369 protein-coding genes, 11 tRNA genes, 1 other RNA gene and 21 pseudogenes (2 of these 402 only partly in view) are annotated in these 461,373 nt (G+C 33.9%); 182 read left to right on the top strand and 220 right to left on the bottom strand.

The genetic code is table 11. The features are described from left to right. The 5 genes from OPR30_RS02975 to uvrA form a co-directional block, all read right to left on the bottom strand. A protein-coding gene (locus tag OPR30_RS02975) for a glycoside hydrolase/phage tail family protein (protein ID WP_265031083.1) crosses the window boundary here: on the bottom strand, positions 1-2,329 show its 5' portion. 866 nt of this gene lie to the left of the window's left edge; 2,329 of the gene's 3,195 nt are visible here — the first part of the coding sequence; its start codon is at positions 2,327-2,329; its stop codon lies beyond the left edge, outside the window. 504 nt (positions 2,330-2,833) lie between these two features. Then, a complete protein-coding gene (locus OPR30_RS02970; RefSeq protein ID WP_265031082.1) occupies positions 2,834-4,168 on the bottom strand; it encodes an AAA family ATPase in 1,335 nt (444 codons plus the stop codon). 305 nt (positions 4,169-4,473) lie between these two features. Continuing rightward, on the bottom strand, positions 4,474-5,631 hold the full coding sequence (locus OPR30_RS02965) for an ankyrin repeat domain-containing protein (RefSeq protein ID WP_265031081.1): 1,158 nt from the start codon (positions 5,629-5,631) through the stop codon (positions 4,474-4,476). Positions 5,632-6,125: 494 nt separating this feature from the next. After that, the gene (locus OPR30_RS02955) at positions 6,126-6,830 is read right to left on the bottom strand and encodes a ComF family protein (protein WP_264682192.1); all 705 of its coding nucleotides are present in this window, start codon (positions 6,828-6,830) and stop codon (positions 6,126-6,128) included. 51 nt (positions 6,831-6,881) lie between these two features. After that, positions 6,882-9,695 carry an excinuclease ABC subunit UvrA gene (gene uvrA / locus OPR30_RS02950; RefSeq protein WP_010405033.1) on the bottom strand — a complete coding sequence of 938 codons (2,814 nt, stop codon included), beginning with the start codon at positions 9,693-9,695 and terminating at the stop codon, positions 6,882-6,884. Between the two features lie 325 nt (positions 9,696-10,020). Between uvrA and OPR30_RS02945 the strand changes: the two genes are divergently transcribed. Together OPR30_RS02945 and OPR30_RS02940 are read left to right on the top strand one after the other, a co-directional pair. Further along, positions 10,021-11,322: an ankyrin repeat domain-containing protein gene (locus OPR30_RS02945; protein ID WP_265031080.1), complete on the top strand. Its 1,302-nt coding sequence runs from the start codon at positions 10,021-10,023 to the stop codon at positions 11,320-11,322. Between the two features lie 60 nt (positions 11,323-11,382). After that, the gene (locus OPR30_RS02940) at positions 11,383-12,381 is read left to right on the top strand and encodes a pyruvate dehydrogenase complex E1 component subunit beta (RefSeq protein WP_264375491.1); all 999 of its coding nucleotides are present in this window, start codon (positions 11,383-11,385) and stop codon (positions 12,379-12,381) included. 2 nt (positions 12,382-12,383) lie between these two features. On the opposite strand, the gene OPR30_RS02935 is transcribed toward OPR30_RS02940, so the two are convergent. After that, positions 12,384-12,740 carry a TrbC/VirB2 family protein gene (locus OPR30_RS02935; RefSeq protein ID WP_007302624.1) on the bottom strand — a complete coding sequence of 119 codons (357 nt, stop codon included), beginning with the start codon at positions 12,738-12,740 and terminating at the stop codon, positions 12,384-12,386. Positions 12,741-12,939: 199 nt separating this feature from the next. Between OPR30_RS02935 and lepB the strand changes: the two genes are divergently transcribed. Next, entirely contained in the window at positions 12,940-13,725 is a 786-nt protein-coding gene (gene lepB, locus OPR30_RS02930; protein WP_265031079.1) for a signal peptidase I, read from the top strand. Positions 13,726-13,728: 3 nt separating this feature from the next. Here the strand turns inward: lepB and OPR30_RS02925 are convergent, their stop codons facing one another. Genes OPR30_RS02925 through iscU form a run of 4 tightly spaced genes read right to left on the bottom strand, consistent with a single transcriptional unit; the run spans position 13,729 to position 16,819 of the window. After that, positions 13,729-15,615: an Hsp70 family protein gene (locus OPR30_RS02925; RefSeq protein WP_265031078.1), complete on the bottom strand. Its 1,887-nt coding sequence runs from the start codon at positions 15,613-15,615 to the stop codon at positions 13,729-13,731. Next, positions 15,593-16,051, bottom strand: a complete 459-nt coding sequence (locus tag OPR30_RS02920) for an iron-sulfur cluster co-chaperone HscB C-terminal domain-containing protein (RefSeq protein ID WP_214242103.1) — start codon at positions 16,049-16,051, stop codon at positions 15,593-15,595. The genes OPR30_RS02925 and OPR30_RS02920 overlap by 23 nt, the downstream gene beginning before the upstream one ends. After that, entirely contained in the window at positions 16,044-16,430 is a 387-nt protein-coding gene (locus OPR30_RS02915; protein ID WP_006012614.1) for a HesB/IscA family protein, read from the bottom strand. The genes OPR30_RS02920 and OPR30_RS02915 overlap by 8 nt, the downstream gene beginning before the upstream one ends. 5 nt (positions 16,431-16,435) lie before the next feature. After that, a complete protein-coding gene (gene iscU / locus OPR30_RS02910) occupies positions 16,436-16,819 on the bottom strand; it encodes a Fe-S cluster assembly scaffold IscU (RefSeq protein WP_006012607.1) in 384 nt (127 codons plus the stop codon). A gap of 177 nt (positions 16,820-16,996) precedes the next feature. On the opposite strand from iscU, the gene ftsY reads away from it, so the two are divergent. Next, complete coding sequence (gene ftsY, locus OPR30_RS02905) at positions 16,997-17,908, top strand: signal recognition particle-docking protein FtsY (protein WP_265031077.1); 912 nt, start codon at positions 16,997-16,999, stop codon at positions 17,906-17,908. Positions 17,909-18,501: 593 nt separating this feature from the next. Further along, positions 18,502-18,756 (top strand): hypothetical protein, encoded by a 255-nt coding sequence (locus OPR30_RS02900; protein WP_265031076.1) that lies wholly within the window; start codon positions 18,502-18,504, stop codon positions 18,754-18,756. A 107-nt stretch (positions 18,757-18,863) separates the two neighbouring features. Here the strand turns inward: OPR30_RS02900 and radA are convergent, their stop codons facing one another. Beyond that, entirely contained in the window at positions 18,864-20,207 is a 1,344-nt protein-coding gene (radA, locus tag OPR30_RS02895; RefSeq protein WP_265031075.1) for a DNA repair protein RadA, read from the bottom strand. A gap of 66 nt (positions 20,208-20,273) precedes the next feature. Further along, positions 20,274-21,545 carry an MFS transporter gene (locus tag OPR30_RS02890; RefSeq protein ID WP_265031074.1) on the bottom strand — a complete coding sequence of 424 codons (1,272 nt, stop codon included), beginning with the start codon at positions 21,543-21,545 and terminating at the stop codon, positions 20,274-20,276. A 650-nt stretch (positions 21,546-22,195) separates the two neighbouring features. Between OPR30_RS02890 and topA the strand changes: the two genes are divergently transcribed. Continuing rightward, positions 22,196-24,646 (top strand): type I DNA topoisomerase, encoded by a 2,451-nt coding sequence (gene topA / locus OPR30_RS02885; protein WP_265031073.1) that lies wholly within the window; start codon positions 22,196-22,198, stop codon positions 24,644-24,646. Between the two features lie 185 nt (positions 24,647-24,831). On the opposite strand, the gene OPR30_RS02880 is transcribed toward topA, so the two are convergent. The 8 genes from OPR30_RS02880 to OPR30_RS02845 form a co-directional block, all read right to left on the bottom strand. Beyond that, complete coding sequence (locus OPR30_RS02880; RefSeq protein WP_265031072.1) at positions 24,832-25,644, bottom strand: P44/Msp2 family outer membrane protein; 813 nt, start codon at positions 25,642-25,644, stop codon at positions 24,832-24,834. A 100-nt stretch (positions 25,645-25,744) separates the two neighbouring features. Continuing rightward, positions 25,745-27,763, bottom strand: a complete 2,019-nt coding sequence (locus OPR30_RS02875; RefSeq protein ID WP_265031071.1) for a type IV secretory system conjugative DNA transfer family protein — start codon at positions 27,761-27,763, stop codon at positions 25,745-25,747. A gap of 30 nt (positions 27,764-27,793) precedes the next feature. Next, positions 27,794-28,786 carry a P-type DNA transfer ATPase VirB11 gene (virB11, locus tag OPR30_RS02870; protein WP_264375372.1) on the bottom strand — a complete coding sequence of 331 codons (993 nt, stop codon included), beginning with the start codon at positions 28,784-28,786 and terminating at the stop codon, positions 27,794-27,796. A 1-nt stretch (position 28,787) separates the two neighbouring features. After that, complete coding sequence (locus tag OPR30_RS02865; protein WP_265031070.1) at positions 28,788-30,296, bottom strand: TrbI/VirB10 family protein; 1,509 nt, start codon at positions 30,294-30,296, stop codon at positions 28,788-28,790. A 16-nt stretch (positions 30,297-30,312) separates the two neighbouring features. After that, a complete protein-coding gene (gene virB9 / locus OPR30_RS02860; RefSeq protein WP_254230093.1) occupies positions 30,313-31,104 on the bottom strand; it encodes a P-type conjugative transfer protein VirB9 in 792 nt (263 codons plus the stop codon). Continuing rightward, positions 31,091-31,771, bottom strand: a complete 681-nt coding sequence (locus OPR30_RS02855; protein WP_007302609.1) for a VirB8 family type IV secretion system protein — start codon at positions 31,769-31,771, stop codon at positions 31,091-31,093. The genes virB9 and OPR30_RS02855 overlap by 14 nt, the downstream gene beginning before the upstream one ends. A gap of 72 nt (positions 31,772-31,843) precedes the next feature. Further along, positions 31,844-32,929: a GTP cyclohydrolase II gene (locus OPR30_RS02850; protein WP_264375374.1), complete on the bottom strand. Its 1,086-nt coding sequence runs from the start codon at positions 32,927-32,929 to the stop codon at positions 31,844-31,846. 20 nt (positions 32,930-32,949) lie between these two features. Beyond that, positions 32,950-33,037 (bottom strand) — tRNA-Leu (locus OPR30_RS02845). A 190-nt stretch (positions 33,038-33,227) separates the two neighbouring features. Between OPR30_RS02845 and OPR30_RS02840 the strand changes: the two genes are divergently transcribed. Further along, complete coding sequence (locus OPR30_RS02840; RefSeq protein WP_265031069.1) at positions 33,228-34,463, top strand: metallophosphoesterase family protein; 1,236 nt, start codon at positions 33,228-33,230, stop codon at positions 34,461-34,463. Between the two features lie 126 nt (positions 34,464-34,589). Next, positions 34,590-35,615 (top strand): hypothetical protein, encoded by a 1,026-nt coding sequence (locus OPR30_RS02835; RefSeq protein ID WP_265031068.1) that lies wholly within the window; start codon positions 34,590-34,592, stop codon positions 35,613-35,615. On the opposite strand, the gene dcd is transcribed toward OPR30_RS02835, so the two are convergent. Both dcd and OPR30_RS02825 read right to left on the bottom strand, forming a co-directional pair. Beyond that, the gene (gene dcd / locus OPR30_RS02830; RefSeq protein WP_007302605.1) at positions 35,616-36,173 is read right to left on the bottom strand and encodes a dCTP deaminase; all 558 of its coding nucleotides are present in this window, start codon (positions 36,171-36,173) and stop codon (positions 35,616-35,618) included. A 71-nt stretch (positions 36,174-36,244) separates the two neighbouring features. Next, positions 36,245-37,702: a TrkH family potassium uptake protein gene (locus OPR30_RS02825; RefSeq protein ID WP_010404910.1), complete on the bottom strand. Its 1,458-nt coding sequence runs from the start codon at positions 37,700-37,702 to the stop codon at positions 36,245-36,247. A 124-nt stretch (positions 37,703-37,826) separates the two neighbouring features. Here OPR30_RS02825 and OPR30_RS02820 point away from each other — a divergent pair, with 124 nt between their 5' ends. After that, positions 37,827-38,795: a hypothetical protein gene (locus tag OPR30_RS02820; protein ID WP_265031067.1), complete on the top strand. Its 969-nt coding sequence runs from the start codon at positions 37,827-37,829 to the stop codon at positions 38,793-38,795. A gap of 123 nt (positions 38,796-38,918) precedes the next feature. Here OPR30_RS02820 and OPR30_RS02815 read toward each other — a convergent pair. The 6 genes and pseudogenes from OPR30_RS02815 to rpsB form a co-directional block, all read right to left on the bottom strand. Continuing rightward, positions 38,919-40,039: pseudogene (locus tag OPR30_RS02815) on the bottom strand (IS256 family transposase). Between the two features lie 92 nt (positions 40,040-40,131). After that, entirely contained in the window at positions 40,132-41,148 is a 1,017-nt protein-coding gene (locus OPR30_RS02810; RefSeq protein ID WP_135352867.1) for a substrate-binding domain-containing protein, read from the bottom strand. 193 nt (positions 41,149-41,341) lie between these two features. After that, entirely contained in the window at positions 41,342-41,899 is a 558-nt protein-coding gene (frr, locus tag OPR30_RS02805) for a ribosome recycling factor (protein WP_007302601.1), read from the bottom strand. Positions 41,900-41,906: 7 nt separating this feature from the next. Beyond that, positions 41,907-42,650 (bottom strand): UMP kinase, encoded by a 744-nt coding sequence (gene pyrH / locus OPR30_RS02800; RefSeq protein ID WP_226080109.1) that lies wholly within the window; start codon positions 42,648-42,650, stop codon positions 41,907-41,909. Beyond that, positions 42,634-43,479 (bottom strand): translation elongation factor Ts, encoded by an 846-nt coding sequence (gene tsf, locus OPR30_RS02795; RefSeq protein ID WP_265031066.1) that lies wholly within the window; start codon positions 43,477-43,479, stop codon positions 42,634-42,636. The genes pyrH and tsf overlap by 17 nt, the downstream gene beginning before the upstream one ends. Next, a complete protein-coding gene (rpsB, locus tag OPR30_RS02790) occupies positions 43,476-44,291 on the bottom strand; it encodes a 30S ribosomal protein S2 (RefSeq protein WP_265031065.1) in 816 nt (271 codons plus the stop codon). Before rpsB ends, tsf begins: the two co-directional genes overlap by 4 nt. Positions 44,292-44,472: 181 nt before the next feature. On the opposite strand from rpsB, the gene OPR30_RS02785 reads away from it, so the two are divergent. The 3 genes from OPR30_RS02785 (at position 44,473) to glmS (ending at position 46,913) form a co-directional block, all read left to right on the top strand. Beyond that, positions 44,473-44,549 (top strand) — tRNA-Asp (locus OPR30_RS02785). Positions 44,550-44,679: 130 nt separating this feature from the next. Further along, positions 44,680-45,093: a preprotein translocase subunit YajC gene (gene yajC, locus OPR30_RS02780; protein ID WP_264376442.1), complete on the top strand. Its 414-nt coding sequence runs from the start codon at positions 44,680-44,682 to the stop codon at positions 45,091-45,093. Positions 45,094-45,101: 8 nt separating this feature from the next. Next, positions 45,102-46,913, top strand: a complete 1,812-nt coding sequence (glmS, locus tag OPR30_RS02775) for a glutamine--fructose-6-phosphate transaminase (isomerizing) (RefSeq protein ID WP_265031064.1) — start codon at positions 45,102-45,104, stop codon at positions 46,911-46,913. Positions 46,914-47,145: 232 nt separating this feature from the next. On the opposite strand, the pseudogene OPR30_RS06330 reads toward glmS, so the two are convergent. After that, positions 47,146-47,322: pseudogene (locus OPR30_RS06330) on the bottom strand (IS481 family transposase); the annotation flags it as partial. 213 nt (positions 47,323-47,535) lie between these two features. Between OPR30_RS06330 and OPR30_RS02770 the strand changes: the two are divergent. Further along, positions 47,536-48,285 (top strand): hypothetical protein, encoded by a 750-nt coding sequence (locus OPR30_RS02770; protein WP_007302596.1) that lies wholly within the window; start codon positions 47,536-47,538, stop codon positions 48,283-48,285. Positions 48,286-48,512: 227 nt separating this feature from the next. Then, positions 48,513-49,526, top strand: coding sequence for a hypothetical protein (locus OPR30_RS02765; RefSeq protein ID WP_265031063.1), 1,014 nt, complete (start codon positions 48,513-48,515; stop codon positions 49,524-49,526). Here the strand turns inward: OPR30_RS02765 and OPR30_RS02760 are convergent. Further along, positions 49,516-50,040 (bottom strand): gamma carbonic anhydrase family protein, encoded by a 525-nt coding sequence (locus tag OPR30_RS02760; protein WP_010404888.1) that lies wholly within the window; start codon positions 50,038-50,040, stop codon positions 49,516-49,518. The genes OPR30_RS02765 and OPR30_RS02760 overlap by 11 nt on opposite strands. Before the next feature lie 116 nt (positions 50,041-50,156). Between OPR30_RS02760 and secG the strand changes: the two genes are divergently transcribed. From secG to OPR30_RS02735, 5 genes and pseudogenes are all read left to right on the top strand, one after another. Further along, positions 50,157-50,477 (top strand): preprotein translocase subunit SecG, encoded by a 321-nt coding sequence (secG, locus tag OPR30_RS02755; protein WP_007302593.1) that lies wholly within the window; start codon positions 50,157-50,159, stop codon positions 50,475-50,477. Further along, positions 50,477-52,084 (top strand): CTP synthase, encoded by a 1,608-nt coding sequence (locus OPR30_RS02750; RefSeq protein WP_265031062.1) that lies wholly within the window; start codon positions 50,477-50,479, stop codon positions 52,082-52,084. The genes secG and OPR30_RS02750 overlap by 1 nt, the downstream gene beginning before the upstream one ends. A gap of 39 nt (positions 52,085-52,123) precedes the next feature. Next, on the top strand, positions 52,124-52,417 hold the full coding sequence (locus OPR30_RS02745; RefSeq protein WP_007302591.1) for a hypothetical protein: 294 nt from the start codon (positions 52,124-52,126) through the stop codon (positions 52,415-52,417). Between the two features lie 17 nt (positions 52,418-52,434). Further along, entirely contained in the window at positions 52,435-52,842 is a 408-nt protein-coding gene (locus OPR30_RS02740; RefSeq protein WP_010404879.1) for a nucleoside deaminase, read from the top strand. Positions 52,843-53,169: 327 nt separating this feature from the next. Beyond that, positions 53,170-54,009 (top strand): annotated as a pseudogene (locus OPR30_RS02735) (IS982 family transposase). Here OPR30_RS02735 and OPR30_RS02730 read toward each other — a convergent pair. Continuing rightward, a pseudogene (locus OPR30_RS02730) lies at positions 53,968-55,011 on the bottom strand (IS481 family transposase). The pseudogenes OPR30_RS02735 and OPR30_RS02730 sit on opposite strands and share 42 nt — an antisense overlap. 296 nt (positions 55,012-55,307) lie before the next feature. On the opposite strand from OPR30_RS02730, the gene OPR30_RS02725 reads away from it, so the two are divergent. Beyond that, complete coding sequence (locus OPR30_RS02725) at positions 55,308-55,493, top strand: hypothetical protein (RefSeq protein WP_264375589.1); 186 nt, start codon at positions 55,308-55,310, stop codon at positions 55,491-55,493. Positions 55,494-55,856: 363 nt separating this feature from the next. On the opposite strand, the gene OPR30_RS02720 is transcribed toward OPR30_RS02725, so the two are convergent. Then, the gene (locus tag OPR30_RS02720; protein WP_064125222.1) at positions 55,857-56,786 is read right to left on the bottom strand and encodes an AEC family transporter; all 930 of its coding nucleotides are present in this window, start codon (positions 56,784-56,786) and stop codon (positions 55,857-55,859) included. A 254-nt stretch (positions 56,787-57,040) separates the two neighbouring features. Further along, positions 57,041-57,598 carry an acetyltransferase gene (locus OPR30_RS02715; RefSeq protein ID WP_265031061.1) on the bottom strand — a complete coding sequence of 186 codons (558 nt, stop codon included), beginning with the start codon at positions 57,596-57,598 and terminating at the stop codon, positions 57,041-57,043. 16 nt (positions 57,599-57,614) lie between these two features. On the opposite strand from OPR30_RS02715, the gene OPR30_RS02710 reads away from it, so the two are divergent. After that, entirely contained in the window at positions 57,615-58,775 is a 1,161-nt protein-coding gene (locus OPR30_RS02710) for a multidrug effflux MFS transporter (protein WP_265031060.1), read from the top strand. Between the two features lie 424 nt (positions 58,776-59,199). Here OPR30_RS02710 and OPR30_RS02705 read toward each other — a convergent pair. After that, positions 59,200-59,988: pseudogene (locus tag OPR30_RS02705) on the bottom strand (Mur ligase domain-containing protein); the annotation flags it as partial. 52 nt (positions 59,989-60,040) lie between these two features. Here OPR30_RS02705 and OPR30_RS02700 point away from each other — a divergent pair. From OPR30_RS02700 to OPR30_RS02690, 3 genes and pseudogenes are all read left to right on the top strand, one after another. Next, positions 60,041-60,662, top strand: a pseudogene (locus tag OPR30_RS02700) (IS6 family transposase). Positions 60,663-60,793: 131 nt separating this feature from the next. Further along, a complete protein-coding gene (locus tag OPR30_RS02695; RefSeq protein WP_010406361.1) occupies positions 60,794-61,570 on the top strand; it encodes an enoyl-ACP reductase FabI in 777 nt (258 codons plus the stop codon). Positions 61,571-61,799: 229 nt separating this feature from the next. Then, positions 61,800-62,628 (top strand): annotated as a pseudogene (locus OPR30_RS02690) (IS630 family transposase). A 256-nt stretch (positions 62,629-62,884) separates the two neighbouring features. Here OPR30_RS02690 and OPR30_RS02685 read toward each other — a convergent pair. Next, positions 62,885-64,066: a hypothetical protein gene (locus OPR30_RS02685; protein ID WP_265031058.1), complete on the bottom strand. Its 1,182-nt coding sequence runs from the start codon at positions 64,064-64,066 to the stop codon at positions 62,885-62,887. A gap of 118 nt (positions 64,067-64,184) precedes the next feature. Here OPR30_RS02685 and ychF point away from each other — a divergent pair, with 118 nt between their 5' ends. Next, entirely contained in the window at positions 64,185-65,279 is a 1,095-nt protein-coding gene (gene ychF, locus OPR30_RS02680) for a redox-regulated ATPase YchF (RefSeq protein ID WP_265031057.1), read from the top strand. A 7-nt stretch (positions 65,280-65,286) separates the two neighbouring features. Here the strand turns inward: ychF and OPR30_RS02675 are convergent, their stop codons facing one another. Continuing rightward, the gene (locus tag OPR30_RS02675; RefSeq protein WP_265031056.1) at positions 65,287-66,723 is read right to left on the bottom strand and encodes a hypothetical protein; all 1,437 of its coding nucleotides are present in this window, start codon (positions 66,721-66,723) and stop codon (positions 65,287-65,289) included. A gap of 143 nt (positions 66,724-66,866) precedes the next feature. After that, the gene (glpX, locus tag OPR30_RS02670) at positions 66,867-67,790 is read right to left on the bottom strand and encodes a class II fructose-bisphosphatase (RefSeq protein ID WP_007302771.1); all 924 of its coding nucleotides are present in this window, start codon (positions 67,788-67,790) and stop codon (positions 66,867-66,869) included. A gap of 114 nt (positions 67,791-67,904) precedes the next feature. Here glpX and OPR30_RS02665 point away from each other — a divergent pair, with 114 nt between their 5' ends. Then, positions 67,905-69,248, top strand: a complete 1,344-nt coding sequence (locus tag OPR30_RS02665) for an ankyrin repeat domain-containing protein (protein ID WP_265031055.1) — start codon at positions 67,905-67,907, stop codon at positions 69,246-69,248. Positions 69,249-69,325: 77 nt separating this feature from the next. Here OPR30_RS02665 and OPR30_RS02660 read toward each other — a convergent pair. After that, positions 69,326-69,399, bottom strand: a tRNA-Arg gene (locus OPR30_RS02660). 151 nt (positions 69,400-69,550) lie between these two features. Between OPR30_RS02660 and OPR30_RS02655 the strand changes: the two genes are divergently transcribed. From OPR30_RS02655 to OPR30_RS06325, 6 genes and pseudogenes are all read left to right on the top strand, one after another. Further along, a complete protein-coding gene (locus OPR30_RS02655; RefSeq protein WP_007302769.1) occupies positions 69,551-70,288 on the top strand; it encodes an ABC transporter ATP-binding protein in 738 nt (245 codons plus the stop codon). Between the two features lie 140 nt (positions 70,289-70,428). After that, a complete protein-coding gene (gene tatA, locus OPR30_RS02650; protein WP_006013840.1) occupies positions 70,429-70,596 on the top strand; it encodes a twin-arginine translocase TatA in 168 nt (55 codons plus the stop codon). A 126-nt stretch (positions 70,597-70,722) separates the two neighbouring features. After that, on the top strand, positions 70,723-71,376 hold the full coding sequence (locus OPR30_RS02645) for an exopolysaccharide biosynthesis protein (protein WP_264336750.1): 654 nt from the start codon (positions 70,723-70,725) through the stop codon (positions 71,374-71,376). A 114-nt stretch (positions 71,377-71,490) separates the two neighbouring features. Further along, positions 71,491-72,147 carry an exopolysaccharide biosynthesis protein gene (locus tag OPR30_RS02640; RefSeq protein WP_007302767.1) on the top strand — a complete coding sequence of 219 codons (657 nt, stop codon included), beginning with the start codon at positions 71,491-71,493 and terminating at the stop codon, positions 72,145-72,147. Continuing rightward, positions 72,140-73,533, top strand: a pseudogene (cysS, locus tag OPR30_RS02635) (cysteine--tRNA ligase). Before OPR30_RS02640 ends, cysS begins: the two are co-directional and overlap by 8 nt. Beyond that, positions 73,502-73,915, top strand: a complete 414-nt coding sequence (locus tag OPR30_RS06325; RefSeq protein ID WP_012481730.1) for a YqaA family protein — start codon at positions 73,502-73,504, stop codon at positions 73,913-73,915. Before cysS ends, OPR30_RS06325 begins: the two are co-directional and overlap by 32 nt. 30 nt (positions 73,916-73,945) lie before the next feature. Here OPR30_RS06325 and OPR30_RS02630 read toward each other — a convergent pair whose 3' ends face one another. The 7 genes from OPR30_RS02630 to hemJ all read right to left on the bottom strand — a co-directional run bounded on the left by OPR30_RS02630 (position 73,946) and on the right by hemJ (position 83,358). After that, entirely contained in the window at positions 73,946-76,882 is a 2,937-nt protein-coding gene (locus tag OPR30_RS02630) for a DUF3971 domain-containing protein (protein WP_265031054.1), read from the bottom strand. Further along, positions 76,875-77,312, bottom strand: a complete 438-nt coding sequence (gene rnhA / locus OPR30_RS02625) for a ribonuclease HI (RefSeq protein WP_010401349.1) — start codon at positions 77,310-77,312, stop codon at positions 76,875-76,877. The genes OPR30_RS02630 and rnhA overlap by 8 nt, the downstream gene beginning before the upstream one ends. Before the next feature lie 175 nt (positions 77,313-77,487). Beyond that, entirely contained in the window at positions 77,488-78,375 is an 888-nt protein-coding gene (locus OPR30_RS02620) for a heme o synthase (protein WP_010401351.1), read from the bottom strand. Position 78,376: 1 nt separating this feature from the next. Beyond that, positions 78,377-79,927, bottom strand: coding sequence for a cytochrome c oxidase subunit I (gene ctaD, locus OPR30_RS02615; protein WP_265031053.1), 1,551 nt, complete (start codon positions 79,925-79,927; stop codon positions 78,377-78,379). 15 nt (positions 79,928-79,942) lie between these two features. After that, on the bottom strand, positions 79,943-80,707 hold the full coding sequence (gene coxB, locus OPR30_RS02610) for a cytochrome c oxidase subunit II (RefSeq protein WP_264374714.1): 765 nt from the start codon (positions 80,705-80,707) through the stop codon (positions 79,943-79,945). Positions 80,708-81,263: 556 nt separating this feature from the next. Continuing rightward, positions 81,264-82,775, bottom strand: a complete 1,512-nt coding sequence (locus tag OPR30_RS02605; protein ID WP_264374713.1) for an HlyD family type I secretion periplasmic adaptor subunit — start codon at positions 82,773-82,775, stop codon at positions 81,264-81,266. Between the two features lie 154 nt (positions 82,776-82,929). Next, complete coding sequence (gene hemJ, locus OPR30_RS02600) at positions 82,930-83,358, bottom strand: protoporphyrinogen oxidase HemJ (protein WP_264374712.1); 429 nt, start codon at positions 83,356-83,358, stop codon at positions 82,930-82,932. A 65-nt stretch (positions 83,359-83,423) separates the two neighbouring features. Here hemJ and pdhA point away from each other — a divergent pair, with 65 nt between their 5' ends. The 3 genes from pdhA to OPR30_RS02585 all read left to right on the top strand — a co-directional run bounded on the left by pdhA (position 83,424) and on the right by OPR30_RS02585 (position 89,043). After that, positions 83,424-84,404 carry a pyruvate dehydrogenase (acetyl-transferring) E1 component subunit alpha gene (gene pdhA, locus OPR30_RS02595; RefSeq protein WP_265014583.1) on the top strand — a complete coding sequence of 327 codons (981 nt, stop codon included), beginning with the start codon at positions 83,424-83,426 and terminating at the stop codon, positions 84,402-84,404. A 205-nt stretch (positions 84,405-84,609) separates the two neighbouring features. Further along, positions 84,610-86,034 carry an Asp-tRNA(Asn)/Glu-tRNA(Gln) amidotransferase subunit GatB gene (gene gatB, locus OPR30_RS02590; RefSeq protein WP_265031052.1) on the top strand — a complete coding sequence of 475 codons (1,425 nt, stop codon included), beginning with the start codon at positions 84,610-84,612 and terminating at the stop codon, positions 86,032-86,034. A gap of 132 nt (positions 86,035-86,166) precedes the next feature. Then, positions 86,167-89,043 carry an ankyrin repeat domain-containing protein gene (locus tag OPR30_RS02585; protein WP_265031051.1) on the top strand — a complete coding sequence of 959 codons (2,877 nt, stop codon included), beginning with the start codon at positions 86,167-86,169 and terminating at the stop codon, positions 89,041-89,043. Positions 89,044-89,723: 680 nt separating this feature from the next. On the opposite strand, the gene OPR30_RS02580 is transcribed toward OPR30_RS02585, so the two are convergent. The 3 genes from OPR30_RS02580 to OPR30_RS02570 are packed head-to-tail and all read right to left on the bottom strand — an operon-like array spanning position 89,724 to position 93,128. Further along, positions 89,724-90,644 carry a tyrosine-type recombinase/integrase gene (locus OPR30_RS02580; RefSeq protein ID WP_010401376.1) on the bottom strand — a complete coding sequence of 307 codons (921 nt, stop codon included), beginning with the start codon at positions 90,642-90,644 and terminating at the stop codon, positions 89,724-89,726. 2 nt (positions 90,645-90,646) lie between these two features. Beyond that, complete coding sequence (gene lpdA, locus OPR30_RS02575) at positions 90,647-92,026, bottom strand: dihydrolipoyl dehydrogenase (protein WP_265031050.1); 1,380 nt, start codon at positions 92,024-92,026, stop codon at positions 90,647-90,649. Continuing rightward, the gene (locus tag OPR30_RS02570) at positions 92,019-93,128 is read right to left on the bottom strand and encodes an outer membrane protein assembly factor BamB family protein (RefSeq protein WP_265031049.1); all 1,110 of its coding nucleotides are present in this window, start codon (positions 93,126-93,128) and stop codon (positions 92,019-92,021) included. The genes lpdA and OPR30_RS02570 overlap by 8 nt, the downstream gene beginning before the upstream one ends. Positions 93,129-93,450: 322 nt before the next feature. Here OPR30_RS02570 and OPR30_RS02560 point away from each other — a divergent pair, with 322 nt between their 5' ends. Continuing rightward, positions 93,451-94,743: a cbb3-type cytochrome c oxidase subunit I gene (locus OPR30_RS02560; RefSeq protein ID WP_458694713.1), complete on the top strand. Its 1,293-nt coding sequence runs from the start codon at positions 93,451-93,453 to the stop codon at positions 94,741-94,743. Between the two features lie 117 nt (positions 94,744-94,860). Here OPR30_RS02560 and OPR30_RS02555 read toward each other — a convergent pair whose 3' ends face one another. Both OPR30_RS02555 and tnpA read right to left on the bottom strand, forming a co-directional pair. Further along, the gene (locus OPR30_RS02555) at positions 94,861-95,514 is read right to left on the bottom strand and encodes a hypothetical protein (RefSeq protein ID WP_264374707.1); all 654 of its coding nucleotides are present in this window, start codon (positions 95,512-95,514) and stop codon (positions 94,861-94,863) included. Between the two features lie 109 nt (positions 95,515-95,623). Beyond that, positions 95,624-96,050, bottom strand: a pseudogene (gene tnpA, locus OPR30_RS02550) (IS200/IS605 family transposase). A gap of 132 nt (positions 96,051-96,182) precedes the next feature. On the opposite strand from tnpA, the gene OPR30_RS02545 reads away from it, so the two are divergent. The 11 genes from OPR30_RS02545 to OPR30_RS02495 all read left to right on the top strand — a co-directional run bounded on the left by OPR30_RS02545 (position 96,183) and on the right by OPR30_RS02495 (position 108,747). Further along, positions 96,183-98,747: a valine--tRNA ligase gene (locus tag OPR30_RS02545; RefSeq protein WP_265031048.1), complete on the top strand. Its 2,565-nt coding sequence runs from the start codon at positions 96,183-96,185 to the stop codon at positions 98,745-98,747. Between the two features lie 41 nt (positions 98,748-98,788). Continuing rightward, positions 98,789-101,146, top strand: a complete 2,358-nt coding sequence (locus tag OPR30_RS02540) for a coiled-coil domain-containing protein (protein WP_265031047.1) — start codon at positions 98,789-98,791, stop codon at positions 101,144-101,146. A gap of 65 nt (positions 101,147-101,211) precedes the next feature. Next, complete coding sequence (locus tag OPR30_RS02535; RefSeq protein WP_320109775.1) at positions 101,212-102,372, top strand: hypothetical protein; 1,161 nt, start codon at positions 101,212-101,214, stop codon at positions 102,370-102,372. Positions 102,373-102,408: 36 nt separating this feature from the next. Continuing rightward, positions 102,409-103,089 carry an orotidine-5'-phosphate decarboxylase gene (gene pyrF / locus OPR30_RS02530; RefSeq protein ID WP_265031045.1) on the top strand — a complete coding sequence of 227 codons (681 nt, stop codon included), beginning with the start codon at positions 102,409-102,411 and terminating at the stop codon, positions 103,087-103,089. A 713-nt stretch (positions 103,090-103,802) separates the two neighbouring features. Continuing rightward, positions 103,803-104,966 carry a phage major capsid protein gene (locus OPR30_RS02525; RefSeq protein WP_265031044.1) on the top strand — a complete coding sequence of 388 codons (1,164 nt, stop codon included), beginning with the start codon at positions 103,803-103,805 and terminating at the stop codon, positions 104,964-104,966. Between the two features lie 74 nt (positions 104,967-105,040). Further along, entirely contained in the window at positions 105,041-105,628 is a 588-nt protein-coding gene (locus tag OPR30_RS02520; RefSeq protein WP_265031043.1) for a hypothetical protein, read from the top strand. 130 nt (positions 105,629-105,758) lie between these two features. After that, a complete protein-coding gene (locus OPR30_RS02515; protein WP_149168885.1) occupies positions 105,759-105,956 on the top strand; it encodes a hypothetical protein in 198 nt (65 codons plus the stop codon). Positions 105,957-106,361: 405 nt separating this feature from the next. Then, entirely contained in the window at positions 106,362-107,150 is a 789-nt protein-coding gene (gene dapB / locus OPR30_RS02510; protein ID WP_052264993.1) for a 4-hydroxy-tetrahydrodipicolinate reductase, read from the top strand. After that, positions 107,147-107,905, top strand: a complete 759-nt coding sequence (pstB, locus tag OPR30_RS02505; RefSeq protein ID WP_264682728.1) for a phosphate ABC transporter ATP-binding protein PstB — start codon at positions 107,147-107,149, stop codon at positions 107,903-107,905. The genes dapB and pstB overlap by 4 nt, the downstream gene beginning before the upstream one ends. A gap of 68 nt (positions 107,906-107,973) precedes the next feature. Beyond that, entirely contained in the window at positions 107,974-108,264 is a 291-nt protein-coding gene (locus OPR30_RS02500; RefSeq protein ID WP_265031042.1) for a hypothetical protein, read from the top strand. A gap of 204 nt (positions 108,265-108,468) precedes the next feature. Then, a complete protein-coding gene (locus OPR30_RS02495) occupies positions 108,469-108,747 on the top strand; it encodes a hypothetical protein (protein WP_406829200.1) in 279 nt (92 codons plus the stop codon). A gap of 267 nt (positions 108,748-109,014) precedes the next feature. On the opposite strand, the gene dxr is transcribed toward OPR30_RS02495, so the two are convergent. Further along, positions 109,015-110,190: a 1-deoxy-D-xylulose-5-phosphate reductoisomerase gene (gene dxr, locus OPR30_RS02490; RefSeq protein ID WP_265031041.1), complete on the bottom strand. Its 1,176-nt coding sequence runs from the start codon at positions 110,188-110,190 to the stop codon at positions 109,015-109,017. A 27-nt stretch (positions 110,191-110,217) separates the two neighbouring features. Next, the gene (locus OPR30_RS02485) at positions 110,218-110,712 is read right to left on the bottom strand and encodes a hypothetical protein (protein ID WP_265031040.1); all 495 of its coding nucleotides are present in this window, start codon (positions 110,710-110,712) and stop codon (positions 110,218-110,220) included. 312 nt (positions 110,713-111,024) lie between these two features. On the opposite strand from OPR30_RS02485, the gene OPR30_RS02480 reads away from it, so the two are divergent. The 4 genes from OPR30_RS02480 to OPR30_RS02465 all read left to right on the top strand — a co-directional run bounded on the left by OPR30_RS02480 (position 111,025) and on the right by OPR30_RS02465 (position 115,390). Then, on the top strand, positions 111,025-112,554 hold the full coding sequence (locus OPR30_RS02480) for a hypothetical protein (protein ID WP_265031039.1): 1,530 nt from the start codon (positions 111,025-111,027) through the stop codon (positions 112,552-112,554). Positions 112,555-112,609: 55 nt separating this feature from the next. Beyond that, the gene (proS, locus tag OPR30_RS02475; protein ID WP_265031038.1) at positions 112,610-113,869 is read left to right on the top strand and encodes a proline--tRNA ligase; all 1,260 of its coding nucleotides are present in this window, start codon (positions 112,610-112,612) and stop codon (positions 113,867-113,869) included. Continuing rightward, positions 113,866-114,240, top strand: a complete 375-nt coding sequence (locus OPR30_RS02470; protein ID WP_007302804.1) for a holo-[acyl-carrier-protein] synthase — start codon at positions 113,866-113,868, stop codon at positions 114,238-114,240. Before proS ends, OPR30_RS02470 begins: the two co-directional genes overlap by 4 nt. 91 nt (positions 114,241-114,331) lie before the next feature. Next, complete coding sequence (locus OPR30_RS02465) at positions 114,332-115,390, top strand: hypothetical protein (protein ID WP_265031037.1); 1,059 nt, start codon at positions 114,332-114,334, stop codon at positions 115,388-115,390. 71 nt (positions 115,391-115,461) lie between these two features. On the opposite strand, the gene OPR30_RS02460 is transcribed toward OPR30_RS02465, so the two are convergent. The 5 genes from OPR30_RS02460 to OPR30_RS02440 form a co-directional block, all read right to left on the bottom strand. Further along, the gene (locus OPR30_RS02460) at positions 115,462-116,196 is read right to left on the bottom strand and encodes a hypothetical protein (RefSeq protein ID WP_265031036.1); all 735 of its coding nucleotides are present in this window, start codon (positions 116,194-116,196) and stop codon (positions 115,462-115,464) included. Between the two features lie 58 nt (positions 116,197-116,254). Continuing rightward, positions 116,255-116,644 (bottom strand): phage tail protein, encoded by a 390-nt coding sequence (locus OPR30_RS02455; protein WP_265031035.1) that lies wholly within the window; start codon positions 116,642-116,644, stop codon positions 116,255-116,257. Beyond that, positions 116,619-117,020: a tail completion protein gp17 gene (gene gp17, locus OPR30_RS02450; RefSeq protein ID WP_264374690.1), complete on the bottom strand. Its 402-nt coding sequence runs from the start codon at positions 117,018-117,020 to the stop codon at positions 116,619-116,621. The genes OPR30_RS02455 and gp17 overlap by 26 nt, the downstream gene beginning before the upstream one ends. A gap of 481 nt (positions 117,021-117,501) precedes the next feature. Beyond that, positions 117,502-118,032, bottom strand: coding sequence for a head-tail connector protein (locus OPR30_RS02445; protein WP_265031034.1), 531 nt, complete (start codon positions 118,030-118,032; stop codon positions 117,502-117,504). A 102-nt stretch (positions 118,033-118,134) separates the two neighbouring features. Beyond that, on the bottom strand, positions 118,135-118,428 hold the full coding sequence (locus tag OPR30_RS02440) for a hypothetical protein (protein ID WP_265031033.1): 294 nt from the start codon (positions 118,426-118,428) through the stop codon (positions 118,135-118,137). 694 nt (positions 118,429-119,122) lie between these two features. On the opposite strand from OPR30_RS02440, the gene dut reads away from it, so the two are divergent. Further along, entirely contained in the window at positions 119,123-119,584 is a 462-nt protein-coding gene (dut, locus tag OPR30_RS02435; RefSeq protein WP_265031032.1) for a dUTP diphosphatase, read from the top strand. Between the two features lie 68 nt (positions 119,585-119,652). Further along, positions 119,653-120,321: a hypothetical protein gene (locus OPR30_RS02430; RefSeq protein WP_265031031.1), complete on the top strand. Its 669-nt coding sequence runs from the start codon at positions 119,653-119,655 to the stop codon at positions 120,319-120,321. 99 nt (positions 120,322-120,420) lie between these two features. On the opposite strand, the gene nusB is transcribed toward OPR30_RS02430, so the two are convergent. From nusB to yidC, 3 genes are read right to left on the bottom strand one after another with little or no spacing between them, the layout of a single operon-like run. After that, positions 120,421-120,903: a transcription antitermination factor NusB gene (gene nusB, locus OPR30_RS02425; RefSeq protein WP_064085381.1), complete on the bottom strand. Its 483-nt coding sequence runs from the start codon at positions 120,901-120,903 to the stop codon at positions 120,421-120,423. Then, positions 120,903-121,331, bottom strand: coding sequence for a 6,7-dimethyl-8-ribityllumazine synthase (locus OPR30_RS02420; protein ID WP_007302797.1), 429 nt, complete (start codon positions 121,329-121,331; stop codon positions 120,903-120,905). Before OPR30_RS02420 ends, nusB begins: the two co-directional genes overlap by 1 nt. Further along, positions 121,309-123,009 (bottom strand): membrane protein insertase YidC, encoded by a 1,701-nt coding sequence (gene yidC / locus OPR30_RS02415; protein WP_264374685.1) that lies wholly within the window; start codon positions 123,007-123,009, stop codon positions 121,309-121,311. The genes OPR30_RS02420 and yidC overlap by 23 nt, the downstream gene beginning before the upstream one ends. 113 nt (positions 123,010-123,122) lie before the next feature. Between yidC and OPR30_RS02410 the strand changes: the two genes are divergently transcribed. Next, complete coding sequence (locus OPR30_RS02410) at positions 123,123-123,647, top strand: TIGR02281 family clan AA aspartic protease (protein WP_010401102.1); 525 nt, start codon at positions 123,123-123,125, stop codon at positions 123,645-123,647. 5 nt (positions 123,648-123,652) lie between these two features. On the opposite strand, the gene secF is transcribed toward OPR30_RS02410, so the two are convergent. Beyond that, the gene (secF, locus tag OPR30_RS02405; protein ID WP_010401100.1) at positions 123,653-124,528 is read right to left on the bottom strand and encodes a protein translocase subunit SecF; all 876 of its coding nucleotides are present in this window, start codon (positions 124,526-124,528) and stop codon (positions 123,653-123,655) included. Positions 124,529-124,685: 157 nt separating this feature from the next. Then, on the bottom strand, positions 124,686-126,068 hold the full coding sequence (gene dnaA / locus OPR30_RS02400) for a chromosomal replication initiator protein DnaA (RefSeq protein ID WP_265031030.1): 1,383 nt from the start codon (positions 126,066-126,068) through the stop codon (positions 124,686-124,688). 326 nt (positions 126,069-126,394) lie between these two features. Here dnaA and OPR30_RS02395 point away from each other — a divergent pair, with 326 nt between their 5' ends. After that, positions 126,395-127,132 carry a type I glutamate--ammonia ligase gene (locus OPR30_RS02395; RefSeq protein ID WP_007302792.1) on the top strand — a complete coding sequence of 246 codons (738 nt, stop codon included), beginning with the start codon at positions 126,395-126,397 and terminating at the stop codon, positions 127,130-127,132. A 3-nt stretch (positions 127,133-127,135) separates the two neighbouring features. Here the strand turns inward: OPR30_RS02395 and OPR30_RS02390 are convergent, their stop codons facing one another. Continuing rightward, complete coding sequence (locus OPR30_RS02390; protein ID WP_265031029.1) at positions 127,136-127,786, bottom strand: hypothetical protein; 651 nt, start codon at positions 127,784-127,786, stop codon at positions 127,136-127,138. A gap of 161 nt (positions 127,787-127,947) precedes the next feature. Between OPR30_RS02390 and OPR30_RS02385 the strand changes: the two genes are divergently transcribed. From OPR30_RS02385 to ubiA, 5 genes are all read left to right on the top strand, one after another. Then, positions 127,948-131,022, top strand: a complete 3,075-nt coding sequence (locus OPR30_RS02385) for an efflux RND transporter permease subunit (protein ID WP_265031028.1) — start codon at positions 127,948-127,950, stop codon at positions 131,020-131,022. Between the two features lie 87 nt (positions 131,023-131,109). Then, complete coding sequence (gene nusA, locus OPR30_RS02380) at positions 131,110-132,663, top strand: transcription termination factor NusA (RefSeq protein WP_010407241.1); 1,554 nt, start codon at positions 131,110-131,112, stop codon at positions 132,661-132,663. Between the two features lie 7 nt (positions 132,664-132,670). Next, positions 132,671-134,992, top strand: coding sequence for a translation initiation factor IF-2 (gene infB, locus OPR30_RS02375; RefSeq protein WP_264374681.1), 2,322 nt, complete (start codon positions 132,671-132,673; stop codon positions 134,990-134,992). A 9-nt stretch (positions 134,993-135,001) separates the two neighbouring features. Beyond that, a complete protein-coding gene (locus tag OPR30_RS02370; protein WP_264374680.1) occupies positions 135,002-135,352 on the top strand; it encodes a ribosome-binding factor A in 351 nt (116 codons plus the stop codon). Between the two features lie 3 nt (positions 135,353-135,355). Then, the gene (ubiA, locus tag OPR30_RS02365; RefSeq protein WP_007302787.1) at positions 135,356-136,243 is read left to right on the top strand and encodes a 4-hydroxybenzoate octaprenyltransferase; all 888 of its coding nucleotides are present in this window, start codon (positions 135,356-135,358) and stop codon (positions 136,241-136,243) included. Between the two features lie 498 nt (positions 136,244-136,741). Here ubiA and OPR30_RS02360 read toward each other — a convergent pair whose 3' ends face one another. The 4 genes from OPR30_RS02360 to mgtE all read right to left on the bottom strand — a co-directional run bounded on the left by OPR30_RS02360 (position 136,742) and on the right by mgtE (position 145,552). Further along, positions 136,742-138,235 (bottom strand): ankyrin repeat domain-containing protein, encoded by a 1,494-nt coding sequence (locus tag OPR30_RS02360; protein ID WP_265031027.1) that lies wholly within the window; start codon positions 138,233-138,235, stop codon positions 136,742-136,744. A gap of 476 nt (positions 138,236-138,711) precedes the next feature. Continuing rightward, entirely contained in the window at positions 138,712-139,743 is a 1,032-nt protein-coding gene (locus OPR30_RS02355; RefSeq protein WP_265031026.1) for an ankyrin repeat domain-containing protein, read from the bottom strand. Positions 139,744-140,068: 325 nt separating this feature from the next. Next, positions 140,069-143,692, bottom strand: coding sequence for an ankyrin repeat domain-containing protein (locus tag OPR30_RS02350; RefSeq protein WP_265031025.1), 3,624 nt, complete (start codon positions 143,690-143,692; stop codon positions 140,069-140,071). A gap of 489 nt (positions 143,693-144,181) precedes the next feature. Beyond that, positions 144,182-145,552 (bottom strand): magnesium transporter, encoded by a 1,371-nt coding sequence (gene mgtE / locus OPR30_RS02345; protein ID WP_064085731.1) that lies wholly within the window; start codon positions 145,550-145,552, stop codon positions 144,182-144,184. Between the two features lie 155 nt (positions 145,553-145,707). Here mgtE and prfB point away from each other — a divergent pair. After that, positions 145,708-146,809 (top strand): peptide chain release factor 2 gene (prfB, locus tag OPR30_RS02340; protein WP_264683250.1). Its coding sequence is split into 2 segments (ribosomal slippage): positions 145,708-145,773 and positions 145,775-146,809, totalling 1,101 coding nucleotides; the frame shifts between segments, so codons are not numbered across the junction. A gap of 173 nt (positions 146,810-146,982) precedes the next feature. Here prfB and OPR30_RS02335 read toward each other — a convergent pair. Further along, positions 146,983-148,269 carry a Na+/H+ antiporter NhaC family protein gene (locus OPR30_RS02335; RefSeq protein ID WP_211908158.1) on the bottom strand — a complete coding sequence of 429 codons (1,287 nt, stop codon included), beginning with the start codon at positions 148,267-148,269 and terminating at the stop codon, positions 146,983-146,985. Between the two features lie 173 nt (positions 148,270-148,442). Between OPR30_RS02335 and OPR30_RS02330 the strand changes: the two genes are divergently transcribed. Both OPR30_RS02330 and OPR30_RS02325 read left to right on the top strand, forming a co-directional pair. After that, the gene (locus tag OPR30_RS02330) at positions 148,443-150,821 is read left to right on the top strand and encodes an ankyrin repeat domain-containing protein (protein WP_265031024.1); all 2,379 of its coding nucleotides are present in this window, start codon (positions 148,443-148,445) and stop codon (positions 150,819-150,821) included. A 108-nt stretch (positions 150,822-150,929) separates the two neighbouring features. Further along, positions 150,930-151,853, top strand: coding sequence for an RluA family pseudouridine synthase (locus OPR30_RS02325; RefSeq protein WP_265031112.1), 924 nt, complete (start codon positions 150,930-150,932; stop codon positions 151,851-151,853). A 7-nt stretch (positions 151,854-151,860) separates the two neighbouring features. On the opposite strand, the gene OPR30_RS02320 is transcribed toward OPR30_RS02325, so the two are convergent. Both OPR30_RS02320 and aspS read right to left on the bottom strand, forming a co-directional pair. Further along, positions 151,861-153,123: an MFS transporter gene (locus tag OPR30_RS02320; protein WP_264377975.1), complete on the bottom strand. Its 1,263-nt coding sequence runs from the start codon at positions 153,121-153,123 to the stop codon at positions 151,861-151,863. 35 nt (positions 153,124-153,158) lie between these two features. Beyond that, complete coding sequence (gene aspS / locus OPR30_RS02315) at positions 153,159-154,961, bottom strand: aspartate--tRNA ligase (protein WP_264377976.1); 1,803 nt, start codon at positions 154,959-154,961, stop codon at positions 153,159-153,161. A gap of 133 nt (positions 154,962-155,094) precedes the next feature. On the opposite strand from aspS, the gene OPR30_RS02310 reads away from it, so the two are divergent. After that, the gene (locus tag OPR30_RS02310) at positions 155,095-156,471 is read left to right on the top strand and encodes an ankyrin repeat domain-containing protein (protein ID WP_265031023.1); all 1,377 of its coding nucleotides are present in this window, start codon (positions 155,095-155,097) and stop codon (positions 156,469-156,471) included. A gap of 61 nt (positions 156,472-156,532) precedes the next feature. Here the strand turns inward: OPR30_RS02310 and mutS are convergent, their stop codons facing one another. Continuing rightward, on the bottom strand, positions 156,533-159,043 hold the full coding sequence (gene mutS / locus OPR30_RS02305; protein WP_265031022.1) for a DNA mismatch repair protein MutS: 2,511 nt from the start codon (positions 159,041-159,043) through the stop codon (positions 156,533-156,535). Positions 159,044-159,156: 113 nt separating this feature from the next. Between mutS and OPR30_RS02300 the strand changes: the two genes are divergently transcribed. After that, the gene (locus OPR30_RS02300; RefSeq protein WP_265031021.1) at positions 159,157-161,688 is read left to right on the top strand and encodes an ankyrin repeat domain-containing protein; all 2,532 of its coding nucleotides are present in this window, start codon (positions 159,157-159,159) and stop codon (positions 161,686-161,688) included. A 53-nt stretch (positions 161,689-161,741) separates the two neighbouring features. On the opposite strand, the gene OPR30_RS02295 is transcribed toward OPR30_RS02300, so the two are convergent. Next, positions 161,742-163,862: a heme lyase CcmF/NrfE family subunit gene (locus OPR30_RS02295; RefSeq protein ID WP_458694715.1), complete on the bottom strand. Its 2,121-nt coding sequence runs from the start codon at positions 163,860-163,862 to the stop codon at positions 161,742-161,744. Between the two features lie 155 nt (positions 163,863-164,017). On the opposite strand from OPR30_RS02295, the gene OPR30_RS02290 reads away from it, so the two are divergent. Continuing rightward, positions 164,018-165,277 carry a hypothetical protein gene (locus tag OPR30_RS02290; protein ID WP_264376491.1) on the top strand — a complete coding sequence of 420 codons (1,260 nt, stop codon included), beginning with the start codon at positions 164,018-164,020 and terminating at the stop codon, positions 165,275-165,277. 221 nt (positions 165,278-165,498) lie between these two features. Here the strand turns inward: OPR30_RS02290 and radC are convergent, their stop codons facing one another. Then, positions 165,499-166,179: a RadC family protein gene (gene radC / locus OPR30_RS02285; protein ID WP_264377980.1), complete on the bottom strand. Its 681-nt coding sequence runs from the start codon at positions 166,177-166,179 to the stop codon at positions 165,499-165,501. A 227-nt stretch (positions 166,180-166,406) separates the two neighbouring features. Here radC and OPR30_RS02280 point away from each other — a divergent pair. Next, positions 166,407-167,685: pseudogene (locus OPR30_RS02280) on the top strand (IS4-like element ISWpi18 family transposase). Positions 167,686-168,315: 630 nt separating this feature from the next. Further along, on the top strand, positions 168,316-169,422 hold the full coding sequence (locus OPR30_RS02275) for a D-alanyl-D-alanine carboxypeptidase family protein (protein WP_265031019.1): 1,107 nt from the start codon (positions 168,316-168,318) through the stop codon (positions 169,420-169,422). Positions 169,423-169,454: 32 nt separating this feature from the next. Here the strand turns inward: OPR30_RS02275 and OPR30_RS02270 are convergent, their stop codons facing one another. From OPR30_RS02270 to OPR30_RS02250, 5 genes are all read right to left on the bottom strand, one after another. Beyond that, positions 169,455-170,795, bottom strand: coding sequence for a DNA recombination protein RmuC (locus tag OPR30_RS02270; RefSeq protein WP_265031018.1), 1,341 nt, complete (start codon positions 170,793-170,795; stop codon positions 169,455-169,457). Positions 170,796-171,068: 273 nt separating this feature from the next. After that, a complete protein-coding gene (locus OPR30_RS02265) occupies positions 171,069-172,229 on the bottom strand; it encodes a porin (protein ID WP_265031017.1) in 1,161 nt (386 codons plus the stop codon). 100 nt (positions 172,230-172,329) lie between these two features. After that, entirely contained in the window at positions 172,330-173,133 is an 804-nt protein-coding gene (locus tag OPR30_RS02260; RefSeq protein WP_265014626.1) for a hypothetical protein, read from the bottom strand. Between the two features lie 172 nt (positions 173,134-173,305). Then, positions 173,306-173,977, bottom strand: coding sequence for a hypothetical protein (locus OPR30_RS02255; protein ID WP_264376493.1), 672 nt, complete (start codon positions 173,975-173,977; stop codon positions 173,306-173,308). A gap of 173 nt (positions 173,978-174,150) precedes the next feature. Further along, positions 174,151-174,369, bottom strand: coding sequence for a hypothetical protein (locus OPR30_RS02250; RefSeq protein ID WP_264377982.1), 219 nt, complete (start codon positions 174,367-174,369; stop codon positions 174,151-174,153). A gap of 186 nt (positions 174,370-174,555) precedes the next feature. On the opposite strand from OPR30_RS02250, the gene secA reads away from it, so the two are divergent. After that, positions 174,556-177,207, top strand: coding sequence for a preprotein translocase subunit SecA (gene secA, locus OPR30_RS02245; protein ID WP_264377983.1), 2,652 nt, complete (start codon positions 174,556-174,558; stop codon positions 177,205-177,207). Positions 177,208-177,384: 177 nt separating this feature from the next. Here the strand turns inward: secA and OPR30_RS02240 are convergent, their stop codons facing one another. The 4 genes from OPR30_RS02240 to dprA all read right to left on the bottom strand — a co-directional run bounded on the left by OPR30_RS02240 (position 177,385) and on the right by dprA (position 179,733). Next, positions 177,385-177,630: a transposase gene (locus OPR30_RS02240; protein ID WP_265031009.1), complete on the bottom strand. Its 246-nt coding sequence runs from the start codon at positions 177,628-177,630 to the stop codon at positions 177,385-177,387. Positions 177,631-177,904: 274 nt separating this feature from the next. Further along, the gene (locus OPR30_RS06320; protein WP_374699833.1) at positions 177,905-178,024 is read right to left on the bottom strand and encodes a hypothetical protein; all 120 of its coding nucleotides are present in this window, start codon (positions 178,022-178,024) and stop codon (positions 177,905-177,907) included. A 237-nt stretch (positions 178,025-178,261) separates the two neighbouring features. After that, positions 178,262-178,402, bottom strand: coding sequence for a hypothetical protein (locus OPR30_RS02235; RefSeq protein WP_264374660.1), 141 nt, complete (start codon positions 178,400-178,402; stop codon positions 178,262-178,264). 254 nt (positions 178,403-178,656) lie between these two features. Further along, positions 178,657-179,733, bottom strand: a complete 1,077-nt coding sequence (gene dprA / locus OPR30_RS02230) for a DNA-processing protein DprA (protein ID WP_264377984.1) — start codon at positions 179,731-179,733, stop codon at positions 178,657-178,659. A gap of 61 nt (positions 179,734-179,794) precedes the next feature. On the opposite strand from dprA, the gene OPR30_RS02225 reads away from it, so the two are divergent. After that, on the top strand, positions 179,795-180,169 hold the full coding sequence (locus tag OPR30_RS02225) for a ferredoxin family protein (RefSeq protein ID WP_265031016.1): 375 nt from the start codon (positions 179,795-179,797) through the stop codon (positions 180,167-180,169). Positions 180,170-180,201: 32 nt separating this feature from the next. Here OPR30_RS02225 and OPR30_RS02220 read toward each other — a convergent pair whose 3' ends face one another. Both OPR30_RS02220 and OPR30_RS02215 read right to left on the bottom strand, forming a co-directional pair. Next, entirely contained in the window at positions 180,202-180,468 is a 267-nt protein-coding gene (locus OPR30_RS02220) for a hypothetical protein (RefSeq protein WP_265031015.1), read from the bottom strand. Positions 180,469-180,628: 160 nt separating this feature from the next. Beyond that, entirely contained in the window at positions 180,629-180,952 is a 324-nt protein-coding gene (locus OPR30_RS02215) for a hypothetical protein (RefSeq protein ID WP_139686411.1), read from the bottom strand. A 449-nt stretch (positions 180,953-181,401) separates the two neighbouring features. On the opposite strand from OPR30_RS02215, the gene OPR30_RS02210 reads away from it, so the two are divergent. The 3 genes and pseudogenes from OPR30_RS02210 (at position 181,402) to OPR30_RS02200 (ending at position 184,441) form a co-directional block, all read left to right on the top strand. Further along, a complete protein-coding gene (locus OPR30_RS02210; RefSeq protein ID WP_265031014.1) occupies positions 181,402-182,355 on the top strand; it encodes a D-alanine--D-alanine ligase in 954 nt (317 codons plus the stop codon). After that, positions 182,336-183,094, top strand: coding sequence for a cell division protein FtsQ/DivIB (locus OPR30_RS02205; RefSeq protein WP_264374656.1), 759 nt, complete (start codon positions 182,336-182,338; stop codon positions 183,092-183,094). The genes OPR30_RS02210 and OPR30_RS02205 overlap by 20 nt, the downstream gene beginning before the upstream one ends. Positions 183,095-183,320: 226 nt before the next feature. Then, positions 183,321-184,441: pseudogene (locus tag OPR30_RS02200) on the top strand (IS256 family transposase). Positions 184,442-184,518: 77 nt separating this feature from the next. Here the strand turns inward: OPR30_RS02200 and ligA are convergent. Then, positions 184,519-186,474, bottom strand: a complete 1,956-nt coding sequence (gene ligA, locus OPR30_RS02195) for an NAD-dependent DNA ligase LigA (protein ID WP_265031013.1) — start codon at positions 186,472-186,474, stop codon at positions 184,519-184,521. A gap of 159 nt (positions 186,475-186,633) precedes the next feature. Here ligA and OPR30_RS02190 point away from each other — a divergent pair, with 159 nt between their 5' ends. Next, positions 186,634-187,500: a ring-infected erythrocyte surface antigen domain-containing protein gene (locus tag OPR30_RS02190; RefSeq protein ID WP_265031012.1), complete on the top strand. Its 867-nt coding sequence runs from the start codon at positions 186,634-186,636 to the stop codon at positions 187,498-187,500. Positions 187,501-187,852: 352 nt separating this feature from the next. On the opposite strand, the gene pyrE is transcribed toward OPR30_RS02190, so the two are convergent. Next, complete coding sequence (pyrE, locus tag OPR30_RS02185; protein WP_265014633.1) at positions 187,853-188,443, bottom strand: orotate phosphoribosyltransferase; 591 nt, start codon at positions 188,441-188,443, stop codon at positions 187,853-187,855. After that, positions 188,440-189,624 (bottom strand): dicarboxylate/amino acid:cation symporter, encoded by a 1,185-nt coding sequence (locus tag OPR30_RS02180; RefSeq protein ID WP_010402120.1) that lies wholly within the window; start codon positions 189,622-189,624, stop codon positions 188,440-188,442. Before OPR30_RS02180 ends, pyrE begins: the two co-directional genes overlap by 4 nt. 121 nt (positions 189,625-189,745) lie before the next feature. On the opposite strand from OPR30_RS02180, the gene OPR30_RS02175 reads away from it, so the two are divergent. Further along, positions 189,746-190,216, top strand: coding sequence for a hypothetical protein (locus tag OPR30_RS02175; protein ID WP_265031011.1), 471 nt, complete (start codon positions 189,746-189,748; stop codon positions 190,214-190,216). A gap of 82 nt (positions 190,217-190,298) precedes the next feature. On the opposite strand, the gene murB is transcribed toward OPR30_RS02175, so the two are convergent. Together murB and hemC are read right to left on the bottom strand one after the other, a co-directional pair. Further along, positions 190,299-191,183, bottom strand: a complete 885-nt coding sequence (gene murB, locus OPR30_RS02170; protein ID WP_265031010.1) for a UDP-N-acetylmuramate dehydrogenase — start codon at positions 191,181-191,183, stop codon at positions 190,299-190,301. After that, positions 191,174-192,052: a hydroxymethylbilane synthase gene (hemC, locus tag OPR30_RS02165; RefSeq protein ID WP_064085264.1), complete on the bottom strand. Its 879-nt coding sequence runs from the start codon at positions 192,050-192,052 to the stop codon at positions 191,174-191,176. The genes murB and hemC overlap by 10 nt, the downstream gene beginning before the upstream one ends. Before the next feature lie 119 nt (positions 192,053-192,171). On the opposite strand from hemC, the gene OPR30_RS02160 reads away from it, so the two are divergent. From OPR30_RS02160 to OPR30_RS02150, 3 genes are all read left to right on the top strand, one after another. Continuing rightward, positions 192,172-192,546, top strand: coding sequence for a hypothetical protein (locus OPR30_RS02160; RefSeq protein WP_264374926.1), 375 nt, complete (start codon positions 192,172-192,174; stop codon positions 192,544-192,546). A 72-nt stretch (positions 192,547-192,618) separates the two neighbouring features. Further along, the gene (secD, locus tag OPR30_RS02155) at positions 192,619-194,133 is read left to right on the top strand and encodes a protein translocase subunit SecD (protein ID WP_010405309.1); all 1,515 of its coding nucleotides are present in this window, start codon (positions 192,619-192,621) and stop codon (positions 194,131-194,133) included. Between the two features lie 480 nt (positions 194,134-194,613). Then, the gene (locus OPR30_RS02150; RefSeq protein WP_265031009.1) at positions 194,614-194,859 is read left to right on the top strand and encodes a transposase; all 246 of its coding nucleotides are present in this window, start codon (positions 194,614-194,616) and stop codon (positions 194,857-194,859) included. Positions 194,860-195,096: 237 nt separating this feature from the next. Here the strand turns inward: OPR30_RS02150 and OPR30_RS06315 are convergent, their stop codons facing one another. From OPR30_RS06315 to OPR30_RS02135, 4 genes are all read right to left on the bottom strand, one after another. Next, entirely contained in the window at positions 195,097-195,168 is a 72-nt protein-coding gene (locus tag OPR30_RS06315; RefSeq protein WP_406829202.1) for a helix-turn-helix domain-containing protein, read from the bottom strand. Between the two features lie 280 nt (positions 195,169-195,448). Next, positions 195,449-196,363, bottom strand: a complete 915-nt coding sequence (locus OPR30_RS02145; RefSeq protein WP_265031008.1) for an outer membrane protein — start codon at positions 196,361-196,363, stop codon at positions 195,449-195,451. A gap of 59 nt (positions 196,364-196,422) precedes the next feature. Further along, positions 196,423-197,649 carry a tRNA (N(6)-L-threonylcarbamoyladenosine(37)-C(2))-methylthiotransferase MtaB gene (gene mtaB / locus OPR30_RS02140; protein ID WP_265031007.1) on the bottom strand — a complete coding sequence of 409 codons (1,227 nt, stop codon included), beginning with the start codon at positions 197,647-197,649 and terminating at the stop codon, positions 196,423-196,425. Between the two features lie 219 nt (positions 197,650-197,868). Next, positions 197,869-198,423, bottom strand: a complete 555-nt coding sequence (locus OPR30_RS02135; RefSeq protein WP_264377991.1) for a hypothetical protein — start codon at positions 198,421-198,423, stop codon at positions 197,869-197,871. Positions 198,424-198,786: 363 nt separating this feature from the next. Here OPR30_RS02135 and OPR30_RS02130 point away from each other — a divergent pair, with 363 nt between their 5' ends. Next, positions 198,787-199,035, top strand: coding sequence for a hypothetical protein (locus OPR30_RS02130; RefSeq protein ID WP_007301923.1), 249 nt, complete (start codon positions 198,787-198,789; stop codon positions 199,033-199,035). 364 nt (positions 199,036-199,399) lie between these two features. Here OPR30_RS02130 and OPR30_RS02125 read toward each other — a convergent pair whose 3' ends face one another. Continuing rightward, positions 199,400-200,233, bottom strand: coding sequence for a hypothetical protein (locus tag OPR30_RS02125; RefSeq protein ID WP_265031006.1), 834 nt, complete (start codon positions 200,231-200,233; stop codon positions 199,400-199,402). Positions 200,234-200,377: 144 nt separating this feature from the next. Between OPR30_RS02125 and recG the strand changes: the two genes are divergently transcribed. After that, positions 200,378-202,417 (top strand): ATP-dependent DNA helicase RecG, encoded by a 2,040-nt coding sequence (gene recG / locus OPR30_RS02120; RefSeq protein ID WP_265031005.1) that lies wholly within the window; start codon positions 200,378-200,380, stop codon positions 202,415-202,417. Between the two features lie 327 nt (positions 202,418-202,744). After that, entirely contained in the window at positions 202,745-202,933 is a 189-nt protein-coding gene (locus tag OPR30_RS02115; protein ID WP_265031004.1) for a hypothetical protein, read from the top strand. A gap of 212 nt (positions 202,934-203,145) precedes the next feature. Here OPR30_RS02115 and ykgO read toward each other — a convergent pair whose 3' ends face one another. Beyond that, positions 203,146-203,274 carry a type B 50S ribosomal protein L36 gene (gene ykgO / locus OPR30_RS02110; protein ID WP_006015378.1) on the bottom strand — a complete coding sequence of 43 codons (129 nt, stop codon included), beginning with the start codon at positions 203,272-203,274 and terminating at the stop codon, positions 203,146-203,148. A 69-nt stretch (positions 203,275-203,343) separates the two neighbouring features. Next, the gene (locus tag OPR30_RS02105; protein ID WP_010402159.1) at positions 203,344-204,162 is read right to left on the bottom strand and encodes a pyruvate, water dikinase regulatory protein; all 819 of its coding nucleotides are present in this window, start codon (positions 204,160-204,162) and stop codon (positions 203,344-203,346) included. A 142-nt stretch (positions 204,163-204,304) separates the two neighbouring features. Between OPR30_RS02105 and ccmC the strand changes: the two genes are divergently transcribed. From ccmC to guaA, 4 genes are all read left to right on the top strand, one after another. After that, positions 204,305-205,015, top strand: a complete 711-nt coding sequence (ccmC, locus tag OPR30_RS02100; protein ID WP_264375876.1) for a heme ABC transporter permease CcmC — start codon at positions 204,305-204,307, stop codon at positions 205,013-205,015. Positions 205,016-205,354: 339 nt separating this feature from the next. Continuing rightward, entirely contained in the window at positions 205,355-205,951 is a 597-nt protein-coding gene (locus OPR30_RS02095; RefSeq protein ID WP_265031003.1) for a hypothetical protein, read from the top strand. A gap of 580 nt (positions 205,952-206,531) precedes the next feature. Further along, positions 206,532-207,992 (top strand): type II secretion system protein GspD, encoded by a 1,461-nt coding sequence (locus OPR30_RS02090; protein ID WP_265017007.1) that lies wholly within the window; start codon positions 206,532-206,534, stop codon positions 207,990-207,992. Positions 207,993-208,219: 227 nt separating this feature from the next. Then, the gene (guaA, locus tag OPR30_RS02085; protein WP_265031002.1) at positions 208,220-209,782 is read left to right on the top strand and encodes a glutamine-hydrolyzing GMP synthase; all 1,563 of its coding nucleotides are present in this window, start codon (positions 208,220-208,222) and stop codon (positions 209,780-209,782) included. A gap of 211 nt (positions 209,783-209,993) precedes the next feature. On the opposite strand, the gene OPR30_RS02080 is transcribed toward guaA, so the two are convergent. Then, complete coding sequence (locus OPR30_RS02080) at positions 209,994-210,686, bottom strand: TerC family protein (RefSeq protein ID WP_265031001.1); 693 nt, start codon at positions 210,684-210,686, stop codon at positions 209,994-209,996. 282 nt (positions 210,687-210,968) lie between these two features. Between OPR30_RS02080 and OPR30_RS02075 the strand changes: the two genes are divergently transcribed. The 3 genes from OPR30_RS02075 (at position 210,969) to lepA (ending at position 215,319) form a co-directional block, all read left to right on the top strand. Continuing rightward, positions 210,969-212,345, top strand: coding sequence for a malonyl-CoA decarboxylase (locus OPR30_RS02075; protein WP_264376447.1), 1,377 nt, complete (start codon positions 210,969-210,971; stop codon positions 212,343-212,345). Between the two features lie 277 nt (positions 212,346-212,622). Next, complete coding sequence (locus tag OPR30_RS02070) at positions 212,623-213,441, top strand: hypothetical protein (RefSeq protein WP_265031000.1); 819 nt, start codon at positions 212,623-212,625, stop codon at positions 213,439-213,441. A gap of 81 nt (positions 213,442-213,522) precedes the next feature. Beyond that, positions 213,523-215,319: a translation elongation factor 4 gene (lepA, locus tag OPR30_RS02065; protein WP_264374939.1), complete on the top strand. Its 1,797-nt coding sequence runs from the start codon at positions 213,523-213,525 to the stop codon at positions 215,317-215,319. A gap of 239 nt (positions 215,320-215,558) precedes the next feature. On the opposite strand, the gene OPR30_RS02060 is transcribed toward lepA, so the two are convergent. Then, complete coding sequence (locus OPR30_RS02060) at positions 215,559-216,431, bottom strand: hypothetical protein (RefSeq protein WP_007301937.1); 873 nt, start codon at positions 216,429-216,431, stop codon at positions 215,559-215,561. Between the two features lie 95 nt (positions 216,432-216,526). Further along, positions 216,527-216,898, bottom strand: a complete 372-nt coding sequence (locus tag OPR30_RS02055) for a glutaredoxin (RefSeq protein ID WP_006015443.1) — start codon at positions 216,896-216,898, stop codon at positions 216,527-216,529. A 68-nt stretch (positions 216,899-216,966) separates the two neighbouring features. Between OPR30_RS02055 and ribF the strand changes: the two genes are divergently transcribed. From ribF to OPR30_RS02035, 4 genes are read left to right on the top strand one after another with little or no spacing between them, the layout of a single operon-like run. Next, on the top strand, positions 216,967-217,899 hold the full coding sequence (ribF, locus tag OPR30_RS02050; protein ID WP_264375688.1) for a riboflavin biosynthesis protein RibF: 933 nt from the start codon (positions 216,967-216,969) through the stop codon (positions 217,897-217,899). Next, positions 217,896-218,372, top strand: a complete 477-nt coding sequence (lspA, locus tag OPR30_RS02045) for a signal peptidase II (protein WP_007301940.1) — start codon at positions 217,896-217,898, stop codon at positions 218,370-218,372. Before ribF ends, lspA begins: the two co-directional genes overlap by 4 nt. Before the next feature lie 4 nt (positions 218,373-218,376). After that, positions 218,377-219,708, top strand: coding sequence for a M16 family metallopeptidase (locus tag OPR30_RS02040; RefSeq protein ID WP_265031111.1), 1,332 nt, complete (start codon positions 218,377-218,379; stop codon positions 219,706-219,708). Beyond that, on the top strand, positions 219,695-221,017 hold the full coding sequence (locus OPR30_RS02035; protein ID WP_265031110.1) for a M16 family metallopeptidase: 1,323 nt from the start codon (positions 219,695-219,697) through the stop codon (positions 221,015-221,017). The genes OPR30_RS02040 and OPR30_RS02035 overlap by 14 nt, the downstream gene beginning before the upstream one ends. Here the strand turns inward: OPR30_RS02035 and purN are convergent. Then, complete coding sequence (purN, locus tag OPR30_RS02030; RefSeq protein WP_264374943.1) at positions 221,011-221,577, bottom strand: phosphoribosylglycinamide formyltransferase; 567 nt, start codon at positions 221,575-221,577, stop codon at positions 221,011-221,013. The two genes, OPR30_RS02035 and purN, sit on opposite strands and share 7 nt — an antisense overlap. A 266-nt stretch (positions 221,578-221,843) precedes the next feature. Here purN and OPR30_RS02025 point away from each other — a divergent pair, with 266 nt between their 5' ends. Then, complete coding sequence (locus OPR30_RS02025; RefSeq protein ID WP_007301944.1) at positions 221,844-222,260, top strand: hypothetical protein; 417 nt, start codon at positions 221,844-221,846, stop codon at positions 222,258-222,260. On the opposite strand, the gene OPR30_RS02020 is transcribed toward OPR30_RS02025, so the two are convergent. Beyond that, entirely contained in the window at positions 222,253-222,774 is a 522-nt protein-coding gene (locus OPR30_RS02020; RefSeq protein ID WP_006015458.1) for a Na+/H+ antiporter subunit E, read from the bottom strand. The two genes, OPR30_RS02025 and OPR30_RS02020, sit on opposite strands and share 8 nt — an antisense overlap. A 103-nt stretch (positions 222,775-222,877) precedes the next feature. Here OPR30_RS02020 and OPR30_RS02015 point away from each other — a divergent pair, with 103 nt between their 5' ends. The 3 genes from OPR30_RS02015 to lgt all read left to right on the top strand — a co-directional run bounded on the left by OPR30_RS02015 (position 222,878) and on the right by lgt (position 224,834). Then, positions 222,878-223,498, top strand: a complete 621-nt coding sequence (locus OPR30_RS02015; protein ID WP_265030999.1) for an ankyrin repeat domain-containing protein — start codon at positions 222,878-222,880, stop codon at positions 223,496-223,498. Positions 223,499-223,586: 88 nt separating this feature from the next. Then, positions 223,587-224,036 carry an SsrA-binding protein SmpB gene (smpB, locus tag OPR30_RS02010; RefSeq protein WP_015587785.1) on the top strand — a complete coding sequence of 150 codons (450 nt, stop codon included), beginning with the start codon at positions 223,587-223,589 and terminating at the stop codon, positions 224,034-224,036. Between the two features lie 6 nt (positions 224,037-224,042). Continuing rightward, a complete protein-coding gene (lgt, locus tag OPR30_RS02005) occupies positions 224,043-224,834 on the top strand; it encodes a prolipoprotein diacylglyceryl transferase (protein ID WP_264378006.1) in 792 nt (263 codons plus the stop codon). Between the two features lie 214 nt (positions 224,835-225,048). Here the strand turns inward: lgt and OPR30_RS02000 are convergent, their stop codons facing one another. The 5 genes from OPR30_RS02000 to OPR30_RS01980 all read right to left on the bottom strand — a co-directional run bounded on the left by OPR30_RS02000 (position 225,049) and on the right by OPR30_RS01980 (position 229,830). Continuing rightward, on the bottom strand, positions 225,049-225,591 hold the full coding sequence (locus OPR30_RS02000) for a hypothetical protein (protein ID WP_264378007.1): 543 nt from the start codon (positions 225,589-225,591) through the stop codon (positions 225,049-225,051). An 84-nt stretch (positions 225,592-225,675) separates the two neighbouring features. Further along, complete coding sequence (locus OPR30_RS01995) at positions 225,676-226,203, bottom strand: phospholipase D family nuclease (protein ID WP_007301949.1); 528 nt, start codon at positions 226,201-226,203, stop codon at positions 225,676-225,678. Between the two features lie 40 nt (positions 226,204-226,243). Beyond that, positions 226,244-227,731, bottom strand: coding sequence for a UbiD family decarboxylase (locus OPR30_RS01990; RefSeq protein WP_265030998.1), 1,488 nt, complete (start codon positions 227,729-227,731; stop codon positions 226,244-226,246). 47 nt (positions 227,732-227,778) lie between these two features. Beyond that, entirely contained in the window at positions 227,779-229,662 is a 1,884-nt protein-coding gene (locus OPR30_RS01985) for a DUF3857 domain-containing protein (RefSeq protein WP_265030997.1), read from the bottom strand. A gap of 24 nt (positions 229,663-229,686) precedes the next feature. Continuing rightward, complete coding sequence (locus tag OPR30_RS01980) at positions 229,687-229,830, bottom strand: hypothetical protein (RefSeq protein ID WP_264374951.1); 144 nt, start codon at positions 229,828-229,830, stop codon at positions 229,687-229,689. A 224-nt stretch (positions 229,831-230,054) separates the two neighbouring features. Between OPR30_RS01980 and OPR30_RS01975 the strand changes: the two genes are divergently transcribed. The 3 genes from OPR30_RS01975 to OPR30_RS01965 all read left to right on the top strand — a co-directional run bounded on the left by OPR30_RS01975 (position 230,055) and on the right by OPR30_RS01965 (position 233,145). Then, positions 230,055-230,795, top strand: coding sequence for a DsbA family protein (locus OPR30_RS01975; RefSeq protein ID WP_264374952.1), 741 nt, complete (start codon positions 230,055-230,057; stop codon positions 230,793-230,795). A gap of 191 nt (positions 230,796-230,986) precedes the next feature. Further along, entirely contained in the window at positions 230,987-232,498 is a 1,512-nt protein-coding gene (locus OPR30_RS01970; RefSeq protein WP_265030996.1) for an OTU domain-containing protein, read from the top strand. A gap of 53 nt (positions 232,499-232,551) precedes the next feature. Beyond that, on the top strand, positions 232,552-233,145 hold the full coding sequence (locus OPR30_RS01965) for a TIGR02217 family protein (RefSeq protein ID WP_010405410.1): 594 nt from the start codon (positions 232,552-232,554) through the stop codon (positions 233,143-233,145). Between the two features lie 73 nt (positions 233,146-233,218). Here the strand turns inward: OPR30_RS01965 and OPR30_RS01960 are convergent, their stop codons facing one another. Further along, positions 233,219-233,992: a hypothetical protein gene (locus tag OPR30_RS01960; RefSeq protein WP_213863778.1), complete on the bottom strand. Its 774-nt coding sequence runs from the start codon at positions 233,990-233,992 to the stop codon at positions 233,219-233,221. Between the two features lie 236 nt (positions 233,993-234,228). Continuing rightward, positions 234,229-236,886, bottom strand: coding sequence for a 2-oxoglutarate dehydrogenase E1 component (locus OPR30_RS01955; protein WP_265030995.1), 2,658 nt, complete (start codon positions 236,884-236,886; stop codon positions 234,229-234,231). Positions 236,887-237,271: 385 nt separating this feature from the next. Here OPR30_RS01955 and OPR30_RS01950 point away from each other — a divergent pair, with 385 nt between their 5' ends. Further along, entirely contained in the window at positions 237,272-238,630 is a 1,359-nt protein-coding gene (locus tag OPR30_RS01950) for a hypothetical protein (RefSeq protein WP_265030994.1), read from the top strand. Between the two features lie 7 nt (positions 238,631-238,637). On the opposite strand, the gene trpS is transcribed toward OPR30_RS01950, so the two are convergent. The 5 genes from trpS to OPR30_RS01925 all read right to left on the bottom strand — a co-directional run bounded on the left by trpS (position 238,638) and on the right by OPR30_RS01925 (position 243,520). After that, positions 238,638-239,636, bottom strand: a complete 999-nt coding sequence (trpS, locus tag OPR30_RS01945) for a tryptophan--tRNA ligase (protein WP_265030993.1) — start codon at positions 239,634-239,636, stop codon at positions 238,638-238,640. A 15-nt stretch (positions 239,637-239,651) separates the two neighbouring features. After that, entirely contained in the window at positions 239,652-240,212 is a 561-nt protein-coding gene (locus OPR30_RS01940; RefSeq protein WP_264683123.1) for a nucleotide exchange factor GrpE, read from the bottom strand. Positions 240,213-240,274: 62 nt separating this feature from the next. Next, positions 240,275-241,261: a polyprenyl synthetase family protein gene (locus tag OPR30_RS01935; RefSeq protein WP_265030992.1), complete on the bottom strand. Its 987-nt coding sequence runs from the start codon at positions 241,259-241,261 to the stop codon at positions 240,275-240,277. A gap of 10 nt (positions 241,262-241,271) precedes the next feature. After that, positions 241,272-241,586: a 30S ribosomal protein S16 gene (gene rpsP, locus OPR30_RS01930; protein ID WP_006015540.1), complete on the bottom strand. Its 315-nt coding sequence runs from the start codon at positions 241,584-241,586 to the stop codon at positions 241,272-241,274. A 134-nt stretch (positions 241,587-241,720) separates the two neighbouring features. Continuing rightward, complete coding sequence (locus tag OPR30_RS01925; RefSeq protein WP_265030991.1) at positions 241,721-243,520, bottom strand: peptidylprolyl isomerase; 1,800 nt, start codon at positions 243,518-243,520, stop codon at positions 241,721-241,723. 189 nt (positions 243,521-243,709) lie between these two features. Between OPR30_RS01925 and OPR30_RS01920 the strand changes: the two are divergent. The 3 genes and pseudogenes from OPR30_RS01920 to nth (OPR30_RS01910) all read left to right on the top strand — a co-directional run. Next, positions 243,710-244,452, top strand: a pseudogene (locus tag OPR30_RS01920) (IS5 family transposase); the annotation flags it as partial. 42 nt (positions 244,453-244,494) lie between these two features. Further along, positions 244,495-244,866, top strand: a pseudogene (locus tag OPR30_RS01915) (molecular chaperone DnaJ); the annotation flags it as partial. Positions 244,867-244,887: 21 nt separating this feature from the next. After that, a complete protein-coding gene (gene nth / locus OPR30_RS01910) occupies positions 244,888-245,526 on the top strand; it encodes an endonuclease III (protein ID WP_265030989.1) in 639 nt (212 codons plus the stop codon). Positions 245,527-245,813: 287 nt separating this feature from the next. Here nth (OPR30_RS01910) and alaS read toward each other — a convergent pair whose 3' ends face one another. Further along, positions 245,814-248,396 (bottom strand): alanine--tRNA ligase, encoded by a 2,583-nt coding sequence (gene alaS / locus OPR30_RS01905; protein WP_265030988.1) that lies wholly within the window; start codon positions 248,394-248,396, stop codon positions 245,814-245,816. Between the two features lie 218 nt (positions 248,397-248,614). Between alaS and OPR30_RS01900 the strand changes: the two genes are divergently transcribed. From OPR30_RS01900 to fmt, 6 genes are all read left to right on the top strand, one after another. Then, entirely contained in the window at positions 248,615-249,571 is a 957-nt protein-coding gene (locus tag OPR30_RS01900; RefSeq protein ID WP_265030987.1) for a hypothetical protein, read from the top strand. A 289-nt stretch (positions 249,572-249,860) separates the two neighbouring features. After that, entirely contained in the window at positions 249,861-250,622 is a 762-nt protein-coding gene (locus OPR30_RS01895; RefSeq protein WP_264374978.1) for a hypothetical protein, read from the top strand. A 205-nt stretch (positions 250,623-250,827) separates the two neighbouring features. Continuing rightward, complete coding sequence (locus OPR30_RS01890) at positions 250,828-251,271, top strand: PAS domain-containing protein (RefSeq protein ID WP_264375720.1); 444 nt, start codon at positions 250,828-250,830, stop codon at positions 251,269-251,271. A 98-nt stretch (positions 251,272-251,369) separates the two neighbouring features. Further along, on the top strand, positions 251,370-251,576 hold the full coding sequence (gene rpmI, locus OPR30_RS01885; protein ID WP_010402777.1) for a 50S ribosomal protein L35: 207 nt from the start codon (positions 251,370-251,372) through the stop codon (positions 251,574-251,576). A gap of 21 nt (positions 251,577-251,597) precedes the next feature. After that, positions 251,598-251,954, top strand: a complete 357-nt coding sequence (gene rplT / locus OPR30_RS01880; RefSeq protein ID WP_063630562.1) for a 50S ribosomal protein L20 — start codon at positions 251,598-251,600, stop codon at positions 251,952-251,954. A gap of 12 nt (positions 251,955-251,966) precedes the next feature. Further along, positions 251,967-252,866, top strand: coding sequence for a methionyl-tRNA formyltransferase (gene fmt / locus OPR30_RS01875; protein ID WP_064085375.1), 900 nt, complete (start codon positions 251,967-251,969; stop codon positions 252,864-252,866). A gap of 87 nt (positions 252,867-252,953) precedes the next feature. Here fmt and OPR30_RS06405 read toward each other — a convergent pair. Continuing rightward, positions 252,954-253,094 (bottom strand): annotated as a pseudogene (locus tag OPR30_RS06405) (WPE palindromic element domain-containing protein); the annotation flags it as partial. Positions 253,095-253,246: 152 nt separating this feature from the next. On the opposite strand from OPR30_RS06405, the gene purH reads away from it, so the two are divergent. Further along, a complete protein-coding gene (gene purH / locus OPR30_RS01865; protein ID WP_265030986.1) occupies positions 253,247-254,767 on the top strand; it encodes a bifunctional phosphoribosylaminoimidazolecarboxamide formyltransferase/IMP cyclohydrolase in 1,521 nt (506 codons plus the stop codon). Positions 254,768-255,243: 476 nt separating this feature from the next. After that, positions 255,244-255,315: transfer RNA gene (locus OPR30_RS01860), tRNA-Asn, on the top strand. Positions 255,316-255,402: 87 nt separating this feature from the next. Here the strand turns inward: OPR30_RS01860 and OPR30_RS01855 are convergent. Then, complete coding sequence (locus OPR30_RS01855) at positions 255,403-256,140, bottom strand: leucine-rich repeat domain-containing protein (RefSeq protein ID WP_265030985.1); 738 nt, start codon at positions 256,138-256,140, stop codon at positions 255,403-255,405. A gap of 196 nt (positions 256,141-256,336) precedes the next feature. Here OPR30_RS01855 and gpmI point away from each other — a divergent pair, with 196 nt between their 5' ends. Continuing rightward, complete coding sequence (gene gpmI / locus OPR30_RS01850) at positions 256,337-257,845, top strand: 2,3-bisphosphoglycerate-independent phosphoglycerate mutase (protein WP_264374975.1); 1,509 nt, start codon at positions 256,337-256,339, stop codon at positions 257,843-257,845. On the opposite strand, the gene OPR30_RS01845 is transcribed toward gpmI, so the two are convergent. Both OPR30_RS01845 and fabD read right to left on the bottom strand, forming a co-directional pair. Then, positions 257,840-258,586 (bottom strand): hypothetical protein, encoded by a 747-nt coding sequence (locus OPR30_RS01845; protein ID WP_007302088.1) that lies wholly within the window; start codon positions 258,584-258,586, stop codon positions 257,840-257,842. The two genes, gpmI and OPR30_RS01845, sit on opposite strands and share 6 nt — an antisense overlap. Before the next feature lie 51 nt (positions 258,587-258,637). After that, positions 258,638-259,606 carry an ACP S-malonyltransferase gene (gene fabD / locus OPR30_RS01840; protein ID WP_265031108.1) on the bottom strand — a complete coding sequence of 323 codons (969 nt, stop codon included), beginning with the start codon at positions 259,604-259,606 and terminating at the stop codon, positions 258,638-258,640. Between the two features lie 125 nt (positions 259,607-259,731). Here fabD and rpmE point away from each other — a divergent pair, with 125 nt between their 5' ends. The 9 genes from rpmE (at position 259,732) to OPR30_RS01795 (ending at position 270,817) form a co-directional block, all read left to right on the top strand. Then, positions 259,732-259,944 carry a 50S ribosomal protein L31 gene (gene rpmE, locus OPR30_RS01835; RefSeq protein WP_052264949.1) on the top strand — a complete coding sequence of 71 codons (213 nt, stop codon included), beginning with the start codon at positions 259,732-259,734 and terminating at the stop codon, positions 259,942-259,944. A gap of 21 nt (positions 259,945-259,965) precedes the next feature. Further along, positions 259,966-260,751, top strand: a complete 786-nt coding sequence (locus tag OPR30_RS01830) for an NAD kinase (RefSeq protein ID WP_265030984.1) — start codon at positions 259,966-259,968, stop codon at positions 260,749-260,751. Positions 260,752-260,834: 83 nt separating this feature from the next. Then, entirely contained in the window at positions 260,835-262,100 is a 1,266-nt protein-coding gene (locus OPR30_RS01825) for a hypothetical protein (RefSeq protein ID WP_265030983.1), read from the top strand. A 123-nt stretch (positions 262,101-262,223) separates the two neighbouring features. Next, positions 262,224-263,240 carry a Fe(3+) ABC transporter substrate-binding protein gene (locus OPR30_RS01820; RefSeq protein WP_007302093.1) on the top strand — a complete coding sequence of 339 codons (1,017 nt, stop codon included), beginning with the start codon at positions 262,224-262,226 and terminating at the stop codon, positions 263,238-263,240. Positions 263,241-263,320: 80 nt separating this feature from the next. Further along, complete coding sequence (locus tag OPR30_RS01815) at positions 263,321-264,208, top strand: aspartate carbamoyltransferase catalytic subunit (protein WP_254229558.1); 888 nt, start codon at positions 263,321-263,323, stop codon at positions 264,206-264,208. A 660-nt stretch (positions 264,209-264,868) separates the two neighbouring features. Next, positions 264,869-265,843: an ankyrin repeat domain-containing protein gene (locus tag OPR30_RS01810; protein WP_265030982.1), complete on the top strand. Its 975-nt coding sequence runs from the start codon at positions 264,869-264,871 to the stop codon at positions 265,841-265,843. Continuing rightward, positions 265,827-267,593: a pentapeptide repeat-containing protein gene (locus tag OPR30_RS01805; RefSeq protein WP_265030981.1), complete on the top strand. Its 1,767-nt coding sequence runs from the start codon at positions 265,827-265,829 to the stop codon at positions 267,591-267,593. The genes OPR30_RS01810 and OPR30_RS01805 overlap by 17 nt, the downstream gene beginning before the upstream one ends. A 35-nt stretch (positions 267,594-267,628) precedes the next feature. Continuing rightward, positions 267,629-268,237, top strand: a complete 609-nt coding sequence (gene gmk, locus OPR30_RS01800) for a guanylate kinase (RefSeq protein ID WP_010406904.1) — start codon at positions 267,629-267,631, stop codon at positions 268,235-268,237. A gap of 243 nt (positions 268,238-268,480) precedes the next feature. Next, positions 268,481-270,817, top strand: coding sequence for an ankyrin repeat domain-containing protein (locus OPR30_RS01795; RefSeq protein ID WP_265030980.1), 2,337 nt, complete (start codon positions 268,481-268,483; stop codon positions 270,815-270,817). Here OPR30_RS01795 and sdhA read toward each other — a convergent pair. Beyond that, positions 270,789-272,588, bottom strand: a complete 1,800-nt coding sequence (gene sdhA / locus OPR30_RS01790) for a succinate dehydrogenase flavoprotein subunit (RefSeq protein ID WP_265030979.1) — start codon at positions 272,586-272,588, stop codon at positions 270,789-270,791. The two genes, OPR30_RS01795 and sdhA, sit on opposite strands and share 29 nt — an antisense overlap. Before the next feature lie 208 nt (positions 272,589-272,796). Then, entirely contained in the window at positions 272,797-273,207 is a 411-nt protein-coding gene (locus OPR30_RS01785; RefSeq protein WP_007302100.1) for a zinc-ribbon domain-containing protein, read from the bottom strand. A gap of 38 nt (positions 273,208-273,245) precedes the next feature. Here OPR30_RS01785 and dapD point away from each other — a divergent pair, with 38 nt between their 5' ends. After that, the gene (gene dapD / locus OPR30_RS01780) at positions 273,246-274,088 is read left to right on the top strand and encodes a 2,3,4,5-tetrahydropyridine-2,6-dicarboxylate N-succinyltransferase (protein WP_265030978.1); all 843 of its coding nucleotides are present in this window, start codon (positions 273,246-273,248) and stop codon (positions 274,086-274,088) included. Here dapD and OPR30_RS01775 read toward each other — a convergent pair whose 3' ends face one another. Both OPR30_RS01775 and OPR30_RS01770 read right to left on the bottom strand, forming a co-directional pair. After that, positions 274,089-274,370 carry a DUF2610 domain-containing protein gene (locus tag OPR30_RS01775; RefSeq protein ID WP_052264858.1) on the bottom strand — a complete coding sequence of 94 codons (282 nt, stop codon included), beginning with the start codon at positions 274,368-274,370 and terminating at the stop codon, positions 274,089-274,091. It abuts the gene before it with no gap. Further along, entirely contained in the window at positions 274,371-274,763 is a 393-nt protein-coding gene (locus tag OPR30_RS01770) for a hypothetical protein (RefSeq protein WP_264374965.1), read from the bottom strand. It lies immediately after the preceding gene. Positions 274,764-274,845: 82 nt separating this feature from the next. Here OPR30_RS01770 and OPR30_RS01765 point away from each other — a divergent pair, with 82 nt between their 5' ends. Next, positions 274,846-275,874: a class I SAM-dependent methyltransferase gene (locus tag OPR30_RS01765; RefSeq protein ID WP_265030977.1), complete on the top strand. Its 1,029-nt coding sequence runs from the start codon at positions 274,846-274,848 to the stop codon at positions 275,872-275,874. An 818-nt stretch (positions 275,875-276,692) separates the two neighbouring features. On the opposite strand, the pseudogene OPR30_RS06400 reads toward OPR30_RS01765, so the two are convergent. From OPR30_RS06400 to OPR30_RS01735, 7 genes and pseudogenes are all read right to left on the bottom strand, one after another. Then, positions 276,693-276,804 (bottom strand): annotated as a pseudogene (locus OPR30_RS06400) (IS982 family transposase); the annotation flags it as partial. A 124-nt stretch (positions 276,805-276,928) separates the two neighbouring features. After that, positions 276,929-278,269 (bottom strand): ankyrin repeat domain-containing protein, encoded by a 1,341-nt coding sequence (locus OPR30_RS01760; protein WP_264374963.1) that lies wholly within the window; start codon positions 278,267-278,269, stop codon positions 276,929-276,931. A gap of 109 nt (positions 278,270-278,378) precedes the next feature. After that, positions 278,379-278,858 carry a helix-turn-helix domain-containing protein gene (locus OPR30_RS01755; protein ID WP_265030976.1) on the bottom strand — a complete coding sequence of 160 codons (480 nt, stop codon included), beginning with the start codon at positions 278,856-278,858 and terminating at the stop codon, positions 278,379-278,381. Between the two features lie 302 nt (positions 278,859-279,160). Continuing rightward, positions 279,161-279,751 carry a COQ9 family protein gene (locus OPR30_RS01750; RefSeq protein WP_264374961.1) on the bottom strand — a complete coding sequence of 197 codons (591 nt, stop codon included), beginning with the start codon at positions 279,749-279,751 and terminating at the stop codon, positions 279,161-279,163. An 18-nt stretch (positions 279,752-279,769) separates the two neighbouring features. Then, positions 279,770-281,125 (bottom strand): UDP-N-acetylmuramoyl-L-alanine--D-glutamate ligase, encoded by a 1,356-nt coding sequence (gene murD / locus OPR30_RS01745; RefSeq protein WP_265030975.1) that lies wholly within the window; start codon positions 281,123-281,125, stop codon positions 279,770-279,772. Between the two features lie 150 nt (positions 281,126-281,275). Further along, entirely contained in the window at positions 281,276-281,986 is a 711-nt protein-coding gene (locus OPR30_RS01740) for a triosephosphate isomerase (protein WP_265030974.1), read from the bottom strand. Positions 281,987-282,010: 24 nt separating this feature from the next. Continuing rightward, positions 282,011-282,083: transfer RNA gene (locus tag OPR30_RS01735), tRNA-Thr, on the bottom strand. Between the two features lie 77 nt (positions 282,084-282,160). On the opposite strand from OPR30_RS01735, the gene rsmA reads away from it, so the two are divergent. Together rsmA and guaB are read left to right on the top strand one after the other, a co-directional pair. After that, positions 282,161-282,955, top strand: coding sequence for a 16S rRNA (adenine(1518)-N(6)/adenine(1519)-N(6))-dimethyltransferase RsmA (gene rsmA / locus OPR30_RS01730; protein WP_264378025.1), 795 nt, complete (start codon positions 282,161-282,163; stop codon positions 282,953-282,955). Positions 282,956-283,078: 123 nt separating this feature from the next. Beyond that, positions 283,079-284,566: an IMP dehydrogenase gene (guaB, locus tag OPR30_RS01725; protein ID WP_265030973.1), complete on the top strand. Its 1,488-nt coding sequence runs from the start codon at positions 283,079-283,081 to the stop codon at positions 284,564-284,566. 266 nt (positions 284,567-284,832) lie between these two features. Here guaB and rho read toward each other — a convergent pair whose 3' ends face one another. From rho to icd, 7 genes and pseudogenes are all read right to left on the bottom strand, one after another. Beyond that, positions 284,833-286,239, bottom strand: a complete 1,407-nt coding sequence (gene rho / locus OPR30_RS01720) for a transcription termination factor Rho (RefSeq protein ID WP_010402274.1) — start codon at positions 286,237-286,239, stop codon at positions 284,833-284,835. A 194-nt stretch (positions 286,240-286,433) separates the two neighbouring features. After that, the gene (locus OPR30_RS01715) at positions 286,434-287,039 is read right to left on the bottom strand and encodes a cell cycle transcriptional regulator TrcR (protein ID WP_265030972.1); all 606 of its coding nucleotides are present in this window, start codon (positions 287,037-287,039) and stop codon (positions 286,434-286,436) included. 114 nt (positions 287,040-287,153) lie between these two features. Next, a pseudogene (locus tag OPR30_RS01710) lies at positions 287,154-287,268 on the bottom strand (IS5/IS1182 family transposase); the annotation flags it as partial. 278 nt (positions 287,269-287,546) lie between these two features. Next, positions 287,547-288,194 (bottom strand): endonuclease III, encoded by a 648-nt coding sequence (gene nth, locus OPR30_RS01705; RefSeq protein ID WP_265030971.1) that lies wholly within the window; start codon positions 288,192-288,194, stop codon positions 287,547-287,549. A gap of 21 nt (positions 288,195-288,215) precedes the next feature. Then, positions 288,216-288,968: pseudogene (locus OPR30_RS06395) on the bottom strand (molecular chaperone DnaJ); the annotation flags it as partial. A 71-nt stretch (positions 288,969-289,039) separates the two neighbouring features. Further along, positions 289,040-289,472, bottom strand: a pseudogene (locus OPR30_RS06390) (molecular chaperone DnaJ); the annotation flags it as partial. Positions 289,473-289,554: 82 nt separating this feature from the next. Next, the gene (icd, locus tag OPR30_RS01690; protein WP_265030968.1) at positions 289,555-290,982 is read right to left on the bottom strand and encodes an isocitrate dehydrogenase; all 1,428 of its coding nucleotides are present in this window, start codon (positions 290,980-290,982) and stop codon (positions 289,555-289,557) included. A 137-nt stretch (positions 290,983-291,119) separates the two neighbouring features. On the opposite strand from icd, the gene OPR30_RS01685 reads away from it, so the two are divergent. Beyond that, a complete protein-coding gene (locus tag OPR30_RS01685; RefSeq protein ID WP_264375727.1) occupies positions 291,120-291,617 on the top strand; it encodes an RDD family protein in 498 nt (165 codons plus the stop codon). Positions 291,618-291,677: 60 nt separating this feature from the next. Here OPR30_RS01685 and purD read toward each other — a convergent pair whose 3' ends face one another. Both purD and serS read right to left on the bottom strand, forming a co-directional pair. Continuing rightward, entirely contained in the window at positions 291,678-292,949 is a 1,272-nt protein-coding gene (gene purD, locus OPR30_RS01680; RefSeq protein ID WP_265030967.1) for a phosphoribosylamine--glycine ligase, read from the bottom strand. Positions 292,950-292,980: 31 nt separating this feature from the next. After that, a complete protein-coding gene (gene serS, locus OPR30_RS01675) occupies positions 292,981-294,261 on the bottom strand; it encodes a serine--tRNA ligase (protein WP_265031107.1) in 1,281 nt (426 codons plus the stop codon). Positions 294,262-294,388: 127 nt separating this feature from the next. On the opposite strand from serS, the gene OPR30_RS01670 reads away from it, so the two are divergent. After that, a complete protein-coding gene (locus OPR30_RS01670; RefSeq protein ID WP_265030966.1) occupies positions 294,389-295,813 on the top strand; it encodes a hypothetical protein in 1,425 nt (474 codons plus the stop codon). 7 nt (positions 295,814-295,820) lie between these two features. Then, entirely contained in the window at positions 295,821-296,771 is a 951-nt protein-coding gene (dusB, locus tag OPR30_RS01665; RefSeq protein ID WP_265031106.1) for a tRNA dihydrouridine synthase DusB, read from the top strand. Between the two features lie 34 nt (positions 296,772-296,805). On the opposite strand, the gene OPR30_RS01660 is transcribed toward dusB, so the two are convergent. The 12 genes from OPR30_RS01660 to rpsL all read right to left on the bottom strand — a co-directional run bounded on the left by OPR30_RS01660 (position 296,806) and on the right by rpsL (position 312,713). Beyond that, entirely contained in the window at positions 296,806-305,325 is an 8,520-nt protein-coding gene (locus OPR30_RS01660) for a DNA-directed RNA polymerase subunit beta/beta' (RefSeq protein ID WP_265030965.1), read from the bottom strand. A 58-nt stretch (positions 305,326-305,383) separates the two neighbouring features. After that, entirely contained in the window at positions 305,384-305,785 is a 402-nt protein-coding gene (gene rplL, locus OPR30_RS01655) for a 50S ribosomal protein L7/L12 (protein ID WP_264719581.1), read from the bottom strand. A 26-nt stretch (positions 305,786-305,811) separates the two neighbouring features. Continuing rightward, on the bottom strand, positions 305,812-306,330 hold the full coding sequence (gene rplJ / locus OPR30_RS01650) for a 50S ribosomal protein L10 (RefSeq protein ID WP_007301987.1): 519 nt from the start codon (positions 306,328-306,330) through the stop codon (positions 305,812-305,814). Positions 306,331-306,342: 12 nt separating this feature from the next. Further along, on the bottom strand, positions 306,343-306,996 hold the full coding sequence (gene rplA / locus OPR30_RS01645; protein WP_265030964.1) for a 50S ribosomal protein L1: 654 nt from the start codon (positions 306,994-306,996) through the stop codon (positions 306,343-306,345). 4 nt (positions 306,997-307,000) lie between these two features. Next, positions 307,001-307,441, bottom strand: coding sequence for a 50S ribosomal protein L11 (locus tag OPR30_RS01640; protein WP_010406829.1), 441 nt, complete (start codon positions 307,439-307,441; stop codon positions 307,001-307,003). 2 nt (positions 307,442-307,443) lie between these two features. Then, positions 307,444-308,280 carry a transcription termination/antitermination protein NusG gene (gene nusG / locus OPR30_RS01635; protein ID WP_052264680.1) on the bottom strand — a complete coding sequence of 279 codons (837 nt, stop codon included), beginning with the start codon at positions 308,278-308,280 and terminating at the stop codon, positions 307,444-307,446. Next, entirely contained in the window at positions 308,270-308,470 is a 201-nt protein-coding gene (gene secE / locus OPR30_RS01630) for a preprotein translocase subunit SecE (RefSeq protein ID WP_007301991.1), read from the bottom strand. The genes nusG and secE overlap by 11 nt, the downstream gene beginning before the upstream one ends. A gap of 19 nt (positions 308,471-308,489) precedes the next feature. Beyond that, a tRNA-Trp gene (locus tag OPR30_RS01625) sits at positions 308,490-308,562 on the bottom strand. 12 nt (positions 308,563-308,574) lie between these two features. Next, a complete protein-coding gene (gene tuf, locus OPR30_RS01620) occupies positions 308,575-309,747 on the bottom strand; it encodes an elongation factor Tu (RefSeq protein WP_265030537.1) in 1,173 nt (390 codons plus the stop codon). A gap of 12 nt (positions 309,748-309,759) precedes the next feature. Next, a complete protein-coding gene (gene fusA / locus OPR30_RS01615) occupies positions 309,760-311,835 on the bottom strand; it encodes an elongation factor G (RefSeq protein ID WP_265030963.1) in 2,076 nt (691 codons plus the stop codon). Positions 311,836-311,856: 21 nt separating this feature from the next. Next, entirely contained in the window at positions 311,857-312,333 is a 477-nt protein-coding gene (rpsG, locus tag OPR30_RS01610; protein ID WP_265030961.1) for a 30S ribosomal protein S7, read from the bottom strand. A 5-nt stretch (positions 312,334-312,338) separates the two neighbouring features. Then, complete coding sequence (gene rpsL / locus OPR30_RS01605) at positions 312,339-312,713, bottom strand: 30S ribosomal protein S12 (protein WP_010406837.1); 375 nt, start codon at positions 312,711-312,713, stop codon at positions 312,339-312,341. A 442-nt stretch (positions 312,714-313,155) separates the two neighbouring features. Here rpsL and prmC point away from each other — a divergent pair, with 442 nt between their 5' ends. Both prmC and OPR30_RS06305 read left to right on the top strand, forming a co-directional pair. Further along, positions 313,156-314,007, top strand: coding sequence for a peptide chain release factor N(5)-glutamine methyltransferase (gene prmC, locus OPR30_RS01600; RefSeq protein WP_264374995.1), 852 nt, complete (start codon positions 313,156-313,158; stop codon positions 314,005-314,007). Between the two features lie 81 nt (positions 314,008-314,088). After that, positions 314,089-314,512 (top strand): annotated as a pseudogene (locus tag OPR30_RS06305) (transposase); the annotation flags it as partial. Positions 314,513-314,723: 211 nt separating this feature from the next. Here OPR30_RS06305 and OPR30_RS01585 read toward each other — a convergent pair. Beyond that, entirely contained in the window at positions 314,724-315,323 is a 600-nt protein-coding gene (locus OPR30_RS01585) for a BON domain-containing protein (RefSeq protein ID WP_264683054.1), read from the bottom strand. Between the two features lie 256 nt (positions 315,324-315,579). Between OPR30_RS01585 and OPR30_RS01580 the strand changes: the two genes are divergently transcribed. From OPR30_RS01580 to lon, 5 genes are all read left to right on the top strand, one after another. After that, a tRNA-Leu gene (locus tag OPR30_RS01580) sits at positions 315,580-315,661 on the top strand. 155 nt (positions 315,662-315,816) lie between these two features. Next, entirely contained in the window at positions 315,817-317,160 is a 1,344-nt protein-coding gene (gene tig / locus OPR30_RS01575) for a trigger factor (RefSeq protein WP_265030960.1), read from the top strand. Between the two features lie 11 nt (positions 317,161-317,171). Next, positions 317,172-317,798 carry an ATP-dependent Clp endopeptidase proteolytic subunit ClpP gene (gene clpP, locus OPR30_RS01570; protein WP_252153872.1) on the top strand — a complete coding sequence of 209 codons (627 nt, stop codon included), beginning with the start codon at positions 317,172-317,174 and terminating at the stop codon, positions 317,796-317,798. Next, entirely contained in the window at positions 317,798-319,075 is a 1,278-nt protein-coding gene (gene clpX, locus OPR30_RS01565; RefSeq protein ID WP_265030959.1) for an ATP-dependent Clp protease ATP-binding subunit ClpX, read from the top strand. Before clpP ends, clpX begins: the two co-directional genes overlap by 1 nt. 15 nt (positions 319,076-319,090) lie before the next feature. Then, positions 319,091-321,547, top strand: coding sequence for an endopeptidase La (gene lon, locus OPR30_RS01560; protein ID WP_007302001.1), 2,457 nt, complete (start codon positions 319,091-319,093; stop codon positions 321,545-321,547). A 99-nt stretch (positions 321,548-321,646) separates the two neighbouring features. Here lon and OPR30_RS01555 read toward each other — a convergent pair whose 3' ends face one another. Both OPR30_RS01555 and OPR30_RS01550 read right to left on the bottom strand, forming a co-directional pair. Continuing rightward, positions 321,647-323,203, bottom strand: coding sequence for a penicillin-binding transpeptidase domain-containing protein (locus OPR30_RS01555; RefSeq protein WP_265030958.1), 1,557 nt, complete (start codon positions 323,201-323,203; stop codon positions 321,647-321,649). Between the two features lie 20 nt (positions 323,204-323,223). Then, complete coding sequence (locus tag OPR30_RS01550; protein WP_265030957.1) at positions 323,224-323,994, bottom strand: polysaccharide deacetylase family protein; 771 nt, start codon at positions 323,992-323,994, stop codon at positions 323,224-323,226. 120 nt (positions 323,995-324,114) lie between these two features. On the opposite strand from OPR30_RS01550, the gene OPR30_RS01545 reads away from it, so the two are divergent. From OPR30_RS01545 to OPR30_RS01520, 6 genes are all read left to right on the top strand, one after another. Then, the gene (locus OPR30_RS01545; protein WP_265030956.1) at positions 324,115-325,626 is read left to right on the top strand and encodes a YifB family Mg chelatase-like AAA ATPase; all 1,512 of its coding nucleotides are present in this window, start codon (positions 324,115-324,117) and stop codon (positions 325,624-325,626) included. A gap of 76 nt (positions 325,627-325,702) precedes the next feature. After that, positions 325,703-326,182 carry a hypothetical protein gene (locus OPR30_RS01540; RefSeq protein ID WP_265030955.1) on the top strand — a complete coding sequence of 160 codons (480 nt, stop codon included), beginning with the start codon at positions 325,703-325,705 and terminating at the stop codon, positions 326,180-326,182. A 230-nt stretch (positions 326,183-326,412) separates the two neighbouring features. Then, positions 326,413-327,597 (top strand): cell division protein FtsZ, encoded by a 1,185-nt coding sequence (ftsZ, locus tag OPR30_RS01535; RefSeq protein WP_012481860.1) that lies wholly within the window; start codon positions 326,413-326,415, stop codon positions 327,595-327,597. Beyond that, positions 327,597-327,995, top strand: a complete 399-nt coding sequence (locus tag OPR30_RS01530; protein WP_265030953.1) for an EVE domain-containing protein — start codon at positions 327,597-327,599, stop codon at positions 327,993-327,995. Before ftsZ ends, OPR30_RS01530 begins: the two co-directional genes overlap by 1 nt. 330 nt (positions 327,996-328,325) lie before the next feature. Continuing rightward, the gene (ybeY, locus tag OPR30_RS01525) at positions 328,326-328,784 is read left to right on the top strand and encodes an rRNA maturation RNase YbeY (protein ID WP_015587883.1); all 459 of its coding nucleotides are present in this window, start codon (positions 328,326-328,328) and stop codon (positions 328,782-328,784) included. 54 nt (positions 328,785-328,838) lie between these two features. Beyond that, positions 328,839-329,627: a succinate dehydrogenase iron-sulfur subunit gene (locus OPR30_RS01520; RefSeq protein WP_007302009.1), complete on the top strand. Its 789-nt coding sequence runs from the start codon at positions 328,839-328,841 to the stop codon at positions 329,625-329,627. A gap of 3 nt (positions 329,628-329,630) precedes the next feature. Here OPR30_RS01520 and OPR30_RS01515 read toward each other — a convergent pair whose 3' ends face one another. Genes OPR30_RS01515 through OPR30_RS01500 form a run of 4 tightly spaced genes read right to left on the bottom strand, consistent with a single transcriptional unit; the run spans position 329,631 to position 333,063 of the window. Then, complete coding sequence (locus OPR30_RS01515) at positions 329,631-330,767, bottom strand: hypothetical protein (protein ID WP_007302010.1); 1,137 nt, start codon at positions 330,765-330,767, stop codon at positions 329,631-329,633. 35 nt (positions 330,768-330,802) lie between these two features. Continuing rightward, the gene (locus OPR30_RS01510) at positions 330,803-331,594 is read right to left on the bottom strand and encodes a GNAT family N-acetyltransferase (RefSeq protein WP_064085647.1); all 792 of its coding nucleotides are present in this window, start codon (positions 331,592-331,594) and stop codon (positions 330,803-330,805) included. Then, positions 331,584-332,066 (bottom strand): phosphatidylglycerophosphatase A family protein, encoded by a 483-nt coding sequence (locus tag OPR30_RS01505; RefSeq protein ID WP_029237689.1) that lies wholly within the window; start codon positions 332,064-332,066, stop codon positions 331,584-331,586. Before OPR30_RS01505 ends, OPR30_RS01510 begins: the two co-directional genes overlap by 11 nt. Positions 332,067-332,085: 19 nt before the next feature. Next, complete coding sequence (locus OPR30_RS01500) at positions 332,086-333,063, bottom strand: NAD(P)H-dependent glycerol-3-phosphate dehydrogenase (protein ID WP_064085646.1); 978 nt, start codon at positions 333,061-333,063, stop codon at positions 332,086-332,088. Between the two features lie 323 nt (positions 333,064-333,386). On the opposite strand from OPR30_RS01500, the gene OPR30_RS01495 reads away from it, so the two are divergent. Then, positions 333,387-334,157 (top strand): response regulator transcription factor, encoded by a 771-nt coding sequence (locus OPR30_RS01495; RefSeq protein ID WP_010406882.1) that lies wholly within the window; start codon positions 333,387-333,389, stop codon positions 334,155-334,157. Between the two features lie 356 nt (positions 334,158-334,513). Here OPR30_RS01495 and rnpB read toward each other — a convergent pair. Further along, an RNA gene (gene rnpB / locus OPR30_RS01490) (RNase P RNA component class A) lies at positions 334,514-334,863 on the bottom strand. Between the two features lie 157 nt (positions 334,864-335,020). Beyond that, entirely contained in the window at positions 335,021-337,171 is a 2,151-nt protein-coding gene (locus OPR30_RS01485; protein WP_265030952.1) for a hypothetical protein, read from the bottom strand. Positions 337,172-337,745: 574 nt separating this feature from the next. Between OPR30_RS01485 and OPR30_RS01480 the strand changes: the two genes are divergently transcribed. The 4 genes from OPR30_RS01480 to OPR30_RS01465 all read left to right on the top strand — a co-directional run bounded on the left by OPR30_RS01480 (position 337,746) and on the right by OPR30_RS01465 (position 342,050). Continuing rightward, a complete protein-coding gene (locus OPR30_RS01480) occupies positions 337,746-339,818 on the top strand; it encodes an ankyrin repeat domain-containing protein (RefSeq protein WP_265030950.1) in 2,073 nt (690 codons plus the stop codon). Positions 339,819-339,915: 97 nt separating this feature from the next. Beyond that, positions 339,916-340,416, top strand: coding sequence for an NADH-quinone oxidoreductase subunit NuoE (gene nuoE / locus OPR30_RS01475; RefSeq protein ID WP_010402402.1), 501 nt, complete (start codon positions 339,916-339,918; stop codon positions 340,414-340,416). Beyond that, positions 340,417-341,628, top strand: a complete 1,212-nt coding sequence (tgt, locus tag OPR30_RS01470; protein WP_254229541.1) for a tRNA guanosine(34) transglycosylase Tgt — start codon at positions 340,417-340,419, stop codon at positions 341,626-341,628. Between the two features lie 104 nt (positions 341,629-341,732). Continuing rightward, positions 341,733-342,050 (top strand): WD_0736 family protein, encoded by a 318-nt coding sequence (locus OPR30_RS01465; RefSeq protein WP_019236662.1) that lies wholly within the window; start codon positions 341,733-341,735, stop codon positions 342,048-342,050. On the opposite strand, the gene OPR30_RS01460 is transcribed toward OPR30_RS01465, so the two are convergent. Further along, positions 342,047-343,321: a M16 family metallopeptidase gene (locus OPR30_RS01460; protein ID WP_265030949.1), complete on the bottom strand. Its 1,275-nt coding sequence runs from the start codon at positions 343,319-343,321 to the stop codon at positions 342,047-342,049. The two genes, OPR30_RS01465 and OPR30_RS01460, sit on opposite strands and share 4 nt — an antisense overlap. A 1-nt stretch (position 343,322) precedes the next feature. Continuing rightward, positions 343,323-343,931 carry a superoxide dismutase gene (locus tag OPR30_RS01455; RefSeq protein ID WP_010402419.1) on the bottom strand — a complete coding sequence of 203 codons (609 nt, stop codon included), beginning with the start codon at positions 343,929-343,931 and terminating at the stop codon, positions 343,323-343,325. A gap of 136 nt (positions 343,932-344,067) precedes the next feature. Here OPR30_RS01455 and OPR30_RS01450 point away from each other — a divergent pair, with 136 nt between their 5' ends. After that, positions 344,068-344,610 (top strand): hypothetical protein, encoded by a 543-nt coding sequence (locus OPR30_RS01450; RefSeq protein WP_265030948.1) that lies wholly within the window; start codon positions 344,068-344,070, stop codon positions 344,608-344,610. Between the two features lie 553 nt (positions 344,611-345,163). Here OPR30_RS01450 and OPR30_RS01445 read toward each other — a convergent pair. The 9 genes from OPR30_RS01445 to OPR30_RS01405 all read right to left on the bottom strand — a co-directional run bounded on the left by OPR30_RS01445 (position 345,164) and on the right by OPR30_RS01405 (position 360,581). Then, the gene (locus tag OPR30_RS01445; protein WP_265030946.1) at positions 345,164-345,310 is read right to left on the bottom strand and encodes a hypothetical protein; all 147 of its coding nucleotides are present in this window, start codon (positions 345,308-345,310) and stop codon (positions 345,164-345,166) included. An 87-nt stretch (positions 345,311-345,397) separates the two neighbouring features. Then, a complete protein-coding gene (rsmD, locus tag OPR30_RS01440; RefSeq protein ID WP_007302024.1) occupies positions 345,398-345,946 on the bottom strand; it encodes a 16S rRNA (guanine(966)-N(2))-methyltransferase RsmD in 549 nt (182 codons plus the stop codon). 104 nt (positions 345,947-346,050) lie between these two features. Next, positions 346,051-346,680 (bottom strand): WD_0853 family protein, encoded by a 630-nt coding sequence (locus OPR30_RS01435; RefSeq protein ID WP_064085846.1) that lies wholly within the window; start codon positions 346,678-346,680, stop codon positions 346,051-346,053. Then, positions 346,664-349,891, bottom strand: coding sequence for a TrbL/VirB6 family protein (locus OPR30_RS01430; RefSeq protein WP_265030944.1), 3,228 nt, complete (start codon positions 349,889-349,891; stop codon positions 346,664-346,666). The genes OPR30_RS01435 and OPR30_RS01430 overlap by 17 nt, the downstream gene beginning before the upstream one ends. Positions 349,892-349,972: 81 nt before the next feature. Continuing rightward, complete coding sequence (locus OPR30_RS01425) at positions 349,973-352,897, bottom strand: TrbL/VirB6 family protein (protein WP_265030942.1); 2,925 nt, start codon at positions 352,895-352,897, stop codon at positions 349,973-349,975. Then, a complete protein-coding gene (locus tag OPR30_RS01420) occupies positions 352,894-355,263 on the bottom strand; it encodes a TrbL/VirB6 family protein (RefSeq protein ID WP_265030941.1) in 2,370 nt (789 codons plus the stop codon). Before OPR30_RS01420 ends, OPR30_RS01425 begins: the two co-directional genes overlap by 4 nt. Before the next feature lie 7 nt (positions 355,264-355,270). Next, positions 355,271-357,877, bottom strand: a complete 2,607-nt coding sequence (locus OPR30_RS01415; protein WP_265030939.1) for a TrbL/VirB6 family protein — start codon at positions 357,875-357,877, stop codon at positions 355,271-355,273. Then, entirely contained in the window at positions 357,870-360,275 is a 2,406-nt protein-coding gene (locus tag OPR30_RS01410; RefSeq protein WP_264375017.1) for a VirB4 family type IV secretion/conjugal transfer ATPase, read from the bottom strand. Before OPR30_RS01410 ends, OPR30_RS01415 begins: the two co-directional genes overlap by 8 nt. Positions 360,276-360,284: 9 nt before the next feature. Further along, positions 360,285-360,581, bottom strand: coding sequence for a type IV secretion system protein VirB3 (locus tag OPR30_RS01405; protein WP_006015054.1), 297 nt, complete (start codon positions 360,579-360,581; stop codon positions 360,285-360,287). Between the two features lie 64 nt (positions 360,582-360,645). Here OPR30_RS01405 and OPR30_RS01400 point away from each other — a divergent pair, with 64 nt between their 5' ends. After that, positions 360,646-362,223 (top strand): lysine--tRNA ligase, encoded by a 1,578-nt coding sequence (locus tag OPR30_RS01400; RefSeq protein WP_265030937.1) that lies wholly within the window; start codon positions 360,646-360,648, stop codon positions 362,221-362,223. A gap of 553 nt (positions 362,224-362,776) precedes the next feature. On the opposite strand, the gene OPR30_RS01395 is transcribed toward OPR30_RS01400, so the two are convergent. The 4 genes from OPR30_RS01395 to OPR30_RS01380 form a co-directional block, all read right to left on the bottom strand. Next, positions 362,777-364,111: an ankyrin repeat domain-containing protein gene (locus OPR30_RS01395; RefSeq protein WP_265030935.1), complete on the bottom strand. Its 1,335-nt coding sequence runs from the start codon at positions 364,109-364,111 to the stop codon at positions 362,777-362,779. A gap of 168 nt (positions 364,112-364,279) precedes the next feature. Then, entirely contained in the window at positions 364,280-364,858 is a 579-nt protein-coding gene (locus tag OPR30_RS01390; protein ID WP_265030933.1) for an RlmE family RNA methyltransferase, read from the bottom strand. A 75-nt stretch (positions 364,859-364,933) separates the two neighbouring features. After that, positions 364,934-365,455: a PopZ family protein gene (locus OPR30_RS01385; protein WP_265030932.1), complete on the bottom strand. Its 522-nt coding sequence runs from the start codon at positions 365,453-365,455 to the stop codon at positions 364,934-364,936. Positions 365,456-365,465: 10 nt separating this feature from the next. After that, positions 365,466-366,689, bottom strand: a complete 1,224-nt coding sequence (locus OPR30_RS01380; protein ID WP_264336227.1) for a TolC family protein — start codon at positions 366,687-366,689, stop codon at positions 365,466-365,468. A gap of 119 nt (positions 366,690-366,808) precedes the next feature. On the opposite strand from OPR30_RS01380, the gene rplM reads away from it, so the two are divergent. The 3 genes from rplM to OPR30_RS01365 all read left to right on the top strand — a co-directional run bounded on the left by rplM (position 366,809) and on the right by OPR30_RS01365 (position 368,164). Then, on the top strand, positions 366,809-367,267 hold the full coding sequence (gene rplM, locus OPR30_RS01375) for a 50S ribosomal protein L13 (protein WP_006014941.1): 459 nt from the start codon (positions 366,809-366,811) through the stop codon (positions 367,265-367,267). Beyond that, positions 367,267-367,716, top strand: a complete 450-nt coding sequence (rpsI, locus tag OPR30_RS01370) for a 30S ribosomal protein S9 (RefSeq protein WP_010402504.1) — start codon at positions 367,267-367,269, stop codon at positions 367,714-367,716. Before rplM ends, rpsI begins: the two co-directional genes overlap by 1 nt. A 145-nt stretch (positions 367,717-367,861) precedes the next feature. Beyond that, the gene (locus OPR30_RS01365; RefSeq protein ID WP_265030930.1) at positions 367,862-368,164 is read left to right on the top strand and encodes an HU family DNA-binding protein; all 303 of its coding nucleotides are present in this window, start codon (positions 367,862-367,864) and stop codon (positions 368,162-368,164) included. 1 nt (position 368,165) lies between these two features. Here the strand turns inward: OPR30_RS01365 and OPR30_RS01360 are convergent, their stop codons facing one another. After that, entirely contained in the window at positions 368,166-368,873 is a 708-nt protein-coding gene (locus OPR30_RS01360; RefSeq protein ID WP_265030928.1) for a pyridoxine 5'-phosphate synthase, read from the bottom strand. 372 nt (positions 368,874-369,245) lie between these two features. Here OPR30_RS01360 and OPR30_RS01355 point away from each other — a divergent pair, with 372 nt between their 5' ends. Then, on the top strand, positions 369,246-369,701 hold the full coding sequence (locus OPR30_RS01355; RefSeq protein WP_017532141.1) for an Hsp20/alpha crystallin family protein: 456 nt from the start codon (positions 369,246-369,248) through the stop codon (positions 369,699-369,701). 851 nt (positions 369,702-370,552) lie between these two features. Here the strand turns inward: OPR30_RS01355 and gltX are convergent. Beyond that, on the bottom strand, positions 370,553-371,905 hold the full coding sequence (gltX, locus tag OPR30_RS01350; RefSeq protein ID WP_265030927.1) for a glutamate--tRNA ligase: 1,353 nt from the start codon (positions 371,903-371,905) through the stop codon (positions 370,553-370,555). A 151-nt stretch (positions 371,906-372,056) separates the two neighbouring features. On the opposite strand from gltX, the gene OPR30_RS01345 reads away from it, so the two are divergent. Together OPR30_RS01345 and OPR30_RS01340 are read left to right on the top strand one after the other, a co-directional pair. Continuing rightward, positions 372,057-372,725 (top strand): ankyrin repeat domain-containing protein, encoded by a 669-nt coding sequence (locus OPR30_RS01345; protein ID WP_265030925.1) that lies wholly within the window; start codon positions 372,057-372,059, stop codon positions 372,723-372,725. Positions 372,726-372,786: 61 nt separating this feature from the next. Continuing rightward, positions 372,787-374,757, top strand: coding sequence for an ATP-binding protein (locus tag OPR30_RS01340; protein WP_265030923.1), 1,971 nt, complete (start codon positions 372,787-372,789; stop codon positions 374,755-374,757). On the opposite strand, the gene OPR30_RS01335 is transcribed toward OPR30_RS01340, so the two are convergent. Genes OPR30_RS01335 through OPR30_RS01310 form a run of 6 tightly spaced genes read right to left on the bottom strand, consistent with a single transcriptional unit; the run spans position 374,740 to position 379,285 of the window. Continuing rightward, positions 374,740-375,729 carry a COX15/CtaA family protein gene (locus tag OPR30_RS01335; protein ID WP_265030921.1) on the bottom strand — a complete coding sequence of 330 codons (990 nt, stop codon included), beginning with the start codon at positions 375,727-375,729 and terminating at the stop codon, positions 374,740-374,742. The two genes, OPR30_RS01340 and OPR30_RS01335, sit on opposite strands and share 18 nt — an antisense overlap. After that, the gene (locus OPR30_RS01330) at positions 375,711-377,300 is read right to left on the bottom strand and encodes a glycosyltransferase family 2 protein (RefSeq protein WP_264375029.1); all 1,590 of its coding nucleotides are present in this window, start codon (positions 377,298-377,300) and stop codon (positions 375,711-375,713) included. Before OPR30_RS01330 ends, OPR30_RS01335 begins: the two co-directional genes overlap by 19 nt. Before the next feature lie 5 nt (positions 377,301-377,305). Further along, on the bottom strand, positions 377,306-377,782 hold the full coding sequence (locus OPR30_RS01325; RefSeq protein WP_052264897.1) for a F0F1 ATP synthase subunit B family protein: 477 nt from the start codon (positions 377,780-377,782) through the stop codon (positions 377,306-377,308). A 7-nt stretch (positions 377,783-377,789) separates the two neighbouring features. Beyond that, positions 377,790-378,269, bottom strand: coding sequence for a F0F1 ATP synthase subunit B family protein (locus tag OPR30_RS01320; RefSeq protein ID WP_007302046.1), 480 nt, complete (start codon positions 378,267-378,269; stop codon positions 377,790-377,792). A 3-nt stretch (positions 378,270-378,272) separates the two neighbouring features. Continuing rightward, positions 378,273-378,500, bottom strand: a complete 228-nt coding sequence (locus OPR30_RS01315) for a F0F1 ATP synthase subunit C (protein WP_006014985.1) — start codon at positions 378,498-378,500, stop codon at positions 378,273-378,275. 59 nt (positions 378,501-378,559) lie between these two features. Continuing rightward, positions 378,560-379,285, bottom strand: a complete 726-nt coding sequence (locus OPR30_RS01310) for a F0F1 ATP synthase subunit A (RefSeq protein ID WP_007302047.1) — start codon at positions 379,283-379,285, stop codon at positions 378,560-378,562. Between the two features lie 208 nt (positions 379,286-379,493). Between OPR30_RS01310 and OPR30_RS01305 the strand changes: the two genes are divergently transcribed. Both OPR30_RS01305 and pheT read left to right on the top strand, forming a co-directional pair. After that, the gene (locus OPR30_RS01305) at positions 379,494-379,763 is read left to right on the top strand and encodes a hypothetical protein (RefSeq protein ID WP_010402566.1); all 270 of its coding nucleotides are present in this window, start codon (positions 379,494-379,496) and stop codon (positions 379,761-379,763) included. Between the two features lie 110 nt (positions 379,764-379,873). Further along, positions 379,874-382,213, top strand: a complete 2,340-nt coding sequence (pheT, locus tag OPR30_RS01300; protein WP_265030918.1) for a phenylalanine--tRNA ligase subunit beta — start codon at positions 379,874-379,876, stop codon at positions 382,211-382,213. On the opposite strand, the gene OPR30_RS01295 is transcribed toward pheT, so the two are convergent. The 3 genes from OPR30_RS01295 to miaB form a co-directional block, all read right to left on the bottom strand. Further along, positions 382,210-385,149, bottom strand: a complete 2,940-nt coding sequence (locus tag OPR30_RS01295; RefSeq protein WP_265030916.1) for a hypothetical protein — start codon at positions 385,147-385,149, stop codon at positions 382,210-382,212. The two genes, pheT and OPR30_RS01295, sit on opposite strands and share 4 nt — an antisense overlap. A 44-nt stretch (positions 385,150-385,193) precedes the next feature. Next, entirely contained in the window at positions 385,194-388,364 is a 3,171-nt protein-coding gene (gene ileS / locus OPR30_RS01290) for an isoleucine--tRNA ligase (RefSeq protein WP_265030914.1), read from the bottom strand. Between the two features lie 436 nt (positions 388,365-388,800). Next, positions 388,801-390,123, bottom strand: a complete 1,323-nt coding sequence (miaB, locus tag OPR30_RS01285) for a tRNA (N6-isopentenyl adenosine(37)-C2)-methylthiotransferase MiaB (RefSeq protein WP_265030912.1) — start codon at positions 390,121-390,123, stop codon at positions 388,801-388,803. 666 nt (positions 390,124-390,789) lie between these two features. Between miaB and recJ the strand changes: the two genes are divergently transcribed. Next, positions 390,790-392,526: a single-stranded-DNA-specific exonuclease RecJ gene (recJ, locus tag OPR30_RS01280; RefSeq protein ID WP_265030910.1), complete on the top strand. Its 1,737-nt coding sequence runs from the start codon at positions 390,790-390,792 to the stop codon at positions 392,524-392,526. Between the two features lie 18 nt (positions 392,527-392,544). Here recJ and OPR30_RS01275 read toward each other — a convergent pair whose 3' ends face one another. Further along, the gene (locus OPR30_RS01275; protein ID WP_265030909.1) at positions 392,545-393,717 is read right to left on the bottom strand and encodes an NADH-quinone oxidoreductase subunit D; all 1,173 of its coding nucleotides are present in this window, start codon (positions 393,715-393,717) and stop codon (positions 392,545-392,547) included. Positions 393,718-393,981: 264 nt separating this feature from the next. On the opposite strand from OPR30_RS01275, the gene OPR30_RS01270 reads away from it, so the two are divergent. The 6 genes from OPR30_RS01270 (at position 393,982) to OPR30_RS01245 (ending at position 402,767) form a co-directional block, all read left to right on the top strand. Continuing rightward, on the top strand, positions 393,982-394,503 hold the full coding sequence (locus tag OPR30_RS01270; RefSeq protein WP_265030908.1) for a cytochrome b: 522 nt from the start codon (positions 393,982-393,984) through the stop codon (positions 394,501-394,503). Between the two features lie 5 nt (positions 394,504-394,508). Next, positions 394,509-395,504, top strand: coding sequence for an NAD(P)H-dependent flavin oxidoreductase (locus OPR30_RS01265; protein ID WP_265030906.1), 996 nt, complete (start codon positions 394,509-394,511; stop codon positions 395,502-395,504). 132 nt (positions 395,505-395,636) lie between these two features. Next, positions 395,637-397,019, top strand: coding sequence for a DUF350 domain-containing protein (locus OPR30_RS01260; protein WP_265030905.1), 1,383 nt, complete (start codon positions 395,637-395,639; stop codon positions 397,017-397,019). A 101-nt stretch (positions 397,020-397,120) separates the two neighbouring features. Then, a complete protein-coding gene (locus OPR30_RS01255) occupies positions 397,121-397,486 on the top strand; it encodes a hypothetical protein (protein WP_226079535.1) in 366 nt (121 codons plus the stop codon). 51 nt (positions 397,487-397,537) lie between these two features. Beyond that, complete coding sequence (locus OPR30_RS01250; protein ID WP_264377435.1) at positions 397,538-399,892, top strand: VirB4 family type IV secretion/conjugal transfer ATPase; 2,355 nt, start codon at positions 397,538-397,540, stop codon at positions 399,890-399,892. After that, positions 399,873-402,767: a hypothetical protein gene (locus tag OPR30_RS01245; protein WP_265030904.1), complete on the top strand. Its 2,895-nt coding sequence runs from the start codon at positions 399,873-399,875 to the stop codon at positions 402,765-402,767. The genes OPR30_RS01250 and OPR30_RS01245 overlap by 20 nt, the downstream gene beginning before the upstream one ends. A 254-nt stretch (positions 402,768-403,021) precedes the next feature. Here OPR30_RS01245 and OPR30_RS01240 read toward each other — a convergent pair whose 3' ends face one another. The 9 genes from OPR30_RS01240 to OPR30_RS01200 all read right to left on the bottom strand — a co-directional run bounded on the left by OPR30_RS01240 (position 403,022) and on the right by OPR30_RS01200 (position 412,278). Next, positions 403,022-404,050 (bottom strand): ankyrin repeat domain-containing protein, encoded by a 1,029-nt coding sequence (locus OPR30_RS01240; RefSeq protein ID WP_265030903.1) that lies wholly within the window; start codon positions 404,048-404,050, stop codon positions 403,022-403,024. 91 nt (positions 404,051-404,141) lie between these two features. Next, complete coding sequence (locus OPR30_RS01235) at positions 404,142-404,921, bottom strand: SDR family oxidoreductase (protein WP_007302062.1); 780 nt, start codon at positions 404,919-404,921, stop codon at positions 404,142-404,144. 5 nt (positions 404,922-404,926) lie between these two features. Further along, positions 404,927-405,571: an alpha/beta hydrolase gene (locus OPR30_RS01230; protein ID WP_264682946.1), complete on the bottom strand. Its 645-nt coding sequence runs from the start codon at positions 405,569-405,571 to the stop codon at positions 404,927-404,929. A gap of 208 nt (positions 405,572-405,779) precedes the next feature. Next, positions 405,780-406,988 (bottom strand): ankyrin repeat domain-containing protein, encoded by a 1,209-nt coding sequence (locus OPR30_RS01225; protein ID WP_265030901.1) that lies wholly within the window; start codon positions 406,986-406,988, stop codon positions 405,780-405,782. Between the two features lie 155 nt (positions 406,989-407,143). Next, on the bottom strand, positions 407,144-407,509 hold the full coding sequence (locus OPR30_RS01220; RefSeq protein WP_019236690.1) for a hypothetical protein: 366 nt from the start codon (positions 407,507-407,509) through the stop codon (positions 407,144-407,146). 94 nt (positions 407,510-407,603) lie between these two features. Beyond that, positions 407,604-409,400, bottom strand: coding sequence for an aminopeptidase P family protein (locus OPR30_RS01215; protein ID WP_265030899.1), 1,797 nt, complete (start codon positions 409,398-409,400; stop codon positions 407,604-407,606). Between the two features lies 1 nt (position 409,401). Then, entirely contained in the window at positions 409,402-411,405 is a 2,004-nt protein-coding gene (gene mnmG, locus OPR30_RS01210; RefSeq protein WP_265030898.1) for a tRNA uridine-5-carboxymethylaminomethyl(34) synthesis enzyme MnmG, read from the bottom strand. An 89-nt stretch (positions 411,406-411,494) separates the two neighbouring features. Then, entirely contained in the window at positions 411,495-412,055 is a 561-nt protein-coding gene (locus OPR30_RS01205; RefSeq protein ID WP_265030896.1) for a hypothetical protein, read from the bottom strand. 147 nt (positions 412,056-412,202) lie between these two features. Next, positions 412,203-412,278: transfer RNA gene (locus tag OPR30_RS01200), tRNA-His, on the bottom strand. Between the two features lie 144 nt (positions 412,279-412,422). Here OPR30_RS01200 and murJ point away from each other — a divergent pair. Then, positions 412,423-413,919, top strand: a complete 1,497-nt coding sequence (murJ, locus tag OPR30_RS01195; protein WP_265030894.1) for a murein biosynthesis integral membrane protein MurJ — start codon at positions 412,423-412,425, stop codon at positions 413,917-413,919. Here the strand turns inward: murJ and OPR30_RS01190 are convergent. Next, positions 413,874-414,059, bottom strand: coding sequence for a hypothetical protein (locus OPR30_RS01190; RefSeq protein WP_264375044.1), 186 nt, complete (start codon positions 414,057-414,059; stop codon positions 413,874-413,876). The two genes, murJ and OPR30_RS01190, sit on opposite strands and share 46 nt — an antisense overlap. Positions 414,060-414,336: 277 nt before the next feature. Between OPR30_RS01190 and OPR30_RS01185 the strand changes: the two genes are divergently transcribed. After that, positions 414,337-416,817, top strand: coding sequence for an AsmA-like C-terminal region-containing protein (locus tag OPR30_RS01185; protein ID WP_265030892.1), 2,481 nt, complete (start codon positions 414,337-414,339; stop codon positions 416,815-416,817). A gap of 69 nt (positions 416,818-416,886) precedes the next feature. On the opposite strand, the gene OPR30_RS01180 is transcribed toward OPR30_RS01185, so the two are convergent. Both OPR30_RS01180 and OPR30_RS01175 read right to left on the bottom strand, forming a co-directional pair. Further along, positions 416,887-417,318 carry an ankyrin repeat domain-containing protein gene (locus tag OPR30_RS01180; protein WP_264375046.1) on the bottom strand — a complete coding sequence of 144 codons (432 nt, stop codon included), beginning with the start codon at positions 417,316-417,318 and terminating at the stop codon, positions 416,887-416,889. Positions 417,319-417,371: 53 nt separating this feature from the next. Further along, positions 417,372-418,547 carry a phage portal protein gene (locus tag OPR30_RS01175; protein WP_265030890.1) on the bottom strand — a complete coding sequence of 392 codons (1,176 nt, stop codon included), beginning with the start codon at positions 418,545-418,547 and terminating at the stop codon, positions 417,372-417,374. A gap of 303 nt (positions 418,548-418,850) precedes the next feature. Here OPR30_RS01175 and lipB point away from each other — a divergent pair, with 303 nt between their 5' ends. Together lipB and OPR30_RS01165 are read left to right on the top strand one after the other, a co-directional pair. Beyond that, complete coding sequence (gene lipB / locus OPR30_RS01170; RefSeq protein WP_265030888.1) at positions 418,851-419,468, top strand: lipoyl(octanoyl) transferase LipB; 618 nt, start codon at positions 418,851-418,853, stop codon at positions 419,466-419,468. Further along, entirely contained in the window at positions 419,468-420,427 is a 960-nt protein-coding gene (locus OPR30_RS01165; RefSeq protein ID WP_265030886.1) for an LD-carboxypeptidase, read from the top strand. Before lipB ends, OPR30_RS01165 begins: the two co-directional genes overlap by 1 nt. Positions 420,428-420,604: 177 nt before the next feature. Here the strand turns inward: OPR30_RS01165 and OPR30_RS01160 are convergent, their stop codons facing one another. Beyond that, complete coding sequence (locus OPR30_RS01160; protein WP_265030884.1) at positions 420,605-421,504, bottom strand: ankyrin repeat domain-containing protein; 900 nt, start codon at positions 421,502-421,504, stop codon at positions 420,605-420,607. A gap of 200 nt (positions 421,505-421,704) precedes the next feature. Between OPR30_RS01160 and dnaE the strand changes: the two genes are divergently transcribed. The 6 genes from dnaE (at position 421,705) to OPR30_RS01130 (ending at position 428,283) form a co-directional block, all read left to right on the top strand. After that, positions 421,705-425,025, top strand: coding sequence for a DNA polymerase III subunit alpha (dnaE, locus tag OPR30_RS01155; RefSeq protein ID WP_265030882.1), 3,321 nt, complete (start codon positions 421,705-421,707; stop codon positions 425,023-425,025). Positions 425,026-425,073: 48 nt separating this feature from the next. After that, the gene (gene rpsF, locus OPR30_RS01150) at positions 425,074-425,847 is read left to right on the top strand and encodes a 30S ribosomal protein S6 (RefSeq protein WP_320109776.1); all 774 of its coding nucleotides are present in this window, start codon (positions 425,074-425,076) and stop codon (positions 425,845-425,847) included. Continuing rightward, positions 425,847-426,125 (top strand): 30S ribosomal protein S18, encoded by a 279-nt coding sequence (gene rpsR / locus OPR30_RS01145; protein ID WP_010402759.1) that lies wholly within the window; start codon positions 425,847-425,849, stop codon positions 426,123-426,125. Before rpsF ends, rpsR begins: the two co-directional genes overlap by 1 nt. Positions 426,126-426,128: 3 nt before the next feature. Next, positions 426,129-426,683 (top strand): 50S ribosomal protein L9, encoded by a 555-nt coding sequence (gene rplI, locus OPR30_RS01140; protein ID WP_010402757.1) that lies wholly within the window; start codon positions 426,129-426,131, stop codon positions 426,681-426,683. A 236-nt stretch (positions 426,684-426,919) separates the two neighbouring features. Next, entirely contained in the window at positions 426,920-428,212 is a 1,293-nt protein-coding gene (purB, locus tag OPR30_RS01135; RefSeq protein WP_064085669.1) for an adenylosuccinate lyase, read from the top strand. Continuing rightward, a tRNA-Met gene (locus OPR30_RS01130) sits at positions 428,212-428,283 on the top strand. Before purB ends, OPR30_RS01130 begins: the two co-directional genes overlap by 1 nt. Positions 428,284-428,837: 554 nt before the next feature. Here the strand turns inward: OPR30_RS01130 and OPR30_RS01125 are convergent. Further along, positions 428,838-430,094, bottom strand: a complete 1,257-nt coding sequence (locus tag OPR30_RS01125) for an iron-containing alcohol dehydrogenase (RefSeq protein ID WP_265030878.1) — start codon at positions 430,092-430,094, stop codon at positions 428,838-428,840. Positions 430,095-430,136: 42 nt separating this feature from the next. Here OPR30_RS01125 and dapE point away from each other — a divergent pair, with 42 nt between their 5' ends. Further along, complete coding sequence (dapE, locus tag OPR30_RS01120) at positions 430,137-431,333, top strand: succinyl-diaminopimelate desuccinylase (protein ID WP_265030877.1); 1,197 nt, start codon at positions 430,137-430,139, stop codon at positions 431,331-431,333. Positions 431,334-431,773: 440 nt separating this feature from the next. After that, positions 431,774-432,064: a hypothetical protein gene (locus OPR30_RS01115; RefSeq protein WP_007301973.1), complete on the top strand. Its 291-nt coding sequence runs from the start codon at positions 431,774-431,776 to the stop codon at positions 432,062-432,064. Here the strand turns inward: OPR30_RS01115 and OPR30_RS01110 are convergent. From OPR30_RS01110 to cutA, 3 genes are all read right to left on the bottom strand, one after another. Then, positions 432,061-432,489, bottom strand: coding sequence for a hypothetical protein (locus OPR30_RS01110; protein ID WP_236607905.1), 429 nt, complete (start codon positions 432,487-432,489; stop codon positions 432,061-432,063). The two genes, OPR30_RS01115 and OPR30_RS01110, sit on opposite strands and share 4 nt — an antisense overlap. Positions 432,490-432,627: 138 nt before the next feature. Further along, positions 432,628-432,699, bottom strand: a tRNA-Gln gene (locus tag OPR30_RS01105). After that, positions 432,690-433,025 carry a divalent-cation tolerance protein CutA gene (gene cutA, locus OPR30_RS01100; RefSeq protein ID WP_264377446.1) on the bottom strand — a complete coding sequence of 112 codons (336 nt, stop codon included), beginning with the start codon at positions 433,023-433,025 and terminating at the stop codon, positions 432,690-432,692. The genes OPR30_RS01105 and cutA overlap by 10 nt, the downstream gene beginning before the upstream one ends. A 231-nt stretch (positions 433,026-433,256) precedes the next feature. Between cutA and OPR30_RS06385 the strand changes: the two are divergent. Further along, a pseudogene (locus OPR30_RS06385) lies at positions 433,257-434,157 on the top strand (IS5 family transposase). Between the two features lie 251 nt (positions 434,158-434,408). On the opposite strand, the pseudogene OPR30_RS01080 reads toward OPR30_RS06385, so the two are convergent. The 10 genes and pseudogenes from OPR30_RS01080 to OPR30_RS01035 form a co-directional block, all read right to left on the bottom strand. Further along, positions 434,409-435,687 (bottom strand): annotated as a pseudogene (locus tag OPR30_RS01080) (IS4-like element ISWpi18 family transposase). Between the two features lie 109 nt (positions 435,688-435,796). Beyond that, positions 435,797-436,348: a 5-formyltetrahydrofolate cyclo-ligase gene (locus tag OPR30_RS01075; protein ID WP_265030875.1), complete on the bottom strand. Its 552-nt coding sequence runs from the start codon at positions 436,346-436,348 to the stop codon at positions 435,797-435,799. Further along, a complete protein-coding gene (locus OPR30_RS01070) occupies positions 436,332-436,961 on the bottom strand; it encodes a ferredoxin reductase domain-containing protein (RefSeq protein WP_265030873.1) in 630 nt (209 codons plus the stop codon). Before OPR30_RS01070 ends, OPR30_RS01075 begins: the two co-directional genes overlap by 17 nt. Before the next feature lie 33 nt (positions 436,962-436,994). Beyond that, a complete protein-coding gene (locus tag OPR30_RS01065; protein WP_265030872.1) occupies positions 436,995-438,122 on the bottom strand; it encodes a SurA N-terminal domain-containing protein in 1,128 nt (375 codons plus the stop codon). A gap of 118 nt (positions 438,123-438,240) precedes the next feature. Continuing rightward, positions 438,241-438,331 (bottom strand) — tRNA-Ser (locus OPR30_RS01060). Between the two features lie 98 nt (positions 438,332-438,429). Next, positions 438,430-438,936, bottom strand: coding sequence for an inorganic diphosphatase (ppa, locus tag OPR30_RS01055; protein ID WP_265030871.1), 507 nt, complete (start codon positions 438,934-438,936; stop codon positions 438,430-438,432). A 111-nt stretch (positions 438,937-439,047) separates the two neighbouring features. Next, a complete protein-coding gene (locus OPR30_RS01050; protein ID WP_265030869.1) occupies positions 439,048-440,235 on the bottom strand; it encodes a WD1261 family protein in 1,188 nt (395 codons plus the stop codon). A gap of 112 nt (positions 440,236-440,347) precedes the next feature. Further along, entirely contained in the window at positions 440,348-441,460 is a 1,113-nt protein-coding gene (gene mnmA, locus OPR30_RS01045) for a tRNA 2-thiouridine(34) synthase MnmA (RefSeq protein WP_265030868.1), read from the bottom strand. Positions 441,461-441,687: 227 nt separating this feature from the next. Next, positions 441,688-442,755, bottom strand: a complete 1,068-nt coding sequence (locus tag OPR30_RS01040) for a rod shape-determining protein (RefSeq protein WP_064085834.1) — start codon at positions 442,753-442,755, stop codon at positions 441,688-441,690. A 20-nt stretch (positions 442,756-442,775) separates the two neighbouring features. Beyond that, a complete protein-coding gene (locus tag OPR30_RS01035) occupies positions 442,776-444,194 on the bottom strand; it encodes a gluzincin family metallopeptidase (RefSeq protein WP_265030866.1) in 1,419 nt (472 codons plus the stop codon). A gap of 279 nt (positions 444,195-444,473) precedes the next feature. On the opposite strand from OPR30_RS01035, the gene OPR30_RS01030 reads away from it, so the two are divergent. From OPR30_RS01030 to ftsH, 3 genes are all read left to right on the top strand, one after another. After that, positions 444,474-444,953 carry an OmpA family protein gene (locus tag OPR30_RS01030; protein WP_265030864.1) on the top strand — a complete coding sequence of 160 codons (480 nt, stop codon included), beginning with the start codon at positions 444,474-444,476 and terminating at the stop codon, positions 444,951-444,953. A 150-nt stretch (positions 444,954-445,103) separates the two neighbouring features. After that, a complete protein-coding gene (gene tilS / locus OPR30_RS01025; protein ID WP_265031105.1) occupies positions 445,104-446,399 on the top strand; it encodes a tRNA lysidine(34) synthetase TilS in 1,296 nt (431 codons plus the stop codon). A 12-nt stretch (positions 446,400-446,411) separates the two neighbouring features. Then, positions 446,412-448,241: an ATP-dependent zinc metalloprotease FtsH gene (gene ftsH, locus OPR30_RS01020; RefSeq protein ID WP_007302206.1), complete on the top strand. Its 1,830-nt coding sequence runs from the start codon at positions 446,412-446,414 to the stop codon at positions 448,239-448,241. 124 nt (positions 448,242-448,365) lie between these two features. Here the strand turns inward: ftsH and OPR30_RS01015 are convergent, their stop codons facing one another. Both OPR30_RS01015 and OPR30_RS01010 read right to left on the bottom strand, forming a co-directional pair. After that, on the bottom strand, positions 448,366-449,328 hold the full coding sequence (locus tag OPR30_RS01015; RefSeq protein ID WP_265030862.1) for a hypothetical protein: 963 nt from the start codon (positions 449,326-449,328) through the stop codon (positions 448,366-448,368). Further along, positions 449,325-450,157, bottom strand: a protein-coding gene (locus tag OPR30_RS01010; protein WP_265030479.1) for an IS5 family transposase whose coding sequence is annotated in 2 segments (ribosomal slippage) — positions 449,325-449,791 and positions 449,791-450,157 — 834 coding nt in all. Because the reading frame shifts where the segments join, the coding sequence is not laid out codon by codon here. Before OPR30_RS01010 ends, OPR30_RS01015 begins: the two co-directional genes overlap by 4 nt. 303 nt (positions 450,158-450,460) lie before the next feature. Here OPR30_RS01010 and OPR30_RS01005 point away from each other — a divergent pair. The 3 genes from OPR30_RS01005 to OPR30_RS00995 all read left to right on the top strand — a co-directional run bounded on the left by OPR30_RS01005 (position 450,461) and on the right by OPR30_RS00995 (position 453,321). Further along, complete coding sequence (locus OPR30_RS01005; protein ID WP_264682903.1) at positions 450,461-450,955, top strand: WBM0748 family T4SS-associated protein; 495 nt, start codon at positions 450,461-450,463, stop codon at positions 450,953-450,955. Between the two features lie 284 nt (positions 450,956-451,239). Beyond that, complete coding sequence (locus OPR30_RS01000) at positions 451,240-452,502, top strand: pyruvate dehydrogenase complex dihydrolipoamide acetyltransferase (RefSeq protein WP_139686792.1); 1,263 nt, start codon at positions 451,240-451,242, stop codon at positions 452,500-452,502. A gap of 57 nt (positions 452,503-452,559) precedes the next feature. After that, on the top strand, positions 452,560-453,321 hold the full coding sequence (locus OPR30_RS00995) for a hypothetical protein (RefSeq protein WP_265030859.1): 762 nt from the start codon (positions 452,560-452,562) through the stop codon (positions 453,319-453,321). Between the two features lie 99 nt (positions 453,322-453,420). Here OPR30_RS00995 and OPR30_RS00990 read toward each other — a convergent pair whose 3' ends face one another. From OPR30_RS00990 to OPR30_RS00970, 5 genes are all read right to left on the bottom strand, one after another. After that, the gene (locus OPR30_RS00990) at positions 453,421-455,166 is read right to left on the bottom strand and encodes a type I secretion system permease/ATPase (protein ID WP_265030857.1); all 1,746 of its coding nucleotides are present in this window, start codon (positions 455,164-455,166) and stop codon (positions 453,421-453,423) included. A 294-nt stretch (positions 455,167-455,460) separates the two neighbouring features. Next, on the bottom strand, positions 455,461-459,084 hold the full coding sequence (locus OPR30_RS00985; RefSeq protein ID WP_265030855.1) for an ankyrin repeat domain-containing protein: 3,624 nt from the start codon (positions 459,082-459,084) through the stop codon (positions 455,461-455,463). A gap of 118 nt (positions 459,085-459,202) precedes the next feature. Continuing rightward, positions 459,203-460,213 carry a tRNA (adenosine(37)-N6)-threonylcarbamoyltransferase complex transferase subunit TsaD gene (gene tsaD / locus OPR30_RS00980; protein WP_264375081.1) on the bottom strand — a complete coding sequence of 337 codons (1,011 nt, stop codon included), beginning with the start codon at positions 460,211-460,213 and terminating at the stop codon, positions 459,203-459,205. Between the two features lie 71 nt (positions 460,214-460,284). Next, positions 460,285-461,022 carry a WD_0702 family putative metalloprotease gene (locus OPR30_RS00975; protein ID WP_265030853.1) on the bottom strand — a complete coding sequence of 246 codons (738 nt, stop codon included), beginning with the start codon at positions 461,020-461,022 and terminating at the stop codon, positions 460,285-460,287. Positions 461,023-461,211: 189 nt separating this feature from the next. Next, on the bottom strand, positions 461,212-461,373 hold the final stretch of the coding sequence (locus OPR30_RS00970) for a sensor histidine kinase (RefSeq protein WP_265030851.1). 1,266 nt of this gene lie beyond the right edge of the window; 162 of the gene's 1,428 nt are visible here — the last part of the coding sequence; the start codon falls outside the window, past its right edge — the gene reads right to left on this strand; the stop codon is at positions 461,212-461,214.

Below are 461,373 nucleotides of genomic sequence, written 5' to 3'. Positions count from 1 at the left end.
AATAAACAACATTGACTTTACTATTTAAATCTAGCTGACTAATATTAACAAGTTTTGCAACGTTATTGGTAACCATCTCGCCAATTGGTATTTCAGTTGTCACTCCCCTGCCCTTTTGAATAAATTTCAGTTTTGAGTTCTGTTCAACCACATCAAAAAAATAGCACCTTCGCAGCATTTTAATAATTGAGCGTACGGGTTGCTGATCATTTATTACATACCCAGATAGTAATCCTTTAACATCACTTGTATCAAACTGATCGCCTTTGAGACCTACCTTTTGCAACAGATCAGACAAAACATCGGAAACATTAAGTTGTGAAATTTTTCCCTGAATCCAGTGCCCGGTCTGCCAGTTATGGCAGTCAGCCCACATGTCACATAAATTGGGGAAATAAGGAAATGGCCTTGCATCCCACGCCCAGAGGAACATTTTCTCCACCATTTCTGAGCTTTGCCACTTTTTTAATGTTCCTTCGATTGCAGTTTTCTGCGAAAGAAAGCTCACCTCTCCGTTTGAGTATCGTGGATATTTACTCTCTATACTACCTTTATCAACAAACACATTGGGCTCATTAGTGCAGCCGTTCATACTGGGAAATCCATATTCGGTAAACCATATTTTCTTCATTTTTGGTTGCCATTTTGTTTTACTACCACCTGGATTTACATGAACTTCACTCCACCATTTCTCGATATTTTTCCACGCATATTCGCTGTCATTATACTTTATTTTCTCAGGATCACTTTTTGAGTAATCGTAAAAATAATCATACCCTACCCCACTGCTCCAACCACCCGTTACATCTTTCGCGGAATAGCCAAAAGGAGGTTCTGGGCCATCGGTGAGTGGAAAGTAAGCATCTATGCCAATAACATCGATGAACTGTGAAGACCATAGTTCATCCATATTATACCAACCATCATATGAATGATACTCACTCCAATCGGCAGCGTAAGTTACGTTTACTTCTTTTCCAAGCTGAAGCTTTACTTGCTTTGCAACTTTAACTAGCTCTGCTACTGCAGGATAGTTACCCTCTACATCTTTTACTCTGGTAAGCTGAGCAAACTCAGAACCAATAATAAACCCTTCCACTTTAGTTTGTTTGGCAATGCTCGTGTAATGCTCTATGAATTTGCTATACTGATTCTCAAAAAAATCACTTATATCCTGAGGAGTACCGCTCAATTTTCCTCGCCACTCTTTGTTTTTTGTGTCAAGCAAGAGCATTGGATAGAGCATCACCTTATAACCTCTGCTATGCAGCTCTTCTATATATCTTATTAGTGCTGCATCGCTAACTGTACCACCATATCTTGGATTTCCATGATTATCTTTTGAAATGAGCTGGGCATTATCCCTGGTTATATTTCCCACTTGCCAATCATCAGGCACTATAGCAGAATCGTCTTGAAATTCAACTGCAGGATATATTTTACAATCTTTGATATTCAAACTGCTTGCAAACCAATTAACCACTACCGATGCCCATTCAACATTTGGTAAACTTTCCTTCAATTGGTCCAAAGAAAGCATAGCATCGCTCTTTTTTGTGTGATTATTGTGATTTACTCTTTGTACCGGTCCATAGGGAATATATTGACTACTGCTTATTTTTTCTCGTGCAATTTTCTTCTGTATTTTCGTATCATACACAAACTCCCCTGAACCTGGTATGATATTGATATTTTTAATGTTTTCTGCTACTGAGAATCCACTGAGCTTCAGTGCAGTTTGCACTTCAAATGTAAACACCGGAACACGATTACTATAGTCTGCCAAAGGGAAATTTTTGATGACTATGTAAGATATTCCTCTATAAGCTGGTACATTCTTCTCACCTTCGATTGATAACATAAACGGATCAGGGTTTTGGTCTTCTCTGCCGTGGTAAAAAGTATAATCTATTTCATCAAAACTAAGCGATTTTATATCCGCCCAGATTCTATTTAATTTTTCTACTTTCCCCTTGCAAATTGCAATTGCGAGTGTTGCATAGTAGTTATACGCAATGTTTATACCTCTTCCTGTTTTATTTTGAGTGGTTATCGCCTCCTCTTTTATTGGCTGTGACCAAATAATGTTTCCAGCAATGCGAGCAGTGCCATAGATAATTGGAATTGCTTTGCCATAAGTTGAGGTTTGAACTTGCAGATTTTTCAGCCTCGCCCCATGCGTTATCTTTTGCTCGGCATCAAGACCAAATATTGCATTATCAAGCTGTGAACCAAGCAGAGCACCGAGTTCTGAGCCAACAATCTGGCCAATTGGCCCAAAAATACTGCCCGCTTTACTTAAAATTGATGATAAAATTATTGTAGACATAATATTCTCCTTTTTAATAGATTGTTTTGAATTTTTGAAAGAAGATCCCAGACTGGGATAAAATTGGGACCTACTATATAGTAGTGTCATGCGACTGGTATCCAGGAAAAAAAGGATGTAATCCGAGTAGCCCTTTTCCTGTCATCCGAGTAGCTGACACTGGGATCCATTGTTCTTTATTTCTGAATTCCAGCGTCACGCGCTGGAATGACATTAAATGATTTTTCTTTGAATTTGAGTTATGCAAGCAAGCCCCTTTGTTGTCATGCAAGTAGCCCCTTCGATGTCACCCGAGTAGCCCTCTTCCTGTCATCCCAGTACTGGGATCCAGCCTTTCTTACCAACAAAAAACTTGGCATAACTTGCGTGCTCAAAAAATTCCTAGATTCCAGTACTGGAATGACACCCTTTTAGAAGTTCCTTCTGGATAAAAACTATTGTCAAGCACTGGAATGACATGATTCGACTTGCATGGCGTCATCCCAGACTGTGTAGTAATTCTCTTTATTCATCGATTTGCCACTTACTTCCTCGAGAAGATACATCACTCAATGAAGAGCTTACTGATGAACTTCTAGATAAGCTTCCAGATGATAGCCTTGTATCCTTGTTTTTAGTTTTTCCGTTACTATGTTTCTCATTCTTCTTATCTTCAATGTTATGTTCCTTCTTAAATCTTTCACATAAAGTGAAAAAAGGAGTACTTTTGCCTTTACTTTTTATCTCTCGTATATACGTGGCTAAACCAATCAGATTTGCTACTGAAAAACCATTAGTATTATTTACAATAGTTCCAATATCTCTCTGGCTTAATTCTTTTAGATGTTCTTTTAGTATCCCCCTACGTGTACTTTCTTTCTCTAGCCCAGGAATCTCAATTTTTCTCAAGCGCTCATACCTAACTAGTGCTTCATCTAAATCATTCGCACAATTAGTTGTGGCAATTACTATATTTTCTTCAAGAAAGGTTTTATTCAATTTATCGAGTAAATGAGTTAAAGATTCTACATTCTTGTTTTTACCACCCTTGCGATCTAGACCAATGCCGTCAATCTCTTCCATAATAATTATACAAGGAGTGTTTTTTCTTGCCCTCTCAAAAACTTGATCTATATTCGATATATTACATAAGGAAGATGCAGAAATACGTATAACAGCAAATTGAGATTTAATTTCATTCGCAATCGCTTCACAAATACTACTCTTACCAGTCCCTCCTTTACCATTTAAGAGATATCCTCCGCTTTTTGATTTACAAATCTCTCTCAAATTTTCTTTTATGTCACTTGGTAATATAATATCACTAAATGTTGTATTCCATCCTCTTTCTTCACCTTTTGCATAAAATGCTATATTCAACTTTACTTCTACTTCATCTTTTGTTGCAGGACTATTAATTAACCTTGCAGAAAGATCACTAACCTCTTTTTTTAACCCATTCACTTCATCTTTCGTTACAAAATTCTCTGAAATTCTATGAACTTTTTCTTCTAGACCACGAAACCCGTATTTATTTTCTTTATCCTTTCCATCTTCTAATTCTTCTTTAATTGGAGTTAGCTTATTTTCTTCTTTCCTTAACCCTTTATTCGGCTCTTCGACTTCAGCTTTCGAGTTTTCTTGAGATTTTTTATTTTGTTTAATCATTTTATATGAAAACACAATTACTACTGCAGAAAGCGCAAATAAAATAAAAATAACAGGGGGAGCTATATTTAAAGCTGCAACTGAAGATAAAAATGCAACGTAAGGAGCTACAGCAAAAACTCCAGATGTAAGCAGTGTAAGAGAAGCAATAGCACCAGCTATAAAAAAAGTTATATTAGCTCTATTAGACATATTTTAGCTTATAAACAGTTAATTTATAAATAATACATTTAAAGAGTACAAGCTTTTCATAGTAAAGCAAGACTAACTTAAGGCATCCTTAATCAATCTATAATTGAGGTATTATGAAGTATTAAGATATAAGATGGTATGTTGTATTTTTAATTCAGTGTTCTTTTTCTATCATTCCAGGGTACTGGAATGATAGATGCTATGATAAGAAATTCAATAACTTAAAGTAGGTAATTAAAGCCTCTAATTAAGATCTAAATCTATAGTTATTATAAGCAACACTAAAGAAGTGCGGAAGTAAAAATTTACGAAAGAGCATTATGTATACATATGCTTTGTAGTTCTACACTTTGCCACCCTTCTGTTAAGCTTTGCCTCCCTTCCATTACGTTTTGTCGCTCTTTTATTTCTTTTATTTCGTTATCGAATTTTGATATTAGATATTTAGCATAACCAGATGTTAATGATGTTGATACAGATACAGCTATTGCTGCCGTAACAGATGTTAATGTAATTTCCATTGTCTCGGTTATAAAAAGCGTCATTCCTACAAAATTCCCTAACATGGCAACTAAGCCACCAACAACAACACTATCTCCTACTACCTTACTTTTCAAAAACCTTCTTATATCCTCTACCGTACCTTCTTGGCGATTTATAATGGCATAATATAAAGGGGTTTTCTGAAAATTATCTTTCTTATAAACATCTGCACCTCTACTTAGCAAAGCATTTACTATCTGCACATAGCCATTTTTAGCAGCATAATGCAAAGGAGTACTACCATTTCTATCTTTTACATGAACACTTGCGCCTTCAGCTAACAGAGCATCTACTACCTCTACATGGTTACTTAAAGTAGCATAATGCAAAGGAGTACTACCATTTCTATCTTTTACATGAACACTTGCGCCTTCAGCTAACAGAGCATCTACTACCTCTACATGGTTACTTAAAGTAGCATAATGCAAAGGAGTACTACCACTTCTGTCTTTTACATTAACATCAGCACCTGTTTTTAGTAGAACATTTACTACATCTATGAATTTATATATAGTAGCATAATGCAAAGGAGTACTACCACTTCTGTCTTTTACATTAACATCAGCACCTTTTTTTAGTAGAGCATTTACTACAACTACACATCGACTATAAACGGCATGATGCAAAGCAGTCTCTCTATTTTCACCTTCTACATGAACATCCGCATGCCTATCTAATAAAACATTCACTAAATCCTTACAGCCAGCTGCTGCAGCTGCAATTAATAATGTAAATTCGGCATCAGGATCACTTTGGATGAATGTATGATTTATACTAAAATTTTTATTTTTCCACTCTTGATACGCTGTTGCATCTTCCCTTTGTAATACCTCTTTTATTTTATTAACTACATTATCTTTATTTACACTTGCATCTTTATCAATTGCACTTAATATTTTTTTTAGATTTTCAAAATTCATCTTTACCTCCTATAACTTTACGATGCAGTTACTACACAATTACAAACAAAAGTAAACACATTTTTAGGAATTATTTAGAAAAAGAAACCATTGAAAAAGTCAGTAATTTACAATAAATAACTGATACATTTAATTGGAAGAAATATGTGATGTAACTATAGCCATTATAAACAACAACAGAAAAAACACGGAAGTAAAAAATTTATGTTGACTGTACAATATCGATTTCTAATATAATCCAGAGATAAAAAAATGTCGGTGCTGAAGTTATATATCTGCCTCCATATTCTCCTGATTTTAATCAAACCATTGGTTTGTTATAAAAAATTGAGCCAGAAAGAATATTCAGCTATTCGAACTATTAGAAAAAGAGCTATAATTATAGACTCAGTATACACTATAACTAGACTTTTTTTTAAGAGGAATGATATAGAAGTTATTACTAAGACACTAAACAGTTTTCAAAAATGAAAATTATACCTTAAAGCTGATTTTCATATAGTTCTTGCAAGCGATAGCACTCTCACTTCTCTTGCACCAGAGTTTAAAATTTCCTGAGAGCAAGACCTTGCGGTTGCGCCAGTTGTTACTACATCATCAACCAATATCACGATTTTGTTTTTGATAATTTCGCTGTTACTTACTTTAAAAGTATTTTTCAAATTTTTTTCACGCTGTTTAAGTGAAAGACCAGCTTGAGGTTTGGTGTGACGAATACGTTTTATTGCAAATGGTGTATAAGATAAATGAGATAACTTACTTAATTCCTTCGCGAGCAATGCTGCTTGATTATATTTACGTTTAAATAAGCGTATTTTATGTAGCGGTATGGGAATTATGACCTCTGCATTTTGAAACATGTCTTTGTTAGCTTTGTACATCCACTTTGCGTAGACTTTCATGTAGTTTAAGTTATCAAAAAATTTAAAATTTATAATCATATTTTTGCTATGTTCATCGTAGGCAAAAACTGATCTTAATACTTTAAATGGCGGAGGATTACTGATGCATTTGCCGCATGTATAAAAACTATCTGGAATTACTACACCACAAACATTGCAATAATGCTTAGTTAAGAAATTGATTTTTTTATTGCATTCACTACATAAATCATAACTTTTATCAATTATACGTTCACAACTTACGCATACGTTTGGAAATATGAGATCTGTAGCTTTTTTTAATAAGAGAAGATTCATGAATTAAATATGTTAGGTATACCTTTTAAAATGCTCCTCATAACCTAATTATTAAGAAATAGTCGATACTTGATCCAATAAATATGTTTTAAGATACTTGCCTGTAACGCTTTTTGGAGTCTGTGCAACTTTTTCTGGAGTTCCTACAGCAACCACTTCGCCACCTTTTACTCCACCCTCTGGACCAATATCTATTATGTAATCAGCAGTTTTTATAACATGTAAATTGTGCTCAATAACTATAACAGTATTTCCTAAATCAACTAGCCTATGGAGTATTTTCAGTAAATTATTTACATCTTCAAAATGTAACCCAGTTGTTGGCTCATCGAGAATATACAATGTTTTCCCGGTAAATCGCTTTGATAGTTCCTTAGACAGCTTTATTCGTTGTGCTTCACCCCCGGACAACGTTGTTGACGACTGTCCAAGCGTTATATAGCCAAGCCCTACTTCCTGTAAAGAAATCAACTTTTCCTTTATCATTGGAAGATTTTCAAAAAAGTCACATGCTTGATCTATTGTCATATCAAGCACATCAGAAATTGATTTTCCCTTGTAAGTAACTTCCAATGTTTCTCGGTTATACCTCTGTCCTCTACATTGCTCACATTTCACATAAACGTCCGGTAGGAAATGCATCTCGATCTTTAAATGCCCATCACCTTTACAAGCTTCACATCTTCCTCCCTTGGTATTAAATGAAAATCGGCCTATATTGTAACCTCGTGCCTTCGACTCTGGGAGACCTGCAAACCAATTTCTGATGTGAGTAAACATACCAACATATGTTGCTGGATTTGATGCTGGGGTCCTACCAATTGGCGATTGATCAACTTCTATAATTTTATCTATATACTCAAGGCCTTCTATTTTGTCGCATTGACCATGCCTTGCAGATGAATGATTTATCTTGTGTGCTGAGTATTTATATAATGTTTCTATCACTAAACTTGATTTCCCTCCTCCTGATATTCCAGTAACACAAATAAAATTCCCTATAGGAAATTCAACATTTATATTTTTTAAGTTGTTCTCACAAGCATTAACTACCTTTATGAACTGAGTTGTTTGCTTTCTTCTTTTTGAAATTGAAATTTCCTTCTTTCCACTTAAATACTGTCCTGTTATGCTTTCTGAATTTTTTTGTACCTGATCTGGTGTTCCTTCTGCAACGATTTTTCCTCCATTCACGCCAGCTCCAGGACCAATATCAATCACATAATCAGCAGCCATTATTGTGTCTTCATCATGTTCAACAACAATCACAGTATTACCCATGTCTCTCAGATTTTTAAGTGTGGTAATTAATCGATCATTATCACATTGATGAAGGCCAATTGAGGGCTCATCAAGCACGTATAGCACTCCTGTTAAACCAGAGCCAATTTGCGAAGCAAGCCTGATCCTCTGGCTTTCACCACCAGAGAGAGTGCTAGATTCACGGTCAAGTGTAAGGTAATTTAGCCCTACATTCTTTAAAAATGTCAGCCTTTTGATTATTTCGTTTAATATTTTATTTGAAATTTGCCTTTGTTGTTCTGTAAGTTTGTCTGATAAATTTCCAAACCACTTAAGGGATTCATCGATGCTGAGCCTTGATATTTCACCTATATGTTTTTCGTCAATTTTCACTGTAAGTGCTTCTTTTCTCAATCTATAGCCAGCACATTCTTTGCAGTCAGTAACAGAACAATACCTATCAATAAGTGATGCATCGTAATCCATCTGGCGTTCTAGGATACTGACCAAACCTTGAAATTTCATTTCTCTAGAGCCAAAAAGTATTAAATCCTTCACTTTTTGGTCTATATTCTTCCACGGAACATCAAGGCTAAATTTGCAATTTTCAGCCAGTGATAGAATTGCATTTTTTAGCAATCCATAGTTTGTATGCACTTGACGGAACATTGATCCAATTGGCTTTAAAGCACCTTCAGATATCGAGAGCGTTTCGTCTGGCACTATTAGCTTTGCATCAACACTTAGTTTTTTACCGAGCCCACTGCATGAACTGCATGCACCGTAGGGGCTGTTAAAAGAAAACAATCTTGGCTCTATTTCTTCAAGAGTAAAGCCAGACTCAGGACATGCAAAATTCTCTGAGAAAGTTAAAGTTTGACCATTTTTATACTCGGAATTGTGGTTATCAGGTAAGTTCACTATTTCTGCATACATTAAGCCATGGCCCAGCCTCAATGCTGATTCTATGCTGCCTGGTAGTCGATTTCCTATATCATCTGACATGGAGATTCTATCTGCAATAACAAAAATATCATGTTTCTTGTTTTTGTCGAGTTTAGGCAAGTCATCTATATTGTATGTTTCACCATCTATTTTTAGTCTCACGTAACCCTGCTTTTTAATTTCCAATATCTCTTTGAAGTGCTCTCCTTTTCTGCCACGCACAATAGGAGCAAGTATATATATTTTAGTTTCTAAAGGTAATGCTATAATAGTATCTACAATTTGAGATACAGCCTGTTTCGTTATTGGCAACCCAGTTACAGGCGAATAAGGTATTCCCACTCGTGCATATATCAAACGTACATAATCGTAAATTTCAGTAACGGTTCCAACAGTTGATCTTGGATTTTTTGAGATCGACTTTTGATTAATTGATATTGCAGGAGAGAGGCCTGTGATTGACTCAACATCTGGTTTATCTTGAATATTAAGAAATTGACGTGCATAAGCCGATAGACTTTCGACGTATCGGCGTTGGCCTTCTGCATAAATCGTATCGAATGCAAGGCTAGACTTACCAGAACCACTTAGTCCAGTTATAACAACTAACTTATTTTTTGGTATATTGACATCAATACCCTGCAAATTATGCTCTCTTGCACCTTTAACTCTGATCATACTTCATGTACCTTTGACCATTACAGCCTCAAAATACATAAACTCACAACAACTTGCTACTAATTTTTTCAACTGTTATGGAAAACGAAGTAGCATAACTAGTGCAAAACATTTTGCCACACAACTATATGAACATCTGTTTTCGCCAAGTTAGTTCGTACAACAAATGGTGTCATAAAAGTATGTTTTCTACAATCTCATCAAAAACATGCTTACCAATTTTTGGAAACAGGAAATTTTATTTTATATAAAATATAGAATTTTGATAAATTTAACTTTTTTGTGAGATTATGCAGTAATAAAAATAAATTGAGAGGGAAAGGTTGTGGCAATAGAGAAGGAGAAGTTTTTTGAAATAATAAATGAGGTAAGTAAAAGTGGAGGTTTGGATGAAGATAATTTACTTGAAAGAATAAAGAATGAGTTAAAAGGAAAAGATGCAGGAGAGTACAACAAGTTTAGTAAAAATTTTAGTAAAGAACATCAATTTAGTATAAAATTTTCAGAAGAAGCTGCAGAAGATTGGACGTTGTTACATATTGCTGCAGCATGCAACAATCTTTTGATAGCGGAATTTCTAATGAAAAAGAAAGCAAGTGTTAGCGCTCGAGTAAAAGATGGTTCTAAAAATGATGGGCTAACTGCTTTGCATATTGCTGCTTCTTGTGGACATAAAGACATGGTAAAACGGTTACTAAATGACAATCGAGTCAATCCTTCATTAAAAAGCAAAAATAAGACTCCAAGGGAGGTGGTTGGTAATATAGAAAATAAAGAAGCTATAGTAAAAATGTTAAAGAAAGCAGAACAAAATTTTTATACAAAGCATGAGAAAAAAACTGATGTATCAGCAGATGTTATAAATTCTGTGAAACAATACAATACCATACGTAGTGGTGAACAGGCTCCTGTTACGTGCGAAAGTAGTGACAGTGTAGTAAGTGAGCAATACTTACATGCTGGTGTTAAGAATATGGTAGAAAAATTTGAGTCACCGCAAAGAAAAAGTGCTACATGTAGTGGTAAACAGACTCCTATTGACGAAAGTGTTAGTAGTGACGACAGCGGTCTAGAACTTGAAACTACATTTAATACCTCTTCCTGCTCCGAAATAAATCACGACGAGGCAGTTGATAATCAAACTTTAGAAAGTTTGCCATCTCAAATTCAGTTGCGAGATAGCCAAATCCAGAAATTACAAGAGGCAGATGAGGAATTAAAACGGGTAAAGAATTGCATTGTTGAACATGAGAATAGGTTAGAAGTACTTGATAAACTAAGTGAAGAGAATCAATCACTAAAACAACAAATACAAGATCTAAAAAGTAAAAATACAACACTTAATAGTGAATTAAGCAAAACCAAAGCAAATAAAGTATTACTAGAAAAAACAGAAAAAAGACAACTGTCTTTCTTAAAAATTGCTTCTGTAAACTTTTCAATCATGTTGACAGTAGGTGTTGCCTTTAGTGTAGCCTTCCAATTACCAATTCTATTGATGATTGCAACTTCTGTGATGTCTTCATTGATAGTCGGTGGAGTTACATACGCACTATCACCGCAACCTACTGAATTAAAAGAAGTAAGTATTCAATGCTCAATGCAACATGATGCTTGTAAAACTTAACTTGTGCGCTTCCTGGTAATTTTGATATAGTTATTTCAGTTGAAATCTACAGGTTTACAAATGGCAATCTTAAGTGTAAGAGAAGCTTTATGCACAGCGATCAGAGAAGAAATGCAAAATGACCCTGATATATTTATCATGGGTGAAGAAGTTGCAGAGTATGATGGTGCTTATAAAGTAACGAAAGGATTACTGAAAGAGTTTGGAGAAAATAGGGTAGTTGATACACCCATTACTGAACATGGATTTGCTGGTCTTGCTGTTGGAGCAGCATTTGCTGGACTTAGGCCAATAGTGGAGTTTATGACTTTTAATTTTTCTATGCAGGCTATCGACCAAATCGTAAATTCCGCAGCAAAAACAAATTATATGTCGGGTGGACAACTTGGATGCCCTATAGTATTTCGTGGACCAAATGGAGCTGCAGCAAGAGTTGCTGCACAACATTCTCAGTGCTTTGCATCTTGGTATTCGCATGTTCCAGGGTTGAAAGTAATAGCACCTTACTTTGCCTCCGATTGCAGAGGTCTGCTTAAAGCTGCAATTCGTGACCCTAATCCGGTAATATTTCTAGAAAACGAGATCGCTTATGGACATGAGCATGAAGTTCCTGACTCTGAGCTATCAAATAAAGATTATCTACTTGAGATAGGTAAAGCTGCTGTTATACGGGAAGGAAAGGATGTAACTATCACTGCTTTTTCATTGAAACTAATGGATGCGTTAAATGCAGCAGATTTACTCTCTAGTGAAGGAATAGAAGCTGAAGTTATCGACCTCAGAACCTTAAGACCACTTGACACTGAAACAGTTATTAACTCTATTAAGAAGACCAATAGATTAGTAAGCATAGAAGAGGGTTGGCCATTTGCAGGAATAGGAGCAGAACTCTCAGCCATGGTTATGGAACAAGGATTTGACTACCTTGACGCTCCGGTTGTACGGGTAACCGGTAAGGATGTCCCCTTACCTTATGCTGCAAACCTAGAAAAGAAAGCATTACCACAAGTGGAAGATATAGTTGAAGCTGTGCACCAAGTCTGCTTTAGAAAGAAATAGTCCTATTGACTCTTTTTTTTATCTCCCGTTCCACATTCTTCCATAAAAGAGGCATTTGTAGAGTTTATACCACCCATTACTTTTATGACAATAGTTTTAGCGCCAAAAAACACAGCGCAAAATACACCGAGGGCGAAAAGAGCAGGCCACGGCATTCTACCAAATATTGCAAGTAAAGCTGCTCCTATTATCACTACGGTCATAAGCGGTCCACCTATTCCCCAAACGTAGCCAATAATATTACATATTACTTGAGCAGTTGTATCGTCATTAGAGTTAGCAGCACTTCCAACATGAGAAAAAGAAATAAATAATACTATAAGTAGAATACAAAAAACCTTTCTAATTGTAGGGTTCATCCCTATACCTTAAGTTTAAATATTATAACTATATCTAAAATAGTATAATTTTCAGTAAAACTAGCATTGTGATTTATACAATATTGCATAGCAAATGATGTCTATTGGTTATCAATCACTGTCAATTACTTGAGAGCTTATTTCGACTTTCGAAAAAGAGCAATAACACCCATGAGTAAAATTTCACATTACCACTTTTATGTGTTATGATAAGCTTAAATTTATAAAGAAAATAAAATTGAAAGAATTGAGAGAGAACCGGATAGCAAGAACGAGAAAGTTTTTATCTTCACTGTTTTTTTTGCTACTAATTGCGCTATCAATACGTAGTTTTTTATTTGAGCCATTTCATATTCCTTCTGGTTCAATGAAAAGCACTCTACTTGAGGGAGATTATATTTTTACTAGTAAATATTCATATGGTTATAGTAAACACTCTTTTCCATTTTCTCCAAACATCTTTAGCGGTAGAATCTTTTATACCCCTCCGGAGCGTGGTGATATAATAGTTTTCAAGCCTACAAGAAATGACAGCATTAGATTTGTTAAGCGGGTAATAGGAATACCGGGCGATAAAGTGCAAATGATAGAGGGGGAGTTATATTTAAATGATCAGAAAGTAAAGCGAAGACAAATTGAAAATTTTTTTGATTATGAGTCAAAGCGTAATATAGCAAGATACATCGAAACACTCCCGAGCGGCAAGGAGCATGAAATTCTAATAGATAATCTTTCTAATAAGTTATCATACAATACTCCAGTTTATTATGTGCCTGATGATCAATTTTTTGTTATGGGAGACAATAGAAATAATTCTTTTGATAGCAGGTTTTCTGAAATTGGGTTAATACCAACTGAAAATATAGTTGGGCGCGTAAGCATGGTTGGTTTATCGTTTAAATTATGCAAAGTTGATTGGTTGCCGTTTGATTTTAGGTTACCTATTGCTCTGAGATTTGACAGGGTACTTCACAAAGTTGTATGAACTCTATCTGTCTGCTGATTCGCATAATTCTAAAGCAGAGTTTTCTAACTCAGAGATAGCATTATTAATGTTGTCTAAGTCATTTTCCTGTAAAGCGTCTTTTGCGTTCTGTAGTAAAATTTTTAACTTTTGCTCAGTGGAAACATTTTCAACTAGATGTATGAGCTTGTTACCGTTAATTTTAGCCTCTGCAAGGGAACGAGCCTTCATGTCTTCATCAAAGTTACTTACTGACTGATTGACCATATCTTGAATATCTTCTTCACTTAAGCCAGAGCTTGAATTTATTTCAACTGTCTGTTCGACTCCAGTAGTTTTTTCTCTTGCAGTGACAGTCAATATTCCATCAATGCTAACTGTAAATCCTATTTCAACTTTTGCAGAACCTGCAGGCAATTGTGGTATACCTTTGAGTTCAAATCGTGCTAGAGATTTATTATCTTTTATCATTTCACGTTCTCCTTGACAAACGTGAATTTTCATTGCTGTTTGCCCGTTAGCGTAAGTTGTAAACTCTTTTATTTCTGAAACTGGTAGTGGTGTATTTCTTGGTATAATTTTTTCAACTATTCCCCCCATAGTTTCTATGCCAAGTGATAAAGGCAGCACATCAAGGAGAATATTCCTATCTTTTGAGTTTGAAGTTAAATAATGAGCCTGCAAAGCTGCCCCATTGGCAACTGCTTTGTCCGGATCCACATCATTCAGCACTTTATTGCCAAAGAGTTTGATTAGTGAATTTTGCACTAATGGCACTCTAGTTGCACCACCAACTAAAATTACCCCTTTTATATCATCGATTTTAAGATCTATGTTGCTTATAGTACGAGTAACTATATTTATAGTCTTATTAACCAAAGGACTGATTGCTTGCTCGAATTCTTCTTTGGTAATTTTGCACTTAAATAATTCACCATTGATGCTGAATTCAAAAGTGCCAGAGGTATCTTCACTTAGGTACTCTTTTATAGCACGTATATTGCAGATACCAGTTTTAGTGTATGAATGTTGTAATTTGTAGGTAGTTGTATCAGATGGTGCAGTGCTTGACACTGGAATCCAGTTCTTATTATATAACTTTCTGGTGTGTTCACTTGCAATCAAACTTTCTGGATCCCAGACTGGGATGACACTAGAGCATTTTTTATTTAAACCTACCTGTTCTCTATACTTTTCAAGCACGATTAAACTAAGTAGATGATCAAAATCATCACCACCAAGTTTAGTATCACCACCAACTGCAAGAACTTGAAACACTCCTTGATGTAATTTTAATATTGAAATGTCAAATGTTCCACCACCGAGGTCATAAACTGCATATATGCCACTGTTATTGTTCTTTCCAATGGAGTAAGAAAGTGCTGCAGCGGTTGGTTCATTAATGAGGCGAAGAACATCTATGCCAGCTAATTTTGCTGCATATTTGGTTGCGTTACGTGCTGAATCATCAAAATAAGCTGGTACAGTAATCACTGCTTTGTTAACTGTCATCCCTGTGAATTTTTTTACCCTCTTGCATAGAGTTTTGAGTATCTCAGCAGAGATCTCAATAGGAGTGAGATACTTTTCTTCTGAGCATTTTACCCTAATAACTTTTTCACTTTCGTTATCTATTTCACAATTGATACCTTCTTTATGCAAGTCTTTAACACTTTTACCCATTAAGCGTTTTATAGAGCAGATAGCGTTTTCGCCAACATCGTAGCCTACTTTTAGTACATCCTTTTCATATGAAATGACAGAAGGTAATAGTTCACGACCTTGCTCATCTTTAAATATTTCTACATTGCCAGCTTTATTTACCATGGCAATTAAAGAGTTAGTAGTTCCAAGATCTATACCAAAAACTACCTCATTTGAACTTGGTTCAGAAATTTGAACTGGCCGCATTTTCCTTCATCTCCTCAAATGACTTATATAAATATCTCAATCTAAAAACTTGCGTAGCAGCTTCATCAAAATTTTTTGTAGCAAAAGCATTAATTAGGTTTTTAGTACAATCTTTTACCTTTTCATCAATCATCCTACTTGCAAATTGTAAATCATCGCAGTCTAGAAAGTATTCTCTTATTTCCATTGATTCATTTAATATTTCAGGATCAAGATGCTCTTTTTTGCTTTGTACGTCAAAAAGATCCAACAAATGTTCGGCACGCTTTAGCGGTGACTTCAGTACCTGATAAGCTTTGTTGATATTTTCCATATTTTTGGACTCTCTTTCATTTATATCAGTTTTGCTTAGCTCAATATATTTTTTCTCCAGCTCATCAAAGCTGATGTTAAAAGCCGGTTCAATTCCAAATAATGTGAAATGGTTGCTAGACATGAAAACTCTCTCCACAACCACATTTTCCTTTCTCATTAGGATTTTTGAAAATAAAACCTGATGAGAATTTTTCCTCTACATAATCCATTTCAGAGCCAAGGATAAACATGATAGATTTTGGATCGATCAGCACCTTGACTTTTTGATCATCACTGCAGCTTTCTTCAATTACCGACTCCAAAGGACGAACATCATATGCATATTCAATATCATATTTTAAACCAGAGCATCCTTTTTGCTTAATTAGAACTCTTATTCCTATTGCTTCTTCAAGGTTAGCATGCTTCTTTTTGTCCAATAAAAACCTTACCCTCTCTACTGCATTTGCAGTTAGAGTGATAGGTTTTTTAACAGAATTTACTCCTTGAAATTCACTCATATTCCTCAATGTTTTTGTTTATTTTGATAATCATGAATAGCAGCTTTTATAGCATCCTCAGCAAGTACTGAACAGTGTATCTTTACTGGCGGCAAAGACAATTCTTCCACTATTTGAGTATTCTTTATCTTTGTTACATCCTCAATAGTTTTTCCTTTGATCATTTCTGTAAGCAAAGAACTTGAAGCTATAGCAGAACCACAACCAAAAGTTTTAAATTTTGCGTCTTCAATAACACCTTTATCGTTGACCTTTATTTGCAGTTTCATTACATCTCCGCATGATGGTGCACCAACTAAACCAGTACCAACATTTGGATCATTTTTATCCAGAGAACCAACATTCCTTGGATTTTCGTAATGATCTAAAATTTTCTCATTATAACTCATAGAACTACCCGTAAACCATTACTTACATTATAACATATTTAGGTTAAAAACTAAAGTAAAATACACTAGCAAGCGGTACATTTTACTCACAAAATATATAGGTTACTAGTGTATTTACTTTACAAATACATATAGTGCATGTCATTCTTTATATGGTAATTTTAGAAGGAGTATTTCTTGAGTTTATTCAGTAATCTTTATCAAGGACTATTAAAAACCTCCTCCCGTTTTAGTGATGGAGTAAAAAATATTTTTTCTGGCAAAAAAAAATTAGATCAGTCGCTTTTAGATGATCTGGAAGAGCTGCTGATCAGCATGGACATAGGTCATAAAACTTCTAGATTGCTTATTGATAAGCTCGCAAGTATCAAATTTGAATCAGAAGTTGAACATAACATTATCACACAGCAGTTAATGAGCGAAATAGAAGCAATATTAAACCCTGTTGTGCAGCCGCTCATTTTGAATAAAAAACCACACATAATAATGGTGTGCGGAGTGAATGGTAATGGAAAAACTACAACTATAGGTAAACTTGCCTATAAATATAAGGAAAAAGGAAAATCCGTTATGCTTGTTGCGTGCGACACATTCAGAGCTGCTGCGAGTGAGCAATTAAATATTTGGGCAGAACGTTCTGATTGCTCTATTGTTACTGGAGAGCACGGTAGCGATTCTGCAAGTGTGGCATATAGAGCTGTAAATCAAGCGATAAAAGATAGCGTTGATGTTGTTTTGATTGATACAGCGGGAAGGCTACAAAACAATGTAAATCTCATGCAAGAGCTGTCAAAAATACATAGAACGATAAAGAAATTGGATGATACTGCTCCTCATGATGTTATTTTAGTTCTTGATGCAACTACTGGCCAAAATGCTTATAGCCAATTAGAGGCCTTTAGTAAAATGGTTGGTGTTACCGGGTTAATTGTAACAAAGCTAGATGGTACTGCCAAAGGTGGAGTAGTGATTGGGCTTGCAGAAGCTTATAAGGTGAAATTACACGCTATAGGAATTGGTGAAAGTATAGAAGACCTAAGGGAGTTTACTGGCAAAGAGTTTGCTGAAGCGCTGTTTAAATCTGATTGAAGATTTTTTTCAATTCTTTTATGTGACCAAGCTTAATTATCATGAGAAGCCGTTTTTAGATGGTCTCATTACAGTACTTCCTATCCGAGTAGCCTTTTCTTGTCATCCCAGTCTGGGATCCAGATTGCAAGTGGGTTGGGTGAGCCGTTAACGTATAAAAATTACTTCCGCATATTTTCAATCTCATTATAATTACAAATAGAGATATTTTAAGAGCTCAAAATCTATCTTTAGTCTGCAGACTTTTTAATCAAACTTATTAAAAAATGTATTCTTCAGTGTATATCTGTCGTATGTGCACTGCATTTTTTTTCTAACTCTTTTTTATACAGGAGGATTTTATGTCCAGAATTCCAGATACTTGATCTTTACTTTAGCCAATAAAAATCAATGGGCGCCCATGGTTTTTATAAAGAAAGTATAAGAAAAAAAATATTTTAAAGAATATGAAATAAGGATCTAATATGTTTTGTGGGCAACCAAAAACCACTTCAACTTGCCATATATACTTGAAAAGTAATTATAATAATATAAATACAATATTTATACTTGTATGCTAATATAAGTATTAGCTTTTAATTAAGGAGTATATTATGAAACAAAAAGCACCAACAGAATATGCAAAGACTCAATGTTACATACAATGTTATAACTACAGAGACGGCTATACAGATCAATACTATCGATGCGTCGACGAATGCATTCAGAGGCACAGTTCTGAAGTTTTTAAACCTCATTCACAAGTTAGTGAGAAATTAGCAGCTAGCGCAAAAAGTCTCTATGATGAGAGCGAAAAATTATTGCTTATAGCAGAGGAAATATATAATCAAGATCCAATGAATTTTTAATTACAGTAAAAACAGTAAAAAAAGAAGCCAGTGTCACCTACTCAGATGACATTATGGAAGCTGGGATGACATCCTTCTCACAAGCAAAATGTTCATGCAGATAATATTTAATTGTGATTGAAGATCTCTTTTAACTCTTTTATATGACCAAGCTTAATTATCTCAATATCATGAGAAGAATAATTGCCATTTTTAGGCATAATCGCTTTTTTAAACCCTAATTTTTGTGCTTCCCTTAGCCTGAGATCAGCATGCGAAACATTTCTAATTTCTCCTGAAAGTGCAACCTCACCGCAGATTATTGAAGAAGTTGGTAGCGGTAAATTTACTAAACTTGAAATAAGAGAAGCAGCAACAGCAAGATCAGCTGATGGTTCCTGTATTTTGAGTCCTCCCGCAATGTTTAGGTATACTTCTTTATCATGCAAAAACATTTTACAACGAGCACTTAGAACCGCGATTATCATAGCTAATCTATTAATATCCCAACCAACTACTGCTCTTCTTGGAGTTGCCATATTAGTCCTTGCTATTAATGCTTGCACTTCCATTAAGATTGGTCTTGAGCCTTCAACTCCTGCAAATACGGCGCTGCCAACTACTTCTCTATCATGTACGGTCAAGAATAATGATGATGGATTATCAACAGGCATGAGTCCTGCTTTAGACATCTCAAAAACACCAATTTCATTTGCAGGGCCAAATCTATTTTTAATAGTACGTAAAATGCGATATTGATTACTATTTTCACCCTCAAAATATAGTACTGTATCTACCATATGCTCCAGGGTTTTAGGTCCCGCTATTTGTCCATCTTTCGTTATATGACCAACTATTAAGAGAGAAACACCATATTGCTTTGCAAGAACAGTCAATTCATGTGCGCAAGTACGAACCTGAGTTACAGTTCCTGGTGCCGATGTAATTCTGCTATCATACATTGTTTGTATAGAGTCAATTACTAAGAATTTAATACTTTTGTTTTCCTTTATTGTTGCTACTACATCAGTTAAAGACACTGTAGATAAAAGCTTAATTTTAGGTTCATTTATCTTAAGACGCTTTGCTCTGAGGCTCACTTGTTCTAAAGATTCCTCGCCAGATACATAAAGACATTCAAAAGAGGAAAGTTGTACAACATTAGCTGCAATCCTAAGCAAAAGAGTAGATTTTCCAATTCCAGGTTCACCACCAATTAAAATGCTAGCACCTTGAACGATACCTCCACCAAAAACTCTATCTAACTCTTCTATTCCTGTTAAAAAACGATCGGGGGTAATAATTTCACTATCTGATAACGCCTTTATTGAAATTGGTGCAGATGTACTTCTCGTTTCTGTTTTTAGTACTATTTCTTCGACAACCGTATCCCAACTGTCACATGCAATACACCTTCCTACCCACCTTCCAGTGCTATGACCGCAGAATTGACATACGTATGCAGTTTTCATAAAAGCCAAAATTATAATTGTAATAAAAATTAGCTAAATAAGTGAAATAAATTTAAATAGAGAAAATTACCAATCACACTTTTTATCTTGTGGTTTTATTTGCAATATTGCTACTAAGCTGACTAATAAGCAAAAAATTACATAAAGCCCAGCAGCAAAGTCTATTTTAGGAAACATTATAGTAAACCCAGTGCATATCATAGGAGTAAATCCACCATGCAGGGCATAAGAAATGTTACGTGATAAACTCACACCACTAAATCTAACATTAGTAGGAAAAAGCTCAGCAGTAACTATCCCTATAGGATTAATACCCCTCTCGATTATAGAAAGAGCCATCACACTCAACATAATTATTAGGTAGCTTTTATAGTAATATGCAATAGATAACATAGGACAACATATTACCATTGTTATCACTATAAATAAGATTGCAGTGCGTTCTCTTCCTGTTTTATCAGCTAAAATTCCAAGCACTATTGAAGATATCGGCATTAATATACTGGTTATAATGAGTACAACTTCGTTGACATACGTTGTTACATAAGTTTCAACAGACACTATTTCTTTTGCAATTGTTCTAAGAAATATGGTAAATCCAACAGCAACATTAACAGGTACAGATATTAAAATGGCAAGTATCAGGGCTCTCTTATAGCGTTTTGTAAGCTCTATTATTGGTAAATTAGGTAAATTTCTTTGTTCTCGATTTTTTTCATACACTGGAGTTTCTCCTAGTGTATATATACTATATGCGCTTATTAATCCTAAAATGGCTGAAAAAATAAACGGCAGCCTCCAACCCCAAGCGTTAAAATCAGTGGTTTTTTTACAGATGATCACTGCAACCACAGAGAGCAATATGCCAATGGAGCGACCAAAACTTATTATTCCAAAAAACATTCCTAGTTTTTTCTTATTAGGTAAATGCTCTATGAGATAAACAGAGCTACCTCCTTGCTCAGCGCCAAGTGCAACCCCTTGTATCAGATGGATTGTAAGAAGCAACATAGTAGAGGTTATTCCTATTTTACTATAACTTGGAATAAACGCAACGAGACTAGAAGGAATCGATATTAGCAAGATAGCAATCGTTAACGCCATTCTCCTTCCATACCTATCACCAATGTGACCAAATACGAATGCACCAAGTGGTCTTACCATTGCACCCAGTCCTGCAATTCCAAACAATTGCAATATGCTGTAGTAGATATCTTTTGCATAACAAAATTCTCTACTAATTATATTAACCAGATCAATAAAGAGCATATGGTCATACCATATTGCGATTCTACAGAGTATTGTTGCAATCAATACTCTTGTTTGTTGATTGTACACTTAGTTTAATTTGTAAATGTCTACTTATTTTTATTTTGGCTGCTTTTTAGAACTTTGCAACTCAAGCGTATGGCTTATATGTAAATATTATTAAAATTGGAACTTGCATAACCAGCCAGTCTGGGATCAAATAAAAAAATCTGGTCATCCGCTGGAATGACATGGTGGAATGTGTCATTCCAGTACTCCTTTTCTTGTCATCCCAGTGCTCCGACACTGGGATGACACCTCTCTTAAATTACTTTAGCTACAAACATCAAGAAATTTACCAAGTAGAAAAAAGACAAAAGAACCCCCCTATTAGCTAGTTGTGACTCCTGAAAATTGGCCTGTCTTAAACAGCCCGTTTCAGCTTATATGGTTAAAAAACTGGAAGTTTTGTAAAGAAATAAGATGCACATAGTGCAAAAAATTAAAAATAAGACGACAACTGCGTTATGCTTTTGTCGTTTAATCTCCACAGACGAAGATAAATAGTATAGCGTTATCCTTATGGTAAGAGAGTTGGGAAAATTTGTAAAGTAGGCTCTTTCATTAGGTTTTTTGCTAACATTAAAACAATTCACTTAAAAAACTGAGAAGACCATTAAAATATTTTTTTACTTTTTATTCTATATATTTCAACATATTACCTTTAAGTACTAATAATTATGGCATTATTGATAGTTGAGTCGCCGGCAAAGGCAAAGACGATAGGTAAATATTTGAGTAAAGAATTCAAAGTGGCTGCATCCTTTGGCCACGTCAGAGATCTGCCAGCGAAAAATGGTTCTGTTGATCCTGATAATGACTTTACCATGAAGTATGAGATTATTGAAAAAGCAGAAAAGTATGTAAAAGAGTTAGTCAAGGAAGCTAGTAAAACATCAGATATATACCTTGCAACAGATCCAGACAGAGAAGGAGAAGCAATAGCTTGGAATGTGATAGAGGCACTAAAGGAAAGAAAAGCAATCAATGATGAAAGCAACATTCATAGAGTAGTCTTTAACGAAATAACAAAAAGAGCAGTGCAAGAAGCTATAAAAAATCCACGTGAAATTAATATGGACTTAGTGCGTGCACAGCAAGCACGCAGAGCTTTGGATTATCTAGTTGGATTTAGCTTGTCACCGCTGCTGTGGACAAAATTGTCGGGAAGCAAATCTGCAGGGCGAGTGCAGTCTGTTGCATTAAAGCTTATATGCGAACGAGAAAATGAAATCAGTAAGTTTATAACACAGGAGTATTGGAGCATAAAGGCAGAAATGCAAAATAGCAAAGATGAGGCTTTTTTTGCTATGCTAAGCCACTATGACAATAAAAAGCTAGAAAAATTTGATATTAAGAATGAAGAAGAGGCAAAGAACTTAGTCAGGGAGATCGAGTCAAGGCAATATGCTGTAAGCACAGTAGAACGCAAGCAAGTTAAGAGAAACCCGCTTCCTCCATTTATCACCTCAAGTCTTCAGCAAGATGCAGTGAATAAACTGTATTTTAATGTGAAAAATGTTATGCGAGTAGCGCAAAATTTATATGAAGGTATCAATATTGGTGGTGAAACCGTAGGGTTGATAACTTACATGCGTACAGATGGGTTTCATATTGCAGATGAGGCTATAAACTCAATCAGGGGATCAATTAAGTCATTATATGGTGATAAATATTTACCGCAGTCTCCTCGTAAATATGTAAAAAAGGTCAAAAATGCTCAAGAAGCACATGAAGCAATCCGGCCAACTGATATTAATAGAACGCCGGGTAGTATTAAGGATTACTTAACGCCAGAGCAATTTAAATTGTACGATTTAATCTGGAAAAGAACCATCGCAAGTCAAATGGAATCGGCGATTCTTGATCAAGTGGTAGTTGGAATTAGTTCTATTGACCAGAAAGTGATTCTGCGAGCAAGTGGATCAAGTATATTCTTTGATGGTTTTTATAAAGTCTATCAAGATAACATGGAAGCCGAAAATGAAGGCCTGCTACCTGCCATGAAGGAAGAGGAAGCGTGCAAGTTGATTTCTGTTGATCCGAAACAGCACTTTACTCAACCGCCACCTCGTTATGGTGAAGCGAGTATAGTAAAAAAAATGGAAGAAGTCGGTATAGGTCGCCCATCAACTTATGCAACAATTATTTCGGTATTACAAGATCGTGAATATGTTTCATTGGATAACAAAAGATTTATTCCAAGCAGCCGCGGTAAGATCGTGACTATATTTTTGGAAACTTTTTTTCAGCGTTGTGTAGAGTATGACTTTACAGCACAAATGGAAGAAAGGCTTGATTCAATCTCAAATGGACATGCAGATTGGAAAAAAGAACTAGGCTATTTTTGGGTGCCATTTTTTAATCATGTAAATTCTGTTAAGCAAATGACACATGATGAGATTTTTAGTGGTATTCATGATTTGGTAGTCAATTGGTTTTGCTCAGAGGAAGGAAAGGAAGAAATAGGTAAAAAATGTCCTAATTGCTCTGGTGGTATATTGAAATTAAATTTTGGAAAAGCCGGTGTGTTTCTTGGATGTTCTAACTATCCTGCATGCAATCATACAAAAGAAATTACGGGCAGTAATGACAATTCAGAATATCCAAAAAGTTTGGGTATAGATGATGTGACAGGCCAAGAGGTAATGATCAAAAAAGGTCCTTTTGGACTTTATCTGGAGTTTAATAGTGAGTCAGAAAAGAAAAAAAAGATTTCTGTACCAAAAGATATAAATGTTAATGATATTGATCTAAATACCGCCACTCGATTACTTTCCCTGCCGAAAATAATCGGAGAGCACCCTGAAACTGGAAAAGAAGTAAAAATAGGTCTTGGACGATTTGGGTACTATATTCTCTATGATGGTCGATACTTTTCTCTTAAAAAAAGCTCTAAGGAGGTATTAGACACACAATTAAACGAAGCTATACAAATTATTGAGAGCAGCCCACGCAAAGAGCTAAAATCTCTTGGTTTTAATGAAAAGGGAAAAGAAGTTTTTATCTGCAACGGTAGGTACGGATTCTATATAAAATGCGGTAAAACAAACGTTGCTTTGGGCAAGAATGCAGATATTGAAAGTATAGATCTGAAGAAAGCCTTAGAGTTAATTAAGAATAAAAAATAGACTCCTTGCATAACTACTCTTTATATGTTCTTTATTGTTGTTCCAGCGCTACACGCTGGAACTGAGAAAAAAAGAGCCTGAATTACAAGAAAGAAAATATTCAGATAACGAGAAAGTTGTCACCTGGTTAGCAGCTACAGTCGTGTGACGCAGACGTGCTACCAGGAAAATAGTCTCTATCAGAGTTAAGCTTTGCTTGCAAAATGAAAAGTAAGACCAGCTTCTATACCGTGTGTGTGAAAAAAGCCATTCTGTATGGTAGTAGTCATTTTATTATCACCTGTTTGTTGAGCCATTTTGTTTGTTTTAGCATCCAACTTTAAAGTTTCCGGTTTGTATTCACTGCTACCAATAACACCAAAACCTCTATATCCGATATGCATATTTACATCTTCATTTATATGATAATCAAAGCCAGCCTTTAATTGACCTGCAGGTCTTATTGACGATTTTTCAAACATTGTCATTCTTGTTGCACCAACTCCAATACCAACGTAAGGAGAAAAAGAAAAACTATCACTTTTCCAATGATGATAAACATTTGCCATTACAGATATGTTCTCAATTTTGTCATGGTGAATAATTGATCCATATTGATTGCCGCCTTCTGTGTACGATATTGTCATCTGGCCGCTTGTTAAACGAATATTATCCACTTTCACTGAAGAATACATTCCTTCTAATTCAGCTCTATAGCTATTATTACCTAATTCCCCTGTATAACCAAGTGCTACATTTGCAGCAAAAGGTGGATTATAATCTCCTTCATACTTGTTTAGTAGCTGACCTTCTGTACTCTGAGCACCCCTGTCATTTACAGATACCTTATTGGCATCTGTAGCATCTTTACTTCCAATTTTTGCTTTCAACTTACCAAAGTTCAAATATTGACCGTAATATCTAGTACCAAAGTAAAATCCTTCCGTTTCACTTGCAAAAGATTGTTGTGACAACAATAAAGCAAGTGCTGTAACTGCTAATGTTTTTTTACTCATCATGACTATTCCTCTAGTTAAAATAGCTAATCTAGTACTAATTAATTAAAAATGATTTAATATGAAAAAACTAATTATTTTCTAAGCTAAAAAATAGGTAAAATTAACCTCTATCCTCGATTTTATTGCCGTCTAGTTTGTCCTCATCTTCAAATTCATCATCATCGTCAAATTCATCCTTACTGTCTTCATCATCAAACCCATCATCGTCTTCCTCATCATCAAAACCATCACCACCTTCAAATTTATCATCAATATCCTCGTCTTCAAATCCATCTTCAATCTCTGGCTCATCGTATACTGCATCTTCAGTTTTAGCTTCAACAGGATAATCAGCATCTTCAATAGCATTACTCTCTTCTTCATTACTAATCTTATCTTTGTTAGCAGCAGAAAAGACCTTGTTTGGATCATATGGCTCTTGTGTAGGCACACGTGTTGGTTTAATCAGCCTTCTTGTGAATGTGCTATCACTATAGTACAAAATTTTCTTTGACTTAATTGGATAAGTCGATTCTATCAAAATTATTTGATCATCACGTGGCAGCATAATAATTTCTTGAGGTAAGAGCAATGCTCTCTGTATTTCAGAGATATGCAATGATCTTGATGCAGGATTCAAGTCTAAAAATTTAGGTTTGTTTAATGATTCTTGTTGTACAGTTTTGTTTCCTATAAGCTGAGATATCAAATTAGCCGTTTCAATATTATTGGCTGCAAAAGTTATTCTATAGGTTGAGTTTGATAAAAAGGAGTTCATTCCTGCTTCTTCATATATTCCTTTAAGCTGTTCAGTATCTTGAACAATTAAAAATAACCTTACTCGATAGCCACGAAAGTATGCGATGCCCGTTTGAAATTGCTCCATTTTTCCAAGTGTTGGAAACTCATCCATTAAAAATAATACGCCGTAAGGCTCGTCATCCGATGGCAATTTTCTACATAAAAACTCAGTTGCCTGTTGGTAAAAAACCTGCATTAAAGGCCTGAGCCTAGTTAAGTTATCAGGAGTTAAACCAACATAAACTGTAGTTTTCTTCCTTTTAAAATCCAAAATATTAAAATCACTTGATGCAGTTGCAGTATCGATCAATGGGTTTGCCCACAATTCAAGAGACGAGTTCATAGTTGACACAACACCTGATCTTTCTTTGTCAGCCTTTTGCAAAAAAGCTGCTATGTTCATATACGCTACCGGATGTATTATTTTACCCATTGTGTCCAAAACTACAGCAAGATTGTAAACTACGTCATCGCTACGCATCGTACGCACAACCTCACCAAAAGATTTAACTTTCTCTGGTGCAGCAAGTAAATATAGTACCACCCCAACAAATAAGCTTCTTGCTTCGTTTTGCCAAAAATCTTGTTCAGGCATGATTAGGTTAGCTATTTTTTGCACATCGTCAACCATCTGTCCAGGTTTTTCACTAATCCATTCCAGTGGATTATAACAATGGCTTACCCCATCTGGCTGCGCTGGGTTCCATACATATACTTTTTGTCCTTGTCGCTCTCGCCAACCACTTGTTATTTCATAGTTTTCTAATTTTATATCATGCACAATTACCGAATCATTCCAAAATAACAAATTAGGAATTACAAAACCAACACCTTTACCAGAGCCTGTAGGTGCAAAGAGCAACGCATGCTGAAACCCATCAGCAATAAAATATCCTCTCTTATCTTTACCAAGCAATAGACCTTTTTTGCTTCTTAATCCCGCTTTTCGTATGTCTTTCTCTGATGCCCACTGTGAATCTCCATGAAGTGATTCTTTCTTTTTAAATGGCCGCCACTCAATTAGTCTTTCTCTCACATTCCACAAAATAATCATCAAAACAATTTGAGGCAGTAGAGAAGATACAACTAATTTAATTTTGAGCTCAAAGCTATATAGCTCTGGATGATGCCAACAATATTGTATATGATCAAAAATTGTCGGCCAGAGAGCTTGAGGAAAAGGTGTCAAGCTAGGATTAATTGCTCTAAAATCTACACCATCTGGACCGTCAACAAACAGGTAGAATAATATACCAGACAAATAGAAGCAAAATTCAAGTATGCTAAAAGATACTACACCTCCTATGAGAATATTGCGTAGGTGATTTCCATTACTCATAAACTACTTTTTCTTAACTTACGTATAAATTTAAGTATTTTCATTTGAAGATCTAGTAAATAATATCTCAGAAATGCTTCTTTTGCCTCCACTGGTTCTTTTTAGCTGAATAACAATATCAATTACATTTCTAATGTATGGTATGATCTGATCTGGGGGAATTCCAAGATTTGCTTGCATAACCATAAGTTTTATTTGCTCAAGAGCCATTGCCGGACTATCCGCATGAAGAGTTGATATTGACCCTGGGTGGCCAGTGTTTATTGCTCTAAGAAAACTAAAAGCTTCTGCTCCACGCAGCTCACCAACTATTATTCTATCTGGTCTTAAACGTAAACATGCCTCTATCAAATCTTGAGTGGTCACTTTTGCCCTGCCTTGCCCTCCTTTAGAAGCAATTAAATGTACTTTATTGGGATGATCATTCAAAACTATCTCTCTTGCATCTTCAACAGTAATAATTCTTTCTTCAGATGGAATAGCACGCAAAGTAGCATTAGTAAAAGTGGTTTTACCAGTGGAAGTTCCACCACTAATTATGATATTTTTCTTATTTATTACAGCATATTCTAAAAACTCTTTTATTTTTTTTTGTTTCAGTAGCAAATCTAGGTGACGATCTACTGGATTATTGGTCACTCCTATAACAGTTTCAGAAAAAGCCCCCATTTTTTCATAATCATCCAATGCCAATTGCATAGAAGAAGGTTTACGAATTGAAATGACTACTTTATCAGGCTCACATGCTGGAGGAAACACTATCTGTATACGATAACCATTTGGTAATGTAGCTGAAAGCAGCGGTGTCTCTTCGCTCAGTTTTTGTTCTGTAGCTTGAGCAATCAACCTGCTAAGAGATTTTAAATGATTAAGATCAAATATTTCTAACTTTTCGCATCTTATTTCACCGCGATTTTCAATCCATACTTCCTTCGGTTTATTTATTGATATTTCATTTACACCTTCCTCTTGAAATATCCCTTGTAATGGCTCCAAGTATGTATCAAGTGCAGCATAGTTCATTTCAGTTATTTAATATTGACTGTGGAGGAAATACTATATCTTGGTTAACAAATACTTTCAATGCAGTTCCTTGATTAACATAAATAGTTGGTTTTTTATCTACACTCCTATCAACTATATCTCGCATGTCTTTGGAAAAATCATTAATTGATTTTTCAATTGCACTTTCATAAACTGACTTACTTTTTTTCTGAATTTGCTTTAATAATGCCTTCACATCTTCTAAAGTAATAGGGATATCCTCTTCAGTAACTTTTTGACCTGCAAGTGCTGTGCTTAGAACCTTCGCGATCTCTTCTTTCATGATCTCAAATAAATTTTGCTCGCTAGAAGCATCTTGAATTCTACTAATAGCTCTAGGACCTAATTTCCATTCTTCTTTTTTAACGGCTTTAATTGCTGTTTTAATATCACCTTCCCCCAATCCATTTACAATCACTTCTTTGAAAGAGAAAATGTCTATTTCAGTGCCAATGATAGATTTTGCTGCGTCCATAACAGTTAACACATCGACAATATTAGAAGCCTTTTGTCCTATAATAGCTGAGCCAATTGAGATACTGGCAAGTGCTACTGAAGAAAACAACGCACTTGCTATTTTATTATCAACTATTCCAGCTATCCCTGCCCTTCCAATCTCATCGGTACCAGATGATGCAATAGCAACATCTATACCATGAGGAAGAATGATCCTATTCCAATTTATGTTCACGCGGGCTTTTGCAACATTTGAGTCGAATGAATAACCACCTATTAACCTTGAACCTTTTGGTATTAAAATTGTCTCACCAGTTTCTGCATAAACGTCTCTACTAACAACAGCACGGAGCATTCCTTGTAAGTCAGAACTTATTGCAGTTTCAAGAATAGCGTCAATAACTTTACCTTGAATAATCATTAAACCAAGCTTTCCTACTTTGGTAGCTTTGCTCGATTGTGCTGAGGTATTGGATAAAACAGCATCTGTAGCTTTACCTTCCCCACTACTACCTGAAATTGCTAACATTTGTGCACTACGTCTGTCTCTAGGATAACCGCCACCCCCTATTGTAGGAAATGAAGTAGGCAAATTGCTAATAACATTACCAGAAGGAAAATTTTGCTTTGGTAAAAAAGGTATATTTGACAAGGGAATTTCTTTTATTTGCTCTTCTTTTTTTGTCACTTCCTCTTTTTTGATTTGTTTTACTTCTGGTATGACTTGTGGAATAGGAAGAGGAGGTAAGGGTGGCAAGAGATCAGTTACTACTCTTTCGGAAACTATTGCATTATCTGGAACTTGTTCTAACTTTCCTTTCAATTCTTGAATGTTTTGCTTTGTTTCCTCTTTTTTAACAATCTCTGGACCCTCTTTATTAGAAGGACTAAAATAAAGATAGTACACTCCACCAACTAAGAGCGCTACCATAACTATCATCAATGCCTTATAACCTTGATTAGAGCCAACTGTTACTACCTTGCTTTCTATCTCTGATTCATCTTCTACACTATTATGCCTTTCTTTACTCATATTATATGTACCACAACTAAAGTGACCTATTTATAACTTCAACTTCACTACCTTCATAACGCATTAATAGCTTTTTATGTACTCCTTTTATTACAACATAATCATCAAATAACAGCCTTTTACAGGATTCGCCTTCTATAAAAATCTGAGGAATTTTATTACTATTTCTAAACTTTAAATAGGTTAAATAACCATCATCGAATAACTCAATTGGAACTATATCTACGTTACCACCTTCATCAATATATGTATAGTTGTACCTCGTATTATTTTCTTGTATTATTTTTTCTGGCTTTTCTGTAATGTATTGCATTTGAGTAGGTAAAGAAACCTCATCTAAATCAACATCAAATTCATCTTCTTCTTGAGGATAATAAAAACGTATTACGTAAGATATATCCTTTTCAACGGAATAATCATGATCCACTTTTTTAGCATCAGCATCTGGGTATTTATCGTAATTTGGTCTTGAAATTAGATCAAAAATGTAATTTCTCTTTTTAGTTGTCGTAATAATCATGTTAGTGCGACTACTGACTTCAAATGGCATGACAAGCAGTTTATTATCATAAGGATTAATTTTCCAACTTGATGCATCACCAACAGCAATATTTTTGACTTTTTCCCCTTCTGCAAACTCAATATAAGAATAGTAACCTTGACTAAAAATTACTGTAAACACCTCATTAGGGCTATATACAAAAGTCTTTATTCTACTATCTACAGAAATAGGTTTATTATTAATAGATGCATTTAAGTTGCCACTTATTAGTAAAGCTAAAACTAACAATATCCTACACATATTCATCATCTACTCTATATGAAATAACTTGAAACCCTAACGGGTTAATATATCTTTGCTGATCATTCATTTCAAGCGATGCATATTTATACGACATCACAACTATCTTATTTTTCCTTGAGGAATTTCCATCTTTTCGTGTAAATTCTATAGAAAATCTCACTTGAAGAGCATCATTACCTAATTTTTGAATTGAACGAATTTTCAACTCACCTTTAGCATCTGAATATAAATTAAAAAGGTCATTCATATTCTGCGATTTTATATAATTGCTAAATTCACTATATACACTAGGCGAAGAAAACAACCTTACTTTTGTATAATAATTATAATTATAATTATATGGGTCAAAAACCTCCCTTGCTTTTATATACTCTGAAATAAAATAATCGTTCAGCGTTTCATTTGCAGAATATTGTTTTACTGTAACAGGATCAACCAATTGCACTATGCCTGACTTTTTATCAATTTCTATAACGAATGGCTCAATAGTGCTACTTGTGCTAATTTTAAATATAGCTAATATGCTTATAGAAATTGCAACTAGTAATATTAATGTAAATAAAAGTAAAGTATTTCTCTGAGCAACAACTGTGCTATAGCGACTTGAATTCCAATTTATATCCTTATCCAATGACTCATTACTTTTTTCTTGTTTTAAAAATTTCAGCATCTCAATATTCTTAAAAATCTTAACTTATATTAATTAACATAGCAAGCTAACAAAGTAGTTATAACAAAAAAGCTAATAAACCCTTAATCCATGGCCTAACTTGCCAAATTTTGTTTCCATATATGAATCATTATATTCATTGCGTTCCATAATAAGTGGTATACACTTTGTAACTTCTATACCGTTATTTTTCAACTCTGATAACTTTCTACCATTGTTTGTAAGTAATTGTATTTTGTTAATGTTCAATTTCTTAAGTATTTTAGCTGCAACAGCAAAGCTCCTTTCATCATCTTCAAAACCCAATACTCTATTTGCATCAACAGTATCAAGATTATATTTTCTTTGCATACTGTATGCTCTTAACTTATTAGTTAAACCAATGCCTCTCCCATCTTGCATCAAGTATAATATAATGCCATTCCCAAAGTCGGTCATTATTTGAATCGCTTGATGTAACTGGCTTCTGCAATCACATGATAAGCTGTCTAATAAGTCTCCTGTATAGCATGAAGAATGGATTCTCACTAATGGCTCATTATCTTTATCTGGATTGCCAATTATAATTGCATAATGTTCTCTTCCGCCACTTTTGGTTCTATAAGATATGATATCTACTTCTTGAGTCTGTTTTAAAAATAATGATGTTTTGCACACTTCATACACACTATGATTTTGTTGAAAATCATTCACAAGTAACGTATTTAGTGCAATAATGTCATTTTCTTCACACCAATTTCGCATTTCATGTTTATTCTCAAAAGTCATATCAGCCACTAACGCGTATGGCAATAATTCTGAGAACTTAAGCAAGGCAACAGCATACGCATCTATTGTCTTTGAGCATTGCAACTCTTTTATCCAATCTTCCTTTGAACAGTTTATTAAATGGAGCAGTTCATCAAAATTGCTTATCAACAGACGTTTGCTACTATGTTCTTTACTCTGACATATGTATTTTACCTTACTTGCAGTCAAAGTAACATACACATTACCTGATATAAGCTTATATTGACTAAATAAATTTTTTTCTAAAGTTTCAGCAGCAGCAAACAATAGATAGTTATTTTCATCATCATATATTAAAATTGGAAGACCACGCCTGACTTCACTGATGGCCCTTTCTACTTTATTTCTACTTTGATTTCCTATAAACATTTCACCTACACCAAACAACTTGGTGCGGTCGAGAAGACTTGAACTTCCAAGGCTTTGTGAGCCACAGCGACCTCAACGCTGCGTGTCTACCAATTCCACCACGACCGCACTTTATTCTAGTTTCTATATAATTACTTTAAATTACTTAATCATTTTAGGATTTTTCATCTAAAGTGTCAATCTGATACTAGGATAATTTAGGAAATGCCTGTATAATTTAACTATGAATTTTATGGTTACAAACTTTAATCATTTAAGATAATCTTAATACTAATTCTTAATTTAGGTTTTTATACAAATGAAAGTAGCTAATATCTTCATTTTTTTAATTCTATCTCTTACAATTAGCTTTCACTCTAATCATGCACAAATATTGTACACATGGTCTCAAATCATTCCAGAAAATAAATTAAGCATACGTGCGATTATAGACAATAACATGTGTCCCATTGCTTACGTCGATAATAAGGCAGTAGAAATGCTAAGTCGCAGCTCAATTAACAATACCGAAACAGTTTGTGAACTGATAGTAGAAACAAATGCTCAAAACATTAGTATTGACAATATAAAAGTTCCCGTATTAGCGGAAAAGATCAGCAAAATTGCCTTCATTGGCGATACAGGATGTAGAATAAATATGTTATTTCAGCAAGAATGTAATTCTGTAGATAACTGGCCTTTGAAAAAAAATTTAGATTCAATCGCTTTTCATAAACCAGATTTAATTATCCATGTTGGTGATTATCATTATAGACAAACAAAATGTAGAAACACAAAAAAGTGCAGCGATATTTATGGATATAGCAAAGAAGCTTGGTACGCTGATTGGTTTGAGCCTGCAAAAGATATTTTAACACAATCTCCTTTTCTTTTTGTTCGTGGAAATCATGAGAGTTGTAATAGAGCTTATGAAGGATGGTTCAGATATTTAGATTCATACCCCTTTTTCCCTCAAAAATGTGAAGATCTTATTTCCAGTTGGTTCTTAGATGCTGGGCCGATGAAGTTTTTTATCTTCGACTCTTCATCCGGTGAGGAAATTTTTACAACCCAAAGCACAGTTGATGCTTTTGAGAGGCAGTTTGATAAATTGATACAAGATAAGCCCACGTGGTTTTTGACTCATAAACCACTTTGGAGATCTCCAAAAAAAGAATTTTTGACATTAAAAAGCCATGGTAATCTTACACAAATTGAAGCTTTTGGAGATAAATTTCCAAGCAATGTTACTACCATAGTTTCTGGCCACATTCATATAGCCCAGATTTTATTAATGGATAATGTTCCAGATCAGATTATAGTTGGAAACGGCGGTGCATTATTACACGCTCAAGATCAAGAACCTGTTTATCAAAACGTAGAATTTAACTATCCAAATAGTAGAAATTACTTAGCACACGAAGTTAGAAACTTTTTCGGCTTTGGCTTTGCAATATTAGGTTTAGACGATCACAAATTTACTTTCTATAACCAAGATAATAAGGAAATGTATTCTGCAAACCTAACGAAAGACTTTAAACTTAAAACAAATTAAAATTAGGACTATTTGTTGTTATCGATTACTGACCTTACCGAGAAAAAGTAGAGAAGTAGAAATGTGAGTTGACAAAATAAGAGAAATATAGTATATTAATGGTAGTAAGAGTATTTAAAATTAATTATGCCAGTAGCAGTAAATACACCAGATAACATACAAAGAATGTCGAAATTTAAAAAGGCAAGAGATATTTTACTAGCCCCTGTGAGATGGCTAGTCATTGGTTTAGCTGTAGTATTACTCATAGCATTTATTGTTTTTGTCATAGCGTTAATTCTAGTTGCTCAAGCATTGGGTAAGCTATATCTTCTTGCAGGAGGCAAATTACCAGAATGGTTAGAGCAAAGAACTGAAGCATTTATGGAGGCAGTGCGTGTCCCACAAACAACGCATGATACTAATGTAAATGATGCAATTAATATTAACGTTCAAAAGCTAAAAGAAAACTATGGCGAGCCTGATGTTGATGATAAGTTTATAGAGGAAATAAAAGGATTTATTGATCAGTTAGAGTGTATAGCAAATGGTACACAAAAAGCTGTGGATAAAGATCAACTCACAGAAGATGAGAAAAAACATGCACTTAAGTGCTTGGAGCGTATAAAAAACAACCCTGATACACATAGTGGAAGCGGATTAACATTGAAGCAAGTTTTAAATTTGGTTTGGAAAGCTTGTAAAGATGAAAATAAAAAAAGTGCTGATGATAATATAGATATTAATACCCGCATATCACAGAGAAAATATCAACTGGTTAAACATTTAGTAGAATCGCAAACAGAATATGGAGTACTTGTTGGCAGTGCATGTTTTACTGGTACCTTTAACAGTATTGTCTCTTCCTTGTACACTTTTGAAGAATTTTTCTTCTTGCAAAGAGCGGATAAGGCTACTGTAAAACAAGAGTTTGAAAATGATCTACAAAAAAAAGGTGAAGAATTATTTAATCGGCTTTCCAATGATAAAGAAAAAAAAGAAGTTGCAGAAGCTTTAAGTAATCCTTCTACACATTTCTTTATTAGCTTTATAGAATCATTTAAAAATCACTCTGCACGTGCAGTTTTAGGCGATAAAAGATGTGATGAACTAATAAAAGAGCATTTTGGTAATCTTCAATATAAACCAACAATATCTTGCTTTATAAAGTAATCACTTAACTAACGGCAAAGTGATACCATGTTGATTCATATATTTTCCTTTCATATCATCATATGACTTCTCACACTCACTTTCGCCGCTTAAAAACACAAATTGGCATGCACCTTCATTAGCGTAAATTTTTGCAGGAAGTGGAGTAGTGTTCGAGAATTCAAGTGTGACGTGACCTTCCCATCCAGGTTCTAAAGGTGTGACGTTCACTATGATACCACATCTTGCATAAGTTGATTTGCCAACACAAATTACTAGTACATTCCTTGGTATACGAAAATACTCCACTGTGCTGGCAAGCACAAAACTATTTGGTGGAATTATACATACATCTGTTTCCTTATCTATGAAACTATTCTCAGAAAAATTCTTGGGGTCTACAATAGCTGAATTAACATTAGTAAAAACCTTAAACTTATTATCTACTCTCGCATCATATCCATAAGACGATAATCCGAAAGATACAACACCCTTACTGCTTTTATGATTCACAAAAGGTTCTATCATTCTAGAGTTTTCAGCCTTTTCCCTTATCCATTTATCTGGCATAACTGCCATAATTGTCCTTTAAAGTTTTGTAATACTTATAATAATATGTAATAGAATTTAAATGTAAACCTGAATTAGCGTTACACTCTGGAATGGCAAAGTTTCCAGTATAAACTACCTATACAAAAATAAATTGGCAATATTTCAAGCCTGCCAAGCAGCATCAAAAACGATAGAAATAGCTTTACTCCACCACTAAAAGAGGAATAATTACCTGAAGGACCTATTAGGTTACTAAATCCTGGGCCAGAATTTGTAAGCATTGCAGAAACAGAGCTGATGCTAGTTATAAAGTCCGCATTGCTCAAGTAAGACATCACTATTGATGATATAGCGAACGTTAACATGTAAATTGCAAAAAACGTAAAGACAGATTGGACTTCATCATTTTCCAGTATTTTACCATTGAGTTTTACTCTATCGCTTTCACTTGGATTTAATAAAGAGCTAAAGTAATTCCTTATAGATTTTAGAAAAATGACTAAACGGAAGATTTTGATTCCACCACTAGCAGAACCACCACATCCACCAATAAAGGCTAAAAAGAAAGCTAAGACTGAAATAAAGCTCCAATTCAAGTAGTTGCACATTACATAGCCAGTTGATGTGATAAAGGAGGTAATGGTGAATGTGCTGTACCTAAATGATAAAAATACTCCTAAGTCAAAATTTTTATATAACCAAAAACAAGCAAGCAAAGATGAGATAACAACTATCTTAATAAAGTAAGAGACCTGTTCATCATAACAAACGTCTAATCGTCTTATAATTTTTAAATAGCTCAGAAAAGGTAAAGAGCCTAAAATCATAAAGATAATTGTTATGACCTCCAATATAGGGTTATTGTAGTAGCCTATAGAATCGTTATAGTTAGCAAATCCACCAGTTGATACAGCGGACATTCCGTGACATACTGCGTCAAATAATGGCATGCCAGCTAGATAGTAGGAAAATATGCACAATAAAATTAGGCAGTAATATATTTCTGCAATATGTATTACTACGCTTCGCGTATGTGGTAACTTTCTTTTAAGAGCATCTGAGTACTCAGAATAGAGTAAATTATTTAAGCTCAAAACCTTAAATATGGGAAAAATTGCAATTCCTACTGTAATTACTCCAAAACCACCTATACCGTGCAGCATTGCTCTCCACAGTAGTATCCCCGGAGATTGTTGCTCGATGTAACTTAGAACAGTTGCTCCTGTGGTTGTAATCCCAGATACTGCTTCAAACAGTGCATCAATGTAGCTTAAACTATCAAGATAAAATGGAATAGCTGCAAATAGAGATAATGCAATCCAGGTACAACTGGTAATCGCAAAAATTGCCGGCATTCCATGTACCCTATTTAGTTTACCCAGTAGAATAAAAATCGCACTAAATGTGCAGGTAACTATAAATCCAACCAGAAAATTTTTCCATTCGTAACCTAGATAATTATTAGTAATAGCAGGAATAAGCATTGCTACGCCAAACAACAATAGAAAAATCCCCACAATAAACGCAATTGAACGTAAAACTTGCAGACTTTCCATAGACAGTACTGTGAAAGCTATATGTTATTAAAACTTCAACCGCTTTGCTAATTTTTTCTCTTGACTTGATTATAAATACGTATAATTATAGCGCTAAATTTGCCATAAGAGATAGAGGTAAGGTATGTTATTAACTAACAGACAAAAAAACATTCGAGATTCATTAATTAGTGAAGCTATACAAGGCAACTTTGAGAATATAAAAAATAATTACGATAGCGATATACAAGAAGTTTTGAAAAGCGAATTACCTAGTAATATACAAAAAGAGTTTAAAGACGATCTACCTAACCCTTGTACCACTTCACAGTTGATTATATTCAAAAAAAATCAAAAGGAAATTAATCAATGTATACAGAAAATGGAGCAAAAAATTGAGAGTATTTCGTGTGATATAGCTATGCAAGAAGCGAAAGGAAATGATGATTCGCATATGCAAAAAGTGAAAAACTTAAAGAGAACAAGTGATCTTCACCACAAATTACGTCAAGCAATAGATTATTTAGATGTTAAAAAAGTTAAAGCAGTATTAGAAGATTGTGATACAAATCTAGCAATGATTTTAAATAGACCTATACATTCACAGAGCAAAACTACCCCTTTACTTTATCCTCTGCAAGTTGGTCTTAATAAACGATATATAGGTGATGGTAAAAGATTGAAACAAGAAGATCTGAGAAATATAAAAGAAATTACTAAACTTCTTTGGGATAAAGCTTCTCCTGATATTCGCAATTTCTGGTTTAAATTCCATCAAGATCAACAAGAAGAAAGTACAAAAGACACAAAAGCAACCTTTGAAGCTCATTTGAAAAAAGCTCCTCCTGATATTCGTGACTTGTGGCTTAAATATCAAAGAGTGCCTGAAAATCAAGATGCAGCTGTAATAAAACTTCTTAAAGGTGAGCAACAACGACATGCCAAGATAGGTAGTGAGAAGTGGCTTGAAGATTTCATTCAAGAAGTTAAAGATTACAGAGAACAAAAAAGCATAGAAGAAAACCTTGAAATAGCTACAGAGAAACCTACAACAAAATCTGTTCTACAAGACGCACAACTTTCTCAAATAAATAGAACTTGTTGTATTTTGTAGTAAATAAGTTCTTAGGAAATCTAAGTATGATAACAATAAAAACAAGAAATTTAAACGTTCTATTTTTAACCTAGTATCCAGAATAAAAAGGGAGTGTTAAATAAACTGTGTCAAATCGCATTTTTAGTTCAACTCAATTTTTAACCTACTAGGAAAAAAGATATCAAGTTGAGAGATAGTTAAAGCCTAATCATGTATAGGCATAGTCCATTTTTCTCTTACCTTTTTTATAGCACAATATGCCTGTTTATACAAGGCATTTGTGCTAGTAAATGAGCCCTTGGTTTTAGTAAATTTTCTGATCTGTCTATGTAGTCCCTCAATAGGATTTGTGGTATAAATTAATTTTCTTACAGGGCCAGAATATTTTAAATAACTAGACAAATTTTCCCAATTATTCTCCCAAAACCAACGGATATTTTTCTCCCCATTTTTCCTCCAGTTCAAGTAAATAATTCTCGGCAATTTCTCTACTTGATATGTTTTTTTCAAATCATTCATGAAAACTTTTGCTCGATGCATATTTCAGTGAATTTCTTATCTGATGTACTATACATTTCTGCTTTAGGAAATACACTGTTTATAGCTTTAGGAAAGCTTTTTAACACAAGCTATCAGAATATCATCTACTCCTCTCTCTTTTAGGTCATTTAGTACTCCCAACCAGAACTTCACTTTCAGCCAAATAAAAACCCAAAACTTCTTTTCTGCCATTTTGCTAATATGTTATACATACATTTGCTTACACAATGCCCGTCCTCCTTGACCTTAAAAAACCATGAACACTATTGGATATACAGATTGCAGCGGACGACTGCGCCATTCGTTGATTACCGGTAACAATTTGTCAGTAATACTTGATATCTCTGCTGCAGATATTTTATATTTCTTCTACATGCGATGCTATATCCCATGCCACTGGCATATGTACTTAAAACCTTTGCTTCAAGTTCGGTTTGTTTGCCTTTTTCTGACTACTTGTGGCTCGAAACTTCCTTCTCTATCTCTTGGTGTCAATAGTTCAAATACTTGTCCGTAAAGTCTTTGAATTTCTTCGGTTGTTTTCTTCGCTTTCAGCCGACAAATGGTTTTCTATCTCGCCTTCCCTCTAGCAGTTTTTTTATAAATGGTGTTAATGCTCCATCTCTTTCCGTCAATGGTCTTCCTTCTCGTATAGATGATAAGATATTTGTTTCTAATTCTTTATAGTCTACCAAACCGGTAGTTCTGTTTGCTTGACTCATTGTCAAACCTCCATTTTTTTATCAATTTATTACTTTACTTCTCGGTTTGACACAGTTTATTTAACACTTCCAATAAAAAAATATCAAAGTCATCATATTATATCACGAACCTTTTCCAAGACTTTTTTCATATTTTCGCTTGAAAGTGGAATTAAGCCAAGCCTAGATAAATATCCACCTTCAGTACTAATAGAGTCTACAACTTCTCTAATGAATTCCCTTAATCCATCAACAGTATCTAAGTGTTCTTTCTTTATATAAAGATATAAAGGCCTTGCTAACATATACTCCCCCGATGATATATTTTTATAAGTTGGCTCAATTCCTGCGATTGTGCTTCCTTGAATCTCATCTTGGTTTTTCGCTAAAAAGCTGAAGCTAAATATTCCTAAAGCATTTTTATTGCTCTTCAATTTTTGTATTATTATGTTTTCATTAATTCCAACTTCTATATATCTTCCATCATCTCTGATATTACTACATGCTTTCTTTCTTTTTTCTTGGTCTTGATAATTCTCTTTGAAAATCCTTGAGTTCATACATGAATATTGATCAAGCATAATAAAATTAATCAAAGTTTCATGTGTACCTGTATTTTGATGTGGGCCATAGATTTTAATTTCTGTTTTTGGTAGAGCTTGATTTACATCAGACCAAAATTTCTTGTTATTCTTTACTAATCTATCATTGTCTTCAGAATATGAAGATAAAGTTTCAAACAGGTCATTTTTTGTAAAATCAAATCTATGGCTTTGATTTGAATTTGCAATAACAATTCCATCATAGCCAATTATGATCTCTATTACTTCATTCACTTTATTTCTTTTACATAATTCTCTCTCTACTTCCTTCATAGGGCGAGATGAAGTAGTGATATCTGGTGTGCCTTCCCCTATTCCTGAACAAAACATTTTGAACCCTGATCCACTTCCTATCGATTCTACAACTGGAGTTTTAAAGGAAAATATACGGCTGAATTCTTCAGATATAAATGAGATAAAAGGAAAAACAGTTGAAGATCCAACAATTCTGATATATCTTCTGGCATCAACATTTGACAGTGGGATGAGTAATACAAATGCAAAAATAAGGAAAAGGCGTTTCAGCATCGTTTTCGCTCAAGAATGTAAACTTAATTATCGTAATAAAAAATCAAACTGAAAAGCTTTTTTTCTAGATTTCAAAAGGTATAACGATCAAATGTGTGCGTAATGATGAGATCTGAATCACAGCATTCATACAACTGTATCTATATCGAATCCTCTTATGTTTTTCAATACTGAAAAATTCTTTCATATTAACTTAATGATGCAATATATCCTTTTCTTTAATAGATAAGTCATCATCGACTTTTTTTACATTATCATCAGTAATGTTTTGTATTTCCTTTTTGGCAACATGAAAATCATCTTCTGAGATTTCCTTATTTTTCTTCATTTCCTCTATTTCTTCCATAACATCTCTGCGTATATTTCTAATTGCAACTCGTGCATTTTCAGAAAATTGATGCAATAATTTCACTAATTTTTCACGAGTTTCTTGTGTTAAGTCTGGAAGAACTATACGTATAGTATTTCCTTCAACAACAGGATTTAAATTCAGGTTAGCATTGATTATCGCATTTTTTACTTCACCGATAGCAGTAGCATCCCAAACTTTAACTGATAGAGTTTTGTTATCTATAGCTGAAACTCCTGCAACTTGGTTCAGTTTTTGATGTCCACCATAGATATTTACAACTATACCATCAAGTAATGATGCGTTAGCTCTACCAGTACGTACACCTTTCATATCATCGTGAAAAGACTGAATAGTTTTTAGCATTCTTTCTTTTGTTTTAGCTTTTATTTCGTTTAACATAAATTACCTAATGTTTACAATCTGAAACTATAGTATAAGTGCCTTGACCCTTAATAATATCAACCATTTTTTCTCTTTTTAAAGAAAAAACTACAATTGGGATAGAATTCTCACGAGCAAGTGAAATTGCTGATGCATCCATAACTTTTAAATCACGAGTTAGCAGATCTGTATAAGAAAGCCTATCATACATCACAGCATTCTCATTTTTTTTTGGATCGGCAGAATATACACCACTTACTTGAGTACCTTTTAAAATAACATCACAATTCATTTCAACAGCACGTAAAGCTGCAGCTGTATCTGTAGTAAAAAATGGGTTACCTGTGCCTGCTGCAAAAATGACTACTCTACCTTTCTCTAAATGATGAATAGCCTTCCTTCTTATATAAGGTTCACATATAGTAGTCATGGGTATAGCAGACAACACCCTAGAGACTATAGAGCTTTTTTCTAAAAAATTTTGCAAAATTAAAGCATTAATGACAGTACCAAGCATTCCAATATAATCACTGCTTGCTCTTTCACAGCCACTTAAAGATGCTGATGCACCACGAAAAATATTCCCACCACCAACAACAATACAAACTTGAACTCCGAGATTACAAACTTCAACTATGTCTTTGGATAGTTTATCTATAACTTCCATATCATGGCCAAATAGCTTTGATCCCATCAAAGCCTCCCCAGAGATTTTGAATAACACTCTGGGGTATTTTATTTCTGAAGTTTTGTTACTTATTTGCACCATCCAAAGTAAGTAACTTATAATTAGCTAATTTAACAGCACTTGATTCTATAAAATCAGCAATCTTCATTTTATCATCTTTTATAAACTTCTGCTCTAGCAGAACAACTTCTTCATAGTATTTAGCCATTCGTCCATCTACTATTTTTTTCGCTACCTCTTCAGGTTTATTTAAGCTCTTTACTTGCTCCTCAATTATAGAACGCTCATTGTTTAATTTTTCTTGATCTAAATCATCTATAGATAAAGCTTCAGGTTTCATAGCAACTACATGCATAGCTATTTGCTTTCCAATCTCTTGTTTATCACCAGATGATTGCAATGCTACTAAAGCACCAATCTTACCTAAGCCATGCATATTACCATGTACATAGCCAGCAATAATCCCATCCTTAGTCTCTAGGTAGCAAAGATTGCTTAACTCTAACTTCTCACCAAGAACCGATGTACCACTCATAATAGCTTCCTGCACTGTACCAACATCTTCATATTTTGCATTTTTTAACTCATCAAGACTAGTACAACGTTCTTGACAAGCAATTGATGCTAAATTTGAAACTAATGCTATGAACTTCTCATTTCTAGCAACAAAATCAGTTTCACAATTGACTTTAACCAATACACCATAATTTTTAGCCAAGCACATAGCAATAAGCCCATCCGAAGCTACTCTATCAGACTTTTTGTCAGCTTTAGCAAATCCTATTGTACGTAACCTATCAACGGCTTTCTTAATATCACCATCACACTCTTCTAACGCTTTCTTACAATCGCTTAAGCCAAGCCCTGTTCTATCGCGTAATTCCCTTATACTACTTGAATCCATCTTCATTTACTTACTACTACCTCCTTTTCTGTTTCAACCTTAATACGCTTCTTTTTAGTTTGCACAATATCCTCTTCTTTTTCTTGAATAAGCTCATCATCCTTAACTCTAGACCTTGTCAAACTAGACTCTATTCCAGCTAATATAGAATCAGCAACTAATTTACAATAGAGCTCTATTGATTTTCTTGAATCATCATTTCCTGGTATAGGATAGGCAATACCATCTGGGTCAGAATTGGTATCAAGTACTCCAACTACAGGAATACCCAGTTTTTTGGCCTCTTTAACCGCTATATGCTCTTTGTTAGTATCAATAATAAATAAAATATCAGGAACTGCTCCCATTTCTCTAATTCCACCCAATTCTTTATCAAGCTTTTTTCTTTTCTTTTCAATGTTTCCTAATTCTTTTTTTGTTAAGATGCTATCTTCATCATTGGATATTTTCTCATATTGTATCAAAGTTTTTATCGAAGAAGAAACAGTGTTCCAATTAGTAAGCATACCACCAAGCCATCGATCATTTACATAATACTGACCACAACGAACTGCTTCACTTGCAACAATATCTAAAGCTTGAAATTTCGTACCAACAAATAAAATGCGACCATCTTGAGATGCAACATCGTATAAAGCTTTCATCGCCGCCTCTAACAATGGTAATGTTTTTCGTAAGTCTATTATGTGTATACGATTCTCTTGATGTATACCATATATATATGGGGCCATTTTCGCATTCCAGCGACTAACTTTATGGCCAAAATGCACACCAGATTCAGCTAAATCACGTATAGTAACTTTAGGCAAATTTGTCATATTTACTCCTCCAAATAGTTTATCCTCCATGGCATAACCCTAACGGGACTACTTGCATAAGCCATGTGTGAAATTAAGTTATTTACATAGTAATAAAAAAGACAAAAAAGCGCAAACAAAAAATATTGACAAGTGGCAACACGTTGATTAGCTTTAAGGTTGCAAACGTTAAAAAGCAATGGGGGGTGTAGCTCAGTTGGTTAGAGCGCATGCCTGTCACGCATGAGGTCGTGAGTTCAAGTCTCATCACTCCCGCCATTACAGCAGAAACACCTTAAAATTCTTTAAGTTTCTTATTAATTTGAATTAATTTCTTTCAGAGACTTGACATGATATTGTAATTGCTGCTTAATCTATTTAATTTTATTATTAATAATTGGGATTAAATATGTTCATTTCTGAGGTTTTTGCGGCAGATGCGACTAACAATGTATCAGCATCTGTTGCTAACTTTATTCCACTCATTTTAATATTTGTAGTATTTTATTTTCTCATTATTCGCCCCAATCACAAAAAACTAAAAGAACATAGAAGGATGATAGATCAAATAAAACGTGGTGATACGGTTATTACTTCTAGTGGAATAATAGGTGAAGTAAACAAAGTTGACGAAGTAAATGCACAACTAATACTAGAAATAGCACCAAAAATTGAAATAAAAATCCTAAAGTCTGCTATATCTGAAATCTTAAATAAAGAAATTCAAAAGCCAGTAGCTAAATCTATTGAAAAAAGCAAAGTTGAAAAGAATGGCAAGAAAAATAAACTAGAGGAAAGTAAAAAAGACAAAAATGCTTCATAATTTAAGAAGTGTGTGGAATATTAGGTATAGTAAGTAGCGGTGATTCAGTAATACCAACTTTACTAACCGCGTTGCAAAAATTGGAATACAGAGGTTATGACTCTTCAGGTATAGCAATTATAAATAATAGAGGTAAGATAGAAGTAAAAAAATCAGAAGGTAAAGTTGAAAGATTGTGTGAAGTTGTTCATGAGAGCAAGATATCTAGTAGCAAAGTTGGTATAGCACATACTCGTTGGGCTACACATGGAGCTCCAAATCTTAAAAATGCTCATCCCATTTATATAAATAATGTTGTTGTTGCTCATAATGGCATAATTGAAAATTACAATATATTAAAAAAGGATCTGGAGGAAAAGGGAGTATCTTTCCACACCGATACTGATACAGAAGTGATACCAAACATATTAACTTCATATCTTGATGAAGGGTTATCACCAGTTGATTCTATATTACAGTGTCTAAACAATTTACAAGGTTCACTTGCTTTGGCTTTATTATTTGCAGAATATCCAGATACTTTATTTGTTGCAAAAAGAAATTTGCCTTTAGCAATAGGATATAACTGTAATAAAGTGTTTGCTGCTTCTGATACTAATACTTTGAATTCATTTGTAGAAAAAATATTGCATTTAGAAGATAATGATATTGCAGTAATAAAATCTAACGAATTCAGTATATATAATAATGGTATACAAGTTAAACGCAGAACAGAAAATAGCAGTCCAAGAAATTTTCTAATTAGTAAAAATGGTTACCCTAGCTTTATGCTAAAAGAAATTTTTGAGCAACCGTATGCATTAAACAAAACAATAAATCAATTTTATAAACAATATAAAGAAATCAACAAAGAATTATTTTCTGAACTAGGTTACATTACTATAGTTGGATGCGGTTCATCCTATTTTGCTGGACTAATAGCAAAGTGTTGGCTGGAAAGTATTGCTCAAATTCGGGTATATCTAGAAATCTCGTCAGAATTTAGGTATAGCAGCGTCAAGCTCGAAGAAGGTAGTATTGGCTTATTCATTTCTCAATCTGGTGAAACTGCAGATACTATGGAAGCACTACGTTATGCGAGATTGCAGAAACAAATGATCATTAGCATAATTAATACATTTAATAGCAGCATAGAAAAAGCCTCAGATATTGTATTGCATACTCTTGCTGGACCTGAGATTGGTGTTGCTTCGACAAAAACCTTTTCTACGCAGCTTGCAATTTTAGCATGCTTTGCTGTAGAGCTTGGAAAAATAAAAGGTATACTGGGTAGAGAGAGGATAAAGGAACTAAGCGGTGCTATTAATTCCATTCCCGAACATGTAGAGCATGTTTTGAATGTGATGGAAATACAACATATATCAGGCAGTATATTAGAGCACAATAATATAATTATAATTGGGAGAGGAAGCTCATATGGAGTTGCAATGGAAGGTGCATTGAAGATAAAAGAGCTTTCATATATCAACACAATTGGTATTGCAGCGGGAGAAATGAAGCACGGTTCTATCGCCTTGATAGACTCTACTGTACTTGTTATCGCAATTATTCCTTACGATAATTTATTCTTTAAAACGCTATCCAATATACAAGAGATTATTGCAAGAAAAGGTAAAGTAATTGCCTTTAGTGATAAGCAAGGAGCACCGCTCTTAAAGGAAATTTGCATAGATGTGGTGCAACTTCCAGAAGTTGATAATTTTGTTTCTCCAATTATCTACAGTGTTGCTATGCAATTTCTTGCTTATTCTATTGCAGAAAAAAAAGGGTTAGATGTAGATTGTCCGAGAAATTTAGCTAAATCTGTCACAGTTGAGTAACTTATTTAAAGTGAGTTGCTAATTAACAGCTCTAATTGTCAGTTATAAATTACTGAATTTTACTAATAAATTCATTAGCCCTCTGCGAAAGAATATGTAACTAATGTAAGGATGAGAGAGGCTAAAATCCACGCCTCAAATTAACAAGATTTGCCATTATGGTTACCAGACACAACTTAATCTAGCAAGCAAGAATTAACTAACAGAAAAATTGAAAACTAATATCAGTCTCTTATGTAATGCTACTAATATTTTTCTAAAAGCAATATGTTTTCTATTCAGGAAAGTCTACATCGCCATAACAATATTTACTAGAATGAGGTCTTGTCTCATTGTAAAAACACAACCAATGATCAACGTCTATCTGAAGATCTTCTAATGAATTGTAGATTGTTTTACAAAAAAAGAGGAGTAAATGAGAGTTCAGTAACTTGATTATAGAGTTGTACTGCCTTTCCATATTTGAAGCAAGTTGTTATTCTATCTCAAACCGTAGCACAAAGTAAATATGGCAATTTACACTAAAATTTTCTGTTTATGATTTATATTATGTAAAGATACTATTTGACCTTGAGCTTTAAAGATATTATGTAATAGCATTATTTAATATGCGAGGTTTATTATGGCTAAAGTAAGTGCTGGTGAAAACTCAAAAAAGCTTAAAGATGGTAAAAATCAGCCCATATCACCAAAAAAGTTCAAAGGCAGTCAGTCTATGTCACCAAAACGGAGTCAGAATTCTGGTGAAAAGCTATGGAATGCATTAGAATCATTAGAAGAAGCAAAATCAGAGTTGAAAAAAAGAAAATTTGAAATAGAACTAAAAAAAGACACTGAAATATCAGACGAAGGAATAGAAAAAGTAGTGGAATTGGAAAGGAAAACAGAAAAAGAGATAGAAGAAATAGCAATGCCAATATCAACGTTACTACTTAAGGAAACAATAATAAAATTACAAGGAACAAAAATAATAAATTTTTTAAAAAAATTAGAAAAACAAGTAAAAGAAATGCAAGAATTATGTAAGAAACTAGAATTAAATGCTAAAATAGAAGAAGAAGATCTAAATAAGCTCGAGGACATAAAGAAAGAATCAGAAAAGTGTTGCAGAGAGTTAGTGAGCTATATGCCTAATTCAAATAATCCTAGAATGTTGTACACTGCTGTTATTGGTGTTGGTCTTGCTGTTGGGCTGGTAGCAAGTACTATACTTGAACATACAACTAGACTAAGTATATTAGCAATAATTGGCATAGCTACAGCATCTGCACTCGTAGCTGGTGGTGCTACATATGAAGCACTAAGACCTAATACTAAAATAGATGAATCAAAAGAAGTCCAAATAAAGAGTTCTCATCACTCACTTTCCTAATCACACTTTAATTCAAACTTTATCAGTTTTATTCAAGTTGCTTCTAAAAGGAGAATATCAAAGGTGTTCTCCTTACTGATTTGGTTAAAATGCAGAAAACGCCTATGTCAAAATTTACACAGATGTTAAGTGCTGCCACTAATTCCCAGTTAGTACAATTTGTGTATCTTATTGACATATTTAATTTATTCTGTTACAATTTTTAGTAATTAGGTTGGGGTAAAACAATGAAGAGTTTTAAATGGCTACTTAATCAAGTCAGACTTTCATGGATTAGCTTAATATCAAAAGTAAAGAGCTTTTTTCAAACTAACGATACACATTATCAAACAACTGCTAGCAATGGAAATGATCATACAAGAAAAATAAGTGTAGAAAATACAATAGAGGCGAAAGTTAATGAAGAGGATGTATGGTATGATTCTCTGAAAGAACAAGAGCCAGGTGAAAAAGAAAGAGATCTGGATGAAGAAGAATTTTTTGATGCTATTGAAAATTTGGATGAAGAGGAAGTGAGTGCTAACATAGAAGGAAAAGAGTATGAAAAAAATAAGTACTATAGTCTACAAGAAAAAAATGAATTTGATCACACAACGCACACTCTTACACTTGCTTTTGAAATTCAAAAGCCATTTCCAGACTCTGACCTTAGTAAATTTAAGTTATGCGAACTTAAGCAAAATGGTGATAAATATACGTTTATCTTAGAAAATGATCAGAAAAATCGAATAGAATTACACTCTGAATATCTCAATATTTATTTTCCTAAGTATTTTGAGAAACACAGAAAAAAAGGAGCTTACACCGAACTTTTTTCTCAAGAAGAAAATAGAATTAGCAATGATATTATAATACCGCTACAAGTTCCAAAAGAAGCAAGCATACTTACCAAAGAGTGCAATTGGTTAATAAGAAAGGTTGTAGGTGAAATACCATATTATCCAGTGGACAAATCGCTTGAATACTGCAGGAGTCGTGTAAATTTCTTTCTTAACTTAAACAATATTATGTCTTTTTCTCTAAAATCAGCAAAAGCACAATATGCAGCTATGCTATCAGGTACTCCAACAGAAACAAACTGGCCAATAAAGGATATTCTAGTCAGAGGTAGTTTTATTAATCAGCATATTCCTAGAGTTGAAGAAGCTTATATTGATAAGCATTATATAGTTGAAGAAACTTTTGAAGTAGTTAACGTAGAATGTGCATCAGAGCTGAAGATTTCTCAACCTAGCATATAGCCTTATATTCTTTCATCAGCATGATATAATTTTGTGCAGATTGTGTAATATGTTTTATTTCTTCATTTGACATTTTTTTGAAGAATTGTGCTGGCCTGCCAGCCCATACTTCACCACTTTTTATCACTTTTCCATGTGTCACCAGTGAACCAGCAGCTACCATAGCTTCAGACTCGACAATCGCATGATCCATTATAACAGAGCCCATACCAATAAATGCTTTATCATGTATCGTGCATGCATGTAACACACAAAAATGTCCAACCGTCACCATACTACCAATAATCGTGTCACCGCCTGGATTTCTATCTACATGAATTACGGTGCCATCTTGAATATTCGTTTCATCACCTATTTCGATTGATCCAACATCTCCTCTGATCACACAATTAAACCAGATACTCGCATTCCTTCCTATTTCAACGTTACCTATAATACGCACACCATCTGCGATAAAAGAACTTTCATCCATTTTTGGTTCATAATCTTTGTATTTTAAAATGTGATAGCTCATAATTTAAATAAGGTTTAATACATACTTGGGTTCCAGTAGTCAAGTTACTCGGGTAAAGATATTCTTGACTTATGATCCTTATGCTCCTAAAATCTTTATTTTTAGCTCTATTTATAATGTCAGTAACAGTACTTAGTGTACTTCAAATAATATTAGTTGTTGTATTGGTAATTTTAGTGCTCCTGCAGCCACCTGGAAGTAGTTCATTAAGTGGCTTTAGTAATTCACAACAGGGAATGAATTCAATAATTCCGGTAAAGTCTTCTGAAAATCCACTCAGTAGAATAACTTCTATAGTTGCTGGGCTGTTCATTATAAATACACTGTTACTATCAGGATTATGTTCAAAAGATGTACATAAAAAATCAATTGCAGAGAAGATTATATCAGAAAAGAAGCAAGAAGGCCAATCAACTTCTGTTCCATTTGAAAATTAATGAAAGAAACCAAGTTTATCTTTGTTACAGGTGGAGTTGTTTCATCACTTGGTAAGGGTTTAGTTGCTTCAAGTGTGGGAGCACTTCTTCAAGCTCATGGATTCAATGTTCGCATCAGAAAGCTTGACCCATATCTCAACATTGATCCTGGAACAATGAGCCCAGCTCAGCACGGGGAAGTATTTGTTACTGAGGATGGTGCTGAAACTGATTTAGACCTTGGACATTACGAGCGTTTTACTAAAATTAAAGCAACCAAGGACGACAATATAACAACTGGTAAAGTATATAATAAATTATTAAAGAAGGAAAGGTGTGGTGATTATCTAGGCAAAACTGTGCAAATCATTCCTCATGTGACAGATTTAATCAAATCTTTCATTTTTAATGGTACAGAAGATTTAGATTTTGTAATATGCGAAATAGGCGGAACCGTAGGTGATATTGAAAGCCAACCGTTTTTGGAAGCTATACGCCAAGTTAATTATAAACTAGGAAAGCAAAAAGTTATCCTTATTCACTTAACTTTAATACCATATCTCACTGCAGCACAAGAATTAAAGACAAAACCGACACAGCATTCAGTTCGAGAGTTAAACTCTGCGGGGTTACAACCAGATATTATATTATGTCGCAGTGAAAAAGAAATTTCCGATAATCAAAAAGAAAAGATAGCCAATCTTTGCAATGTTTCTTTATCTAACGTAATACCTGCTCCTGATGTAAACCATATATACGAGTTACCGTCCTTGTATAATCAATGTGGGCTCGGGACACAAATTTTGGATCACTTTCACTTAAGTAAGCCAAAACCAAGCTTACCTGAATGGGACCAAATAGTACACTCTATTAGACATCCAACACAAGAAGTTATCGTTTCCATAGTAGGAAAATATACTGAATTTCCTGACGCATATAAATCACTGATTGAAGCATTAAACCATGGTGCAATTAGTAATAAAGCTAGAGTGAAGATAAATTGGGTCAACTCAAGAGAAGATAATGGAAAATCTATAGATGCAAAGTTTATCAGAGAAAAATTACAAAGCTCTAATTCAGTCCTTGTTCCAGGAGGATTTGGTGATAATGGAATAGAAGGTAAAATATTAGCAATAAACTATGCCCGTGTAAATAACATTCCTTTTTTAGGAATATGTCTTGGTATGCAGCTTGCAGTGATTGAATTTGCTCGTAACGTTATTAAGCTTGAAGATGTACACTCTGAAGAATTTTATACTTGCAAACACCCAATCATCAAGCTCGCTGATGGTAAGAACGTTGATCTTGGTGGAACCATGAGACTTGGAACATACAAGTGTAATGTAAGTCCAAATTCAAAAATGGCAAATGTGTATAGTAGTGTCACTATTTCAGAAAGACACAGACACAGATATATAGTTAATTTAGATTATAAAAATAACTTAGAAGAGAATGGAATGATATGCAGTGGTATATCAGAAGATAAAACATGCATAGAGGCAGTGGAGCTAAAAAATCACTCATGGTTTATTGGTGTGCAATTTCATCCAGAATTTCAATCAAGACCATTTTCTCCTCATCCTCTCTTTACATCATTTATTAAGGCAGCTATTGACAATAGAGTTTAATAGAACTTAATAAACTCTATTCTAATAGAGAGGTAAAAAATGTTACTAAGAAATAGTAAAGATAGCATTACATATGGATCTGCGACCTTCGAGGAATTGAATAGGCATGTAGAACAAATAATATATAAATTAGAGGAGGATCAAATTATAGAGGATATAATGGAAGAAGTAGTTGTAGCTATAAACGAACTAAAATCGGTAGAAGAAATAAAAAAATATTTAAAGCGAGAAATAGATAGCCTTGTAAAAAGGACAATAGTCCTTAGTGAATTCTATAACCTAGAAAAAATAGAAAAGCCAAGAAAAGAAAATTATATTTACCCAAGCACCTAATGTTTAAGTACCAATACATGGAACTTGCCATAGAGCAAGCAAAACTTGCTCAGAAAGATGGCGAAGTGCCAATAGGTGCTGTAATAGTTAATGGAAACAATATCATCTCCTCTGCACACAATATATCTAATGATCCAACTGCACATGCAGAAATGTTAACAATTAGACAAGCATTTTCAACTTCCACGCTTTATGAAGCTGAAATGTACGTAACGTTAGAGCCGTGCCCGATGTGCGCTCAAGCTATCTCTTTTGCAAAAATTAAACGTCTGTACTTCGGGGCTTACAATCCCAAAGGTGGAGGAGTTGAAAACGGCACTAGAATATTTCAATTCTGTAACCACATACCTGAAGTTTATGGTGGAATATTAGAAACAAAATGTTCTCTTTTGTTAAAAGATTTCTTTGAGAAATTGAGAACTTAGTTTAAGATGTGTGAGATTGTTTCAATATTTTTTGAGTAAAATCTGTATTATAACTCTTTCGTATATTTGACCAATTTGCTCATGCAACGTACATAAGGGGTGTTATTACGATAACTCCGTTGCAGAAAAGTTTACTCAAAAGGGAGCTTCTTATTGATACTTATCAACGTTCTGTTCAACAAACTAGAACTTCCATATTTAACGTAGAAATTAGATTTCTTGCACTACTGACCCCAGTTATGGATTAGAAAACAGATAAAAGTAGAATTAATAAAGAGGGAAATAGGGTAAACTCAAGTATTTTAGCAATAATTTAAGAGGTTACCCATGAAGAAAGATATTACAGAACTTTACTGCTGCGTCGAGGATTTTTGTCGTGTAGTAGATGAAAATTTTGCAAATAAGTTCTTATCAAATGGCAAAAAACCAACCAGAGTACCAGAAATAGCGCACTCAGAAATACTAACCATAATCCTGTTATACCACCAATCGCCATGTAAAAACTTCAAGGCTTTTTATCTTTGTTACCTTAAGTTACTCTATAGATCAGAATTTTCAAAGATGCCTTCATATCACAGATTTATTGCCTTAAAGCCGAGAGTTTTACGGATTACTTCTTCAATGGTTCTGCGAACAAGCGAAAATCTTCCTACATTGACACTTCTACGATTGCCGTTTGCCACAAAAAAAGAATCTCTAGGAACAAAGTTTTTGATGGTTTAGCAGAAATTGGTAAGAGCACGTATGGTTGGTTTTTTGGCTTTAAATTGCACTTGGTGATTAACGAAATTGGAATCACTTACTCTAACCAAAGGTAACGTTGATGACAGAAAACCTGTGCCAACTATAACTAAAAGACTGACAGGACTTTTGTTCGGAGATAAAGGCTATATCAAGAAGGAGCTCTTTGAGGAACTCTTCGATAGAGGTTTAAAGCTTGTCACTAAAGTGAAAAAAGGCATGAAAAACGCACTAGTCTCACTAAAAGAGAAGATTTTATTGAGAAAAAGGTCGATTATTGAGACAGTCTTTGGTTGTTTAAAAAATAAATTTGAGCTTCGGCACAGATCGCCAATAAATTTTCTGGTACATATTTTTTCTACATTAATTTCATATTCCATGCAGTCAAAAAAGCCTTCTATTTCTAAGTTTTATTGCCTTGGTTAATCCATAACTGGGGTTACTAATATTTTTCTGAAAAGCAATTTGTTTGCTATCAAGAAAAGTTTGCATAGGCAAAGCAATATTTGCCTGAATGAGGCCTTGTCTCATTGTAAGAACGCAGCCAATGATCAACATCAATCTGCAAATCTTTCAAAGAGCTGTAGATTTTCTTTCTAAAGATAATATTGTAACACTCATCTTGCATAGTTTTATGAAACCTCTCGCATATGCCATTAGTTTGTGGAGAATTGGCCTTAGTTCTTGAATGATCAATGTTTTCAATTCCCAAATAAAGCTGATAAGCGTGATTTTCTGGTTTACCACAATATTCTGTACCTCGATCCGTGAGAATTCGCAATAAAGGAATATTTTGTCCATCAAAAAACGGTATCACTCTATCATTTAGCAAGTCAGCAGAAGTAATAGCTGTCTTATCTACATAAAGCTTAGCAAACGCTACTCTCGAATATGTATCAATAAAAGTCTGCTGGTAAATGCGCCCAACACCCTTGATATTGACTACATAGTAAGTATCTTGAGATCCCAAATAACCTGGGTGTTCTGTGTCAATTTCACCGTGAGCTTCTCTTTGTTCTTTCACTTTTTCTAACGCTGCAAGCTGTTCTTCTGTCAGAATTATTCCGTCTTGCATAACTTTTGTTTCAAGAGCCTTAAGCCTTTTTTTGAAGGTCTCTAGGTCATTTCTCAGCCATACAGACCTCACACCACCTTCGGAGATCTCTTTTTCTAAGTTCGTTTGCAGATCTTTGTTGTCCGTATGCTGGAAATTCGGTAGCAATATTCACTACTGCTCTTTCTATATCTTCGGAAACTCTGTTTGCAAACAGTGGTTTTTTCTTGCTGATTTCGTGTAATGCCTCTTCTCCTCCATTTTCATATAACTCCTTAAATCTATAAAACGTATCTCTTCATTACCTTGCACGCTTGAGATACATTGCCGAGCTGTTTTGCTAGCTCTAATAAACCTAGTTTTGGTTTTAATATTTTTGTTTCTCATTTCTAACACTCCTTGTTCTTATTATTTTATAACTTACTTTTTTAAAGTGTCAGATCAAATCTTGTTTAATACAGTTCATCTCTCTATTTCATACATGACGCATAATTGCGCCTTTTCCATAACGCTCACCACCTTAGAGCTTGACTTTATCTAATTGTTATATTGATGCTCAGTGCGGAGAAGTTTTAAATGAAGCATTAGAGAATATTAATCTTCCAAATATTACTGAGTGTAAATTAACTTCTAGCATTATTGGCGCAGAAGGCTCAATAGCAATCACTAAATGTTAAAGAATGGTAACTTTCCAAATCTTATTAAACTTGATTTAATTTCTAATGATATTGATGTTGAAAGTGAAATAATATTAATGAGTGCGCTAAGGGGTGGTAGTTTTTCAAATATTAAAGAATTTAATTTACTTTATGACAACGTTTGCAACGAAGGCATAGCAGCATTACGTGAATCATAGAACAACAATATGCTTCCAAATCTTATTAAGTTTAGTTTTCCCTTTAGTATTACTAATGATAACAAAGATATGGAAATGTCAAGCGAATACCTATTCGGTTAATAGCATCATATAGAAAAAGGCAAGTTACATTTATTTGTTGCTGCTCATAGAACATCCAAATTCAACTATAGACCTGCTAAAAGGTGTAGGAAATCTTACTGCTATTGACATTATTGCGAAAATTCCATCAATTGATAACTTCCTATTCTGTGTAAAAAAATAAGAAAGGAGAGGAAAAAAGGATTAGTTTCTTTTATGATTATCCAAGAAGTCTAGTCTAAATTCAAGTTTTGTGAATAGGCCTAGCGCTTAAATTTTTGATCAAAAAGGGACAAGTTTAGTAAAAAATAATGATATTATAAGTGGAACATAAAATAGTCCCACTGCAGTACTAATTAGGAGCAATAAAGTAGCTTTATCTGGTTGGTAATTTAAAATGTTAGCAAGTATTATACTGGATCCAGAAATCGGAATAATAGCCAGTAACATCAGTGCTTTATAGATGCTTTCATCGTATATACCTGTAACATGCTTGTCTAGCAAGACAATTCCCAAAACAAATGACGGCCAGAATATGTACTTTGCTACAATAGTGGTCAAGGCAAGCTTCCAATCTACTTTAAAATTTGTAATTTGTGCAATACTTACTCCAAGCAGCACCATTCCTAATGTGATAAATGTACTTCTGATATTTATCATAACATCTGTCAAAAAAGTGGGTATTTGTATATCATATATACTTAAAAAGAAACCTAGAATCATTGCATATAATGAGGGAAGTTTGAGTAACTTTAATACGCATTCTTTTGCAGTATAGATACCATTTGCAGCTATATAAAATCCCAAACTATTTTCAAATAGTGCCATTCCTATGTAACAGACAACATACACAGACACTGAATCTTCATCAAATAAAGCCATGGCAATCGGTAGACCAAAATAACCCATACTTGTGCTGCCCGAGCTAAACGCTAATATGTTTCTCGTGTTGTCCTTAAATAAAAAAGAAGAAAGATAATACACTGATAAGGACATAGTACTACCTATAAACCATATCAAAATCGGCAGAGAAATTACTTTTAAATTAACTTCTGTATGAGATACTCCGTATAAAATCACTATTGGATTAGCTATATAAAAGAGTATTTGAGATATAGTATTTCTATCAATTTTAAGATATCTTCCTGCTAAGTAACCAATAAGTATTGTAATGTAAATAGGTAATATTTTGAGGAAAAGAGTAAAGAACATACTAGCCTATTGTGATATCTTTGCTGATAAAGTGATATTAGATTTTAAGGTATTGTAAAAGTAAGTAAAATTTATTTTCCAATTAATCAAGTTCATAGTTAGTTAAAAAAAGATTCACTGAGTGCCAAAATTTGTTCTTATATAGGACTTAATAATGATATTTTTATGATTAAATTATGTTAAGTTTGTATAAAGCTCCTTGTATATTTTTATAAACCACTTGTAGTAATTTAGGTAGATTGTTGAAAAAACACTCATCTTGAATGGTTCTCAGGAATTCTTGCCTTAATCATTAAAATCGCACTATTACTTTCCATAATTTTTTTAAAGCCAACTTTTTCGTAAACACGGATTGCACAAACATTTGCTATACCTGGGTCGACAAAGGCATTCTCATAAACTTTAAAGACAAATTTGTTTAAAAATATATTCAAAGCTTGTGAACCAACTCCTTTACCTACATAATTCAGCTCTCCGATATACCAGTCTATAGCAGCACAACTTTCTGGAAGCTCTGAAGTATCGTAGCCTTGTTCAGGTGGAAAATCTTGCCTATTATAGTATTGAATATAACCAATATCAACTGCGTCACAATTAATAATGAATGCATACATCGGTTTTTCAATAATTTGCGTCTCAAACTTCAAACGTTTGAACCCCTTAATGTAGGTACTATATTTTTTCTCAATTAACTCTGGTGTCCAATTTATATCCGCATCCCACCACTTCTTTATATGGTGTGTTTCTACCCATTTTAATAATAGTGAAAAATGTTCTTCTTTCAACGCTTTAAATGTGATATTTTTATTCATTAATTAAAGATTTTAAGTGTTACTACCGTTTTTATTAATTCTATCTCTAATTGCTAAGTTCATTGAAATTGATATTTCTGTACCTAGTTTTCCTGATATGGTGCGCTATTTTAACGTATCAGAAGGAACAATTCAATTAACTATTGCTTATAATTTCCTAGGCTTTTGCATAGGAGGGTTATTTTTTGGTCCATTGTCTGAATGTTATGGCAGAAGAAGGATTATGATCATAGGTAACACTTTGTTATTAATCGGCGCTGTTGGTTGTGTTTTTGCACCGTCGGTTTTTTCTCTTTTAATTTCTCGTTTTATTCAAGGTATTGGTGCAAGCACATCTGTAGTTGTGTTTGCAATCGTTGCAGACAGTTATCAGGGTGACAAAGCAATAAAATTTATTGGAATCATGAATTCTGTTCTAACAGTTGTCATGGCAATTGCGCCAGTGTTAGGCAGTTTCATCAATGAAATTGTAGGGTGGCGTGGTAATTATGCAACTGTTGCAATACTTTGTTTAATCTCTTGGGTTTTGCTGCTTTTTCTGTTACCAGAAACAAAAAAGGACCGCGATATTTTCAGTTTGAAAAAAATGATGAAAGATTACAGAAAATTATTATCGAGTTCAAAATTTATGGTTCTGTCTTTGCAGCAGAGCCTCTTCTCTGCTGCTTATATGTCATTCATTACTTGCGGACCTTTTTTGTATATGGAAACTTTTGTCTTATCCAGTACTATTTATGCACTACATCAAGGTGCAATAGTTGGGTCCTTCTCACTAATTAGCCTATTTTCCATTAAGATCCTCAAAAAATTTGGAGCCGTATGGTGTGTAATTTCTGGTACGAGCGTGGGTGCTATCGGATCTCTATTGTTTGTAATACTCAGTGTAATTATGCCCCATTCTTTCTACTTAGTAACACTATCTATGATTATTTTTTCTATTGGTTGTGCAATATGCCAGCCAGTGGTTTTTAACGCATCAATAAACGTTTTTCCTGAAATTAAAGGTACGGCTTCTTCTGCACTCTCGTTCATTAGAGCTTTTGTTATGGCTATTTTTATCGGCTTAACAAGCTACGTTTACAACGGTCAGGCAATCAATATATCTCTTCTTGTTCTATCTGCAGTAGCGCTAATTTACTGTCTACTTATTGTTTTTAAGGTCTGGAAAAATCTATAATCACCATATAGATCCTTCTCATTTCTAGTTATTGCGGTAATATGTATTGCAATTTTGCCGGCTGCTCTAAATGTATCTCTTCCACATCACCTAGTCTATATTAGTTAACAAGTATGAGCTTGCTCATGCGTCTAAAATTTGAGAGCCAACTTTCAACAATCCAATCAAATTCTAACTTTCTTTAAAATACTGTTTCTTGCTGTTTTTATACCCTAAAAAATTTAGCTTACTTTTGCGCTAGTTCGTTCAAATAGCATTAGTACGATTTACTTTTTTTGGGATGTAGAGATTTTCTAGGGATTGTCTTCTTGAGTTCTATAGTATTTTGTTCAACATTGAAACGAGAGTCCCGTTTCAAGCATTGAAGTGACGAATCAAGAGCTGCTTTTATCCCATCCCTATCAACTATTTGAGTAGTTGACAATGGAATCCAGTTATTTTCGTTTATACTAATCAATACATCAAATTCTATGCTATTATTGTGTTGTTTGACGTTGCTGGCTCTAATCTTATCATTCCCAAACCCAAACGTTATAGAATTATTCTCATCATAATTGACGCTTGCAGAATCAGGTAAAACCGCAAAATCCGCGTTGTTTACAAATCGAGAAAATGCATTTTTGATGTCGTTAAATGTACCGTAATGGTCTATATGGTCGTCATTAATACTTGTTACAACAGCAATATTTGCAGGAATTTTTAACATAGTTCCATCAGACTCATCAGCCTCGATTAAAAAAATGTCACTCTTGCCAAGTTTTGAATTACTCTGATAGGAGTTTAATACTCCTCCCACAATTACAGTAGCATCAGTACCAGAATGATCAAAAATGGAAGCAATCATAGCTGTTGTTGTTGTCTTGCCACTTGAACCAGAAACCGCTATCACATATTTACCTTTCATAATTTTAGCCAGCATGTCTGACCTATGCAAAACTGTTTTATTGTTATTTCTTGCTGCAACTAGCTCCACATTATCAGGTTTTATTGCGGAAGAATGTACAACTATTTGAGCTTGTCTAATACTACTTGCATCGTGACCAATATAGACCTCTATACCTAATTTTTGTAACCTATCTATATTGTCGTTTGATCGCGTATCACTGCCTTGAATTTTATAACTGGAATTATGAAGAATTTCAGCAATTGCGCTCATTCCAATTCCACCTATACCGATTATATGTATTACTTCTTTTTTAGGGTTCTGTCGCATTTGTAGGGAAGTAGAAAGAAGAATGATATAATTGTCTAAAAAAAAAGCAAAGATGTTTCGTATCAATCAAAAATTGTTGCCATATTTCAAAGGATTTAGCTTTTCAGAGGATGTTATCTGTATACATGAAATGTCGATTCTCTTTGAGCTATCGAGATTTGGAAGAAATGATGAGTATAAGGGGAGCAAAATGCTACGTTACAAAGGTGGGTTATCACCACTGATAGATGAGGCAGTAAGGAAAAGAAAGAAGCAGGTTGGTAGTAGTTGGAGAGACTTACATTAAATTAAACGGTAAATGGGTTTATTTATATACTGTACTCTTGTGTGTTAGTAGAGACAAGTCTGCAGCACTTGCATTCTTTCGTAAAGCCTTCAGGAGTAACTATCTTCCTGAGAAAATTGTAATTGATAAAAGCGGCAGTAATACTGCTGCTCTTGATTATTTGAATGCAGAAATTTCTGAAGATTACAGTTCTTCAAATAAAATATCTAAATAATATTGTTGATAGATTTATCAAAAAACTAATAAAGCCAATGCTTGGGTTTAAAAGCTTCCATTCCGCAAAGATTACCATCACAGGCATAGAAAATATTCGTATGATTCAAAAAAGACAAATTATTAAAATAATGTTTCTACTTTTGAGAATTTTGCTATGTTAATGGCTTCATAACTCCTATAATCTCAGCTTTTTTCCTATGGTTTATAGATGCGACAGAACCTTTTTTATACGTTAGCTACAGTTAAAACATAATTGACTTTGCCTAGTTAATATTTCAAATTATAAAAAAGGCAAATAATTCTATGATATTGCAGGGCAAAAAAGGGTTAATAACCGGAATAATAAATAAAAGGTCAATAGCATATGGTATAGCACAGACCCTCTCAGAACATGGAGCTGAGCTTGCAATCACTTATCAAAATGAAACAATAAAAGAGAAATTATTACCAATAGCAAGTGAATTAAATGTAGAGTTAATATTGCACTGTAATGTTTCAAATGAGGAAACTATAGATAATGCTTTTAAGGAAATAAAGGAGAAGTGGGGTGCTATTGATTTTTTGGTACATGCAATAGCATTCTCCGATAAAAATGAGCTAAATGGTAAATATGTCAATACTTCACTAAACAACTTTATTAATGCAATGCATATATCGTGCTATTCTTTTACTGCTTTAGCGCAAAGAGCGGAAAAAATGATGTTAAATGGCGGTAGTTTACTTACTTTATCCTACTATGGTGCTGAAAAAGTTATGCCAAATTATAATGTGATGGGTTTATGTAAAGCAGCACTTGAAGCAAGTGTAAAATATATAGCATGTGATCTCGGACCACAGAACATCAGAGTAAATGCAATTTCTGCTGGTCCAATCAGAACTTTGGCATCTTCTGGAATAAGTGACTTTCACTCCATATCGGAATGGAATAGAAGTAATTCTCCACTTAGACGCAATGTTACAATAGAAGATGTTGGCAAGGCAGCACTATACTTATTAAGCGACCTGAGTAGTGGTACAACTGGAGAAATTTTACATGTTGATTCAGGGTATAATGTTGTGGGAATGAAGATAGTAGACTAATACAGTACTGCAGATGCATGTGAAGCCTGTGTTTTTTTGTTATCCGAGTAATTGACATTGGAGCCCAGTGTCAGCTACTCGAATGACAACATTTTTTAATTAAATCTCGCACATTAACCATAGAGTTATTATTTTATAAGTATTTGTTGCTGCTGATCTTCTATTTTTATAGCCCTTCTCATAATAGTCCAAAAAGAGTAAGATGGATTGATAGTAGTGGAAGGTAAGGATGCCAATAGCATATAGTTATGACTTAAGAAAAAAGGTAATGGAAGCATTGGATGAAGGAGAGAGTGGAGAAACTGTTGCCAAGAGATTTAAGATCGGAAAAACAACTTTATATGAGTGGAAGAAAAGACGTGAGAAAACGGGAGATTTTCAGTCAAAAAAGCTTGGAAGCGTGGCATAAAATTACCGACTGGAATGCATTTGCCGAATTTGCAAATGAGCAAGGTGGCAAAACTCAGTCAGAGATGCTGGGGCAATATTAGTAGACAAACAATTCATCGAGCACTTAAAAATATAGGATTCACAAGAAAAAAAAGACCTACGGATATAAAGAAAGAAATGAAGAAAAGCGAGCTCAATTTTCAAAGGTTATAGCAACAAAAGAACCTAAAGAATTAGTGTATATAGATGAGTCTGGCATTGATAACACTGAACCTATGGGTATTGCCAGAAAGGACAGCGGTTTTATGCCCTAAAATCTGGGAAGAAAACTCAACGAATTAGCATGGTTGCAGCCTTAAGTGGAAGAAAAATAATTGCTCCGTTAACCTTTGAAGGCCACTGCAATATGGATATCTTTAATAAATGGTTTGAGCAGTTTCTGACACCGATTTTGGAACCTGGACAAACTGTTATCCTTGATAATGCTACTTTTCATAAGTCTAATAAGATTTGCTAAAGGAGTTGGTGCAGAAATTTTATATCTTCCTCCATATTCTCCAGATTTTAACAAAATTGAACATTATTGGTTTGCTATAAAAAACAGAGCTAGGAAAAACATTCCTTTATTCACATCTTTTCGTCATGCTGTCGATTCTTCTTTCTTATGACCTTTTTGGACTATTATGGGAAGGGCTATACTTCCTCCATTTGGGTTAAGAGATTGTGCGTGAGGGTTGCTCTTGAAGTTGCCTTGCAAGGAAAAAGTCTTTTTCCTCCCGATCTTGGAGTTGCTTTGCAAGCAAGAAATCCTATTGTTCTTGTGTTTGTTTTGCTAAGACTTTATTCTTATTAAGCAGTGGTTAAAAATGAGCATGGCTTTTATTATAGAATGCCCCCCTATAGAAGTATATAGACTATGAAGACTTATCTTACAGGTTGTGGTACTTGTTGTTGATAAAATGTTTTTTCTACACGTGCTTCTTCCACACTGCACCTTCTTGATAAGACTGGCTCCTCAAGGCATTTTATACGTTGCTGTACATCATTAATGCACTGCCCTATAACATCACCAATTTTTCCATCAGCATTTTTTGCCAATAACTCATCAAACTCCCTCTCAATCTCTACTCTCTCAGAGATATCCTTTGAAAGATCACAATATTCCAAAATTTCATCTATCTGAAGTTGTTTTGCTAATAGAAAGTCTTCTTGCTCCTGCTGCTGTTTTATTAACTCTTGAGTTACAATTTTAGCCCTAGAGTAATGATTTCCTTCAAGATATATTGTTTCTCTCTCTTTACTACCCCATAACTCGTCATTTAATTTATAACTCTCACGATCAAACATCTGATTTAGTTGATCATTGTTTATCATTTCAGGATTTGGTTCAAACTTTTGTTGTTTCTCTCTGCCGCTAACTTTACAATGGACATTAATTTCAATGTTAGCTAAAGAAGCTAATAATTGAATTTCTTCAATAAAAGGAAAATAACTTTTACTTTCTATTGCTTCTAGATAGGATTGATAGAGTTCAGGTTTGTCAAGAAATGAGCGTGTAATAAAATCACTGTTATATTCGGCATTATAGTCACTCTCACCAATGCCATCAAGAGCCTCTGCATATTCACTGAGATTAAGCACAGCTTGATTATGCGATATATTAAATTTGCTAACAGCTCTACTTACTAACCTCTTCACATTACCTTCAGCATTTTCAATTTTCCTATTTGTTTGCTTAACCAGACCCTTTATTTTATCAGACTTGCCAGTTAAATCCCCTGGCTTATTAAAAAACATATTAAAAACCTTTTCTAGCTGATCCTTTAAAGGAGCTGGCATACTTGGATCATCTAAAGACGTAAATCGACTTAAAAATTTGTGCCATTCCATTCTCATATCTTGCGCTCTTTCAGCTTTATATGTACCAGAACTGTTATCACCAAACACTGCATGAAAAAAGCAATTGCCATCACCTGCAGTATCATATTTAACTACTTGGTTATTAGAAGGTTCTTTTTCTACATTACTCTCTGAAGTCTTGCGTCCTTTAGCATTTTCAATACTGTCAAAACCATTTGGTAATTTCCGTTTTCTAAGCCCAACCATAATTTCTACCTTAATTCAAGCTATATGTTATTATATTAACTAACTTATTAATAAGTAACTAATTAGGTATAGCAAAAATTTTTTAATTATGCAATAATTAAGGCTTTAAATAGCAAATATGAGCTTTAACTGTGGTATAGTTGGGTTACCAAATATAGGAAAATCAACTTTATTTAATGCACTTACAGAGTCAAGTGCAGCTGAAGCTGCAAATTATCCTTTTTGCACAATCGAGCCAAATGTTGGCAAAGTGCCAATACGAGATCAGCGTTTGAAACAAATTGCCTCGATTGCTCACTCGGGGAAAATAATCTACAATCAACTGGAAGTTGTCGATATTGCCGGCTTGGTTAAGGGTGCGAGCAAGGGTGAAGGACTAGGAAATAAATTTTTGAGTCATATCAGAGAAGTTGATGCCATTGTTCATCTGCTCAGGTGCTTTACGGATGACGATATCAGCCATGTAAACAGTAAAATAGATCCAATATCAGATGCTGAAATAGTGGAAATGGAGTTAATTCTAGCTGATATTGATAGCATAGAAAAAAGGCTTCCTCAATTAGAAAAGAAAGCAAAGCAAGTTGGTAAAGAGCTAAAAAAGCAGCTTGAGTTGATGCAAGAGGTTTTAGCTACTTTAAAACTTGGCAAGCCTGCAAGAAGCTTAGAGCATATTGATGAAGATGAAATGAAGTTGCTTCAATTGCTAACAACAAAGCCTGTTATGTACGTCTGTAATGTTGAAGATACAAATGTTATCACTGGCAATGAGTTATCTAAAAGAGTGGAAAAAATGGCAGAGGAAAACAAAAGCAAATTTTATTGCATTTCAGCGAAACTTGAAGCAGATATTGCAAATCTTGATAGTGAAGAGGAAAAACAGAATTTTTTATTAGAATTTGGCTTGCAAGAATCAGGACTTGATGGAGTAGCACGTATTATGTATGAAGTGCTAAGTATGATAACTTTTTTTACTGTGGGCCCCAAAGAAGCACGTGCATGGCCAATAAAGATAGGATCAACAGCTGACAAAGCAGCAGGTGTAATTCACACTGATTTTGAAAAGGGCTTTATAAAAGCAGAAACCATAAGCTTTGAAGACTATATAAAATATGGAAGCGAATTAGCTTGCAAAGATGCAGGGAAAGTTCGCTTCGAAGGCAGAGATTATATCGTGCAAGATGGCGATATAATGCACTTTAGGTTTAATGTGTAGTATACATCTAACTACCAAAGTACCCGGGAATCCAGCCTTTCTTTATGGCTTCCTCTTCGCTGATCTTATCTAGTTCCACGCCATGGAGAATGGAGCTAGGTGTTGTAACAACTTCTTTTCCCTGTGGTTGTATATTCTTCTCTTCCTCACATAATACGTTCTCCAGATATCCTTCTAAAAATTCATGTAAAGCTTTACCTTCTATAAGCACATCTTTGCTTTGCTCAGCTAATTTCAAAATTTCGTCTAGTTGAACATCTTTACCATTAATAGTTGCCTGACCAATCTCAATATTACTAGAATTTGCATTTAAACTAATAAAGCAGTCAACAAATTCACCTTTTTCATTTTTTGCACTCCACTTAATTTCCATGTTGCATATTGCATCTTCTTCAAAGCAGTAATTTCTTTTTCCATTATCATTCTTCTCAACCGTTGCTATTCTTTTATCGTTACTGTATATTTCTACTATCTTTACCTCATTTTTATTTCTTTCCATCCCTTCAATTTTGTCAGTGAAAAGACGGCTGATTTCTAAGCTAAACCCAGGCTTAGAAATATTAATACTAAGATGATCATAATGATTAAGAGAACGTTTTGCATATGCGCATGGCACATAACATCCATCAAAAAAGGCAACTGCACTATCAGTTTTGAGAAATTCCTGCCCGTTACTCATCCCTTCTTCGACTCGAAGAAGATATCTACCCAACCTCTTTTTAAAATTCTCTCCCTTGTCTTCAGGAATAGACTTTTCATTCAATATACTTATTATTTCTTTTTGCTTACTTAATACCACATAATTAAAAAGGAAAATGTTCTTATTACATCGATAATAATTCGCTATTTTGTCAAATGGATCTGCAGGCCAGCCTTTATTATAATTTACGTTATCCTTATCATCTGTACACAAATTATCCTTAAGGCCAAAATTCAATTTTCTAAAATCTGATAATACTTCTTCTACCCTATCTTCAAAAAATTGAAGTTTATTTTGAAATTCTTTCCCATAATTCATTTTCTCATTTATTTTAAGAAGATATTCACTAAATTTCTTCCTAAAATTTTCTTGATCTTTGTGGGCAAGCCTCTGATCTAATATATCTGTTATGTATTTTCGCTTATTCAATATTACGTAGTTAAAAAGGTCACTTTTTTTCCTCCTTTCATAATCTTCTGCTATTTCGTTAAAACACTCATTACTGTTCTTAAAATCCAATTTTTCGAAGTCTTGGAGCACGTTTTTTACATCATCCTCACTAAATTGAAGATTTGTTTGAGGAGACACGTCAGTTCTACTTTGATCATCAAGTTGAGGATTTTTTTTAGTAGATTGGACTAATAAACTTTCTGTGCTGTTAGAGAAAGAATGATTATTTTCTTCAGATTGAGAACTTTTCTTTTTAGACGTATTCGTAAAAAAATTAGTTAGTGAACTAAACATTAAGCATCTCTTAGTATTACTATTTAACTATAACTTAATGCCAAATGTTGTAAAGCTAAAATTAATATGTAAATTCATTTTTTTAAGACAATTATAAGTATCTTCCTTCTATAAAAATTTTATAATTAGCATATAACAAATGTTTAAGATATTGATTTTGTTTGTATTTTTATTACTTTACCAGGCAATATTATTAATGAATTAGTCAGACAAATATCTTGGCCAAACTTTACTCCATCCACAAACTCTCCATTTGTTACTCCAGTTGCAATGAACACTGATTCACTTCTTGCCATGTCTTTCACGGTGTAGATTTTTTCTGGGTCAGTGATATTCAAATTTTTTGCTCTTTCTTTTAATTGATCCGTGTCAAATATTAATCTTCCTTCTATCTGCCCACCGATTGAGCTTAGCGCTGCTGCTGCAAGCACTCCTTCTGGAGCTCCTCCTGTGCCGATATACATATCGTGATTGCCATTTATTAGCGAAACTATGGCTGCAACATCACCATCATCTATTAATTTCACTTTTGCTCCTAGCTTCCTAATTTTTGCTATTAATTCATCATGTCTTTCACGTTTAAGTACAGTTACTATAAGATCACTTGCTTTACATCCTTTTGCCTTGGCTAAATTGTCCAGATTCTTCTCAATCCTATTTTTTAGTGAGACTACACCCTCTGGGAGATTTTTTCCCACTGCTATCTTTTCCATATAAACATCAGGTGCATGTAAAAAATTACCTTTTTTTGTTGCAGCAAGAACAGACATTGCCCCTTGTTTATAATGAGCACAAATCGTAGTGCCCTCAAGTGGATCAACAGCGATGTCAATCTCAGGGCCACTTCCTGTGCCAACTTTTTCTCCGATATATAGCATCGGTGCTTCGTCCCTCTCCCCTTCCCCAATCACAATTGTACCATTTATTTCCATTGAGTTTAGCACCGTACGCATTGCATCAACTGCAACCTGATCGGCCTTTTTTTCATTACCAAGGCCTGCCAATTTATATGCAGCAAGTGCTGCAGCTTCGGTTACTTTCACTAACTTATAGGCTAAATCTTCTATCATTTGCTCGAGAATCATAAATCAATATATATCATGCCACTTGATACTGCAAGATTACTTGACTGATTGTGGGAAAGTTAGTATAACATAAGCATTATAGTAGTGGGTTTAATTATGGCATATAGTGATGGTGATGTTAAGAAGTTTTATCGCAAAATAGCTGCAATTTTAAAATTTGATAATAAAGGGATTGCTAGTCTTGAAGATCTAACAAAGGAAGGAAGTTGGAAAGAAATTAATTTTCAAGATAAATGTGAAGGAGGCCATTCATTAGGAGATTTACTTCTAAAACTTGCAGATGAAAATGACAACCTACGTATTAAAGAATTTTTCCTTAAAAACGGATTCAAGCTTCCTGAGCAAGAACAAATAGCTGAAGCGGTAAATGAGAAGGAAGAAGAGGAGCAAAACATACCTGATGTGGAGGAGAGTAGAGCAGAACTTAGCAACAAAAATGAAGATGATCAATTTTCTACTTCATACAACAAGATAAAGAAAATTGTAGCTAGCAACCCTAATATAACTGCTGAGGAGTTTAGTAATGAGCTTAAAAAAAAGAAAATAGATATAAAAATAACAAACCAAGATGGTTGGACCTTGCTTTATTATGCTGTCCGTTCAGAAGGACCTTATATTACCGAAGATCGTAGTATATTTTTAAAGACTGTTGAGTTACTCACAAATTTAAATATCGGAATCGATTTTAAAGATACTGCTTCCAAAACTGTGTTGGGTACAGCTGCAATAAATAAACAAGCTGATGTTATAAAGATACTCTTGGATAGTGGTAAATTTAATGAAGAAGAAAAATTTAACGCTCTGCGTCTTGCTATTATCCAAGGTAATGTTCAAGAAGTTAAAGCATTTTTAGGTTATGTAAATGCTGAAAGCAGACAAGCAGCTTTAGAGTGTGCTGTGAATAATACACAAAATAATACACAAGAAGAAATTACTCAGGTACTTTTAAACTTTATTACACCAGAAACACCCAATGTAAAAGAAAATAGAGCAAAACCTTGCAGCAGTAATGGAAATATTGGTAATAGATCTGTAGCAACAGCGCCTCCAGTTAGTACTAACGGTAATAATAACAAAAATGAAACGCCTGTATCAACAAGGGCTGACCCAACTGTCACACCAAATAATGATAAGAAAGCTAACGGCTTTGTAGAGGCTCAATTTTCTCCACCACATGAAAAAGAAACTAAATACAAAAAAAGTAAGGAGAGTTTTTACGCCTCATTAAGGAGTGATGTTGTTGGAGTTGTTATTGCAGGATTGTTTGTTGCTGCTGCTGTGATGGTTCCATCTTTAGCTGGTGCATTAGTTTGCAGTGTCCTAGCTATTTTAGTTGTAATAGTAACTGGATTACATGTAAAAAATTCTACACTGCCAAGTTATAGAGCAATGGAAGAAAATAAGGTTGAGCATATAAACCCAAGCATGCAAACGCTGTAAGTTGAGAAACTGGGACTCTAACTCCTAGAACGGTGTTGTAAACCTGTGTTAGTTTCTTCTACTTTATTAAGATTAAGTGGGACTAGTGCGATTCGAACGCACGGCCTTCGGATTAGGAATCCAACGCTCTATCCTACTGAGCTATAGTCCCATGTCTTCTGCTATTTATGCAAAATTATAGCAAAAAGTCTCGCATTTTTCTAGGCACCCTGTACAATTAATTCACAATAATAAAAAATATTTCTGTATTTCTTGAATGTAATACTGTTATATTTAATAATACGATTCCAATTGAAAGATTAATGCTAGTTAACAATATTAGTTACTTTTATAGTAATCAAGATGGCTTTGCTTTAAGCAACATCAACATTCAAGTGAAGAAAGGAAGTGTTGCCTGTTTACTAGGTCATTCTGGCTGTGGCAAGTCAACAATTCTAAAATTAATCGCAGGAATAGAAAATCCAAAATCTGGAACCATTGTTATAAATGATAAATTAGTTGCAAGTAACAAAGTGTCAATTGCTATAGAGCGTAGAAATATCGGATTGATTTTTCAGCATTCTGCATTATTTCCTCATAAAACAGTAATAGAAAATATAACTTTTGCTATTTGCAGTACTTCTAAGAAAGAAAAATACCTTACTGCATTAGAAATCTTAAAGCTATTTAATATAGAAAAATATGAAAACATGTACCCTCATGCTTTATCAGGAGGACAGCAACAATTAGTTGCAATAGCAAGAGTAATGGCGCAAAATCCTGATGTTGTTTTGCTCGATGAACCATTTTCTAATTTAGATATACTGCTCAAATATCGAATAAGGCACCATATATTGTCACTTTTTAGAAGCAAAAATATTCCTGTACTCATGGTAACTCATGATCCGCAAGAAGCGTTGAAAGTTGCAGATTTTATTTACGTGATGAAAAATGGTAAAATTATTCAATCAGGAGTTCCTAGCTACATATACCACAGACCTAAAGATGATACGTTAGCAAAATTTTTTAGTGAGCTTCCTTTTACTCTACAGCTAAACTAAACTTAATGTTAGGCTAAAACTATTATAAGATAATTAAAAACTCTTGATTTATAATTCAATAAAAGTGATATAATTTATGTATCACTTGGCTTCAGTCAAGTTTTAATACCTAAAAGTTAATATTTTCAACGGAGGTACAAATGAGTTTAGGTCCATGGCAGCTGTTTCTAGTCTTAATAATAATCTTAGTTCTGTTTGGTGCAGGTAGGTTACCACAAGTTATGGGTGATTTAGGCAAAGGCATTAAAAACCTTAAACAAGAACTTAAGGATTCAGAGAAACTATCATCTAATGAACCAGATCGTTAGCTTCCTTATGTTTCGTGACACGCACTAAAGTGCGTGTCATTTGTTTAAACAAGGCTAAAGAATTGAAGAGGTATGATTGAAGTACAGTAATAATTATGTTAGTTAGAATGTTATTAAAGGTTAATCGTGGAAGAAAGTGAGAAATTGACTAAAGATAAAAAATTGGCCTCTGATATTCTAAAAGAGGTTGCAGATACCAATAACAACGATAGTGATAAAGTAACATTGTTCGACATCAAAACAGCTTTACATGAGCGCGGTTTTGGTATTTTAATAATCATCTTCTCTTTACCGCTATCAGTACCTATACCTGTTCCACCTGGCTATACAACCATTCTTTCTATACCTTTAATCTTATTTTCACTGCAGCTTCTATTTGGGTTTGATTCTCCTTGGATGCCTAATTGGCTAGAAAGGAAATCTTTTCAACGTTCAACACTAGCTCTCGTGGTAGAGAAAACTTCACCTATATTAAAAAAAATAGAAAAGTTCATGAAACCAAGAATGTCTTTTATTTTTCTTGGTCCGGGTGAAAAGATTCTAGCTTTTATGATGTTGCTTTGTGCAATAATAATAGCTCTTCCATTACCTTTTACTCACTTCCTTCCTGCAATTGGTATAACTCTTATTTCACTCGGCATTATGGGTAAAGATGGATTTTTATCTACGTTAGGAGTGTTAGTTTCATTCTGTGCGTTATTGGTTACCCTTATTGTAATAGTTAAAGGACCAAAACTTATAGCCGGAACACTTTCTCTTCTTAAAAGCCTTATAACTTAAAAGCTTTACAACACTTTAATAAAAGAATGAAGTACAGCATGAAATGAATAATCGATATTGAAATATAGCAATAACTATGTTAGTTAGAAGTTATATTGTTATTAAAGGGTAACTGTGGAAAAAAGTGTGAAATTGACTGAAGATAAAAAATTGGCCTCTGATATTCTAAAAGAGGTTGCAGATACTAATAATAACGATAATGATAAAGTAACATTATTTGATATTAAAACAGCTTTACATGAGCGTGGTTTTGGTATTTTAATAATCATCTTCTCTTTACCGCTATCAGTACCTATACCTGTTCCACCTGGCTATACAACCATTCTTTCTATACCTTTAATCTTATTTTCACTGCAACTTCTATTTGGGTTTGATTCTCCTTGGATGCCTAATTGGCTAGAAAGGAAATCTTTTCAACGTTCAACACTAGCTCTCGTGGTAGAGAAAACTTCACCTACATTAAAAAAAATAGAAAAGTTCATGAAACCAAGAATGTCTTTCATTTTTCGTGGTCCTGGTGAAAATATTTTAGCATTTATAATGCTGCTTTGTGCATTATCGATAGCAATCCCACTTCCTTTAACTAACTTCATTCCTGCAATTGGTACAACTCTCATTTCACTGGGTATCATGAGCAAAGATGGATTTCTCTCTATAATGGGAGTATTAGTATCATTGTGTGGGTTATTACTTACTCTTGTCGTAATAGTTAAAGGACCACAGCTTATATTTGGAGCATTTTCTTTTCTAAAAAGCTTTGTATATGGTTAAGCTTTACAACACTTTAACAAAAAAAAAGAGCCCTTTACACCGATCGATAAAGATCATATAAAAATGTACGTTTGTGGGCCAACAGTATATGATACAGCACATATAGGTAATGCACGTTCTATTGTTGTTTACGATGTATTATTTCGACTGCTTAAATTTTGTTATGGAAAAGTTACTTATGTGCGTAATATAACCGACATCGATGACAAGATAATCAATGCAGCAAATGAGAAAAATAGTAATATAGAAAGCATTAGCAAATATTACACTAAAACTTTTCATGAAGACATGGAAAGCATAAATTGTGCAGAACCAACATATGAACCAAAAGCAACGGAAAACATAGATAACATTATCAAGTTAATTGAGTCTTTGCTGCAAGCTGGTCATGCTTATGAATCCAATAAACATGTATATTTTAGTGTAGAATCTTACCCTGAATACGGCGTTTTATCAGGAAAAAAAATTGATGAATTAAACTACGGTAGTAGAGTTGAAGTTGGTGAAAATAAAAAACACCCAGGAGACTTCGTACTTTGGAAACCTGCAAACGAAACTGACTATAAACTTTCAAGTCACTGGAATAGTCCATGGGGAGAGGGAAGACCAGGGTGGCATATAGAATGTTCAGCAATGTCATATGCTTACCTTGGCAAAGATTTTGACATTCACGGTGGGGGTATAGACTTGCAATTTCCTCATCATGAGAATGAAATTGCACAGAGTAAATCTGCATTTGCTGAGTCAACGTTTGCAAAATATTGGGTACACAACGGGTTTCTTACGGTAAATGAAGAGAAAATGAGCAAATCCTTATTTAATATAGTCAAAGTAAGGGATTTGTTAGATAGTGGAATAAAGGGTGAAGTAATACGTTATGCGCTGCTTAAAACTCACTACAGAAAACCACTTGATTGGACAGAAAATGTTATCTCTGAGTCGCAAGAAACTTTAAACAAGTTTTATCGGTTATTACGTAGTACATGTATTGAGGAAAGTGATGCAGAAGTCTCTAAAGATTTTATAGAGGCTTTGAAAAACGATTTAAACATTCCTGAAGCTGTAGCCATATTGCATGAAATGGCTACAGAAATCAATAAGACAAGTAATGAATGTGAGAGGCTCAAATTAACTAAGAAGTTTGTTAAAAGCGCAAGGTTCATTGGTATTCTTGAGTCAAGTTATCAAGAGTGGTTTGCAAGTGGTGTGAGTCATCAAGAAATAGAAAGGTTGATAGACTTAAGAAAAGTAGCAAAACAAAATAAAGATTATGATACTGCAGACAAAATAAGAGAGCAATTGAAACAAATGGGGGTTACAATTTCTGACAACGAAGATGGTACAACAACTTGGTATGGAAAATTATCTCCTATTGTTTATAGATAGCCTAGTATCATCGCTTATCTTACCCATACATCAAGGTTTTGTACTTTACACTATGTTATGCTTTAGGTCAAACTACGATCAACTACTTATATTACTTTTTGGAGTATTAGGATCCAGTCTTGGTGGAATAGCTAACTGGTATTTAGGTAGAATAACAATTTTTATCAGAAGATCACATCACAAATTAGAGAATGAAGACAAAACACCAAAAATCGTAAGGCACCTACTGATTTGTGCAGTTGCATTGCTTTCGTGGGTACCAGCACTTGGAAGTGTGACTCAGATTTTATCCGGTTACTTCAAGTTAAACCTTTATATTCTTGTTCCCTTAATTATTTTATCTAACTTCCTCTGTTTGTTGTATCTAACGTTTACCATCTAACTAAACATCAATAAACAACTTTTCTTCTGGTCATATTGAGCTAAATTTCTTCTTCAAACTACCTTTTAAAATGCTTTTATTAGTTTTTGTCATAATACGATCAAATACTCCTAATAACCTCTTAAGTAAGCTTGGGGTTAGCGAAGAGATAGGATTAACAGATACGTTGTTGTTTTTATCATCACCATTTGCTTTGTAGTCTATTGAAATAATCCCCCTACTCTTCCCACCAGTCAGAAGTTTTCCGATTATAGGGATTTTCAACAAAGATTTGTTAATTGAATATGCTGGTATTACTTGTCCTTCAACCTGGAATTTATAACCCTTAATATCGAGTGTACCACTAGTGCTAATGCCTAGTTCCGCTCCTTCAAGCCAAGATTCTTCAATTTCAACAGTGCCATCTTTATATGAAAAAGGTGCATTACACTTATAAAAATGTACACCTTCGTTCTTTATAGCATTTACAATACCAGGCAGTGAAGACATTGATAATAAAGTGGTAAGCAGTGGAGCATCTTTGATATAGAAATTGCTGATAGATAACATACCATAATGTTCTCCATTTTCTCTCTTAGAAGATAGATAAAGAGATAATTTGCCATTTTTAACTGATTTACCAATACCTAAAGAACGCAAAAGCATACCTGAATTATCCGAATATATTTCAAGCCCTATTTCACTATGTTCTACTAGTATATTACTGTTATCTTCTAAAAACTGTCCTGTGAATTGACTTCCACTACAATCACCTTTAGCACAAGTTACATTTAGCTTAGCATCTTTTATGATAATTCCTTCTTTCATAATTATATTATCAACATTCATAGTAACTTCTATGTTGTTATTTAATCGATTACTATCTTTGCCAAGTAAACCTAAAACATCACTTAAGTTGATTTTCTCACCATGAATAGTTATGGCATTTTTCTCCTTACCTGACTCAATCTCTATACTAAAATTATTATCAGGTAATTTAAAGTTGCTAGAATTTAAATATAGATTTCCATTTTCTACTCTTCCGCTGAATTTTATGTCTAGATCATTTCCTACAACGTCTAGTTTGTCTATTAGCAACTCACCTACTCCTTTTAGCCTTGTAGAAAATAAAACTTTATTGTGATCTTCAAAATGGTTTTTCCACCCTAAGTAGCTTGAACGTGACTCAAGCTCTGATAAATCTATATTACCATTAATATATCCCGTCTTATCTTGATATACCACTGATTCTATATTTGCATTTATGTAACCATCACCGAAATTAAGTATTTGAGCAGGTAAATCTCCAGTCAAACTCCAGACAAAATTTTCATTTTTATTGCTACTTTTGAGGTCAAATAGAAGCTGTGTATTATTTACCATACCACTGCCATTTAAATCTATAAAGTCACTCCCAAAATCGAGCTTAATATCATACTTACCAAAACTTCCATTATACACCACCAAATTATCAATTTCAGAATGAAATTTGGCCGAAAAATCTACTTTTTTATCACTAGAGTTTAGATTAAAAATGCGAAAATTGAATACAGACTTTGCTATTCCACCTACTTTATCTCTTTCAAGTTTTACCACATCATCCAGCTTAAATCTTATAGGCTCATATAACCCATAAGCATCACTTACAGCCTGACCATTAATGGTAAGAACAGAATCTTCTTTATTGAGAGAGTTCATTTCAATATGACCACTATTGATAGTAAAATTCTGAAACTTAGCTCTATTTACAATAATTTTGAGATTGTTATCCTTGAGAGTTAACTCACCGTTCAACTTCTCCACTCGTTCAAAATCTTCATCAAATTTAACGCTGCAATTTTCTATATCAGCAACAATTACAATGTCTGATAGATCGTCATTAACCAAATTGTTAATTTTGCCATTGAAACTTACAATGGTATTTAGAACATCCCCATCAATATTATTACAATACCAGCTTTTAAATTTACTATTTACTACACCATCTGGTACATAAGTACATAAATCTTTTGCAACAAGTTTACTAATATTAACTCTAAGCAAAGCATGATTTGTGCCAAAGTTCATTTTGCCAATCAAAGAAAGGTAAGTATCATTTAACTTAAAATGAAAGTTTTTTACGCTAATGATTTCATCACTATATGTCAAATTTACATTTACATTAGTCAAGGCTAAGTTTTTACCTGAGTGACTCTCTGTATTTAACACGTATATGTTTCCATCCATAACTTCATCCTTTCCATTAATTCTCATTGAGAAGTTCCCTTTGAACCCTATTTCTTTGTCCAAATTGTAACTTTTAACTAGTGTGGAAAACTCGTTAAATAGCCCCAACTTTAGGTTATAAAATGTTCCATACAAATTTAACAAATTATTGCGATTTTTTATCATAATAGATAAATCATCTAGAATCCCCTTTTTATCTTTTGTATGAACACGAATATCCAAAACATTGAAATCTTCCCCCTTCCCTGCATATACTTTATCGATGAAAAACTCACCTTCCGTGCTTTTATTGACAGCAATGTTAGTAATTTCAATCCTTGAGTCTGCATTTAAGTAGAAAAAAATTTTTCTTATTGTCTTCAGCAGATTTTTTGTACTACTCATCTTATCTGTCATTACAGATGTTGTTATTCCTCTGGTCTCTTCCTTCTTGATATATATGTGTACATTACCAGCTAAAACCTGAGAGAACTTTTTGGAACTTAACTTAAAGTGTACGAAAAGCTCAGGAACTTCTATGGTAAAGTCAGGATTTGTTATTTTTAAATCTGTAATGACTAGCTTGCCATCTTTCTGCCAAATAACCGAGGTACTCTCCATGCTGACATCCGAATTGGTAAATATCTTTAATATTTTTTTCTTTATATAAAAATTAATATAACTAATATTGATTTCTAAAGGACCTTCCCCTTTAAAAGGGATAAAGAAGCAGAATATAAATAATAAAATTATAGAAAATGATAGAGCTATTTTTTTAAGCATCGATTATTGCTTTTCTTGCTAAGCTGTCGGCTTCTTCATTGTATTTATCACCATTATGCGCTTTCACCCACTTCCAGTTAATCTCATGTTGCAAAGCAACATCGTCTAATTCTTTCCATAATTCTATATTTTTTACTGACTTCTTATTACTTGTCTTCCAGCCGTTCATTTTCCACTTATTTATCCATTCTGTTATACCGTATTTAATATAGAGGCTATCCGTATACAAACTGATATTACAAGGAAATTTTAATACCTTCAGTCCATTGATCACTGCTGTTAACTCCATTTTATTATTTGTAGTATTTTCTTCTCTACCACAGATGTTCTTTCTATGATTTTGAAATAATATGATTGCTGCCCACCCTCCTGTCCCTGGGTTACCAGAGCATGCTCCATCTGTGTATATTGTCACTTCCTTTTTCTTCATCTTTAACTGTAGTGAATTAATAAAGTATATCGTTGCTTCTATAAAATCACAATTTTTATAGATATAGAGGCAATTTAAGCCGCACCTTTAAATTTTATTATGGAAATAAAAAAAAGTGCTACAACGAGCATTATTAGAAGAGAAAGTAAAAGATAGTTTTTATGTTCTTTCATGGTTAAAACAAATCAATAGAGCAGTAAATAACGCTGGCAAACAGAGAAAATAGATAAGAAATCGAATAAGAAAACATTTTTTTCTGCGAGCTATGACTCTTAAGCCTTATAACGGATGCAGCAAACCAAATAAAAACACACCCTTCAATAATTGCCATACTGAGGTAAAATAGAGCCTTTTTCAAAAATAGTGCTGGAAGTAAGCTAGTTAATACGAGTAACACGCTATAGATTAATATATATTTCCTCGTTTTTTCTGGACCATAAACGATATTGAACATTGGAATCGATGCTTTTGTATAATCTTCAGATCTATTTAAAGATAGAGCCCAAAAATGTGGTGGAGTCCACATAAAAATTATTAAAAATAGAATACAACTTTCCCAGCTTACAGAGTCAGTTACAACCGCCCAGCCAATCATTGGAGGAAAAGCACCTGCTGCACCACCAATAACAATATTCTGCGGAGTACGCCTTTTGAGCCAAATTGTATACACAAAAACATAAAATAATATGCTAATTGCAAGCAAAGCAGCAGAAACATAGTTCACTGCTATTGCCATGATAAATACTGACAATATTCCAAGAGTTATGCCAAATTCAAGCGCGCTTTCTGCAGAAACTCTACCTGAAGGTATAGGGCGGTTTTTTGTTCTCTCCATAAGCAAGTCTATATCTCTGTCATACCACATATTTATTGCACCTGCAGATCCTGAACCAAGAGCAATGCACATAAGAGATATTAGTGCAAGGAAAGGATGAATGCTACCTGGTGCAGCAACCATTCCAGCAATTGCAGTAAACACTACAAGGTACATTATCCTTGGCTTCAGCAAATGCCAAAAATCCAGTATTGTTGATTCAACATTTAGCAAAACACTTGTGTACATTCTATTTTATCACTGGTGGTTTTTCAAAAGTATGAAAAGGCGGTGGTGAAGATACCGTCCATTCTAAAGTGTCACCTTCCCAAGGATTATCTCCAGTTTTTTTGCCCCACTTAAAGAGATGTATAACTATAAATACAAAAAACATAACTGAAAGAAAGGACATATATGAGCCAATTGAGGATATATAATTCCAAGGGATAAACGCGTCGGGATAATCAGGTATACGCCTTGGCATGCCGGCTAATCCCAGGAAATGCTGAGGTAAGAAAGTAACATTGGTGCTAATAAAAGTGAGCCAAAAGTGTACCTTTCCTAAACACTCGTTATATTGCTTACCTGACATTTTGCCTATCCAATAATAAAAACCAGCGAAGGCTCCAAATAATGCAGCAAGCGACATGACATAGTGAAAGTGAGCAACGACATAATAGGTATCGTGTAAAAGTTTATCTATTCCACCGTGAGAAAGAATTATTCCGGTTATACCCCCACCAACAAACATAAAAATAAAACCTAGCGCAAATAGCATAGGGGTTTTAAATTCAATTGCCCCACCCCACATAGTTGCAATCCAGCTAAAAACTTTTACACCAGTTATAACACCAATAAAAATTGTTGTAGTGCTAAAAAACACAGCAGCATCTTCGCTAAGCCCAACAGTAAACATATGATGAGCCCAAACCATAAAACCAAATGCTGCTATACCTATCATAGCATAAACCATCCCTTTATAGCCAAATACTGGCCTATGGGAAAAAGTTGATACGACTTGACTTATGATGCCAAATGCAGGAAAAATAATTATGTAAACTTCTGGATGACCAAAAAACCAAAACAGGTGTTGAAATAACACAGGATCACCGCCACCAGCAGGATCAAAAAAGGAAGTACCAATATTGCGATCAGTTAGCAGCATAGTTATAGCACCAGCAAGTACCGGTAAGGCAACAATTAACATAAATGACGTTAGTAAAACAGACCAAACAAATAGTGGCATTTTAGTGAGTGACATACCTTTTGCACGCATATTGAATATAGTGACTATAAAGTTGATCGCCCCAACAATTGATGACATACCAGCAACATGAAGTGCAAGTATAGCAAGATCAACTCCTGCACTTGGGTGAGACATGATTTGCGATAGAGGTGGGTATAAAGTCCATCCTGTCCCAGGACCTTCGCCAGCAAACACCGAGAGAATGAGCAGAATAAAAGATGATACTAATAACCAAAAACTTAAATTATTCATACGAGGAAATGCCATATCTGGTGAACCAATCATTAGAGGTACGAACCAATTACCAAATCCTCCCATTAAGGCTGGCATTATCATAAAAAACACCATTATTACCGCATGCCCTGTAATCATTACGTTATATAGCTGGTAATTATTGTTCAGTATATTAATGTGCATTAGCTGAGTACGAATAATTACCGATAATAATCCACCAATAATTCCAGCTAATATGGAAAAAATAATGTATAGTGTCCCTATATCTTTGTGATTAGTAGAAAACAGCCAACGTCTTATACCTTTTGGTACATCACTCATATCTATACTCCAAACTTAACTTACTAATTTTTTATCTTCAATCCACTTATTAAAATCTTCTTTACTCACTGCTTCAACAACAATTGGCATAAATCCATGACCTTGACCACATAGTTCATAACATTGCCCATAATAAATACCGGGCTTTGTAACGTTAAACCATGCTTCATTCAGCCTACCTGGTATTGCATCAATTTTTATACCAAAAGCCGGTATTCCCCAGCTATGTATTACATCTCCTGCTGTCACTTGTAAACGAATATTAGTATTGATAGGTAAAATAACGTTATTATCAACAGAGAATAGTTTTAAATCTCTTTCGGTAAAGTCTTCTTTTCCTTTTATATAGCTGTCAAATGAAATACCTTGATATTCTGGGTACTGGTAACTCCAATACCATTGATGACCAATAACTTTTAGTGTTATGTCAGCTTTTGGCACTTTCTCCTGTAGTTTAATTAATTCAGCATTTTTAAAAGCCAATACCCCAACAATAATCGTTGGTATAACAAACCAGATAATTTCTACAAAGATATTATGAGTTATTTTACTGACATTTTTCACTTTGCCCTTACGAAAGCGAAATACTACATAAGCAAGCAGGGCCCATACAAAAAGCATAATTGCAATCATTACACTCATCACAAACGAATGTGACTTAACTACAACCTCCATTATCTCAGTTGCAGGCGCAGGAAATCCAAATTGCCAAGAAGTAGGAGCAGAAGCAATTGATATGTTTGAGTAAAACATTATCAATAATGCAAATAACTTCACCATATTTTTTGCTGTAAAACTAACTGTATAATAATATATATACACTTACTATGCAAACAGAGATTATAGAATGCACACAAGTGTTTTGCTAAATATTGAATCAAAAGTAAATGATGATTAATGTTTTTTTAGCATTTAATAAATATACTAATACGATACTAACTTGAGGAAAAAGCATTTACATGAATCTATTTTAAGTTAAAATATTATAATATTTTAAGTTAAGTATTTACTTTAAGGAAGTTCTATAATAAGTTTAATAGTGTCTGTTATTGCTAATAACCCTCTAGCCTCACACCTAAAAGCAGTAACAGACACTATTAAACTTTAGGTAAGTTTGCCTATTTATAATTCATTGAGGTAAAAATCTTACTAATTCCTTTAATTCTATTATACAGCTGAGTTTACTAATTAACCTTTAATGTTTACGTTAGCATTTGCATCTTAAATCAAAGATTTACATATTATAGAAAATAATTATAAAATAATACACTACTTGTGTGTAAATTTTTTTGCATATCAAACTCTGTAAACAAATTTTTTAGAAAAGCAAAATAAATTATCTCTCTATGAAAGATCTATCGAATGTTGCAATTATAGGTGTAAACAAGAACGATAAAAGAGTGCGGGATTGAGTAACTATATATACTTCTGCTGGCATACCAGGATATAGGTATACGTTTTTAAATTGAGCAAGTTCTGATTTTGGTATCACCACTCGCACTGAATAATAACGCCCCATCCTTGGATCATCAAGAGCATCAGGGGAAATATGGTTTACTATACCGTTAATTAAACTTAAGCGACGTGCACTATAAGCGCTCAGCCTTACTTTAACTTTCAGCCCTTCTAGTCCGTCGATAGAGACTATATTGCTATCTTTCTTTTTTGCTGACAGTATCTCTTCTATGTTTCTGGTTAGAACTTTAGCATCTATTATTAGATCATCATCTGATGGTACTATACTCATGATTGGAACTCCAGATTGTATAACACCACCTTCAGTGTGGTATCTTATATCTGTAACTATACCATCTTGAGGTGATTTAATTATTGTACGTGCTAACGAATCTTCAGCAACCATCAGCCTCTCTTTTAAGTCTGCAATAGATGTATTAACTTCCTTAAGCTCAGCATTTGCTCTTTCTTGAGCATCATTCTTCACATTTATAATCTCTAACTCATTTTCTCCAATCTTTTGCTGTACTTGAGATATTGCAGAACGGTAATGTCCAACTCTACCCTCAATTTCAGCAAACTGTTTTTCTAAAGCTAAAATGTGTGGTTTGCTTATATGGCCACTATCAAGTAATTGTCTTTTTGTTTCTAACTCCTCAGTTATCAAGTCATATTGCTTATGGGCTGCATTTAGTTGAAAATTTAGCCCTGCTAATTCATCATTTAACTGCTTTATACGTTGTTGCAGTATGTCAGTTTTTCCTAATATACTCTTTCTCTGAGAGTTGAACAACTTTACCTGATTCTTTATCGCTTTATTTACAAGTTCATCGTTAGATAATCTTTTAACCTCATCAGAAAATTCTAGCGTATCTAAGTCTCCCCTAATTGCAATAAGTCTTGCTTCAGTTGCCAAAAATGATAAGAGTTTTTCTTTAATTATACTCAAATTTGCCTTTTCGTTAACATCACTTAATAAAACTAAAGGCTCATCTTTTTTAACTGTTTGACCTTCTTTTACTAAAATTTTGCTTATTATTCCCCCACCCAAGTGTTGCACTATTTTTCTATTTGAAGAGACAATAACTTCTCCACTTGCATGCACTGCTCCGTCAATTGGAGCTATAGCTGACCAAATACCACCTATTCCAAAAAAGATGAATATCACCACTAAACCAAAAAATAGTGGTCCCCATGTGACTTTTAGGACTTCATTTACGTTATTACTCTCACGTTTAAAAATAAAATTTATCATCGCATCAATCCATGCGAACGTCTTATCCAAAAATTGATATTTCTTCTTTCTATTTCCTGCCCTTTGCATATCTATATCATCACTACCAATCAGGCCTGTCAAAGAAAGTCCAGCACTAAGCTTTTTTAACTTACTCATTATAATACTACTGCGAATTCTTGTTAATCAGGATAACACACAAAAACAAAGAATCTATATCTTAAGTACTCTACTTAGACTATGGAACATCAGAATAAACTATTTAGTAACAATTCTTATACTCCATTCAATGGTTCAGCATTAGGCTAGAAAATCAAAAAGGTTTTACAATAACCATAATAACTATAATTATTATTAACACTGTTACTGCTTCGTTTAAAACACGAAAATAAACGTGAGTTTTCTTATTCAAGCCCACTGCAAAATTTTTCCTATGCTTTGCAAGTAGGCCATGAATAGCAAACATTAAGAATAATGCTAGCGCTTTTATATGAAACCACCCTTCGCGATATGCTTCCCTAATAATCATTAGCATAATTCCAAAACTAAGGGAGAAAAGCATTGCAGGGTTTATGATATATCTAAGGAGTCTCTTCTCCATTATTTGAAGTAAGCTGTCATTTTCTGACCCTGGTTTTACAGATGCATGGTAAACATAAAGCCTTGGCAAATAGAGCATGCCTGCCACCCACATAATTACAGAGATAACGTGAAAAGCTTCAAGCCAGTGATAGTAGTCCATATAGATAGTATTATAAAATGTTAAAAATTTCTGGTATGATCTCAATTTAATAAAAGAAAGTCAATATGAAAGCAGAAAATTTCACTAAAGAACAGGTGATTGGATTCTACAGAAAAATGCTTCTCATACGCAGATTTGAGGAAAAAGCAGGACAATTATACGGAATGGGATTAATAGGCGGATTCTGTCACTTATCAATAGGGCAAGAAGCAGTTGCAGTTGGGACTCAAGCTGCATCAAAATCTGGTGATGCTTTTATCACAAGCTATAGAGACCATGGCTTAATGCTTGCATGTAATTCTGATCCGAATGTTGTGATGGCAGAACTAACCGGCAAAGAAACAGGGTGTTCAAAAGGCAAAGGTGGCTCCATGCACATATTTGATGTTGAAAAAAATTTCTTTGGTGGACATGGAATAGTAGGTGCACAAGTCCCAATTGGTACAGGAATAGCATTTGCTAATAAATACAAGAAAAAAGATAACGTTGTATTCACATATTTTGGTGACGGTGCTGCAAATCAAGGACAAGTATATGAATCATTTAATATGGCATCTTTGTGGAAGTTACCTGTGGTTTATATCATAGAAAATAACGAATACGCAATGGGAACTTCTGTGCAAAGATCAACTTTAGTAACTGAACTATATAAAAGAGGAGAGAGTTTTGGTATTCCTGGGAAACAAGTTGATGGAATGGATTTTTTCTCTGTCTATGAGGTAACAAGTGAAATAGCTGAGCACGTACGTGGGGGAAAAGGACCTCTCTTGCTTGAAATGAAGACATATAGATATCGTGGCCATTCGATGTCAGATCCTGCTACTTATCGCTCGAAAGAAGAAGTTGAAGATATGAAGCAAAATCATGATCCTATAAGCACCTTAAAGCAGTATATAACAGACAATAAAATCGCTTCTGATGAAGAATGCAAAGCTATTGATAAGGAAATACGAGATTTAGTAAAAAAGTCAGAAGATTTTGCTAAAAATAGTAAAGAGCCAGTCATTGATGAACTATATACTGATGTTTATAAATTTGTTAGCTAATCAGTTGCCATCAAAATTATGTTTTGGCCTACTATAGATATTTTTTGGCAGCACTTAACTTTATTATATAACAGCCTAGTCAATAGAAACTGTAGTAACTCTTATATTATTGATATACACCGCTCTTGGATCATAGGTTAAATGAGTTTTATTTGACTTTTTGTGCTAGTTTGCAGAATATAAAGTTATTAATTGAATAAAATACATGACAAAAGAAAACTGGGAGACAGTAATTGGACTTGAGGTACACGCTCAGGTTTCTTCTAAGACAAAGCTATTTTCTAGTTCACTAACGGAATTTGGCACTGAGCACAATACTCAAGTTTCTCTAGTTGATGCAGCAATGCCAGGTACACTACCAGTATTAAATTATAGCTGCATAGAGCAAGCAATATGCACCGGACTTGCAATTTCTGCAGAAATTAATAAATGCTCTTACTTTGACCGGAAAAATTATTTTTATCCCGATTTACCACAAGGTTATCAAATAACCCAGTTCTTTGAGCCAATAGTTAAAAATGGCAAAGTTTTTATCAATAATAATGAAAAAGAAATAAGAATCGCAAGAATTCACTTAGAGCAAGATGCAGGAAAGAGTATTCATGAAGAAAGCAAAACTTACATAGATTTAAATCGTGCAGGTGTTGCTTTAATGGAAATTGTTTCAGAGCCAGATCTTCGTTCATCTGCAGAAGCTGCAGAATTCATGAAAAAATTGAGGCAGATTTTGCGTTACATCGGTTCATGTGATGGTGATATGGAAAAGGGGTCACTTCGCTGTGATGCAAATGTTTCTGTTCGCCCAAAGGGTAGTAGCACATTTGGCACTCGTTGTGAAATAAAAAACTTAAATTCAATACGTTATATTGTACAAGCTATAGATTATGAAGCACAAAGGCAGATCAAAATTTTGGAAAGCGGAGGAGAAATAAGTCAAGATACCTTATTGTTTGATGTCACTTTAGGAAAAACAAAAGTGATGAGAAGCAAAGAAGATTCAAGTGACTATAGATATTTCCCTGAACCTGATTTGCTACCTGTTGAAATAAGCCAAGACAAAATTGATTCTATTAAATCATCTTTACCCGAGTTGCCAGATCAAAAAAAACTTCGATACATAGAGGAATTAGGTATCAATGAATATGATGCAGACGTTATCACTTCTGATAAAGAAATTGCCGATTATTTTGAAAAATTAGCAAAAAAGCATGATTCAAAGATTGCAGTTACCTGGTTAACCGTCGAGCTTTTCGGTCGTTTAAATAAAACAAATATTGATATTGTTAGCTCTCCAATTAAAGCAGATGCTTTATCCGAGCTCCTCGACTTTATCGTCGATGGAACGATCTCTGCTAAACTTGGCAAACAAGTTTTTGATATTATGTTTGAAACTGGCAAACCGGCATCTCTCATCATAGAAGAGCAGGACCTAAAACAAATAACCGATAGAGGTCAAATAGCAGAAGTTATCGACACAATCATCAATAGCAACCAAGATAAAGTTCAAGAATATAAAAGCGGTAAAACAAGATTATACGGATTCTTTGTTGGCGAAGTTATGAAATCCACTAAGGGAAAAGCCAGCCCTGATGTGGTGAATTCAATTTTGAGTGAGAGATTAAGTAATTAGTCACATTTTTTTATTTACATAACAGCACATCTCGTAGATATTCCAAGGTCTTTGTTACGATATCTGTATATCATGACATATAACTTTTTTACCATTTGTTGGTACTGTTTTTAAAATTATGTGAGGTTGAGGATGCCTGAAACTTATCCTGCTTGGGGAAGAAAGCGGTCTCTTCATGGTGATATCTACCAACTAAAGTGGGTAATGCTGCTTCTCAAACGTGCAGTAGATGTTGGATATTCTTTCCGTTTAGCTACAGAAATGGAATCAGCTACGGGTTTTGATGATATTGTTTTTCAGGATAGGAAAAATGAAAAAATAGTACATAGGTTTATACAAAACAAACACAAGCAAAATGAATGCGAAAAAATCGGTGTAGGTAAATTGCTTTCAAAAAATAAAAGTGGTGAATTTAGCGTTCCAAAATATTTTGTTTCCGATCTAAAGATTAAAATTAATCCAGATTTTGCAGATGGTGACCTAAAGGACTTTACTATCTGTACTAATATCGGTTTCGATCTAGCTCAAAGTACAACACAAAATACAATAAAAAAGTTGAAAGCAAAAACTTCGGGACCAAACAAAGGAATAGAAATTGCAGTTGAAGTAATAAGCACTAGTGATATTTTTTTTAAATACGGCGGTACGAGATACAAGTTCTCTTGTACTCACGATAACATGATTTCAATAGTGCAACCGACATTTAAGAGTGCTGTAAAAGAAGCAATAGAAGAATTGGAAAAGGAGATAAAAGAACTTCAAGGTAAATCAGATCAAAACTCAAAAAGAAAATTGGAAAGAAATCAGGTATGGCAACGTGAGTTTGAGCGAATGACAAATGAAGGCAAGTTAGAAGAGAATATAAGGGAATTTTTTGATAAATTAGTATTTGCAGTAAATCAACCTAACGAGATAAAACTAGCGGAAATCATTGAGAATGAGTTAGGCAAAGAATTTAATAATATCGATAAAAAGAACGTTTATGGTCGCTTTCTGGTAGAAGTTCTGGATTGGATGAAAGCAAGAGAGGGAAAGTTTCTATCACATGAAGAAATAAATGAGTTTTTTGAAAAAATAAGAGAGGAAATTTTAGGAGCGGTATGGTTTGATGTAAGAGGTCCAGTCAGACTATTTACAGGAAGAGATGAGGAATTGGGAATGCTACATGATTCGCTACAACGCAATCCCAAAGGTGCTGTAATTTCATACATAACGTCTATTAGTGGTCCTGGGGGGATGGGAAAAAGCCAGTTAGCTAGAAAATATGCTTGTAAATATAGAAGATATTATGACGACAATGTTATATGGATAGACGCTGAAAACTTTGAAGCTATGAAAGATTCTTTCTTAAGGTTAGCTAGAAATAGATTAGGTATTTCCCCTAAAGATAAGTATGGAAACGACAAAACGATAGAAACTATTGTTAGAGAAGTATATGCTTTCTTCGCAAGAAGGAGGAGCCTGTTCATTTTCGATAACGTTCAAGAGTACAAAAAGATAAGTAAATTTTTGCCATTTTCTTTATCTCCTGATCTTAACAAGCCTCATATTTTGATTACCTCGCATGATCAGGAACTGGAAAAGGGAATAGACGTTATAAAGCTAGGAGAATTGGAACAAAGAGACGCTATAGAGTTTGTTAAAAAAGGATTTAATATACTAAAAAAAGATAAATCGCAAGATCGGGAGATAGAAAATTTGGTAAGAAGGTTGCAATGCTTTCCTTTAGCTATACAACAAGCAATATCATATATCGAAGATCAGAGAATAATAGAGAAGTTTAAAATTAGTGATTACCTAAAAGAGTATGAAAAGAAAGCTAAGAAGTTGCTTAAGTCTAAAATATTTCAAGGAATTGATAATAACTATACTAAAACAACTTTTACAGCTTGGGAAGTTACGATGGATAAAGTAAGAAGTGATGAACAATATGGACCATTAGCTTCAGAGATTTTAGATGTTTTGGCTTATTTTGCACCTGATAAAATCGCTAGAGAAATATTCTTAAATTCGGTAAGTGATTATAAGAAAAAGCAGTTAAAGCTAGCCATCCGTTTACTTGTGAGATATTCCATGGTGGGCGGTGAACAAAACCAAAGTGTATTAAATGTCCATAGGTTAGTACAGGAAGTAACAAGATTAAAATTGCAAGAGAAAGGTAGAGAGGAAGAAGTTCTTAGGAAAGCTCTAAATTTGGTGAACATTGGTGATGTAGCAAAAGATAATAAAATTCATGTTGCATTTATTTGGGGATATGCGAGTAAACATGGTAAGTTGATTGATGATTTTTACAAAGATACTAATTTACATTTGCTTGTTGAAAATGGTGATTATAAAGCTATTAAAAACTTATTAGCATATATAAAGAGAAAACATCAAAATAAGCTTAGTGGTATCGTTAATGCTAAAAATGGTTGTGATATTGCTCCATTGCATTTAGCTGCTGGGAATGGAGAATTGGACATAGCAAAATACCTGATCAATGAAGGTGCTAATATTGACGCTAGGGACTGTTTTTACCAAACGCCATTGTACTGGGCTGCTAAGAGTGGAGAGTTAGACATGGTAAAATATCTTGTAAATAAGGGTGCTAGTGTTGGTATTAAAGATAATTATGGCTGGACTGTGTTGTACTGGGCTGTTGAAAGTGAAAGTTTTGATATAGCAGAATACCTTATAAAAGAAAAAGGTATGGGTATTGATGTTAGTGCTAAGTACAGCAATGGCAAAACTATGTTACATGAGGCTATCAGGTTTGCAAAACTAGATGCAATAAAGTACCTGATTGATAAAGGAATTGATATTAATATCAAAAACGGATATGGTGATACTCCATTGCATTGGGCTGCTATCAGGGAAAAAGTTGATGTGGTAAGATATTTTGTAGAACAAGGTGCTCACGTTAACGCTAAAAATAATGAGGGAAAGACAGCATTGGATTATGTAACTGATAATCAAGAGCTTGTGGAGTTGCTTTTAACCCATGATGAAAGTGTTGAAGTAGCTTAAGAGAAAATTATTTATCTGTTTATTTTAACGTCCCAAAAATGTTTAACAAAAGTGTGTCAAACTGAATTTTTAGTTTAACTCAATTTTCAATAGATTTCTTGCATAAACAGGTGTCATCCCAGCTGGAACCCAATATCTGGATTCCAGTGTCACGCGCTGGAATGACATCAACTTTTGAATTCGAGTTATGCAAGAAATCCAACATATTAGGAACGACAATATCAGGTTGAGATGTAGTTCATATGTAAAGGTAACCTCTACTTTTCCTCAGCTTTCTTTCTAGGCTCTGTAAACAAAATTTTAAAGAAGCCATATAGTGTAGCTAGAGACATTTTTAGTCAACTGAGTAATTTTGTTCCTCTAGCCTGAGGTCAAAATAAATTTGAATGGGTTTCCCAGTACGTCAACAAGTGCATGAACTTTAGTCGCAAATCCCCGTCCTCAATTAATTTGACCTGCTAACATTTTGTACACAGAGCCTAGCTCTTTTGCTATTTGCTTGACTTGTTTCTTTACATAGCTTCTAATTTAAATTCTGCTGTCTATTCTCTTTCATTCACAACCTTTTGCAAAACGTTTTGCTTTCTCTCTGCTGGTCACTATTGCTTATATAAAGCAAGTACAGTACTGAATGATGTTGCAAGCACTCAGTTCGGCAATACTATCGATTTAAGACGAAGTTAAGATTTCGATTTTTTATTCAAACTCTTCTGAAAGTTTTTATACATATTGAAGACATCTTGATAATTTAGGTGAGTGTAAACTTGAGTAGTTTCAAGGCTTGAGTGGCCAAGCAGCTGTTGTATTGATCTTATGTCAATATCTTCCTGAAGCAAATGAGTAGCAAAACTATGGCGAAATGCATGTGGAGATAAAATTTCTGGTAAGTTTAAAAATCTTCTTATTTTTTGCAAACGATTAGCAACATAAGTTCTTCCCAATTTTTTTCCTCTTACCCCGACAAAAAGATGTCCCGCTTCGTCAAAGTGGGGACAAGCTTTTATATATTTTTGTATACACTTTTTTACTACTGGAAGAATAAATACCTGCCTTTGTTTATCTCCCTTACCTGTTACTATTAAACTTTCATTGCTAATATCACTAACCTTAAGATTCAGTGCTTCAGTGATTCTTAAGCCCGTACCATATAGCAGAACGACAATTGCAATTTCTCTTTTTACCACCCAAGGCTCGCCTAGATCAGGCAATTTCATTTCTTTCAATAGAGTTTCTATGTTAGATATTGAAAGTGCTTTAGGTAGAGTTCTTCTCTGAATTGGCCTTGATAAAGAAAATACCGCTTCATTATTTATTTCATAATTGTTTTTTATATATTTGAAAAAATTTCTGATTACTGACAATGCGCGAGTGTTAGATCTCGCATTTACACCTCTTGCATAACGAGAGGTAAACCAACTTCTCAGTTCAGGTATGCTTAATTTTTCTAAAGAGCCAACATTTACTTCTTCCCCAATGTGAGTATTTAGGAAACTTATAAGATCCTTGAGGTCCCTCATGTATGACTCCAAAGTGTTTGGTGAGTAAGACCTGTTGTACTTTAGCCAATCATACCATTTTTCAATGATTGAACCGAGGTCCACAGTTACTTTTTAAAGAAAGCATCGATGCACGCATCCCTAAAGGCTTCATTTATATCAGGATGAGAGTGACAAATTCTGTATATATCCTCTGCTGCTGCACCATATGCCATTGCAACCGCTGCTTCATTGATTAGCGTATCAGCGTATGCTCCTATGATATGTACACCGAGTATTGTATCTGCTTTGCTACAAGTCAGAACTTTCACGAATCCCTCAGCATCGTCAGTGACTTTTGCTCTACCGTTTGCAGCAAATTGACATTTACCAACTTTATACTTTCGACCAGCACTTTTTAGTTCTTCTTCAGTTTTACCGATTGAAGAAACTGCAGGGTGGGTGTAAATGACTGACGGTATGATTTCATAATCAACGTGAGGCAATTGCCTTGCTAGTATCTCTGCAACTGCCACCCCTTCTTCCTCAGCTTTGTGAGCAAGCATTGCTCCACCAATCACATCACCAATAGCAAATATTCCTTTTACGTTGGTTTCATAACTATTGTTGACTTTAATAAAGCCACGACTGTCTTTTTCTATTTTTTCAAGACCCTCAGAGCATGGTTTGCGTCCTGCTGCCACCAATACCTTATCCGCCTCTATAGAGTTTGTTTGATTATCTTTTACAGAGCAAACTTTCACACTCAAAGAGTTACTACTTTGTTTTATTCCCTCAACTTTAGTGCTAAGTAAAAATTTTATTCCTTGTTTTTGTAGACTAGAAAGTAGAAACTTACTTAATTCTCCATCCATTGCTGCAGCGATTCTGTCAAAAAATTCTACTACAGTGACTTCAGACCCTAGCCTCCTCCATATAGAAGACATTTCAAGCCCTATTGCCCCGGCTCCGATTACGACAAGTTTTTTTGGTACTTCAGTTAAAGACAATGCACCAGTTGATGAAATAATATTTTTCTCATCGATATTAATTCCTGGCAAAGAAATAACGTCAGAACCGGTTGCAATTACTATATTTTTTGTCTTCAGCACCTTACCTTCAACTGAAACTTCAAGGTTGCCTTGATCAAAAGAAGTAATTTTTCCAAGTCCATTGATCTTAGTAATTTTGTAAAGGTTAAACAGATATTCTATGCCTTTTCCAAGTTCCTGAACTCTAGCGTCTTTATAGCCTATCATTTCTCTCAAATCGAGACTTACATCCTTAACTTTTATGCCAAGTTTTGATAGATTATTTTTCGTGTGAGCATACTGATAAGAGGAATGGAGTAACGCTTTAGAAGGTATGCATCCGACTCGTAAACACGTGCCACCAAAAATGCTGTTTTTATCTATACAAGCAACTTTTAATCCAAGTTTTGCAGCAGCGATAGCGCATTTGTAACCACCTGGACCACCACCTATAATAATCAAATCATAATCAGTCATAAAAAACAAACCTATTTTCTAAAGAATAAACACCATTTCCTTCAGTCGTTATATACATCTTACCATGGGTAAATACTGGAGCATGAAACACATTACCGGGTATTTTAATTACCCTTCCTGTACTTTCAGATCCAGGAAAAGCAAATATTGAACCTTTATTACTTGTTACCCAAAGCGTATGGGCATACATAATTGGAACAAACAATTGCACATTCTCTATAAAATCAGATGTCCAAACTGTTTTTCCACTTTGTATGTCGATGCCAATTACCTTATTATCTTTAGTCACCATGAAAATTCTTCCGCCTTCTTTTTGTTTCTCTGCAGGAATAAGAGGGCTATAATATGACTCAATGTTTGATATACTTTTTACTTGTAGTGGCCTTGACCATAAAATATTTCCTGAGTTTACGTCAATGCTATAAATATAAGAGTTGCTCGTAGCTATTAAGATATTATCGTGTACTCTAGGTGTAGTAGTTACATCTGTAAGCTGTGTTTCTAAAAGATTTGTAGCTAATTTTTGGCTCCATAGTTTTTTACCTTCTTCATTAAAAGCTATTAACTCGCCATTTGAAAATGGTGCCATTATTTTATCATTAGAGACTGCTGGTGAGATGGAATATAAACCTCGAACCTCATTTATACCATTTTGATAAGCCCAAATGGGGCTGCCATCTTTTATATCAAATACATGTAGATAGTTATCAATAGTCAATACTACCAACTTATTGTTTATTACTATTGCTTTCCCTCTTGCCGGAGCTCTTAATTCTTTTTCCCATTGAATCTCCCCTGTTTTCGCATCTATTGTGTGTAGAATGTTATCCACTACAAAGAAAACATTTTCTTTGTAGCCCGATAAACTCATATTATCAATTTTTTTCCTACTTGAGAGGTATAATTTCCAATTTATAACTCTTGGGTTATCGATATCAAAGGAATATAAGGTACCGTGCTTGTCTGGTAAAATAACGCTATTTTCTGTAAGTATTGGAGCTACATATCCTTGAGATAATTTTTTATCTACTAAACTTATTCGTTCGCTTGCCATTGTATAGTTACTATACAATAACATTATCATGACAATTATTATTTTCATTATTTAGTGAAAACAAGATTCATTAATATACATACTAGAAACGTAAATCACAACGAAAATGTTCTTAATTTTGGATCAAAAGCATTAACGTAATGTCATGCCATTATGTAAAGATTCTCTTACTGTAATAATTTTTTCAAGTATTGATTAAAACACATTTCGATAGCCCAGACTAACGCTGTCAGTAATATTACCATAATATGAAATGGAAATGGACGCAGCATTTTCACGATGAAAGATATTGTTGTAATGTCATTCATTTAAACTATGCATATCAATTTGAAAAATGTACATTGTCTTATGCTATAGTACCTAAAAGTAAATGCTCAACATACAAAATAACGCTTCACTTTGCAGACAATGGATATTCTTGGCAGTACTTGCTCTTGCTTGTTCTGGACTGCTGTCAATAATTGTTATTTTTCTACGATTGCCTTTTATTTCTTCTCTCATTCCTTCTGCACAATATATCTTTGATAATGCACTGGTGATACACGTAAATTTGTCAATTTTGGTATGGATGTGCTCTATAATATCTCTGCTCTTCATCATAAACTTAAAAAACACCAATCATTGGTTTAACTTCTCATGGACTCTCTCAATCCTTTCCATGCTGCTAATGTTTATATCTGCATTTGTTCCAAATACTGAAGTTATCAAAAGTAACTATATACCTGTATTACAAAACAAATTATTTTTACTTGGACTCAGTCTTTTCATTACCAGCATATTGATAAATACAGCTCTAGCCTACATATCAAATAAACAAGACTCATATCTTTCAATCGGACAAATTGGCCTGGTCATTATACTTGTGTCATCATTTCTTTGTGTTGTTTTAGCACATAAAAATATGCCTCCAGGTCTATATCACTCAGACAAGAATTTATTTTATGAATATCTCTTTTGGGGAGGAGGACATTTACTGCAGTTTGCCTTTGCTCAAGCAATGTTTTTAGTTTATTTGATCATACTGAATGCTCGCTATATTAGTCTAAATAAAATTACCATTTTACCACTATTTATAAACACAATTTTGACCGTAGGTGCGCCGTTTATATACTTTATTTATTCGGCGGATAGTGCTGAATTGATACAGTTTTTTACCTGGCATATGAGAATTGCTGGAGCAGTTCTGCCGTGCTTTTTAACAATATTAGTGTATTGCAACATAAAAACTCTGCTCAATGATAAGGGCAATTATCTTCTCCACTCGTTTGTATTGTTCATTTATGGAGGTGTGCTTGGAGTGCTAACTATTGAAGGAAATGTCACTATCCCTGCGCATTATCACGGTTCTGTGGTTGGTATTACTATAGCTTTTATGAATTTTGTCTACTGGCTGTTACCAAAATTGGGCTGTAAAGAAATAAAAAGCTCCATAGTAAGATTACAGATTTATGCATATAGCTTGGGACATTTTCTCCACATTACTGGACTTGTTTGGCTTGGTGGATATGGTGCCTTAAGAAAAGTGGCAGATCTGCCAAGTATTTCATCAATGTTGGCACGTGCTTGTTTTATTACGGGTGGAGCTATATCAGTTATTGGTGGAATGTTATTCGTAATAATTGTGATTTTACATCTTCTTAAAGGCAAGGCTCGTACCAACTAACCCACAGAAACAAAACTAAAAATTTTAGTGTAAAATTACTATATTTACTTTGTACTATGGCTCAAACAACCTGCTTCAAATTTGGAAAGGCAGTAAAATGAAAAAAACTATATCAAGCTACACTGAATTCTTATTTGCTACTCCTTGTGGTTCTTGTGTTCCATTTACTTGAGAGCTAGGTTTCATTATTAAATCACCAGCTAAGAATGCAGATACTGTTGCTATAACAACGATTAACCACATGTCCAATTTAGTTGTATGTTCAAGTGTAATATACACTACTAACCCAACAGCAAGACCAGTACTAGCAGTAGCGATGTATGTTGCTTTTTCTTTTAGTTGTTTATTTGCTTCATTTTTGACTTCTAATATTTTCTTTTCTTGCTGTGAATGCTGGATTTGAGTATTTAGTTTATTTTTTTCAGCTTTTAATTCTATATTTTCGTTCTGAGCTGTCTTCCTTGCATATTCTAAGGATCTATTTAACCCTTTAGCTCTATCCTTTTTAGTTTGTAAGTCTTTATTTTCCGCCTCTAGCTGCTCAAGTTTATTTATTTTTTGTTTCATTTCACTTTTCATTTCATTTTTTAATTCATTTCTTATTTTATCTTTCAATGTAGCTATTGCATCTTCTGAGCTTTTTTTAACTTCTAGTTCCAACACGTCCTCAAGCAATTCTGCTAGTTTTATTTTTTCGTTGGAGGGCAGATAGTATGGATCATATAGAGCATTAACAAGATCTTGTAAATCAGAAAATTTAAAATCAGGCATAATAAACCTCAATACTAAAAATTTATCGTGTAATACATAAAAAACTAAAATCAAGAAATTTTGTATTATAAACTCAACAACCATCACCTACAAGGTGAAGGGTTAAATTTTAATCAATTTGAAATTGATCATTGTCATGAAGTGGCTCGCCTTCCTGGATAGATATGTACTCTTGTATAACCTCGTCTGTCAGAACTTACGGCTCAATATCCACGTGCCCAAAGGTGCCTGCCCCAAAATTGCTTACTTAGACTTGCAAAATCTTGCATCAGCAACCTTGAACTTGTTCCTTTCAAAAGTTGTACAATTTTACTAACACTTTGCTGTGGTTTATATGATATAAACATATGAATATGATCTACTGCAACTTTGCCTGAGATAATTTGGATCTCATTTTCCATAGTAACCTGCCTTAGCAGCTCCCTAACTCTAACAGCAATTTGGCCTATTATCACCCTTTTGCGATATTTGGGAATCCATACCAAGTGTACTCTCATATCGTACTTAGAGTGTGCATTATACCCATAACGTCGCATACGCGACTATTGTAACTTGCCCTTCGCCTCAAGGCGGGACAATCCCCGAAGGGGGACACTAAAATGTCAGACATTAAAATTGCTGTATTTGCTCAATTGTGCTAACTTAAAGCTTAAAACTGAAAAATATTTATGTTAGAAGAAAAGTACAGCTTTAGAGAAATTGAAAATAAATACAACATATTATGGGAAGGAAGTAAAGTTTATAAATGGAATGGTGAAGAGAATAACACTTTTACTATAGACACTCCTCCACCAACGATATCAGGAAAGTTGCACATCGGCCATATATTTAGCTATTGCCATACGGATTTTATTGCAAGGTTTCAACGCATGCTGGGAAAAGATGTGTTTTATCCAATTGGGTTTGATGATAATGGTCTTCCGACTGAAAGGTTAGTTGAGCAAACCTATAAAACCCGTGCAAAAGAAGTTGGCAGAGAAAAATTTATAGAGATGTGCCATGAAGTTATTGAGAAGTCAAAACAAGAATTTAAGGAGTTGTTTAAATCAGTCGGCATTAGTTATGATTGGAGTTTGGAATATCACACGATCAGCAGGGAAGCTGTGGCACTTTCTCAAATGTCATTTGTTGATCTATATAATAAGGGATATGCATACAGGAAAATGCAACCTATTCTTTGGGACCCAGTTGATAAAACTGCAATTGCACAAGCAGAAATAGAGGATAAAGTCTTTGAGTCATCTTTGAACACGATAGTTTTTTCCACTGAAAAAAATGAGCAGATTCATATTGCAACTACGCGACCTGAGTTACTTCCTGCATGTGTTGCAGTTTTTTGTCATCCAGAAGATGCACGATATACCCATCTGATTGGAAAAATAGCCGTAGTGCCAATTACAGAGGCAAAAGTTCCAATAATAGCTGATGATAAGGTCAAAATAGATAAAGGCACTGGGCTTGTTATGTGCTGTACATTCGGTGATGAGCTCGACATATATTGGCAGCAAAAGCATAATCTGCCGGTGACAATTATAATTGATCAGGATGGAAGGATAAACCTGCATGCAGTGTGTGATCAAAAATGGATCCCAGTGTCACGCACTGGGATGACAGGGGAGAAAGATGCCCAGTATCAAGCTACTCAGGTGACAGAGGAGACACATGCCGGTGTCATCCGAGTAGCTGACACTGGGATCCATGGACTAAAAGTTAAAGAAGCAAGAAAGAGGATCATTGAAATCCTCAGTGGAAAAGGACTTTTAATAGAAAGCACTAGCATTTCTCATTCTGTTAAATGTGCTGAAAGATCTGGTGCGCCGCTTGAAATATTACCTACTTATCAATGGTTTGTCAAGACTTTAGAGCAAAAAACTCAAGTATTAGATAAAGTGAGTAAATGTAATTGGCATCCAGAATCTATGCGTAAACGTATGGAGGTGTGGATAGAAGGGCTAAGTTGGGATTGGTGCATCTCAAGACAGCGTTATTTTGGTGTACCATTTCCAGTTTGGTATTCAAAACGTAAGGGAGAAGAAGGCAAAATCATTCTAGCTGAAGTAAAGGATTTACCTATCGATCCATTAAAAGGTTTGCCGAAAGGCTATAGCAGAGAAGAAGTTACTCCAGATCAAGATGTGATGGATACTTGGGCAACAAGTGCGATCACTCCTCAACTAAGTGCACTGGCAGTAAACAGTGAGCTCGGTTTACCAAGCCATCGGTATGATAAGATATTTCCTGCAGATCTGCGCAGCCAAAGCCATGAGATAATAAGAACTTGGGCTTTTTATACGATTTTGAAGGCACATTATCATGCAGATTCACTGCCGTGGAAAAATATCATGATTAGTGGTTGGTGTTTGGCTGATGATAAAAAAAAGATGAGTAAATCAAAAGGTAATATCATCACTCCTCATGTAATGCTTGAAACCTATGGAGCTGACGTAGTACGCTATTGGGCAGCAAACTCAAGACTTGGAGTTGACACAGTCTACTCTGAAAATATCTTCAAAATTGGCAAACGACTTGTTACGAAACTTTGGAATGCTAGCAAATTTGTTTCCATGTTTATGGAAAAACATCAAGCATTGAGCATAAATTCCATCAGTGAGACGATGGATAAGTGGATATTGTCCAAATTATATAAAGTGATAGAAAAAACGACGAACAACCTATTACAGTTTGAATACTGCGAAGCTTTGAGCGCAATAGAAGAATTTTTTTGGAAAGATTTTTGTGATAATTACTTAGAGTTAGTTAAAAAACGTGCATATGGAGATGCATTGGACAGCGAGGCAAACATGAGTGCGAAACAGAGTTTGGCATATGTACTAAATATTATTTTGCGGTTATTTGCACCATTTTTGCCATACATTACAGAGGAAATATATCATCAGTTGTATAGTTATAACTCTGTTCACAATAAAAGTAATTGGCCTAACAAGGAAGAACTTATCTATGATAAGTATTCTGAAGAAATGGGAGATAATTTCGTGCAGATATTAAACCTTGTGAGAAAAATAAAATCAGATAATAACGTATCAGTTAAGCATCTTATACAAAAGTTGATGATAAAAGCGAGTGTAAAAGAGGATGAGTTAAATTATTCTGCTCAGCATGATTTGCAGTCAGTTTGCAATGCTGAAGTGATAGAATGGGTTGAGAGTACAGAAGCAGAGCTTATAACTGAGAATGGAAAATTTACTGTAAGTTTATTGATTGATGTAACTTAGCATTCGTATTACTATACTAATTATTTAGTTGTGAGATAATAATGATTGGTAATTCATATGATAATAAAATTGAAGAACAAAAAGATGATTATCATGACTTCATTCAAAGGTTTTTGTTTTTGCTCGGTAAGATAAAAGAAAAGAATAAATCAATTCACACTGCTGTAGCTAGTTTTCACATATTATCTTTTTTAATAAAATACAATGCCAATTTTAATAAAGATGAAGTGTATAAAGCCGTTATCCAAGATTTCAATAATGTAAAGGAGGCGAGACTAGAGCTTCAAGATGATGCTAAAAAAGTATTGAGTGGGTATATTGAAAGTGGTGTTGAAACAGTGTCAATATATGGTAGTTGTGCAGAAGTTAAATTGGGAGCTAATAAAAACAAATTCAAAGTCAGTGAGTTTTTGAATAGTAATTTCTGTCAAGATAATGGAATTTCAGGATTTTCAACTCTGCATAGCAATGGAAAAAATGGAATGCACGGTTTTGTTTCTGAAGAAGGAATAAGGCACTATGTTGTAACTGATGGTGCATACGAAATGACTCTGAATTGGTGTGATGAGGACGGAAAAAAGTGCACTATTATAATTAATATTGATGCTAATGGTATAGAACTTATCGAGCGTAATCGTGTTACTGATGATCAATTGAAAGCAAATAAAGATGTAAAAATAGGTAACTTATTCTTGTATCAAATAAAATTTAGAAATAAGGAGAAAGGCAATCATAAATCATCTGAGATTGTGATAGAAAATAGTAATAGAAATATTAACATTCAAACAACTCAAGAAATTGAGCTTGGCAGCAAAGAAGCTCAAATAGGCAGTACTAAAATGCAAGACAAAATTGCACAAGTTGTAGACGACAGCTTAAACGAAAGAATTAATAAATTGGAAAAAGAAAATACAAGATTAACTGGAAATAATCAAACTATATTAGAACAATTACAGCAAAAAATGAGAGAGGTGGAGGAATTAAATGGAAAGGTAAGGGAAAAAGATGAAGTTTTGGCTGAAGTAACACAAAAACTCAAGCAGCTAAGTGATTCGGTAGAGAGTGAATTTGAAAGGAGAAAAGTAGAGAAGGAAAAGTTAGAGGAGAAGTTAAGGAAAGCGCAAAAAGAGATACAAAAGTTAAGTAAAGAAAAAGCTGAATTAGTGCAAGAAAAGCAAGATTTAGAAGAATTTGCTGAAGGTCTAGATGTTGAAGTACAAAGACTAAAGGATCAAATAAGGCAATTAGAGTACAGTGTGGCTGTAGCAGTGAATGAAAATAAAAGATTAAAACAAAAATTGAATGATACTCAAAAAGAGTTAGGTGATAAATATAGTCAAATCCAGAGATTAGAAAGTCAATCACATGAATTAGAATCTAAAAAAGTAACAGAATTGATGACATGTTTAGCAGCGAAAGAGAAAAAAATAGCAGAGTTAGAAGCGCAGTTGCAAAAAGAAAGGTCTGAAGCTTCTGATCTAGGACTTAAATCATGGTATTTAGAAGAAGAAAAAAGACGATTACAAGAAAAGTTAAATGAAAAAACTCAAGAAGTGATTAAACTAACTGTAGATTTAGAAGAACTAAGTAAGCAATCGGAAGAGAAAGAAGCTGAATATTTTGATAGGACTCAAGAGTTAGAAAAAAGTTTTAGTCGAGAAAGAAAAGAAAGTGGAGAGTTGAAAAATAATATAAGCGCTTTGGAAGAAGAAAGTCAAAGTTATTCTGAAGAGTACGACAAATTACTATCTAAGAGATCTATTCTGGAAAAAGAAATTTCATGCTTGAAGGATCAAACTCCACTTTCAGAAAAACATGTATTTTTTCTGCAGCAAAAGTTTATCCTTTTGCTTAAGGATATTGTTGGTTTGCGTTGTAGTTATAAAGTCAACACAGGTGAAATAACTATAAAACAGCTTGCATTTGAGGAACTAGTTAATAGATTGCGTGAAATGCAACAAGACCTGGAAGTAGGTGACGAAGAGGTAGAAAATATTCTTGAGGAAGTAAAAAAATCTGAACAAGCCGAGAGCGAACTAAATCATTCTTTAGATATAAATAATGGAAATTCATCACAGCTTGAAGGAGTAGGCGAAAATGAGCTTGGTAACGGTCAATTTCAGAGACCAAAATCGCTTTACGCATCTACACCAAAGGAAATAAGGAAATTTTCTAAAAAATCTTTCGATATTTCTATCTCTCCAATTACGGAATTCAATGAGATGAATACCATAGAACAAAAGTTACAAAGTGAACAAAAATTTCCAAAAAAGAAGAAAAAAAGCTCAAAAAATAAAGAAAATTCAGGGCAAGGAAGCCCTAATACAAGTATTAGCAATACTAATCTATCACCTTTAGAAGATACAACAAATATTGCTATGTCTTTATGGATGCAGTAGATAAGCTACAGGTAAGACAATTTTAATCAATATATACAAGACTGCTGAAGTTTTGTATATGGGTGATGAGCAATTTACTTAATAAATATAATACATTTTATTTTATAGCTAGTTCTCTGGCTACTCTCACGTTACTTACATCTTTAGCGCTTATTAATGTACCTAGTTCTTTAATTCTCGCTTTAGCTGTATTATCTGTTTTGGCTTTTATGATTTTGTATAAAATAATTATTGACACTAGGAAAGTGGGAAAGGAATTTGCTCACAAAGAGCGTGAGTTGACTCAAGAAAAGCATAATTTATACGAGGAAGGAAGAAAATTTGGTCGAAAAGCAGAAGCTGAGAGGAAATCTTTTCTTAAAGAAAAAAAATCTTTGGAGGAGAAATTAGAAGCAAAAATGATCCATATAATTGGAATAACAGACGAATTAGAAAAAGTAACGAAGGAGAAAAATGAGCTTGCTGCACAAGAAAAAGAACTACTCCATAAAATCTCATATTTGTGTAAACAGTTACAGGAAAAAGAAGCTAATCTAACTGAGAAGAAAAAACTTATAATCGAATTGAAAAGAAAAATAGACAATGATAAATATGAGGAATTATATAAGGAAGTAGAGAAATTATCTAAAGAAAAAGAGGAGTTATCTAAGGAAATAGACAAATTACGTAAAGAGAAACATATACTATATATGAAAAAAGAAGAATTACATAAAAGAAAAGAAGAACTTTGTGTGAAATTAGATGAATTACAATGTAAATTTAAAGAAATTGATCAGAAAAATAAAAACTTATCTCAAGAGTTAAAAAGGAAATTTGAAGAGCTAGATAAAGCAGATGGTTTAATTAAAAATCAATCTTTTGAGTTAGACAGAATAAGACAAGATTGTAATAACGAAGTGAAAAATTTAAGAAATTCACTTTTAGAGCGAGACAGTCAAATAAAACAACTTCAATATGTGATAGATAAGATAGAAGAATCGATAAGAGAAAATGAAACAATTAAAGATTATAGCAAAAAAATAATATTAGGGGAGACTCAGAAAATAAAATTTATATTAGGGCAACTTGTTCAATTCATGCCAGGTGAAGATTATAGACCATTAGAAGAAGCTTCACTGGGAGATCTTGGATATGAATCATTCATTGCCACCCCAACCAAATCGCCAAATTCACTATTGACAGAATCTTATGAACTTAATCAGAGTGAAGGTATTTGCAAAACGTAATAACTAGCTTTATTATAAAAAAAATTATACAAGATAATGAACCCAATAATATGCGCACTGGATACACAAGATTTGAATGAAGCCATATCTTGGGCTAATGGTCTGCGTGATAAGGTTGGCATGGTAAAACTTGGGTTAGAATTTTTTGCTGCACATGGTCCTTCTGGAGTGAGAGAAGTTGCAAAATGCAATGTACCAATTTTTTTAGATCTAAAATTGTATGATATTCCAAACACTGTAGCTAGAACAGTTGAAGCAATAAAAGCTCTAGATGTTGAAATGCTAACATTGCATATCAGTGGTGGAACAAAAATGCTTAAAGAAGCACTAAGTGTAGTGCAAGGAAAGAAAATAAAGCTAATTGGAGTAACAGTACTAACTAGTATGGGCAATGAAGATCTGAGTGAACTCGGAGTGGCAAGAGAAACAAAATCACAGGTAATTTTGCTGGCAAAGCTTGCAAAAAAGATTGGACTGCATGGAATAGTTTGCTCTGCACTAGAAGCTCAAGAAGTGCGCCAAGGATGTGGTAAAGACTTTAAAATTATTACTCCAGGAATCCGTATGAATCGAGGTCATGATGATCAAAAAAGGACAGCAACACCAAAAGAAGCAATAAATTCAGGAGCTGATTATATCGTAATTGGCAGACCAATTACAAAAAGCGGCAATCCCGCAAGTAGTGCAGAATTAATATTGAAATCCCTTACTGATTGAAGCAGGAGAGCGGCAAGGTAGATAAGGTACCATAGAATAAAAGCAACAAACGGTATGTATCCGTTCAGCAGAGTGGCAAAACAAGGTAGACGAGAAAAGATAACTAAATGGGTGTCATCCCAGTGCTTGACACTGTTTACTATGCAAATTGCCACAATGTTCGTACAGCTGTGACTGAAATGATAAAAAGAGGATAATCAAAGGATACCATTTATTGTTTTGGCAAATTTGTACAGCTACGTACTTTATTTGCACATTCTTCTGAACAGATACGCAGCGAAAAAAAATGCTTGACACAAAAAAATGGATGCTGTATAGTGCTAACAATTAAGTATAATATTTACCGTGGTGTAATACTACACTACCTTTTTTTACTTCAACAAGTAATCATTATTATTTTTTTCTCACTACCAAGTAGCTTACGTTCATTTGTATCTACCATGAAGCCAATGCTAGAATCGAGAAAAAAGACCGGTGAATGGCAGGCTCGAGCATTATACATATACAGTTGTATGAACGTTGTTTACCATAAGGGCGCCATCCCAGCACTGGGATCCATATTGTAAACAAGCGTTTGAGTTATACTAAGCTGCCATTCACCGGTCTTTTTTCTGAATGCAGTTTGCATGACAACAAAAAGGTACTGAGATTACTGATAAAGATTACCTTCAAACTACAATACTATTCTAATTTTATTTTTAAAGGAGGCTATTATGTCACTTACTGATATCGCTCACCGTGTTAATGAACTCGCTTCATCATGGGAGCAATTTAAATTAATAAATGATCGCAAACTAAAAGAAATCGAAAGCAAAGGACCTGAGCAGCTATGCAAGATAAATAGTAATATTGATAATTGCAAAGAGCGCTTAGATTTTATTGAAACTTCAGCTCAACGCCCAGAGATTAGCACAGATTTTAATACAGGTGATAAATATTTTTCTGATTATATCCGCAAAGGAATGGAAAACAGGTTATCACACAAAACCCTAAGTGGAGATGACAATGATATTGGAGGGTATTTAGTTACTCCTCACATTGTAAAACGGATAAACAAGCGTATAGCTGATTCATCTCCAATGCGGCAAATATGTTCTAGTCAAAGAATCTCTACTGAAACGCTGGATTATATTATAGAAGATTGTGACCGTGCTGGTGCAGGTTGGAGTGGTGAAACAGTAGAAGATGAAGATGGTGGCTATAAATCCAAGTATGATTTTGCACAAGACACAAGTACACCTAAAATTCAAAAGATTTCCATCACAACTTACGAGCTCTATGCTCAGCCGCAAATATCACAAAAATTGCTCGATGATGCATTTGTCAATGTTGAAAATTGGCTTGTAGAAAAGGTTGCCGAAACTTTCAGTAAGAAGGAGAATGAAGCCTTCATTAAAGGTGATGGCACTTTTCAACCTAAAGGAATTTTAGCTTACGAAAATGGAAATGGTCATAATAAGATAGAGCAAATTAAAGCTGATAAGCTAGACAGCGACGCCATAATGATATTGTACTACTCTCTAAATGAACATTACTCTAAAAATGCATCATTTTTGATGAACAGGAGTACGTTAAAGGACGTGAGGCTACTAAAATCTGAAACAGGTCAGTATCTTTGGCAGCCGAGTTTATCGCTTGAAACTCCAGATACTTTAATGGGAATACCGGTATATCAATCTGCTGATATGCCACCTACAATGATTGCAGTAGCAGATTTTAAACAAGCTTATAAGATCGTGGATAACAGAGGAATGAGAATACTTAGAGACCCTTATACAAACAAACCTTATGTTAGATTTTTTGTTACTAAGCGTGTTGGCGGGGAAGTTGTCAACACCAGCGCTATTAAATTGTTGAAAATTGCAAGCAAGTACTAAAATTTTTATGAAATAATTGACATATTATACTTTTTATGTAATAATTAAATTATTATTAACTTAAGGAGTAAAATATGTTAAAAAAAATAAAAAACTTTTTTCAGTCGATTGCAGGAAAAATTGCATCAGGCTGGAACAGCATTAAAAACTTGTGGTCTAGTAAACCGCAAAAAAATAGTGTAATTGAACTAGTGAAGGGTGAATCCAATCATTGGGGTGTTATTAAAGAAAATGGTAATAAGCAGTTAGTACTGCATACAAACAAAAAGAATGTACCAGAAATTATAGATGGGAGCGGTATGAATTCTAAAGATCGATCAAGATATCATATAAATGTCAAATCTGACGAAGCTATATTCGAAATTGTTTATAGCAAACTTGTTGTCATGAACGATAATTCGGTATCCTTTATAGTGGACTCGGTAGATGATGGTAAAACTTTGTCTTGTGAGTTAGAAGGAATGAAAAAGATGTTGGGTTTAAATAGTAAGCGTACAGTTGGTACTATAGATAAAATATCTCAGAAACCTGAAGTTGTAAGTTCTACATCTAAAGTGCCTGCAAGTGATAGCAAGGTACTAAGCTCAGAAGCTGGTAAACCTAGTAAGGTGCTAGATAAGCCAGCTATAAATTCATCAATACCTATTATGCCATTTTCATAAAGAGTATCTTTTCTTCACAAAAGAGCACCTCCTTTGGTGCTCTTTTTTTCTTTATACGTTCTCTATAGAAAAAGTTGACAGATTATGCTTTGTATATAATAATATAAATTATTAATTTAAGGAGTAAAATATGTTTAAAAAAATAAAAAACTTTTTTAAGTGGATTGCTGATCACATAGGAATTTCATGGATTGCAAGAAAAATTTCATCAGGCTGTAAGCGGCTGTTTGGTGGTAAAAAAAGTGAAACAAGTGTTGCGAAACAAAGCATATCACAGCAAGGACAATCTTCAGGTAAAACTACTATTGAAGAAAAAAACAAGAGTTAATAAATGCTTTTACTGCATCTCTTTCTAAGTTTAGAGAAGATTTATCTGATCTTACTCTGAGGAAATGACTACTGAATCAGAGGAGTTTTATGATGCAGAAGTTACATAACCAAGTTCAACAACTCGAGCACTAGCAACAGAAAGACATTGTGTCTCTAATCCAAGTATAGTAGGAAACGGTTATTATTAAAACAAACCCTTCACAAAAGAGCACCTCCTTTGGTGCTCTTTTTTTCTTTATAAGTTTTCTCCATAGGAGAAAATTGACTAATTACAATTTTTCGTATCAATTTTCAATAGATTCATCGATGTATAGCTATAGTTTTATCAGTGTAAGGCTAAATATGCTAAGCTTATAAAGATGACAAAGCTTCAAAAAAAGCCTAACATAGTGGAAAAAGCTTTATGAAAATCAAAGTTGGAGTAATAGGCTGCTTAGGCAGAATGGGTAAGAAAATACTCAATGAATTAATTACGAATACCAAAGTGGAAATAGCAGGTGCTGTTGCTCGCTTGGGCAGTGAGTATATAGGCTTAGATATTGGGCCTATTGTAGGCAATAATTGCAATTTAGGAATCAAAATTACAAGTTCTATTAGTGAGGTATTTGAATCGTCCGATGTTGTAATAGATTTTACAACTAAAGAATGTATGCTAGAATGCCTTAAGGCGGCCGTGAAATTTAAAAAACCGCTAGTTAGTGGCACAACTGGAATAGAAGGTCTAAATTTAAAAGAATATGCTGCTAAAGTTCCAATATTATGGTCAGCAAATATGAGTATAGGAGTTAATGTGTTGCTGAAATTGGTAAAAGAAGCTGCCAAACTTTTAGGTAATGAGTATGACGTTGAAATTTGGGAAATGCATCACAATTTAAAAAAGGATTCACCATCTGGAACAGCTATAGAGTTTGGTAAAGCAGTTGCTAACGCTGCAAAAGTGGATTTTGAGCTCAATCAATATTCACATAATAATTCAAATATAAGAGGGAAAGGAGGAATAGGCTTTGCAGTATCTCGTGGAGGTGGAGTAATAGGAGATCACAGTGTCATGTTTGTCAATTCCGATGAACGAGTAGAATTAAATCACAAGGCAATTGACCGCACAACGTTTGCTAGAGGGGCGGTCCAGGCAGCAATATGGTTGTGCGAGAATAAAACTCCAGGACTTTATTCAATGCAGGATTTAGTATGAGCGATAAATACGCTTTCGTTAAAAATTTAAATCTTTGGTATGGCTCTAAACAAGTTTTATTCGATATAAATTTGAATATTTGCAAAAAGAAAGTCACAACTTTTATCGGACCTTCTGGGTGCGGTAAATCGACATTTTTGCGTTGTTTTAATCGTATGAATGATTACGTACCTGGATGTAGAGCGACTGGTGAACTGGTAATCGATGGGCTGGGTAATATATATTCACGTGATATGGATGTTGTATTGCTCAGAGCAAAAGTTGGTATGGTATTTCAAAAACCCAATCCTTTTCCAAAGTCAATATATGATAATGTTGCTTATGGGCCTAAATTGCATGGCATGGTGAAAAATAAGCAAAAATTAGATGAAATAGTAGAAAGTAGTTTAACTAAGGTTGGTTTATGGGAAGAGTTGAAAGATAGATTGCAAGATAGTGCACTAAATTTATCTGGTGGCCAGCAACAAAGATTATGCATTGCTCGTGCAATTGCAGTAAAGCCAACTATTTTATTAATGGATGAACCATGCTCTGCCCTTGATCCAATGGCAACCAACGCAATCGAAAATCTTATACAAGAATTGAAATTGAGGTTCACCATAATTATGGTAACTCATTCGATGAAGCAGGCTAAAAAATTATCTGACAGCGTAATTTTCTTTTGCAATGGCAAGATTGTTGAATTCGGAAGTACTCAAGAAATCTTTGAAAATGCTCAGTCTCCTTTAACGAAGGAGTATATTCTGGATCATTAGCTTAATAGTTGATATTTTAATTTTTTCTATGTATAATTTTATCAAGTTTGTTGTGATAGGTGGTTAAAATGTTTAGTACAAGTGAAGCAACAAAAAAGTTGTTTAAAGCTATTGAATTTCAAAATGCTAGTGGTGAAAGAATAACACCTGAGGAAGCTTGGAATCATTTTCAACAAGCATTGAAAGAAGGAGCGAATGTTAACGCTTTTGAGGATGGGATGACACCTTTGATGTGCATTATTTCAGCTTTTGTTACTAGTAATAACGAGGAACATCAATATTTAGAGCTTATGGCTAAGTTGCTTGTAGAGCATAAAAAAATTGATGTAAATATTAAAAGCAAGCAAGCTGTTATTTAGAGAAGACCAAAGGAACATGATGGTTATCCAGTTTACGAATTTGAGGGGAGAGAAGTAGTAGATAAGGATATAAGGGGTTGTGTATACCTTGACAATTCACAACCTGTTAATGAAAGATTTACAACTCAAAATTATGCTCGTGCAGAGGAGGAAATTAAGACCGGCAAGAAGGAAAAAAATACAGCTCTACACATTGCTTGCAAGTTGGGAAATGTAGACATGGTAAAAATATTACTTACACATCCAAAGATCAAAACTAATATTAAAAACTATGAAAACAAAAATCCAAAAGATTGTATTGCAGGACATGTCAAGAAAGCAATAGAACCAGAATTCCTAAAGATAGAAGCAGTCGCTCAAAAAAGGAAACAAACTGATTGTGCTTATGCTTTTTTGTTATCTGGAGTACTTGCTGCTGGTATATGTTTCGCAGTTGATAACCCAACTCCGCTTGTTGCAACTTCGTTGCTTTTTTTGCAATAGGATGTGGTTGTCTGTATAGAGCAAATACAGTTCTTAACGATGTAAATTTCTCTCAGGTTGATTTCGAACATGCTAAGTGATTTATCTGTTCAGGTAAGGTGTAATTCCAGCACTTGATGCTGGTTTTCATTTAATCTCATTGAATTTAGCATAAGCTCAGTTTACTTGTAAATTTTTCTGGATCCCAGTGTCAGCTACTAGGATGACAGGAGTATGAAATGGGTCTACTTGACCATTTAGTTGTCTTTTCTCGTCTACCTTATTTTATCACTCTGCTGAACGGATACCTTTATTTTCAATAATTTTGTTAGCAATAATACGGCTTTCAAAATCGATACTTGTTATGTCAGATAGTGATTTAATATCAGAGTACTTGTCAAAATTTTCTATTGTTGATTTTACTACCTCTAATATTTCTAAGAAACCGATTCGTGATTTCAAAAATTCGTTAACAGCCATCTCATTTGCAGCATTGAAAACAATACTGTTTGTATGTGGAGAAGAAGAATTTAACACTTCCATGCTTAGCTTTAGTGAAGAAAAACATTTGTGGTCTGGTTCTTGAAAGGTCAATTTTTTTTGTTTTGTTAAGTCTAACTTGTAGTTCAAAGTTGATCTTTCTGGCCAAGACAAAGCATATGCAATGGGAATTTCCATATCAGTTTCTGCAAGCACAGCAAAGCTGAATCCATCGTGATAAACGACAATTCCATGTACTATCGATTCAGGGTGCACTACTGCTTCAATTCTATTTGGACTAATATTAAACAAATGATGTGCTTCTATTATTTCTAGTGCTTTATTCATCATTGTTGCACTATCAACTGAGATTTTCTTTCCCATTTTCCAAGTAGGGTGATTTAGTGCCTGATCTACTGTAATATCTTTTAATTGTTCAAGGCTATAATTTAAAAATGGTCCACCAGAGGCAGTGAGTATAATCTTTTCTACACATTTATCATCATTTTGCAAAACTTGAAAAATTGCGTTGTGTTCAGAGTCAATAGGGATTATTTGTACGCTCCTTTCTTTAGCTTTTTTAAGTAGTAACTTACCACCGCAAACAATACTCTCTTTGTTTGCTAGAGCAATAACTTTAGTACCGCTTTCTATAACCTTTATAACTGGATCAAGGCCTGCAATGCCAACTATTGCAATAACTGAGAGATCAACAGGTAGAGAAGCAACATTTGCTAGACCTGGAGCACCAACTTCTACTTTGACGTTTGTACCAAGTAGATCTTCTTTTAAATCTTTGTAGAACCTTTCATCAGAAATGGCAGCATATTTTGCATTAAGTAGATTTGCCTGTTGTGCTAGCAGAGCAAAGTTAGAATTGGCACTTAGTGCTTCCACCTGATATTCTTCCTTTCTCTTTAAGAGCAAATCTACAGTCTTTTTTCCAATGCTTCCTGTTGATCCTAAAACTGAAACTTTTTTCACTAATTACAATAAAATCTTCTTAGTTATTTAGTAACCAAGCTCATGATCATCACCAACAGATGGTGAAGGACCAGGTGAAAAAGATTGGCCATGATGATCACCTGCATCATGCATATCATGCAAACCATCAGCACTATGAGCCATTTCATTGCTAGCGTGGGGATAATCATCCGGATGATGCCCCTCATCACCGTAGTCCATACCCATTCCTTCTGATGGCATATCTTCTCCACCTCCACCTGAAAAATATTCCGCAAGGTTTTCAAGAAATTTTATGCCAAACATATTACCTGATTTCCCAAATAAAGTTACTAGACTGCTACCACTGACCAAACCTTCAAACACATTATTATAAGCAGCAATTGCTCCTTCATGAAAGTTGAACATCCACTTCATTCCATCCACAATTGTTGCAACAGAGTCACTATGACCAAGACCGAAACCACTTTTCTCACTAGCGGCTTCCTGGTGTTGCTGCTGTGCCTGCCATTCTGCAATATTTGGACCTTGTGCTTCACTCATAAACTTTTATTCTAAGCCTTAAGCTATTATTTTACCAAAAACACTGTAAAATATCAATTGTTTAAGAGAGGTTATCATAAAAATAGCTAACACTAAGCTATTTTTATGATTCTGAATACCAAAACATCGATGATGTGCTGTGGTAACAAAGTGATGACTTGAGGTTTAAGATAGCTTCTATTTCTTCTTAGAAGACTGCTCCTCTCTCTTTCCTTTTTATTTTATTATCTTAATATTAACTTACTCATAAATTATTGACAAGTACTAATAATTTAATTATTATTAATATTATATTAATAATAAGGAAGAGGAATGCTTACTAATGATTTATCTAATAATAACATATCTACATCACCTCCGCCACCGCCACCTCCTACTTTACCACCCGGAGGTTTAAAGAATTGGAAACTTCCACAGGATAATGGTAATAGTAAAAAACCTTCAGGAACTAACAATAGTACTCAATCAGAAAAAGGGCTATCTGAGAATCCTATTCAACTTGCAACAGAACAAAAAATCGATACTCCCATTTTGATTAATACTTTAGTTGGAATAAGTAAGACAGCTGCCTTAAAATATTCAATTGCTACTTTGTTGCTATGTATATCTAGTGTTACAGCTGGTATATATACATATCTTTCGATTTCAGTAACACTAAGTGATCCAGTACTTTTCACAGTTATTGCTTTTGTTTCTGCATCGGTTATGTTGAGCTTAGCTGCATATCTTATCAATTCACACCTTTCTGCAATAAACAGCGAGAAAAAAGTTGATCCTGGTAGAAAACAATCACAAGATTTACAGAAAGCAAAAGGACTTGAACACAGCAATACTCATACATCATCACTTTCAGTAACGCTTGGAACATCCAGTGCACCAACATCACCTACTCTAAAGAATAATGCTAATAATAAATCCATACCCTCAGGAGGTGGCAAGCAACAAGAAAATGGAGATTTGATGGCTGATTTGCACAAAAAGTTCAAAAGCCGAAGGAAAGGAATTGTTGGAAAGGACAACGTACAACAGCAAAACAACGAAGTATGTCAAAATCAATCACAAGATTTACAGAAAGCAAAAGAACTTGAACATAGCAATACTCCTACACCATCATTTCCAGTAATGTCTGGAACACCCAGTGCACCGCCACCACCACCTCCTCCATTGCCACAAAGTGCTGTTTCACCACCATCTCCTCCTACAGCTTCCAAGTATACGGAGAAACCTAAGAATGGTGCACCGAAAAAGGCTAATGAATCTGGGCATGATCGTTATGCTCTGATTGCACAGATAAAGCAGGGTGTTAAGTTGAAAAAAGCTGTCTATCAGCCTGAAGCTGCTAAAAAGCTAAGTAATAACGAAGGTACAAATTTGATAAAGAACGCACTTGAGAAAATGCAGAATTCTCCTATTCTAGAAGTAACTAAATCCTTAGATAGCGAAAGTGATGACAAAGATGATGATCAAAATCGTATACCCGATAGTGAGTGGGAAGATTCAACACCTTCAACCCCGCAATCAGAAGATGAAAGAGGAAGCAAGAGTCCTGACAGTGGTCATGAATCTGATGATAATGAAAAATCTAAACCTACATCTCCGTTACATTCTGTGCCAAAAGCAGGTAAGCCACTGGTACCGCCTAAGACTGCTGGTTTACAAACGAAATCTGAAGCTTCTCCTGGAGCACAAGCAAATAATGTTGACCCAGTGAATAATGAGGTGCAAAAACCATCTTCTTTGGTTAGTCAAAAGATTAAATGTTTTGGTGAAAAAGCACACGCATGTCAACTTAAAAGTGTCATAGATCGAGGTAAGAGAAGTAGTGCACCCTTCTTAAAATAAGTTTACCTACAGGTCTGATTGTATTAAGATTACTTAGTACAATCAGATTTATCAAATGCGTTTATCTCAATATTACCTGCCAACTTTAAAAGAAACCCCGGCTGGTGCTGAAATTATTTCTCATCAATATTTGTTACGTGCGGGCTTAATCAAGCAGACAGCATCTGGAATTTATTCTTGGCTGCCGCTTGGTCTTTTGGTACTTAAAAATATTGAAAATATTATCAGAGATGAAATTGGTGCAATTGAAGTGTTGATGCCTTGTGTGCAGCCAGCAAGTCTTTGGCGAGAGTCAGGACGTTACGATGATTACGGCAAAGAAATGCTGCGCATTAAGGATAGGCATGGGAGCAATATGCTTTTTGGTCCAACACATGAGGAGGTGGTAACTGATTTGATTAGAAATACAGTAAAAAGTTACAAAGATTTGCCACTTTGTTTATATCAAATTCAGTGGAAGTTTCGTGACGAAGTAAGACCTCGTTATGGCGTTATGAGAGGCAGGGAATTTCTGATGAAGGATGCATACAGTTTTGATGTAGATTACGAAGGTGCACTGAATTCATATAATTTGATGTATAAAACTTACATAAAAATCTTCAAACGCATGGGACTTACTCCAATTGGAGTGAGGGCAGATACAGGACCAATTGGAGGAAATTTAAGTCATGAATTTCATATATTGGCAAACACCGGTGAGAGCACTCTATATTATGACAATAAATTTTCTGAACTGCTAGAGAGTGAAGATATTGAAAGCCTGAAGAGCATATATGCAGTTGCAGACGATATGCATGATCCTAAAATTTGTCCTATACCGCAAGAACAGTTAAATGTTAGCAAGGGTATTGAAATAGGGCATATTTTTTATTTTGGTGATAAATATTCGAAACCTATGAAGGCAAGTGTTACTTCTCAAGATGGAAAAAATGTTAACATGCATATGGGTTCGTATGGTATTGGAGTTTCAAGGCTTGTTGGCGCAATAATAGAAGCTTTCCATGATGATAAAGGAATTATCTGGCCAGAGGCAGTAGCTCCTTTTAAAGTTGGTTTGATCAATTTACAAACAAAAGTAACGGAGGCTGCAGATAAAATATACAAAGCTTTGAAAAGCGATGAAGTGCTTTATGATGATACGGACGAAAGTGTAGGAGTGAAATTTGCCAGAATGGATCTGATAGGCTTGCCGTGGCAAATAATTATTGGAAAGAAAGCAGTAACTTCAAATATAGTTGAAGTAAAAAATAGGGCAACTGGCGAGGTAGAGGAAATACAAGTTGAAGAAGCAATAAATCGTTTTAGTGCAAAATGATATACGGTATTGGCACTGACATAGTATATATACCCAGAATATTGAGAATATCACAAAAATACGGGGAAAAATTTCTCAATAAAGTCTATACTAAGAAGGAGATAGAGATAAGCAAAAAATATAATAGCCAAGAAGTAAGAGCAAAATATTTTGCTAAACGCTTTGCTGCAAAGGAAGCTTTTGTTAAAGCGCTAGGCACTGGATTCAGCCAGGGAATTATAATGAAAGATATAGAAATATACAGTAATATCAGGGGAAAACCACATCTTGCTATCACAAAGGATTTCATCTCGAAAGACTACAAGATACACCTTTCTCTAAGTGATGATCAAGATTATGCTACTGCGTTTGTTGTAATTTGCGTTGAGTAGATATTATTTAATACACATACTGCATAATATGCTATTTTAATAATAAATTTACTAATAAGTATTAAAATATTAATTTACTAGGAGAAATTTTATGTTTGGAGAAACCAGCAAACTCAACGCAGTAGATACAAAAATTAAATTTAGAGACTTTATTGAAAACACTAACGTGGTAGATTTATGTAAAAAGGAATATTGCAGAGGGACATTAACAAATAAGGCAGACCTTTCATCATTAGCGAATTTTAGATTAGGCATAGCATTAGGAAATGACCTTCCATCATGTCAAAGTGAATGCTCGGCTCTGAAAGCTAACAAAGAGATCACAAAGAAAGAGTTTTCAAAATGTTATAGTGCTTGTCGTAAAGAATATAATCAGAAAGGAAACATTTCAGGTTCAAATGAATTAAAGGATTGTAGAACAAAATGTACCAAAAATAAAGAAGTTATAAAAAGTGCAGCTGAAGAATACTATAAAAATAAAAAAGAAGAAATGGCACAAAAAGTATCAGATGATGAGATTGAAAAACATAAAACCCATATGAAGTTATTAATAGATAAGAAGTACGATAAATTAATTGAAGACGCGAATAAACAATTCCGAGAAAGTCAGTTAAACGCAGAGAAAATGAAAGGAGATCAAGAAAAAAGAATAAACTTATTAAAAAAAGAAACGTTAGTAGTAACTCAAAATGTTGATGCTGAGAAAATGAAACAAGAATTGCTTGATAAAATAAAAGAGCTTATGTGTCCAAAACAAGAATTTTTAAATTTACTTGTTAAAGAGAATTACGTGGTAGATAAAGTATGTAAAAATGATTATTGCAATAAACAAGAAGAAAAAGAACTTTCTAAATGCAATTCAGAATGCGAGGGTAGCAAGGAATTTGAGATTCTCAACGACAGAGAGTATAAAGAATGTAAAACAAATTGTCAAAAAGAAAAAGAATCTAAAAAATACGAATGTGAAGGAAGATGTTATTTAAAACAAGAAGATATAAAGAGTGCAGCTAAGGAATACTATCAGGAAATAAAAAATAACACATCAAAAGAAAAATTTGATGCCAGTAAAATGGAACAAGGGTTTCTTGATAAAGTACAAGAAATTATGGAAAATACATTTCCTTCAGAGTTAGAGTATTCTGTATTATAGTACTGAACTTTGATTAGGTGAGGAATGTAAGAAGTATAGTTTCAAAAATTTTTTTGAAACTATACTTTGACCTACACAGATCGACCTTTCTGTGAATCCTGGTTTCTGCTTTCTTCAACTTGTTTTGCAAAAGACGTCTCTTGTGTATTCATATGTTGAAGTGGTTTAGCAATTTCGCGCACAACAGCAGCAACTGCAGTTAAAAACGCCTTGAATAATCCACCTAAAACTCCGCCAACTGCTTCTCTACCGTACATACGAGCTTGCTTTTCATTGTCATCAGCAGTTTCCCCTGCCCTCCTTCTTGGATCCATTCTATGAGCAATAACTGAAAACAACACCCCCCTAATTGAAGACTTCACTCGTGCTTTTGCCTTCTGAATATCCCCATCACTTGCTACTTCATGTTTTTCCCTACTATTCATTAGCTCCTTTTGTTGTTGAGCACTTAAGATCTCTTCCATCAATTGTTTTTTTCTCTTTTCCAGAACTCTTTTCTTGGATTCTGATTTATCGCGAGTGTGCTTTGTGGTTTCAAGTTCTACATCAATATCCTCAGATGCTGCTTGGCTATATAAGGTTTCTATGAGCCTATCTATACTTCGCTTTACTTGCATAGCCCTTTCGTAACTATCTAAATTATCAACTCCTTCATCAATTTGACTTAAAATATCCTCGAAAGGTTTTAAATACTCTTTGCACTGCTCTTCCAGCTGATTTTCATTCTTCAAATTCCTTTCTCTTCTGTCATCGCTATTCTCTTCAATATTATCATCGTCTTCTTCGAAAAGATCCTCATCGTTCATAATTTTTTTTAATTTATTCCCACTTATTATTATTGTATATGAAAAAATTAAATTAACACTAATGAAAAGTGTTCACAACTTCAGCACTGGCTAAAACTACAGTGAAGCTGTCAAAAGTGGCAGGATCATAATATCTCTCATACAATTCAACCGAACACCTGAGTTTTATCTTCTCCTTAGAATTAAAACTAATCTCATAATCATTATTAGAGTTTAACATTGCAGAATTACGCAATAATTCATCAGCCAATACTGAATTTAAAATGCCATTAATTTTTATTGTAATCTTTCTACTTCCAGCACAATCAAGCACTTTTCTCCAGCCAAAAGAGGAAATATCTTTCATCTCCTCTTTGTTATTACGCAAAGTAAACCTTAAGTTTCGTATATTGTTCAGCACAACAAAATTATTGTCATGACCTTTAATTTTCAGCTGTAATTTGCTCATCGCTACCTCCTTGTATTAAAATATCAAAATTAATTGTTGAATGTAAAACTTCATCATGCTGATTCATAGCACAATTACTTTCAAAAATGGTCTCACTACTAATGCTCTTTACCACCAAGCTAACATGCTTTATAGCAGCAAGCATGCTGCTTATATGATAAGTATATATGTCGCATGAAAATCTTACTTTTGTAGCAAAATTAGATAGCATATGCAGGTTAACATAATTTACTATGCGCAATCTCAGATAAGGAATAGTAACCTGCTTAGGCAGGTAATCATAGATGTTAGTAACATATTTCTTTAAATCAGAGTTTGCTTTTAATGCTGCATAAATACTATTATACAACTCATTTATAATTTGAATTTTTTCCATCTCACAGATACGGCTAAGAACATTGCAATTTGTAGATAATTTACGTAATAAATGGTCAGTGCTTACTGTACGAACATTGTGATCAATTTCCACTAAGAAGGTGTTATTCCAATAGTTCTTTTGGTGTCATCCCAGTACTGGGATCCAGCTTTACCTAACTATTTTTCTTGTTGGTCATTTTATTGAAAATGTTTGCTCATTTAGAATCAATTTTCCTGGATCCCAGTACTGGGATGACACCTTCCTTTATGGAATTAAGTTACAATGTTTTTACAGTAAGCGCTGGAATGACACCTTCCCTTATGGAATTAAGTTACAATTTTTGTACAGTAAGCACTGGAATCCAGTTTTCTTAACCAAAAACACTTCATTCTATAATGCAAAACCCATACTCACAAAACCCAATTCATTACTCGCAATCTTGATCCAAGTACTGGTATGACACCATCTGTTGTATCTGCTATTGAATGACAAACAGGAACTACAAAACAACCTTTGGTTCGCGAAATGGAGAATACACCTTCTTTACCTCAGATAAATGGCTACTTACCTCTGATTCACGATTTTTATAAAGAGCAGAAACATGCTGCATAATACCTAGCTTTATTTGCTCAGGAACGCTGTCATAGCCAGCTTCGTATACAACATCAGCCCTTATTATGTTCAAATAATTGAAAAATTCAATATAGCTCCCTACATCACTAAAATAATAACTAAGTTTTCGATTTTTATCAGTAGCCAATATTATTTTATTCACAGGACCATAGCTTAAATAGATTCTACGAGGTATATAACCTTCATATGAAACTTGCCACGTTTGCTTTACTAGAGACTTTTCCATATGCCACTGAGCATAATCAGTTGCCATAAAAATAAAACTTGAAATCAACTTATCATCTTGATCATTTTCAATTCGTAAAAAAGATTTAACCTCTCCTAAAGTTACTGGAAAAGATTTAGGCTTAGACTTACGTTGTATATTTATAATTGGATACTTTAGTCTTGTTGACATAACAACCCTCCTTTTCTATATATAGCTAAAATAAGTAAGACTTATCCATAAAAAATCTTACTTATTTTAGTTATCACTTAATATTAAATTGCAGCAGCAACTCTATCGTACAAGTATATTGAGAAGAGAACGTATTAACGCTGTTTCTCCTTTTTTATTGATCAAGTTTACTAAGCAGGATTTTAGTAGATTGACATTCTGAGAATGAATGTTATTGAAAGTGGAGTTTATCTCTTTAGCAAGTAGACTGCGAAATTTCTGCACACTTTCATATGCGATATTTTCAAGTTCATGTGCAAACTTATCTTGAGCTACAGCTGATATGTCTTCAACTTTCTCATTGAACTCTTCTAGCCTTCTTTCCTTACCTTTAAAATTTTTCGTAAAAGTTTTCATATTAATTGGCCTCAACTATTCTTATAATTATAATGACAATAAAAAGACTACCGAAGTAAAAAATTAGCACTACAATACTGCAAACAACAGCAGCACACCAAACCGGTTCACTTTATAGCGTAAATTCAAGTATGTCATTCAAGTAGCCCCTTTGATGTCATTCCAGCGCGTGACGCTGGAATCGAGTCTTTCAACCGTTGTGTTTTAGCATAAAGCAACTACTTTTGTGCTTACCAACCTAATAAAATTTCTGGATGCCAGTGTCTGGGCATTGACCATTTGCTGTATTCAAAAATGAATGTTCGTACAATTATGTGTCACGTGCTGGAACATAAGGTGTCATTCAAGTAGCCCCTTTTTTCTCATCCCAGTGCCCAGACACTGAGATCCAGGAACCAGCGTCACGCGCTGGAATGACACCCTCTATACAAACGTACTGTTTTAAACGTTTTATAAGCCCGTTTCAGCTTATATTAGGTAGAAATTATTGTGAAGACATAAAGTGCACATAGCGGAAAGATTTATAAGACGCCAACTGTATAATACTTTTGTCGTTTAATCTGAACAGATTGAAGGTAATAAAACACTTTGAATTTTATAGTAAGTAAGCTGAAAGATTTGTCAAGTAGTTTTCTTATCTTTTACAGGCATAATTTACATGCTACAATCAAATTTTCATAACTGGTGAATAAAAATGCAAAGAGATAAAATTAAAGTAGAAGTAAAAAAGTTATCACATGGCAAAAGCTTGCCTCTTCCCTGTTATGCAACTATGCAGAGTGCTGGCATGGATCTTTATGCTGCATTGGACGACTCTATTATTTTAAATCCACTTGAAAGGTTACTTATTCCAACTGGCATTGTGATTGCAATACCAAACGGTTTTGAAGGACAAGTTCGCCCACGTTCTGGGCTTGCTGCAAAACATGGAATCACTGTCTTAAATTCTCCGGGCACTATAGACTCCGATTATCGAGGTGAAGTTAAAGTTTGCCTAATCAATCTAAGTAATCAGCCATATGAAATAAAAAGAGGAGATAGAATCGCACAAATCCTCATCACTCCTGTATCTCAGGTAATTTGGGATGACAGAGAAGAATTCTGCACAGAAGAAACCGTCCGCAATGAAGGGGGCTTTGGCTCAAGCGGTAGATAATTTATTGTTTATAAGTTGACAATAATAATTCTTTACATACAACTTTAATTAATTTAAATGAGGCAATTATGTTAATTTTTAAAAACCACCGTCACAAAACAAATACTGCACTTTTAGTACTTACTTCTCTGTATGTTATAGGCGCAGCAGTAGCACTTTCATCACCATATTTGATGTCTTCAACTTATATACTTGCTCCACTTGCAGCTTTTGCAGCTACACCACTTGGAATGAGTGTTTTAGCATTTGTTACTGTTGCACTGATTAGTTTAGCAATATATTCCTTCATGAAAAATAATGAAATATCTGAACTTAAAGCTCCGAGAATTGTTGCTGGTAGCTCTCAAAGATACCTGATGTTGCAGGTAACAAATAAAGATCTTGAATTTATTGAAAAGAACTATAAGAACGAAAATGGTGAATATACTATAGATTTTACTAACTCAAAAGGCGAAGTATTCAAAGCTGAGAGTTATGGTCAGATCAGATATATTGGTAATCCTGATCCAATCTTGCTTGGCAACACTAAACTCCTTGATATACATCAGCTATACAAGAAGAAAGGGGATAGTACATTTGAACAGATAAATTGTGGACAGGAGTTAAAAACGTTAGGTTTAAACGTTGAAGAAAATAATGTTCAAGAACTAACCATCGAATTTGTGCCAAGCTCAATTGTTAAGTCACCAAAAGTTGAACACGAAAAGCCAGAAAGATTATTAATCAGCCAAGTATAAAAGGAATAAGTCTTCCCTTCATTTTTTAGTGTTAATGACTTAAACTTATTGTAGAAACTGTCTCAAAAAATAGATATTCACATACTTGTAAGAAATTTGCTAAGGATTTTTATTTAGTCTGACTGCATCCTTTACCTTATCTAACAACCCATTAATAAAGCCAATTTTGTTTGGAGCATCAAGTAAATCAGATGCAATGTTAGTATATTCATTAATAACAATTGGTGCTGGTGTATCAAAATCAATTAACTCACATACTGCAACACGCAAAATAGATAAGCTTATAAGATTTAATCGTGAAAGTGACCAGCTTGGGTGTAAATAAGACTCTATTATTTTATCATATTCTTCACTGCTTTTTATAACCTTACATAACAAGTTTTCTAAGAACTGATGTTCAAATTCTTCACATTCAAATATATCTTTCAACGTACTTATGTAGTCCTTAAGTTCACAATTTTCCAATTTAAAAGTGCTTTTGTTGTAACCTACGAAAATATTTGAGTAAGCAACTTGTACAACAAAAAATCTTGCCGTACTTCTTTTTATGCGCCACTTTTTATCTACTGGTTTTTCCTCCATTATTTTAATTTATTGTGTAGATCTATCATATGCAAAACAGTTGAGGCTGCATGGCCACCAACGTTCTTTTTATTTTTGTCAGCTCTAATTAGTGCTTTATCTTTACTATCTGCTGTGATTATTCCCATACCAAGAGGTATTGCATGATGCATAACAATTGCATTTAAGCCTTCGATTACTCCTTTACAAACGTATTTATAATGATCAGTTTCACCACGAATTACACATCCAAGAGCTAAATAACCATCATAATTAGTATTCTTGCCTTTGACCGCAAAAAGAATTGCAGCTGGTATCTCAAACGTACCAGGCGCTTTAATTATCTCGTAACCAATATTATTTCCTTTGAATTTATCAGTTGCACCCTCAAGCAAAAGGTTTGCTATTTCAGTATAATAAACTGAATTAACTATTAGTATTTTCGACATTCATTCCTACTTTTCTTGTTAAAAGCAACTTTATTAATGATTGTTGAACCAGAGTTATAATATTACTAAATATCCAATATATTACCAGGCCGGCAGGAAAAGAAGAAAAAATAAAGACAGAAATGTAAGGTAAAAACTTCATAACATTTACTTGAATATCATCTTTACTTTTCTCACTTAGCTTCTGCTGAATTATCATGGTAGCGCCGAAAATTATAGGTAAAATGCCTATAGAAATAGGAAAGTTATAATTAAACAACCCAAATAATGTAAAAATGTTTGTTGGATCAGAAGCTGAAAGATCCTTAATCCATAAATAAAAAGGGGCGTGTCTCATCTCTATAGTAACAAATAATACTTTATACAGAGCAAAAAATACTGGTATTTGTATGAGCATAGGGAAAATGCTCGACATTGGATTTACATTGTTTCTCTTGAACAACGCTATTGTCTCTTTATGCTGCTTTAAGCTGTCACTTTTATACAACTCTTTTATACGAGTTAATTCAGGCTGAAGGCTTTTTACCTTAAACATTGAAATATATGATCTATTAGACAAGGGAAGCATCAAAAGTTTGATTACTAAAGTTAGCAATAATATTGCTAAGCCAAAATTTTTCAAAACAAAGTTAAAATATTCAAGCAGTAAAAACACTGGCTTGGTTATAAAATAAAGTACACCAAAATCTACAGCCTTATCAAATAAAGGTATATTAAGAGTGTCTTTATAAGAATCAAGTAAATTCAATTTCTTTGCCCCAGCAAAAAAGTAGTTCAGAGTAGAAACACTTGCACCAGGGAGTATGTGTTTGTAAGGTTTAACAAAATCTACTTGAAACTTATCAACGTTATTAACATTCGTATGCTTAATACTTACATTTATTTGATCAGATTTCTCAGGTATGATGGCTGTAAGCCAGTATTTATCAGCAAAACCAAACCAATTTTTTTCACTCGTGCTTGCCTTTATTAAACGCTTCTTAGAAATATCCTTATATGTCCACTCCTCTAGCTTATTGTTAAATGCACCTAGTACTCCTTCATGTGATATCCAATAGGATTCGTTAATATTATCACGTTTACGATTGATTTTACCATAGGGAACCAAAACTACATTATCTTTTGTATTGTTTTCAATAATTTGCTCAACTTTAAACATGTAGTTATCGTCAAGGCTAATTTTCATTCTAAATAAAATGCCATTTTCATTATCCCAAAATAAATTGACCTCTTTTTGATTGAGTTTATCTGCTTGCCATACTGTTTTAGAATCTGGAACTTTAATCTTTTCATTCGGATCGAGCCACCCAAATTCTGCGAAATATACATCTTTTGATTCTGCAGGTGACAGTAACACCACTTGTGGAGAAGAAGAACTCGGTTCTAAGTGGTAGTTAGTTAAGATTAAGTCATCAAACCTTGCACCTTTTAGAGAAATTGATCCTTCAAGCATGTTATTGGTTAAATTAACTCTCTGTTCTCTAGTAGAATTAATAATTTCAGAACGATTTTGGTATATCATAGGAGCAAGGTCGTTAGAAGATTCGATATGTTCAATATTTTCAATCGATGGTTGGCTTTGACTCGTGTTAAGAAAATTATCATAAATAATATGCCATAATACTATAATCAATATAGAAAGAATTGTTGCTAAAATTAAATTTTTTGCTTCTGACATGAAATTAAATCGAACATACCTCCTTAAAGTATATATTAAATATTGTACTAAAACAATAAAATTTACTTATTTTTAATAATAGCTTTTAACGCTAATCTTAAAAATTTACTCTTATGGCTTCAAATTTTAATAATATGAATGCAGCAAAAAATCTAGTTATTTGGCTACTGATAATAGTCATTACTGCAATGTTTATTGATTCACAAGGGGATAAACTAAGCAATAGGTTTCTGAGCACTTTTCTACCGTACAAAGGAAGGGTTCAAAATGGCGGAAGTATTGAATTTACAAAGTCATACGATGGACACTTTTATATTCAAGCTCAAGTCAATGATCGTAATATAACGTTTTTGCTTGATACCGGAGCAACTGATATTGTTCTATCGCAAAAAGATGCGTTACATGCTGGTATTAACTTACAAAACATTCAAGACTTTAAAATATATGAAACTGCAAAAGGTCAAATAAAAGCTGGAGTGGTTCAAATACCTCAAGTTAAAATAGGAAATTTTTTAATTAATGATGTGCACGCTAGTGTTAATACTCACTCTATGTCCCATTCATTACTTGGTATGAGCTTTTTGAGATATTTTCATTTCACTATTAGGGATAACAAGCTAATATTATATCGTAGTTAAACGTTCTATACTCTACTTATCAACGCTCTGCAGGTCAATATAGGAGCAGAGATAAATATTGCGGAACAGGTGCCGATTGCAATGCCAAAAGAAATGATTAAGCAGAAGTCTCTGACCACACCTGTACAAATCAGCACTAAAGGAAGAGCGGCAAGAAGAGTAGTACCTGAAGTTAACATAGTGCGAAATAGCGTCGAATTAATGCTGGCATCAACTACTTCACCTATTTTTGCATTTTTTCCACTTTTTTGATACTCTCGAATCCGATCATATATAACCACTGAGTTATTGATTGAGTAGCCAATTACGGTAAGGAGAGCTGCAACTGATGAAATATTAAACTCAATACTCGTTAAACTGATAAAGCCAAGAGTTAAAATCACATCATGGATCAGTGCCATTATTCCACCAAGTCCACACTGCCAGTTAAATCTAAGCCAAACATAAAAAAATATTCCAATAATTGCAATTAACATGGCTGATATCCCTTCAAATATCTGCGTTGAGCCTATTTGTGGACCAACATAATCTATTTTGCGATAAGTTACTAAATTACCTAATTTGCTCTCTAATATACTTTTAACCTTTTTAATTTTATCTTCATCTCCCTCATCTTTAAACCGCACAACTAAGTTATCACCAGCTTTTGAACTCTGTATCGTAAATCCACTCTCTTTTAATATACCGAGAATAGCATCATCCTTGCTTGAAGATTTTATCTCTATCAAAATTCCACCTGTAAAGTCTATACCCAAATTCATTCCTCGCAGCATAAAAGTAAGCATTGAAAAAATGATAAGAATAACGCTAACAAGTGCTGTCAAATTTCTATATTTACTAAATTTTATATCAAGATTATCTGGAATAAGTCTAATTGCCATATTTACTACTTAAATTGTGATTTTATATACTTTTTAAGCAATCGACTAGCTATTTTCTCTTAGCTTATACTAATAATGATCTTTGATTTACTTAATCTACTTGAAAAAGATATTTGATCAAAAAAATGAAAACAGCCTGGTTGTCATTAATAAAGTGCTACTTAAACATCTTTTTTAATCGATTGATTTCATCAGCAAATTTTGGGTCAGTTCTTATGAAATTTTCCACTTGTTTGACTGCGTGTATAACAGTAGCATGATCTCTACCACCAAAATTTCTTCCAATATCTGGTAAACTTTTTTGCGTAAACTTCTTTGCGAAATACATAGCTATTTGTCTCGGCCTCGCAAGACTGCGGAGCCTTCTATTAGATTGCATATCTGCAATCTTTATATTGAAAAATTCAGCTATTTTTTTCTGTATTTCTTCTATTGTGATTGACCTATGATTTGACCTAAGAAGATCAATTAGGGTCTCACTAGCTGATTCTACTGTCATGCTTCTTCCAATTAAAGAGGTATGAGCAACCTTATTTAATGCTCCTTCTAGTTCTCTTATATTGGATTTTATATTCCTTGCCAAAAATTCTAGGACATCCTTTGGAACATACATATTCATTCGTTCCACTTTCGCCTGCAATATACCAAGTCTTAATTCAAAAGTTGTTTCATTAATATCTGCAACTAATCCCCAACCAAGTCGTGATTTTATTCTTTCTTCTACTCCATCAAGATCACTAGGAGACCTATCAGCTGATATAACCAATTGTTTATTTTGGTCTATCAATGCATTGAAAGTGTGAAAAAATTCTTCTTGTGTACTATCTTTACCACTGATAAATTGCACATCATCTACCATCAATACATCTACTGATCTAAATTGCTCTTTAAATAACATAATATCTTTGCTCCGCAGCGCCGTAATATATTGATACATAAATTTCTCTGCTGATAAATATACCACTTTTCTTTTTGCTGACGGAGAATTGACTATGTCCCAAGCTATAGCATGCATTAAATGTGTTTTACCAAGTCCCACTCCACCATATAGAAATAAAGGGTTGATTCCTGATATTGGATCTATAGATTCCGCTACACGCTTTGCCGCTGTAAATGCTAACTCATTTGACTTTCCTACCACAAAATTATCAAAAGTGAATCTGGTATCTAGTGGTGAACCAAGATTATGATTATTTTCCTCTCTATTTTTTAGTATCGTATTAGAATTTGAATTTCTTTCTTCAATTAATTGAATATCAATAGAACATACACTTTGATCTTCGCTTTGCCATAATGACAATATTTTTTCCATGTAGTGAACTGTAATCCACTCCTTTATAAATCTTGTTGGTACAGACAACAAAACTTCTCCATTTCTGTTGCTGATAAATCTTAGTGAACTCAGCCAGCTGTTATATGTTGCTTCTCCATAGAGATTATGGAGATAATTTTGGATTTTTTCCCAAGTAACATTGTGGTCCGTTACTGTAATAATCTGATCAAAAAACATAGTAGAAACCTTAGGGTTAGTTAAGTTCATATACCACACCAAGAAAGAACAATAATCAGAAAGATGCAAGATAATCAATAGCTTACTGTAAGATAAAAAGCTAACACTACTTAATACATATCTAAAATTATGAGGATTTTTTGACGAGTTGTAAAGAGTATAAAAGCACTAAAATTGATCATTTTTTTGAAATAAAAACAATCAATTTGTAAATGTCGCTTGTACCGAGGATTAGAAGTATGTTATTAAAAAATAGTAATATATTATGTATAAATAAGATATTAAATTTACTGATAAATAAGTAAAGTACTTGTATAAATATAGCTGATTTAGTATAAATTTATTGAAGTAAATTTGTGATTATATTAAGTAATTTGAGTCATAATACTGTATTCGGTATTGAACTGGAGTTTTACACTGAGGGAATAAAAAAAGAATATTTATTTCTGAATAGCATCAAAAATAAAATAGCTTCTCTTGGATTTTTTTGTGAGAAAGAGAGTTCTTTAAACCAATACGAGATAAAAAGTGATTGTTATACGAGTCCTGATAATTTAATTATGCATTTTGAGTTAGTAAAAAAATTACTGATTGGAACAGCACAAGAGTTCGATGGTAATGTTTCTTTTAAAGCAAAACCTTATTTGGATAGAGCAGGCAGCGCACTAAATGTACATGTTAGCCTCATGGATTCAAATAATAATAACTTATTTTATGGCAATAAGCAAAAATATAGTGACCACCTGATTCACAGCATAGGTGGATTATGTGCAATGATGAAAAAACATATGTTGTTTTTTGCTCCAAATGATGATTCATATTTAAGATTTCAGTACCCAGATATTCATACTCCAACTACGATTAGTTGGGGAGTGAATAACAGAACTGCTGCGATAAGAATTCCCTATTTTGGCAACGATTCCAAAAGATGCCGCCTAGAGCACCGTGTTCCTGGAGCAGATTGTAACCTTGAAAAAGTACTCACAGCAATAATTGAAGGTATAGTTTTTGGTATAGAGAACAAAATTGCTCCGCCAAATAGAGTGTATGGCATTGCATCTGATCCTCAATATAAGATGGAGAGTTTGATATAGCAACTACCTGTTAAACCCTAATCCATTAAACTCCTTTGAGGTAATTGGCCATTCTAGCACTTTCCTCACATCATTATTTACATTCCCATACTGTAATAGCAAGTCTGCAGCAGATAGTTTCTGCGTACTTTTAGATGATCCAAGCCCTATATTGGTAAGGTTGCTCGGTGGCTGCTCAGGAAGTGGATTACCAAGTGCATCCATGTGTTTAGGTAAAGGTTCCATAACAATATTTGTAGCACTAGAAACGAAATGACTATCTGTAGTATCAGCACTTTTAGAAAGTGAATTACCTTTGAAATCCATATGTTTAGGTAGTCCATTTTTCATTTCTTCTTCTGCCCTTTTATTTTTTAATTCTTCTTCTAGCTCAGTTTCAGTTCTTTTTGGTTCTTTTACGGTATCTTTTTCTTCACCTTCATCAACACTGCTATACCCTTCATCTTCTGACATATCATCAGTTTTAACAGACTTAGCTCCTGCTTTATTAAGCAATGAAAGTAATGCGTAAGTAACTGCAGCAGCAGTAACTATAATGGCTATCTTTGCAGCAATGTGAATCACTGTTAAAAATACTAAAGTTGATGAAACACCAACCAACCCAGATACGATCACTTTATTCTTGCCTTCTGTCACATTTAAAACTGCTACCATAATAATCCCTCAAATACCATACTAAAGTCATATTATATAGAAATTTTCTTACGCTTGCAAAATTGTAAAAATTTTAATCATTTACATAAAGCTATATGAGGATTAATTAATATATAATTTATCTTAGCTATAATATGATATAAATACGTATAATGTTTGGCATGAAAAGCTTACTTGTAGAGAGGAATAGAACAGTAATATTATTGCTTATCGTGATTTTTACCTTCGGCTCATACACTTATATAAAGATGCCAAGAGAAAGCAATCCTGATATACAGATTCCTATAATTAGTGTATTTGTCGGGTTTCCTGGTATTTCTGTCGAGGATAGTGAAAAGCTATTAGTGCTTCCTATAGAAAATGAACTAAGATCCATCGAAGGTGTAAAAGAATTGAGAGCTTTTGCAACTAATGATGGTGCTCACATGATAATCGAATTTAGAACAGAGTATAATAATAAAGAAGTGCTCGATAATGTCCGTTCAAAGCTTTTAAACATAAAATCAAAATTACCTATTGAAGCAGAATCTCCGATAATCAATGAAATAGACTTGAGCTTATTTCCGATACTAAACGTTGGCTTGATTGGTAATTTGCCGGAAAGAACTTTAACTGAAATAGCACGCAAACTAAAGAAAGAAATAGAATCTCTGCCAAATGTTCTTAAAGTTGAAGTAGCAGGTATGCGTAAAGAAACAGTGGAAGTTATAATTGAGCCCACAGTTCTAACAAAATATAACATTCAATCAAATGAGATATTTCAAGCTATATCAAACAACAACAGATTGGTAGGAGCCGGATCACTAGAAAATGATACCGGTAAATATTCGATTAAAATATCAGGGTTATTAAAAGACATAGAAGATATTATGAATATTCCTATTAGATCTCAAAGTGATGCAGTTTTGAGAATCAAAGATATAGCAAAAGTATACCTTGGGTTTGAGGATCACCAAGGATTTGCTCGTATTAATGGACTACCTAGCATTGTACTAGAAATTTCAAAACGTAATGGAAAAAACATAATAGACACGGTAAATCAAGTAAAATACTTAATGGACAAAGCAAAAGATCAATTACCTGAAAATTTAAAAGTAGTTTATTTGAATGACCAGTCAAAAAATGTACGTGATGTGCTTGACGACTTGGAAAATGGTATAATATTTGCCGTATTACTAATATTAACCATAATAATGCTCTTTATGGGAACAAGGGCTGCTATTCTTGTTGCACTATCAATACCTGGCTCCTTTCTAATAGGAATAATGGCTCTTTACCTCATGGGTATTACTCTAAATATAGTTGTGCTCTTCAGTTTAATTATGGCAGTTGGCATGCTGGTTGATGATGCAATTGTAATCAGCGAATATGCTGATAGAAAGATGATTTGTGGCATGGATAAAGTAGAAGCCTTTTGCACCTCAGTTCATGATATGTTTTATCCAGTTTTATCATCAACATTGACTAAATTAGCAGTGTTTTTCCCTCTGTTACTCTGGCCCGATACAGTCGGTAAATTTATGCAGTACATACCAATTACAATAATTCTAACTTTAACTGGATCGCTAATTATGGCTTTGGTTTTTATACCAACACTTGGTGCAATATTTGGTAAACCTTCCATAACTTCAAAAAAAGAAATAATAAGAATGAGTGCTATAGAAAGTGGTGAGATAAAAAATACTGGGCTTATAATAAGAACTTATGTACGTATGTTAGAGAAAGTCTTAGATCACCCCAAAAAATTTGTATGTGTTGTTGTGTTTGTTTTATTTTTGTCTAGTATATTATATTTTACTTTTGGTCCTGGATTAAAGTTCTTTCCGAATGTAGATTCAGATAACATTTTAATCAGCGTTAAAGTAAAAGAAAGCTTATCAGCCAAAGAACGAGATTTGATACTTAAGAAAGTAGAAGAACGTATTTTGGGTGTTGAAAAGGAAATTTATGTTTTTTATGCTCGATCAGGAAAATTTTCAGACAACGTTATTGCCAAAATTCAATTGGAACTTGTAGATTGGCGCTGCAGGCGCAAAGCTACGCAAATACTAAATGATATAAGGAGTAGTGTACAAAACATAAAAGGAGTAATAATTGATGTACAGGAACAAAAGTCAGGACCATCAGCTGACAAGCCAATACAAATTAACTTAAGCGGAAGTGCATCCAACTTGAATTCAGTAGCAGAGAAAATCCTAAAAATTATGGACCAACCTTCATCTGGATTTATAAATATTCAAGATAGTAGATCAGCACCTGAAATAGAGTGGAATATGAGTATTGATAAGAGTAAGGCTACAAGCTCTGGAGTAAGTGTTGCAACCATCGGTGATTTTATAAAGATGGTTACAAATGGAGTATTAATTGGAAAATATAGACCAAATAACGCAGATGAAGAAATTGATATTGTACTACGCTTTCCCAGAAAGAATCGCAACATGAAAACTATAGATAACCTTTTTATTAATACAGCAAATGGACCATATTCTATGAGTAGCATAGTGAAATACGTTCCCGAAAAAAAGGCAAATAAACTAAGTAGGATTGATGGATCACGCACAGTAACAATCTCTGCTGACGTTGATACTGGCTATCTTGTTGATGAAAGAGTTAAGTTCATTCAAAATTCGATTACTCAAGACTGTAGTAAAGGAGTAAAGATTGATTTCAAAGGTGATAAGGAAGATCAACAAAAATCAGGAGCATTTTTATTACAGGCTTTTATATTAGCAATTACATTGATGATATTGGTGCTAGTGGCACAGTTTAACAACATATACTATACATTTATCGTAATGACAGCAGTGTTTTTATCAACAACATGTGTATTTTTCATTTTCTTTCTTATTCAGAAAGTTTTTGTAGTTGTCATGTGTGGAGTGGGGATAATTGCTTTAGCAGGAATTATAGTGAATAATAATATACTATTGCTTGATGCCTTTCATCAGCAAATTAAGGTGCGCAAAAATAACATTAAGCAATGTATAATAAACGCTTCAATTTCTCGCATCAGGCCAATACTACTTACCGTTGCAACTACAGTTCTTGGTTTAATACCTATGATTACTAGGTTAAATATCAGTTTTTTTACGCTACAAATCACATATGATGCTCCATCAAGCCAGTGGTGGGTTGATATTTCAGCAACCATAGCAAGTGGAATATTGGCTGCAACGGTCTTAACTTTACTCTTTACTCCGGCGTTGCTTGTCATACAAAGACATGAAAAAACTTGACTTAAATTAGCAATCATTTAACATTTAAGATAGCGTTCTTTACCTGTTGAAGCTATAATTATAACTAATTAAATTGGATTTATTTATATGATTGCTAATCGTAAAAGCAGTGTTAAGCAGAAAAGCAACAAGAATAACATAGTTGGGAGCCTTGATGTAATAAAAACAGCGGGAGAGCTCTCACTTCAAAAAGGTTTGGATTTTAATATTATAATAAATGCACTTAAAAGTGCTATCGAAGCAGTAGCTCAACAAAAGTATGGTAGCAAAAGTAAAATTGTAGTTAATATAGATAGAAACACAGGCAAAGTTACCTCATATAGACAACTAAAAGTCATTAATGATGAATCAAATGAAAATGAGTGTGACTTAATTAAGTTGACACAAGCTAAGTTAATAAAAGAAGATGCAAAAGTTGGAGATACTATTAGTGAGTTGATTTCTCTTAACACTGATCTTGTTTCAGCAAGAATTGCCCAGCAAAAGATTTCTGAAATAATCAAAAATGAAGAGTTAAAAAAGCAATATGAGGAATTTAAAGATAAGGTAGGAGAAATGAGGTATGGCATCGTTAAACAAGTAGAATATTCAGATCTTATTATAGACATAAACGGAATTGGAGCATACCTCCCTTTACGAAACTTAATTGGTGGTGAGTCATTTCGTGAAGGCGATAAGGTTAAAGCTTACATACAGGCTGTTAAGCGCTCTGACGATGGACGTCAAATCATTCTTTCTAGGACTCATGAAGGCTTTTTAGAGGCATTGTTGAATCAAGAAGTACCAGAAGTTGCTGACGGATTGATAACAATTAAAGGTATAGCTAGAGACGCTGGTTCAAGATCTAAAGTTGCTGTTTTTTCATCTGATAAGAATATCGATCCAGTAGGTGCTTGCGTTGGAGTTAAAGGAGATAGAATAAAAACTATTATACACGAATTAAACGGTGAAAAAATCGACGTCATACATTACTCATCAGATTTGGGTCAATTTGTTATTAAAGCCATTACTCCTGCAGAAGTATCAAAGGTCATTATTGACGAAAATGAAAATTGTATAGAGTTAATAGTTGCTGAAGATCAATTGAGTTTAGCTATAGGAAAAAAGGGTCAGAATGTAAGATTAGCTTCAGAGCTTGTTGGATGGAAAATTGAGATATTAAGCACTCAGCAAGAATCAGAAAGAAGAAACAAAGAATTTAGTCAATGTTCAGTTTTATTTGCTGAAGCTTTAAACTTAGAAGAGATTATGGGCCAATTATTGGTAACAGAAGGTTTTTCAAGTGTAGAAGATATATCTAACACTTCAATTAAGGAACTTGCTTCAATAGAGGGCTTCAATGAAGATATTGCAAATGAACTTCATAATAGAGCAAATAATTACCTGAAAGCAGAGAATGATAGAAAAATAGAAGAGCTAAAAAATTTAGGTATGGAAGACGATGTAATCAACTTAGCCTTATCAATAGATAATAAAATTGCTCTTAGTAAACATAATATTAAAACTTTAGAGGACATAGCAGATTTATCAAATTATGAGTTTTGTAGCATACTCTCTTCCTCAACTAATAATAAAGACAATCTAAAAGATACAGCAGATTTAATAATCATAGAAGCACGTAAAAAGCTTGGATTAATATAAAAACAATATGAATAATGAAGATATCAGTAATAAAAAATTAACCCTACAAGGCTTAAGCAAGCTTAAATTAGACATTAATTTAAACTCTTTAGATAGTCAAAGTACTGGTACTACAATAGTAAAAAAAAGAAGAAAAATTCATTCTGCAGAAGAATATAGTTTATTTGACGAGAGTAAATTAGGCTCTTTAACTGAAAAAGAACAAATTTCCCGCATTAATGCTGTACAGAATGCTACTTTGCTGAAAGAAAGGAATCAGAGAGAACAAGAAGAGAAAATAAAAAAAGAAGAAAGCAATCAAGAAGCTGAAGATAAAAATGAATCACACTCTGTACCTAAAGAAATAAATAAGGAAGTTTTAAGTAATACTAACTCAGTTGAACAAAAAGAAGATAGTATTGAATATGAGAACAATGATAAAAAGTCTTTTAAAGCTAGCAAAGATATATACTCTAAGCATTCTAAGCTAGTAATTACACAGGCAATAGATGAAAGAAATGAACACCTCCCTGTATTTAAGCAAAAATTTGGTATAAGAAGTAAACAATCAAAGTTTACTAAGGGTAAAAATATAGCAAGAGAAGTTATTATACCAGACAAAATAACTATCAGGGAGTTATCTATTCGTATGGCAGAAGATAGCAAGAGTGTGCTAAAAATGCTCAAAGAAGAAGTTGGGGAGAGCTATAGAGTAGATGATCTAGTAGATCCAGATATAGCATGCGAAATAGCAAAAAAATTTAATCATACGGCTAAACGAGTAAGTGATGCTGATAAAGAAAAGAATTTACTCTTCATAAGCAACAGAGAAAACTTACCTAAAAGACCAAAACCACCTATCGTTACTTTTATGGGACATGTGGATCATGGTAAAACATCATTGCTTGATGCATTTCGTGAATCCAATGTTGCAGAAAAAGAGTCAGGTGGCATCACTCAACATATAGGTGCTTATCAATTAACGACAAAAAATAAGCAAAAAATTACTTTCATTGATACACCAGGGCATGAGGCGTTTACTGCAATGCGTGCACGTGGTGCCAATATTACTAATATAGTTGTGATAGTAGTTGCAGCTGATGATGGAATCATGAAACAAACAGTTGAAGCAATAAACCATGCAAAAGCAGCAAATGTCTCTATTATAGTTGCCATTAATAAAATTGATAAATCACAACCTGGCGATGTAGAAAGAATAATTAATAGTTTGCCTCAGTATGACCTCATCCCCGAAGAACTTGGTGGTGATGTTATAATTGTGCCAGTATCAGCAAAAAAGAAAATCAACTTAGATAAACTAGAAGAGGCAATTTTATTAATTGCTGAATTAATGACGCTAGAAGGCATAGAGGATTGTCGAGCACTTGGATGGGTAATAGAGTCCAAAATAGATAAAGCTAAAGGAATATCAGCTACATTAATAGTTGAAGAAGGAACATTAAAGATTGGTGACATATTGATAGTTGGTACAACATACAGCAAAGTACGCAGTATGATTAATCACCTTGGTCAAAGAGAAAAAGCGTCACTACCTTCTACTCCAGTTGAAGTTACTGGTTTAAATGGTGTACCAAATGCTGGAGATAAATTTGTTGTTGTAAACTCTGAAAGGCAGGCTCGTGAAATTGTTGAATACAGGTTAGAATTAATCAAGAAAAAGCAAGAAGATTTAGACGACAGTAATTTAGATATATTCAGTCGTAATGATAGTGAAACAGAAGAACTATCTGTAGTTTTAAAGTGCGATGTCACTGGTTCTATTGAAGCAATATCAAGCTCAATTGATAAGCTTGGTAAAGAGCAAGTGAAATTAAATATTCTACACAAAGCAGTAGGAGGAGTAACAGATTCAGATGTGCTGCTTGCAGAAGCATCAAGCGCAGTAATTTTAGCTTTTAATGTAAAAGTGGATTCAAAAATAAGAGAATTAGCAAAACAAAAAGGTATAGAAATACATACTTACAATATAATATATGAGCTTATTGAAGACATGAGGATGTATCTAACTAAAATGTTAAAGCCTGTTACACGAGAGGTTCGTGTTGGTTCTGCATCTGTAAGGCAAATATTTAATGCATCCAAAGCCGGTAATATAATCGGATGTTATGTCACTGATGGAGTTATAAAAAAAGATTCTTTAATTAAGGTAGTACGTGGCAGCAAATTGGTACATGAAGGAAAGTTAAAAGCACTACGTAGATTTAAAGATGATGTTAAAGAAGTGGGTGTAAATTTTGAATGCGGAATATCGCTAGAGGGTAATATCGATATTAAAGTTGGAGACATTTTGGAAGCTTATCAATTAGTGCAAGAAGAAAGGACGTTATAGTAGTTGAATATGAAAAAGGAAATTAGAAACCTAAAAGTAGCATCGGTATTACATAGGGCAATATCAAAAGTCTTAATGGAAAGTAATGTGCTTAATGAAAAAGTAGTAGTATCTGATGTAAAGCTAAGCAAAGATTTGAAGAAAGCAGATGTATATATTGTGTTATCTTCATTAAACATCCAAAATGATAATGATGATATCAGCACTGTTGTTAATGAAATGAACCAATCTGCATGGTCAATACGTAAATCTATATTGTGTTATGTTGATTTGCGATTTATACCTGAGTTAGTTTTTAAGCCTGATTTAGCATTCGATAATTTTGTCAATGTAAGCAAAATATTACATAATCACACTTAATTAATGTATTTCAACCATTATTTCTCATTAATGAGAATACACAGTTTAACAGGTTTATGGCTTGTGCTATTTTCTAGCTTAAGCGGCATTCTCTTAGCCTCAACTTCTCTATCGTATCAGGCTCTTTTTCTCCTTGTTTTGTTTACTATAGGTGCATTTTTAATGAGACCCGCAGGGTGCATAATCAATGATATCTTCGATAGAGAAATAGATGCACATGTTGAACGAACAAAATATAGGCCACTTGCAAGTGGTGCATTAAACATAAAGCAGGCTTTGGCTTTACTTTCACTGTTACTGTCTATTGCCCTGGTAATCTTATTATTAACCAATAAAACTACTCTTATACTTGGAATAATTTCAATGTGCATGATAGTTATCTATCCCTTGCTAAAGCGTTACGTTTGGTGGCCACAATTGTTTTTAGGGTTTACTTTCAACATGGGATCACTCATGGGTTCAGCAGCAATAACAAACCAGATTAGCATAGAATCCTTGCTATTTTATATAGGATGCGTCTTTTGGACGCTTAGTTATGATACTATATACGCTCATCAAGATAAAAAAGATGATGAGAAATTAGGAATGAAATCTACTGCATTATATTTTGGCAATACAACAAAATCTTGGTTGAAAAGATTTTATTTAATATCCTTAATGGCATGGTTGTACGCTGGTATACTATCATCATTAAATAACATCTTTTATATTGCTTTACTTGCCATAGGATTCATATTTCACCACCAACACAAAAATTTCAATCCAGACGATTCTAATCAATGCATGTCCATATTTAAAAATAATTCCCAGATAGGACTCCTGCTCTTTTTCGGTATCCTTTTAGATAGAATTCTAAATTCTACTTTTGTATCCGTTCAGATGCATGGCTAATGTGTAAATATCGAAGCAAAAATGTTGTCATTCCAGTGTCAAGTACTGGGATGACAGAGAAAGCATCATATTGAAATGACACCATTTATTTCTATGGCTGTCTTTTCTATCTTATTTTGTCACCCTGCTGAACGGATTCTACTTTTTAGAACATATCTTGAAAGGAAATCAGGAAGATAATATGATAGGATCAGTAAAAAATATATCCAGGTGATGTAAGTGACAAAGAATGGAAATTTCTTGAGCCAAGAGTTGCACAAGGTGTGGCCAAGAAAGCACAAAATAAGCAATTATTAATGTTATACAATACATAATGAAAGGTATTTGCCAGTAGAGCAAAAGATTTTCCTCTATGGAAGACAGTGTATGATTATTTTTTTAGGTGGCGTAATAGTCACACATTGGTTGAATGCATACAAAACAAAGGCTGGTGTGCCCATTGATGTTATAAGATCAAATTACCGACCTTTTACTAGATGAAATCAAAAAGCTAAGGAATTAAGCCTTACCTTGATTTATTAAACCTCTATCCTGAATTAAATGACCTTGAACAGAAGTATTACTTAAATAACTTTGAGGCTCTAAGTTTATTTGCTGTTCTTCAACTTCTAATGTACTATCTCTATTGTGTAATATCTGCTCTATTGATTGATTTACTATTAAATCTAGTTCCTTATTAAATACAACCATAAATTTGTTAAACTTCTTTGGACTTAACTTACCTGTTTCTCTATCGTGGCATGCTTGCTCTACATATGAGTTTAAAACTCCTGAAATGTCATTAAACTTACCACCCGTGATTTTTGCAGTAACCTCTTTCTGCATTTCTACACAATCAATATTTAACCGATGCATTGATATCCCAATTTTTAATGCAGCTTGCTCTACTACTTTCTCAAATTCCTCTATAATATTTAATGCATAGCCCTGTGCTTCTAATGGTGATATAGACTGAACTACTGTGGAAATATAATTCTGACCTGTGATTTTCCTTATAAATACATCTAATAAAAGAAGTATACCGTTGTTATCAATACCTTGAACTGTAATAGCTTTAGAAGGTTCCATACTTATAGCTGCCTTAAAAGGAGAAGAAACAAACTGAAAAATACCTTTAATAGTATCTACCGTAGTGTAAGCAAAAATATTGATAAATGAAGATGGCTTACTTGTTCCGCTTGTAACTCCTATTTTATCAGGACCTATCTTATCATTTTGCAACGAATTTTCATCTTCTTGTGCAATACTGAAGCGATTATGGACACGTGTTGATAGGGAGCTGCTTTCTTCTTGCAAGTTAAGATGTTGGGTGATTTCTTCATTTCTTCTTATTCTTTCTTCTAGAAGGTTTCGTATTTCTAAGCTGTTTTCTTCATTAAGCGTATTTGCTACGGCTAAAGCTCCTCTAGCATCAACATAATCACTTTTATCAAGAATGAGCTTAACTACACCCAAATTGCCACGAGCAGCTGCAGTATGCAAAGGTGTCCAACCATTCTCATCTTTAGCGTTAACATTAGCACGCTTATTTATAAAAAGACCAGCTACTTGTAAATTATCATGAAGAGCAGCCCAATGCAGAGGAGTAGCGCCATCATTGTTCTTAGCATTAACATTGGCTCCTTTCTCTATAAGCTTTTCTGCTGTACCTAAGCAACCATTAAAAAAAGCAGCATAGTGCAGAGGGACATTGTCATATTTATTCTTCTCATTAACATTAGCCCCTTTCTCTATAAGCTTTTCTACTATACTGACATTCTGATTAAGAGCAGCCCAGTGCAGAGGAGTAGCGCCATGATTATTCTTAGCATTAATATCAGCTCCTCTCTCTATAAGCTTTTCTACTACCTGTAATTTATCTGCAAGAACAGCTAAATGTAGAGGAGTATTGCCTCTATTGTCCCTGGCATTAACATCATCCCCTTTATTGATAAGATCCGCAACTTGATTAGCATCTCCACTACGTACAGCAGCAAATAATTCATTAATCATTTAACCCTCGATAAAAACCACTCAATTTCAAAGTAAGAAAAAAATCTTTTTCTGAATAAAACAGCTACCTCATAATATAAAGAAAAATATTTTCACTATCATATTTATTATACATAAAAAATTAATAGCTCAATATACTTTTCATAAAATACTCCATCTCTAAAACTTGTCAATCCCTATTTAGAAGTTTTTTTGATAATCTTTAATGAAAGTTCTTAACGAATTAATACTGACTTAATAGTATATATTACTAAAAATTTAAATAAAACAACCATTCCCAACAACTAAAACCGGCTAGTGAGAGAAGAGTTCGTTTTGGGATGGATTGGTCTGTTGCTGGAACTCAAGAACTGCTGCAAAAGGAAAGCCCCAGTTTTCATAGTAATTATGATATTAAAAAATCACGTTTAAAAATACTTTATACAAGTGAGAAACACCTCTTTTTGTTTTTGCAGCAGGTTTCCATGTATCCCTCTTTAATTAAGAGACTGACTAGCTCCTTGAGTTTGTTCAGTGTTTGGGTGATGAAGATTGCTGTTTACACCTTTGTTTCCAATTTTCTCTACAAACGCCTGTAATTTTAGTTTAGGAGCGTACCTCTTTTCAACATTAAAGTCTACAAAGTAAAATAGTGTATTATTTCGGACTCCTACTCTTTCTTCTTTAAAGTCATTTTTGTGCACCTCAAAAAATCTCTCCATGCCAAAGAATTTCGCCTTTTGAAAATCATATCTATAATGTGTTGATAGAAAATCCACCAATGGTTTATTATTGTGCAGGAAAATTTCTTTTTTTACTTCATCAGCCTTATTAATTAAAATATGTGCATATTCTGGATATAGCTTTTTTAAATTCTCTTCATTATCAAATTCATTACGTACGTTTTCATTTTGCTCCCATATGCCAGCCATTTTATTAACGTCATTTTCCCTCAAAAAGTCATATAGTGACTTATTTCTTTCTTTAATCTTTTTAACTTCTTCTTCACAATTTTTAAGATGCTGTAAATAATTGTTATACCTCTCGGTTGAAGTGGTTATAAATTCATTTTTCTTTTGTAAATTTTCCTCACTTACATATAAGCCAGCAACTTCTAGTCTTGCTATGTGATTTAGTATAACCTCACAAATATGTGTAAAGCCTATTTCAGCAGCCCAATGCAAAGGAGTTTTTTTACTCTTATCTTTTGCATTAATATCTGCTCCTAAGTCTATTAGAACTTTTATTATATCTGTAAATTTTCCATAGAAAGACACAATAGAAGCAAACAAAGGAGTCCATCCACATCTGTCTACTGAATTCACATCAGCTCCAGCTTCTATTAGAACTTTTACTTCCTGTGTAGATAATCTGTGAGCAGCATGATGCAAAGGAGTTCGTTCATCCTTATCTTTTGCATTAACATCTACTTTGTTATCTTTTATTAACCTTATGAATTCCTCGGAATTTAGTTCTCTCTCTGCATTAGAGAGATTTTCATATAATTCTCGTTGTTCTATTTGTTTCATAAATTACTCATTTATATATTAATATTTGATATTAATATATTTTATCATAAATGTCAATTTTTTACTATTCAGTCAAACTTACTATAAGTTTACTCGATTCTTCTTTACTATTCCCAAATGAGTTATTATTAATTTAATATATCTTTTTGTTAAGAATTTAAACGATATATCTACTTTCAGCAGCCAAAATCAAGGGCTGTGAGAAGTGTTTTCTTTGGAATCGTATGGTCTACCACTTGTTCTACGCGAATTTATATCAATTTATTACTTTATTTCTCTGTTTTTTTGAAATTCCCCTCATAAAATTAAATAGCTTACTGTAAAATTATAGTCTTAAGTCCTTGTTTGCAGGTTGTACAGAGACGCTGTTAAATGAAGATATAGGTGACCTATGAGTTAAGTTAACTGTGCTTTTATCTTCAAATTGCAATGCTTCACTTATATTTTTTAATTTTCTTTTTTTAGGTAGTGTATGTTCATCAAATGTCTCTAGGTTTCTTTTATGTGATTGTGTTTTTAAGTATGGAGCTGAGTACACAGTAGATTGAGGTTGATAGCAACAAATACTACTTGGGTAATAATTGTTAGTATAATGGTACAAATCATCGTTGAGTTCAAGTTTCACATTAGCTCCTTGTTCTAAAGAAAAAAGGGACCTAGCGCTGTCGTAGCAATGAAACTTAACATCGTAGTTCTGAGAAATATTATTACTAATATCCTCTAGATTCGTATTAACGTTATTCATTACAAGGTAGCGAACAGTGCTTGAGTGACCATATACATCAGCAAGGTACAAAGGAGTCATATGATCTTCATTCTGTAAATTTATATCAGCCCCATGCTCTACGAGGTAGCGAACAATTCCTAGGTAACCATACATAGCAGCAAAATGCAAAGGAGTCATACCATTCTTATCCTTTAGATTTATACCAGCTCCATGACCTACAAGGTAGCGAACAATTCCTAGGTAACCATATATAGCAGCAAAATGCAAAGGAGTCATAGCATCTTTGTTCGGTACCTCTATTACAGCTTTTTTCTTTATAAGGGATTTAAGCATGCTTAATCTACCATTTTTAGCAGCAAAATGCAAAGGAGTCATACCATCCTCATCCTGTAAATCTACTGTAGCCCCGTACGCTAGAAGGTACTCAAAAATCTCCAAGGAATTATGTTCAACAGCATAGTGCAAATAACCTTTACCTTCTCCATCTTGTAAATTTATACAAATCTCTTCTTCCTCTATAAAGTATCTAACGACCTCTAAGCAATTATTTTCAATAGCATAGTATAAAACAGTACTATCAAACTGAAAATGTTCGTTATCAATAAAATACCTAACTATTTCTAGTCGATTATGGAGAGCAGCACAGTCTAAAAGGGTAAGGCTCGGGTCATCACTTACCTTAAAATTAGCCCCTTTTCCTATAAAGTATTTAACTAACGCTAAGTGACCATATATAACAGCATATTCTAAAGGAGTAGATCCATCTTTATCACCGATATTAACAATTCTACTTAATTTACTTAGATCTACATTCTCGAATATAAGCTTAATAACTTCTTCATTATCATCTATGGCCAGAAAATGTAAGATATTCATTCCATAATAATCAGATTCAATAAATTCATTAACTAACTTTTTATATTCACTTGCATAATTCCAAATGGATATGATATGGCTTACATTTTTACAGTTATTATTCATCAGTGATGTCATTATTTTTCTTAAAAATTCTTCTTCTCTTTTTTCTTTTCTTTGCTCTAACCTTATAATTTTTTGTACTTCTTGATGAATTTTTGCTATCCCTTTCTCTAATCCAATCAATGAGAACTGATTAAGTAGATCAAGTGCATCCAAAACCCTTTGTTGATTTTCTTTTGATTCCCCCTTGAAAAAAATTTCTTTTGTATTAATTTGATTAGGGTCCAGGTAAGCCATGAATACTAAAATAACATACGCTTGCTGCCCAACATTTTTTTCTTCTTTTATTTTATCAATGTTAATCTTCAAAGCTTTAAAAGATTTTTTATTAACAACTTGTGTCTCCAAAAAATCAGGTTTTGATTGCTGAGCTACTCTATATTCCTCCAGATATTCTCTAATACTAAGACCTTTTTGTTTAATGCATGATGTTGCTGCTTTCAAATCTAATGGAAAACAATTAAACTCTTCTATTAACTCTGATATAGATTTACCTTGTGATTCATCTTCCCCCAAGGCTTTTCGAGTAAATTCCTCGGCTTCTTCTTTTTTTAAATTACCCAACTTTATTTCTTCTATATCTTCTATTTCTTCTTTCCAATTCTTGTTAGGAGAAGTAATTAAAACGTAAGGTTTTTCTCTATTAGAAAAAACAGGGAAGCTGGATGGTAAAAAATTCTCAATCTCCTTATAACTACTAGCATCATCGAAAACAAACAAACTTTTTGTGTCTTGAAGATACTCATATACATCCTCGACAATAGATTTAATGTTTCTCTCTCTCCTTTGCTCACTTTTTCTAGAAACCCCTAACCTTTCAGCCAACCCATGAAATGAATTTGAAAGATTGGTACATGACGAGGCATCTATCCACATAATCCTTGCCCAAGTAGCCTTACGCCTTTCACTAAACCCATAGCCTCTAGCAAGTTCGCTTTTTCCTATTCCAGACTTCCCACTAATTAAGACTACTCGTGACATTTTTACTTCTTGACTACTACTATGTAACCTTAGGTTCAAATTTTTTACCACCTCTTTTCTTTCAATGAAATTTTCTGGTGTCTTGCCAAAACTATAGGAAAATTGACGCCTATCTTCATCTTGCTTTCTAAGATGTTCTTTTACATCTTCTATATCTTTCCTTTTCACAGGATCTTGTTCATTAATCTCCTTTAATATAAAACGAGCTAATTCTTCTTTTTTTTCATCATTTAAAATATACACATATCTTTCTATGGGTACTTCACTAGATACATACTTTTGTTTTACCTCCTCCCACTTTCTTAACTCCCATTCAAAGGGAAGCCGATAGCCGTATTTTTCAGCACAGTTATATTCCTCTAGATTATGTTCCTCAGAATTATATTGATAATAATTAACAGTTTCATCTTCTTCTTTTTTCTTTATTCCTACCCATTCATACAATTCTGAGGTTACTAAACTTTCACCACTTTGCTCATCTTTTACTTCATATCCAGGACGCGTAAAATATCCTTTCTTTTTTGACTTACCTAGAACAACACCTTGTGTTATAAGATCAACAGAAAAGTCTTGTTCCTCAGAAGTTAAAAGGTAATTCATTGTTCTATGTACAGCATCTATTGCTAACTTCTTAACTCTCCTATGATAAAAAGAGGGATTGATATCTACAACTTTTATGAATGGTACCTCAAACCTGTGAAAAATTTCTAAGCCAGCTTTTACTAAAATCTCTCTCATTTCAGCTTTGTAGCAAGGCGTAGTTATTGTAAAAATATTTTTCGCTCCTTTCTTATGCCGTTTTCCTGTAACACAATGATTGATACTCTCATTAACTTTAACACTAAATAATTTTAGTGGACTTGCTGGAATAGTATTATTCAAAAAAGAACTAAAGCTGGCTGAAGCTTTGCTTATTTTTTGTATATTTGAATCTGGTTCTGCCTCCTCAAAATATTTAGATAATTTTTCCTCGAATTCTTTAACAAAAGTCTTAACAAAAAAAGTTGCTTTTTTCACTATTTCATCACTTGTAATGCTTATACAGCTAAACATTTCTTCATCATCAGTCGATGTACTACTGCTGCCTATAGATGAAGATCTTGTTACTCTAGGGCTCTCTTGACTTCGTCCACGCTGAAGTTCTTCACTAGATGATCTATCTTCATGATTAAGACCTCCTTTTGCTCCTATTGTTGACTCATCATCTACATAATCCATTTGATTATCTATTACTTGTCCCTTTGTATTTTCTTTACCTAACATAAAGCCCCCTATATTTTAATATTCATATTTTGATTGTTTTGTCGTAAACCTCTTTTCTGAAGATTGATTTCAACATTTGATTCTTATGCAGCTGTACCAAACCAATTTGCTGTAGAAACCTTACGGTAATCCTAAGTAACTTTAATTGCTGAGTAACAGTGTGCTTTTCTTTTGACTTCTGACTAAAATAGATATATTCTTAAAAAATCGAGAATTGCTTTCTGAGTGATATACATAATACAATGCATCTAAATCACACCCCATGTTTTCATTACGTTAGACTGCATTGTAGCTAAAAAGATCTAGCAAAGCAAGAATTTTTTTGCATACTTTAGCATCTTATTTTAGTTTTTATTTTAAAACTAAAGCAGCTCAGTTTCATGTACTTTTATTTCTTTATCGACTGTTATTTTTCTTCTTCAATGCATCTATGAGTAATGATAACGTGGACGGTAAAGCTTGTAAAGCAATTTTTTTATATAGCAAGATTCAGCTATTTAATAAAAAGATCGTGGCTAGACCAAAAAATATAAGAGCTGAGAGAATATCAGTTGTTGCTGATGTTAGAATTGAAGAGGAAACAGCAGGATCGGATCTTAAACGATGAAGCATTATAGGAATGAAAGTTCCGATGAACGTTGCAATAATTGACATCATAATCATGGAGACCACAAAAATCATCTCCACTTTGACATTGTGAAACCTTATTGCTAATACTACGAGTGAAATTGTAGATAAAATCACTCCATTTATAAGACCTATTAAAAATTCTTTCATCAGTATTCTTTTTGCATTTTGCTCAGTTAGATATTTTGTTGCGATTGCCCGGATAGTTAGTGTTACTGTTTGGGATCCTGCATTTCCGCTCATCGATGCAATGATTGGCATAATTATTGGCAGTACTATAAAACTTTGTATTACGTTATCGAAAAAGCCAACTACTATAGAACATATTGTTGCAGCTAAGAGGTTAAACAGTAACCAAGGTAGTCTTTTAATTATAGTTTTATGTATAGGGGCATTTATATCAGATTTAGAAGATACACCGCTTATTTTAAGCACATCCTCTTCTGCTTCTTGTTGAACAATTTTGATTACATCTTCAATAAGGATTACACCTATAATTTTACCATTCTTATTTACTACTGGAGCTGATAATAGAGCGTAATCTTTAAATATTCTTGCTACTTCTTCTTGGTCCATTCCAGTTTTAATTATTTTTATATCTTGACTCATTATCTCTTTTATTATTGTTTCTCCTGAGTGAGATATTACCTTATTTAAGTTGAAAATGCCTATGGGTTCTAATTTTGAGTTAATGATGAAAATTTGATAAAATGTTTCCGGTATTTTTTTATAGTTGCGTAAGAATTCCATTAGCTGATTTATCGTCCAATAATATGGAGCTATAACCATATTTTTATGTATCAACCTTCCTGCACTTTCTTCTGGGTATGATAACAATTCCTCTACTAATTTTTGAGTTGCATTGGGTAAGTAGTTCAGTATATTTTCTATAGACTTTCTATCTAAATCTTTCACTATGGCTACTATGTCTTCTATATCAAGAAGCATTAGTAACTTTGCTGTATTTTCTATTCCCAATATTTCTATGATCTCTACTTGTAAATCTGGTACTACATGTACTAAGGCATCACTTAACAAATGTTGATCGAGGATATTAACTAATTTCTCCCTGTGATCACTGATCGAAGTAGATAAAAAATAAGCTAACTGAACGCTATCTATCGTTTTTACAATATTACGAACATTCTCTAATTCTTGATTATCGAGAGACTCTATTAAATCATCAATAGCCTTTTTGTCTAAACCATAATGAGAACTTGTTTTAATATTCATTACTTTACCTTATTTTTTTAATAAATATACACACTTGATTTTATTGAACATTCAAGTATAATAAAATTATTTTGAATTAACTATTATATGGTTAAATTTCTATTTTGTTTGCTGTTATTGTTAGTGATAATAAATATATTAAAGTCTAAAGTATAATGAAAACCCATCCAGAAATCCTTGAATACTTTCAAGGCTTAAATAAAAGTATTTCTCTTATCAGGAGGTGTCTTTGACATAGAAAAATTGAAGTTGCGTCTTGAAGAGCTGGATTCTCAAGCGTTGAATGATAATCTGTGGCAAGACAATCAAAAAGCACAAGAAATTTTAAAAGAACGCTCTAAAATTAAGCATGACATAGAATCGTTTTCAAAGCTAGAAAGCAATTACAACGATGCTATCAGCTTGATGAAATCTGCTATTGATGAGAATGATGAAGAATTTTTTTCTGAAGTTAAAGGTGAGTTAGTAAAGCTAGAGAAATTAATCAAACTTAAAGAGACAGAATCCTTATTTACTGGTGAAGCAGATAACAATAACTGCTTTTTAGAAATCCACTCAGGAGCTGGTGGAACAGAGAGCAATGATTGGACTGAGATGCTCATGCGCATGTATACAAGATGGGCAGAAATTTATCACAATTTTAAAGTTGAAGTTGTAGAAAAATTAGATGGTGATGCAGTTGGTATAAAATCTACAACAATAAAGATCATCGGAGAAAAAGCTTACGGGTGGGCAAAAAGCGAAAGTGGAGTTCATAGATTGGTTAGAATATCACCATTTGATGCAAATGGTAAACGTCATACCAGTTTTGCAAGTGTAGGAGTAACTCCAGTGATTGAAGATTCAATAGATATTGTTGTGGATGAAAAGGATTTAAAGATCGACACTTACCGTGCTTCTGGAGCAGGTGGTCAGCATGTAAATAAGACTGAAAGCGCGGTACGTATTACGCATATTCCAACAGGCGTTGTAGCTCAATGCCAAAATGGTCGTTCTCAACATAAAAATAAAGATGAAGCACTTAAACTACTTAAAGGACGTTTATATCAAATTGAATTGGAAAAAAAAGAACAGAAAATGGCCGAAGAATATGGCAAGAAATGCGATATAGGTTGGGGCAGTCAGATCAGATCGTATGTTATGCATCCATATCAAATGGTAAAGGATTTAAGGACTGGACATGAAGTTGGCAATATAAATTCCGTTTTTGATGGCAATATAGATTGTTTCATAGTTAGTGTATTGGAGTTAAAATGAGATTTATTAAAAAGCTAAGTTTTATGCTCTGCTAATAAGGGGAAAAGAAAACCAAAATCTATTGAGAAAAATGGAACAATTTTGTGAATATATCTATTATCCAAGTAGCTGATGAAAATGGCAACTTGTTTCTTATGGGCACAAAATGTAATATGAAGAGAAATCTTCGTACATTAAGTTGTAGCCGCGCAACGTCTGCCATTGATGATTATTTCACCTACTGTAACTGCTGCTAAAATAAAGCAGTAATACACTTGTGTTAACAAAGAAATAGGTGAGACAGAAGCAATGCTACCTGCTAGCAGCAGCTGGGAACCATAAGGCAAAATGCCTTTTGTAACGCAAGCAAAAATGTCTAACAAGTATGCACTACGGTATGACGGAATATTATGCTTTTGCGCGAGCCTTTTTGCAATATCGCCACTTAATAAAATAGCAATGGTATTATTAGCAACTAAAACAGTAAACATAGATGCTATGCCCGCTATTACAAATTCAGCTTTAGTTTTTGTTATATTGCTTTCATCGATAAGTTTGTGTAATGCCTTTTGACCCTGCTTGTACATTATATGACTCAATCCGCCAATAAATAGAGCAAATATCACTATCTCGTTTACTTTTTTGAAACCGTCATATATGTCATGAGAGAGTTGAATGATAGTATAGTCAAAAAAAGTCATCCCTAATACACTAGCAACAATTATATTTATAGTTATTGTTACTAAAGTAGTAACTTCAAATAACCCCATGATTATTAAAGAAATATAAGGAATAATCTTTATTACTGATAAATAATCTAAATTTGATGTAGGAATAATTTTTGTACTATCTGCCATAATTGCCAGATAGACAAGCGTTATAATGCTGGCAACAAATGCTACTTTAGAATTCACTTTAAGTTTATCCTTTATCGTGGCCCCCTGTGAAGAAACAGATGCAATAGTAGTGTCAGATATCATTGAAAGATTATCACCAAATACGGCACCTCCAACTACAGTTGCAGTTCCTATTTCAAGACCAAAAGCCCCACTTTTTGCTAAGTTAACAGCTATTGGTACCATTAATACAACAACTCCCATAGACGTACCAATTGCAGTTGATATAAAAGCGGAAGCCAAAAATACTCCAGGCAGTAGTAATCTTGCTGGAAGGAAATTGAGAATTAAATCAGCAACAGTATCTGCACTACCAATTGATTGAGTCACCACAGAAAATGCTCCAGAAAATAGAAAAGTTAAACACATAGTAAGGGTGTTTTTATCGCCCATACCCTCGATGACAGTATCGATGTTACGTTGAATTTTACCTGCACTGCATGCAACAGCAAAAAATAGCGCCGGTAGTAGGCAAATTACCGGTGAAACTTGGCGAAGCGGATTATCAATTCCAATAAAGGAAAAATAGACACCACTTCCAAGGTATAAGATTAAAAAAATAACCAAAGGAAAAAAAGCTGTCATTTTACTGCCTTAAAACTTATGATTATAATCAATTAAGTGGTTTCAGGCAAGCTTGGTTTTCTGTAAGTTAATAACAGTCCTTTTAGACTCTCAAGTTACGCTATGGAAAATGCGTTGACTATTCTACCATAATATATAGCATCAAAAAATACTCTGTAGTATGAGGTAAAGCTATGGTAATGACATATGAACAGTGGAACATAATATTAGGTGTAATTGATCAAGAGGTAAATTTAAGTAAAGACAATGTAATTGAAAGAATAAAAGAGCTATTAAAGGAAGTAAAGATACTAGGGCAAGCAGAAACATCAAGAATGTTAGAAGAGATATCGCATGGATTAGAAGTATCAAGCAAGATTCCAAGAGTAAAAGAGACACAAGAGCCATTAAAAAAGAGACTAAAGGTGGTAAATGTACCGCAGACAAAAGAAGAAGCAAAAAAGATACTAAAGGAGTCAAGGGTATCAAATGCGCAACAGATGGTAAAAAGAATGCTAAAAAAGTTAGGTGTACAAGAGACATCAGAAGAACCAAAAGCAGTGGCGCTAGAGGATGTGCTAAATGCACGAAAGATCTCAGAAAAGGTACCAGTGATGCTAGATACACAAAAGATACTAGAAACACTAAATAGACTAAAGAAAGAAAGTGGAAATGTGTATAAAGAGTGGGAAGAAAATGAGTTTAATATAAATTATTGGTTTGAAATAGATTGTTTGCATGAACGCTTTTCATACACGTTATTATATTTAGCTATTGATTTTAAGCTGAACAATTTAATCAATTCTATGCTTAAAGTAAAAGGAATCGATATTAATGCACCAAGTCCGTTTTCCGAATGGACTGCTTTACATTGGGCTGTTGAAAATAGGAACACAGAAGTAGCACGCAAGCTAATAGAAGAAGGGGCAAATGTTAATCAGTTGGATTCATCTCAACGGACTACTTTATATCAGCCAGCTGTAAATGGCGATATAGAAATAACAAAAATCTTAGTAAAAAATAATGCAGATGTTAATGCAGAGGATCTAGCGAGATTGACTGCTTTATATGAGGCTGCCAGGAATAGCCATAAAGAAGTAGTAAAGTTCTTAATGAATAGTGGAGCAGATGTTAAGAAGAATGGGGCGCTTAAACTTACTCCTTTACATATTGCTGTTGCAAATGTTGATGAAGCAATGGTGGATTGTATAATACAAAACGATAAGAATATTGACGAAAATATTGAGACAGTGGATGTATTTGGATGGACTCCTTTATATTGGGCTGCTGCAAGGAATAATACATCAATATTAGGGAGCCTATTACAGGCCATATTACGATATAGAGCAAGTGTTGATATAGAGGATATGTTAATTGGGCGATCTCCCTTACATATTGCTGCTACGAATGATAATGTGGAAGCAGTAGAGCTCTTAATAAACTATGGAGCAGAGGTTAACTATAAGGATGCATGGGGATGGACTCCTTTTAATTGTGCTGCTGCAAGAGGCAATATAGAAGTAATGAATTGTCTAATAGCCAATGGAGCAAATATTGAGACGAATGATCCACAGAAAATATTATTTTCTATTCATCCATATAATTTTCTAAAAGCAGTAAATACTATGATACAACTTGAAATATGTAAGGATGTGATAAAATTGGTGGAAACTGATCTTTTACGTTATGCTTCCAGAAATGGTAATATACTAATGGTATGTGCTTTATTAGAAGCTGGAGTAAATGTTAATGCAAGTGACGATTTAGGATCAACTGCTTTACATAAAGCTGCCAAGTATAACCATCCGAAAGTAGTAATGACCTTAATTTCATATGGAGCAAATGTTAATGCACAGAATAACTCAGGCGAATGTCCTTTAAGTTATGCTATCGAACGTAGACACTGGATAGTAGTAATGACCTTACTATTTTATTGCGCAAAAACTTCATTGCCTGATCACTGCGGTGAAACTGTAAAAGATTTAGCTGAACGTCAAGGTATAAGTAATCTTCTAATAGAAGCAGAAAAAAGAGCACCAGATATACTTACGCGGCTTAACTTAGAATTAAGTATACTCAGAAACAAAGCATTAATGACAGTGCAACACACAGATTCACATATGGTGCAACACATAGCATCACATATGTTGAGAGAAATAGAATTACATCTATCTATCAGCTTTGAATTTATGATAAGAGATCAAGCTAATCAAATTGAACAATTACAGTATAACGCTAAACTTAATGAAAAAGGAGTAGTACTTATAACTGACCCCATTAAATGTATGCAGTTAGGAACTAACACTAAAGCGTGTCCAGCTGAAATGGATGGAGTAAAAGAACAAATATTACATAGTCCTTGCAGGTGGTCATATCGCACTAAAAATGTTAATGTAGGAAGAGTAACATCTTTAGCTAACGGCATTGAGTGTATGAAGTTAGGGCCTAACACTGAAGCGTGTCCAGGCCCTAGTACTAAAGAGCCTAATACTCACCTCTCTATGATCGAGAAACTATCATTGTTACCACTTTACTCAGCTGTAGGAAAATATGAAGCTGTTATAAATAGTTAAATAATCCTCTAAATTCCAGCACGTAGCACTCGATGCAAGTAGCTGAAACTGAGGAGTAAATTAGCTATGTTAGATTTTAGTTTACACAATAAAATTTTTATAAGTAAGATGTCAGAAGGTATCAAAACTATATTAGTAGAAGACAATAACGTTAGGCTCGATAGGTACATCAGAAGAATTTTTCCCAATTTGAAACAATCTGCAATTGAGAAGTCTTTAAGGAAAGGATTAATCAAGGTTGATAATTGCACGGCAAAATCCAGCGATAGGGTAAGCTCTGGGCAAACTATAATGATAAGATACTTAGACTATATTGAGAACACTAATTCTGACTGCAAATATAATGAAAAGTTAGTGAATCTACTAAGAGAGAACATATTATATGAAGACGAATATATACTAGCTATAAACAAACCCGCAGGGGTCATTGTTCAAGGCGGCATAAAGGTAAAAATTAGCATTAGTGATTTGCTTGATCAAATAAGAGAAGGGGAAATATTCAAAATTGTCCATAGACTTGATAGAGATACAAGTGGAGTAATAATATTCGCGCGCAATGCTAGTGTTGCAAGATATCTTATGGAAGAATTTAAAGGACGGAGAATAAAAAAAACTTACCTAGCATTGACTTCTGGTATACCGAGCAAAGATAATGGAACAATAGACTATCCGTTGGTGAAAAAATATATTTCAGGGCAAGAAAAAGTAGTCGTTGATGAAGATTCACCTCAAAATGCCACTACACATTTTTCAACTATAGCAAAGCTAAAACACAATACAGCTTATTTAAAATTACAACCAATTACGGGTAGAACTCATCAGTTACGTGCACATTTAGCTCATATAAATTGTCCTATTCTTGGTGATGGTAAATATGGTGGTAAAAAAGCTTTTATTGATGGGGTAGTAAATCAGATCCACCTTCATTCGCATTCTTTATCTTTAAAATTGCCAAATAATAAAGAAATCACTATTACTGCTCCTATCCCTAGGAATATCGAAAAATCTATTGAAGTGCTATCTTTCAACTAAAACGATTTCACCAATCAACTTTTCTATCTTTGGCTTTAATTTGAAGTACAGATATTAGGCTAATTAATGCACAGATAGTAAGATAAATGCCTGCTGCAAGTTTTGTTTCAGTTTTTTCTATAAGCCACATGCATATCGATGGAGAAAGACCACCAAAAATACCTGCAGATATGTTATGTGCTAGGCTAAAGCCAGTGCATCTAACTTTTGTTGGAAATAACTCGCAGGCGAGAGAATTATATATTCCAAAAGATGCGCCTATCGGCACACTTATTAATAGAAAAGTGAGCGTTACAATATAGTGGTTATCATATGATAATAGTGAAAGTGCCGGCAAACTGACACAAGCTAAAGCTAATAACGTAGGAATGATCACGTTTTTTCTTCCAACTTTATCAGACAGTATTGCAAACAGCACTGCAGACGTCCCAAATGTAATTTCAACCATAATCCTTACTACATTTTTAATATCAATATCTGAAAGAATAAGCTCTTTTACAGATATGTTGTAAAACATGATTACTGAATAAACAATTGCGTTTTGAGCAATGCCAAGTCCAATTGCTATCACAAATGCTCTTTTATAATTCTTGATTAATTCTAAAAAGGGAGAATTAGATAAGCTTTTATTTTGGTCATGAGTTTTATATGCTAGACTCTCTTCCATTATGTACCTTATTAAAAAGCCTATTACACCCATAACAGAGCAGAAATAGAAGAGCAACCTCCAGCCCCAAATTTCATAATTTTCACCTGTAAACTTTTTGCAAACAGCTATCATTACAAAGCATGTAATAGAACCAAGAGCACCACTAAAAGCTTTCATGCTACCTAAAAAGCCTAGATTTTTTTTGTCGCTTGAATGCTCTATTAAAAAAGCTGAATTGATACTTGTTTCTCCACCTGCTGCCATTCCTTGTGTTATTCTACAAAGCAGAAGCAGTATAGGAGAAAATATTCCTATTTCTTTAAAGCTTGGTATAATCGCAATTGCAGTAGATGATATCGAAGCTAATATTACGGAAGTCAGCAAAATTTTCCTTCTGCCGTATTTATCTCCAATGTAACCAAAAATAAATGCACCAAGTGGTCTAAATCCAAATCCAATTGCAAAACTGCCAAGAAATTTGATTGTGCTTAAATAATCACTTTCTGAAGGAAAAAAAACGTTGCTTATTATATGCGTTAAAACTCCAAACAGAGTTACTTCATACCATATAATCATATTGCAGATTATGCTTGATAGTATTGCTTTTTGAATATTGTTCATAACTTCCAGTTTACCACACTCCGCTATAAAAATTTTTATTCAACAACCTTTAAAGACAACTCACGTAAATGCTTATCCTCTACTTTAGAAGGAGCACCCATTAGAACATCTTCACCTTGCTGATTCATAGGAAAACAGATTACTTCACGAATGTTCGGCTCATCAGCAAGCAGCATAACCATTCTATCAACCCCTGGTGCTATTCCACCATGAGGTGGCACTCCAAACCTAAATGCACGCACGAGCGCACCGAATTTTGTATCAACTTCCTCTTTACTGTAGCCTGCAATGGCAAAAGCTCTGTACATAATATCTAGTTTGTTATTACGAATTGCTCCACTTGACAGCTCTATTCCATTGCAAACAAGATCATATTGGTAAGCAAGGATATCCAGTGGATTCTTTTCTTCTAAATCTTTCAAGCCACCACGTGGCATAGAAAATGGATTATGAAAGAAATCAATTTTTTTACTTTTATCGTCATACGCAAAGTAAGGAAAATCAATCACCCAACAGAATTTGAAGATATTGTCATCTATAAGACCTAGTTCTGATCCCAAAAGAATACGCACTTTCCCTGCAATTGTTGCTGCCTCATTCTCTTTGTCAGAAGCAAAAAACACACTATCTCCAGGTTCTATATTTGTTATTTCTTTTATGGAATTTAACCTATTGTCATCAAGGAATTTAGCAATTGGTCCTTTTGCAATTCCATCTTTATCGAACGTTATATATCCAAGACCTTTAGCACCGAATTCTCTTTGCGCATGTTCTATTTTTTTATCAAAAAAGCTACGAGGTTCCTCTGCTGTTTTAGGAGCAGGAATGGCTCTCACTACCATACCGCGTTCAATATTGCTTTTGAAAATATTGAACTCTGAATCACGGAAAATTTCTGTTACATCGCTAATTAATAATGGATTACGCAAATCTGGCTTATCAGATCCATATTTGAGCATTGCTTCTTTGTATGTAATACGTGGAAAATCTTTATCGACAGACTTGCGAGAAAATTTCGCGAACACTTTATATAAAGTAGATTCAATAACCTGAAATATATCTTCTTGAGTCACAAAAGACATTTCAAGGTCGAGCTGATAAAACTCCCCAGGAGAACGGTCAGCCCTTGCGTCCTCATCACGAAAACAAGGTGCAATTTGAAAATATTTATCAAACCCTGAAACCATAAGCAACTGCTTAAAAATCTGTGGAGCTTGTGGTAATGCATAGAATTTACCAGGATTTAGTCTGCTTGGCACTAAGTAGTCACGTGCACCTTCAGGAGAAGAGGCAGTAAGTATTGGAGTTTGAATTTCCAAAAATCCTTGCTCTATCATGAGCCTCCTGAGCTCTGAAATGATCTGTGAACGCAGAATAATGTTGTTACGGGCTTTTTCACGTCTTAAGTCAAGAAAACGATATTTAAATCTCATGTTTTCTGGGTATTCTTGCTCACCGGCGATACTTGCTAATATACTCCTTTCTTCTTTTGCTATTTCTTCATCACAGTGGAACTCAACTTCCGATTCAACTTGTAAATTACTAACTATAACTTCAATTTCTCCTGTGGAAATAGAGCTATTTACCGTGTCTTCAGTTCTAGCTTTGACTATTCCTGTGACAGTAATCACACTTTCTGATTTTAAATTTGAAATTTCATCAAAAAAGTCTTTGTCATTATTAAATACCAGTTGAGTAATTCCATAAAAATCTCTTAAATCAACAAAGATTAGGTTACCATGGTCACGTTTACGGTACAGCCACCCAGAGAGAGTAACTTCCTTTTCTACATCATTCTTCCTTAATTCATTACACGCGTGAGTTTTATAGCAGTTCATTTAATTGAAATTTCTAGAATACAGAAAGATTATAAAATAAATTAACCTTTGGGCAAGCTAATATCTAAAAATCCTTTACAAACAATTCTGATTTGGATATAATTTTTTTGATTGTGTGTGTTGAGGTATACTTATGAATTCTGAAGAATTAGAGGAAATGTTGGCTAAAAAAAAGAGGGTGGATGCTGTAATAAAAGATCTTGTTGATACTGTTACCAAAAATGATTTAGAAAAAGTAAAGTCAATTTTTGAGAAAAATAGTTCCATTATTCGAGATGTTGTTACTGACGTTAATTCCCAAAGCGGTACAAATTTATTAGGTGATGCTGTTGATGAAGAAATAGCTAAGTATTTAATAGAGCAAGGTGTAAGTTTCAGCGCTGCAGTCAAAAAGGCGATTATGAAAAGAAATTTAGGGTTAATAAAATCAATCTGTGAGATAAATAAATCAATAGCTAAACATGAGTTACAGCAAAATCCTGAGCCACTACAATCTGCAACTTATGATCACAAATTTAATGATAAAATTGCAAGGTATTTGATTGAACAAGGTGCAAATCCTAATGCAACTGATCATCTTGGTCGTTACTTACTTCATCTGCAAATTGCAAAAAGCAATTTCAAAGGAGCTAAGGCTTTAATAGAAAACGGTGCGGATGTTAATTTAATAAATCAAGAGGTAAAAAGCTATCGGAGATTAATTATGGGTGGTAGTGAGTTGAAGGGTGAAACTGCGTTGAGTTTTGCAATTAGAAAATATTACGAATATAAAGGCATAGACGATCAAAAATCTGATGAAACCTTAAAATTTATAAGTTATTTAATAGAACAAAAAGCAAACTTAAATATCAAAAATTGTAATGAGATGGTCCCTTTAGATATTGCTATATTTCATAATTCTCCAAAGATAGTAGAATTATTGATAAAAGCTGATGCTGATCTTAATGTTGGAAGGGAAAAAGCAGAAGGTGTTTTAAAGTATGCAATTACTGAAGGGCATATAGATATAGGGAAAGCTACAATTCGATATATTTTGGAACATGACTCACACTGGTTAACAACTTCAAATAAACCAGATCTTCTCAATGACCAACAAGAGTTATCAGTCTACTGGGACGAATATAAAGCTCAAGTTAAAGAACTTCATGATATAGTGGAAGATAGAATTAACTTGACTGGTGACGGCTCTACCCGTCCTATAATGAGAACAGTGAGTGGCTTTTTAGATCATGAAAGTAGAAAAAATCTAGTAAAATCATCATTCATATCTAGTGCTGAGGCACCAGAAAATTTTTGTCCGAGAAAGCTGGCTGTTATAAGTGTAGCTGCAATAACTTGCGCTTTAGCATTATATTTTCTTGCTCCATTAATCATTGGGTCTTCTGCTGGAATTGGTACTCAACTAGCATTAGGAGCTGTAGGTGCAGTTGTAGGTGGTGGAATTGGAATCTTGACCAATGTGGCAATAGATCAATGCTACGTTAATTCAGCTACTCAGAAAGCTGACTAAAATTAAAGCGCCATAGATTGCTAAAACTCCATAATTGTGGAGTAATATAATGTTACTTTCCTCAAGCCTTTAGCTCCTCAAATACTTCTCTTGCTCTGTTTAAAACAGAATCAGGAAAACCAGCAAGTTTTGCTACATGTATTCCATATGACTCATCTGCAACGCCCTCAATTACTTCATGTAAAAAGATGACTTCTCCTTTCCATTCTTTTATTTTCATACAAAAACATTTCACATTTTCTAAGTATTCACCTACTTTAGTCAATTCATGATAATGAGTTGCAAAAATGGCGCGGCACTTATTTACATTGTGAATATGTTCAATCACTGCCTGTGCAATAGATAATCCATCATACACTCCTGTGCCCCTACCAATTTCATCAAGTATCACCAAGGAACGATCTGTTGCCTGATTTACTATCGTTGCTGTTTCGATCATCTCTACCATGAAGGTAGAATAACCAGCTGTTATATTATCTGTTGCACCAACCCTGCTAAATATCTTGTCAATCACTCCTATATGCGCACTCTCTGCTGGCACAAATGACCCCATGTGAGCTAAAACTGCAATGAGAGCGTTTTGCCTCAAAAAAGTGCTTTTTCCCGCCATATTAGGCCCAGTAATTAGATGTATACCAGCTAAATTGATGCTATTTGAAATGAATTTATCGTTAACTTCAACCACTGGATGTCTTCCGCTACAGATATTGAACTCTTTGCTGTCATCAATGATGGGTTTTACGTAATTATTTTGCACTGCAAGCTCTGCAAACGCGGTTCTAATATCAAGTTTTGCCAAAGCATTTGCAGCAAGAGCAATTTTTTCAGATTCTTTAGCGACTTCACTACACAGTTCACTAAAAATTTTCATTTCTAAGCCGATTGCAGCATCACGTGCCGTAAGAATTTTATTTTCTAGTTCTTTCAATTCATTAGTAGTGTAGCGCATGCTATTTGCTAAGCTTTGTCTATGAATAAATATATCCGAAGTTATTTTGTGATTTGCCGACACTTCAACGTAATAACCGAGTATGTTGTTATGTAATATTTTAAGTGCGGCAATACCAGTTAGGTCGCGATAAGATTCACGGAGTTTGGTTATTAGTTTATTACTATTATTTAATATGTAGGATAACTCAGATAATTCTGAGTTGTATTTTGAGTGAATAAATCCTCCTTCTTTCACGGAACTGAGGTTATTATCAAGTATAGCACTATTTAACAGTTCAAATAGGTCTTTATGATTGCCAAGGCTTTTATGTATTGTGCTTAGTTCACTTTCGTCACTACTTATCACCTGAGTAGTAGACACTGGTTCCTTTTCTCTGGTCAAGCACTGGAATGACATCTGAGAGTTAATTTCTGATTTTTCACTTAAACAATAATTATGCAAGGTAGACAGAAACTCAGACAACTCTAAAGTTTTTCCTAGGCCTATTTTTAATAGGTTCATATCCTTTGGTGAACCACGCCCTAGTATTAAGCGCGATAAAGACCTCTCAATATCTGGAATGTTAGATAATATCTCTCGTATTTTTCTGCGTGGCTCATGATTATTTACAAAAAATTGAGCGGTGCTGAGCCTCAAATTAATTGCCTTAGAGCAAGCAAGGGGTGAAGCGAGCATTTGTTTGAGCAGGCGTCCACCAGAGGCTGTAACTGTGTGATCAATAACTGAAATTAGTGAACCTTTCTTTTCACCAAATTGAGTTGAAAACAACTCAAGATTTCTCCTTGCTGAAGCATCAATAAGCATGAAATTTTGTTGCTTATAGGTTTTTGGGAATTCAAGCCTTGGAATGGAGCCCCTTTGTGTTACTCTGACATATTCAAGCAGTGCACCACACGCCATGATTTCTACTTTGCTGAAATTTCCTATACTCCCAAGTTCCCTGATTTTATAAAACTCGCATAACGTTCTGTGAGATTTACTATACTCAAAAAAGCTCTGTGCGTGTTGCGTAATTGATATTTTATAATTTTTTAAAATCGATCTAATTTTTTCGTCCTCAGTGAATTTTTCAGAAATTAATAATTCTCTTGGTGATATACGCAATAAATCACTATCTAGAGCTTTCAAACTCGTTAAAATGTGAAAAAATTTTCCCGTCGATAATTCAAGCCAACTAATAGCATATTCGTCATTTTGTTCAACTATGGATGCGAGATAATTATTGCTTTTATCCTCCAGTAGTGAATCTTCTATAATTGTACCTGGAGTTACAACTCGCACTACATCACGTTTTACTATGGATTTATAGCCCCTCTTTTTTGCTTCATCAACAGTTTCTAATTGGTCACAGATTGCTACTTTGAATCCTAAATCTATTAGCTTGTGCAGGTAAGACTCACTACTGTGTGCTGGCACTCCACACATTGGTATTTCTTGCCCATTTGAATTGCCCCTCTTGGTTAGCACTATATTCAGCAATTTCGCAGCTTTAATAGCATCATCGAAAAACAATTCATAAAAATCGCCCAGTCTATAAAATAATAGATGATCCGTGTATTGAGCTTTCAAATTTAAATATTGCTCCATTACAGGGGTATTTTTTTCTCTTATTAAGTTCATAACATTTTTAAATATGTTAGCAGCAAACCACTTACTCTGGTGTTGGTTATTTTATTATGGATCAATAATTTTTTTTAGCTATAGTACAAAAACAAATAGTTTGAGGTAGAATTATGGAATATGAACGGTTGTTAAAAATATTAAGGACAATAAGTGACTTAAATGAGAACAATATAATCGAAAGGGTAAAAGAGGAATTGGAAAAAGAAGATCCAGACACGTATAAAAAGTGGCAAGATAATGGATTTAACATAAATTATACATTCGATGATCAAAGTACATTGTTACATATAGCTGCTAGAAATGATCTTGTAAAGATAGCAGAGCTTTTAATAAAAAAAGGGGGTAATGTTAATACAGCAGATCAAGATGGATGGAATCCTTTACACTTTGCTGCTGCAAGTGGTAGTATAGGAGTGGTAGAGATTCTCATAGCAAACGGGGCTAATGTTAATGCAGCAGATCAAGATGGGTGTACTCCTTTGCATTGTGCTGCTCACAATGGACATAAAGAGATAGTAGAACTCCTATTAGACACGGGGGCTAATGTTGATGCAGTAGATAAAGTTAAGATAACTCCTTTACACGCTGCTGTTCGCTTTGGTTATACAGAGATAATAAAAGTTCTCATAGCAAACGGGGCTAATGTTAATACAGCAGATCAAAATGGGTGTACTCCTTTGCATTGTGCTGCTCACAATGCAAATAAAGAGATAGTAGAACTCCTATTAGACACGGGAGCTAATGTTGATGCAGTAAGTCAGGCTGAGAGTACTGCATTACATCATGCTGTTTCTGCTGAAAATTGCCAAGTGGAAATAGTAAAAGCTATCATAGAAAAGGAAGCTGCTGTTGACATAGCGGATAAATACGGGCGTACTCCGTTATGCTGGGCTATTAGAAATGGCTATTCAGAAATAGCAAGAATTCTACTTGAAAACAAAGCAGATCCTTTATTGGGACATAAAAGTTTTAACACATTAAAGCTCTTGATTGAATTAATAAAAAATGATTTTAAGCACTCTAAGAAAGCAGAAGAAACACAGCAACAAGAGGATGATGAATATGAATTGATTAAATACTCACTGGTACTTCGCAATGACTGTTCTTTAACTGATATTGCTGAAAGAGGTGCATTTGGTAAGCTGATATCTACGTGGCTTGTTGACATGTCCAACTTAACAGAGAGTCAGAAGGAGTTGAATAAAAAATTCTTAAGTACTTTTAAAGACTTTCCACATGTTACTTATAAGGATTATAAGAACGATGTTGAAAAAATTAAAAAATTTTTACTGGATCATAAAAGTAATCAAGATCTAAAAACAATCCTCAACCTTAAAAGAGGAGAATCTAAACTGACAATACTGCATATTCTATCAAGTATGGAATGTAGCAATGCGGGAGAATTCATAGATTTACTGTTGAATTCAGGTGCTGATCCTAATGAAAAGGACGACACAGGAAGAACACCTTTACATTATGCTACTCGTTCTGGTCATTGTGATACAATTATCAAATTGCTTCTAAGGAAAGGAGCTAATCTTGATATAAAGGATAAAAAAGGTAAAACCCCAATAGAATTTGCAGTTAATAATCCCAACCTTAATATTAAAGAGTACTTTTTAACTGATGATGTTATTTATGGAACTTTTCGTAAAAAAACACAAGTTGACTATAATGGAAAAAAGTATTTGTGCAAAAGTGTAAATCTATGGGGAGAGGATTTTCTACTAGATGAGCAAGATCCAGATAAATATTTTTGTAAATTAGATGAAGTTCAAGACATAAATCAGCTAGAACAGGTTGTAAATGAAGCTATAAAATCTAAGGTAAGGTTCAATCTTACTTGTAAGGGAAATATATATGAAAATACTTATGAGAGTAAGTATAATTTTACAGATTATGTAATAAGAAGAATTAGTGAATTAAAGATTTTTCAAGGTGAAAGGGACATAGAAGTTGCTAGTCGCATAGTATGTAATTTGGTAAAAAGAGGTGCAGTATTTGAAACTCTAAGTAGTATAATTGTAATTGATAAACTAGAGAAGTTTAAAGACCACAAAGCTAATCTGAAAGAAGCACGTAAAAGCTATATACATTATTCTCTAAGGTTTTTGGAAGCTGCAAAAAACGCAACTACTGGCAAGGTAAAAGAGGCAAAAATGGACAACTTCACTTTCTACTTGAAATACTCAAAGAATAGTATAGTCGAGGTTGCAAAAATCATAAATGGAACAGATGAAAGCACAGAATTTCGAAGAGACGTGATAGCAATCGGTGAAAGCGAGATAGAAATTTTAACGGAAGGTGGGGTAAGAAATTATACTGACCTTATAGGTAATATAGTACTGACTTTTCATACTGATTTGGGAAAAGTAGATGCTAGATTGTATTCTGATGTGCAAAATGCAGGAAAAATTATAGTAGAAGTGAGTAACAAGGAGGAAATATTGGAAAAGTTTAAAAATTATAAAGAAGAGTTAGGTGAGAACTGCTTGCTTGGTGGTTCTTCTGTCTACGACGCTATTAAGCAGGGATATTTTAAAAGGCCTGAGACAGTAGATTCCATATATCATGTAAGTTCTTCATTAGAAAATATATCTTTATTTCCTATTGTACAACAGAACATAGAGAAAATTCGCTAGCAAGGTTAGTGTTGCTTAGCTTAAGTTTAAATTGCCAAAAAATGAAAACTTCATCATACTGAAGGAACTACTTTTTTGCTAGAAGAAAAAGCAGCAAGGAGCGAACCAAAAGCGATAAGAAAGGATCCAAGCCAGATTATAGACATTCCAGGTTTATAGTGCACTTTAGCTGCGATTTTGCTCTTACTCTTATCAATCTCTCCAATTACAACATAAATATCAGAAAATAAATTGTGGTAGATACTGCTTTCAACATTTTTCTGACCTTCCGCAAGGTAAAATCTATATTCAGGAGTTACTTCACCTAATATCTTATTATTCAGCAAATTCCTGATATCCATTGTACCCCTCACTGCATGGAAATTTTTTTCTTTTATTAGCTCAATATTTCGTAAAGTAACTTTAAATTTATTGACTGTTATGCTATCTCCTATTCCCAAGTAGTTTTCTTTTTTCTCCTGCCAACCAACAGAATAAGATATACCAAGCACTAGAATTGCCACTCCAGCATGAGCAAGCATCATTGCATAGTAGGACTTAGAAACTCTTCTTGCTAATAAAATTGATTCACCAAATGCTACCTTAAATAAACAAATTCTTTTACTATATGCTTCTAAAACAAAGATTAATAATGCTATGGAGATGGTAATTGATAGCACAATCATTAGCTCCATGTGAAAGATAAACGGCAAAATAGCTGCAGCACTACAAAATGAAAATCTATATTCACGGAATATTGGCAATAGACTATTTCCCTGCCAACTGCAGTATTGCCCTATCATGGTGAGCACTAGAATAGCTAGTGCAATAGAGTTAAATAAAGAATTGTAATATGGTGCTCCAACTGAAATTAATTCACCGGTTAAATACTCAAGCACTGTAGGGTATAAAGTGCCAACAAATACGATAAAAAATGCAGTAATAAATAATAGATTGTTTATTAGCATCATTGTAAAACGTGAGAAAATAGGGAAGTTTTGCTTTGGTATGTCCCCTGATGTCATTCCAGCGCGTGACCACATATTTTTTTCCTGGATCCCAGTGTCAAGCACTGGAATGACAGGTGGTTGTGCAAGAGATCTATTCTTTTTTACAAATACGATAAATACTACTAAACTACTGACTGTAATTACGCTGAGCAAAGCTAATATATATAATCCATATTTTGGATCATCCGCAAATGTGTGCACTGAGGTAAGTATTCCTGAGCGGACTAGAAATGTTCCAGTCACACTCAATATAAAAGTTGTAAGCGTAAGTAAAATAGCGAAATTCCTTAAAGTATTGAAATTTCGTACAACGAGCAACAAATGTGTCAGCGCCACTGCAATTAGCCAAGGCATCAAAGAAACGTTTTCCACTGGATCCCAGAACCAAAATCCACCCCAACCGAGTTCACGATATGCCCACCAGCTACCCAAGCTGATGCCCAAAGTGAGCAGCGACCAAGAAATAAGTACCCAAGGCCTGACAATTTTAGCCCAAACATTTCCTTCAGTATTTAAAATTAATCCAGCTATAGAGAGCGAAAAAGGAACGCTAAATCCAAGGTACCCCAAATATAATACCGGTGGATGAATAGCAAGGCCTATATCCTGCAATATCGGATTAAAACCCAGTCCATCTGTTTCAATGCCTGGCATTTTAGTGAAGGGGCTGGATTCAAGTAAAGTGAACAGTAAAAAACAAAAGCAAATCAAGCCTTGGGTGATAAGAGATATTTTTTTTAATTTACTACCATTAGTTCGTTCTGGTGTCATTCCAGTGCTTGACACTGGAATCCAGTTTTTATTACACTGCCATTTGATGTACTCATTTGCAATTAAATTGTCTGGATCCCAGTGTCTGGGCACTGGGATGACAGAAGGTATATAAATATCCATTAGTAATAAATACATGACAAGCACTAAGGTCCAAAGCAACATAGACCCTTCTTTATTTCCCCAAACACCACAAATCTTATAGATTAAAGGTTTTGTTGTGTGTGAGTGGTAATATACGTTTTCAAGTGAGAAATCATTTTTAATGTGGCAGTAGATCAAAATAGCCATTGATGCTGACACACAAAAAAATATGGCAGAGGAGACGAATCGGTAAGAACTAAACGGTAGAAACAAATACGTTAAAGATAACAAACAGGCTACCAATAACAATATATTCCCAAATTCAGGCATAAGATTCATATAATGATATTACTAATAATAAATTGGGAGTTAAAGTTTTAATATAGGAACAAAGTTAATCTTCAATTATATTAATAGTAAGTAAAAATTAAGCATTAAGCTTTTATACTTTATATTATATAACATTAATATTGTGAGGTAATATTATGGGCACAACTAAGATTAGTGAATTTCTATTCAATATAAAAGGTAAAGTGGCAAAACAACATGCTGAACCAATAATTGAAAAAAATCTCTATACTATTTTAGGATTCAAAGATGTAGAAGATTTAGAACATAAGACAAGTAAGTCCGTTAACAAAAAAATTTGGCAGCTATTTATTGATTGCTTTACAAAGGAAATAGATTATGTAGCAACTAAGCAAGTTGTAAAAAACGTTGTTTGTAATATTGCCAAAAGTGCCCAAGGCAATGCTTTTACTGAAGCTGAAAGCTTAATCTTAAACGAAAAACAAGATAATAAAAAGAGAGAAAGAGCGATTAAAAAAGCTACTAGTATTTTAAAAAAAATCAATCCAGAAAAAGCCTTCAATGAACTTTCAGTAATAAAAAAACAAGCCGAAGATTTTTTACAAACCGATTTTTATAAGGCGCAGAGCAAACCACTGCCAGGATTTGCTACATCTGGTGCACAGCTTTTTGCGGAAACTTTGAAATATATAGAAACACTAGAAAAATTATCAGAAGTTAAAAAGGAAGATTTAACTAAGAGTTTCCTATTAAATTATATTAGTTCACTGAACAAAAAGTATCCTAAATCACAAGGTAAAAGGGAAGATGCTATACGAATACTATCAAGCGATGAGTTGAAGAATTTTTACAATAAATGTATAGAAGAAGGAATGTTACAACCAATGGTATCTTATAAAGAATGCAAAAACCTATTTGATAAAATGAACCAGGCGAAGAATGAATCCAAAAGTATAATTGGAAGAAAAGAACAGGAAGGAAACTTGGAGAAAATAGATAAGTCGATAGTCAGTGCAATTAATGACATAAAAAAACATAGAGAAGCAATCCTTAACTGTAAAGATTTTCAAAGTTCTTACATAAAAGAGAAAAAAGAACATCCATTTAGAGGTACCTCATGTCAAAAAATGATTGATATATATCAAGAGAGAATTGCTGGATATCAGGAAAAAATTCGTCAAAATCTAAACCAAATAAGAGCAATATTAAAAGATACGCCGCAAGATGTGGAAGAATTTAAGGAAATAATCAATTGTGTGCATGAAGCAGAGCAGTATGATGAAATTTTTGATTCGGCTTTAATTTGTTTACCGAACATACAGAATAAGCTAGATATTCAACCAGAAAATCCCCTAACAGAACTCAGAGCTTCACAAATTAACGTTGAAATTGAGCTAACTAGGCTCTGTGAACAAAATATTAGAGTAAGCATGTGAGTGCTTCAACAAAATTCAAAAAACCAATAAAGACCTCATAAGTCTTATCAAAACAGGAGATTTCTAATAGTGGCAAATACCATGTATTTCTTTCAATTTGCCACTATTACGCCACCTAAATCACACATTGTCTTCCATGAAGGAAAATTTTGCTCCACTGCAAACACCTCATGTATAGATTTACTTCCATAATAAGAAAAATGGCAAAAGCAATTTTAGATCTACTCTAATAAAAGCCTATTTTCCTTGAAACTAAAATAGCTACTAAATGTGATAATAATATGATCTATTAATTCTATTCCTATGCTTTTGCAAGCTTCTGCAAGCTGTCTGGTGAGAAACATATCGCTACTTGAAGGCTGTATATCTCCACTTGGGTGATTGTGGGATATTACAATCGATGTTGAGCCAATCAAAAGAGCGCGTTTTATGATCTCTCTAACATAAAGAGGAGTTTGATCTATTGTACCAAAGTTTTGTAGATCTTCTGCTATTAGACGATATCTTTTATTCATATAGATAACGCGAAAATTTTCTTTATTAAGGCTTCCTATACTTGCTTTTAAATAATCAAGCAATTTTTCCCAATTATTGATTATAGGTAAGTCCTTTATTTCTTCTCGTGCAGAACGAACAAAAGCCTGTTTCACACAAAAGATAGCAGATATGGCTGCATTATTAACTCCTTTAATATTTTGCAGTGCTTCTAAATCGGCATTAAAAACCTTATTTAAACTACCAAAATTTTCTATCAAACTCTTTGCTACTGGCTTTACATCGATTCTACTATATGCTGAATATAAAATGTGTTCTAAAATCTCATAATCAAGTAATGATTGTCCGTTATCTAAAATAATTCTCTCTCTTAGGCGCTTTCTATGACCTTTTTTGTAATCTTTCATTATTCATGAATTGCTTATCTCTTATAATAAGAAATTGAATTTTTAAGTAAAATATTTAATAAAACACATGAAGCATAATTGTAAATTTTTGAAGACAGCAAATGAAAGTAGCCCCTCTCTTGTCATCACTGCCATTAAGTTAAGGGAAAGTGATGGACTGTATTGTAAAATCAGGTAAGATCCACAAATTAAAAGAAGTAATGACATGAGTAAAAAAAAGAATAATCATGTTTATAAAAAATAAATTGATGAGTTTAAACTTTATAAACGCACACAGAGCATCCTCAAAAGACTTCTCACGAAAAAGAAAGCTGCCCTTCATTAATGTATTTCTCCTGATTTTTAGAAAGAGTGTAAAGTCATTACAAGTAATGCTTAATGAGTTTGTTCTGCATACAAGAAAAGATTACACAATTACGGCAAGTGCATTTACTCAAGCAAGAAAGAAGCTAAAGCATACTGCGTTTTCAGAGTTAAATGATGATATAGTTTCCCTATACTACCAAGATCAGGAATTTAAAACCCACCATGGCTTCAGAGTACTTGCATTTGATGCTTCAATACTGATTCTGCCAAAGAGCGACAAAATAATAGGCGAGTTTAGCTCAAGAGCAGTATGGAATGGAATCCAGAGATTTGAAGACTATACAAGTGCAACCTTTGAAGTTTGCTACGATGTGCTAAATAATATTGCAATAAAATCTGTGCTAAGTAGAGGTGACAGCTATGAGGTTGATTTAGCGATCGGTATGCTTGAATCCATAAAATCAGACGATTTGTTAATCTGTGATAGAGGATACGTATCTTATCGATTTCTTGCTGAGCTTACAGGAAGGAAAATCAATTATATAATTCGCTGTCCAAGTTCGTCTTTCAATGAAATAAACGCTATGTTTAAGCCGGAAAGCCCATCTAGTACGGTGGTAGTGTCTACCGCACCTATTAAAGTAGCAAGACAGCTACGAAAGCTAGGATTACCTGATGAGATGAAATTCAGGTTAGTCAAAATAATACTTTCTTCTGGAGAAGTTGAAGTGTTAGTAACATCATCTGTTAGATGAGCAAAGTTTTACAGTCGAAGAGTTTGAGAGATTATATTACTTGCGCTGGGGAGTAGAAACATTTTTTTCTAGGCTGAAGGGAAGATTAAATTTAGAGAATTTCACAGGAAAAAGTATTGAAACTATCAAGCAGGATTTTTGGTCAACTATCTTCATCAGTAATCTAGAAAGTATCATGATAGAAGATGATGAAGAGACATTGAGCGCACAGAATAGTAAACTAAAAAAAAGCATCAATAAATCTGTCTCATTTAATGCGATTAAAAACTTAGCCTTTGATATTTTTTCTACAGAGTCAGACATAGACTGCATTATGGATCGACTATCACAGTTATTTTTGATGAACACTTTAGTGGTAAGAAAAGGGAGAAGAGTTGATCGTCATAAGATATCTGATATTCGTTCACTCAACTACCAGAAAAGAGCTAGAAAACATGTGTTTTAAATTCAAGATATCTTTTCAGTATCATTGTATTAGTACATTCTTTGCAAAATAACCTGCAATTATTACTTTTTTAAATAACTTGCACTTTTCAGACTCCCTTTTCTTAAAAATTCACCCTAGTATTTACCATAATTATCAATCACTTCAAATTTTTTGTCCAATCTTAACTTCTCTTTCCCTTAACTTAATGGCAGTGCTCTTGTCATCTCCTGCTCCCTCCTTCTTGTCATTCAAGTAGCCTCTATCCCAGTGGGCTTTGTTGCAAATATTAATAAATTTACCAAGCGAAAAAAGGCAAAAAAATCCCCATGTAACGAGTTTTAATAATGTAAATTGGCGCTGTAATAATGTGCTAACGCTTAAAATAAGAGCGTTTTGGCTGAATGTAGAAAAAATAAAAAAGACATGCAGCCGCTATAATTTTTATGTAATTTGCCAATAAATATCTGAGTTTTTTACTGAATTTTTGTTGTTGAACCCGCGCGGATCGAAAACAAGGATAAATACTCTTATTGTCATAATAAGGGGGCTGGCGCAGTTTGTCAAGGAAGTTTTATGCGAGAGATCTATTGAAATGCTCGTGCAAAATCATACTATTAATTAGTACACTATAAATTTAAAATTATAAATATGTTAAGCAAATTAGTAACTTTGCTATTAATTTTTATACTCCCTTTTAATTCGTACTCATATCAGTTTAGAACTAAAGCAAAGCAAGCAGTTGTTTTAGATTTAGCTTCAGACTCTTTCATTTTTGACCATAATTCCAGTGAAAAAATGGCCCCATCTTCAATGAGTAAGTTAATGACTTTATATGTAGCTTTTGACTATCTAAAAGCTGGAATAATAAAAATGGAAGATAAATTTCGAGTAAGTAGAAAAGCATGGGAAAGGAAAGGCTCTTCTATGTTTTTGAAAGAAGGTCAATTTGTTACGGTAAAAGAACTACTTGAAGGAATTACAATTGCCTCAGGTAATGATGCATGCATAGCGCTAGCCGAGGGTATTGCAGGATCAGAGGAGAATTTTGTTGCTGAAATGAATGAAGTTGCACAAGATTTAAATCTTAATGATAGTCATTTTGTTAACTCAAGCGGGTGGCCAGATGAAAACCATTTTATGAGCGCAAAAGACTTGGTAACACTGGCAAAAAGAATTTTCACCGATTTTCCTGAATACTATGATCTATTCTCTGAACAATATTTGACATATAACGATATTGTACAAAAAAATAAAAATCTTTTACTTTTCCATGATATTGGAGTTGATGGTCTAAAGACAGGTCATACAAGTGCTGGTGGTTATGGCATTATAGCATCTGCAAAACGGAACGATAGGAGAATTTTTGCTATTGTGAATGGTTTGGACACCGAGAAAGAGCGAATAGAGGAAGCAAAAAGACTAATACAATATTCCTTAAATCATTTTAATACCAAGAAAATATTTGCTAAGGATAGCGTAGTTGAAGAAATAAATATTGTTTATGGAAAAGATAAAAAAGTGCCCGTTACAGTTGCAAACGATGTTACCATAACTTATAACCGCAGATTACATGATAAAATTAAAGTGCGTATTGAGTATAAAGATATGGTACCCGCACCAATTAAAAAAGGTCAAGAAGTGGGCAAAATTTTTGTAGAAATACCTGGTACTGAGCAACAAACTATACCTGTTTATGCAGCAAATGATGTGCAGGAATTGAGCTATATAAAAAAAATTTTTAGAAAGTTGTTTTAATCAGCAAATGTAAGTTAAGTAGACCTGAAATACTAATCTACTTTCAACCCCTCAGCATGTAAACTGCGTGGTAAAGATTCCAACTCTTTTGCAGCAGTGAGTTCTTTATTTTTTGCATGTATACCAAGCTTATTGAATTCTCGAGCAGCGGGAAATACTCTTGCCTCAAGCGAGCCAGCAGTTTTATTGTAATGGTCGACAGCGCTTTTTAAGCTCCTGCGTAAATTGTCAAAGTTTTCGCCCATTGTGCAGATTCGCTCATATAAAATATGGCCTAGTTTACTTATTTTCTTTGCATTTTCTGCTATCACCTCTTGCTTCCATCCATAGGCTACTGCCCTAAGCAGCGCAATTAAAGTTATCGGTGTTGCAATAATAACTTTTTTTTCTATTCCAATTTCTATCAAAGCTGGTTCACACTCCAGTGCTGCGCTGAAAACTCCTTCTCCTGTTAAGAAAAGTACTACAAGTTCTGGCGTATTTTCAAACTGATTCCAATATTCCTTTCTGCCTAGATCGTTTATATGTTTTTTTATTGCCAGAGAATGATTCTTCAATTTTTCCCTTTGTATCTGCAAATCATTTTGCGACATAGCATCCATATAAGAATCAAGTGGTACTTTAGCATCTATTATTATTTGCTTTCCTGATGGCATTTTTATTATCAAATCAGGACGCAACAAATTGTCCTCATTTTTATCAATTACTGAGGCTTGAGTCAAAAAATCGCAATATTCAATCATTCCCGCCATTTCTACTACTCTTTTTAGCTGCATTTCACCCCATTTTCCCCTAATGTGAGGCTTCCTCAGGGCGTTAGCAAGGCTAGAAGTTTGACTCATTAATGCTCCAATTTGCTCCCTTAAACCTTCATAGGCCCCTACCCTCTCCTTCTCTAGGTCACGTATTTCACTATCGAATTTTTCTAACTTTTCTTTTATTGGAGTGACAACTTCGTTGATCGTTGCTTGCCTTTTTTTGAAATCACTTTCTGTTTCTTTTAGTTTACTATCGATTACTTCCTTCGCTAAATTCAGAAAATTATTGTTGTTTACCTGCAAAGCATCAAGAGAAAGCGCTTTAAAAGTATTTGTAAGCCTCTCCTCTGCTTTTGTCAGTAATTCTATTTCCTTTTTCTTTTCCTCACGCTCTTTTTGTAGAATTACTTCAAGCTCTGCTTTTTTGACTTTCAACCCAACTATCTCTTCATCCTTATTCAGTAAAGTTCGCTTTGCCTCTTGAAGCTCAAGCTCTAATTTAAGTTCAAGATTTGCTTTCTCCTCACTTAGCTTTCTATTCTTTTTTACGACGAAAAAGAGAAATAACAGTAAAAAAAGAAAATTTAACCCGAGAACTATAGAATTGAGAAGCATCAGAATACAGAAAAAACCGCACTCACAATACTATCTAATTTTTCTATATATAAAAAAGAAAAAAGAGCATCAAATGAGGTACTCTTTTGTGAAGGATTTGGTTTACTAATTAATAATCGCCTACACTTGGATTAGTGACATAATGTCTTTTTATTAAAAATCTTATGTAATAGTTATTTTTATCATATCAAATAGCACATATATTAACAACTCGATTTTACTCTCATTGCTTACTATTTACCACATTACAACACTTACAAATCGGTTATTTCATTAAAAACTTAGCTTCAGCCCAGCCAAAAGCACATACCCGGAGTTATTACTTTCGATTTCAGGTTCTTTGGTACTAAATTTTACAATATCGAAGTAGTATGAAGTGCCAAGAGCTAATGGATATTCAAGACTGAAAGCCTGTGATGTTAATTCGTTTGTACCTTTGCCTACAATATCCCTGCTACTACTAAAATATGTTAAGCTCACTTTACGAGAATCAGAATGATAAGCAAAACCTGCATTTATATAATTCATATTACTTGTTTCAGGACTACGTTTCTCACCAGATTTACCGCCATTACCGTACGAAAAAATGCAATCAAGTTCAAAAAGTTTTAGCTTCAAGCCAAAATTCCAGTGTAGCAATTGATTACGGCATTTATAATTTTCAGAAGTACCATCCGAGCAATCAGTTAAATTTTCTCTTGCAAACTCACCAGTAAAAGCAGTAGTAAAATTTATTTCATCTGATAAGCCATTTTTATAGGAAAGACCAGCGGCTATTAGATTGTTATATTGCAAATTATTTTTTCCTGGAACATAACTGAGTCCAAGTTGAAAGTTATAGATTTCAGGAGAAAGATAGTTTATCGTTGGTTGTTTTAACTTCAGCTCTAGTCCATTATAGTCGCTGTAAATATTGGGTTTTACCCAAAATACCTCATCTTTATCATACCCAGGATCATTATCTTTTTTTTCATTACCGCGCAAATTTGAGTAATTTGTCCAATGACCATTTATTCCTCCGGCAGCTGTGTAAATTTTTGAAGTGTTAATTAACATACTCTGACTAACTAAACTTCCTTTACCATATTCAATTGATCCAAATTCCTGGTTCTTTATGATAAAATACCACTTCTCCATTTCTAACTTTTCTATGTCTAGTGCCTTTAAGTTTGCAATACCAGAAACTCCTACCTTAACATTAAACCCCATTTGTGTATTTGGATAAACTTGCTGCAAATAAAGAAAGCGCAGGTCTGAATAGCTTGAGGTCTTGTCTTTTGTAGAGCTAAAAGAATCTCTGTTGAAAGCGTAGCCAAATCTTAAATCTATTTTTCCATCTAGTTCTGCATAAAATATCTCCTTATCTAGAATTACCCTAGCGTTAGCACTCCCTACCACGAATAATAATGAAAATAGTGTGATCAGTAACCTCATAGGCAAGCTTAAATTTTTAATATAAGCTTAACAGAAATAAAAAACAATCCTTATATTGTGTAGAACTTAGATACTACAAAGCAATTAATGACAAAAGCGTTTAAGCATTCTTCACACTATGTTTTTGAATTATATTTCCATAAATAATTGATATACTTGATAGTTTTCGCTTTAATAACTGCTTGTTAATGGAAGAATGTATACGATTAACTATTTTAGATGTGTTATTTGCATCACAGTTCATCAAAATAAAAAGTACCTTATTCTCATCAATACATCCTAGAAAATCATCACTACGGCAATTTTTATAAAAATGCTCTATGATCAAACTCAATGCATTGTTTGTCTCATTCAATTTACTATTAAAACCTATTATCCCTATAACTGCATTAATTTGATATTCAAAGGCAAAATTCAATACAACATATAACTCCAAAATAGTGGACTCATTGTCTGGTATATCAAACAAGTTGTGTTTTTTATATTTCTTACCCATCAGATATTTATCCCTAAACATTGCTAGCTTATGAAACAGGCTAATGTCACGTATCAATAGCTCATAATTAATCTTGCTATTAGTAAATTGCGTGGTGCGAAAAACTTTTACCTTTGTTTTTATATCTTCTCCTTTAGCATCAATTAGAGAAAAGCCTATCACTTTTGGCAATATATCGGGCAAATCGCGCCCATCTTCAGTATACTCCAAATAGCTTTTCATATCTTCAGCTGCTCTTTTACTTAAAATATTGATTAACGGCTTATTAAGTAAATTCCCTTCCTCACATTTTAATAAATTCCTTGCAGCTTGATTGAGTCCCGAGATTAATACGTTCTTTTTCTCATTATCCTGACAAACAGATATCACAGCATCATCTTTCCTTCTTGCAGTCATAAAATCTTCCATATCTTCTCACATATAACGTATTTATAAGTATAATAAGATTGTATTAAAATTCATTTACCCATTAATATACTTGATAAAGCATAGACAAATCGTCATGTTGCTGCATGTTCTAAGTCATGATAAAGGAAGCAAAATTATATTTATAATTTTGCTTGTTCTCTTTATACCTTCACTACAACAACTTATTTTGCTGTATTGGATTAGATGGTTGAATATAACCTAAACTACTGTAACACGATTCTTCGTATGAAGGTAGTAGTTCCTCAAGCGGTGCTGAAGGTTGTACTTTTTCATAATTGTCAGAAGGAAAATTATCTAATTCTTTATTATTAGTTGCCTTATCCATACATTTTATTGGTTGCTCTATATAGTCTTGTATTTCTTTTGTAAAACTATGATTTAGATAACAACTTGTTAAGTAAGCTACACCTGCTACTGTTAGTGCTAATGCTGCAAAAACTAAAGGTGAAGCTCCTATACACCTAAAAACCTTTACTTTATACATACTCATATGAGCAGGTGGATCAATGGTTGTTGCTAAAAAAATAAAAAAACCAAGTGAAAAAAATATTAACACGCAAATTCCACCCAATGAACAAGATCCTAACGCTACTTCTTTTAATGATTCTTCGTTTTTCTTTTTACTATTAAGGCTTCGATACATTTTATTAACGTTAGTATTGCTAATATAATCTTCTAGTTCTTTTAAAATTTTAGTCTTTAACTCTTCAATCTCATTATCTATTGACGAATAGTATTTTTTATACCGCTGCTTCAATTGAACGTCTAATACTGATTTACCACCATTTAGAAGATTTAAAATGTCTTTTTTTGCATAACTCAATCTCCTGAGAAATTTTAGAATCGTTTTGTTCTTTTATATCTTGATCCATTTTAGCCTGTAGTTTTTGACCAAAATCTTTAAATACAGTTCTGCAAGAAAGGTATTTTAATATAATAGGTAAAGCCAGCTCATTTCCCTTACTAAGCAAAGATAAAAGCTTCAAAGCGAAAGAATTAAGGTACTGCTTCTCTTGGTAGAATTAAGGTGAAATCTTCCCATCCTTGGCAAACTAATTTTATTGAAGAATCTTTAAACCCTTTTGTACCAAATTTTAATGAAGCAAAAAATTCTTCTAATTCTTCAAAAGGACAACTATTTTTCTCTAATTTTACTTTTATAATATTGCTTGATATTGTAACTCCACTAACCGTTTTATAAATGTAGCTTAACACTATTTTAATAATTTATCAAGAAAGTTTAATTATTAATTATAATATTTAATAAAATAAATAGACTCTTTTACATTTCATCTGCAAGAATCTTTTCCTTAGTTTGTAAATAAAGATTTTCTGAATCTAATTGCCGCAGGTTACGTTTAGTAATATAATCTCATATTAAATAAAACTTTACCTAAGTTTATGCCAGACTCTACGTTAGTTTTAACAACTATTCTTATATTCTTCATCTTTACGTTGTCACTTTTTTTTATAAAAAGGATATTTGGATCAACGAACAAGAAGATAATAAAATCCTTCAGAAAAATTGCTCAGCAGATTAATGCGCTAGAGCCAGAAATGCAGAGCTTATCTGATGAGGAGCTTGCTGGTAAAACCGCGAAATTTAAACGAGAACTGAAAAACGGAAAAACACTCAATGACCTTCTTGTACCTGCATTTGCGGTTGTACGCGAAGCATCGCGAAGATTCCTTAACATGAGGCATTTCGACGTTCAGCTAATTGGTGGAATGGTGCTCCATAACGGCATGATATCAGAAATGAAAACAGGAGAGGGGAAGACACTTGTTGCAACTTTAGCTGCATACTTAAATTCCTTAGAAGAAAAAGGTGTGCACGTCGTCACTGTTAACGACTATCTTGCAAAACGAGATACAGAGTGGATGAGTAAATTATATAATTCTCTTAGAGTTTCTGTTGCATTTATTACAAATAATTTGAAAGACGACGAGAGAAAAAAGGCTTATAGCGCAGATATAGTATACTCAACAAATAATGAACTTGCCTTTGATTATCTACGAGATAATATGAAATTTTCTCAAGAAGATATGGTTCAGAGAGGCTTCAATTATGCAATAGTAGACGAAGTAGACTCCATACTGATTGATGAAGCGCGTACTCCGCTCATTATTTCTGGCCCACTTGAGGAAAATAATCAGATATATAAGCATATCAATAAAATAGTAATCAAATTAGTTGATTCTGACTATGAAGTCGATGAAAAGAGTAGAGCAGTGTTCCTCACTGAAAATGGCATTTCACGAGTGGAGGAATTACTAAAATCGTATAACCTCATTCCTGAAAATTCCTCGCTCTATGATACTAGCAATATTATACTGACTCATTATATAGATCAAGCACTTCGTGCACATAAGCTGTTTACTGCTGATAAAGATTATATAGTGAAAAACGGTAAGGTGGTAATTATTGATGAGTTTACTGGGCGCATGATGGAAGGTAGGAGATATTCTGATGGTCTTCACCAGGCACTGGAGGCAAAGGAGAATCTTGAAATTCAGCATGAAAGTCAAACTTTAGCATCAGTCACATTTCAGAACTACTTTCGTATGTACAACAAACTTTCTGGTATGACAGGAACAGCAGCAACAGAGGCAGAGGAGTTTCGTGATATATATAGATTAAATGTAGTAAAAATTCCAACTAATGTGCCTGTTAAGAGAATAGATGTTGATGATGAAATTTATGGCACAGAAAAAGAAAAATTTAATGCTGTATTGAAGTTCATAGAAGAATGCCACAAACGCCTTCAACCAGTGCTTGTTGGCACTGTGAGTATTGAAAATTCTGAAAAACTTTCCGATCTTTTGAAAAGCCATTCTCTTAAGCATTCAGTATTGAATGCTCGTTATCATGAACAAGAAGCGTATATAATAGCGCAAGCTGGAATACCAGGCAGCATTACTATAGCAACAAACATGGCAGGACGTGGAACTGATATTCAGCTTGGTGGAAATGTTGAAATGATTGCAAAAATAGAGCTCGAGAAAATAAAAAATGCTGATGAAAGAGAAAAAAAATATCAAGAAATAGTCGAAAGAGTAAAAAAAGATAAGGAAATTGCTATAAAAGCTGGTGGCTTATGTGTTATTGGAACCGAAAGGCATGAAAGCAGGAGAATAGATGATCAACTGCGTGGCCGTTCTGGCCGTCAAGGTGACCCTGGACTTTCTAAGTTCTTTCTATCACTTGAAGATGATTTAATGAGGATATTTGGTTCTGATAGAATGAGGAATTTTTTGCAAAGAGTGGGACTAAAGAACAACGAGGCTATTCATCATCCATGGATTAATAAAGCACTTGAAAAAGCACAGAAGAAAGTTGAAGTTAGAAATTATGATGTGCGGAAGTCTTTGCTAAAGTTTGATGATGTAATCAACAATCAACGTAAAGTTATTTTTAAGCAGAGAAATCATATTTTAAACAATGAAATCAATGATTTAGTTGAAGTATATAGTGAAGTAAATGAGGATATAATAGAAGGTATAGTACAAAGTGGTTATTACGAAGATTATGTTGAAGATATTGCAAAAGAATTCCACATAAGATACGGGATAACGCTTAATCTAGAAGAGTTTTTGAATAAACAAGAAGCCTTGGATTATATAAATGACAAGATACAAGAATTTTTTACTGAGAAAGAAAAATATTTCAATAGTCAACAAACTACAGATTTGTGGAATACGATAGTGAAACAAGTGATGATCATGACACTTGATCATTTATGGAGGGAGCACCTTTCGGTCTTAGAGAGCCTAAGACAAAGCATAAATTTGCGTGCCATGGGGCAAAAAGACCCACTGAATGAATTTAAACGCGAAGCTTTCTTAATGTTTGAGTCGATGCTTGAAAAGTGGGGGGAGCTTACCATTCACCGCCTAGCGCACTTTAAGTTGCTAGACAATCAAGAAATAGGCAATAGGTCACGCTCTACTAAAAATAGCAGACTTCCAAAAGTTTCAAGAAATGACAAGTGCCCTTGTAACTCTGGAAAAAAATACAAACACTGTCACGGTGCAGTTGCCGTAGTGAATTAGTTGTTGCAAGAACATTATAGCTGCTATAGCTAACCGAAGTAAGATTTGCCCGAGCACTAAAAAACAAAATCAATAGCCGAATTAATATTGGGCCAAAAGGTTTGTAGAGCCTTTCTTATGTCGTGCTTGATCAGAATCGGATTTAAATCTGGCGAGTATGGAGGCAAGAACAAAATTTTACACCCAATATTTTCTATCAAATTTTTCGTCCTTGCAGATTCTCGCATTGTCGAGAACAATAGTCTGTCCAGGTTTAAATACAGGGACAAGTACATTTTCTACATAAGCATCAAAAATCTCGCTGTTGCAGTAGCCATCAATTATCCATGGTGCTTTAACTTTTCCTTCATTCAGTGCTCCAATTATGCTTACCCTCTTTCTTTTAAACCTTGGGCAAATAACCTCTTTCCTCTTTGAGACCACCCATATTCATAAAATTCATTGTCCTCTATTCCAGACTCATCTATGTATATCAAGTTTCCTTTATTTATTTCTTCTACTTTTTTTATGAACTCTTTGCGTTTCTCTTTATCTCTTTCTCGATAAAGAAAAGTTTTTTTTATATTTATAGTTTACTTTGCTAAGGTAGTTATATACTGTGTTTTTACACATATTACCAAATTCTTCAATTATCTTTTCAATTCTAATATCCTGATTTCCATTCAGAAATTTGATAAATCTATCCATATCTTTAATCTTATGGCCATATCCTTTGTGATAGCCTGAAGATGGTTTCTGTTTCTTTTTTCCTTTTCCTCCACAAATATATTGGTTTTATGCTCACTTTGAATATTTGACTGATTTTTTTTATCGTCATTGTTTTTTTATCGACTCCTTTGAGAACACGTTCTTTCAGATCCTCACTATATGGACTTGGCATCTTCTTCTTTCTCATTACTTATTATACCATTCTAACCAATTTTGCCATATAGCTAAACCTTTCTTGGGTTAGCTATAGATGATAAAATATTTGATTCTAGTTCTTTATAGTCTACTAATCCGGTAGTTCTATTTGCTTGACTCATTTCAAACCTCCATTTTTTATATCAATTTATTACTTTTCTTTTCGGCTTGACACACTTTTTTGAACGTTCCCCACTTTTTCTATCACCTTTTCAAATTCTTCTACAGTTAAGCCTGTTATATTACGAAAATTTCTTGGGTGTTTCTTTATATTGTGGTAACTAAAGCTCATTTTTTTACCTTACTCTATCTGCTTATTCCTCTTCCATCATTTTATCATTACCTTTTGCAGCAGGTCTATTGATGCATGAGTCTGGAATCTAGGAATTCTGATTATATATTAAGTTAGTAAGTATAAAAGTTATGTAAAAATACAACGTTTTTAGTGAGATTACGGAAAGCCAGCATCACACGCTGGAATGACATCTTTCTTGGTGGACTCAAATCATAATGTTTGTAAGGTTGTGGATTTATAACTAAAGCAATCTAGAAAATTAATGATATTTTATTCCCCGGCGAACGCTCTATTTTATTTTCCGTCTCTAGTTCCAAAAGAGCCATTAGAGCTATGTTGGTAGAAAGTCCGCTTGCTAATATAAGTTCATCTATATCAACAGGTACAGAGTTAATATGATCAACTATAACAGATTTTGCCTGTTGTAATTTTTCTTGTTTTTGGTCAGCAACGGTATCAAATAGATTTTTTTGCTGAAGAGGTAAACTAAATCTCACGCTCTCTACTATATCATCAGCGGATTCAACAAGTTTAGCGCCGTTCTTAATTAAATAATTACTACCACTACAGCGTGAATCTAAAGGGAAACCAGAAACTGCAAACACCTCTCTTCCTTGATTCAAAGCAAAATCTGCTGTGATGAGAGAACCAGACTTTTTTGATGCTTCAATTACCACAACACCGAGTGAAAGGCCAGATATAATTCGGTTTCTTTGGGGAAAATACTGAGGCTTTGGTTTAGTAGCAAATGGAAGCTCAGTAATTACTAACCCGCCATTTTCAGTGATTCTTTTATATAGATCAAAATTTTCTCTTGGGTATACTACGTCAATTCCGCTTGCTGTGACAGCAATGGTTGGGTGATTTTTGTATATTACACTGTTTGCTGCAGTATCGATCCCTCTTGCAAGTCCAGAAATTACGATGAAACCAACTTCGCTTAAATCAAGTGCCAACTTATTGGCAAAATTTCTTCCATTGATTGAAGAATTACGTCCACCGATTATTGCAATTATCTCACGGCTTAACAATGATATATCACCAAGTGTAGTTATTACAGGAGGACAACTCGGTATATTCCTTAAAATGTCAGGGTAATCTGGATCACATGCTGGTATTATTTTGGCTCCAATTTTTTCTGCATTCTTAATTTCTTCTTGTACATTTTTAATTCCATAATCCTTGTTAGCCAATTCATTAAGATACTTAAGCACTTCATCTAGTGAGCCACATGCTCTTAGTATACTAAAAAACTTTACTGGTCCCACAGTTCTAGCCAAGCTTAGCCATATTTCTAATTCTTCGTTATTTAATTTATTTATCTTCATAAAAGGCTTGAATTTCTTATCAGTTTAGTGTACCCAAGATAATGCAAATATACAGTATTTTATGACGCATTTTGTTACAGATAAATGCATAAAATGTAAATATACGGACTGTGTAGAAGTATGTCCCGTTGACTGCTTTTATGAAGGTAAAAATATGCTCGTGATTAACCCAGATGAGTGTATTGATTGTGGAGTGTGTATACCTGAATGTCCAGTAGATGCAATTATAACTGATGATTCCATAAAAGATATTCTAGAGCTAGATGAAGGCTTACTGAACAATGAACAAAAAATCTTTAAATCATTTTACAACATAAATGTAGAATATTCGCAAAAGTGGCCAAATGTCACAGCTAAAAAGCAACCCCTAGATACAGCAGAAGAGTATAAAGAAAAAAAGGATAAAACAGCTTATTTTGACGAAAATTTAGGGTAATAGAGTACGAAAGTGGACTCACACTTTTTTGATTAAATAGACATTGAATTGTAAGCATCTATTTCATCTGCCATAGACGATAATTGTGCACTCTCAAAACGGAGATTGTTTGCAATGTCTATTAATTTCTCACTAATTTGTGAACGAGGTTCAGGCACTGAAAAGAAAGCATCACATCTAGCCTTGCACAGAGGTTTGTCTGTTTCATTGAACGCCTCTTCACAGTTTTTATGGCAAATATGAGATAGGTTGCGTGCCTGAAACGTTAATGAATTCGAGTTTTGTGTAGACATAACCATAATATACTCCTAAATTAAAAAACTAACTCCACGGTAGCATTTATGTGTTAATAAAATTGTAATATTTATATTAGCATAATTACTTTTCAGATACGTTTATTACTTTATTGAAAAGTTCAGAATAAATAGAGAGTACAAAAGAAGCCTCACATCTTTTTGGTTAAATAGACATTGAATCGTAAATGTGCGTTTCATCAGAAAATATATCAGCAGATGATATATTACTATCAATATTGTCTGGTTTAAGTTCATTGTTCAGATTCTCGAAATCTTTTTGAATTGTTTCAATTGTCTTCTTTAAATTACCATACTCTCCCCATAACTTGGTATTGGTTAAATGAATATTATTGCTTAGATTCTTGAAATCTTCTTTAATTGTTTCAATTGTCTTCTTTGAGTTATAATGCGCTCCCCATAACGGTCCAGTGATTGATTTAATACAAACTTCACTTAATGAACATTGATTATTATCTTTTTCTGACATAATATTCTCCTTAATTAATATTATATTTAATATAGTATTAAAGTATTAATACTATATTAAATATGGAATCAAAAGTAAATAAAGCAATACAGGAACGTCTTACAGTTGATTCAGTGAATCTTGCACCATAGCTTTAAAGGGTTTAGAAGACTAAGAGTTGGCGATGTGTATTATACAGACACCAAAAACATGAAGTAACTATCGTTACAATAGGATATAGGGACACCATTTACGTTTGAAGGAAATATGTTTTGCAATAACCCTATTCTATAATGCAAAACCCAATGTATTACTTGCAATCTGGTTTCTGATCACAAAGGAACCAGTTTACATAAAACTACTTGCCACCTGCAAATTGCAATATCTGTACAGCTGTGGAATTTTTCAAAGCGTTTTTTCTATTGAAGATAAAAGTATCTTTTATATATGATATATAGCAAAATATTAGGGTGCTTATGGTTCCAACTATAGCAATTTTAAGTGGTGGATTTTCTTGCGAAAGAGAAATATCGCTTATGAGCGGAAAAGCAGTAAAGAAGGCGCTTGATAGCCTTTCATATAACGCAATAGAAATAGATGTTGATAGCAACATTGCTCAAAAGCTTAAAAAAACTAATCCCGCTCTTGCTTTTATTGCTCTACATGGACCTTATGGTGAAGATGGCTGTATTCAAGGTTTACTGGAGATTTTAGGTATAAAATATACACACTCAGAAGTTATGGCTTCGGCTGTTGCTATGAATAAAGTGATGTCAAAGCATATATTCCATTCTCTTAATATCGACACTCCAAGAGGTTATGTAATTAGTCGAGAAGATGTGCTAAAAAATAATATTAAAGTTGATTATCCGTACGTCTTAAAACCGATTAACGAAGGCTCAAGCATTGGAGTACACATGATTTTCTCACATGAGGATTACTTAGAGCTGAAAAATAACAGTTCTACTATAATGGAAAAGATGATCATAGAAGAATACATACCGGGTATAGAGTTACATACTGCTGTGTTGCTGAATGAAGCAATTGGCACTATGGAAATACGACCAAAAAATAAATTCTATGATTATGAAGCAAAGTATACAGATGGATTTGCAGAACATATATTTCCTGCTAAAATTCCTGACAACATATATAGAATGACCTTGGAACACGCACTAAAAGTTCATCAATTTTTAGGATGCAAAACTGTTTCCCGCTCAGACTTCCGTTATAATCCCCAAAATAACACTTTAAAAATGCTTGAGATTAATACACATCCTGGCTTTACTGAATTATCGTTAGTACCAGAAATTGCAAAATTGACAAAAGGAATTCATTTTAATGAATTAATTAAAATTATTGTCAAAGACAGTTTACACCACAAGAATATTAGAGATCAAGCCGATGTTGAACAATGTTACTAGAAGCCAAAGGAGTTTTTTGCGCAAGTGTGCTTTCATGATTATAACTGCACTTTTCCTTACACTAGTACTTTATAGTTCACTTGATAAAATAACAAATCGATTCAATTACTACTTTACTTGGTGTAACGATCGCTTATCGAGCTTATTAATTAGCAATGGATTTTCAATCGACAAAGTAACCGTTACTGGAAACAAATTTACAAATGAACAGGACATTCTAAGTTTAGTAGATAGAACACAACCTATCATGTATGTATCACTCTCAAAACTAACAGATAATATACAATCTGTAAGCGAATGGATAAAACATGTAAGAATTTATAGGATTTTACCCAACACCTTACGCATTGATGTAAATGAACACAAACCTTTTGCTCTTTGGAAAGATGATAACAGAACTTCAGTAATTGACTCTGAAGGTAAAGTAATCGTAGATGATTACCAGATAGATAACCTCGTTATAATCAAAGGACAAAATTCGTTATCAAGCCTAAAATTCATTAAAGATATACTAGAGAGGAAAACTCAATTAAGTGATCATATTTCTTCTTGTGTTTATGTAGGCAATAGAAGATGGAATATCATACTCGATAACAGTGCCACAGTAAAATTGCCTGAAGATAATCCTTATAGCGCATGGGATTATTTAAGCCACTTGCAAAATACAACCGACTTTACTTTTAGCAATTGGAGCGTAATTGATATGCGTGTTGCTGATAAGATCTTTGTGAAGAAGTGATCTGCTCGGTGCTCCTTTTAATTTCATGCAAGTAGCCCTTTCTCTGTCATCCGAGTAGCTTAAAACTGGAATCCAGATTACAAGTAATTGATTGGGTTGGGTGAGTATGGGTTTTGCATTATAGAAGGAAGCATTAACCATTACTAAACAAAAACGGGAGTGTTAAATAAACTGTGTCAAACCGAGAAGTAAAGTAATAAATTGATAAAAAAATGGAGGTTTGACAATGAGTCAAGCAAACACAACTACCAGTTTGGTAGACTATAAAGAATTAGAAACAAATATCTTATCATCTATACGAGAAGGAAGACCATTGACGGAAAGAGATGGAGCATTAACACCATTTATAAAAAAACTGCTAGAGGGAAGGCGAGATAGAAAACCATTTGTCGGCTGAAAGCGAAGAAAACAACCGAAGAAATTCAAAGACTTTACGGACAAGTATTTGAACTATTGACACCAAGAGATAGAGAAGGAAGTTTCGAGCCACAAGTAGTCAGAAAAAGGCAAACAAACCGAACTTGAAGCAAAGGTTTTAAGTACATATGCCAGTGGCATGGGATATAGCATCGCATGTAGAAGAAATATAAAATATCTGCAGCAGAGATATCAAGTATTACTGACAAATTGTTACCGGTAATCAACGAATGGCGCAGTCGTCCGCTGCAATCTGTATATCCAATAGTGTTCATGGTTTTTTAAGGTCAAGGAGGACGGGCATTGTGTAAGCAAATGTATGTATAACATATTAGCAAAATGGCAGAAAAGAAGTTTTGGGTTTTTATTTGGCTGAAAGTGAAGTTCTGGTTGGGAGTACTAAATGACCTAAAAGAGAGAGGAGTAGATGATATTCTGATAGCTTGTGTTAAAAAGCTTTCCTAAAGCTATAAACAGTGTATTTCCTAAAGCAGAAATGTATAGTACATCAGATAAGAAATTCACTGAAATATGCATCGAGCAAAAGTTTTCATGAATGATTTGAAAAAAACATATCAAGTAGAGAAATTGCCGAGAATTATTTACTTGAACTGGAGGAAAAATGGGGAGAAAAATATCCGTTGGTTTTGGGAGAATAATTGGGAAAATTTGTCTAGTTATTTAAAATATTCTGGCCCTGTAAGAAAATTAATTTATACCACAAATCCTATTGAGGGACTACATAGACAGATCAGAAAATTTACTAAAACCAAGGGCTCATTTACTAGCACAAATGCCTTGTATAAACAGGTATATTGTGCTATAAAAAAGGTAAGAGAAAAATGGACTATGCCTATACATGATTGGGCTTTAACTATCTCTCAACTTGATATCTTTTTTCCTAGTAGGTTAAAAATTGAGTTGAACTAAAAATGCGATTTGACACAGTTTATTTAACACTCCCATTCTTCTATCAGTTAATTCATTCCCGTCAGATTAAGTTGTGTTTAGCACAATTTGTTCCACTGTTCTTCATATAAAATTTCCACACCCAATTCCATTGCTTTTTTATATTTTGAACCTGGATCTTCTCCTGCAATTAAATAGTCAGTTTTAGTAGAAAGGCTTGAACTGATCTTTGCCCCTAAAACTTTAGCTCTTACTTTTGCCTCCCCTCTGCTCATAGCACGTAGCTTACCAGTAAACACTATAATTTTGTTATTCAAAAAAGAATCGCTAGAGTTGGAGCTCACGGGAAGAATTTGCAGATATGCAGTAAGATCATTTAACATTTTAATGTTACGTTCCTGAGAAAAAAAAGATTTTAAAGATTCAGCTACTTTTTCTCCTATACCATCTATACCTACCAACTCAACATCATTTGATGACATCGAATTATACCAGTTATCATAAGATACATAATAATTTGCGAGCAATTCTGCTGCAACTTGGCCGATAAATCTGATACCCAAAGAAAATATGAACCTATCTAGAGTGATTACTCTTCTGTTTTGTATAGCACTTAATAGATTAGCTATTGACTTCTCGCCCCAACCATGATGCTCTTTTAAGGAAAACTCTTTTAATCTTTCCTCTAAAATAAAAATGTCTGGAATTTGTCTTATTAGTTCCAGGTCATAAAAAAACTTTATTTGTTTTTCACCAAGGCCAACAATGTCAAATGCATCTTTTGACACAAAATGTTTTAGTTTTTCTACTATTTGAGCCTTGCAATTAAATTCTTTAGGACATCTTACTGCAACTCCTTCAATCTGCACTTTACTACCACATTCAGGACATATGTCAGGAAACACAAATTCAGGCATATTTGCATGACGAGAACCTTCATCTACTTTGACAATTTGAGGAATTACATCTCCAGCTCTTTTAATTGTTACAACATCTCCTTCTCTTATGTCTTTACGTTTTATCTCATCTTGGTTATGTAGACTTGCTCTGCTAACTAGCACTCCGCCAATATTGACTGGTACCAAATCTGCAACTGGAGTTAAAACCCCCGTTCTACCCACCTGTATAAATATTTTATTTAACTTTGTCTTTGCATAAACCGCAGAAAATTTATATGCAAGCGCTGAGCGTGGCGCTTTGTGTGTACTTCCCAGACGACTTTGTAGCACCAAATCATTCACTTTATAGACTATCCCATCGATATCATAATCCAAGTTATAACGATAATCATAGATCTCGTTATAGAACTTTAGCATTCCATTCAAACTACTTGTTAAGGAACGATGCTCATTTACGCAAAAACCAAGTTTCTCAAGTTTTTCTAGTACTTCACTTTGACTTTTCTCTATTCCACCAATTAAAGAATAAGCAAAATATCTAAGAGGCCTTTTTGCTGTAATGTTCGCATTCAATTGCTTTAAAGAACCAGCAGCTGCATTTCGAGGATTAGCGAATTCATTATTTTCATTTAACTTTAAAAAGTCGCTGTTACTGATATATATTTCACCCCTTACTTCTAGTCTTCCTTGCACATCTTGTAAAAACTTAGGAAAGCCCTTTATTGTTGCAACATTGTGAGTTACATCCTCTCCTACAAAACCGTCACCTCGAGTTGCAGCTTTAACAAATTTCCCATCTTCATAAATTGCAGAAAATGACAATCCATCAATTTTTGGCTCACATAATATCTCTATTTCATCTGCAATTAAAAATCTCTTTATTTTAGACAAAAATTTTTCTACACCTTGTTCATCATAAGCATTCTCAAGAGAAAGCATAGGTTCTTGATGTTCCACCTTAGAAAATCTCTCATCAGGCGGAGCACCAACACTATCTTGTGTTGCATAAGCTTCTGGCTCTATTGCAGCTAACTTTTTTTTCAGTTCATCATATTCAGCATCACTTATCTCTGGCTTACTTTTTTGATAATATAAGATATTATGATAATTAATTTGATTTTGCAGTTTTTCTCTCATCTTTTCCAAGTCAGTCATGATACCAATATAACGCTCTTTGTCGTCAAGTCATGAATTTTTTCAAAAGGTACTATAAATTTATACTACTACCCTGAAAAATTATTATACTGATATTAATATAATTTTTGTACTTGTATATTAATATTAGTATAGTTTTTAAATTAAGGAGTATATTATATGGCAAAATATAGTAATAATTCGAACGATCAACCAAGCTATTATAATCTAAGATCACATTTTGACCTGTTCAATTCACTACCAAAAAATTCGGAAAGTCAATCGAGTTACGACACACAGAATACAGTATGGAAAGTACACAGGAACCAGCCACAAAATTCAGAAGGTCAATTGAGTTCTGAAACTTTAGCATATGGTGTGAGTGATACATTAGGAGGCTGGTTGGGCATAGATAAAGCAGCAAAAAAAGCAGCAGAACAAGTAATATCTAAAATGGGTAACGATTTAAAACTAGAAGCTAGAAAAGCAGCTCAAGATGAAGTAAAAAAAATTGAAGGAAAAATGCTGACGTTAGCTGAAGATAAAGCTAACAGAGTAGCTAACCAAAAAGCTCAGGAAGTAGAAAAAAATATATTGAAGTCCATTGATAAGACAGTAAAGTCAGTAGAAGCAAATGCTGAAAAAGCAGCAAAAAATGCAGCTGAAAAAGCAGTGAAAAAAGTAGGACCAGAAGTTGCAGATTTGCTAAAGCCAGAAATAAAAACTCAGGTAGAAGAAGAAGTAAAAAAATATACTGAAGAAAAGATTGAAAGCCTTATCAAACCTGAGATCACAAGCAAAATAGGTGATTTTCTCACTGAACAAAGTGAAGAATCAAGCAAATTTCTAGAATATGAAATGAATAAGTTAATCGAAAATGCACATAGGGATTTGGATACAAGAATAGACAAGATTGAATGCGAACTCATAGAAGCAAAATCTGAGGTTTTAAAAACTGCTGCAAATAGTTTCAATGAGAGTGCAGAATTATTGTCTCTTATGGCAAAAAATGAAACATGTGCAAACCAAGATTTAGTGTATTTTTAGTTATAACAGGGTTTTTATGGGCAAAATTCATAAAAACCTTAGCTAAATCAAGAGAAAAGTATTTGTCAAGTTGCATGGCTACTGTGCAAAATATTGAAGCAAAAAGGTTTCATCCCAGTGCTTACTACCTTGTCATCCCAGTGCTCAGACACTGAGATCCATTGTTCCTTTCTGGATTCCATCGTCACGCGCTGGAATGACACCTATTATTGTTTTACTTTATATCTTTATTTGTCTATCTTATTTTGCCATTCTGCTGAACGAATACAGGGAAAATAAACTGTAATATCTAACTTTGGTGAAAAAAATATAACACGTAAAAGTTACTGAATCACTTTAGCCATATATAGAATTATTTTGTTAAATATTCTCTACTCCCAGGTTTCATTATAGGTAATTGTTTTAATTCACTTGGCAGTTCTTCCTCGCTATAGTTTTTGATATTTAGTTCAATCAAAGATATTACAGGAAAGGGCAGTTTTGTTTCACTATTTCTCTTGATCAAAGAAGCTCCAGCAACAACTTTACCTCCCTTCTCTTCTCCACATTTTACTGCTTCAAGTGAAGATTTACCTGTGGTAATCACATCTTCAATTAGTAAGATTTTCTCACCTTGTTTAATCTCAAATCCACGGCGTAATTCAAATTTACCATTAACACGTTCGCAAAATATTGTTCGGATTCCAAGCTGTCTACCAATCTCATAACCCACGATTATTCCACCAATCGCAGGAGATAGTATTAAATCTATGGGTTCAATAAGCTCTTTTCTTATTTTATTCGCCAATAGCTCACAAACGTTCATTGCTCTGCTTGGATTTTCAAAAATTTTAGCGCATTGTATGTAAGTGTTGCTGTGCAGCCCTGACGAGAGTACAAAATGTCCGTGCAAAATCGCACCAGCCTCTTCAAATTCTTTTATTATTGTATTATCTAATATCATTCTTGAGTTTGAAATTCTTTATTAATTATCTGCGTTATACAGATATCAGACCACACATTTATTGCAGTTTCAAACATATCAATGATTGTATAAATAGGCAAAATCAATCCCATAATGTACAAAGGAACATTCATTGATACCAAATAACTAGTTGCCATAAAATAGCACCCCATCGGCACTCCAGCGTTACCAATTGCAGCTCCTGTAGCTAAAAAAATCCATATGAACATCTCACTTAAGGAAAATGTGTGCCCATTCATCTCTGCAACAAACATCACTGTGATTAAAATAAATGCAGCACACGCATTCATATTGACTGTTGTGCATATTGGTAGAATAAAAGATGACAATTTCTTTGGTACCTTTAGCTGATTTTGCACACATTCTATAGTTGTAGGCAGCGTCGCGCTGGATGATTTAGAAAAAAATGCAAGCGTAAGTGCTGGCATAACACCTTTCATCGTTTGAATTGGTGATATACCTTTATACCACATGAGTAGTGGCAAAATCACAAATGCTTGCACGAAATTTGCAGACATTATGCAAGCAAAATACCAAAAAAGACTATGGAATTCGCTGCCACCTTTTAACTCGTATAAAAAACATGTGATAAAAGACCATACAGCAAGAGGAATAAACTTTAATAACCCTTGAGCAATTCTAAGAAGTGTATCAAATAGTGCAGAAAATATTTGGTGTAATATATCTTGTTTTTCTTTTGAGAGCGAAATAATAGCTCCACCCATCAAAAAAGCAATCAATATGCTGCCAATAACGTTATTTTCAAGAAAAACTTGCACAAAATTCGAAGGAATGAGTGATTTTAAGTATGAAAAGTAATTGTGGTTGCTGTCACTCACACTTTCTATTGTGTTACTTATGAAATTTTTTCTTACTGGATCTATGAATAAATAGAAAGATAGCGCAACAAATGCAGCTATAATGGTTGTAAGCAGCGTATAAAACAGCGTCTTCTTAAGTAATACTTTAATTTCAATTGAGTCTTTAAGCCCTGAAATTGTGGACACTATAGATAGAAAAACTAAAGGTAAGCTAATCAATTTCAACAGACTGATGAATATATCGCTAAATAGCTTTGCTATTTCAAATATTACTTCATTGTTTAAATAGTAAGCAATTACCGCAAACAGTATAGAAAAGAGTATTGCAAGTTTGCGCATTGAAAATAAAACCTCAAAATAACATTATATAACAATTTTTGGAATTAGGTTAATATAACTTTACAGATGAAGGAAAAATGAGTAACATTTCATTATTAATTAAATATACATAGAAGAAGGTATGGGTCCAGAAATTAAAAAGCGTTTAAAGTCTTATGGGGTAGCAGCTATAATAGGAACACTTATAGGCTTTAGTTTAAACTTTGCAGCTTTATCACCTTTAATCATAGGCGGAATTATTTCTTTTGTTTCTACATACTCATTTCTCATTTTAATTACTTCCAGAGAAGATAGTCTTAAGCATTATGAAAAAACAAGCCAAACAAAGCTAATAGCTTATTTTTTATGTACCTTAGCTACCACTGCCGCAGTAGGGATTGGTCTTGGTGCAGCTATAGGTACTATTTTTCCTGCTGTAATGTTAAATATAGAATCAGCAGCTTTGATGAGTGCAACAATAGGAGTTATTGCACCAGTTGTAAGTCTTTTTGCATTAGGTTTATTAGCATTGACGGCTGAAAAAATAAATGAATGTATTATAGAACCTACAGTCGAAAAAGTAAAAGAATGCTTTTCTTCAAAGGAAGCATAAATTATCCTCGCAAAATAGTGTACCTTGGACTTAAATTGAAGTGTACTCAATTGAAATAGGTCATATTAGAGAAGGTTAGAAGTTACCTACCCAAAACCCTTATCTCCCACTCAAGTTCAATGTTAAATTTATCTTTTACTGCATCTTTTACTCTGTTGCCAAGGTTTTCTAAGTCAAGTGCAGTTGCATTATTGTAATTGAGTAGAAAATTACAATGTTTCTTAGAAATTTTAGCTACACCATTATCTAATCCTCGGCAGCCAGATTCATCAATCAGTTTCCATGCCTTGCAGCCTATTGGATTTTTGAATATACAACCAGCAGTTTTTCCTCTTACTGGTTGGCTTTTATTTTTTTTATCAATAACTTCTTTCAATCTTTGAAATATAAGCTCATACTCTGAACTTACTCCTTTAAATTCAGCTTCAATAAAAATCCACCTGCCTTTTAGACTATGTCCACGATAAAAATATCCCATTTCTTCGCTGGAGAATTCATATAAATTTCCATCTTCTAGATTCACTGCCCTTATAAATTTTACAACACTCGCAATATCACTACCATATGCACCTGCATTCATTTCTATTCCACCGCCAACTGTTCCTGGAATTCCAGCAAGAAACTCAAGCCCACTAATTTGCTGTTCCCCTGCAAAGTAGGCAAGGTTACTAAGCAGTGCAGCACCACCTGCAACTATGGAGCTATTATCTTTACATTTAATATACGCAAATTCCTTACCTAATTTCACCGTTATTCCTCGAATGCCACTATCTCGAATTATTATGTTGGATGTTGCACCGATAACGCTAATTGGTAACTCCGCATCTTTTATCAAGCACATTAGATCTTCAATGTCACGTGGCTTAAATAGTACATCAGCTTGGCCACCAACATTTAACCAAGTCATTTTAGACATTGAAACATTATAACGGTAGATTCCACATACTTTAGGTAAGCTTATAAGCATTTTGATTTTAACTCTAATCCTGCATCCATACCCATTTTTTCTGCATCTTCTACAAACGAAGTGCGTTCAGTAAAGTATATAACTCTCTCGCCCGCTAACATACAATAAAGATGTAGCATGTTTTCACTCACATATTCTGCTAAAGCTGCAAGCGGTGTAAAGCATGAACCATTTACTGTCTTCATGAAACTGCGCTCTGATTTTGCCCTTATAAAAGACATATTATTATTAATTTTCTCTAAAAGATCGATAACTTTTATATCATTCTTTCGGCATTGAATGCAAATTGCCCCCTGCCCTACTGCGCTTAACATGACTTTTGGTGGCAATACCTCTGTAATTAAGTGATATTTTTTTAATCTTATCAGCCCTGCTTCAGCTAAAATCATTCCATCAAAATTCTGATTTTGCAGTCTAGTTGTCACATTTCCACGCAGTGTCACTACATTTAAGTCCGGCCTGAGATTTAACAGCTGAACTTTTCTTCTTATTGAAGAAGTTGCAATTGTAGCCTGCTGTGGCAAAGTTTTTAGGCTCTTATATTTATGAGAAATAAATACATCACATGGACTTATCCTCTCTAAAACACAAGGAATTGTTAAGTCCTTCGAGAAAAACGCAGGTACATCTTTTAGCGAATGAACCGCCATATCTATATTATTTTTGAGTAATTCAGCCTCAATCTCCCTGAGGAACAGTCCTTTACCTCCTATTTCAGCAAGGGTTACATTAGCATATTTATCACCAGAAGTTTTGATTTTAATGATCTCAACGGATAGATTAGGAAAAGACTCTAATAATCTTTGTTTTGCTTCCAAAGCTTGGATGATCGCAAGGTCGCTTCCTCTCGTACCTATTTTAACTAGCATATATCCTTCATATTATATGTCTATATTCTATGTCCATTTTTTATTATCTCCAGTTTAGTTATTGAATACTTTATAATTAGTGCATAGTATCACGAACATTTAGTAATCGACGAGTATGTATGTTTGATATTTTAAAAGATTCTAATGGCAGATTTAATAAAAAGAATATTTTACCTCTTGTAGGTGCCACTGTCGCTATTATTCTAACAGCATTAAGTTCAGTAGTAGCAATTCCCAGATTTTCCTCTCATCCTTCTCTATCTAGTCCTCTCGGTTGGAAAGATCCAAGTTATAGTGAATTTCTTGCTATTCACATACCAGCTACCATAGTTACTTTCTCAATACTTGGTTTATGCATTTACCTTCCGATTGATAGCATTAGAAAAAATAAACAAATAGAGAATCTTAAAGCTACCTCTGAACCTCATTCATGGATTTATAATGATATTTTAGAAAAACAAACGCAGACCATCAATTATAGATCAGGGCTTTAGGCGGTCCTAATCTTTTAGGTGCTTGTGATTAGCAACTATTCGGTCTACAATGCACTAATATAGTTTAAATTTATGCCAAACAAGATAATAGTTAAATCTCTTTCAGTGTTACTAATTTTTTTGCTGTCCTTATATATAATACTGCCAAATTTTATTGATAATAAGTTCTTTACCTCAAAAAAGAGAATAAATTTAGGGCTTGACCTGAAAGGTGGATCATCTCTGCTTCTAAATGTAGACTTAGATTTTTACTTCAAAGAGAAACTAAGCATGCTAACCGATGAAATAAAAGAAGGTCTGTTAACACAAAAGATTGAATTTAGCGCAAAAAACGATAAACAAGTGGTTGTAACTTTAAATAATATTGATGATTACAAAAAAGTTTCAACGTTAATACATAAAATAAACCCAAATTTAGAATTGAGTAGAAAAAATACTGCAATTTTCATTTCATATAAACCGCATTATAAGAATTCATTAATCAATGAAGTAGTTTCAGAGTCAATAGTTAATGTTCAAAGACGCTTAGATAAGCTTGGTACTAAGGAAGTAAGTGTGCAAAAACAAGGACAAAATAAGATATTAGTCCAAGTTCCTGGAGTAGAAGACACTCAGCAGATAAAATCTCTGCTTGGCAAAACAGCCAAGCTGGCCTTCCATTTGGCAAACACCAATGTAGCTAAAATGCAAGATATCGATCATGACACTACGATTATGCTCAAGGATTCTTTGGGTAATTCCTACCCGATATTCCGCAAAACTGAAATAGGCGGTGATTCATTAGTTAACGCATCAGTTAGATTTGGCAATTTAGGTAAACCAACAGTACATTTCAAATTCGACAGCATAGCAAGTAAAAAATTTGCAAAAATTACTAAAGAAAATGTAGGAAAGCCTTTTGCAATTGTTTTAGATAACACAGTCTTAACTGTACCAACAATACGTGAACCTATTCTAAATGGAGAGGGAGAAATTAGCGGTAATTTCACTGAAAAACAAGCGAGTGAACTTGCAATACTTTTAAAATCAGGTGCACTACCTGCACCACTTAAAATAATTGAAGAAAAAAACATTGGTCCAAGCCTTGGAGAAGAGTCAATAAAAGCAGGAGAAATTGCAGCAATAATCTCTATCATAGCCGTTGGTTTATCTATAATCATTACTTACGGGAAATTAGGCTTATTAGCGTCTGTTGCACTCGTTTTTAATGTAATCTCTATACTACTCATTCTTACCTTACTTGAAGCAACTCTTACTCTCCCTGGAATTGCTGGAATTGCGCTAACTGTTGGCATGTCAGTGGATGCAAATGTTTTAATATTTGAACGCATCCGCGAAGAAATAAGAGCAGGAAAAAGAACAGCTCGTGCCATTGAAGAAGGATTTAAAAACGCAATAAAAACAATTCTTGATTCAAATCTCACTACACTGATTGCTGCAGGAATAATGTTCATTATTGGTAGCGGAGCAATTAGAGGGTTTTCTGTCACTTTATCGATAGGAATCCTGTGCTCGATGTTTTCTGCAATTATAGTCACAAAACTTCTGATAGAATTGTGCATCAACCCACAAAAGCTAGTACTTTAGTATCTGTTCAGCAGAGTGACAAAATAAGATAGACGAGAAAAGACAACTAAATGGTTGTCATGAAAGTAGCTATCCAGTCTTTTCGTCGTCAAAAACGTTGTAACATGCTCACCAATTTAGTGAGCATAAAACCAATATATTTGTGGAGGAAAAGGAAAAAAGAAACAGAAACCATCTTCAGGCTATCACAAAGGATATGGCCATAAGATTAAAGATATGGATAGATTTATCAAATTTCTGAATGGAAATCAGGATATTAGAATTGAAAAGATAATTGAAGAATTTGGTAATATGTGTAAAAACACAGTATATAACTACCTTAGCAAAGTAAACTATAAATATAAAAAAAACTTTTCTTTATCGAGAAAGAGATAAAGAGAAACGCAAAGAGTTCATAAAAAAAGTAGAAGAAATAAATAAAGGAAACTTGATATACATAGATGAGTCTGGAATAGAGGACAATGAATTTTATGAATATGGGTGGTCTCAAAGAGGAAAGAGGTTATTTGCCCAAGGTTTAAAAGAAAGAGGGTAAGCATAATTGGAGCACTGAATGAAGGAAAAGTTAAAGCACCATGGATAATTGATGGCTACTGCAACAGCGAGATTTTTGATGCTTATGTAGAAAATGTACTTGTCCCTGTATTTAAACCTGGACAGACTATTGTTCTCGACAATGCGAGAATCTGCAAGGACGAAAAATTTGATAGAAAATATTGGGTGTAAAATTTTGTTCTTGCCTCCATACTCGCCAGATTTAAATCCGATTCTGATCAAGCACGACATAAGAAAGGCTCTACAAACCTTTTGGCCCAATATTAATTCGGCTATTGATTTTGTTTTTCAGTGCTCGGGCAAATCTTACTTCGGTTAGCTATATTACTAAAATCTCGTATTCTACATTTGACTTTAATAGCTCTTTATCTTCCTGAAATCTGAATGTTTTATCAATGCATCTTCTATTCAGCCGTTAGCAATACTTTCACTTATTCCATAGCTTTGCGCTATATGGAAATATGTACGGTATTTACGCAAATATTCTAGTGCTATTAACAAACATGCATTGTTTAATTTGGTTTTCCTCCTCTTGCATTTTTCTTGCCTCTTCCTCTATTAAAATTTCTATTATTTTTCCAATGTTTTTCTTTTTACTCCTCTTAGTCTTCGAAGCTTCTCTTCATCAAGTTTACTTACCTGCTCAAAATTTATACCTTCCCTAATATTGCTTCTACTACTTGTTTCTTAAGTTATCCAAGAAGTCTAATGGCAAGCACTGACCACTTTTGCTTCAGATGCCCTTGAACAGATATTATTACTAGAAATTAAACATCAAACCAACTTCAATATTATGAGTGGATATATCGTCTGCAATAGGTGTTGGAATATTAAAGTAACGATAGCCGAGAAAGGTTTTAACTTCTGGAATTACTGAGTAATCAACACCAAGCTTTATTTGATAAACAAGCCAAGGAACATTCAGTGGCACTAAATTTTTAGATGATTTATCAATCCTTTTTAATCTAAAAACTGTTGATCCTATACCAAGACCAATATACGGAGCAAATTGAGTATTTTGAACATTAGGGTTATAGTAAAAATTTAATAAGAATGCAGATACACTTGCTGATTTATCAAATACCGGAGGAGAGTTACTATCTTCAATATTGACTTTAGAATACATGGTCTCAAAATCAACTCGGCCATTTTCTCCAGCATAGTAACCTACAGATATGCTGCTAAGCCACTGAAAATCAATTTTACCGTTAAATTTTTTTATGTTTTTAATTTCATCTCCTAAGAATAGGTCTAAAAGAAAACTACCATAACGGCCCTCAGCTAAAGCAAGAATTCTTTTTCCTATTTCACGTATACCCTCCACAAATACTTCTGAGCTATCAGAATATATCTTACCACCATTAGCACTAACATAGAAATCAAGTTTTTTTGATTTTTCCTTTGTAGGTTCAGCTTGATCTGCAATACTTGGCCACATATTTTTCTGATTAGCTACTTGGAAAACAGAAGGTGAACTACTTTCAAGTTCTTGACATTTTATTGGCACTTCTTTTTCAGTAACTTCTTCAGAATGTATCACACTTTCATTATTGTCCGTTTCTAATTTTAAGGGCTGCACTTGCTCAATGTGTGTATTGTTACTGATATAAGTAATAAAAAAATAGACACACGGAATGAAGATGAAAAATAAAGCAATAGATATTCTAATTATCATAAATGAATTATCACTTATAGTATAACTACTATATCATATATTCCTTTAATGTACAAAAATTAAGAAATAATATTTCCAATTAAACAATTATTTTCTATTCCTTTAACATGAGCTTTCACAATACTTTTAGCTTGAACTCTTGATGTAAGTTTTATTAATGCAAAATTTTCTGTTCTACCAATATTATTCTGCTCAACCAAAACGCTTTGCTCAGTGCCGAGCAAAGATTGATAAAAACTGCTCATCATTTCTTTATTTATTTCTCTTAGATGCTTTACTCGTTCTTTACGTACATTCTCTGGTATTTGTGGCATCCGTGCAGCAGGTGTGTTTTTCCGCTCTGAATATGGAAAAGCATGTAGATAAACTACACTTATTTTTTTCAGTAAATCAACTGTATCCTGAAACATTTCATCAGTTTCTGTTGGAAATCCAGCAATAATATCAGCGCCAAATGCTATATTAGGTCTTAAGCTCTTCATTTTATGACAAAATTCTATCACTTGTTCTCTATTGTGACGACGTTTCATTCTCTTTAGTATTAAATTATTACCAGACTGTAGACTCAAGTGTAAGTGAGGCATAAGTCTTGACTCATTAGCTATTAAATCCATTAGTTCATCATCAACTTCAGCAACATCAATAGAGGAAAGTCTTAGTCTCTTTAACTGTGGTATATCCTTTAAAACTCTTCTAATCATTGAACTGAGTGATTGCTTACCAAACAAATCTGTACCAAAGTCAGTAATATCAACACCTGTAAACACCACTTCTTGATACCCATTTTCTATAAAAATCTTAATTTGCTCTATAATATTGTTTACTGGCACAGATCGATTATTTCCTCTTGCCTCAGTAATTGAGCAAAATGTACAACTATGATTACAACCATTTTGAATTTCAATAAATGCCCTTGATTTATCTTCAAATCCATTAATGAGAATAGGTTCTACTTGGTTATCACTGACTAAGATTTCATCATTATTTAGTAGATAATTTTCAGCTCTTAGCTTGTCTTGATTACCTAGCACTTTACTTACACCAGGAATATCACTATATGATTTAGGATCTAATTGAACGGCACAGCCAACTACGATAATTTCTTTACTTGGGTCGTTTTTATAGATCTTACGTATTTTTTGCTTCACTTGGCGTTCTGCTTCGTTTGTCACTGCACAGCTATGCACTACAACAACATTTTCTCTCTTTGCTTTTTTTAATGCTTCTTTGATTAACTCACTCTCGTAGAAATTTAGACGACAACCAAATGTTATTACTTCATTCATGCTTTTGCTTTAATAGATCTAAATTATATCAAATATCCAAGCAAAATGACTATTTTTTTGGTAGATATTATAATTTAAGCATAACCTCTAGAGTTGAAAATCACAGGAAGAATTTGTAGATATACAGTAAGATCATTTAGCATTAAAAAAAGCTTAAGGCCAATGATGTTAACCTCAAGCGAATATAAACCAAAAAACATTTTGCTAAACCTTGAAGCTCTACCATGCAAATTCATCTATATCATTTGGTACATAAGTGTCAGAATAAGCTTCATCCAAACTTTCTGCTTTCCATGGAAGCCATGAAGAAGGTTTTATCTTCTCTAAAACTTTACCTGGTATTGATGTTATCTCTTGCTTTACGTCTTCTTTTAATTTTTCTATTTGTAACCGAGCAAAATCTTCCACGCGAACCATGAGTTTATCTGTTAGCTCTTTTATCATGTCTTGATTTTGTTCTGCAACTTTCTTTGTAATAGGTACGACAATTTTACTTATAATCTCCGTTCCTAATGGAACAACGATTTGCTTTGCAACCTGATCACTAACAGGTTTAATAAGGTAATCTGCTATACTCTTTGCTGTATCTCCAGTCAGATTTGTTATTTTTTTTAAACTATCACCAATAATACCATAGTTTTTTTGGTACATCATATCTTCATCAGCAACTTCATATCTTCCTAAATCATCATACATTCCCATTTGTTGGTGAGACAATCCATTTGCATCAGATACATATCCGTATTTATTAAGTGAATTGGAATTAGACCGCATAACATTCTCCTAATTATTTATATATGCCTATTTTAGTATGAAACAACTAACAAAACATTAACTTTTAAGAACTCTTCTCAATTAATACATCAATAAAGGTAAGACCATATAATTTTCTCCTTTCTTGATACTATTCTCCTCCGAACTTAGTTCACACAGTTATTCAGACACTTCTGAATTTACCACCCCCAATTCCACTGCTTTTTTATATTTTGACTAGGTCTTCTCCTACAATTAGATAATCAGTACTCTTATCTGAAATGTACCATATAACTACACCAAGCTACAAATATGACACAAGAGTTTAGATTATTTTAGTTATTCTCTTGTATAAGATACTCTTTATATCAAAAAGAGGACCATATGAGTGAAGCAACTTTTTCTGAAAAAAATCAGCTTTCTAGAGAAGACATAGCAGAGTTAACAGAACTTATGTGTCTTGAACGAAGTGAAGTAAGTGAAAGTGGAACAGGGCTATTAGAACTTATAGCTGAACAGGAGCAAATACTTGAGGATTTAGGAATAGAATCAAAAGAGCTTTTATGTTCTCAGCATACAGGAATGTATGAGAACCTTAGTCAGCCCTATTCTACGGATCTCGAGGTTTTATAGCAGATATATAGATTATCATTATTATTGATACCTACTCAAGAGTTGCTATGGCAAACAGAGAAAACTGCAATTACTGCCGCTAATCTTTTTAATATATCTTTCTTTGATGGTGCTATTATCGCGCATTTTGACTGATATGGGCTATGATAAACCAGAAAATCACAGCTATATTTAGGAATTGAGACAAGGCCTCATTTAGGTAAATATTGCTATGCAGACTTTTCTTGATAGCAAGCATATTGCTTTTTAGAAAAATATTAGTAGCATCAAACATAGAGATTGATATTAGTTTTTCTGTCAGATTAAGTTGCGTCTAGTACAACTGACTATGCAAATAAGCTTTGAGATATTTTAATTGTTAGTTTTAGGGTGTATTTTTGTGTTCATTGCTATGAATGGATGGCTGCACACTTTCCAGATGGCTATTCACTTCGATTGAATCGCCTAAATCATGTTCTATTTTTAATTTAAATCCTAACTTCTCGCAGAATTTGTAGAAATATTCTTTAATAATATCAAATAAACTTCTGCCATCAATTTTGTAATCTCTCAATTTCCGGGGCACAGTAAGTGACAATTTGCCATCTTTATATATCACATCATCTTTCCCATCTTGAGATTCAAGTGTAAATTCCAGTGAGCTACCCAACTTACATAACTCTTCTTCTGGCTTTTCTGTAACACATGCAGAAATTGGTTCTTTAACTGTAATTGCTGCGTGATTATTATTATCACAATTAATATGTATTATATAATCAATAGATCTAAAACTTAATCCATGTTTAAGGCTTATTGTAGTTAAAGATCCATCATTTCCCATTAACGGACCCACATATCCTGCTTGATTACAATGAGTGATTAGCTCTTCCAAAATGGAATTACTTGGGATTTGAGCTTCAGCATATTTAAACATTTCCTGAAAAACTTCTTTTGCAAATTGGCGATAATTCTTTTCTCCATTTTCGTCATTTTCAATTAAACCAGCATGTCTTTCATATAATTGCTTAATAAAATCTTGATCTATATCCTTTTTGTTAATAACAAACCTCATTCTTCGAAAATCGTCATACATCTGTTTTCCAGAGTTTGCTCCCACATTCTCTTTACCAGCTCTTAATTTGCTAAAATCAAACTTTTCTGCCTGAGCTTTTAGTGTAACGACTGGATTTCCCTTTTTTTCCTGTATAGAGTTGTTCATTATTAATACTTTGATATGAATTGCTGATAGTATAATAATACATAAAAATAGTTAATATGTCAATAATATACTTAACATAGACAGTCATAATAGGGTGACAGGATTTTAGTAAGGCTCTATTATGAATAAACGGTTTTACACAGTATGAATGTTGATGAACAGTCAAGTGTGCTGACTTTTCTAAATAGTAAAATTGAGAATATACCAAGGTTTCATTCCGCAATATTGCCTAAACTTTGCGGTGGAGACAGAGTGGTAGATCTGCTATTTTATAAGCCACTCAGTTATGTGGATAGAAGTAAATCACTACCTGATGCTCAAGTGGGAGAATTTACAACTTTTGTGGCAAAAGTGTATGAGCACCAGCGCCCCACTGTTAGAGGTAGGCCATATAAAATAATCGTTGAAAGTGAAAGTCAGTATTTATTTATAGTTTTTTTTAATTACTCAGTTAAATATTTGTATAAATTATTTCCAGTTGGAACAGATATAGTAATCAGTGGTAAACTTGAAAAGTTTGCCGAACATTGGCAAATTACTCACCCAGATTACATGTTGTCTGATATCAATCAATTTAAAGAAATAGCCTGCATAGAGCCAATTTACCAATTATGTCGCGGTATTACTAACAAGAGCATTAGAAACATAATAAGTTCTAATCTAAAAGATTTACCTGATTTGCCAGAGTGGATAGATGAAACATTAATCAAGCAAAAGAAATGGCTGAATTGGAAAGAAAGCATCATAAGATTGCACAGACCGAGCTCACTCGCAGAAGCAGAAGTTTGCAGAGAAAGACTTGCTTATGATGAGCTATTTGCGTACCAGTTGGCACTAAAGCTTGCAAGGGAAAATCATGTAAAAAAAGAGGGAAAAGAATTTATAATATTGAGTAAATACAAAGAGCAGGTCTTAAATGAATTACCGTTCCAATTAACAAATGATCAAATTCGAGCGATAGATGAAATCTCAGAAAGACAAAAATCCAGATACCGCATGGTAAGTCTGCTGCAAGGTGACGTTGGGAGTGGCAAAACTGTAGTTGCACTCTTTGCGATGCTGAATGTGGTAGAAAATAACATGCAAGTAGCTCTAATGGCACCAACTACTATCTTGGCTGAGCAACATTATAATTGGATCGAAGAAGCTCTATCTTGTACTGATATAAAAGTTGCTTTGCTTACCGGTAAAACTGCGCGCAAGGAAAGAAAGATTATTATGAACGAACTTGCAAGTGGTATTTTAAATATAGTAATTGGTACTCATGCATTATTTCAAGCCAACGTTACATTTAAAAATTTAGGACTCGCAGTCATAGACGAACAACAGCGATTTGGAGTGATGCAGAGGAATCGGTTGGTAGGAAAAGGAGAAAATACCGATATACTTTTTGTTACTGCAACTCCCATTCCAAGAACCTTGCAGCAAGCTATGTATGGTGATGTTGAATGTTCTATTTTAAGGGAAAAACCAAAATCTAGATTGCCAATAAAAACCGTTATTATGAACGTTAAAAAAGTATCAGATATTATTCAAAGACTGAAAGATGCTATAAATAGAGGCGAAAAAGCATATTGGATTTGTCCATATATAGAAGAAAACGAAGAACTCAATATTGCCGCAGCAGAAATGCGCTTTCAGGAACTACAAAAGACATTTTTTGATAGAGTTGGAATAATACACGGAAAACTAACTCAAGAGCAGAAAGATCAAGTGATGTTTTCCTTCAAGAGGAATGAATTTTCTCTGCTTGTTGCAACTACTGTGATAGAAGTTGGCATAGATGTACCAGATGCAACTATTATGATTATAGAGAATGCAGAGCAGTTCGGGTTATCGCAATTACATCAGTTGAGAGGTAGAGTAGGACGAGGAAATAAACCGTCTTTTTGTGTACTGTTATATGACAATCTCAGTAAAAGTTCGTATTCAAAGTTAAAGATTATGTGTGAGTCACAAGATGGATTTTATATTGCTGAAAAGGATATGATGCTGAGGGGTAGCGGAGATATTCTAGGCACAAAACAATCAGGGTGCATGGAGTTTAAATTTGCTGATTTATATGAGGACAGAGAATTGCTCAACCTTGCATATAATAGTGCAAAAGGTACAATAGCTAATTTTGAATTACTGCTTGATATATTTGAATATAGAAGTAGACTACATTTTTCAAAATTTCAGTAATCTTCCAAGCCATAACCTTCATGAGTAGAAATTCCTTGACAGACGGGAGTATTTAAAAAACCATACGCGTCAAGTTAAGGAAAAATAAGAGTGAAGAAGAAGTTTTTACCATAAGAATAAATTGTGCAGAGTTAATAGCAGGCCCTGTAAACAAAATGTTAGCAGGTCAAATTAATCAAGGGCAGGAAGTATAAAAATGGAAAAAAAGCGGTAAATTAGCCTAATGACAATAAATATATATATAAGGTACCGTTTTAAAGAGCACAAAAGGAATACACAGTAAAAGCGAGAAGAAGTTGAGAATATGTATGGAAGCAGTGTGGAGAAGTGGCTGCCAATGATCAAAAATTTACCACAATTACAGAAGTATACATAAGAGGTTTAAAAGGTGATGCAAAAAGGGAATTTTGGCAAAATGACTTAAGTATGCACAACAAGATTTGCATAATTGATGATCAGATGTCATTCATGCTCAGCCTATATATAGAAAAAATTCTCAAGCTCAAGAGGGCTTAGGGTGGAACTAAAATTCATGGACTTGTTGACGCACGTAATTAATTTCTTTTTTTTAAGTTAATTAATGTTAACAAGCCACGTCTGCCTGTAATCATGTTAATACCAAAATATAATGTAAGAGGAGAAATGGGCAGTGCTATGCAACAATTTTTGTTTCTTTCTAACCATGCTTCCATATGAAAAACATATGACATAAAAAGGAAAACAAAAAGCTAAGAACCTTGACGCGCTTTACATCTTGGCTTTACCTTATTTATAATATAAACCTTACCACCCCTTTTCACAACTTTACAATTTTTATCTCTGTTACGATGAGATTTTAGTGACCCTTTAACTTTCATATCTACAGTAAGAATAGAATTACCTTACATTATGATCACTGACAGAGAGTTAGTCAATTGATAAATTTTTCACATTTTATTAAAATACTGTATAATTGTTGCTGATACTTCTTCGATTGACCTTTGCGTGACATCAATAATTGGCCAGTTATTTTGCTTAAAGAACTCCTCTGCTTCTTTAATTTCCTTTTCTACTTTTCTAGGGTCAGCATATATATTATTACCTTCATTATTAATTGAAGTCAGTCTATTTTTGCGTATTTCTATTAGCCTTCTTACGTCTATTGTTACTCCTATAGTCAGTTTATTTTTTAATTTTGCTAAGTCGACGTAAAAGGGTATCTCGCTAACAAAAGGAACATTTGCAACTTTATAGCCTCGGTAAGCTAAATACATACTGGTGGGAGATTTTGATGTGCGTGAAACTCCAACCAAAATTATATCGGCTTTATCAATATCTTGAATATTTTGTCCATCATCATGATTAATGGTATAGTTTATTGCCTCAATGCGCTGAAAATATTCGTTATTTATCTCAGCATGTAAGTCAAGTTTTTCGTCTTTTTCAATTTCAAGATAGGATGAGATTTCCCTAATAATGTGTGATAATATCGCTCTGTAGGGAATTTTTAGCTTTATACAATTATTTTTTAGATATTTTCTTAGCTCATCATTAGTAATAGTGCATATAACAAAATTATGCTCATCACTTTTTCTATTAATTTCCTCTAAAATTTTGTCAATCTGCTCTTCTCCTTTTACGAAAGACCAAACATATTCGATCGTTTCTACAGAACGAAAGTGTTTCAGAGCTGATTTTGCAACTGATATAACAGTTTCACCACTTGAATCTGACACTAAGTGTAGGTTAAGCTTTTTAAGGATCATCAACGTTATACTAAAAATAATAGCAAGCAATCTGCTACTGAAATTGTGCTAATTTATTATACTACGTAAATATAGAAAAACTATCTTGTTGATAAAACTCAAACTAATTGATAAATTCTTAACACAATTATTCTCAAAACGAATGTTTTTATTAAAGCCTACAAATTTCACTTCTTTTGCTAAAAAAGCTCTACCTTGGCTTGGGGTTATTTGTTTCGCATGTTTTTTAATTGGAATGTTCTTGGCATTATTCTTCTCCCCAGGAGATTATAAACAAGGAGAAATTGTACGAATTATGTATCTTCATGTGCCTTCTGCATGGCTTGCTCTTGGAATATACGGACTCATTGCATCACTCAGTTTCATTTCGTTGGTATGGAACAATAGTGTTGCTAGTGTCTTAGCACATGCCGCTGCTCCTGCAGGGACAGTCTTTTCGGCAATATGCTTAATCACAGGTAGCATCTGGGGAAAAGGAACATGGGGTACTTGGTGGGTATGGGATGCAAGGCTTACTTCAATGCTGATTTTGTTTTTTCTGTATGTTGGTTATCTTTCATTGTGGAGCGCTTTTGATAATCAAGCAAGAGCAGAGAAATCATCAGCAGTATTTGCCATTTTTAGTGCTATAAATATTCCCATAGTAAAATTTTCTGTGAATTTATGGTCTACTCTTCATCAGCCAGCAAGTATTTTTAGAAAAGGTGGAGTAGCAATAGAAGGTTCTTTACTGCTGCCACTCATTGCAATGTTTATATTTTGTACCACACTTTTTTTAGTAGTGTGGATACTTAATGCCCTTCATTTAATTAATTTGCAGAAGATAAAGAGAGAAATCAGCATGCGATATTAGGTATATAGTTCCAGAGTGTAATGTTGTGAACAGCGACGGAAATTAAAATGTAGAGCAATCATCAGCAGAGACTAAGTGGTATAAAAAATAGCTGAAGAATGTAAAAAAGGAAGTGGTATAGATAAACCTGTTACCGATAGAGAAGGTGAAATTGATACGGGCGAACCTGTTACTGATGAAGGAGAGAATGAAAATGGAGAAATTACATCTCAAAAAGTAACCTCAGATTGTTCCAAGTATGAAAATTGTGGGCCATATTCTCATTTTTATAAAGTTGATAATAAGATAGGTTGTCAAGGTTTTAGTGCATCTGATTTACTAAAGGAATTATATCCTGAGATGTACAGTAATCCTAAGATTGCAAAATATATAGAAGAGGGAGCAAATGGTAATTATGGTGCAGTAAATTTTAAATTTGCCTTTACAGAGGATCTTAATTCAATATCCTGGCTTGGTAATATAGAATGTGAAAAATGTGTGGATGATCAAATAGAGTTAGCGTGTCAAGAAGAAGAGATTAAGAGTTTCTGTTACCCGAACGTTTACCGTAGTAATCCAGAATTCAACAAGAGCTTTTTTTCCAGAGGAGCATGTCCTAATCTCTTTAGAGAGTCCAGTGAAACAAGTGTTGTAAAAGCAAAACAAGTTGCACCATTGATACTTGTTAATACCTTAGGACAAATGATAGATAAAGAGGGTAATAACACTAAAGTATACTATGATGCATTGAAGCGTTATCTAAATGATGATAGTAAAATCAAGGATTGTGGAGATAATCAAAAGTGTAAGGATTATATTCCAATTATGGAGAAAGTTTCATGGAATAGTGATAAGGAAGTACTATTAAAAACTGCTGTTAATAATACGCAAGAAGCAAATCCTTACTATTATGGAAATGAGGATAATTCTACTTCCGTTGAATTTGGTTCTATATAAGGCTGAATTTGTCTAATTTTTTCTACACTAGACACAATTTAGTCGTATCTGAACAAATACATAATCTATATAAAGAGGACGTAGGTACCATCTGTCCTTTTAAGGCATTTATGTCAATGATATGCGTAATCCATGATTTTAAACATGATGATCCTCCTAAGTAATACAAAAAAACTCAGAAAAATGTATATAGCTATGATAGAAGTTATCTATACATAAGTACAATATACTTTAACTAGAGATTATAAATTAATGAAGTTGAAAAGTCTGCAGACGAAGATAGATTTCGAGCTCTAGAATATCTTCACTATCAAAATAACAAAGCTGTCAAAATTTGTCAAGTAATTTTTACCGCAACTGTACAAACATTGCACAGGACAAATTTAAAATGCTGTAAAATGGTGTCTGTTCAGACGCATGTGAAACCAGTGCTTCTTTTCATCCCACTTCCATGCAACTAAAACCCTTTTCATAATCTCCTATCTATCATTTCTTAAACCACTCCCCTGAACGGATACAATTAAATACATTTTTAACATTTTTATAGAAAACTATTAGTATAGATTTGTATGTTGCCCTCATGGCTATTTTAAAATGTTTAATACTCCTTTTCATTATTTCTTGTACACATCTACCTAACAAGCAACATTCTGTTAATATAGACAATTATAAGCACGATTATTCGTTGCAACAATATAATACTCCTTTGAAGAATAACGAACCAGCAATACCAGAAATGATACCTTTACCGGTAGAGTTTCCCGATCTTACAACCAGTAATCAGTTTCTTTCGATTAATGTTGATGAAAAAGTACCAGTAAAGGATTTACTGATTGAGATAGGAAAACTTTCTGACGTTAACTTAGACATAGATCCCAAAATATCAGGTAATATTATTTTAAAGCTAAAAGATAAGAACATAAACGAAGTAATTCAGAATATAGCCAACAGCGCCAAATTGCGTTACTCAATGAATAATGGTGTAATTAGAATTGAACAAGATTTGCCATATGCACAAAATTATTACGTAGACTTCATCAATATTCAACACTCTGCGCAAAGGAGTTTTATCATTGGTAACAATATTACCGACAGTGATGGTGATAGAAACTATATGAAATCTCAATATAGTAGTGATTTATGGAATTCATTAGAAAAAGGCTTAAATGCAATAATGGATGTTAACGGAGTAGATGATGGTGAGTTTCTTTCATCCAACAGAGAAGCTGGTGTCATTATTCTAAATGCTAGAAAAGATATTCACAAAGCTGTTGAAGAATATATTAATAAAGTTAAGAAATTGGCGTCTTCTCAAGTAATGATCGAGGCCAAAATAGTTGAAGTTTTATTAGACGATAAATACCTTTCTGGTATCAACTTAAATGATTTGCATAATGAAACCAAATCTATAACAAATCAAGGTAACTCTATTATTGACCTAGCAATTAACTCTAGTGTGAGTGATTTAGGAGATTTAGTAAAAATTTTAAATAAATTTGGCACTTCAACCGTAATTTCAAGCCCTAGAGTACATGCTATAAATAATCAGCAAGCAATGATTTCATTTACTAAAAACCATATCTATTTTACTTCCGATATACAGAAAGATACCGGAAACTCCAATCATGCCTTAATTACCAAGATGAATAGCACTCCAATAGGTGTGGTGTTAATAATCCACCCAAGCATTAACATTGATACTAATGAAATATTCATGGATATACATCCAACCTTATCAAGAATTAACGATTACACTAAAGACCCAAATATAGAATATGTCGCACAGCAGAATAAAATGAAATTAAATAGTGACATTCCAATTATTGAAACCAGAGAAATGCACTCTACGTTAAAAATTAAGAGCGGCGAAGTTATGGTAATTGGTGGGCTTATAGAGCATAGAAAAGATAACCAAAACTTATTGCATCAAAAGTCAAAAAAACTGGCTAAGACAGTAGAAACCGTCATCTTCCTGAAAGCAACAATCGTACCAACACTTGGTTTATTAGATATAAAAGATAGGAATTTATATATATATTAAACGTATCCGTTCAGGCAATGGCATCAACTTAAGGAAAGATGTTGGGGTTGCTATTATGATAAGAAGAGAGTATCAGAATGATAATTAAGACAGCTTAATCACAAATCTGTTGCGGTAAATTTAAGTTGCTTTAGTCATATATTAAAGTTTTTAAACAGGTCTTAGTTTACTTACTTTATTGTTTTCTTTATTATCAAATATTGCTTTAAATAATATGGAGGAGCACATTGTCAGCAATTGCCGTTATTGATTTTGGTTCACAGTTTACACAGCTTATTGCAAGACAAATCAGGGAAATGGGCGTTTACTGTGAAATATTTCCAAGCAATATCGATTTCGAAACAGTATCAAAATTCAATGGATTTATTTTTTCTGGAGGACCGCAATCTGTAAATGACAATTGCTCTGAAGTAAGTGAAGTAGCACATAAAATTATAAAACTTAACGAAACAATAAACACTCCTATACTTGGAATATGTTATGGACAGCAACTCATTTGTCATTATTTCGGGGCAAAGGTAAGAAAAGAATTCAATCAGGAATTTGGCAAAACTAAAATCAAGATACTAAAAGAATCCCCAATTATAAAGGATACTTGGAACGTTAATTCCGAAGTCGATGTGCTAATGAACCATGCAGACAGTGTCGAAACTATACCGCAAGGATTTACTGCTATTGCCTCAGGTATAATAAATCAAACAATCGCAATAATTGCCAACGAACAGCGGAAGATTTACTGTACTCAGTTCCATCCTGAAGTTAAGCCTACGACAAATGGTAGTAAACTTCTCTCTAATTTCTTAGATATTGCAAATTGTGAGAGAGATTGGACAATGAAGTCATTCATTGAAAAACAGAAGGAAAAAATTCAAAACTTAGTAGGGGAGAAAAAAGTAATTGCTGCAGTAAGTGGGGGGGTTGATTCAAGTGTTGCAGCAGTTCTTACACACAAAGCTATAGGAAAACAATTAAACTGTATTTTTATCGATACTGGGTTATTGCGTAAGAGCCAGACCACTGCTATGTTAAAAGAAATTCCAATAAATTACGTTGATAAATCAAACTTGTTTTTAAGTAGGTTAAAGGGAATAACTGATCCGGAAGAAAAGCGAAAAATTATCGGCAATACTTTTATCGAAGTATTTGAAGAAGAGGCAAAAAAAATAGGTGATGTGGATTTTTTAATGCAAGGCACCATTTACTCTGATGTAGTTGAATCAGGGCACGCTTCAGGAAACACTAGTACAATTAAATCTCATCACAATGTTGGTGGGTTGCCAGAAAAAATGAATCTGAAACTAGTAGAACCTTTACGCTATCTCTTTAAAGATGAAGTAAGGCTGCTTGGCAAAGAAATTGGGCTTTCAGATGAGATAATATTTCAACATCCATTTCCTGGACCTGGACTTGCAGTGAGGATCATAGGTGAGGTTGATGAAGAAAAGGTACGAATATTGCAAGAAGTAGATGAAATATATATCAACACAATGAAAAATTTTGATCTGTATGATAAAATATGGCAGGCTTTTGCTGTACTGTTACCAGTAAAAACTGTGGGAGTTATGGGAGATAATCGTACATACGGATATGTTTGCGCTTTAAGGGCTGTGACTTCATCTGATGGCATGACAGCTGATGCATTTCCATTTGAAAATAAAGATCAACATTCGTTAGTATTTTGGAGGTTTTTGCAAGACGTCAGTAGTATAATTGTTAACAAAGTTTCCGGAGTAAATAGGGTTGTATATGACTTAACTTCCAAACCACCAGCAACTATTGAGTGGGAGTAGCAATAAGATGTCATTCCAGTTTCAGCTACTTGAATGACATCGAAGAGGCTACTTGCATAACTTAAATTCAAAGGAAAACCATTTAATGTCATTCCAGCGTGTGACGCTGGTTCCTGGATCCCAGCACTGGGATGACAACGAAGCTGAATGACACCTTCCTGCTAGAAAATGTTTGTACAGTTATGCGCTTTTTGCTTCGTGTAAAATAGTTTCAAGGCTGTATTTTCTTTATTTTGCTTATAGCTTCCACAAGCAATGCAAACATAAATGAAGAATACAAACATGCTTTTGGTAGCTCTATGTGAAGTCCTTCAAGTATTAGATATATGCCGATGAGTAAAATAAATAGAATGGCAATTACTTTTAAGCTTGGGCTGGATTTTATTAACTGAGCGGTATAACTTGATGAAAATAGCATTGCTAATATGGAAAATGTAAATGCTATAGCAATGATTATCATATTATGAGTTAATGCTATAGCAGTTAATATTGAATCAACAGAAAAAACTAAATCTATTAATATAATTTGTAGCACAACTAAAAAAAATTGTGATTTAACGTTTGCCTTTGTTTTATTCTCCTTATGTACAAAAATTTCGCTCCATAACTCCATAGAACTTTTAACAATAAGAAATAACCCTCCTGCAATCATAAGCAAATCTTTTACTGAAATATCTAGTGATACAGAGTGAAATATAGGCTTTTGCATTGATAATATATGTGATGTAAAAAATAGTATTACAAAACGCATCAATAGCGCCAAGCCAAAACCTATAAGGCGGGCTCTTTCTCTCAGCAGATTTGGCACCTTATCTATTGCTAGAGAAATAAAGATTAAATTGTCTATACCAAGTATAGTTTCAAGTAGCGTAAGTATCAATAAAGTCCAAGCATCAGCTAGCATTTTAATTCCAAAGTCAGCCTTTGTACTTTACAATAGATGTGTAAAAATTAAGTAACTTCGCTCAGGTAATTAGAAATCAACCTCGCCCAGAAAAGGGGGAGAGAAAAAAGAGCATTTTTATAATAAAAGTACTTTTTTAAGAAGAGTAATAAAATTGAAAATCTAACTCTCTTTACGAAAGTTTTAAATAGGTTCTAAAACAATTATACTAGAAAATATATACCTCCTGTGTAGACTAAGATTTTTTTTTAATTTAAGATAGATACATAGTAAAAGGAATTTATGACAAAAGAATCATTAGCAAAAACTGATATAGTGAAAGTTGAAGATAAGAAAGCACCAAAGAGCTTTTTTAAGATACTAGGTGAAGTAGCAAACGCTGTAAGATCATGGGTTGGCAATATTGGCCCTGATTTAAGTAGTAGTCGCGATGTCGATAGTTTAGTCTTGAAGATGAACGAATGCTTAAACCCAAAGGGGGGTGAAGTCTCAGCACGTAAGAACACCGTATCTCTTGGTAATTTGTACTTGAGTTTATCAGAGGCAGGTCAAATAAAATTTTTACAAACCCTGGCAGAAAAGTTCAATCCGGATAAAACGAAAATAGATGAAGAAATAAAAGTATATAAGAAAAATCAAGATTCTGAGTCGAGCTATAAGTTTGAACAAGACTTAATAAAAGTCCTTGAATCACCACGCTCTAAAATATTGAAGCAGTTTATCTCCTTACCAGAAGGTCTTAAGTTTATTGTTGATATGCGTTCTGATGTGCTTAAGCTAAAGAACCAATATGAAAATCTAAACCCACTAGAAAATGAATTAAAAAATATACTCTGTACTTTGGTTGATGTTGATCTACTTGATCTTCATCAAATCACCTGGGATTCACCTGCATCATTGTTGGAAAAACTTATAAAATATGAAGCTGTACATAAAATTTCTTCTTGGGGTGACCTAAAAAATAGGCTAGATTCTGATCGTCTCTGTTTTGCTTTCTTTCATTACAAAATACCAAACGAACCTCTAATTTTTGTAGAGGTTGCATTGATGAATGAGATTTCAGATAGTATTCAACACCTTTTGGATGAGTCAGTGCCCTCAAGTGACCCAAGCAGTGCAAGTACTGCTATATTCTATTCAATATCAAACACTCAAACTGGTTTATCTGGAATTAGCCTCGGTAACTTTTTAATAAAGAGAGTCGTAGAAAAACTATCGCAAGAATTTAAAAGCGTAAAAGTCTATGCAACTCTTTCTCCAGTTCCTGGATTTACAAAATGGCTAAAAAATCAAGACGTAGCTTTATTAGGTAAGCTTAATATAAAACAATCAGGTACAGAAATTTTAGAAAGCATAAAAACTAACATTGAATGCGAAAAACAGTCCCTACTGAAACTTTGTGCACATTATTTGCTAAAGGTTAAAAGCAGTGGTGGGGGTGCTTATGATCCGGTCGCACACTTTCATTTAAGCAATGGTGCATCAATCAAACAAATCAACTGGATGGCTGATACTTCTGAAAAAGGCATTAGTCAGTCAGCCGGAATAATGGTGAATTATTTGTACGAATTGCCTAAAATAGATAACAATCATGAGAATTATATGATCAATAAAGTGGTTTCTCATTCAAAAAAAGTGTCAGCTATGTTAAAGGAATAATAGGAAGTGCGCAAGCATATAGAAAGTGCTAACATTCCCTAATGTTTATGTATATAATATTGAATAGTTTTATAAGGTAAAATGTATTAGTAGTGAGATATTAAAAAAAATAAAACAAAAAATACAAGATAGAGTAACACGTAAAGAACTGTACAGTGTCTTTACATATTCTGAAGAAATAAAGTCATTTAATGATTATGTTAGTAGTATTAAACGTGATGGAATAAACTCAGAGAAATCAAGTCTATTGAAAGATATTTATGAAGGCCTTAATTCTATGTTTACTAACATTGCTATCGACTGGGATAGCAATCGAGGTAGCCTAAGTAGTGAAAAAATTAATATACATTATCAAAACTTAGGGTCTATCTTAGAGATGGTAATCATAATTGAAGGATTGAAGACAGGATTGGGCCAAGAATACGTGATACTCGGCATTGATGAATCCACGTTAATTTGTGATATCGAATCACTTCAGAAAAAAATGGAAGAAAAGCTAAAAGGAATGCAACAACAAAATGAAGCAAGGCAAGAAGAATTAGAAAAGAAAATTGAAGAAAAGTTTAGAAAGTATATAGAAAACGGCACTATTGATGCAGTATCAATTGAAAAATATGATAATTGTAGTTTGTGTGATGCAGTAATCAATCTAAAAGACAACAGTAAAAGCATAAATATTGAGATAAGCGAGTTTTTAAATAATGATTTTCGTAAAAAAAACAATATTCATGAAATTCGTATTTTAAATGGCGATCAAGAAGAAGTTGTCTGTGGCTTTGTAGATAAAAATGGAGTGAGGTGTTATAATTTAGGTACTGCAGCTCAATATGGAATAAAGTTTAATTGGTATATAGATGAAAGGGAATTTATCATTATATTAAGTGCTAATAGCGATGGCACTATTAAAATAGCAAGTGATAAGCCAGATGATAAAGATTTAGAAGAAAATAAAGATGTAAGAATTAAAGTTGGTAATGATTACCTAAGCCTTGCTGATGCAGTAAAAACATGCAAGCAGGAAAAGAATGAGGCAAGTAGCAAACTGAGTCAACCATCAACTACTGAATACTTCCGACCAGTACAGACGCCAGCTTAATGTTTTCAGCAAAAAGGAAGATAAGTAATTGCTCTTGTAATACTTAAAATGTAAAATAGATCTACTTAAATAAGTAGATCTATGAACAATATAAGAAATTTTGCAATAATAGCACATATAGATCATGGGAAGTCAACTCTTGCTGATCGTTTGATAGAAGAATGTAACGGTCTTGAGACAAGGGAAATGACCAATCAGGTACTTGACTCAATGGATATAGAGCGTGAACGCGGAATCACAATCAAAGCACAAACGGTAAGACTCAATTACACTGCAAATAATGGTAATAAATATTGCCTCAACCTCATGGACACACCAGGTCATGTTGACTTTTCATATGAAGTCAGCCGAAGCTTAGCTGCATGTGAAGGCTCACTTTTGGTGGTGGACAGCAGCCAAGGAGTTGAAGCTCAGACTCTGGCAAATGTGTACAAGGCAATTGACAATAATCATGAGATAATAGTTGTGCTCAATAAAGTTGACCTTCCTGCTGCAGATCCAGAAAAGGTAAAGCTTCAGATTGAAGAAGTAATTGGTATTGATGCAAGTGAGTCAATTTTGATATCGGCAAAAACTGGTCTTGGGATAAAGGATGTACTTGAAGCTATAGTGACAAAACTTCCCGCTCCTCAAGGTGATACAAATGCTCCACTGCAAGCAATTTTAGTTGATAGTTGGTATGATCCTTACCTAGGAGTAGTAATTTTAGTGCGAGTTAAAAATGGAGTACTAAAAAAAGGCATGAGAATCGTTATGATGTCTAATAATGCTACATATCAGGTCGATAATATCGGTATTTTCACTCCTAAAAAAGTTATGACTGGTGAACTTTCAGCAGGTGAAGTTGGTTTTATAACTGCTTCAATGAAAGAAGTAGCAGACTGCAAAGTAGGAGACACTATTACTGAAGAGAAAAGGCCGTGCAGCAAGGCATTACCTGGCTTTAAAGAAGTACATCCTGTAGTATTTTGCAGTATTTTCCCCAATAACACAGATGATTTTAAATATTTAAGGGAAGCACTAGAAAAATTACATTTAAATGATGCTAGTTTTACATTTGATGCTGAAACGTCAAATGCCCTAGGTTATGGATTTCGTTGCGGTTTCTTAGGAATGCTACATCTTGAAGTCATTCAAGAAAGACTCGAAAGAGAATTTGATTTAGATCTAACAGCAACTGCACCGAGTGTTATATATAAAGTTGCAACACAAAATGGTAAAGTTTTAAATATCCATAACCCAAGCGATATGCCAGACCCTACAAAAATTGAAATAGTGGAAGAACCGTGGATCACTGCAACTATAATGGTACCTGATCAATATTTAGGAGAGATTCTATCTCTGTGTGAAGAGAGGAGAGGAGAACAGCAGGATTTATCTTATGTTGGTAATACGACAACAGCACTACTGAAGTATAAATTACCGCTGTCTGAGGTTGTTTTTGATTTTTACGATAGACTAAAATCAATTTCCAAGGGATATGCAAGTTTAGATTGGGAAATATCCGATTATCAGGAAAGTCAGATAGATAAATTAAGTTTTTTAGTTAATGGAGAACCTGTGGATGCGTTAGCCTGCATTGTTCATAAAAGCAGGGCAGAAAAAAGAGGCCGTGAAATATGTGCACGTTTGAAAGACTTGATACCACGCCAGCAATATAAAATCGCGATTCAAGCGGCAGTAGGCGGAAAAATTATTGCTAGAGAAACGATTAACCCGTATAGAAAAGATGTAACAGCCAAGCTCTATGGTGGAGACGTCACACGAAGGATGAAGCTGCTTGAAAAGCAGAAGAAAGGTAAGAAAAGATTGCATTCTGTAGGAAACATAAACATCCCACAAAATGCTTTTATTGAGGCTTTGAAAATAAATGATTAATATATATCCAAAAACATAAATTTAAAGAACTAAGTGATATTTTCTCAATAAATTTACTGACATTGATATGGGTAAATTTGAAATAGCTATGTGAATTTGTAAAACACTATATAAGATACCATACAACGAAATCATCCCAGTGTTAAACGCTGGGATGACAGAGAGCAGCTCAATTGCTCCACTCAATCAGTAAAAATCAGATATATGTAGACATTGGCTAAAACCATTCCAACAACATTTTAGTGAAACTTAACAAGCTTATCTATAGTTTTAGTGATGATTCTTGGAGTATTTGGAGAGACTTCTGAGCCCAGTCTATTTAACCGCTCTATAGCAAACCCGCTGTTCTCATTTATTATGAAATCACATAAAATATTTTCTATATCTTTAATAACACTTTCATGCTTTCTCAGAGGATGGTTATTCGGATATCTATGAATGGTTTTGATGCTAGAATACTCAACGAAAGCTTGATCTTTAAAAGCAAGTTGTCTCAATTTCTCTTTGAATTTTTCTTCTTCATCTCTTGCTAAAAGGCAAGACTTTATCAGTGATTTTATAATCGAGTTTATAGCCTGATGTATTTCAGAATGCACTATAACTTTGATGATATTTTCTTCCACTATGCAATCATAAGTGCTTTTTTCGCTCTTTAATGACTCTATAAGCATTTTGCTATTTTGCGAATTCAATTCCAGATTCTCTTCACTTATAGGAGTCATTATAAAGGTATTCTTATTTACCCTGATGTAAAATTGTGGCAACCCTTTAGAACAGGCAAATGCTACATCCTTAGACTCAAGTGCGTGATTGTATGAAGAAGAAAGGGTGCTTGCTATAACGCTACTTGGTACTTTCATTCCATGATTACTTAGGTGATTTAACACATTCTCAACATCATGATATGTAAAACCTGTATCTTTTATCAATTCAACAACTTCTATGCAATTGTGTTGTTTATACTCTATTGTCACTTCTTCTGTAAAAAGAGTTTTAGCTGCTATATGCTTATCAAGCACTGTGAAAATCTTGATGAAACTCTCTAAATCTTGTTTGTTAATTAATTCAATACTAATTAAGTTTTTGCTAACAATTATAATATTTTTTATCATTTTTTCCCACTAAAAAAACTCACTAGATGAATTGTATTTTTAATTCATTAAAAATTGTTTAAAGTGGGTATGCCAGCAACAGTAAGACAAAAAAATCACATAAAATCTTCATTATGTATTATATTACATCCCTCGTGTTCATCACTGCCGCTTGTGTAAGCTGTTGCATTAATGCTATCTTCATTGTTATTTAACATATTATCCAACTTTCCTTCTTTTTCAAGATCCATCAATTTGTCACATCCAGCAATATGATGTACATAATCACCATTTTCATCAGTAATAAAAATTTGTGGAACTGTCCTGACGTTATATTTTGATTTTATACCGTCAAACAAATCCGAGTTTCTAAGTACATCAATTTCTTCGTATTTCACACCTTTTTCATCCAATAACTCTTTTGCTTTCTTGCAGAATGGGCAGTACTTCTTCACATATATTACAACTTTTCCTTTAGTGTTTTTCACGATTTATCTCCATAGTTTATAAAATACAACTATTATATATAAAAAATATATATAAAATATCAAATTGTATGAAAATTATTTACAACTGTGAGCAAGGGATAAAAGATAATGTGGCACTAACTTTCGGAAATTTCGATGGCGTTCATTTAGGACATAAGTTTGCAATTTCCAATCTAAAGAAGGTAGCACAAGAAAGAGGATTACCCTCTGCAGTTTTAACTTTTGAGCCTCACCCATCAACTGTTTTATTTAGTAGGAACAATTTTAGGTTAATAGATCAAGAACAAAAAAAGGAACTAATCAGCAGCTATGGTATAGATTACTTGTATATTATTAATTTTAGTAGAGGTTTTTCTGAGGTTAGCTGCGATGACTTTATTGGTAAGATTTTGGTAAAGAAGTATGGTGCTAAACATATAACTGTTGGAGAAAGTTGTACTTTTGGTCACAAACGATTGGGTAACATATTAACTCTAGAAAAATATTCTCAGATGTATGAATATTCTTTAACTAAATTAGAGCCATTGATAATCGATAGAAAAATTTGCTCTTCTTCCTCAATCAGGGAGTGTTTACAAAAAGGAGAAATAGAAATTGCTAATAAATTGCTTGGTAGGTCTTATCAAGTTTCTGGTATTGTAACAAAAGGTGCATGTAGAGGTAGAGAAATAGGGTTTCCAACCATAAACATTCCGATAGAAGATTACATGATAAAACCTAAGTTTGGTACATATTACGCCAAAGTTGCATTTTCTGAAAATAGTTCAAGTTGGCTATATGGAGTAGTCAACATTGGTATGAGACCTACATTTAAGGACTTAAAAAAACCTATAGTAGAAATGCATATATTTGACTTCAACGAAAATGTATACAATTTTAAGGTTGATATACAACTTTTAAAATTTATTAGGGCAGAAAAAAAATTCCATAGTATTAACGAGTTAACAAAACAGATAGATCGTGATATAATGAAGGCTTACCAGTTAAAGATAAATTTATGAAAAGGATATGTTTAGTTATTATATTGATTATAGTATCATTCGATCAAACAAGTAAATTGTATATAAACTCTTTGATTGATGAGGGGGAGTCAATCGAGATTACTAGTTTTATGAAATTAGTTGAAGTTTGGAATTCAGGAATTAGCTTTGGAATGTGTAGTACTCTGCCGCATGGCAGCTTCTTTTTTTCAGCATGTTCAATATTAATAATTGGTATACTTGCATACTTGATATATAAATCTAATGATAAGTCAATTTACCTTAGTTTTTCTCTGATGATTGGTGGAGCGATCGGAAATGTAATTGATAGAATCTATTGGGGAGCTGTATATGACTTCATATATTTTCATATCAATGATTGGTATTGGCCAGCCTTTAATTTAGCAGATCTATCTATAGTTTGTGGAATGTGTACATTGTTATATAAGTGGTATATATATGATAGGTCTATCTCTAAGCAAAATGAGGAATGAAATAATGCTTCGCAAATTCTTTAGTTTTTTTATACTATCTGTGTTTTTTTTCATTTGTCCGATTTCTTTGGAAGCTGAAATCATAAAGCATGCTAAGCTCAGTAACGGATTGGATGTTTATGTAGTACCTAATCACCGAATTCCAGCTGTTTTTCATGCAATAATATATAAAGTTGGGGGAATGGATGACCCAATTGGCAAAGCAGGCTTGGCTCACTACTTTGAACACTTAATGTTTGAAACTACAGGAAAATTTAAAGACATAGAATCCACTTTGGGCAGCATTGGGGCCCAATTTAATGCTTTTACCACTAAAGAATACACCTGCTACTACGAATTAGTTCTCAAAAAAGATTTACCACTAGCAATGGAAATTGAAGCAGATAGAATGGGCAATTTTGATGTTACTCAAGACAAAATAGATAGAGAAAAAAATATCGTATTAGAAGAAAGAAAGATGAGATTTGATAATAATCCTGAAGCTTTACTATGGGAGGAAATGAACAGTGCATTTTATCGTAATGGCTATGGTAGGTCTGTTATTGGTTGGGAGAGCGATATTAAAACTTACAATCAAGATGACATAACAAGGTTTCATGATAACTATTATCATCCAGGTAATGCTATACTGCTCGTTGTTGGTGATGTAGAATTTGAAGAAGTAGCGGGATTAGCAAAGGAAAAATATGGTGCAATTAAAGCTGAGCCTGTAGTTAAGCATTATCCGAACCAAGATTCAATACATAATGCAGATATATCGGTAATTTTAGAAAGCACTGAAGTAAAAGAGCCAGTTTTATACTTTCGCTATAGTGTTCCTTTATTTGAGCAAATAAGTGAAACTTTTCCTGTTGATTTGGCAGTTGATGTTTTGGGGAATGGCAAGTCTAGTAAGCTATATAAAGATTTAGTTCTAGATAAGAATGTAGCAGTAGAAGTGTTTACTTATTATAACAGCTTAGCTTTTAGTAATGGTTACATTGAGATTCGGGTAACTCCAAAAAGCGGGGTGAATTTGGATGCTGTTGCAAGAGAGTTAGAAAATTCTATTAATCACTTTACCTCTGAAGAAATAACAAGTGAAGAGTTGCAAAGCACAAAGTCTAAATACAAAGCAGCACAGTTTGATAATCTATCTGATTTAACTAGTGTAGCAATGTTTTATATACCACGTCTAGCACTAGGTATTCCACTTGATGAAATAGACATTTCATATAGCAAAATTAATGATGTCAATCTAGAGGATGTAAATAATAAAGTTCACGCTATCTTTTCTACTAATAAATTAGTTGGTCGTCTACTACCAAAAGGAGGTAATAATGATGAGAATAAGTAAGCTTATATTTCTACTTTTTTTCTGTCTGGTCTTTAATTTGCAGGCGAGCACCTACCTAAATATAGAGGAGGTTACTACTAATAAAGGATTTAAGTTTTTATTTGTTGAAAACCATGATCTACCAAAAGTTTCACTTAATATATCATTCAAAGATGCAGGTTGTGTGTATGAAAGTGCAGAAAAGCAGGGGCTTGCTTGGTTTACTTCTCTTGTAATTCAAGAAGGAGCAGGAAAAAATGATGCCAAAGATTTTGCGAAAAAGCTTGAGGATAAAGGAATTAGTTTAAATTTTATTGCTAATTTAGAAGCATTTAGGGTTTCATTAAATACTTTATCTGAGAATCTAGAGGATGCAATTTCACTACTGAGTGATGCTATAATGCGCCCTAAAGTTGATCCTGAGGGGTTAAATAGAGTATTCGAAAAAGTCAAAGTAAACTTTAATAATTTTGAAAAAGACCCTTATTTTATTGCTGCAAAAGAGTTAGATACATTGTTGTTCAAAAAACATCCTTACTCAAGAGATCCATATGGAACTCTAGACACTATAATGAACATTACTAGAGACGATGTTTTAACATACATAAAGCGTAGTTTTACTAAGGATAATATCGTTATTAGTATTGTTGGTTGTGCAACAAAAGAAGAAGTTAGTACGCTGCTCGATAAATATTTATCTAAGTTACCATCAAAAAGATCGAAAGTTAGGAAGGTATCTGTAAAAAATGAATTTGGGCCTGCAGAAAGTAAGAGCGTTTTTATGGATATACCACAGAGTGTAATATTTTTTGCTCAAAAAGGCATAGCATATGAAGACCCTAATTACTATAATGCTAGTGTTTTGATTAATGCGCTTGGTGGTATGAGTCTAAACTCAATACTGATGAAAGAGTTGAGACAAAATCTAGGTATTACTTATGGTATTAGTGCACGTAATGTTACCAATAAACATGGAAATGTTATATTTGGGTTTATGAGCACCGATAGCTCTACTGTTAGCAAAGCTATATCAGCAGTAAAAGATACATTTAGCAGAATAAAAAAGGAAGGAATTGACGAACAATTATTCAAGGATGCAAAAACCAGTTTAGTAAATAACCTTATCTTCTCTTTTCTATCCAATAATGCGAATACAGCAACGTTGCTAGATAGTATGCAGATAGAGGATCGTGATGTTAACAGTATAAATAATTATAAGAATACCATTAATAATATTAAATTAGAGGAAGTAAACAAATTGGCACATTCTTTACTAAATCCTGAAAATTTATTCTTTGTTGAAGTTGGAAGAAACGCTCAAGGTCAATAATTAATACTTTCTGCTATTGATTTTACTGCTTCCACATAACACTTGTGCTCTTCAGCTAGAATGCGCTCTGAGAGACTGTGAACATCATCATTTGGTAATACTGGAACAGTAGCTTGAGCGATTATGGCTCCAGCATCAATTTCAGGAGTAACATAATGCACAGTACATCCTGTAATTTTTACACCCGCTTTCAGAGCTTGCTCCTGAGCATTTAGGCCCTTAAATGACGGAAGTAAAGAGGGATGAATATTTATAACTTTGTTATGCCATTTATTCAGGAAATTGGCCTTTATAATTCTCATAAACCCTGCAAGGCAAATTAAATCAACCTTATGTTGAACAAGTATTTCATGAATTTTATCAGTATCAAGTGGCTTATCTTCAACAACAAACGCTGAAACTCCTGCTTGCTTTGCTATTTTAAGGCCTCCAGCTTCACTATTATTTGTGATAACACACACAGTTTCAGCAGGGAAATTCTGATCTTGACATGCTTCTATTAAAGCCTGCATGTTTGATCCTCTACCTGAAATTATTATTCCGAGTTTTATCTTTTTCATTTTAGTGCAGCCGTAAGAATGGATATTAATAAAATAGCTCAAAAGGAAAGTTTATTTTAGAATAAATACTATTGTGTAGCAATATTTTACACTGCTGGATAATATGGAATTAAAGAAATCATTCAGTTTGAAGTAACTTTAACATTTAATTTTAGGAATATTATACAATTTATGGTAAATAAATGCATATTTTTATGGCTGCGTTATTATTTATTTAACAAAGTATTAGTATAATTTACTACACTGAATTAAATGGAGAAAATTCAATGAATAAATTACCAAGCAATGCAAAAACAAGCAAGTCTCAGGTTACTCAGTGGGAGGTAATAAAAAATTGTGAATATTCTGATAATTGTTTATCAAAAGTAGTAACTTTATACGTCATTAAAATGGCAGAATTATCAGATATTTATACGAGTAATGAACCTGAAATTAATACTATACTTACAAGAATAAGCATAACAAGTGAAAATGCATTTTTAAATAAGGTTGTTGATATTGAAATTATGGAGGGCATTTTTCCGTACAAATTCAACAGCAAGAAGAAAAATAACATATCAAGGCTAGAAGATTTGTACAATTATTTATGTTCTACTGTTATTGATAGCCTTCCAAAAGAAATGCTTGAAAGCCTAAGAAGAGAATACAGAGACGCTGTTAACTTATTTAAAGCAATTACTTAACTAGGTGTAGCATTTTTAAGACTTTACCTTCTATTTCAGAAATGCCACTTTCAAGATCTTTATCTATCAAGCATATGGTAGATAAATATGTTTTCTGCTTCTTTTCAACATTGATAGTTAAAGTTCCAGGAGTAATCGTAACCGAGTTAGCAAATAATGCAATGGTCTTATCATTATGTCCTATGCATTCTCTTACAATAACAATTGGCTCAACTGTAGATTTGAATCGTAGCACCTTTTTTGTTACATAAATACTTGAAAAAATAATTTGGTAAATTAGCCAAGGTATATAACTTATAAGCTGATAAAGTGACAGCCTACCACTATCATTTAGAATTTGACTAAGGGCACTTTCAGCATCAATTAACCTTTTAAAGATAATCAATGTGAACACAGAAGAAAATACTCCACAGAGAATAAAAAAAGGCTCAAAATAACCAGACAATGTAATCCATAGAGAAGACAAAATCACAAATGATAGAGAAAAAAACTTAATATTTTGCCTGACTTTCATGATTTGGAGTATAACTTAAATGATTTTTTAGGAAAATAAAAAGTTCTTGATTTTTGTGTCAAAAAACATAATAACCAAGTTATTTTAATAAGTAGTGGAGATTATGACGCTTGATGATTTTCTAAAAATGCTTGAAGAAATAAATGATACTTCAGGTTTAAGCAAGAACAACATAGTTGAACGAATAAAAATAAAATTAGAAAGAATTGATTTACGGAGTTGGAAAGATAGTGGATTTAATATCAATCATATATTCACTACACATAGTGATCTAGATCCTGTAGAAACTACATTGTTGCATTTTGCTGCTAAGAGTGGCTATGAGAATGTAGTAAGAGCTCTAATTGCATGTGAAGCAGATGTTAACGCACGGGATTGCGATCGGTGCACTCCTTTACATTTTGCTGCTGAATGGAACCACAAAAGCATATTAGAGATTTTAATTGAAAGTGAAGCAAATGTTAATGCGTGCGACAATGATGGATATACTCCCTTACACTTTGCTGATGAAGGTGGTAATGAAAATATAGTAAGAACTCTAATTGAACACGGAGCATATGTTGATGCGCAGAATAATAATGGACAAACTCCTTTGCATCTTGTTACTGATTTGGGTTGTAAAGATGTGATAAGTTCTTTGTCAGGTAATGCTAGTCCTAGGGCTGAAATGGCAGTAGGAAGAGTGGAACAAATTACACTTGCAGGAAGATTGGAGCTTTTTTAACCAAACTTGCATTTACTGAGATAATTGTTTTGTTATGAATTAAACCAAAAGTTCTGTAATATATTGAAGCTTAAAGATATCTTTAGATATGGAAGTTATTGCAGAAAATAGAAAAGCAAGGTTTGAATACTTTATCTTAGAAGAATTTGAAGCAGGTATGATCCTCTTAAGTAGTGAAGTGAAATCACTAAGGGAGAGAAAAGCAAATATTTCTGATGCTTACGTTACTGAAAAAAAAGGTGAAATATGGCTAAACAATATGCATATTGCAGAGTATAAAGCTGCGAACCAAAAGAATCACAAGCCAAAAAGAGAACGTAAATTGCTTTTGCATAAAAAAGAGATAAATAAGCTGATTGGTCAAATCAAAACCTCTGGAATAACTGTTGTGCCACTTTCTATCTATTTTAATGATAAAGGGTTGGCAAAAACTAAAATTGCTATTGTTAAAGGAAAAAAACTCTACGATAAGAGAGCAACCATAAAGCAGAGAGAGTGGGACCGTGAGAAAAGTAGATTGTCTAAGAATAATTTGTAGTAAAATATGTCTTTAAGTCCAATTATTTTTAGCATCGGTCCTGTTTCTATATATTGGTATTCTTTAGCATATGTTTTTGGTATAGTTTTTGCATATTGGTATTTACATAAGCTAGACAATCAAAAAATATTTACTAAGAATTTTTACGATTCGTTATTAACAACTACTATTATAGGCGTTATTCTTGGGGGCAGGCTTGGCTACGTGTTGATATATGATCCAGTTTTTTATATAAGCAGCCCTATTGAGATATTAAAGACCTGGGAAGGAGGAATGTCATTTCATGGTGGTGCTATAGGAGTTTTGCTTGCAGTAATAATCTCCTGTAGAAGACATAACATTCCTATATTTTACACACTGGATCTAATTTCTTGTGGAGTTCCGATAGGTTTGTTCCTAGGTCGCATAGGTAATTTTATAAATGGAGAGTTATTTGGCAGAGTTACAACTATGCAATGGGGTATGGTATTTCCAGAAAGTGGTGATAATTTATTGCGCCATCCAAGCCAACTTTATGAGGCATTTTTTGAAGGAGCGCTACTTTTCGTAGTTGTAAATTCACTATTTTTCTTGAACAAAATGAGATTGTATTATGGTGCAACAACTGGAGTTGCAGTTATGTTGTATGGAGTAGCACGTTTTATGGTTGAATTTTTCCGCGAGCCAGACTATCAAATTGGCTATTTATGGTTCAATTTAACTATGGGACAATTTCTTTCTATACCTATGATTTTGCTGGGAATGCTTATATATTTAGGTGCGTTGAACTTAAGATTTAACACGAAATCTGTTCAATAGAGAAAAGGTAAATTTAATAGAAAAATATAGTGGAAGTTTATTTATTCCATACTATGTACAATTATGTGAATTTTTTGTCTTGCAGAGAATAAATGTAAGACCAGCAAACCTTCGTTGTATAGCTATAAGAAAAACTTAGTAGCTACTGACCAAATTCATTACTAAGTAGATATTCATTTTCCACCAGAATATTCCTGATTGAGAAGCTACTTTATTAAAACATATTTTTAAATTTTTGCCAAAACCCTGGTTGATTATCATTAACCTTTGTGAAGGCTATGTTTAAACTGTATCTCGTATCATTTGGCATATCATATCTAATATTCAGTATTGAAAATTTGTTTTTATTATGAACAGAAACATCGTCATATGATAACTTTGTCGTGTAGTACTTTATATGTTTTTGCTTATCATATACTATATCACCTGATTCACCTTCTAGTTCTACAAATTTAGTTTTTTTCTGACATTCTTTTATTTTTATTAGATCCTCGTTTAGTGATATTGAAACCGGTAGTGTATTCCCAGCATACTCTTTAGCTAAAAGCTCACTTTGAGGATACATTTTTATTTCCCTTCCAAAATGTGAGTCTATAAAATTATTGCTCCAAAATTTGTCTCCAGAATGTACATATTCGTCAGTAGCATACGGTACACCACCATAATTGCATTGAACTTTGTAATCTCCAACACCATTATTTTGAAAAAAATCATGAATGGCAGCGTAACTATCAGCAGCATCATTTATGTAATCCATTACCTACCCCTTAAAACCTTTTAATTTATTATCTCACAAGAAATTACATCTATCAATAAAAAGACTTTTTTTGATATCAAGTATCTAGGGAGCATATTGATAGGATTGTGACATTCGTATTTCCCAGTTCTTCACATACTGCTGGACTAATTCAGGATAATTTTCAATAATTAATAAATTTTCAGCGTTTCCCTTTTCAGCTGTCTTACTGAGGTTAAACGATCCTGTGATGACTTTTTGATTATCAACAATTATTACCTTATTATGAGCAATTTTTGGCTTATTATCGATCCAAATCGGTATTCCATTTGAAAACAATTCGCTTATGACACTATATTTTGAATGGAGTTGTGATTTATCTAAGACGACTTTAACATCAACACCACGCTCTTTGGCGTTAATCAAAGATTTTGCAACTGTTCCAAGAGTAAATGTATATTCTTGAACTAAGATAGATTCTTTAGATTGGTCTATCTCGCTGATTATCGGTACAGCACAGTCTTCTTCAGGTGAGAAGCAAACTGTTGCTTTTGGGCAAGGCGAGAATGTAGGACCCACATAGTAATACAGAGAAAAACATGCCGACAAAAATAAAAGATATAAAAGCCTCACAAACCACACCTAAATACACGGCGGTAGTCTACATCATAGTTTAATCATCTGTCAACCCATATTCCTTCCACTTCTCTGTAACTTTCTTTATTATTTCCTCGCTCATTTCAATTTTTCTTCCCCATTCTCGTTTGGTTTCAGGTGGAAGTTTGTTTGTTGCATCAAACCCTATTTTACCTCCGAGACCACTTTCAGGGGAAGCAAAATCTAAATAATCAATTGGGGCATTCTCTATCGTAATTGTATCACGCACAGGGTCCATTCTTGTTGACATTGCCCACATCACTTCCTTCCAATCACGTATATTTATATCATCATCAACAACTATGATAAATTTGGTATATAAAAACTGTTTGAGAAAAGAGAGTATGCCCATAACAATTCTTTTTGCATGCCCTGGATAAGCCTTTTTTATCGATACTACCGCTATTCTATATGAACAACCTTCTGGGGGCAGATAAAAATCTACTATCTCCGGAAACTGATTGATGAGAATCGGCACAAAGATTTCGTTGAGTGCTTCACCAAGAATTGATGGTTCATCAGGTGGCTTGCCAGTGAAAGTGCTGAGATAAATTGGATCTTTGCACATTGTAATTGCAGTGATGTTAAACTCAGGAAACTGTTCAACAGCATTATAGTAACCGGTATGGTCTCCATATGGCCCTTCATCTTGGTAATTATCCAAACTTACATATCCTTCCAAAACAATTTCTGCATGAGCTGGAACCTGAAGAGGAATAGTTTTACAATTTACAAGCTCAAGTGGTTTTTTTCTCAGCAGCCCGGCAAATTGGTATTCTGATAAAGTCTCCGGCACCGGAGTTACTGCAGCAATAATCGTTGCAGGATCGCTACCAATCACAGCAGCCGCAGGAAACTTCATATTTTGCCCCCTCTCCTTCCACCGTTTATGGTGACCTGCACCACCACGATGTGCAAGCCAGCGCATGAGAGTCGTTTTTTTATTCACAACCTGCATACGATATATTCCAAGATTAAAATTATCTTGCTTGTCTGCTGTTGGTCCTTTTGTTACCACAAGTGGCCAAGTGATAATCGGTGCAGGCTCGTTTGGCCAGCATGTCTGAATAGGTAGCAAACTAAGATCCACCTTATCCCCAGTTAGCACCACCTCTTGACATGGAGCTTTGCTTACAACTTTGCTCCGCATCGACAATACAACTTTTAGTAGAGGAAACATTTTCACAGCATCTTTGAAGGTTTTTGGTGGCTCAGGTGATCGCAAAAATGCTAGAAGTTTACCCAGATCCCTTAATTCATCAGAATTTATACCAAGTCCGAATGCAATTCTCTCAATAGTACCAAATAAATTCACTAAAACGGGAATTGAATTTTTGCCATTTTCTGTGACAACATTTTCAAAGATGATAGCTGGTCCCTTGTTTGACAAAACCCTACGATGAATTTCTGTCATTTCAAGAATAGTTGAAACTTCTTTTTTAATTCTAATTAGATCTTTTTTTTCTTCTAATGCTCTGATGAAGTCGCGTAAGTTATTGTACATATTTTAAAAATTTTAAGCCTTTTAAGAAGTGCTTTTCCCAGCACAACTCATTCACTTATTATTATAGAGGCTCTAGAAAAATTATTCTCCAATTCGCTTTTTAAGTTTTTATATTCAGCAGTCTTTAATTCTTCATTGGTAATAAAGCTTTTCTTTATGGTTATTAAATTGCTAAATTCGGTTCCATCATTTTTATATTTACAGAACCTATTTACATATAACCAAGGAGAATCTATTTCAAAATTCAAATTTTCACAGTTTTTAATTTTGATATCTTTTATTATCATATGGCTTTCCTTAGTTTTAGGAACACCAATAAAAAGGTCTGACACTTGGTCAGAAGCTGTATTGACAACATCATTAAGCCAATTATCTCCTAAATTCAAAGCCGGCCCTAGATTTGTCTTGAAAATCTTATTTTTTTGCTGGAACTCATATTTTATTGTAAGATCCTCTACATTACGCAAGGTAAGGTCAGGCAATTCTAAGAACTTCTTTTCTTCTTCATCAAGATATACTCCACTAATCATACGAAAAACAGAATCTCTTAATTGCTCATCTGAATAATATAATCCAACACCTGTTAAGCCTAAGGCTGCTTCCCCTTGCACGGTAAGCTGGCCATATTCATTTACAACGTTATCTTCTATAGTTAATTCACTATGGGATATCACTTTTGAATTTTCACCTTGTACAGCAGGAATCTTTATGTAATCTGCTTCCTCAGAATCCAGTACTAGAGCGTTCCTATCAGCAATGTCTGGAAAAACACCCTGTGCCATACTGACGGTATTAGTTGGATCGATCCAATATATCTTCCCACCTCTATTTGTTACTTTGAGCATCACATGATTAAAATTACCCATATTAGGTAATGCTTCAGGATTGGAAATACTAGTAGTTCCTCTCATAACTAAAATAGGTTGAACTTTATAACCAAGTTTTTGCAGAATAGCAGCCGTGCTAGCAGAAAAGTCTTTGCAATCCCCAACTTGAGAATCAGCAATTTTCTCCAAATCTCTCGGAAAAAATTTTCCTGACACTGTACGCCAGTCTCCCATGTACTGAACTTTTTCATTCAATAAAGAAGTAACTGCATTAATTTTCTCCTCATCGGTACTCTCATTGGCAGCAAATTCTGCTATAGCTTCAAAAGTTGCAGGAAGCGGCTGATTGATGACGCTATGATATCCAGGAGCTAATTTTTTAGCTAAATCCTCCCATTCAGATAAGCTTGAAAGTGATACCCAAGTGTTGTGTTTTATGTTCAATATTCCATTATGTGGTTCATTTGTTGTGTTTTCATAAACTGCTTTCTTTAAAGCAATGCTTATAGAGTGTATATCATCATTTTTTTCCTCAGCGATTTCTAATACTTCTCTTGGATCATTAACTTTAATCTCCAGGGGTAATTCAGAATTGATTTTATTATTTTCTGCTTGTAAATAATCCCCATGATAAGAAAAGCTCAAGCCATAAAAATTATCAACAGGAACCTTTTTGTTAACTTGTTTATACCTTAAATATACTTCTGTACCAATTTCTATTTTAGGAAACGATATAGTTACTTGCCTTAACTGATCGAAGCCTTTACTAGGACTAGCTAGCGGTTTATCCTCTATCATGTCTTCAGTGACTATATATTCCTCTCCGTTATAAGCTGTTTTAGCCTCTAAAACAGTAAGATCTGCACTATCATCATTGTAAATAAGACTATATAGAGAGAATCTATCACGTCCAGATTCTTTGAGTATTTTTGCTTGAAGTTCTACTTCCGTTTCGTAGGTACCATCTCTATTAACATTAATGTTAACATTAGAAAACTTAACCTCAACAGAAGCATCTTCGTACTTGCTCCACCTTGCTTCAGCTATAGTAGACATGAAAAATACTAGTAATGCTAAGTTAAAGAGAGTTTTTAAAAATTTCATTATGTACCTACACTTATTGAACCATTAAATCCATGCAATTTTGTTCACAGTGTAAACAGGAATAAACTCAGCAGATTGAGAAAGAAGCTTATTTTCTAGAATGGCTATTTCTTTCTCTCTACCAATTATTGGTTCGCTCATATAATTTACCGCCGTGTTTGTCAGCATTATATGCGGCGGTTATAAAATAATCAACTTTTTTACCGCCGCGGTTACAATTGTTATACGTGGCGGCAAGGATTGCTTAAATCTAAAATGCCTTATTATACACAAGTTTTCGTTACTTAATATCACCAGATTCTCTGATATAACATATATAAAGTTTGCATTTCTTGATAAAAATGTTTTAACATTGAGCATTTCTTTAATATTTGTATTCTTTAAGTAAGTGTATGTCTAAAATACCATTTTTATTGATTTTTATACTTGCAGTAGCAAGTTTACCAGTAATAAACAATTGGCTTTCACACCGCAGTCAGAACTTAAATGATGATTATATAGGTGAGAGATTGGATAATTACATCAGTAAAAATTTTGATAGAGTTCTAAAAGCTCTCCAGGAAGAGTCAGCTAAAAATAGTTATGCTAATGCAACCAAAAATAAAATTTCTCAGCATAAAAATGAAATATTCGACTCCACTTATCCTTACTCAGGAAATGAAAATAGCAATATCATAGCTGTAGGTTTTTTTGACTATTCTTGTGGATATTGCAAAGCTATAAAGAACGATGTAAAACAATTGATCAATGATGGCAAAATTAAGTATATCTTTAGGGATGCTCCAATACTTGGTAACAATTCTTTAAAGGCAGCAAAAGGTGCTTTAGCAACTTATTTTATCGATAAAGAAAAGTACTTAGATTTTCACTATGCTGCACTAGATCACAGAGGAGAATTTTCAGACAAAACTATATTAGGTATAGTGAAAAATATAGGGGTTAACGAGAACGATTTTAATAACTCTATGAAAAATAATGCAGACAAAATTGAGCAAATGATAAACAACAGCAAACTTTTAGTAAGGGATTTGGGAGTAGGCGGTACACCTTTTTTGATAATAGGAGATAGTCTTTTTGTAGGAAAAACTGATTTGAATATATTACGCAAAAAAGTGAATGAGTTAAAAGATTAATAAATTTCTTGCTTGACAGCACAAGAGAGTTTAAGTATAGTTAAGATATAGTAAGTAACAATATGTATAGGCTACATATTAGTTCAAGAAAAGTAGGTGATGTTTTCTTGCAACACAGCACGACCTTAAGTAATAAGCCTTCCTAGGCTGGTTAATCTATTAAAATACAATTATTATTTTGGAGTTATAACATGAGAGATTCTAACTATGTAAGAGAGCCAATTGCTCTTTTTCAAAAAATCAAAGAAAATAAAAAATCAAGTGATTTATTGCATAATCTAAAGAGCGCTTATCCTGAAAAACTAAAAATCGGGGCTGCTATAAAGACAGGGGATTGCTTTTTTGACTCTGTGGCTCAAGGATTGAATGAATTAAACATAAAACCTGATTATCGTTTTACTGCAAAATCATTAAGAAAAGACTGCGCAGATTATGCTAGAGCAAACACAAAGACAGATCAGTGGGTTTATAAAGCGGTAATAAGAGATGCCGGAGAGTATTTCGTACCTCAAAAAGATCCGGATGGAGAAGTAATAAGCGAAAATGGACTTAATAAGCAAGACAAGGCGAAGTCTTTTTTCAAATATTTAGAGTATATTACTAATACACATACAGCTGACGCACCTATATGGGGTCGTCCAGAGATTGAAGGGAGAATGATATGCGACAAGTACAAAGTGGAACTTTATATTTATTCAATAGAGGAAGATAGTCAAAAAGTTACGGTAACTAAAATTACAGGACATGATGATGATCCAGAAGTTTTTATACAAGATATAAATCTCAATCAACTAGAGATAGATAGTAGCAAAAAAACTGTAGGAGTAGTGAATTACATGAGGCATTTTGTGCCACTTCTTAGCAAAATCCCTTCTGATATAACAGAAAATCAATCAGTTTCTAATGAAGAAATCTTTGGTGAGGTTACAGAAGCTTCTGCTTCTGAGCAACCAGTACGACAAAAAAGCAGCACTAGTGAGCCGATTTTTTCGAATAAAAGCACTCCTATTTCTAATCAATCAGAGCAGAAACCACTAAAAGAAAGAGCTGCTAACAGAAGTATTGGTGAAAGAAATTCACAAAATCATGAAGCAATGTTAGAAAAAACACACAGTAAAACTTGTGAAAATACAGCAAAGATCTTGAGTGAAACTTCTAAGGATATGAAAAAAAATTCCAGTAAAGAAATTCTTGAAGTAGGTAACAGAGTTCCTGCTTCTGAGCAACCAAAGCAAGAAGAACAATATAATATCAGAACTAGCAAAGCAGCAATTGCGCAAGATCATAAAGAACAAAAAACACAAAAAGAGAGAATTAATACCAGCGCTAGTGAGCCAATTCATACGGATACAGTAATTACTATTTCTCATCCACACGAGCAAAAAACACAACAAGAGGAAATACAAAAGAAATTAATCAATAGTTACAGAAGAGAAGCTATTTATAGCATAGCTGCTGTAATAACAGCTATAGCATTCACAGCATCTGCTATAGCTACTGTTTTTACTCAACCAATTCCTTTAGCATCTCTTGCTGGAGTTGCTTTAGCCATTGCATGTGTTTGTGTATATCAGTTAATGCAAAGTCATAACGACATTCATGAACTCAAAAGTGAGCCAAAGGAAAATATTGCCCATGCTTTTCTAGAAGGAGTGGGACTAGAAATACACAGCCTTATTGATAAGGCAATCTCAAAAGTTTAAGATCTTTCCTACTTCATCTATATCAACTCAACTTTATTTTTACAGGAGGAAATATGTCATTCACAGAAATTAGATTTCCAGAAAATATATCTTATGGCTCTACTGGAGGACCGGAATTTTCGACTGACGTTGTAACAACTCATAATGGTTGTGAGCAGCGCAATATTAATTGGTCTCGTGCACGTGCCAGGTATAACATAGCTTATGGAGTTAGGTCAAACGAGCAGCTAACAGAACTCATAACATTTTTTCAGGCACGAAAAGGTAAAGCAATAGGATTTCGTTTTAAGGATTGGTCAGACTTTACAGTTATCAATCAAGAAATTGGCATAGGAGACGATAAAAAAACGATCTTTCAACTGATGAAAACTTACATAAGTGGAAAAGACAAGCATACACGAACTATTAAAAAGCCAGTGCATGATACAATAAAAATTTACCTAGATGGTGAAAAGACAGAAAAATATTCAGTGAATTATTCAACTGGAGAAATAGCATTTATGAAACCACCAGCAAAAGGTACAATAATCACCGCAAGCTTCGAATTTGATGTACCAGTACGATTTGATACAGATTACCTAAACGCTTCTATTGATAACTATGGCAGCAATAGCTGGAACAATATTCCCTTGGTGGAAGTGAAATAAAGTTAAAGTATGCTCCATAAAAGTTAAGCGATACTCAGGCTCATATTTAAATGAGCCTTGCACATTTTAAAGTCTATCGCCCATTACAATGTTCCACACTCGAAATTTGAGGAAATTCTAATGTAGTGTTTTCTCTTTCTTGTAAAATAGAAAGTTTTAATAATTCTTTTAGAACTAACTTTACAAGTGTTGTACCATTTTCCTTAAAGAGGTAGTCCATCCTATTGGTTTTCTGTATGTGATTGACAAAATTTCTAGCTTCCTCATTAAAAGCCTCGATTGTGTTGATACAAGATAATACTAAATCCGAGCTATTTATTGCTAAAATTCCATTTACGAAAATATCTAATTTTGTTTTATCTTCAGTCAAATCTTCAGCTAACCTATTTCTAATATCATCATTCTCAAACAAAATGTACTCTAGGTACGAAGCAGACTCAATAAGTATAAAGTCTTCTAAAGGTACTGATTCTAAACATTCGTCAATATAAGTAAGTATTCCAAACTCAGTAATACACCCTTCTTTTCTCACAACATAGCACTTAGGAAGACCACGATACATTGATAGCAAAGAAAAAAGACGTATTATACTTGTACCTCTATCTTTCATTTCCTCGAGAAGCTTTCTATCATTTATTAGTTTATGCAAAATGTAATCCGTAGCAGGACCTGGTTTACGAAAACGAAACATATTATTTTCTGCAAAAATAGCCTCAGCTAATTCGATAGACTTTTTATCCTCATCTATAAAAGCCTTTTTGTCTCTATTTAACCGTATGATTTTAGCCTTGCTATCGCTGCGTAGTCTAGTTTGCCCTATTAGCCTCTCAAATATTTCTGTCTTCATATATATCTTAATATAGTTAATATTAATATTAACTATATTAACTATTTTAAGAAAAATAAATGAAAATGTTAATAAATATTAAGCTTTTATTAAAAAAGTAAAGTCTTTTTATATTTGTATGAGTATACAAGCAATTTGATTGTTGTGATATATTTTCTATCGCACCCGGCTGCAGTGCCAAATATTAAGAACAATGTTCGCTTTCTAGCTTTCGCTTCAATATCTGTGAGATTGTGCTAGATACCCTGCACAACTTGCTTCAAAATTTCTGCTTGTTGCTGAGCATGGATATTAGCATAACCACATGCAGGAGATGCAGCAGCAGGTCTTGCAATGCACTTAGGTCTTTTTGCTTGAGCATTGAGGCCAGACAATACCTCTTCTATCAATGGGTTGACAAAGAACCATCCTCCCATATTTTTTGGTTCCTCTTGACACCATGTAATTTCAGCGTTCTTATATTTTTCAAGTTCACTGCCTAGTTTATCGGCCGGGAATGGATAAAATTGTTCTAAACGCACTACTGCTATATCGTTTATTTTTTGTGCTTCAAGCATTTCAATTATGTCGTAATAAACTTTACCACTACATATTACAACTTTACGTATTTTATCACTTGCAACTAAACCTTTTCTACACTCTGGAATTACCGTAAGAAATTTTCCTTCAAAGTCAGAAAGGTTAGAAACTGCGCTTTTATGACGCAATAGTGATTTAGGTGTAAACACCACTAAAGGCTTACGAAAATCTCGATTAATTTGTCGGCGTAAAGCATGAAAATAATTCGCAGGAGTAGAGCAATTAACCACCTGCATATTATCCTCTGCACAGAGCTGCAAAAACCTCTCTATACGAGCAGAACTATGCTCAGGCCCCTGCCCTTCATAACCATGAGGCAAAAGTAAAACTAGACCACTTGACCGCAACCACTTTGTTTCTGCAGATGAGATAAATTGGTCGATCATAATTTGCGCGCCATTTGCAAAATCACCGAACTGCCCTTCCCATAGCACAAGTGAATAAGGAGAATCAAGGCTATATCCATATTCAAAACCCATCACAGCATACTCAGATAGTGCGCTATCTATAACTTCAAAGCGAGCTTGCTTCTCACTTATGTTGTTCAGTGGAATAAACGTTTCTTCTGTTACTTGATCAACAAGTCTTGAATGACGGTGCGAGAAGGTACCGCGACCAGAATCTTGTCCTGACAAGCGCACTCCTATTCCTTCTTTAAGCAATGACGCGAATGCAAGACTTTCAGCAGTTGCCCAGTCTATGTTGCTACCGGAATTTATACTTTCTATTCTGCCATCAAGTATTCTTCTGACTTTATTATTGAGATTAAAACTACTTGGAATATTGCTATTTATGTGTACACCTAATTTTTTTAGCTCATCTGGTGAAACACCAGAGTCCGTATAATATTCACTCAAATCGTTCAACTTTGCTCTCCTGAGTTTTAACCACACTCCATCAAACCAATCAGCTTTTTTGGGAGTATAAGTCGTTGACTCAGTAAGGCTTTGATCCAATCTTGTTCTAAATTCGCTGCGTAATTTACTTACTTCATCGCTACCTAGCACTTTCTCTGCAGTCAGCTTCTCTTCGTACAGCGTGCCTGGAGTTTTATGCTTTGATATTGCTTTATACATAAGTGGCTGAGTAAAATTTGGCTCATCGCCTTCATTATGGCCATATTTGCGGTAGCATATTATGTCAATCACCACATCCTTTTTAAATTTCTGCACATACTCCATTGCCAAATTCGCAACAAAACTCACAGCTTCTGGATTATCTCCATTAACATGAAATATTGGAGCTTCTATTGATTTTGCTACATCAGTGCAATAAAAAGATGAGCGTGCGCAGGATGGGTTGGCGGTAAAACCAACTTGGTTATTAATAACAATATGCACGATACCACCTACTGTATAACCTTCAATGTTGCTCAAAGTAAGGGTTTCGGCAACCACTCCCTGCCCGATGAAAGCTGCATCACCATGAATTGACACTCCAAGCACAGATCTTATATTTTGCTTCGCTCTTACTCTTCCAGCTAGAACTGGATTTACCGCCTCAAGGTGAGATGGGTTAGGACATAAACTTAAGTGTATTTTTTTACCACCAGCAAGTGCTCGATCAGAAGAGTAACCAAGGTGATATTTGACATCACCAGATACCTCAAGACCACTTGGGTATGCAAGATTGCCTTGAAATTCAGACAGCATTGCCGCATATTCTTTCCCCATAACTTTGGTTAGAACATTAAGCCGTCCTCGGTGGGCCATACCAAGAACTATTTCTTCAATACCAAAAGCTGCAGAATCACTAATAACTCTTTCAATTGCAACAATGGCTGACTCCCCACCTTCGATAGAAAAACGCTTATATCCAGGAAATTTCATATGGAGAAATTGCTCGAACATCTCAGATTCAATCAAGTGCCTTAGTATTTCTTTTTTATCCTTAGGGCTTAGCGTATAGACCTGATTTTCAATTTTCTCCTGCAGCCAAACTCTTTCCTCATAAGAGGAAATATGCATAAATTCAAAACCGATATTCTTGCAGTAAATATCTCTGTAGATTCTAGTGTCACTTGTAGGAGAAAGATTCAAGTATTTTTGATAATCTATTTCCTTATTTACATGCGGTGATAATGGATTTAAGTCTGCAAAAAAGTGACCATAAGATCTGAAAAAATTTGCTAAATCATCAGCATCTACCTTGGCTTCATTCTGTGCTCTGCAGGGTTCTGCTTTATTCATTTCTAAATTGCTTGAAAAAATCCTATTCCAATCCTCCCCGATTGATTTATCGCCCTGCAGATAACGGCTATACATTTCTTCTACAAATTCTGCATTATCACCATAAAGGCAGCTTAGACTTAGCATAATCACTACAAAAGATATCAAATACTTATAAGTATACCTTAAGTTTTTTAAAAAAGAACTCCTTTAGTTTCTAATTATTAAGTTATACAAACACTGTAATCCGAGTTTTCCAGAAAGGGTGTCATTCTAGACTGACATCTAATCTTTCCATAAATGCTGTATTTCAACATAAAACAACTATACTCATCAACTTGTGCCCAATCATAATTCCTAGGTTCCAGTGTTAGCTACTTGTTTTTTGGATTTCTATACTATTGCTGATTATTGAAATTTTTTGCACATTAAGGAACGCAAGCGTTTATGAGTCAGAGGATAAGTCATATAACATTTACTCGGTCTTAATACTTTGAATTTATATTTAAGTAAACGATAAACAGTAATTGGTATGAGTGATCTATTTAAAAGTGACAATTATGATAAAAATCTCAATTCTTTGATAAGAGTCATAAAGCTGAAGGATACAAAAAAAATTAATGAACAATATGATGAAACACTGAAAGATTTATCTCAAGCTCTGAAGAATTTTACAAACAACGCAAAAGATGTAGCCAAATTTGTTATATATAGCGACTTGAATAATTATGTAGAACCTTTGAGCACAAAGCCACTCGGTTTTATTGGAACATTAAAAGGGATATTAGATAGAGTCTTGGGAAAAGATATTCCAACTAATGATAATGACATAAAAAATTTTGTTGGTGATGAATTATCAGGTTTCACTATAGAAAAAGCAGCCGAATACACAAATATTTTAAGTACAATTAATCTATTCAAGAAAGGACTTAAAGAAATTTTAGATTCGAAACAGAGTGGAAAAGGCAATAAAGAACATAAATCATACGAAGTAAGCACGGAAAATAAAACGACATCAAAGCAGAAGGAAGATACTCCTAAGCTGCAAGAAGGAAAACAGCCGGTAGGAAAATTAGTTATGAAGAGAATAAAACGGCCAACAACAGCACCTCCGCCACCTCCTACTGCCTCAAAAAAGGTACACTTTAAACCAGAAATAGAGAATGTATCTCCTGAAGATTCAGGCTATGAAAGTTCATTAAGTGAAGAGTCTGGACATGAGGAAATATCAAATTATCAAGAGAAAAGTAGTAAATCTTCAACAAAAGATTCGGAAGACTCAAAGTTAGCTAAAAAGGAGCCAACTCACAAAACGAAACCTAAGAAAAATGCAGGAACAAGAAGAGGATATAAAAAGAGACAGGCTCCAGCGCTAAACGCTACCAATCAAGAAATTAGGCAAGAAACTAAAGAAGATAAATCTGAAATACTGTCAAATCCTAAAAGGCTAGATATTGTTGATCAACAAGTGAGCACGAAACCAATAATAGTAGAAGTGACTTCGCAAAAATCAGCTGAAAGTAAACCAATCCTGAAAAAATCTGCTGATAAAGCAGCATCAGAAGTAAAAGCGGTTATTATAAAAGAAAAAGTAAATAACAAGAAGGACGGTAGAGTAAAGTCAATAGTAGGAAAATTTGAGCAAAATCAAGTTGCTAAGAGCAAAGCCACCCCTGCAACACAAGCAGATATCGGTATGAAGAAAGATCCTGCACCATCGCAAAAAACTGCCTCCCAATCTCACTCATTTCCGGTAGGAAATAAAAGATCTAAAATGAACCCCATAACAGCAAAGTCCGATTCTAAACTTCTGGTTAGTAAAAAACCTCTTCTCACTCATGTTAGTGTAAAGAAAATAGCTGCACGATTTGAAAGCCATGGGAAGAAATAGTTGTAACCTATTGAACAAACCCTATAATATCCTTGATCTTTTTTATATTGTTATTTGCAATCTCTGCTGCTTTTTCTGTACCTTCTTTTAATATTTTATGTAAATGGAGCTGATCCTTCAAAAGACCGTTCAACTTCTCACGTATGGGTGATATAACACTGATGATTAAGTCAGCTAACTCTTTTTTAAAGTGTTTCATATCATGTTTATTCACTTCTTCACACACTTTTTCCACATTTAAATCACTAAGCACTGAATAAATGTTTACCAAATTGTTTACTTCTGGACGGCACTTTAAAGTAGAAAAATCAAAGCCTAGAATTGAATCTGTTTTTGCTTTTTCTATTTTTTTGATAATTAAGTCATCTGTATCGTCAAGGTTAATGCATGAATATTCTGAAGGATCAGATTTGCTCATCTTGCTTGCTCCATCTCTTAAGCTCATTATCCTTGATGTACAATCCAAAGTTAAGATTTCAGGTATGATGAAATGACTACATTTATAATGATTGTTAAAAGCTGATGCAATATCACGTGCAAGTTCTAAATGCTGTTTTTGATCATCGCCAACAGGAACATATTTAGTTTGATACAGCAATATATCCGCAGCCATAAGTACTGGGTAGCTATATAAACCAAGAGAAGCTTTTTGTCTATCGCTTCCAGCCTTATCTTTAAATTGAGTCATACGATTAAGCCAACCAATTGGTGTATAGCACCCTAGCAGCCAGCCCAATTCTGCATGACCACTAACTGCGGATTGATTGAAAATAATCGACTTTTCCGGATCTATTCCACATGCAATATAAGTTGCTGCTGCTTTAAAAATATTATTTTTTAATTCATTTGCGGGAAGCTTATTTGCTGTGATTGCATGCAGATCAACAACACAAAAAAGAGATTTATATTTATCCTGCAAGCCTATCCACTGCTTAATTGCACCAAGATAATTGCCCAAGTGTAATACTCCACTTGGCTGAATACCTGAGAAGACAACTTCTTCCATACCTTGAGTGTGTTATTAGTTACTTTCGCAATCAGCAGATTTTTTAGAAAGAATAACCATTGCAGGACGAAGCAACCTATTTTTAATTGTATAACCAGTTTGTAGTACTTCTACAATAGTACCAGGCTCTTTTTCATTATCTTCTCTTTCCACAACAGCTTGATGTAAATTGCTGTCAAAAGAGTTACCTATTGGATCTATTTCTTCTATTCCATGTTTTTTTAGATCACTCACAATCTTTTGGTGCGCCACTTTTATTCCTTCATGAATAGGATCATCATCTTTCAAGTTTTCCATTGCTTTTTTTAAATTGTCACAAGAGTCGATCATATCACGTGCAAATTTTGTGACTGCATAATCACTTGCATCGCTAATTTGCTTTTGCATTATACGTTTAACGTTTTCATTATCCGCAACAGCGCGACGTAAATGATCTTCAAGCTGAACTGCACGTTCTTTTAATATATTAAGCTCTTCACTTAAATCACCTGTTTGCTGATCTTCTTGATCATCCCCTTTTCGTTTACTGACCATATCTGCAAATTTCTTTTTTTTCTCTCTATTACTATCTGACATATCATTCACCCTTACAAACTTAATAAATATATAACAATCAATCTAAAAATATCAAGCGTTAGCTATCCTTGTCTTTCTATGCTTGCATTTAAAAAGTCAATCAAAGTAGTTTTGTAAAGAGAATCAGAAAAAGTATCAATATTACTTTGCGCCATATTAATATAGTGTTTAGCTTCTTCCATAGAAACATGAATGGCATTATGATGATTAATATATTGTAATGCTTGGTCAAAATTGTGTCTAGCTGAAGAAAAAGATTTCTCCCAGAATTTTTGTTCTGATGGGCTGCCTTTTTCATATGCTATAATAGAAGGTAAAGTAACTTTACCTTCAAAGAAATCTTTTCCAAGTTGCTTTCCTAAAGTGCCTTGATTAGCAGTATAATCTAGCACGTCATCAATTATTTGGAATGCCATACCAAAATTAAACCCGAAATTCCTTAGCCTCTCTGTTTCGTCACTTGTGGCTCCAGATACTACTGATGCAGCCTCGCAGCATGCAGAAAATAAAGATGCTGTCTTTTCTCCAATGATATTAAAATAATTTTTCCTAATTGTGTTAGGGTCAAAACGCGTTGTCATCTGCTTTATCTCACCCTTGACAAGCAAATTAGATGCCTTAGATAAAATAGAGAGAACACTTAAATTCCCACATTCTATAAGCCATCTAAATGCTAAGGTCAATAATAGATCACCAACTAAAATGCTTGATTTATTCCCCCAAATTTTATTTGCTGTTGCAACTCCATGGCGTGCCTTACTTTCATCAAGCACATCATCATGAAGTAAAGTAGCGTTGTGTATAAATTCTACCGATGCAGCAATGTTGATCCTACTCTCTCCAGAGTAATTCAGCATTTTACAAATAATAAAAATGAGCTTAGGCCTTATCTTTTTTCCTCCTGAATTAATAAGATGAGATGTAATATCGGTAGCAAGCTTAGTACCTTCATCATTGACATTTTTGAAGATAAAGTCATTCATAGCCAATAAATCAGAAGATACAATATCATCTAATTTACTACTTTTTGTTAAATCAGTGTTTAGCATTTAATAGGACTTATGCTTCTTGCCCTTGTACTTTCTCAACTTTTTTCTTTTCTATTTTTTTCGATTCTGTTTCTAAATCTACTATGCCTTTTTTAATGAACCACATTACCCTTTCAGTTGCTTGCGCTCCTACACTTAGCCAATGTTTTAATCTATCAGCTTTTACCACAACACGATTTTTATTGTCTTTTGGCAACATTGGATCATATTGTCCTATTCTCTCAATAAAGCGCCCATCTCTTGGTGCTCGTGAATCGGCTACAACTATCCTATAAAAAGGACGTTTCTTTGCCCCAAACCTTGCTAACCTTATTTTAACTGCCATGTCAACCTTTATTCATATATTAATTACAATTTAAATACAATAAACAGCTCAAGTCAAACTAATTGTACCTCTTTTACCTAAAAATACAATATAGCCCCCTCCAATCACTCATAAAAGGAAGATAATAAACTTTTTTATATATCATCAATCATAGCATGATTAACTTCTACTCTATATTTTGATTTTAGATAGCTAATTAACTGTTCCTTTAGCGATATCATCACACGTTTTCCGGTATCAAGCATGTTTAATTTACCATTTGATGAATGCATTTCTTTTAGAACTCCTATTATAATTTCATTATTGTATTGAATAGGATCTGTTACCGAATTAGTTGTTTTCATATTGAAAATCTCTTCTATGAAAGAAAAAGGGTAGTTTTGTTCATTGCGTTGTATTTGCTGGCCTTTAACCAATTTTATACCTTGCATTTCTTCCAAATCTGTCTTTTCTCTTAGTTGAACTGCTACTTCTTGTCCCATTTTAAACATTCTTTCTTTTATAAATTCACTACGCCAAAGCTTTATGGCTGATTCCCTACTTTCTTCAAAATTTTGTAATTTAGGAGGAACGATATCACTGATTTTCACACCAACAACAGTATCTCCAACACCCTTAAAATAACTCTTCTGATCTTTCTCGCGTGAAAAAATGAAAGAAATGAAATCACTGGAATTTCCTACTTCATTACCACTTTGGTCTTTCCCACTAGCATCTACTGGACCAATGGTTTGTATAGGTAAATTGTAATTATTGGAGATTTCTTCAATCGTTGCACCATTGTATATCTTATAATTCACTTGATTTATGAAATCATTGACTTTTTCAAAAGACTTTTGATTGGTTAAAACTGACCTTATGTCTTTTTTTAAATCAACCAAGTCTTCATCAGAGATTTGATGTATGCTTTCTACCTTTATTACGTGCCATCCAAAATTGCTTGTTAAAACTTCACTTACTTCACCTGTTTTGAGAGCAAATACCTTTTCTCTCATATTTTCAGGTAAGAAATCCTTAGTTATATTATTTACTCTGGTTTCATCGAGTTTCACTTTATTAAACTCTTCTATTATTTGTTCAAAGCTTGCTTTACTTTCTTCAAGTGCTCTTCTTGCTATTTCAGCTTTTTCTTTGGTAGGAAATATCACATTGAATATGTCTCTTTGATTTTTAAGTTCCTGATGTTCTATTATACTATCAACCTCTTCATCTGAAATTCTGATTTGACCTTCAAAATATTTTTGATCCAGAGAAATGTATTGCGCAGTTCGATACTCAGGGTAATAAAAATTGGACTTATTTCTTTCATACAAATCAAGTAAGGCTTGATCATCTGGTTCAGGAACGTCTGTAATTGCATTCTCAGTTATTTTAACAATATCAACCACTCTAGTTTGGTAGCGATTTTTGTATATCTGCTCATCAACACTCTCACCAAAAGTTACCGGATAATTATCTTTAAATAACGAAGTCATGAACATCATTGCAGGCAGGATTTTCTCTAGTTTTTCTATATATTCCTTTTCTGTTATATGCAGGCTATTTAGAGTTTGATGGAATTTATTATGGTCAAATTCTCCTTTATCGTCCTGAAAGTACTTGGTATTTTTTATATGGCTTTTGATAGATTCTTCTCCAACTTTTAATCCAAGTTCGCTAATTAGGTTAAACAATAGTTTTTGCTCTATAAGTGCGTTAAGTAAATCATATTTCAGCTTTTTTACTTGTTCTTTACTTACATCAGATCCAGAAATTTGCTTTTCATAATTTTGATATAGTAATTTATATTCATCTGATGTTATAACTTCCTTTCCTACTTTAGCTAATTCTTTCCTTTCATCATCATTTGATAAAAGATTGCCAATCCCCATAAAGATTAATAAGCAAACTAAAAGGAGAACGACTGCCTTGGTAAAAAAATTTCTAATACTCATTGTAAACTCAGTTAACTAACACTTAAATTTAGAATAGCAATAATTTAAGATTTGTAAATCTATTAACAAATTAGCTAATATATGTAATATTGTAGTGTATTAAATTGAGTGGAAGCTTATATTAACCTAAGAGCCTGTAAGTGATCTCTGAATATGGTAAGATGAGGTATAGTTGACATGAGGTAAAGTATGAGGAATACATATCCAAGTGACATAAGTTGTGAAAAATTCGAAAAGATTAGACTAATTTTAGAAAGCGTGCGAAAGAAAACAAAGCCAAGAAGATTAGGTTTATACGAGTTATTTTGTGGTGTGCTTTATGTACTAAAAAGTGGCTGTCAATGGCGAATGCTTCCAAAAGAGTTTCCAAGATGGCGAAATTGTTACGATTACTTCAAGAAATGGAGTAAAAAAACGAATGAAGATAGAGAAAGTGTTCTAGAAATTGTCTTTAAAAAAATTGGTTGGAGAGAACAGTGGTCGGAATACCAAAACAAGCTTCTGCATCATTGATGCCCAAAGTGTAAAAAATACCGATACTGCTGAAGAAAAAGGTTATGATGCTGGCAAGAAAATTTCAGTAATAAAGCGTCATATCGCAGTTGATACACAAGGTTTGACACACGCAATTCATATAACAACGGCAGAAATAACTGATCGTAGCAGTGCTTTGACAATGGTTAAAAATGCTAAAGAAAGTCTCTCTGAAGTTAAAAACATACTGGTTGATGCAGGCTACACTGGAGAAAATTTTGCAACACAGATGAAAGTAACTATTGGTGCAACTGTTGAGGTGAAGCACCTTTGCTGTATTGCCAAAAAGATGGGTTGTTGAGAGATCTTCTTTTGCCTGGTTGGAAAAATGTAGGCGACTTTGGAAAAATTGCGAGCGTAAACTTAATACTAGCCTACAAATTTGCTTTTACTTCTTTCCTCCTCAAAAGATTATGAACAGGTTCTTTGATGATAGAGGGTTTATTTCTAATAGTCTTTATGTTGATGTGACAATATTTGGTACTTTGTCATTGTTAGCACTGCTAGCTACTGAGATATTTAGTCCTATATTTTCAAAAGGTTGTGAAATATACACTGAAAAACACATGAAAGATTTACTTGAGGAAGATCCAAGAGATAGAGTGCAAAAGGAGACTGATCTGTTAGGACGGTATGATCCACGAAAAATGTTAATGCCAATTATCATGCCTCTTGTTAGAAAATGTTTTGCAGAAGTGGCAAGCGAGTTTGCTGAAAGGAATTTTGATGAGGTAAAAACTGATATGTCTGATGTTAATATTGAAGGACTATCTAATCCTCAAGCAATTGAATTTGCACAGCAAACAGTATAGTATAAGCTTTTAGCTCTATGCATGGACTCAAAAAAAGTAGAATTAATATTTGAAAAATTTCAACAGTCAAATCCTGCGCCAAAAATAGAGCTAAATTATACCAATCATTTTACGTTATTAGTTGCAATAGTTCTGTCAGCGCGGACGACTGATATAAGTGTTAATAAAATTACAAAGGAGCTATTTAGTATCGCTGATACGCCAGAAAAAATGTTGAATCTTGGGCAAAGTGAGCTGAGAAAATGCATAAGCAGTATTGGTTTATATAATTCTAAAGCAAAAAATATAATCGGGCTCAGTAAAATATTGATTGAGAGGTACAATAGCACAGTGCCTACTAATTTCGATGATTTGGTATCTTTACCAGGGGTTGGGAGAAAGAGCGCTAATGTGTTCTTAAATTCAGGGCTTGGTATTCCAACATTGGCAGTTGATACTCACGTTTTTAGAGTGAGCAATAGAGTTGGGCTTGTGAAAGAAAAAGATGTACTTAAAACAGAGCAGTCTCTTTTGAATGTAGTGCCAAAAAAATACCTACTTTATGCTCATCATTGGCTAGTTTTGCATGGTAGATATGTTTGCAAAGCGCAAAAACCTTCGTGTGAAACATGCATAATTCATGATTTATGTGAGTTTGAATGCAAGAGGTATAAAGTCTAGCACAACACTTCGATATTTCTTATTTATCATCAAAGTAGCTGATCTCTATGATGGTGTCATCCGAGTAGCTGACACTGGGATGACAATGAAGGGCTAATTGATGACGCCTCTGTGCACTGCCGTTATAAAGCTGCTACTTTGATGAATAAAATGATGTCATTCCAGAGCATGGAGCTGTAATCCAGTTCTTATTACCTGATATGCTCATTTGACAGTTAAGTCTTCTCTACCCCTATTTGCATAATACCTTCGCTCATGGTTAAAAGATACCGAGGTAGTAGGGTGTATTAGTTTTTGCAAGCTGTTATTTTGCTATGGATTGCTGTAATGGCATCATCTATTTTATTGTTATCACAGCCTGTTTGGGCAAGTTCGGCATTTCCACCGCAATCCCTTCTGGTTACAGTAGATACTAGCTCTTTTGCATTGATCTTATTAGTTAAATCTTTACTTACTTTGACAATCAAAACTGTTTTATCCTTTTCTATTACCATGAAGGCTATTACAGTTTTCGGTTTTTGTTGCTGTAGAGCAAATTCCCTTATTATACTTCCTGGAACGTTATTGAAAGTGTGGCTTACGAAATTTATTCCATTTATTTCGGTACTTTTTACAGTTTCTACACTGATAAGCTTTTTATAAAGATTTTTTATTTTGACTTCAAATTCTTTGCGCTCCTGGCTTAAAATACTGAGTCGACTTATTATTTCATTTACTGGTGCTTTTACGCATTCTGCAACTTTTTTTAAGCTAATTTCGTTATTGCGTACATAATTAATTGCTTCTTGACCGGTTAAAGCTTCAATTCTTCTTACTCGAGATGCAACGGAACATTCTGCTGCTATCTTAAACAAACCAATTTCTCCGGTACGCTCCACGTGTGTACCACCACATAATTCTTTTGAATCTCCAATTTTTACAACCCTAACATTATCACCATATTTTTCACCAAATAAGGCCATCGCTCCTTCGTCTATTGCCTCATCCATACCTTGAACTTTTGTGGACGTAGAAAGATTTTCTCTGATTAGAGAGTTTACTATATCTTCTACTGAAGACAGCTGATCCTGAGTGACTGGCTTATTGTGACTAAAGTCAAATCTTAGTCTATTTGGTGCGACTAGAGAACCTTTTTGAGTAACGTGATCACCTAAGATTTTTCTGAGTGCAAAGTGTAGAAGATGTGTAGCTGAATGATTTCTTCTTAAGTCTTGTCTTCTTTTTTTATTAATACTAGCTGTAACTGTGTCACCTTTACGAACTGGACCAGATTCAACTATACATCTGTGTAAATATAGGTCGTTAATCTTGTTGGTATTTTCCACTGTTAACGTACTTCCATCAGACTTTATAAAATTTCCAGTATCTCCCACCTGTCCACCTGACTCTCCATAAAAAGGTGTTTTATCAAGTATAATAGTTATCTTTTCTCCTTCTTTTGCAGAATCAATTACTTCATTTTTAGAGGAAATTATTGCGAGTACTGTTGCATCCTTTACTTCATCACGTTCATAACCAACAAATTCCGTTTTGCCAAACTGATCGATTAAATTAAACCATACTTGTTCAACAGATTTTTCACCAGATCCAGTCCAATTAGCACGTGCTCTTTCTTTTTGCTCTTTCATTGCATTATCAAAACCTTTTTGGTCAAAATTTATTTTCCTTTCTTTCAAAATATCAAGTGTGATATCCAAAGGAAATCCATAAGTGTCATATAGTTTGAATGCTGATTCTCCAGATAGAGTGTCACCTGATTTTAAATCTGCAGTGAATTTGTCCAAGAGATTAATGCCTTTCATTAAAGTGTCTTTAAAGTTTTCTTCCTCTGATTTTAACGTTGTTTCTATTAAGCTTTTAGCTCTGATTAGCTCTGGATAAGCATCTCCCATATAAGCCAAACTTGTGCCATCTATGAGTGCAGGAAAAACAAGGTTCAATAGAGAATCATTATATCCAAGTAGGTGGATATAACGTACTGCTCTCCTGATCAATCTGCGTAGTACATAATTTCTTCCTTCATTTCCAGGAAGCACTCCTTCTGCGATGAGAAATGCAGCTGCACGAAGGTGATCTGCAATAATCTTATAAGCTACTTTATTTTCCGTATTTCCACAGTACTCTTGCGATTTACTTACCAGAGCAGAAAATAGGTCAATATCATAGTTATCATGAACGTTCTGCATAACAGCTGCTATTCTTTCAAGGCCCATTCCGGTATCGATGCATTTTTTTGGTAATTTTTGTAAATTACCTTCTTCATCTTTATTAAATTCCATGAACACCAGGTTCCAAATTTCAACAATTCTGTCGTCTTCATGCAAATCCTGATTTGCATGATCGTAAAAGATTTCAGAACATGGGCCACATGGACCAGTATTGCCCATGCTCCAAAAGTTATCATCTGTTGTAATTCTTATGATTTTATCATCTGAAAAGCCACTTATCTTACGCCAAATTTCATATGCTTCATCATCAGTGTGGTAAACAGTTATGGATAGTCTGTTTTTATCAAGAGACAATTCTTCAGTAATAAATTTCCACGCAAATTCTATCGCAGTTTCTTTAAAGTAATCACCAAAGCTAAAATTTCCGAGCATTTCAAAAAATGTGTGATGCCGAGATGTATAGCCAACATTTTCAAGATCATTGTGTTTACCACCTGCTCTGAGACACTTTTGACTTGAGACGGCACGTTTCATTTCAGTTTTTTGCGTGCCGGTAAAGATGTTTTTGAACTGTACCATACCAGCATTTGTAAACATGAGTGTTGGATCATGCTCTGGAATCAAAGGAGAAGAAGGAACTTGCTCATGATTATTATTTACAAAAAATTTTATAAATCTTTCTCTAATTTCGTTTAGCTTCATCGTTTTTACTGAGGTTATCTATGCATAATAAGTTGTAACAGAAGTAAAATCAATTTATCAATCTGAATATTAATATATACATTACTTAGTATAATAAAAGTAACTTTTACATAAAAATTTTAATAAAAAGATATAGGTTTAAATATTTTATCCGCTAACATAGAGAAGTATTTGTTAATTCAAATAATACTTTTATTAATTAATTTAAGGAGTGTGAAATGCCAAAAAAATTCCAAAACACTAAGAATAGCATGCGAAAGAGAGAAACAACAAATAAGCAGGAGATGGATGGTCCAACAATTAGAATTGTATCTGACTTGGAAAGTATAAAACAAAACAGAAGGGTAGAATTTTTAATTAAAGGAGAGAATTTAACAGTAAAAGACCTCTCTATATCTTCTAGAGCAGCTGAGATAGGCTTGGTTACAGGAATAGTAAATTCAATAGACATTCCTCAAGCAATTCGTGAATCGACAATAGATGGAATTATTTTAGGTCTTAAGAGTGGAGAAATAGAAAAAGGTAAAGAATATAATTATAGAGAATTTAAGAAAATATATCTAAAAAACCTTGTAGATGAATTGGGTAAGGATAGTTCAAAAAAGCTAAAAGAAAGAACTGATGAAAATAGCCAATTGAGAGAATCTACTACTGAAGAAATTGATTATCAGATGCAGGAAGATGTAACTATCAAATCAGCTTCTTTAACAAAACAAGAATTCGATTTTGCATCAAGCAAAGTAACTACTAAAGAGATTAATGACGTAATAAATGAAATAGAAGAATCAAATTCTAGTTATGGAATTACTCCTGAAGATATAAGTAGTGTTTCCCGTTTTGATAGTAATTCACAAGAAGTGTTAGATCATTCTATATTTAATAGCACAGATGTGGAAGGGCCTAAATTACCCGAAATAAATGGAGGACAGTATATAGGAATAGCAGGGATTGCTGGTGGTATATTGGGTGGAGTGCTAGCAGTAGCTTTTGCAGGATTAGGATACTTTGTATGGCATAGAAAAAATAGGGAAGGTAGCTACGATGTTGAAAAAGCGATGAAAAACCTTCCTGAACAAGCTCAACTTGAGCATTCCGGATCTACATCAGAAATAGAATCTTTGCTCAGCAATGCTACATCGGTAGCACATCTATCTTCTCAGATTAGTGTCGAGTAAAATTCCAGAGTTTGATGGCACAACAGTGCCATCAACTTAGCTCTTACAGCACTTATATGCTCTGGAACCAAAGGAGAAGAAATTTTCCTATCTTCCAAAAAATTTTATAACTCTTTCTCTAATTTTATATCGTTTTTACTAAGGTATAATAAATTGCAATGAGAAATTCAGATATTAATATATGTATTATTTAGTATAATAAAAATATAAAAATCTTAGTGAAAAGATGTGGACTTAAATAATTTATCTTTTATACATAAGGAAATATTGGTCAGCTTGGGGGTCATATATGTCAAGAAGATTTAAAAATACTGTAGGAAAAAAAAGATCAATCAATAAAGAAAAAAGGAATAGATGGATTAGTATTGAATCAGAATTGCGAGATGTAGAACAAAACAGAACAATATATTTTCTATTGGGAGGAGGTGATTTAAAACTTAAGTATGTATGTATGCTTGACGATACATCTTATCGTATTCTTGTTGCTGAAGGAGAAATAGTGCATGCAGAAAATCCAAAAGTGATGATTGATGATATTGTTTCTGATCTCAAGAGTGGGAAAATACGAAGTTATAAAAGATATAATGCCAAAGAGTTTTATGAAAAGTATCTCAAAGAGTTTTTGAGTAATGAGAACTTGCAAAAGCTGGAAGCTGGTGATATTGAAAATACAACAGCAGAACTACCAAACTTAAAACAAGTAATGGAAGAAATGAAAAAATCAAACGCTAGCAATGGAATTACAATGCGAAATATAGAAAGTGTTCAAAATACGACGAATATTTTGGGTAATCCTATGATTCATGATACAAACTTGAGAGAGTTTAAATTATTGGAAACACCTTCAAACGAGAAAAATAATATAGTGTTCACAGTAGGTATGTTAGCAGTAACAGTAGCTTTGGTAGCAGCTATCGCAGCAGCTGTACCATTTAAATGTTGGTTTTATAATAGAAAAAATAAAAGCCATAGTAGTGCTAAGGAAGAAACTCCATCTAGTTATTTATTAAGTGCAATAACTTTAGAAAGTGGAACTAATTCTATTCGTTAGCCAAAATATTGCAAAAATAGAATTTTTTTATTTCACAGTTTCATCATTTAATAATTTTTATGCTCTAATTATTATACTTAATTTATCATTACCTGTTGTGTAAACAGGATGAGAATCTTCAATAATCTACATCCTTTAGTAAGAAAAAATCAATACATTCACGATAAATTTACCTCATATCTGTGTTTTATATGTGGAATTTCGAATGGAAAATTATGCAGGCAAAGAAAGAAGAATAGTGAATATAGTTACTCAACATTGGAGTGATATAAAAGGATCAGATAGAGAATGGCCAGAAAGACATGAAATAGACACTGCAGAAATCATGGAGTCATGGCAGCATTGTTTTATCATTGAAGTTAAAGATCGAGGTTATATTTGTGAAAATGCAGGAGAAAAAGCTATTGAATTTTATGGTTTTGAAAAAAAGATGTACATCGATAATAAATATGCAATTGATGCACCATTTTTGCGGCTATATAAAATAGATGCAGTTATTGATAAACTTGAGACTATAATAGAAAGTAAATGCCCAATTAACGAAGAGGAAGAAAGTGAAAGTGTTAAAATGAGGCAAGTATTGTTGCCAATTGGAGATAAAGAAGGTATAACACATATACTGGGTGTGATTACATTCAAGCTGCTTTAAAATACAATTTTAATTTGATTTTTTAATAAAGTTATCTATACTCATACTTAATTACTAATAAAGAACTAAATAGTGGTGTTTGTAAATTTGTTTAGAATATGACGAAAATAAAATTAAAAACCAAATCTTCTGTCAAAAAGCGCTTTCACCTTACAGCTAAGGGTAAAGTCATCTCTACTCAGTCAGGTAAAAGACATGGTATGGTAAAGAGAAGTAAATCTAATATTCGTAATCAGCGTGGTACGACGATTCTTAGTAAATCTGACTCGCGTATAGTTAAGCTTTATATGCCTTATGGTATTTAACAAAATGGAGGTAAAATAAAAATGGCTCGAGTAAAACGTGGAGTCACTACTCATGCTCGTCATAAAAAAATATTGAAACTAGCAAAGGGTTATAGAGGACGGGCAAAAAATTGTTATAGAATTGCATTACAAAGAGTTGAAAAAGCACTCCAATATGCTTACAGAGACAGAAGAACCTGTAAACGTGATTTTCGTGGTTTGTGGATAATACGTATTAATGCAGCAGTAAGAGAACATGGACTTACTTACGGTAGATTTATGCATGGTCTTAAACTTGCTGAAATTGATTTAAATAGGAAAATTCTTGCTGAGATGGCTGTTAATCATAAGGATGATTTTGCTAAATTAATAGAAATTGTAAATAGTAAGTTAGCTTAAAGCAAAAACACCATGAGAATTATTTTCATGGGGTCACCGGAGTTTGCTGTTGGTGCGTTAAACTTACTATTGAAATTACAGAGTGAAATAGTGGCAGTATATACCAAAGCTCCAAAACCTTCTGGACGTGGGCAGAGGTTAACAAAATCCCCAGTACACATCGTTGCTGAAAAAAGTGACATAGAGGTATGTACTCCTGCCTCTTTAAAATCTTCGATAGAGCAAGAAAAGTTTGGAAATTTTAAGCCAGACGTTGCAGTTGTTGCTGCGTATGGATTGATACTTCCAAAAGAAATTTTAAATATTCCCAAATATGGTTGTATTAATATTCATCCATCATTACTGCCTAGGTGGCGCGGTGCAGCTCCGATACAGCACACAATTTTAGCCGGAGATCAAGAAACCGGAGTTAGCATTATGCAGCTAGATGAAGGATTAGATTCTGGCCCTATTTTAAAACAGAAAAAATTTCTTATTGAAAAAAGCGATAATTATAAGACGTTGTATGATAAATTGTCTGAATTAGGTAGTGATTTACTGCTGAAAGTACTAAACGAAATTGAAAAGCAAGTTCCCTTAAAACAGAGCGATAACGATGCGTGTTATGCTGACAAAGTAAAAGACTATAAAATTTACGCAAGTGACGCCTGTGAAATTGCTTATAGAAAGGTTAAAGCATTTTATCCAAAAGCATTCATTAAGGTAGAGAACAAACGTATCAAGATACTTGATGCTGAATTTGAAGCCTTCACTTCAGGACAAGGTGAGATCATTAATGATAATATGCATATAAGTTTAAAAGGTGGTACTTTAATTCCTAAAGTTGTACAAATGGAAGGAAGAAATCCTTGCGATATTAAAGATTTTGTTCGTGGCTTAAAATCAAGTTTAACAAAAAAATTTATAGAATAGACTACTTTGAAGGGAGGGTGAGGAGAGCTAAAGCAACTTCTACAATTTGGTATTCCGCTGCTTGTTAGCGGAATCTACAACAAGATACCGCGTTTTGGTGTACGAACATTGCAATTTGCAGGTAATTTGAGTAGTAGATGGTCAGTGCTTGACACTGGAATCCAGTTTCTATTACCTGGTGTGCTCATTTAAAGTGAAGTTTTCTGGATCCCAGTGTCTGGGCACTGGGATGACATCTTTCTTGGTCTCTTGTATCACAATGTTCGTACAGCTATGTGCTTGTTAGCGGAATCTACAACGAGATACCGCAGTGGTATGACGTAGTAGCTATATATAGACAAATTTTCTTTTCTTAGATATAATCTTAAGAAACCTTCCATATGAAAATTAAAAGAGCTTTAATATCAGTATACGATAAGACAAATATAATTGAACTTGCATCGTTTTTGATGCAGCAACAAATAGAAATTCTCTCAACAGGGAATACTTATAAAGTGCTATCAGGTGCGGGAATAAAAACACAAGAAGTTTCAGATTACACACAATTTCCAGAAATACTAGATGGCAGAGTGAAAACTTTACATCCTAAAATTCATGGAGGAATACTCTGTGATCGAAAAAGGCACGAAAAGGAAATGCAGAATCTAGAAATTAAGCCGATAGATCTGCTTATAACTAACTTATATCCATTTTGGAAAACGGTTAATAGCAACTCAAGTGAGAAGCAAATCATAGAACAAATAGATATAGGTGGAGTAGCATTAATTAGAGCTACAGCAAAAAACTTTCATCTCACTTCAGTGATTTCTAGCATTCAAGATTACGAAACACTGAAAGCTGAGATGATCAAAAATAACAATCAGACAACATTAGAATATAGAAAACATCTAGCAACTAAAGCATTTGCTCTGACTGCACAGTATGATTCTAATATTTACAATTGGTTTTTATCACAGGGTAAAAGCAATGAGTTACCAGAGTTTTTTACTTTATATGGATGTAAAGCACAAGGACTCAGATATGGTGAAAATCCTCATCAAAAAGCTGCATTTTATAGCAATAAATTTAGCAAATATCCACTGGAGAAAATACATGGAAAAGAGTTGAGCTATAATAATATAGTCGACATAGAGTCTGCACTTAACATAATTTCTGAGTTTCAAGAACCTTCAGCAGTGATAATAAAGCACAATAATCCATGTGGCGCTGCTGTTAGTGATAGTGCTTTAAAAGCATATGAAAAAGCTCTATCATGTGATGAAATAAGCAGTTTTGGTGGAATAGTTGCTTTCAATCGGGAGATAGATTTCAAGCTAGCAGAGAAATTAAACGAGATATTTTTGGAAGTGGTGATAGCACCATCGGTAAACAAAGAGGCACTAAAAATTTTACAAAAAAAGAAAAATTTAAGAGTGATTATTCATCAATCTCTTCAGCAAAATGCAAAATATCAAATCAAAAATGTTGTTGGCGGGTTCTTAGTGCAAGAAAATAATAACCATACAGTAAAAGTAGAAGAAATAAACCGAGTGACAGAATGCACTACAACAAAAAAAGAGAAGGAAGATCTTATTTTTGCTTGGAAAATATGTAAACATGTAAAATCCAATGCAATAGTGATAGCAAAAGACGGTTGTGCTATTGGCATCGGTGCAGGACAAACAAGCAGAATAGATAGTGTGAATATTGCAGTAAAAAAAGCAGGTGAAAAATGTAAAGGCGCAGCGCTTGCTTCAGATGCATTTTTTCCATTTCCAGATAGTATAGTAGAAAGTGCAAAGCATGGAATTACAGCTATAATTCAGCCAGGTGGCTCATTGAAAGATCAAAACGTGATAGCAGCTGCAAATGAGAATAAAATTGCCATGTTTTTCACTGATGTTCGTAACTTTCTCCATTAAGCTTTGTATCCTGTCAAAATTATACCCACACAGGGCTTTGTTGCATAGCAGCTTATAGGTATGAAAATTGTAGTAAATTTATGTAGTGACTTTAAACTCAACTATACCTATCTGTAATTGTAAGCTGTACTCTTGAGCTCCTGATGCGATTTATAGCAAATCCTAAAATGCCTTGCTGTTTTTCCTTATAGACATTCAGCTTACCTTGTACATTAGTCTATCTGGATGACATTTTACTTTTTCTAGAATATAATAATTCCCTAGAAATTACCCTACTCAATTCTATTGTACCTTGTTTAACATTGAAACATGAGTCTGAAATCTAGAAATTTTTTAAGAACAAAAGTTATTCTAAGTTTTTGTTGGTAAGAAAAACTGGATTACAGCTCCATGCACTGGAATGATATCTAGGTCTAAAGTCTACATAAAAATCGTTTACAATCGGCGTTCAATGTGATAAGTTGAAAGCAGTTTATTCCTCGGTAGCTCAGTGGTAGAGCAGTTGGCTGTTAACCAATTGGTCGCTGGTTCGAATCCGGCCCGGGGAGCACTATTTTATACAATCTGTACATTTCACTTTTAGCCCAAAATTCACTACTTTTTTTTTGTCTATTAAACAGACAAAACGTGTGAAGTTATATAGGTTTAAAGCCTTTACTGTCAAAATGCAAAGATGTCTGCGCTTCACTTAGCTTGCTATCTGGCTCCTCTCCTATTTTTCTTTTATTACATTTCCTTTTTAATTGAGGAAGGACATTTTTTGGCAATGTTTCATCAATACTGCAATAATTGTAAATGAGCGAAGTAAGACGCACCAAATTTCCACTCGCCAAAGTCTGTACATCTCTGTAATTAATGCTGTTATCATATACTTTAAGTGTAATAAGATTTTTAAGGTTTTCACTTGCTGCTAAAGCCTCTGCACCTTCATTACTGATTTCATTCCATCCTAAACTCAGTAAAGTAAGCTTTTGAAGGTTTCCACTTGCTAAAGCTTTTGCCCCCCTATCGCCAATTTTATTATCATATAATTTAAGCTCAGTAAGACTTGTAAGATTTCCACTGGTTAAAGCCTCTACATCTTCATCACCAATTCCGTTTCCTCCTAAATCAAGCGAAGTAAGATTTATAAGATTCCCGCTTGCTAAAATCTTTACATATTCTGTAACAACATAACTGCAACTTAGATCAAGTGAAGTAAGATGAGAAAGCTGAGCTAATTCTTTTATAACCTCATAATTAATTTTTGAACATCGTAAAATAAGTCTTGTAATGTTTGTATTGCTTTTTAAAAAGTTTACTAATCTATCAACATTAATTATAGCAGCTGATGTTGCTAAAGTATTACCCTTTACATATTGACTATAACTCATTTGACCTCACTATTAAAGCTATGCAAGTGTTTTAGTAAACACTTCAGCAACTGTCAATCACTTTAATAAAATATTTTATGAAAAACTTCATATACCATTGCCTCCAAGCAGCTTTTTATATCTCTTATTTTAACACAAAAGTTGTGAGAAGAGTTTGTTTTTGGTATCATCGGAGGTTCTCGATGATAACTTTTATATGAACTTTAAATCAGTCGTTTTATGTATATTAGATGGCTGGGGTAATGGAATAGAAAATAGTAAATACAACGCTATTAGCAATTCAAATCCACCTTGTTGGCAACATATTAGCTCTAATTATCCAAAGTGCAGTTTATCTGCCTGTGGAACTGATGTTGGATTACCAGAAGGCCAAATAGGCAATTCAGAAGTTGGTCACATGAATATTGGTAGCGGTAGAGTGGTAATGCAAAGCCTTCAGCGTATTAATCAAGCAATCGAAACGATAGAAAATAATGCAAATCTACAGAATTTTATTAATGATCTAAAAAGTAAGAATGGCATATGCCATATAATGGGATTGATATCAGATGGCGGTGTTCATTCGCATCAAAAGCACATTTCAGCTTTAGCAAACAAGATATCACAGCGCGGAATTAAAGTTGTAATACACGCATTTTTAGATGGCAGAGACACACTGCTAAATTCAGGGAAAAGATGCATTCAAGAATTTACAGAAAGCATAAAGGAAAATGATATAAGAATCGCCACTGTCTCTGGGCGTTATTATGCTATGGACCGTGATAATAGGTGGGAAAGAACAATTGAAGCTTATGAAGCCATCGCATTTGCAAAGGCGCCTCGTTATGATGATGCAGTATCGCTTATTGATGAAAATTATCAAAATAATATAACCGATGAATTTATCAGGCCCGCAATAATAGGCGATTATCAAGGTATAAAACCAGAAGATGGATTGCTATTGGCTAACTTTCGTGCTGATCGAATGATACAATTGGCAAGTATTTGTCTTGGTAAAGCAGGCTATACTGAAGTGGCAAAATTCTCTTCAATTTTAAGTATGATGCAATATAAAGCGGACTTAAAAATCCCTTATCTCTTTCCTCCTGAATCTTTTGCCAACACTTTGGGACAGATAATAGAAGACAATAAACTACGGCAACTGCGCATTGCTGAAACTGAGAAATATGCGCATGTGACTTTCTTTTTTAATTGTGGAAGAGAAGAACCTTTTTCTGGTGAAGAAAGAATACTCATTCCTTCACCAAAAGTTAAAACTTATGACCTGCAGCCTGAAATGTCAGCCTTTGAGCTCACAGAAGAGCTTGTAAAAAAAATTTATTCTCAAGAATTTGCGCTGATAGTTGTAAACTACGCTAACCCTGATATGGTGGGACACACAGGTAATATAAAAGCGGCCGAGCAAGCTGTGCTCGCTGTAGATGATTGCCTTGCAAAAGTACTCAGCGTTGTCAAAGAAGTGGGTAATACTGCACTCATTGTTACAGCAGACCATGGTAATGTGGAATGTATGTTCGATGAAGAAAATAACACACCTCACACAGCGCACACTCTAAATAAAGTTCCATTTATTATATCTTGTGAAAATTTAAAACTGAGAGATGGAAAATTATCTGATATTGCTCCTACTATTTTACAGCTACTTGGACTTAAAAAGCCAAACGAGATGACAGGTAGTTCGTTAGTGCGTTCCATGTTGCTATAACTCTATTGTTAAGGGTTGAGGAAATAAAACACTGTGTATAGAAGATAGCATATCTATTTGCTGCTCTAAATGATCATGCTCAGCTTCCACATTAGAGTACCGAATATTATTCTTCCCTACATATACAGATAAAGAACCATCATCTTCAACTGCTTTGTTATTTTGCAATACTATATTAAAAATTTCTTTCTGTTTTAAAGCATCGAACCAATCTTCAACTGTCGTATAGAAAAACTCACCCGTTCCACTTTCCGGACACACTTCTGGAGAAATCTTTAGCACATCATGAGAAAGTGGTGGAGAAAAATAGCTCTTGAATGAGTAGCTGGGAGAATTGTAGTTATTGTGCAGAGCGATAACGTGATCTTGACCAGGAAGTAAAAAATCTAAAATTCTTTCTGCAAAGTTTCTAACAGCTCTCAAAGCATCTTCTGAAACACTGCCAAACTCTCTTAAGCTAGCTTCTGCACCTACATCATCAAACATGCGATTGGGATCGAATTCATACCGCTCACCATTTAAGTAAAATTCTACATTACGCGGAGTACCATCACCATGAGTAATGTATAGCATTCTTCCACCAAACTGCTGGAGTATATGCTCACCAGCCCCTTTTGAAGTTACTTCATTTTGATGCACATTAATAAAATTGATCCCACTTGTATCGCTACTTTTAATAAAAAGCTTAACCGTGGTATCACCCAACGCTAGATCATATTCTTTAGTGTCGATGTTTGACATTCCGCTGCTATCAATAATCAAAGCAAAAAATAGTACAAATTTTACTTTATGTTAGTTATAAGCTTTTATTTTTAAATTTTTTGCTGTCAACATTAATGATTCATCAAAGAAGCTATTAATATCACCAATACTATCTATATTTTTCACACTAATAGATTGGTCAATTCTTTTAACTAGATTAGATAAAACTTTGTTAGGGCCAACTTCAACAAACTTATTAGTGCCATGGCTTATCATATATAAAACCATCTCTCTCCATCTTACTCTACTTACAACTTGCTTAGCGAGCAAAGCTCTTATGATCTCTGGATCACTTTCTTCCTTAGCTGTAACGTTTGATACAAAAGGAATCGAAGGGCGAGTTATGTTGATGCTTTTTAAAAATTCCAGAAGTTTTTCATCAGCAGGTTTCATAAAAGATGAATGAAAAGGCCCACTAACTTGTAATTTTATCATTTTCTTGACACTTGAGTTTTTGAATAAATCAGGTAAGACCTCAAGAGCCTCTGCAGTACCACTCACCACTACCTGCCCACCACCATTATCGTTTGCAATTTCACAATCAATTTGAGCTGATTTTAATATACCTTCTACTTCACTTATTTCTGCTCCAAGTAGAGCAAACATTCCACCTTTGCATTTTAGTGAAGCTTCATGCATTGCTTCGCTACGAACTTTTAGCAATTTGACTGCAGACTCAAGCGTCAATGCCCCTGCAGCACACAGCGCTGTATACTCGCCAACTGAATGCCCACAAACATACTGAACATTGTGAAGAGATTTACCAAGCACATGCTCCATAACACGTAGCGTTGCAATTGACACCGCCATTATAGCTGGCTGAGCGTTTTCCGTGATGGTTAATTTCTCAATAGGGCCATTGAAAATCAAATGAGACAGCTTTCTACCCAATATGTCATCTACTTCATCAAATACGTTCCTTGCAACTGAAAATTCATCATATAAACTCTTTCCCATTCCTACAAATTGGGAGCCCTGACCAGGAAAAGCAAAAATCATAAAAAATTTTTCATTCTTCATTGAGAATACTACTTTATTTATTTTTTGTCAATATTTCACAATAATGATTGACCAAATGAACCAGATTCACTAAAATCTTAGCTGGTAAGAAATTTGTAAGAACAATGGCAGAAATCGATTATCACAAAGTTACTATAGTTATGACAGATGGTCAAGAGTTTGAAACTTATTCCACTTATGGAAAAGAAGGTCAAAGAATAAAGCTTGATAGAGATCCTCTTACTCATCCTGCATGGACTGGAAGTTTGACAAGCGGTTCAGGGGAGAAGGATAGTAAAATAGCTAAGTTTAATGATAAATACGGGAGTTTTTTTTAGTTCCTCCCCTCTTTATTTAACATGTATAAATATAAAAATGTAGGCTATATTGCTTCTTCGCTACCCAAGTCTCAGGAAGTATCTAAACTACTACAGAAACTCAATTTTATCAATATAGCAGAAGCAGGTAAGCATGAAGTTGATCTGCTGATAGTTGTTGGTGGCGATGGTTTTATGCTACGCACCCTACACAACTACGTCATAGGAAATAAAGATATACATGTGTATGGAATAAATACCGGTAACGTCGGATTTTTGATGAATAAATGCTTTGAAGATCTAATTGATCATATAGAACATGCAGTTCCTACTCAGCTAACTTTACTAAAAATGGAAGCCACAGACATAAGTGGCAAAAAACACCGTTACATCGCAGTAAATGAAGTGTATGTCTTTAGAAATGCAAATCAAATAGTAGAGATGAATATTACCATTAATGATAAGCTAAAAGTAGAAAAATTCAGAGGGGATGGCATAATATTGTCTACCCCAACAGGTAGCACTGCATATAACTTCTCTGCCGGTGGGCCAATCTTACCACTTAATTCAAATTTATTTGCACTTACTTCCATAAATAGTTACTACCCAAGGCATTGGAATGGAGCGCTAATCTCAAATGATACAATAGTGCAAATTGATATCAACGACGTGGAAAATCGTCCAGCACTTGTAGTATCAGATTACAAGGAATTTCCTGATATATCGCAGATAAAAATGCAGAAAGATCACGAAAACACAGTCACTCTACTTTTTGACAAAGATTGCCCTTTGAATGAAAGGATCTTTGATCAGCAGTTCTTATACTAATATTTATTCTTAAATTAGTATTCACTATATCTTAATAACTATAGCGTAATCAACATAACATTGTAATTAATTTTGGAGCGAATATGCCTGGATCAGCAAACGTAGGAAACGTCAGAACAACTGAAAGAGGTGGAATAGAACAAACAATTCCACCACAACCACAACCTCGCAAAACAACGAAACAAACAAATGGTGAAAATGAAATTTTACAACATACAAGTTCGGCTAGCGAATCAAGTTCTTATGAAGAAAGGCAAGAAGAATCGAATGTGAACAGTTCAGAACCTCTTTATGCATCCATAGAGCAAAATACAGAATCTCCAAAAAAGAGTTCAGATAGTGTATCAGTTAGCAGATCACCTTCTCAAGAAACAGTATACAGCGAACCTTGGAATAGTCAAAAAACATTAGAAAATTTAAAAGAAAGAGTGAAGGCAAATCCAACTCCTCCACCATCATATCACACAAATGGCTCTGAAGAATCTTTCCTTGGAGATAATAAAAAGACAAACAGATTTTTACAGAAAGTAAAATATACGATGCAAAAGAAGAAAGTTACAATGCCTTTTGTAGGCCTTGTTACGGCGTGTTGTATTACAGCAATCGTTTTAGCTGTGAAGCAAAGAGAATTCATTGGATTCATCGGCAGCATAAATCCTGTTACTATATTTGTCGGAGTATTAGCGTCTTGTTTAGTCTTGGGAATTACGTGGGAACTTATGCAAGCAGTCCGTACTAAGGAGCACAAGATTACAGAAAGAGATACCAAAAAAGTTTTAGATGAGATATCAAATACACTTTCAAAAGACAAGAAATGCATCAAGTCTTTGGTATTAAAATATAGCAACGGTAATCGTGTTTACTTTACGTTTCACTCTCTTCCAGAAAAAGCAAAAAGTAATTCAAACATCGTAGAACTTACAGGCCAGCCAATCTATTACAAGAGTAAAGTAAATTCATTAATCAATGATAGAATATGGCTTCCTATCTTAGGAACAGTTCTTATTACTGGAAACATAACCTTCCCTTTAGCACTTTATTCAACAGGTGGTTTGAGCAACATAGTAAGTTCATACACAAATCCTACTATTTACTGGCCAATCGTTGCAATTTCAGGCACTCTACTGCTTTTCACTTTAGCTTGCACAATTCATCATTGGAGCAAAACTGATTTTAAAGATTACTTGTTATTAGATACAAAAGATGCTAATAGTGAAAATCCTAATGAAACAGCTAATGAAACAGCTATTAAAACTGTAAAAAGCAGTCAAGAAAAGATTAGTTCAAAATTGTTACAAGTAGTTGCTGAACGATGTGGCCATCCAGATATTACTTATATTATTAATTAAATCTGGCTCGTACTTCTTTTTATCGCTATTCCAGTACTGTAACTGCAACGTTTTGAAGATTTACACTTGCTAAGACCTTGCTATTTTGATAGCTTGAGATGATGACAAGGAAGGGGTTTGTTTATGAAAAAAGGTTTAATATTTATATCTTTAGTAGCGGCTTTATTGATAGTCGTTAATTTTTTATATAAAAATAGCGGAATTGATGATTCACAAGTAGTAAACGTTTATTCATCACGTAAAGAAGAATTAGTACATAGTTTGTTTGATGATTTTACAAAAACCACTGGCATTAAGGTACGTTATATCATTGACGATTATTCCCAATTGCTTTCACGCATGGAAAATGGTGGTGAAGCTGATTTGTTTTTAACTGCAGATGCAGTGAATTTGATTTTAGCCAAAAAAAGAGGGCTCTTATCTCAAGTGGATTCAGAGACTCTAAAAAATGCCATACCTGCAAAATTTAGAGATAATGAAGATTATTGGTTTGGTCTCACAAAAAGAGCTAGAATATTGGTTTACAATAAAGAATCAGTAGATCCTAAGGAATTAAGTACCTATGAAGATTTAGCGAATGAAAAATGGAAAGGGAAAATATTAGTACGCTCTTCCACAAGTCCATATAACCGATCTTTGATCGCTTTTATGATTGCAAAAAATGGTTTTGAAAAAACAAAAGAATGGGTGAGTGGAATTGTAAGCAACATGGCAAGAAAACCAAGCGGTGGTGACACAGATCAAATTTATGCTGTAGCCGCTGGTGAAGGCAATGTTGCAATAGTAAATAGCTACTACTTTGCAAGAATCCTTTCATCAGAAAATAAAAAGAATATCACAGAAAAGTTAGGAGCTTTCTTTCCGAGTGATGGTGTAATGGTGAATATTAGTGGTGCAGCAGTAACAAAAAACGCAAAACACAGAGAAAATGCCATAGCTTTATTGGAGTTTTTTGTAAGCAAACAGGCTCAAGAGCTATATGCTAAAAAAAATCAAGAATATCCTATTGTTGAAGGTATTGAAACTTCTGATGTGTTAAAATCTTGGGGAAATTACCTACAAAGTACTCTGCCTATAAGTGAGCTTGAGAAGCATCTCTTTGAGGCTGTTATGATAGCAGATGAATGTAAGTGGAAATAAAATTTTATAGCTTCCTTCTACTTTACTTTACAGTTGTGTAATTGAAATTAAGAAAGTAGAATAAGCTCAAAAAAGGAGCTATGGACAAGAGAAGGAATTTATTAAATATCTCAGACCTCACAATCGGTGATGTAGAAAATATAACTAAATTAGCCAACCAATACCTTGAAGAAAAAGTTGAAAATAGTCATGTTCTGAAAAATAAAATAGTCATAAACCTATTCTTTGAAGATTCAACACGTACGCTCGCATCTTTTGAAATAGCAGCAAAGAGCCTTGGAGCAAATGTTATAACTTTACCAATAAAATCTTCTTCTATTAACAAAGGGGAAGATCTAAAAGATATGATAAAAACACTAAATGCAATGAATCCTGACTATATGATAATCAGGCATAAAAGTAGTGGTATTATTAATACATTGGCAAAGCATGTCAATTGCTCGCTAATCAACGCAGGCGATGGAAGCAGTGAACACCCAACTCAAGCTCTTGCAGATTATCTCGTAATTATCAGTCATAAAAAGCAAATAAAAAACCTCAAAATTGTGATATGTGGAGATATTTTGCACAGTAGAGTTGCAAGATCAAATATAAGATTGCTAAAAATGTTTGGAGCAAAAATAAGCTTAGTTGCACCACCAGCTTTGATTTGTAAGCATCTTCCTGAAGTATATTCACTTCACTATTCATTAATCGAAGGTATAAAGGATGCTGACGTAATTATGCTTTTAAGGTTGCAAAAAGAGCGCATGAATAATAATTATTCAGAAAAAGAATATTTTCACTTGTATGGACTTGATGCACAAAAACTATCGCACGCAAAACCAGATGCAATTGTTATGCACCCAGGACCAATAAATAGAGGTATCGAAATTAGCAATGATATAGCAGATTGTGTTATTTTACAGCAAGTAAAGTTTGGATTAGCAACGCGTAAGGCAGTACTGCACTATTTAATAAATGTTTAAGTTAAAAATTAATGTTTAAGGAATTTTAGACATAATGACCCTCCTATAAAGAAAAGATTTAGAAAAATATAACACACCTTATGACAGAAATTAAGCGTACGTGTACGCACTGAGGTAGACTGTGCTATATTTTTTATTGAAAAATTAATTGAAAAGTCTGCAGACTTGAATAAGGTGGATTTCGAGCTCTAAAATACCCTCATTTTTACTGATAATAATCAACTTACCAAATGTGTCAAGTATTTTTTTGCATTTAATTTACAACTACGAACGTTTATTTGCAAAAAATACTATAAACATAAAATGATAGATGTCATAAAAGTAGCCAGCACTGGCATCCAGTTAAATTTGTGAGTTAAAAGTTATGCTAAAATATAACGTTTCTAATGATGATGGAAAATGGATCCCAGTGTCAGCTACTTAGATGACACCGTTTAGTACGCAAATTACCACAATGTTCATACAGCTGTATACTGATTTCTTTAATGTCCGTACAGTTGTATGTCAGCTACTCGAATGACAATTTCAAATAAAACCTAGATAAAAGAGAAAAATAAATTTTTACATAATCATACTTGTACAATAACTAAAGCACTTTTTACTGTAGATTAATCATTTGATTATAGTATCATTTTAATTAAGCCTATATTTGCAATGTTTATGAAATATAAAGCATTCTTCATACTATTAATTGTTATATCTAACCTGCTTGCTGCAGAACAGCCTGAAAAAAATAAAAATGAAAGCAGTATAAATCAAGAAGACGTATCGAAAAGCAACACTGATGCTGAAAAAACTTCTCCGCTTCTGAGCGAACTCAAAGAAATCACAGACCCAACAAATGTAATCAATGAAGAAGTACCTTCAAGTAATCAAACAAACCTACAGTCTGAAGAGGAGACTAATATAAAAGATACCAAAGCTCTAACAAGTCCTTTATCAGAAGAAAAAAAAGAAGAACCTGAAGAGAAGAAAATCAGTCACAATAATCAAACAAACCTACAGCCTGAAGAGGAGATTAGCAAAAAAGACACCGAACTTTCAACAAGCCAATTAACAGAGAAAAAGAAAGAAGAACAGCCTGACAATATAACACCTGTGAAAAAAGAAAATGAAGAAAGCGAAAAATGGACAAAGCTAAACAAAGAAATAAAAAAACATAAAAGCAAGTCTATATATAAAAGACAATATGATAGCCTAAATGAGCACCTTCCTAAAACTATATTTACTGATGATTACAGTAAGCAATTTTTTTACTGCATCAAGAAGGGCAACTTAATTTGTCTAAGAGGAGTAATAAATAAGCTAGAAAAAATTGGATTAACAATTCAAGAAATACTAAGATTTAGAAATAAATTGGGTGATACTCCTCTAATTTATGCAGTGAAACAAGGTGAAATAGACACAGTTCGCTTTCTCTTATTACAAGGTGCTGATCCTAGAGTAGTTGATAATAATTTTAAGTCCCCTATTGAAATAGCAATCGAAAGGAATCAGATCAACATAATAAACGCAATTGCCGAAATGATGCCATACCTTTTAGAGGATAAAGAAATAAACAATCAAGAAAACTCAGAGATGTATAACTTTGCTATAAAAACAAAAGAAAACACGTGTGATGCAAAAGATAATTAGACTTTTGATATTAATTTTAGTTGGTCATTTATGCTATGGAGATGATGCAATCAATGATTTTTTAAGCGCTCTGCATGATGTAAAATACGTATCTTACAATACAAAAGATTTTGCTAAATTTTTAGTACAGTGTAATAAAGCCAGCATACCACAAGATTTTAAGAAAGGTTTTGGTCCTAATTTAAATGGTGCTAATTTTAGTCAATTGTATTTAAGCAAATCTATTTTTGATGGAGTAAGTTTAATTGGTGCCGATTTTTCTAACACCGATTTATCAGATGTGTCTTTTATCGATGTTGATTTACGTGGTGCCAATTTTTCCAATGCTAATTTACATGGCGTTAAAATAAAAGGCACAAATTTAAGTTTTTCAAAATTTGCTTCTACAAATTTAACAGATATCATATTTGATCAGTCTAATATCAGTTATGCTGATTTTATCAATTCTAATCTCAACAAAGTAAGTATGCGTAATATAATTGGTTTGCATACCAAGTTTTTGAATGTAAAAATGAATTTCTCCAATTTATCAAACTCAAGTGCAAGCTACATCAATTTTAGTGATAGTGAAATAAATGACACTGTTATGCAGAAAAATAATTTCGACAACGCAAGTTTCTTTGGAGTGGATGCACATAAGCTCAAGGTACAATTTTCTTCATTAAAAAATGCTAACATATATGGTGCAGAAATAAAAAAATCGGATTTTACAGGTAGCAATCTTTCAAACACCTATTTTAATTCTTCCATTATAGTCAACAGTAATTTCGAAAAAGCCAATTTAAGCAATTCACAAATTTCCTATGTGAAAGGGGATAATTCAAACTTCATTAAATCTATACTAAATGGTTCCAAGATAAAACATGCATATGTTTTCGAAGCAGACCTTCAGGATGCTGACTTATCTAATATTGATTTTAGTTTTAGTGAATTGTATAAAGTTAACGCCTATGATGCTAACATTTGTCACGGAAAGTTTCATAATACTAAAGTTGTGAATTCTGACATGAATGGTTCGTTCTTTGACCATTCATTGTTTACCTCTGCAAAAATAGAAGATTCAGATCTTTCCACAACTTCAATGTATAAGACAAAAATTAAAGACTCTCAAATTTATAATAGTACTCTTTCCCACCATAATATGGATTCGAGTGAGATAGAAAATTCAATATTCTTCAAATTATTAGCTGATAATTCGAGCTGGTCTAAGTCAAAAGTCACTAATTCAAACTTTATTGAAAGTGATTTCAAATCCTCCGTGTTTTATGATAATGCCTTTAGAAAGACTAGTTTTTTTCTTAGCAATTTGAGTAATTCAACAGTGAGTGATGTCTCTTTCCTCTCTTCAAGCATATATAAAAGTTCAATTGCTGATATTCATTTAACAGATTGCAAATTTGATAATTCAATTTTGATTGACAATCAAGGACAGACAAAAATTACAAATCTAGAGAATGCCATAACTTCAATTAAAGATCTGCAAGAGAAAATATCGCAGGGCAAAAAATTTGATGTAAATTATTCTTACTTTGAGTTTAAGGATATGAATTTAGAAAATGCTAATTTTTCTAATTCAATATTAAGTAGAGCAAAGTTTGTAAACGTTAATTTGAATAAGGCAAATCTTGAAAAAGCCGATTTACGTTATACTGTCTTTGATAATTCCTCTCTTATTGATGCCAATTTATCAAATTCTAATTTAGAGGGCTCTAGTCTTTTAAACTTTGATTCAAAAAATACAAAGTCTTAAAAAAGCTCTATAATGTACTTGTTAAATAAAGAAAAATGACCGTAAAAAATGAGGGCATACTACTGATTCTATCCTCTCCTTCTGGAGCTGGAAAAACTACTATATCAGAAAAATTACTTGAGCAATCAACTGATTTAGTTATGTCTGTTTCTATGACTACACGCAAACCTCGTCCCGGTGAAGTAAACGGAAAAGACTATTTTTTCGTTACTGAAGAAAAGTTTCACGAACTATGTAAGGCTGGTCAAATGCTTGAATATGCCAAAGTTTTTGAGAATTTTTACGGTATACCAAAAGATTTTATAGAACAAAACCTGAGTAGTGGAATAAGTGTTTTACTGAATATAGATTGGCAAGGAGCATTTCATTTGTTTGAAATCTTAAGAGAAAAAGTTGTAAGTGTTTTTATACTACCTCCCTCAATGGAAGAGCTTAGACTGCGTCTACAAAGGCGTAATAGTGATGATGAAATTGAAATAGAGCGTAGATTAGCCGAAGCGCAAAAAGAGATAAGTAAAAGTAATAAATATGATTACGTAATAATTAATGATGATCTTGATAAAAGCGTAGAAGAGATAAAATCAATACTAAGTAAAGGAATGCTTAAAAAATTAGAAGAAAAATCAAGTTTGAAAGATCTATAAAAACATTGGTTTGTCTCTTTCAGAGCACTCATGCTTCACAGTTTAGCCACATTTATTATTTTTTAAGATAAAATAGTTAAAATAGTAGACAAGTGCTAAAGTGGGGATTTGACTATGACAATAGATTTTCTAATAGAAACTAGTTTTCTGCCTTTTCACCTATATTTCGATAACATCTAGCTCAATTTAAAAGTTTAATACAATTCGTTAACGCCAAATAGCTTTTAATATTGAGGTTTTAATATGAGTATAGATCTAAGTGTATTAGTTACTAATGTAAACAAACTAGATAAATATATAAACAAAAATAAAAAACAAGATAAAAAAGACAAGAAATTGTATAATATTATAGAGAGAAAGGTAAAAAAAGAAAAACATCAGCATGAAAAACCAAGAAGTCGAGATGGAACACTCAAGGAATGTAAAAGGTTATTTAAGGAAGGCGCTAGTCCTGAAGTATTAACTAAATTAGAAGAATCGCTTAGAGAACAGGAAAAATATCACAGATATTATGTCCAATGTTTCCTTCCAGTGCTAGGTGAAGTAATAGAACGATCGAAAAGAATATCAAATGAAACAAAAAAACAAGTAATTTTTGAAGTCACTAAAAGTTGTTTTAGTAGGCACAGCGAACAAGACAGTGGCTACGGTAGCGATTTTGAAGATGAAATAAACGGAATATCAGATTCTGATAGCGATTTTGAAGATGGAATAAACGGAATATCGGATTCTGATAATGACGTTCAATTACTAAATGCAATCCAAAATGGAAACAACAGGAAATTTAGAAAATACCTAAAAGATTGCACAAATGTCAGTGGCATAACAGATGAAAAAGGAAATAATATTTTACACCTTATTGCATCGCTCAAAAAGAAACAAAAGCTTAAGTTTCTAGATACCTTGATAAAAATAGCTAACGAGAAAAATTTAGTACAACTTGTTGATAGTGAAAATCAAGAAGGAAAAACTCCTTTTCAGGTAGCACTAATTGACAAGATGACAAAAGAGAAACATGAGTCTAATACAGTTAGAAGTAGCGATAATACACTTAAGTTTCTTGCAAAATTGTTAAAGTATGGAGCCAAGCTAAGCTTACCTACAGAGGATTTAGAAAAATTATCTAAAAAGCAAAATGAATACTATCTTAAATTTTTAGAGAAATTGGCTGAGCGAAAACCAGAAATAAAAACAAAAGTTGAAGAAGTTATAGCCCATACCATAAATACTCCAGATAGTAATGATAATTATCAATTACATTTAGCAATTAAAAATAAAGATGAGAAATCCTTTAAGGAGTTATTGCAAAAAGGAGCAGATATTAGCCTGAAAGATACAGATGGTAATAATGCTTTACATCTAATAGTTTTAGAATTAAAGCAAAAACGAAAGTTTGAATTTTCAAATATAATATTAAATGTAAGTAAGGAGGAAGAAAAAGAGTATCTTAAAGCACAGTTTAAAAAAGCTATAAATGCTGAAAATACAGCAAAACAAACACCTCTTTATTATTTATTCCAGCATATAAAAGAAAAAAATGAGGATCGATCATGTACAGATAAAAAATTTGAAAAAACAAATAGATATAAAGCCTTAGAGTTATTTCTCCAAAATAGTGCAGACATTACTGCTCAAGACAAAGAGGGTAATAATGCTTTGCACTATATTGCTTCGCTAAAAGGAGAACAAAAGGTTGCATGCTTGGAGTTGATTTCCAGTTTAGTAAAAGAAAAAGAAATATCTGAAGATCAGTTAGGTAAGGCCATAAAGGCCATTAACGAAGAAGGAAGAACACCGCTACAAGTATCATTAACAAAAAAAGCAGAAAAAGGCAACCACCTTTCGCAAATGAAAACAATTTTTGATCTAGGGAAAAAGTACGACAATACAACAAAGTTTTGTGCAAAGCTGCTAGAAATAGGTGCTGATTCCCGTTCTCTGAAACTAAAAGATCGAGAATTTCATACTGAAAAATATTATTGCACTTTACGTAATTTAGAAAATTACTCAAAAACTCCACAAGAAGGAAAGGTAAAAGCTAAAGAACTAAGGAAAAAACTTGAAAAAAAATATAACGTTAGAACTTTTTCAAAAAAATGTCAGCATATTCTACACAAAACAGGAGATGGCCTAAAAGCTGCATGGAAATGCATTGATCCGGGCAGGAGAGCTAGTGTATTGTTAGCAATCACAGTAGCAACTACTATTATTACAATGGTAACACTTTCTTGCTTCCAAGGACAAATTGCAATTGGAGCAGCGTTACCCATCATAGCTATAACAGGAGTGGTGTGTCTGATATTCACTTTGGGACTTAGCGACATTAGGAAGTCTGTTAAGGAATTAACCAACGATAAGCAAAGCCGTAAAGATGATCACCTAGCTGCAAAACAACCTGAAAATATTACTGAACAACAAAATTTAGCTAACAACTCAGCAGAGCAAGAAGTACAAAGATCGTCAGATCAATCAGAGCATACAGAAAGTCCAGCTACTAAAATGAGCTATGTATCAATACTACGTCAATTTATAAATAAACCAGATGGGTTGACTAATAAATTCTCTTTTCCGGGGCGATGAAATTAATCTCATCGCTCAGAGTTTTTTTAGCAACTTTTTTATAGTCAATTTCTACACTGACTTGGCTTTTCTCTTCTTTAAGCCATGCCATAGTATGCTTCATCCAGTTTTTATCATCACGCTCGGGAAAATCTTCACGAGCATGAGCACCCCTGCTTTCCTCGCGATTAGCTGCGCATTCCATGGTAATAACTGCTTGTGGAATCATATTGGCAAGCTCCAGCGCTTCAACCAAATCACTATTCCATATCATACTGCGATCTTCAACTGCAATGTTAGGCATCATTTTTGCTACTTCTTTTATAGCTTTTTTACCTTCCTCTAAAACTTCAGCAACACGGAATACCGATGCATATTTCTGCATAGTGTGCTGCATTTCACTTCGTATTTTTGCTACTTTGAACTCTCCAGAAGCAAATCGCATTTTATTAAATCTATCTACTATCAAGTCTGTGCAGTCTGAATGCAATTTTTTATGTGGTGTATCAGGTTTCAATTTTTCTTTTGCCCTAAGCGCGGCAGCTCTACCAAAAACCACAAGATCAAGAAGCGAGTTAGAGCCAAGTCGATTTGCACCATGTACAGAAACACATGCCGCTTCTCCAATTGCAAACAATCCATCCACTACTTCTTCCTTACCTTCCTTCAGTGTTATCACTTCTCCATGATAGTTGGTTGGAATACCGCCCATGTTGTAGTGAACAGTTGGAATAACAGGTATCGGATCTTTAGTAACATCAACTCCTGCAAAGGTTTTTGCTGTTTCACTAATACCTGGCAATCTGAGCTTTATTACTTCCGGATCAAGATGAGCTATATTCAAGTACATGTGATCTTTCTTTGGCCCAACTCCCCTTCCCTCTCTAATTTCAATTGTCATTGCTCGACTTACTACATCACGAGAAGCCAAATCTTTTGCCTTTGGCGCATAACGTTCCATAAACTTCTCACCCTGAGAATTAACGAGGTACCCACCTTCACCGCGGCATCCTTCCGTCATCAAGCACCCTGAGCCATATATTCCTGTTGGATGAAATTGCACAAATTCCATATCTTCAAGTGGCAACCCAGCTCTTACCACCATGCCATTACCATCACCTGTGCAAGTGTGTGCACTTGTTGCAGAGAAATAAACACGTCCATAACCACCTGTTGCTATTACCACAGAATGTGCACGAAATCTATGCAACGTACCATCACACAGCGACCAAGCTATCACCCCACAGCATGTCCCTTTGTCCATAATCAAATCGATTACAAAATATTCGACAAAAAATTCAGCGTTAAATTTAAGACATTGCTGATATAGAGTATGAAGAATTGCATGCCCAGTTTTATCTGCTGCTGCACAAGTACGCTGAGCCGATTTTCCTTTACCAAAGTGAGTTGTCATTCCACCAAAGGCACGCTGATATATTTTTCCATCTTCCGTACGAGAAAAGGGTACACCAAAATTTTCAAGTTCAATCACAGCTTTGGCAGCATTTTTACACATATACTCTATTGCATCTTGATCGCCAAGCCAGTCTGAACCTTTTATTGTATCATATGCATGCCAGCGCCAGTCATCTTCAGCAATATTACTCAAAGCTGCACTAATTCCTCCTTGCGCTGCAACTGTATGACTTCGTGTAGGGAAAATTTTAGAAATGCAGGCAACTGAAAAATTAGTTGCAGCCATTCCAAGTGTTGCTCTAAGCCCTGCTCCACCTGCACCTACTATCACCACATCATACTCATGCTCTATGATTTCATACGCTGACTTATCCATATCCACTTATTTTATCATCACAGGCTTATAATATCACAGAAGTAGAAAAAATCTATACAAGTTTTCTGGATGTAAGCTTCTGAAACAAATCTATAGTAAACGATGTAATAACAACCATAGGGTGTTATGAAAGTAGCTGACATTGGAATGACACTACCATAAAGGAATAAGTGTAGTTACTTGCATAACATTGATGACTTATGCCTATTTAATTAGATCTAAAATTAGATAGAAAAAGGTAATCTTGATAAAACTCATTTACAACAAGTTCTCTCGCACTTGAATTTTCCGTTTGCACTTTTTTGTATCCTAATTTATGGCTTATTGAATCTTTATATGAACTAACTGCTTTATATATCTTACTTACCTCTCCTGGAAAGATACCACCAACAATTATAACGCATAACCCTGCAACTGTTGCAAAAGCTAGAGTTAAACTTTGCCTCCAGTTAGCTTTTTTTTCTTGTATACCAGCAGGGCACAATTCACTTGACATTTCTTTTAGATACTCATGCCACATGTGATTGCAGTTTGTACATTTCACTTTTCTTCCAGATTCACCTATTTGCCCACGAGATACTAAGTAAGTTTTAGTACAATTATGACATTGTATTTTCATAGTGCTTACGTATAAAATAATATAAATTTGATATCAATATGTATATAATAAATGAAAAATTTGCAACTAAAAAATTACAAGATGAGATAGAAAATATTTGGAAAGATAAAGAAAAACTTAACGACTATAATCTAAAACACGAAGCAAGATTAATAATCAAAGAGGTAATTGAGTTACTTGACAGTGGTAAAATTAGAGTAGCAGAAAAGCTATCAAGTGGAGAATGGATAGTACATAAGTGGATAAAGCAGTCAATATTATTACATTTTCTCACTGAGGAAAGCAAAATAATAGACAATACCAATTGCTGGTTTGACAAAATTGGTAGCAAGTTTAGTGAATGGAATGAGGAAAAATTTTACCAGTCAAAAATTAGAGCAGTCCCTGGATGTTTTGTCCGCCAATCTGCTTACATAGGTAAAAATGTTGTTCTAATGCCAAGCTTTATCAACGTTGGTGCATACATTGATTCTGGCACAATGATAGACACTTGGTCAACAGTTGGTAGTTGTGCACAAATAGGAAAAAATTGCCATATTTCCGGTGGAGTGGGAATAGGCGGAGTTCTCGAGCCTATTCAAGCTTCTCCAGTCATTATAGAAGATAATTGCTTCATTGGAGCGCGCAGTGAGGTAGCCGAAGGTGTCATAATAAGAGAAGGATCAGTTCTTGGCATGGGTGTGTTTATTGGAGCATCAACAAAAATTATTGACAGAGAAACAAGCAAGATATTTTATGGTGAAGTACCACCTTACTCTGTAGTTGTACCAGGATCTACTCCACCTAAAAACAACATTTCAACCTATTGCGCAGTTATAGTAAAAAAAGTGGACGAGAAGACGAGATCAAAAACTTCTATAAATGAAATATTGAGAATCTAACTACTTACCGTCACTTTTTTTATCATTATTACTAACTATAGTAATGGCATATGCGCATAATTCTGGAAAAGAGATCCCGTTTTCTTGAGACAGCTTGTATAATTTTTGCAAACTTTCTTTAACTTTATTAGGAATGTTTCCTCCACGCTCCTTTGCAAGCCATGAATCTTGATGGTGAATTGGATGAGTATCACCCTTTGGATTTCCTATATATACTGCAAAAGGTGCATTCTGTCCTTTGAAATCACACTGTACAGTAAATTTTTTTATAGACTCAACCATTTAAAGACCTCTACTTTTCTTTTTAACCGATTTTATAGAAGATACAAGAGGTGGTTTTTTGATAAAATCTTGCCTATTAAACACACTTTCTTTGCCTTCTAAAGCTCGACGAACATCGGCTCTGCTTAGCTGTGACTCTTTTGCTACCCTCATTCCATGCTTTACCATAATATTAGTATATGCTAACACTTTTTTTACTAACTCTAGATCACCATTCAACATTTGAACCAATGCTTGAAATACCTCCGCTAAAGTTAATCCATCAGCACTTACAACCTTATTTTCTACAAAATTGATAGCTTCTTTAAATTTATATTCAATACCATCATCTTGAGGTATAAGGGTAACATAATCCGTATCTTGATTGTCCATAACCAAAGCAATACTACTCATATGTTTTTAAACTTATATTATATATATAAATACTCCACTATTTTATAGTATGGCACGCTATAGTTAAATGTTTATTAATAATATGCTTACTTATATACACGAATTAATTGATAAAAGCCAAGGATCAATATCCATCAGTAATTTTATGAATGCTGCTCTATATCATAAAGAGTACGGCTATTACATGAATAAATTACCACTTGGCAAAGATGGTGACTTCATTACTGCACCTGAAATTAGTCAGCTATTTGGTGAAACAATTGCAGTGTGGATAATGAATACATGGGAAAAATTAGGAAAGCCATCAAAATTTTCTCTAGTTGAACTTGGACCAGGTAAAGGAACACTCATTCATGATGTAATAAGAGTCACCAAAAAATATAGCTGTTTTTTTAGCTCAATGGACATTCATCTAGTTGAGATAAGCCCTATTTTACAGAAAATACAAAAGGAAAAATTAAAGGGATTAGATATTAATTGGCACACAGATGTCGACAACTTACCAAATCAGCCAACTATTTTTTTTGCAAATGAGTTATTTGACGCCCTTCCAATTGACCAATTTATTTATCGTGATGGGCAGTGGTATGAAAATAGAGTAATAAAACAAGATGATGGCAGTCTTTCATTGTCACTCCAGTGCTTAACCAGACCAAAAACTGGATTCCAGACTGGAATGACAGGGGGTTTCAATGGTGCAGTAGTGGAAGTATGCCTAGCCGGAATCGAAATATTAAAGAAACTTGAGAATAAGATAGTCAATAACGGAGGAGCTGCCCTGATTATAGATTATGGTTATGTATATCCTTCATACAAGAGCACTTTGCAATCGATAAGGCAGCATCAGTATGCTAATTTTCTTGAAAATATTGGTAACAGTGATATTACTGCACTTGTAAACTTTCAAGCGTTAAAAGATTCATTAAAATACTTAAATTGTGAGATTTTAACTCAAAGAGAATTTTTATATTTGTTTGGTATAAAGGAAAGAGCGCAAGCTTTAATGGAAAATGCAAGTAATGAACAGAAGAATAAGATCTTCAGTGAATTTTTAAGGTTAACTGAAAATATGGGTACTCTCTTTAAGGTAATGCTGATTCACCATTTGTAGTCTTGTGTAGTTCTTATGTTAAACATACAAATACTAAAAAATTTACAGAATAAAAAAGGTAAAAAAAACGTATCTGTTCAGCAGAGTAGCAAAATAAGATAGACAGATAAGACTATCATAGGAACAAATAGGTGTCATGAAAGTAGCTGACACTGGCATGACAACAAAAAAGTTACTCAAATGACACCCTTTTGATGCACAATTTTTGGTGCATCACGTACTGATTTTCATCCAAGACGATGTCATGCAAGTAGCTGACACTGGCATCCAGCCTTTTCGCGCAAAAAACGTTGCAAAGTGTTTAGTTGGATCCCAGCTGGTTGGTTATGCAAGAAATCTATTGTCAAAAAAAATTACTTCCGCACATTTTGAATCTGATTATAATGACAATTAGAGATATTTTAAGAGCTCAAAATCTATCTTTGTCTGCAGACTTTCAGTTAACTTTTCAATAAAAAACGTAGCGTATCTTTTTCAGCGGTCTGTCATATGTGCGCTGCATTTTTTTCTAATCTTTTTATACAGGAGGATTTTATGTCCAGAATTCCAGATACTTGACCTTTACTTTAGCTAATAACAGGCGCCTGTGATTTTTATAAAGAAAGTGTAGGAAAAACTGTTTCCAGGCATAAATTTGCCATGTATACCTAAAAAGTAATTATATTAGCATAATATTCATACTTATATGCCAATATTAATATTCTTTGAATTGAAGAATATTATGGAACAACAAGCATCAAACAAAGATATAGGGATTAAATTTAGACAGGATCAATGTAAGCAGAAATGCTATATACCCCAGTTATGGATTATCCGAGTCAATAAAGCTTAGAAATAGAGGGCTTTTTCGACTGCATGGAATACGAAATTGATGTTGAAAAAAATATGTACCAAAAAATTTATGTGGGATCTATGCCGAAGCTCAAATTGCATGACACCATTTATTTTTATGGTTTTGTCTATTTTATTTTGCCACTCTGCTAAACGGATACATTTAATTCCATTTTTATCGAGCAGATAATTGTCATATATTAGCTTAGTTCTCCTGTTATACTTAAATATAAATCAGCATAGCCCTAATTTTTTTATATATTTTACTTCTTTCTCTATATTTAATAATAGGCTTGAAAATAAATGGTAAACCTATAATTGTTAAGCTTAGAGCTAGGATTGAAAGTACACAAAAGGCTTTGTGTTTACTATGTAGCTCTTTCAAGTAAAGCATCAAAAACCTACAAAATTTTTTGTAATTTTCTTCAATATTTTTTTTGCTATGAGCCTTGTCAATAAACATATCTATTGCAGTATAATCATTACTACAATTAATTGCCCCTTTTTCTATTAATAGCTGAGCTATATCAAAATAATCCTTTTGAATAGTAAGATGCAGAGGTGTAAAACCTTGTTGATCACAAATATTCATATTGGCTTTTACTGCTAACAACATTCTTACAATTTCTACATGGCCTTTTTTAGCTGCAAGTAGCAGAGGAGTTCTGTTGCATCTAGTGACGGCATTAACGTTTACCTTAAGCTCCAATAAGAACTTAACTGCTTTAGTATCACCATTATAGCTAGCTTTATGTAACCTGGTGTTACCGCTACAATCTTGGTCATCTGCTTCTATTCCCTTTGAAACAAGAAATGTTACCATTTGCCTATTATTATGCTTAATAGCGCAATCCAGTGCATCAAAACCATGTTTATTTTTTGTGCAAATAAACTCTTTTAACTTAGCTTTTGCTTGCTTTACAATAAGCTTTACCAGTTGCATTTTGTTGTTATATGCTGCTAGAAAAAGCGTAGTATTATTTTCTGCATCTTTTGCTTCTATGTTTGCACCTTTCTTTATCAGATATTCTATAATCTCTGCTCTACTTTCATAATGTGTAGTACATTGATAAATGGTCAAAAATAAAGGAGTACGAAAGTTATTATCTTCACATTCAAGATTTGCTCCGCTATCAATTAAAATCTGGACGCTCTTTTTAGAACCGTATAATGAAGCTATGTGAAGAGGAGTATAGCCTTCCTCAGCATCTTTTTCATTAACTTTTGCGCCTTTTGTTATTAAAAAATCCATTAATTCTGTGTCATCTTGTAGTGTAGCAAGGTGAAGTGGAGTAAATCCATTTTTATCTCTAGAATTAATTGTCAGTTGATTAACAAGAAGTTTAGCAATTTTTTTGTGTCCATGCATAATAGCATAATGCAGTGGATTTCTATTTTCATTGTCCACAACATTAAAGTCAGCTTCGTGCTCTAATAATGATTTTACTCCAACTAAATCGCCTTCTTTTGTAAACTTATGCAAGAGAGTGACTCCGCTTACATCTTTTGAGTTAATATCAAATCCACTTTCTACCAATTGATGTATGTCTTCCTCACACGCCATACCATTTTAATTAAACCCTTTTCGCATTAACAATACTCCCACTTAATTAAGTTTGAATGAATCTGTAAGAGAGATATCACAATTTATTGAAGTTACTAAATCCGATATATTAAAGTCCACAATTTCCTGAATAAAGCCCTGACGATATTTTGCACACATCCATCTGCACACGCTCTCCAGGTACTTTACAGTTATAACGCTTGACCTGTTTGCGATAATGACGTTTAACATGCAGAAGACTTACATCATGTTTTTTGAAAATTTTGTGTATAGTAGCCAATGACAAGGATAAATCATATAGACGTCTTAACTTGGTTTGAATACGCCTTGCCCCTAGCTTTCTAGTTTGTCTTAGATGAAGAATAAGCTGCTCATCTGATTCATTGATCTTTTGCAAAGGTGAAGTTTTAGGCTTACTACTGAGATCTACTAATCCTTTTTCACCTAACTCTTCATAACGTTTGTACCATTTACGTAAGGTAAAACGTGAAATACCATAATGCTGACATACCTTTCCTGCATGACCCAACTCTTTGTATAGTTTTATCCAACTCAGACGTAGTTTAACCCTAGAATTTATCCTTTGCAATTGTAATAAGGTCTATAAACTACTGCAAATCCAAATTTCTATTTGATCTTACATTCTTATTGTAATAACCTCTATGGATCACACAGCATTAGTCGTGTATCTGAACAGATACTTTTGTACATGGATCAGCTTTATGTGTATCAATTCTGTCTACTTCAAGTTTCCAGCAAAACTACTTTCTAATGTATTGCTTTCAATCAAGTTCTTTGTTAAGCTCACTGTTAGTGGATGTTCAATTATCTTAACATAAAAATCAAGGCAGCTTTAGGTATAAATACGAGTAACTCGTATAAGTAAAGAGGCTATAAGAAGTTTCTTACCATTCTATTCAAACGGGTTTTAAACTTTTGAAATGTCATGACATTGTTGATACGTTTGTCAAGAAACGACAGGGTATCTGCAAAATCTTCTGAATAATCATTGATAAAAAAAAGTATCGTACTTAAGTACACTCCAGCTAATATTGCTCTTTTTGTATAGTAGTTAAAATCTGTTGATTGATCATGAATGCCATACCAAATCGCGCTAACAGTTCTGTACAAGAGTTTACTAGAAAAGTATGCATTTTTTGGTAATATAGAGAATGATAAAACGTTTTTTAAAAACTCTCTGTAATTTGGTAACTTAGCATAGTTTGAAAGGCGTATTTGGACAGCTAACTTTATCCGCTCTCTTACCTTCATATCTTCTAAATTGGAATTCCAAAGTTCAGTTTCCATTGAGCTATTTAAGTCCTCTGCTATGTACTCCAAAGCACTATATATTCCATTTTGAAATTTACAAAAACTATTGGCTAGGTTAAGGTTCGTGCACACTTTCAATAAGGTTGCATCACTTATTCCTTCAAATGGAATAACCTTAATCAGCTCATCTACTATTAACTTTTGTTCCATACAATATTATACTAAACATCACATATAATTATACCTGAGATTTTCAAACATTCTGCAAAATGCTTCACCGCGCTCTTCAAAATTTTTCCACTGATCAAAAGAAGAACATGCAGGAGAAAGTAATATCGCTACTTCTTCTTTGCTATTTATGGCCTCTTCAAAAGCCAGTTTAAATGCGTTTTCTAGATTATAGCACTTCATATAATCTATTTTGTTCTCCATAATGTTTGCAAAAACTTCAGTTGATTCTCCAATAAGAAAAGCTTTTCTAATCTTGGTGAAATGCTTGCTTAATGATTCTATTCCGCCTTTTTTGCTTTTTCCGCCAACAATCCAATATATGTTTTTATAAGATAAAATTGCCTTTTCGGTCGATTCTGCATTGGTTGCTTTGCTATCGTTGATAAAAAGTACATTATGTATTTTGCCAAGAAATTCATTTCTGTGTCTTAGCCCTGGAAAGGATTTGATTTCATTGACAATAGTGCTGCTATCTACTCCAAGTAACTTGCACACAGCGTGTGCAGCTACTATATTTTCTACATTGGATACTAGGTTTATTTTCACGTCGCTTACTGATAAGCTATGATTCTCTAGTTTCCCAGTGCCTAGGCACTGGGATGACAAAGAGGGTGACATCGAAGCTGAGATTGGAATTTTGTTCCCAGTGAATTTATTGAATACATCAGCGGTAATTTTGTTATCACATCCTATCACGGCAATCTTGCTACTGTTTATCAGTTTTAATTTAGTTGCTATGTAGTTATTCATACTTCCATGTCTATCTATGTGGTCTGGTGTGATGTTGAGCAATACAGAAATGTCTACATTAATTTTATTTATTAGCTCCAATTGAAAAGAGGAGAATTCAATTACATAAATTTCTGCATCTCTTTCTAAATCCAAAATAGGCACACCTAAATTCCCGCCAATAGCTACTTTTTTCCCTGTGGATTTTAATATGTGCCCTATTAGTGACGTGGTGGTTGATTTGCCATTTGTTCCAGTGATGCCTACAACCTTCTGGCTTGTAGTTTTAGTTTCAAGAAATAGCTCAATGTCTGATTTTATTTTGCAGTCAAAGCTTCTTGCAAGTTTTACTACCCAATGCGTTGGTATTGGCACTCCAGGGCTCAAAATTAGTGTGCTTATCTCATGCCAATTATACTCATTGGGATGAGTAAAGTTACACTCTTTATATATCTTTTTTGCATTTGCTATTTGCTCTTTATTATCATCCCATGCATATATTTTTGCACTGCTTTTTGTTAGAGCATTAATAACGGACAAACCAGTTTTACCAAGGCCGAAAACCGCAACACTTTGATTTTTGTATTTGTTTAGTTGCACTTCTAGATAACTTATGCGAACCATTTTATAAAGATATAATACAAATTATAATGACTTCTTCCATAGTTTTTGGCAGTGCTTAACTTTATTGTCACAACCTTAGCCAATAGAAAACTCCTTGACACATTTTGCCAACTCCCTTGCCATGACAATAAGAGTATTTATCCTTTAGAATTAATTAAGAGAAAATTTTTTCTCGACTTGTTGTATAATTTGATAAAAGTGATCAAAATCTAAGCTTGCACTACCAATTAAAACTCCCAATAGATTTGGAATACTGAGCAAGTTTCCTATATTTTCTGAGCTGACTGAGCCACCATATATAATGTGTTTTTTACCAGTACACAATTTTATTATCTCTATCACCTCAGCAATTGCGTCATTATTTGGCACATTTCCTGTTCCTATTGCCCATATCGGTTCGTATGCTATGGTATATTCACCTTGTGTTGGCAAACGGTTTTTGCATTGATATTCTATTACTTCTTTTGTTTTTTTATTTTTATAATCTTCTGAGTTTTCACCTACACAGATGATTGGGTGTAATCCTGATTCTATTGCTGTTTTCGATTTAAGTTTTATTTCACTATCTTTTTCATGAGCCCTTTCAGAATGTCCAAGTATTACGTAACTACATCCTAGTTCCTTCAACATTCCTGCACTAATTTCACCTGTGTAAGAACCGAACTCTTTATGATGGCAATTCTGTCCTCCTATTTTAATATTGTTGTTCAACTCTATATTGCTTTGAAATGATGTAAAAGGAGGGCAAATTACTAATTTAGAGGTAATTTCGTTGCTCTTGTTGTTAAGTTTGCCTATAAAGTTAACAAATGAAGAACGTGTTCCATTCATTTTCCAATTTGCTACTATTAAAAAAGACATCAATTTTTCTTATATGAATGAGAGTGCCGGCTGTCGGACTTGAACTGACAACCTACTGATTACAAGTCAGTTGCTCTACCAATTGAGCTAAGCCGGCATTAAATACACTGACAATATACAATTATTGATGAATTTTCGTCAACTAATTTTTAAAATACTGCATAATAAGATTATATGAGAAAATTTTTACTGAAGCCAAAAAAGAGTCTAGGGCAAAATTTTATTTTATCGAATGAGATAATAAAAAGAATAGTTGCCTTAGCTGGTAGCCTGAAAGATTTTAATGTTATTGAAATTGGTCCTGGGTATGGTGCGTTAACAAGAGAAATATTGGCATATAATCCAAAGTTTCTACTTTCTATAGAAAAAGATAGTAGTTTAGTGAAACATCACGAACAATTGCTAAATGAGCATCAGGGAAAATATAGAATTATAGAAGCAGATGCACTTAATGTTGTAGAAAAAGAGCTGGTAGAATGTCCAGTCAAAGTCATTGCTAACTTGCCTTACAATATCTCAGTAGCGTTATTTTTAAAGTGGTTAAATAATATAAAATTTTTTACGAATTTGACGTTAATGTTCCAAAAGGAGGTAGCAGAGCGTATTACAGCAGAACCTAATTCTAAAGATTATGGTTCCCTATCAGTGCTAAGCCAGTTACTATGCGACATAAAGAAGGAATTTGATATTGAACCTAAGGAATTTTTTCCAAGACCAAAAGTATATTCTTCAGTAATTACAGTAAAACCTTTACCCACTCCAAGATTTGCAGTAAATTTAGAAACCTTAACAAAGCTAACACGTGCTGTGTTCGCTCAAAGAAGAAAGATGCTGAGAAATAGCTTGCAAAGTATAACTAGTGATGTCTCAACTATTCTTGAGAATGCTAAACTGAGTGGAGACGAACGTCCAGAAAGCTTAACTATTGAGCAGTTCTGTTTGCTAGCAAATAATGTAATTTTGCGATAAATATATTAGGAGCTACATCCCTCTTCTATCCTATTTTGATCTAAAAATAGCTGGAGCCAGGCTAATTTTGCAAAAGCTCTATTGCAATTTCATTAATTGGCGTATAAGCTTTAAATAAAGCATATGAAAAAAATGGAAGCTTGTTATTCGTTTGACGATGTACTTCTCTTACCGGCCTATTCTGATGTATTGCCTCGTGATGCAGACACAAGAACTTATCTAACAAATAATATAGAACTAAATATCCCTCTCATATCCTCTGCAATGGACACTGTCACTGAATCAGGCTTTGCAATAGCTATTGCCCAACATGGTGGAATAGGTTGCATACATAAGAATTTATCAATAGATGAACAAGTGTTAGAAGTAAGAAGGGTGAAAAAATATGAAAGCTGGATCGTGTATAACCCAATTACAATTTCCCCAGATAAAACAGTTGCAGAAGCAGTTTCATTAATGAGAGAGTATAATTATTCCGGCATTCCTGTAGTTGATCAACGCAAGTTAGTGGGAATTTTAACTAATCTAGATGTGAGGTTTATTGAAGACCAGAACATGAATATAAAAGTTTCCGAGGTAATGACAAAAGATAAGTTAGTAACAGTTCGAGAGCAGGCAGTAAACAGCGCCTCAGCAATGAAATTGTTGCATGCAAATAGAATAGAGAAGCTTTTGGTTGTTGATGAAAATTCTTGTTGCATAGGTCTAATCACAGTTAAAGACATCGAAAAATACAATAGATATCCAAATTCATGTAAAGACAGTAAAGGTCGACTCAGAGTTGCCGCTGCAATTGGTACTGGTAAAAAAGACGGTATAGAAAGATGTGAAGCTTTGGTCGAAGAAGAAGTTGATGTGGTTATTGTAGATACCGCTCACGGTCATTCCGAGAACGTTATCAGCACCATTAAGGAAATAAAAAAGATGTATCCGAATACGCAATTAATCGGCGGAAATATTACAACAAAGGAGGCTGCTGAAGCGTTAATTGATGCTGGTGTTGATGCAGTGAAAGTTGGAATAGGGCCAGGATCAATTTGTACTACCAGAATAGTTACAGGCGTTGGTATGCCACAATTCTCTGCGATCAAGAATATTGCAGAGGTTTGTAAAACAAAAAACGTCAGACTAATTGCTGATGGTGGAATAAAATATTCGGGAGATGTTGCAAAAGCTATTGCAGCTGGTGCTGATACTGTGATGATAGGTTCAATCTTTGCTGGTACTGAGGAAAGCCCAGGTGAGATTATCATGTATAAGGGTAGAGCATATAAGGAATATCGAGGAATGGGATCTATTAGTGCAATGAAACGAGGGTCAGCTAGCCGTTATTTTCAAGATTCAAAACTTGATTTAGTCCCACAAGGAGTAGAAGCAAGAGTTCCTTTTAAAGGTCCAGCTTCAGGAGTGATCTGTCAGTTAATTGGTGGGTTGCAAGCTGCAATGGGTTACACTGGCAACCGTAATATAGAAGAGATGAAAAAAAACTGCAAATTTGTCACTATTACTTCATCAGGGTTAAGAGAAAGTCATGCTCATGATATAATCATTACACAGGAAGCTCCAAATTACGCTTACCAAGCATCTAATTTATCATCTGATTCAGAGTAAATACAATCCCCTTTTGAGTGGGTCATTTCAACACTGGTACAACAATTGATATTAATATTAAGAGTCAAAAAGATGTCATCTAAGTGGCTGACACTGGAAAATCGATTGTAAATAAACTGACTACATAAAATTTTTGATCAAAATCAGTGCTATAAGTTGGAATAGCAACTTAAGGTAGATTGCCAGCTTAATATATTTTGATAAATCCAAATTATTTTAGCTATAAGAGAGCTTTGCTTTTTTGCTCCATCAGAATTGGCTTACTTTTAGTGATTCATGGAGTTAAAAAAGTCAGCATTGCTCTTTGTTAAAAGTAATTTGTCACGTAAAAACTCCATTGCTTCAACAGATCCCATAGGGTTAAGTATCCTACGCAATACCCATATTTTATTTAGTATGGCCTTATCAACTAATAGCTCTTCCTTCCTTGTTCCGGATTTTGTAATATCAATAGCAGGGAATATACGTTTATCAGCAAGTTTTCTATCTAGTATAATTTCAGCATTACCTGTGCCTTTAAACTCTTCAAAAATAACATCATCCATTTTTGAACCAGTTTCTATAAGGGCTGTAGCGATGATTGTCAAAGAACCACCATTTTCAATATTACGAGCTGCTCCAAAAAAGCGTTTTGGTCTTTGCAGCGCATTTGAATCTACACCACCGGTTAGAACCTTTCCAGACGAAGGAATGACTGCATTATAAGCACGTGCAAGGCGAGTTATAGAATCAAGCAAAATCACTACATCTTTTTTGTGTTCAACCATTCTTTTAGCTTTTTCTATTACTATTTCAGCAAGTTGGACATGACGGTAGGCAGGTTCATCAAATGTAGAGCTTACCACTTCACCCTTTACAGAGCGTATCATATCTGTTACCTCTTCGGGTCTTTCATCTATAAGTAATACTATTAGTTCTATTTCAGGATGATTTGTAGCTATAGAGTGAGCCATTTGCTGAAGCAATATCGTTTTTCCTGTACGAGGTGGAGCAACTATCAATGCTCTTTGTCCTTTTCCAAGAGGTGTAACTATATCTACAGCACGCATGTTTATATCTTTTTTATTATCTCCGCTACTGTTGTTTTCAAGGATGAGGCTTTTTTCAGGATAAAGCGGAAGCAAATTATCAAAATGGACGTACTTTCTTAATTCACTGATTTCAGTAGAGTTTATACTTTGAACCTTAGTTAAAGTAAAATATCTTTCTTTATCACCAGGTGGCCTTATTTCTCCACATGCCATATCTCCTGTACGTAAATTAAACTTCTTTATTTGGCCATTGGAAATATAAACATCATCGGTACTTGGAGCATAATTTGCACTTGATGAACGTAAGAAACCAAAACCATCAGGCAATATTTCCACTACTCCACTTCCTGTGGTTATGCCTCCTTCTTCACTCATTTTCTTCATTAAACTGAATATCATTTCCTGTTTTAGCATCCTGCCATTGCCTTTGCCACTAGTTGAAATTTTTCTTTCTTCAGCTAGCTCTAACAATTCTTCTGCTGTTTTCTCTTTCAATTCACTCAGGTCCAATGTTTTCTTGTTTTTTTCAGCACCTTCACTGGTCATTTGTTTTACTGCGTCAGCATTATGAATTTGTTCGCTTTTTTCAGGTTGACCTACAACCTCTCCTTTTGCTAAGACATCTTCATTGATTGTTGTCATAATCCTCCAAAAATTTTAATTGATGCTTACTAACCTAAAATGTGAATATAAAACAATAAATTAGGCTGAGCTAGTTTTTAGTGCGTATTTAGACTTAATTATTATCAAACTAGATACTTTACTTACATTATACTGATAAAAACTAACAAGTCAAGTCAATTTAATATTAACAAAGTACAAGAATTTGAGAATCATCAATAGCTATTATTTATATTTTTTAATCTTTGTTTCTTCTCTTCTTCTACTTTCGCTTTTTCTACTTCCGCTTCTAAATTTTCCTGGCTACATAAACCAAGTAGTACAGGATCTTGAGGTTTGATATTGAGTATGTTATGATGAGATCCATCTCTTACCTGCTCAACTGTGTAATTTGTTGTACTAACTAGCTTAGCTATCACATTATTGTTCAAGATAGGAAATTTTTTTACCAAATAATAAATCGCATTAGGTTTATCTCTACGCCTTGCTGTGGAAGCAAAGGCAAGAAAGCTAATCGTCTTTGCCCTTTTTTTTATATTTTTTATAATCAAATTTGGTACACGATTTGGATTTTTTTTGCAATTATCGATTTCTTTTTCAGTAATTATTTCAGAAATAATAGGGTCATACTTTTCAACTTCTATTTCCTCATCAGCTATGTCTTGTACTTTTTCAAGGGATAACTTGCAACATTGTGCTATTTGATCAAAAGTTAAGCTAGTGTTATCAACCAACCAAGCAGCTACTTGCATGAAAAATTGTTCATTTCTATCTTTATTGTCTTTAGAAGATTCCATTGACATCGAAAAAACATCTCCCATTTTAATATTCCTTTACTGTTATAGAAATAAAATATAAACCATTAAAACTAAAAAAGCATTAACTTTGTCATCCAATGGCTTTTTGGTTTATATTTCTTATCTCTTAGAACCTGTTCATAATCTTTTGAGGAGGAAAGAAGTAAAAGCAAATTTGTAGGCTAGTATTAAGTTTACGCTCGCAATTTTTCCAAAGTCGCCTACATTTTTCCAACCAGGCAAAAGATCTCTCACGTTAGCTAGTTGTTACTCTCTAATCCTGAAAATTGGCGTTCTATACTGTCTTAAACGTTTTATAAGCTCGTTTCAGCTTACGTAGGTAAAACCTAGAAATATTGTGAAGACATAAGGTGCACATAGTGCAAAAAATTAAAAATAAGACGCCAACTGTATAATACTTTTGTCGTTTAATCTGCACAGATTGAAGATAATAAAATACCTTCAGTCTTATGATAAGGAAAATGGGAAAATGTGTAAAGTAATCTTTTTCACCTCTGTGAGCTACTTGAATTACAAAAGAAGAGATACTAACCTCTTACATTCAAACTCACATAAATCATGAATTATGCATGTTTCACACGAAGGTTTTTGCGCTTTGCAAACATATCTACCATGCAAAACTAGCCAATGATGAGCATAAAGTAGGTATTTTTTTGGCACTACATTCAAAAGAGACTGCTCTGTTTTAAGTACATCTTTTTCTTTCACAAGCCCAACTCTATTGCTCACTCTAAAAACGTGAGTATCAACTGCCAATGTTGGAATACCAAGCCCTGAATTTAAGAACACATTAGCGCTCTTTCTCCCAACCCCTGGTAAAGATACCAAATCATCGAAATTAGTAGGCACTTTGCTATTGTACCTCTCAATCAATATTTTACTGAGCCCGATTATATTTTTTGCTTTAGAATTATATAAACCAATACTGCTTATGCATTTTCTCAGCTCACTTTGCCCAAGATTCAACATTTTTTCTGGCGTATCAGCGATACTAAATAGCTCCTTTGTAATTTTATTAACACTTATATCGGTCGTCCGCGCTGACAGAACTATTGCAACTAATAACGTAAAATGATTGGTATAATTTAGCTCTATTTTTGGCGCAGGATTTGACTGTTGAAATTTTTCAAATATTAATTCTACTTTTTTTGAGTCCATGCATAGAGCTAAAAGCTTATACTATACTGTTTGCTGTGCAAATTCAATTGCTCGAGGATGAGGTAGTCCTTCAATATTAACATCAGACATATCAGTTTTTACCTCATCAAAATTCCTCTCAGCAAACTCGCTTGCCACTTCTGCAAAACATTTTCTAACAAGAGGCATGATAATTGGCATTAACAGTTTTCGTGGATCATACCGTCCTAACAGATCAGTCTCCTTTTGCACTCTATCTCTTGGATCTTCCTCAAGTAAATCTTTCATGTGTTTTTCAGTTTATATTTCACAACCTTTTGAAAAAATAGGAGCTAATGCTTCAATTAATACTGCCAATAACAATAGTGGACCAAGTACAGCTCCACCAACAGTTAATCCATTAGCAATGAAATTTATTGTAACTAAATAAACAGAAAAAGCAGCTAAAGGATAGTTGATAAGAAGCTTACTGCCTAGCGCGATATAGTTCATTTTACTTATGAATTCATCAGTGGAAATTTCTGAATTTTTATACTTTTCCATATAATAATTCACTAATAAACCAGAGGCTCTACTAATAGCGATGTTAAATGCTATGATCCACCATGAAAAATAGCAACCTATAGTAACTGTAGTTAACAGGCCTAAGGGTAGAACACTAAGAGTCCGAATAAATAGTAAGGCATTTTTACGTTCTATAAATCTTAACGCTAATTCTTTTTTATCCTCATCTACTAGGTTCTTTTTTTCCTTTAGAGGAGAAATATAAAGAAATAGCCGCATACTAGGTTTTGATAAGCGTTTATTAAGCTCGCCAGGGTCTGACGACCTAAAAAAACTGCTATAAATATCTCCTGAAAAATAGTATTCCACATCCTCTTCAAACGCACTATCATTCTTTTTTAATATAGAAGTCAATTCATCAAAATCTTTACCTATAGCTTCTTCACTAATCCCTAGTGTATAGAACAGCTTCTTTCTATAATGAAATTCACGTGCTGTTAAACGCCCATCACTTTCAGCATCAACGCTGACCTTAACACAAGGATTTCCTGACTCCAAAGGTTCAATGTACTTTTTTAGCTCTTGATAAGCTTTATAAATCTGATCAAATCTATTTTTGTCTCCACCTTTGTCAGGATGGTTTACAAGTATCAATTTATTATATTGTTTTTTCAGAAACTTGCTAAGAGCTTGATAATCCTTACCTACAATTTGTTCAGCTTTTATCTCTAGTACGTTAAACAGATCATTATTATCATAAAACTCCTGACCAGTTAACTTGAAATGTTGACTCATTACTACACCTCACATAAATACACGATGCTATTAGTGTAATATATTTAATGTTTCACACAAGCATAAAAATATCAAGCAACCACTAAGAGAAGAAACCCTCTTTCCCATCATACAAATACAACTTATCCATTCTCACTACATTAAAGTTATTTTCTTCGAGTTTGATTAGTAAATTATTCACGTCACTATTTGTAATAGTTTTCTTTTCACTATTCGCAATAAACCTACAAGTTATTTGGTCACTTAAAGATTTTGAACTTCCTGGCCAAACTGCAAGACCCTTTGAGTATATTGCTATCATCTGCAGATTACTCGATTCTAATAATCCTACTATTTGATCAAAATTGTTGGATTTGTCCCAGGCAAGCGTTATATCACTACCCACTAGCTTTTTAACTTTGTAATCTTGTTCGTAATTGTCTTGTACTTTATTTATTTTACTATCCGAATCACTGCTAATTATAAGCTCAGATAACGTTGTGGGTTTTTTCCCTAGATTATCTATAACAGCTTTTGCAAATTCTTTTGTTCCAACCTTTTGTTTACTCTTTTTCTCCTTATATAAATCAGCGGTATGTACTCCATCTTCCAAAGTCTTGAGCCATGCATCGTAGATTAGTTTTGCAGTACTCACTTGACCAATATAGACCAACATATGTACTGCGGCATTTAAAAGACCAGAAGGATTAGCTATATTTTTTCCTGCAATATCAGGAGCAGAGCCGTGAACCGCTTCAAACATTGCATATTCATTACCTATATTGCTACTTCCTGCAAGCCCTACAGAACCTGAGGTTTGTGCTACTATGTCTGATAATATGTCGCCATATAGATTTTCAGTTACTATAACATCGAAATTCTCGGGTTCTGTGGCAACACGTGCCATTCCAATATCAACTATATAATGTTCCGCCTTTATATCCGGATATTCTTTTGCAATACGATCAAACGCTGCATGAAAAGCGCCGTCAGTCATTTTCATTATGTTGTCTTTAGTCAGGCAAGTTACTTTCTTTCTGTTATGTTTTTTCGCATATTCAAAAGCGTACCTGCATATTTTTTCTGAGCCAGATCTAGTAATAATTTTAGTGCATTGGTACGAGTCACCAGTGAGCCTATGCTCTATTCCCGTATAAACGTCTTCTTCATTTTCACGTATTACAACAACATCAAATTTATCGAATTTATTTTCTATAACAGGGTGATACGAAATGCATGGTCTAATGTTTGCATACAGCCCTAAGTTCTTTCTGAGCGCAACGTTTAAGCTTTTGTGCCCTTTACCTTGAGGGGTTGTTGTTGGAGATTTGAGTAATATCTTTGTCCTTTCGATAGATTCCCAACCACTCGGAGAAATTCCATGAGACCATTCTTTACTGTAAACATGCTCACCTATTTCAATAATATCTATTGAGATTTTCGCTTCTGCTTCACGCAATATCGACAGCACCGCTTCCATAATTTCTGGTCCGATACCATCACCATACGCAACTGTGATTGGTGTTGACATAACTTTCCTAACTATAAATAATTTAATGTTAATTCAAATAATAGAGTGGGTCAATATTATCCAAATTGGCATATTTACGATTGTTTAATAACGTATCTTTATATTAGTTGGTAATATAAAATATAGGTGGGGTATATATGAATACTGAAACGAGTGTTAAAGTAAATTATGTAGGGTTTACAAGGCGTACTGTAGCAGAAGTACTTGACTATATCATATTTTTCTTTCCTTTATTCATTCTATACATTGCAGTATCTGGCAATCACGAAGTTGATAACTTTCATGACGAAATTAAACAGTTAACATCTCCTTATACAATCTTTACATCAATGCTGTACACAGTATTAGAAATATTAATGATAACAAGACTGGGAGGTACTCCAGGACAGTTGTTATGTGGTATGTATGTCAAAGATGCAAATACATTTAAAAGTGTTACTCTAATGCAAGCAACAATAAGGTGCATTTCTGAGGCAGCTTTATCATTTGTTTTTCTTTTTTTAATTGATTATGTTTCTCAGTGGTTTGCAATTTTACCGATTCTAGTTTTTATATTCGCAATATTTGACCAACGTAAGCAGTTTCTTCATGATAAAATTGCAAAAACAGTAGTGATAGACTATAAACCTAGTTGATATTTTTCTATGTGTATTACTACTTGCAAAGTGACTTTTTTTGTTTCTGCATGAGCTAAATTAACTACCAATATCATACCTGAAGAACCCACCTGACCATTCTAGAAAATTTAACGCTGAGTACACTTTACTTTTAGCTTCTTCCACAGTGTTTCCTTCTCCTACTATATTTAGCACTCTTCCGCCATCGGAAATCCAATTACCACTTTCATCCAACTTAGTACCAGCATGAAACACTAGTACACCAGGAATGTTTTCAATTTTATCCAATCCTTTAATTACTTCTCCCTTTTGATAATCACCAGGATAGCCTTTACTTGCAACAACTACACAAACTGTAGCTTTGTCATTAAACTCCACCATTTTTGTATTTAACTTGCCTTCTGCAACTGACAACATCAACTTTAACAAATCACAATTTGGATCAAGTCTAGGTAAAATAGATTGTATTTCCGGATCCCCAAACCTAACATTATACTCAAGAAGCTTTGGACTATCTTTGCAAATCATTAAACCAGCAAAGAGTACGCCTTTATAGGATGTTCCCATGTTAGTCAGTGCTTGAATTGTAGGATATATTATTTTTTGGATAATTTTTTGCTCCATCTCCTTACTTATAATCGAAGGTGATGAGTATGACCCCATGCCTCCGGTATTTTGTCCCTCGTTATTTTCACCAACTCTCTTGTAATCTTTTGCACACCCAAGGGTTACTACCTTCAACCCATCAATAAGAGCAAAAAAACTTACTTCCTCTCCAATTAAAAACTCTTCTATGATTATTTCTTCACCTGACTCACCAAGATTTTTCTCCACTAGCATTGAATCTATTGCTGAAAAAGCCTCATTTTCTGTGTGGCATATTATGACACCTTTCCCTGCTGCAATTCCATTTGCTTTAATTACAAGCGGCAATTTTATTTTATTACTACGGACAAAATTTTTAGCTAACCTTTCATCAATAAAACGTTCATATTTGGCGGTCGGTATACCATATTGTTTACATAGTTCCTTCGTAAAAGACTTTGATGCCTCAAGTTTTGCAGCTGCTTGACTTGGAGCAAAAACGTTTATCCCCTCCGCAGTTAAATCATCAGCAAGCCCATTAATTATCGGCTGCTCTGGACCAATAATCACTAGCTCTATATTTTCTTTCTTGCAAAATTGTGTAACATCCACTGAATCTTGAATATTTATATTCACAAGAACTCCAAAATTTTCCATGGCCGGGCGACCAGGAGTAACATATAACTTAGTCAAGGTAGGAGACTTCTTTAAAGCCCAAAGTAAAGCATGCTCACGCCCACCAGAACCTATAACCAGAACCTTCATCTTTATTTCCTCGCTTTTCTATATGTCAAAATTATTGTTTGCTTATAACAGTATCATTACTCATGTATCTTTGCAACACGTTTGGTATTGTAACTGACCCATCGGAATTTTGATAATTCTCCATTATGGCAACAATTGTTCTTCCTATGGCTAAAGCTGAGCCGTTTAAAGTGTGAACGTATTTTTTTGTTTTTCTGTCAGTTTCTAAGAAGTATTTAGTATTCATTCTTCTTGCCTGGAACGTACCGCAATTTGAGCAGCTTGATATTTCTCTATATTTATTTTGCTCAGGTAACCATACCTCTATGTCATAAGTCTTTTGTGCAGCAAAACCCATATCGCCACTGCAAAGTAGCATTACTCTGTACGGTAATTCTAGTTTTTTTAATATCTCTTCAGCAACACTAGTCATACGTTCAAGCTCGTCTTTTGACTGGTCTTCAGTTGTGATGCTTACCAACTCCACTTTACCAAATTGGTGTTGCCTTATCATACCTCTTGTATCTCGTCCTGCGCTACCAGCTTCTTTACGAAAACATTCTGAATATGCAGTAAAACGAATAGGCAGTTCTTTTTCTTCTATTATTTTGTCAGCAACTAAATTTGTTAAAACTACTTCACTTGTGGGAATTAATCTTAATTTATCGGTAGTTAAATATGAGTCATCAGAAAATTTTGGTAGCTGACCAACGTTATACATCGCCTCGTTTTTCACCAGGGCTGGGTGATACACCTCAGTATAGGCAAATTCATTAACATGTGTTTCCAGCATAAAATTTATTAATGCTCGTCCAAGCTTAGCTAACTGTCCTTTTAGTATTGTAAACCTTGATCCAGAAATTTTTGCTGCTTGTTCAAAATCCATCAAGCCTAACCTTTCTCCGAGTTCATAATGAAATTTTGGTGTAAAATCAAATTTTCTTTTCTTTCCATATTTTCTGATTTCTACGTTGGAGCTCTCATCTTCACCTATTGGTACATTTTGTGCAGAAATATTTGGTAAGTTAGATAAAATATCCACTAACTTATTTTTTTCTGTTTGCTCCTTGAGGCTGATTGTCTCTATCTCACTTGTGATGCTTTTTGATAACTTTACTTGTTCTTCACATGGGCTTTTGTTCATTTTAAGCCTCTTTATTTCTTCCGTGACCTCGTTTCGTTGCTTATTTAAAGCTTGCAATTTAGTAGTCAGTGATCTTTTTTTATGGTCTATCTCTAATATTTCTTTTGCAGTAAATTCTTTCACCCCTCTGCTTTTTATTGCTTTTTCAAATCCTTTAGGGTTTTTGCGTATATGTTCTATATCATGCATATGTTGTGCTATTACTAACATCATTACTCTACTTCAAAAGCTTTGAATGCTCAATATTTTTACATATAAATGCTAATATTGATTTTACCTTCATAATTTGCTAGAATTGATAAACGTGAAATATAATATGTTAGCCATCATAGAAAGATACAATAAATCTAAAGAGAGTACTCACTTCACTAAACTTAAGGCTGGCGGAAGATTTGCCATTTATGCGCTTGGTATATACTTAGCAGCTACAGTTACTATTGGCTGTTTGGGGTTAATAATAGGATCTACTTTCTTAACTTTACCACTTGCTATGCTAATTTTTCATCCTGTAGCTTGGATCTTAATGGGAATAGTGCTTACAGCAACATACAAGATGGTTATTGAACCTTTATTTTACTTGGTAAAAGATTATGTTGATGGAAAAGGAATTATAAAGGAAGAAAAGAGTGAAGAAAAAGGAGTTGAGTTACGAGAACAGAATCCAAAAGAGCCAAAGTTAACAAGTATGGATAGTCTGGTAATGTTGGATAATACTGTTAAAAATGGAGAATTAATAAAAAGTCAATCATTGGACAGTGGACTAGATGTTATATCAAGAGAAACAGATGATTCGGATAAGAGGGTACGTAGAAATTCCTATTCTCCATCTACAGATAGTGGTGTGAGTATGGGCTCAATAGAAAGTGAGCAACCTAAACAAACAAAAATTGTTCGATATAATACTACAGGTGATGGAAACTGCTTTTTTCATGCAGTGTTTGGTGATAGCAGCTCCGGTCAATATAAGGCTGAAAGAGCACAAGATATGAGAATGGAATGGAACAAATTTTTAAGTCAATTTAAATCTTTAGGTGATTCAAGTATGCCAACTCCTTTAAAGGAGCAGCTAGAAAAGGTTTTTAATATGTTTTTAAATAAGCCAGGCGATTTAACTGGTAAGTCTGATAAAATAAGGAAGTTGGTTGAACAAATGAATAAGGAAATTAAAAATGCTGAAGATAATGTAGAAAAGTTAGTGAGTAAAGCTGTTAGTAAACTTAATATATCACGCGATCAAGCTATACATAATTTAAAAGAATATGCAGAAGCTCTTTATGGCCTTGGTGAAAATGAATACAATACCCAGTATAGTAGTGAATTTATTACACAATCATTCCTTAACAAACCTGAACTCTATCAAGCTTATCTTGAAGCAATAAAAAGTCAAAGTTATTTTATTTTTATTGAAGAAATTAGTATATTAGCTTCTTTAGCTAATATTGAAATTAATGTTTACTATAAAGATAACAACAGCGAGGAGCAAAAAAAGTTTGAGCCAAATCTACAAATGATAAATGATGATCAACTAAATCAGATATTTAATCGTGAGAGTTATAAATTAAATGACGAGTTGTGGGGTGATAAAAAACAAGAAACGATATACTTAACGCCTGGTCATTATGAGAGGTGCGAGGTGGTAGAGGTAGAGCCTTCTCTTATAGAGAAAGTAAATTCATTATTTGTGCAAGATGTTATAATAGCAGCTTGTAATAGTGTTAAAAATGCATTTTCTAGCGACTAGAAAGCCTATGTCCCTACAAATAGGAAGTTTGACGATTGATTCTCCAGTTATTTTAGCGCCAATGTCTGGAGTGACTGACTATCCATTTAGGAGTATTGTAAAGAAACTTGGTGCAAGTTTGCTAGTCTCAGAAATGATTGCAAGCAGAGCTATGATCATGCAAACTCGCCAGAGCATGCAAAAAGCAAAAGTCGATGAACTAACCGCTGTACAACTTGCTGGTTGTGAGCCTGATGTTATGGCGGAAGCTGCAAAGCTAAATGAGGGCATGGGTGCAAAAATCATAGATATAAATTTTGGTTGTCCAGTTAAAAAAGTTGTAAACGGTTACGCAGGGTCAGCACTTATGCGTGATGAAAAAAAGGCTGCTGAGATAATAGAAGCTGTAGTCAAGGCAGTGAGTGTGCCAGTTACAGTAAAAATGCGTACTGGATGGAATGACGAAAATCGTAATGCTCCGCGCTTGGCAAAAATTGCAGAGGATTTGGGAGCACAGATGATTACTGTACATGGAAGAACAAGGGCACAGCTTTATAATGGTCAAGCAGATTGGAAATTCGTTAGAAATGTCAAAGAGCAGGTAAAAATTCCGGTTATAGTAAATGGGGATATTAAAAATTTGGACGATATTCAAAACGCGCTCAAAGAATCAGGGGCAGACGGAGTGATGATAGGTCGTGGTGCTTACGGCAAACCTTGGCTGATTAATCAAGCAATAAACTTTTTGAGTGGAAATAAAGTTTATGAGCCAACAGCCTCAGAGAGATTAAGCATAATACTCAAGCATTATGACAGTATTCTTGAGTACTATGGAAGCGATACAGGAATAAAGATGGCCCGCAAACATATAGGATGGTACAGTAGCGGGCTTCAAAACTCATCTGAATTTCGTGTAAGAGTAAATAACATAATAGACAGCACAGAGGTGAAAGAAAATATAATTGATTTTTTTAGTTAAAAACAGATTAAACATACTACCTCATTAGCTATATTCAATTTGACTGATCATAGTGCGATGCCACCACACTCTCTTCTTCATCAGAATGTAATTGATAACTATTATCACTCAGCAATTTTTCGTCATAAGTCTCAATATCAAAATATTTTTCATATTTATCTATATTTTCACAAAGCGAAAGTGCTTTCACCTTATTCATAATCAGACCCGTACCAGCAGGAATTAACCTTCCTACTATAACATTTTCTTTTAACCCACTCAAAGGATCACTCTTTCCGCAAAATGCTGCTTCCGTAAGTACTTTTGTTGTTTCTTGGAAAGAGGCAGCAGAAATAAAGGAATTAGTTTCAAGGCTTGCTCTAGTAATTCCCTGCAGAATAGGAAGATAATGAGCAGGTCGTTTTCCAGAGTTATTCATAGCATCATTTTCTCTATCAATTTCCAGCCTGTCGATATTTTCTCCAATTAAGTACATAGTATCACCAGGATCGGTAATTTCTACTTTTTGTAGCATTTGCTTTAAGATCACTTCTAAATGCTTGTTATCTATGCGCACACCTTGCAATCTATAAACTTGCTGTATTTCAGAAATCATATAGTGTGCTAACGCTTCTAACCCAAGCACACGTAGAATATCATGAAGATCAGGATCGCCATCCATCAATAAATCACCTTTACGCACAAAATCACCTTCATTGACTATTACATGCTTACTTCTTGATACTAAATACTCAACTTGAGAAGCTTGCTCATCTACAGGTTTAATTACTACACTGCGTTTTCCTCTACGGTCTTTTTCAGAGAACGTTACATAGCCATCTATTTCACTAACGATAGCATGCTCTTTAGGACGACGTGCTTCAAATAATTCTATAACCTTAGGCAAGCCACCAGTAATATCACGAGTTCTAACTGACTCTCTCGGCGTTCTTGTGATAACATCACCTGCATGAACCTTTTGGCCATCCTGTACATTAAGCACTGCACCAACTGGTATAAAGTAACATGCTTCCACACCACTTGAAAGTGTTATTACTTTTTCATTATCATCAAGCAGTGCAATACGAGGACGTAAATTAGCTACACCAGAGTGCAATTTCCAATCTTTTACTACTCTATTTGATATTCCTGTAGATTCATCCATCACTTCAGTGATTGAAATTCCATCTTTTAAATCCTGGTAAGATATTGTACCACTCTTTTCCGTAATAATAGGTAGTGTATACGGATCCCATTCCGCAACTTTATCACCAATTTTTACTAACTCACCCTCATTTACATAAAGTTTAGCACCATAAGGCACACTGTGCTTCAATTTTTCACTACCAAGGCTATCAATTAAAACGACTTCACAGGAACGGCTTATCACAATTTTATTTCCGTTTTTATCTATAATTATATTACTATTGTTTAGTTTTATTCTAGCATTAATAGAAGCTATAATATTTGAGGATTCAATACCTCTAGTCATTACCCCACCTATATGGAAAGTACGCATCGTTAACTGAGTACCTGGCTCTCCAACAGATTGAGCAGCGATAACACCAACTGCTTCACCTATTGAAACAATTTTACCAGTTGCAAGGTCTCTTCCATAACACAAAGAACACACACCAGGACTTATTTCACAAGTTAAAGGCGATCTAATTTTTATAGCATCAAGACCTGCAATGTTGATTTGCTTTACTTTATCTTCATCAATTAATTCCCCTGCTTTTAATAATAACTCTTTGGTTACTGGGTTATATATATCATTTGCAGCTGTTCTACCCAGTACAACACTCTCTAGAGATGCAACTATAGTACTACCTTCAACTATAGCTCTTACAATAAGGCCATTTTTCGTTTTACAGTCATGTTTTGTAACTATGCAATTTTGAGATACATCAACCAAGCGACGAGTTAAGTATCCAGAGTTTGCAGTTTTAAGTGCAGTATCAGCTAAACCTTTACGCGCACCGTGAGTAGAATTAAAGTATTCAAATACATTTAATCCTTCGCGAAAATTAGAAATTATAGGTGTTTCTATAATTTCACCAGAAGGTTTGGTCATTAACCCTCGCATTCCTGCTAACTGCTTCATCTGGGAAGTAGAACCTCTTGCACCTGAGCTAACCATCATATATATTGAATTGTACTTACTATTTTCATCATACACAGATATCGCTTTTAACATATCATTCGCTATTATATCTGTGCACTTAGACCACTCATCTATAACTTTATTATACCTCTCACTTTTAGTGATTAGTCCGTCTTGATACTGTGCAGAAAATTTCTTAATTTCACCCCTTGTATAATCAACGTGTGTAGCTTTAGTTTCAGGTATGACCATATCGCAACGACTAAAAGAAGTACCAGAAAATGTAGCATACTCAAAGCCAAGTGTCATCAATTTATCAGAAAATACCACTGTAGCACTTTGACCGCAGCTACGATATACTAAATCAACAATACTAGTTATTTCCTTAACTGTTAATACCTGATTTATTAAATCGAAGCTTAGATTCTCATGTTTAGGAAAAATCTGCCATAATATTAAACGTCCAGGAGTTGTGCAAATAGTTTTATACTGAATGTTTCCATCGCTATTGATGTATTCCATTTTGTACTTTATATGAGAATGAATATGTAGAGTACCGTTGTTTAAGGAATGCTCAACTTCACAAAAAGAACAGAAAAGTGGTAAATTATCCTCCTTAAGTTGCTGTAAAGTTAGGTAGTATATACCAAGCACTATATCTTTACTAGGAACTATAATCGGTCTTCCATTAGAAGGACTTAAAACGTTATTAATTGACATCATCAACACTCTAGCTTCAAGTTGAGCTTCCAATGAAATTGGCACATGTACCGCCATTTGATCACCATCAAAGTCAGCGTTAAATGCTGTACAAACAAGTGGATGAAGCTGTATTGCTTTACCTTCAATAAGGACTGGCTCAAAAGCCTGAATACCAAGCCTATGTAGCGTAGGCGCTCTATTTAGCAAAACAGGATGCTCTTTTATTACTTCTTCAAGCATATCCCAGACTTCTGGCTTTTCTGCTCTTATTAACTTACTAGCAAATTTAATAGTTGGAGCGATTCCATATATTTTAAGCCTTGAGTAAACAAAAGGCTTGAATAACTCAAGAGCCATTCTTTTCGGTAATCCACACTGATTTAGTTTTAAAGTTGGACCAACAACTATTACAGAACGTCCAGAATAATCTACCCTTTTTCCTAAAAGATTCTGACGGAAACGACCTTGCTTTCCTTTCAGCATATCGCTAATAGACTTTTTATACCCAGTAGCGCCAGCTTTATTTACCAGAGCATTACGACGACTATTATCAAAAAGAGAATCAACTGCCTCTTGTAACATTCTTTTCTCATTACGAATCATAATCTCAGGAGGATTCAAACTTAACAATTTTCTCAATCTATTATTTCTATTAATAATAGTTCTATAATGATGATTTAAATCAGAAACTGCAGGTCGACCACTTTCAAGCGATACCAAGGGACGCAAGTCAGGTGGTAAAATAGGTATAGCTGTAAGTATCATCCACTCAGGTCTGTTTCCAGACTTGATAAAATTTTCAACAATACGTAATCTCTTTATAATTTTCTTTCTTCTCATTTCAGAAGCAACAGACTCTAACTCCTGTCTTAAATTCTTCCTAATTTCATGTAAATCAAGGCGTATTAGCAATTCTCTTATAGCTTCAACACCTTGCATAGCTATAAAGCTATCGACCCCATAGCTATCTTTAGCTTCATTATAAGCTTTCTCACTAATAATTTCACCTTTTTCAAAAGAGGAAACAAGAGGATCTATTACAACATAATTATCACTATACAAAATACTTTCGATATCTCTAAGAGACATATCTAATAATGCTCCAATTCTTGAAGGAAGTGACTTCAAAAACCATATATGAGCAACAGGAGATGCAAGCTCTATATGACCCATTCTTTCTCTTCTTACTTTAGAAGATGTAACTTCTACTCCACATTTTTCGCATATACGGCCCCTATGTCTTCTTTTTTTGTACTTTCCACATAAACATTCATCATCATTGACAGGACCAAAAATTTTAGGACAAAATAATCCACCTTTCTCAACTTTGAATGTACGGTAGTTTGCAGTTGAAACATCTGTTATCTCTCCATAAGACATACGTTTAATACTTTCAGGGCTAGCAATGGAAATGCTAACCTCATTAAAAGATTGCGCGATGTTAGTATGAGATATATCTTCAATTACTATGTCATTTTGCTTCAAATCCACATTAAAACACAAGGAACGCAACTCTTTTATCATGACATTAAAGGATTCAGGAATTCCACATTCAAAGTTACTGTCACCTTTTATTACCGATTCATAAATCTTAACCCTGCCATTAATATCATCAGACTTCACAGTTAACATTTCCTGTAAAGTGTAAGCAGCACCATAGGCTTGCAATGCCCAACATTCCATTTCACCAAAACGCTGACCACCAAAATGAGACTTTCCTCCAAGAGGTTGTTGAGTAACCAAACTATAAGGTCCTACTGAACGCGCATGAATTTTACCATCTACTAAGTGATGCAACTTAAGCATGTACATGTAACCAACTGTAACTTTGCGATCAAACTTCTCACCCGAGCAACCATCATATAATACAACTTGCCCAGAGTTATCCAATCCAGCAAGTTCAAATAGCTTTACTATTTGTTCATCTTTTGGACCTTCAAATACAGGTGCAGTAACAGGAATGCCATCACGCAACTTATACGCAAATTCAATGAGGTGATTATCATTAATATCGCGAATGTTATTACAAATAGATAAATTACTGCCACAACTATAAACCTCAATCAGGAAGTGACGTAAACTACTGTGTGCATCTTTACAAGAGTTGAAATAATTCTCTACTAATGTAGTCAATTCATTATTTAATTCATCCTTATTAGGCGTATCTAAAATAGAAGCCGTTATTTCATCATCATTAATATCCTCAAATTTTTTATTATCAAGATATAATGCTGCAAATTTTTCAAAATCATCATCACTGAGAGATCTAATTGCCTCACAAAAAGCACGTTTGATTTTATTGATCTCATCAAGAATATTGCCTACTTTTTCTCCTAATTTTTTACAAGCCCAACCTACATGCGTTTCCAATATTTGACCTACATTCATTCGCGAAGGAACGCCAAGAGGGTTAAGAATAATATCAATAGGAGTACCATCTTCTAAATAAGGCATATCTTCTACTGGAACAACTCGAGAAATCACACCTTTATTTCCATGTCTACCAGCCATTTTATCCCCTGGCTGCAAACTATGTTTTACAGCAATAAAAACTTTTACTGACATCGACACACCTTGAGGCAGATCATAGCCTTCATGCAATTTTTCTACTTTTCGCTTAAAGTTTGCTATCGCATGTGATACTTTTTCATCAAAATCTTTTTTTAAGCTCTCAACTTGCTTAGAAATAGATTGGTTTTTCAATCCTATATCCCACCATCCCTCACGTTCAATAAAATTAATACTTTCTCGATCTTGAGAGCCAGAATTAATAAGAATTTTTCTTAATTCATCATAGAAATATTGATTAATAACATTGATTATATGGTCTCGTTCTTTCTCAAAGTCGTTTGCCTCTTTTTGTTTAATAAGAAACGCCCTTTCGTTTTCTTCTTCCCCTCTGCGTGTAAAGACCTGCACATCAATCACTATCCCTTCAATATCTGGAGATGTATATAAAGAGGAATCCACACAATCAAATGACTTTTCACCAAAAATTGTCATTAACAATTTTGTCTCAGGAGGCAATGAAAGAGAATGCTTAGGTGTAACTTTCCCCACCAAAATATAACCTGGACCAACTCTTGTACCAACCTTTACTATACCACTATCATCCAAGTGATAAAGATTTTCTTCATTAACACCGGGTATGGCACGAGTTATTTTTTCCGACCCTAAAGGAGTGTCATGTACAACACATTCAAATTCTTCTATATGAATAGAAGTAAATAGATCTTTTTTAACAACTTCACTAGAAATAATGATTGAGTCTTCAAAATTATAACCTTGCCAAGACATAAAAGCGACTAGCAAGTTTTGGCCAAGTGCCAATTCACCGTTATTAATAGCAGGACCATCAGCTATCACATCACCTTCCTTAACACAATCACCTACATGCACCAGTGGTTTCTGGTTAATACAAGTATTATGGTTAGAACGCTGAAATTTTCTTAGATGATAAATATCTACATCCAAGTAGTTAATTCCTCCTTTGTCAAAAGCACGTATAACTATAGAGTTACTATCTGAGCTGTCAACTATGCCACCACGTTTTGCTAAAACTACAGCACCAGAGCCAGAAGCTACGAAAGATTCCATGCCAGTAGCAACCAAAGGAGCAGTAGGCTTCAATAAAGGTACAGCTTGACGCTGCATATTTGAACCCATTAACGCTCTATTAGCATCATCATTTTCTAAAAATGGAATTAAAGAAGCAGCAACCGATATTACCTGCTTAGGAGATAAATCAATGTAACTTACTTGATTACTATTTACCATTACAAAGGTACCAGCATACCTACAGTATAACATATCATCAACAAAGCAGTTGTTCTCATCAAGCTTTGCGCTGGTATCGGCTATATAATATAAACCTTCATCTATAGCAGACAGATACTCAATTTGATCAGTAACAACCTTATTAACTACTTTCCTATAAGGACTTTCAATGAACCCATATTTATTAATACGAGAGTATATAGCTAAGCTGTTAATTAAGCCTATATTCTGCCCCTCAGGAGTTTCAATAGGGCAAATTCTTCCGTAATGAGTTGGATGAACATCACGCACTTCAAATCCCGCCCTCTCTCTTGTTAAACCACCAGGACCTAACGCTGACAACCTTCTTTTATGTGTTATTTCAGATAATGGATTAGTCTGATCCATAAATTGAGATAATTGGGAAGAGTTGAAAAAATCTCTTAAGACATTGGTTAACACTTTTGGATTTATAAAATCAGATGGAGAGACTTTATCTAAACTAGAAGTAGACATAGAATCAACTACTGCCCGTCCCAATTTTAATAATCCAGTTCTAAATTGATTTTCTATAAACTCTCCAACTGAACGGACTCTTCTATTTGCTAAATGATCAATATCATCTACAGATCCTTGACCATCACGTAACAATACTATTTTTCTTATAATTTCAATAATGTCTTCATGTGTTAAAGTAGTTAAATTTTCCTCATAATTTAACCCAAGGCAAGAGTTAAGTTTTAATCTACCAATGTTAGACAAATCATAATATTCCGAACTGAAGAAAAGATTACGAAAAAACTCCTCTACTATCTTTAAAACAGGAACTTCACCAGGACGCAAAACCTTATATATTTCATATAGAGCGTTCTCATAAGACATGTTTTCATCTAAGAAAAGTGTGTTTAATATGTAAGGTCCAACAGAAACATTATCTATGTTCAACACTGATATTTTATCTATAGATAATAATTCAAGCTTTTTTATATCCTCTAATCTTATAGATTCACCAGCAGATAAGACTTTTGTAGAACTAGCACTATCTATTAAATCTTCTGCAAGAAATAAACCACATATAGAATCATAAGGAATTAGATACTCTTTCAATCCGTTATCATATAGATTTTTAGCTAATTTTGAAGTAATACGAACATTAGCTTTAAGTAACACATTGCCTTCAACATTCTTTAAATCAAAAGGAAGCCTCACTCCCTTGAATTTATCAGGGGAAAAAGGTACTCTCCAGCCACTTTTATGTTTTATATACTCTATTTTTTCATAAAATTTATTAAGTATGTCATTATTTGATAAGCCCAAAGCCTTTAATAAAACTGATATTGGCAACTTTCTCTTTCTATCAATACGAAAATACAAATGATCTTTAACATCAAACTCAATATCAAGCCAAGAACCTCTATAAGGAATAACTCTAGCAGAATAGATTAATTTGCCAGAATTGTAAGTTTTTCCCTTATCACTATCAAAAAACACTCCAGGAGATCTATGCATTTGTGAAACGATAACTTTCTCTACGCCATTGATGATGAAAGTACCTTTATCAGTCATCATAGGCAGTTCACAAAAGCGAACCTCCTGCTCTTCAGCAGATTTTATAACAGTTGCAAGCTTAGAATGATCATCATCTTCTTTAATCTCTTGATATTTTTCAAGAGAAACACCATCCTGCATAATAACAAGACGTATAGAAGCAATAACCTGAGCAGAAAAAGTTATACCACGTTTTATACATTCAGATTCACTATACTTAAGATCATCTACCCTACAATTCAAAAATTCGATAGTAGCCCTATGCAAAGGATCAGATATTGGAAAAATTGTATGAAAGATAGCTTCAAGTCTTTCATTACTCTCATTATTAGGAGTAAAGGAATTATATGACCCCTTTTGGACTTTAACCAAATCCAACAAAGAATCTTTTAAATCAATCGACCTGGAATAAGAAACTCTAGGAACAAAAGCACTAGAAGCACACATATAAGAAGAATCAACCATTAAAATACCTTCACTAATTAAAAGAGCTATATCAACATAAAATTAATATACTAACATTTTATTCAAGCTCAACTTTAGTTGCTCCTGCTTCAATAAGTTTTTGCTTTATTTTTTCTGCTTCGTCTTTAGAAACATTAGCAGTCAAATCTTTGGGTAAAGACTCAACTAATTCTTTCGCTTCTTTTAAATTCAATGTAGAATTAACTTCTCTAATAGCTTTAATCACTCCTATTTTTTTGCTTGCATCAATCTCTTTGATTACAACTTTATATTCAGCTTTTTCTTGAGCAACAGGAGCAGTAGCATTATCACTAATAGGCACCCCAGCACCAACAGCTCCACCAAGAAAAGAACCACTAGGCAACCCTATTTTTTCTTCTAGAACTTTTACAAGTTCAGAAGCCTCTAATAGATTTAAAGATAATATTTTATCAACCAAATCACTTGTTACATTATTCATACTTACCACCTTATTTAACAACAAATTTATTTTTTAGAACTATAGTAATCCAAAACTCTCATAAGCCTCATAGAAGATGAATTAATAGACAATGCTAACCGAGCAGGAATATCATAAGATATTAAACGCATAATTTTAACACGCAATTCATCCAGAGAGGGAAGCTTAGCCAATTTGTTAACATCTTCCACTGTTAACAATTCATTTATATGAGCCGCACAAATCACAGACATTTTTTCTTTGTTAGCATTAATAAAATCAACTATTAACTTTGCAGCTTCTACTATAGCGCTAGAGTATATAATAGCAACAGAACCAGAAAATTTACCTGATAAATAAGAAAATTTACCAGTCCTTTCCAAAGCCAAGCAAGCTAGAGTATTTTTAACTACTAACATCCCACCCATTACAGATTTTAGACTATTCCTAAGAATTAATGAATTGCTAACATTCATAGACTTGAAATTTACCAATATTAAGAAATCATTATTTACAAACACATTCATTATGTTTTGTATAAATTCATCCTTATCTTTACGCTTCACAATTTCGCTCCCTTAAATTATATCTTCTACTTTGTTTATTTTATGAGCTTTACCCATAGTTGAATTTAAAAAAATGCTTTTAAAGTAAACTCCTTTCACAGAAGCAGGTTTATTATCTCTAATTACTTTAAGAAAGGCTTTTAAATTTTCCAACAAATCATCAATATCAAATTTAATACTTCCTAATTTACCATGAATAACCCCATTTTTATCCGTCCTGAATTTTATTTGACCAGACTTAATGGTTTTAGTAGCTTCCGCAATGTTAGAAGTCACAGTACCAAATTTAGGGTTAGGCATCAGCCCTTTAGCACCCAATACTTTTGCAATAGGAGTGATTTTTGCCATGAAATCAGGAGTAGTGATGCACCAATCAACATTCAACTTTCTACCTTTTTTTATCTCTTCAACTAAATCTTCTCCTCCTGTAATATCAGCACCAGCTTTTTCAGCTTCTAATAAATGTTTATCTTGAGCAAAAACAGCTACTTTAATATTCTTTCCGATACCTTTAGGCAAAACTACTGTACCACGCACTTGCTCTTCAGATTTACGTGAATCTACACCTAAATTGACTGCGATATCAACTGATTCATTAAATTTTGCTGAAGCAGACTCAACAATCTTCTCCAAACACTGCTTAAAATTATCATTATATGTACTCATTTACCTAACCTTCCACAACTTCTATACCCATAGATTTTGCAGTGCCTATAACCATCTTCACTGCTGAATCTTCATTATCCACTTTCATATCAACCATCTTACACTTTGCCACTTTAATGATAGCAGACATAGATAATTTAGCCACTAATTCTTTACCAGAATTACCAGAACCTTTACTTAATTTAGCTTCCTGCTTAAGCAAATAAGCCACAGGCGGACCGCTGACAGTAAAATCATGAGAGCGATCATCCTTTATGGAAATTCTCACTGTTACTAAATCACCTACTTTATAACTAGCGTTAGCAGCGCTAGTAGCTTTATTAAAAGCTTCACAAAATTTAGGAACAGGTATACCACGCGGGCCAAGTACTGAAGCAATTTTCGGTCCTGGAACTGCTTTTCCAGCTTCCATAAGCAAGTTAATCTTAGCAACTACATTACTCATAATTAATCCTCTATTTTCTCTACTTGAGCCAAATCAAGCTCTATTATTGTTGGCTTACCTAAGATTGATACTTCAACATTAATAATTTTTTTCTCATCATTTACCATATCTACCTTACCAGTAAAATTTTGAAAAAGACCATCATTAATTTTTACTTTTTCACCTTTCTCATAACCATAACTCAACTTTTTCGTTTCTTGAGCATTGTAAAGCGCACTACACATTGAGCGAATCTCATTATCCTCAATCACCTTTGGAACATTACCATTTTTCAAAAATCCATAAACCTTAAGAGATTTTGGTATATTATTAATAAAATTTAATACCTCATCGCATAAATTCATGTATAAAAAGACATAACCAGGAAAGGACTTCCTTCGTTTAGCATTTTTTTTAGATTTTAAATCCATCTCACTTAATTCTTCACAAGGAATAAAAACCCTATTAAAATAATTATTAATATTCAATCTCATAGAATTTTCTAATATATATTGGCGCACTTTCTCTTCATAATTAGAGGCAACTCTTAAAATGTACCACTTATATCTATTAAATTCCTTACGTTTTAAAATTACCTCATCATCTGAAATCATCTCAAAATGACCAGACTCATCACCACAAAACCCAGTCATTTGATTCAAAATATTTTTACTTTCATCACACAGATGCATACATATATATACTTCACATAACTCTTTTATATCAGATTTTACATCACATACTGTCTGATAAGGAATAAACACCTCCTTAAAGTAAACAGTATTGGTTGCCAACTCGCATATATCCTTCTCATACCCGTAATCGACTTTAATGATATACCATTTATACTTATATTCCATAAATAATTCCAAATAAAGTCTTAATTACGTAAAGAGACATAAAATCTACGAAGCAAAAGAAAATCGAAAAGCATAATATAACAGTTATTACAATAAACAAAGATGACAATACCTGCTGTTTTTTTATCCAAGCAATTCTCCTTATTTCTTGCTTTATGTCGCAAAAAAAAACATACAGGTTTTTTAACATTTCTACCATAATATTAATGCAGGAGCGATAGGAATTGAACCTACAACCTCTGGTTTTGGAGACCAGCGCTCTACCAATTGAGCTACACTCCTATAATTCAAAGTTTACTCTAAAATTTCCGAAACAACGCCAGAACCAACAGTTCTACCACCTTCTCTTATCGCAAAACGTAATCCTTTATCCATTGCTATTGGTACTTGCAACTCCACTTCTATACTTACATTGTCCCCTGGCATTACCATCTCCTTTCCATCTAGCAATTTTATGCTCCCAGTTACATCCGTTGTCCTTAAATAAAACTGTGGCTGATAATTTCCAAAAAATGGTGTATGCCTTCCTCCTTCTTCTTTCTTCAATATATACACCTCCGCATTAAATTTCTTATGCGGGGTTATTGTCCCTGGTTTTGCCAATACTTGCCCTCTCTCCACTTCTTCTCTCTTTGTTCCTCTTAGTAGTATTCCTACATTGAGTCCTGCACTTCCCTTATCTAGCAACTTCTTAAACATCTCAACACCAGTACATATCGTCTTTTGCGTCGCTTTCAGACCTATTATCTCTATCTCATCCCCTGTCTTTATCTCCCCCTTCTCTATTCTTCCTGTTACTACCGTCCCTCGGCCCGATATTGAAAATACATCTTCTATTGGCAACAAAAACGGCAAATCTATAAGCCTTTTAGGTGCTGCCACATACTCATCTAACTTCTCCATCAATTTATCTATTGATTTCTTTCCATACTCACTACTATCATCCTCCAATGCTTTTAACGCAGACCCAACTATCACAGGCACTTCATCACCTGGAAATCCATACTTACTCAGCAACTCTCTCACTTCCATTTCCACCAAATCTATCATATCAGCATCAGCAACATCAGCTTTATTTATATATACCACGATATATCCAACACCCACTTGTTTTGCCAGCAATATATGCTCTCTCGTTTGTGGCATCGGCCCATCAACCCCCGACACTACCAATATCGCTGCATCCATCTGTGCTGCACCTACTATCATATTCTTTACATAATCAGCATGTCCAGGGCAATCAACGTGTGCATAGTGTCTCTTTTCTGTTTGATATTCAACATGCGCTGTTGCTATTGTTATACCTCTCTTTCTTTCTTCTGGCGCTTTATCTATTTGATCATATGCTACAAAATTACCATAATGCTTTGTTATCGCCGCTGTTAACGTTGTCTTCCCATGATCCACATGTCCTATCGTTCCCACGTTTACATGCGGCTTTCCAAATGCTTCTACTATCGCTGTCATAATTACTAACCTTTAATTATACTTTAACTTTAACTCATCAACCACATATTGTGGCACTTGTTCATAACAAGAAAAATGCATACTATACTGAGCTCTTCCCTGAGATATAGAACGCAAAACATTTATATAACCAAACATATTTGCAAGAGGAACCGAAGCAGTAATTATTTTGCTATTATTACCTAAATCCAGCATATCAACAACACTGCCTCTTCTACTATTTATATCACCCATAACATCACCCATATATTCTTCAGGAGTAATGATTTCCACTTTCATTATAGGTTCTAGCATTTTTGGACCAGCTTTATTTGCCATTTCCTTAAAAGCACCTTTAGCAGCAAGTTCAAAAGCCAAAGGACTAGAATCAACATCATGAAAAGCACCATCAAGAAGAGTAGCCTTAAAATCAATCAATGGAAAGCCGGAAATTATACCACCTTCTTTTATCAACTCTAAGCCATTTTGCACTCCAGGTATATACTCTTTTGGAATAGCACCGCCTACAATTTTACTTTCAAACTGAAAGCCACAACCAGGCTCAAGAGGTTCGAATTTTATTTTAACTTTAGCAAACTGACCAGCACCACCTGATTGTTTTTTATGAGTGTAATCAATTTCAACAGATTTAGTGATAGTTTCACGATATGCAACTTGAGGCGCACCAACGTTAGCTTCAACATTAAACTCGCGCTTCATTCTATCAATAATAATCTCAAGATGCAGCTCACCCATACCTTTCAATATAGTCTGCCCACTCTCCGCATTTACTGATATCCTTAAAGAAGGATCTTCTGCAACCAATCTATTCAAAGCAATACCTAATTTTTCCTGATCTGAGGTGGTTTTCGGTTCTATAGCAGTTTCAATAACAGGATCAGGAAATTCCATACGCTCTAATAGTATAGGAAAATCAGATGAACATAAAGTATCACCAGTAATTGTTTTCTTTAATCCAACTAAGGCAACTATATCACCAACTTTAGCTTCGTTTATATCTTCTCTGTTATTTGCATGCATAAGCAACATTCTACCAATTCCTTCAGTCTCATTCTTTCCAGCATTTAACACAGCAGATTTAGATTTTAACTTACCGGAATAAATACGAATAAACGTCAAGCTACCTACAAATTTATCCGTCATCACTTTAAACGCAAGAGCAACGAATTTCTCTTTTTCTGAAGGTTTGATCTCAATTTTCTTTTCTGAATCTTTAGGATCAGTTCCAATAATTACATCAACATCAATAGGAGAGGGTAAAAAATCAACCACACCATCTAAAAGTGATTGCACGCCTTTGTTTTTAAAAGCTGACCCACATAATACAGGGACAAATTTTCCTTTAATGGTCCCACTTCTCACACACTTTTTCAATAAATCAATTGGCAGATCGTTAGATTCAAAGTAAGTATTTATCGCCTCATCATCCATTTCAGCTGCAGCATCTAATAAAAGATTCCGATACTCTTGAGCCTTATCAAGCAAATCAGAAGGAATATCTTCATAAGAAAATTTAGCACCTAATGTTTCTTCTTCCCATATAATAGCTTTCATAGAAATAAGATCGATTATGCCTTTAAAATCTTTCTCACTTCCTATTGGCAACTGAATAACTAAAGGTGATGCGCCAAGCTTCGTTTTTATCATATCGACACATCGATAAAAATTTGCCCCGATTCTATCCATTTTATTAACAAAGCAGATACGAGGAACGGTATATTTATCAGCTTGACGCCAAACTGTCTCAGACTGAGGCTCAACTCCAGCAACTCCATCAAATACAGCAACTGCACCATCCAAAACCCTCAAAGATCTCTCAACTTCAATAGTGAAATCAACATGACCAGGAGTATCTATTATATTAATCCTATGATCATTCCAAAAACATGTTGTTGCAGCAGAGGTAATTGTAATGCCACGCTCCTTCTCTTGCTCCATCCAATCCATAGAAGCCGCACCATCGTGCACTTCACCAATCCTATTTTGTTTACCAGTATAAAATAAAATACGCTCTGTTGTGGTGGTCTTGCCAGCATCTATATGAGCCATTATTCCTATATTTCTATACCTAGATATTAAAACTTCCATACCACAATCAATCAGCTAATATTAAAAACGAAGATGAGAAAATGCCTTATTAGCTTCAGCCATTTTATACTTTTCTTCACACATCTTAAATGCACCACCACATTTATTATAAGCATCTAATATTTCAGACTGCAAACAATAAACAGTAGTTCTACCGCTCTTTTTTCGAGCAGAAGAAGTTGCTCTAGCAATCCACCTTAATGCCAAAGAAATTGCTCTATCTTGACGAATTTCAACAGGGACTTGATAAGTTGCACCACCAATACGCCGAGAGCGTACTTCTATAGAAGGGGTAACATTTTCTACTGCTGTTTCAAAAATTGATAAGGCATCTTTGCCTATTTTCTTTTCAGCTAAGGACAAAGCACTATAAGCAATCTTTTCTGCAATAGATTTTTTACCACATTTCATAATTATATTAATAAAACGCATAAGCAAGACACTACCATAACGAGAGTCAGGGCTTGTTCTTTTTTTTGCTTTATTACGACGTGCCATAAATTTTAACCAGATTTCTTTACACCATATTTTGAACGAGCTTTCTTTCGATTTTGCACACCACGTAGATCAAGAGCACCTCTTATTATGTGATAACGTACACCCGGCAAATCCTTAACTCGCCCACCACGTATTAAAACAACGGAATGCTCTTGTAAATTATGACCTTCGCCAGGTATATAAGCCGTCACTTCACCGTATCCACTAATCTTTACTCTAGCTACCTTACGTAGTGCTGAATTAGGCTTTCTAGGAGTTGTAGTATATACCTTAGTGCAAACACCCCTTCTTTGAGGATTGCATTTTCCCAAAGCTGGCACCTTCTTCTTGCGAGTTAACCCTGATCTACCTTTACATATTAATTGATTTATCGTAGGCATATACTGTAAACTTAAAACTCTAAAAATAACTAAGTCTTAGTTATAAAATAATAAACCTCAATAGTCAATATAAAAATAAACATTACTACTCTAATAATCTCAGCCTAATTGCTTTGAAAGCTACTGATAATTATATGCTAAAGCGCATATTGGTTTTAATATTAAGAAATTATCACTTGCTGTGGTCGAATTAATATAGATATGGAACAAGTAATATACTGTGATGGCTATCAAAGAATATGCAGAAAATAATGCTTATAATAGAGCCAAGAGCTTCTAACATTAATGCAAAAATACCAACCGAACTAACCGAATTACCAGTAAAGCCGGATGATTTTTACAATCCTACTCTTGACACTTAGATTTAATGCAGCTACCCTAAGTTCAAAATTCTATACTCAATTTTGCTGTTCTTGCATACAAGGAACACGTTTTTAGAATAATGAAAACAATCAGCGCTTTAATTAAAGAAGGGTCAAAGCTACTATCATCACATAGAATTGAATCACCACATTTGGATTGTGAAATCATCATGCAGTACGTACTTGGAGTAGAAAGATCATTCACAATCATGAATCACATCAATCAGGTACCAAGAAACAAAGAACTTCTATTCTGGAAATTAACAAAAAAAAGAGCAGAAAGATATCCAATATCGCAAATAATAGGTAATCGTGAATTCTGGAGTAAAAATTTTATAGTTAACCAACATGTTCTAGATCCAAGACCAGATAGTGAGACAGTAATTTCAACAGTGTTAAAATATTACCAAAATAAGAAGCAAAAAATAAAAATTGCAGATTTTGGCACAGGCACAGGCTGTTTGTTGATCTCCGTACTTAGTGAGTATGAATATGCTATTGGAGTTGGTTTTGAAAAAAGCCTGGAAGCATACAAAATTACCTGCCAGAACACAAAGAAACATAATCTTCTCAACAGAGCTAAAATATTTCCAAATTCGTGGACAGAATGCAGAGATTTATTTGATCTCATAATAAGCAATCCTCCATATATTAAAAGAAGTAAGTTAAAAGATCTGCAAGCTGAAGTGCAAAAAGAGCCAAGAATTGCTCTTGATGGTGGTATCGATGGATTGAGCTGTTACCTGAGTATTTTTCCAATATTGAAAAAGTGCCTTAAAAAAGATGGGTTTGCGATATTGGAAATAGGCGAAGATCAAAGCAATATTGACAAAATAATACCCTTATATGGACTGGTTTTTCAGGAATACGTATACGACTTGGCTGGAATGAAAAGATGCATTGTTGTAAAGCAAGATAAAGAACATGACTAGTAGAACGCTAGCTTTCTAAGAACCTGTTCATAATCTCAAGAAAGGCATAAAGTAAGAAATAGAGTGTATAAATTAGGATATATGAGGAGTGTATACCCAAGTGACATAAGTCGAGAGAAGTTTGAGATTATTTCACCAGATCTGGAGTCTTGTGGAAAAAACAAAACCAAGAAAACTTGATTTGTATGATATATTTTGCGGAGTGTTGTACGCCCTAAAAAGTGGTTATCAGTGGAGGATGCTACCAAAAGAGTTTCCAAAATGGCGCAATTGTTATGATTATTTCAAAAATGGAGTGAAAAAGTAAAAGGAAATAAAAAAAAGTATTTTGGAGTGCATGTTAAAAAAAATAGTTAGTGTGGTCCGACAAAACAATGTTTGGAAAGAAAAAATCAGCTTTTGCATAATTGACACTCAGAGTGTAAAGAACGCAGACACTGATGAAGAAAAAGGCTATGACGCTGGTAAAAAAATCTCAGGAATAAAACGCCATATCGCACAAGATATAGATGTTTGCTATTTATTCTTAAGCTTGGGAGTGTTAAATAGCATTTTACTTTTTTTAGTATGTAGAGATTTTCTAGGAATTATTCTATTGAATTCTATGATATTATTTTTTGTAACATTGTTATACATACCATAAGAATGAACTGACGAAATTTGTAAAGGAGTTTTATGGCTTAGCTACATGGTACTAACACTCAAGTAAATTTTCATCAATGACGCAATTTGCTATGTCTATATCTCACATAGCTTACAACTTGCTTTACTCCTTTTACTTTTCTTGCAATTGCTATTACAGCTTTTAATTCCGCCTTATTTTGAGCTATACCCATCAAATAAACGACTCTATCAACTGTATTAACGCTATAATTAATTGATTTAATATTTCTTTTTCCCAGAAGCCTCGTGCTTATCTCTGCTGTTATCATACCATCTACAGTAACATCTAGCATAGAAGCCATTTTAATTGGTATGACTCTTATTTCATTTATCACTTCTTTAATCTCTTTTTGCTGCCAAGCTATTTTCTCTGCTGTGAGTTGCTTTTCATGATTATCAACATTTCCAATGAGTAATACTCTTCCTTCACTCACTTTAACTTTTATAGATGAAAACAGTCCGTGTTTTAAGAGTCCCTTATTGATTCTTATTACTATAGTTGTATCATCAATAATGTTTCCCAAGGATTTATCTTGCATTGTTATTGCTGTAGCCGCTGCAGTTGCTGTTACCACTATACCACTCACAAGAGTCGTACAGCCACTCTGTGTAATCAGAAAAATTGCGAGTAAGAAGCTTGCTATTAATCTCATTATTAATTTCCAGAGTTTAGAGCTTTAATTAAAGAATATTAATAAGCTTTTTTTATTGTGTAAATACTATAAATTGAATAAGCCTTGAATATTTCTAAGACAGTACTTATCTCAATAATGTTAGTTAAAGTAATTCAGGCTTAGATTCATAGTGGAGTTAACCAGTATTATAAGTTCAGTCTGTGGTACTAAAATCTAATCTTTAAATTGCATAAGATGACAGAAGTGGTTATCTATAAGTTAATGAAGGGTTCTTGCGGATATGGCGAAATTGGTAGACGTGCCAGGTTTAGGTCCTGGTGAGCTTGCTCGTGGGGGTTCAAGTCCCTCTATCCGCACTTAAAGTCATGTAACTCAGGTTTTAAGAGAAAATTTATAATCACTAAGTACACTTTTGTTTGTATAAGAACCTGTTCTTAAGGATTGTATTTAACTTAAATTCTGTTAAAATGGCTTTATTAAAACATAAATAAAATATTGATAACAGGTTGTAATGTCTAGTAATATAACTCAAAATGCAGTCGAAGCAGATACATTAAGTAATATATATACCTATAAGGAACTTAGTGTAGATAAACTAAAGTATGAGTATGAAATCATAGTTAGTAGTGATTATATAGAACAAAAGATAAACTCTAGATTACAAGAAATAGCGAAGGATGCAAAATTGCCTGGATTTAGATCCGGAAAGATGCCTTACGATCTTGTTGTTACAAATTATAAAAACGAAGCTTTGGAATATGTGATAAAAGATACGATTGACTATTGCTCAAGTGATTTAATGAAAAAAATCGAAGTTAAGTCTCACATCCATCCTAAGGTTGATATTATGTCATTACCAAACCTGGATAAAAAGGATGAAAAAGGTGACTTTCTGTACAAATTATCTTTTGAATCGATGCCAAAAGTGCCAGTAATAGATCTTGATAAAATAAATTTGAAGAAAGTTAAGGCAAAAATCAAAGAGGGAGACATAAAAGAATTTATTGATTCTATAAAAACAAAATTTCCTAACTTTGTCTCTGTTGATGATGCTTCTTATCAAGCAAAAAACGAGGATAAACTGATAATTGACTTTGAAGGGCGAATTAGAAATAAGCTCTTTCAAGGTGGAAGTGGCAAAAATTTTACTGTTAATTTAGGATCTGGAACATTTATAAATGGTTTTGAAGATCAATTAATTGGCATGAAAAAAGGGGAAACAAAAAGCTTTAAGTTGAGATTTCCTGAAGATTACCAGGTAATTTCCCTTGCGGGGCAGGAGGCTGCTTTTTCTGTTCGAGTTAATGATATTCAGATTGCCGAAGATTTGCAAAGTGATAATGAAATAGCTAGGAGAATTGGTTTTGAAGATCATTCTTCGCTAATAAATCATGTAAAAGAAGTAATTGATAATCAGTGTAAAGAAATGGGAGATCTCTTAATTAAGAAAGAGCTATTTGATTGTTTGGATGCTAGTTATAGTTTTGATTTGCCTATAGAAGTAGTAAAACAGGAACAGCAGAGAGTGGAAAGAGAGTTGAATGCTAAAGATGATTCTTGTAAAGAAGCTGAAAGACGTGTAAAGCTTGCAATGCTATTTATGGAGTTCAGTAAAGAACATGAAATATCATTAACTCAAAGTGATATTATGAATGTTATTGTAAATCAATATGTCAGTAAAGATGTATCATTTGACAGAGTATTTAAACATTTTAAATCAGACGGACAATTTCAGGAATTAGTTAGAGGGCAAGCGCTTGAGTATAAAGTGACAGATTATATGATAGAAAAAGCTAGTAAAGAAGAACAGATTGTTTCTGTGAAAGAATTAAAGGAATTATTTGATAATATTTGATAGGAAAAGGTATGACTCTTATACCAATTGTAGTTGAACAAACTAGTCGCGGTGAGCGGGCTTATGACATATATTCAAGGCTAGTAAAAGAAAGAATAATTTTCGTAACTGGCCCTATTGAAGACAACATGGCCAGCGTAATAGTAGCACAGCTTTTATTTTTAGAATCGGAAAATCCTGATAAAGACATTCATATGTATATTAATTCGCCAGGCGGTGTTGTAACTGCTGGTTTATCAATCTACGATACAATGCAGTACATAAGGCCAGACGTTTCAACTTTATGTATAGGTCAAGCTGCATCTATGGGTTCTTTGTTGCTTGCAGCTGGTGCGAAAGGTAAGCGCCACTCTCTACCTCATTCAAGAATTATGATACATCAACCATCTGGTGGTTATCAAGGTCAAGCAACTGATATAGAAATACATGCTAAGGAAATTTTGCGAATTAAGAAAAAGCTAAATCAAATTTATGAAAAACATACTGGGCATTCACTCAAGAAGATTGAAGGAATGATGGAAAGAGATAAATTTTTGGATCCTATAGAAGCAATGGAACTTGGCTTGATTGATAAAGTAATAGCTGAGCGTAAAGATATTAAGATTGAAAACATTAAAGTTAAACAAAAGGTAGTTTAATGGATAACAATAATGATTTACACTACTGTTCTTTTTGTAACAAGGCACAAAACGAAGTAGATAAATTGATTACTAACTCTTCAGATGGTTTAAAGGTGTTCATTTGTAATGAATGCATAGAGTTATCCCATAAAGCAATAAGTCAAAAGAAAGAGAGAGCTTTTAATTCAGATCATATATCTGATATGAAGCTATTACTAAAGAAACCTGAAGATATAAAAATTTTTCTTAGTAAGCATGTTGTAGGTCAGGAACATGCGCAACACGTTTTATCTGTGGCTATGTATAACCATTGTCAATCCATGGTGCAACTTCATTCTATAAGTGATATTGAAATTGAGAAGTCAAATATAATGCTTATTGGCCCTACTGGTTCTGGTAAGACTTTGCTAGCAAAAACACTTGCTAAAGTTTCAGATGTGCCATTTGCTATGGCCGATGCGACAACTTTGACTGAGGCAGGTTATGTAGGTGATGATGTAGAAAGCGTGTTGTCACGTCTATTACAAGCTGCAAATTATGATGTTGCAAAGGCACAGCATGGTATAGTGTTTATCGATGAAATAGACAAGATCACAAGAAAGTCTGAAAGCGCTTCAATAACCCGTGATGTTTCAGGTGAAGGGGTCCAACAAGCTCTACTAAAAATCATGGAAGGTACGGTTGCTTATGTTCCTCCACAAGGAGGGCGAAAACACCCACAACAAGAGTTTATACAAGTAGACACTAGTAACATACTATTTATTTGTGGAGGAGCTTTTGAAGGCCTAAATAAAATTATTGAGGCAAGAAAAAAGGGAACATCAGTTGGCTTTGGAGCGGATATAAGTCAGTCTAAAGCACAAAAGAAAAAAAATGCTTTACGCGATGTTCAACCTGAGGACTTAATCAAATTCGGTTTGATACCCGAATTTGTAGGACGGGTTCCAATAACTGCTGTTCTAGATGAGCTGGATCACGAGGATTTAATACATGTGTTGACAGAGCCAAGAAATGCGCTAGTAAAACAATATAAAGCATTGCTTGCATTTAGTAAAGTAAACCTTGAGTTTTCAGATGAAGCAATATCAGCTATTGCTAAAAAAGCTATAAGCTATAAAACAGGTGCAAGGATGTTACGTGCTATCTTAGAGTCACTTTTGCTTGATGTTATGTATATATCCGGCAATGGAGGTTTTGAAGGTAGCGCTATAACGGTTACTAAGAAAATGGTAGAATTAGGTAAAGCGACGATTAATCATAATAATAAGGGTAGTGTTATAACGGTTAATGATTAATTTGAGGCATATATTATGAGTATTGGACGTGCTGTAAACTTTAATTCTACTGTATTACCAGTATTACCTCTAAGAGATGTAGTAATTTTTCCAAATATAATGTTGCCTTTATTCGTAGGTAGAGAAAAATCTGTTCATGCACTAGAGTATGCAATAAGTAGCAGTAGTCACCAAAACGAGATTTTTCTCATAGCACAAAAAGATGGTTCTATTGATAATCCAGAGCCAGAGAATCTTTATGAAGTAGGCGTGTTAGCAAACATTATACAACCATTAATAAAACTGCCTGACAATGCAGTAAAAGTCATGATTCATGGGGTAAGAAGGGGAAGAGTTATAGAATATATTAGCTCTCACACTTTGTTACAGGCCAGAGTAGCGTTAGATGGTCATTATGAGTATGGAGAAAATGAAGATAATATTGATTTAGAAGCTTTAAGGCGTTCTGTTATAGATGCATTCGACAATTGGTGTAAACTAAGCAAGAAAAGTCGACCCGAGATTATTATTGACCCCATTGATCAAGTTAAAGAGGTTAATCAAATTGTAGATATGATAGCTTCGCACTTAAATATAAAGGTATCAGATAAGCAAAACATACTTGAAGTTTATAACCCAAAAGAGCGTTTAAAAAAAGTTTTTGCTCTTATTGAGAGAGAAATAAGTATTTTGAGTGCACAAAACCGCTTGTATAAGACAATTAAATCACAGGTTGAAAGTACTCAAAAAGTTTACTACCTTAATGAGCAATTAAAAGCTATACAGAAAGAATTAGGTGAGTTTGAAAATGGAGATGAAGGGAATATACTCAATGAATTTGAAAAAAAGATAAATGAAACAAAGCTTTCTGAGGAAGCAAAAGAGAAAGCCATAACTGACTTAAAGAGATATAAGAAAATGAATCCCATTTCTCCTGAAGCAACAGTTATATCTAGTTACTTGCATTGGTTGCTTGATTTGCCATGGGGAAAGTACAAAGATGCAAAAATTAACTTAAATGCGGCTAAAAAAATCTTAGATGAAAATCATTATGGCATAGAGAAAGTAAAAGATAGAATAATAGAATTTTTAGCAGTATTAAAGAGAGTAAAAGAGATAAAGGGTCCTATACTTTGCTTAGTTGGACCACCTGGTGTTGGTAAAACTTCTTTAGCTAAGTCTATGGCAAAAGCAGTAGGAAGAGATTTTGTTCGCATATCTCTTGGTGGTATACGTGATGAGTCTGAAATACGAGGACACAGGAAAACTTATATTGGCTCAATGCCTGGTAAAATCATTCAACACATGAAAAAAGCTAATTCATGCAACCCGCTTTTCCTGCTTGATGAAATAGATAAGATGGGTTCTGATTCGCGTGGTGATCCTGCATCTGCATTACTTGAGGTTTTGGATACTGAGCACAATAAACATTTTACAGATCATTACTTGGAAGTTGAGTTTGATCTTTCAAGTGTAATGTTTGTAGCCACAGCAAATAGCTTAAATTTACCGCATCCTTTGCGTGATAGGATGGAAATTATACAATTATCTGGGTATACCGAAGACGAGAAGATCAGTATTGCTACACATCACCTTATTCCAAAATTAAAAAAAGAGCATGGTTTGCATCAGAAGGAGTGGGAAATAACCAATGAAGCATTATACGAGTTGATACGTTTATATACACGTGAAAGCGGCGTGCGAAGCATGGAAAGGGAACTTGCAAAACTCATGAGAAAGGCAGTTAAAGCAATATTAACTGATAAAAATAAGAAAATATCCGTAGAGACTGGTAATTTACAAGATTATCTAGGGGTACGTAAGTATACCTTTGGCATTGCAGAAAATGAGAGTTTGGTAGGGATAGTAACTGGTCTTGCCTATACTGAAACAGGTGGTGATATTTTAATGATAGAGTCAGTCCTAATTCCGGGCAAGGGGGAAATAAAATACACAGGAAAGCTTGGAGAGGTTATGCAAGAGTCTATAAAAGCTGCGTATAGTTATGTGCGATCAAATTGTTTATTTTTCGGTATAAAACCCGAAAAATTTCAAAATAATGATATACATTTGCATGTACCTGAGGGTGCTGTGCCAAAAGATGGTCCCTCTGCTGGCAGTGCAGTATGTACATCTATTGTTTCTCTTATGACAAATATACCAGTTAACAAAAGTGTTGCTATGACAGGTGAAGTAACATTGCGTGGTAGAGTGTTGGCTATTGGGGGTTTGAGAGAAAAATTGCTTGCTGCGCTAAGAGGATCAATCAAAACTGTGATTATACCAAGTGAAAATGAGAAAGATATGCAAGAGATTCCTGCAAATATAAAAGAAGAAATCAATGTAATTTTTGCTGAGAATATTGATGAAGTTATAAAAGTTGCTTTGATGCACCCTATTACTTCAATTGATGATAATAACGAAATTAGTGTGTCTACCTCCATAGAAAATAAGGATAATACCTTCCCTTCATCAGAAACATTAAAGCACTAAATTGAAAAGGTTTATGCAATTTTCGTTTCTTTTTTTTAACCTCAAAGCTCTGATTTGAATATATAAATTACAAGTAACATATATGGCAATTTCATAAGTTCATTTTTCAAGCATATATTGCAATATCTCACTAGCAATTGCAACATCTTGGCGTGGAGTTTTACCATGTTCTATAAACACTGAGATTGCATAGCGCGGATCATGGTAGGGGCCATAAGCGATAAACAATTTATGACTTTCACCTTTAGAGTTTATCTCTGGTGTTCCGGTTTTGCCAGCAATTTGTATACTGCCTAGTCCTTTTCTATAGTTAGAATTCACCACGTCAAACATAGCTTTTCGAACCACACTAAGATGCTCATGATTCACATCAATATCAAGAAAGTCTTGCCCTGATTTACTCATCTCAATGTGGGGAATTACCTCCTTTCCTGTTGCAACCCTCGCTGCAAGAACTGCAAGCTGTAATGGCGTTGTAAGTAAATACCCTTGTCCTATAACTAAGTTAATGGTATCACCTAAATACCACTCTGAATATAGCTTGCGTGCACGCCAATCCACATCAGGCAACAATCCCGGAGCTTCTTCCTTAAACATTCCAATTAATGGTCCACTTCCTATACCAAATTTGCTAGCCATTTCTAGTAGAGAATCTACATTTATTTTTTTTCCTATATTATAAAAGTAAGTGTTGCATGAGAAGGCCATTGCCTCGTTTAAAGATACATATCCATGGACTTTGCTTTTTAGGCAACGAAATTTTCGTTCACCTATTTTCATATAGCCCCTACACGAGAACTTTTCTTCTGGTGTTATTATTCCATCTTTTAAACCCGCAAGCGCATCTATTATTTTAAATATTGAACCAGGTGGAATTTGATATGATAATGCACGGTTTACAAGCGGTAATGAAGGATTATTTAAATTTTTCCAAGTTTCATTTGATAATCTGCTAGTGAAAAGATTATTATCGTAAGAAGGTGAATTATATAATGCTAAAATTTCTCCGTTATTTACATCAATTACCACTGTGGAACCTTGGTGGTCTTTAAATATCTCTGCAATTTTCTTCTGTAAATCAACATCAATTGTCAGCTGTATATCTTGTCCGTCTTGCTGCGGTATGCTAGATAACTCTCTCATGATACGCTTCTTAGAATTTATTTCCTGCTCAGATTTTCCGGTCTTGCCTTTTAATACATGATCATATGTATATTCAATTCCACTAACCCCTGCTTCATTTATGTCTTGCTGTCTTTTTGTATATCCGATTATATGAGAACATATCGAACCAAACGGGTAATAACGTTTATAAAGAGCAGTTATTTTTGTATCTGATGATTTTGTTGCATCAGGTTTAATTTCTGATAACATCTGCAAATCAACTTCCCTAGTAAAGGTTTTTTGCCCATCAAATAAAACAATATACGAAATTTTGTTTACTGCGAGTTCAACGCTATTCCTATCCAAAATTCTGCCTCGTTTAGGAATGATAGTAACAATTTTTGTCCTATTATTATTAGATAGCACTTCGTATTTTTGTCTATCTCGTACTTGTAAAGTATACAACCTACAACTAAAAATAGCAGAAATAGTAAGCTGAATACCACCTAATATGAATGCCCTGCGGTTGAAGACCTTGTTTTTTGTCCACATAGAATTCCTTTAGAACGCACTCATCCTCCTTTTATTGGCACATTTCTAGCTTTCACTACATCACAAACCCTTTCTTCCCACTCACTTAAGGTAACAAGTTTGTAACCCGATTTTTTTAGTATTTCAATAATCTGAGGTAAAGCTTCAACTGTATTTGATTTGTTATCGTGATCATGGAACAATATAATCGCTCCATTATGTACATTGCTTAAAACTCTTTCAACCAAAATCTCTGATTTATCACCTTGCCAATCCAGAGAATCAACTGTCCATAGTATGGAACACATATTTAATCGATTAGTATTTTCGATCAAATTATCATTGTGACATCCATATGGTGGACGAAACCATTTTACATTCTGTTCTGTTACATTTTTAATTGCCACATTTGTCTTTTCCAGTTCTTGCAATTGCTCCTCACTTGAAAGTGATGTCAACTTCCTATGCGACCAAGAGTGATTGCCTAACTCATGACCTGCTTCATGGATTTTCTTTACTATCTCATATGTTTTTTTATTTATACGTCCACCAAGCACAAAAAATGTCGCTTTTGTTTTATTGCTCTCCAGAATATTAATAATATCTCCTGCTCTATTATAAGACGGTCCATCATCAAACGTAAGTGCAACAAACTTATCTTTGTTATTCAATAATTTCTTTATATTACTTAAATTTCTATATGATAGATCCAAATCACAACTGAGCCCACGATATGGTAAGTTAAAGTTACAATCACTACAGAAAACTGCGCTTGAATATAGCAAAAGAAAAGCGATTATTCTTATAAACATATATAATCAGCAAAGTGATAGAGTACTACACTTTTTTGCTAAATTAAACCACTTTTAACAGCTACCGTTTACTTCGTTACTTTATCAATATACTATATTAATAACTTTATATAATATAGTATGATTGCAAATATAAATACCGTTGCACTTCAGGGAACCAGCACAGTAAATGTTAATGCACAAATTCACATGGCAAATGGTATTCCAGCTTTTAATATTGTTGGACTGCCGGATAAAACTGTTGCAGAATCCAGAGAGCGCATCAGAGCAGCGTTAAATTCAATCAATCTTCTGTTACCTCCAAAAAGGATTACGGTTAATCTTTCCCCTGCGGATTTGCTTAAAGAAGGTAGTCATTATGATTTAGCTATTGCTGTTGGATTACTTGTTGTAATGAATGTGATACCAGTTGAAAAAGTTCAGTCTTATATAATTATGGGCGAGCTTGCACTAGACAGCAGAGTCATACCAATCTCAGGAGTACTTCCAACAGCAATCAATGCAAAACAGGCAAATAAAGGAGTAATTTGCCCAAGGGGAAATGGAGTAGAAGCTTTATGGGTAAAGAATGTTTCTATTCTGGCTATAGAGAAATTAACCGATATTATCAGACATTTTAAGGGTGAGCAGTTAATTCAGCCGGTAACTTTTAACTATAGCGCTGCACCCAAAGAAAAAAATTCAGTTCCAGATATAAAGGATATTAAAGGTCAAGTTGTTGCAAAAAGAGCAGCTGAAATTGCAGCAGCAGGTGGACACAATATGCTCCTTGTTGGACCTCCTGGTACTGGAAAATCAATGCTTGCTAAGCGATTTATAGGGCTATTACCTGATTTGACTGAGCAGGAGATGATTGATGTTAATATTATCTCTAGCATAACAAAAGCCGGTAACGAAACATTTAAAGTAACTCGTCCCTTTCGTGAACCTCATCACTCATGCTCGATGTCAGCGATGATAGGAGGAGGGAAAAATGCAAAGCCTGGGGAAATCACCATGGCTCACAATGGTGTGTTATTTCTTGATGAGCTACCTGAATTTCCAAGGCTTGTGCTTGATTCTCTACGTCAACCACTTGAAGATAGAAAAGTCACTATCGCAAGGGCAAATGCTCACATTACTTATCCAGCTAATTTTCAACTTATAGCTGCAATGAATCCCTGCAGGTGCGGTTATTTAGGTGATGCAAGTAGATCGTGCAACAAAGCTCCAAAGTGTGGCACAGATTACAAAAACAAAATATCAGGACCATTGCTTGATAGAATAGACATATGCATTGAAATGCCAAACGTTAGCATACTTTCTCCTGAAATCTCTGTGGAGGGAGAAAGTACCGAGGCTATAAGAGGAAGGGTGATAGCAGCGAGAAAAATTCAAACTGAGCGTTATAGTAAATTTAATATTCGTTGCAATGCAGAAGTCAGTGGTGAAGCATTAAATAAATTCACTGAACCAGATCAGGAAGGGTTAGAATTGCTAAAATACGTACTGAAAGAAAATTACATTTCCAATCGAGGCTATACACGTGTATTAAGAGTCGCAAGAACCATTGCAGATCTTGCGAAAAGTGAGGAAATAAAAAGAGCACACATTGCAGAAGCGCTGAATTACAGAATAAGAATGTATAAATAAATTAATCTGCTTGACAGAAAACTTTTTTTGCCATATACTGCCATTAGTGAAATTTTAATATTTTAGGAGTAGGTTTATGCCAATAATAGACAGAATGAAAGAGAAAGTTAAAAATGTTCGTAATCAAGGCTACAATTTTGTAACAGGACATAAAGGTGAGACAATTGGTATTTCTTTAGCAGTTATAGCAGTAGCTTCACTTACAGCTGCTTATCTCTTAAGTCCAGCTTATGCAACTTTTGTTGGTACAGTTGGAACAAAAGCTGCAACACTTGTTAGTCCTGCTATTACTGCAATGTCTGCATTTGCAGTTGCTCATCCACTCATTGCTAGTTTGGTAGTTCTTGCTGCAGTAGCAGCTTTAATAACTGCACCTGTGTATGCATATAAAAACAGTAATAAGGCAGCTCAAATTGAAGATCTCAATAAAGCGAATAATGATAAGGCAAGCCAAATTGGGAAAGCAGGTGAATTGCTTAATGGTGAAGCACCAGAAACCAAATTAAACGAGATCATACAAATACTTGGGGTACAAAAAGGAACTGCGAAAAGCTAGTAGCAGTTTTCAATAAAAAGGGATAGGCTTCTATCCCTTTTTCACAATTTTTTTTTGCATCTTAAGCAGTGTTATTTAAAAGTCTGTAATCATTACATCTATTAATAATGTTAAGAATAAGTAAATCTTGTTTACTGTTTGCGTATGTCAAAATGAAAAATGTTTGCATATTGTTAAAAAAGCAGTAACTTGTTATCAAGTGAATTCACTAATATTTGAGTAAAATTTAAATGTCAATCGACCTTAGTTTACCAGAGCTACCTGTATTACACCCAAGGATTACCGTTGTGGGAGTGGGTGGTGCTGGCGGAAATGCTGTAAACAACATGATTCAATCCAATTTACAAGGAGTAAATTTTGTTGTAGCAAATACCGATGCTCAAGCGTTAGAGAAGTCATTATGTGATAAAAAAATTCAACTTGGTATTAACTTAACTAAGGGCCTTGGTGCTGGTGCTTTGCCTGATGTTGGTAAAGGTGCAGCAGAAGAATCAATTGATGAAATTATGGAGCATATAAAAGATAGCCATATGCTCTTTATCACAGCAGGGATGGGTGGTGGTACTGGAACAGGTGCTGCACCGGTAATTGCAAAAGCAGCCAGAGAAGCAAGAGCGGTAGTTAAAGATAAAGGAGCAAAAGAAAAAAAGATACTGACTGTTGGAGTTGTAACTAAGCCGTTCGGTTTTGAAGGTGTGCGACGTATGCGCATTGCAGAGCTTGGACTTGAAGAGTTGCAAAAATATGTAGACACACTTATTGTCATTCCCAATCAAAATTTATTTAGAATTGCTAACGAGAAAACTACATTTGCTGACGCATTTCAACTCGCCGATAATGTTCTGCATATTGGCATAAGAGGAGTAACTGATTTGATGATCATGCCAGGACTGATTAATCTTGATTTTGCTGATATAGAAACAGTAATGAGTGAGATGGGTAAAGCAATGATTGGTACTGGAGAGGCAGAAGGAGAAGATAGGGCAATTAGTGCTGCAGAAGCTGCGATATCTAATCCATTGCTTGATAATGTATCAATGAAAGGTGCGCAAGGAATATTGATTAATATTACTGGTGGTGGAGATATGACTCTATTTGAAGTTGATTCTGCAGCAAATAGAGTGCGTGAAGAAGTGGATGAAAATGCAAATATAATATTTGGTGCTACTTTTGATCAGGCGATGGAAGGAAGAGTTAGAGTTTCTGTTCTTGCAACTGGCATTGATAGCTGTAACGACAATTCATCTGTTAATCAAAACAAGATCCCAGCAGAGGAAAAAAATTTTAAATGGCCTTATAATCAAATTCCAATATTAGAAACAAAAGAATATGCTTCAACTGAGCAAACAAATGAAAGAGTTAAGTGGGGCAGCAATGTTTATGATATACCAGCTTATTTAAGAAGAAAAAAATAATGCAATTTTGGCTACTAAAGTCAGAACCAAGTGAATACTCGTGGCAAAAAATGGGAAAGGAGCAGGTGACGCAGTGGAATGGTGTATGCAATTATCAAGCTCAAAATTACATGAGAGCTATGAAATTAGGCGATCTTGCATTTTTTTATCATACAGGTAAAGAGAGAGTTATACTTGGAATAGTTGAAGTATTAAAGGAGTATTATCATGTTTATAATTCCAAATTTGGACTAGTGAATGTAAAATTTTTGAAACCTTTAAGTAACCAAGTGACGTTAAACAGTATAAAACAAAACCCACTTTTGAAAAATATGGTTATATTAAAACAATCACGTTTATCAGTTTCTCCGGTTTTAGAGACTGAGTGGAATGAAATAATAAGGATGAGTAATGTGTAATACCTATTGCAAAACAATATTACCTCAGCACACAACATACAGCTGTATGAGTGTTTGTTTCGAAGTAGCCAATTTTGCATCAAACACAAAGCAGTGCTTGACACTGGAATCCAGCTGTAATGCAACCACATTAAAAATGTTGTGTTTTAATATAGCTTTTATATTCACTCACCTAATGTCTAATCAGAATTCCTGGATCCCAGACTGGGATGACATACTTCTAGTGTACAATATTCGTATAGTTGTGTGTATGATACGATGGTCTATAATTCTTCTTTTTTTGGTTCCAATGTCAAGTGATGGGATAATGTCCTTTCTGGTGCTTTATTCATGTTAGAAGTAAATATTCTTGATAAGAGGTGGCATAGTATTACGAAGGACCCACAGAGTTTTGTATTAAATATTATTAATGCTTCTCTAAAAGAATTAAAAATAGATCATTATAAACCAAATATATCAATAGCTCTCGCTGATGATAACTTGCTACATCAACTTAATCTTAAGTTTAGAGAAATAGATAAGCCAACTAATGTACTATCATTTCCATGCGAACAGTTATCTAGTGAATGTGATCTAGGAGACATAGCAATTGCAGTAGATACAATAGAAAGAGAGTCTCATGAGTACTGTATATCTATCCTCACTCACACTGCACACATGTTAGTTCATGGATTGCTGCATTTACTTGGCTATGATCATCAAAAAGAAGATGAAGAAATTATAATGAAAAGTTTAGAGAGCAAGATTTTAGCTTTGCTTGAATTTGAAAAGGAAAAGTATGGTAGATAATACCAAAATATGTTATTTACAAAAAAGGGGTTTTAGCTGTAAAAGGTAAGCAATATGGTTCAGTTTTCTTTACCAAAAAATTCTAAAGTTAATAAAAAGGGCAAGATTTATCCTACTCCTACTGGAGCAAAAAATATTAGAAGATTTCAAATTTATCGTTGGTCTGCTGATGATGATAAAAATCCAAGAATAGACACATTTTTTATCGATATGGATAATTGTGGCCCTATGGTACTTGATGTATTAATAAAAATAAAGGATGAAATAGATTCAACCTTAACTTTTAGACGCTCTTGCAGAGAAGGAATATGCGGATCTTGTGCAATGAATATTGATGGTACCAACACTCTTGCATGCACTAAATCTATACATGATATAAAAGGTGAAGTAAAAATATATCCACTACCTCATATGTATATAGTAAAGGATCTAGTTCCAGATCTAAGCCAATTTTATGAGCAATACAAATCGATTAAACCTTGGTTACAAACAGATAAATCTGCCTTACAAAATAAAGAATACTTTCAATCTCCTGAAGATAGAAAAAAATTGGATGGTCTGTCTGATTGTATACTATGTGCTTGCTGTTCGACTGGTTGCCCAAGCTATTGGTGGAATGGTGATAAATTTTTAGGGCCAGCGATATTACTGCAAGCTTATAGATGGATTGCTGACAGTCGTGATAATAAGAAAGAAGAAAGACTTGCTTCTTTAAACGACCCATTTAAGTTGTATCGTTGTCATACAATAATGAATTGTACAAAAACCTGCCCGAAAGGGCTTAACCCAGCAAAAGCGATAGCGAAAGTAAAACAGCTTATGGTAGAGAGAGAAGGAATTTGAGTGTTATTTCTGGCACTCTTCGTAAGAAAATAGTAGACCCTCTGAAGCATAGGGTATTGTTAATACTCTAAACGTTCTTCCATTCATGAAATGTATTGTTTCACCATATGATTCCAGTAATCTTTTGAACAACTCATGTCTTTGATTATTAATAGTTTGAAAATCCTTTTTTCCTAAAAGCTTTTTAGATTCAAATAGGTGAAGCATAATCTCGTGATAAGTTGGATAAGACTCCAAAAATTTTGGATCAAACTGAAAAGTTTTTATAAAAGCATTATTATAAAATTTTAGCTTTTGATTCTTACTATATATCGCCACAGCAATCGATAGCTTCTCAAGCAAACTTTCTTGTGCAGCTAAACAATTGCTTAGCTCAGTATGTAATTTTTTTTCATCACTAATATCTTTTCCATACATTACTATGCTATTAGAATTTTGCACTGGAACTTCAACAAAATTAAAAACCTTAGGTTCGTTCTTGTAAGTTATTACACACTCTCCTGGTTTTACGTTATAGGAGCCACTCGCAACAGTAAATTTTTTAGAGCTGCCTATATATTTATCATAAAATAAGTTATAAAACCTTACTTTTTTATTCTTATTGTGCTTCAGTATTGGAAATGGTAAAGAGTCAAAAATTTTTTTATAGCTCTCCAATTCTCGCATAAGCTTACTATTTTCTAACTCAAGTTCATTAGCTTTTATCTTATAATCGGAGATATTCCTTATCCATAACAACACACCAATCACATTATTAGAATAATCTATTATGCTTTTACCATAACATGTGCAATAAACCTCACTGTCTTTTGACTTTAAATCTAGAGTAAAAGATTTATTTATTTCCTTTGCCTCAGCAAAACTTTTAATTAAGCTTTCTGATTGCTCAAAAAAATTTACAAACTCATTAAATGAATAAAAAACAGTATTAAGCAAAATTAGTAAATTGGGAGAAAATTTTTCTATACGTTTTTTTGCGTCCCAAATATAAAATCCATCATTCACAGTATCTATTAAATTATTTATGATAACATTTTGATGTTGTAAGTCCTTAATTTTATTACTAATTTTTAATTTAGAATATGAGAAAAAGAAGAATACTAGAATTAGTAGTAAAACTATTTCATACAAAAAAAACATAGTATTCTAAAACAAATATAAAAATTTGTAACCTCTCAGCAAAGAGATTGTACTGAAGAGGTATATAAGTGAAGATTGCCCAATACCCTAAAGCCTAATCTCTTATAAAGGTTTACAGAAGGTTTCATGCAATGTGCTACTATGTATTTGCACTCAAATTGCCTAGCTATCTTTATTCTTTCTAGAACCATTTGAGTTCCTATTCCACGACCCCTGTAAATTGGTAAAACTCCATCGCTATAAAAACCAGCTATGCTGTCTTGAATATAAAGACCGCATGTTCCAACAATTTCGTTATTTAGCATTACAAGAAAAAATCTTAACCTTGAGCTCTTATCATCATAATTCGATAATTGGCGAAAAAATGTGCTAACAATACTAATTCTATGATAAAAAATTTTAGAAGTGTGTAAATCTAATTGCTCTAAGAGCTCACTACTATTTACAACATTGAACTTCAAATTTGGAACAGCATCATCAGGCAAAAAATAATCTTTTATATTGAGTAAAACTTTTTTTGGTGTGCTAACGTGTTTTATTTCGCATTTTTCTAAAATACCCCCTATTTTTATACGTGGACTTATTATCCATGTTGCTTCTATATTTCGTGCTTTGAGATAATCTAGAGTTCTGCATATGGAAAGCTCAGTACATTGATCTTCACAAAACACAAAATTAAATAACGATTCTCTGGTACCATTTACTGTAAATATAACATTATCAAATTCGTCATGTATTTCCCACTTGGACAAATTCGTTGCATAAAGTATATAATCCTTTAGGTTCTGAATAATTAAGCTTGAATAACAAATTTTTTTATTCTGCATAAACCAACAATAAACAATAAAAGGCTCCTATAAAAACAAAGGCTAAAATTGCAGCTACAACATCATCTAGCATAATACCTAAAGGACCTTTTGTATTTTTATCAATCAAATTTATAGGCCACACTTTTATTATATCAAAAAACCTAAAGGAGAAAAAGCACACCAACAATACAGAGCTATTCATTTCTTGTTCTAATAATATTGAAACTAGAAGTACTGTCAGCAATTGACCAACTACTTCATCAATTACTACCTCTTTTGGATCATGCGGAGCTTTGTAATGTTGTATATAATTGCCTGTAGACCATAATCCAACTAAGAATAAAAAAAAAATAATTGCTGTACCTAAAATTCTGTCATTGAGTAATATAGGAACAATTGGGTAAGCAGCCAAGCTGCCTATAGTACCTGGCATGTGTTTTACCGTGCCAGATAGCCACCATGTTGATATTAATTTATATAAAAATTTCACAATATACCGAAATATAAAACTAATTTACAAGAACAGAAATAGTATCTTCTATAGAAGTATTTTCATATAGCAATCTATAGATCGCTTCACATATGGGCATTTTTATCTTTAGCTTTTCTGCTAAATCAAATGCAGACTTAGCAGTGTTAAAACCTTCAATTACCGACTTACCTTCTGATAAAATCTGCTGAGCACTAGAACCATTACTATTAGCTACTTTAGATCCAAAAGATAGATTTCTTGAATTTAATGATGTGCATGTCACAACCAAATCGCCTAAGCATGCTGGTCCAAGTAGTGTATTTATATCTACATTGCCGTCACCAACTTTTGCTGAGTATAAAGCCTTAATTTCACTCATACTTTTCGTAATTAATGCTGCATGAGCATTAAACCCAAACCTACCTAGAACAACCCCACATGCTATAGCAAAAACATTCTTTAACGCTGCACAAACTTGTATTCCTATAACATCGCTACTAAGGTACAATTTAATATTTTCTTGCTGTAGCTCTGATACTAATTTTAAACCTAATACTTCATTTTGACATGCAAGAACCATCGAATATGGTAATTTTCTTGCAACTTCTATAGCAAAGCTAGGACCAGAAAAAACAGCAAGAGGATTATTAGGTAAAACTTCATTGACTACTTCACTAGGTAATTTTAATGTAGATTTTTCTATTCCCTTACAAGCCAAAATTATTGCCACATTTTTTTTTAGGTTACAATCATTCAATTGATGACATATCTCCCTTAGAGACTGAGTAGGAACAGCTAGAATTATTACTGAAGCATTAACTGCATCTTCAATAGCTAATTTTACTGATACATTATCAGAAATTGGACAATCAGGTAGCTTGTCACTTTCTCTTTTCTCTTTAATTGATTCAAATATGGCCTTATTGCGAGTCCACAAAATTACATTTTTCTTACTACTTAATGAAATCGCAATTGCTGTACCCCATGCGCCAGCACCTAAAACTGATATTACCACTCAATATTCCTGAAAGTATTACTTATAATTTAAAACTGTAGAATAAGTAAATTAAAAATATAACATAAAAGTATAAAATAGTTTAAATATCTATTAACCTAAGTATTCTTTTAATAAAAATAGCTTCTATTCAATATTTACTAAAAATAGTGTTATTATAGTATATCTATTGTATTTTAGATCTATTTGTATAATTTTGGAACGACACATTAACTATTAATTAATAAGTGTAATTTCTATTATTCATTAATAAAAATTTGATTTGTTACTTTCCTTGGTTATATATATTACTAAAATTATAAATTATTTATGGGGTGTAAAATATGCGTATATTATTAATTGAAGATGATCAAGTAAGTGCAAGGACTGTAGTTAATGCCTTAACTTCTGATGGACATTTTTGCGACGTTGTTACTTCTGCACAAGATTATAACAATAATATGGTTTCCTCGGGTGGAGACTGTTACGATCTAGTTATTCTAGATATACACCTGCCTGGTGATATTGATGGATATGATATACTGTTAAGATTAAGAAGTGCAAAAATCAAAGTTCCTGTTTTAATACTTTCGTGTATCTCCGCTGCCAACCATAAAGCTAAAGGACTTGGGTATGGTGCCGACGATTACTTAACCAAGCCATTTCACAAGAGCGAATTATTAGCTCGAATTAAGGCCATAGTCCGACGTACTAAAGGCCATCCCGAATCAGTGATAAAGATTGGTAATATGAATATCAATTTTGATCACAGGATTGTTGAGGTAAAAGGCAAAACAGTTCACCTTACTAACAAAGAGTATTCCATGATAGAATTGCTGGCATTGCGTAAAGGAGCAGTGTTGACAAAAGAAATGTTTTTAAACCATCTTTACAATGGCTTGGACGAACCTTCAGACAACAAAATAGTTGATGTTTTTATGTGTAAATTACGTAAAAAACTTGAAAGTGCAAATGATGGAATAAGCCACATAGAAACCGTTTGGGGTAGAGGATATGTTCTAAAAGAGTATGTTGACGATGAAGAATACTCTAGTGTTAATATAAGCGAAAGCAGTAGTGACTATCAAGCAGAACAAGTGAAGGACAACGCATGAAATGCTTTATTCACCCATTCATTGAAGCAACAAAATAGGTAGATGAAATAAGATAAAAACCAATCGTAAAAGTGAGGTAACATGGTTAGTCTTTTAGAACTTTACAAAGACTTGCAGCAAAAAATAGAAAAGTTGGAAGCGGAGCTAAAAAGTTATAGGTAAGAAAGTAAGGCTTTAGAGATAGAGAATGACGAGTTAAAGGAAAAGCTCGGTTAAAATTCAAGCTTTGTTAAGTTCAAAAGGAAATAAAATAAAGAGATAAGCCAAGAAGTAAAAGGAATATAGGTGGTCAAATTGAGCGTACAGGATATGTGAAATGTTTGATACATTTACATAGTATGGCTGACATTCATGCATTGCCTAGGTGAAATATAAGCCGAGTTCTGTTTATGTAGCTATTTATCTGGAGTAAATGTTACCATTTACTTCATGCGATTTACCCGAGTAGATATGAGAAAAACATAAAATCTACTTCTATTTAATCTTGCTCCTAGTGTTGGTTACTTGACTACCAATGTTGCCATTGTTATGGTGCGCTCTTACCACACCTTTTCACCCTTGCCTAATAATATTTTAGGCGGTAATTTTCTGTAGCCCTATAACTGGAGTTACCTCCGGCGGGCGTTACCCGTCACTACCTTTTCTTGGAGCTCGGACTTTCCTCTGCTGTGTTTATCACACAACAGCAGCTACTTATTTCACCTAGAAATTATACTTTAACATTAAAATCACAAAAGCAAAAGAAAATTTCCTAACAGTCTACATACTAAAAACATTCAGACAAATAGCTAAAGGTGATATTCCGGTACATCATCGCTATCCCAAGATAAGCTTTTTTCACTTTTAGACTCTAGCTCAGTCAGTCAAGATCCTGGTCCACCGCTTGAAGACGATGAGCTACTTCTTGACCGACTACTACTCTCCACCGATATACTGTTTAGCACCGTTCCAGATTGATCCATAGTTTGCATAGATATATGGCTAATTCTGTTAATAGCGATAAAAATTTCTTCATCGCTACCATTTGAATGCGATTCCAAATCAGCTAATTCTAACACATGAGTAGTATTATAATAACCGTGATATTTCTTAATACATTTATATGCTATGAATCCTATAATTCCAGCAACACCTATTGATCCAACTAAAGATCCCCCTATCATTCCTGCCCTATTAGACCCTATAGCAAGTTGAGTAGGCTGTGGTGAAGAAGTAGATTGAGAAAATAAAGTTGTAGTGAACATAGGAGTTGTCAACTCCCTTGTTCTAGTACTTGGCATAGTAGACACTGTTTGTGTAGTTCTCTCTGAGCTTGTTGTTGGCACAGTTGGCTCCACTGTTACTGTGCTTGTTTGAGTCGTTGAAGGTTTATTCATCGTAGAAGTTGACGCAACAGTTGCTGCTGTAGGTTTTACAGTACTTGTTTCAGTTTCCGAAGGCACACTGGTTGACGTTGTAGCAACCGTGGTCGCTTGTGAAGTAGTAGTTATTTTTGCTACTGTTGTTGGCTCCACTGTTACTGTACTTGCCTGAGTTGTTGACTCTGTTGAAGGCCTATTCGTTGTAGAAGTAGGTGCAGTGGTAGTTGATGCTACTGTTGTTGACTCCACTGTTACTGTACTTGCCTGAGTTGTTGACTCTGTTGAAGATTTACTCATTGTGGAAGTTGGTACAATGATAGTTGATGCTTCTGTTGTTAATTTGGTAGTCTTTACAGTGTCGGTTTCTGTTGTGCTAGTAATTGCAGCAGTCGTCGTTTTCTTAGAAGTCACAACCGTCTCTGTAACAGTTATAGGAGCCACAGTACTGCTGGAAATAATACTAGGCATCAATTGGCCGTTAATGATATTAACAAAATCACTGAGAGCTTTGATACTGCTTGTCGGTATTATCGTTGCTTCAGAAGATTTTCCAGAGCTCTCTCTATTAAAAGTTATAATACTCTCTCCACTTACCGCAGTGACGATAAAGCCTCCTTGGCCATTGTCTTTAACATACAATTGTTCTATAGGATCTTCACATTCACAAACAGTAAAATTTGATTTTGCTCCTCTCTTAGCAAGCCTTGCTAAATGCAATTCTTGCGTATTAGAAGATTGTTTTTTTGCAAGAAAAGCAACTAAATCATCACCTCCAGTTCTTCTTACATACTGTAAAAAGTTTATTTTTCCTGGATTAGAGTTAATAGATGATGCTATATTTAATTGGCCGCTTTTATTACCAAGCAAAAAGTCATTAGCTCCCTTTCTATCTTTCAGATTCTGAACTACTTCAGCCACATCAAATTTAAAAATGTTTGTTCTTACCTCTTGATTTTCAGGAACGTTTGGTCTCACTTGCGAATAAAGCATCGTATTTTCATCCAATACTAATTGTCCTGGATTATCAAATTTGAGTAATTTTCTTTCTATGGTGTGTTTTGCTCCAGGTAAAGCCCTAAATTTTCCATTTGTGTCTGATTGTAAATACCAAGAAACTAAAGCTTGATCCTTTAAGTTATGAGCAATTACAACAACATTACCATTACCAACTTTTACTGCTTTTGGTTGAAAATAACTATTGCCTTCATTTGCAAGACTATTTATATCAATGTTCTTGTATAATTTTACTTTTCCTACGTATTCAACTAAGGGAACATTAGTTGAATGCTTGATTTCATAAGTGTTGAATGTTAAGCCTTTGATGCACTTTCTTTCTTTGTTAGTTTCTTCTGTAGGAAAGATAACTCCAACTTTATCTATTTCAGCTGAATTTTCTATTAGTGTGGGAGATAATTGGCCCTTGAATTCATTTGCTACGTTGACACATGTATCACACTCGTATGTTTTCGATTGATATAATGGACTAATAAGTAACTTTACTCTACTGCTTCCATTGCCGTTATCTTGATAGCTGAGTCCATAAGTAACTCCATTTCCTTCAATCAACCCTACGTTTACTGGGTTAAAACCTATCGCTTCTTTAACTTTCAGTATAGTTGTATTAACTCCAAATAATCTACTTAATATAGACATAATTATATTTAAGATTTTAATAAAACGCTATTATGATTATTTCTATATGTAACGTCAATAAAATTTTAACTAAAATTAAGAAATTAATTTTTAAGTACTCTAAGATAATACGCTAATAAACTCAGATTTCCCATAGACAATATGTTTCCTTTGAAACCATATAATAAATTTAGCAGCTTGTTGACAACAGAAATTCCTTTACAAATTGTCCCAACTTCCTTATCATGACAGTAAGAGTATTTATCCTTGTTTTTAATCTCTACAGATTTAACAAGAAAATTCAGTAAAAAAACTCAGATATTTATTGGCAAATTACATAAAATTATAGCGACTTTTTTTATTTTTTCTACATTCAGCCAAATCGCGCTTGTTAGCACATTATTACAATGCCAATTTACATTATAAAACTCACTACTAGGGGATTCTTTTGCCTTTTTTCCATCTAGTTAATTTCTTAATGTTTATAATCCCGCTACGTGTTAGTGATATAACTATACAAGAAGTAGTAGAAAGCTAGCTTGCATTAGCTTTATTTGTTATAATTACATTCGGTTTTATAAAGTGAGGAGTAAATATGCCAGAAGTTACTGGGCAAGATTCTAATAAGGAAAGTAGAATAGAAAACGAGCTACAACAAGATTATGAATATGAATTGATTAAAAGTTTATTCATGTTTCCTGATAGGCGTCATTTGGTAGATATTGCTGAAGCTACAAAAGGCTCGTTTGATAATTTAATGTGTGCGTGGCTTGTTACAACTGAGTTGACAGACAGTCAAGAAGAGTTAGATGAGGAATTGCTATCTATTTTTAGTGCAATGAGATCTTTGAGTGCAGGAGATAGTTACCGACAACTTCAAAAGTTTTTATTAAATAATAAAGATAATCAAGATCTAAAAACCGTTCTTAATTGTGAGAGGGGAGAGTCTAGTTTGACGATATTGCACATAATATCAAGTATGGCTTGGGCAAGAAAACAATATGATTGTGCCGTAAGTTTGCTTTTAGAAGCAGGAGCTGACCCTAATATCAAGAATGATAAAGGAAGGACACCATTACACTATGCTACTGGACCTTATAGTATAGCTGCTCTCTTAGAAAAGGGAGCTGACCTTAATGCAGAAGATAATGAAAAAAAAACGCCTTTGCATCATGTTGCTAGTGTTGGTTGTTCTGAAGGCGTAGTTTTACTCTTAGAGAAAGGAGCTATTTCTGATCAAGGTGATAAACAAGGCAAAACTCCTCTGCAAGTTGCACGTGATAATCATCATGAACATATTGAAAAGTACTTTGTGACTTATAAGCGAGATAAGTTGAGTGATAAGTTACGCTCTATAATGGAAACAAAAGATTGGTTCGAAGATGGTTCAGGTTACGTTTTAACTAAGAGACAGGGGGGCTTGAGAAGAAAGTTGTTGGATATAGTAAACAACTCAGAAGGTGATTCAGTTGTTGAAGATCTACAAGAATTCTTAGATGATTTTGGGAATGATCAAGATCTAAGAATGGTTTTGAATCTTCGAAGTAATGAAGGAGAGTTACAGGTGCATCAACATGCTAAAAATCTTGATTCTTTTGCTCGTTCAGGTACTGATGAAAGAGCAAAAAACCAACTTAAGTTTGAAGTAAAAAGATTACTTTTGAAAGCAGATGCAATCAATTTACAATGGTCAAGTTATGATGAGAAGGAGTATTGTTCTAGGGATTTATGGAGTAATTTACCGCCGAATCGACAGATAAAGCTAAAAGAATTTTTAGATAAAGTTTCTAAAGCTCAAAATATGGATGAACTGGAAGGAGTTGTAAACGAAGCTATTCTCTCAGGAGGAAGATTTAACAGACGATTTTCTCAAGATAAGAAGCGTAACTTTACAGATTGTGTTATGGAAAGGATTGGTGAGTTAGGAAAGAATCCTGAAGTTGCAAGCAGGATAGTATGCAAGTTGGTATCAATAGGGGCAGTGTTATATAATAAGGATAATATGAAAGTAATTGATACACTAGAATCTGAATTTAAAGAGCACAAAGGGAATATGATAGAAGCTTATTACGAGTATATATATAGCACTCTAGATTTTATGGAAGTTATAAAAGGAGCAGTTATTAATGGTGTGGTAAGAAATGCAAAAATGGATAACACCACTTTGTATTCAGAATATTCTGAGGATAGCACAATAAATGTTGCAAGGCTCACAGAAAAAGCTAGTGAGTTAAGGCGAGCTCAGGGAAACATAGACTATGAAAGAGATATAATAAAGATTGGTAAAAGTGAGGTAGCAATTATAACAAAGAATGGTATAAGGAATTACACCAATCTTGCGGACGATAGTGATATAGTGTTGACTTTCCCTACCACTAAGGGAGAGTTAGACGTTAGGTTATATCCTGATAAGCAAAATAAAAACTGGATAAAGGTAGAAGTAAGAGATCAAGAGAGGTTGAAAGAATTAAAAGATTGTGGAGAAGAAATAGGAAAAAATTGCTTATTTGGTGGTTACTCAGTTTACAATGCTATTGAACGTGGGTACTTTGAAAGGCCTGCAGGAATTTTCCAGGGAGAAAGATTACAAAGTGGTGAAAAAGTTTCTCATGTAGATCAATTACAAAGTAAAAAAAATAATAAGGTACGTCAAATTGGATTATACTAAGCTTGGTTTACAGTAGGTCTTAGATTATGCAAGAAGTCTAATTGCAATTGTTAACTCTTCAAGTATAATTTGTTGAGATTTACATGAACCTTATTAGATGAAAGAGAAAGAAGAGCAGTTTAGTTTTACACCAGACAATCTTAGCAAAGCAAAAAAGTCTATAGAGATGTATCCTAAAGGTAGAGAAGGAAGCGCTGTTATGCCTTTACTGTATCTAGTACAAGAACAATGCGGATGGGTTCCTGAATCTGCCATGCGCTACGTTGCTGACATGCTTCATATTCCACATATTCGCGTGTATGAAGTGGCAAATTTTTATACCATGTATAATTTAAAGCCAGTAGGTAAATATCTAATACAAGTTTGTAGAACAACTCCTTGCTGGTTATGCAATAGCGAGGAAGTTTTAAGTACCTTTAAAAAGAAGCTTGGAATCAATATCGGTGAAACCACTAAAGATAATCTATTTACTTTAAAGGAAGTTGAATGTCTTGGTGCATGTGTTAATGCCCCTGTTGTACAGATCAATAACGATTTTTATGAAAACCTCACTCCTGAAAAAGTGGAAAATATCATAGCAGAACTTTCAAGTAAATAGATGGAAAAGTTCTCGTTTAGGATAACCAAGCAATCAGGTTCTGCAAGAGTTGGAACGATCAAAACTCCAAATGGAAGTATAGAAACACCAGCATTTATATTTTGTGCAACCAAAGCTGCTATTAAAGCTGCAGATATCGAGAGAATCAGAGAAGCAGGTACTCAGATAATACTTTCCAACACCTATCACCTAATGCTCCAACCGGGAGAGGATACTGTGGCAAAGCTTGGTGGCTTGCACAAGATGATGGGATGGAGTGGGCCAATGCTCACTGATTCTGGTGGATACCAGATATTTAGTTTAGGACACGGATCAGTTTCAGAAGAGATAAAGGGAGTAAGACAGAAACAAAAAACTCTGATCAAAATTAACGAGGATGGGGCAATTTTTCGTTCTTACATAAATGGTAAAACTTATTGTCTAACTCCTGAAAAGTCGATACAAATTCAACAAAAATTAGGTGCAGATTTAATCTTAGTTTTAGATGAATGTACTCCATTTCACGTCAGCAAGGAGTACACAAGGAAATCGATGCTCATGAGCCATAGATGGGCTGAACGTTCTTTAAATGAATTTGAAAAAAATAATAATGGCAAACAGGTGCTTTATGGAATTAGTCAAGGCGGAGTGTATCAAGATTTGCGTAGAGAAAGTTGTGATTTTATCAACGATTTGCCATTTTTTGGTCAAGCAATAGGTGGATCACTTGGTCAAAGTAAAGAGCAGATGTATGATGTAGTTTCCTTTACTATGGAACATTTAAAAAAAGATAGGCCTACTCATTTGCTTGGTATTGGTGGAATTGTAGACATTTTTCGTGGAGTAGAGCTTGGAGTTGATACATTTGATTGCGTGCATCCAACTCGCCTCGCAAGACATGGTGGCGCGCTTGTTAAAGTAAAAAATAGAGATTCTATTTCTTCAAAGTGCAAAGAGCATATTAATTTGCGAAATCAACGATTCGAACTAGATGATAACCCAATTGAGAGTGATTGTTTGTGCTTTACCTGCAGAAAACATTCAAGAGCTTATATACACCATCTACTGAAAGCTAAAGAGTTGCTGGCTTATACACTCGTTACCATTCACAATGTTTTCTTCATGAATAAGTTGATGGAATCAATAAGACAAGCAATATTGAATGATAGGCTAGATCAGGAAAAAAATAATTGGATTAGTGAAATACCGCTGCATTGTGAATTATATACCTAGTTCATATTTTACACATGTGCGTTGCATTTTTTAATCTTCTTTAAAAACTTGACAGTACATTATATATACGGATATACTAGAAATATAATTTTTGTGAGGCATTTATGGTTAAAAATAAAGAAAAACATCAAATAGCGTTTTGCGTTTCAGCCTTTACACTCTTAGCTGGTTTATCATTAATCGCAACTGGAATTGCAGTGGGTACTGTACCTGCTATAGCTTCTTGTTTAGTGATAGGAGGAGTTTTAACTGCCTTGTCTATTGTGCAATCAGTAGAAAGCTATTTATTTTTACAAAACAGCGAAAAAGCTTTCAATAAAATAATTAGTGGTATACGCGATGAACCAGAAAGGAAACTTTTTATAGAAAGGATTTTGCAACCATTCATTGAACTTTTTAGTGAGCATAAGCAACATAATTAAAGTACACTAAGCATAGAAACAACTTTATCGTAACTTGGCAGTGACTTAATTTCTCCAATCGCAGCTAAAGTAATTCTCTCATGCTGAGATAGCAATTCTTCTGCTGCTTTTTTTATATCGTAAATAGTAACAGCACTAATTTTTTCTATTAATTCATTTTTACTGATGTATTTATTATAGTTACCGTAGTAGTGTCCTAACGTTTCAGCACGCGAGCTAACACTTTCGCGTGACATTAAAATTTGAGATTTTACTCGTTCTTTTACTCTATTTACTTCTTCTTCCTTTAAATCATCTGTAGACAATTTCTTTAGCTCTGTCGTTATGGATTTTAAAAGCTTATCTAGATTACTACTATCTGTACCAGCAAAAATCGAAAGCATTCCCGTATCAGCATAGCTAGAGTTGAATGAGTAAATGGAGTAAGCAAGACCCTGCTTTTCTCTTACTTCCTGGAATAGGCGTGATGACATGCCACTTCCCAGTATAGAATCAAGCACTTTAAATGTGTGATATTTATTATCATCACGAGAAACACTAGGTAGCCCAATTAACAAGTGCACCTGATCTAATTTACGATGCTCTCGATACTCACCACTGGTATAACCTGCATTCTGGCTTTTTTTCAGCTCTTTTGAATGAATCTTTGAGAGAAAGTCTTTGATTAATTGAACAACTTCCTCATGCTCAACATTTCCTGCAGCAGCAAATATCATATTTCCGCCAAAGTAATGCTCCTTTATGTAGTTATTCAGATCTTCTCGAGTAAAAGATTTGACAGTATCTTGCGTGCCCAGGATTGATCTACCAAATGGTTGATCTTTATAAGCTGCTTCAAAATACTTATCAAAAATGATATCACTTGGTGAATCATTGGTTTGAAAAATCTCTTGTATTACAACACCCTTTTCGCGTTCCAATTCATCCTCTGGAAATGTAGAATTTATTAATATATCTATTAATATATCAATGCCAGTTTTTATATCTTTTTTAAGAACCTTTGCATAATAACTGGTGCTTTCTCTACCGGTGCAGGCATTGAAGGCTCCACCTATGTCGTCAAAAGCTTTTGCAATTTCAAAAGCAGTTCTCGTTTTCGTTCCTTTGAAAGCCATGTGCTCTAGGAAATGAGATATTCCATTTTGACTTGCGCTTTCAGCTCTACTGCCAACACCAACCCGTATATTTAAAGCTACGGAATCAACGTCATGCACTCGCTCAGTTATTATGCGCAGACCATTATCTAGTTTTGTTACTTGTGGTATATTCATCTTATATATTCTTCTTTAAATTCTCTTCTACAAAATCCCAATTGATCAAATGATCAAGAAAAACTTTTATGTAGTCAATTCTGCGATTTTGGCAATCCAAATAGTATGCATGCTCCCATACATCCATAGTAAGTAGTGGCACCTGGCCATAAATTAGCGGTAGATCCGCATTTGGAGTTTTAGTGATTTTGAGTTTTCCTTTTTCAAGCACTAACCACACCCATCCACTGCCAAATTGGCTTACTCCATAATTTGAAAATTCTTCACAAAATTTGTCAAAGCCACCAATATCATCTTGAATTTTTTTTGCTAGAAGACCATCATCTTTAGGCTCACCACCACCATTTTTTTTCATTGAATTCCAATAAAAAGTGTGATTCCAAACTTGTGCTGCATTATTAAAAATAGGAACTGTATTATTATTTCCATGAACTTTCGTTACTAATTCCTCAATTTCCATATGTTGATAATCTGTGTTTTCAACCAGTTCGTTGAGTTTATTTAAATATCCCTTATGGTGCTTATCATAATGAAAATCTAATGTCTTTACAGATATATAAGGCTCTAAAGCTGCTTTATCATATGGCAGCTCAGGTAAAGTAAAACTCATGCTGACCTCTTTATTTTCGATGGTATGGTAATATGTGCTTTTGCGCAATAAATAATTTAGTTGAGGTACTGATTGCATTTATTCTGAAACAAGCTATATTAGTAAGATAATTATGTTTTTATTTTAGAGGGGTAATATGTCAAGTTTATTCAAGAATTTTAGTGGATATGCTAAGTTCGGAGATGTTCCTACCAAAAGTGTTGGATGTAACAAAATTCCACAAAATAGTTTCTATAAATCCGTTTACCTTATCAACAGTGTTATTGGGCCAGTGAAAAATGTAGCTCTTGGCCGTTATATAGCAGAAGTTGGTTGTAATTCTATGGTTTGTGGTATTGCTTTTATACCAGTTAATATAGTCCTACAATCTTTGTATCTGGCATTGGCATATCTGTCATATTGGCCAGCAAAAGGATTAGCGAAAGCAGTAGATAGTTTTGATCTTAAGCGTAACACAAAATCGTTAATAGATTATCCATGCATGTTATCACGTAAAGCAAGTAGCCACAGTGCCATGATAGCTGGATTTGTTAACACAGTTTTGAGTTATGCTGTTAGTGCTGTCATTTGGGCTGCTGCGCTTGTTATTACACCACTAGTTTGGACTATTGATAAAGTAGCAAGCAAGTTTAGTGATGCAAACGCTGAAGGTGTTGGTGGTCCTTCTTTTTCAAAATAGATAGCCTACCAAGTGCATGTGAAACCATTGTATCTGTGTGGCAAAATAAAGTAGACGAGATAAAGACACCTATAGAAGCAAGAGGATGTCATGCAAGTAGCTGACACTGGCATCCCGATAGAATGTTGGGGAGTGTTAAATAAACTGTGTCAAACCGAGAAGTAAAGTAATAAATTGATAAAATGGAGGTTTGACACAGTTTATTTAACACTCCCTTTCGAGCAAGTTCTTTCAATCGAAACACTATATGTACGTTATCATCGTCAATTTCAATGCGTTGAGCTAATTTTCTTATTATATCAAGTTTAGTTTCCGAATATGCCTGATTAAGCTCTCTCAGAGGAAAAACTTTCTACACTGTTTGTGATAAAATCTAATTCTTTCTGTAGCCTCTTTTCATCGATAGCTTCTTCCCTTTGATCTCTGATTCCTTTAACTCCTTTTCCATGCTCTCAACTTCTAAGTCATACTTTTCCTTCGTTATATGACCCCTTGCATATACATAAGCTAATTTTTCTATACCTTGTTCTATTTTACTTGCACGCTTTTCAAGTTAATCCTTTGCTTGCGTACTTTCATGTTTTACGAGTCTGAGCTGATATTCCTTAGTCATTACCTCTGGTTCTTTGAGTACCATCTTCATTTCTTTCCATACTGCTTCTTCTAGTATATCAACTCGTATTGATTTGCTGTTACACACCCTATTCCCACCAAAACGAATTGATTTTTTCTTTCAGTCCTCGGAAAAATCTTACTTAGCTTAGCTATAGATGTTTACAAAAGAAATTCAAGTGAGTGAAGAAAGAAAAATTATTTTTGCAATACCGTAGGTACGCTCCACAATTATATTGAAGTTTTTATTGCACTCAAAACCTTCATTTTTCCTCATTTCTAGAATTATTAACGCATTATCATTTAACCAGCCTGAGTGAGCTAACTCGTCTAAAGTTGAGTTAACCAGATTGATATTATAAGGTGGGTCCATAAAAACTATATCGCACTTTGAAATAGGTCTTGGTAATCCGTTAGCATTGCAACAAATTAACGTGATATCGTTCGTAATTCCAAAATCTTCTGCTGTTTTTTTAGGCAGTTGCAAATTGTAATAATCTGAATCTACCATGAATGCATGTTTAGCACCTCGAGAAAGTGCTTCAAATGAAAAAGAGCCACTTCCGCAGAATAAATCAAGTACATTTAGGTTATAAATAGGTTTTCTTGAAGAAAGTATACTAAATATTGCTTCTCGGACACTACTCATAGTGGGCCGTGCAGCTAAATTCTTGCCTGTAGTTATTTTTCTTCCACGATATTTACCCGCAATAACACGTAACATATAAAACAAGTTCGAAGTTAACTAATTATTTATAATACACATTTAATGTCAACATAGCTTCAGCAGTCTAATAGAAAGAAGGTTGCTTGTGGAGGAACGCAAGATCAATCGCTTTTCTTTGATTTATTTTCTATACTGATTGCACGACCAATCTCGTCTTGTAAATCATCATGGTTGTTTTTTTCATCATGACCCATCCCTTCAATTCTACTTTCTAACTCTAACTTAATTAAAGTATTGATTTTCTCTATACTATCGAGGAAATTGTGACACTCTTCATCACTATATTCCTCACCAGATGCTTTTTTTTCTATAAATAGACTTTTGAACCCTATTAGATCAGAACTCTGATCGGCATTCAACACAATATTTCTCTCTATAAAACTAAGATCTGATAGTAACAAACTAACCTCTAATAGATCTTCACTTTCAATGTTTGCAAGATTATCAAGATCGTCTAAAATAGAGAACATCTTAAGCTCCTTCTGTGCAATTTCTTTGTCTTCTTTGTCAAATTCTGACGATAGCCCTTTATCATCTATAAGTCTCTCATTCAGAGCTTTATTTAGCTTTGAAAGACTAACATCACCTTGCTTAGTGCTATCTAGTAACAAATCTACCCTCGCTCTGCGCGCATTTAAAACATCATTGTAATCGTTTAACTTGATATTACCATCTTCGTCTTGCTGAAGACCATAATAACTTAGCCCTTTGAAATTACGATTCTTCATCATTCTCTATGTTCTCATTCCTTTCATTATCTTGACGCTCTCTATCTTCTCCGGCACGTATAGCTTCTGTAGTGTTTTTTAGGGTTTCTGGTTCCGTACCTAATTTTCGATTTGATTGATTAGGCTTATTTTCTTTTGATGATTCATCTTCTTCTGGTTCTCTCTTGCGGCCAATAGTGTAGTCATGAAGCTTCTCAAGAAATTCCCGTCTATATGTTTTTGCTCTATAGAGTAGATTATGCTGGTAACCATCCTTTTCTCCTGTAGCAGGGTTAATTCCTATAGAGTCGAGACCATGTTCCCAAGTAAACTTCATAGCATCTTCTATTGTATAGCCCAAATGTGATCCTACATATCCTTTATAATATTCTAAATATTTATCAATTCTTCTATGTGCAATATCTTCTTTATCAATTCCAAACGCCCTGTAGATTTTTTCCTCAAGCTTATCAACATCATTTTTAGGTGATGTTGCAAATTTTGTTGCTTCAATAGTAGCACCTACAAGCTTACGTGGCACATTAATAGAATATTTCAGCACACCCCCAACTCCTGGTATTCTACCTAGCAAATTAGCTGTACCTCCAGCTAATCTGTCCGGTACATGAGTAGCCCAATTACCTAAAGACTCTAGCCCTCCACCAATTTTATCTTGCATCTGTTGTTTTAATCCCTGCATTAAACCAGTCACAGGTGATGCTTGATACATACTAGATATATTGTAAACACCAAACCCACCACCGGCAATGCTTGAGCCCATCTGTTGTACAAACTCCTTCAAAGAAAACATCAAAAACGAAAGCAAGAACAATACAAAGATCTCTCCTGCGTTGATTAAATAACCTCTCTGTATGTCTTGCACCCTTTGGTAATCACTATTTTCTTGATAGTTTTGATTTATATCATAAAAATTCTCTGATTGGCAGCTTACACTTTGCGTAATTACACCTTGCACTAAAGACTTTATTTCACTTTTTGAATTTGGTCGAATGATACCCTTTTTGTAATCGCCTATTATTTTCTCATAATTTCTGCACTCTTCTTCATGCTGTTGAGATTGACAATAACGCTTTTTTATCTTACTATCTATATTATCTATTAACAATAAGATATCAGCCTTTTCTGATGCATGTAATAAACTATTCGTTAGACGCACTAGATCTTTTTCACTACAATTAGCATCAACTACTATATCACTTTCTGCTATATAATGGTCTGCTGGATTTTTCTCAGTACCAGGCACTGGGTTCAAGAAAGGGTAATCTATATAACGAAAACCTTTATTAATGTAATCTGGTGGAAGAGGGATATATCCAGCGCCACCAGTAAACTTTACTGTACCACCTATTCTGCTTAGTTTTTCTATACCTTCTATATTCTTATCTACGTTCAATGGAGAAGCCTCTCCAATAGCATAAGGTACAAAAATTTGCCCTGGAGTCCAGCTAAAGTATTCTTTATCAATTATACAAAAACCACCAAATACCCATTTTGGAGCACATAACTTTATTTCAAGCCATTTATTATAGCACACAGTAAAGCCTAACTGTTTATAAAAGGTATTCATTGTCATCGCAGCAAGTAATGACAGCAGGGTAAATATCATAATTGATTGCAAACAGAAACTAATACAGAATTTTATCCAACCCTCAAATAGACTTTTCAGTGGTGAAAATAAAATAGAGATTAGGAATAGCGGCATTATAGCTACAAGAAAAGCTATACCCATAAAACCAGAAAGGAATATTATGTAAGCATACATACACAGCAGGAAATATAAGACAATCCCTATAAAAATTGCCGGTATCATAAGGAGACTTGCCCACATTTGATAATGTAAAAATGCTGCAAACTTTTTCCAAACAGAGTAAGCAAAAAACTTATTAAACATATCCTCCATGAAGCTAAACAATTTAGCTTCATTTCCTTGAGCAACGTTTGAATTACCTCCGGTGTTCATGTTGGGAGCAAAATTAGTAATTATGCTTATCAATTGTTCAAGACCTTTAACAAATAAAACAAGAAAATGATCATAGAAAAATCTAAAACTTCCAGGAGATATAAGCACTATTACTAGAGTGATTTTCATCATTCTGATGAGCATATCATGCTTAGTTTCTCTTATCATTCCAAAAAGATAAAGAAGCGATGAAATCACTATAAATAGAACAAGCAAGGAAAGAACAAAATTGTGAAAGCTCGTACTTTTTTCAGCTATATTTTGAAACATCGCTTGTGCAGCTGCAGGATCATTGCTATCAAAATGCTTTTTACAATTTTCGTTAATCAATAATACACATTTTAGATAGTTATAAACGTAATCAAAAAATCCAAAGTTACTTGGTTTCTGCACTCCGCTCAAAAATTCAAAAGAGTAGCCACCTGCATTATCTAGATAATATCTATCTAATATCTTTACATATATTTTCCATCCTTTTTCTAACCTCACCTTATTACAATTTCTGTCCTGTAATGTGGTGTTATCTCTGTCTAAAGTAAAAAGCCCACTTCCATCTTCCGCTACGGAATTGTAACCTAGATGTACAGTAGGATATTGAGGATCGCGCATTAACTTTAGATTTTCGTTAGGATCACCTTTCCCCGTTTTAAACAAAAGATAAGCACCATGACCGTTGGTAAACCAACATGGAGCACCACGTGATACTGTATTTGCGCTATCATCTTCATTAATGCACTTGCACTTTACAGTGCAACTTTCTTTAGGCTTACTTGAAAATTTTTGTATGCTAGGTTTATAATCATTACAAACTAAGTGAAAGTCAGGTAGACTATTATCACCTGACTCGCCTTCAAACTTAGTCGCATATTTTAGCTGTTCCAAGCTTTGCAAATTATAACTACCTTTAGATTCTTTCTTATTATTATTACTCCAAGATGTCCATGCACCATTTACTCGTACTACTAAACTATCTCCATTGGTTTCAAATCCAGTATCTTTCCACTTCACCACTTGATTAGAGTGAAAACCATAATTAATTTCGCCAGTATTAGGATCAATAATTTCTCCATCTTCTGGAACAAAAGCATCATGATCTCTTGAAAAATGAGCACCAATTGCAATGGGTTCAGGACCAAAATAATCAGCAGATATACATCTTGGAAAAGGCATATCATTCTTACTACAACCTGTAACCAGAACACAGATTACCAAAATTAATAACCTAAACCAACATTTGCCTAAGCGTGATTGCATACCTAAACTTTTTCCAATACAGAATAAATTTCTAAAACCTTACTTCAAATATCTTTTTAATTAGTTACTCCATATATCTCATCAATCTTCCTTGACTTGTCCTTTTGTTTTATCAGAATCCTTTTGCTTATCTGGCTGGCTTAGTGTTTCAGATTTGCTCATTTCTCTGCCAGCACTCCCTTTCCCATCTGCTTGCTTTGGTGTATCAGGCAATTTAGCTTCAATTTTGCTACGATCTTTACTCATTCCCTGCTTGATGTTATGTATCATATTTTGGGTTCTATCATCAAGGCCAACAGTTGACAGCATAGCTTGTGATGCGCTCCTAGAAATATGACTAACACTTTGAGCAACTCCATAACCAGAGCTGAACAACGCCTGCGCCATAGTTTCTGATATAGAAACAAAAGCTTCCATTGCACTAGCAATGATGAGATATATAAATGCCTGGATTAGATCTATAGGTAATGCTGCAAAGTGCCCAACAGCCCTTTCTCCAGTACTGAGCGCAACATCAACACTAGTACCAGGACTATACCCAAGAGGTAATATTGATTTCATAAGACACAGATCATACGATAAAAAATTTACACTAATTAAGCATTGATAGCATGCAGAAAAATTTGTGAGGTTGTATAGAACTGAATACATTAACTGGTTTAAAAGAGACAAGGATGAAAATAAAATGACTGGTTGCAATGAAACATGAGCCAGCGTTTTTATCCAATTATCAAATAATGTTTTAGTTTGTTGAAATAGAATAAATACGATAAATAAAGGTGCCAATGACAATAAAAATGCCACTAAAACAGTAGATATTACATACTTAAACGTAGCACTAATAATGCATCTTAAAAACACAAAAGTAGCATAAAGTATTGCCAAAAATGCAATAAAGCCAAAAGGTCCTGATAGCATTAAAGACAAAAATTTCAGCCATGTTTCTCCTGTAAATAATACTCCCGCTGTTAAATCTAAGAATGCAAATTTTTTACCTCCTTCTCCTATATAGCCAGAAAAACTATCAACTAAATAAATGCTACCATCAACAAAAAGCCCAGACAAAGTTGTACCAAAGAATTCCCAACTTCTATCACTAAAAGCAAAAGCTATAAATGCTATTTTGAATGTTCTTATAATAAAATCGAATTTACTTAATTGTATTGTTCCAAGCATATAGCCAACAACAGTAAATATAACGTATAGAATAAGCAAAGCTCTTATTCCTTGTAGAAGCCCCTTTCTATATCCTTCATATGGAATTTTAATTCCGTCTTCACTCCCGTCTGTTATGAAATCAAAAATCTTGTTTACAGTTGATGAAATAAAATCGTTTATTTTTCTTTTTAAAAATAAATTTACTGTGTATTTGTTATCTTCATAATATTTGCTATCTTTATCCGTAATATCATCTTTCTCTACGTTTTCTACATTAATACCAAAATATATTTTCTTAGACTCTTCATTTACCAAATGACTTCCATCTATTATGTAATAGTCTACATTATCCTCTGTTATTTTATCTAATTTCTTTACTTTTTTGAAATTATTAGTCTTTCGAACAGATGGATCTCCTGGCGGGCTATCACCCAAGTACATATACAGTTTTTCACCACTATCGAAGTTACATGATCTAGTCACTGCAACATGATATCCACCTCTATGAAGTTGGTAGTTGCCATTACTTGCTATAGCAAGCATCAAACTACTACCAGGTATTATATCTTTTTCATCTATTTTATAATCATGATTTAATTTCAAAGAAAAATGTTCAAAATTATCACCAATTTGCGAACACACATTATCCCCTTTTGCACCCTTTCTCTCTGGAAAACATTGAATACCTTTAGCAGTATTCTGATTATTAAGATCGCCAACTTTTGCAACAAGAGCCTCAGCCCAAGAAATATCTTCTCTGTCCTCTTTGAAGTTTAATTTAGAATTTGATATTAAATTAATGTCAATCTGCTTAGAATCCCTCTTATTTTTTTCAATCTCTTTTAGTTCATCCTCAATACGTTTAAGGTGAGAATACATGTCACATGTATTTCTTTTATCATACTTCTCATACCTTATAGAAGAGACGCAATTCTCCCCTATACCTTTTGCGTTGTAACATATATTATGATAGTAACAATTAAGTTCATAAGAACTGTATTTGTTCAGCTCATTAAAATCACACCTTTTCCCATTACATAATTCATTCAGTCCTATTTTAGTTCGTCGTAAATCTAACAATGCGCCATTTATCCATGAATTTTGAATATAATCCTTATTAAAATGTACCTTATTATCATATGGAGTGTAGCCATTACCAACCAAGTATCTATACTGTTGATCCTCTTCTTTCCCATCTTTATCTTTCCTTTTATCTAGTCGATCAAGTTCAAATTCCTTTTTGCTATCTTGCTCATCTTTATAAAAAAACTTACCTCCTTTACATACCTCTCCTGCGCTAGCTTTACTATCCTTATTTTTGTAATAATCGTCATCAAAAATAACCTTTCCTTTAAGGTCTTCTAATTTATCACAATTAATTGTCATTTTTCTAGGAACTAAGCTAAACCTTAATGTATCACCAGGATTTGCTTTAATTCCAGTATCTACATAACGTCTATTGCTATAGAATTCATTATTTCCAAAGCCTATATCCCCACATATTTCTCGTTCATCAAGGCTAGCATTACCAATTAACTTATTACTGTAATTTGGTATTAAATCATTAGCACAAAATACAGCAGGCACAAGTACTCTCTTTGGATTTTTCCCTTCTTTAAGAGGACAAAAATTTACTGACCCACCAAGAGTAAATTTGATTTTCTCATCCTTGCTAATTACTTGACCAGAATCAACCCAATGAATTTTAACTCCTTCGCCAGCTTCACGCACTGGAACATCTATACTGACACTAGTATTTCTGCTCTGCAACCCAGGTTCAACACAATCCATTGTGCAGCCAGTAATTACAAGACATAGTATCAATAATAATGATTTTCTGCTCATCATTGATTTCCTGTGTTTGTCGGTATTTTAGGTGCTGATCTTTGAGCTGATTGTGGTATTTGAGGTCTTCGACTTGGTGTACCAGATTGCTGACCTGCTCTTCTTTGGATACTTTGTTCATCTAAACCTACTGTTCCCATTAAGCTTTGCTGATATTGCCTTCCTGGTTCGCTTGCTACATAAACACCAAACAACGAATCAGATATTGTTGAAGATGCCTCAACTAAAGCTTTCATGGCATGTCCCAAAATCACAAAAGCCATCATAGCGGTGATATTAGGTACATGTTTGGAAGCATAACCGTAAAAAATACAAGGATTAAAAATCCTTAAGTTAAGATTAAGTATACATGTAGGGCAGACCTCAAAATTAAAGACCGAATACACAATATAATCCATAACCTGGCTTATTAATGATATAAAAATTAAAAGCACTACCGGATGAATTGCAAATCTTGCTAAATTTTTGACCCAATTGTGAAACATCTGTCTAGTATATCCAAATAGAAGGCAAATAATAAAAAGAGGCGCCAAGGAAAGCAATAATGCAACTATTGCTATAGATGTGATAAAAGAAAATAAGGCGTTAAACATCGATAAGCTCACTGTTATCAAACCCCAAATCACCAAGCAAAACGATACAATACCCAAAGGACCAGAGAATATAAGAGATACTATTAGTAACACTGAGTGTGCTGATAAAAACCTATTGAGCGGTAAATCAAGAAATTCAAAAACATTTGATGTTGTACCTCTGAAATTTGCTATTTCTATTAACTGTTTTGGAGCATTAACAAAAATAGAAAATGCATTGTTATAAAAAAAACTCCAACTGTTATCGTTCAGCAATTGGGTAATAACTCCTATCTTTACACATATAATTAAAAATTCATATATAGAAGCATGAGACAATCCAAAAAAGTAATAAAGGGTGTATAAAACTATATATAATACTAATAACGACACTATTGTAGATCTGATGGTATTTGTTCTATTTGATGCTACAAAACTTTGATAAAGAGACTTCACAGGGCTAGTATCAGAGTGAATCGCGTTAGTGTCTTTGTAGCTAGAACCGAAAAATGCAGTTTTTACTTTTTCATCAAAAAAATTATATATCGCACTAAAAGTTCTTACAGGTGGCTCTTTAGTTGTAAGGTTAATACTAAACTGACCCTCATTTTTCTTATAATCACAGCCATGATCTCTTATTCCGTAATATATAGTGCCACTCTTGTCTTTTAGCTTTTCTTTTAATCTTTCCATATACTCAGTATTATGAACTTCACTGATATCCACAGGTATATCCCCCAGAATTTCACCAGGATTGTGCTCAGGAAACTTATCAGAAACATGTATATATAAGTTGTTTTTTAGACTATGGTTCTTCGTTACTCTTATATTGAAACCACCCTTGCCCTTAGTATTAAAGGTGAAAGTTAATTTCTCACCTTGGGGGTGATTGTTCTTTATTTCATAATCATAATTAGTACGTATATTGCCTCTCTCGTGTTCAAGTTCTTCTTTCTCCATTGACACTACTAACGATGGAATATAAGTTTTGATCTCCTTTTCCACAATCTCTTTAATAATTTTGCTGGCCTCAGCATTACCAATAACTAAAGCATCACCAAGTTTTTTAGCCACACTGCCATCATCTATGGTATTAGACTCAATCAGAACACAATTTTGATTAGCATAGTAACACATATTCTCACAGGCAAGATTTAAAAGGTACGTATCTATCTCACCTTTCTGACTGCTTGAAAGCCTCCTGCATTCTATATTTTCTCCTTGTTTGATAGAATTAATGATATTTTCAATCTCCTTTTCATCTTGATCAGATTTTACAAAACTTGGATTCCAGTATTCTTTTCCATTCAACCATTTTGCGTCACCTATAATATATTTATTAGGGCATATTTCACCTTGACAATTCTCTTGATTTAAAACATGTGCAAAATACTCCGTCTCTCCTTCACCGCAACTCTCGTCAATTTTTTTATAGGTGACCGTGCCATTATCGTTTTTACACATTTTACTTCCAACAACACTAAAGCTTATCGCATCGCCAGCTTTAAGCGCAAACGGTAATGTAACGTTTCTTACTCCAGGTTCAATTGCAAAATCTTTATATTGCGAACAAAAATTAACCTTATCAGGTATTATATTAATCTCTGTTACTTTTATTTTATCCGAAATATAGACTCCAGAATCAACCCATTTCTGCTCTGTTGATACTATATCCAATTTCTCACGGAAGCCTGATGAATCTTCTGGCTTAATACACCCGCACCCAGATAATAAAAAGAGTATCACAAAACTTATGCATAGCTTAACCAAGTTTTGGTTGCTCAAATGTTCAAACATCTGTTACTCACCTGCGCTCACTCTCCACTGGTTTTATAGATTCACTAGAGGAAGATCCCGATCCCTTATTATCATCTCCACCTCCTCCAATAGCCCCTCTTGCCTTATTTACAGCCGCAGCAGCAACTTGACCAGCACCTCCAGCAGCAGCTTTGGCAGCAGATAAAGCTTTATTCACCATTTGTGCAGGAGTGCTACCCGAACCAAGTGCTGCTCTGTGATTACCAGCAAGCTCAGCAGCCATGCCGGGAAGAACGTTTAAAAAGTGGTAAAAGAGGAATAATACTAAACACAATTTTAATAATTCTCCGATTAGAGAGCTGCCAAACTCCATGTATGTAAAGTCGAATAGACCAAGTATGCTGCTCTTTTTAAAGCTATAATTTTGCATCATACATGCGAGAGTAGTTTCATTTTTATCACATTCCCCATCTTTCAATTTAAACCACTGTTTTTTCTTACTATATGAGATTTCTGCTTGTTTCTTTTCATATGACTTGTCTGGTTGTTCATTTTTATATGACTCGTCCAGTTTAAAATTTAAATTTTTAAAATAGATTTTATCACATGCTATGAACATAAAAGATAGAAATGCAAAAAGGATAACTGGGTATAAACTGTAGGTAATTAACTCTTTTAGCCAACCATCAAAATATCCTTTGGTGTGTTGGAATAAAACCATAGGAATAAACAAAGGTGATAGAATAACAATTACACTTAAAGCAACTATAGATAAAATAAATACATAGCACATCCACAAAATAACCATCATCAGCAAAATGGCCATAAATATACAGACAAGAGCTACTAAAATTTGTCCACCAGCGAAAATAATACCAATCACCGAACCTGCAACTAACAAGACAGGAGCAGCGCCAAGCAAAACCGCTAACGTTGCAACACCTCCAGTACCAATTTTGCCACCAATTCCATCTAAAGGTGCACCTAAATAAAATAAAATTCTGCAATCAAGCCTATCCCAAGGTGCAAGATAACTGTAGGATACCTTCTGCCCTTCACGATTGTATTCATAATCTTTACCTGCCTCATAATTACATATATTTTTACTCTCAGATGAAGCTTTAAGCACTATTTCTGATAAGCCGTTCGAAAGTTTTGTTAATTCCCCGTAATAATGAGACATAGTACTACCTGTTGTGAAGTAAATCACCAAAGCAAACTTAATGATCAATATATACATTTCTTGTGGACTACGCATTCCACCAGACATGGCTTTTATAGAGAACAATATCAAAGCTAAAATTAAGATAGCAGTAACAGTGTTCTTCAGTCTTTTTTGTGCTACAGACAAAAAACTACCCTTATCATGTCCATTTTTGTCTGTAAGTAATTTACCACTTGAATCAATACCTGCCACTAAATTATCTAACGACTCCTTAATACATTGCACTATCATAGAAGTTATGGGAATAGGAGATAATGACTTACTTCCCGCTTGATTGTAGCAAGCTTCAGAGACATACGAGCTAAAACAGCTTTTATTGTCATAACCTACAAAAATTTTTCCTTCTTTTTCCTTTTCCCTTATAATAGTTTTGTAATCTTTATCTTTATTTATAAGGTCGCTAAGATCAACATTATATTCATCCGTACCATCTTTATTTTTGAATTTCATCACAGATTTTTCACACATAGGAGCAAGTGGGTCAGGTGGCAATTCCGTGCACCCCATATCAACCCCTTGCGGCCAAGGAGTCATTTCGATACCAAGCATTCTCACACTTGCTAACTCCACACATAATCTGCCCATTTTTTTCACTGCTTTAAATGTTGATCCATGTATGGGTTCGCTCTGTCCTGCTTTGAGAACTTTACATTTCAGCTCACCATCGACCGTCGGGGACCATGACCCATCTACATATCCAGTATCTTTTTCCCTTACATCAAAGTCTATGTATCCAGGTTTTTCTCTGGAATCAAAGTCTTTCTTGTTAAAAAGATTACCAAAAGTTAAAGGATTTCGATGACATATTTCTATATATTCACTGTATTGCACACCGTTTTTTGGCCAGTAATAACTTTCTGTACTCTCCTGAACGTTAGAATTTAAGGCTTCTTTTTCTGCTCTTTTCCCGTCATAGTCTTTTTTGTTCACGTTTTCCCGAGCTTTATCTTGCAAACAAGAAAAATATTCATCTTCTGTTTGGTAATTTTTATTGGTGCAGCCACTATAACCTGTGTCTTCTTTAAAATTTTTGTATGTTCCATCATGACCACGTGCAACTGGGTGTTTAACAAAACTATGTTCACAAACAACAAGCCCCCCTATTGCTTTCCAGACTCCAACAATTGCAGCTATCATTCCAACAATAACAATAGCAGTAAATACACCAGCGGAAGAGACAATCAAAACAATACCAGTAAATATTGCACCAATAGCAATTGCTATCCCAGCAACTGCTGCAGCTGTTTTAAACGCCTTACAGTCAGGATTAGAAGCACGACTAAAGCTGCCAGTAGAATTAAATCTGCTAACAAATTCCGTTTTGTCAGTACCACTTACTGTATCTGCAAACACTGGATATGAGAGCAAAAAATCTATATTTAACAAAAATATCGCAACTAACAGTAATGACAGTTTAGTTTTAAACATTTTTCACCTTTTGATAAAACACAGGCAACCACATCTTTGGATCATCTCCGACTTCTTTCAATATATCATGTAACAATAGGACACTTTCTGCACGTCCAGATAACACGTTGACCACATCATCCAAATCTTTCAGATCTATTCTAGCTACTACAGCATTAACTCCTTGCTTTACTAAAAAGAATCTAGTACTTGGATCTGTGTGTTTGATCAGTATGTACTCACGTTCAGTTAACATAAAAACATCTCGATAGACACTAGTAGCTTTCAGATTTGGCAAAAAAATTTGTGTTGCTGTCTGCTGTACAAGCGTATCACTAATAGCACTTTTACTTGCATCTTCAACACTCTGAGTAGCAAAAACCACAAAAGCATTTAACTTTCTCAGCACTTTCAACCAGTCTTTTATCTTAGGTGCAAAAACTGGATTATCTATTAACGCCCATGCTTCATCAAGAACAATAATAGATGGAGTGCCATCAAGCGATATACTAATCCTATGAAACAAATAAATCAAGACCGGCCCAAGAGCAACAGGATCTTTTAGCAAGCTAGCCATTTCAAAGCCAAACACTCTTGCTTTTGAAAAATCTAGCAAATCTTCTTTATTGTCAAATATTGCAGCATGAGAGCCATCATCATGCCACATAGATATTGCTCCAGCTAGAGTATCAGGGCCCGCAAGTCCTAAAAATGGTACAAGATTTCTCAAAAATCTGTCTTCTTTTTTTAATTTAAAATTTCCCTCAATTGCATCATTAATTCTAGCAATATCTTCTGAAGTGAATTTATCGTTGTACACTAAAATTAAAGATTTTATCCATTCCATCAAAAATGTTTTATTATCAGGAGTATCGTCAAGTTGCAGAGGATTAAAATTTGTCTTAGTTCTTGGTTCTATTATAGTATAGATACCACCAAGTGCTCTTAAAAAAATTTCTGCACCGCGATCTTTATCAAAAAAGAATATTCTTGGAGAAAATTTCATTGCTTGAGCACATAAAAAATTCATTAAAACAGTTTTGCCAGCACCTGTTGGCCCAATTATCATAGTATGTCCAACATCCCTTATATGAAAGTTGAAGAAAAATGGAGTGCCAGATGTTGTATCAAAAACTGTAACAGCATCTCCCCAGTGGTTATTGAATTTTTTACCAGTAGGATAATTATGTTGAGATGCAAAACCGGCCAAATTAAGACTACTTATTGTACCTTTTCTTACTATATAATCAAAATTACCAGGAATTTGCGCCCAAAATGCTGGTTCTAGATTAACCCTCTCACGAACAGGATAAACACCACAATTAGAAAGCTCCGATTCAACCAATGATAAAGCATTGTCCAATGATTTAGGGCTTTTTTCTATACATAAGATAGTTAAATGGTGTTCACCAAACGCAATTTTACCACTCATTGCATCATCAAGCGCATGAGAAATTTCTGCTATTTGAGAAATAGCTTTATCTGCAGATTGTATCATACGATTTTGCTGTATCTGCATTTTCGCAATTGCCATTTGCCTATTTGTAAATTGAAAAGACTGCGTGATAATAAATTCATAAGGAAGTTGTAAAAAAGAATCAAGCATTCCTGCGGAAGTATTATTTCCATATTCTTTGATACTAACTATTCCAGCATATTTACTTTCATTATGAGTCACAACCTGTATCATCTTATGGCCAAAAAATAACCTATGAACTGGTAAGTATCTTGATATTTCAGTTTTTAGTGGAAAAAGCGTATTTGTAACAAAGCCACAATTTACAATTCTAGATAGAAACTCCATTATTTCACAAAACAGTCCGTTTGGAGTTTCTTTTACTCCAAGGACTTTAGGCGAATAATTCCTAAGGCTTGTTACTATACGATTTGTCGTTTCCTCTAAATCTTCATAGGTATCACGCATATCACTTTCCCAAGCATGTTTTGAAGTTACATGCCCAAATTTTTTCAGTAGATGTGATAAAAATTCTACTCCCTTTGTATCTGCCCTACGAATAATCGTAATGTATAAATCATTAATAAAAGATTGCCTAGTTGCGTGTTTTTCTCTCCATTTTAGATTTACATGGTTAGCAAAAAAATTTGGTAAACTCTGGTTTGCAAATTCATCAGAAAAGATATTCTTCTTACGCCTGATGGTATGAAAGTACAAACTAAATGCTGGAGATGAAATGCTTCTTAGCATCTGATTTCTGATATTATTTTGTATCACCAAGTCTTCATCATCGGCCGTTTCAAACGCAAAGCCATTTAATTTTATAAATTTAACTAACCAATTCTGCTTTGTTATCAAGGTTGTACTATTCCAATAGCAAGAATAAGGTATAAATTCGGCAGCGTGAACCTCTCTACTTAGAATAGATTTATTCTTTGATTGAATAGCTCTAAATCTCAACATTGCATAACATCAAGTAATGTCATAAGAATTGGCTCCATGATAAAACCGATTTAAACATTTGGAACATTTTCCCAACTTTACCATAAATAACTCAATAAACAACGGTTCCTTTGCAGAAGCTATATAGCCAAGTCCATGTATACCTGGTAACATCAGGAGAATTACTCTAAGATCATTTGTATTAATGAAAATTAGCATGCAAATTAGAACGTTTAATATTGCAAACATATAACTCACACCAAAGAGCATTGCAGGTCTTGTAAGACCTTTAAATAATTGATTCGTTTGTATGCTGCCAGTAGACATATCTTTAACCTTCTAATAAGAGCTCTAACACTAATACTACATCATTAATTAAAAATCTATTGAAATGAATAGCACTTTAGGTAAGATAATTAATTTAAATTCAATGATTATAAGCTGGCCATTTCAAGAAGCAGAAAAAATACTACAAGAATTCCCTAATAAAAAAGAGATAATATTTGAGACTGGTTATGGTCCCTCGGGTTTACCACATATTGGTACTTTTGGGGAAGTGTTTCGTACCACAGTTATTGCAAACGCTCTAAAAAAAATAGCTCCTAGTATAAAAACCAAAATCATTGCAGTTTCCGACGATATGGATGGTTTGCGAAAAATACCAGATAATGTACCAAATCAGGAAATGCTAAGAGAGAATCTGAACAAGCCATTAACCATGATACCTGACCCATTTGGCACTCATGAGAGTTATGGTCATCACATGAATTCGTTGTTGTGTAAATTTCTTGATTTGTTTGGATTTGAATACGAATTTAGGAGTGCAACAGAGTGTTATAAATCTGGCGTTTACGATGAAAAACTTTTACTCCTGCTGAAAAATTATGATAAAGTGATGGACGTAATGCTTCCATCATTTCGGGAAGAAAGGCAGCAAACCTATAGTCCATTCTTGCCGATATGCCCAAAAACTTCCCAAGTTTTACAAGTTCCAGTAATTGAAACAAATACAGATAAAGGAACAATCACGTATGAAGACCCAAACGGGGAAAAAATAGAAGTTCCAGTGACAAAAGGAAAATGTAAACTGCAATGGAAACCTGATTGGGGGATGAGGTGGGCTGCATTTGGAGTCAATTATGAAGCTCATGGAAAAGATTTAACACCATCTGCTATACTTTCAAGCCAAATATGTGAAATACTTGGAGAAAAACCACCGCTTCTGTTTTGCTATGAGTTCTTTCTTGATAAAGAAGGAAAGAAGATATCAAAATCAAAAGGAAATGGTATTTCAATTGAGGAGTGGCTAACTTATGCACCCACAGAGAGTTTAGCGTTATACATCTTTCAGAGTCCTAAAAAAGCTAAACGTTTATATTTTGATGTGATACCAAAATCAACTGATGAATATTTAGAGTTTGCTAAGCGTTATAATGAAAGTAAAGAAAAGGATGTAAATAGCCCTGTATGGCACATCCACCAGGGTAAAGTTCCAAACGTAGAAACTTCAGGCATAAATTTTTCGTTACTTTTAAACCTGGCAGCAGCTTGTAATGCTGAAAATAAAGAGATTCTTTGGGGTTTTATATCAACTTATGCACCAAACGTTACACCAGAAAGCAACAAAATGCTAGATAGGCTTTCGGATTTTGCAGTTAGGTATTATCACGACTTTATCAAGCCAACAAAAGCGTATAAAGCTTCAAACGAAAAAGAGAAAGAAGCGTTACTAGATTTAAAAAACAACCTACATTCCCTGCCTATTACAGCCACTGCTGAAGAGATTCAATCTCAGGTTTTCTCCATCGGAAAAAAACATAATTACAATAACTTACGCGATTGGTTTCAGTTGCTATATGAAACGCTGCTTGGCCAAAAAACTGGTCCAAGAATGGGATCTTTTATCAAGCTTTATGGGATAGATAATACAATCTCTCTTATAGAAAGTGCTACTGAACGTACACTTTAGAGTTTACCTTCCTCCATTTGAGCTCTCTAGTTTTATTACTTGACAAACCTTCCCACTTTCCTTATTATACTAATAAAGGTATTTATCCTTGTTTTTGGGCTCAACGACAAAATTCAGTAAAAAACTCAGATATTTATTGGCAAATTACATAAAATTATAGCGGCTTTTTTTATTTTTTCTACATTCAGCCAAATCACGCTTGTTAGCACATTATCAATTTACATTATTAAAACTCGTTACACGGGAATTTTTTTGTCTTTTTTTTATTTAGTAAATTTCTTAATATTCATAGCTAAAGTAATTTTAGAGAGCCAGCGCGTGACCAACCCGGTCAGTTTTCTGGATCCCAGTACTGGGATGACAAGAAGAGAGCTGACTTGAATGACACCAAATGGACACTGGCTACTTTAATAATATTTCACCATGTCATTCCAGCACTTGATGCTGGAATCCAGAAGTTTTTTTGAGCACAAAAGTTATGCTAAGTTTTTCTTGGTAAGAAACCAGTGTCAGCTACTTGAAAAGGAAGAAGAGACTTCTTCCTTCTACTTAACTACACTGTTACACTTGACTTTGAAGAAATTTCTGATTGTAAATCAACTCCATTTAGCTTCTTACCAGGACTTGACTTTGCTTTTGCAATAGCCTCCTTTAACTCATCACAAGGCTTCAACACTTCATATATAATGCCACCAGCAACAAGTCCTGTGAGTACAGCAGCAGCCACAGCTATCCCAGCCATAGCACCTACTGATAATGACACACCAATAAAATATGCAGAAGTAACTGCTATAGCAGCTACAACAGATGCAATAATAAATATACCAACACCACAGACTATTCCTCTCATAATCGCGTCTTCAGTAACCATTTCTGCTAGATTTTTGTTACAACGACCTTTTACTAAAGGATCAGCACCTTTTTCTAATAGAGCTCTTACTACCTTGTGATGACTTTCCTCAGCAGCAACATACAAAGGAGTGTATCCATATTCATTTGGCAAATCAATATCAGGCCCCTTAGCTAATAGAGCCTCTACTATCTCCATTTTGCCTTTCTTAGCAGCAAGATATAAAGGAGTTCTTTCACTTTTATCTCGCAAATTAACATTTATACCTTCTACTGCTAATAGAGCTTTTACTATATTTTCATTACCTTTTTCAATAGCCAAATGTAAAGGAGTTTTTTTATCGTTATCTTGCAAATTAACATTTATACCTTCTACTGCTAATAGAGCGTTTACTATATTTTCGTTACCTTCTTTAATAGCCAAATGTAAAGGAGTTTCTTGAGATTGATTTTGCAAATTAACATCTATACCTTGTGCTGCTAATAGAGCGTTTACTATATTTTCGTTACCTTTTTCAATAGCCAAATGTAAAGAAGTTTCTTGAGATTGATTTTGCAAATTAACATCTATACCTTGTGCTGCTAATAGAGCTTTTACTATATTTTCGTTACCTTCTTTAATAGCCAAATGTAAAGGGGTTTCCTTAGATACATCTTGCAAATTAACATTTATGTCTCTTGCATTTAATAGAGCTTTTACTATATTTTCGTTACCTTTTTCAATAGCCAAATGTAAAGGGGTTTCCTTAGATACATCTTGCAAATTAACATTTATGTCTCTTGCATTTAATAGAGCTTTTACTACATCTTTTTCATCATTTAGACATGCTATGTGTAATAATATTAATTCTTTTTTTCTAAAGCCATCATTATCACTAAATTTATAATTTATATCAAAATTTTCGTTGCTCCATTCTTCATAAGTAGATGAGCATCTTTCTTTTATTTGCTCTTTTATTTTTTCAACTATGTTATCACCATTCAAATCATTTTCACGATTTACTATACTTAATATCTGTTCGAACAATGCTAAATACATATAAAATTCTCCTATAAAAATAATAATATACTTTAATTATTATATACTTAAGCAATAAAGTCAAGAATTTAATTAACTATCATAAACAAGAAAAAGGGGCTTTTGTGCGAGCGTTATTAATCTTCAGTTTAATAGGATAAGATTCGTCAACGTTTCTGTAAGTATCTTCTATATAGAAGGGTTGCTACCAATAAAGCCTAAGCTGACCAAATACATTTCTGTAGATTCAGATCTACTTGATTTTGGTTTGAAGTATCTTACTGTTTTAAACATTTTTTTTAGCTCATTGCAGAAATCTTTATCAGATTCCCCTTGAAAAATTTTTACTACAAATTTGCCATCATGATTCAAAAAATGCTTTGCAAAATTGAGCGCTGCTTCGCATAAAAGCATAATTCTGATATGATCTAACGATTTTAAACCGCAAGATTCTGGTGCCATATCAGATAAAATTACATCAAATTTGTGATCCTTGAATTTTTCTCTTAAAATTTCAAGTTCGCTGATAATATCACACTGTATACACTCTACTCCACTAATTGCGTTTATTGGTTTTATGTCAACAGCAATCACACTCGCTCCTTTCTGAGATGCAACTTGTGACCATCCACCAGGAAAAGCGCCAAGATCAATAATTTTTTGCCCTTGTTGGAGTAGTTTAAATTTATCGTCTATTTCTATTAACTTATATGCCGAGCGCGATCTATAACCGTCCTTGTTGGTTTTTTGCACATACTGATCATTCAAATGGCGATGTAGCCATCTTGTTGAAGATAATTTTCTACCTCTAGCTGTTTTTACTCTGGTCTTTATACTAATAACCTACTTATTATTGATTATATCTTTGAGCTCTTTTTCAACTACTTCTTTTACCAATGCATGTAGATACTTATTCAGCCACTCTGAAAGCTGAGGTTTTAAAAGAGATACAACTAATTCTTCAACAGTAAGATCCGCTCTTTTTTGTTGTTTATGCCGTAGTTCGCTTTGCATCTTTTCAAGCAATGTTTTAATTTCCTCCATATTTTCTTTTAAAACTAAATGCTCGTTACTTTGTTCTTGATAGCTCACTTTGTTATTACTCATTTGGATATTATCATACAAATTTTTCTCTTCTGAGTTGTAACTATGGCTATTAAATTGGTTATTCATTTTCTCACTTTGGCAATTATTCTCTTCTTCACTATTTTCTTTTTCTTCGATGTCTTCTGGATACTCCTCTTCAAGGCATAATACGTCATCATCTTCATCTATTATTTCTGCTCTATCGCCACTTGGATTTTTACCCGATATAGCTTTTTTTATATCTTCTAGTATATCTTTTACAGATTGATTATCGCTCATACCATTAAATTTAAAGGTTTATACTATTTATCATAAAAAGCAAGTTGTAAACACTAATTACATAATTGCTTTTTGCTCCAACCAGATCGGAGCGTGCTTTAAATAATGCATCTTCAGTGTCCAAAAGGTCAGATGTACTCTTTAAACTTAAGTTTACCTCTTGCTTAACTCCTTCCAATGCTAAAGCTGCTGCTTTTTCCGCTTCTTGACTTGCTTTAATAATAGCTTTTGCTGTCAGCACGTTATTCCAAGCATTTACAACTGCTTCTTCTATATTTTTTACCGTTTCATAATAATCGTAGGTGGATTTTTTTGCATCCATTTTAGCTTTACTGACACCAAAAGCATTCGCTCCTTTTTTAAAGATTGGAACATCAAGAGTAAAAACTATATGAACATTTTCTAATAGCTTGTCTAATTTTACACCATCTTTCCCAAAATTTTTGTTTGCTCTTAGATTTAAAGAAGGAAGCCACTTGGAGCTTTCAGCGATCACTTCCATTCCAGCAGCTCTTTTTTGATAAACTGCTGCTTTTAGAGATAAATTATTGGTTTTTGCTAATTGTAAACATTCATTTAGCTCTGGAACAGAAGGTAATTTATCATTAGCTTCAGAAAGTTCATCAGCATCTTCGCCAATCAAATGATAATAAGCAATATTTGCCAATTTTAATTTACCTTCAGCATCAACTCTTTCGGATATAGAAGACGAAAATTTTGCTTTTGCTAGCAAAACTTCAGCATTAGTAACTTCTCCAAGGGAAAAGCGTTTTTTCATAGCTGACAAATGTTCCAAAGAAACGCGTTCTCTATGTTCTCTGAGCTTTAATATTTCTGTCTTTTGTAAAACACTAACATATGCTTTCACAGCATTAAGTGCAAGCTCTTGTTTTGACTGCTGAAATTGCATTTTTGCTGCTTTGAGAAGATTACTTGATCGGCTGAATGTAGCAAAGGTGCCACCACCATCTATTATTCTTTGACTTAATATTAGATGCTTTCCAGAGTTTTCCAGGCTAAAACTACTATCGAAATTATATTGTAAATTAATGTCAGGTAAAAATCCAGCTAACCCAGAAGATTTATAATATTTTTCTGCGCTTTTATATTGGTAAAATTGAGACTTTATTTTTGAGCTATTTTTGATAGCTTTGCTTATAGCCTCTTCCAAATCGATTGCATAGCAATCTATAGCACTAAAAGCGATTACAAATATAATAATCAATCGAAACATTTTGCTTTCTAGCATATTATTAAAGTTATTAGCATAAATTACTTTAATAATCAATAACTAATGTTGTTGACACTATCAAGCAACTTAGTATATCATAATCTACTGTTATGTATTGATATATGAAAACTTTTTTCTTAAAAGAGAAACAAGTCGATAAAAAATGGCTTGTTATAGATGCAGAAGGATTAGTAGTAGGAAGGCTTGCAGCGTTTGTAGCAGCGCTATTGCGTGGAAAGCATAAGCCTGAATACACACCTCATATGGATTGTGGAGATAATGTAATTATTGTTAATGCAGAAAAGGTACATTTTACCGGAAAGAAACTTAAAGATAAAATCTACTATAGGCATACAGGTTATTCTGGTGGTTTAAAGAAAACTACTCCAGATAATATTTTAAATGGCAAATTCCCTGAGCGTGTGATAAAAATGGCAGTAAAAAGAATGCTTGATGATGGTCCTATGGCACGTAGACGGTTTGAAAATTTGTATGTTTATTCTGGTTCAGAACATAAGCATCAAGGACAGCAACCTGAAAAAATAGATTTTGCCTCTTTAAATCGTAAAAATAAGAAATAATGGAGCAAAAAGTGAAAATAAATAATAATGATCAGCCAAAAAAGGCAATGATTGACTCACTTGGTCGTTCATATGCCACAGGTCGAAGGAAAGAATCTGTAGCAAGAGTATGGATAAAGCCAGGAAGTGGAAAATTTAGTGTTAATAAAAAAGATGATTTAATTTCTTATTTTAAAAGAGAATCAGTGTGTCAAATGATTAAAGCGCCATTCATAGTAACTTCTATGTTAGACAGGTATGATGTGTTTGCAACTGTAAAAGGTGGAGGACTATCTGGCCAAGCAGGTGCCTTAGCTCATGGAATAAGCAGAGCTTTAAGTAGTATAAGTCAAGATCTACACTCTATATTACGTAAGGGTGGATTCCTAACTAGAGATTCACGTGTTGTTGAGCGTAAGAAATATGGTCAACATAAAGCTCGGAAAAAATGTCAGTTTTCTAAGAGATAATTGTTTCATAATGGTATTTTTTTGTAAATATTATACAAGTTCTTACAAGGGTTTATGACATTTTCTCTTTTTATGACGAATTTAGTTGACTATTGGCATTAGCATAATATGCTGTTTATGTAATTTTTCAATATTAAGGTAATTTATGAGTAAAGAAGATATAGTAAACCAACTGAGTCAAGAGTGCTCTAGTCAAGGTATAGATATAACAAAAGCTAGTTTGAGTAAGCTTCATGATATTTTTATGGAAACAATCAAGAACGATCTAAATCGTAAAGGTGAAATACGTTTGCATGGAATAGGGACATTCTCTACTGCTATAAGTAAGGAAAGACAATGCTGTAATCCTCAAAATGGTGAGATTATGACCGTTCCTGAAAAGAAAAGAGTAAGGTTTAAAGCAAGTCAAGCTCTTTCAAGTACTTTAAATACCAAAGAGAAAGTATAAGCTACTTAGATATTGTCATTTTCATCTTTTTAGTTACACTATGTAAGCCATGAAATATAGCCTCGCTGATTAAAGAATGGCCTATATTAAGAGCTGAGATGTGAGGTATCTCTTTTATTCTTTTAGCATGTTTATAATTTATGCCATGCCCTCCGTGGCATTCTATTCCTAGCTTATTAATGTATTCTGCAGAGTTAGTAATAAGTTTTAATTTTTCTTCTGATTGATTATCACAGTAATCCCCTGTGTGAATTTCTATTATGTCAGGCTTTCTTTCTAGCTTCTCAAGATATTTTAGTTGATTAATATTTGGATCGATAAACAGTGAGACTTTTATGTCAAAGCTATGCATTTCCTCTATTATACCAGAAAGTTTACTGTGCATATTCACGATATTCAGGCCACCTTCGGTTGTTAATTCTTCTCTTTTTTCTGGTACTATACAAATCGAATAGGGTTTTACTTCTTTTGCTATTTTGAGCATTTCTTCCGTAGCTGCGATTTCAAGATTTAACTCAGTGCTAATGTTTTGTTTTAGATTGAATACATCCTCATCTCTGATATGCCTTCTGTCTTCTCGTAAGTGTACGGTGATAAAATCTGCTCCAGCATCAATAGCTATTTTTGCTGCTTTTAATGGATCTGGATAAGAAGCTCCACGTGCGTTGCGAAGGGTTGCAACGTGATCAATATTAACGCCCAATTTCACAATTTACCTCAAAAATTATTTATAAATTATACATATTATTAGATCTTATGCATGTCATTGTTTAATGCCATAGCTGAAAGACGGAGCTAGCAGTTATACCAATTCTCATTGTTGGCAAGTCAAATAAGAAACATTCAAAATTGTTTGATTGTGGAAGTGGAAAGAGAAGTAATAAATTTGCATACACTTGCCCTTTTTTACAGTTAATCTAGTTTATAGAACTACTCGTGGTAATCCAAATAAGATTTTTTCTCATAATCAAGTTATAGTAAACGGGGAAAATTTTTCGCATCTAAAAAATTTTAGATTTAGGATTGAAATTAATAAGTGGAGTGATTATGTAATGCATGTATTAGTAAAAGGAGGTACAACATGAGTAATATAGTTCATTTAAATAAAAACAATAATCGTGATAATTTTAGTGTAAGAGGGTTACAAAGAGCCGTTGATGACATATTTGATAGCTTTTTTACAGGATGGAACCCAGAGCTTTCCAAAAGAGGCAGTAGTCTACTACCAGTTTGTGATTTTTATGAAACAAAGGAAAGCTATTGCCTATCATTAGAGTTACCAGGTATTCCTAAAGAAAGCATAGACATTAGTATATCTGGCGATAACTTAATAGTGAAGGGTGAAAAAACATGTAATAATGAATCAAAAGATAAGCAGTTTTACCATAAAGAAAGGTACTATGGTTCTTTCTATAGATCTATTCAACTTCCAACAAATGTAGAGCAAGATAAGGTATCTGCCAACTTTTTAGATGGGGTATTGCATGTAACCATACCTAAGTCAGAGAAACACATCAAGAAAATTGATGTAAAGTAACCAGTAAGTAATAGCAGGCTTCTGACCTTGAGGCTTGCTATTTTAATATCTGTTCAGCAGAGTGGCAAAATAAGGTAAACGAGAAAAGACAACTAAATGAATGTCATGAAAGTAGCTGATGCTGGCTCCCTTATGAAGGTGTCATCTTAGCACCCAGACACTGATTTTTTAATTGAAAATGTTGTCTTGTTTGTGATAAATTTTGCTCGATGCCAGTGTCGAGCACTGGCATGACATTATAGAAGCTGGAATTACAGTACTTGAATGACAATATTTGCTGTGTAATTTACCTTAAAAAATGAAATTCCTACAGCTACGTGTAAGCTACTTTCATGACACTCATTTAGTTGTCTTTTTTGCCACTTTGCTGAACAGATATGCAAAATATTAACTTAGCAATACAAAAAATTATCTATAGATTAGACACACCATTAGATCTTATGCATAGTCATTTTTTAATGCCATAGCTGAGAGACGGAGCCTGCTCCCCTTATCATGAAACTGAAGTCTATATGGTACCACAGTATAATGATATAATAAAATATGAAAAAAATACCAATAAAAAAAGGCAAAAAAAGCCCGTATTAACTTTAACAATTTAAAATGATTTAATGTGAAAACCATAGGCGCCAATTGTTTTTTTAACTTAAAAATAAAAGTCAAGTATCAGGAATTCTAGACATAAACCCTCCTATATGAATAAAGAGCTAGCAAAAATAAACTTATATATTTTTTGCTGAAATTTGATTATTTGGTGAAAAAACCTGCAGGTGAAGATAGATTTTGGATCCTAAAAAATCTTCATTCTCCACTATAATGAAGCCACCAGAGTCTGTCAAGTAATTTTTTATTTAAACTGCTCGCAATCTTTTTATACACTCATCTTTACCAAGAATTACCATGATATCGATGATTCCAGGCGCATCCATTATTCCAGTTATTGGGGCGCGTAATGAGTGGTATATATCGCTCATTTTTATATTATGTAATTTTGAAAATTCCTTAATCTGAGAAGATAAAAAATTCTTATTCCAATCTTCACTACCTACACTCGAAAGAAATGATGCAAGTAACTTAATTACATCGAGGTTAGATTTGACAATTTGCTGAGCTTCTTCACTAAAATCAACTTGAATATAAAATTTTGCTAAATCCAATAATTCGGTCAGATAGTTTGCTCTTTTTTTCAGCTCTGTCAGTCCCTGCAGTAAATAGCCCTTTTTTTTGTCAGTTAGAGTATTTTCTCTAAGCATTAGAGTCAGAATATCTTCATTGCTCATATTACTAATATAGTGGTTATTCAAATGCTCCAGTTTTTTGAAATCGAGCCGTGCAGGTGAGCGACCGATGCTTTCTAAATTAAACCACTCTATTGCTTGCTCATCGCTAATAATCTCATCGTTGCCATGACTCCAGCCAAGTCTTAGCAAGTAATTACGCATTGCCTGTGGCAATATTCCCATCTTTTCATAATCGCAAACACTTGTAGCCCCATGCCTTTTAGATAGCTTATTCCCGTCTTCTCCATGAATTAGCGGTACATGTGCAAAGCGTGGAACATCAAAATCAAGAGCCTGATATATCAGTAATTGTTTGAAGGTATTAGTGAGATGATCAGAGCCACGTATAATATCGGTTATTCCAGCATCATGATCATCAACCACTACAGCAAAAATATATGTTGGAGTATTGTCAGAGCGCAAGATTACTATGTCATCAAGCTGATCGCTACTTATTGTAACTTGGCCGTATATTTTATCGTCAACAACAATATCTTCTGAGTCTGGCACTTTGAAACGGACAACAGGGTTTGCGCTTGATGTCGAATGAGTACACTTATGCTTATATATTTTTCCTTCTTCTCTTGCTCTTGCCTTCTTTTCTGCAACTTCATTCTCGGGGCAGTAACAGTGATACGCCCTACCCTTTTCAACTAAAAGATTTGCAACTTCAATATGTCTAGCTATTCTTCTCGATTGGTATATTATTTCTCCATCATAGTTTATTCCAAGCCATTTTAACCCATCTATTATTGCATCAATTGCTTCCTGTGTTGAACGTTTTCTGTCGGTATCCTCAATCCTTAGTAAAAACTGGCCACCATGACGCTGCGCATAGAGCCAATTAAATAAAGCTGTGCGAGCTCCTCCAATATGTAAAAATCCTGTTGGTGATGGAGCGAATCTAGTGACTATACCTGGCATATTTGTCTGTTGTGATAACGTAACCGATGATAACTAAAATTTGCACTTGCAACAACGTGGAACTATAGTAAATTTGAAAGATCAATTTACATTTATTTTTAACAAACTTCATTGTATAATTTAATATTAGTGAATGCAGTGAGGTGTATATATGGATAATTTATTTGAAATTGCAAGACGAGTTGTAATAAAAGAGGATGAAAATAAATTTATTGAAGCTTGCAAGAAAAGAGTTGCTTGTGTAGCTAAGCATAGGATTGATGAAAATGGAAACCCATTTCATATAGCAGCAAGTAAAGGGTTTCTATTATCTGCGTTAAAGGAGATCATAAAGTATTTAGAAGAAGATACTGAGAGCAAAGTCAAGAAAGCTAAAGATTGGGAAGAAGTAAAAAGATTAGAAAAGGAACTTAAGAATAATAAGAAATATATTAAGGAAGCACTCCTTGATAAAAGCTATATTAAGGATGACGGGAAGAAGGCAGTATCACCCCTTTATTTCTTGGACCCTGCAGAGCGGGAGGAAGTTAAGCAAATTGCAGATATAAAATGTGGCTTTATATGTAATAAGAAGTTTCATATATGCTTATATATAGTAGGAGCTATAGTGTGTGCTATCACTATGTGTGTGTCTTTGTATCTTCTATTTTCAGTTTCTCAATCTCTTGCATTGGCTTCAATAGCAACAATAGCTTCTGGAGGATCTTCATATCTGTTATTTAAGGCATGTAATGAAGTATATGGCCTCTATAACGAAAGTACTATAGTGACAGATCCTGATGTTATGCAACTTTTAGATAGTGGTTTAGCCCCAGTGTGAAGTATTTGCAGGTAGTAATATAGAAATTTACTTTCTTAACTTAAGAAAGTATACTGATAAGATGATAAGAAAGAAGTATAGTAAGATTTTAGTAGCGAACAGAGGGGAGATTACCTGCAGGATAATCAAAACTGCGCACAAGATGGGCATATCTTGTGTGTCTGTGTACTCAGATGCAGATGCAAATTCTGTGCATGTAAAGCAAGCAGATGAGTCAAGGCACATTGGCCCTTCGCCTGCTTATCTTAGTTACTTAAATATCGAAAAAATATGCGAAGTAGCAGTTGAAACAGGTGCCGAGGCGGTTCATCCTGGCTATGGGTTTTTAGCAGAAAATCCAGATTTTCCCCGTGCTCTGGAAAAACATAACATAGATTTCATTGGTCCAAGTGCAGAAACAATAGAAGTTACAGCCAATAAAATAACAGCAAAAGAAGAGGCAAGAAAAGCTGGAGTAAATGTAGTGCCAGGATATATGGGTAAGATCGAAGATGCTGCCCACGCAGCCATCGTTGCTGAAGAGATTGGTTTTCCCGTTATGCTCAAAGCTGCATCAGGTGGTGGTGGCAAAGGAATGCGAATTGTACATTCCAAAAAAGAAATTGAACTAGCATTTACATCAGCAACAAATGAGGCGGAGAAAAGTTTTAAAGATGGTAGTATTTTCATAGAAAAATATATAGAACTACCAAGACACATCGAAATACAAATTATTGCAGATAAATACGGCAATATAGTGTGTCTTGGGGAGAGAGAGTGCTCGGTACAGAGGAATAACCAGAAAATAATAGAAGAAACACCAAGCCCATTTATTAGTGAAGAAGTAAGACAAAAAATGTATGCTCAATGTGTTTCTTTGGCAAAGCAAGTTGATTATTTTTCAGCAGGTACTGTCGAGTTTGTTGTAGATAAGAACCAAAACTTCTATTTTCTTGAGGTAAATACGAGATTACAAGTTGAGCATCCAGTAACAGAATTTGTCACTGGAATAGATATAGTGGAAGAGATGATCAGAATTTCTTGCGGAGAAAAATTAAGATTTGGTCAGAATGATATTAAACTTATTGGCTCTGCAATAGAAAGCAGAATTTGCGCTGAAGATCCATCAAAGAGATTTTTTCCTTCCAGCGGAAGAATCAAATATTACGACAAACCAGATGATGTAAGAATAGATGATGGAGTAGCTAGCGGTTCAGAAATCAGCATGTTCTACGACTCAATGATTGCAAAAATTATAACCTATGGAAAAGATAGAATAGAGGCGATCAGCAGAATGCAAAAAGCTTTGTCTGAGTGCTATATAGGGGAAGTAATAAACAACATAGAATTTCTAGAATCCATCTTCCATAATCCAAATTTTATTGCAGCAAAGCTTCACACGAGATTCATTCCAGATCATTACCCTAGCGGGTTTCAAGGCGATCTTATTACAGAGGAATATATTAAAATATTTATCTTTACTGCACTGTATGTTCACTTAGAAAATGAGGGAAAGTATTACAGTAAGTCAATAGATGAAGCATTCATAGTGAAAATAGACGATAATGAGTACTCCGTAAATGCAAAATATCAAGATAACACATTAACAACAGTATATAACCACAATAAATACTCCGTGGTAGGTAGGTGGAAATCAAGTTATAGATTGCTACATATCATAATTAATGGCGATACCAACATAGCACTTAAAATAGAAAGGCAAGGCAGCAAATACTTTATAAGACACGCAGGTATGAAAGCTAAATGTTGTGTATTGAAACCTCATGTAGCTAAACTAAGCAAATTAATGCTAAACAACAAAACAGAAGGGATTTCAGTAGACACTGTGAAATCTCCAATATCTGGTTTATTGGTTAAATTACACGTCAATGCTGGAGATCAGGTAGAGGTAGGACAACCTCTATTTGTTGTAGAGGCAATGAAAATGGAAAATATAATATGTGCTGAATCAGAAATGGTAATAAAAAATATCCCTGTTACAGAGGGGAAAAATGTACAGGCTGGTGATTTAGTATTAGATCTGCTTTCTTAAATAACGCAAGCAGTATAAACCTGATCCAAATAAGATAAATGAAAACATTTGATGGGCTATAGCAATGGCCATTGGTATATGCAGCAACAAAGTGACTACTCCTAAAATTACCTGAATAATGACGGAGAGTAGCATAATATATGCTGGTTTTACACTAGCATTTTTTATTGTGAGTATTGCTGTCAGAACTAATATCAGCAATGCCAATGCCCGGTGTATGAATTGCACTGTTACTCTATTTTCAAAGATATTGAGCCATGTAGGCTGTAAGTAAAATAAATCTTCTGGAACAATTTGTCCATCCATCAGTGGAAAGGTATTGTAAATTAAACCAGCATTTAGCCCTGCAACAAATGCACCGAAGATTATTTGTACTGTCACTAGGATTAAAATTATCCATATGTAACATGTACTAACCTTAAGTTTAGTTTGCCTTGGTTTGATTTGGTAATCAAAAAATTGATACGACAATAATGCAAAGATAACCAACGCAAGCAGTAAGTGAAGTGCGAGCTTATAGTGACTAACATGAGGATTGACTACCAAACCGCTTTTTACCATATACCAACCAGCAAAAGCTTGTAAAATTCCAAATAATAGTGCTGTAGATAACCTTATTACTGCATTTTTAGGTATTCTTTTTTTTAGTGTAAAGTATATAAATGGTAAGATAAAAACTAAACCTGTCAGCCTTGCAATTAACCTGTGCACATATTCTATTAAGTATATGGTGCGAAACTCTTCCATACTCATACCATAATTAAATGCTTTATATTCAGGTGTAGCTTCATATTTTGATTTTTCTTTTAGCCAGTCTTGTTCACTCAGCGGTGGCAATGTTCCGGTAATTGGTTTCCATTCCGTGATTGACAATCCTGCTTTTGAAAGTCTGGTAAATCCACCAATTCCCACCATGCAAATCACCATGAGAGAGCAGAGAAAAAGCCAAATAGCTACAGGTTTTGCTTCCATAATCCATGCTGAGTTTTATTCCATTGCTGAGGGTGAATAACAAATTCCCACAAAGCGAGAAAAGCTGCAACGCTATGTAGTAGACTATAGACGGGAAAAAATATTGATACTATATAAAAATAAAAAGGCATTTTTTGTTGTCTGATAGCTATTATCAAAAAAATCAAGTTAATACCGTATACTATTATAAAATAATATAAGAATAATTCATTCAAAATTTGAGTCAGAACCAATGAAAGTAACAAAAAAGGAGTCGTGAAAAATATAAAAGCTGAGGAACCAACAAAAAGGTTTAATAGCAAAACTCCCTTAAGCCCAGTGTGCTTAAAAAGTAATTTTATATTTTTTAAATGAACGATATAAGTTTGCATATAACCTTTAATCCAGCGTGCTCTTTGTTTGATCCAAGCAAACACAGTAGTTGGTGATTCTTCCAATGTTTCTGAATCAATAATCCTGGTTTTATATCCCATTTGCGCAAGTCTCAAACCAAGGTCAGCGTCTTCAGTGACATTGTAAGCATCCCAAAAAAGCACTTTCTTTAAAATTTCCACTGAAAAATGGTTACTGCTACCACCCAAAGGTATTGGCATGTTCATTTTTTGAAATCCAGGCAAAAAATATTGAAACCAGTTCATATACTCGAGAGAAAAGAATTTTGTAAGAAAATTGCAACCAAAGTTATAGTAATTTAATTTCGCCTGTACACAAGCCAACTTTTCGTCGCCCTTATTAAATTCAATTAGTGCTTTTTTTAACTGCAACGGATCTGGCTTGTCATCTGCATCATATATTACCACATACTTTCCTCTAACAAAGTTCATAGCATAATTGCATGACTTAGCTTTTGTTCTAGGCAGAGAATGAGGCACTTTTATTACTTCAAAATACTGCGGTAAGGTGCATTTTTCTATAGCTGCTAACATTTCTTGGTCATCGCTCTCTATCACAAGCTTTACATCTAATTTTGATTTTGGATAATCCAAACTTTCAATGCTCTTAATCAATTGCTTTATAACCGCATTCTCTTTAAAAGCAGGCAATAAAATAGTATATATAGGTTCATTCATCTTATCATAATCTGCTTTTTGGTTAGAAATTTTACGCAAGCCAAAAATTTTAGTTACAAATTTGAATAAAGAACTAGAACATCCGATTATAAATATCAACACCAAAGCAAAATATGCATATTTTTTTGTCAGTGTTAAAGTCGAAATCATAACAAAGAAAGAGGAAAAAAAGATTGAACTGAGCCTAATGCTTTTAGCTGAAAAATTAGGATTCTTATAATATAAGTAGTTACTTGCGAATTCTGAAATACCAAAGTGTGAGTTAAGAAGATTTAAAATCTGTTTGCTATCTACTTTTATCAATACATATTCAATACCGTAATGAGATTCGACCCAAAGGTTGATATCTTGGCTTATGTCTTCAACCATAAAAAAAGTAGTATCATTTAATTTTTGCCAAGGAATTATATTAAACCTATAGTAGAAAAGTTTCTCTTGTTCTTTGCATAAACTAGAATCAAATTTAATTTTTTCTACATTATCAGTTTGAAGTACAGGCATTAAACTTAATGCAACTTTTTGCTCAAGTCACGTGAAAACGAAGATATAACCTCACTACTACGCTTATCATCTTTACGTTCATGCATTATTTTTTTTACAGCATCAGCAGCTATACTCGCTGTGTTAGCTTGTAAATCCCCAAGAGCTTTTTCAACTTGGTCAGTAACTTTCTTCAAATTAGAATGGGCATTTTCATCTAACGTTTGATCGAGTTGCTGTCTATTATGCTTAATAATACTATTAGCCTTATCAAGTGCTTCATTCATCATTTTGTTAACTTCTGCATCTAATTTTTTGTATTTTTCAGAAGATTTTTTGTAATACTCCAACATATCTTTTCTGAATTTTTCAGTTTCTTCACTTGAAAACTTGCTTTTGTTACGTTTATTGTTAAGCGCGTTTTTTATTACCTTCCTTAGCAATTTATATGAGAGGATAAAACCTACTAAAAAAGCAAGGCTTATAACTAGTAATGTAGACATAAAAACCCTAAAATTCTTTTGACACCAAGTCAGCAACAAATTCCTCTTCAATCTCAGAATTAGTTAACTTAGTATAGTAAATCAAAGCAATACTAGTAGCCATTTGTTTTAATTCACTAATATACTTAGATTTAAATTGTACTACCTTTTCTTCAACAAGTTTAATCATCTTCTTGTCTTCCTCTTCCAATATATCCTTAACATTCGCTCTCATTTCTTCTACTTGAGCAAATGCATCATCTATGATTTTTTTTGCCCGTACTCTAGCTTGATTTAAAGCTGCATTATACTTGGCAATTTGCTCTTCTGTAAGTCTTAAAAGGTGAATAGAACTATTAAATGAATCTAACACTTCTTTACTTCTAGTGCTTATTATTTCATCTAACTTCGGTAAAAACAAACAACTCACTACAAAAAAAAGTGAAGAGAAAAAAATTAAAAACCAAAAAATTTGAGAAGAGAAAGTTGAAACATCAAGCTGTGGCATCTGTTAAGCAGCAAATATTAATAACATTGCAAGTACAAACGCAAGCAACCCCATGATTTCAACCATGGCAGCACCAATATAAACGTAACTTTTCATTTTACCTTCTGACTCAGGATTTCTCGCAATCCCATTTAACATAGCAGAGAAGATATTAGCTATACCTAAACCAGCACCGAGCATTCCAAATACAGCCAAACCAATTGCTATAAATTTTAAAGCCACTAAATCCATATATTACCTTTAACTATTTCTTTATAATATAATTGTAAAATATTCTGCAAGGAAGTCAATTACTTTACTGCATCTGACAAATATACACATGTTAATATAGTAAATATATAAGCTTGCAAAACTGCAACAAATACTTCAAATCCTATTAGTGCAATTATAAACAAAAAAGGTGCAGGTGTAAAAAATATGTTCATATTTATGACGAATCCTGCTATCACTTTGATGATTGTATGACCCGCAATCATATTTGCTGCAAGCCTTATTGATAAACTAATCGGTCTTACTAAATAAGCAAATAATTTAATAATGATGATTATAGGTGCAAGCCACGAAGGAGTTCCTTTTGGTAGCAATATGCGTAAAAATTCTACTCCTCTTTCTTTAAACCCAACAATCGTTATATAAGTAAAAACCACCATTGATAAAGCGAAGGTAACTATCACATGACTTGTAACTGTGAAACTATAAGGAAGAACACCAACTAAATTACACGATAAAATGAAAATAAATACTGTAAATATCAAAGGAATGTGCTCCAAACCTTTGCTTCCAGTGTTACTTTCTATTATTGAAACAACAAAATCATATACATATTCAACTGCAGCTTGCAAATATCCTGGTATTACTGCACCTTTTCTTATTCCAAGGAGCAAAAACAGTACCATTAATATCACCGAGATCATCATAAAAAGAGATGAGTTGGTAAAGTTTATGTCATACCCAAATAATTTTGGTAGTTCTATTATTGTATATACTTTAAATTGTTCTAGCGGATTTAACGCCATTTTGACCCTGTATACTTAAACTGCAGCAGTAAATAAAGTATAAATTTTATAGAATAAAGTCAAGAATTAAGATAAGGAGCTCTGTATTATTAACATATTAACAAAATATACAATTAAAATGCAAATTATAGTCAGCTACCAATCTTATTCTAAATTCTTGACTTAACATCTTATTTTAACTATAATTTAGTTTTAATATGAGGCAATTATGAACGAAATAGATTTTACTAATCCACCTTTAAATTTAGAACAGGAATGTGGTAACGGGTACATCAAGTTTACAGATTATTCTTCTAACTCAGACACTGGTCTTTTCCACATGGCAGGTGAAATGCTAAATGAAAGCCATGATGTTATAGGAAATTTCACTGGTGATGCTTACATTTATAATTTCCATATAGATGATCACAATATGAACATTCAACTCTGCATGGAAATGGACTGCAAAGGTGATATAAAGAAAATTCTTTCTTTGTAGAAAGAGTAGGCTTCTCTGTTGTTTCTTGCAATATAGAAGCCACTTATTACAACAAACTTTAAAAACATCACATTTTACATTACTATGAATTTTTGTTTCTTGTTAGATAAATGAAGTTCACATTATCTTGGTTACTAGAGTACTTAGAAACTAATGCCAATTTAGAAGAAATTACTGGTAAGCTAACTCACATAGGATTGGAAGTCGAAGATATAGTAGATAATACCAAATTAGCTGGATTTGTTGTTGCAAAAGTATTAGAAATCGCACCTCATCCAAATGCTGATAAATTAAAATTATGTAAAGTAAATGATGGAAGTAAAGTTCTGCAGATAGTCTGCGGAGCAAAAAATGTTAAAGAAGGCATGAAGACTGTACTTGCATCTCTTGGTAGCACATTGCCAGAAAGCGACTTTACAATTAAGCCTACAAAAATACGAGGAGTGCTAAGTGAAGGGATGCTCTGCTCTGCTTTCGAACTTGCGCTCACTCAAGAGGAAAGTGAGGGAATAATTGAACTTTCTGATGATTATAAAACAGGAGATAAATTTTTCAATTGCGATCCTGTAATTGACATAAACATCACCCCAAACCGTGGAGATTGCTTAGGCGTATATGGAATAGCTCGAGATTTAGCAGCAACTGGAATTGGAACGTTAAAGGCTTTAAACATTCCACAACTTGCCTGCTCTATAAATTCACCAGTAAACGTCAAAGTTACTGACGGGGAGAGCTTTATTAGTGGAATATACATCACCAATGTAAAAAATAAAGAAAGCCCAAAATGGTTAAAAGATAATTTGGAATCGATAGGAATGCGCTCCATTTCTGCAATAGTTGATATTACTAATTACATCATGATATCTTTTGGCCGCCCAATGCACGCATATGATGCAAAGAAAATAGAAGGTGAGCTCATAGTATGCAAAGCAAATGATGGAAAAAAATTTATTGGTTTAAATGGTAAAGAATATTCATTAAATAAAGAAATAAGAGTTATTTCTGATGATAAAAATGTTCATGGAATTGCTGGAATTATGGGCAGCAAGTATAGCGAATGTACACTTGAAACTACTGATATCTTTTTAGAGTCTGCTTGGTTTGACCCCATCTCCATCACTAAATCTTCAAGGCAGCTAGGCATCTCCACAGACTCAAGTTACAGATTTGCACGTTCAATTGACCCTGAATTTACCCTTGATGGACTCAATCTTGCAGCCAAAATGATTTTGGATTTATGTGGCGGAGAAGTGTCAAGCATAGTGTCTGCTGGCAATTTGAATAAGGCTGATACCAAGATAAATTTTGATTATCAAGATGCAAACAAACTTGGAAGTGTATCTGCATCACCTAATGAGGTATTCGATATTTTAACAAAATTAGGGTTTAGTATTGATAAAAGAACTGAAAATAATTGGAGCGTACATGTACCAAGCTGGAGACCAGACATAACCATACCTGCTGACCTAGTTGAAGAGGTAGTAAGAATATACGGCTATGATAAAATAAAGGAAGAGCAACTAGCAGAAGACGTTACAGTAGAAGAAGAGACACAAGATGATTTGCGCATTTTAATGGCAAGCAGAGGGTTTCATGAAGTGATAACTTGGTCTTTTATGAGTGAATCAACAGCTGAAAAGTTTGGTTACTTGAATAAGTTATTCATTATCGATAATCCATTTAATAATAACTTCAATATAATGAGGCCAAGTGTCATACCAAATTTGTTGCAAGTCACTGCAGATAATATTGCTCACGGGATATCTGATCTCGCAATTTTTGAAATTGGACCAATTTATAATGGTGAGGCTCAGTCTAAGTACGTTTTAAGTGGAATTAGATCAGGAAATAATTCGCCGAAAAACCACTATAACACTGATAGAAAAATAGATATTTTTGACGCAAAGGCTGACCTCATAACAGCTTTGGAACTTTTTAATGTCAATTGTGATAATTTAGCAATAGAGAGAGCAGAAAAAGAATATTATCACCCAGGAAAATCAGGCTCCTTATCTTTTAGAAGTAAAATAGTTGGTTATTTTGGAGAATTGCATCCGAGTATATTGGATTTTTTTAACATCAAACAAAAAATTGTAGGCTTTGAGTTGATATTAGAAAATATCGAAAATTTACCTATAAGTAGAAAAAAATTTATCGATTATAAATATCAAAGTGTAAAACGCGACTTTGCATTTATTGTAAATAAAGATGTAGCAGCAGGCAGTATAATCAATATGGTGAAAAAAAGCTCAGAGCTCATCACAGAAGTTTTGATATTTGATGTATATCATGGAAACAATATAGAATCGAATAAGATGTCTATAGCATTTTCAGTTACTTTCTGCTCTCCAACTCACACTTTAACTGAAGAGGAAATCCAAAAAGAATCAAATATGATAGTAAACTTAGTGTGTGAAAATACTGAAGGAACTTTGAGAGCTCATCATTAAGCCGTAATCGCCGTTTCCTGATTTTGCTGTGTCACGTTTACTTCATCCAATTTATTCCCTATCTTGAATTCAATATCCTTGAAAAACCTATCCCACATTCCATGCAAATGCTCTTCTACTTTAGGCCATACATCATTTTTAAATGTCGTTCCATCATCAGAAAATAAATTGCCCAACAAAGCTCCAAATTCTTCATAACTTGACTTGAGACATTGAAGAAATGTCTCTACTTCCTTATGAGTATCATGTGCCACACTCAATGCTTTCCCTTCTGTGCTATTATCTTTGTTTACAGTAGCTGACCATCCAATCACATTATAATTAAAACCAACTTTGAGAGAGTTCCAAATCCTCCACAAACCACTCTCATTATCTTTTGGTACATTATTTATTATAAGATTTGCTAATCTATCTACTAGAGGAGACAATAAATCTTGACAAAAGTGTTTGATATTATTTTTTATTTTAATAATAGGAGTTTTTATGCACTTTTCTGCCAAATAGTATTCAAGTTCCGCTTCCTCTAATACCTTCTTAACTGCTTTTTCGTTAAAAGTTCCATGCTCGAACGCCTTCAGTAAATCATCTTCTATTATTGCAAATTTTATTTTTTCACGAGATTCTAGTTCTTCTCTATAATCATTTATTGTTTTTTCATTTATCAATAATCCTTTTTCTTCCAATTTCAACTGTTCTAATGTTTTTAGAATTTCTTTGTTATTTTCTAAGTGCTTCTGTACTAGCTTTGTATTTGGATGCTTTTCTCCTCTTCTCTCTTGCTCATATTTTAAGTACTTATTTAAATCCTTACTTTCTTCTATTACTTCTCTTAACGATATAGGTTGATCTAAGCATTCTGCAATTCTCACTCGATGTGAATTAATCTTTTCTACTAGATCTGTTGCCTCCCTTTCTAATAACTTACATGAATTCTCTATACCCTTTGCTTGACCTTTAAATAAATTTTGCATTTTACATTTCGTTATTTCTAAATACATCTTTGCTATAAAATCATTCACTTTACCTGAAGCTTCTTCTAAACTTTCCCCATTCAAAGAACCTTCTATCTCCTCTTCTAAATCTCGAAACTGGTCTATTAAGCTTAATATTCCTAACAGGCTTAACTCACCCTTTGCTTTTCTCATTACTGATTTTACTAGTCTTCGCTTAACTTCTTGATTATCATATTCGAACTTAAAAAGACCTTCTAATCTTCTTCTTAAATTATCCTCCGCTAAGCTATTCTTTTTTATAATCTCGTATATTCCTTTCAATTTTTCATGTCCCTTATCTTCTCCTGCTTCTTTTAAAAAACCTCTTAATTTGCTTTCTAAAACACCATATGTTGAGTTATTCTCTTTTATATCCTTAAATATTTTTTTCAATTTTTCGTGTATCCCATCTGGTCCCTCCTCTTCTAAAAAATCTTTTAATTTCTTTTCTAAATTATCGTTTGTGAAGTTATTTTTTTCTTCATCATATACTTTTTTCAGTTCTTTATGTATCTTAGTATATCTTTCTTCTCCTTTTTTCTTTAAATCCTCAATTCCTTTTTTAGCATTATTTAGAGCTTCTTCTGTTTTTTCAGGATTTATATCCTCATAAACATCAATAATTGCCCTCCCAGCTATTTTCCCTTCTTCTTTAAGCCGTTCCCATTCTGCTTTAAATACAGGAAGTGCATCATCACTTATATCATCTACTTTCATAAGGGACTCTAGCCGATCATCTTCATCAGTCAAATTAAGTGACTCCTTTATTTTTAGTTCTTTCAAATCTTTGATTATCACTTCTTTCTCATTTGGTAATTCCTTACCTTGACTTTCTAATTTCTGTTTCACTAAAGTATTTTTTAGCTCATCCTCCAGTGAAAAATCTTTTCCCCGTCTATTTTGCTGAAACTTAATTGCTTGTATAAAAGCAACTTGATAAGCATTTTCTATTAAGTGAGTTGTCAACTTAGAATCTATGCTACTCACCACTTTCAGCCTGAATTTACTCAATAATTCCTTCAGTTTATCATGTGTAATATCTTTCTTTTCTAGATTCACCAGCTCTTCCATAGTTCTTGCGCATTCTTGAATCGAAGTTGCAATTACACTTCCGATCTCATTACGCAAGGGCTGAAGACCATTTTTTAAATTGATATTAGCTGATAATTTCAGTATGGTATTATGCTCTGAATCTCGTGTCACATTAAACCACTTATTATTTTCATTCTCACATAAGTCTCTAAGTAATCGTTTAAATTGTGGTGGAAATTTTATTTCCATATCCCACGCAATATTTGGTCCAGGATTTCCCTTCTCATGAAAAGATACCTCAATATTTTGGTGCTTATTAGAATACTGCCCCGTACTTATTTTAAGAACAGTAACTAAAGAATGGACTAACTCTCTATTTAAAAGATAAAAAGTAGCCAAAGCAACTGTTGCAGGAACGATTAAGGCTACAAGCACAGTCACATTAACAAAAATTGCCATTGCAGCAAGAGCGCTATATGCCAATCTTTTTGGCACACCTGTTTCACTCTTTTTTGTCTTATCTTCCACTACACCTTCTTGTGTCTTGCTATTTGCTTTAAATCTACTGTATATGACTAACCCCAGTGCAGTAAAAGCAATATAAGGGAGCATTAAAACTGACAGAGCTAAATTTAATACTTTCTTCTCTGGGCAAGCTCTGTTTATCTCTTTCAATATTTCGCTTGACATATTATACCAGGAGGTAAAAAAGTCAGAATTATAACCTTTATAATGAAATATACTGAGTGGGATATTAAAATCAGTTAACCAATCCTGCTTACTTACAGCATCAAAAAACTCTTCTTCCTCTTCCAAAGCAACATTGGAAATAGATTCTACTTTACCTAAACCATCACTATTGTTGTTTAAATCAACAATTTCTTTATGGCTATCTGCAACAACTTGATTCATATTATTACCTTACCCTAAGCAATCTAAGTATAGCATAAACATTACTAACTTTGCAACTTTATTAACTTAATACCAACTGTCAAACCTTGGTATTCCTTAGAATAGAAATCGGCTTCGATCTCTTTATTAATGTCCAAAGATAAGGCAAGAGTCTGCTCTTTTATATATTCAACCCATGTATTTATTGCTTCCTTAATTTTTTCATCTTCTGTTTTTATTGTTACTCTAATTCTATCTGATATATGAAAATCAGCTTGTTTTCTAGTTTCTTGAATAAGCCTCAAAACATCTCTTGCAAGTCCTTCTAGAATTAGTTCGTCATTGAGCTCAGTACTCAGAACAACAATCCCTTTATTGTTATCAAATACAGAAGAATATTCACTGTTTGCTTTTAACAATAGTTCATATTCACCTTTTTCTATAGTATAGTTCTCTGTTTCATCCCCCAGAAATATTTGCTCATTCTCAATTTGCTTCCACTTTTCTTCTTTGACATATTGAACTAGTTTCTTGATTTTATCTGCAATCTTCTTACCAAGTAGCGGAAAATTTAGTTTTAGCTCTAGTGATGCAATATCTTCAAGTCTGTTTACTAATTCTAATTTTTTTACATTTACCTCATCTCTTATTATCTCTTGATATTCATTTTCAAGGAAATCGCAGGAAGACCTATGATAAATGGTCATACTGCCAAGTGGCTGCCTGATGCGTATATTAAACGTATTTCTGATGGATAATGCAGAGTTACATATTTCCCTTACCAAATCCATCTTGGCAATGAGTTCACTGTCATATCTATCTGATTGTGGAAAATCAGCCAAATGAACAGATGTTTCTTTGTACTGAAGCCCTTGCCATATAGTCTCTGTTATGATTGGCAACAAAGGAGCTGCAGCTCGAAGCATGTAATAAAAAACTGTGTACAGAACATTATAAGCGTCGGTTTTATCTTGATCTAAGTCACTTTTCCAAAAACGCTCGCGACTGCGACGAATATACCAATTATTTAGCACTTCAAAAAAATCTGTCAAGATTTTGCAAGCTTCCTGAGAGTTATAGTTGTTCATAGAAGCTCGCATACCTTCCACAGCTTCAAAACATTTTGAAATCATGTAGCAATCAATAGTATTCTGATAATCCCTACAAATCTCAGCTTTAATTCCATCTGCATTTGCATACATAGTAAAAAAGTGATAACTGTTCCAAATAGGTTTTATTACGTTTTTCAGAACATCACGCACTAAATTTCCTTCTTTGTCGAGTAGTAAATTACCACCGCAGACAATGGAACCAGACAGCATAAGAAAACGCAGCGCATCAGAACCATATTTGTCAAACACTTCCATTGGGTCCGCATAATTATTCAGACGTTTGGATAATTTCTGCCCTTTCACATCAAGAACCACACCGTGGCATATGCAGTTCTTAAATGGCTCACTGTCAAATAAAGCAGTGGAAAGCACAAAAAGCGTATAGAACCATCCTCTTGTTTGTGCTATATATTCAGTGATAAAATCCGCAGGGAAATTTTTCTCGAACCATTCTTTATTTTCAAACGGATAGTGAACTTGCGCGAACGGCATCGAGCCAGACTCAAACCAACAATCAAACACATCAGGCACACGACGCATAACTGATTTTCCTGTTGGATCATCAGGATTTGGTCTCGTCAAAGTATCGATAAACGGTCTGTGCAAGTCATCTATCTTAACATTAAAGTCTCGCTCTAGTTCTGCTATTGAGCCATACACATCCACTCTTGGATATTTTGCATCGTCTGATTTCCACACAGGAATTGGAGTACCCCAGAATCGATTGCGTGAAATAGACCAGTCGCGCGCTCCTTCAAGCCATTTTCCAAATTGACCATCTCTAATGTGGTTTGGTATCCAATTAACTCTCTTATTTAGCTCTACCATTCTGCTTTTGAATTTTGTAACGGCAACATACCAAGAAGGCATAGTGCGGTAGATTAAAGGAGTGTCAGTTCTCCAGCAGTGTGGATAATTGTGAATATATTGCTCAGTTTTAAACCAGCTCCCCTGCCTTTTTAATTTCTTGATTACTGTATCATTGGCATCAAAAACATGAACTCCTGCCAAATCTGAAACTTCAGTAGTAAATTTTCCAGCGTTATCAACTGGACAAACAGCTCGAATATCATGGCTTTGGCAAAGGTAAAAATCTTCTTCACCAAATCCAGGAGCAGTGTGCACAACACCAGTACCATCTTCTCCTGTAACATAATCAGCAATGAAAACACGGAACGCATTTTTTGTATCTTTAAAGTAATCAAACAGTGGTTTATAGGAAAGACCTGCAAGATCACTCGCTTTAAGTTTTGTATTACAGTTTTCATATTGAATATTGCTTTGTTCACAGTGGCTGACAAATTTCTCTAAATAACTTTCAGCAAAGATGCAGACTTCACCATTTACTAACACCATACAATACTCAATATCCTCCCCTACTGCCAGTGCAAGATTGCTCGGCAACGTCCAAGGCGTTGTAGTCCAAGCAAGTAATCTACATTTTTGTTTAAATTGCTTTGGATTTTCTAAAAGTTCAAAAGCAACAGTTACAGCTTTGCTAATTTTTTCTCTATATGCATTATCAAGCCTTGTTTCAAAATTAGAGAGTGGAGTTTCGCACGCCCAGCTATAGGGAACAACGCGTATTGATTCATACACCAGACCTTTATCATAAAGCTGCTTAAATGCCCACATGACCGACTCCATGAATGACTTATCCATAGTCTTATAGTCATTGTGAAAATCTACCCATCTTGCTTGTCTATTTACATACTTCTCCCATTCTGATGAAAATTTCATCACAGAAGTACGGCAATTATTATTAAATTTTTCAATGCCAAATTTCTCTATCTCAGTTCTACCAGATATTCTAAGTTCCTTTTCCGCGCCCATCTCAGCCGGTAGCCCATGGCAATCCCAACCAAATCTGCGTTCAACCCTTTTTTGCAGCATAGTTTGATATCTTGCAAATGCATCTTTTATAAAACCAGTAAGCAAGTGTCCGTAATGCGGAAGTCCATTTGCAAACGGAGGCCCATCATAAAATACAAAACAATGATCCTTGGAACGTTTCTCGACTGACTGCTCAAAAATTTTATTTTCCTGCCAAAATTTTATGATTTCCTTTTCTAGCAATGAAAAATCAGGACTGCTGCTTGTATCAGGATAATACTTCATATTCATTTTAACTGGATAAAATCAAAGAATATAGAGCTTTCTGGAAAATTACAAATCCAAAAACTCTGTTTCTATAAACATTGATAGGTATTGACATTATTATACAGCATATTAATAAATCAGACTTATTTACTTAAGTTAAAGATGAATAAAGACAATAACAGTTGGCCTTATCAGAAATTTCACGATGCTAACAAAAATAATAGTAAAAGCAGCGTTATTTGGAGATCGCTTTCTTATGAATATAATAATTCTGGAAAGGTTGAAAAAGTACACTATCAGTGGGAAAAGAAAAAAAATCCCGCAAATCTATTATATCAAGTCTCATATGATTGCGTAACAGAGAGTTGTAGTCCCTTAAGGATTAAATCTAGATAGCTTATAAACTTATAAAAACACACAAAGTGCTTCTACATGAGAGCATAGGAGCACTTTTCTCTAATTAGGCAGCGCATCCCAACAAACTATTTTGCCGAGCTTCCAATATCCTTACATTTACTATTTTATCTTTGTATTTATCGTCAGGATCATCAACGCATACTGATTGCATGTATGGGCTTTTACCAATAATTTGATTTTGGTGTTTACCTTTTTTATCACTGAATAGAACAGATACAGTTTTGCCTATCATACTCTGGTTAAATTCAAGTTGTTGTTCACTAATTAATTTCTGTAAACGAAGAAGGCGCTCTGTTTTAACCTCTTCTGGTACTTGATCTTTTCTTTCCGCCCCTGGCGTTCCTGGCCTTGGGCTATATTTAAAACTATAAGCCTGAGCATATTTTATTTTTTCTACTAATTTCATAGTTTTTTCAAAATCTTTTTCAGTTTCTCCAGGAAAGCCAACGATAAAATCAGAAGAAAATTCAATTTCAGGTTTCAATTTGCGCAATCTGTCTATTATTCCCAAATATTCCTCTGCCGTGTGTTTTCTATTCATTGCATGCAATATTTTATTCGAACCTGACTGCACAGGTAGGTGAACAAACGGCATGAGTTTTGATTCCTCCGCATGTACCAAGTAGAGAGATTCGTGCATATCTCTTGGATGAGAAGTTGTGTAGCGGATTCTTTCTAGCTTTTCAATTTTAGCAATGTGACTAATTAATTTTCCTAAATCCCACACCTCTCCTTCGCACTCTCCATGATAAGCATTAACATTTTGACCGAGCAAATTGATTTCCCTTGCCCCATTTGCAACTAACTTCAATGTTTCACGGAATATTTCATTTACTGGTCGTGAATACTCAGCCCCGCGTGTATATGGTACCACACAAAACGTACAAAATTTATCACAACCTTCTTGTATGGCAAGAAACGCAGAAGAACCCTGGCTATTGCCATAGCATTCATCTGGCAATTTATCAAACTTCGCAACTTCTGGAAAATCAGTATTTATTACATGACCTTTACTTCTGCTTGCTTTGACTATTAACTCCGGTAAAGCAGAAATACTCTGCGGACCAACAACAATATCAACAAAAGGAACCCTTCTGAACACTTCTTCTCCCTCTGCTTGCGCTACACATCCAGCCACCACTATGGTCATTTCCTTATTTTTTTGTGATGAATGGATTCTTCCAAGCTCTGAGTAAAGCTTTTCTGCTGCCTTTTCTCTAATATGACAAGTATTCAATATCACCAAATCAGCTTGTTCTACATCACTAACAACGTTGAACCCTAAAGGCTTAACTATATTCTCCATTAAAATGGAGTCATAAACGTTCATCTGACAGCCGTAAGTTTTAATATATAGGCCTTTCATATTTAAAATTCTTCACACAAATTCTAGCAAATTATACGAAAAACTGAATTCTAGTACAACAGCCAATAAAGATTGCTTGACAAACCTTCTCGCTTTCCTTACTCTAACAGTAGAGGTATTTTAAGAGCTCAAAAATCTATCTTCGTCTGCAGACTTTTCAGTCAATTTTTCAAAAAAAAACGTAGTGTATCTTTTTCAGCACGTGTTCAAATTCTGTTGTATGTGCGCTGCATTTTCTTTCTAATCTTTCAGGAGGATTTTATGTCCAGAATTCCAGATACTTAACCTTTATTCTTAAGCTAAAAACCGATTGGTACCTATGGTTTTTATAAAGAAAGTGCAAAAAATACTTTAAAGAATATGAAATAAAGGTAGAAAAGGTTTGAGTAACCAAAAACTGTTTCCAGGCATAAATTTGTCATGTATACCAAAAAGTAATTACACTAATATAATATTCACACTTATATGCTAATATAGATATAATACTAATTAAAGAGCATGTTATGCAAGAAGAAGTATCAGATTTTACAGATGCTCTTTGTCAAAATAAATGTGATTCCTTTCGAGTGACACTCTCCTATATCTTTCTTTAGGTTATACAGAAGTCTAACACAATTATAGAACAAGCGTAAAAGTTCTGGTAAAGTAGTTTTATTTACAAAAAATATGCTACTTGATATTGAAAAACGCAGCATAACAAATGCACTGTGGAAGTTACAAGAAGCAGATCAAAGGGAGATTTTTACTCTTATACAGAGATTTGAGTTGCCAGAAATATTAGCAAGAATATTAGTTGCTCGTGGTGTTAACATAGAAAATGCACATGACTTCTTACACCCACTAATCAGATCGCTATTACCAGATCCCTTTCACCTCCTTGATATGGATAAAGCTGTTTCTCACATAATAAAAGCAATAAACAATAATGAGAATATTGCAATATTTGGTGATTACGATGTTGATGGTGCAACGTCATCAGCATTGATTAATAGGTACCTAAGAGCGATTGGGACACACTCTATAATCTATATTCCAGATCGTGTTGATGAGGGCTATGGATTGAACACAGATGCTTTATTACAACTTAAAAAGAATGGTATTGATTTATGTATTTCTGTTGATTGCGGTACGCTTGCATATCAACCAATAGAAGATGCAAAAGTCTTTGGACTTGATATTATAGTTGTCGACCATCACCTTGGAACAGAAAAATTACCAAGTGCTGTAGCAGTTGTTAATCCCAACCGCCTTGATGAGAGCTCTCCTTATACTAATCTTGCAGCAGTTGGAGTGTCATTTCTGCTAATTGTTGCTCTTAATAGAAGCCTACGTGAGCAAGGATTTTTTACCAACAAAAAAGAACCAGATTTATTTGATCTACTGGATTTGGTTGCTCTTGGAACTGTTTGCGATGTTATGCAGATTACAGGCCTAAATAGGGCTTTTGTTTTACAAGGATTAAAAGTTATGTCAGCAAGAAAAAATGTTGGCTTACGTGTTTTGTTTGACGCTTTGGGAATCCTTGAAAAACCAAGTGTTTCACGATTAGGGTTTAGCATTGGACCGTGCATAAATGCCGGAGGAAGAATTGGAGAAGCATCGCTCGGTGCAAGGTTGCTTTCCACCGATGATGATGATGCACATTCAATCGCGCTAAAATTAATAGATTTAAATAATGCAAGAAAAATGCTAGAAAATGAGGCTATTTTGGAAGCTACAACACAAGCAGGAAAATTTGCACAATTAGGTGTAAATTTTATAATGGTAAGTGGCAACTGGCACCAGGGAATAATTGGTATAATTGCATCAAGACTAAAGGAGCAATTTCACTTACCAACGATAGTAATATCTTTAAATAATGGAATAGGAAAAGCAAGCTGCAGATCAATTTCTGGGGTAGATATTGGTGCTGCGGTTCTTTCTGCAAAATTTACCAACCTAATCATTGAAGGTGGTGGTCACAGTATGGCAGCAGGATTTTCGATTAAGGAAGATAAAATAAGTGATCTACATGATTTCTTTACTGAAAGATTTGCAAACTCTACAAATGACAAAATCATAAAAGCTGATGGTATAGTAACAGCTAAAGCAATAAACTTATCCCTGTGGAATCAATTGCAACGCTTAGAGCCATTTGGTGTTGGCAATCCTGAACCGAGATTTATCATCCAAGGAGCAAAGATAAGAAAGCCGGAAGTTATAGGAGTTGATCATATAAAATGTTTTATTGCTGATGATAATGTTATGGTAAAAGCTATTGCGTTTCGCTGTGCAAATACTGAGCTTGGCTCTGCTATCATGCAGGGAAATGTTAAATCAATTTTAGGTAAAATCTCTATGAATTATTGGAATGGAAATGAATTTGTGCAGTTTTTAATAGAGGATGTATTGACCATTAGTTGAGTTACTATTTTACAATAATTACCTGTCAATCTCACCAAAGACTATATCGAGTGAACCGATAATTGCTGCAATATCAGCAAGCATATGTCCTTTTGCCATGAAGTCTAAGGCTTGTAAATGCGCAAAGCCAGGTGCTCTTATTCGACATCTATAAGGTCTATTGGTACCATCTGAAACTATATATACTCCAAACTCACCTTTTGGTGCCTCAACAGCTGTGTAAGCTTCACCTTCTGGTACACTATATCCTTCTGAATAAAGCTTAAAATGATGAATCATAGCCTCCATAGATTCTTTCATTTCTGCTCTTGGCGGTGGAGAAATTTTTCTATCTTCAGTTTTTATTGGCCCTTCAGGTATCTTCTCTACGCATTGCTTCACCAAGCTGATAGATTGCCTAATCTCCGCCATTCTTACTAAATAACGGTCATAACAGTCACCATTTTGGCCAATTGGTATATCAAAATCTAGCTGATCATATATCTCATATGGCTGGCTTTTTCGCAGATCCCAAGCAAGCCCAGCAGCACGTAGCATTGGTCCACTAAAGCCCCAATCAAGCGCCTGTTTTATTGATATTTCACTAATTCCTACAGTGCGTTGCTTCCATATCCTATTTTCCGTTAAAAGTTCATCAACATCATCTATATACTTTGGAAATTGCTCTATAAATTTTGCAATATCTTCAATCAAACCTTCTGGGATATCTGCTGCAAGTCCACCTGGCCTTATATAAGCTGCGTGAAATCTTGCACCTGAGGCCCTTTCATAGAACTCGAGTATTTTTTCTCTCTCTTCAAAGAGCCATAAAAGAGGAGTCATCGCCCCAACATCAAGTGCTTGAGAAGATATATTTAGTAAATGATTTAGTATTCTTGTCAGCTCACAAAACAAAACACGCAAATATTTTGCTCTAATTGGAATTTCACATTGCAACAATTTCTCTACACACAACGAATATGCATGCTCTTGTGACATTGGCGACACATAATCAAGGCGGTCAAAATAAGGCAGAGCTTGAAGATATGTTTTATGTTCTATCAATTTTTCAGTGCCACGGTGCAAAAGCCCAATATGGGGGTCTGCTCTCTCGATCACTTCACCATCCATCTCTAAAACAAGTCGTAGCACCCCATGTGCAGCTGGGTGCTGAGGACCAAAATTTAGCATCATTGTCTTTAGATCAGGCATGCTTTGGTAGCTTAAGGTATTGGAATTGTATAGGGTAAAATGTGCTTAAAGTCAATAGGCTTCTTGTACAAGCTATAACTCATCGTTACAATAGAAAAACTCTCAAAAACTTCACCACTTCTTCATGATCTGATAGACAATGTTTATGTGTCACATACAATTATTGCACTTATGTTGATCAAGGCAGCGAAATTATGTATAGATAATTTTGATTGAGAAATAGTTTTCTACTATATAAATTCTACTTTAGAGTAATCAAAATTAATGAAAGACAATAAATATAGTTTAGGTTTAAGGATCATTCATTGGTTAATGTCTGCTTTTATTATTGGCATGCTTTGTTCTGGGCTGTACATGAAAAGTTTGCCGATTAGCAGTGAAATTAAATTCAGCATATACGCTATTCATAAGGCTTGTGGTATCACCGTTCTTGGATTAATTATAGTACGTATATTTTTTCGCGTCTTTACTTATGTTCCGCCATTACCAGCCAATTTTTCTCGATTTGTAATCAATGCGAGCAAAACGATACACTTTGGTTTATATGCTTTGATGGTGCTAATGCCACTATCTGGTTATGTCATGTCTTCTGCTTCTAGCAAAGAGATCAAATATTTTTTTCACATCCCTTTGTTAATCAATGAAAACAAAGAGCTAGCTAGCGTAGCTAATCAGCTACATTCGATACTTGCATATTTTATGATACTCTTTATAGCCTTGCATATAATTGGTGCTTTAAAACACACATTTATAGATAAACAAAACATTTTTAAACGTATGATATAGGTTGTATGTTAAATAGCCTCTGGAAAAAAGGAACGAATTTTCTTGGTAGTGAATTTGCCATAATGGGTGGTGCTATGAGCTGGGTTTCAGAGAGAAATTTGGTTTCAGCAATCTCAAATGCTGGTGGATTTGGCGTGATTGCTTGCGGTGCAATGTTTCCAGACTTACTGAAAAAAGAAATCATAGAGACACAGAAATTAACTAACAAACCATTTGGTGTAAATCTAATTACTATGCACCCAAAGTTGAGTGAGTTGATAGATGTGTGCATTGAAACGAAAGTAAGCCATATAGTGCTTGCCGGTGGACTACCAACGAAGCCTAATATAGAAAAAATCAAGAGTGCGGGCATTGAAGTTATGTGTTTTGCACCAGCATTAAGCCTCGCGAAAAGGTTAGTAAAAATGGGAGTAGATGCGTTAATAATAGAAGGAATGGAAGCAGGTGGGCACATAGGTCCAGTTAGCACTTCTGTTCTCGCACAAGAGATATTGCCTCATTTTAAAAATGAACAAATACCAGTGTTTGTCGCAGGTGGAATAGGAAGAGGCGAAATGATAGTGAACTATCTAGAAATGGGAGCAAGTGGCTGTCAAATAGGTACATTATTTGTCTGCACGAATGAGTCAATCGCTCACAAAAATTTTAAAGAAGTATTCATCAAATCAGCTGCGCGTAATGCTGTATCTTCTGTGCAGATTAGTGCTGATTTCCCTGTAATTCCAGTAAGGGCTATAGTTAACAAAGCAAGTGACGATTTTATGGAGCATCAAAGAGACATTATTGATAAATATCAAAATGGAGAAATCTCAAAAGAAAATGGGCAGCTTGAAATAGAAAAGTTCTGGGCTGGAGCCTTAAGAAGGGCAGTAATTGATGGAGATGTTGAAACAGGATCTTTAATGGCCGGTCAAAGTGTTGGCATGGTTGATAGAGAAAAGCCTGTAAAAGAAGTAATAGATATGCTAGTTCAACAGGCAAGCAATTATGTTGAAATGTAAAATCAGTAATCAGCAAAGAAAATAGTTAGCAAATTGCTATAATTATCCGCAATAAGGCATAACTGCCCAGTTTTAACGTAAAATTAACGCTAAAGAGGTATTCATACATTTTGTTATATATGGAGAAATGTTATGCTAAGTCCTTTTGCAAAACATCAGAAGAGTAATGAAGATATTAATCAACAATTGTACAATACTATATACAAAAAGGTAACAAAAAAAACACATAGTAATCAAAGTCCAAAAAAAAATGGAGATGGAACTATCACAAAATGCATAGAGTTGTTCAACAAAGGAGCTGATCCTAACGTATTAATTCAATTAGAAAAATTACTGAGAGAGCAAGAAGAATATCAAAAATACTATAATTATTACACCGAGAAATTTCTTCCAGCATTGGAAAAAGAAGTAATGGGATCAGAGGTCGGACTTCCAGTATTTAAGAATGAAATAGAACAATCACAAGGATCACCAACAAGAAGAGAAAAAATATTAGAAATAATTTTAGAGATTACAGGAATTACTAATAAAAGCAGTGACAAAAATAATTCTAGTAGCGTTATTCAAAATCAAAAAGATAGACAAGGTAATGCTATGGAACTATTTAACAAACAAAGTCTTTCTGGTGAAGTTGAAATTCCCAAAAATTCAGGTATTAATCCTCTGGAAAAGGATTCTTTAGCTAAGGGTGTAAGTGGAATAGGAATCTCTGGAACATATAATTCCTTGAGAAGTTTAGATAGTTATGATGCTTCAACAATTCTTACATCAAAACAATCGCAAGCAAGAAAGGAGATCGCACAATCACAATTGAATAGTCAATCTGATCTTTCGATTGATAGTAAAGATTTAAAAAATGAAAAGCCTAATATAACTGTGAATGCTGTAGAAGTGCCAAGCGGTGCAAATACTTCTAAACTCAGTAGTAGTAGTGATTTAGATAGCGGAATAAATTCATCTAGCTTGGCATCAAGTAGCAGAAGGAAAAGCTTAACTTCAGTAACAAGCATTTCATCTGAGGAAAGTGTACACTTAAAATTAAACCCTGCTGAGGAAGATAATAGTTTGCAACCAGAAGATGAAGAAGAGACAAAATTAGCACATCCAACCAAAACAAGGCCCAAAGGGCCAAGTGGAAGAAGATCCCCTTCTAAATATCATAAGAAGATTGAAAAAGTTCAAGAAGGGCTAGCTCAGCTATCACCTCATTGTGTGATCTCAATGACAAGCAGTAAGGTAAGAGATACAATGCTATCTAACAATTATGAAAATAATAGTAAAATCAAAAACAAAAATCTTCACGTCGCACTTGTAACAAGTTCTGCTCTCTTAGCAATAGGGTGCATTGTTGCAGGAGCAATGACATCAGGATTAGTAGGAGCAGGACTGTTTGTGGTGGCTGCAGTGTTTGCTACAGCAGCTGCTGCTGAATTTTGTTCAAATATTCTGTCAAGTAAATTGACATCCATTAATGTGAGTCCTCTTGTTGACGATAAAAAGCTTGCGGCGTGGTAAAAATTAAATATGAGTTACTTATGGTGAGCAAGTGAATTCGGTTCTTGCCTATTGATGTAAAAATTGTTACATTTGAGGAGTATCTTAAAGGTATTTAGCTGATGCATATTCAATTGGGTAGAGTTTTTGCTATTGTAGCCCTGTTAAGTTTTATTTTCATGTCGTGTTCTAGCAAAGCAAGTGATGAATTGAAAAATATACCAGGAACGTTGAAAGAACTTATTTCTTCATTTTCAGTTAAAGATACTGTAGAAAATATGAGTCCCTCAACAATTATAGGTTTATGTATAGCTACAGTGATACTCGCAGTAGTGTTCAGAGGCCTAATTTTTTTCATGATAATATTTGGCGTACTGATCATGATGTTTGGAAGCACAGAAAAGGCAACAGATTACCTGAAAGAAAAATTCAACTTTGCAAAGGACATACAGTTACAATCCAATAACAAAAAAGAAGATAAGGATTAAGTAAGATAGATGATTCTTTATTATCTTTTTATTGAATACGCATGATATTGTATGCAACCAAAAGTACCAGCCACTAGCTCTAATTCTGAAAAAAAGAACAATTTAGCGTTACTAGAAAGTATTAATTTAGATTTTATCCCTTATGCTTGCCACTACGATGAAGAAACTATACTAACAAAACAGGGGGAATTATTAAAAATAATCAAATTAGAAGACTATTCTTCAGTTGATAACTATGGTGATCTTAGAACTGAAATTAGAAAAAGTATATCAAAAAATATCAAGAGTTTATATTTTACCGTTTGGATTCACACTGTCCGTAAGCGCAATAAACTGAGCTTACAGTGGAATAAAACTGCAGACTTTTCCGATCAGCTACACTCAACGTGGTTTAATAAACTAGTTGATAGTAAACTACAGTATATAAATGAATTGTACATTGTGGTGTTACTTAGTGATTTTGGCAAAAATATTAATAATGCATTTTTTTTTGGCGGGATAAAGAATAGGCACAAGTTATTTTTACAAAAAAATCATCAAGAATTACAAAAAATAACTGACCTGATTCAAAAAGATTTAGAACCTTTTGGAGCTAAAAAACTGGGCCTTAGGTCTAGTGAAGGTAAAATATATTCTCAAATGATGGAATTTCTCCATTACATTATTACATTAACGCACAAAGATTATCCAATATGTGAAAGGGACCTATCGCAGCATGTGAAAAACCTAAAAGTAGCTTTCGGTTTCAATAAATTTCAAACATCGTTTGAAGGTCAACAGAAGTTTGGTTCTATTTTTTGCATAAAGGAATATCGAGAAATCCCCTTAGAAAATATAGATAGGTGTTTGCAACTTGACTCTGAGCTTATCATCACAGAAATAATAATATTTACTAGTAATAATAAAGCAGTAAAAGAATTCAAAAAACAAATTAATATACTGCAAATCAGTGAGGACAATACCTTACTTCAAAACTCAGGAATAAATGAAATAATAGAGCTTGAAAAAATTTCTGCTATGGATTTTTGTCAACAGAAAATTATTGTTACAATCTTTGCAGATGATAAGAATAGGTTAGCTAAAAATATCAGCGATTTATCCTCTGTAATGTCGTTAATCGGGTTGATGATGTTTAGAACTGATCTGCACATGGAAAATCATTTTTGGGCACAGCTTCCTGGAAACTTTGCTTTTGTTACACAACCAAAAAATATATTAGAAAAATATGCTTGCAGCTTTGCTATGTTGCATGATTTTACATCAGGTACGTTGAAAGGAGGAAGATGGAAAGAAGCAGTAACAGTTTTTTTTTCAAAAAAAGGCAGTCCTTACTTTTTTAACTTTCATGGAAAGAAAAATAATGGTCATACCACAATACTTGGAGCTCCAAATTCAGGTAGAACCTCACTGATCAATTTCTTACTTTCGGAATCAAGAAAATTTAACCCTAGGATTGTTATATTGGATAATACTGGAAAATCAATAATATTTACTAAAGCAGTAAGCGGCCAATATTACATAATTGATCCAAAATATAAAGATAAAAGTCTAAAATTTAACCCACTGAACATTGAAGATAGTGCTTCTAATCGCAATATGCTTGTTGAATTGATCAAAAGGATGGTTGCAGATGCAAGTTTGGTAGACGTAGAAGAAAAGACAAAAAAAATTGTAGATTCTATATTTGCTATACCAAGAGAATCGCGCTCTATTTCTCAAATTTCTGAAGTGCTTTTACTTCTTGGAGGCAAAATAAGTAAATGGTGTGGTGAAGGTGAATTTGCTTACTTATTCCAAGATGGTGATGAGTCAGATATTGACTGGGGAACAAAAACTATATCCCTCAATACTGCAAATCTCACTAAGCAAAAAGAATGTATGTCCGTGATACTTTACTATTTCTTATACTCTTTCGAAGCAAAATGTGATGGCTCACCTGCAATACTTGTTTTGGATGAAGCATGGGAGGTAAGTAATATTTTTCCTACAGAGGGAGAGTTTGACGACTGGATGCAAAGAATGACAAAGTTAAATGTTGTAGTAATTCTAAGTACTGAAAACTTAAACCTAGCATTTGCTAGCAAGTTTACTCAATATTTAGATAAGCATGTCGATACGAGGATCCTGATGCCGAACATAAATGCAAACAGGTTATACATGAAAGCATTTTCTCTGTCGAAAGAGGAACTGAATGTCATTTTGCAAACACCAACACAGGAAGGTTTATTTTTGATAAAGCAATACAAAGGTTTAGTAACTTTAAATCTAGATTTGAAGAATATGAAAGAAATACATGTACTTTCAGCTAATAAAGAGACTATAAAGTATATGTATGAAGCAATAAAGGAAAAAGGCGAAAAAGTGAGTAAGTGGTTACCGGCGTTCTATGAAAAATGTAAAGCTTAATTTTTTATTGATATTCTCCTTGATATTTTGTCTTTCTTATCAAGGATATGCTGATTGTCCGTATTTTGTAAAGAGCAATACTGAACTTGAGGTTGTAGGAAATAAAACAGGAAAAGGTATTGCAAATTTTTTTAAAGGCAAGTGGAGCGATTTAGACTTTGACAAAAAATTATTGCAATTTATTAAAGTTACAGCAGTAAATACTCAGGGACCAGAAGGTTACTTCGATCCAAAGATTAAGGTCTGCAATTACAAAGGGAACGACAACTGTTATATATTATCCAGTGGAACATCTTGCCACAAAATATATGGCACACAAGCCACAGGTGCTGGAGTTTCTGCAGCAGCTTTTATCGATTGGGAAGGAGATAAAATGTTAGCTGATGGAACAATTAAGACAGATAACAGTAAAGAAATCAAAGAAGGAATTGCGAAACGCCTTGAATGGGAATGGGCAGATGGTGTTACTGATGAAGAAAAAGTAAAATTTGTTAATGCCCCTAAAATATGCGCTTGTAGTCAAAAGGGGGCTTGTATGTCAGGAATTTCTTCATGGGGCTCTAGAGTATTTTCTGGGGAAAATATTTTTCGTCCTGGAGAGATGGAAAAAGCTTGTGATACATGCTATCAAACAAAAGTAAAGTGTGCCCCTGTGCAACTTGCACCTGGTCCACCTCCATTTTGCGAACAACTTGCGATGTCACCACCACAAGTTAGAATTGTTCCTATAACAAATGAAGAAAATGATTATTTCCATCCAAGAGTTGGAGTCATTATTGGTGAGCTGAAAGAAAGAAGGGAGCTACCTTTTCCGCGCGGTTTTTCAAATAGTGAGAATACTCCAATTTATCCATTTACTATTAAAGATACTATCCATTATCTCAAAACCTATAGAAAAAAAGGTCAGCTCTGCGCTGAATACTATGGTACTGAGGAAGAAGAGTCCGAAAGAAAATTACAATTTCCTGCTCGCTGCTTCCCAGCGCCACCTGCTCCAAAGATTGAAGAAGTGAGCATACCAAAGCCTAATGAGGGTAAAGGCGAAAATACGCTAAAAGTAAAAATAAAGATGAGTGAGAACGTTTGTACTTATGACGCACGTGGAACTCACAGTAATGGCATCTGTACTTTTTATGTTAATAAAAATTCTCCTACATATGTTGGCCATCTACCTTTAAAAGTAGTAAAGCCAGCAATAGTGGCAAAAACAACTGATAGCAGTAACAGTAAAAGCGACATCGATAGCGTAATAGAAGGTATATTAAAAAATAATTCGCAATTTGAAGTTCTAGAAAAATATGGGTATGTTCCCGATATCGAAGCAGAATGTAAAGAGCTTCAGAATGGTAAGTGCAAACTAGATGGCTCAGGATATCCAAAAGTAGAAATAAAATATAAAGAAAATTCTAAAAGTAAAATGCTCTGCCTTTCTGGGTGGCAACCAGAACCAGAGGAGTTTGTTCTTAAAAAAGAAAGTAAGCTAATATCGCTAAAATCAATGGGGGCAAGATACAATAAATACAATACTGTTTATTCAAAGGAGTCTGATCAGCTTTATTATTTTCCCTGTAACGAAACAATTGAGGTTTTAGCAAAGCCACAAGATGCACTGAATGAAATAATATTTAATAAAAAAGGATATATTTCCATTCCTGCTGAAAATAAGTCTAGAGATAACTGCATGGCAAAAGAGGATAAAGAGGTAGATACAAAACAAAATTGTGACAAATGCAAAATAGTATATGAGTTAACAGATGGAAAGTATGAAGAAAAAAACTGTAATCACGGTGATGATGGTTGCCTCTGCTTTGATGGAGTATGTAGTCGCTCAACACAGTATGTAGATAAGAATGATAAACTATTTTACTTAAGATATGAGGAAGTGGATTGCAAGGATAAGGATGGTAAAACAGTAAAAAACGAGAAAGGTGAAATACAAAAGTGCACACAATTAAAAAATCAACCGATTAAAGCAAATAGAACAGAAGTCTTTTTTGCTGATAAATTATGCAGATTCGATTTAGATGGTTTAAAAAAGAGATTGCGTGAAATAATAATAGCACAATTGAAACATAAGAAGAAGATTATTGAAGACAGGGATCAAAAACTTTATGAGCTTGGAGATGGCTATACAGATGATCTGTCAATGTATGATTACGTTGAAATAGAAGCATGGGGAGGTGGTGAAGCTGGTCATATAGCTGATAAAGCTCAGTCTACTGTAAGTAGACTAGGAATGCCAGGTGATTACATTAAAGCTAAACTGAGAGTCAACCCTAGTTATCCATATATTAAAGTAAAAGTGACAGAAGGAGGTGGTGGACAAGAAGATGATGAATCTAACAAGGATGGGGGACCAACTTTAATAAAAATGTGCAGAGACTCTTCAGAAACAATTTGTAAAGATTTAATTACTGTTGCAGGCGGAGGTACATACAGAACCTATGGGGGAAGGGATTACAAAGATACAATAATTCATGAACAAAGTTTAAAATTAAAAGAAGAAATTAAGAAAGGGGACAAGCTAAACTCTAGTAAAGATAATAAAATAGCATATATAGAAAATGGTGATATTGGGTATAAAGATGTAACAAAATGTAGTAAAAACTACGTGAATAAAACATATGGTGCTGGCGGTTGCATCAACGAAAGCAGCAAAAATTATAGCAAGGGCGCTCCTGGTTATGTGAAAATTAAACCTATATTTGATGAAATTAATAAAGAAAGAGTAAAAAAAATAGATGATGCTATTGAAAAAATGATACAAAATCCAGATGACATCACAGGTATTGATGATTCCTTAATAAATAAACTTGATCAAAAGATTATTGATACAATTAAAGAAGAAATTAGAAAAGAATTGTTAGGTCTATAGTCAAAGAACCCTGATGGTTGCAAATGGGGTAAAGTTGAATTTACATCACTGAGAGTATCTGTTCAGATGCATGTCAAACCAGTGTTTCTTTTCTTGTATCTCAGTTCCCATAATGTCATCCCAGTGCGTGACACCCATTTCTTTCTAGTGCTTCCTTCCTTGTCATCACAGCTTCCATAATGTCATTCGAGTAGCTGACACTGGAATCCATGTAAATTTAACTGGACGCCAATGTCACAAACTAGTTTTCTCATCTATCTTATTTTGCTACTCTGCTGAACAGATACGTCAATTTTATCTACTGATGAGCTAGGTTTGTTGTTCTTCACATGTTGTGACAAAAGCTCCTTAACTCCTTTTTTCACAAGAAGTACTGAATTTGTATCCTTTTCAAGCATAAAAACTGTAGAGTTTTCAATTATCTCAGCTATTTGTAAAGGAGTATCTCCTGAATGGTTTTTAATATTAGCATCAGCTCCTTTTGCTAATAGTAATCTTGCTATTTCTTTGCGGCCTGTTATAGCTGCTATATGTAGAGGTGTATTGCCAATCTTATCGCCAATATTGACATTTATTCCTTCTATACTAAGTAATAACTCAACTATTTTCTTATGGCCATTCTTGATAGCTACACTTAAAGGATCTCTATCGACATTACAGCCATTGACCTTAGCACCATTATCAAGAAGCAACTTGACTACTGCTTCATGCCCATTCTGAGCAGCTAGATACAAGGGTGTGACATTATTTTTTTTATCTACTATGTTAACATCAGCATTTTTTGTGCTAATTAATAGTTCAACTATTTCAGTATGTCCGTTCTGAGAGGCTAAGTACAGAGCTGTTATACCAAATTCATTGTCTTTAGCATCAATCTCAATTTCTTGAGTATTAAGTAACACCTTTACAACTTCTACAAGTCCATTTTGAGCAGCAATATGTAAAGGTGTCTTACCATCAGTACAGTCTTTTATATTGGGATCAGCTCCCGCTTTAATTAACTCCTCTACTATAGCTTTGCTTTTAGCTACAACAGCAAAGTGTAAAACTGTACTGCCTTTAGTAGTTCTTGCATGAATATTAGCTTCTTTACTGATTAGTAACTTTACTACGTCTAAATGTCCTGAATAAACAGCAAAATGCAAGGCTGTAAATCCTTTTTTATCCTTGATATTGATATCAGTTCTTACATTAAGTAATAACCTAACTTCATTTATGTTACCATTATAAGCGGCTTGATGTAATAGAATATTTTCAACCGGGAGCGATTGAGTGCTGAACATATTTACCTCTATATAATAGTATGCCTAGTGGTACTACATCAAAACAAGGAACATTCAAGAAAAATTTTTTGCATCTGGCAATCTATTTTCTCTATTCTAATATATACAAACTCTTTAAACCCACCTTGTAATCAGGATAAACTAGAGAGACACCAAGGTCTTTTTTAATTTTAGTATTGCTTACTTTTTTTGACCCTAAATAAAAACCCCGTGCGTAATTTGGTACGGAAGAAATCTCAACTGGCTCTGGAGGGCTAATATTGAGAAGCTCGGCTGCATACGTGACCACTTCAGATTGCGTAGCAGGTAAATCATCTGCACAATTGTATATCTCATAAGGCTTTATATTTTGCATGGAAGAAAATAAAATATTCGATATATCTTCAACATGAACACGAGAAAAAATTTTTTTCACATTTCTTGCTTTGCCAAGCTGCAAGTCAATTAGCGCATTTCTACCAGGACCATATATCCCAGCCAAACGAAAAATATGTACAGGCAATTTGCTACTTAGCCACTTCTTTTCAGACTCAAGGCGCTTTTCTCCTCTAATTTCTATAGGCTTTGTTTCAGATTCCTCATTCACCCAATTACCACAGTGGTCACCATAAACATTAGTTGCAGACAGATAACCAAGCCATTTAATATTCTCCAGACAATGACCGTATCTCTCCATAACATCATCGCCGTCTGGAGGAATAGAAACTAAAACATGCGTTACGCTTTTAAGTAGATCTTGGTCGACCTTTTCATAATCAAAAAGTTGTATATCTTTATTTCTTGATGTACCGTTAACTTTCCAGCCTAAATTTAGCAATTTTTTCGATAGAAATTTAGCTACATATCCGTAACCAAAGCAAAACAAGTGCATGGAAATTAATTTCCAAAATTCTTCTTGATAAACTCAACCCCTAACCTTATTCCTTCTTCATTAATAATATGGCCTAATCCATGAATTGGGTATCCTTGAGCGTTTACTCCATTTTCTTTCAGAGCTTTAACCGCTAAATCAAGGGACGAAAAAGGTACCACATCATCAGCGTCACCATGAATAATACATATGTTGGGTTTTGATTTTATCTGCGGTGCAGTTTTTGAAGGCGAAAGAAATCTACCAGAATACGCAACAACTGACGCACAAGACTGAAGCCGGGTAAGAGCCACATGTATTGCAAGCATTGCCCCTTGAGAAAATCCAACTAAAGAAAGCTGAGTATCTTTTAAATTAAGCTCCTTTAATTTTGTATCAATAAAATGATTTACAATTGATGCAGCATTTTTCACCCCATTATATAGTGCTTCTTCACTACGATCCTCTAAACTAAACCACTGATAACCATCACCTATTTCCCTCTCAAACGGAGCATTCGGTACCACAAAACATGAATCGGGTAAAAATTTGCTCATAACTTTAGCAAGGTGAGCGAAATTATCGCCACTTGAACCCCAACCATGAAAAAAAATAATCAAATTTTTCTTATTTCCATTTGGACAAATTTCTTGGCTTTTAAGTTCAATCATCTCTTTTGTGTTTATGTTTTTTTGTAAAACTGACTCATGCATCAATATTAAACAAAATTCTATAAAATTCAAGAATTTCCACATCACCCAAAAAGGTAAAATACTATTTTAAAGATAAAAATCCTATTTAAAAACAAAGCAGTATCTCAAAAGAGCTATATCTTTTCAAATACTTTTTTATTGTTATTTAAATCCGAGCTTCTCGTCCTTAGCATACTGTCGGCCAGGTACTCCATTGAATAGTAAGGATATTTTTAAGTGCAGTAACTACAGCTATATCTGGATCTTCACGTTTTTCTCTTTTTACTTTTATAGCTAAATAACCAACTACTGCACCCAATAATAAACCAGTAACAGCTGATGTTGCACACGTTGCAATAGCTGCTTGTGTATTATATGCTACCGCAAAACCTGTAATAAAACCTACTGCACCACAAACGCTAATGCAGACACGCTCCTTCCGAAGTTCTATTTCATTAATTTTTCGTACATGATTTTTCAAGTACTTTCTTACATCTTGAGTAGTACGTGTTAGAGCAGTTGCTCCATAGTAGTTTTTTGTGTTAGCATCTGCTTTTGCTTCTACCAGGCACTTTACTATACCTAAATCACCTCTCTGAGCAGCTAGCATTAGAGGAGTGTTTCCTTTTCTATCTTGCGTATTAACATCTGCTTTTGCCTCTACCAGGCACTTTACTATACCTAAATGACCCTTTTCAGCAGCAAATATTAGAGGAGTATCTTCACAGTCATTTCTTGCATTAACATCTGCTTTTGCCTCTACCAGGCACTTTACTATACCTAAATGACCATTTTTAGCAGCAAACATTAGAGCAGTTTCCCCAAATTCATTTTTTGCATTAACATTTGCTTTCGCTTCTTTTACTAGATACTTTACTACATCCAAATGACCATCTTCAGCAGCAAATATTAGAGGAGTGTTTCCAAATTCATTTCCTGCATTAACATCTACTTTTGCTTCTTTTACTAGATACTTTACTACATCCAAATGACCACTTGCAGCAGCAAACATTAGAGAAGTGAATTCAAACATATCTTGTGCATTAACATCTACTTCTGCTCTTTCTACCAGGTATTTCACTGCCTCTAAATCACCATTTTTGGCAGATGAAAATAATTTAAAAAGTAGCTCAGTACGACTTCTAACTATTCGTGCAATTGATAATGCTTGTAACGTAGAAGGTTGTCTCAATTCTTGAGTATCACCTTCTAATTTTGGTACAAGATTTTTTAGCCAAGGAGCTACATGTGTGAAATAATTAAGATTCTCTTTTGTGAAACGATTCAATAAATTTTTTACAGTATTAGATTTGTCACTTTCTTCAATTTCTCTATTTATACCATAATATTCTAACAAAGCATCAAGTATTGCTTTATTGTTAAAATTATACACCATTTACTAGCCCCCTGAATAAACTTCGAAACCATCTTAATCCCTATTAAGGAATGAAAGCATTTTGTAGACTTTTTCTTTTAATACTTATGCCTTTTATTTAAAATTGGAATGAGAGCAACCTCACTACTGCTATAGCTCTTTGATATGAATAAATACTACTTAGCTTCAACTTTCTCTATCAATTTCTTGACCAAGCCTCTCAATCTTCTGCTGGAATCATCAAGCTCTTGAATTTGTGAAGCATCTTTTCTCATGAGCTCTTTGTGATTACTCTTTATGTAATCATACATTTCCTTCATCTGAGCAATCATCTTGTTGATATCCATACCACCCATATCAGGTATCATGCTAGGCATATTTCCTTCTAGCATACCGCCAGCCATAAGTTGCTGAGACATTTGCATGAATGGCTTTAAGGTCTGTTGAAGCAAATTAGGGTCGCTTGCCAATTTTTCTATTTGCTCTTTGCAAGTATCCATGTACTGCTTCATAAATTCATCATCTTGCATTTTATCTGTCATAATTACACCTATTTGAAACTAATATTATATATTGTTTTTAATTAAAAACAATACAAGAACAACTATATTAATACTTGATTAAATGACAAATTAACTATTTTAAAGGTTCACATACTCTCTTTAACCATTCCTTATCTTTTATGCCATTTTCTATATTTTTATAAACAAATTGGTGATAGCTATTTATCCATTTAACTTCATCTTCAGTAAGCATTTGTATATCTATTAGCTTTTTATCATAAGGAACAGAGGTCAATTGTTTAAAGCTTAAAAAGACGTTTTCTCGCCTTTCAATATACATCAGATTCTCAATTCTTATTCCATACTTTCCTGGAATATAATAACCAGGCTCGTTAGAAAGTATCATGCCTGGAATGAGTTCCACTTTATTTCCTCTTGATATTGCTTGCGGTCCTTCGTGTACCGAAAGGTAACTTCCTACTCCATGTCCTGTACCGTGCATGTAATCCATTCCAAATTTCCATAAATGTATACGCGCTAATATGTCCAATTCTCCACCAGTAGTGCCAGAAGGAAAGACCGCACTTGCTATCGCAATGTGAGCTTTTAATACTATTGTGTAGTGAGCTCGTTGCTCATTGGTTGGACTACCAATTGCTATAGTTCTTGTAACATCGGTTGTGCCATCAAGGTACTGACCACCAGAATCGATCAAATATAGTCCATCTTTTTTAATAGCTTTATTTGTCTTATTGCTTGCACGATAATGAATGATTGCTCCATTCTCGTTGAATGCTGAAATTGTTGGAAAACTCGATTGCTTAAACAAATTCTGCTCTTTTCTGTATTCTAAAACTTTTTCTTCAGCTTCAAGCTCAGTAATTTCACTGTCAATATTGTTTTCAAGCCAATATAGAAAATTTATAACTGCTACTCCATCTTTGATGTGCGCACTTATAGCTCCAGTTATTTCAGTTTGATTTTTTACTGCTTTGTGAATCAAACAAGGATCCTCCTTCTCAATTATCTGCTTATTTTCTATTAGACCTCTTTCATTACTTATTGTCATCCCAGTGCTTGACACTGGGATCCATGCTTTTTTATTTCTGGTCAAGCACTGGAATGACACCGAAGCTGATTTTTCATTTAAATAATGGTTATATAAGGGATCTATTGCATTCATAATGCTCATTGGAGTCGTGCTTGGATCTATCACCACCAAATTTAACTTATGTAGTGAATTTTCTAGCTCACTAATATCAAAAACATTTATATGGTTATCAAAATTTGCTTCTATAGTTGAATGTTCTTTATCTTGAATAAATAAATCAACATTGCCGTTTTTATAAAGTATTGCACGACCCAATATACAAGGAGTATATTCAGAACTTTCATTTCTTAAATTTAATAACCACGAAATTGAATTTGGATCAGTCAGAAGCACTGCTTCATCCTCTATGTTTTTAGCTACTCTTTCACATTTATCCTTACCACTCTCACCAGATACATGTGAGACTATTGTTTGTGCTTTATGACTACTATCTTTTTTAATTAAGTATGGTACTAGTTTACAAATGCCTTCATATTTTCTTATGTCCTTCATAGTAAAATATTGCGGATAGTAACCCAGTGAGGTAGTCAATGTTAAGTTTGCTTTTACCCATTTGTGTGGATCCTCTTCTTGTATATTATATACTCGAAAACTGCCCTGATCGAGCTGACTGCGAGCTTGTGTGATATAGCGTCCATCTGTAAAAAATGGGCACTTATTACTCTTTGTAACGATAAGTAGCCCATTTGTTCCCGTGAAGCCACATAACTCTGCTAACTCTTTTGAATATTCATTTAAATACTCGTCTTTAGTATTCAAAATAAATGCATCAACATTTATTTCGTGCATAAAAGAGCGAAATTCTTTGATTTTTGACATGTTACGCAGAATTAGCAGCTATTTTCGTTTTCTTATTCCTAAGGTACACTAATATGCTAACTATCGCTGCTGGAGTGATACCTTGTATTTGCTTCGCAATACCAATTGTTGCTGGCTTTATTGACTGCAACTTTTCTATCACTTCAGTTGACAAGCCTTTAATCTGTGAGTAGTTGAAATTAGTTGGAATTTGAGTATTAACTTCCTCTTGTAGAAACTTCATATCTGCTTCTTGTCTTACTAAATAAGGCTTGTATTTTGCTTCAATTGCAACTGCTTCATATATTTCATTCTTGGCTATGCTATCAGTTATAGTGTTATTCCAGCACATGACGCTGGAATCTACATTTTTTTCAGTGTCAAGCACTGGGATGACAGGAAGAGGTGCTTTGGTGTTATGCAAGTAGCTGACACTGGAATCCATGTTTAACTCTGGCCATATTTCTCGTAATTTATTCCAGTCAATATTTGGATAACCGAGCAAATTTAATGCTGTTTTTCTTATTCCATCATAAGATATTTTAATGCCATAGGACCTGAGCTGCTCAGGAGTAATTGTTAGGCTCTCTAATTTCTCCTCAAGTTGCTTAATGGATTTAAGTTTACCCTGCAAAACAGAGTATCTCCCATGCGACACAAGAGAGATGTCATAACCTTTTTGTGTCAATCTTCTATCTGCATTATCTGACCTGATTGCCAGTCTATATTCTGCACGCGAGGTGAATAATCTGTAAGGCTCAGCAATTCCCTTAGTGACCAAGTCGTCTATCATTACACCGATATATGAGTCTGTACGATGAAGAACAAAACTTTTTTGAGATAAAGAGAATGCTGCATTGATTCCGGCAATAATTCCCTGCCCGGCTGCTTCTTCATATCCAGTGGTACCATTAATTTGACCAGCAAAATATAGTCCTTTAACTTTCTTAGTTTCGAGAGTATGAAATAGCTCTCGTGGATCGATATAATCGTATTCAACTGCATATCCAGGTCTTAATATTTCTGCATTTTCAAGCCCTTTTATACTCTTTATCATTTCATACTGCACTTCGATGGGCAATGAATTTGAAATTCCATTTGGATATATAGTGTTATCATTAATCCCTTCTGGTTCTAGAAATATTTGGTGATTATTTTTTTCTGCAAATTTTTTAACTTTAGTTTCAATTGATGGGCAGTATCTTGGTGCAATAACGTTATCTAAATATGAAGAAGCTGATCTGTGAAGATTCTCTCGAATTACTTTGTGTGTATGTTCATTAGTATGAGTAATAAAACATGAAACCTGAGGCTGGTTAATTTTCTCTGTAAGATAAGAAAATGGTGTAGGTGGATTGTCACCCACTTGTTCTTGTAATACCGACCAGTTTATAGTGCCACGATCAAGCCTCGGTGGAGTTCCGGTACGTAATCTGCCCAGTTTAAAATCATACTTCTTTAGCGTGTTTGCAAGCTCTATTGCAGGTTTATCTCCCATTCTTCCAGAAGGAGTTGTTTGCTCTCCTATATGAATCACACCACGTAAAAAAGTCCCTGTAGTCAAAACAACTCTGCTTGTCAGTATACGTTCACCTGAGTCTGTTATTACAGCTTTTATATAAGATTCTCCATTGCTATCACTTTCGATAAGAAAATCGTCAACTGACTCTTCTTTTACTGTCAAGTTGTTATAATTTAGAATAATTTCCTGTATTGCTTTTTTGTATAATTTTCGGTCTGCCTGTGCACGTGGGCCCCATACCGCTGCGCCTCTGCTGCCATTTAAAACGACCGAGTGTATGCTTGCTCGGTCGATAGCTCTCCCCATTATTCCATCAAGGGCGTCTACTTCTCTAACTACAACACCCTTTGCAACTCCTCCAATTGCTGGATTACAAGACATCTCTCCTATAGTTGAAATTTTGTGAGTTATAAGTAGTGTGTTTGCACCAAGGCGAGCTGCAGCTGTAGCTGCTTCACACCCGGCATGACCGCCACCTACTACCACTACATCGTACTTATGCATCTTCTTGAGTAATTCCTACTCTATAATATTCCAACTATCAGTGATTGATGTCAAATTTTACAGATTACAACATTGCACACTAACTTAGCTCAAACTGCCGTCTCTCTCGCAGAAAAAACTTTTTCAACTTTGGGAAAGATGATACTTTTATTAACTTCTTCTTCCGGAAAGGTAATACATTCATCTACTTCTTCTTCCTGAGATATTTTGACATATGTAGAATCTGTAATCGAAATTGCACTTACTGCAGATTTAATTGCTGTTTCATCTACACAATGCACTATAGCTACAGTTGCAAAGAACCCTAAAATCGGTGCTATCAGCCCTATCATTCCACTTATTAATGTAAATCCTATTTTTGGATTAGGAAAAATAGCAGCTATGCTTCCAGCAAGTGTAACTCCAATTACAGCGCTTGTAGATATCATCAAACTCAAAAAATTTGCTACTTTTCCATGATCCTCCCCAACAGGATCTCTTTTGCAAAACTTATATAGCAAACATCCTACGTGAAAAACCGCAATCAATGCTGGAGCTATACAACCAGCAATTCCACCTATGGCTAAAGGTGATGAAGTGTCAAAACTTAACCAACAAGCTAATACTCCTAGTGCTGACACTATACTATAAGCTAACAAACAAATATACATACAATCCCTCTCACTAATTAATAGGCATCATTTTTACTCTAAATCGCAAACTTCCCCTCCGCCATCTAAATACTAGAGCAACAAGGAATGCTAACGGCCGTGAAAAAATATCTAATGTTTATATTTATGTAAAGTGGAAAATTTTAGTGGGGCGAGCGACCAGGATTGAACTGGCGACATTCAGTACCACAAACTGACGCTCTACCAACTGAGCTACGCCCGCCAAGGTATAAAATTTCTAACACACAAGCATAAATAGTCAATTAATTATTTAGGCTACCTACTTTTGCATAGAGTTTTAAGTTTAGCGAATAAACATTTTCATTTATGCTTTTAGCATTATAGTTAATCGTATTGAAATCGTGATATGTTTAAAAGTATTTTCACATTTAGTTTTTTTACAGCTATTTCAAGAATTTTAGGGCTAATAAGAGATGTATTGATTGCTACGGTTATTGGTGCAACTTCTCTTGCAGATATATTCTTTTCCTCGTTTCGCTTTGCTAATTTATTTCGATCGTTTTTTGCAGAGGGAGCATTTACTACCTCATTCATACCATTATACTCTGCAGAGTCATATGATAATAAAAAGGCATTTAATTTCGCAAGTAGTGTAATATCCATTACGTTTATTATTCTAGTAATTTTTTGCCTTATCACACAAGCCTTCTTCCCTTACATGATCAAAATCTTCACTCCTGGATTTGACCAAAATAAATTTACCTTTACTGTAACTTTGTCGAAAATTATGATGCCCTACATAATCTTCGTGTCAATCGCATCACTTATTGGTGGAATGTTGCAAGTAAAACAGCATTTTGCTTCAACAGCTATTTCACCAATCATTTTGAACCTCTGTTTAATCATCAGTTTGTTTTTACCTTACATTGAAACACCGGCTCATAACCTTTCTATAGCTGTCCTGATTGGAGGGATTTTGCAGCTACTTTTAATAGTATTTAGTGCATACAAATTAAAGGCTTTCTTTTCTTTTAGTTTAGAATTAAGTAACGAAGTAAAATTATTTTTTAAACGCGTGATACCTGCAATTATCAACAATTGTGTAATACAAATAAGTGTATGGATTGACACAATCATGGCGAGTTTTATACCAAATGCAGTTTCTTATATATATTATGCCGATAGACTAAATCAACTACCGCAAGGAGTAATTGGCACTGCAATTGGTACAGTACTTCTTCCTCTGATTTCAAAACGAATAAATGATACTGAGAATATAGTCAAAATACAGAACAAGGCCCTTAATATAGGGTTAATATTAATTATGCCAATAACTTCTGCTTTTATCATTATTCCTGACATAATTTTACTTACGCTTTTTTCTTACGGCCGATTTGATTATTATGCAGTGCAGCAAACTGTTCCTACATTAGTAGCATTTTCTCTTTCTTTACCCGCATTTATTATAAATAAAGTATTGCTACCCACATTCTTTGCTAGGGGAAAGCTAAAAATACCAACTATGTTCTCATTAACGTGCCTTGGAATTAATGTAATACTAAATCTCATATTAATGAACAAATACCAACATATAGGAATTGCTATTGCTACTTCCATTTCCACTTGGATAAATTCTATTTTATTGATTAATTATTTAACAATAAATAAGATGTATAAGATTAGCCAAGCATTATTACTAAATATTGTAAAAATTCTCACTGCAACATTGGTTATGTCAATAGTTCTTTATCTCTCTAATTACTTATCAGCAGGGTTGTTTTTCGATAGAGGGCTAGCTCGTATTGTTTATTTAGTAACTTTAATAGCTTTGAGTGTTATTATTTATTCTAGCACTCTTTACCTAATTTTTAGAGGAAATTTGAATAATTTGAAATATGTATAAATTACACCCTTTGTATTGCTATATGTCATTTCAGCTACTATTCCAATATCCACTCCTTTCATACCATAACCTATTCCTGTCATTCCAGCACCTATTCCTGTCATCCCAGCACCTATTCCTGTCATCCCAGTGCTTGACACTGGGATCCAGAAATTTTGTTGATTATATAATCTGGAAAACCTTATTTAAGTCACACTGGATCACAGTGTCACACACACAACTGTATGAGTGTTGTGGTTTGAGAGCAATTTCCACTGGGAACCCAGTGCTCATCAGACCAGCTTCTCATGTAAAAATGCTGTGTTTTAACATAAGAATAGCTACTTTTTTGCTAATTAACTTAATGTCTAATCAAATTTCCTGGATCCCAGACTGGGATGACAAGAAGAGAAGGGATGCTGGAATGAGAGGTCTATTATGAAACTTTCTTTATACGCCATATCATCAATCTTGTTTCTATTAATTCTCATGCACGTTGCTGCAACTTTTAAGGATTGGAGTGGCTACAGAGAATATATCGTAAAAGAGTTAGAGAAGACGTATGATGCTAAAGTACATGTTGGAGGAAAAATTGAAGTTTCGCTCATTACTCCAAAACTTACTATTCACAATGTATATGTACAATATAACAAAAACAAGGAACAAAAATTATCAGATTTAATTAGTGCAAAAAAAATTGAAATAAGGCCATCGTTGTTTTCATTTTCATTGCAACCAAAGTCAATCTCATTTTTGGGCATGAAAAGCAACAAAGAAAATTTACTTAATATTATAAATACGAAAGCCAATGATAATATAGTTGATATATTAATAAAGGACAGCCAAATAAGTTTTAACGCCGATACTATTAACATCAAGGAAGTTGCTATAAAAAAAAATAAGCAGTTTTTTGGTGAAGTACAGATTGGTGACAACAATTACGATTTTTCTGGAAAGGTTAATGTCACAAAAAATAATGTACACATTAGTGTTGATTCAAATTTTGCAAATTTGCTATTTAAAGGTAATAGAAATCAACAGGGTAATTTAACACTGACAATCAATAACAGTTCCGGTTCTGTGAGCAATTTAGCAAAAATCATTAATCTTAGCTTCCTTTCTTATGTGATTCCCAGCGAAAATATTGAGATATCATCCAATATCAATCTCAATGAAAGCGAGTTTACGGCAACTGATTTAAAAATTGAGTCCAAAAGCATGCAAGGCACTGGTATAATACAAAATGATAGAAAAAGTGATCATACTAATATCAATATTAGTTTTAGTAAAGTCGACCTAAAAAACGGCTCACACAAAACAACAGATATGAAGGGTCTTTTAGAATCTTTTAGAGAGGTTGTACCAAAGAACCTGAGCTTGGATTTTAATATGGAAGCTTCAAATATTCAATATCAAAACAGGATATTGGACAAATTTCATGCTACGCTAAAATTTGCTAATGGCGAAATAAACGTTGATACTCTTCTTCAATTTCCTGGAACCAATAATATATCTCGCTTATCAGGAAGAGTTTCAAACAATGGCAACTTGTCTGAATTTAATGGTGATATATTGATAAAGGGTGAGTCGTTCATTTCACATATTTTACCTTCTATCAAGATGCAAGAAAGAGAGAAAAGTCAATTTACAGCAAGTTCTAAACTATATTTAGCACCTAGAATATTATCTCTTTCAGATATCAGATTGCTAAATAACAAAGAATCTTGGCAAGGATCAATTAAGCTAAATCACACAAAAAAACACAATATGATCGATAGTAAATTTAGCATACATAACATTAATATAGATAAATATGATTATTCATTATTCAGCAAAGTGCAATGGCTGAAAAATCTTAAATATGATGTAAATATAAGAACTAGTGTTAAAGATTCTATATTCAATGGTACAAAAATTGAAGATTTGGATTTTTCATTAAAAATACAAGAGAACAAGCTAGTTGCAGATAAAATAAAGTTATTCGGAGAAAATTTCGACATTACCGGTAGTGTAAAAATATTAGTGGATCAAAAATACACTAAGCCTTTATTAGACGTAAACCTTACAGGTAATAAATTTAATGGAAATATCTTTAAATTACCAAAACTATTAGAGGTAAAAAGAAACTCAAGAAATGAAATAAATCAAATTCAATGGTCAACAAAGCAGCTTAATTTTTTAGATGAGAAAGGAGATTTTGATGCAAACGTGCAAATCAAAACTACAGAATTTAAAATTGGGCAAAACGTCTTAAAAGATTTTAACTTGGATACAGTGATAAGAAACAACACTATCACTATCAAACAGATAAGTTACATACTAGAACATGGACAAATGTTTTTTCAGGGTTATCTAAAAGCAGGCTCAATTCACACAAAATTTTCTATTGCAAATTTAGACACCAAGGAAGTTATAGGAGTTAATAACATAAATGGCAAGATAAGCTTAAGTGGTGAAATCAAAACTCAAGGGACAAGCTTTGATGATTGGGCTAGTAACTTATCAGGAAATGTAAACTTTCAAGCACAGAAAATAGAGTTTACAAATGTGGATTTTAATTCATTCATCACTAAGTTGTTAAGCAGTAAGAATAAACCTGAAATTTCCAAGCTTGCTTACGTTGATATATATAATGGCAGTACGCTTTTTGAAAATATTAATGGAAAAGTAAGTATTAACAGTGGTGTATGTTCAACTAGTTCACAGTTTAGTACCGATCAAGCATCAGGTTCTATCTCTTCTAATTTAATCTTATCTAATTTCTCCTTAACTTCTATATTCAGACTCTTTTTCATACTACCAAATCATAATAGTCCTCTTTATATCGAGGCACACTTAGATGGCCCTATTTGGTGCCCTAAGATGAGTTTTGATGTAGACCAAATTTACAACACCTTAGTTAGCAAGAAAAATAGTTAACTCATTTAGATGTAGGATTTAAGGGACCATCTATCTTTAAGTTAGACCTTAGTAAAAGATGTTCTACTCTCACCAATGATAAAACTGATTGATTGTTTGTACATTCTCAATGCTTGCGTCGCTGCAGCTTGTGCTTGGACTTTCTGTATCTCCAAGCAATAACTGTGTTATCTCCCTGTAGCCTTCACAAACAGACAAATGCAAAGGAGTAAAACCAGAATTGTCCACTGCATTAACATTTGCTCCGTTTTTAAGCAATAATTTCATTTCCTCTAAGCGGTTTCCGCAAGCAGCATAATGTAAGGGAGTAGCGCCATTATGATCTACTGCATTAACACTCGCTCCGTTTTTAAGCAATAATTTCATTTCCTCTAAGCGGTTTCCGCAAGCAGCATAATGTAAGGGAGTAGCACCCTTATGATCTGCTGCATTAACATTCGCTTTGCATGTCGATAACAATTCTATATGAGGAAGAGTAAAATTTTCTTGTTCTTGATACATAAAATACCCTCTATTTATTACAGCTTAGTATAAATATCTACACTATATAAATATCAATTCAACTTATCACCACCGGGTAACGGTTGCAAGCCAAAAGCCTCTCTTTTTTCATTGAGCGTCATGAAGCTTGCGTTTTGCACGTATTTCCACATCTTTTGTCTTTTTTCCATTAGAATTTCTATTGCATCTTTGTCGTATGACAAACATAAATCCTTACCAAATTTTGGCACTAGCCAAGAATTCAGGTGACAGATAATATTTTCTAGCGTTGGTAAAATCGTCTGTTCCCAAAGGGAAAGACGTGCTTCAACTAAATTGCTATAAGTATTATCACCTGGTATGCCAAGCAACTGAGGCGGAACGCCAAAAGCTAGCGCAATATCACGAGCTGAGCTATGTTTTGACTCAATAAAATCCATATCCCTCGGTGATAAGCTCATTTCCTTCCACTCTAGGCCCCCTTCAAGCAATATAGGTCTTCCAGCATTGACAGGACCTGAGTAATGATCATTTATCTGTCCTTTTAAGCGTTGGTACTGCTCTTGACTTAAGTTTCCACCACTTCCATCCTTTTCTGATTTTACAACTATTGCACCACTTGGTCTTGCTCCATTTTGCAGCATTGCCTGATTCCAAGCACCAGCCTGATTATGCTGATCTATACTATATGCAGCTGCCTCAATTGGTGAAAGTCCATACCAATCATTCAAAGGGTTAAAAGTTTTAAGATGCAGTACTGTTGAGCGTCCGGTTAATTTATCAACTCTAAAGTCATAACTGTTGTTATTTACGGTATAACGATAGACATAAGGAACGTTATTTCTTCCTGGAATAATTTCAACTCTATCGGGGCGCAGAAGATAAAGCTCCGTTGGTTTGTTCTGCGCCTCAATCATCAATACATAAGAATTGCCGTTAACTAATCGATAAGTCACAATCCCCTCAATAAATTCCGATTTTGATGTCATTGGATTAGGAGAATAAAGTAACTTCAGTAATGGATGCGCTTTTAGTTGTGATTTTCCCTGGTCAGTAAGCTGGCAGAGAGTAAAAGGTACCGAAGATGAAGCACTTGCGATCATATTAATTGCTCGAAAGGCAATAACATTTTTTATGTAGCCTTCCTCAGCAAAACTTACATAATCACGCCTACTCCAACTTGGTTCCATCATTAGTTGCAAAGCAGAGTATTCACTGCTTTTCTTTCTTTGAAAAATGTTAAAATTCATATGTGCCTCCTGAAAAATTAAATTTGTTAAAAGATTAAAATTATAGTTGAATTATATCAATTGGTGTTACAAGAACGATATCATCTGAGTAGCTGACACTAGTTCGTTTGCGATAGTGCCATTCAAGTAGCCCATATTTGTCATCCAAGTAGCTTGACACTAGGATCCATCTTTTTATACAATTTAGTCAAATACGTTCCTTTTAGCGTAAAACAGCTATGCTTACCAGTTCAGTGTGCTATCTACAATCAAATTTCTGGATTCCAGACTGGAATGACATTGATAGACCTAAAGAAATAGAATATGACAAAATGGCTAATATCTAACCAATTTGCTGATTATAACCATTCTGTAAAATTCATGGAAGCAAAAATTCAACAAATTTACAATAATTTATCTGACGAGCTAGTATGGCTGCTCCAGCACCCTCCACTTTACACAGCAGGAATCGGTGCAACAGATGATGACATTATTGAAAAATTATTTCCTATATATAAAACAGGTAGGGGTGGTAAATATACATATCACGGACCAGGGCAGCGCATTATATATTTAATGCTAAATCTTAAAAAAAGAAACAAATGTGACATAAAACTATATATCAGAGACCTAAGTAATTGGATCATAAATGTTTTAAAACACTTTAATATACTTGGGGAATTTAAGGAAGATAGAATAGGCATTTGGGTGAACAACAACGGAGTAGAAGAAAAAATAGCAGCTTTTGGCATTCGCTTGAGAAAATGGGTAACTTATCATGGCATAGCGCTTAATGTCTCTCCGAATCTTTCCCACTATAAGGGTATTATTCCTTGTGGACTAAAAGATTATGGCGTTACATCAATGGAAAAACTAGGAGTAAAAGTTTCTCTTTGCGAATTAGATGATATATTAAAGCAAGAGTTTCATAAGATATTTTAATGTATTCCTTTATTCTTTATTTTCTATGCCTTTTACTCACTAATCCTGCAAATCAAGTTGATATTATTGCTCCTTCTTCGAAAGGAAAAGAATCAGATCTGCCTACTATAAGAGAATACGTAAAAACTTTGGATTTTAATCCTCACATTTCGGAGAAAATATACAGTAATGACAACCCATTTTATTCTAACTCTGATGAGTTTAGAGCGAATGATTTGGTTAATGCGCTCACTGATGATAGCAAAATAATTTGGTGTATCAGAGGAGGAGAAGGGGCTTCTCGGCTAATTCCTTACCTAGAAAAGCTGCCCAATGATAAAAAAGAAAGAATTGCTCAAAACAAAAAAATTCTTATAGGCTATAGTGATATCACTGCTTTACATATTTATCTGCAAGTTAAATATGATTGGCAAACTCTTCACGGCACCATGTTGGAAATGATAGTAAATAACTCTGTTGCTGAAAGCTCTGTTGAAAAATTAAAAGAGTTAATTCTTAAGCAACGCAACTCTATCAGATTTGATAACCTAAAAATGATCGACAATGGCATTAGACTAAAAAATGGCAAATTAGAGTCTAAAATCATCGGTGGTAATATGACTTTGGTTGAAAATAGCATAGGAACTGCTTGGCAAATAAACGCAAAAAACAAAATTCTATTTTTAGAAGACATAAAAGTTTATCCATATTCAATTGAGCGAAGTTTAGATCACCTAAAACAAGCTCATATTTTTGATGGAGTAGATGCAGTAATATTCGGTGACTTTGTTAACTGTTATAATGATAATCTTGTTGAAATTGTAAAAGAAAGGTTTGCAAAAAGTGTTAACTTTCCAGTATTTACAATAAAAGGGGTAGGACATGGACATACAAATGACCCTTTACCTCTCAACACTCACACTATCATCAGCATTCAAAACGAGAAGGAGTTTATGGATGTGCAACAGTTATACAAGTAGCTTTATCCAACACTCCTTTCATTCCAGCACTTTCCCTTCAACCATTCAAGTAGCCCTCCTTCTTGTCATCCCAGTGCCTAGACACTGGAATCCAGATCAAGTACGGCTATTATCCAAATAACCCTTCGTTGTCATCCCAGTACTGGGATCCAGGAACCTGCGTCACGCGCTCTACTGTCAAGCAGCTCCTTGCTGTTCATTTGTTGTTAAGACGGCAGATGGTTTTTCTGCTCCATCAACTTTAGTACTAGGCTTTAGTAATGCATATGTAGCACAACCAACTACCAGTGCTGCTGCTGTAACTGCAACCACTGCTATAACGATAGGTATCAACTCAGCTGTAATTATTCCAGTTGTAAAAAGTGCCACTGCTATAGCAGTGCCTAATAATGTATTCACTCCACCAGCAATCATTGCCTTATTACGTGCTTTCACAAAAGAACGTCCTCCTGCATCTAATAGAGCTTTTACTATGGTTTCACTCTTAGCATAACTTTCAGCATAAATTTCACCATACCCTTTAGCACGCTCTTTAGCATACCATTTAATACGCATTTCAGCATGATCTAAAGGAGTCTTTCCATATCGATCTACTGCGTTAACATTTGCTCCTCTTTCGAGTAAAACCTCTACTATCTCTTTTATCCCCTTGTAAGTAGCATAGTGCAAAGCAGTGCACTCATCTCTATCTTTCGCATTAACATCTGCTTTTGCTCCGATTAAAACATCTACTATCTCTTTGCGATCACACAAAGCAGCATAGTGCAAAGCAGTGCACTCATCTCTATCTTTCGCATTAACATCTGCTTTTGCTCCGATTAAAAACCCTACTGTCTTTTTGTAACCATTCTTAGCAGCTATTATTAGTAACGGAATCTTTGAGTACTCTATCCCTGAAATATTTAAGCTAAATTCATGATTTACATCAAATTTACCTTCCTTCCACTTTTCATATAAATCTTGATCATATTCCTTTAGTTCTTCTTGTATTTTCTTAATTATATTATCTTTATTTAAATCTTCCTTAGCATCAATCGTCCTCAGTACTGTTTCCAGTGATTTATATTCTCTTATCACAATTCTACCTTCAATATTAAACAATATGTTTAATTATTACATAATTATGATAAAAAGTCAATTAAAACAAGCTAATAACTGGGATTGTGAATAGTAAATTAGATTCAAGTAGCCTCTTTGGTGTTATTTCAGTGTTAGACCTTTTCATATCCCTACGAGCAAATTAATGTTATCCTTTTATTGCTAATCTAAAGTTTTTTATGTTCATACACTTGCGTGTTCATAGCGTTTATTCTCTGCTTGAGAGTTCGGTTAAAATTGAGGAGCTGATTGGTCTTTGTTTGCAGAACAAAATGCCGGCAGTTGCAGTTACTGACTCAGGTAACTTATTTGGCTCGCTTGAATTTGCAGAATATGCAGCAAGTAGGGGAATACAGCTAATAATAGGATGCAATATTATCGTTCGAAACTTAGAACAAAATTTATCAATACTCCTACTTGCAAAAAATGAACAAGGGTACACTAATTTAGTCACCTTGGTGAGTGAATCTTTTAAAAAGCGCAAGAATAACAGCGATATTCCTTACGTTGATTTTGATGAGCTATTAAATTTAAGTTCAGGCCTAATCGCCTTAACTGGTGGATATGACGGCATATTGGCTCAACTGTTATTGAAGCAAGATAAAGAAACGATAAAAAGACTGCTCTCAGCATTCGATGGTCATTTATATGTTGAATTGCAGCGTCATGGTCTGAATAAAGAGCTAGAGCTTGAAGAAGCTTTAATAGATTTTGCTTATCAGCGCAATATACCACTAGTTGCAACGAATGATGTGTTTTTTTCAAATAGATCTGATTATGAAGCTTATGATATATTAACGTGCATATCAGAGGGCAGTTATGCCCTGGAGAATAACAGAAAGAAGTTAACTACCGAGCATTACTTCAAATCTGTGGCAGAAATGGAGGAACTGTTCAGCGACATTCCCGAAGCAATTTATAACACTTTAGTGATAGCTAAGCGGTGCTCTTACATGCCAAGAAGCAGGCAGCCTATCTTGCCTAAATTTCCTTGTCGAGAAAATAAAACTGAGAATGAAGAACTGAGGGAGCAGGCAGTTGCAGGATTAGAATTCCGCATTGCAAATGAAACGGACATAGACCTTAAACAATACTACGATCGGCTGAATTACGAACTAAGCGTAATAACTTCGATGAACTACGCTGGCTACTTTTTGATAGTTTCTGATTTCATTCGTTGGAGCAAAGCAAATGGCATTCCAGTTGGACCTGGAAGAGGTTCTGGTGCTGGATCGATTGTTGCTTGGAGCTTACAAATTACAGATCTTGATCCAATAAAGTTTGGTCTGATCTTTGAAAGATTTTTAAATCCTGATCGTGTATCGATGCCTGACTTTGATATCGATTTCTGCCAAGAGAAAAGGGACCTGGTTATTGATTATGTTCAGAAAAAGTACGGTTATGTTGCTCAAATAATCACTTTTGGAAAATTGCAAGCAAGGGCAGTATTGCGTGATGTTGGTAGAGTATTGCAAATGCCTTACTCTCAAGTGGATAAAATATCTAAAATGGTTCCATTTAATCCAGTAAATCCTGTAACTTTATCGCAAGCGATAGAGCTTGATCAAAACCTACAGAAAGAACGAGATAGTGATGAGGTAATTGCAAAGCTTCTTGATATATCACTAAAGCTCGAAGGAATATATCGTCACGTTTCAACTCATGCTGCTGGAATTGTAATATGCGATCAAAAATTAGAAAATTTTGTTCCCGTCTATTATGATCCAAATTCGGCTCTGCCAATCACTCAATACAGCATGAAATATGTAGAGAAAGCTGGGTTAATAAAATTTGATTTTCTTGGACTTGGTACGCTAACACTAATAGATCATGTATGTCGTTTAATTAATCGTGATGAAAAAAAATTTGATATTTCCTCGGTTTCTTTGATTGATCAAAGAACCTATGAAATGCTCTCAAGAGGTGATTCAATCGGAGTGTTTCAGCTTGAAAGTTCGGGAATGAGAGAAGCTTTAATCAAACTAAAGCCAGACTGCATTGAAGATATCATCGCTTTAATTTCTCTTTATCGCCCAGGGCCTATGGATAACATTCCAACTTATGTTGCAAGAAAGCATGGACTTGAAAAGCCAGATTACATTCATCCATTGCTTGAGGAGGTGTTAAAAGAAACATTCGGAGTAATAATCTACCAAGAACAGGTAATGGAAATAGCGCGTATTCTCTCTGGATATAGCTTAGCAGAGGCGGATTTACTCAGACGTGCCATGGGTAAGAAAATTAAGGCAGAGATGGATAAACAACGTGAACTTTTTGTTCAAGGAGCAACAAAAAACGGTGTTGATTACGACAGGGCAAGTTATATTTTTGATCTTGTTGCAAAATTTGCTGGTTATGGATTTAATAAATCCCACGCTGCAGCATATGCGATTATATCTTACCAAACAGCTTACCTTAAGGCTAACTACCCGCTAGAATTTTTTACGGCCTTGATGAATCTCAATATTGATGATAGAGACAAACTGAATTTGTTTTATCATGCTGCAAAATTCAGTGGAGTTGCTGTTCTTTCGCCTGATATCAGCAAATCTAAGGCTGAATTTTCAATAGAGGGTGAGCACATACGCTACGGAATTGCTGCTTTGCGTAATGTTGGTTTTGCTATAGCAGAAGGAATAGTAAATGCACCTTATAAGGACATATGGGAATTTATTCAAAATTCTGGTCATATGATAAATAAGAGGGCGCTAGAAAGCTTAATTAAATCTGGAACATTCGATAGTGTGCACAAAAATAGAAAGCAGTTATACGAGTCAATAGACACATTGATTTACTTTGCAAATAAAAATAGGCAGTCAAATCAAGCTGCTTTATTTGGTAATCTTGATATTCTGAAGCCAAAACTTGAGAACGTGGAAGATTTTAATGAAGAGGAAAAATTAGAGCATGAGTTATTTTCATTGGGATTTTACTTAACTAATCATCCACTTGAAAAGTTTAGAACTCTCTTGAAAAAATTAAATATTGGGTTTATCGGAGAGAGTAAGACGATAAAAACTGCTGGTGTAATATTAAATGTGCGTATGAGAACCTCAGAACGTGGAAGATTTGTTATCCTAACACTTTCTGATCCCCACAATGTTTCTGAAATAGCATTCTACAATAATGAAATAATAGAAGAAAAAAGGAATCTATTTTCACCTGGAGCATTTGTGATAATTGATCTTGAAATTTCAGAAAACACAACGAGACTATCAGGAAAGGACATATCTGAATTTACAGAAAAGGTTACTTCTCTAATGAAAGGATTAGTTTTAACTGCTGTATGTGCAGACTCGCAAAAAGTTGCTGAGGAGTTGAATTCAGTGTTGAAAAATGGAGGCAAAACCAAAATAATGCTAAAGTTTCTTCTCAAAAAACATAAAGTCAGCATCTTGTTGCCAGGTACATATTCAATCACCCCCCAAGCTATTTATGAAATATCTCACTTAAGTTGGATTGAAGGCGTAGAAATTAATACAAATAACTTGCTTATATAAAAAAGTTTTATATAATAAAGTGTTTAATTGATATTAAAGGAAGATATAGTGAATCTCTATGAATTTACTTTTATAGCACAACCGAACTTATTGCAGCAAGAAGTAGAAGAAATGGTCCAAGAATTGGCTATTTTGTTGAAAAATATTAAAGCAGATGTTATTTCTCAGGAGTTTAAAGGTCTCATAGAAAGAGAACATAGCACAGTTACAAAACAAGAGCTAGAGGCAAGTACTGAAAGCATTAAAAAAAGTCTGATTGTTTACTCTGATTTTTTGGAAACTCTGACAAAAATTTTATGGGTTGAATTGGAAGAAGATTTTTCAAATTTAAAAGAAATAAAGTCAAGAATCGATAAAGAATTGAAAAATGAACTAAGTGATACGGGAATAAAACAAAATTTTATGGACCTTCCAGGAGCTAACACTAAAAGTGCATTTATCTATAATGTAGTAAATGCTTTTAAGGAAAATATTTCACAACATCTAATAAAGCCCCTTCAAGAGGTTTTAAAAAGTTTAAAAATAGTAGACTCAAATCAATTGAGTAAAACGCTGGAAGTGCTTTTGAAAAATATTGAAGCTTCAGGATTGATAAAATATGAATATTGGGGTCTATTGGATTTTGCATACCCAATAAATAAGATAAAAAGTGGTCATTACTGTATGATGTGTATAAGTTTTACTTCAAGCATTATGGATGAATTTGAGCGTAAAGTAAAACTGAATGAGAATATTATTCGCCACTTGTCTGTACGGGTTAATGAGTTTTTTAAAGGTAAATCTTACATGCTGGATAAACAAATTGAGGAGAAAAGTGCATAATGATGAAAAGACGAAATAGTTTTAATAATTCTTACGTGTCTGTAAATAACAGAACTGGCTTTAGGCGTCCTAAGGTCTGTCCTCTTACTGCATCTAAAGATGAGGACATAGACTATAAGAATATAGATTTATTGTCCAAATTCACCTCTGACTATGGTAGAATATTACCTAGAAGGTTAACAGGTGTGTGCGCAAGAAAACAAAGAAAGTTGCGCTTAGCAATTATAAGAGCACGCTTTTTAGCTCTTGCTCCTTACTGTACTAAAAAAGTTAGGTAATTTATGTTAATAATTTTAAAGGAAAATATAACAACTTTAGGTAAGCTTGGTGAAGTTGTCAAAGTTAAGCCAGGTTATGCACGTAATTTTCTTTTTCCACAAAAAAAGGCGATGAAAGCCACTAAGGAAAATTTAATAAAGTTAGAGGAACAGCGTTTATTATTGGAAGAAGAAAATATCAAAAAATTAAATGCAGCAAAAGTGCTTGCATCATCACTGCATGATAAATTTATTATATTAATAAAGCAAGCTTCAGAGGATGGAAAGATTTTTGGCTCTGTAACCACACGTGAAATTGCAAAAACTTTATTACAAGAAGGATATGATATAAGTCATCATAGTTTATCTTTTGGTGGAATAAGTATCAAAAATTTGGGCGAGTATCAAGTAAATATAGAATTACATAGTAAAGTGATAGTTCCAATTACTATATACGTTGTAAGATCTGAAAAAGATGCACATGAATTGAGGCAAGTAAAGTTGCAAAATCAGAAATCTGAGCAACAAGAGGCAGAGCAAGATGCGAGTAAAGAAGCTACTGATGGTGATGATAGCTGATCAAAGATGATCCCTTGTTATAGTCGTAAAGAAATGTCTTCCATTGCTAAGCTGGTATCATCCCAGTGCTCCCCTCATGTCATCCCAGTGCGTGACACTGGGATCCAGTTTATTTCATCATGGACATTATTTTATGCTTCTAGAATCCGTTGTCCATTGAATAATTTGCAAATACTTTTATATCTGGATTCCAGTGTCATGCACTGGAATGACACCATTATTGGAATAAATCAAAAATGATCCCACGCTATAGCCGCAAAGAAATGTCTTCCATTTGGGAAGAAAAAAATAAGTTTAATATATGGCTCAAAATAGAAAAATTAGCGTGTGAAGCTCAAGCAGAGTTAGGAGTGATTCCAAATAGTGTTGCTCAGAAGCTCTCTGATGTTATTGAATTTGATATTGAACGTATTAACGAAATTGAATCCATTGTAAAACACGATGTTATAGCTTTTTTAACATATGTTGCTGAAGAAGCGGGAGTTGATGTTCGTTATCTTCATTATGGAATGACAAGTTCTGACGTTTTAGATACATGCCTTGCGGTTCAGTTAAAGGAATCATGTGATATTTTGCTCGAAAATTTAAAAAATATACTTTCAGCACTGAAAAAAAAGGCTGAGGACTATAAAAATATTGTTTGTGTTGGGCGCAGTCATGGAATGCATGCAGAATCAACAACTCTTGGATTAAAATTTGCTAGATTTTATGCTGAATTTAAACGCAATTATCAGAGATTAATTAGCGCAAAAACAGAGATCTCGATTTGTAAAATATCAGGTGCAGTAGGTAATTTTTCAAATGTTGATCCGTTTGTTGAAGAGTATGTAGCGAAAGAAATGGGACTTATACCTGAAACCATATCGTCTCAAGTCATTCCTCGTGATAGACACGCAATATTCTTTTCAGTTTTAGGAGTGATTGCAAGTTCAATAGAGAATATTGCCGTTGAAATACGTCACTTGCAAAGAACTGAAGTTGGAGAAATTTCTGAGTATTTTTCCACTGGTCAGAAGGGAAGTTCTGCTATGCCGCATAAGTGTAATCCTATTTTAAGTGAGAATTTGACTGGGCTCTCACGCTTAATACGCAGCTATGTTTTTCCTGCATTAGAAAATGTTGCATTATGGCACGAACGAGATATATCGCACTCGTCTGTGGAAAGATGCATTGCTCCTGATGCTTGTATAGCAATGGATTTTGCTTTAGTACGATTAACAGATTTGATAGATAAATTGGTGATCAATAAGGAAAACATTGAAAAGAACTTAAATTCTTCAAAAGGCTTGGTTTTTTCACAACGAGTATTACTCGAGTTGGTAAATAGTGGTTTGGCGAGGGAAGAGGCATATAAAATTGTTCAGAATAATGCAATGAAAGTAAAGCAAGATAACAGTGATTTTCTGTTCGAATTGAAACAAGATAAATCCTTGCATGGAATTATTGACTCTGAAAAACTTGAGTCTTTGTTTGATTTGAAGTATTATATGAAACATATAGATTACATATATAGCAAGGTTTTTAATTAGGCTGAGTAGCTCAGTGGTAGAGCAGGAGGATCATAATCTCTTGGTCGGGGGTTCAAATCCCTCCTCAGCCACTCAAGCTAAGCTATGGTTTGGCGATAGCAGCGCACTTGACAAAATAACGTGATTCATTGTCAATTAACTGAAGTTTTTTTTCAGTTGTTCATATAGTATATGGAATAATGTATGTGAAGTGATAAAGATACAACATTTGTTGTATCTATTCAGGGGAATGGCTAATGGTATCCGTTCAAGAAAGTGGTAATGTAGATGAGAAAAGACAACTAAATGAATTTCATCCGAGTAGCTGACACTGGCATCTATATAAAGACAATCTAATGCACTCATTTAAAGTGAAGTTTTCTGGATCCCAGTGTCTAGGCACTGGGATAACAAGAAAAGAGTTGACTTGAATGACACCGAATAGGTACTGGGACAGAGGCTACTTGAATAATATTTTACCATGTCATTCCAGCACTTGATGCTGGAATCCAGAAGTTTTTTGAGCACAAAAGTCATGCTAAGTTTTTGTTGTTAAGAAAGGCTGGATAGCTACTTGCATGACACCATTTGTTACTGTGTTTTTGTCTATCTTATTTTGCTACCCTACTGAACGAATACACAAAATCTAACTTTTTTCTATACAACCAGCCAGGTCAAGAAAGGTGAATCTATCTCTTGTTGCAAATGTAAGATTGACTACCTTGCAATATTGCTCTTTGTTCCAATTAAGATGCTCCGGTAAGTACGGAATTGATAGATCTTCAAATACTTTCTGCAGGTGTTTTGCAGATAGTAAATTTTGCTTAATTAAACTAGAAATATTACTCCATTCTTTGCAAATAATCTCTTGAATTTTTTGCTGCATCATTTGCTTCTGCTTTAGAATTTTTATAAATTCGGTATTACCAAAGCACTGAGTTATATGTTTTACATCTAAAGTGATCGGTTTGGTAATCGGGTTTCGTATTGACAATATCTCCTCTTGCAAGTTAGCCATGGTAATCGTTGTCACAGCAATTTTTTCCCCATGTAACGAGGAGGAATAATCCTGTGTTACCATCTCAATTGCATGAGCTATCATATGTTCTCCTTGACTTGCAGAGTAACTGCCTTTTGACATCACCATTCCGAGTCCTGAAATCAATAAGGCTTCCATAAGTAATAAAACTACTCTTTTATCTTTTTTAGCAAGTGCCAAGTGTTCTCTGAGCAAAATTTCCTCCAGATTGCGAACAAGTTTAAAGGGGAGTTCATTATATTCTGTGCCAAGTAATAGATGAGATAATAGCCAATCGGCTTGTACTGTTGAACGGCAGATGAAATCTGCAAATCCACTTAATGTGAGGCGTGGTGGTGCATTGGCAATTATATCGGTATCAATGTATATTGCCTTTGGAAGATGTGCTCCGAACGATTTTTTATATCCATCAACTAATATTGAAGCGTTTGCAGAGCTGTATCCATTCATGGAAGCAGCTGTTGGAAAGGATATGTAGTCTTTGCCTTCTAAATAGCTTGCGTACTTACAGATATCATTAACAGTGCCACTGCCAAATGCAACCATTAAGTCACTATCTTTTGCTTTATTTCTAACTAGGTTTACAGCTTGGAGGGAAGCAGCTCTGTTCAGTCTATTTGGTGTCATCCAAGTAGCGTGACACTGCGATCCATCATAGTCACGCGCTGGAATGACAGGTGTAGCTGGAATAATTAAGTGAGAAATTTTATTAAATATGTTTTTATTTAAAAGTTTTGCTGTATTTTCATCTGCAATCAGAAAAATGTCATTTCCATATTGTCTACATATTTCATAGATATTATCAGCAACTTCCCTAATAAGAACTTGTTCTGTGTGCTGTAATATTTGTTTTAAATATCGCATAGAATGTTTACAATACGGTAATGTTAGTATTTCAAGATTGGTATGAAGATTGACCCTGTAGAACTAACTAAGAAATTAATTTCTTTTAAAAGTATAACACCAAAAGACGATGGGGCAATAGAGCATATAGCAGCCATTCTCAAGAAAAGTGGTTTTGAATGTGAGATTTTAGAGTTTGGTAATAAAGTTAAAAATCTTTATGCGAAATATATAAATGGAGTACCAAACTTGTGTTTTGCTGGACATGTTGATGTTGTACCACCAGGTGAGTTAAAAGATTGGATATCTGATCCATTTAAGCCAGAAATTAGAGATGGAATGCTATATGGAAGAGGAGCAGCTGATATGAAAAGTGGAATAGCCGCATTTATTGCTGCTATGGTAGATTCAGTTGCAGGTAAGTTTCGATTCAGTGGTTCAATCAGTGCATTGATTACCAGTGCTGAAGAAAGCGCGGAAGAACATGGAACAAAGGAAGTTTTGGAATGGATGAAAAGCAAGCAAAAAAAGATAGATTTTTGTATAGTTGGAGAACCAACGAGTAGTGAGAAATTAGGTGATACCATAAAAATAGGTAGAAGAGGTTCTGCAACATTTAAATTGATTTGCCATGGTAAACAAGGGCACGTTGCCTACCCAGACCTAGCGGATAACCCAATATATAAAATGATATCGATATTAAGTAAGATAAAAGATACCAACTTTGATACTGGTAATAAATATTTTCAGCCTTCACATTGCGAAATTACTACTATCGACGTTGGAAATAATACTAATAATCTAATACCTAGCTCAATAGCAGCAGGTTTCAATATTCGATATAACAACATACAGACGCTTGACGGCTTATATAAGCTGATTGATGAAATATGCTCTAGTGTAACTAACGATTATAAACTGTCTATGCAGAGCAGCAGAAACGTTTTTCTCTCTATTCCTGATAGAAATACTGATATTATGCTTGATGCGATAAATAAAATTACCGGCATTGATGCTGTGCTGAGTACAAATGGTGGCACATCTGATGCTGCGTTTATTAAGGATATTTGTCCAGTAATTGAATTTGGTATGATCAACAAAACCGCACATCAGGTAAATGAATGCGTATCAATAGACGATATACATAAATTAACAGCTATATATAAGGAGTTTATAAAAAATTATTTTTACCCCACTAATAAAATATTAAACCAGATCAATGTAATTGGTAATACGCCTGATGGTCCATTATTAGCTTGAGGTGCAGTTGCATAGAGAAGAAAACTTACTAGACACATTTTACCAGCCCCTTATTATAATATTAAGGGTATTTTTGACTCAAAACTTGTCTTTGATCTGTGCGAGCTCAATAACAAAAATTCAGTAGAAAGCTTATTGGCGAAAATTATCTGTTCAGCAGAGTGACAAAATAAGATAGACAAAAAGGGTATAAGAACAAATAGTGTCATGCAACACTGGTTTTTGTACACAAAACGTTGTAAAGCGCTTTTGTCAACCTGGATCCCAGCTCGGATAACAAGAAAAGAAGCACTGGTTTCACATAGATCTGAACAGATATAATTTCTTAAACATTTATAGCTCACATAAAACCCGGTCTGACTGTCATAAAGGCTACTCGCTTCAGCAAGACAACTTTCGCACTACTTCAAATTCTAATTTTCAACTTAAAGAGGTACATAATGTCAAATAACTTCAATTTCAAAGAATTTTTTCACCATCACGAAGCAAATAGCACTTTAGATGATATACAAAGGTACTGCATACTGTGGCAATCAGTGATATCACAGGCAATGATTGATGCAGCAAGTAACTGTAAAAAAACAGAAAGCTTGGTAGAGAAACGTAAAGCAATTTCCTGGCTATCAGACTTCAGTCAAGATTTTGTTGAAACATGTATACTGGCTGATTGCGATCCGTTATACGTAAAAAACAAAATACAGCCAATTCTAAAAAAGATAAAGCCCTTTTAATGAGGTTTACCCCTCTCACCAAGAAAAATATCATTTAATCTTTTTTCTATAGCTTCATCTATATCTTGGATTAATAGCTGCTTTATCATATTCACTTTCCGTTCTGCCTCTTGAAGATTATTGTTACCGTAACTGTTCTTATTACTATAACCATAACTACTGCCATTTGGTTTATTACTCATTTTTCTTCTTGTGCTGAGTATCTGAACTATCTTCTCCTTGAAAAAAGACTTCCAGCCTGTGCCAGAAAATAATTTGTAGAGAAAATGCGGAGTAAGAAACGCTACTAATATTCTAATAGAAACTCCATAACCCAAATCATCTCTATTTTCATAATACCATTTTAAATATTGATACAAATGGTAAAATGCATTTTTGAAAGAGCTAAACTCTACAGTATACCAAAAACCATTGGTGAGAAACATGAGCATAATGCTCGATGTATAAAGATACAGAGTGAAAAGAAATAGCTTGACAACTATATCTTTCAAACTGCCCAGTATGTAATTAAATAACCTTAATTTATAAAAAAGTGATATCATTTCACGCACACTTCAATAAAGCTGGGGTGGAAGGATTCGAACCTTCGCGTGGCGGTATCAAAAACCGCTGCCTTACCACTTGGCTACACCCCAATATTTTTTATATCAATAACATTATTAACCCAATTAGTAAAAGATTTATTCGCTTTTCCTATGGGTATTATCACAACGGCTGGTTGATCATAAGAATGCATTGCCTCGATTTTTTCTACAATCTTATCAGCCTGATCATTCCTACTCTTCATAATTGCCACTACTTCACAATTACTATTAATTTTACCTTCCCATAAATACAGAGAATTTACTTCAGGAAATATATTTACACACACAATTAACTTCTCGTTTAACAATTCTTCAGAAATAGCCTTAGCCTCTTTCAAGTTCGAAAAAGTTATATAGACTAAAACTAAATTGCTCATTAACCGCTACATAAATGCATTTTTACTATACTCTACTTAGATTTATTCATCAAGAGAAAATAGGAGAGACCTCTTCAGTGCTTGACACACAGAAATTGAAGATGTCATTTAGTAGCTCTCCCCTTGTTATCCCAGTCTGGGATGGCTTTGTTGCATCGCTCAAGTGAAAAGAACTGGCAGTTACTGACAAAATTCATTATAAAACAGCCATTTAACTGTTGAAGAAAAAATATGCCACAGAAAATGAAAGTCAGTAACCAAAACGAATATAACAAATTCCTTGAAAAAAGGGGAATATTTTTCGTTACATCGATGAAGCTATCGAAAATTGGTATGAAAATAGTCCAAAAATGCAGGGCGGCAACTATATTTATAGTGATAAAGTTGTGATTTTGGTGCATATAATCGTCAGTTTCTTTAGAATTGGTTTAAGACAAACAGTCGGGTTTATAAAAGGGTATTTGCAACAAATAGGAAGAGATTTGCAGCTATTCACAAGCATCAAAAAAAACTTAATATTAAGATAAATGATTGCAGAAAATAATATAGAAGATATCGAAATTGCTATAGACAGTACAGGAATTAGTATATACAACAACACACAGCAAGGAAAATAGCACTGACAGAGTGGCTATGAGCAAACGAGAAAATTGCACGTAATGTTGAATATAAACAACAAAAAAGCCATAGCTGTAAAATACAGTAACGGTGTCTACTCTGATCACTTGTGATTTGCTAAAAGAAGTTGATTTTCAGCATGCCATAAAAGCACTATATGCAGATAGAGCATGTGATAGGCACAAGTTTTATAAGTTGTGTAACGAATATGATATAAAGACAAAAATTCCACCAATAAACAATGCGGCAGAACATCCAGAAATAGATTATATGTCTGACAGGAATGCTGCTATTAGGTTAATAAAATTATACGGTGAAGATGGCATGAAAGAATGGAAAAAGAAGTAAATTATGGGAAAAGATCTTATATTGAAGGGTTTTTCTCAAGATTAAAGCAAATATTCGGATTTAGTTTTAGGAATAAATCTGAGATAAATCGAGAAAAAGAACTAAATGCTATTTGCTTAATAAATTCACTGATATTGGTATGGCTAAATTTGAGATAGTTACATGAATTTACCATAAATCACCATCTCATAAAGTGTGATGCAACAAAGCCATCCCAGTGTCACTGCCATTAAGTTAAGGGAAAGAGAAGTTAAGATTGGACAAAAAATTTGAAGTGATTGATAATTATGGTAAATACTAGGGTGAATTTTTAAGAAAAGGGAGTCTGAAAAGTGCAAGTTATTTAAAAAAGTAATAATTGCAGGTTATTTTGCAAAGAATGTACTAATACAATGATACTGAAAAGATATCTTGAATTTAAAACACATGTTTTCTAGCTCTTTTCTGGTAGTTGAGTGAACGAATATCAGATATCTTATGACGATCAACTCTTCTCCCTTTTCTTACCACTAAAGTGTTCATCAAAAATAACTGTGATAGTCGATCCATAATGCAGTCTATGTCTGACTCTGTAGAAAAAATATCAAAGGCTAAGTTTTTAATCGCATTAAATGAGACAGATTTATTGATGCTTTTTTTTAGTTTACTATTCTGTGCGCTCAATGTCTCTTCATCATCTTCTATCATGATACTTTCTAGATTACTGATGAAGATAGTTGACCAAAAATCCTGCTTGATAGTTTCAATACTTTTTCCTGTGAAATTCTCTAAATTTAATCTTCCCTTCAGCCTAGAAAAAAATGTTTCTACTCCCCAGCGCAAGTAATATAATCTCTCAAACTCTTCGACTGTAAAACTTTGCTCATCTAACAGATGATGTTACTAACACTTCAACTTCTCCAGAAGAAAGTATTATTTTGACTAACCTGAATTTCATCTCATCAGGTAATCCTAGCTTTCGTAGCTGTCTTGCTACTTTAATAGGTGCGGTAGACACTACCACCGTACTAGATGGGCTTTCCGGCTTAAACATAGCGTTTATTTCATTGAAAGACGAACTTGGACAGCGAATTATATAATTGATTTTCCTTCCTGTAAGCTCAGCAAGAAATCGATAAGATACGTATCCTCTATCACAGATTAACAAATCGTCTGATTTTATGGATTCAAGCATACCGATCGCTAAATCAACCTCATAGCTGTCACCTCTACTTAGCACAGATTTTATTGCAATATTATTTAGCACATCGTAGCAAACTTCAAAGGTTGCACTTGTATAGTCTTCAAATCTCTGGATTCCATTCCATACTGCTCTTGAGCTAAACTCGCCTATTATTTTGTCGCTCTTTGGCAGAATCAGTATTGAAGCATCAAATGCAAGTACTCTGAAGCCATGGTGGGTTTTAAATTCCTGATCTTGGTAGTATAGGGAAACTATATCATCATTTAACTCTGAAAACGCAGTATGCTTTAGCTTCTTTCTTGCTTGAGTAAATGCACTTGCCGTAATTGTGTAATCTTTTCTTGTATGCAGAACAAACTCATTAAGCATTACTTGTAATGACTTTACACTCTTTCTAAAAATCAGGAGAAATACATTAATGAAGGGCAGCTTTCTTTTTCGTGAGAAGTCTTTTGAGGATGCTCTGTGTGCGTTTATAAAGTTTAAACTCATCAATTTATTTTTTATAAACATGATTATTCTTTTTTTTACTCATGTCATTACTTCTTTTAATTTGTGGATCTTACCTGATTTTACAATACAGTCCATCACTTCCCCTTAACTTAATGGCAGTGAGACTATGCTACTCCTTTCTATCCACTTTTTTGAGCAATCCACTTCTACATCTAACACACATCTCAGTGATTATAATATCCAATTTTTGATCATGTTTTTCTACAGGTAAATTTTTACAATATTGCTTCTCATAGGCTACACCTATAAATATTTTTCCAAGTGGCCGTAATTTTTTTATCATTTCATCATACCAACCACCGCCAAAACCTAACCTATTAAAATGATCATCAAAAGCAACAATAGGGGTAATGATTGTGTCGGGAATCATATCTTCATCTGCTTTATTCCATTCCTCAAATTTTAATAACTTATTTTTATTAGGAATTGCTACTTTATATCCTAAATCGAGTAAATGATGCATCAAAGGCACAACATTAATTTCTCCGTCTGTTGGAATGTACGCTGCTATTGTTTTACCTTTAACGCAACTTAAGTTTTTGTTAAAGAGATTAATAAGAGAATTTGCTGCATAACTAGAATAACTTTCATCAACATCTTTTCTTATGGTTCTATATTGCTTCCTTAGTTCCTCTTTGTGCTGTTTAGTGTCTTTGAACATGTTCTATCAATTTTGCAGTGAGCTTTTCTTGTAAACTATTTTGCTTCAAGCGCTCACTTAAAAAATCAAAGTCAACAAGCTCCATATCCTGATCTTGATTACTGCAACTATAAACAAAACTTATTTCTCCTGTTTCCTTATTTATGTGTTGCTGAATACATTGAGCGCAGATTTCTTTCATCATGCACTGCATAGGAGAGTTAACTGATGATATTGCTATGTGTTTTGGTTTCAGATATGGCTTTAAAATTGTTTTTCTAGCTTCATTTACAGCTTTCATCATTTTATCAGAACCAATAGTGATGATTTTATCTATAGTGTTTAAACTAATAGTAATTTTACCTAACTTTCCTTGCTGATATGAGCTTATTGCATTAACTATATTACCATGAAAGGATTTATCCTGATCTCTACTTGTTTCTATCAATCCTTCTTCACATGCCCAAATTACTGCACTTGATGCACGTTCTATCAGTGCTCGTTTAAATACATCACTTAATTTTTTATAGCCAGCGAAATATAAAACCTTATGATTGTTTTCAAGACATGCCTTCCCTATCGAAAATAACACTGCATTTCCAACTCCACCGCCAATGAGCATTATATTCTTCATAAACTTTTTATGGAGTAGAAAACCTCTCTAACTTCAATTAAACTGATAACTAACAGCTGCATTTTTTCGCATATTATCCAATAACAGGTTGCTTTGTATCATAATCTTTTGTTGATACATTTCCTGTTTGATTGCTTCTATATCCATTGCATTATTTTTGATATCACATAACATCATCAACTTTGCAGTGCTATTTTCTCTTAATTCTACTATTTCATTCATATTTGTTTTACTAAATAAAATCTGTAAATCAGGATTTAAATTTCGCATTTTTATTTCAAACTCTTTTACGCTTGGCAACTTGAAATCATCTGCTAACTTGTCAAAATTTAAACAACTGACCTTTTGCTCCTTAAAATTAGAGAGTAAACTTTCTGAACCTTCAACTACAACCTGTTTCAGTTTTAAAGTACTTTTCAGCATTGTATGATTAAGCTGTACTTTATCTATGACTTTTATAACAGAGTAACCTTCGCTTAAACTAACCGGACCTGCTACATCACTGATTTCTAATCCTTCCAAAACGTCCCTGAGTTTACCTTTTAGCTGACTTAAATTAACGGTTGCTTTGCTCATCTTTATTGAAGATTCTGGATTATTACTGCTACGTAATTGTTTTATTAAATCTTCAGCCATCTTCTGATCAGGAATTACAAACTCCTGAAATGTAATAAGGTAGTCAGGTTTCTCTTTTTGTTTTCTTACATCGTCCACTTCTTTATCGCTGATATTGACAAGTGGCACAATTCCTACTTCAATAATCTTGTTCCACAGTAGCTGACACTTTACTTGTTTTTTTAGGGTATTGAGATCTATATTATGCTTTTTTACGTATTGATCAACTTCATCAGCCTCAAGTTTTAAACTTTGAGTTAAGAATAACGTGACAGCATTATTTAACTCCTCGTTACTCAATTCTATATTCATCTTCTGTGCTTCGCTGACAATGATAATTTCGTCTATTAACTGTCTTAGAATTTGAGATTTTACCTCTTTTTGATTAATCTTCTGAGTGCCAAGCAATGAATTTATGAAGTTTATACGTCTTTCAATATCTAAATTTGAAATTGGCTCACCATTTACATCTGCAACAATTTCAATCTCAGTTGCAAGTAACCTAAGCGGCAGCATTATTAATATCAAAATTAGTATTTTATGCATATAAAATTATTTAGCTAATAACTAATTCTATAATAAATACTGAATAAACGCTAGCTAACTTTTTAATAATTAAAAAAGAGGATGAAATTACTGTAATGAATACCTAAACAATAATATACGGAAGGAGAGGGATTCGAACCCTCGATACGACTTTTCAATCGTATAACGGTTTAGCAAACCGCCGCCTTCAGCCGCTCGGCCACCCTTCCAAATTATTACTATAATATCAAGACCTTTACTGCCTGTCTAATGCTTTTAACCGCAACATAAAAAACAACAATATTTTTCTGAGCAGCTCTAATGCAAACTAATTTCTACTTTTTTCAATGATTTTTTTTGCTTTTTCCACATCAGCCCATTCTCCAACTGTTACCGTTTTTCCCTTTTCTAAATCTTTATAATGAGAAAAGAAATGAGCTATTTTATCTAGTAGGTTTTTAGATAAATCAGAATAGTTTTTTATATTGTCATAATAGCTATCAACACTGGAGATAGGTACAGCTAATATTTTTTCATCCTCTCCTTTCTCGTCTTTGGTAAGTAATGCACCTACTGGACGCACCGATATCAAAACTCCAGGCGCTAAAGGAAATTGAGTTAGCACCAAAACATCCGCAGGGTCACCATCACCTGCGCAGGTATTTGGTACAAATCCATAATTGCAAGGATAAGTCATTGAGGTAGACAAAAATCTGTCAACTTGTAATAATCCGAGCTCTTTATTAAATTCATACTTTACAGGTTCAGCATTTGCACTTATTTCAATTACTACACTGATTGCATCTGGTTTTGTTGTTATTTTGCTTAAATCCATGGATTACCTCGTTATTCAAGAGAAGATATTATATAGCATACACTTTAAAAGTGCTACATTTATCATTCATAAGTAGAGGTTTATGGTTGCATAGGACCATTTGTAAAACCATTAATAGTTGAACGTTGAATGTGGAGGATCTTGTGGTGATTTCAGTAGTTGAAATAAAGCATATACTACTACAATAGTCAGTACTGCAGCAATTATTAGATTAGTTTGTGGGCTCATTGAGTTAAACAAATTTTGCTCCATAAAGAAATAATCGGTAGCATATAATCCAACAGACAATACAAATATGCCTAAAGCTAGTTTGCAGAACGTATTTCTATGGCCTTTATTTTTCTTATTGAAATGCCTACATCTATTCTCTTCTTGTGAGGTTGAGTAATATGTATTCTCAGGGCTTGTCACTAATTGCTCAAATTCATCACTATTTTGGTTTTCTAACAATTGCTCTAGGGTGTTTTTTATATTTATAGGATATAATTTGAATCCATACTTCAAGTCTTCCTCTTTCCTATCTACATTATCATAATCGATTGTATACTTAGTTATTCCATCTTCATTTGTGAGATTAATTTCGTGGTGTAGTATACTGGATAAAGACACTATATAACCATTTATTAACGGATTCCTATTTAATTCTAGAGCTTTTCTTTTTGCTATTTTATCAGGTGACAAAAGTTTTTTATAACCACCTCCAAAAGAATATAATAGAGAAAATAATAAAGCCACATCTCTATCTACTTTTATCTCTTGATGAATAGAATAGTAACAATCGATAACAAGTTTATTAAAATAAAACTCTTTATCAGATTTTTCATTTAACAGTTTTGTGATGTCAGTAAATACCTTATTTTCAAAATCTTCTACTGTTTCAAATACTGGGTTTCTCTTTGGATTTGCCAAAACGTTAAGAAGCTTTAATTTTTTTTGATCCTCTGTTAATTCTGCTTGATCTATAACTTCCCTTATCAGCCTTTCTAGCACACCATCATTTTCAACTGCAGCATATATTTTATCAATTACTTCTTGAGTATTGAGTTGAGTATTCCCTACAAGAGCTTTATAAGCTTGAGTATAAATTAAGAACAACCCTTGTAGACTAAATTGTAAGTTAAAATATTTATCTAATGATTCCTCTTTTTTTCTAACGAATGAAGACAAACCAATATGGTTTCTGTGGTCTATTTTACCAGTTAAGTTAGCATGTTGAAAATTGCCTAAAAAAATAAACAAGGCCTCTAATAAATTGCCTTTACCAACAATTTCGATTAATTTTTCAACTTCTTTAACCATCCCTCTAGTCCACAATATAATAATTATCTTTATAGTATAAAGAATATAGGGTAAAACAGCAATAAATTTTATTGTATGTTTACATTCTGCATTAAAAAATTAAACCACCAAGTTAGGAGCATATCCAACCTCCACCGATAACTTGTTCGCCCTTATATGCTACACAGGCTTGACCTGGACTGATGCCAAAGTAATCGTCGTTTAAAATGACACAGGCTTTATTTTTTTCGTCAATTGAATGTATTGTTGCTAAACTTCCTGCATGTGATGACCTGAGCTTCACAGTTACTTCCATACCTTCCTTTGGTTGTTCTAACCAATTTAACTCTTTGATCAATATTTTTTTTTGCATTAATGCGTTGATCGGACCTACTATAACCTCATTATTCTCTGTATTAATTTTTATCACGTAAAGAGGCTCATTGTGTGCGATGCAGAGGCCTCTTCTCTGCCCCACTGTAAAATTTACTATGCCGCTGTGCTCACCTAGCACTTTTCCATGAATATCTACTATTTTACCTTTCTGTACAGATTGTGGAGCTAATTTAGCTATTGTTTTACTATAGCTTTCGGAAACAAAGCATATATCTTGACTATCCGGCTTTTCAGAGATTTGTAAGCTAAAATATTTTGCTAATTTTCTTATATCACTTTTATAGAACTCACCTAGTGGAAATCGCAAAAGCTTTAACTGCTCCTCAGTTGTAGCAAACAAAAAATAACTTTGATCTTTACTTTTATCAACACTTCTGCACAACTTTACCTCACCATTTTCTTCTAATCTTCTTACGTAATGTCCTGTTACGAGCACATCCGCACCAAGATTTTTTGTGACTTGCAATAGATCACGGAATTTTACTGTTTGGTTGCATCTTACACATGGTATGGGGGTTTCCCCACGCATGTAAGTATTCGCAAAATCTTCTATTACTTCCTTTTTAAATGTTTCTTCGTAATTTAAAATATAATGAGGAAAGCCAACACTTTCAGCTACGCGTTTGGCGTCATAAATATCTTGTCCAGCGCAGCATGCACCTTTTCTTGCATTAGCATTGCCATCAGTGCCATATAGCTGAAGAGTCACACCTATCACTTCGTACCCAAGGTTATACAGCAGTGCTGCAGCAACGGAGCTATCAACTCCCCCGGACATTGCAACAATAGCCTTAGTTTGATGCGGAGCTTTATCTTTTAATAAAGGTTCAATTTCAAATTCTTTTAGCATATAATTTATAAACACAAACCTGGTGTCAAGCACTGGAATCCAGTTTCTATTACACAATTTCATCGAAACAGCGTACTTATTTGTAGTCAAGTTCCAGTGTCAAGCGCTGGGATGACACCCCTTCCTGCTGGAAGTTGCCTTTAAATTACTTGGTGCGTGACACTGGGATCTCATTTATATTACATAATTCCATCAAAACAATTCGATAAACTGCCTTCAAAAACAATTTAATCTTGCTTGAATAAAACATGGCCAAAATAGTCCATGTTTTCAAGTACTTTTCCGCTACCCAGGGCAACACAACAAAGTGGATCATCTGCAACACGAACTGGTAATTTTGTTGTTTCACTAATAACTTTACTCAAGTTGCGCAATAACCCACCTCCACCAGATAAAATTATTCCTCTATCAACTATATCAGAAGAAAGTTCAGGTGGAGTACTCTCCAGTGCAGTTCTAATAGCAGAAATTATCTGATGTACAGGCTCTATTAGGCTCTCTGCAACTTGATATTCTGATAAAAGCATTTCTTTTGGCATACCACTCACTAAATCCCTGCCTTTAATTATCATTCCCTCTTTGTTGTTTTCAACTGGCAGACTGGCTGAACCGACGTTTTTCTTAATTTTTTCAGCAGTTGTTTCGCCAATCAATAACTTATGATTTTCACGAATGTATGACTTTATTGCCTCATCCATAATATCGCCACCTACTCTGGCAGAACGTGAATAAACAATTCCACCTAAAGAAATAATTGCAACTTCAGTTGTACCACCTCCTATGTCAACAATCATAGAACCTTCAGGTTCGGTAACTGGAAGTCCAGCCCCAATTGCTGCAGCCATTGGTTCTTCAATTAAGAATACTTCATTTGCACCAGCACTTTCTGCTGCATCTTGTATAGCACGCCTTTCAACTGGGGTAGATCCAGATGGAACACATATGATAATATTAGGCTTATTAACAGTGAATCTTGTGTTTGCGCTGCGTATGAAATATTTTAACATTTCTTCCGCGCTTTTAAAATCAGCAATAACTCCGTCTTTCAAGGGCCTTATCGCTTCTATTTCTCCAGGTGTTTTTCCGAGCATCATCTTAGCTTTTTTGCCAAAAGCATAAGGAACGTAACTTCCTTTTTCTTTTACTCTTGCTACAACTGAGGGTTCATCAAGCACTATCCCCTGACTTTTCTGATAAACTAAAGTATTTGCAGTACCAAGATCTATAGCAATATCGCTAGCAAATAAACCTTTGAAAGTAAAAAAATTTCTGATTAAATTCTGAACAAAACTCATACACAACTCAAGAAAACCATTTATTGAGATAAATTATACTTTTCAGATAAGTAACTAGTGTAGCACTCAATATCTAAATCCCTACCTGTTACCTTTTTTAGCTGTTCCAAAAAGCCATAATTTGCACTATATACATTTTTAGAGAACCAATCGATAAGTAAACTGAAATCTCCTTTTACTATAGAATCTAAAAATTCGTAATGATTTTTCTTAATGAAAGAAAAAAACTGCACAGCAGCGATTAACGCTATGACTTTAATAGGAAAGTAGCCTATAACACCACTTATCCAATACTCATCTTGAAAATAAGTGTCTAGCTCATTTTTAGCTTTTACTGAAATCTTGTAATGCTTCATACCTTCCAACCATTTATCGTGTAGATCTTTAACTTCTAACGTACCATTTATTAGATCTTGTTCTAATTTAGTTCTTAGCATAATGTGAGCCAATAAACTAAATTCATCCGCATTCTTCAAAAAAGATGAAAGATTTACTTTATTGAAAATCAAATACAAATTTTCAACACTACTATTAATTTTGCCTTTTGTAGAAAGTTTCTCCTTTATGTGTGGTTGAATGAACTCAATAAATTCTCTGGATGTTCCAATGATCCTTTCCATGAATAACCCTTGAGTTTCATACATAATATGTTTTGTAATTGAGCTCTTTATAGAATTTTGCGCTAAACATTTTTGATGAATTGCATAACCAGTATGCCGTAAAAGTAAAAATAAACCATAACAAAGGTCAGATTCATCATAATCGATAGAATCGTAATAAGAAATGGAAATCTCATTTGGTGTAACACTCATTTGCTGTAAGAATAAGGAACCAAGTTCAATCTGTCTCTGAACCGTAACTTTTTGTATATTAGTAACCTTATCCTTCTTCTGCTTTTGAGTTACTTTCTCTACATTTTCACTAAAAAATTTACCTAGCTTAGGAAATATTTCCTTTATGTTCTTTTCTGTGATATTAGAGTCATAGTCAGCAAGCAATGACTCATAGTTTGAGCGCTTTAATTGCTGCGATTTTATAGAAGCTGCTTCACGAGTAAGCTTAATTAGGTTAGTAAAGCATTCTTTCAGCTTTTCTAAGTTACTAATTTCAGAATTAGTTAGCCTCCATAAGTTTTGGCATTCAATCTTAGCTTTGGACAAAGATTTTACTAAATCAACAGGAATAGCACTATTGCTTTTATGTATCCCCTCTATTAACTTTAGCTGCGGAGTGTCTGCACTCTTATTATTGCTAAGAGCGTCAGCTAATGATTCTTTTATTGCATCATGAGAGATAATTTCATGTCTGATTTCCTCTAGAAGACACATTTGTTCAACTTTGTCCTCTACATTCAATTGGCTTTTGCTTAGTAGTTTTAGTGTGTTTTCGATATTCCTTACCTTATGTAATACTTCTTCTAAAAACTTATAAGATCTCATTTTTATTCATTGTTTTGAAAACATCTGTTTAATATCGTAATAGATTAATAATAAAGTTAAAAGTATATTTGCTTAAAGTACAATAAAAAATTGTATTTTTACTCCTTCATTGAACTTTTCGACAAAAATCGAGCATCTTATCAGAAAATTAATTGTCAGATTGTATTGTAAGTGAAATATTTAGTATTTTATTTTTCTTGACTACATTATAGTATAGAGTGATCATTAGTGCTAAAGTTAAAATTATGCGCTATATTTAAAATTTATGGAGGTTTAGTAATGTGGAGTAGATTGGTTATAATGTGTTGTTTTTGTTTACTGCTTACTGGCGTAAGCTCTTGCCCTAAAAAAGGAGTAAATGCAACAAATAAAATGAATTCCGTTGTTAAGCAGATAGGTGATAAAAGAGTTTTCTTTGGTTACGATGAATCTAGTATTACTGAAATAAGTGCAGATGCATTGCTTGATGCAATGGAAGTGTTACAAGATAACCCTGATGCGAAGGTTACTTTAACTGGTCATACTGATAATCGTGGTTCTCATGAATATAATCTTGCATTAGGTGCTAGAAGAGCAGATGCAGCTAAAAAGTTTATGGTCAGCTGTACGCCTTACCTAGAAAATAGAATCAAAACTGCTTCTAAAGGTGAAACTGAGCCTTTGGTTGACGTAAAAGATGATTCTAAAAATTCTAAGTACGAAAAAGAACATGCTAAAAATCGTAGAGTAGAATTTTCATTTTCTGGAATAAAGAAATAGTTTCTTGCGTTAAAACCTGGATCCCAGTGTTTAGCACTGGGATGATACAACGTGCAAATCCGTTGCTTCCACTGATTGTTAGTTGAACTTGTATTGAAGTCCTGTGGGCAGTATAATGTAGAGAGATATAAACTACCTAACCGAGACATAATGCAATTGGAGCTGTCATTTCAAAATATAGTTAATAACTTTGCTTTTCATGATAATCAAGTTGCGGTTGCAGTATCAGGTGGTATAGATAGCGTAGTTTTATTGCACTTAATGATTAACTGGGCAAAAAAAAGTAAGCTTTTAGCCCCTATAGCATTAACAGTAAATCATGGGTTACGTTTAGAATCTCAAAAAGAAGCTCATTTTGCTATAAGTTACGCAAAAGAACTTGGAGCAAGGGAGTCATTCGTATTAAATTGGGAGAAAAAAAATATTAAAGGCAATATTCAGTTACAGGCACGAAAAGCACGATACAAGTTATTAATAGAATGGTGTAAAAACAATAATGTTAAATATTTATTTGTTGCTCACCACGAAAATGATCAAGCAGAAACGTTCTTGTTGAGATTAGAGCGAGGTAGTGGCGTAGATGGATTATCATCAATGGACTACAAATCTTTCTTCAATGGTATTTATGTATTTAGGCCATTGTTAAATTTCAGTCGTAGTAAAATAGAAAGGTATGCTCAGCTTCACCAGTTAAGATGGATCGAAGATAGAAGCAATTATGACTTGAAATACAGGCGAACTTTATACCGTAACTTGCTTAAAGCAAGTGATAATCAAGATGTTCTAACAGAGCGAATATGCCTTACAGCCCTTCATATGAAAAGAGCTGCAAAAGCGTTGATGCACTACACACGCCTTGCATTTAATGACTGTATTAATGTTCATGATCTTGGTTATATTGAAATTAAACTAAGTGAATTTTATAAACTGCCAGAGGAAATAGCCTTAAGGCTCCTTCTTTATTCTATAATGGCAATCTGTGGTAAATACTATAAACCAAGATACAACAGCCTTGTTGCAATATTTAATAGAATATTGCAACAAAATAGTGATGTTAATTGCACACTCTATGGATGCAAAATAAGAAAATATGGAGAAAGTATTCTGATAATGAGAGAATCGTCAAAGATACAGGAAATTACTGTACACTTACCATTAAATGGTTCTATTGAATGGGATAACAGGTTTAGCTGCACAATATTTGGAGATCAGGAGTGTTCAGTAACTATTGCTCCACTAAAGAAAACACAAAAAATCCCTGAATTTCTAAAAAATTATGATTATTGCTCTGAAGTTTACTATTCTTTGCCTACAGTACAAAAAGATGGAAAGATGCTTGCTTATCCTGATGTAAATTATAACGGAAAAAATACCGATGATGATAAGGTTCGATTCATTATTAATAGCACGATAAAACAAAATTTGGTAAGCTTGATTAGTATTTAATTAGAAATGTAAATGAAAAAATTTTTAGAAGGCTTATTGATCTGGTTAGTGATTATTGTTCTTATTTCAGTTGCTTATATTCAATTTAGCGGAAGTATAGGTAAGAGTAAAACAACCATACCTTTTTCAGAATTTTTAACTAGACTAGAAGATAATGATATAGAAAATATTACAATAAGAAACCAAAGCATCGAAGGGAAGTTTAGGGATGGGTCAGCCTTTAACTCAAGTGGTGTTATATATAGTGACTTAATAAAAAGTTTGCATGATAGGAAAGTGAAGTTCTCCTTTTCAATTGGAGACTCTGCAATAGGTATAATTGGTGGATTACTTATTCAATGGGTTCCGACGCTTATCTTTATCGGTTTATTACTTTTCCTTTTTAAACAAACGCAAGCAGGAGGTAATAGAACTATAAGCTTTGGCAAATCAAAAGCTAGGCTTATGACTACTGGAAAAAAAGTGACATTTGATGATGTTGCTGGGATTGATGAAGCAAAAGAAGAGTTGGTTGAAATTGTTGATTTTCTTAAACAAAGGCAAAAATTTCAAGTGTTAGGTGGGAAGATACCCAAAGGATGTCTTTTAATTGGTTCCCCTGGAACTGGTAAAACTCTACTTGCTCGTGCAATTGCAGGTGAAGCTAATGTACCGTTTTTTAGTATTTCTGGATCTGATTTCGTTGAAATGTTTGTCGGTGTTGGTGCAAGCCGTGTTCGTGATATGTTTGATCAAGGTAAGAAAAATGCTCCTTGTATAATTTTCATAGACGAAATAGATGCAGTGGGTAGGCATCGCGGCATTGGTCTTGGTGGCGGTAATGATGAAAGGGAACAAACATTAAATCAATTACTGGTTGAAATGGATGGTTTCGAGTCTAATGAAGGTGTGATAATAGTTGCTGCAACTAACCGTCCAGACGTGCTAGATCCAGCACTACTTAGACCTGGTCGTTTTGACCGACAGATTACTATTTCTTTACCTGATATAAATGGGCGTGAAAGAATATTAAATACGCATATAAAGAAAATATCGATAGCACCAGATGTAAACGTAAAAACAGTTGCGAGGGGAACGCCAGGTTTTTCAGGAGCTGATCTAGCAAATTTAGTGAATGAATCTGCGCTTATTGCTGCAAGAAGAAATAAGAAAATTGTTACCATGGATGATTTTGAGTATGCACGTGATAAAGTGATGATGGGCATGGAAAGAAGGTCCTTAGTCATTACAGAAGAAGAAAAAAAGCTTACTGCTTACCATGAAGCTGGTCATGCAGTAGTTGCAGTTAATATGCCTGCTTCTGATCCTATACACAAAGCAACAATTATTCCACGTGGTAGAGCACTCGGTTTAGTTATGAGACTACCAGAAACAGATAGAGTGTCCCTCACAAGAGAAAAGATGCTAGCAGATATAACTGTTGCAATGGGTGGACGTGTGGCAGAAGAGCTAATTTTTGGCTATGATAAAGTCACAAGCGGCGCATCTTCAGATATAAAACTAGCATCAGATTTATCACGTGCTATGGTGACAAAATGGGGAATGAGTGACAAAATAGGGCCAATATATCACAATCGTGAACAAATCACACATGATTCTGAGACAATTTCTGAAGATACGTTAAGACTTATAGATGAAGAAATAAAGAAAGTTGTCTTTTCTTGCTATGAAAAAGCAAAAGACATTTTAACCAAGCGTAGGAAAGACTTGGAGCTCATTGCTGAAAATCTACTGGAGTTTGAAACTTTAACAGGAGATGAAATAAGAGACATATTAAGTGGAAAAAAAATTGTTAGAAATGAAAATGAAGGTAAGGAAGAGGTAAGGAGATCCTCTCTCTAATCAAATCTGGCTTTATTTAACCGCTAAAACAAAAATTTTTAATTAATTAGCTTAAGTTATAAGATCATAGTTAAGCCGATGTATTTTATAAATGGACTTTTCTGAACATTATTCCAATTTTTTTCTAAATAACTCTTTGCCTATTTAAATAAGTATGTTCAGTATTAGAGCTTTCCAGACCTCTACTAGGAGAAAGATTAGGTTCTTGCATCTCTATTAGCTTTAATACAGGAGCAGTTCCTGCTACAATAGCTCCTATAACAGCAGTAGCACCCATGATGAGAAGAATCGGTTCTGCAGTGGTGATTACACAAAGCTCAATACATAAACCAGCAATGACCATACCAACCATTATACCAATGAAAGCACCTACAATTATGGATGAAACTACACCAATTAATTGTCCTATTTTTGAACTAAGTGGTACTTCTCTTTCACGTCTAACAAAATTTGGCCGCATTCGCCTTCCCGCTCTTCTTCGTTCTCTCATTATTGTATATTCATCCCTATTTTCGGAGAGATTTAGTGATACTTCACTTGGCTGCATTTGTTCTCCTGGTCTTCTTATATTTTCACTCCTGTTTCCAGAGAGATTCAATGACGCTTCTCTTTCTCTAACAAAATTTGGCCGCATTTGTTGTTCTCTTGCCCTTCTTCGTTCTCTCATTATTATGTTTTCCTCAAAGAGGTTTAGTGGTACTTCTCTTTCATCTCTAATTCTAACATGATTTAGCTGTGCTTGTTCTACTAACAACCTTATTATACTTTCTATTTCATTTAGCGGTGCTCTTCCTCTAATATCCTTAATTGCCTTCTCAAATTTTAATAGCGACTTGTTATTTAGTCTGACATTATTCTGAGAATCACAAACAATAACCCAATCTAAAATTGGCTTTTTTTGACCACCATACTCTATATCATCATTAATGTGTTCCTTTAGTTTTTTAATTATCTCTACTGCTCTTGTTTCCATAGTTTCTATGGTGCTATCTTCATTTTCTACGAGTATATTGAAAACAATTCCTAATAACTCCTGCTGGAAATCCTTGCGTTCTTTAAGAGGTTGTCCGGAAACTAGTAAACTCAAGCATATTTCCTACTTAACATAACTTTACTCATAGCCAGATATATGAAACTTTCAGTAGATGTTGTAAGTAAATCGTACTCCTTTGATAGTCTTCTATTTCTATTGATCCAAGCAAAAGTCCTCTCTACCACCCACCTTCTCGGCTGTACTGAAAATCCAGGATCCCGTTGTGGCAATAGTTCTAGTGGTGTATCTTTATGCACCCAAAACCTACATGGAGGCCTTTTCACAATTTCAATGTCTATCCCATATTCCTCCTCTATATGGGTTTTTAAATCTTTTCCTTGGTACCCCATATCAGCCCACATTTTCTTAATATTGCTGTATTTTTTCTTCATATTGTCCAATGCCATCTTCACCCCATCTCTGTCATTTTCGCTTGCAGCTCCTACATAGCAACCAAGCACAAATCCTTGAGTATCTGTGATTATATGTCTTTTTCTCCCCTTTACCTTTTTTGCACCATCATAACCTTTGATCCCCCTTTTTCCGTGGTTTTTACCGACTGACTGTCCACTATGCATGCGCTCGGCTCTTCATTTCTTCCCATTTTTGACCTACTATATTTAGTGATATCATAGTTCATTTTCTCAAAAATCCTCTGTTTCTTCCATTGCCTAAACTGCTCATATACAGTCTTCCATAGCGGAAAATCATTTGGTAAATACCGCCATTGGCACCCTGTACGCAATACATAGAAAATTCCCTCTAACATTTTTCTTTTACTATATTTTGGCGGTCTTCCTCCTTTTTTGTATGATACTCTGAAGTACTTCTCTATTTGTGCCCACTCCCTTTCACTTAGATCTGTTGGATACTTTTTTCTCATCTTTACCCCATACTAAAATTTCAAATATCATAGCCTTTTACTAGTTTCCGGACAACCTCTAATATTCATAATTAGCCTCAACTTTTATATGCTATTTCACCAAAGTAATTTTACCAAATAAGTAATATACAGTACAGATAAATTCAATTTATTCGTTTAAAAATTTTCTTACATTAGCCTATCTAAGTTATGTTTTAGGATGTAAAAGCTTCTTACTTTAATACTTTATTAAAGTAAACCATATATGGATTGCTATTTAGGAGCAGCTGTTGTAGGTACAGTAATGTAAGAAGGAGGTACTTTATGTCTTTAAAAAATGAAATTTCTGAGTTGATAGAGCAACAGCTTGGCATTAAATATCATGACAATTGCTTAGCTTACACTATCCATAATTCGGCTGTAGGTGAAATATCCGATTCTATTGCTCTTTGCATAGTTGGCTGTGGCGATTGTGAGATTAAGTATCAAGGTATTGCTAATTCATTTAACATAACGAAAGAAGAAATTAACCAAAGTAATATAGAAAGCATAAAAAATAAGATAGAAAGTGAAGCTAGAAAAGAAGGTAGTGAATTTTCCGAGTTGATTTCTAGAATGGATCAATCGCTGAAAGAACAAAGTGAAAAGTCTATTATACAGATTTTAAATTCATCTGCTGAAGAGATGTTAAGGAGTTTTTGTGGTAGTTCTATACAGAGAACAGAGGATAAAGAAGTTAGTCTGTCCTCTGCTTCACATGAAGAGCCTGCTACAGAAGATTCGGAAACTACTATTAATTCTGATCTTTTATCAATTTAACCAGCTCCTCATATAAATTTTTTCTGTACCCAAGCTATATGTTTGTGAGAGGATAGTAAGCACTACATTTTTCTATTTCCATTATAACAGATTCGTCTATTTTCATGATGATCTTACTATTTGTACTCTGTCTAGGACTAAGCAATAGAAATAGTAGGATAACAGTAGTCAACCAAGATTCCAGCATCACGTACTAGGATGATATAAGTATCATGATTTACGATTAGATTGACATAGGGTAAAGAGTAAATTAAAAATTAAATAGATCTTTTAATGCAGAATAAATGCCTATAGAAATATTGATGCCCGCTCTTTCCCCAACAATGAGTAAAACTGGAGGGAAAATTGTAAAGTGGTGTAAAAAAGAACAAGATAAAGTTGAAATAGGTGATGTAATCGCTGAAATTGAGACTGATAAAGCCATAATGGAGTTTGAATCTGTCGATGAAGGAGTTTTGGCAAAAATTTTAGTGTCGGAAGGAACAAGTGGCGTGCCTGTAAATCAACTGATAGCTCTAATGTTAGAGGAAGGGGAAGATAAAAGCGCACTTGATTTAGCTTCTGCCATCAATACCAAGGTTGAGAAGGAGGTTGAAGCCGATTTTTCAGTATCATCCAACCCTTCGATTTCATCTAGCTCTTCAATGTCATCCCAGTGCGTGACACTGGGATCTAAAAAAGAGGATAGAGCAACAGAAAATAGAATAAAAGTAAGCCCCTTAGCTAAAAAAATAGCTCAAAATGAAGGTGTTGATATAAAGCGATTAAAAGGTACAGGTCCATATGGTCGTATCATCAAAGCTGATGTATTAGAATTTTTAGATCAAACTAAAAGCTATGAGAGATTTGAGGAAAATACAACAGTTGAAGTAAGTAATATGCGCCAAGTGATAGCGCAGCGCCTAGTTGAATCTAAGCAAAATATTCCACACTTTTATTTAACTGTAGACTGCCACGTTGATAAGCTAATATCGCTCAAAAATGAGGTTAATTCAGCAAATGAGAACAATAAAGTAACAATTAATGACTTAATTATAAAAGCTGTGGCTTTCAGCATGAAAAAATTTCCTGACATAAACTCATCGTGGATAGATACTAAGATAGTAAAATATTCAAATATAGATATCTCAATTGCTGTAGCGCTTGAGGATGGACTTATTACTCCTATAGTAAAAAATGCTGATGAAAAAAGTGTTTTATCTATATCAAAAGAAGTGAAAGATTTAGTAAATAGAGCACGATCTGGAAAATTAAGGCCTGAAGAATTTCAAGGAGGAGGGTTTACCATTTCTAATTTAGGCATGTTTGGTATAAAAACTTTCAGTGCTATAATCAATCCACCACAGTCTTGCATTATGGCTGTCGGCGCATCTAAAAAACAACCAGTTGTCATAAGTGAAAAAATAGAGATAGCAGAGGTAATGACAGTTACTCTCTCTGTTGACCACAGAGCAGTTGATGGAGCACTCGGAGCAAAATTTTTAAATGCCTTTAAGTACTATATAGAAAACCCTACGGTGATGCTTCTTGAGCCTTTATTATTATAATAAAATTAATACCTCTTAGTTTATACTTTTGTTAGTTAATAGGTTTAGAGGTAAAATATGACTTATAAAAAGATAGAAAAACGTAGTATATCTTTTGATGCTACAAAATCAAAATTTTCAAACGATAGGTTTCAAATAGATTCCTCATCTAATGAGTCAATAGATACCATTGGTAAAAAATTTAAGTATGAAGTGAAACTTCCAGGTGTTATTCACACTACAACAAGAAAAAATAATGTTGGAAGCGGATTAAATGAGTTGGATCTAAGAAAGAAAAATGAAAACTCTTTCAAGACACCAATAAAGAATATTGAAGAATCAGATAGTAAGAGAAACCAAAGTCATTTGCTGTTTCAGGAGGACTCATTTCCAGAACTACCAGCATGTGCATATAAGCCAGCACTGCTGCCAAAACCATCAAAAGAAAAAATAAAGGAAGCTGTAGATAAAATGCGCAATAATAGAAAAGCTCATAATTCTGCAAGTGTTGAAAATGGTGTTAGTTCAGACAGGTTCAAAGTGCGCCCGTTCTTATGTAGTGATATAGATGGATATGTAGCTCCTGACAAACGTGACCGTAATCTAGAAAGGTGTAGGGTTACACATGATAGCAGTAAGCTTGAAGCACAAATGGAAAGAAAGCATGGGTTTCAATCAGATCCAAGTGTTAAGCATGTAAAGGCTGATACTGTAGTATGTTCTATTACTAAAGGTCATGACAAAAAAGGCGTTAAATCTGATTTCTCATATACACAAGAGCCTACATCAGAAATGTCTAAGGTCAATGTAAGAGAATTAGCAAATAGGTTCCGCGGCTAATCATTATTGGATTTTTCTAATAACAATTGCTTAAGATTTTATAAACTGTGCATATAGTACTCTATAAGAGAAAGAGAAGTGTGACAGCTTCTCTCTTTCTTAACCACTTGCTGAAGAACGTTTATCTTCTGTGGCATCTGGTGATGGAGCAACTAATCTGCTCAAAATCTCATCTTTTGGTCCCATATCATAAATAACACCATCTGACATGATAATCACTTTATCAACTACGGATAGTAACGGTAGCTTATGAGTAATGATAACAGTGGTAGTATTTTGCTCTCTTGCAACATTGATTGCATTAATCAAGCGCGCCTCTCCATTACTGTCTAAGTTAGCATTCGGTTCATCAAGCACTAAAAGCTTAGTATTACCATAAAAAGCCCTTGCAAGTCCAAGAAGCTGTTTTTGGCCACCAGAGAGTATTACTCCTCCAGGTCCTCCTATTGTTGTATCATACCCATTTGGTAAGCTCAGTATTAATTCATGTATTCCTGCAATTTTTGCTGCTTTGATTATTTCTTCAGGATTTGGGTCTGGTCTCATGCGAGCAATATTAGCTTTAACACTAGTGTTGAACAACTCAATATCTTGAGGTAAGTAGCCAACATAATTACCAAAATTTTCTCGATTCCAAGTGTATACATCAGCACCATCTAGTCTGACTACACCAGATATGGGTTTCCATACACCAACAATTAGCTTGGCAATGGTGGACTTACCAGAAGCGCTTGCGCCAATAACACCAACTACATCCCCTGGTTCTATTAAAAATGATATTCCTTTTACTGTTGGCTTATTACTCCCATAAGGAGTAAAGAATACTCTATCAAATTCCAACTTCCCTTCAGGCTCTGGTAGAGCCATAGTTTGCTCTCTTTTTGGTGATGTTAGGATAAGTCTTTGCAGCCTGCCATATGACATTTTGGCTTGATTTAAAAATTTCCAAGTATGAACTGCTGCATCAAATGGAGCCAATACTCTACCCATCAAAATTGAGGCAGCAATGATACTACCAGCAGTTTTGTGAGCTGTGATTGCGAGTAATGCACCTGTTCCAATCACTGAAATTTGGAGAGTCGAGCGTAAAAACTTAGTAATCCCAGTAATCACATTAGAACGATTCTGCGCTGTAACTTGCATTGCACGATTTTGATCATTCCGTTTACACCAATCAGAAACTATAAATTCTGACATACCCATAGCTTCAACCACCTCTGCATTTCGTGTTGCAACATCTATAGCATTAATATTACGTATAGTTTCTTCATTGGTTTCTCTCAATATACGCTTAGTAGCAAGTTCATTCCATACTGCCATTGAAACTAATATAATAATTCCGGCAATAGCTATAAACCCTGTAGAGGTATGTATCATAAAGATGAAAACAAGGTAAATTAACGACCATGGAGTATCAAATAGTGAAAATATACCATTTCCTGTAATGAAATTTTTTATTACCCCAAGATCTCGTATTGCTTCACCGCTGGAAGTTGAGCTCTGCACTGATGTTAGCCTAATTGACCTTACTATTAGGTCTGGTGTTGCAGTTTTATCAATCCAGTCGCCAATTTTTGCCATGGCTAAATATCGACAAGTTTCAAGCATTGCAGAACATGCAAACGCAGATAAAGTAATAATCGTCAGCATAACTAATGTTGATACACTCTCGCTCGATATCACTCGATCAAGTACCTGAGAAGTATAGAGTGGCAAAAATAACATCAACGCATTAATCCCTGAACTAAACCAGAAAATGAACCAAAACGCACTCTTGCATTTCTCTAGACAAGTGTATAGTATACTTTGCTTTAATTCTTTTTTTATTGATGGAGTAATTTCCACAATCTTCCTTTTAACTTAACTATATGCACCATATATAACTTTTATTTCAAAAGTATTAACAGCTATTGCCTTACCCTATCGTTAATATAATAAAATGTTAACATATGCGAATAGGAAAACATAAACTTTTTTATAGCAAGACTATCTAATTCCTTCTCTACTATAATCTTATACGATAGCCTTGCCAATTGTTCTATGTTTTCCTTATCTACTACTCAATGACAGTTTACTAGAATGCTTACTATCACTCCTCTGAAAGTTGATGCTATCAGAGTCAGTGATTACAATCTGCATCTATTTTCCTCTTTCTATATGATCAGGAAGTATTACATATTCCAATGATCTAGCTGTAATTGCTCTTCTTCTCACACAAGATGGACTTGAATATACCCTTGGTCTATATCTTTCGAATTTAAAACAGTCAACAGTAATCCCCTCCTCAAAGTTAGAAAGTATTAGAGATGGAGATTTACTAACTTCCTTATCACTTACAGGATTATTTGCACTACCATAACTCACATGACGCACTGCACTATGATTGTTACCACACTCTTCTCTTGAGGTTGAATCGCTTGGATTAAAAGGAGTCGAAAATGTTGAATACCCATTGGTATCACCAAATCGTTTTATCAACCCACAGTTTTCTTCATTCATTTTTGTAATATTCTCTTGATTAGCACCTTCTGATAAGCTTGATGAAGCAATAAGATCTTCTTTTTTCTTACTAAAGATATTGCCTATTTTTAGCTTGGTTGCAACATTCTTGAATTTGTTTTTCGGAGCTTTTGGTTTAATTTCTGGATGCTCATTTATAGTAATTACACATGATGGATTATCTAACTTGTCCATTGTATTTTGTACTCTACTGTTGCGTCTTGAATACAGACTAAGTTTTGCTGTTAAATCATTCAAAACAGGTGAACTTTTTCTACCTTCTAAAGACTTATTCGAACATGGTACTGCACTACCACCCCTACTCATTTTCTGAGGAGAAATATTGAGTTTGTCTTTACTCTCTAATCTAGTTTCATGCGTAAACTTGTAAAGTTCATTTTCCAATCGTGAAATATCTTCTGCATTCTTTATTAATAGTTCCAATATTGAGTTGTATTCCTCCAAATCATGATCCCCTACTTTTGTCTTAGCTAACTTTCCTGTAGCCTCTTCAATTCTGTTCATTTTTTCAGTATAGTTTTCTATCTTACGTTTAACAGGTTCTTTTTGAAGGCCAATCACTAAGTTGTATAAGATAAGTAAAAATGATATCGAAGAAAATGCAATGGAAATCCAGGTAAGAATTTCTTCCTTTTCAGGTTTTGCATTATTATACTTAACGCAAACAGAAATAATCACACTTGATATTGACATGGCCAGATTATAGTAGTCTAGAAGCTTTTTGCTTCTTTCTTGATCTTCCATATTAAGTCTATCATATTTCCTTTTTTTGTTTTCCCTTATTTCATAAAAGAAATCTAAAAATAACCTCAAGATATTTGTGTCGCCATGTTTAAAAGCATAATCTAAAGCTGTTTTTTTTGCATTATCCTTTATATCAAAATTTATCTTCTTATTTACAGTTTTCTCTCCGGTGCTGATTGTTAGGTAGAATAAGGCTTTAATAGCTTTTTCCCTTAAGCGCTCATTTTGTTTACGCTTTTCTAAAACCAACTTTTTCAAAAATTGACCTTGCTTAAAATCCTCATTTATAGTTTTTTCAAAATCATTATCACTCATTACAAGATAGTGTAATGCTGTTCTTCCAGATTTAGATACAACATTTAACATTTTCTTATTATAGGGGTAATGATTATCTGTCATAAAATATTCTATTAACTCAGCATTAAGGCTCATGGCAGCTAAATGTAGAGGTATAAGCCCTTGACTGTTTGTGTTAAAAAGTGGTACTGTGTTCCTAATAATTGACTTAGCAATACTTTCAATAACATACTGAGAGAGTCCTATGTCGTCGGCAAGAGCAGCCATGTGTAACGGTGTATTGTCATTTTCATCATATAACACTTTGATGCTAGCAGCCACCTTTTTACCTACAAGTTCTTTTGACACAAATTCAAGACATTCCTTATTGCCGCTCAAAATAGCTGCAAATAACAACTTTTTTTGTGTATTTTGTTCTAAAAAAATACCCTTTGGGCTTTTTTTTACCAAATACTTAACGCATTCTACTCTTCCACTGAGGATAGATAAGTGTAGTAAAGTTTGTCCATCCTTATTTTTCTTACTTAATATTTCTCCCACTCTCTCTTTTTTAAAAAGGTGCTCAAGGCATGATTTATTACCAACACGTGCTGCCATATGAAAGACGGTGTCACCGTTGCTATTCTCACGCAAAACCTCTTGATAAACGTCAAATTTCTTCTCTTCCAACTTTTTTTCTATCATGCTTAAAAACGATAAATCAAGTTGGGCAGCAAAATGTAAAGGAGTGTTTCCTTCATTATTACTCTTATTTACTTGCATGCTTCTGTCTATTAATAGACTCACACATTTTTTTCTTAGTTCTGTTTCTGTATTACTCGATAGAGCTAAGTGTAGGGCCACATTTCCTTTGCGTGTTTCTGTGCTTAAATCGTAATCAGGAAATTTATTGAGTAAAAATGTTAGACAATCATACTTCCCGTACATTGCAGCTAAATGTACAAGATCTCTTCCATACTCACCTTTGGATTGAAGTATGCTATTTCCTATATTTTCATAAAATAGCTCTATACAATATGTATTACCATGTATAATAGCAATATGTAAGGGGGTGTTACCTTGTTTATTCTGAACAATTTTTGCACCTGATTTAATAAACAATTCTATTAGCTGTTTATTTCCATGTTTTGCAGCTATATGCAATGGGGTGTTACCATCTACATTTTCTTGATTAATTTTACTTTTTAGTCTACCTAAAAATTTTAGATGCTCTATAAGAAAATTTATGGCATTTTCTTGAGTTTCTGAGTTACCTGCAATCTTATGAAAAGGATTCTCATTATATTTATTTTTTAAAAATTGTACTTGATTATCAATGAAGAATTTTATGCACTCAGTATTTCCAGATTGCACAGCATAGTGTAATGCGTTATTTCCATATTTATCTGTTTTAATTTTCTCCCTATCAAAAATTCCTTTTGCTGTCAATATTTCTTTTAAATATTCTAGGAGTTTAGGACTTCCGCTTCTGGCAGCATAGTGTAACTCAGTTTTATTATTGGTAGTGCAACTAAAATCTACTTCATTTTCTATGAGAATTTTCAAGCATTCTTTATTGCCAGATTTAGCTGCATAGTGTAGTAGTGTTTTGCCATCTCTATCTTTATTCCTTAATGCTTCTTCAATGTCAAAATTAGAATTTTCTATCACAAAACGTAAAATATCTTCTTTACCCAACTCAGCTAAATAATGTAGAAGTGTTTTATCATTACTATCTGCAAAATTCTCCAGTTTTGTAATCAATTCTTTCTTCATACCAAGAATTAGAGATACAGCCATTTTAATATCACAATTCCTATTTTTCTTTTGTTGTCTTTCCCTAATTCTTTCAATAGCCACTGTTAATAGCGAAGAACCATCATTACTTATTATATTCCATCCATCTTGACAAAATTTTTCAGCTAATGAATCACTTATATTTTCTTCTAAAATCCTGCTTTTTATATAATCAAGATTATTAGTACATATATTATAGTTTTCTTCTTGAGTTACTTTATTAATATAATCATATATGATTATTAGATCTTGCTTATTGACTTTATCTTCTGAATTGCCTTGTAATAAAGAGAGGTCTATCTCACTAATTGCTCTGGCCATACCAATGGTTCCCGCAACAAATAAACCCGACCTGAGTGTCTTTGCGCTTGTACTAGATTTAGCTTTGAAAACATTAGTAACTGTGTCAAATTTATTTTTGAACATACTGTACCTCATAAATAATAATGCCGGTAGTGAATAAGGCTTTAGTAGATACCACTGTAATTTTTAAGCCTACAAAAATTCACCAGCGGCCGCATTATATAGTAGATAATTTTTTGTGCTAGTAATATTTTTCTAATTCCCACTTTGGCCTTGGTGCAAAGTCAAGAGAGTCTATATAATTTTTCTGTAACCTTTCAATTCCTGTCCATCCAACCATTACCGCATTGTCTGTACATAGGTTGCTTGGAGGAGAAAGCACGTTCAAATCTATGTATTTTTTCAATCTCTCCTTCAGAAAATTATTTGCTGCAACTCCACCGGTAATTACAAAATCATTGATTTTAATATTTAAAGATGCAGTGATATCAATAGCATTTCTGACTCTATCGAGTAATATGTCGCTAATACACTCTTGAAACGAAGCACACATATCGCAAACATCTTGCTTGCTCATTGCAAGCTCTTTAACTAAGTTTTTTACTGCTGTTTTAATTCCAGAAAATGAGAAGTCACATCCAGAACGTTTTATCATTGCTCTTGGCAGCTTAAATCTCATACCATCACCTTTTTTAGCTAACTCTTCAATCAATGGACCTCCAGGATAGCTTAGATCCAGCATCTTAGCAATTTTATCAAACGCTTCACCCAGCGAGTCATCAAGTGTTTTTCCAAGTTTAATATACTTACCTACATCCTGTGCAATTAAAAATTGACAATGGCCACCCGATATAAGTAGGACTAGAAATGGAAATTTAACCTCATATAGCAGCCTAATAACTAATGTGTGTGCCTCTAAGTGATTAACTGCAATAAACGGTTTTTGTGCTACATGCGCAATTGCTTTAGCCATCATTGTACCAACTATTAGTCCACCTATGAGTCCTGGTCCTGATGTTGCTGCAATTGCATCTAGATCACAAAAGTTAAGGTTAGATTTTTCTATAGCGCTTTTTACTAGACCACTTAAATGCTTCATATGAGCACGTGACGCTATTTCAGGTATTACCCCACCGCGTTTTTTGTGCTCTTCCTGAGAAAGAATTTCGTGAGCAAGGACTTGCTTATTACTATTTACAATTGCTGCTGCAGTTTCATCACAGCTTGTTTCAACAGCTAATATAGTTTTCATATATATTTGAACTCTTTAATTGTGAGAACTATAACTTGAAATGTTGAAGAAGTGAACTTTGTTCTGTTAAGCTAATTATCATCTCCAAATATAGAACCAATTTTTTTACTCCCAGAGGAAAATTTATTAGTCCAACTGCTTTGTACTTTGTTTATATCTTTAAAGGCAGTTTTATTGCTATACTCCTTTACTTCTTTATCTATTATCTTCATTATTTGTGGATCCAGGCATCTCTTTTTCCACTGGTTAGTAGCAAGAAATACTCTGTTTAAATCTTGAGTGCGAATTAGATATTCTTTATCTTTAGGATAAACTTCCTGAGCCCAAGCAAACAGCTCAAAATAGCGTGCGAATAACTCAGACGCACGTGATTTTGGAGTTTGGTAAACTTGTATCTCCTTAAATATAATTTGACCAATAATTTTTTGTACCAGAATATTTGACTGCTTTAAGTTCTGCTCAATATCCTGATAAACTTTATAGAGAAATTCTTGCTCTAAGCTTAAGTTCAGTTCATTTTCAACCATATGTGAAAGTTCATGTACTATTATGTAAGGATTTGACCTTCTTAGTACAATGACATACTTATTTAGACCAGAGGATCGAATGGTCTTACACACTCCTTCTTCCATATCCAATAATCCTTCTTGACATATTTCAAATGAAAGTCTATTTTGCTTTATTAGTGACAAAGTGAGGTTTAATGTATTTCTAAATTTCTCAAATTGATGGAGATATTCGACATATTGTATTACGTTTTCACCACTTCCTACCTGAGTTGCTTGTTTTATTAACTTCCTGATTAGCATGTTTTATTATTAAAGGAATTTTCTTTATACTCAAGAGTTATAAAGTGTTTTCAGGAAGTATAGCTAAAGTAGTTTAAGTTCACTGACATCCCACTACTGATTAATAGCCAAGAGGTATCACTTCAGTATGACTTAGGAATGTTGTAAGTTGAAAATGTGATATAAAAGTGCAATATCAAATATATTCTACTAAAAATCAATCAAATCTTCACATGTTTGTTCTTCATAAAAGAAGTTCAATGTTATTGTAGTACCAAGTTTTGCTTCACTTTGAATGTTGAAAGTCCCACCCATTAACTCCACTAATTTCTTGCTTAGAGGTAATCCGATACCTGTGCCTTCGTTTCTATA

It is taken from the genome of Wolbachia endosymbiont (group B) of Athalia cordata (assembly GCF_947251845.1).
GTDB lineage: Bacteria > Pseudomonadota > Alphaproteobacteria > Rickettsiales > Anaplasmataceae > Wolbachia.
This window is presented reverse-complemented; position numbering and strand designations above follow the sequence as displayed.

Coding starts and splice junctions, on each gene's coding strand:
- ybeY (WP_015587883.1), top strand. CDS start 328,326: ATGTTAGAAGTAAATATTCTTGATAAGAGGTGGCATAGTATTACGAAG.
- OPR30_RS02465 (WP_265031037.1), top strand. CDS start 114,332: ATGTTTGGAGAAACCAGCAAACTCAACGCAGTAGATACAAAAATTAAA.
- OPR30_RS02855 (WP_007302609.1), bottom strand. CDS start 31,771: ATGCTGAAATTTTTAAAACAAGAAAAAAGTAATGAGTCATTGGATAAG.
- rsmD (WP_007302024.1), bottom strand. CDS start 345,946: ATGTTACGTGTTATTGCGGGTAAATATCGTGGAAGAAAAATAACTACA.
- ppa (WP_265030871.1), bottom strand. CDS start 438,936: ATGGATTTAAGCAAAATAACAACAAAACCAGATGCAATCAGTGTAGTA.
- OPR30_RS01250 (WP_264377435.1), top strand. CDS start 397,538: ATGCAACCAAAAGTACCAGCCACTAGCTCTAATTCTGAAAAAAAGAAC.
- mtaB (WP_265031007.1), bottom strand. CDS start 197,649: ATGAATGAAGTAATAACATTTGGTTGTCGTCTAAATTTCTACGAGAGT.
- OPR30_RS02840 (WP_265031069.1), top strand. CDS start 33,228: ATGAAAGTAGCTAATATCTTCATTTTTTTAATTCTATCTCTTACAATT.
- OPR30_RS01320 (WP_007302046.1), bottom strand. CDS start 378,269: ATGCCACAGCTTGATGTTTCAACTTTCTCTTCTCAAATTTTTTGGTTT.
- icd (WP_265030968.1), bottom strand. CDS start 290,982: ATGTCAACACCAATCACAGTTGCGTATGGTGATGGTATCGGACCAGAA.
- OPR30_RS01760 (WP_264374963.1), bottom strand. CDS start 278,269: ATGGCGTGTGAGGAAGACATACATCAATTGGTAGAAAGTGGATTTGAT.
- murJ (WP_265030894.1), top strand. CDS start 412,423: ATGTTTAAAAGTATTTTCACATTTAGTTTTTTTACAGCTATTTCAAGA.
- tsaD (WP_264375081.1), bottom strand. CDS start 460,213: ATGAAAACTATATTAGCTGTTGAAACAAGCTGTGATGAAACTGCAGCA.
- nusB (WP_064085381.1), bottom strand. CDS start 120,903: ATGGAGGAAAAACCAGTAGATAAAAAGTGGCGCATAAAAAGAAGTACG.
- OPR30_RS02665 (WP_265031055.1), top strand. CDS start 67,905: ATGGCATATAGTGATGGTGATGTTAAGAAGTTTTATCGCAAAATAGCT.
- OPR30_RS02290 (WP_264376491.1), top strand. CDS start 164,018: ATGGGCACAACTAAGATTAGTGAATTTCTATTCAATATAAAAGGTAAA.
- OPR30_RS02470 (WP_007302804.1), top strand. CDS start 113,866: ATGATATACGGTATTGGCACTGACATAGTATATATACCCAGAATATTG.
- pheT (WP_265030918.1), top strand. CDS start 379,874: ATGAAGTTCACATTATCTTGGTTACTAGAGTACTTAGAAACTAATGCC.
- OPR30_RS01040 (WP_064085834.1), bottom strand. CDS start 442,755: ATGAGTTTTGTTCAGAATTTAATCAGAAATTTTTTTACTTTCAAAGGT.
- nusA (WP_010407241.1), top strand. CDS start 131,110: ATGATTGCTAATCGTAAAAGCAGTGTTAAGCAGAAAAGCAACAAGAAT.
- OPR30_RS01415 (WP_265030939.1), bottom strand. CDS start 357,877: ATGTTTAAAACTAAACTGTCATTACTGTTAGTTGCGATATTTTTGTTA.
- OPR30_RS01330 (WP_264375029.1), bottom strand. CDS start 377,300: ATGCCTGTACTTCAAACTGATAATGTAGAAAAAATTAAATTTGATTCT.
- rpsL (WP_010406837.1), bottom strand. CDS start 312,713: ATGCCTACGATAAATCAATTAATATGTAAAGGTAGATCAGGGTTAACT.
- OPR30_RS02535 (WP_320109775.1), top strand. CDS start 101,212: ATGAGCAATTTACTTAATAAATATAATACATTTTATTTTATAGCTAGT.
- OPR30_RS02080 (WP_265031001.1), bottom strand. CDS start 210,686: ATGCTAGCTGATGCTTGGACTTTATTGATACTTACGCTACTTGAAACT.
- OPR30_RS01260 (WP_265030905.1), top strand. CDS start 395,637: ATGCTAAGTCCTTTTGCAAAACATCAGAAGAGTAATGAAGATATTAAT.
- OPR30_RS01970 (WP_265030996.1), top strand. CDS start 230,987: ATGAGAGATTCTAACTATGTAAGAGAGCCAATTGCTCTTTTTCAAAAA.
- OPR30_RS02320 (WP_264377975.1), bottom strand. CDS start 153,123: ATGAACAATATTCAAAAAGCAATACTATCAAGCATAATCTGCAATATG.
- purB (WP_064085669.1), top strand. CDS start 426,920: ATGATCCCACGCTATAGCCGCAAAGAAATGTCTTCCATTTGGGAAGAA.
- ctaD (WP_265031053.1), bottom strand. CDS start 79,927: ATGAGTGATGTACCAAAAGGTATAAGACGTTGGCTGTTTTCTACTAAT.
- OPR30_RS02205 (WP_264374656.1), top strand. CDS start 182,336: ATGTTGAACAATGTTACTAGAAGCCAAAGGAGTTTTTTGCGCAAGTGT.
- OPR30_RS02460 (WP_265031036.1), bottom strand. CDS start 116,196: ATGAACGATGAGGATCTTTTCGAAGAAGACGATGATAATATTGAAGAG.
- OPR30_RS01185 (WP_265030892.1), top strand. CDS start 414,337: ATGAAACTTTCTTTATACGCCATATCATCAATCTTGTTTCTATTAATT.
- OPR30_RS01550 (WP_265030957.1), bottom strand. CDS start 323,994: ATGTTTATAAGAATAATCGCTTTTCTTTTGCTATATTCAAGCGCAGTT.
- OPR30_RS06320 (WP_374699833.1), bottom strand. CDS start 178,024: ATGACGATAAAAAAAATCAGTCAAATATTCAAAGTGAGCATAAAACCA.
- dusB (WP_265031106.1), top strand. CDS start 295,821: ATGTCCCTACAAATAGGAAGTTTGACGATTGATTCTCCAGTTATTTTA.
- OPR30_RS02125 (WP_265031006.1), bottom strand. CDS start 200,233: ATGAACAACTCTATACAGGAAAAAAAGGGAAATCCAGTCGTTACACTA.
- OPR30_RS02940 (WP_264375491.1), top strand. CDS start 11,383: ATGGCAATCTTAAGTGTAAGAGAAGCTTTATGCACAGCGATCAGAGAA.
- gp17 (WP_264374690.1), bottom strand. CDS start 117,020: ATGGAAAAAATTCAAATTATAAATGAGTTGTATAATAGTATTTATGCA.
- miaB (WP_265030912.1), bottom strand. CDS start 390,123: ATGAAAGGCCTATATATTAAAACTTACGGCTGTCAGATGAACGTTTAT.
- OPR30_RS02075 (WP_264376447.1), top strand. CDS start 210,969: ATGACAAAAGAATCATTAGCAAAAACTGATATAGTGAAAGTTGAAGAT.
- dapE (WP_265030877.1), top strand. CDS start 430,137: ATGAAGATTGACCCTGTAGAACTAACTAAGAAATTAATTTCTTTTAAA.
- OPR30_RS01030 (WP_265030864.1), top strand. CDS start 444,474: ATGTGGAGTAGATTGGTTATAATGTGTTGTTTTTGTTTACTGCTTACT.
- OPR30_RS01295 (WP_265030916.1), bottom strand. CDS start 385,149: ATGAATCAAGTTGTTGCAGATAGCCATAAAGAAATTGTTGATTTAAAC.
- OPR30_RS01585 (WP_264683054.1), bottom strand. CDS start 315,323: ATGAGATTAATAGCAAGCTTCTTACTCGCAATTTTTCTGATTACACAG.
- OPR30_RS01065 (WP_265030872.1), bottom strand. CDS start 438,122: ATGCATAAAATACTAATTTTGATATTAATAATGCTGCCGCTTAGGTTA.
- OPR30_RS01305 (WP_010402566.1), top strand. CDS start 379,494: ATGAACGAAATAGATTTTACTAATCCACCTTTAAATTTAGAACAGGAA.
- OPR30_RS01335 (WP_265030921.1), bottom strand. CDS start 375,729: ATGGAAGCAAAACCTGTAGCTATTTGGCTTTTTCTCTGCTCTCTCATG.
- OPR30_RS02720 (WP_064125222.1), bottom strand. CDS start 56,786: ATGTTCTTTACTCTTTTCCTCAAAATATTACCTATTTACATTACAATA.
- ychF (WP_265031057.1), top strand. CDS start 64,185: ATGAGCTTTAACTGTGGTATAGTTGGGTTACCAAATATAGGAAAATCA.
- clpX (WP_265030959.1), top strand. CDS start 317,798: ATGGATAACAATAATGATTTACACTACTGTTCTTTTTGTAACAAGGCA.
- purD (WP_265030967.1), bottom strand. CDS start 292,949: ATGAAGGTTCTGGTTATAGGTTCTGGTGGGCGTGAGCATGCTTTACTT.
- OPR30_RS01640 (WP_010406829.1), bottom strand. CDS start 307,441: ATGAGTAATGTAGTTGCTAAGATTAACTTGCTTATGGAAGCTGGAAAA.
- OPR30_RS02540 (WP_265031047.1), top strand. CDS start 98,789: ATGATTGGTAATTCATATGATAATAAAATTGAAGAACAAAAAGATGAT.
- secG (WP_007302593.1), top strand. CDS start 50,157: ATGTCAGTAACAGTACTTAGTGTACTTCAAATAATATTAGTTGTTGTA.
- OPR30_RS02190 (WP_265031012.1), top strand. CDS start 186,634: ATGGCAAAATATAGTAATAATTCGAACGATCAACCAAGCTATTATAAT.
- OPR30_RS01395 (WP_265030935.1), bottom strand. CDS start 364,111: ATGTATTTAGCATTGTTCGAACAGATATTAAGTATAGTAAATCGTGAA.
- OPR30_RS01165 (WP_265030886.1), top strand. CDS start 419,468: ATGTATTCCTTTATTCTTTATTTTCTATGCCTTTTACTCACTAATCCT.
- OPR30_RS02295 (WP_458694715.1), bottom strand. CDS start 163,862: ATGCCTGAATTTGGGAATATATTGTTATTGGTAGCCTGTTTGTTATCT.
- OPR30_RS01960 (WP_213863778.1), bottom strand. CDS start 233,992: ATGAAGACAGAAATATTTGAGAGGCTAATAGGGCAAACTAGACTACGC.
- OPR30_RS02105 (WP_010402159.1), bottom strand. CDS start 204,162: ATGATCCTTAAAAAGCTTAACCTACACTTAGTGTCAGATTCAAGTGGT.
- OPR30_RS02970 (WP_265031082.1), bottom strand. CDS start 4,168: ATGTCTAATAGAGCTAATATAACTTTTTTTATAGCTGGTGCTATTGCT.
- OPR30_RS01115 (WP_007301973.1), top strand. CDS start 431,774: ATGTCAAATAACTTCAATTTCAAAGAATTTTTTCACCATCACGAAGCA.
- nusG (WP_052264680.1), bottom strand. CDS start 308,280: ATGGAATATAAGTATAAATGGTATATCATTAAAGTCGATTACGGGTAT.
- OPR30_RS02570 (WP_265031049.1), bottom strand. CDS start 93,128: ATGAAAATAATAATTGTCATGATAATGTTATTGTATAGTAACTATACA.
- pyrH (WP_226080109.1), bottom strand. CDS start 42,650: ATGGTGCAAATAAGTAACAAAACTTCAGAAATAAAATACCCCAGAGTG.
- rpsI (WP_010402504.1), top strand. CDS start 367,267: ATGGAGCAAAAAGTGAAAATAAATAATAATGATCAGCCAAAAAAGGCA.
- lon (WP_007302001.1), top strand. CDS start 319,091: ATGAGTATTGGACGTGCTGTAAACTTTAATTCTACTGTATTACCAGTA.
- OPR30_RS01175 (WP_265030890.1), bottom strand. CDS start 418,547: ATGAATTTTAACATTTTTCAAAGAAAGAAAAGCAGTGAATACTCTGCT.
- pstB (WP_264682728.1), top strand. CDS start 107,147: ATGAGCGATAAATACGCTTTCGTTAAAAATTTAAATCTTTGGTATGGC.
- OPR30_RS01785 (WP_007302100.1), bottom strand. CDS start 273,207: ATGAAAATACAATGTCATAATTGTACTAAAACTTACTTAGTATCTCGT.
- OPR30_RS01775 (WP_052264858.1), bottom strand. CDS start 274,370: ATGGTTGAGTCTATAAAAAAATTTACTGTACAGTGTGATTTCAAAGGA.
- sdhA (WP_265030979.1), bottom strand. CDS start 272,588: ATGGATAAGTCAGCGTATGAAATCATAGAGCATGAGTATGATGTGGTG.
- OPR30_RS02820 (WP_265031067.1), top strand. CDS start 37,827: ATGTTATTAACTAACAGACAAAAAAACATTCGAGATTCATTAATTAGT.
- OPR30_RS02825 (WP_010404910.1), bottom strand. CDS start 37,702: ATGGAAAGTCTGCAAGTTTTACGTTCAATTGCGTTTATTGTGGGGATT.
- OPR30_RS01270 (WP_265030908.1), top strand. CDS start 393,982: ATGAAAGACAATAAATATAGTTTAGGTTTAAGGATCATTCATTGGTTA.
- OPR30_RS01855 (WP_265030985.1), bottom strand. CDS start 256,140: ATGAGTTATAGTCAATATGTAAAGGGTAATACTTTAGCAACATCAGCT.
- OPR30_RS01125 (WP_265030878.1), bottom strand. CDS start 430,094: ATGCGATATTTAAAACAAATATTACAGCACACAGAACAAGTTCTTATT.
- OPR30_RS06325 (WP_012481730.1), top strand. CDS start 73,502: ATGGAAAATTATCTCCTATTGTTTATAGATAGCCTAGTATCATCGCTT.
- ubiA (WP_007302787.1), top strand. CDS start 135,356: ATGTATTTCAACCATTATTTCTCATTAATGAGAATACACAGTTTAACA.
- OPR30_RS02740 (WP_010404879.1), top strand. CDS start 52,435: ATGGAACTTGCCATAGAGCAAGCAAAACTTGCTCAGAAAGATGGCGAA.
- rnhA (WP_010401349.1), bottom strand. CDS start 77,312: ATGAAGAAAAAGGAAGTGACAATATACACAGATGGAGCATGCTCTGGT.
- prmC (WP_264374995.1), top strand. CDS start 313,156: ATGAAAACAATCAGCGCTTTAATTAAAGAAGGGTCAAAGCTACTATCA.
- OPR30_RS01940 (WP_264683123.1), bottom strand. CDS start 240,212: ATGTCAGATAGTAATAGAGAGAAAAAAAAGAAATTTGCAGATATGGTC.
- OPR30_RS02480 (WP_265031039.1), top strand. CDS start 111,025: ATGCTTACTAATGATTTATCTAATAATAACATATCTACATCACCTCCG.
- OPR30_RS01830 (WP_265030984.1), top strand. CDS start 259,966: ATGTATAAATATAAAAATGTAGGCTATATTGCTTCTTCGCTACCCAAG.
- OPR30_RS01255 (WP_226079535.1), top strand. CDS start 397,121: ATGCATATTCAATTGGGTAGAGTTTTTGCTATTGTAGCCCTGTTAAGT.
- uvrA (WP_010405033.1), bottom strand. CDS start 9,695: ATGATCAGAGTTAAAGGTGCAAGAGAGCATAATTTGCAGGGTATTGAT.
- OPR30_RS02235 (WP_264374660.1), bottom strand. CDS start 178,402: ATGAGCTTTAGTTACCACAATATAAAGAAACACCCAAGAAATTTTCGT.
- rpsG (WP_265030961.1), bottom strand. CDS start 312,333: ATGGCACGTCGTAATAAAGCAAAAAAAAGAACAAGCCCTGACTCTCGT.
- OPR30_RS01900 (WP_265030987.1), top strand. CDS start 248,615: ATGCCAAAAAAATTCCAAAACACTAAGAATAGCATGCGAAAGAGAGAA.
- OPR30_RS02175 (WP_265031011.1), top strand. CDS start 189,746: ATGGGTCCAGAAATTAAAAAGCGTTTAAAGTCTTATGGGGTAGCAGCT.
- OPR30_RS02160 (WP_264374926.1), top strand. CDS start 192,172: ATGTTTGATATTTTAAAAGATTCTAATGGCAGATTTAATAAAAAGAAT.
- OPR30_RS02350 (WP_265031025.1), bottom strand. CDS start 143,692: ATGTTAGGTAAAGAAAATACAAAGGGACAAGTAATAGATAATCAAATG.
- OPR30_RS02215 (WP_139686411.1), bottom strand. CDS start 180,952: ATGTCAGAAAAAGATAATAATCAATGTTCATTAAGTGAAGTTTGTATT.
- ftsH (WP_007302206.1), top strand. CDS start 446,412: ATGAAAAAATTTTTAGAAGGCTTATTGATCTGGTTAGTGATTATTGTT.
- tilS (WP_265031105.1), top strand. CDS start 445,104: ATGCAATTGGAGCTGTCATTTCAAAATATAGTTAATAACTTTGCTTTT.
- OPR30_RS02145 (WP_265031008.1), bottom strand. CDS start 196,363: ATGATAATTAGAATATCTATTGCTTTATTTTTCATCTTCATTCCGTGT.
- nth (WP_265030989.1), top strand. CDS start 244,888: ATGGACTCAAAAAAAGTAGAATTAATATTTGAAAAATTTCAACAGTCA.
- OPR30_RS02835 (WP_265031068.1), top strand. CDS start 34,590: ATGCCAGTAGCAGTAAATACACCAGATAACATACAAAGAATGTCGAAA.
- OPR30_RS02685 (WP_265031058.1), bottom strand. CDS start 64,066: ATGGTTGGGCTTAGAAAACGGAAATTACCAAATGGTTTTGACAGTATT.
- OPR30_RS01400 (WP_265030937.1), top strand. CDS start 360,646: ATGAATAGCACTTTAGGTAAGATAATTAATTTAAATTCAATGATTATA.
- OPR30_RS02655 (WP_007302769.1), top strand. CDS start 69,551: ATGCTAGTTAACAATATTAGTTACTTTTATAGTAATCAAGATGGCTTT.
- dcd (WP_007302605.1), bottom strand. CDS start 36,173: ATGGCAGTTATGCCAGATAAATGGATAAGGGAAAAGGCTGAAAACTCT.
- yidC (WP_264374685.1), bottom strand. CDS start 123,009: ATGTCAGAAGCAAAAAATTTAATTTTAGCAACAATTCTTTCTATATTG.
- OPR30_RS02880 (WP_265031072.1), bottom strand. CDS start 25,644: ATGATGAGTAAAAAAACATTAGCAGTTACAGCACTTGCTTTATTGTTG.
- ftsZ (WP_012481860.1), top strand. CDS start 326,413: ATGTCAATCGACCTTAGTTTACCAGAGCTACCTGTATTACACCCAAGG.
- dut (WP_265031032.1), top strand. CDS start 119,123: ATGCAAAGAGATAAAATTAAAGTAGAAGTAAAAAAGTTATCACATGGC.
- OPR30_RS01425 (WP_265030942.1), bottom strand. CDS start 352,897: ATGATGAGCAGAAAATCATTATTATTGATACTATGTCTTGTAATTACT.
- rsmA (WP_264378025.1), top strand. CDS start 282,161: ATGAGAAAATTTTTACTGAAGCCAAAAAAGAGTCTAGGGCAAAATTTT.
- nuoE (WP_010402402.1), top strand. CDS start 339,916: ATGAAAGAGAAAGAAGAGCAGTTTAGTTTTACACCAGACAATCTTAGC.
- OPR30_RS02745 (WP_007302591.1), top strand. CDS start 52,124: ATGTTACTAAGAAATAGTAAAGATAGCATTACATATGGATCTGCGACC.
- OPR30_RS01510 (WP_064085647.1), bottom strand. CDS start 331,594: ATGCAGAATAAAAAAATTTGTTATTCAAGCTTAATTATTCAGAACCTA.
- lepB (WP_265031079.1), top strand. CDS start 12,940: ATGTGTTATGATAAGCTTAAATTTATAAAGAAAATAAAATTGAAAGAA.
- OPR30_RS02035 (WP_265031110.1), top strand. CDS start 219,695: ATGAGAATAAGTAAGCTTATATTTCTACTTTTTTTCTGTCTGGTCTTT.
- OPR30_RS01450 (WP_265030948.1), top strand. CDS start 344,068: ATGTCAAGTTTATTCAAGAATTTTAGTGGATATGCTAAGTTCGGAGAT.
- OPR30_RS02325 (WP_265031112.1), top strand. CDS start 150,930: ATGTCAGAAGGTATCAAAACTATATTAGTAGAAGACAATAACGTTAGG.
- OPR30_RS01515 (WP_007302010.1), bottom strand. CDS start 330,767: ATGTTTTTTTTGTATGAAATAGTTTTACTACTAATTCTAGTATTCTTC.
- virB9 (WP_254230093.1), bottom strand. CDS start 31,104: ATGAATATGTGTAGGATATTGTTAGTTTTAGCTTTACTAATAAGTGGC.
- OPR30_RS02925 (WP_265031078.1), bottom strand. CDS start 15,615: ATGCGGCCAGTTCAAATTTCTGAACCAAGTTCAAATGAGGTAGTTTTT.
- coxB (WP_264374714.1), bottom strand. CDS start 80,707: ATGGTGAAGTTATTTGCATTATTGATAATGTTTTACTCAAACATATCA.
- pdhA (WP_265014583.1), top strand. CDS start 83,424: ATGAAAGCAGAAAATTTCACTAAAGAACAGGTGATTGGATTCTACAGA.
- OPR30_RS00995 (WP_265030859.1), top strand. CDS start 452,560: ATGACTTATAAAAAGATAGAAAAACGTAGTATATCTTTTGATGCTACA.
- OPR30_RS02900 (WP_265031076.1), top strand. CDS start 18,502: ATGAAACAAAAAGCACCAACAGAATATGCAAAGACTCAATGTTACATA.
- OPR30_RS01955 (WP_265030995.1), bottom strand. CDS start 236,886: ATGCTAAGTCTAAGCTGCCTTTATGGTGATAATGCAGAATTTGTAGAA.
- OPR30_RS02310 (WP_265031023.1), top strand. CDS start 155,095: ATGAATTCTGAAGAATTAGAGGAAATGTTGGCTAAAAAAAAGAGGGTG.
- radC (WP_264377980.1), bottom strand. CDS start 166,179: ATGAAAGATTACAAAAAAGGTCATAGAAAGCGCCTAAGAGAGAGAATT.
- OPR30_RS01345 (WP_265030925.1), top strand. CDS start 372,057: ATGGATAATTTATTTGAAATTGCAAGACGAGTTGTAATAAAAGAGGAT.
- OPR30_RS02090 (WP_265017007.1), top strand. CDS start 206,532: ATGGCTATTTTAAAATGTTTAATACTCCTTTTCATTATTTCTTGTACA.
- OPR30_RS02695 (WP_010406361.1), top strand. CDS start 60,794: ATGATATTGCAGGGCAAAAAAGGGTTAATAACCGGAATAATAAATAAA.
- pyrE (WP_265014633.1), bottom strand. CDS start 188,443: ATGATATTAGATAATACAATAATAAAAGAATTTGAAGAGGCTGGTGCG.
- OPR30_RS01070 (WP_265030873.1), bottom strand. CDS start 436,961: ATGAAGAATATAATGCTCATTGGCGGTGGAGTTGGAAATGCAGTGTTA.
- OPR30_RS02040 (WP_265031111.1), top strand. CDS start 218,377: ATGCTTCGCAAATTCTTTAGTTTTTTTATACTATCTGTGTTTTTTTTC.
- OPR30_RS01845 (WP_007302088.1), bottom strand. CDS start 258,586: ATGTCAAACATCGACACTAAAGAATATGATCTAGCGTTGGGTGATACC.
- ribF (WP_264375688.1), top strand. CDS start 216,967: ATGAAAATTATTTACAACTGTGAGCAAGGGATAAAAGATAATGTGGCA.
- mutS (WP_265031022.1), bottom strand. CDS start 159,043: ATGAACTTAATAAGAGAAAAAAATACCCCTGTAATGGAGCAATATTTA.
- OPR30_RS01965 (WP_010405410.1), top strand. CDS start 232,552: ATGTCATTCACAGAAATTAGATTTCCAGAAAATATATCTTATGGCTCT.
- rpmE (WP_052264949.1), top strand. CDS start 259,732: ATGGCAGAAATCGATTATCACAAAGTTACTATAGTTATGACAGATGGT.
- lepA (WP_264374939.1), top strand. CDS start 213,523: ATGAACAATATAAGAAATTTTGCAATAATAGCACATATAGATCATGGG.
- OPR30_RS02020 (WP_006015458.1), bottom strand. CDS start 222,774: ATGAAAGTCAGGCAAAATATTAAGTTTTTTTCTCTATCATTTGTGATT.
- OPR30_RS01660 (WP_265030965.1), bottom strand. CDS start 305,325: ATGGTTGATTCTTCTTATATGTGTGCTTCTAGTGCTTTTGTTCCTAGA.
- OPR30_RS02360 (WP_265031027.1), bottom strand. CDS start 138,235: ATGATTAATGAATTATTTGCTGCTGTACGTAGTGGAGATGCTAATCAA.
- OPR30_RS01530 (WP_265030953.1), top strand. CDS start 327,597: ATGCAATTTTGGCTACTAAAGTCAGAACCAAGTGAATACTCGTGGCAA.
- rplT (WP_063630562.1), top strand. CDS start 251,598: ATGGCTCGAGTAAAACGTGGAGTCACTACTCATGCTCGTCATAAAAAA.
- rpsR (WP_010402759.1), top strand. CDS start 425,847: ATGATGAAAAGACGAAATAGTTTTAATAATTCTTACGTGTCTGTAAAT.
- OPR30_RS01215 (WP_265030899.1), bottom strand. CDS start 409,400: ATGTCAAAAATCAAAGAATTTCGCTCTTTTATGCACGAAATAAATGTT.
- aspS (WP_264377976.1), bottom strand. CDS start 154,961: ATGAACTGCTATAAAACTCACGCGTGTAATGAATTAAGGAAGAATGAT.
- fusA (WP_265030963.1), bottom strand. CDS start 311,835: ATGGAAGTTTTAATATCTAGGTATAGAAATATAGGAATAATGGCTCAT.
- dprA (WP_264377984.1), bottom strand. CDS start 179,733: ATGAAGATAAATAAATTAAATAACGAAGAATTAGAAATATGGCTAAGC.
- OPR30_RS02630 (WP_265031054.1), bottom strand. CDS start 76,882: ATGCTTAAAAAAATAGCTCTATCATTTTCTATAATTTTATTATTTATA.
- infB (WP_264374681.1), top strand. CDS start 132,671: ATGAATAATGAAGATATCAGTAATAAAAAATTAACCCTACAAGGCTTA.
- OPR30_RS02270 (WP_265031018.1), bottom strand. CDS start 170,795: ATGCTTCTCAATTCTATAGTTCTCGGGTTAAATTTTCTTTTTTTACTG.
- OPR30_RS01365 (WP_265030930.1), top strand. CDS start 367,862: ATGAGTAAAGAAGATATAGTAAACCAACTGAGTCAAGAGTGCTCTAGT.
- OPR30_RS01430 (WP_265030944.1), bottom strand. CDS start 349,891: ATGCAATCACGCTTAGGCAAATGTTGGTTTAGGTTATTAATTTTGGTA.
- OPR30_RS02920 (WP_214242103.1), bottom strand. CDS start 16,051: ATGTCTAGCAACCATTTCACATTATTTGGAATTGAACCGGCTTTTAAC.
- OPR30_RS02520 (WP_265031043.1), top strand. CDS start 105,041: ATGTTAAAAAAAATAAAAAACTTTTTTCAGTCGATTGCAGGAAAAATT.
- ccmC (WP_264375876.1), top strand. CDS start 204,305: ATGTTTTTATTAAAGCCTACAAATTTCACTTCTTTTGCTAAAAAAGCT.
- hemJ (WP_264374712.1), bottom strand. CDS start 83,358: ATGGACTACTATCACTGGCTTGAAGCTTTTCACGTTATCTCTGTAATT.
- OPR30_RS00985 (WP_265030855.1), bottom strand. CDS start 459,084: ATGTTCAAAAATAAATTTGACACAGTTACTAATGTTTTCAAAGCTAAA.
- OPR30_RS01810 (WP_265030982.1), top strand. CDS start 264,869: ATGAAATATAAAGCATTCTTCATACTATTAATTGTTATATCTAACCTG.
- OPR30_RS02060 (WP_007301937.1), bottom strand. CDS start 216,431: ATGATAAAAAATATTATAATTGTTAGCAAAAACTTAATTAGTATTGAA.
- OPR30_RS01220 (WP_019236690.1), bottom strand. CDS start 407,509: ATGACAGATAAAATGCAAGATGATGAATTTATGAAGCAGTACATGGAT.
- OPR30_RS02525 (WP_265031044.1), top strand. CDS start 103,803: ATGTCACTTACTGATATCGCTCACCGTGTTAATGAACTCGCTTCATCA.
- virB11 (WP_264375372.1), bottom strand. CDS start 28,786: ATGAACTATGCTGCACTTGATACATACTTGGAGCCATTACAAGGGATA.
- OPR30_RS01005 (WP_264682903.1), top strand. CDS start 450,461: ATGTCTTTAAAAAATGAAATTTCTGAGTTGATAGAGCAACAGCTTGGC.
- OPR30_RS02455 (WP_265031035.1), bottom strand. CDS start 116,644: ATGAGCAAATTACAGCTGAAAATTAAAGGTCATGACAATAATTTTGTT.
- OPR30_RS02390 (WP_265031029.1), bottom strand. CDS start 127,786: ATGGTAGCAGTTTTAAATGTGACAGAAGGCAAGAATAAAGTGATCGTA.
- OPR30_RS02335 (WP_211908158.1), bottom strand. CDS start 148,269: ATGACAGCTTTTTTTCCTTTGGTTATTTTTTTAATCTTATACCTTGGA.
- OPR30_RS01895 (WP_264374978.1), top strand. CDS start 249,861: ATGTCAAGAAGATTTAAAAATACTGTAGGAAAAAAAAGATCAATCAAT.
- OPR30_RS01750 (WP_264374961.1), bottom strand. CDS start 279,751: ATGGAACAAAAGTTAATAGTAGATGAGCTGATTAAGGTTATTCCATTT.
- OPR30_RS01815 (WP_254229558.1), top strand. CDS start 263,321: ATGGACAAGAGAAGGAATTTATTAAATATCTCAGACCTCACAATCGGT.
- OPR30_RS01520 (WP_007302009.1), top strand. CDS start 328,839: ATGGTTCAGTTTTCTTTACCAAAAAATTCTAAAGTTAATAAAAAGGGC.
- OPR30_RS02555 (WP_264374707.1), bottom strand. CDS start 95,514: ATGCCTGATTTTAAATTTTCTGATTTACAAGATCTTGTTAATGCTCTA.
- OPR30_RS01235 (WP_007302062.1), bottom strand. CDS start 404,921: ATGCACTTGTTTTGCTTTGGTTACGGATATGTAGCTAAATTTCTATCG.
- OPR30_RS02675 (WP_265031056.1), bottom strand. CDS start 66,723: ATGTTTAGTTCACTAACTAATTTTTTTACGAATACGTCTAAAAAGAAA.
- OPR30_RS02560 (WP_458694713.1), top strand. CDS start 93,451: ATGCTCAACATACAAAATAACGCTTCACTTTGCAGACAATGGATATTC.
- rpsB (WP_265031065.1), bottom strand. CDS start 44,291: ATGACAAATTTGCCTAAAGTTACTATACGTGATTTAGCTGAATCTGGT.
- OPR30_RS02260 (WP_265014626.1), bottom strand. CDS start 173,133: ATGGAAGATTTTATGACTGCAAGAAGGAAAGATGATGCTGTGATATCT.
- OPR30_RS01890 (WP_264375720.1), top strand. CDS start 250,828: ATGGAAAATTATGCAGGCAAAGAAAGAAGAATAGTGAATATAGTTACT.
- OPR30_RS01480 (WP_265030950.1), top strand. CDS start 337,746: ATGCCAGAAGTTACTGGGCAAGATTCTAATAAGGAAAGTAGAATAGAA.
- gltX (WP_265030927.1), bottom strand. CDS start 371,905: ATGCCAGGTATAGTCACTAGATTCGCTCCATCACCAACAGGATTTTTA.
- murB (WP_265031010.1), bottom strand. CDS start 191,183: ATGCTTATAAGCTTACCTAAAGTATGTGGAATCTACCGTTATAATGTT.
- secF (WP_010401100.1), bottom strand. CDS start 124,528: ATGGCAATTAGACTTATTCCAGATAATCTTGATATAAAATTTAGTAAA.
- serS (WP_265031107.1), bottom strand. CDS start 294,261: ATGCATGATATAGAACATATACGCAAAAACCCTAAAGGATTTGAAAAA.
- OPR30_RS01205 (WP_265030896.1), bottom strand. CDS start 412,055: ATGTATATTTGTTTGTTAGCTTATAGTATAGTGTCAGCACTAGGAGTA.
- lspA (WP_007301940.1), top strand. CDS start 217,896: ATGAAAAGGATATGTTTAGTTATTATATTGATTATAGTATCATTCGAT.
- ileS (WP_265030914.1), bottom strand. CDS start 388,364: ATGAATATGAAGTATTATCCTGATACAAGCAGCAGTCCTGATTTTTCA.
- OPR30_RS01980 (WP_264374951.1), bottom strand. CDS start 229,830: ATGCTGACAAACACGGCGGTAAATTATATGAGCGAACCAATAATTGGT.
- fabD (WP_265031108.1), bottom strand. CDS start 259,606: ATGATTTTTGCTTTTCCTGGTCAGGGCTCCCAATTTGTAGGAATGGGA.
- OPR30_RS01685 (WP_264375727.1), top strand. CDS start 291,120: ATGAATACTGAAACGAGTGTTAAAGTAAATTATGTAGGGTTTACAAGG.
- OPR30_RS02750 (WP_265031062.1), top strand. CDS start 50,477: ATGAAAGAAACCAAGTTTATCTTTGTTACAGGTGGAGTTGTTTCATCA.
- dnaA (WP_265031030.1), bottom strand. CDS start 126,068: ATGAACTTAACTAACCCTAAGGTTTCTACTATGTTTTTTGATCAGATT.
- OPR30_RS02015 (WP_265030999.1), top strand. CDS start 222,878: ATGACGCTTGATGATTTTCTAAAAATGCTTGAAGAAATAAATGATACT.
- OPR30_RS00975 (WP_265030853.1), bottom strand. CDS start 461,022: ATGCTAATCAGGAAGTTAATAAAACAAGCAACTCAGGTAGGAAGTGGT.
- OPR30_RS02095 (WP_265031003.1), top strand. CDS start 205,355: ATGTACAGTAATCCTAAGATTGCAAAATATATAGAAGAGGGAGCAAAT.
- tuf (WP_265030537.1), bottom strand. CDS start 309,747: ATGACAGCGATAGTAGAAGCATTTGGAAAGCCGCATGTAAACGTGGGA.
- lgt (WP_264378006.1), top strand. CDS start 224,043: ATGTCTTTAAGTCCAATTATTTTTAGCATCGGTCCTGTTTCTATATAT.
- OPR30_RS01240 (WP_265030903.1), bottom strand. CDS start 404,050: ATGTTCAGCACTCAATCGCTCCCGGTTGAAAATATTCTATTACATCAA.
- frr (WP_007302601.1), bottom strand. CDS start 41,899: ATGTTAAACGAAATAAAAGCTAAAACAAAAGAAAGAATGCTAAAAACT.
- OPR30_RS02620 (WP_010401351.1), bottom strand. CDS start 78,375: ATGTACACAAGTGTTTTGCTAAATGTTGAATCAACAATACTGGATTTT.
- OPR30_RS02760 (WP_010404888.1), bottom strand. CDS start 50,040: ATGAGCTATCACATTTTAAAATACAAAGATTATGAACCAAAAATGGAT.
- OPR30_RS02225 (WP_265031016.1), top strand. CDS start 179,795: ATGACGCATTTTGTTACAGATAAATGCATAAAATGTAAATATACGGAC.
- OPR30_RS01740 (WP_265030974.1), bottom strand. CDS start 281,986: ATGTCTTTTTTAATAGTAGCAAATTGGAAAATGAATGGAACACGTTCT.
- rho (WP_010402274.1), bottom strand. CDS start 286,239: ATGACAACAATCAATGAAGATGTCTTAGCAAAAGGAGAGGTTGTAGGT.
- OPR30_RS02000 (WP_264378007.1), bottom strand. CDS start 225,591: ATGGATTACATAAATGATGCTGCTGATAGTTACGCTGCCATTCATGAT.
- OPR30_RS02300 (WP_265031021.1), top strand. CDS start 159,157: ATGGAATATGAACGGTTGTTAAAAATATTAAGGACAATAAGTGACTTA.
- OPR30_RS01770 (WP_264374965.1), bottom strand. CDS start 274,763: ATGAGTAGTATTGCTTTGGTTATGGACAATCAAGATACGGATTATGTT.
- OPR30_RS01315 (WP_006014985.1), bottom strand. CDS start 378,500: ATGGATTTAGTGGCTTTAAAATTTATAGCAATTGGTTTGGCTGTATTT.
- OPR30_RS01495 (WP_010406882.1), top strand. CDS start 333,387: ATGCGTATATTATTAATTGAAGATGATCAAGTAAGTGCAAGGACTGTA.
- OPR30_RS01420 (WP_265030941.1), bottom strand. CDS start 355,263: ATGTTTGAACATTTGAGCAACCAAAACTTGGTTAAGCTATGCATAAGT.
- OPR30_RS02410 (WP_010401102.1), top strand. CDS start 123,123: ATGGCTTCAAATTTTAATAATATGAATGCAGCAAAAAATCTAGTTATT.
- OPR30_RS02440 (WP_265031033.1), bottom strand. CDS start 118,428: ATGAAAACTTTTACGAAAAATTTTAAAGGTAAGGAAAGAAGGCTAGAA.
- recG (WP_265031005.1), top strand. CDS start 200,378: ATGAATGTTGATGAACAGTCAAGTGTGCTGACTTTTCTAAATAGTAAA.
- OPR30_RS02485 (WP_265031040.1), bottom strand. CDS start 110,712: ATGAGTGAAGCACAAGGTCCAAATATTGCAGAATGGCAGGCACAGCAG.
- OPR30_RS02355 (WP_265031026.1), bottom strand. CDS start 139,743: ATGAAACAAATAGAACAACGAGAATTATATGAAAATCTCTCTAATGCA.
- OPR30_RS01825 (WP_265030983.1), top strand. CDS start 260,835: ATGCCTGGATCAGCAAACGTAGGAAACGTCAGAACAACTGAAAGAGGT.
- secE (WP_007301991.1), bottom strand. CDS start 308,470: ATGTTAAAAAACCTGTATGTTTTTTTTTGCGACATAAAGCAAGAAATA.
- secD (WP_010405309.1), top strand. CDS start 192,619: ATGCCAAACAAGATAATAGTTAAATCTCTTTCAGTGTTACTAATTTTT.
- OPR30_RS01805 (WP_265030981.1), top strand. CDS start 265,827: ATGCAAAAGATAATTAGACTTTTGATATTAATTTTAGTTGGTCATTTA.
- nth (WP_265030971.1), bottom strand. CDS start 288,194: ATGGACTCAAAAAAAGTAGAATTAATATTTGAAAAATTTCAACAGTCA.
- OPR30_RS02605 (WP_264374713.1), bottom strand. CDS start 82,775: ATGAGTAAGTTAAAAAAGCTTAGTGCTGGACTTTCTTTGACAGGCCTG.
- OPR30_RS02810 (WP_135352867.1), bottom strand. CDS start 41,148: ATGCTGAAACGCCTTTTCCTTATTTTTGCATTTGTATTACTCATCCCA.
- secA (WP_264377983.1), top strand. CDS start 174,556: ATGCCAGACTCTACGTTAGTTTTAACAACTATTCTTATATTCTTCATC.
- trpS (WP_265030993.1), bottom strand. CDS start 239,636: ATGGAAGAAGTTGTCTTCTCAGGTATTCAGCCAAGTGGAGTATTACAC.
- ykgO (WP_006015378.1), bottom strand. CDS start 203,274: ATGAAAGTTAAAGGGTCACTAAAATCTCATCGTAACAGAGATAAAAAT.
- murD (WP_265030975.1), bottom strand. CDS start 281,125: ATGGTTCGCATAAGTTATCTAGAAGTGCAACTAAACAAATACAAAAAT.
- rplM (WP_006014941.1), top strand. CDS start 366,809: ATGAAAACTTTTTTCTTAAAAGAGAAACAAGTCGATAAAAAATGGCTT.
- OPR30_RS01380 (WP_264336227.1), bottom strand. CDS start 366,689: ATGTTTCGATTGATTATTATATTTGTAATCGCTTTTAGTGCTATAGAT.
- OPR30_RS02275 (WP_265031019.1), top strand. CDS start 168,316: ATGTTAAGCAAATTAGTAACTTTGCTATTAATTTTTATACTCCCTTTT.
- OPR30_RS02025 (WP_007301944.1), top strand. CDS start 221,844: ATGAATAAATTACCAAGCAATGCAAAAACAAGCAAGTCTCAGGTTACT.
- OPR30_RS02265 (WP_265031017.1), bottom strand. CDS start 172,229: ATGAGGTTACTGATCACACTATTTTCATTATTATTCGTGGTAGGGAGT.
- OPR30_RS01935 (WP_265030992.1), bottom strand. CDS start 241,261: ATGCTAAACACTGATTTAACAAAAAGTAGTAAATTAGATGATATTGTA.
- OPR30_RS01385 (WP_265030932.1), bottom strand. CDS start 365,455: ATGAGCGATAATCAATCTGTAAAAGATATACTAGAAGATATAAAAAAA.
- OPR30_RS02130 (WP_007301923.1), top strand. CDS start 198,787: ATGAGTGAAGCAACTTTTTCTGAAAAAAATCAGCTTTCTAGAGAAGAC.
- OPR30_RS01230 (WP_264682946.1), bottom strand. CDS start 405,571: ATGATTGAACTTAAAAGCCAAGAAATTTGTCCAAATGGAAATAAGAAA.
- OPR30_RS02370 (WP_264374680.1), top strand. CDS start 135,002: ATGAAAAAGGAAATTAGAAACCTAAAAGTAGCATCGGTATTACATAGG.
- fmt (WP_064085375.1), top strand. CDS start 251,967: ATGAGAATTATTTTCATGGGGTCACCGGAGTTTGCTGTTGGTGCGTTA.
- OPR30_RS02500 (WP_265031042.1), top strand. CDS start 107,974: ATGTTTAGTACAAGTGAAGCAACAAAAAAGTTGTTTAAAGCTATTGAA.
- OPR30_RS01050 (WP_265030869.1), bottom strand. CDS start 440,235: ATGGTTAAAGAAGTTGAAAAATTAATCGAAATTGTTGGTAAAGGCAAT.
- OPR30_RS02220 (WP_265031015.1), bottom strand. CDS start 180,468: ATGGTTATGTCTACACAAAACTCGAATTCATTAACGTTTCAGGCACGC.
- tig (WP_265030960.1), top strand. CDS start 315,817: ATGTCTAGTAATATAACTCAAAATGCAGTCGAAGCAGATACATTAAGT.
- tsf (WP_265031066.1), bottom strand. CDS start 43,479: ATGAAGATGGATTCAAGTAGTATAAGGGAATTACGCGATAGAACAGGG.
- iscU (WP_006012607.1), bottom strand. CDS start 16,819: ATGAGTTATAATGAGAAAATTTTAGATCATTACGAAAATCCAAGGAAT.
- OPR30_RS01245 (WP_265030904.1), top strand. CDS start 399,873: ATGAAAAATGTAAAGCTTAATTTTTTATTGATATTCTCCTTGATATTT.
- mgtE (WP_064085731.1), bottom strand. CDS start 145,552: ATGAATATTAAAACAAGTTCTCATTATGGTTTAGACAAAAAGGCTATT.
- OPR30_RS01035 (WP_265030866.1), bottom strand. CDS start 444,194: ATGAGATCTTATAAGTTTTTAGAAGAAGTATTACATAAGGTAAGGAAT.
- OPR30_RS02915 (WP_006012614.1), bottom strand. CDS start 16,430: ATGAGTGAATTTCAAGGAGTAAATTCTGTTAAAAAACCTATCACTCTA.
- radA (WP_265031075.1), bottom strand. CDS start 20,207: ATGAAAACTGCATACGTATGTCAATTCTGCGGTCATAGCACTGGAAGG.
- rplI (WP_010402757.1), top strand. CDS start 426,129: ATGTTAATAATTTTAAAGGAAAATATAACAACTTTAGGTAAGCTTGGT.
- OPR30_RS01925 (WP_265030991.1), bottom strand. CDS start 243,520: ATGAGTATTAGAAATTTTTTTACCAAGGCAGTCGTTCTCCTTTTAGTT.
- OPR30_RS02875 (WP_265031071.1), bottom strand. CDS start 27,763: ATGAGTAATGGAAATCACCTACGCAATATTCTCATAGGAGGTGTAGTA.
- mnmG (WP_265030898.1), bottom strand. CDS start 411,405: ATGCATAAGTACGATGTAGTGGTAGTAGGTGGCGGTCATGCCGGGTGT.
- dnaE (WP_265030882.1), top strand. CDS start 421,705: ATGTTCATACACTTGCGTGTTCATAGCGTTTATTCTCTGCTTGAGAGT.
- lipB (WP_265030888.1), top strand. CDS start 418,851: ATGACAAAATGGCTAATATCTAACCAATTTGCTGATTATAACCATTCT.
- OPR30_RS02070 (WP_265031000.1), top strand. CDS start 212,623: ATGTTTACTAACATTGCTATCGACTGGGATAGCAATCGAGGTAGCCTA.
- gpmI (WP_264374975.1), top strand. CDS start 256,337: ATGAACTTTAAATCAGTCGTTTTATGTATATTAGATGGCTGGGGTAAT.
- OPR30_RS01340 (WP_265030923.1), top strand. CDS start 372,787: ATGATAAGAAAGAAGTATAGTAAGATTTTAGTAGCGAACAGAGGGGAG.
- purH (WP_265030986.1), top strand. CDS start 253,247: ATGAAAATTAAAAGAGCTTTAATATCAGTATACGATAAGACAAATATA.
- OPR30_RS01820 (WP_007302093.1), top strand. CDS start 262,224: ATGAAAAAAGGTTTAATATTTATATCTTTAGTAGCGGCTTTATTGATA.
- dapD (WP_265030978.1), top strand. CDS start 273,246: ATGTATATAATAAATGAAAAATTTGCAACTAAAAAATTACAAGATGAG.
- OPR30_RS02935 (WP_007302624.1), bottom strand. CDS start 12,740: ATGAACCCTACAATTAGAAAGGTTTTTTGTATTCTACTTATAGTATTA.
- OPR30_RS01715 (WP_265030972.1), bottom strand. CDS start 287,039: ATGGGAGATGTTTTTTCGATGTCAATGGAATCTTCTAAAGACAATAAA.
- clpP (WP_252153872.1), top strand. CDS start 317,172: ATGACTCTTATACCAATTGTAGTTGAACAAACTAGTCGCGGTGAGCGG.
- gmk (WP_010406904.1), top strand. CDS start 267,629: ATGACCGTAAAAAATGAGGGCATACTACTGATTCTATCCTCTCCTTCT.
- rpsP (WP_006015540.1), bottom strand. CDS start 241,586: ATGGCAGTTAAAATAAGGTTAGCAAGGTTTGGGGCAAAGAAACGTCCT.
- OPR30_RS02135 (WP_264377991.1), bottom strand. CDS start 198,423: ATGCGGTCTAATTCCAATTCACTTAATAAATACGGATATGTATCTGAT.
- OPR30_RS01325 (WP_052264897.1), bottom strand. CDS start 377,782: ATGTCTACATTACTAGTTATAAGCCTTGCTTTTTTAGTAGGTTTTATC.
- OPR30_RS01460 (WP_265030949.1), bottom strand. CDS start 343,321: ATGAATATACCACAAGTAACAAAACTAGATAATGGTCTGCGCATAATA.
- proS (WP_265031038.1), top strand. CDS start 112,610: ATGCGTTTATCTCAATATTACCTGCCAACTTTAAAAGAAACCCCGGCT.
- OPR30_RS01455 (WP_010402419.1), bottom strand. CDS start 343,931: ATGAGTTTTACTTTACCTGAGCTGCCATATGATAAAGCAGCTTTAGAG.
- OPR30_RS01410 (WP_264375017.1), bottom strand. CDS start 360,275: ATGTTGAGATTTAGAGCTATTCAATCAAAGAATAAATCTATTCTAAGT.
- OPR30_RS02965 (WP_265031081.1), bottom strand. CDS start 5,631: ATGAATTTTGAAAATCTAAAAAAAATATTAAGTGCAATTGATAAAGAT.
- OPR30_RS01355 (WP_017532141.1), top strand. CDS start 369,246: ATGAGTAATATAGTTCATTTAAATAAAAACAATAATCGTGATAATTTT.
- purN (WP_264374943.1), bottom strand. CDS start 221,577: ATGAAAAAGATAAAACTCGGAATAATAATTTCAGGTAGAGGATCAAAC.
- rpmI (WP_010402777.1), top strand. CDS start 251,370: ATGACGAAAATAAAATTAAAAACCAAATCTTCTGTCAAAAAGCGCTTT.
- OPR30_RS01670 (WP_265030966.1), top strand. CDS start 294,389: ATGTTAGCCATCATAGAAAGATACAATAAATCTAAAGAGAGTACTCAC.
- cutA (WP_264377446.1), bottom strand. CDS start 433,025: ATGAGCAATTTAGTTTTAGTCTATATAACTTTTTCGAACTTGAAAGAG.
- rplL (WP_264719581.1), bottom strand. CDS start 305,785: ATGAATAATGTAACAAGTGATTTGGTTGATAAAATATTATCTTTAAAT.
- OPR30_RS02850 (WP_264375374.1), bottom strand. CDS start 32,929: ATGTTTATAGGAAATCAAAGTAGAAATAAAGTAGAAAGGGCCATCAGT.
- rplA (WP_265030964.1), bottom strand. CDS start 306,996: ATGAGTACATATAATGATAATTTTAAGCAGTGTTTGGAGAAGATTGTT.
- OPR30_RS02180 (WP_010402120.1), bottom strand. CDS start 189,624: ATGCGCAAACTTGCAATACTCTTTTCTATACTGTTTGCGGTAATTGCT.
- lpdA (WP_265031050.1), bottom strand. CDS start 92,026: ATGACTGATTATGATTTGATTATTATAGGTGGTGGTCCAGGTGGTTAC.
- hemC (WP_064085264.1), bottom strand. CDS start 192,052: ATGCTAGTTAAAATAGGTACGAGAGGAAGCGACCTTGCGATCATCCAA.
- OPR30_RS02515 (WP_149168885.1), top strand. CDS start 105,759: ATGTTTAAAAAAATAAAAAACTTTTTTAAGTGGATTGCTGATCACATA.
- OPR30_RS02715 (WP_265031061.1), bottom strand. CDS start 57,598: ATGAATAAAAATATCACATTTAAAGCGTTGAAAGAAGAACATTTTTCA.
- OPR30_RS02770 (WP_007302596.1), top strand. CDS start 47,536: ATGGCTAAAGTAAGTGCTGGTGAAAACTCAAAAAAGCTTAAAGATGGT.
- OPR30_RS01275 (WP_265030909.1), bottom strand. CDS start 393,717: ATGCCTGATCTAAAGACAATGATGCTAAATTTTGGTCCTCAGCACCCA.
- OPR30_RS01540 (WP_265030955.1), top strand. CDS start 325,703: ATGCCAATAATAGACAGAATGAAAGAGAAAGTTAAAAATGTTCGTAAT.
- OPR30_RS01545 (WP_265030956.1), top strand. CDS start 324,115: ATGATTGCAAATATAAATACCGTTGCACTTCAGGGAACCAGCACAGTA.
- OPR30_RS01000 (WP_139686792.1), top strand. CDS start 451,240: ATGCCTATAGAAATATTGATGCCCGCTCTTTCCCCAACAATGAGTAAA.
- recJ (WP_265030910.1), top strand. CDS start 390,790: ATGCTACTTGATATTGAAAAACGCAGCATAACAAATGCACTGTGGAAG.
- OPR30_RS02385 (WP_265031028.1), top strand. CDS start 127,948: ATGAAAAGCTTACTTGTAGAGAGGAATAGAACAGTAATATTATTGCTT.
- OPR30_RS01990 (WP_265030998.1), bottom strand. CDS start 227,731: ATGTACAATAACTTACGCGACTTCATCAGAGCATTAGAAGAAAAAAAA.
- OPR30_RS02330 (WP_265031024.1), top strand. CDS start 148,443: ATGGTAATGACATATGAACAGTGGAACATAATATTAGGTGTAATTGAT.
- OPR30_RS02445 (WP_265031034.1), bottom strand. CDS start 118,032: ATGTCAACAAGACTAAAGTATCCAATTATAAATATACAACGTAAGTCT.
- OPR30_RS02545 (WP_265031048.1), top strand. CDS start 96,183: ATGTTAGAAGAAAAGTACAGCTTTAGAGAAATTGAAAATAAATACAAC.
- OPR30_RS01975 (WP_264374952.1), top strand. CDS start 230,055: ATGTCTAAAATACCATTTTTATTGATTTTTATACTTGCAGTAGCAAGT.
- dapB (WP_052264993.1), top strand. CDS start 106,362: ATGAAAATCAAAGTTGGAGTAATAGGCTGCTTAGGCAGAATGGGTAAG.
- tatA (WP_006013840.1), top strand. CDS start 70,429: ATGAGTTTAGGTCCATGGCAGCTGTTTCTAGTCTTAATAATAATCTTA.
- OPR30_RS01310 (WP_007302047.1), bottom strand. CDS start 379,285: ATGGCGTTAAATCCGCTAGAACAATTTAAAGTATATACAATAATAGAA.
- OPR30_RS02420 (WP_007302797.1), bottom strand. CDS start 121,331: ATGTCGAAAATACTAATAGTTAATTCAGTTTATTATACTGAAATAGCA.
- OPR30_RS01110 (WP_236607905.1), bottom strand. CDS start 432,489: ATGTTTCTCACCAATGGTTTTTGGTATACTGTAGAGTTTAGCTCTTTC.
- mnmA (WP_265030868.1), bottom strand. CDS start 441,460: ATGCTAAAAGAATTTGAAATTGAACCTTTATTAAAAGATAAAGCTCCG.
- tgt (WP_254229541.1), top strand. CDS start 340,417: ATGGAAAAGTTCTCGTTTAGGATAACCAAGCAATCAGGTTCTGCAAGA.
- OPR30_RS01435 (WP_064085846.1), bottom strand. CDS start 346,680: ATGATGAAGAATCGTAATTTCAAAGGGCTAAGTTATTATGGTCTTCAG.
- OPR30_RS01765 (WP_265030977.1), top strand. CDS start 274,846: ATGCTTACTTATATACACGAATTAATTGATAAAAGCCAAGGATCAATA.
- gatB (WP_265031052.1), top strand. CDS start 84,610: ATGACAAAAGAAAACTGGGAGACAGTAATTGGACTTGAGGTACACGCT.
- OPR30_RS01075 (WP_265030875.1), bottom strand. CDS start 436,348: ATGTTCAAAGACACTAAACAGCACAAAGAGGAACTAAGGAAGCAATAT.
- smpB (WP_015587785.1), top strand. CDS start 223,587: ATGGAAGTTATTGCAGAAAATAGAAAAGCAAGGTTTGAATACTTTATC.
- alaS (WP_265030988.1), bottom strand. CDS start 248,396: ATGAAGCTAAACGAAATTAGAGAAAGATTTATAAAATTTTTTGTAAAT.
- OPR30_RS01180 (WP_264375046.1), bottom strand. CDS start 417,318: ATGTATCAAGAACAAGAAAATTTTACTCTTCCTCATATAGAATTGTTA.
- OPR30_RS01225 (WP_265030901.1), bottom strand. CDS start 406,988: ATGGTGTATAATTTTAACAATAAAGCAATACTTGATGCTTTGTTAGAA.
- OPR30_RS01405 (WP_006015054.1), bottom strand. CDS start 360,581: ATGTCTACTGGCAGCATACAAACGAATCAATTATTTAAAGGTCTTACA.
- OPR30_RS01950 (WP_265030994.1), top strand. CDS start 237,272: ATGAGTGATCTATTTAAAAGTGACAATTATGATAAAAATCTCAATTCT.
- pyrF (WP_265031045.1), top strand. CDS start 102,409: ATGAACCCAATAATATGCGCACTGGATACACAAGATTTGAATGAAGCC.
- OPR30_RS02585 (WP_265031051.1), top strand. CDS start 86,167: ATGCCTGAAACTTATCCTGCTTGGGGAAGAAAGCGGTCTCTTCATGGT.
- OPR30_RS02765 (WP_265031063.1), top strand. CDS start 48,513: ATGAAGAGTTTTAAATGGCTACTTAATCAAGTCAGACTTTCATGGATT.
- OPR30_RS02955 (WP_264682192.1), bottom strand. CDS start 6,830: ATGAATCTTCTCTTATTAAAAAAAGCTACAGATCTCATATTTCCAAAC.
- yajC (WP_264376442.1), top strand. CDS start 44,680: ATGTTCATTTCTGAGGTTTTTGCGGCAGATGCGACTAACAATGTATCA.
- OPR30_RS01985 (WP_265030997.1), bottom strand. CDS start 229,662: ATGAAATTTTTAAAAACTCTCTTTAACTTAGCATTACTAGTATTTTTC.
- OPR30_RS01265 (WP_265030906.1), top strand. CDS start 394,509: ATGTTAAATAGCCTCTGGAAAAAAGGAACGAATTTTCTTGGTAGTGAA.
- OPR30_RS02725 (WP_264375589.1), top strand. CDS start 55,308: ATGTTAAAGAATGGTAACTTTCCAAATCTTATTAAACTTGATTTAATT.
- OPR30_RS01465 (WP_019236662.1), top strand. CDS start 341,733: ATGGTTAAAAATAAAGAAAAACATCAAATAGCGTTTTGCGTTTCAGCC.
- guaB (WP_265030973.1), top strand. CDS start 283,079: ATGAAAAAAATGGAAGCTTGTTATTCGTTTGACGATGTACTTCTCTTA.
- OPR30_RS02430 (WP_265031031.1), top strand. CDS start 119,653: ATGTTAATTTTTAAAAACCACCGTCACAAAACAAATACTGCACTTTTA.
- topA (WP_265031073.1), top strand. CDS start 22,196: ATGGCATTATTGATAGTTGAGTCGCCGGCAAAGGCAAAGACGATAGGT.
- OPR30_RS01485 (WP_265030952.1), bottom strand. CDS start 337,171: ATGTCTATATTAAGTAGATTATTTGGAGTTAATACAACTATACTGAAA.
- OPR30_RS01795 (WP_265030980.1), top strand. CDS start 268,481: ATGAGTATAGATCTAAGTGTATTAGTTACTAATGTAAACAAACTAGAT.
- ligA (WP_265031013.1), bottom strand. CDS start 186,474: ATGACTGACTTGGAAAAGATGAGAGAAAAACTGCAAAATCAAATTAAT.
- OPR30_RS02865 (WP_265031070.1), bottom strand. CDS start 30,296: ATGAGTAAAGAAAGGCATAATAGTGTAGAAGATGAATCAGAGATAGAA.
- OPR30_RS01555 (WP_265030958.1), bottom strand. CDS start 323,203: ATGTGGACAAAAAACAAGGTCTTCAACCGCAGGGCATTCATATTAGGT.